The sequence below is a fragment of the Gammaproteobacteria bacterium genome (genome assembly GCA_013816845.1).
In the GTDB taxonomy this organism is placed as follows: Bacteria; Pseudomonadota; Gammaproteobacteria; order DSM-16500; family DSM-16500; genus Aquicella.
Genome location: JACDDU010000001.1, coordinates 1 through 461,373 on the forward strand (window position 1 = coordinate 1; position 461,373 = coordinate 461,373).

Sequence of the window (461,373 nt, forward strand, 5' to 3'; positions counted from 1 at the left end):
ATCCCATCTCGAACTCAGAAGTGAAACCATTTAGCGCCTATGATAGTGTGGACCTGATCCGCGCAAAAGTCGGTCATCGCCAGGCGCTAATTACTAAAACCCCCGCTTAACACCGGGGGTTTTTTTTACTGAATTAAAATTAATTTACGTTCCTCTTTGCATCCATCTCATAAAAATTTCTAGCATTAATTAAATACAAAATTTATTTTAAGAATTCTCCTTGCTTAATTTCAAAGATATTTTATTTAAAAAAAGATAATTATAAATTTTGTTCAGAAATTTTTAAAAAAAATACTAAATAAAATTAGTAAACAAGGTGAGCTTGTTCTCAATGAATTTTCATGTAATATAAAAAATTGTAAGTAAAAAATAAGTTTAACAAAAAAAACAATAGGAATTTTATGAAGCAAACAAAACAAGAAGTTCAAAAACTTATCGCTGAGATAAAAACTGTAATCACCGCCTATGAAACTGAAACATTAGATCGCCAAAAGCATCATTATGGATTAAATCCCAGGCACATAAAGCAAGCAAAAAATTTAGCTAAATCACTGGATAAAATTGATATTGAGTCTCTAGAGGAACAACATGATTGTAAAAAAGCTTTAGATAATATTTTAGTCTTGCTAAAACCGTTCGTTAGCCCTGATCCAACAAAGTCTTTTCTTTTTGGAAAAAAAGATGGCTCACCAAAGGGCGGTACGCGTCTTCAAACTGCATTGAAACCAACTTATGACGAGCTTATCTCACCGAACGTTATTAATCTTAATGTTTTAGCAAAACCTTATGAGCCGGTTATTCCAAACCTTAGCGCTTTAAACGCTGTTAGTACAAGTAACTTAAATAACGCTATGGCTTCTATTAATTTATCTAACAAGCAGAGAAAAAAGTATCATAGTAAAAAAGTGAACCATGCTGAGAAAAATTCTGATTCAACTAATCCGATCATCATTACTCCTGCTGCAAGTTCATCACCGAAACCAGGTTTATTTCAAAATTCGGCTGTTGCAGTGCCTGAGGTGGTAAGTGTTGAGCAAGCTGCAACTTCTTCTCCATTAAGTAAACCTAATTAATCTATTTAAAAATAAGTATCCGTTGACACACGGATACTTATTTTTTATCGACATTCGATTACCCTTCAATTTCTCTTAGATCAAATTTTATGCAGTATTCTTATTTTATAAATGCAGTTTTTTCACCGCTTAGTTATTTTAAAAAAACTTGCGAAAAAAACACTATCATCAGCTAGAATACTTCAAGTATCTAATTGGGAGAGGGGCGATGAGCGAAAGAATAAAAAATATGATTAAAGAACACGAAGTTCAATATGTGGACTTACGGTTTACCGATTTACGCGGTAAAGAACATCACGTTACCATTCCCCAAAGTAAGATTGATAGCAACTTTTTTAAATATGGCAAGGCTTTTGATGGTTCTTCTTTGTGCGGTTGGCAAAATATCAATAAGTCTGATCTCTTACTTAAGCCTGATGAAAATACTGCTATGTTGGATATCTTTTGTGAAGTGCCAACTTTAATTATACGTTGTGATATTGAAGACCCCGATACAAGAAAACCCTATATTCGTGACCCTCGCGCTGTAAGCAAACGTGCTGAAGCTTATCTCACCTCTTCTGGCATTGCTGAAGTTTGCTACTTTGGTCAAGAAGTTGAGTTTTTTATTTTTGATGATGTTCGTTGGGACATTCAAATGAACGGCTGTTTTTATAAAGTCGATTCTGAAGAAGCAAGTTGGAATACGGGTTTATGTCTTGATAATGGGAACATGGGACATAGACCGAGAATCAAAGGAGGTTATTTTCCAGTGCCACCTGTCGACTCCTATCACAACCTTCGTAGTGACATGTGCAATGCCTTAATGACCATGGGCATGGTACCCGAAGTTCATCACCATGAAGTAGCCACGTGTGGACAGAATGAGATAACAACGCGTTATAGCACTCTACTAAATAAATCTGATGAAATGCTTATGTTTAAGTATGTTATTCAAAATGTTGCTCATGCTAATAACAAAACAGTCACTTTTATGCCTAAACCCTTAGTGGGTGATAATGGCAGCGGTCTCCATTGTCATCAATCTTTAGCAACGGGTAAGAAAAATTTATTTGCTGGCGATGAATATGCGGGCTTGTCAGAAATGGCTCTCTATTATATTGGTGGTATTATTAAACATGCGCGCTCACTTAATGCATTCACTAACCCAAGCACAAATAGTTACAAACGTTTAGTCCCTGGTTTTGAAGCACCTGTGACTATGGTTTACTCGGAAGGTAATCGTTCTGCGGGGATTCGTATTCCTCATGTCTTTAATGCAAATGAGAAACGTATCGAAGCTCGATTCCCTGATGCAATGGCTAATCCGTACTTGGCTTTCAGTGCTATGCTTATGGCAGGGTTGGATGGCATTAAAAATAAAATTCATCCAGGCGAACCCATTAATGAAAATTTATATGATATGCCTGAGAAGCAAGTTAATGTGCTTCCCAGCCTCTGCTCATCACTCGAGCAAGCATTAGATCATTTGGAAAAAGATCACACTTACTTACTAGAAGGTGGCGTTTTTACCAAAGATATTATTGATGCTTACATTAGTGTTAAACGTGAAGAAGTCACTCGCTTAAACATGACAACGCATCCTATTGAGTTTGACTTGTACTATAGTTTGTAAAAGTTGAGTTGATTTGAAAATTGCAACCTGGAACATTAATTCATTACGGGTGCGGCTACCGCATGTTATTTCGTGGCTGCAACAAGTGCGCCCGGATATTTTGGCTTTGCAAGAAACCAAAATTACCAATGATTGTTTTCCTTTTGATGAACTCAAAGTATTAGGCTATGAAGTGATCGCCTCAGGTCAACGGACTTACAATGGCGTGGCGATTTTAAGCCGTCTTCCTATCTCACAATGTGTGGTGGATTTGCCCGACATTACTGATCCGCAACGTCGCGTATTGTGTGCAACCATCGGTGACTTGCGCATTCTTAATCTATATATTCCAAATGGCGAAGGCATTACCTCCCCAAAATATGAATATAAATTAAAATGGTTGCGATCGCTGGACACATTTTTAAAAACGGAGCTAGCTGACCATCCTAAGATGGTCGTTCTCGGTGATTTTAATATTGCCCCTGAAGAAATTGATGTTTACAACCCTAAACGTTGGCAAGGAAAAGTCCTATTTAGCCCGCCTGAACGTGAATCCTTTAGGCGGCTTTTAGATGCGGGTTTTGCAGATTGCTTCCGAACTTTATACCCTGAGGAGCGGAAATTTTCTTGGTGGGATTATCGTTTACAAGCTTTTCCACGTGGTTGGGGGTTAAGGATCGATCATATCTTGGCTAGCAATAGCCTTATTAAGCAATGCATTAAGTGTGAAATCGACCAGGCGCCTCGTGCTTGGGAGCGACCTTCGGATCATGCCCCCGTTTTAGCTGAATTCCGTCTATAATTACCTGTGGCGTCCTGGGTAACTTGATTATCAGGTTATTCTTAGTTATGATGCCGCCTCATTAATAAGGGTTCGTCAGAAATGAAGCCAAACATTCATCCACAATATAAAGAAGTGAAAGTTGTCTGCAATTGCGGCCATGTTTTCATGACACGCTCCACTATGGAAAAAGATCAACTTACACTTGAAGTCTGCGCTGCGTGCCATCCTTTCTACACTGGTACTCAAAAAATTATGGATACAGCTGGCCGGGTCGATCGTTTCCGTCAGAAGTATGGTTTAAAGACCAAAGAAGCAAAGCCTGCTGAAGTTGAAAAGACTAAAGAAGCAAAACCCGCTGAAGTCGAAAAAACCGTCGAAGCAAAATCTGCTGATGTTGAAAAAACGGTCGAAGCAAAGCCTGCTGAAACTGCAAAGCCAAAAGAAAAAGCTAAAGTAAAAGCCAAAGCGGCGAAGGCTAAAGATAGTAAATAAGCGTTGGTTATTGTATTTAAAAGCTACGTCGTTGATGCGATGTAGCTTTTTTTGTGTTCAAATTGGGTGGGCTAAAAGACTAAATCGTTTAAAACTAAACATGATTCAAAATATTATCGCGAAAAATTCGCCTTGGATTGCTTCTGGCTATGGGTGGACTCGAACCACCGACCTCAGCATTATGAGTGCCGCGCTCTAACCAACTGAGCTACATAGCCAAATCACGCAGGAAGGTCGCTATTCTCAAAGTTTTCAACGGGTTTTGTCAAGGAACTATTATCAAATATTTAAATTAATTATTAGTGGCATCTTACCCTTCAATTTAATAAAGTTTGCATTGCCCCCTTATCTTTCGTACAATTAGCACCCTTAAAATTAAGTATCACTCCTTGCTTTCTTCTATTGAAGAAAGCTCAAATCCGAGGGGAGCAATCCTATGAAAAGTAATGAAGCAATGCGGAATTACGAAGTCGTATTCCTAGTTCATCCAGATCAAAGCGAACAAGTCCCAGCTATGATCGAACGCTATAGCAACCTAATTACCCAGCATGATGGCAAAATTCATCGACTTGAAGATTGGGGTCGAAGACCATTAGCTTACCCGATCAATAAAATCATGAAAGCCCACTATGTTCTTATGAATATTGAGTGCGCCCAATCAACTGTAGATGAATTGAGCGATAGCTTCCGCTATAACGATGCTGTCATTCGAAATATGGTCTTACGTACTAAAAATGCAGTGACAGAGCCTTCACCCATTTCTAAAGAAAAAGATAGCCGCGGTGAGATGGATGCAAGTGCACGGGAAGATAAAGAAGGCCGCGATCGCCCTGAAAGTTCTTTCGCTAAAAAAGAAACGCCAGACGAAGACGCAGCAGCAACAACTTCTCCTCAATAATTAATTTACAAGGCAGGGCTAAGCCAAATGGCTACTTATTTTCGTCGTAAAAAAATGTGTTACTTCACGGCTAATAAACTAGATGATATCGATTACAAAGATATCAACTTACTTCGTAAGTTTATTATGGAAAATGGCAAAATTGTCCCCAGTCGTATCACGGGTACAAAAGCGCCTTACCAACGTAAGCTTGCAAAAGCAGTTAAATTAGCACGTTTCTTAGCTTTATTACCTTACTGCGATAGGCATTAATTGGCACTATGTGGCTACAACGTTTTACCGCTTATTTATTGCGACATCGTTGGCAAGCGATTGGCTTAACATTTATCAGCACCTTTATTCCTGTTATTGGGGTGTTTGGTATTTTACTTGCAGCGGTTGTGACCCTTTGCCGGGGGATTGTAGAAGGAGCGTTGTTTACACTCGCTGCTACAGTTCCTTATTTTTTAAGTTTTTCGCTAAGCACACAGGCTAAAACCCAATTCCCCCTTGTTGTCTGGGCAGCGATTGGTGTTGCTGTAATTAGTAATCTCCTAACCTGGGCGTTTGCCGTTATGTTGCGCAGACAGGCGAGCTGGCGTTTAATTTTAGAAATGGCGGCGCTGATTGGGGTTTTAGTGGTGAGCATTATTCACCTTGCCTATCCTGAGATTGCGCAATGGTGGGGCACGCAGTTGACCGCCTACTACCATCAAGCTCAAACGATTGCAGGGATGGCCAAAGGCGTTGCACCTAGTGCTGAAGTGCAGCTAGAAGGTATTAACATTACCAAGCAATACGCTACAGGGCTTATTGCGGCAGCGATTCTTTTCAATGCTATTTTACAGCTTATCATTGCCCGGTGGTGGCAATCGAAAGCGTTCAAAGCAGTTAACTTAAGAAAAGAATTACACCAGATACGTTTAAGTCCCTTAGCAGGCATGCTTTTTCTAGCAAGCTTCGTTCTGCAATATTTGGGCAATAGTGTCATTTTAGATATAATGCCCATCCTATATGTTTTGTTTGGGGCCGCGGGTTTAAGCTTTATCCATTATGTCTTTGGGTTGGGGAAGTCACCAATCTCATGGTTTTGGTTAGCGCTAATTTATGTCAGCATCATTTTCTCATTACCCATGAGTATGGTGATGGTTTCATTTTTAGCGATGTTTGATAGCTGGTTTGATTTACGAAAACGTTTTAAGAAAGTTATAAAATGACATTTTAAAAGAGGGTAGAAAGGTGGAAGTTATTTTACTTGAAAAATTGCGTAACCTCGGTGTTCTCGGTGAAAAAGTTAAAGTTAAACCTGGCTATGCGAGAAACTATCTTATTCCTCAAGGCAAAGCTGTGTATGCCAATTCAGTGAATATTGAAAAATTTGAAAAACGCCGTGCTGAACTCGAAAAACGCGAAGCTGAAAAACATCAGCTAACGGTCGCAAGAAAAGACGCCATTGCAGCATTGGGCACTGTGACCCTTACTGCTAAGTCAGGCGATGAAGGAAAATTATTTGGTTCAATCGGAACCCGCGATATTGCCCTCGCAATTGAAGCTGCCGGACAACCCATAGAAAAACGTGAAGTGATTTTACCTGAAGGCGCTATTCGAAAAACGGGTGAATACGTGATTACTATAGAACTTGAAAGTGACATCATTACAACGCTTAAGCTCAACGTTATTCCGGAAGCTTAAGCTCCTCGCGCGTTATGGCGTGATTAAGTTGTGACATGAAGAGGCAACCTTATCCTAGGCTTGCCTCTTTTTGTATAACACTCGACATATTAAATATTGAAATGATTTCATTTTATACAAAATGTCTTTTGGACAATTCCGGATAATAGTGAGAAAATTCACCTAATTTATCCTAAAGGATTTTTAGGACAACAACTCTCACATGACTGAAGTCTCTCAATACAAAAAAACTTATCCTAATCGCGCTGCAACGCAAAGCGTTAATCATATTCCCCCTCATTCTAATGAAGCAGAGCAATCTGTTTTGGGCGGTTTAATGTTGGATAACCGCGCGCTTGATCAAATTGTCGATCGATTACATGAGCAAGATTTTTATCGTCATGATCATCGTATTTTATTCCGGACTATGATTAAGCTGTCGGATCAAAGTAAGCCAATCGATGTTTTAACTGTAACGGAAGCTTTACGCGAAATAAATGAATTGAGTCAAGTTGGCGGCGAAGTTTACTTGTTTGAACTTGCTAACAATACGCCCAGTGCCGCCAATATTACGGCTTATGCTGATATTGTGCGAGAACGTTCTGTTTTACGCCAATTGATCGCGACAGCTAATGATATCAGTGAAAGTGCCTACAATGTTCAAGGTCGCTCTATCACAGAACTATTAGATGTTGCAGAGCGCAGCGTTTTTGCAATTTCAGAGCAGGGCGCTCGCGGTGAAGGGCCAGTTAATATTAAAAGTTTTTTAGCTAAAACGATGGATCGCATTGACACTTTGTTTCATTCAAACAGTGCGATTACGGGTATACCCACGGGCTATCATGATTTTGATGATATGACCTCCGGTCTCCAATCGTCCGATATGGTTATCATTGCAGGCCGCCCTTCTATGGGAAAAACAGCGTTAGCCATGAATATTGCAGAACATGTTGCAATTAAAAGTCGCTCACCTGTCCTTATTTTTAGTATGGAAATGCCCGGGGAGGCGATCGTTATGCGATTACTTTCCTCCCTATGTCGTATTGACCAATTGCGAATTCGTACGGGGAAATTAGCAGATGAAGATTGGCCTCGCATTAGTTCCACCGTCAGTATGTTATCAGACGCGCCCCTCTTCATTGATGATACCCCCGGCTTGAGTCCTGCTGAGATGCGTGCCAGAGCAAGACGCCTTGCAAAAGAGCATGGGCAACTCGGCTTAATTGTGGTGGATTATTTGCAACTCATGCAAGTTCCTGGCTTTAATGAAAATCGTACTGCGGAAATTTCAGAGATTTCCCGTTCGCTAAAAAGTTTAGCAAAAGAACTCAAAGTTCCAGTTATTGCATTATCGCAATTAAATCGGGGTCTTGAACAACGCGCGGATAAACGCCCCATTATGTCTGATTTAAGAGAGTCAGGCGCCATTGAACAAGATGCAGATCTCATCGTTTTCATTTATCGTGATGAAGTTTATAACGACAGCAGCCCCGATAAGGGAACGGCAGAAATCATCATTGCTAAACAACGAAACGGCCCCATTGGAAAGGTAAGACTTACTTTCATGGGTCAATATACTTGCTTTGAAAACTTCATTCGGACTTCAGGGGGAGGCGATCATCGCTCATGAGCCGTCCCACTTATGTTTCGATTGATCTTGTTGCTTTAGAGCACAATCTTCAGTTAGTTAAATCTCTAGCACCTCACCGACAAATTATTGCCATGGTTAAAGCGAATGCATATGGCCATGGTGTCGTGCGTGTTGCGCAAGCGCTGCAGAAAGCTGATGCATTAGGTGTTGCATCTTATGAAGAAGGAATGAAGTTACGCGAAACTGGCATTAAACAACCTATTGTTCTCATGGAAGGCTTGTTCGATGAAAGTGAATTGATTGATTGTGTCGCACAAGATTTTACCTTAGTTGTCCATCATCTCGAACATATTGAAATATTAGAGCGCGCAAAACTGAATAGACCGGTGCAAGTTTGGCTAAAAATTAATACGGGTATGCACCGCTTGGGTGTTGATCCGCATTTAGTAGAACCGCTTTACGCTCGTCTCAATGCACTTCCTCATATTAAAAAACCCATCGGTTTGATGACGCATTTCGCAGAGGCAGACTTATTAGATAGTTCGATGACTTTGCAACAAATTAATTGTTTTAATCAAATTGCAAACCGTTACGATGTTCCAAAAAGTCTAGCCAACTCTGCAGCGATTATTGCTTGGAAAGAAGCGCACGGTGATTGGGTGCGTCCGGGTTTAATGTTATATGGCGCATCGCCCTTTCCACAAAAAACGGGCTTAGATCATGGGTTAAAACCGGTAATGACACTGACATCGCGTTTAATTGCGATTACACCGGTAAAAAAAGGCGGCAGAGTGGGCTACGGCGGTACATGGACCGCACCTGAAGATCTTTCTATTGGGGTGGTTGGGGTGGGCTATGGTGATGGCTATCCTCAGTTTGCTCAGAATGGTGCACCTGTTTTAGTTCGCAATATTGAATGTCCTTTAGTGGGTCGCGTATCGATGGATATGTTAACCGTAGATTTACGACACGTTCCTGATGCGAAAGTTGGTGATCTTGTTACGCTTTGGGGAAAGGGTTTACCTGTTGAACGTGTAGCACAAGCTAGCTTAACTTCTGCTTATGAAATCTTGACGCGGATGACACCGAGACCTAAGATCGAAGTTAAAGCGCTCGAAATAAATAAAGAAGCGATCCGTTAAGCGCATTAAACGATTGAGTCTAAACATCAGGTTAACAACTAGGAATTTGCCATGTCGCGTTATCTTGCTTCACTCCCCCTTTTCTTTTTGTCATTGTTCATTACCCCTTTGTTTGCCTGGAACGCTTTAGGTCATATGATTGTTGCACAAATTGCTTATGAAAACTTAAAGCCTGATGTACGCGTAAAAGTGGATGATTTGGTCCATCACTTCACTGAAGAATATCCGGAGATGAAATATTTCCAACAACTTTCTTATTGGCCTGATACTTTACGCTCACAACGAATTGAAACGTTTACGCGTTGGCATTATATCGACGTTGCTTTTTCTAAAGACGGTACAGCGACAAAAGAAAAGATCGACACCGATAATGCAGCCTGGGCAATCAAAAATCTAGTCGCGATTGTTCCGTACGAACGCGCCAATGTTTATGAACGCGCTCGTTTTCTCGCATTTTTAATTCATATAGTCGGCGATTTACATCAACCGTTACATACCGTCACTTATTTTTCAGCGGAACATCCAGAAGGTGATCGTGGCGGTAATGCCTATATGATTCGCTACAACAATCAACGGGTAAAATTGCATTCATTATGGGATTCCGGCATCGAAAATTTTAAATCCGATCCGAATTTAAGTAATGCCGCGTGGTTTAGCAATATCATTACTCAGCATTATCCAAAATCTTTTTTTGGCGCCAAAGCTTATTCATTTAATGCAGAAGTGTGGGTAAAGGAAGGCATGGACAATGCGCGAACCCATGTTTATAACACGCCAGAGAATCAAGGTGCTTCATCTGCCTATATCGAAAATGCCAAAAAAATTGCAGAGCAACAAGTGGCTCTCGCGGGTTATCGGCTTGCCGGCTTATTAAATTATCTTTTTACTCCGCGGTAATTTTCGGAGAAGGAGAAGGGCTTGGTTAGTTGTTGGCTTAGAAGTTAAATCTCGGTTAAACGTAACTGCTCCCAACTTACTCGTTAGGTTCGTTGAGGTTAAGCGGATGGGAATTGCAAGTAGCGTTGTAGCAGCGTCGTAGCCTGGGTGCAGCGCAGCGTAACCCAGGAGCAACTTACGCCGGATGAGGTGTCACAATAGAAATTACTCGGCGGCGTCAAAAGCATTCACTGCATCCTTGATTGTCGCTACTGGTACCAGTTTTATTCCTTCAACCGGGTGTTGCGCGTTCGCTTGTGGCACTATCGCGGTGGTGAATCCATGCTTGGCTGCTTCTTTAAGTCGTTCGATGCCGCCTGAAACTGGTCTGATTTCGCCAGCGAGACCAATTTCACCGAAGGTGAGGAGATGATGGGGAAGTGGACGATTACGCAAGCTTGAAAGAATAGCGAATACAACTGCCAAATCAGCGGCAGTTTCAAATATTTGTAACCCACCCACTACATTTAAAAATACATCAAGATTATGGGTTGCAATACCACTATGCCGATTAATGACGGCGAGTAGCATGGAGAGTCTTTCTTTATCTAAACCTACTGATAGTCTGCGTGGTACCGCGACATGGCTTTGATCAATTAATGCTTGGACTTCTACTAACAGTGGGCGCGTACCTTCTTTCGTTGCGGTAATGATGCTGCCAGGTACCGGTTTTTCATATCTCGATAAAAAGATAGCGGAAGGATGGCTTACTTCGCGTAAACCTTTTTCTGTCATCGCAAAAAATCCTAATTCATTAACTGCACCAAAACGATTCTTGACGGCACGGATGATGCGATAACGATTGTCTTGTTCACCTTCAAAATATAAGACGGTGTCAACCATGTGTTCAAGCACTCGCGGTCCTGCAATACTGCCATCTTTCGTGACGTGGCCAACAAAAAATAAAGCCGTACCGGATTGTTTCGCATAATTCACGAGTTGCATCGCACTTTCTCTTACTTGGCCAACGGATCCGGGCGCTGAACCCAAAAGTGAAGTGTGCATGGTTTGAATGGAATCAATAACGACAACGCGTGGTTTTTCTCGTTGTAAATGTAAAAGAATATTTTCCACATGCGTATCGGCAAGTAACCATAAATCTTTTTCAGGTAAACCTAACCGACGCGCACGTAATGTAATTTGTTCTAAAGATTCTTCACCTGTGACATATAACACTTTCAATGATTGGCTGAGATAGGCAAGCGCTTGGATTAAAACAGTTGACTTGCCAATGCCAGGGTCACCACCAATTAACATGGCGCTTCCCATGATGATACCGCCGCCCAATACCCGATCTAATTCTTTTAACCCTGAGCTTTGACGATATTCTTGGTGTAATTTAACCGCTTCCATCCGCATGATCGATGTTTCTGCACCCGAATAATTTTGGTACCGAGAAGCAGATTGGATAGAACGAACTTCCTCAGCAATGGTGTTCCAAGCATTACACCCCGTGCATTGACCTGTCCATTTGGGATAAAGCGTACCGCAAGTTTGGCAGCAAAAAGTAAGTTTAGGTTTCGACATGACGATCCTTGCTCAGAATGCTTTGTGTGATTGATGCGACTAAAGGAATGGAAAAGAGTATAGAGCTAAACTGCCTGCCATAAAAGGAACGAACCCTCGCAAGGGGTCGCCCCTCTAGTGGTTTTAAAAATTAAGAAACAGCTTTCCATGCGCCGTCAGGTTGACGGCAGGCAGTTCCATAAATTTGCTGTTTTTTGCCGCCGATATCGGCTTGTGTACGATACTCACGGCAGTACTCATTGCCATGAACAGTGACATTACGCGTTGGGACGACTTCATAGGCGGTTCCACTGTGAGCATTGCGCCAATAGGCCGGTTGACCGATGTTGTTGTGTTCTAATGCTCTATTCATTCGTTGCCTATCATTGGCATCCATGTTCTTGCCGATTGAACCACCAATATAGGCGCCTGCAAGGGTGCCGGCTGCAATAGCTACCAGTCGGCCATCACCTGCGCCGATTGTGGATCCTAACAGTCCGCCTGCAACGCCCCCAGCTAAAACGCCGACATCTTGCTGAGTCATTTGAGCACAGCTCGTTAAACTGAGAACCCCAGCAAACAAGATGATGTTATTTATTATTTTATTCATTAGGTAATGGCCTCACGTAGTGATTGTTCAGACTTGGTGAGATATTCTATACTTCTGACGATAAGTTGCCAAATACAGCTGAGCATAATATGACCTATAGAGCTTCCCAACCGGATCAAAAATTCGGAGAATACGTTCTCTCAGCTAATAAAACAGAGATTGATTTAAATTATTTATACAATTTACTCTGTATTCCTTCCCGTTATTCCACGGGGTTGCCGCCAGAACGTTTTGCTTTAATTATCGAACATTCTCTTTGTTTTAATGTCTTTTACCAGGGCAAACAAGTTGGCTTTGCACGCGTCATTAGTGATAAATCAGAATTCGCATCCCTCTGGGATGTTTTCATTGATGATGAGCATCGTGGTAAAGGTGTGGGGCAGGCGTTATTGAAATATATTTTTTCGCATCCTCAGTTACGCGGTATTTTCCGGTGGTTTTTAATGACTGAAGATGCGCACGGTCTTTATCAAAAATTTGATTTCAAGAGTGAAATTTATAATCCATATATCATGATGAAAGTTAATGGTTAGTATGAATGTTAACCGCCCATCTTTAATATTTCCCAATACTTTTCATATTGATTCAGGACGTCTTCTCCTAAATCAGTTTGGAATTGACCTTTTTTCATCACTTCTGGGGGCGGGTAGGCAGTGGCATTATTACGGACAGCTTCGGGTAAAAGGTTTTTTGCAGCGAGGTTAGCCGTGGGATAAGAGGTTGCTAAAGCTACTTCTTTTCCAATGTCCGCGCGCAAAAGAAAATCGATAAAAGCATATGCTGTATCAGGATGGGGTGCTGTTTTTGGAATACTTAAGTTATCTACCCAAATTACAAATCCATCTTGTGGATAAAGAAAATGTAAGTTTTTATTTTCTTTCCATGCCTTATAAGTATCACCATTCCATGCTGTACCAACCGTTGCATCATCGTCAATCATGATGGAGACGACCGTGTCACTTGAAAAAACTTTAACATTTCGAATAAATGTTTTGAGTTTAAGATAAGCTTCTTTGATGTGTGCTGGATTAGGATCATTGGCGGGATAACCAAGCGATAACAATGCAATGGAAAAAATTTCCCGAATATCATCTAAAACCATCAATTGATTATAAAAGCGAGCATCCCATAAATCGGTCCATTTCTTGATGCTCTTCGGATCAAAATAAAGTGCATTAACGAAAATACCGGTTACACCCCATAAGTAGGGAATACTATATTCACCCGTTGGATCATAAGCCGGTTTTAAGAAATCAGGATTCAGATTTTTATAATTTGGGAGTTTGGTTTTATCAAGCACTAAAAGCATGTTTTGTTGCCGCATTCGATCAACAAAATAACTAGAAGGTAGAATTAAATCGTAACCTGGATTATTACTTGCGCGAAGTTTGGCATAAAGCACTTCGTTATTAGCATAAGTTGAGAGGTTAACTTTAATGCCCGTCTCTTTCTCAAATTGACGTACGATTTGATCAGGAATTTCACCTGCCCAAGCAAAAATATTTAAGACTTTACTCGCTGCAAATAAATGGATTGTAGAAAATAAAGTACCGAGTAAACAGCAAAGGTTTAGCGTAATTTTCTTTTTCATGAGAGATTTTTTTCTTTTCGTAATGCCAGCTGGGATAAAACGATCAGAAACAACGTAATAATAAATAGAACTGAACAGAGTGCGTTAATTTCAGGTTTAATACCGGCACGTACCATGGAATAAATGCGCAACGGTAAAATTTGGAATTCAGGGCCTGCTACAAAAAAACTAATAATGACGTCGTCAAGTGACAAAGTAAACGCTAATAGCCAGCTCGCTAAAATCGCAGGAGATAGCATCGGGAGAAGAATTCGTAAAAAAATACCCCAATCATTTGCGCCTAAATCATGCGCGGCCTCAAAAATATTTTTATCAAAACTGACTAAGCGTGAAAGCAAAGTTACAATGACAAAGGGAATGCAGAAACTGATGTGAGCCATCAATAAACTTGTAAAACCCAAGGGCAAATGCATCACCATAAAAAGGATGAGAAGCGCTGCCCCCATTACAATTTCGGGGGTGAGAATTAGAATAAAAACGAGAGCATTTAATGCATTCCGTCCATAGAAACGATACCGATAGATTGAAATGGCAGCCAATAACCCAATGAATGTTGCTGTACTTGCTGCGAGTGTTCCCAATAAAAAAGAGTGCCCCGTTGCAATCCATAAATCACGGTCAGCAAAGAGTTCTTGATACCATTTCCACGTAAATCCCTTCCACACTAGTGAATATTGAGCATCATTAAACGAGTAAATAATTAAAACCAAGATGGGCAAATAGAAAAAAAGAAAAATAATGCCAAGATAAATCGAAGCCGGCAGGGATTTTTTTTTCATTCGTAATGACCTCTCATTTTTATAGCAAATCTCTTTGTTTGCCGCGGGTAACAAGAAAATAAATGAGAATCAGCGTGGCTAATAAAAGGGTCAAAACCGTACTTACCGCTCCGCCTAGGGGCCAATTTTGTGCAACCAAAAATTGATTTTGAATTAAGTTTCCAAGTAAGAGAGATTTAGCGCCGCCTAAAATATCTGGAATGTAAAAAATTGTCATGGCGGGTAAAAATACTAAAATACAGCCAGCGATAATGCCAGGACTCGTTAGGGGAATGATGACTCTAGCAAATGTCGTGATGCGGCTTGCACCTAAATCATGCGCGGCATCGACCAAGCGTTCATCTAAGCGTTCAATATTCGTAATTAAAGGTAAAATCATGAAAGGCAGTAAATTGTAAACCAATCCTGCAATGACAGCGGTATTAGTAAACATAATAGATAGGGGTTGGTCGATGACTCCTAATGCTAATAATGCTGAATTTAAAATGCCTTTTGCTTTGAGAATTGCGATCAAAGCATAACTGCGAATAAGTGAACTTGTCCAAAAAGGAATAATGATGAGTAAGAGAAAGAGGTTTTTAAAGCGATTTTTCATGCGGGCAATCAAATAAGCAAAAGGATAACCCATTAATAAACAAATAAGAGTAGTGACACCTGCGACTAAAAAAGATTTTTCAAAAATATGTAAATAAAGAGTCTGCCCTAATTCTTGATAATTTTTTAGCGTGAAAGGAAGCGCAATTAAACTTTGATCAGTATGGCTTAAAAAGCTCACGATGATGATCAAGCCAATGGGGATCAAGGCAAATAAAAACAGCCATAATAATACGATGCTTAATGAAAAGTTTTTAAATCCTGAATCACTTTGCATAAGGCAAGACAACCTCCCACCCAGCTGCCCAGCTTACCCATACAGGTTCACCTATTTTATATTCCAATCGATCGTCATCTTCATCAAAAAATTCGGTGGCAGCAATCGTTTTTTGATTGCTTAAACGCACAATTAAATCAACCGTGGTGCCTTTGTAAGTTACTTCTTCTACCACGCCTGGAACCATGTCACTTGCATCTTGCACTTCAGGTTGGCCCCACACGCGGACATCCTCGGGACGAATCATGACATGAACTTTTTCGCCCATTTGGAATGACCGATGACTTTTGATTTTGCGATCTTTGCCAAACATATTAACAATTTGCTGATTGGGCGTTGCATTGGTAATCGTGCCATCATAAATGTTAACTTCCCCAATAAATTGGGCAACAGTTAAATTAGCAGGCTCTTCATAAACTTGTCGGGGCGTGCCAATTTGTTCGATATGACCTTCATGCATCACCACAACGCGATCTGACATGGAAAGTGCTTCTTCTTGATCATGGGTGACAAAAATAAAAGTAATCTTTAAAGTTCGCTGCAATTGTTTTAATTCAATTTGCATGGTTTTACGCAAACGATAATCAAGTGATGACAGAGGTTCATCGAGTAAAAGAACGCGTGGACGATTCACGGCAGCTCGTGCAATGGCAACGCGCTGTTGTTGTCCACCACTTAGTTGATGTGGTTTGCGTTGCGCATATTTTTCGAGCTTTACCATTCGTAGTACTTGTGAAACCCTTTCTTGAATTTCATCTGCTGGTATTTTCTGACAGCGTAGGCCAAAAGCAACATTTTCAAAAACACTCATATGTGGAAAGAGAGCATAGCTTTGGAATACGGTATGGACATGACGCTTGGCTGGCGGAAGCCCACTGACATCATGGTTGTCGATTAAAACCTGGCCAGAAGTCGGCGCGTCAAAACCGGAAATTAAACGGAGTAAAGTGGTTTTCCCACAACCAGATGGGCCTAAAAGGGTAAGGAATTCGCCTTCTTGTACGGTAAGATTGATATCGTGCAAGATTTCAAAATCGTGAATAACTTTATATACTGAGCGGAGCTCAACAACGTTATTGGACAATTCATTCATCCTCACTAAAACAGCAATTAAGAAGGGGAGAAATTATGGGTCCACGCTTTATAAAAGTCTAGCTATTTTTTATGTCTAAAAAACCTTAATCACCTGGAATAAATTTTGAGTAAAAACCTAAATTTAGAGGGAGTTCACTCCGTAAAGCAAAGTTATTTAGTTTAAAGTTAAACTAAGATCGTTAAAAATAAGTGGTCTAACCTACTTTATGAATAAAATCCTAATCTTAATTTTCTTAAAATATTCCATTCTTAAGTCTTTGTTAAGTCTCATTCAGTACACTTACGTTATATAAAACTTTTCTATAAGAGAAGATGCGAATGTTTTCTAAAAATAATAATAAAAATAAGGTGGAAATTAGGAATATTCCCCAAGTGCCCGGAAAATTTGATTTTGATGAAGGTGATAGTCAAAGTTTATATAGGACAGTTTTACCGAAGGATCTTGATAAGCAAGGTAATTTAAAAGTAGAAGAACAAGGTATTGATGCAATAAAAGCATTAGTTCCATCTCTTGAAAGCGCTTACATTAGCAAAGCCAAAATTCAAGCTTACGGTCGTTCGACTCATAACCCTAAACTTACCGAGTTTAAATTCAGTTGTCTTCAGCTAATGGTCAAAGGTCAGCCGCATTATTTTGTCGAATATCCCAAACTCCTTTTAGGAGAAGGCAAATTTGGTAAAGTCAAATGTATTTATGAGCCAGCAACCAAAAAATGGCATGCAATTAAAAAAGTTTTTCTTGATGAAGAAAATGCAAATCACATTATGAACGCTCAGAAGGAGCACCATATGCTTGTTGAAATGGCGGCTTCTCTTGATCATGAAGAATTAATCCATTTAGGCAAAGCAGCCAGCAAGAGTAATATCAATAGCCTCAAGCGCTACCTTATTGTAATGAACTATATTGATGGGTTTAATTTACAAACAATAATAGATAGCGTTTCAGATAATGGCGCTGGTCGTATTACACTCTCACCCATCATGCAACTATTGGTAGCGATTGATATGGCCAAGTCTGCACGTGACGTCGCAGAACTTGGGTTTGTTCATCGAGATATTAAGCCTGATAACTTTATCTGTAACCTGACCCACTTATTAGATGGCACTCGATTGGCAACCTTGGTTGATCATGGCTTTACCATTGAAAAATCCAAGGGTTCTTCATCACCGAATCTCTTTGGATCACCTATTTTTTTCGCGCCAGCATTGAAAGAAGATTTAAAAAAATTATTGACACCAGAAACCCTAAGAAAAAAAATACTTAGCGCACCAGTTGAAAAAAAATTTAGCTATAGCGAGCAAACGGACATGCATTCCTTAGGCGTATCATTAGCCCAACTTTTTGGGCTTTTTGATGAAAACCTTATTAAGGAAAATATTGCAGAGTGGGAGCTCAATCAAAGTTTTATTGTCACAGAAACAGATGAAATGTTTATTAACAATAAAGATTTTCCCCAAGATATCCTCTATTCTGTTCTTTCTTTGTTACGGCAAATAACGACATCGCCTCTTTCTCCTCGCCTGCAAAAATATTCTGAAAAAGAAATAACGTCGATGCATGAGGTTGTCGAAACCTTAGAGGGAATTTTAAAGGATTTGCTTAACCTCAAATCGCAAAATAAAGATAATAATAATTTGAAGGGAGTTAGGATCGGTTTATTTGATATTGAAACATTTAATAAAGTAGGCATGGCGGGTCAAGAAAAAAAACTCGAAATACTAAAAGCCCTACAAGGAAAGATGAGGGAAGGTTTATTTGATTTTATCGTCCTTATTGATACCGGCGCAAAACCACGCGCAACCATCACTTATTCAGAAATCAGAAACAAACTACTCGAAAATACCCCAAAGAACATGAGCGTAGATTATTTCCCGCTTGCCTCGCAGGTCTTTATTCATCCTAATCTTAAAAAAATTCAAGCTGCCATCAGAATGAGTGTGGGGAATAATGCAATTGCTGATTGTATAGAGTTTACACCTGTCATTGAGCTAAGTTCTGTGCAGAATCTTAAAACCCGTCGTCCGTAATGGTAGGAAGCTAGATTAATCATCTCAAATCCGCTATTTTGAGAAGCCCTAAGCGAGATCAATTGGATGAGATTTTTTATCTCTGGATTAGATTAGACTTGATTAAATATATACAAAAATAGGTATTTAAATGCCAGTCACTATGACCACTTTAGATTTCTCAGAGTTGGCACCCGAACAAATTAAGTCTTTGCTAGCTGCCCACCAATTACATCTTACGGTGGATGAGGCGCTAACGATTCAACAAACCTTCCTTAAACGTCCTCCCACGCTCGCAGAGTGCGTTTTATGGTCAATTCAAGGTTCTGAACATTGTTCTTATAAAAGTAGTCGTCGTTATTTAAAGCAATTTCAAACATCAGGTCCCCATGTGATTCTTGGTGCTAAAGAAGATGCAGGCGTAGTTAGCGTTGCGACCGATCTTCAGGGTAAGCGCTATGCAGTTGTCATCAGTCATGAATCCCATAATCATCCTTCCCAGATCGTACCTTATGAAGGCGCTGCGACGGGTGTCGGTGGAAATGTTCGCGATGTGTGTTGTATGGGTGCGGAAGTCATTGCGGTCGCAGATAGCCTACGTTTCGGTGATCTTAGCCATAGCAAAACTCATTTCATTCATCAAGGCGTGGTTGCAGGAATTGCCGGTTACGGTAATCCACTCGGTGTGCCTAACCTTGCAGGCGATGTCTATTATGACGCTGCTTATAATGAAAATTGCCTCGTCACGATCGTGACACTCGGCGTATTGGCAGAAGATGAGCTCATTCACTCATATGCACCTCAACATACAGCCGATTCCGTTTTTATTTTGGTCGGTAAACCAACGGACAATAGTGGTTTTGGAGGAGCGAGCTTTGCCTCAAGCAACTTAGCTGAAGTTGAACATGAAAAAAATAAAGGGGCTATTCAAGAACCCAATGCCTTTTTACAGAGACATTTACTGAAAGCCAACTATGCTTTATTTAAAATATTAAAAGAAAAAAATTTAATTGATCAAGTTGGATTCAAAGATCTTGGGGCAGGCGGTGTTGCTTGCGCGAGTGTGGAGCTTGCGGATGCTTCAGGATTTGGTGCAGAAATTACATTAGAAAATGTGCCCACCAGTATGCAATATCTTCCTCCTGCAGTGATATTGTGCTCTGAAACCCAAGAACGATTTATGTGGGTTGTACCACGTGAGTTAGCGGATATGATTTTATCCCATTATAACGAAACTTTTGCTTTGCCAGATGTCTCAGAAGGAGCGTGCGCCGCACTGATTGGTAAAATCAGAACGGATGGTATGTACGTAGTAACGTATCAAAATGAAAAAATTGTTGATGCAAAAGCGTCATTTATTACCGAAGGGTTGCTCTATGACCGACCCATAAAACAAACCCCCAAAGTATATAATGAGCCTTCCCTTCCATCGATTACTGATTACAACGCTTTACTATTACAAATGTTAAGCCATGAAAATATTGCATCTCGTGCACCCGTTTTTGAAAATTATGATAAACAAGTCCAAGGCCGAACGTATTTAGAAGCAGGCTCTGCCGATGCTGGTGTGATGCAACCTTTTAATAACGATCAATTTCCTGAAGAAATTCGCCAAGTCGGTATCGCTTTATCACTGGATCATAATCCCCGCTACAACAAAATTGACGCCTATTGGGGCGCGGTGAATGCAGTTGTTGAAGCATGTCGGAATGTTGTCGCAACGGGTGCTGCACCGGTTGCTTTAACAGATTGTTTATGTTTTGGAAATCCTGAAAATCCAGCCCGCATGTTTGAATTTGTTGAATCGATTCGTGGCATTATGGATGCCGCTCGTGCGATTAAAATTAAAGATGAAACGAATTCAAGTTTACCCGTCGTTGCTGGCAACGTTTCTTTGTACAATGAAACGGACAAAGGTGCGATTCCACCGAGTCCTATGATGAGTTGCTTAGGAGTTATACCTGATGTGAACGCGAGTGTTACTTTCAGCTTGAAACGTTCAGAAACAATTTTAGTTTTAATTGGTGAACGTCAAGATGAATGCGGTGGGAGTGTTTATTATCAATTACATGATGCACTTGGCGCCAACCTTCCTAAACCGAATCTTGCTTTACTCTCTCAAGAATTACAGGCCGTCACGACAGTCATCCAACAAGGTTTAGTCTTATCCGCTCATGATATTGCCGATGGTGGTATTGCAGTGGCGTTGGCTGAGATGAGTTTTAAAAACAACATTGGCGTAAAAATTACGATAACAGGTGACTTACCTCCTGCTAAAAAACTATTTACTGAAACAGGCGGTTTTATTTTAGAAATCCCCCGCGACAAAATGGATGATTTTCGCCAAGTCATGTTCAATCATCAAGTCTCGATCATTATATTAGGTGAAACAAATAAGTTTCCTCGCCTGCAAATGAATGGGGTGATAGACCTGCCCATAAAAGATGCCAAAGCTGCCTGGGAAAATGGTTTGCGAATGAGGTTATGCTAATGAAAAAAGTGGATTATAAAGCAGCAGGTGTCGATATTGATGCGGGCAATGCTGCAGTTCTGCGCATTAAACAGCATGTTGAAAGCACTTTTAATCCCGCTGTTCTAACACCGCTCGGATCATTCGCTGCAATGTATGATTTGCAAAATATCTTCAATGATTATCGGCATCCAGTTTTGGTCCAAAGCATTGATGGCGTTGGCACCAAAATCATGGTGGCGCAAATGATGCAAAAATTCGATACGATCGGCATGGATTTAGTTAGTGCGACTACGAATGATATTGTCGTGCTCGGTGCGAAGCCCTTAACGTTACTTGATTATATTGCCAATGATCATTTGCAACCGGACATCATTGAGCAAATTGTGAAAGGTATGGCCGAAGCTTGTAAGGAAAATAATATTGCACTCGTGGGTGGTGAGACTGCAGAAATGCCTGGCACGTATCGGCAGAATGAACATGACTTAGTCGGTATTATTACCGGCGTTGTAGAAAAAGACAAAGCGATTCTCGGTAAAAATATTAAGCCAAACGATATCGTTTTTGGTTTACCTTCAAGCGGCCTGCATACGAATGGTTATTCGCTTGCACGCAAACTATTTTTTGAAGTCGGGCAATATCAGGTGGATACTTATTTGCCCGAATTGCAAAAATCAGTTGGAGAAGCATTGCTTGTCCCGCATCTTAATTACAATCGTATTGTTCAATTTCTATTGCAAGAAAAGATTGAACTAAAAGGGATGGCGCACATTAGTGGAGGCGGCCTATTGGAAAATATACCGCGAATTTTGCCGCCCGGGTGCCAAGTAGAAATTAATAAAAATGCATGGCCTTCACTGCCTGTGTTTAACGTATTACAACATTTAGGAAAACAACCCGTAGCTGAGATGTACCGTACTTTTAACATGGGCATTGGCATGGTGTTGATTGTGAGCCCTGATCAAGTGGCACGATTAGAGACCGCGGTGCAAACATTTTCTAAGCTAGCGCTCTATCAAATCGGTGAAGTGATGGCCGGTCCTAAACAAGTTAGGATGAAATAATGCGCATAGCAATCGTTCAGTTTCCAGGATCAAATTGTGAGCGCGAAACCATCATGGCGGTAAAGCGTGCAGGCATGGAACCTGTTGAATTTCTCTGGAATGAAAGTCATGAAAAGCTAATCACAATGGATGGTTACATTATTGTAGGGGGGTTTTCTTATGAAGACCGTTCACGCGCCGGCATCATTGCAGCGCTTGATCCTATTATGCAAATCATCAAAAGGGAAAGTGAGAAAGGCAAACCGATTTTAGGTATTTGTAACGGCGCGCAAATTTTAGTGGAAAGTGGATTAGTTCCAGGCATTGAAAACTATAAAACAGGTATGGCACTAACCCAAAATAAACGCATCGTTAACGAAACAATTCTGGGCACGGGTTTTTATAACAATTGGGTTAAGATGCGTTTATCCGATACTTATCAACGCAATGCATTTACAAAATACTTAACCCCTAAAGACATTTTGCATATTCCGGTCGCGCATGCTGAGGGTCGATTTACCCTATCTGGGGCGTTACAAGTTGAAATTGAAATGCAGGGTTTAAATGTTTTTCAATATTGTGATGATGAAGGAAAAATTATTTCTGATTTTCCAATTAATCCCAATGGTTCAATGCTCAATATGGCCGCAGTATCTAACAAGGCGGGAAATGTATTAGCGATGATGCCACACCCTGAGCGGACCCCGGTCGGCGATGTCATTTTTAAGTCAATGCGCCATTACATTCAATCGATGCAGCCGCCAACCCTTTTACCGCTTAGTTATTATCCACGATCCACAACACCTGCACTATTTACGCCAGAGCCGCACGCCCACACGTGGATTGTCGAAATGATTATTACCGACAATGCAGCGCTCACCGTCCAGAAATCCTTACAGAAAATAGGGTTGCCGGTGACGGTTAAGCGTCAAGTCCATTGGGAAATTCAATGTGAATCGTTGGCAACGTTAGAGGCGATTCAAGCGACGGGCGTCCTCATCAATGAACGCAAAGCTTTTCTGGCGAATCCAAAAAGCCTGGGTGAGTCTGGGGAAAGTTATTTGGTACGGAATTTAGAAGATATAGAAGGCCAAGAAAAGCTGCAGATTTTAAGACATCATTTTGATATTAAAGATGTTTTTTCCATTAAGTCTGGCGTCCTCTGGCATTTTTCGTTCAAAAAAGATACACTAGGCGACATTTCTCAAACTATTTTAAAAACTAATGTGATTTATAATCCTTATGCTCATAAATGCTTCCGATTTATCTAAGTTAGACCAAGATCATCTAGCCGCTGCTTTGCCTTACTGCTTAACTGAAACCCATCTACCCTGGGGTAAAAAGTATGTGGGGAAAGTACGCGATACGTATGATTTAGGCGATGAACTTTTAATTATCGTTACCGATCGTTTAAGTGCATTTGATCGGATGCTGGCGGTTATTCCCTACAAAGGGCAGGTCCTTAACTTAATAAGTAAATGGTGGTTTGAACAAACCGCATCTCTCATTCCCAATCACGTCATTGCAACGCCTGATCCCAATGTCGCTTTGGTCCATAAATGTAAAGTGTTCCCCATTGAATTTGTCGTGCGTGGCTATATTACAGGGACAACCAGTACTTCACTCTGGACGCAGTATGAAAAAGGGGTACGGGATTATTGTGGTGTGCAATTTAAAGAAGGCTTGCAAAAGAATGAAAAATTAGCGCAAGCCGTTTTAACGCCAACGACTAAAAGTGCCGAACACGATCGTCCGATTACTCCCACAGAAATTATTGCAGAAGGTTGGATGACTGCTGCGGATTGGGAAGAAGCATCGCAAGCTGCGCTCGCTTTATTTGAAGCGGGTACGAAGATTGCAGCGCAACGTAATTTAATTTTAGTTGATACGAAGTATGAATTTGGACGCGATAAAAATGGCCAACTACGCGTGGTTGATGAAGTTCATACCCCTGACTCAAGCCGTTATTGGTTAGCACAAAGTTATGAACAACGCATTGCGGCAAAATTAGAGCCTGAGAATATTGATAAAGAATTTTTACGTCTCTGGTTTGCAAAACATTGCGATCCTTATCAGGACAAAGAACTTCCCGAAGCGCCAGTGGAGCTTGTTTTGTGCCTTGCCGCACGTTACATCCTACTTTACGAAATGATCACGGGAGAAGTTTTTTCTTACCCAGATAAGTTGCTGGATGTGAGTGAAAGAATTAATAAGCGACTTACGGAGCTTGCGGGGACTAAAGCTAATTTTATTTCGCGCATTACGTCTGCGCGATGAAGTTAATCCCGCGCAAACGAAGCGATATCATGCAAGTCTTGGCAGCGCTTGTTTGAACTTGGCTAGCAGAAGAGAAAGCGGCATTGAAATAACGATAACTAAAAAACGAGTGTATTATGTGTGGAATAGTTGGGATATACAGTCATGAACCTGTTGCGCAATCACTCTATGATAGCCTCATTCATTTGCAACATCGTGGCCAAGATGCTGCAGGTATCTTAACTTGTAATAATAAATTTTTTACCAAGCAAGGTCTTGGCTTGGTTCGCGAAATATTTAATTCTGAGGATCTCGATTCTTTACAAGGCAATATAGGCATTGCGCATACGCGTTATCCGACAGCGGGGGGATATGGGCAATCAGATATTCAGCCGTTATGGATTGGTAGCCCGCGTGGCATTGCTTTAGCGCATAATGGCAACTTAGTGAATTACCAAGCTATTGCTGATCGTATTCGTTACGATCAACATCGTCATCTCAATTCTTCCCTTGATTCAGAAGTATTATTGCATCTCTTAGCTGATTCATTGGCTAAACATTCTCATACTGAACATGATGATGCTTCTTTTTTTGATAATTTATGCAGAGCGACCCGAACGATTTTTCAGGAAGTTAAAGGTTCCTATTCTGTCGTAACGATTGTCATTGGCAAAGGCTTGGTTGCTTTTCGGGATCCACACGGTATTCGTCCTTTAGCGTATGGCGTTAGAGAAAATGCCGATGGTACACAAGATTATATTTTTGCTTCTGAAACGACACCTTTTTATGCCCTCGGATTTGTACCTCAAGGTGACTTGCAACCTGGAGAAGTCGCCTATGTTTCGACGAGGGGAAAACTAATGCGACGCGTCATTGAGCCCAAAGCTTTCCGGCCGTGCGTATTCGAATATGTTTATTTTGCACGTCCTGATGCAACGCTTGATGGAGTCAATGTCTATCGCTCTCGCATTCGCATGGGAGAAAATTTAGCGAAAACATGGCAGCGCCGTTTTCCGGATTGTTTACCCGATGTTGTGATTCCAGCTCCATTTACCGCAAATACTGCAGCGCTTGCTTTTGCACAAACATTGGGGGTGCGTTATTCAGAAGGTTTATATAAAAATCCTTTCATTGGCCGCACTTTTATTATGCCTAACCAAAAAACTCGCGCCCGCCATGTTCGTTATAAACTCACCCCACAACAGATTGAAATCCAAAATAAAAATGTTTTAATCGTTGACGATAGTATTGTGCGCGGTACAACATCACGAGAAATTGTGAAAATGGTTAAAGAAGCAGGCGCAAAGGCAATTTATTTTGCTTCCAGTAGTCCACCGATTAAAAACCCTTGTTTTTATGGGATTGATATTCCAACGCAGAAAAATTTGATTGCAGCCAATGATGACGAAGAAGGAGTTCGTACTTTTTTAGGCGTCGACTTATTACTCTATCAAACCCAAGAAGATTTAGTGGAAGCAGTCACACGTCGCGGCGAACATCACATCGTAAAACCTTGTATGGCTTGTATGGATGGCCAATATATTTGTGGAAATGTAGACGCAGAAAAAGCAGCCTTGAGTGAAGCCACCCGACAAGCGGAGCAAAAAAAATGAATATCTTAGTCATCGGCACCGGGGGCCGAGAACATGCACTCGTTAAGCAATTAAAAAGTGCAGTAAACCAACCTAAAGTATTCTGTTATGGCCCTTATCGTAATCCCGGTATCGCGATCCTCAGTGATGGTTATCGTATCGGTGATTTAAGCGATGTCGAGCAAATTAAAATTCAAGCCCAACAGTGGAAAATTAGTCTTGTCTTGATTGGTCCTGAAGCGCCCCTAAGAGATGGCGTGGCAGATGCGCTTTGGCATTGCAATATTCCTACGATTGGTCCACGAAAATATTTAGCTCAAATCGAAACGAGTAAAGCTTTTGCACGACATTTTATGAACCGGTTCGATATTCCTGGCGCTCCACGTTTCGGTCAATTTAATCAACTGGATCAAGCACGTCCTTTTTTAGAAGGATTAGGCGATGATCACTATGTTATTAAAGCCGATGGTTTAATGAGTGGAAAAGGGGTAAAAGTCGCAGGGGAACATTTATTTTCGCAGCAAGAAGCTTTAGCTTTTTGCCAGTCGATTCTTGCGCAAAACCAATCGTTTGTCATTGAGGAGAAGCTGATAGGCCAAGAATTTTCGTTAATGTGTTTTTGCGATGGCAAAACGCTTGTGCCCATGCCGGTGGTTCAAGATCACAAACGAGCCTTTGTAAACGATCAGGGTCCCAATACGGGTGGTATGGGCAGCTATTCTGATGCAGATCATCGCTTGCCTTTTTTAACCGAAGATGAAATTAAGCAAGCATTAGCAATTAATCAAGGTGTGATTGATGGCTTCAACAAAGCAGGGGGCGATCCTTATATTGGTATTTTGTATGGCAGTTTCATCGCTACAGCAAAGGGTGTATTTGTGATTGAATTTAATGCCCGGTTTGGGGATCCTGAAATTTTTAATGTTTTATCCATTTTAGAAACAGATTTATTAACCATTTGTAATGCGATGGTGAATGGTACATTACATGAAACAGAAGTGCGTTTCAAAAAGTTTGCAACCGTCTGTAAATATCTTGTTCCACAAGGTTATCCTGACCAACCACAGCAACCGCGTTTTCAACCTCCTTTGAGTTTCCATAACACTTCCTTATTTTTAGCTGGCATTAATGAAACATCTGACGGCTTGTTTGCCACGGGTGCTCGTACTGCAGCTTTTGTGGGTAGGGGAAAAACGATCACAGAAGCTCATTTAGCAGCTGAAGAAGCGTTGCGACAAATGCAGGGTGCTTTCTATTACCGGGAAGATATTGGTTCGCCGCAACTCATTGAGAAAAAAATGCGAGCCATGGCGCAACTTAGGATTTCAAAATGCGCTTAAGTATTTTAGGCTCAACACGCGGAACCCATTTACATACGTTAGTTGAAGCGATTTCAGTTGGGAAATTGAAGGCAAGTATTGAAATTGTCATAAGCAACAAACCTGATGCTCTTATTTTAAGCGTGGCTAAAAATTATGGATTAAAGACCTTTTCTATCAAGGCCGAAAATTTATCCCGCGAAGATTTCGATGCAAAGCTTGCGACCGCACTTAGTGAATATGATTTTGATCTTATTGTTCTCATCGGCTACATGCGTATATTGTCCCCAACTTTTGTACAGCATTGGCGCCATAAAATTATTAATATCCATCCCTCACTCCTCCCAGCTTTTGAGGGAAAGATGGATTTGGCTGTCCATAAGGCGGTGCTCGAGGCGAAAGTTCCTGAGACGGGCTGCACCGTACATTATGTGACTGACGAAGTGGACCGAGGTCCTGCCGTTTTACAGAAAAAATGTAAGATTTTACAAGATGATACCCCAGAAACTTTGAAAGCGCGGGTTCAAGAACTTGAAGGATTAGCGTTGATTGAAGCGATTGATTTATTATCCAAAAATTTGGCATAAAATTAACCTCTTTTTACCAACTGTCTTAATATTTACCAACTCAAACTACTCTATAATTTAACAAGTGCACAGCGAGGGTGGTGCGATGGGAGCTTCGGGAGATGTAAAGCGGGATTATACTTATATTGTTGATGTCATTAACCAATATAATCATCTAGCTACGAAAGAAAATGCTATTCAATTCATTTTAACCCACTCCTCAGTTCTATTAGCTTTTATGGGTAAAACAACAACCGTTTCCCATCCTAAAGAAAGTCGCATCCTCATGATTCCTTTTTCGCTTATTCCTTACGCGCAATTACGAAAAAAATATGGCATTTATCCTATGTTTAGTGAGCAACGATTGCTTACCAGAGGAGAAAATTTTTCGCCCCATCATTTTCTGGGCGAATTAGTCACTCAAAAGGGTATTAAACGCTGTTATAAAAAAGCGACGGATGGTTTAAGTCAGATTCAAACAAATGAATTTCACAAAGTTATTGTCCAAACTATTTTGCAAATGACGCCCCATAATTACATACGAAGTTTAAAAAAATTAATTGTTCTTCTCATTAATATTAATTTTTTAGATAAAACAATCCATGACAAAGGCGGGCATTACCTAACTTTACTGCAGAATCAAAAAGTACGTTTAGCTAAATCCGGAGTCAACGCTCAATCTTATTTTGATAAATACTATTTACGCATTGATAATATTTTAAAATCAAACCTCGTGCCTTTTCGTGCCGATGAAGATCTCCGTGCGGAGATACATGATCCCTATCCGATTATATTTTGCACCTCAGTTGCACCTACTTTAAATAACGAGCAAAGTATATTTCAAGATGAATTGCCTGCAACGCATATTCGACTTGCTTTTACCCCTGTGAGACATGTTGGAAAATTGGAAACAAAGCTACAGGAATTGGGTTTAGCGAACCGTATCCAAGTTCATGGTTTTGAAATAAATGAAAGCGCCGAACAATACGAAGACATTGATCCGGAAGTCCATGCTTTTACGGAAACTAAATGCTGGGAAGATTTGAATACTTTGCTTGAAGAAAAACCCGCTGTGCTAAAAGATAAAAGATTATTGGTGAGTAAAATCAATCAATGCATTTCAGCCTATTTAGGTGGGGAAGAATTAGAAGCATTAACAATGGCGAGTTGGTTGTTTAAGAAAGCAAATTTAGCAACCTTAATTGAAGTGTATGGAAATCTGTCTAAACATATTGATTTTGTTTTACAGCATCATCTTCATGAAGCTGATCATGACCAATTTTTTCAAGAAGCTGTACGAGAAATTCTTTCGCAAGATTATTTGTTACGTTTGCAAGAACTCGCTTATTTGAAAGCCGTGATTCATTTAAGACAAACAGTAGATAGTTTTGAAGCCTTGTGTGATTATGATAAAAAACTAAACTATTTTGAATTGCATGAAATGATTAAACCGAAAGGATTACCTTTATCGGCGCGGTTAAATTATTTAAAAAATTATTTATTACGCCTACAAAGTTATTACACCCTGTTAAACAAAGATGCTATCGCGTTACGTAAAAAATTAGATACGATCGCTGCTCGCTCTGCTTTTGTTCAAAATAAATATATTGAATTATTAGAGGAATGTGAAAAAGATCATGGTATCGATGATCAAATTAAAAACAGCCAACTCTATCGTGAAGTTAAAAAAACTTTTCCCGAAACCCATAAAAAATGGTTCGTCATGCTATTTAAAGGCACACGCATGAAGTCCAAAAAAGCTATTTCTAAATCAGAAAAAACCTCGCAAAAGTAAGTTTTTAATATTAGAAATTGCGCCCAACGTACTAATTCTTGAAGTAAGGAATGTACATATTCAGATGACTTGAGACAAACAATTAAATCACTTAAGCCACAACGCAAGCTAACCCCAGCACAATTAACCCCATCGCAGAAGCAGTTAAAATCGTAATCGCTTCGTTCATGAAGATAGCAGAAATAATCAAACTGAATACCGGTACAATCAGAAAGCCTAAAGACACAATGGTGGTTGAAACTTCTTTATTAATAATGACGCCGCCCCAGTAGGAAAGTCCGGTAACAAGTACCCCGGTATAAAGGAGAGAGAGAATTAAGCTCGGGCTCCAGGTCACGGTGAAGATAGGTTCTTGAATAAAGGTATAAATCAATATGGGTATCGTGCCCGCTAATAATTGCCAAGGAATCAATTCAAGCGGCGATTTTGTCCAAGCCATATAGCGCACACAAAGCATTGAAATGGCCCAGCAAAGTGAGGCAAGAAGTAACATGACACTGCCAAAAATAACATCCGCGTCTCGCCAATTGAGTTGCCAAGGACTTAATAAAATGACTAAACCACCAATTCCTAAAAGAAATCCTAACCATTTAAGTGCTGAAGCTTCTTCACGAAAAAAGAGAGTCGCGATAGGCATGACCCAAAGTGGTGTCGTGTAGGCAAGCATGGAGGAATGGCCGGCAGGAAGATAATAAAGGCCAATGTTAGTCAGCAAAATATAAAGGCTAATTTGCAAAAACCCAATGAGTGTAACGAGTGGATAATCTTTGGGTTTAGGCCAGGTAAATTTTTTCAGTGCAATCACAATCCCCATCATGGTAACTGTTCCTATGATCAAACGCAGCGTTGTATACCAGAGGGGCGTCATGTGCTGCAGTCCAATCTTATTGACAGGCCATGCGATTCCCCAGGTAATGACAATAAATAGAAAGAGCACGAGCATGCGGGGATTGAGTTTGTTCATTATAATTTTTAACTTCTTCTTATATCACTAACGTATAACAACAGGGTGTGATCCAAAACGCGATATCCCCCACCGTGACAACCAGGTCCTGAAACAGTTACTTTAGGATTACCGGGGCCATAAAAACTAATGTTGTATTGGCAATATTGACGACCCGTAAAATGAACATTAAAAGTCGCTGTTCGTTCCATGGGTTCAATATGCACTTCATATTTTGCTCCCAAGGTATGCGCAGCCAAGGGTGTCTCATCAGGTAAGGTCGGTTCTAAATAAACATTCCCCACCTCTTTTTTAAAGCTAATGGTAACATTTTGATCAGTTTTATTCTCCATTTGTAAATAAAAATGAGGACTCGCAAAAATGACGGGGGTGAAACCGAGCGTCATAGCGATTGTAACCCGTTGAAAAATAGTTCTTCTCATTTGAAACATCCTTATAGTATCTAAATTTTTTTGAGCCGGTATAATAGGCCAAAGTTTTTGCTGTGTCGAATAAGGCCCTTTATGCGACTTATCCCCATAAAACGCGCACTACTTTCAGTTTCAGATAAAACCGGTATCGTACCGTTTGCTCAAAAACTCAATGACTTAAAAGTCGAAATTATTTCTACGGGCGGAACTTCCCGCTTATTAAGTGAAGCTGGCATCCCTCATCAAAAAGTGGAAGAAGTGACCGGGTTACCGGAAATGCTTGAGGGGAGAGTCAAAACACTGCATCCCAAAATTCATGGCGGCATTTTAGGTCGTCGCGATAAGCATGCCGCGCAAGCCGTTTTGCATGAAATTGATTGGATCGATTTAGTAGTTGTTAACTTCTATCCATTTCAAGATGCTGAAGGAACGTGGGATGAAGTGATCGAGTACATTGATATAGGTGGGCCTGCCATGGCGCGGGCGGCTGCGAAAAACTTTGCTTGGGTTGGCGTTGTGGTTGATCCGCACGATTACTTATCAATCATGACTGAACTTGAATCATCCAAAAGTTTATCCTTCGAAACCCGTGAAAATTTAGCCGCTAAAACTTTTGCAATCACCAGTACTTATGATGCAATGGTAGCCGATTATTTCAATTCCATTCGTGAAGAAAAACATGCTCATCCTTCTGATTTAAATTTAAAGCTTACAAAACAAATGGATTTACGTTATGGCGAAAATCCCCATCAACGTGCTTATGCATATCAATTCAAAGATGCGACCACTGGAATGTTGACCGCAAGAAAGTTGCAAGGTAAGCCCCTTTCTTATAATAATTTGTTGGATGCAGAAGCTGCAGTTAATTTATCCACCGAATTTACAGCCCCTACTTGTGTCATCGTTAAACATGGTAATCCCTGTGGGGTGGCTTCAGCGCTAACTCTGGTCGATGCTTATGTGAAGGCATTTACCGCAGATTCTGTTGCAGCATTCGGTGGTATCGTTGCATTAAATTATCCTTGCGATGATGATTGTGCGGGTAAGATTCTCGCAAACTTTACTGAAATGGTGATAGCCCCTGCCTACTCAGAAGCAGCGCTTGCACGCTTTGCTGAAAAACCTAATTTACGTTTACTACTAATGCCAGAAAAGGATGAGCATGATCATGAAATTCGCTTTATCTCTGGTGGTATTTTATTACAAGAAAAAGATAAGCATCTGGTTTCTGCCAATAATTTAAAAGTTGTCACCCAAACGCAACTTTCTCAAGGTGACCTAGAGGCAATGGCCTTTGCTTGGAAAATTTTGAAACATATTAAATCAAACGCTATTTTACTGACAAAAGGTAACAAAACCGTTGGAATTGGCGCAGGTCAAGTTTCCCGGATTGATGCTGTCGAAATGGCGCTTAAAAAAGCAGGGCCCAATGCTAAAGGTGCGATTCTTGCATCGGATGCTTTTTTTCCGTTTCGGGATAGTATAGATACCATCGCTCAGTCAGGCATTGGTGCCATTGTTCAGCCCGGTGGCTCAATCCGTGATGAAGAAGTTATTGCGGCTTGTAATGAACATGGGATCCCAATGGCTTTTACAGGCGTGCGATGTTTTAAGCATTAAAATTCTACTTAAGGCACATACCCCATGACAAAAATTTTAGTGAGTGTGTTAATGGGTTCCAAATCAGATTGGACTATCATGCAAGAAACAAGTTCGATGTTGGACCGATTAGGAATACCTCATCAAGCTCGCGCTTTATCAGCGCATCGTACACCCGATGCCTTGTTTCATTATCTTCAGGAAGCAGAATCTGCAGGTGTTGAAGTTTTTATTGCAGCAGCAGGGGGTGCAGCTCACTTACCCGGTGTCATCGCTGCGAAGACGACACGTCCTGTACTCGGTGTGCCGATGTCTTCCTCTACTTTTACGAATGGTTTAGACGCTTTACTTTCAATTGTCCAAATGCCTGCAGGAATTCCAGTGGGCACCTTAGCCGTGGGCAAAGCAGGCGCAATTAATGCAGCGATTCTTGCTGCCAGTATTCTTGGAAATAAGTACCCAATTTATGCTGAGGCCATTACTCAATTGAGACAAAGCCAAGCTGATGACGTAATCAAAAACTCAGAATTGAAAGGATAAAGTTGATGCTTAATGATCGTAAATTGTGGGATTTTGATCCTGAACTTTGGCAAGCTATGGAAAATGAATTAGTTCGACAAGAACAACATATCGAGCTTATCGCATCTGAAAATTATGTTAGTCCTGCAGTTTTAATCGCCCAAGGTTCAGTGCTCACCAACAAATATGCAGAAGGGTATCCCGGCAAACGTTATTACGGTGGCTGCGAATTTGTAGATGTTGCAGAAAATTTAGCGATTGCACGCGCTAAAGAATTATTCGGTGCAGACTACGTTAATGTGCAACCGCACTCGGGTTCGCAAGCTAATGCAGAAGCTTACATGGCGCTTTTGCAACCCGGTGACAAAGTCCTTGGCATGAGTCTTGCGCACGGCGGCCATTTAACGCATGGCTCACCCGTTAATTTTTCAGGCAAGCTTTATCAGTTTTATGCTTATGGTTTAGATGAAGAAACAGGGGAAATTGATTACGAGCAAGCCGAAAAGCTTGCGATCGAACATCAGCCGAAATTAATTGTGACGGGTTTCTCTGCTTATTCCCGCATCGTTGATTGGCAACGTTTCCGTGCCATTGCAGATCGAGTGGGTGCTTTTTTGCTTGCAGATATTGCACACGTCGCTGGATTAGTTGCGGCCGGTGTGTACCCTTCGCCTGTACAAATTGCAGATGTTACAACGACTACCACGCATAAGACATTACGCGGTCCACGGGGCGGCATGATTATGGCAAAGCATAATCCTGACTTAGAAAAAAAATTAAATTCTGCCGTATTTCCCGGTAGTCAAGGCGGTCCATTAATGCATGTTATTGCTGCAAAAGCGGTTGCATTGAAAGAAGCTTTGCAAGATGATTTCAAAGTCTATCAAAAACAAATCGTCGCAAATGCACGCGCTATGGCTGAAGTGATTCAAGCTCGCGGATATAAAATTTTGAGTGATGGTACAGATAACCATCTTATATTAATTGATTTAATTGAAAAGAAAATCACGGGTAAGGACGCAGAAGCAACGTTGGGTCGAGCCTTTATTACTACCAATAAAAATGCTGTGCCAAATGATCCGCAATCACCCTTCATTACCAGCGGTTTACGTATCGGAACGCCTGCCATCACGACTCGAGGATTTAAGGAGAAAGAAGCAAAAATCGTTGCGGATTGGATTTGTGATATTTTAGAGGATCTGCAAAATGAAACAAAAATCGCTAAAATTAAACAAGAAGTGTTGAAGCTTTGCGCAGCCTTTCCCGTGTATAAGCAGAAAGAAAATCGAGAAAATAAATCTGTGTCTTCTTAACTTTGGGCATTTTCAAGTTTGGAAATTGCTTTGCGATGATGCTGCACTCCTTGATGCTATTATCAATTTCATAGCACGGTGAGTGCAGTGTTCAATCTAAGAAGCGTTAATCCCACGATTCAAGCACTTTAATTCTTACCTATTTATTGTCTCTGCATAGCACACAATCTTACCAACTTGGTCCATCCATGCGCGTTATTCATTGCTGAGTTTGCGCTTTTTCCAGTAGAATAAAAGCCATTTCATAACCCGCTTGTTGGCTCAATATCATGATGCGTTGGCAGAAAACAGAACATATTGCAGCGATCCCTTTAAGGATCGTGGGTCCGGTAACTATTATCAGTAATGAAGTTAATGGTGCAGTGCCGTTACCGCTAGCCACGCTTGAAGCTCCCTTGTGGCCTTCGACCCATCGCGGTGCAAAGGTGTGTACGCAAGCAGGTGGCATTCGCGCGACGATTGTTGACGAACGGATGTCGCGCTCTATTTTGGTAGAAGGCAATTGTGTTAAGGATGTTTTTGAAGCTTATACAGATATTCAAAAACAAAAGGAAACCTTACAAGCCCTTGTTCGGACCACGAGTCAATACGCCAATTTACTCGATATTAATGCGCAACTTATTGGCACGCTTCTTTATTTGCGTCTCGAATTATTAACCGGCGATGCAGCGGGTCACAATATGACAACGCTCGCAGCAGACCGCTTGCTTGAATGGATTTTATCGCGTTATCCAAAATTGCATTACGTTTCGATATCCGGCAATTTTTGTTCGGATAAAAAAACATCTGCAGTTAATGGTATTTTAGGTCGGGGTAAAAATGTGATTGCTGAAGTCACGATATCGCGCGAACTCTGTAAACAATTATTAAAAACTGCGCCTGAGAAAATTGTTGATTTGCATATTAAGAAAAATTTAATGGGCAATATTATTGCTGGAGGATTGCGAACTGCGAATGCTCATTTTGCAAATATGCTGCTCGGTTTTTACTTAGCTACCGGTCAAGATGCCGCCAATATTATTGAAGGTTCGCAAGGCATGGTGCATGCAGTTGTTCAAGGGGATGATTTATATTTTTCAGTGACATTACCTAATCTAATTGTGGGTGCTGTGGGTAATGGCAAAACATTACCTTTCGTCACGGAAAACTTACAACGTCTCGGATGTTTGGATAAACAACCACCGGGTTATAATGGCAGACGTTTAGCAATTATAGCAGCCGCCGCTGTGTTGTGCGGTGAACTCTCCTTGCTAGCTGCACAAACCAATCAAGGGGAATTGATGCGTAGCCACATTAAGTTGGAAAGACGTAAACAGAAAGGGGAAGGGCGTAATCGTGTGGCAACATAAAACCCGTTGCTAGCGGGGCAAGGAGGAAACATGGTTGTCAAGGTTGGTATAGATGCCATTGCGTTTTATACGCCACGGTATGCTTTTGACTTAGAGGAACTCGCAAAAGCGCGAGGGATTGATGCCGATAAATATACTGTAGGCTTAGGGCAATTAATGATGTCAGTTCCGCCTCCAGGCGAAGACATTGTAACAATGGGTGCCAATGCAGCGCAGCGTGTTCTTACTGACATTGATATCACTTCGATTGAAATGCTGTTATTTGCCACAGAATCCAGTATCGACCAATCCAAAGCTGCAGGACTTTATCTTCACGAATTACTCCAACTTCCTCACACCTGTCGAACCGTTGAATTAAAACAAGCTTGTTACGCAGCAACCTTCGGATTACAGCTGGCTTTACCTTTTCTCCGTGAAAATCCTGATAAAAAAGTTTTACTGGTTGCTTCTGATGTTGCCAGGTATGGTCTGAATACGACCGGTGAATCCTCGCAAGGCGCAGGCGCTGTAGCTTTAATATTATCGGCCAATCCCCGCATTTTAGAATTGTCGACTGAGTCAGGTTATGTCACTGAAAATGTTATGGATTTTTGGCGTCCCAATTATCGCCATGAAGCTTTGGTGGATGGAAAATATTCCAGTAAGATTTATCTGACCATGCTAGAAAAATGTTGGCGCGCGTATCAAAAAAAATCAGGGCGTAATCTTGCTGATCATGATTACTTTTGTTATCACACACCTGTGCCTCGCTTGGTTGAAAAAGCGCATCTACATTTACTGAAAATAAATGATGCGCAGCATTTATTACAAGCTGAACGTGTAACCCATATTGATGCTGCCTTAATTTACGGCAGAAAAATTGGTAATACCTATACTGCTTCGTTATATATCGCTTTAGCGTCACTACTTGATGAAGTGGAGCAGGATTTAGCGAATAAGAGAATTGGCTTTTATAGTTATGGATCAGGTTGCGTCGCTGAATTTTTTAGCGGTACAGTGGTTCCACATTATAAGGCTCACCTTCATTCATCCTATCATCGTCATCTATTACAAACGCGTAAATTGCTTTCAGTGAGTGAATACGAACATTTTTATCAATTTCAATATGTGGAAGATGGCAGTATTCAAACCATTAGTTCCTATCAGCGTGGAAATTTTGAATTATCCCAGCTCGAAGGTCACAAACGTATTTATAAGCCAGTGAGTTTGATTGATGAACCGGATTTTCCAACTATTCTTTCCAGTTCTTCTAAAGATGATGGTCATGTGACACTTCAAGAAAGTACATGCGTGATCGCACCGGGCAAATTAATTTTATCCGGGGAACATGCTGTTCTCTACGGAAGTCCAGCGCTTGCCATGGCTGTCAATCGCTACGTGCGTGCAACAGTTAGTCGTGATCAAACACCGCCGCAATTACCTCAATTTTTATTAGACTTATCAGACCTTGCTCATCATAGTCAGTTAAATTTTCAAACGCTGCGACATTTAAAAGAGCGGGTCAAAAATAAATATCGTCGCTTTGTGCAAGGTGATTTTAGCATTCGCGAAGTTTTACAAAAGCCCTTTGAACTTGCTCAATTTGCTTTAAGTTTATTTGCTGATGCACTCAATTTGAATTTAACCCACGGCGTTAAAATTAAATTACAATCTGAATTACCCATTGGGTGTGGCATGGGTTCTTCAGCTGCAACCATTGTGAGTGTGATGCAAGCCGTATCAACTTATTTAAATTCGCCTTTGACTCAAGAAGGTATCTTCAAGCTCGCCTTGGAGGCTGAGAATATGCAGCATGGTCGATCGAGTGGCCTTGATTTACAAGTTGCCTTTAACGGTGGGTGTTTATATTTGCAAGATGAGCACATTCAAAAACGTTTTGTTCCTAAGCTTCCTATGTTCTTAGTTAATACCGGCACCCCTTTAACCTCAACCGGTCAATGTGTAGAAAAAGTTGCGCCTTTATTCAAATCCCAAGATTTAAGGCAAGAGTTTACTGCCATCACTAAAAACATGGATATAGCCTTACAGAATCAGTCATGGTCTCAGTTTTGTGATGCGGTTCATGCCAACCATCAGTTGCTCAATCGAATTGGTGTCGTTCCAAATCAAGTTCAACACTTTATTGAAGAAATTAACCAGTTTGGCGCCGTGGCAAAAATTTGTGGTGCAGGTGCAGTAGCTGGTCATGCAGGCGGCGCAGTTCTTTTAACGCATTTGAATGCTGAAGAGGTTGGGGTTCGCAATCTAATCACGCAAACTGCATCCCGTTATCACTATGAAATCACGCCGATTACCGGTGAAATGCGAGGTGTTCATGCAGCTTAAAGCTTCGGCTCCTGGTTCTTTGATGTTGCTGGGTGAATACGGCGTACTTTATGGCAAACAAGCGCTCGTTTGTGCGTTAGATAAAAGAATGACTGTCACATTAACCCCGCTTTTGAATGATGAAGTCCAAATTGAATCAACTTTGGGTCAATATCAATCTTCTTTATCACAATTAAAAATTGTCTCCCCTTTTGAGTACGTATTGAGTGTTATTAAGTACCATCAAGGTCGTATGAAGCGCGGTTTCCATTTAAAAATTGAATCAAATTTCTCTCACCAAGTTGGCTTTGGATCTTCTGCTGCCGTAACGGTAGCCACACTTTCGGCACTTTATCATTGGTTTAATATTAAAATCTCACCGCTTGATTTAATTCGCCAAGCAAAAATGATTATTCATCAAGTCCAAGGAATAGGATCGGGTGCAGATATTGCAGCTTCAGTGTATGGCGGCATCGTGGGCTACCAAACGCAACCTTTATCGGTTGAAAAATTTGCATTTACCCATCCCATTACCGCGCTCCATACGGGTTATAAAACCAAAACAGCCGATGTCGTGAAAAAAGTTCAAGATTATTTCACTTCGCATCCTCACCTATTCCGGGTTATCCATGCAGCACTAGGCCAGTGCGCTTTAGATGGTATGCAACATATTCGCAAAGAAAATTGGATGCATTTAGGCGAAGTGATGAATATCCAGCAAGGGATCATGGAATCCTTGGGTGTAAGTGATTTTTTATTACATCAAATGGTAAATGAATTACGTCAAGCAAAACAAATCCATGGGGCAAAAATTTCAGGCGCAGGACTAGGTGATTGTGTAATAGGCTTAGGTGCATTACCTTCAGATTATACCTATCCTCACCCTGCAACGAGTGTAACTAAAATCCCAGTCGAGATAGCAATACAAGGGGTCCATTGTGAAAAAGTCTGAAATCGTTCATCGCATCTTTCATGATCATCAAGTTTTAAAGCCAAAACAGCCTAAAGGTTTAGCTTTTGCACCCACTAATATTGCCCTTTGCAAATATTGGGGGAAACGTGATCCGCTACTTAATCTTCCAGTGACTTCATCGCTATCTGTTTCGCTACCTGATAAAGGTGCTTTAACTTCTATGATGGTGATTGATAAGGAAGATGATGTCATTATTTTGAATGGTGTACCCATAGGCGCTGATACTTCTTTCAAAAAAAGAACGAGTGATTTTTTAAATTTGTTTAGAGGGGAAGATTCCATTAAGTTGCATCTCGATATTCAAATGAATATTCCAGTTGCCGCAGGCCTTGCATCTTCTGCGTGTGGATTTGCATCCATTGTTGCCTCTCTTAATGATTTATGTGCCTGGCAGTTACAGCAGCGTGATCTTTCCATTTTAGCGCGAATTGGAAGTGGCAGTGCTGCGCGTTCGCTTTGGAATGGATTCGTTGAGTGGCATGCTGGGGTTTCACCCGATGGTATGGATAGTTATGGCGAGCCTCTTCCTTTTGAATGGCCTGAACTTTTAATTGGTTTATTGCCCATCTCACATGCTGAAAAAAGTATTTCATCGCGGCAAGCCATGTTACAAACCGTCAATACCAGTGCACTTTTTGCAAGTTGGCCCCGTAAGGTCATGCAGGATCTTATTATTTTAAAACAAGCGCTTCATGGTAAAAACTTTTCTCTGCTGGGTGGCACCTCTGAATCCAATGCTTTAGCGATGCATGCAACAATGCTGAGTAGCTGGCCCCCCATTTGTTATTTCCTCCCGGAAACCATTGCCGCCATGCATAAAATTTGGCAACTTCGTAAAGGCGGCTTACCGCTTTATTTTACAGAAGACGCAGGACCTAATTTAAAATTATTATTTTTAGATAAAGATAAAGATACGGTCGTTGAATCTTTTCCAGAAGTCGAAGTGATTCAGCTTTTTGATCGTTGATTTTGAGTGCGTTGAAATAACTCAATCGTCTTTTTAACTTCTTCCGGACTTACTCTTGATACAGAAGAACTGGATTGAAAAAATGAGCTAGAAGTTGGTGATGAAGAAGACGTTTGAGTTGGCACAACATTGGTAGCTGGACTTTCAAATGGATCTTCTGAATTTGTAGTGAAATTTTTAGTGACTTGCGAAGCAAGGTCTATTGAACTAAAGCTATGGGTATTATGATGAGAAAACAAGTGAGCATACTCTGGAAAGTGACTCGTTAAGATTGAATTTCCCAAATTATTATTCAATGGTGTATTAGTCTGCGGGACATGCTTTAACGGTGTTGGTACAGGGTTAGTTATTGAAATGAGGTTTGTAGCGGATATAGAATTTTTTAGTTTCTTAAAATCTTCAGCCTTTAAACGTATACCATTTAACAGCTTAAGAAAATTGTCTGGCGAGATAAGCGAAGAATTGTGCAAATGAACAGATAATTCATAGCGTGCAAGCGGCTTATTATAGATTTTTTTTATTTCAATATCATATGTGGGCACTGCAAAACGCTCATTTAATCGTTTGCGAATATTTACTCGAATAGATTCTACGTCTTTATGAGTGGTGTAAACGGTAGAACATTTATCTAAATTAACTTTTGCAACTTTAGCATATCCCGGTTCGTCAACTAAAAAAAACTCTATTTCATGCCAAGGTATTGTTTTAGGTTTCTTTGCTGAATTTCTGGGTTCCATTTAATGCTCCCCAATCGTTTGGATAAAGTTTTTTAAGTTGCAAATCACAGTTTAAATTTTCAATATTTTTATCAGAACCTATATTACCATCCCGCTGCTTAATGCATCCTTAACGCATACATAAAGGCTTAATATTTAATATTTTCAAATAGTTAAGTAGATAAGCCAATAAAAGATTTGCTTATCGATGATAGGAAAAGCCAGAACTTTTAACCGGAATATTTTGTTTTACTTGATGATATAAATCCGTAAATCTAGATTTCATTTTAGCGGCATGGATAGAGGTAAGGAGGTCTTTATATTTATTAACATGAGGTGTTTCTAAGCGTTGGTGTTTAGCAAGCCTTTTGGTATTTTTAGCACGATACGTTTCAAATTCTTTATTAATCACTTCTTCAGCATACTGGCCTTGCTCACCAATAAATTTTTGATACATTCGCATATTCACAACAACATTTTTCACATCGCTAAGACGCTTTTTCATCAATTTGGTAATTTCATCAATACCATTTTTTTCGAGCTTATCGTCTAGATCAACATAATTAAATTTTTCTGAAACATGTAATCTGGCTATGTTGCGAAAGGTACTTTCGTCTAAGACCATGAATTTGGTTAGTGTTAAATATTTGTTATAAACAAAAGCCGGATGCCTTGCTAAAGCTTTATACGTTTTATTATCACTTTTCCGAAAAAAGTTTTGTGGGATTAAATGATAAGAAGAAACGCCTGTCAAGCTATCAGGTATCCATGTTTCTTTAGTCACCCAATAATAAAAATTGGCATTTTTGATATCAGGAAAATTAGCGATATCATAAGCCGTTACCATAAACATATTCTCATCAGGCTTACGCAGCAGCCTATCCTTTTCGGTGACTTTTCGGAATTGAAAAAGTACGGGTAACAATGACATGTCAAAATCAAGAATATCCCCAAGTTTTGACATATTGCGATTATGCCCATCAGTATCAAGAAAACAATATCGACAGATCAAACCGATAGCTTGGCGTTTAACGATACGGTAATTACGCATATCTTTCACTGAGACAAAAACTTCTTCTCCCGCAATCGTTTCGCATATTTTGTCGTTGGGGAGATGTTGAGATAGATCAATATTAAGTTCTTCTAATTTTTGATCAATTTCATCTAATACCCGTACAACATTGAAAGAAGCTGAAATAATGTCTTCTAATACTTCGATGGCTTCACTAATCGCTTTATTTTCTATTTTGTATAAGGGATCATTGCTTTCTAAGGAAGCGACATACAATTGTCTTTTTAAAAGTTTCGATAAAAGTTTATCAACATCTTGCGATGTAATATCTTTAGAATTTAGGATAGGCAATAAAAAATTCTTTAAATGAAGCGCAGTATTATCACGGTGCCCGTTAAGCCAATTTTTAGTTTGTTGAAAGCCTGCATAAAATAAACCAGATCCTTTCGGCGGTTCTCGCTTAAGCGTTTCATTGACGTTTTCTAAAGCTGCTATTAATGTTTTCTTTTTCAGACGAATTTCTTCATCAATACTTTTCGCAATCATATCGATCACGATATCTTCAGGCTTTAATGGATCATCGGCATTAGCCTTGAAATTAGGAATAAGATTCGATGCTGCCCCTACATAATCATAGCCGACTTGTGGATTAATAAAGTCCACATAAGCGGAAAGAGAAGGTACATTTTTGGGAGCCATAAATTTAAAGAAAGCAGTAGCGGCTGCTTCCATGGCTGAAATAATGTGATAACGGTCGTTTGGATCGTAGGTATTATTTTTAAAAATTTTAAGTTTATTTGGATTTGATAATTTGTAAGCAATATTCACTGAATGCGCGGACTGAGCGCGTTTCGCATCTTCTTTTTCTTTATTAGGAAGCTTTAAGGTGCTAAATAGTTTTGTTTCAGGAGGGAAATCACTTGGCAGGACATTCCAAGCATTGAACTCCGGTTCCGAAACGTGAAAAATTACATCGTCAACTTCAAAGTCATCGTTAGATTGACGTTCTAATTCGACTTCTTGTGTTCGAGTAGAGGACACCCTCTATTTTCCTTAATGTTTTTATTCACCATATCAAAGAATTATTAAGAAAACATTATGAGAAATAGTTGATTTTAACTGTAAGATTAATGACATTTGATGTTTTTTTGTTACATTATATAATTTATGTTTTGTTATTTTGCATTTCTGTACAAAACTTTGGCTTTGGCACTCTGTTGGCTATGATCGACAAGCGGTTTCGGGTAAGTCGTCATGGCTTGATCTGCAAATTTATACCAGTGATTAATGACTTTAGGTGTAAACTTTGCGAGCTCAGGAATGTACTGTTTAATATATAGACTTTCTGAATCGTATTTCTCTTGCTGTAACCAAGGATTGAAAATACGAAAAAAAGGTTGTGCGTCACAACCTGTTGAGGCTGCCCATTGCCAATTTCCATTGTTGACCGAAGGATCATAATCAATCAGTTGTTGCGCAAAGTATTTCTCTCCCCAGCGCCAATCAATATGTAAATCTTTTGTTAGAAATGAAGCAACAATCATGCGCACACGATTGTGCATAAATCCCGTGATATTCAGTTCACGCATCCCCGCATCGACGATCGGAAAACCTGTCCGTCCTTCACACCAAGCTCTAAAATCTCTTTCATTATTTTTCCAGCGAATCGTGTTAAAACGTTCGTGGAAGGCTTGTTGAAAGACAATCGGAAAGTGATAAGCGATGTGAGTAAAGAAATCGCGCCAATATAATTCTTTAATCAGTAAATGGTGGGGGCCCAATTTGTTTTGAATGTCGCGATAAATTTCTCGGATGGAAAGCGTACCAAATTTATTGTGACTGGAAAGATAAGTAGTGCCGTCTTGCGCTGGGTAATCACGGCTCTGTTGGTAATGATCAAAGCGATCTAAGTGACGTAAGATTTTAACGGCTTCTGTGCGCCCACCTTTAATCGCTGCGTTGGGATTTTTTTTACTTGATAATTTAATCAGCAGGGTTGTATCTTCAAGAGTAACAGGTTTCATGTAAAATTGGCCTGCCCGCAATTTTTGCGGTAAGCGAACTTCTCGCTCGCCTGCCAAGCGATAATAAGGTGTGAAGATGGTGTAGGGCTTACCATTTTTCTTAGCAATTTCTTCTGGTTCATGCAATAAAGCATCCCCGTAACAATGAAAATCAACGCGGGCACTTTGGCATACTGACTTAATCGCTTGATCCCTCTTAATACTAAAGGGTGTGTAATCACGATTTACAAAGACTGCTTCAATGGGATTATCATCAATAAGTTGTTTAACAATGTCTTCTGCTACACCATAAAAAAAATATAATTTCCCCTTATTTTTTTGCAAGCTACTGGCTAAATCCTGTAATGATTCCAGCATAAATTGCAAGCCAGGTTCACTTTTATATTCATTTTTTTCAATTTGTCTTTTATCGAAAATAAAACAAGGCAAAACAAAGGAGGATGCATTCAATGCATGTTGTAGTGCAGTATTATCAGCTAAACGTAAATCTCGACGAAAAATGTGTAAGCTTAATTTATATTTTGTGTCCTCATTCATGCTTTTAAATTGCTCCGGTGAGTTTAGCTAGGATTTGAATGACGATGCAGCTATAAACCCCTGCCAATACATCATCTAAAATCATCCCGAAGCCGCTATGCATTTTGCGATCCACAATATAAATAGGCCAGGGTTTTACAATGTCAAAAATTCGAAATAAAATAAACCCCAATACCACCCATTGCCATCCCCACGGCGCGTTGAACATCGTCACAAAAAAACCCGCAAATTCATCAATACACATACCTTGATGATCATCTACTTTTATTTCTCGGCTGACTTTTGAGCAAATGAGGCTCGATATTACGATAAAACCAACGAGGAAAATTGCATATGTGAGGAGGGGCATGGGACGTAATAGTAAGTAAAAGGGAATACTCATCAATGTTCCAAACGTTCCTGGGGCAATCGGCATGGCGCCACTGCCTAAGCCAAAAGCAAGGAAATAGAGGGGATTTTGCCACATGGCTGCTGGAACTTTTGGGGTCAGTTTATATTTATCAAAATGTTGCACGTGATTTTCCTTTATTAAAAATAGGCACAGCGAAAGGTCTTTCTATAATATACGAGTAAGCGCGCAGAAAATAATAGGGACAGACTTTTTATGAATAAACTTACATGGCTGACTAAACTCATTGCATTTGATACGACTTCATCGAAATCTAATTTAGATTTGATCGACTGTCTTGCGGATTATTTGCAAGCCTTAGGTTTTGAGATTTTACTTACCTATCATCCCAAAGAAGCCAAAGCCAATCTATTAGCAAGTTTGCCAGGGGAACTGGGCATTAAACAAGGCGGTTTAATCCTATCGGGTCATACCGATGTCGTTCCTGTTACTTCTCAACCTTGGTCAACCTTGCCATTTTTAGCGACTCAAATTGATAATTCAATTTATGGGCGAGGCGCATGCGACATGAAGGGATTTTTAGCCGTGATCCTAGCATTGGCTAAGCAAGTCGCAGCCATGAAATTAAAGCACCCGCTTCATTTAGCCTTTTCGTTTAATGAAGAGGTGGGATGTGATGGTGTTCCCTTATTAATTGAAGAAATGAAGGCCCATGGTATTGCTCCAGCGGTCTGCATTGTAGGTGAGCCTACTTCAATGCGTCCCGTACTTGCGCATAAAGGAATTCAATCTTATCGTTGCCAGCTGAAAGGTGTTGCTGTGCATTCTTCCTTAACGTTATTGGGATGCAATGCAATTTATTACGCTGCCGAAGTTATTCAATTTATTCATGACAAGGCTAAATGGTTTGAGAAGGAAGGAACACATGACATGCTTTTTGATGTACCTTTTTCAACGCTGTCGGTAAACCAGATTCAAGGAGGCATTGCGAATAATATTGTACCCAGTGATTGTGAATTAACTTTTGATTTTCGTAATCTACCAGAAGATCAGCCCGAACTTTTCCAACAAGAACTAGAGAAATTTATTGCGAAAGACTTAATGCCGCGTATGCAAAAGGATCATGCCACCGCGAAAATTGAATTGGAAAAATTAGCCTCAGTTCCTGCCTTTGCCATTGAAGAGCAAAGTGCATTTTATCAACAAGTTTGTAGAATTTTGGGAACGACTGTTGTTAGTAAAGTTGGCTTTGCAACAGAAGCGGGCCTATTTCAACAAGCTAATATTGAGACGGTTGTTTGTGGTCCGGGAAGTATTGAACAAGCTCATCGTCCCGATGAGTTCATTCGTATCGAGCAACTCGATGCTTGTGAAAAGTTTTTAACAACGCTGATTCAACAATATTGTGTAGTGATATAGGAAAGTAAAGCTTAATTGTTTCGCGGTATGACAATGCCAAACAATTAAGCTACAACCGATAAATGATAAACGGTGGCTAAAGTATACTTTGTGCCTATCCATTAACTCGCAGGATCTTTACCGCGGCCGGGCATCTTGATTTCAACTGGGCGTAATTTTCGCGCGACCCGATCTAGAATACCATTCACAAATTTATAGCCTTCAATTGAACCAAATTTTTTGGTTAACTCTAACGCTTCATTAATAATGACGCGATAAGGAACGTCTGGACGTTTCATTAATTCGTAAATAGCAATACGAAGGACGTTCAATTCGATGGGGTCTATGTCTTGTAAACTACGTTCGAGAAAGGGTTGCATTTCTCGATCCAATTCTTTTTGATGCAAAGGAATGCCGTGCAATAATTCTTTAAAATATTCAAGGTCGAGTTTTTTATCGATATGATAAGTTAAAAACTCTGCTTCAAGGTCTGCTAGGGGCGTACTCGCAAGTTGCCGTTGGTACATGGCTTGCAAAGCATAACGTCTAGCATTGTGGCGCGCGATGGGATTAATCGTCTTGCGTTCCGGCGTGGTCGGATTTTGTTTTGGTTCGTTTGGCATATCGTGTCAGTCTGCTTATTTCTTTTCTAAATTCATCAATGTCTTGAAAACAACGATAGACGGAGGCAAACCTGACGTAAGCTACTTGGTCAAGTTGTTGTAATTCCTCCATTACCCATTCACCTAATTCTGCCGAGGATAACTCTCGCTCACCACAAGTCATTGCTTTGCGGATAATGCGAGAAATAGCAGTTTCAATTTTTTCTAAACTAACCGATCTTTTTTCTAAAGCGCGTAAAACGCCAGCTTTAAGTTTGTCTTCGCTAAATGCAGCCCGTCTTCCATCGCGCTTAATAATGCGGGGAAGAGCAAGCTCTGCAATTTCGTAAGTGGTAAACCGTTCTTTACATTTGGGGCACTTGCGCCGCCGCCGGGTTTGGTTCCCTTCACGAATCAAACGGGAATCGATTACTTTAGTATCCTCAGCATTACAAAATGGACAATACATTGTTTCTCAGTGTGTTATTGTAATGCACAAAGTTTAGCTGATTTGTAAGATAAAAAACAGCAGCTGAAAAAATTTATGTTAAATCGTAATTATTGTTTACGATTCAACAAGTAAGTCGCTAATTCTCGTAATAAGTGTGCCTTTTCTCCAAAACAATTTAAGCTCGATAAGGCTTTTTCATAAAGTTTTGTTAAGTGAGCTTCAGCTTCTGGAATTCCCACCCGTGCTGGAAAAGTCAATTTTGCATTTCTCTCATCGAGGTGTTGCGGTTTGCCAGTTGTTTTTTCATCTTGCGTAATATCAAAGATATCATCTTGCAATTGAAAGGCTTCGCCCATTAATTGCCCAAAAATCTGGAGGGCTTCTTCATGATCTGCATCGGTATCGGAACTGGCAAGCCAACCCAACATGACACTGACCGAAAGCAATGCACCGGTTTTTAACTGATTAATTTGTTTGATCGCATCTTCTGATAAAATTTCATTTTTCAATAATCTAATATCTAAGGCTTGTCCTGCGACCATGCCCAAAGGTCCCGCTGCACGTGCGAGTGCTTCAACCATGGCAAGCTGACGTAATGCTCGATTCGGTGTGGTTTTGTCACTCAGGACTTGAAACGCGAGGGTTTGATACGCATCACCCGCTAATAGCGCTATCGCTTCATCAAATTGTTTATGGCAGGTTGGTTTACCACGACGTAAATCAGCATTATCCATACAAGGTAAATCATCATGAACCAATGAGTACGTATGAATGAGTTCAACTGCAAGGGCGGGTTGATCGAGATACTCCCACGATGTTCCAAAGATACTGCCCGTCGCATAGACCAATAATGGGCGAAAACGTTTACCGCCATTGATAAAAGAATATTGCATAACTTCACGCAGTTCTTGTGAAGGAACGTCTTTCATATATTGCTCAAAATTATTTAGTAAACGCGTTTGAGCTAGCTCAAATAATTCTTTTAGGTTTAAATCACTTTGTATTATTGTCATCCGGCGTTTCCTCATCCTTTAGATCGTCGCCATACGGGGTTAAGCAATCTTGGTTATTATTTTTTATTAAAATCTGAACTTTTTGCTCAGCTTCCGTTAGTATTTTTTGGCAATGTTTAATTAAAGTAATGCCCCTTTCAAAATGATTAAGAGAATGTTCTAAAGATAATTCACTTTTTTCCATTCGTTCAATCAACGTTGAAATTTCACCTAATGCTTCTTCAAGTTTAGGTAATTTATTTTCAGCAACTGTCACAGTAAACCTCCAAACATAACAAAACAAACAGTCGATTATTCTCCTTGGGCAAGGGTAAAACCCAACTGACCATCATATAAATAAAGATTTTCAGTTTTAACAATCGAAAATCCTAATCCATGCATAGTGCCCACCAATTTCAAAACATCATCAAAATCGATGTGCGTCTTCTTTGGGGCGCGGAATCGACAACAACAATATCGTAAATAAGGGTTAAGAATAGCAGAATTCGGCCATATTTTTAAGCCACGGCTGGTGATGACTGAAAGTTTTAAGGCTGACGCTATATGGTTCAAAGCATCTGCAAGGTCATTAACTGCAATATTTTTGGGGTTATCGATGAAAATATCGACCCCATCTAGCTTTTTTTGCGCGCGAGCTTGATGTTGATCGCCATAACATTCAATACGCGTGTAAGCCCCAGGTTTATAATCCACGGGGGGAAAGTGGGTTGGCTTCATCCCAAGGCGTTCAATCACAGCTTGTGCAAATTCTTCAGTCGATACCTTTTGTTTACTCTTACTTGCAGAGTAAACATCGCCTGTGTGAATGCCATCTTCGATGGCTTTTAACCAAGCATTTTCGATGGTGGTTGCAACCAAGGGTTGATTGATATGAATCAGCATTTGAACGGCTGCATTAAGTAAACCTGAGGGATTGGCAATATGCTTCCCCGCGATATCAGGAGCTGAACCATGTATGGCTTCAAACATTGCCATATGATTGCCGATATTAGCAGATCCAGCTAAGCCGACTGAACCGGCAACCTGCGCTGCGACATCGGAAATAATATCGCCATATAAGTTAAGCGTGACAATAACATCAAAACGCGCAGGCTCTGTGGCAATTAAAGCGGTCCCAATATCAACAATTAAATGTTCGTGCTCGATTCCTGGATATTCTGCAGCAATTTCATTGAAGACTTGATGGAATAAACCATCTGTCATTTTCATAATATTATCTTTGCTTAACGCGGTTACTTTTTTCCTATTAAATTTCAACGCATATTCAAACGCATAACGGATGATTTGTTCGCATCCCGGACGCGTTAAAATTTTAACGCACTCATAAACTTCATCAGTTTGACGATGCTCAATGCCAGCATACAAATCTTCTTCATTTTCGCGAATGATAATTAAATTAATATTCGGATAATGTGTTGGAATAAAAGGGGCGTAGGAATTGCATGGGCGTACATTGGCATATAATCCTAATGTTTTTCTTAAGGTCACATTTAAACTTTTGTAACCTCCGCCTTGAGGAGTTGTGATGGGGCCTTTTAATAAGACACGAGTTCGTTTCAAGGAATCCCATGCTGAATCAGGAATACCAGAAGTATTTCCTTGTAGGTAAACTTTCTCGCCCACTTCAATCACGTCATATTCAATTTGTGCATCTGCTGCTTTTAAGATCGCTAGGGTGGCTTCCATAATTTCTGGACCAATCCCATCGCCGTAAGCAATTGTAATAGGAGTTTTAATCGACATTACCGCATCCTCTTTGTACCTTCGATTGAAAAATTAAATCAAGGTTCAATTTATAATTATAAAATTACGTCAAAAGTCCTTTTACGATTTCTTCCATTTGCATTGATCTTGAACCCTTGACTAAAATGGTCGCAGGGTGACATAAGAAAGGTTTCAACGCAGAAATTAATTTGGTTTGATCGCTAAAATGATACGCCCCTTCACCGAAAGCATACGCCGCATGCGCACTCAACTCACCAAAAGTGAAAAGAAAATCAATGTCCGCATCACGAATTTCTTCACCAGCATGGGTGTGTAATAGCTTTTCTTCTGGGCCTAACTCTTTCATATCGCCCATGACCAGAATTTTTTTTCCGACAAAGCTGCGCAGCGTGTGAACGGCAGCTTGCATGGAAACAGGATTGGCATTATAGGAATCGTCAATGATTTTAACACCGTTAGGCAAAGCATGAAGTTGTAAGCGACCTTGCGCTGGAGCAATAGCTTCAAGGCCTGCTTTGATAGCAACTAAATCCGTGCCAATGGAAAGCGTCGCAGCTGTTGCAGCTAAAGCGTTTAAAGTATTATGTCGACCTAAAAGCGGCAGTTCTACATCGATTGTGCCAATCGGTGTTTTTAAGTGTAAAGGTTGTAAGCCATTCACCACAGGTTGCTCAAACGTTGCAAGCGTAATATCTGCATCGGGATGAAACCCAAATGTTAAATACTGATGCATGCCAATCTGCTCGCGCCAAAAAGAGAAAAAAGCATCATCACGATTAAGAATGGCCATGCCATCTTGGGCAAGACCTAAAAAGATTTCAGCTTTTGCACATGCTACACCGGTTAAATCACCCACGCCTTCGAGATGGGCAGCCGCTGCATTACTAATGAGTGCAACAGTCGGTCGCGTCATTTTAGTTAAATATTCAATTTCACCAAAATGACTCATGCCCATTTCGAGCACAGCATAACGATGGTTTTGGTTTAAGCGGGAGAGGGTGAGCGGCAGACCCAGATGATTATTAAGGTTGCCAACAGTTGCTAATACTTTTTCCGCATCACCAGCACAGGCGCTAACTAAAATCGATCGGATCATGTTTTTTAAAGTGGTTTTCCCATTACTTCCAGTCACAGCAACAATAGGTAAGTTGAAAAAATTGCGCCAAGTCGTTGCTAATTTCCCTAGGGCATGAACTGCATCACTCACGACGATTTGGGGCAAATCTACCTCGACCCGACGGGTAACCATGGCGGCTCTCGCTCCTTTTAATCGGGCTTCTTCCACAAAGTCATGGCCATCGACTTTTTCTCCGGGTAGGGCGATAAAAAGGTTATGGGGTTCGAGTTTCCTGGTGTCAAAGCATAAGCCAATAAATTCAAGATTCTCTTCGCGAGGATTCAGGGGAGAGGTCGACTCTAAGTAACCGTGGTAAGAGCCATCATTGCTCGCAACGGGCGCATGATGACCGGGTACGACAGCCGGCTTTGCGAGTGCTTTTAATCCTAAAATGTTGGCAACTTGTCCTAATGTCATTTTAATCATTGATATGAATCCATCATGCAGTGATTTTGCGTATACTTTAATCTTAGAAGGAGAGAGAGTAAAACCTATCTTGAAGCGCAGTGGATATCATACCATTTCCTTTAAAAATCACCTATCCAGGGACGACTATTGCCATGGCTATTGCTATTATTTCTCACCCTGACTGCTTATTGCATGCGATAGAGGGTCACCCAGAGCAGCCGGACCGGGTTAGTCGTATTCAAGCTGCATTGAAGGAATCGCCTTGCCTTGCTTCACTCCAATTTCTTGATGCGCCTCTTGCGACCAGGGAGGAACTCATTCGCGCGCATCAAGAGGATTATGTGGATTGGATAGCTCAGATTGCGCCGCAAAACAATTTTCTTGCGATCGATGCCGACACCATCATGAACCCGTACACTTTGCAAGCAGCGAAACGGGCAGCTGGCGCGTTGATTATGGCGGTGGATTTAGTGGTCCCCAAAAAAATGGATCGGGCATTTTGCAATGTGCGCCCGCCTGGTCACCATGCTGAGTTTAATAAAGCGATGGGATTTTGTTTTTTTAATAATGTCGCTGTAGGTGTTCACCATGCATTAGCGCAATATGGATTTCAGCGTATTGCGATCATTGATTTTGATGTCCACCATGGTAATGGAACGCAAAATATTTTTCAAAATGATGAACGTGTTTTGTATTGCTCCAGCTTCCAGCATCCCTTTTATCCGGGCTATGATGCATCGCTTGATAATTCGCATATTTTGAGTGTGCCTCTAGCTGAGAATACGGAAGGGTTAGCTTTCCGGGAGCGGGTTGCTGCAGCTTGGTTTAATCCCTTAGCAACGTTTAAGCCGGAAATTATTTTTATCTCCGCCGGATTTGATGCACACCGGGATGATCCTTTGGCAAGCTTAAAACTTGAAAAGGAAGATTATGTATGGATTACCAAGGAATTACTTGCGATTGCCAAAACGCACAGCGAGGGCCGAATTATATCTGCCCTCGAAGGTGGTTATCATTTGCCTGCTTTAGCCGAATGTGCGGTCGCGCATGTTTGTGCTTTAGTTTAAAACTTGCTGGGGTCGTTTGAGACAGTTGAATGCATAGCAAAATTGCCCTAGGAAATATCCTGCAAAAGCTGCTTGTATGATTGGCCAAAGCAGGGGATAGGGCGAATCTGAAAAAAGGTAAGCTTCGAGTTGGACGTGATAATAAAATTTGGCAATCCAAGCTCCGCAAATTAAAACTAAAATGCTCCACGTTCCCGGTATGACTAATTTTTTCTCAGGGAGGGGCTTAACTTTACTGATGAAAAAATGTCCCCACCCAATAATGAAACCTGAACCTAAAGCTGCGAGGCATAAAAGGACGTTTGAAAAAGTAAATGACGTTTGCCAATAAAAAGTTGCTAAGAAAAGAATAATAAAAAGTGCAGTCGTTAAACGAATTGTATAAAAGTGAAGAACCCGCGGCCGTGTTGCAAGAAAACCTCCCCACATGAGATAGAGAAAAAGTGCATAAAGCCACCACGATGTTTCAGCGAACTGCTCCCAAAAGCTGGGGGTGATAGTTGAATCCATAGATTGATGCCCTTTGCGAAAAGAAGAAGGATGAATAGAATAACCAAGTTACTTTGCAATAAACACATTGTAACTTGGTTCTAGGCTAAAACAAATTAATGCAATTTAGGCTGGGATAAACTGCGCTTTCTGTTCCAGAACTGGGGGAGATTCCGCAGAAGGACGACGTTTTGCAAACAAAGTGCTATGAGCACTTGCTTCACTATACTGACTCATTCTCTTATGGAGTCCTTTTTCCAACCCACTGATTGCTATCGCTGATCCGATAAAAAATAATCCTGCACCAATACTGCCGATTACAATCGCTAAAGGTGCGGAAGCCGGAAGCAACATTGCGGTAATGGTCGCTCCTACTGCTACTGCAGCACCTAAAAACATTAAACCTGCACCAAATATTTTTCTAGCTTTGGAAGGTTGACCATCATCGGTGTGATTAATTAAATTTTGAAACTTACTCTGAAAGTTAATATTGTCAGGTTCATTGCCAAGCTCACGCGCTGCCTTCAAAATTTTAGTGTAATACTTATAATCGAAATGCGGGTCTTCTTTCTTACCATCAATTTGGCGTAACAAAAAGTATGCCGATTTCGAAAGATTTCTGTCGACTTTGTTTTGACCTGGGTCGAGCAGTGTTAAATTTTTAAAAGCTTGATAAGCAGTATAAAATTGACTGCGCTCATTTTCTTGAACTTCAGCTATCGTTAAATTCACTAATTTCGCTGTTTCATATTCTCTAATCGCCCAAGTCTCATCCATTTGATGTTTGTTTAACGTAAGGATTAAAGTATCTAGCAATTCAATTTGAGCTAAATCAATTTCTTTAGTACTACTTATTAAGTTAAATTGAGCCCAGAGCAATCCACAGAGTTGCAGATATTTTGTTTGCTTGAAAAAAGTATCGTCAGGATTAATCAAATCTTCATAGGTCATAGGCTTTTGATTAGGGGTTAACGCTATAATTTGCTTAGTGTGGTTTTTCAGATTGGCAAGACATAGTCGCACTGCATCACTTTGACCAGCGGGATGCTGACTTTCGTAGGTCTTTAAAGTTTGATGAAGCGATAATGTTAAATTGTCAATTAAAGTTTGCGGTGTGTGCCAAAATTCTTTTACAAATTGATCATCCTTTAAATCTTGCAGTTTTGAGATCAGTTGACTAATTTCAGTTTTTTCCGCTTCGATTCGATGGTTGATCTTTGCAATCGCCTCAAGCTTTCCTTCTTGCAATTCAAGATAAGGATTTAAATCCTTTTCTAAGACAGCTAAGTTTTCTTCTAATTCCATGAGGTTAAAATTATTAGCAGCAGATCCAGCAAGACTACGTGCATGGATTAACTCGTTTTGTTTATTTTCGATGGCGTTGTTTAAAGCATTTAATTTGCTGTCATAAACTCTGAGGGTGCTTTCTTCTTTACTGATCTCTTCCAAATATTTATTTCTACGATTCTTTAAATTTTTTAACTGAGAGGCTAAATCGCTAGCTTTTTGGCTCTCAGCTAAGGTTACGGTCTCTTCTGAATAAATAGTAAGTTTGGTTTGAAGACTTGAAATTTTAGCCTTAATTTCAACATTTTCTAATCCCAAATCATTTTTTTCATTGGTAAGTATATTTTTTTTATTAATTAAGTCTTGCTGTATTTTTATGATTTTTGCTAATTCAAAACGTAATCCTTCTATGGTGTTTTCGTTTGGATTAATCGAAGAGGAATAAGAAGAAGATTGCGTTGAGCTCATATCATCTTGCTTAGAAGATAGTGTTGAGCTGTAGGATTGGCTGGAAGAATAAGAACCCGCCTGCTTTGCTAGCATAAAATTTAATTCATTTTCAATGCTAGTGATCGAACGATTATTTTTATTTATAAATAATTCCAGATCTTCTATCTCTCTCGTTAGCTGAGTCATCTGGTGCAAATTAGCAAGTTTGGCATCGTTCAAAATTTTAAGTTCTTTGGTGTGCGCCTTAATATTTAAATAAGATTCGAAGCGTTTGATCGGCTCGGCTAGGGATTGAATTTTTCCATTAATTGCTGCCAATGATTGCCCATGGTTCTTGATTTGTAACTCAAGGGGCCCACGTCTTTTTTCAAGTTCGTTAATTTCAGGTTCTAACTTAATAACCTGCGTTTGAGATTTGATAGGCGTGATAATTTTTTCTCTTGGGGTAACATTGGTTTCTACCCATTTAGCAAATAGCGCTTCTTCATTTTTTAAACGACTTTGTTCCCTAAGAAGTTGCTCTTCACGTTTTTTTATTTCTTCAGGCAAAATTTTAATTTGTTTATTCCAGTTACGTAATTCTTCTTCAGAGTAAGTTTTAAAGGTAACGTCTGGTTTTTTTCTGTGCATACTGCTCTCCTAGCAAATGGGTTATTTTTTTAATAATGCATTAAAACTTTTAACTTCGTGGATATAGCACCAATTTGAAAAAGCTGCCACATGAAAATATTTTTTTAAGCTAGGAATTTAAATTCGAATGAACTAAAGCTCGTATTTTCTTCTATTTAATTTTACAATTCTCTAAAGAATAAGAGGAGTATTTCCATGATTGAAAATAATATGGTCAACACGCAAAATTCCCTTGAGATACAAGAACAAGTTGAATTCGAACTTACTGCCCTCCATTACACTAACTGCTGTCGTATCACTTTATTTCAAGCTCCGTGAAAATTGGTGTTAATTGGATCTCGCCCACTTCATTTCCTACGATTAAAAAATTAATAGAAGAGGGTGAGGCTGATTTTTGTGAAATCATGCTCGATAATTTTGTGCATTTATCTCCGGAGAAAATTTGCACAAAGCTACCTAGCGCGCGATTTGCTTTTCATCTCGTCACTTCTCGTTTTCTCGAAAAAGATCGCGCAGAGTTAGCGCAGCTTGCTGATAAAATTAAACCTTGGCAGGATAAGCTGAACCCTCTCTATGTCTCTGATCATATTGTTCGCTTTTCTGATGATGAAGGAAGACGCTTACCACTTGTGGGCGAATATGATTATGAACAATGCGCTGCACATCTCTTAGACAAAGTTGCGTTATGGCAAGCGTTACTCGGTAAGAAAATATTTTTTGAAAATCATGCCTCGCTAACACACGCAGGAAAAAATCAAGCGGGGTTTTATCAAACATTAATTCAACACACATCTGCTGGATTACTTTATGATTTTTCAAATGCTTATATCGCGGAGCAAAACAATGTTGCTCCCGTTGCCGCATGGCAATCTTTGGCGTTAAAAACTAATTTTTTTCATGTCTCTGGATTTCAGATTCACCCTGAAACAAAGCTAGCTATTGATACGCATGATCAACCCATTGCGACCGCTGTGCATCAGTTAATCCAAAATTTTTTTACTCCACTTAATCATCAAGATAAAACGTTAGTCTTAGAATTTGATGCAGATGTCAGTTATGAAACCTGGGTGAATGAAATTAAACGTATAAGAACGCTTTTTAATGGGCATAATGTTTAACATGAATGCGCAAAACATCATTGCGAAACAAAGTTTGCAGTATCAATTTTTCTCTCAATGCCCTACTTTGTTGAATGCGCTAAGTGAGCGTGCCGTGGGGACGTTAGATCAATTTCTGAAGGATAGTGCAATCCTTGGGTTAACAGGCAATTGGGCTAAGCATTTACATTTTCTAAATTGGTTACAGCAGGATGAGAAGCTGCCCTCGCATTTGCCTATTATTAAAGAATTAATTGTGGCTTCGTTAACTCAGTGGGCGCTATCTGGTTTTGACCATCCTGAAGCACAAGGTTTGCTCATTGCGCTCCCTCATCTGCCAAGCCAACAAGTTGGTCTCTGGAAGAATCAAGAACCTGATCAACCTCATCGCATTATCAGCATTGCTCAGCAAAAGTGCGCATTTAAGGATATCCATTACACAATCGCTAACATTCAAGGTCAATGGCACCCTTATTCGTGGCAGCTCCTTCCTTTATAAAATTAACAAAAGCATTAACACTAGAGGAAAGCTGCAGTTACAATACGTCTCTTACTAACTCATTAAAAAAATTATCCCCATGACACGTACACGTTTTGCTCCAAGCCCAACTGGTTTTTTACATATTGGGAGTGCAAGAACTGCATTATATTGCTGGCTTTATGCGCGCAAAATGCAAGGCACTTTTATTTTACGCATTGAAGATACCGATTTAGAGCGGTCTACTCAGGAATCAGTCCAAGCCATTTTAGATGGCCTTGCATGGTTAGCTTTAGATTATGATGAAGGTCCTTTTTATCAAACCGCGCGTTTTGATCGCTACAAAGAAGTGATTGCTGAACTTTTGCAGAACGGTAAAGCTTATCGTTGTTATTGTTCCAAGGAACGTTTGGAAGCGCTGCGTGCTGACCAAATGGCTAATAAGCAAAAGCCGCGATACGATGGTTTTTGTCGTCATTTAACCGAAGAACAACCGGGTCCTTATGTCATTCGATTTAAAAATCCCATTGAGGGAGTGGTTGAATTTGTCGATTTAGTTCATGGAAAATTGAGCTTCGCCAACCAAGAGCTAGATGATTTGATTATAGCGCGCACCGATGGGACGCCCACTTACAATTTTACAGTGGTCGTGGATGATATCGACATGGGCATAACACATGTTATTCGAGGTTTGGATCATATTAATAATACCCCACGGCAAATTAATATTTTCACGGCGCTTGAAAAACCCTTACCGTTATATGCACATTTGCCTATGATTTTAGGTAGTGATGGCAAACGTTTATCCAAGCGTCATGGTGCTGCAAGTGTTTTGCAATATCGCGAGGAAGGCTTTTTACCCAAAGCACTTTTGAATTATTTAGTCCGCTTGGGATGGTCTTCAGGTGATCAAGAAATTTTTTCGACAGAAGAGTTAATCCAATTGTTTGATTTAAAAAACATTAATCGTGCTCCCGCTGCCTTAAATCTTGAAAAATTATTATGGCTTAATCACCATTATATTAAAGCTGGAGGCGAGGAAGTGTTGAACGAGTTCAAATGGCACTTAGATCAACTCGGCATTAATACGAGCCAAGGGCCTGTCCTGATTGATGTAATCGAAGCGCAATCCACACGTGTTAAAACGATGCGCGAAATGGCTGAGAAAAGTCGTTTCTTTTTTGAAGAAGTTAGCATCAGCGACGAAATAAAAGCAAAATTTCCTCAAGACATTACCGCCTCACTTATTTTAGTTCGCGATGCTTTTGCTGATTCTGCCACCTGGTCGAAAGAAGCCATTCATCAAATTTTGATGAATATAGCTGAATCCCAAGGACTTAAATTGGGTAAGTTAGCCCAGCCCATCCGACAGGCTGTGACTGGCGGAGAAGTGTCTCCTCCGATTGATGTCACGCTTCAACTCCTCGGTCGAGACAAAACCATTGCCCGGATTAATGCCTTATTAGGCTAATGGGGACTTGGTGGAGTGAGTAAATAGATATATTTTGACCATTTAGTGGTAATTGATCTTTAAATTACCACTACGAAAGGCTACAATATCTGACCATAAAAATAGCAAGAGTGGTCAAAGTGAAAAAAAGTAGACTTGGTCAAACCATTGTAATGGGATTCGGCGCATTCTCTCTCATCGTCACCCTTTTAACGGGATGTGCAGGTGCCACCCCGCATCCTATTCCACAATATCAACCTCATGATCGGCAATTGACCTGTAATCAAATTGGGTTTGAGATTAAAAATAATCAAACGAAAATTTTGAACTTGATACCCCAAGAAAATAAAATAGGCAAAAATATTGCTTTAGGCGTTGCGGGTTGGTTCTTTATTGTGCCCTGGTTTTTTATGGATTTTTCCGATGCTGAGCGGGTTGAAGTACAAGCCTACGAGTTACGTAACAATTACTTGATGAACTTAGCTACTCAAAAACAATGTCAAGATATGCCTTTTCCGCTGCATTTTTTGGGTTCGCGTTCCTAGAGTTAACTCCCATCAATCCAAGAGGCTGACGGCTTCTTGGATTTTTTTTAGTTGATCGCTTTTCATGCATAATACCCTGTAAAACCTTCGATTCTAAAGCCGCAGTGACAAGAAGAATAAAAAGATAGAGTTAGCCCACCACTTTTTATTGACAAAGGATGGCATGCTTCATAGAATCGCTGCTCTCTTGGATTATTCATTGGGGTTATAGCTCAGCTGGGAGAGCGCTTGCATGGCATGCAAGAGGTCGCCGGTTCGATCCCGGCTAGCTCCAAGTGACGACGTATAACCGTCCCCATCGTCTAGAGGCCTAGGACACTGCCCTTTCACGGCGGTAACAGGGGTTCGAATCCCCTTGGGGACGCCAAATTATTTAATATGATTTGGCGTGTGCAAATACAGATCAGCTTCCTTCTTTTTTCCTTACTCTCCCGGTTTGAAAAAGATTGTTTTTCTATTTGTGTGCTTTGAGTGATAGATAAATTCTAAGAAATTTTAGGGAATGCTTTGAAATGTTTGATGGATTAATTTCGTAATGTAAGTGCGCTAGACAATGTCAGATATCATCAGCCTACGTTATCAAAATCAAATACAAAATACCTGCGCTTACCTGCCTAAAATAGGGTTACGGTACTTTGTAATGTACATTGTTTTTAACGATGGTAGTAAATTTGTGCTCTCCAATATTTTTCACATGTTAGAATCTTATTATGCTGAATCTTTGTACAAAGATGACTATAGTTTTCGGTTAGATACAATTACCAATACAACGCATTATTTCTGTGATAGAGCACTCTCTGTGTCAAATAAGTTCAAGCAAATGTTAGAAGAGAGATATAATGCTTACAGGACGTACTATCTTATTAGGGAGTGCCCTGAGTGTACTTTTGTTTTTGGTGCTATTAAGGGGATAGCGATTTTGATAATAGTGAATTGATTTATAAAAATACGTTAAATGAGTTCGAAGATTTTTGTGCTGATTTTTCTGATCATTTTATAGATTTAATCATTAATTATAATTGTAGTTACAAAAATTCATTCGTGCTAACAAATCAATGTTACAGAAGAGCAGTAATCAAGCGAGGTTATTCTAATAAAGAGGAATTAACTGATAGGGAGAAAGAATGCTTAATTTGGGCATCAAGAGGAAAATCTACAAAAGAAATCGCTAAAATATTAAAAATAAGCCCACATACTATTGCAACTTATTCCAAGAAGATCAAAGAAAAATTAAACTGCACCACTATGGTGGAAGCCGTTATCGAAGGAGTGCATCGCGGCGTAATAGGTTCCATTAACCAATGGAATCATTTCGATTCTCCTACCATTGGAAGTTTTAAAATAATTAAAAATATGGATGCTGCTCGCAAGGAAATAGCAAAAACAAGTTTGGTTTTATTTAATAGTGTTTGAAAATAATAGAGTTAATAATTCATTTGGCATAACGGGTTTTCCATTGTGTATAGAAACACAAACAACAGTATTGGTCGCTTTCGCAATTAATTTGTCATTGTCTGTTCTGTAAATTGATTGGTAGAAAATAATTTTTAATCTTCCAGATTTTTCATACGTTGATTTAACATAAAACTTATCATGGACTTTTAAAGAATTTTTTAGTTCCATATCAATATGTGTAAGAACAATATTAAATCCATTTTGATGCCATACCTTCCAATCCACGCCTTTTGACAAAAGAATTTGAATTCGAGCGCGATCAAGATATTGTAAATAAGCTGCATTATTTACTATATCCTGGATATCAAGTTCATGTTGCTGCACTTCTGAACCCCATATAAATGTATTGGGTGTATCCATATCATTCCTCAGCTTCGTCATTTTATATTTTTAATCATGTTCATTGTATTGAATCAATACCCTAATACAGGGATACCCATGCTTAGCGATGCCTCCTATTATATTTGATAATCTGGATATGAAAAGTTATAGATTAATATTTCAAATTATTAAGGAGTAGGGCCAAAATATTTTATATCAAATTATGTACATCACGTTTACTCATGCTGCGATATGGAATATTACGGTTAAAAATAATTATGTCAGCAATGGAACCACTGTGTCACCTAATAGGAATTAACTACAGAAGACTCCCAAAAGAAGAATATTTACTACTAGAAGCAGAGATTTTTATATGCATATGCGAGGGGCTTAAGGAGTTTTTTAGAGAGAAATATAAGGGCTATTTTCATTTAATGAAATTTAATTTAGAAAAGGAGAATGCTATGCTTGAAAACGACTTCGCACGTTTAATTACCAACGATATCCTATCCACAGAAGAATATAATCTGAAAGGTATTGCGCGTTATTCAGATACGCCAGAAGATGTTATCCAAGAAGTTATTGATGGCCGAAATATCAGGCCTTCGGCAACCTTTCTTTGGAGAATAATTGAATTACATCGATCTGTGAGGCGAGAACTGTATGATGCAATTATCAGGAAAATTATTAATAGTAATTTGGTTTCAACTTAGTTCGTTATTAAATTTTATACCCTTAAAAATGACAAAGGCCTCATAAGAGGCCTGAACTCAGCGCCAATAAGATTGTCGTCTCTACATTGGGCTGGCTGTACTGGGCGGACCTTTAGTTAGTGATTTGTTCTGGAATGAATTTGACAGGATTGATAAAAAAATACTGCCGCAGCTGATAATAGATTTTTATAAAGAAATTTTCGCAACTGGAAAAAAAGATGCCGGCAAATTGGTTAGAGGTTTTGGAGGGACTCCATTTAAAAAATGGAATCCTTTTAATTTTAATACTTGATAGATAAAATTATTCTGTAGAGACTACTATTAATTAATAGCGCTGTTTAATGTTAAACCTTTAGCTGAGCCTTAACTGTTTGATATTTAGAGATAAAATATTACTGTCACCTCTTGTTTTACGCATCCATCATTAATAGCTTCTACTATGGAAGTTATTGATAAGCAAAATATCAAGCCATCGGCAACTTTTTTTGGAGAATAATTGAGCTGCATCGATCCGTAAGAAACGTGATCCATTACGATGCAATTATAAAAAAAATATTAAACTTCATCTGACAACCTGATACCTTACAATACCCATTCTCTTCATTACGACGAACATGCAACTATGCCTTTAAAAAAGAATAAGCCGATTTCCCGTTGCGCATGGGCTAACACTGAGCAAGTTAATATTGACTATCATGACCAGGAATGGGGAGTACCTATTTATGATGATCGATTACTTTTTGAATTTTTAATTTTAGAAGGGGCGCAAGCAGGTTTGAGTTGGATCACCATTTTAAAGCGACGATCACAATACCGTGAAAACTTCGACCACTTTGATGTGAAGAAGATAGCTCGCTATGACGAGAAAAAGTATCAGGCTTTATTGCACAATCCTGGCATCATTCGTAATCGTTTAAAAATTCGAGCAGCCATTGGCAATGCACAAGCTTACTTGGCCATTCTGGAAAGTTTTCCTTCTTTCGCTGATTATATTTGGCAATTTGTTGATGGAAAGCCCATACAAAATCAATGGAAGACTTCTAACAAAATTCCTGTCAGTACCCCTCAGTCTGATGCGATGTCTAAAGATTTAAAAAGACGTGATTTTAAATTTGTTGGCAGTACGATTTGTTATGCTTATATGCAAGCAGTAGGAATGGTGAATGACCACCTCATTACTTGTTTTCGTCATAAACAAATTACCAAGTTTAAGTAACACCTATTTAAAAATTTCCAAGCAGTCATTCAGTGACAACTTATCGTGGCTGACTTATCGAATATCTAAACTTTCAGCGACTGTAATGCTCAAAAATATTTGATTATATAATTGTCTATCATTTCAAAAAATAAATGTTAACACTTACCCACCCAGATAATTAAACCCTTTGTTCCCGAGATTGATGTTGTGAAAATTCAACAATTCTGAGCGCAGTTGTTAATAAAACCAGAAGGCTAAACATAATTGCCAGTAGAGTAAAAAAAAGAGGGAATATAATCATAAGAATAAAAAAAATAAAAGCTTCTGGTCGTTCTATGATACCCACGCTGTAATGAAAGCTTTTAGTCGATTGATTGGGGGTAAAAATTCCAACGACTAAGAAACTTGTTACACATAATAAAATACTACCCAGCATGAATAAGCACAGACCGGCTCGAAGTTCAGGTTGGATTAACCATAAACCAAATATCACTGCAAATTCTACACATCGATCCATCACAATATCGATTACCGCTCCCAAAGGGGTAACTTGCTTTAAATAGCGCGCGAGCGCACCATCTAAAATGTCACAACACCCCGATAATAAGATCATCAATACGGGTAGGGCGATCAAATGGAAAGCAAGAGGGATTGCGCTTAACATTCCAACTAAACCTCCTACCGCCGTAATTTGAAACGGCGTTACCCTTGCGTAAATTTTTTTTAGAATGAGAGTGATAAAACGTTGCTGATGATTTTTAAGAAATTGTTCTAAAATAATATAATCCTTTTTATTTTTTTCTCACGACTTTATAAAAACTCGAAAGAAAAGCAAGTAAGGCTAAGAGGAGAAAGGCAAGCAGGATTTGGGGTTCAAAAATGATACTTAAATTGGGCGTTTCATTACGATCTAAAATGCGTCCTAAACCATTCCCTAATAAAACATACACTAAAGAGCCTGGAATAATGCCCAAAAAAGTTGCCCAACTAAACGTTGAAAGCGAAACACCAAATAAGGCTGCGGCAATATTAACAATCCAAAAAGGAAAAAGAGGAATTAAACGTAAAGTTATTAAATAGTGCGCAGCATTTCCTTGAAAACCACGGCGTAACTTCATTATCCAACGTGGCGATTTTCTTAAAATGAAAGGCTCAAGGGCAAGTCGCACGGCGAGAAAAATGCAAATTGCACCCACGGTTGCACTGACAAGGACGTACACCATTCCTGCTAAAATCCCGAATAAAAATCCAGCGATCAAAGTTAAGAAAGTAGCACCGGGAAATGACACCGCAACGACTATAATATAAATCAACATGAAAATACCGACCGTAAAAAAGTAATGGGTATGAGTCCATGTTAACAATGTTGCGCGGTGGAATTTTAATTGTTCGAAAGAAAAGAAACGTTCTAAATCAAAATAAAAAAATAGAATAAATGCTAAGATTAAGATAGATAATGCCCACCACCTTTTAATTAATTTGCCCATGTTTTCATTTTTCCTTCCTTCATTCAATTGGGATTATCACGTGATGTGGGGTTAAACAAAGGTAAGTATTTTCCATACCCCCTTTTTTCTAATTCATTCACGGGAATAAAAAGGAGTGCTGCAGAATTCATACAGTAGCGTTTGTTTGTTGGAGGGGGACCATCATCAAAAACATGACCCAAATGCGATTGTCCAACTTTAGAAACTACTTCTGTTCGGTCCGTTAACCATCCCGCTTCCTTTTTTAGTTCGATATAATCCATGGTGATGGGTTTAGTAAAACTGGGCCAGCCCGTTTTTGAATCATATTGATCACGTGAACTAAATAAAGGTTCACCGGTTACAACATCAACATACAAACCCTGCTCCTTATTATCCCAATAGGAATTTTCATAAGCGGGTTCAGTTCCCTTTTCTTGCGTTACGTAATATTGCATTGAGGTTAAATGTTGTTTAATTTCATTATGACTGGGGCGAACGTAGGCAGGATCTGCGAATGCGTGGATGGATATTAAAAGCAAAACCGGAAAAAAAAGTTGTGAAATTTTCATTCTCGACATCCATTGTCTGTCATGATTAATTAGTATAACCGAAAGTCTTTCTAAGTTTTTTATGTTTTATACATAAAGAGGTAAAAAATTTGAAAAAAGTAATCTTGTTGGGCCTTGGGCTTTTTTTTATTAGCTTCATTAATAATGCCATGTCGATGCAAAAAGCGGTTTTTGCAGCAGGCTGTTTTTGGTGTGCAGAACATGATTTTGAAAATGTGCCTGGGGTCTTAAAAGTTATTTCTGGTTATACGGGGGGAGAGCTAAAAAATCCTACGTATGAACAGGTTTCAGCTGGTGGAACTGGACACTTTGAAACAGTGGAAGTTTATTACGACCCTGGAAAGATAAGTTATGAACAATTGCTAAATTTTTTTTGGCATAATGTGGATCCCGAAGATGGTACAGGGCAATTTTGCGATAAAGGCGACTCCTATCGATCCGCCATTTTTTACCAAACTGAGGCAGAGAAAAAGATGGCAGAACAAAGTAAATCACAATGGAAGGAGTCCGGACGATTTAAAAATATTGCAACTTTAATCCTGCCAGTCAGGCAATTTTATCCAGCGGAAGATTATCATCAAGATTATGCCAAAAAAAATCCAGTGCGATATCGATTTTATCGATATAGCTGCGGGAGAGATGCAAGATTAGCGATGCTTTGGGGAAGTTAGGATTTTACCCTACCGATAAGTCATCTCATAGCAACGAAATCATTCCTCTAATACCAATTCGTATGCGCGAGGGATCATTACTAATGAAGGGATGTCACTCATTTAAATAGGTTTTTGTTTTGGGCTATATTGTCTTTAATTCACTTGCCAAGTGTATAACTTCCCGCAACCATTCAAGTAAGCAATTATATAGCGATGATCATCATCATATTTATTAAGTGAGTGAGGCTAATACCTGATTCACCAGAAAGATATTTACCGAAATCTTGATGGGCGAATTCCAATTTCTTTCCATATAATCTCCTACTTGCTTTTGATGCTTAATTTAAGTATCGCACATCATCATTGACTCAATGATTGAAAAAACTAGCAAATTTCTTATAGAAAATGAAAGGCTTAGGCCCCCGAGCCCTGAAGTACTAATTTGGTATATAATTACATCATATGCATAAGGTAACTACATCTTAAGCTAATGTTTTAAGGATATGAATAACTTTGATTTAGATACGTAGCCAAGAGTACATTTATCATGATGGTTGTTGCTAAAGTCATAGGTCATACAACAGCTCTTCAATTGTAATGTGAGGCAACGTGTTATGGGGTATCGCAAGAAATACACCGGAGAAAGATTTTCCCGGCAAAATTTACACGAAAGATTGAGTTGATGAATACGTACTCCGATAGGAGAAATAAACCTAGAAGATTTTGGTTTATTACTTGGGTCTCAACCTGCGTCCGGCAAGGCCGGCTATGCCAATTTTTGTAAAGCGTATGTTTTGTTGATGGTGACAGGGTGACAGCATGGGTCGAGTCTTTATTTAAATTATTTATTGAGGAGAGTAAGAGTTATGGGCGATGCAACCATTGAATTTAAATCTGGGGATGAATTAATAAAATATTGTTTACATAATAGTTTAAAAAATCATCCTTTCTTTCAGAACGAAGCGAACTACGATTTAGCTCATCTCTGGGCATTAACGAAAATTGGTAAAACTTATAAAAACCAAGATCCTATTTGGATTTCACATATTTGTTCCAAAATTACCGATGCTGAATTGCGATGTTTTTTAATAGCGGATTTGAATGATGATTTGGGTCATGGTGATTACGACCACAGACAAGAATTAGTATTACAAAGCATGGGTGAAACCTTAGAGCCATGGGCTTTTGCTGATAAAAAAACCATGCTTGAAGCAGAAGATAAACAATTTGCAGCGCGATTGCATGAATTAAAAATGCATGACGATGTGAGAATCTCATTGGGTGCAGTTTTGGCCGGATTTATGTTCGGTGAAGTTATTATTGATTATATTTTTAAAACCTTGCGTTTAAATAAAGATAAATTGACGCATGTAAAATTTGACGAATGGTTTCATGGTGGACACTACCATGGTGGTGAAGCCCAAACGACAGGACATCAGGATGACAGTATGAAAATTGCCCGCAGTATCACCAATACAAAAACGCCTGAGGATTTAAAACAAATTGTGTTAGGTGTTAAAGCTGCTGAAAAAATTTATCGGGAAATGTTTGATTTACTGAATGGGTTAAAAAGCTGATGTAAGAAAAATATCACGAGACTTTTAACTAATAGATATTTCAACAATTGAATTAGCGTTCTGTCGTCATCTGTAAAGCTAGTAATATGAGCAGGCTAGTTTATCAGTAAGAATATAAGTTTCTTATGCAATGATGTAAAATAATCGAGCGGACGTTGCCAATTGTAAAAATTTTTGAGTCATTGCTTTTGGCAAAAATTAAAGTTGCTACGTTAAATTCATATACAAACCATCTTGCAATTTAGCCATTCAATATGAATGATCAACCGTAAACTAGAAAAAATTTTCTTTGGAAGATGATGTGACAAAACATAATTTTTGGCTTTGAAGCATCGATATAATATCTTGCTCAATTTTCTTATATTCTAAAGTTAACCCCCTATCAAGTTTAATCAAGCACATATCGATCAATTTCATATATTTCATTTGCGGTGGTGGGAGCTAAAATCTTAGCTGGTTATTCACTTGCATGAAACTCAATATTTATGACAAAATTCAGGCTTAAAATCTACTCTGCGGTTCAAAAATTAAAAGGATATTCATGTGAAAAAATTGATACTGCTAGCTTTAGGCTGTTGTGCCAATCTCGGTTTTGCGGGAGAATTGCAACAATATAGTGACGTAAAACAAGCGATTATTTCAGGTATTCCAATTCATATCGTTATTGATTTCACGAAGTGCACCTCAAATAAAGGTGTTAAAATTGATTTTCATGCTAAAGAATTATTTGGATCGCTCACACCCAATGAAATTGCTGTGGTTGATGATCATATTGCAGCTTCTTTTTTTCACTTTACACTTGATCATCCTAAACACTTAGATATGCCCGTTTATGAATTTGGTAAATATAGTCTGACGAATGACAATATCTTGCATTTTTCTCATCAAACTTTAGATGCGCGAACTTTTTATCAGAACTCAGAGAAATCAACCTATCATTGTAAGTTGAATCAAGCAGTTAAAATTTATTCTTAAATGACATTTACGCTTCAAGTTGATTATTAAGTTTCCAATCAACTTGAGGATTATTTAAACAATTGTAAAAGTGGGATCATTGAAACAATGATAGCAAGCGCAACAAAAGGCGCAATAGGGATGATAAGCATCACTGTCGCTATAGATAAATTTCGCCCAACTCGCCATCCACACACAATAATAATAAATGCATAAAGAATAACTAAAAAAACAATATCAAAAATAAAGTAATCACTTCGATGCGTAACAACCATAGCTAAACAAAAAGTAGCAATGTAAAAAGCAATCAGTGATTCTACCGTTATTTTTAAAAAAATATTCCATGAAACGCCACTTGATAATTGCCTCGAGGTATTTTCAGGCATTTTTTTCCTTAGAAAAATAAAGGATGAAGATGACATTAGATAAAGCCATTTCAATTTACATTAATTGAGAATAATTTTTTAGTAAGAATCAAACCATCCAAAATTGCTTGCTCTTTCTCTTTGGATTGTAGCAAAAGAACTTGTTCTTCAGTGGGAATACCGCGTTCTCTGCTTAATTGGATGAGGGTGCTCCAGCCCCACCATTTAGTAGTCCAATGATAGTCATAAACATTAGCAGTAATAACACGGCGCATGAGTTTCTTGGTTTTTGGATCAAGAAAGAAGAGCGGGGCAATGTCGGTATTACCGTTACCATTAATTTCATCAGCATAAGGAATTAAATCAAGGACAGGATGTGTTGCAACAAATCCTTGTTGATAAGCTGCAAAAATTTCATTGACTGAAGCTTGTAATGCTTGTTGTAAAACAATGCGGTTCATTAAATTCTTATTTGTAAAAAAGGCTCGGTCCCCATAAGCTAACCAATGTGTACCTTCTGCGTTATGGACATGAACGCCATAAGCATTCTCTTCTCGATGCATAAACCCGGCAAGAAGAGAACCTGTCACATTGGGCGAAACTCCTTTAAATAATTCTAAACGCGGTGTTCTGATGTGACCTGCTGCGAATCGATCACTCAGAAAATGACATGCTAGTGCATTCATTGCATAAGCCATTTCTAACTGTTTGATATTCCTATTGTGATGCGCGGTAATGGCTTGCTCTATAGCGACTTCATGCCCAGCTTCATAAGCTAAGAGAGCATGATCGTTGAAATGATCAAAGTCTAAATTCGCTAATCGCAAATAACGTCCGGGTTTTAAAAACCAAGTGCCTTCTTCACAACCGCCACCTGTGATGCAATTTAATTGACGATTCGTATCACCGGCCATTTTTTCATAAAGCTTTTCTGGATCCTCGCCACGATTGATAGCATCCGTAATAACTTGGTATTCATGATGAAGTAAAGCTAAAATTTGCGTTGCTTCATTATAAGCTTTTAAGTCATTTGCAAAAGATTGGAAAGCTTTTACAAACCGACGGCGTCGCTCAACAGGATCGGAAGATTGAGAAATGGGTTGATCTTCAATTTCATAAAAATCACCAAATGAAACAATATCACCGTAAGATAGCTTCAAACCATTTGGCATGGTCATGACGTAATTAGATTGACCTGGATCATTTTTGGAAAAAAAAAGTTTTACACTATTGCCGAGGGCAATATGCTCAGACCCTTCAAAAGAAGGATAAAGTGGACCGGACCAACTTGGACAAGCTAAGAGTGTTATACTTAAAGATAATATTATTGTAATGAATATATTCACCAAACGCATTGCTGTGTCCTTTCGTTAGCGCAAATTTTTTGAATTTTAACAGATCAAGAAGATTTTGCACATCTCGACTCAGCCCGCTTGAGAGTAAAAAATTAATAACTATGCGTTTTACCATACAATAAGGCGGGCAATATTAAACATGACCGCCTTATTTAATAAAGATTAAGTCACTTTGAAACGTGCAACATCCATCAGGCGTTGTTGCAAATTGCCTGAAGATCCCATTAATTTATTTAAAAATGGTTTTTTTACTTCATACGCAATTTCATAAAGTTCGGCTTCTTTACTTTGCTCGAGGATATAATCATCACTTGTTTGAATAACATCGATAAGATTTAATTTTAAAGCTTGTTGCCCAAGCCAATATTCACCCGTGGCAACTTGTTTAATATCAATGTTAGGGCGGTAATCTAAGATTAAATTTTTGAAAAGTTGATGAATATCTTCAATCTCTTCCTGTAATTTTTTTCGGCCCTCTTCAGTATTTTTACCAAAGACTGTAATAGTGCGTTTGAATTCTCCCGCCGTGTATTGTTCAAAATCGATATGTTTATCTTGTAATAATCGATGGAAATTAGGCAGTTGGACAACCACGCCAATAGAGCCGATGATTGCAAAAGGAGCTGCATAAATCGTATTAGCAACGCAGGCCATAAGATAACCGCCACTTGCGGCAACTTTATCAATAAAAATAGTTAAGGGAATATTACGTGCCCGAATCCGTTGTAGTTGTGCTGCTGCTAAACCATACGCATGCACAACACCGCCAGCTGATTCTAAACGCACCATTACTTCATCGGTGGGCGTTGCTACATTCAGCACTGCAGTAATTTCTTCACGCAAAGTTTCAACCGCGCTCGCTCGCATGTCACCATGGAAGGTCAAAACAAAGATGTGCTTGCGACCATTTTCTTTGAGGCGAACTTTTTCTTCAGCCTTTTGTTGTTTTTGATAGTGTTTAAAATGCTTTTTTGATTCGGTTTCACTTAATATCAATTCAGTATTTTCCTGAAATTTTTTATTTAAGTGATTAATTGTTAGTTTACCCCTTGTTTTGTGTTTACCTTTGCCTAGCAGCGCGACTAAGGTGATGAGAATAATTAAAATAATAATTAAGATAATGAGTGCTTTTGAACCAAACAAAAGCAATTGAAGTAATATATCTGGCATAAAAAATTCCCCAGTAAATTTTTGTTAAATATGCAGTGCTTTAATAAGAAGGACTTTTCGTTTAACCCATTTGTTAGAGCCATAGCCCACAGGTACAGTAGTTTCTAATAGTTTCCATTGCCAGTGTTTTAATACGTCAGGATTTGGAAAAATAAGTTGAATATCAATCTCTAATTCACGGTTATTCGCCCGGTAAAGCCAACTGTAAGACCTGGGAACCAGACTGACTGTTCCTACCCATAATTTCGCTTGAGTGGGTTCAAGGTATCGATTGGAATCCCATAACCGAATAACAACCATACGTTTTGGAGATTCTAAAAACCGCGTTAAAATCAACTCAGGCCGGTTATCTAAGTATTGAGGTGAAATCATCGGTAAATATTGTGTACTACTAATGTCTGTAATGCGATGTATCGTGCTGCCTAAATTTCTTGCTGGCGGTTTTGACCATCCAGCTAAAAAAAGACTATCACGAATTTCGGCGAGATCGCCTGCCCATTCAAGATTAATGCGCTGTGATGGAAAGCCAAACAGGCTCACTTGATAAGCGGGTAAATTGCCATTCCGCAGCCACCATTCAGCACCATTTACAGCGATGGGAGGCATTTGGTCTTGGCGGTAAGCTTGTGCTAAGGTCGCGAAACGTATGTGATGATACCAAGAAAAACTTATAGCTAAAGTAACTAAGATAATGAAGAGAATTTTTAAAGACGGAATAGCCCGTTCCGGTTGGCGTTGATAAGAGATCGCAACCACAGTTAAAATCGCGGTTCCCATTAACCAACCCGCCAGCACATCCGTAAACCAATGGGCACCGAGATAAAGTCTTGATATGCTAATCGCCATCGCCAAGATAAAGGGCACTACATACAAAAGCCCACGAAATTTAGTCTTTATGGCATACACTAAGAGCCACGTTAAACCAAGATAAGTTGTTACTGCTGCGGTTGCATGGCCGCTAGGCATAGAAAAAGTTTCAATGGATTGAATGAGCCCCCAAGGTCTGGGAATAGAAATAAGATGTTTTACAACAAAAACTGAACTTGCGGTTAAGAATCCGAGTAAAAAGACATGCGCCGCTGCTCTAACGCGTCGCATCAAAATTAAGCTGGCAATCACCACGATGTAGATGGGTAAGATGACATTTTTTTGTCCCAGCAAAGTAATGTTAATCATCAATGCATCGAGGGCTGCACTTCTTAATGATAGTCCCCTAAAAAAATGAAAAGTAACATCATTGACCAGAAGGTTTTGTGCACCAACTAGTTTTACGTAAGTCAGTAAAGAGATAAGTAAAATGCAAGTTAGTAGAAAAAGTAAGGCAAGACTAAATTGTCCATAGGTTTTACTAGCATCATAGTGCTTTAAAATGACGGTTGTCGGAGAGAGATAGCGAGAATTTTGCAGTTTTCGCCATAATTTAGTTTGCACCATATTAATTCGATCTTTCAGTAACATGGTTAATTTAATTAATAGCCAGAAGCATAAAATAGTAAAGAGGAGTAAAAATAGAAAAACTAAAATAACGTGGACCGCAATGTCGGGCGGTAATTCAAGTGAAGCGGCTCCAAGTAAAATTCCGGGTAACATATAGGCAGGTGCCCAACCAATGGCCGAGGCCACATTAGCTAGGGTAAACTGAAAAGGTTTCATTCCCAGCATCCCGGCTACGAGCGGGACAAGGGCACGCACTGGCCCAACAAATCGACCGATGAAGACACTCATGACGCCATATTTATGGACAAAGGCTTCACCTTTGTCGAGGACGTAAGGATTGGTGCGAAAGGGCCACATGCTTTTAATACGATCTTTAAAATAATGACCCATCCAATAACTAATGCCATCTCCTACAATGGCGCCTAGAGTGGCCCATAAAATAGTAGGACCCAGGGGAATGACACCCGCACCCGCGAGTGTACCAATGGCAGTCATGGTGATCGAACCGGGAACAATGGTGCCAATAATGGCGACCGATTCGGCCGCAGAAATAAGAAAGGTTGCAAGACCTGCCCATTCCGGATTGGCATTTAGCCATTGTAATAGCGGACTAACGAAATCCGACATTAACTAACCTCTTCTCCCGCAGCTTGTTTATCAGCATGATAGGAAGACCTGACAAGTGGACCACTGGCAACATTGTTAAATCCTAGCTTTTTAGCAAAATCGGCAAAGGCTTTAAATTCAAGGGGTGTCACATAGCGTAAAACGGGTAAATGGAATTTACTGGGTTGTAGGTACTGGCCCAATGTCACCATTTCCACATCATGATTGCGCAAATCTTGCAAAACTTGTTCAACTTCTGCATTAGTTTCTCCTAACCCCAGCATCACACCTGATTTAGTTGGAATATGAGGGAAGCGCTTTTTAAAAGCTTGGAGCAATTGTAACGAATGCTGATAATCGGATCCGGGACGCGCTTGTTTGTAGAGACGAGCGACAGTTTCAATATTATGGTTAAAGACATCGGGTAGATCAGTTGCTGTCGCGTCTAATGCAGCCTCCATTCTTCCACGGTAATCCGGGACAAGGGTTTCAATTTTAATGGTAGGGTTTTGTTCACGAATGGCTTTAATGCATGCTGAAAAATGACTTGCTCCGCCGTCGCGTAAATCATCACGATCAACAGAAGTCACGACAACGTATTTTAATTGCATTTTAGCAATCGTCGAGGCGAGATGCGCCGGTTCATTAAGGTCCAGGGGATCGGGACGACCGTGGGCAACGTCACAAAAACTACAGCGTCGCGTACATTTATCACCCATAATCATAAAAGTTGCGGTGCCATGCGTGAAACATTCTGGCAGATTAGGACAGGAAGCTTCCTCACAAACCGTGACTAGTTTGTTTTCGCGGAGGAGAGCTTTAAGGTCGTTAACTTTTGAGGATGCGGGTAATCGAATTCTAATCCATTCTGGTTTACGTAAAAGCGTCTCGGAAGGCACGATTTTAATCGGAATACGTGCAAGTTTCTCTGCACCTTTTTGTTTGTTGTTTGTTTTAATTTCCATTACTCGGGCCCAACATTGTCAAGATTGATGATGCATTATACTCGTTTGCAAGCTTAAAACAGGTAGCGTGCTTGCTTCAATGATTAAAATGTGAAACGTAAAACATTTAATCACAGCGAATTCCATACTGATAGTCTAAATGCTTCAATAGAAAAGGATAAAGTACGCTCGCTATATTTTGAGTATCTTCAGCTTTTTGGGTGTGTAGCGCTAAGGTTGTCATTTGTAAATTAGCAAAGCCACAGGGATTGATCTGACTAAAAGGCGCCAAATCGAGATCAATGTTGAAAGCAAGGCCATGATAGGCACAGCCTCGCTTAATGCGAAGACCAATGGATGCTATTTTTCTATGCTCTGCCAAATAAATTCCAGGGGCTTCACGCTTTGCAAATGCTGTAATTGATAAAGTTTGAAGAAAATCAATTATGGTAAGTTCAAGGTTACTAACTAAGTCTCGAATCGAAAATTTCTTTCTTTTCAGATCCATCAAAATGTAAATCATTAATTGGCCGGGACCATGGTAAGTTACTTGGCCGCCTCGGTCGGTTTTAACAATCGGAATGTCGCCTGGATTTAAAATGTGTTCAGGTTTGCCATTTTGCCCTTGGGTATAAACCGGTTCATGTTCCAATAACCAAATTTCATCGATGGTATCGCTATCACGCATTTGGGTAAATGCTTTCATGGCATCCCAAGTCTTCAGATAGTTTTGAGAACCTAACCAACGAACGTTCACTATTTGGCTTGGCACAGGTGCCGACAGCATGGGCTGCGGTACAGTGTTGATGGCTTGATATGACGCAGGATGCGTACTCATAAAGCCATCAAAACAATAGGCGATGAAGAAAGATCCTGATAAATACGATCCAATTGTGGTTTTGAATCAACATACACAGTAATACTTAGAGCAATATATTTACTATTTTCACTCTTACGCGCTGTCAATGAATGTTTGTCTGGATGTGTTAAATGTTTCTTGATCATCGCTAAGATTGTTTTCTCGAATTCATCCGTGTTTGCACCAAACACTTTAATCGTAAAATCACAAGGAAACTTGATTAACGATTCTTGAGAAATGTCTTTATCATCATTCATAAACGGGTAAACCTCTAACCAGTATTAACTTTATCATCGGATGATTTAGAAAAATATTTATGAATTTTCATTTTCACTGAATCAGATGCGCGACGCCAAACATTCCCCTGCGGATCCGTTTCCAATGCAACAAGCGGGGTTTGGGCAATGATTTGATTATTAATACTTACATTAAGCGTACCGCAAGATTGCCCTTTATTAACCGGCGCGCGTAAAGGATTGTTTAACTGCATATTAGCTTGCAGTCGTTTGTACTGACCGGTTGGAACGGTCACGTATAAATCTTCGTTCAAACCCAAGGGAATTTCCGATTGTGCGCCTTGCCAGACTCGGGCAGTCGTTAACGAAGCCCCAGCATTGTAAAGCTTATGGGTTTCGTAAAAACGGAAGCCATAAGTAAGTAGGCGAATGGAATCTTCGTTGCGAGATTGGTCGGAAGGCTCGCCCAGCACCACGCTAATTAATCGCATTCCATCTTTTTTAGCTGAGGAAACTAGACAAAAACCGGCTTCATTAGTGTGGCCTGTCTTCAAACCGTCGGCGTATTGATAGCGCCACAACAAACGGTTTCGATTTGGCTGTCGAACGCCATTATACGTTAACCATTTTTCAGAATAGTAACCATAATCTTCGGGAAAATTTCTAATATAGGATTGGGTCAAAATAGCTAAATCCCGGGCAGTAGAGTAATGGTCGGGATTGGGTAAGCCCGTGCTATCCATAAAGTGGCTGTCATTCATTCCTAAAAGTTTGGCTTGTTGATTCATAATAGCGGTGAAAGCTTCTTCCGTCCCTGCAATGTGTTCTGCCATGGCGACGGTTGCATCATTTCCCGATCCCACAACGATGCCTTTGACTAAATCTTTAACAGGAACTTCTTCCCCGGCCTTAATAAACATCCGTGACCCTTCAGTTTTCCAAGCTTTTGTACTAACGCGTACTTTGTCATCAAGTTTAATTTGCCCATTCTTAAGTGCTGTCGAAATGATGTACATGGTCATGAGTTTCGTTAAGCTTGCCGGGGGTAGACGTGTATCGGCAGCCTTTTGGGCAATAATTTTACCGCTCGTTGCATCAAGGAGCATATAAGCATTGGCGTCAATATTGGGAGCGCTCGGGGTGAAGGAAGGTTGCTGAGGTTGGGTAGGAATCGGAATAACTGGATTAGCATTAAGCGGAAGCGCAGATAAAAATAAGCTTATAAGCGCAAAGGATAACGTCATTTTATTAAAAAATTTCGCTTGCATGCTGATTACCTTATTATGAAAGATTTAAGCGTGATGTGATGTTCAAAGTTTAGCAAAATTATTTATCTACCGGCTATAGTTAAAGCTAGATTTTTTAAGTCTTTAGCGATATCCTTACCGCCAGATTCAGCACTCGTTCGTTTTCGTATCATCTTTACCCTCCCTTTCAAAAAGTTCCATTCCCCAGTTTGTTTAATTAACTTAACTTTTTAAATCCTTTAGGAGAAATTTATGCGATTTTACCACGTTTTTGTGGCAATCTTATTTTTGTTTCCATACCATTTTAGCTTTGCAGCCGGTGTTTCATCTCTTGAGACCAAGAAGCCGACATCCGTCCAAACCCAACCGGTAGTTTCACCCAAACCTGTTAATATTAATCAAGCGCCTGAAGAAGACTTGATGCGTATAACAGGTATGACGAAATCGAAAGCTAAATCGATTATTGCTTATCGGAATAAACAAGGCCAATTCGCAACGCTTGATGATTTAAGTAAAGTAAAAGGGTTTAAACGCGTCAAACCCGATAAGCTGCAAGCGATGGTGCAGCAAATGACCTTGAAGTCATAATATATAATATTTTATTCACGTCCGTTTTTGGGGCGATGTAGAATAATTGGAATATTTATTCCTACAGCAAGCTATTCCTGGGAATGCAATACCTCACTTGGGAGTAGCTTGTTAAGGTAATTTGAGACGTAAAGTACGAGCGAATTAATCATTTAATGCGCAGCTATGTTTTGATAGTGTGTAATAATTTGCTGGATGGTTGTTTCATTATCAATGAGCTTTTGAATCTTTGCGTAACCTGCTAATCCAAAAGGCTTGATAGTTTCCGGATGATCAGCAAGCCAAATAATTTTTTTTGCGAGCGAACCCACTTCGCTTGGATCGAATATCAATCCGGTTACCCCCTCTTCAATTAACCAAGTCGGGGATCCGCGATTGGAGCCAATGACAGGACGGCCCTGTAACATACTATCCATCATGATTAATCCAAAAGCTTCCATCCATACACTGGGGAAAATAACCGCGCAAGCACGTTGGTAATAATCATTTAAACAAGGTTGCCAGCCAATTAAATGAATATTTTTTTGCATTTTTAAAGCGTGAATCAGTTTTTTTAATTTACCCTTACTCGCTCCTTCGCCCGCAATAGTTAATTTTAAAAACGGCCTTGATTGATAAGCTTGCGCAAACTCTTTAACTAATTGAAAAATCCCTTTGTGTGCACCTAATTGACCGGCAAAGAAAAAATGGTTGGGTTCAATTAAGTTAAATTGTGGGAGACCCAAATTTTTTTTAAACGGTGGAATATAATGAGGTTGGGAAAATTGATGATGTGTTAAATAAGTAACGAGTTCAGGAGAAGGTGCAAAACACAACTGGACAAACTTTTTTTGTAAATATTGCGTGAGCACATGAACACAGGTTTGGGCTAAGTAAATTATTCGATTAAATTTAACTTGATGTTGCCAAAAACAAGCCCTGCGCCAACCCGTCGCGCAAGGTCTTAAATCACGATGGATATTGTGTGCAGTTGGACAAACCGCACCATAGTCATGGATGGTTTGAATGACGCGATAATGTCGCAACGCTAAAAAAAGTGTGAAAGTATATTGCTTCACATTATGTAAATGGATGACATCGGGCTGCACAGCTTTAATGAATTGACGGATACGAAAATAAACCAGAGGATGAAAGACGATTTGCCATAAAAGGCGCTTTATGTTTGATTGGATTTTTTTGAGAATTAGTGTTGTTGGAGAATGACTGGGTTTCTCGCCAAATCCCAACGAGAAAATAGCTAAAGTTGGTTCAGCTTCAAGTCGTTTTTTAAGCTCAAAAAAATAATTTTCCGCGCCTCCTGCACTTAATGAATAATTATCCGTAATCAACAACACTTTCATACCATGCAGCAGCTATATTTGACTTTATTGAGCTTTAAGATACAGTAAGTCCCCATTGATCGCCATACGTCTAAAACGATTGAAATTTGTTTCCTGATACTCATATTAGCGGTTCTATTATCACGAGAGACGCACAGCGGCCTGCGTTGAGTATTTTTTAGGCGCTCAATTGAGTTCGTCTACTTAAGGAGTGTTATGACCAAACAATGTGCATTAATTACCGGTATTACAGGAATGGTCGGTTCACATTTAGCGGATTATCTGCTCGCTCATACGGATTGGGATATTGTGGGAATGTGCCGCTGGCGTAGCCCTTTAGATAATATTGCTCATCTTATTCCGCAAATAAATCGTCGTGAGCGTATTCGCCTTATATATGGAGATTTGCGTGATTCATCTTCAATTGATTACGTCATTAAAGATGCAAAGCCCGATTATGTTTTTCATCTTGCTGCACAAAGTTTTCCGCAAACCAGTTTTACCAGTCCGCTTGATACTTATGAAACTAATATTCAAGGCACATCGCGTGTCTTAGAGGCACTTCGTCATCATCGCCCTGATGCTGTTATCCATATTTGTGCATCGTCAGAAGTCTTTGGTCGCGTACCTAAAGAAAAATTGCCCATTCACGAAGATTGCACTTTTCATCCTGCTTCTCCTTATGCCATTTCAAAAGTTGGCACCGATTTAGTCGGGCGTTTTTATGCTGAAGCTTACCAAATGAAAGTTATGTCAACACGTATGTTTACTCATACAGGTCCGCGTCGCGGCGATGTTTTTGCTGAATCAACATTTGCAAAACAAATTGCTATGATTGAAAAAGATCTTATTCCACCGGTTGTCAAAGTTGGTAATTTGAATTCATTGCGTACTATTGCAGATGTGCGTGATGCAGTTCGTGCTTATCATCTATTAGTTACGCACAACCCTATTGGCGGGGAATTTTATAATATCGGCGGAACTTTTAGTTGTACCATTAGCGAAGTCTTAAATTATTTAATTGCAGCCTCACCCAAAAAAGATCACATTAAAATTGAAATAGATCCGGAACGTTTACGTCCCATTGATGCTGATTTGCAAGTCCCTGATACACGTAAGTTTGAAAAACACACAGGCTGGAAACCCGAAATTCCTTTTGAGCAAACCATGTTAGATTTGCTAGATTATTGGCGCGGGCGAATTAACCAATCAGCCTCATATTTAGTGCGGTAAGGAGAATCATATGGATCATTTTATTCAGGAAGAAATGCAAAAACTGACTTCATTATTATTACAAATGCAAAATGATGAACATTTAATAGCAATGATTCGTAGCATCGTCAACCGTTGCACGAAAGCATTACAGTCAGGCAACAAAATTTTATTTGCTGGCAATGGTGGTAGCGCTGCTGATGCGCAACATTTAGCCGCAGAATTAGTCAGCCGCCTGCGCTACAATCGACCCGGACTTGCAGCGATTGCATTAACAACGGATACCTCTTCATTAACTGCAATTGGAAATGATTATGGATTTGAAACTATTTTTTCTCGCCAAATTGAAGCTATCGGCCGAGCGGGAGATGTTTTTATTGGTATTTCAACATCTGGCAAATCGCCTAATATCCTGCGCGCACTTGATGTTGCCCGCGAAAGTAAACTAACCACCATTGGCTTTACGGGTGCGCAAACACCGCTGTTGCAATCACGCTGTGATTTAGTTTTGAATATTCCCTCGCGTGAAACGCAAAAGATTCAAGAGTGTCATATTATGTTTGGTCACATCATTTGCGCCATGATTGAAGATGCTATGTTTGGTGAAGCTTATGATCCGATGCGTAAAAAAGCGGAAGAAGTTGCATAATGCAGGCGATTATCTTAGCAGGTGGTTTCGGCACACGCTTGAAAACAGTTGTGTCTGATGTGCCTAAACCCATGGCACCCATTCAATCCAAACCTTTTTTGGCTTATTTGCTCGATTATTTGCACGCGATGGAGTTTAAGCAGATTGTCTTGTCAGTCCATCACATGAGTGAAGTGATTCAAGCATACTTTCAAAATAATTATCGGGGGATGACAATAACGTATGCCTTCGAAAACGAACCTTTAGGTACGGGTGGCGCCATCGTTCATGCACTTAAGTCTGTAAGACAAGATGAACCGACTTGGGTTTTAAACGGTGACACTTTTTTAGCGTTGGACTACAAAGCTATGTACCAACAACATCGCAACAGTCCATTGACACTTGCTTTACAAAAAGTTCAAGATGCGAGTCGGTACGGCAATGTGGCAACTCATGAAAATCAAATTATAGAATTTCAAGAAAAAGGTGCAGTCATGCCCGGTTTGATCAACGCCGGTGTGTATTTGTTACATCCTACACTTTTTACCGCTTTTTCTTTGCCGCCGATTTTTTCATTTGAACAAGATTTTTTACAACCTTTAATTACTTCGATAAAACCGCAAGCTTTTATCGTCAATCAATATTTTATTGATATTGGTATTCCTGAAGATTATCAACGCGCTCAGACTGAAGTGCCGCGTATTATCGAAAGTTATTAAGGATGTCAGTCACTAATTTACCCAAAATCTCGGTGATTATGCCGGTTTTAAACCGTGCTGATACCATTGAAAAAGCAATAAAAAGTGTTCTTCAACAAAACTACCCGTACCTTGAATTTATTATTTTAGATGGTGCCTCGACTGACGATACCCCGGCGATTATTAAACGCTACGAAGCTTCACTTGCTTATTGGCACAGTTTGCCTGATGGCAGCCCAACTGTGGCTGTAAATCAAGGGATTCAAATGGCTACGGGGGATTTAGTCGTATTGTTTATGGCCGATGATTGGTATGAACCCAATACGTTTGAATATATTGCCAAAGCTTACCTCGCCAACCCCCACGCTGATATGTTTACGTGTGCGGGCAGAATCGTCGAGCGACATCCGGATACCCACCACTATAAAGTAAAAATGATTTATGATTCACCCCGTCGGATGGCGCTTACCTGCAAAAATATTTGTTTTGATGTAACTTCAGCGATTTGTTGTCGTTTTATACGTCGAGATTTATTTAAGCGCACCGGGTTATTTCCATTATATGATCAATTCGGTAAACACATGTTTAGCAATGATAAAGCTATGTTAATTCAAGCTGTATTACATCAAGCACAAGATGTCTTTGTTCCCTACATTGGTCACAATTATTTAGCCCATGCGGATTCTTCAACGTTTGGTGGTAATCATAAAAACATTTTAAAACTTTGCTACGAACATATTGAACTTGCGCGTACGCTCCTAGCGGGTAAGCAACTTTCTTCTTCGCAACGTTACTTAATGCATTATTGGTATAATGATCAACTGACTCGTCTTGTTCTTTTCACTGCTCTCGATAGAGATTTCCGCACGTCGCGCCATTTGATCCGGCATGGATTTTCTCAATATCCTTTTTTTTGGCTCCCAGCGTTTTTATTTACGACAGTTAAGATTATAGGTAAGAGAGTAGGGCGAAAGGTGAGCACGGTCGTAAAGAAGAAAAGATGGTTACAGGCTTAAAAGCTTAAGATTGCTTCAAAGCTTACGCCAGTGTCAGTTGCGCTGCATTTGAGCCGTTACATCTATCGTTTAACCCGGGCGCGTGCGTAACCCGGGAAACCACTAGCTAGGACAACTAGGCAGTTAAACGTTGGACGCCAAAATGGTAGCGATACATTTGCGTTAAGCCTTCTAGAAGATCCGTGCGAGGCTGCCAGCCAAGGGTAAATAATGGTGATGAATCCAAACACTTCCGTGGTGCACCGTCTGGTTTGCTGGGATCGAGTTCAATTTCACCTTCAAATCCAACAATAGTAGCAATCGCTTTTGCCAATTCAAAAATCGCGATTTCTTGCATCGTACCAACATTAATCAATTCGTAAGAATCATATTCCTGCATCAGGAAAATGAGGGCGTCAGCTAAATCATCCACATAGATAAATTCGCGCAACGGTGTGCCTGACCCCCATAATGTAACTTGGGCAAGTTTGGCGGTTTTCGCATCATGAAATCTTTTCATGAGAGCGGGGATAACATGGGAGGCTTGCGGATCAAAATTATCTCCCACGCCATAAGCATTGGTCGGCATGGGCGTGATCACATTAAATTGATGTTCCCGTGCAAAAGATTGCGCCATTACAATACCGTTAATTTTCGCAGCGGCATAAGCAATATTAGTAGGCTCAATTTTACCATCTAAGAACGCAGTTTCCTTAATGGGTTGCTCTGCAAGTTTAGGGTAAGTGCAAGCAGAACCCGGTAGCATTAGCTTTTTAACCCCGCATTCGAAAGCAGAATGGATCACATTGCTTTGCATAAGCGTATTATCATAAATGAACTTAGCAGGAAAATGATGATTAGCATGGATGCCTCCCACAATCGCTGCTAAATGAAAAACATAATCAAACTTATTTTTTTCAAAATAGCTTAAAACTCGATTTTGATTACGTAAATCAAGTTCAGCGTGCGTTGGGGTAAAGAGATGATACGCAAGTGGTGTGAATGCCCTAACGAGCGCGCTTCCCACCATACCCGATGCGCCTGTAATTAAAATTTTAGAATTCGGTTGCATCATACTCAATCGTTTTCCTCATCTAGGAGTTATTATTTTTTTATTTAAAATGACCAGTCTGGACAGCTATCAACATACTATCATTTACCCGCCTTAAACTTGCGTGTTGCGATGGTATCACTAATGTGAGCGATGGTCTCACACATGTTGCAAAAAACGTGGTGCTTGATATTACCGCTTTTTTTTAATAGATTGCCAGAATCAAAAATTAGGAAAGCATTTATGCATACGCCCGAATTGGTAGCGCGTCTTTATAAAAAAATGACGCTTATTAGACGCTTGGAGTTACGTATAGCTGAAATCTATCACACGGATGCAGTTAAAAGTCCTGTGCATTTATCAGTGGGTCAAGAATCAATTGCCGTCGGAGTTTGTGATCCGCTAGAACGCGATGACATTGTTTCCAATACGTATCGTTGTCATGCCACTTACCTTGCTAAGGGGGGTGATTTAAAAGAAATGATGGCAGAGTTGTATGGAAAAAAGACAGGCTGTGCAGGTGGAAAAGCAGGTTCCATGCATTTAGTTGATATGAAGCAGGGCATCCTAGGCGCATCTGCCGTTGTCGGTACCACCATTCCTGTCGCGACAGGATATGCGCTTGCTCTGCAAATGAAAGCTAAACAAACAGGTAAAACCTCAGTTGTTGTGTCCTTGTTTGGCGACGGTGGAACCGAGGAAGGGTGTTTTACTGAATCGATTAACTTTGCCGCACTTCATCAATTACCCATTATCTATGTTTGTGAGAATAATCGTCTCGCGATTCATACACCTTTGGAAAAACGCTGGGCCACAGAAAAGTTATGTCAACGGGTAGAAACCTATGGTATCAAAACAGTACAAATTCTTGATGCTGATGTTTTCAAAATTCGCGAAACCATTACGAAAGCATTAGCTGATATTCGTCAAGGCCATGGACCTATCTTTCTTGAGTGCGCAACTTACCGCTGGTTAGAACATGTTGGTCCGCGTGATGATCATACCGATTCTTATCGAGACCCAGCGGTTTATCAACAATGGATTGATAACGATCAAATTAAGCGCTTAGGTCAATTATTAGATGAATCGGTTCGTATGCGTTTAGATGAAGAAGTTACGCTCGAAATTCAAGCTGCAGAAACTTTCGCAGAACAGAGTCCTTATCCCTTGGCAGAGGAATTGTATACCCATGTCTACGCTAGCTAATTCAAAAAATGCATTGATAACCGAAACTAACCAACAAAATGCAGCGGAAGGGGTTCGACTGATTCGTTATGTCGATGCATTACGTGAAGCCTTTGAACAAGAAATGGAACGCGATGAACGCGTTTTTATATTTGGTTTGGATGTGGATGATCACAAAGGTATTCAAGGATCGACACTCGGATTGCAAGAAAAATTTGGCAAAGATCGGGTATTTGGTACACCGCTGTCCGAAGATGCTATGACGGGTGTTGCAATCGGTGCTGCCATGGCTGGACTTCGTCCTATTCATGTTCATATTCGTATGGATTTTATGCTGCTCTGTATGAATCAATTAGTGAACATGGCTGCCAAAGCCCATTACATGTATAACGGGCAAGTCAGCGTTCCTTTAGTTGTAAGGACAATGATTGGGCGTTCTTGGGGTCAAGGTGGTCAACATTCGCAAGCTTTACATTCCTTGTTTATGCACATTCCTGGTTTAAAAGTTGTTGCACCTTCAAATGCCAACGATGCAAAAGGTTGTATGATTGCAGCGATTCGCGATAACAATCCGGTTATTTTTATTGAACATCGTTTACTCTACGCTGTAGATGGCTACGTTCCATATCAATCTTTTGAACAACCTTTAGGAAAAGCACGGGTGATGCAAGAGGGTGATGACATTACCATCATCGCTATTTCTCATATGGTCATGGAAGCGCTACGCGCGAAAAAACATCTTGAAACCGTAGGAATTACTGCCGAAATTATTGATCCGATTACGCTGTGGCCGCTCGACATGGATACCATTATGCAATCCGTTGCTAAAACTGGCAAACTCTTGATCGTTGATAATGCTTGGTTGCCTTGCGGTGCGAGTAGCGAAATCATGACCAAAGTATATGAACACTGTATGGAGCATAATCTTTCAATCCCCCGTATGGCGCGCATGGGTTTTGCCTTTACGACTTGCCCAACGACTAAACCGCTCGAAAATGCATTTTACCCAGATAGTAAAACCATTGCGACGCGTGCTCATGCACTTGTTAAACAATCCGCAGAAGCCTGGGAAATTCAGGGGAATGCAGAAACTGAAATTGATGCTTTTCGAGGTCCTTTCTAACCTTTCTATTCTTAAGATTATTGAGTTTCAAATCAATGGAACTCAATAATCTTTATCCGCTTTAAATAATGCTAATATTTTCTACAGCGTTTTCTTATTGTTAGTAATCCTTTATATTCCTATTCACAGATGCTATTTGCAATTCAATGTGTAGAGATTTAGCAGGGATTATAAGTAGGGATAACTGAAACAGTCAGTTCGACGCAGGGAATTAGTATGGTGAATGAATATCAAAAATTAAACACTTATTTGTCTGAAGCCTTACAGAGGCGTATTTTGATCCTCGATGGTGGAATGGGTACGATGATTCAACAGCATCGACTTGATGAAGCTGATTATCGTGGTACACGTTTTCAAGAATACGATCATCCCCTCAAAGGTAATAACGATCTGTTAAGCTTAACGCAGCCCGATATTATCAAGGCTATTCATTTAGCTTATCTTGAAGCAGGCAGTGATTTAATTGAAACGAATAGTTTCAATTCAACGGCAATTGCACTTGCTGATTATCATATGAGTGAACTTGCTTATGAGCTGAACTTTGCTTCTGCTCAACTAGCGCGCCTTGCTACCGATGAAATGACCCGATTAACCCCAGAAAAACCTCGCTTTGTGGTGGGGATTTTAGGCCCCACTAACCGAACCGCTTCTTTGTCGCCCGATGTGAACGATCCCGGTTTTCGCAATGTGAAATTCGATGAATTAGTGGCTTCATATGTTACAGCCATTAGTGGACTAGTGGATGGCGGTTCCCACCTTCTTATGATTGAAACTATATTTGATACACTCAATAGCAAAGCGGCTATTTTTGCGGTTGAACACTACTTTGCAAAGCATGCATGCCGCTTGCCTGTCATGATTTCGGGTACGATTACGGATGCAAGTGGAAGGACACTTTCCGGGCAAACTACTGAAGCATTCTGGTATGCTGTTCGCCATGCTAATCCTTTTAGTATTGGTTTAAATTGTGCTCTCGGTCCCGCAGCACTACGTCCTTACGTTCAAACCTTATCCAAAATTGCTGATACGTTTGTAAGTTTGCATCCGAATGCAGGGTTACCAAATGCATTTGGCGAATACGACGAAACACCCGAGCAAATGGCGACAACCATAGCGGAATTTACTGAAGCTGGTTTTATTAATATTGTTGGGGGATGTTGCGGCACCACACCAGAACATATTAAAGCCATTGCGGCAGCCGTTGCGCCAATGCCGGTTCGCAAAATTCCAACGATTCCCAAAGCATGTCGATTAAGTGGACTTGAACCTTTAATCATTGATGATCAATCTCTTTTTGTGAATGTCGGTGAGCGAACGAATGTCACGGGCTCAAGTCGATTTGCAGATCTCATTCGTAGCGATAATTATGCACAAGCGTTAGAAGTTGCTTTAGATCAAGTTCAAAATGGCGCACAAATTATTGACATCAACATGGATGAAGGCATGTTAGATGCAGAAAGTGCGATGGTCCGTTTTTTAAATTTAATTGCTGCTGAGCCTGATATTTCCCGCGTTCCTATCATGATAGATTCATCAAAATGGTCGGTGATTGAAGCTGGGTTAAAATGCATTCAAGGTAAAGGCATTATCAATTCAATTAGTTTAAAAGATGGCGAACCTGCCTTTATTGAAAAAGCCCAATTAGCAAAAAATTATGGTGCAGCGATTGTTGTCATGGCATTCGATGAAGACGGCCAAGCTGACACGGAGGATCGCAAAGTTGAAATTTGTCGTCGTTCCTATCAGGTCCTTACTGAAAAAGTAAAGTTTCCAGCAGAAGATATCATTTTTGATCCTAATATTTTTGCAATTGCAACCGGTATTGCTGAGCATAATCGTTATGGGCTCGATTTCATTAAGGCGCTCAAACGCATTAAAGCAGAACTCCCTTATGCTTTAATTAGCGGTGGGGTCAGTAACATTTCATTCTCATTCCGGGGCAATAATCCCTTACGTGAAGCGATTCATGCTGTCTTTTTGTTTTATGCGATCCAAGCTGGCATGGATATGGGTATTGTCAATGCTGGGAGTTTAGCGATTTATGAAGATATACCGAAAGATTTATTAATTTTAATTGAAAATGTTTTATTTAATCGTAGTGATGAAGCAACTGAGCAATTACTCGATGCTGCTACTAATATTAAAAGCCAAGGTAAAACAAAAAAAGATGATTTAGCGTGGCGCAGCTTACCTATAGGCGAGCGGTTAACACACGCCCTCGTTAGTGGCATCAATCAATTCATTATTGAAGATACGGAAGAAGCACGATTGACTTTAAATGACCCGCTGCAGGTCATTGAAGGACCGCTCATGGATGGTATGAATATTGTGGGCGATTTATTTGCTGAAGGTAAAATGTTTTTACCGCAAGTGGTCAAAAGTGCCCGCGTTATGAAGCAAGCTGTTGCCCATCTCGAACCTTTTCTTGCTGCTAATCAAGTGACTGCAAAACCTAAAGGTAAAATTATTTTAGCGACCGTTAAAGGCGATGTGCATGATATTGGAAAAAATATTGTCGGCGTTGTTTTGCGTTGTAATAGTTATGAAATTATTGATTTAGGCGTCATGACACCTTGTGCCAAAATTTTGCAAGCAGCACGCGATGAAGGCGCAAATATTATTGGTTTAAGTGGTTTGATCACCCCTTCACTTGAAGAAATGACAGATGTGGCTAAAGAAATGGAACGGGAAAAATTTACGATTCCTTTGCTAATTGGGGGTGCTACAACCTCGCGAGCCCATACCGCGTTAAAAATTGAACCGCATTATTCTGGGCCGACGATTCATGTAGTCGATGCTTCACGCGCAGTTGGTGTGGCTAGTAATTTATTGGGTGAAAACCATGATCAATTTGTACAACAAACCCGGAAAGATTATATTAAATTACGCGAATTACATAAAAATAAAAGCTCACTGAATCGCATGATTACGCTTGAAGAGGCGCGCCTGAATAAAGTTAAAATTGATTGGAAAAATCATCAAATTCATCGCCCGAAATTTTTAGGCATTCAAGCTTTTCAAAATTATCCGCTTACTAATCTGGTTCCCTTTATAGATTGGACGCCTTTTTTTCATACTTGGGAATTGAGTGCAAGCTATCCAAAAATTTTTACTGACGAAGTAGTCGGTGAAAGTGCCAAGAGTCTTTATAATGATGCACAACGCATGCTGAAAACGATTGTTGCTGAAAATTGGATTACGGCCAATGCTGTCATAGGCTTTTTTCCTGCAAATAGTATCGGTGATGATATTGAAATTTATACGGATGAATCTCGAACTGAGGTGTTAAATCGATTTTGTATGTTACGTCAACAGACCCGCAAAGCGACTGGCAAATTCAATCATTGTTTAGCAGATTTTGTTGCGCCTAAAGCTTTAGGACACTGCGATTATGTGGGTGCTTTTGCCGTAACAGCAGGGTTAGGAATCGAGAAATATCTAGCTGAATTTGAGAAAAATCATGATGATTACAATTCCATTATGTTAAAAGCATTAGCTGATCGGTTAGCAGAAGGATTTGCTGAATATATGCATCGCCGGGTGCGTAAAGAGTTTTGGGGTTATGCGCATGATGAAAAGCTAACGAATGACCAACTCATTGCTGAAGAATATCGCGGTATACGACCCGCCCCAGGATATCCCGCCTGCCCTGATCACACCGAAAAACCAGCTTTATTTTCACTTTTATCAGCTCCCGAGCAAGCCAACATTATTCTCACGGAAAATTTTGCCATGCTGCCAGCTTCTTCGGTTAGTGGGTTTTACTTTGCGCATCCTGAGTCGACTTATTTTGGGATTGGAAAAATTGCAGAAGATCAAGTGGTTGATTATGCCAATCGTAAGCAAATGGACCTGTCACTCATAAAAAGATGGCTTGCGCCAAATTTGCATGATTAATAAATAGGGAAATTATGAAAATTATACAATCACACCTTAGTTTTGAATTTTTTCCACCTAAAACCATAGAGGGTACGCAAAATTTACAACTCGCAGCTTTGGAACTTTCGCATTATCGACCGCACTTTTTTTCAGTGACTTACGGTGCTGGTGGTTCAACGCGGATGGGAACACTTGATGCGATTGATATGCTAAAGCGAGAAACCTTAATTCCTGTTGCACCGCATTTGACTTGTATTGGCACACAAGCTGAAACAGTGGATGAATTACTTATTCATTATAAACAAAGGGGTATTAAGCGTATAGTTGCTTTAAGAGGGGATTTGCCCGATGCGGGATTGGGTGACAGTGATTTTCGCTATGCCAGCGATTTAGTTCATTATATCCGTCAACGCACTGGGGATCATTTTTATATTGAAGTTGCAGCGTATCCCGAAATCCATCCGCAAGCAGGCAATGCAGCGGAGGATGTTTTGAATTTAAAAAGAAAGCAAGATGCGGGGGCCAATAGTGCCATTACACAATATTTTTACAATGCAGATGCTTATTTTTATTTCTTAGATGAATGTACCAAGCAGGGTGTGACCCTTCCTATTATTCCCGGCATTATGCCCATTGTTAATTATGAACGATTAGCACAATTTTCAGCTGCTTGTGGCGCTGAAATTCCACGTTATTTATGCAAGTGGTTAGAATCTTATAGTGAAAAAACTTTAGGAACGCATGGTTTTGCCTCTGAAGTTGTTTATCATTTGTGTCAAAAGCTGCTACGCGGGGGAGCGCCCGGTTTACATTTCTATACGCTGAACAAAGCAGAAGCGACGTGTGAAGTATTAGCAATGCTTGGCTACAAACCGCGTCTTCAACCGATGCCGCGGATAGCAGGCTTAGCATCTGAAATCATTTAGCAATCCTTTGCGGCACAAGCTACAATTGGGCTAATTTGCCCATGAATTTATAAGAGATGACATGAAATGGATAGTATGGATCCAGCCCAGAGAACTAATGAACAGTTGCTTATTTCAAAGGATAACTCGATGGAAAATGCGGATTTTGTTAATCCGAAACTTTTAAGCATCATCAGTGCTTCAAATCGTCCCCATAACATGGGCGCTTTTTTGGAAAATTTACAAGCGACCGTTGTCGATCCTTCCGCTATTGAAGTGTTAGTTAAAATTGATGAGGGTGATGATCAAATGCGTCTTTTGCTAGACGAGGCGATCGCAAAATATGAGTTTGAAATACGCTATATTCAAACAGCAAAGTTAGATGGGTACTACACTTTACATTTAGGTTATCAAGAATTATTTGAGCTTTCCGATCCGCATACTTATTTTATTTTGCCCATCAATGAAGAAGTTCGTTTTATGACGCACGGGTGGGATCAGATTTTAAGACGATATATTAAACTTTATCCAGACGATGTTTTTCGTTTAAAAATTTCCAAATTAAAGTATAGAAATTATCTGAGCTATCATGATTGTGGTCCATGTCCAGAAAATTATCCTATCTTAACACGTAAGTGGATGGAGCTTGCAGAAGGAATAGGCGATTGCTGGGGTCCTGATGGTTGGCATCAATTTATTGATCATCACTTAAGTGTAACCCCTGGCCTTAATAATATTCCTGGAATTTTTCGCAGCATCCCAATTTTAGACATACAACTTACTGGGGAAGAAGCAGGGCGAGAATTATCCAAAGCTCAAGAGCGCTATCGCGCAGACCGTGTTTGGAAAGAATGGTGGCGTATGTATAGCCCCACTGTGCAACAACGTCTGCGACGTATAGCGATGAAAATGTATTGTTATATTTGGGCCAAGAATGAAAATTTAGCAGACTTTGAGATTGTGGAAAATAAAAAGAAATGCATTTTTTATATTAAACAACGCAACCATTCCGTAAAAAGTTTTCATTATTTTCTTTCGCCTAACTACATTCGCTATAAAAACTTTTCTTATCTAGTTAAAAAAGCCAGACAAAATTCCGTGGGATTTACTAAAACCTTTATTTTTCATGGACAATATCCGCGTCATTTTTTACTCAAATTTGCCGATATTTCTCTACGTATCGCAACGGTCATGTGTGCGTTTGCGATCAGTATTTTTACGTTGGGTTTTGAATCTGCTCCAAAAAGTATGACAACCAGAATGATAGAGCGATTTAAAAATTTAATGTATAAGATCGTTAAGAAAAGTATGGGTGAACGGGCCGCCAATAGTATAAAGAGAGTGTATAAAAAATTGGGCAAAGGCTCGGCGTATTAGAGGGGTTGTGTCTTTAATCCTAGCAATGGCAGTGGATTGACAAGGAAAGTTCGGGGCCAAAACCCTCATTAACAATTGTAGAAGGTGTTATGAATTATTTAGTTTCCGGATGTCAAAGTGGTTTAGGGAAATTTTTATGTCATGAGCTGATGGCTACGGGCATAAGTCGAACAACGGATTTGGGGGCTTTAGCGAGCGAAGTTAATGCGCCTTATGATGCGATTATTCATTGTGCTTTTAACTCGAAAATCAACATTGCAGCGAGTGATTTGGCGCAATACATGCGTGATAATATTTTGTTAACGCAGCAATTGCTTACTATTCCGCATCAAAAATTTATTTTTATCTCAACCGTGGATGTCTATCCACCTAATGTAACGCCGTTCGCTGAAGATGAAGATTTTTTTATTGATGACATTAAAAATATTTATGGTTTATCGAAACTGATGTCAGAAACGCTGGTGCAAAGTAGTACGCCTGATTATTTAATTCTTCGTGCGACAGCCATGCTTGGTTTAGACGCACGAAAAAACAGCTTAATGAAAATGATATTTGATGCAACGCCTACTTTGTCGCTCGCTCCCACTTCACGTTTTCACTATATTTTGCATGAAGATGTTTTAGCCTTTATTCGCGTTGCTTTGGCTAAAGATTTACAGGGTAAATTTAATCTTGCCTCCAGTCAGCCTGTCATCCTGAGCGAAGTAAGTCATTTTCTCCAAAAAAAGATTGAATTTGGTTCGTTTCATTATGAAGTAGGTGAAGTGAATAATACAAAAGTGCAACATTATTGCCAGGTATTCCAAAATACTTCCCTCGATAATATTCGTCGATTTATTAATTTGTTGAGGCCTCACTATGACCGACAAGTTAGCTAACGTTTCTTTTTTTTCTAATGAAGAGCAAGCAGTCGCTGCCTTTCATGCGACAGGTTTGCATGCGGAATTTGATTTTTTTACACCGCATGAGTGCAATATGTTTATTGAAGCAAGCCACACTTTACAAAATGCGAAAAATGGCGAATTTCGACCAACGCTTAATCCGCATACGGAAAGTGAAGTTTTTTTACAAGCCATGCGTGATAAAAAATTAATTACAATTATTGAAAAACTCCTCGGTGGCAAAGCGAGCGGCTTACAAACCCAGTACTTTTTTGGCTTACCCGGCACCCAAGGTTTTTCTATTCATCAAGATAATTTTTTTGTGGAAGCTCAACCTGCGGATTATTTTATTTCAACGTGGCTTGCACTGGCCGATGTTGATTTAGGAAATGGTACGATTTACGCTTTTCCCGGTGCGCATAAAGAAGGTTTGTTGCCGGTTAAAAAACTCGAAGGTGGTGCTAAAATGGGTCAGGACAGTAATGCTCATAACGAAGTTTGCTTGGTTCCTGATCGCTATGCGCGCTTAGATATTTGTGTTCCGCAAGGCACCTTGGTTTTTCTGCATTCTTTAACTCCACATGGATCTTATGATAATCACTCGAATCGAACACGTCCTGTTATGCTTAATAATTATATTCGTCAGGGCACACCGTTTCGCAGTGGCCGAAGTGCGAAACGTAAAGAAATTCCTTTAGAGGGACCTATTGTTACTTCGGAGATGCATGCCCATGTCAGCTAATGCCTTCAATCGCTTGAGCCAAAATCCATTATTCCAACAAACGTCTGTTTACCAAACATTCTTAGCTAATCCTTTGGGCTTTATTGACGTGGGTGCACGTGGAGGCGCGCATAGTTTAGTTGAACCGATTGCGGCGATCACTGCTGTACTTGGTTTTGAGCCAGACTTACCCGAGTATGAGCGAATGTTAAATGATGCATCGCTTGCGGCCTCATGGGCGAAGTTTACCTTAGAACCCTTAGCACTCGCTGATTGTGAAGGCGATGCGCAACTCCATCTCTTATCAGCTGCGACTAACCATTCTTTACGACGGCCCAATGGTGGCTTTACATCACGCTATAACATGGTGAAGTGGCAAGAAGTTGGCACTTGGGATTTAAAAACGACCCGCCTCGATGATGTGTTATTTGGTAAACGTCAAACTGAAACGTATTGGGGAGAAATGATTAAACTTGATACGCAAGGGACGGAATTTGAAATATTACAGGGGAGTTTACAAACGCTCTCGGAACGCACAGTCGCAATTGTTACCGAAGTTGCATTTTGTGAGTTATATCAGGGACAAAAACTGTTTTCAGAAATTGAAATGCTGCTTCGCGAGAAGCAATTTAGTTTTTATGGATTTCACACCACGCATACCCGTTCTCTGAAGCAGTTAGACAAAACTAAACAAGTCGGCATTGAAAGAGCGATGTATGCCGATGCTGTTTTTTTTAAAGATCCGCTGCCAGGAAGTTTTTGCGGAGCGGCACTACCCACCCGAAGCTTACATGTATTATTTACTGCAGCTCTATTACTTGAGTACTATGACTTTGCCCTCGAACTAGCGACAAAAACCTTCGCAACGAATCAACCGGAAGAAATTGCGGTGATTAAGCAACTCATTTACGATTTAGCCCATTACGCGCCTGACCAAACCGTTACTGAGGTGATTAAATTAATGGAAGCCATTAACAAAAATCCTGCGCATGCAAACCTGTACGCAGGTAAATTTGTGGATCGAAAACGATTATATTTTGATTACGATGATGTTTTAAAAGTTGAGTAGGTGACTTATTAAGAAAAAAACCCAATATCAAAATGACTGATATTGGGTTTTCAATTTCCTGATTAATTAATTTGCTTAGAACGATTATTTGCTGAATTACCAAGACCATTTGAAACTTGCTTCAACGTCCTGCTCGCTGCAAAGAATGTGAGAGTAAATAGAGCATTAGTTAGAAAGTTTTTACTGTATTTTCTCCCAACCCTCTCTTTTTGGGGTAAATCTGAATCTTTATCACTAATTTTATCTTCATCGATACCGTTCGCTTTATTAAAACTTCCTTTATGTTCTGAATGATTGTTGCCCTTGGGGGGTGAAGGGGCAATGACAATATCATGGTCTTGATGGCTTGTAAGAAGTGGACTATTGTCGGAATCAACATCTAAAAAGGCTTGCACATTGCTTCTTGTCTTCTTAATTAAAGATGACTTCTCCTTGTTGAGAAGAGATTGTGCAGAAGGTGACAAATGGGCTGGTAGAGCTTCATTGTCACTAGAATTTGTATCTGTATCATAGGTAGAAAAACTGCTTTGGTTACTAGGCTTATAGTCAGAAGACGGACTGAATTGAGCATTAGCATAATCGTTGCTATAAAGATTGTGTGGATATATTGCCAAACTCACTCGCACTCTAGCATGGTTTACCGGCGTGGGCGCCTCACTACTACTGCTACCTGTGCTAAGGACACTATGACTACTATTAGTTCGATGCAAAGGTGTGATCAAGGCATTATTATTATCGGGACTATTTAAACGATTAATCACTTTCAATATTTCTTGAATATGATCTGATGTCTTTTTGGAATTTAACAATTTTTTTATGTTTTCAAAAATGATGGTTTTTTCTTTTTCAGTCGCATCCTCTAAATATTCTCTTATCTCTGCGAGAATAGTTTTATCTGTAGGATCTATGTTATTGATAGCCTTAGATACTTTTATATGCATGCCTTCAAGTGATTTACCTTGTAATTTCAAATGAAAGAAAAGGGTCTTAATGCTCATAGCGGCTCTCGTTTTAGATAAGTTATTTAATTTATTCGCTATGATAACTGATAAATATTAAGGCTAAATTAAGCGCACATTAGATTTAATGGCTCTAAAAATAACAATCTTCCCTTATCATTTCATACTCAAATTAAGTTTTTCTTAAACTCTTTGCTTCCCGTTATTTATTCAGAGAATTCGACTCTATTTTTTTAATAGCTACGGTCTTTGGGAGAATGTTGTCTTATTTTGGCTGGCATTACGACTATTGAATTAATATCACGTGTACCTTTTAGCTTGATGGGGTAAGAAAGTTGAATTCTTTCAGCTCAGCTGTATCAACCAACAATCTGCCCACGTTGGTGCCAAGACATGTCTATTCAAGGAGGAACGCTTGTCAGATTTAATGTTAAGAGTACTTTAAGCTGGAAGTGACTGAGTCAAAAATTGGTTTGGTACAAAAACAGATAAACCAAACCAATTTTTGAAATAGAATGCTACAAAACAGACGTCGCTAATGCGGCCTCAGTAAAGGCATTATAACGATTAGAACCATGGTCTTGATTGGCCAAATACCATTGAATGGTTTCTACAATGCCTTCTTCAATCCTAATTTCAGGGGAAAAACCATAACTATTGGCGCGTTGCATATCCATCAAGCGTTTAGCGTCGCCTTTAGGTTTAGTAGTATCCCAAACAATTTCAACGGGACCGCCAGGGACTTCGGCTGCAACAATTTCTGCGATTTGTTTAATGGTGACGCCGGTACCACTGCCTAAATTAATAGGTTCGTTTATGCCTTTTTCAATGGCCAACATCATGCCACGGGCCACATCGCGTGCGTGTATAAAGTCTCGGATTGGAGAGCCATCGCCCCATACGGTGAGAGGGCTTTCGCCATCCAGGGCGCGCTTGATAAGGGAGGGGATAACCATGGCATTATTGGGATCAAAATTATCATAAGGGCCATAGACATTAGCGGGGCGGACAATCGCAATTTTGTCCCAACCATACTCAATGGCATAAGCTTGGGCTTGAAGTTCACCCATTCTTTTAGCCCAACCTGCAAAACGATCGTTTGGTGAAGGAAACGTTTTCCATACGTCATCTTCATAAAAAATATCAGCGGGTGCATAGACACCCACTGAACTCGTAAATAAGAATCGTTCGACCTGATTTCGCCGTGCTGCTTCCATCATATTGATACTAAAACTAATGGTGGGAACAAAAAAACTAGCGGGGCGTTTTGCTGTCATGGCAGGAGAGCCTTTCACACCCGCTAGTTGGAAAACAATTTCCTGGTTTTTACAGACGTCTAAACAATTACTCAATTCACGCAAATCGGCACGTTTAAAAGTAACACCTTCTGGCGCTCGCTTCGGGTCATCTAATGAAACGACCGTTACATTCGCCCCGGCTTGTACCAATTTCTCAACTAACGGGCGGCCAATTAAACCGCTGCCACCCGTAACTAAGACATTTTTATTTTTATAAAATGACATACTTATCCTTAATAGATGAAACTAATAGCGATAGTAATCTGGTTTATACGGACCTTTCTTGTCAATATTGAGATACTTTGCTTGCGCATCCGTTAACTGCGTTAATTTGGCATCGAGTTTATCTAAATGTAATCTAGCCACCATTTCATCCAATTGTTTTGGTAAAATATAAACGCCAAGTGGATAGTTATCATGGTTTTGCCACAGTTCCATTTGCGCTAAAACTTGGTTAGTAAACGAAGTCGACATAACAAAACTAGGGTGACCGGTAGCACAACCGAGGTTCACTAAGCGCCCTTCAGCAAGCACAATGATACGACGGCCATTGGGCAAAATGACATGGTCAACTTGCGGTTTAATATTTTCCCAAGGGTATTGACGCAAAGATGCGATATCAATTTCTGAATCAAAGTGCCCAATATTACAAATAATGGCTTCATTCTTCATTTGCATGATGTGATCGTGGGTAATGACACTCATATTGCCAGTGGCTGTCACAAAAATGTTAGCCAGTGGCGCGGCTTCTTCAAGCGTTACGACTCGGTAACCTTCCATGGCGGCTTGTAATGCACAGATTGGATCAATTTCTGTAATCATGACCGTAGCACCCAGCGCGCGGAGTGATTGTGCACAACCTTTACCGACATCACCATAACCGCAAACGATCACGACTTTGCCAGCAATCATGACATCAGTTGCACGTTTAATGCCATCAACTAAGGATTCACGGCAGCCATATAAATTATCAAACTTAGATTTGGTCACTGAATCATTGACATTCATGGCAGGCGCTTTCAATACACCTTGTTTTTGCATTTCATATAAACGATGCACACCCGTGGTAGTTTCTTCTGAAATACCTTTGATATTTTTAATAAGGTCAGGATATTCATCATGCATGATTACGGTTAAATCACCGCCATCATCTAAAATCATATTGGGTTGCCAATCGGGGTTACCAGCAATAGTTTGCTTTACACACCACCAATATTCTTCTTCTGTTTCACCTTTCCATGCAAATACGGGCACGCCGGCTTCAGCCATAGCTGCTGCTGCATGATCTTGTGTCGAAAAAATATTACATGAAGACCAGCGAACGGTTGCGCCAAGATCAATGAGTGTTTCGATCAGCACAGCTGTTTGAATAGTCATATGTAAACAGCCAGCAATGCGTGCACCTTTTAAGGGAAACTTTCCTTTATACATCGCACGTAGAGCCATTAAGCCTGGCATTTCAGTTTCGGCAATTTCAATTTCTTTCCTGCCCCACGCCGCTAACGAAATGTCAGCAACTTTGTAATCATTTTCCATATTGGAATTCCTTGCTTGCATCATTGTCATCCTTTTAGTTATTGGCGGCTTCTTGTAAAGGTAACTTAGCAGCTGAACGTAATAGTGCGGCTTTATCGGTTTTTTCCCAACTGACATTTAAGTCATCGCGACCAAAGTGACCATAGGTTGCGGTATTGCGATAGATAGGTTTAATCAAATCAAGCATCTTAATCAAACCATAAGGTCGTAAATCAAAATGATCGCGAATGAGTTGGATAATGGCTTCATCGTCAATCCGGCCAGTACCAAAAGTTTCGACATGAATCGAAATAGGCTTCGCCATACCGATCGCATAAGAAAGCTGAATTTCACATCGATCCGCAATGCCTGATGCAACAATATTTTTTGCGACATAACGACAAGCGTAAGCAGCGGAGCGATCAACTTTAGAAGGATCTTTTCCTGAAAAACAACCGCCACCATGGCGCGACATTCCGCCATAAGTATCAACAATAATTTTTCTACCGGTTAAGCCACAATCACCTAAAGGGCCACCGATTACGAATCGGCCCGTTGGGTTAACATAAAATTTAGTATCGTTGGTTAACCATTCTTCTGGCAAAGTCGGTCTAATTAAATCTTCAATCACAGCATCGACTAAATCTTGATGGGCAATGTCTGGGTGATGTTGTGTGGATAGCACGATTGCATCAATACTGGCAGGTTTATTATTGACATACCGGAAAGTAACTTGGCTTTTTGCATCCGGACGTAACCAGGACAAAATACCTTTTTTTCTTAACTCAGCCTGGCGTTGCATTAAACGATGGGCATAAAAAATTGGAGCGGGCATGTAAGAAGCTGTTTCATTCGTCGCATAACCAAACATAATCCCTTGATCACCGGCACCTTGTTCTTCAAGGCTAATACGATCTACACCCTGAGCGATATCTTGGGATTGCTTACCAATCGCAGAAAGAATGGCGCAGGATTCCCAGTCAAATCCCATTTCTGAGCTGTTATAGCCAATATCTCGAATAACATTGCGAGCAATTTGTTCGACATCAACCCAAGCAGAAGTAGTAATTTCGCCGCCGATCATGACCATGCCGGTTTTAACAAAGGTTTCGCATGCAACACGGGCAGATAAATCTTGTTCTAAAATCGCATCTAATACAGCATCAGAAATTTGATCGGCGATTTTATCAGGATGACCTTCTGATACCGATTCTGATGTAAAAAGGTAATTTGTTTGCATTGCCAAAACGCTCCTAAATTTTTCGATTAAACGAGGATTGTTGTCTTGAGGGGTGAGACGTCAGGTCAATTTTAAGCTTTAGCTTAAAATTTCTCACGTCTCTTTAATCAAGGCAACAACGCTTGAGTAAGAATGATTGAAAAATTGAACCGGGGTTCTTCAAGCGACTTTTTGAATTTTCTCGCCTACATTTTTCTGCCACCATTCTATCGTTTTTTGGATCCCTGTGTCCAAATCCGTTTGCACCTCCCAACCAAGCTCTGTTTTTGCCAATTGGCAATCCAAAAACAAGCTTGTTTTGATGGTAGGCTGCGTTAAATCATGTTCAATTTGCAAATTTTTCCCTGAAAAATCAACAATCTTTTGAACTAAGTGTTTAATGGATATGGCTTGACCATAACCGCAGTTATATAGACGATAAGGCTCAGGTTGGTTTTTAATCGCCTTTTCAACAAAATGAACAAGGTCATCGACATATAATAAGTCGCGCTCTTCATCGCCCGTGCCCCAAACCACAACCTTTTCTTTGGCTGATAAAACCTTGGTTATCGTTGCGCCAAAGACATGACTACGTTCAAGATCAAATTTGTCATGTGGACCATAAATATTGGAATGACGAATGGCAGTAAATTTTATATTAGAGATAGAGGCGTAAAACTCACACATTTTCTCGATATAAAGTTTCGTATTGCCCACCCCAAAGTAACGGGGGTGAAGCGGGATGCGCGCATCGAAATCTTCTTCTTTCAACGCTTTATCAGAACTGGTGTACATGACGGTACAACTAAAAAAGACGACATGTTTGAGTTGATGCTCATGCGCTGCTCGGAATAAATAAGAATTCATCACAGCATTATCAGTTACATGGATAAAAGGGCGGGTCACAATGTCTTTTGAACCTGATGTTGTTGCGGCAGCTTGGATCAGCACATCCATACCTTGAATCAAGCGATCAATCTGTTCAGGATCTCGTAAGTCGGCTTGATGCCATGTGACATTGGCGCAAGTATACTCGGGTCGTTTATAACGGACGGCATGCACTTCTAAATCATCGCGCTGACTTAATTGGCAGGTAAGATTGCGGCCAATAAATCCAGTCGCACCACAAATTAATACTTTCGTTTTCATACCGCTTTTCCTTGAAGAAGATTGGATTTATTCAGGCAATTTGCCATAAACGCATGAATCGTTTCCAAGATATAATCGCAAGCTTGTCTATCAACAGCATGGTGACAAGCAAAAGTGAAACCCCGACGCATGATCGTGTCGGCTGCTTCTAAATCTCCGCTTATACGATGCGGATACATCTTAAGCGCTGGATGTCTTGCCATGTTTCCCGCAATGATAGGACGTGTATCGATATGGTGCGCTTGTAAATAAGCGGTAATCTCTTTAACGGTAAAAGGAGCATTTTCTTTAATCACGATGGGAAAGCCAAACCAAACATGTTTGGCTTTCGGTGTTTCCTGTTGAAAATGAAAATAATCTGCGTATTGGCTCAGATTTTTAATTAAGTAATGGGCTGCTTGACGTCGTTGATCATTAAATCCATCCAGTTTAGGTAATTGAATTTGTCCCATAGCAGCATTGAGTTCAGTGGGACGTAAGTTATAACCTAAATTGATAAAAATAAAGCGGGGGTCAATGTCGGGATACATATTGACATATTTTTGATGTTCAACAGCTTCCCTTGACCAACCATGTGCGCGTAAAATTCGCATCGTTTCAGAGAAATTAAAGTCGTTAGTTACGGCAATGCCACCTTCAAGCGTTGTAATTTGATGGGCAAAGAAAAAACTGTAAGTGCCAACCAAGCCAAACGTTCCAACATGACGGCCGTCGTACAGGGCGCCCATGGCTTCGCAACAATCTTCAATCACAAATAAGTTATGTTTTTTAGCGAGTGCCAAAATGCCATCCATGTTGCAAGGATTACCATACACATGGACTAATTTGATAGCGCGTGTTTTGGGACCAATAGCTTTTTCCAATTTTTCCAAATCAAGATTGAAATCATTTAAGTCACAATCAACAAAAACCGGTACCAAACCACATTGAATAACGGGCCAAACAGTTGTGGACCAAGATAGTGCTGGAACAATGACTTCATCACCAGGCTTTAAATGATCCTGGGTTACCGGATTGCTAAGTGCTGCTACCGCTAATAAATTATTGGATGAGCCAGAATTAGTCATTACGCCATATTGACCATTGACGTACTCAGCATACTGCGCTTCGAAAGCTTTTACTTTCTTACCCATCGTGGTGTAAGTGGAAAGTAATGTTTCCAATGCGGCAAAAATTTCTTCACTACCAAATGTAGGCTCTTGAAGATGAACAGCTGGTTCTGCAGGATTAAACCGAAAATCAAAATTGGCATCACAATAATCCTCAATATTCTTTTTTAAGGATTGCAGAAGCATGGCATTATTTTGCATCATTTTTCTCCACTCAATTTTAAATTTTTATCTACAATAGAAGGTTCATCCACCGCGAGCAAGCGAGTTAATCGCTTGCGTTGTAAAGGATGGACTTCTTCTAAATGCTGATTACGCAAATGAAAATAATCGCGCCTTGTAGCATCCATCTGGCTAGATTGGTAATTGTCATAAAAAATAATTTGGGAACCACTTGATTCGAATTCAAAAGGTACCAATAAAAGATTCTTTAAGGCTTCGCAAACTTGGGGTTTGTCTTCAGGTTTAACAAAGAACAGCATGAAGCCCCCGCCGCCTGCACCTAATAATTTTCCACCAATAGCCCCTGCCTGACGCGCTTTATCATAAATTTCGTCAATGAAAGCGGGTGCAATCTTAGAGCTAATTTGTCTTTTTAACATCCAAGTCTGATGCAACAACTCACCAAAAGCTGTAATGTCGGTGTCAGTAGACAGGATTTTTTCTGCTTGATCGACCAGATCACGCATTTGATGAAGTTCATGCGATTTACTTGGAATGGCTTGAATTTTATCACCCGCAATATCGGAAGCAGTTCGTGAAATACCTGTAAAAAATAACAGTAAATGCTCATGCAATGCTTGCAAACGATTATTGGGAAGCACTAAAGGCATGACTTCAAAATGCCCATTGGGTTCAATGATTAATTTGTTTAAGCCCCCATAAGCGGTAGCGATTTGATCTTGCACACCTACATTTTCTTTTAAAATATCACGTTCAATATGTATCGCTTCGCAAGCCAGTTCGCGTTTGCTTGAAATCATGCCGCGTAAGGCATACATCGCGTGAAGTAAACCTACAGTGAAAGCCGAACTTGAGCCAAGCCCTGACCGTGCTGGTAAATCGCCTTGGTGTAAAACTTCGACGCCGTGTTTAAATTGTAAGTATTCAAGCACTGCTCGAACGGCAGGATGTTGAATGTCCGCTTCATCACTAACTTCTTCAATTTTCGACCAAACAATACGTGATTTATGTTTGAAGAAAGGGGGTAAGGTGCGGCATTGTAAATAACAGTAACGATTAATAGTGGTAGAAAGAACACAGGCGCCATGAGTTTGATACCATGAGTGATAATCCAATCCCCCGCCAAAAAAAGAAATCCGATAGGGGGTACGACTTATAATCATCCTTAAAAACTCCTTAACTATCATGTTATGTCAATCATTCGACATATTTAAAATACAGCTAAACTTACCGTCTTTTTCGGTTATGATACTGTGTTAATGCTTCATCAACGGCGCCAAAATATTTTACGCGGCCGCTTTCAAGTAACAAAGCTTTGTTACAAAATTCTTTGATAAGTGTGTCTGAATGTGTTGCAATAACGACGATGTTGGATTCTTTTAATAAAGAAATCATTTTCTTTCGCGCAATTTCCATAAAGCTTGCATCACCTGCCCCAAAAATTTCATCAATAAGTAAAATGTCGGGCTCGATGCTTGTTGAAATGGCAAAGGCAAGACGTACCATCATGCCGGATGAATACGTGCGAACAGGCATGGATAAATAATCTCCTAAACCTGTGAGTTCTGCGATAGCAGCCATTTGCTCTCTAATTTTTTTGCGCGGAATGCCTAAGATGGTGCCACGTATCAAGATATTTTCATAACCGCTGAATTCTTGTTCTATGCCGCTCATCAAATCAAGCATGGGAGAAACTTGACCATCAATTTTAATGCGACCCGAAGTTGGCTCATAAATGTTGGCCAGCAAACGAAGTAGCGTACTCTTACCTGATCCATTGTGACCGATTAAACCGACGCGATCGCCTTGTCTAAGCGTAAGATCAACATCTGAAAGAGATCGCACGACAAAATGTTCATTAGCATCCTTGGAAACATTGCCCCCGGTTGCTAAGCGTAAAAAGTTTTTTTTAAATGAACGCGCATTAACTTGAAAGACAGGGAATGCAACACTCACTTGATCTAAGTCAATACGTGCCATCTGTTTTCCTATAGCCAATAGACAATGCGTGCACGATACCGGATAAACATCCATAAACTTAATGTAACACCCAAAGTCGTAACGCAAGCTACCATGATCATGTTATTGAGAGTGGGAACCGTACCTAAAAGCGGTGCGCGAATGAGTTCAATGAAAGCATAAAAAGGATTCCAGTCGATGATAAATTGCGCTCTTCCATGTAAAAATTGTGGGCCCCACATCACGGGTGTTACGAAGAAAATGACTTGGACTAAACTTTTAACAATTTGCAGAACGTCGCGATAGCGCGCGCCTATCATCGCCAAAATGACACCAAAGGAAATACCGTTTAAATAAATAAATAATAATCCGGGGATAATGAGTAACGTATTTAAATTAACTTTTGCATGCGTATGATAAATAATTAGAATCGGCACAATAACAAAAATATTATGAAAAAATATAATCATGTTGCGGCTAACTAATCGATGAATATAGACACTGTAAGGTAATTTAATTTGTTTAATGTAAACATCGGCGCCTAAAAATCCTTCGGTTAATTCCATGACAATAGTTGAGATAAGAGACCAGCTCAGCATGCCGGCAACTAAAAAGGGATAATAAGATTCCAAATCTTGATGAAAAATTTTACCGTATAAAAAACCCATCGTATAAACCGTGATCGCCATGCTGAGTGTCAACCAAAAAGGTCCAAGCACCGAACGTCGATAACGGAGTTTGATATCTTGATAGGCGAGCATTAACCAAATGCGCCATTGCGCAAAGCCATCTTTAATATCTGCTAGGGCATGTTGAAAGGGTGTGATATCTGGAAAAATGACAGTATCTTCATTGACAACAGCATCAATTGAATAATGATCTGGATTTAGCGCTGTCATGGATTCTGATTCAGTTAGCATCTTTTAAACGACGAGTTCCTTTCTAAATTGAGCGCGAAAGCATAGCATGCTAGTTTTCAAGAGTCACGATCGCCTTCGTTTTAACAATCGTTAATTTAATTGGGAGTCGGTAATCCCATCTTGACGCATTTCTCGCTAACGAATTGTTTGAATTGTTTTTGAAAGTTGGTTTGAGAAAATTGTTTGGCATTCTCTCGGCAATGGGCAGGCGTGAAGCGAGAAGGATTATCTTCGAACGCTTTAACAGCTTCTAAGATGGATGCAGGAGTTTGTTCTGCAAAAAATAGACCGGTTGGATAGGCGTGCTTTAATCCGCGTACTGTTTCAAGTGCGCCACCTTTCCCATAAGCAATGACGGGCGTACCGCATGCTTGTGCTTCAAGTGGGACTAAACCAAAATCCTCAAAGGCTGCAAAAATAAAAGCTTTAGCGCGCTTTAAATAGTGCACTAGGGTGGGTTGGTCTTGATAACCCAGTAAGGATACATTGGAGGGCGCTTTCGCCTGGATTTTTTTAAAATCAGGGCCATCGCCAATCACAATTAATTTCTTGTCAGGCATTGCTCGGAAACTTTCAACAATTAAGTCAATGCGTTTATAGGGTACAAAACGTGAAGCTGTCAGATAAAAGTTTTCTTTTTCTTCATGAACTTCAAACGCATCCAAATTAATCGGGGGGTAAATAACGGTCGATTCGCGCCGATACGTTTTCATCACACGTTGGGCAATGAAGTTGGAATTGGCAACAAAATAATCGACGCTATTGGCGCTTCTTAAATCCCAAAGTCGCAACCGATGTAAAAAATAACGCGCCAGCATACCTTGCGGCTTTCGATCTAAGCCGGTTTCTTTTAAATACTGATGCTGTAAATCCCACGCATATCGCATGGGCGAATGAATATAACTGATATGCAACTGTTGGGGTCCGGTTAAAATACCTTTTGCTACCGCATGGGAACTTGAAATGATTAAATCATAATCGGACAAGTCTAACTGTTCGATAGCAAGCGGCATAAGCGGTAGATAAGTACGATAATGGGTTTTAGCTAAGGGTAATTTTTGAATAAAAGTGGTTTTAATTTGTTTATTGAGCAGTAATGCTCGTTCTTCCTTAGGAAAAAAATCAATGACAGAAAAGAGATCTGCATTGGGATAGCATTGCAATAATTGGCCGATGAGTTTTTCTGCACCACCTAGAGTGACCAACCAATCGCAAACAATTGCTATTTTCATCATGATGTGTAGCCTTCATTGAGTGCCAGGAACATCAAAGCGTGTTATACCTTGATGTCGCTGGCACGCAATCAAGGCTACAATTAAATTCTAAAAATTCAGGGTAGGATACCATAACGACTATGTTGCCTAAAGGTTTGTTAAAAGAGTACTCACGGACGCTTGCGATGCTGATTCGCTTCTTAGATATGTTGACTGTTTTTGCAGCGGCTTGGTTTACCTATATTTATAAGTTTAATCAGATCGAAATCACGCGTCATTATTTGCTCGCTATTTTAATTGGCACTTTTACTTCCTTCGGTGTTTTTTCTTTTTTTAATATTTATGATTCATCACGGGGAGAGGGTTTAATTCGCTATTTTGTGCGAGTTTTTCAAGCGGTTTGTATCTTAGCCCTGTTACTCGCAGGACTTGCTTTCTTCACGAAATCAGGCGAAATGTATTCGCGAACGTGGTTTATTTATTGGATGACCGCTTTTCTTTTTCTCATCCTGACGTCTCGCTGTATTTTATTATTATTTTTACGTTTCATGCGATCTTTCGGGATGAATGAACGCAGTGTCGTCATTATTGGCGCAGGCGTGTTAGGAAAAAAATTGGCGGGAACCGTTCAAGAAGCATTATGGACCGGTTTCCGTATTGTCACTTTCTTAGACGATTATGCGCACACTAAGCCTACCCAAATTCATCACATCCCAGTACAACAAACACCAACTTCATTGAGTAATTATTTATCCAAAGCACAAATTGACGAAATTTGGTTGGCGTTGCCTTTACGTGCTGAAAACCGAGTAAAAGAAATTTTATATGAATTGCGTCATCTTACAATTAATACCCGATTGGTTTTAGATATTTTTGGATTGGATTTGTTAAATCACTCGGTCACCGATGTTGCTGGAGTTCCTGTACTCAATATTCGCTCATCGCCCATGGTGGGTATCAATCGTTTAGTTAAAGCTATTGAAGATCGCATGTTAGCATTTTTAATTTTAGTGCTTATTTCACCGTTATTTTTACTAATCGCTGTAGGCATTAAATTAACTTCAAAGGGTCCCATTCTATTTAAACAGCACCGCCATGGCTGGGATGGTCGTATTATTAAAGTTTATAAATTTCGCACGATGATTGAACATAAGGAACAGCAAGGACATATTACTCAAGCCCGACCCGGGGATAATCGCATCACGGCTTGGGGTAAATTTTTGCGCAGGACAAGTTTAGATGAAATCCCCCAATTCATTAATGTTTTGCAAGGACGCATGTCCATTGTCGGTCCACGTCCGCACGCAGTTGAGCATAATGAGTTTTATAAAGATTCCATCCATACTTATATGCAGCGTCATCGTGTCAAACCCGGCATCACAGGTTGGGCGCAAATTAACGGCTGGCGGGGGGAAACAGACACCTTGATGAAAATGGAAAAACGCGTCGAATATGATTTGTATTATATTAATAATTGGTCTTTTACATTCGATTTAAAAATAATTTTTTTAACCTTCTTTAGAGGGTTTATTAATCGCAATGCCTACTAACTCACTGGAAGTTTTGGTGACAGGGGGTGCTGGTTTTATTGGTTCCCACATGATTTTGGCGCTTAAAGCGCAAGGTTACACACCGATTGTGTTGGATAATTTATCTCGTGGAAGAAAGTCAGCCATCAAAGCGACCCCCTTTTATCACGCAGAAGTGGGTGATCAAAAAGCTTTGCAAACGATTTTCGATCGACATTCAATTGGGGCAGTCATGCATTTTGCATCCCTCATTGATGTTGCAGAATCAATTTCCAAGCCTCAGCAATATTATTCCAATAATGTTCAAGCCACGGAACAGCTGTTAGAGGTTATGCAAAAAAATAATGTGATTAACTTTATTTTTTCTTCTTCTGCTGCTGTATATGGTGAGCCCCAGCAGGTACCGATTCATGAATTCCATGCATGCAACCCTATCAATCCTTATGGTCACAGTAAATTATTAGCAGAGAAATTAATTAAAGCGCGTGCCGATGCTGCGGGTTTACGTTTTGCGATTTTACGTTATTTTAATGCAGCAGGTGCAGATCCCGCGGGTCAATTAGGTGAGTGTCACACTCCTGAATCCCATTTAATTCCTTTGGCTTTAGAGGTTGCAGCGGGGAAACGTGCTGCTTTAAATATTTTTGGCAATGATTACCCAACACAAGATGGGACGTGTGTGCGAGATTACGTTCATGTTACAGATGTTTGTCAAGCGCATTTGTTAGCGTTGAAGGCATTAATGAAGGGGGGTGACAATATGGTATTGAATGTTGGAACAGGAAAGGGCTATTCCGTCAAACAGGTGATCGAGATGGTAGAGAAAGTAACGACTTGTCCTATCCCAGTGCACCTCATGCCCCGCCGCGCAGGTGATCCGGCGGTGCTTTTAGCGGATGCGACTGCCATCGAAAAGATGCTTCAGTTTTCTTCAACTTATTCAGACCTTGAAACCATGGTTCGCCACGCTTGGACCTTCCATCGTAACTGATCTGCCAAATCGAAATCCGGTCATGCTGGGTCAAACTAAATCACAGCTTGCATGTATTGTTTCGCCGCTTGCACTGCTGATGTCCAATTCAACCGGGTGGCGTATTCATTGAAAGAAGATAGGGCAAGAGCGTCATAATTCTTTTTATCTTGCATTGTCGTCACGATATAGTCGCAATACGTTGCTACTTTTGCTTCTAAAGAAAAAGTAAAACCATTGATATGGTCTTTAATAATTGTGCTAATACCACCGACATAGGTTGAAAGGCAGGGAACCGCATAGGCATTGGCTTCACAAAAAACAATACCATAAGCTTCAGCACGCGAAGGAACAAAAAGAAAATGCGTGTCACTTAAGAGCTTTTGGATTTTTTGTTGTCCAGCGTCAGTGTGTTTAGAAATAAAACCCAGCGGTTTAATATAAGGAGGAAGCGGCGGCAAATCTTTTGCATCATATCCGATAATATTTAATTCAACAGCATGTCCTGCTTCGTGCAGCGCTTTAGTCACAGCGAGCACTAGATCGCCGCCTTTGCGTTCCCAACTTTTCGCTAAAAATAATAATTTAATTTTATCATGGGCTCGATTGCTAATGATCGTTTTGATTTCATCATAATTCGGTGCATACCGGATGTTCGCGCCAAAGGGGATGACTTTGATTTTTTCCCGCGCAATGCCATAAAGTTCCTTGGCACTGTTTGCCGCCCAATCAGAAGAAAAAAAGGCAAGTGTGGCGCGATTTAAACAAGCCGTTGTAACCAAATTACCTTGCTCAACCGTTTTGGCAGAATGCGCAGAAAACGGTGAATAAAATCCCAATAATCCTGCATACAATGCATCAGTCCATAGCACTACCGGTTTTTCGGAATCTAAATAGGCAATAGGATTTATTAAAGGAGAGACAATGATATCCACGGCGCGTTGTTTAAGAGCCTGTTCAACCTGGAAAGAGTAATGCTTGGCTGCATGGATATTAAATCGTGGGCTTTCGCGCTGACCGGTTATATATTTTTTATAAATTTGTTTCGTCTTAAAAAAGGGTGGTAATTGGCGGTTTAAAGCACCAATGTAATCAACGTGTGCGACTTCAGTAAAAGCACGCGACATGAAATAAGGGGTGCCAGACCATTGATGAACATCGGTTGCATCAAATGTGGTGGTGTAAGCAATGCGCATTAACTTTCCTTTATTGGATCCAAAAGAGGGAGTTGCCAAAATTGTAGAGCAAATTGAGGAAGCGAAAAGTTTTTTAAGACATGGTGATACCCTTCATTACCCCAGGCCTGGCGCTCCCCCGGCGCTGCGTCATAAGTAGATTGCATCGCGGCTGATAGTTCGGTGGCATTTTGAGCTGAGACAAGCTTGTTGGTACCGCCTAGCACTTCTGGGATGCCATGCACTTTCGTTGCAATGACCGGTATTCGTGCCAACATGGCTTCCAATAAAACACGTCCAAAAGCTTCTTGCGTGGAATTTAAAACGAAGCAATCAAAAGCTTGCATATACCGGTAACCATTTGCCAAGAAGCCAGTAAAAATAACGTCATTTTCTAAATGATAAAGCTTTACTTGTTTTTTTAAGGAATCAGCTAAAATCCCATCGCCGATAATAACCAATTTACTGTTCGGACAATAAGGTTTGATCAGGGAGAAAGCATGAATTAAATTGGCTTGATCTTTGTTTGGAACCAAGCGCGCCACGTTGCCAAAAATAAAATCAGTATCATTTAATTGTAATGCAGTTCTAGCAGCTGAGCGGTTTAGCAATTGGGGAATGGTTAAATCAACATCAATCATGTTATATAAAGTCACAACCCGCGTTGATGGTATTCGCCAAATGTGACTGCGAATATCCTTGGCCACTGCATTTGAGACCCCTGCGAACATCATATTTTTTTTACACAGTGCGGCAATCACTAAACGTCTTCGAATGGAGCGCATCGTACCCAATTCATGCATGACAAAAACCAGCGCGGGGCAGCGATAAAATTGGGCGACCCACATCATGATGTAAGATGCTTTGTAACGATGGCAAATTACCATTTGAAATTGTTTTTCTTCGCAAAAAGTTTTTAATTGGCGAATAGCATGCATTTTTAAGTAGCGAAGGCGATCTTTATTGAAGTTAAAAAATACAACATGATCAGCAAGTGTCCGTTCTTTAATCGCATCATCCGGGGTTCCGGACAAATAAGCGACGGTGACTTCAAATTGATCGGGAGGGAAAATACGACTGTATTGGTTATATATATCTACAAATTGGGTCGCATAATTATGGCCCAAAATTAGAATATTTTTCCGCATACGCTTTTCCCTTGAAAGGTCTATGTGGGGTCCTTTATAACAAGTTCAGTTTTTCAGGACAAGCCAATATGTTCTTTAAATTGTCTGTGGTAACATTCCGGACCTTAGGAAGAACGAAGGGATTTTCTTTTATGATGAAGGTCACTAAGGCCATTTTCCCTGTGGCTGGATTAGGTACACGATTTTTACCCGCGACAAAAGCTAACCCGAAAGAAATGCTTCCTATAGTCGATAAGCCACTTATTCAATATGCGGTAGAGGAAGCGGTAGCAGCGGGTATTACAGAATTAATTTTTGTAACCAGCAGTAGCAAGCGCGCCATCGAGGATCATTTTGATTCAAATTTTGAACTTGAAGCAACCCTAGTTGAGCGTGGGGATAAAGAATTATTAAATATTGTCCGAGGTATTCTACCGGAAGGTGTGTCTTGTGCTTATATTAGACAAAAGTCGCCGCAAGGTTTAGGGCATGCAGTGCTTTGTGCTAAGCAATTCGTGATGCAAGAACCCTTCGCTGTTTTGCTTGCTGATGATTTAATTGATGGCGGGATTTTCCCCTGTTTGCAGCAAATGATTGCGGTGTTCGAAGAATACCAAAGCAGTGTGATTGCAGTGGAAAAAATACATCCTTCTGAAATTAAAAAATATGGGATTGTTGATGTAAAGAACACTGACAAAATTGCAGCCATGCAGGGTATTGTCGAAAAACCACAACCAGAAATCGCGCCTTCTAACCTTGGTGTCGTGGGTCGTTATATTTTAACGCCGCATATTTTTACTTTATTACAAGCGACTCAAAAAGGTTCAGGTGGCGAAATTCAATTAACTGATGCTATCGCGCAGCTTTTAAAAGAACAAACGGTACTTGCGTATCAATTCGATGGTCGACGTTATGACTGCGGCAACAAATTAGGTTATTTGCAAGCAACCGTTGCTTATGCCTTAAAACATCCGGAATTGGCTAAAGATTTTAAATTGACATTAGAGAGCTTGGTGTAATGTTGGCCCGCCTGTTTAACAATGAGTATTACCTTTATATTCTGGCGGCATTGACTAGCTTAGCTCTTTCAGCCTGGATTGCCTCAAACGAAACCATTATTAATCCCGATGCTATTTGTTACTTGATGAGCGCTGAAAAATTAGGCGAATCAAGTATAAGAGCAATCATGGATCTATGCGGTCAAGCGCGTTGGCCTTTTTATTCTATGCTCGTTTATGGTTTAGTTAAGCTGAGTCATTTATCTTATCCTACTGCTGCATATTTACTCGACAGTTTCTTTTCTTTGCTTTCCGTGTTAGCTTTTTTATTCATTGTGAAATCAATCGGGGGAACGAAGCGCGTATTATGGTTTGCAGCTATCACAATTCTTTGTGCACATCATTTTAATAGTATTCGCGAGTATATTGTTCGAGATCATGGGTTTTGGACTTTTTATCTTTTTTCTATCTTTTTTTTATTGCGTTATTTAGCAAGGCCGCGATTCTTTTATGCTTTGCTTTTTAATGCAAGTTTAATTTTGGCCTCGTTATTCCGTATTGAAGGTTTTATTTTCCTTCTTTTTATGCCCCAACTCATTTGGTTGTACAAGCCATTTTCTTTCCCTGTACGTTTTACTTCGGCATTGGCACTGAATGCTTTAAGTTTTATAGGTTTAATAGGATTATTCACTTGGATGATCATTCATCCAAGTAACTCCTTAGAGAAATTAGGTCGCCTCTTTGAATTAAAAATACAGATTCAACAAGGCGCGAGTTATGTTGCAACCCATTACCATCAAGCCAAAATTGCTTTAACACAATACATACTGAATGTTGATTCAGCTAAGCATGCGGATTTAGTGTTGTCCCTTGTTCTTATTGCGTGGTTTGTTTCAAGTATCGTGATTAACTTATCGTGGACTTATTCTATTTTATTTATTTACGCAATAATAAAACGTGCAGTCCCCCTTAAGTTTGCATCCACCTTAGTCTTGTCCGGGGTGATTGCCATTAATATTGTGATTAATTTTATTTTTTTGCTTGAACGTTTTTTTCTTTCTAAACGTTATCTCGTCGCACTAACACTTATCTTAACGCTAATGGTTCCGTTTGCTCTTGATCGACTTTATCAATGCTCGCAAAAATTAACGCAACGACTCGTATTTTTAGTAGCGATGTTAACTGTACTGGTTCAAGGCGTGGGTGGGACATTTGATTTTGGTTATTCAAAAGCTTACGTGGCGGATGCAGGTCAGTGGATTTCGCATCATATTCCAAGGGAGGCGCGTTTATATACTAATGATTATCAGCTCATGTATTACTCACGCCATTATCAAGAAGATATTTTTACTAAAGTCCGTGAATTTATACCGGATGTTCCTTACTTAAATAAACAAATAGATCAATATGATTATTTTGCCTTGCGTTTACGTAAAAAAGACAATAAAGCAACACTCATTGAGTTAGTTGAAAAACAAATGGGGAAACCCATTCGAGTGTTTGCAAATACAAGAGGCGATAGTGTAAAAATTTATGCGCGTAACTTAGAGACCAAGCTCTAAGTAGAAAGGAGATGACCATTGAACATCATAGTTGTTGGTGCAGGATACGTAGGATTAGTAACGGGTGCGTGCTTTGCGGAATTAGGTAATCATGTTACATGTATTGATCTGAATGAAGATAAAATAACTAATCTAAAGAGTGGCGTTTTACCTATTTACGAGCCTGGTCTTGAAAAGATGATTAGTTCCAACATCGAGCAATGCCGCTTGCATTTTGCAACTTCACTGGACCAAAGCCCGGTGCGTCCCGATGTAATTTTTATTGCGGTTGGCACGCCAAGTGATAGTCAGGGCGCGGCTGATATGCAATACGTATTGCAAGCCGCCCAAAACATTGGTGATTATCTTGATTATTATTGTGTGATCGTTGATAAGTCGACAGTCCCCGTGGGAATGGCCGATCAAGTAAATCTTACCATTAAAAAAGCCCTCCATAAGCGCGGGTTGGCGATTAAATTCGATGTCGTAAGTAATCCTGAATTTTTACGGGAAGGCGCGGCCATTGAAGATTTTATGCGTCCTGATCGAGTTATTATCGGTCTCGATTCAGATCATGCTAAACAAATTATGCTGGATTTATATTTACCCTTATTGCGTCATCCGGAACGTCTTTTTTTCATGCGGGTGAAAGATGCGGAAATGACGAAATATGCCGCCAATGCAATGCTTGCAACGCGAATTTCTTTTATGAATGAAATTGCCTTATTGTGTGAGCAAATGGATGTTGATATCGAGAGCGTGCGGATGGGGATTGGCTCTGATTCGCGTATCGGCAGCGCTTTTTTAAATGCAGGTTGTGGTTATGGGGGATCTTGCTTTCCCAAAGATGTACGCGCCTTAATTAACATGGCAATCGGCCAAAAAATTGATCCAATTATTTTAAAATCAGTTGAAGCCCGAAATCAGCTACAGAAACAATTATTAACTCAAAAAGTTTTGAATTTATTTGGCCCTAATTTAAATAATATTACGATAGCTGTTTGGGGACTTTCTTTTAAACCTGAAACAGATGATATGCGTGAAGCATCCTCAGTTGTGTTGATTAAAGATATTGTTCAACGAGGTGGCAGAGTGCAAGCCTATGATCCGGAAGCCATGCCGATTGCAAAGGAAATATTGCCTGCCCCGTGGTTTGATAAGCGACAGTTAGTTCTTGCTGAACATCAATATGATGCTTTGAAAGATGTTGATGCATTAGTTTTGGTAACAGAATGGAAACCGTTTTGTTTTCCCGATTTGGCAGCCATGAAAAGTTTGATGAAACAACGTATTATTATTGACGGACGGAATCAATACGACCCGACTGCTATTCGGGCAGCAGGTTTTAATTATTATGGCATCGGTCGGTGTGCTCCTAAAGATCTTATCGTTCAAGAAGATGCAGCCGTAGCATAAGTTGAGTTTATTTTATGATAATTTACGAAGTTAATTTAGCAATACAAAATAATATTTTTGCTGATTATTATGCGTGGCTGGGTGATCATGTGAAAGCCATGTTAGCCCTACCAGGTTTTATCCAAGCTGAGATTTTGGAAGAAAAAAAAGAAACTCATGACAGAAAGACTTGCCTAACAGTGCGCTATCAATTGTGTGATGAAATAGCTTTACAAAATTATTTTGAACTTCATGCTAAAGCTAAACGGGCAGAAGCTCTCGAACGTTTTGGGGAAGATTTTTCTGCACATCGTAGAATTTTTCGAGTATTAGCGCCACCTTTTAATATTTAACTAACTTCTAACCCAGTGGTTTGAAAGAGGGGGTATTTTATTGGTGATTAAACTTCGCTAATAATCTATTAGACGCTTCTAGTTTATCAATTAAACTATTGCAAAGTAGGTGAAGAAATTCATTAGCAAGCGCTAAGTTTTTTGTTTGTAATTCTTTAATAAAGTTACGTGGGATTAGAATAATTTTACTATCAGTTAATGCTGTAACTTCAGTGTAACGCCTATGATGTTCTGCAAGTAATGCCATTTCGCCAAAAATATCGCCCGGTATTAATTTAGCAATGACCCGTTCGTTTAAAAAAATGCCCATGGACCCTTCCACAATAAGATACATGTCAAAATCAACCAAATTTTTACGAAGGATAGGTGTATTTTTTTCCACGGATAAAAGAACAATATTTTTCATGAGCGAAACAATAAAGGCATAACGTTCACGATGGTTTTTTTTGCTAATCATTTCACCAAATTTTTTTGTTTCGGCTGGGGTCAGATATAAAGAAATGGGATGTAAAACATTTGCTGCGTTTCGTGTTGCGGATTGATAAATAGCAAAGGGCGCATTTTTTTTTAATTTTTTTGCGTAATATTTAACGCAATGATAACTCAAACAATGATTTTTTTTAAGATTCGTAAGATCAAAGCTGGGCATAGCTAAAGGAATTTGTAATAAGCCATATTCTCGGTGAATCACTTCATGTGTATATGGATAAGCACCCATAGCGAGATAATATTTGATCAAGCCGGGCTGGCAATTAAAAAATATTAAATCAGGCGTTAATTGGGGTTGATCAATAACTGCTTTGCATGTGTAAATAAGCAATACAATGGCCAAGAGACTGCGCCGATAGTCCTTTCTAACTTGGAAAAAATGGTACTCACCCAACCTATTAATCTTATCGACCATACTTTCTTTAAGATTGAAGTTTTCTAAAATTTTTTTTGGCAGATGCTCTTTATCCCAGACCGTTAACCGTACGGTGCTCGTGATGTGGTCGATGTCGCCACTATATAAAATAAGCGTATTGTCCATAAAGTCATAGTCATCGTAAAACATGCCATCTTTTGACCTCGTATCCAAAAATTCATAAGCGAGTTCGACACGATAGATGTCATAACGAAATTTAAATACTTTTTGTTTTTCCTCTAGTGTACGGGCGACATTGACGCGATAGTATTTGATTAAAAAAGGGAGGGCGAGACGAAGCAGAAGCGATTTAATATAGCGCATGGTTCCCATTCCCTGGAAAGACTATCGATTGTTCAATGGAAACTATAGCACATGAATCTTCTATCTTCTAAATCAGTCTGGGCATCATGATGAATGTTAGAACTTGAGTTTCTTGGAAGGAGAAGTAGGAAATGAAGCGTTTTTTCCGACTTGTTTTTCTAAATTTGGTTTATCAAAGATTAATAAGGGATGATTCTTTTTCACCTCACCGATAACAACAGGATCAGCTTTCGCATTTTTACAATGGATAAGCGATTCGATCAGAAACTTAAAATAATCTTTAAATTCAATATGGGGTTGGTTAGTGGTTTGAGCATTTATGATAATGGGTGTGAGCGCAAAATCAGGCGTTGAAATAAGATAATGAATTTCAGTTGCATGGTGGGTTCCTGGGATGAGCGCAGCTTTAACAAGTAATTTAAATCCTTCTTTATATGTTTTAGCTAAATCCTTCAGCACTCCTTCATAAATCATCATTTCAGTATTGGCCTGTGGTGTTCCTGCAACTAAATTATCAGCAATTTGTGAAGCTTCACCCTTCAGCATGTGGGGAATTAAATGTAACCATTCCCACTTCATGGATATTGAAATAAGTTTGGTTAATTCAGCATAAGCTGTAGCGCCGCCTAATTTTTGGTTCACCCCGGGCTTGACCATTTTAGATGCCTGGGAGCTTGATCGAACACCGTCATGCTCTGCAAACAAGCGCCTCTTAACCTTTTCTTCTTTGATTTTATATTTTTCTTGAATGTCTTTAATTGCTGAGAGAATCTTAAGTTGTTCGAGTACACCTTGATTCAATTCTCTTTTTATCTCGACTTTTTCTAAAGGTTTAAGTGAAGGATCGTTTGAGAAGCCGCTTAATGCACCCGATTTAATGACCCGATATTTAGGACCGGTGGAGGTTTCAACTTCGACTGGCGAACCAGGAGAACCATACGAAGTAGCTTGTGATAAGCGGGTAACTTTTGTGACGGGCGAATAAAATCTAGAATTGACGAGTTTTTCTGCTAAGGATTGAGCGATTACATCAACATTGCTACCTGGGGGCAACCCTTTTAGATTGATCATAAAAGTGGTTTTAATATTATGAACCTTGCCGTTTTCATCCGTGTAAGTCGTTTTTTGATTAAAGCGACCAAAGGGATTATGCGGATCAAAATTGCTGGTTTTCTTTTTCGAGGAACGTTGGTTTGGATGGTATTTTTTATCTGCTTTGCTTTTTGGTTTTTTTTTCTTTATTACTTTTGGGCTCAAGGAAACCGAGTTGGTTTTTTTTAACCCTTTATTTGTATTATTTTTTTTTGGCATGGCGCGGTCAACTTATAAGTTATCCTTATCATAGTATAGTAAGGATAATTTATTATTAACCACGCCTTAAGCGTCCTTAATCTTTTTAAGATGACTAGGCTCCCGCTATTCGAACTTATCCCTTCATTAAGCGTTTAGTCGCATAGTAGCCACACCCAATAAGTGCATGTTCATGATTACACATGATACTTAATGGGTACTCATCACGTTGCAATCGATAAGCGGGAGAGGCATTAATACCTGAGAAAAAATCTGGTCTTTCAAAGACATCCAAATGATTGAGGCTCACTCCACCCGTAATCCAAACGCCACCTTCGGGCATAAAAGTAAGTTGTACCGTTCCCACAAATAAACCGGCATACCAAGCAAAAGCGTCAAGCATTTCAGGAGCGATGCCTTGGCGCATCTTTTCCCCGACTTCTTCGGGACTTATTTCTTCATCACCATAAAAAAATTGATACAGCCGAGCTGTCCCTGATCCTGAAAGAATTTTTTCAAAGGTTAGTGGTTGATTGGCTTGTAAGCGGGTTTTTTCTTGGAGGAAACGAATCAATTCTTCGTGACGCTGTAAATGAATTTTATCAGCAAGCGGCGGTGAAGTAACACCGATATGTCCAATTTCATTCCTTCCTAACCAAAAATCACCATTATCCAGTAAGACCCCATCTTTCAACCCTAGACCCGTTCCGATTCCTAAAGCAACACGACGCCCAGTGTTTTTCATTTCATAAGGGTTTAATCGTTTAATATTATTGGGTTGTTCAATATAAGAAGTAAAAGTCGCACATACAATGGGCGCATAATCATGAATGACAGCATAAGATTTCCAACCATGAAGTTCTGCAATTTTGGCAAAATGCATAGGGAAGGGATAAGCGTTATCCAGTAATAAAAATTGACCATCGTAGTGACCCGCAGCTCCAATGCAAATTGAATCTGCTTGTGCCATAGATAAGCCTAGCGTCTCTTCGATATTTGTTATTAACTTTTCAAGTGAGGATACTTCTTTTAGTTTGACAGTATGTTTTTTAATACAGGTTAAATCACGTGTTTCCGAATGGTATTCAACTAAACCTGCTGTACATTTCGTTGCGCCTAAATCCCAAGTATAAATAATTTTTGTCATTACAATTTCACTCAACTTATTCGGCAGTCATGAGCTTCACATAAAGTTACTTTTTCAAACTCAGGCTGACCGATGGACCTTAGCGGCACCCGCTTGCGAATGTTTTCTTCTATTTGTTCTAAAGTCACCCCACGCGTTTCGGGTGTTTTGTAATAGCAAAAAATTAAACTAAATACACACATACAGGCGTAAACTAAAAATGTTTGGCTAGGGCCGAGCGCATTCAGTAAAGAAAGAAAAGTTGCCGATACGACAAAATTCCAAAACCAACAACTAAATACGGCGACGCCCATGGCCGTAGCACGCACTTCTAAAGGGAATATTTCAGAGACAACAAGCCAGAGAATAGCGCCTAGACTGAAGGCAAAAGAAATAATGTAAACAAAAGTACAACCGAGTGCAAACCAACGTAATGAACCCATGTCGGTGCCAAAATAAAATGAGAAACTTAAGCCTAAGAGGCATAAACCCATTCCGATTAACCCTGTCAAAAGAAGGGGGCGGCGACCTAATTTATCGAGATAAATGATGGCAAAAATAGTAGCTAAGACATTGACAATGCCAAGACCAACGGTTGCTAAGATGGAGCTTGATGCATCTGGAAAACCAGCTAACTGAAAAATGGTAGGCGCGTAATAAATGATGGTATTGATACCGGTCACTTGTTGAATAAAGCCAAGCATTGCGCCAAGAAATAAAACCGGACGAATCCACGGTGAAAAAATTTCGCGAAAAGAGGTTTTGGTTAAATTTAGACTATTTTTAATCTCCTTAATTTCCTCCTCCACTTCTTCGGTATTGCGAAGTTGTTTTAATGTTTTGGTTGCTTCATCGATTTTATTTTTTTTGACAAGGAAACGAGGTGATTCAGGTAAAAAAATCATGCCAATACTAAGCAGGATAGCAGGCACTAAGCCCATACCAAACATCCATCGCCATGAGCCATCAATATTGGTGAAAGTATAATTAATAATAAATGAACAAAGAATACCGATGGTAATTGCTAATTGGTTTAGGGAAACGAGTCCGCCCCGTAAATGAAAGGGAGAAACTTCAGCGATATAAAGCGGTGCAGTGTAAGAACCAATACCAATTGCAAAACCAATAAACAATCTGCCAAACAAAATGGAGTTAACATTAGGAGCAAAAGCGGCAATGCCAGTACCAAAAATAAATAGGGCGGAAATAATGAGCATGAGCTTGCGGCGGCCAAATCGATCCGTTAAATGACCCGAAAATAATGAACCAAACATCGCACCGAGTAAGACGCTGCTAACAATCAATTCTTTCATGACAGTCGATAGCGCAAAGTCTTTTTCAATGAAGAGTAAAGCACCAGAAATAATTCCGGTATCAAACCCAAATAACAATCCTGCTATGGCTGCAATGGCTGATACACCAATCACATAGAAATGAGATTTTTTTGTCATTTACTTGGTTTCCATCCTTAACACACTTAAAAGAATTGTTTAGGTACCATGATTTAGAGTGAAGTTCAAGATTGGATCCGCCGTTACAGATTTCGGTTGAACTGATTATTAAGATGAGGATTTTATTTACACAATACTCATCAAATTAAGTCACAGCCTTGCCTCTTCGCTAACTTTGCTCTACCCTCAGACTTTTTAAAATGGCAAGGATATAAGGACTATTTAAAGGAGCTGTAATGAAATTAAAAATATTTTGTCTAGCAATACTCAGTGCAAGCTTATTAAGCACCGGGGTTTTTGCTGCAAATGGTGATGATCAGACAACAACGGAAACTAAATCCATGCAAATTCAAAATGATAAAAATAAACAGGCCGGGGATGCTTTTCTTGCCCAAAATAAAGCAAAACAAGGCGTCGTGACCCTCCCAAGTGGTTTACAGTATAAAATTATTAAGGAAGGGACTGGCGATATGCCTTCCGGTAATGATTTGGTGACAGTTAATTATGCGGGCCGCTTAATTAATGGCACGGAATTCGATAGTTCCTATACGCGAGGTCAGCCTGCTACGTTTCCCGTATCCGGTGTTATTCCAGGCTGGGTTGAAGCACTTAAGTTGATGAAAGTGGGTTCTGAATGGGAACTTTACATTCCATCGTCACTTGCTTACGGCGAACCGGGCGCGCCACCAGCGATTGGTCCTAATGAAACTTTGATTTTTAAAGTTGAGCTTTTAGATATTAAGAAACCTTGGGGTTAGTTTTAGAGATGAGTAGCCTTGTAATTTACAAGGCTACTCATTCACCAAGGACAATCTTGCGTTGCCCCATCGTCATGTAGTTTATATCTGAACTAAGCGTTCGTTTTACAAGCAAAGTCAGGCCGCAATAATCATCTGACAGGTTTTCTCTTTGTTCTGCCAATAAAGCGCGTTAAGATACATTATCCCTACGAATTCACCGATCTCAACTTTGCGAGGGAACCCCCGGGTTTTAACTTAATGTAAAACTCACTCATGATGCGCGGCTATTTTCACGACTCCTCGCAATTAGAGCTGGTTTTTGGGTATGATGGAACTTACCTAACTCGCTTAGGCAGGCTATGCAACGATCTCACTTCTTAACTTTCTCTGTACTCTTTCATATCATTTTCTTATTTTTGTTTTTCTTTATTCGCAGCACGCCTCCTAAAGCACCCAAGGAAGACACGAGTTATTATTTTTATCAAGATGAAGCGGCGTTTGCGGAATCTGCTCCAAAACCTCACGCAAACACCCAAGCAGCAACCTCTGAAGAAAAAGCGTGGATTGATCAAGGTGAAATTGCACTTTATAAAAAAGAAAAAATTAATTACGACAAAACATTAAATACCCAGTTAAAAAATTTTGATGATATTGTGCCAAGGCCTCATCATACCGGTGCCTATGCAGAACCCATCCGCATGATAGGGGAGAAATTATTAGATGATCCTTTGCGGAAATTATTAGGGAGAGCTTTTACAAAAAAACTCTATTACCCGGAAATTGCGCGCTCCCTTTATAAACATGGGATCACCACTATAGGCTTTGTTTTGCATCCTTCCGGTGAAATTATTGGGGCGCGGGTGCTACAGACGAGTAAAGAAAAACTATTAGATGACGCAGCGCTCTCAGCAATTAATGCAGCTTCACCTGTACATCAAGTTAATCTTTATGTTAAAGAACCGCGTTATTTTATTATCAATATCATTTTTTAAATGTAGTTCAATATAAATCAATGTCTTAACTGCTTTTGCCCTGAGTTGCAGATGGAAGGTATATAATAAAAGAAGAAGCGCGGTGAGGATGTCAAAAAATGATCAAAAAAATGGTATTTGGCTTTTCTCTCTTTTTGACTGCTTTTACACTTCAGGCAGCCGAAATGTTTCCTGCTGTTAATTGGATCTCTCGCAATACCAACGATTCAGTCGTTATTCAAAATGGAACATCACTGACCTTGGTTGTGATGATCGTCGTCAACATGGGTGTAAATGCTTCAGGTGTCTTTGTTACCAACTGTGGTACAACTTTGCGAGTTAATCCTGGTAATGTTGCAATTTGCGCGACCAATGATGCGACCAAACCGATCACTATTACAGCTGACAACTCCAATAATCCAGCAACGGGTATTTATCAAATTCGACCGTAATAATTCTTTATCTTTATTGCAAAAAAACACGAACCTGTTTAGATTGCTAGTCAAATGAGACGGAAATCACAGGTTGGTGGTTATGAAAACCCTACAACAATTGCACGAGACAATTTTACAAACTAATATTGCAACCCTACTATCATCCAACCAACAAAGCGAATATAAAGATTCGACTAAACCCTTCTCGATCTACTTTCTAAGTAATTTTACAGTCAATCAGATTGAACACATATTAAGTTTTTATTTACGTGAATCAAATATGGTTCCCACTGTCGTCTTTGGTCAATATGATAATGCTATGCAAGAGTTGTTAGATAACAATTCATTATTATATCGTCAAAATTACGATGCGATAGTATGTGCATTAATGTATAACCCTTTTGAACCCACCTTCATCGATCGACTTAAAGATGTAACAAGCTTTATTGCAGAATTAAAAACATTATTCGATCTTGCTAATCAAAAAACTTCCGCCCTCATCCTTATCAATACCATTTGCTTACCTCTATATTCAGAAAATGGCATAACCACAATCGCGCAATCCGATCGTACCGATGCGTGTCTTGCTATTAATACTTTTATTAGATCGTATACGCATGAACATGCGGGTCGTTTTTTTTTATTAGATTGGGGACGCTATGTAAGTATTTTAGGCGAAGCACAAAGTTTCGATTATCGCTATTGGCAAATGTACGAAGCACCTTTTAAAAAAGCATTTTTAAGTCTTTACGCGAGTGACATCACCAAAATAGCACGCGCACTACATGGTGATGCGAAAAAATGTTTAATTCTAGATTGTGATAATACCTTGTGGGGCGGGATTGTGGGTGAAGATGGTCTTAATCATATACAATTAGATCCACACGTCTATCCGGGTCGCATTTTTTATCAGTTTCAACAAACCGTTTTAGAATTAATTCGCCGGGGAGTCATCATAGCTCTCTGCAGCAAAAATAATGAAAATGAAGTTTGGAATGTATTAGATCATCATCCATATAGTTTACTTCGGCGTTCACATGTTGCTGCTACCCAAATTAATTGGGATGATAAAGCTAATAATATTGTTAAAATCATTACAACATTAAATATTGGCATTGAGAGTTGTGTTTTTGTCGATGATAGCCCTACGGAATGTGAATTAGTTACTCATGCTATACCCGAATTAACAGTAATTAGAGTTCCACAGCGCATTTATGAATTTCCTCTACTCCTATTAAAAGAGGGATTATTTGATACATTAGCAATCAGTCAAGCTGATGGGGACCGCAATGTACAATATCAAACAGAAACAAAGCGTAAACAATTATTAACCCAAGTCCATAATATCTCTGATTATTTAGCAGCTCTCGAGTTAAAAGCGATGATCGGTCCGGTCGTTGATCATGACATTATGCGTGTAACGCAACTGACTCAAAAAACCAATCAATTTAATTTATCAACGCGCAGATATACTCAGCAACAAATAGAATCTCTGCAGAAAAGCAAAGAAAGTGCGGTGTATAGTTTAAAAGTGGAAGATAAGTTTGGTGATTATGGTCTCACCGGTGTTCTCATCGCGAGACGAGATGGCGAGAAAGGAATTATAGATAGTTTTTTAATGAGTTGTCGAATTCTGTCTCGTCATATTGAGTATGTTTTTTTAGAGCATTGTATGAATCAATTAAGCAAATTATGGAATATTCATTTGTGGGAAGCAGAATATTTGAAAAGTGACAAAAATCAACAAATGAAAACTTTTCTTGAAAAAGCTGGTTTCTATCATGTGCGCGAAGAAATTTACACGCTTAATACTCAAAATTGGACAGGTTACAACATCAATCACATTTTGGTAAAGGAAGTAAGTTATGCTTGAAGTACGTGTAAAAAAAATATTATCGCAACTATTTAATGTTTCTGAAAATGAAATTAACGACGAAACATCATCTGATACGGTTTCCAAATGGGATTCTTTAACGCATATGAATCTTATTGTCGCGTTAGAAGATGAATTTAAAATTAGTTTTACCGATGAGCAAATGATTGAAATGTTGAATTATCCGTTAATTTTGCTAACCGTAAAAGAAGCATTAACTGCTTCTTGATTGATTTTATTACCTCCTAATCATAGCGATGGTCTTTCATGCCAAACAAAAAATTTGCCCAATATAAAATTGGCGATTCAGCTCACCTTATTCATAAAATTACAGAAGATGATGTCACCAAATTTGCGAACCTAACGGGGGATGATAATCCTTTGCATGTTAATAAAGCGTTTGCGCGTAAAACCGTTTTTAAAGACACGGTGGCGCACGGCATGTTGGGTGCATCCTTTGTTTCTACGCTTATTGGCAAGCATATTCCTGGTGATGGAGCCCTTTGGATATCACAGAATTTTGATTTTTTATTACCGGTCCGTATTGGCGATGAGCTTAAAGTTTTTGCCGAAGTCATTGAAAAACACATCAGTCAAAATACGCTCGTCTTAGCGATCCAAATAACTAATCAACATAAACAAGCTGTTGTTAAAGGATCGGCCAAAGTTAAATGTTTGGAATGGGAAGAAACGGAAACGCTGCAATCGCAATCTCTCCCGGATGAAAAAGTTATTCTCATTACAGGTGGTAGCCGAGGTATTGGGGCTGCAACTGCTAAATATTTAGCTGCTAAAGGTTATCGTATTGCTATTAATTATTCTCAAGATCATGAAGGCGCTAATTCCGTTGTTACAGATATTATTGCTGCGGGTGGCGAGGCGATAGCTTGTCAAGCTGATGTACGTGATGCAAATGCAATAAAAAGAATGATAGGAGAGGTTAAAAATAAATTTGGCACCATAACCGGATTAGTATATGGCGCAACAAGTAAAGTGATCGCTACCGATTTCCATCATTTAGAATGGCAAGATATTGAAGACCATTTCAACATTCAATTTAGAGGCGCTTTTCATTGTGTTCAAGCAGTTTTGAAAGAATTTCTTGAAAAGAAAAGAGGATCAGTTGTATTCATTGGAAGTTTAGCTGCAGATGCGACACCATTATTAAAGGTGACCGGTTACGCAACAGCAAAAGCGGCACTTCAAACCTTATCCAAAACATTGGCATTGGAGTATGGACCCTTAGGCATACGGTTTAATGTTGTTTCCCCTGGCATGACAGAGACAGGGTTGATAGCTGATATTCCTGAAAAAACTAGATTGCTCACTAAAATGCAAATCCCGATGAGAAAGCTTGCGAAACCCCAAGATATTGCAAGTGCAATAGGTTTTTTAATCAGTGAAGAATCAGGACACATTACGGGTGAAACATTGCGTGTTTATGGTGGCCAGTTAATGATTTAAATAAGTGTTAGATACCAAGAATAAAAAGTTCGGAGCACAGTAAAGTCATGTCTTCCTTACCAAATTTGTCTGATTTATACAGACGGGGTGGAGAAGTTTCTTTAATCCAAGCTCCTATCATTCGATGACCTTGCAACAAATCGCCTTCCAACACGAGATGAGAAACACGCAATTTATGACATAGTTTGAATCGAATTTCATTTAATACTTCTGAAAAAAATTGTGAATCACTGAAGTAATAAATCTTTGCCACAGGTAGCTTTTTATAGCGTGTTATAACAGCAAGGCAATAACATAATTGATCTTGTTTCTTAATTAAAATATGTTTGCAGTTTAGATTCCGATGCTTGTCATAAATCGGATGTAAGGAAATAGGCAAATTCGTTTCTTCGATTTGAGTAGTGATCGTAACTTGCGTTGGACTAAATTGTGGTAAAGGCAAGACGACAGTTTGTTTGTTTTCCAACGTTTTAAAACCGGATCTTTGGAGCCATTCATAAGTATGGGGAGCAGCTGTTAAATTAGTCCATGAAACGTTGGGGATTTTCATTACTTTTAAAAATAACATTAATCCATGTTGTCTATAAGGCGGTTCAACATACCATGTTGTTAAGTTACATAAGCGCATTTGGCCTTTTTCAGTTTGATGGTCACTGAAAATCGTTCCTAAAAAACCAACAATTTTTTTTTGATCAACAATTACATAGCCTGGAAAATTTTCTTCAATGTCCCAAGCACGGGGTGTAAAGATTTTACGCCAATGATTCGGCACGCCAGGATAAAATCCTTCTAATAAACTAACAATATTTTCAGCATCATCAAAGCTTGCTCTTCTAACTTCAATTTTGTTCATATTTAATTCCTTTTGACTTTATACCGAGCGCTTGGAATATAGTTTCATAATGATTAAATGCAGCAATGTTAAAGCGATAATAAGGCGATTGAATTTGCGCATATTCATTTTCGACCAAAAGGATGTGTTTGACGCCATTATTTTTCAAATACGCGATTTGTTCTTCGCGATAACTACCATTTGGAAAAGCATAAATATCCATGTCTGGATAATGATGCATCAAAAAAAATTCCTTACATTTGTTAAAGTCTTGAATGAAATATGCCATTGTTTCATTTCCCATACTGTTATGCGCATAAGAATGAACACCTACCTCATGTTCGCTTAAGACACAGGGCATTTCATCAAGCTTTATCATTCGCGTTTTAGGATAGGGTTCACATTGACTGTAAATGTCACTTTCTAAACGTGTTGTAATAACGTCACGTGTTTGGGTTGTAAGTTTTTTTAAAACCCGGCTAGCTTGCAATCCTAAACGGATTTTATTTTTAATTGTCCCATCAAAATTTTTCGAATCTAAACCCGGAATTTGCATTTGTTGAATCAAAACAGGCGAAGCTGCATTGAAGAAATCATATAAAGCAATGTTCCATAAAGGCTGCTCATTTTTTAATTGTGCGGGGATAATATTCAAATTAGCTTTGATGTTATATTTTTTAAGAATAGGCATAGCGTGTTCAATAAAATCGTAATAGCCATCATCAAAAGATAAAACCAATTTAGGTTTTGTATATTTTTGATTGAGTTCATGTAAAGTGACGATCGCAAAATTTTTGATAAGAAATTTTAATAAATTTTCAAAAACGTAAGGATGCAGCGCAGGCCAGAAGTAATTTTGTTCTGGTGAAATCTTATGCAAACTTAAAATTGGAATGTGTTGGTGAAATTGGATTCGTTTGATGAGTCTGGTTTGATAATTAGCAATAAAAATAAGACGATAGAGCAATTTTTTTAGGGCGGCATCTAAATTCATGGGTCGTTACCTTCGGGAGGAATGGCTGAATCCTATTATGAAATAGTACTTGATTCAATTCAGCTTGAAGAAAACAACGAAGGCAATTTTTGATTTTTGGTGGGAGTTATGTTGCAATTAAGCACTACTTTGATATTTGTTTAATAAAGTTACATGTTGGAATGTCTATTCTATTTTTCTCTAGGAACCCAACTTATGCACCATCATCGCCATAGATTGTCTGATCAACCCAAGGTCCAAGATCGCGCTCCGCAAGAGCAAGCGAACGATTTATTTAAAGATTTATACAATTTGCACACCCAATTTTTAATGATTGATTCGGCTTTTAAGTTGGATAAAAGTTTAAGAGATGAATTAACTTTATTTCGCACTAATCAATGCCGGCTCATTTCTTCAGCGCTTAATTATCATTTTAAAGAGTTCAATTCACTCTGTGAAAAATATACAAATATTAAAAACAAATTAGTAGATCACGGCATTTTTTCTGCTGAAGACATCCAGAATGTTGAAGTAAAAATTATTAAGGCTGCAGATCCGCGTCTTAATAATCTAGGTCAACTTTTATTTTTCCCTGAATATCAAAATTTATATGATCATGATCATCAACGTGCTACGTTGATCGATAAAAAAAACCAGATAAACCAAGGCTATCAAGCACGCACGACCACTTATCAACGCTGGGAATATAATACGGGGATTGCTTCTATCATCGCACTCGGCATTCCTTTTATTTTGGCACCCTTGCTGGTACACGCCATTGATAAACTTTTAACGCATCTGAAACTTTGGAAGTTAAATCATCAAATTAAAGTTGTAGAAGGACCTTTGAGAAAAAAGCTGGATGAAGAAATTAGTAAAGATCCTGAAAAAAAAACCAAGCAACAATTTTTTCAGTTAGCAAAAACACGCTTAACTGACCCTTTAAATTTGAAACCACCTAGGGAGGAGTCGGATAAAATTTACAGACATTAGTGCTTAATGGGTCATTTATTGCTACTGCAAATAAAATCTTTTATAGTCGAAAGTTAGGATCGTTGACAAGGAGCGTTACTTTGAATAAAACCAAAAATATTTGGGGCGCATTTTGCGTCTTTTTTTCCTACTTGATCTTTTCAGCAACAGCATTGAGTCAATCAAGTTTTAATTTGGCGGATGCTTTTGCTGTCACAAAGAATAGTGTTCCCTCGCGTTTAGAGCGTTTATTACTTCCTACGCCTGTGCCAGTGCAAGTTTCAGTCGCAAATACGAATTGGGTTACAACTTTTTCGATTTGCAATACGTCTGGCAATCCCATTCCTTTAAAAAGTTTAGAATTCAAATTTAAATTTGCTCAAACATTCTCCTCTACAATCTGGGGTCAACCCTGGGCAGATTGGAAAGTTGTAGCTCAAAACGGTTCAGATGTAACCTTGTCGGGTGGGACGCCTTTCACTCCTGATCTCCCTTCTGATCCAAACTGTGTCTTACCTCTCACCATTCAATTTTCTGCTTCACCAACCACCCCTTTACCTACGGGTCCTTTCGAATTTAAAGCAGAAGGCGGTCCAGTCGTTGAGACCGGAACTTTGCAAGTGAGCTTGAGTACGGCACCCGTTGGCGGCCTTTCCAATCCAATGGTTACCGTGACAGGACCAGGTACATCGCAGCAACAGGCGGTAACGTGGGGGACATCCTGGACGCTTGCGAACCTTGCGCCGGGTAATTATACCGTTTCGGGTTCCACCATCACCAATGGTGGGCAATCTTACACAGTAACGCCGGTCAGTGTGATGGTGAATGCGCAACAAACTGCGAGCGCCGTTTTAACTTACAAGGCGTCAACAACGTCAGGGCAAGTTAAAGTTACCTTAGTGAATCCGCCGACTGCGCAAGTTGCGGTTACATTCACCGGTAATACGCAAACAATTAATCAAAATGTCACCAATAATGCAACACTGACTCTACCAGCTGACACTTACGCCGTTACTTCTAACATTGCGGGTTTTACGGCTACAGCTAATCCCAATCCGCTCACAGTACCAACACAAAATGCTTTAACGATAACTTATACGCCCAACACTTCCGCTGCAGGAAAGCGTACGATTAACTTTGTTAATCAATGCCCCTTTCCTGTATGGTTTGGCTTCATCAGTGGTGCAACAGGTACACGCGGCGGCGGTGCATGTAAAACCGATGCTGATTGTTACCAAGGATCAACCTGTGTCGATCGAGGAGCTGGTGGTACACAATGCTTCTGGAAAACACCGGTTCCTACCGATAATAACTTCCGATTAAACCCAAATGGTGGAACAAATAGCATTCAATTACCTATTTACAATGATGGTCAAGGTGCGATTTACAGTGGCGCAGTTGCAGGGCGTACAAATTGTACGGCCGCGGGTTGTGAGACAGCTGACTGTGGTGCTGGGGTAGGTGCATGTCCTGCAGGTCGAGGATTTGGTCAACCCGCCACGCAAGCTGAATTTACCTTCGGTAAAACAAGTCCCGATTTCTATAATACAGAAATCATTAATGGGATGAATTTACCCGTTGAAATGGCGCCTATCTTAGCTACACCTAATACGAGCCCCTACAATTGTGGTGCAGCATCGGGGAGAACGGCGCAAAACGGTATGGGAGCTTGTACATGGGATATGAATCCACCATCAAATGATTATGTTTGGGTAAGAAGGGGTGGAGCTGCGTGTACGACAGACGGGCAGTGTACAGGTGGAAACAAATGCGGGTTAAGTTTTAATCCAGGACAAACACCTTCCTTGAAAAAAACTTGCGGTGTGCAGCTAGGCTATTGGACGGCAAATCAAATTTGTGGCATGTCTGCAAATTATGGTGCGCCTTTTAATTGCCAACAAGCTCTACCGGCTCCTCAACAAGATTTAAAGTGGAATAACTTGTATGGTTGTACGAAAGTGGGTTCCTGCTATCAACCCGGTGCAACAACCCGATGCTGTGGTTGCGTTAATTGGGATAAAGTAGGTACGCAAGTTCCGCCAGGACCTGTTACTCAACAATGTGTAAATGCCAATCCGAACTGGACTTCAGGAGTGTTACCCAAACTAACCTGGATAAAGAAAGGTTGTCCTTCAATTTATACGCATCCATTTGATGACATGAGTAGTACCTTTATCTGTCAAATCATGAAAGATAACAATGGCGCGCGTGTCAATAGCGTGGATTATACGATTACCTTCTGTCCAGGTGGCGCAACTGGTAGTGTTAACCACGGTGCTTTAAGCCCAAATAAAGCTTAGTTAAACGTTTCACAAAAAACCATTCCTTCATCATTGAGGGAATGGTTTTTTTTATTGTAATTTTTTATCGCAATAGGGTTATCTATAGGTTTATCTATTCATCTTTAAAAAAAGAAGTATAATTATAAAAATTTAAATAAATGGATTAAATTCTTTAAAATTTATTTGCCAAATGAATTTAAGAATTGTATCAAACATTTTTATTATAAAGGGAGATGGAAGCATGTTTAGTCAAACCAAACAAAAGTTAAATCACACGGATATTGAAAATAAATTTTTAGAATGTGACCTTAAAGTTTCACTTAATTCTACTAACGGTGCCGAAGAAAATATTAGTATTAAAGAAATCATTGCTAGAGCAAAAGAAGCTGGCAAAGCCCTGATCATTACCTTTACACCTGGGCCTTTTAAACCTGAAGATGAATTACCGATGGGTTGGCTTAACAACAAACTTGCAATGGGATGCACTACGCAACTGAATCATTTTGAATCAGCGTTGGAAGCAGAGCAGTTGAATGCCATTGTCATCAACATTAATAAACACGATGCTGTTTACCAAGCTGGAAATCAAGGATTATTGGCGAAAAAGAATTTACGTAATTTATGGATGATCAGTGACAAAGATAACATTTTAGAACAAACATTTGGTTTAGCAACGATCAAAGTTAATAATCAATCCTACTTTGAGCGATTTACGCTAGTTGTTACCCCCGATGGACGAGTTAAAGCCTTCGATTTAGCGAGTCCCGTTAATGATGTGGCTGCTGCAAATCATATTGAAGAAATCAATCAATTTATTGTGCCCAAATTGGAGCGTCAAAATAGCTGCGTTATTGTGTGGTAAGTTTTTCAAGTGAAGAGAGAGGTTTTAAACCTCTCTCACTTACTGTGAGGATGATCAAAAGTAATGAGTTCCTAACGCGAGTAAAAATCTTTCATGATGAATGCTAAAGCACAAGCAATTCATCCCTCACTATGCAATGCTATGTTGCACTTATCCCTCGGTTGCTCGTTAATAATTTATGAATGCCGCAAGGAATGAATTCAGCTCGCATCAACCAGTAGACTATATTTAAATTATAGTTTTTGGAAAAGGTACCGTAGCGATTAATCAATTAAATTCTTAATGTTTTAGCACGCATTTCTTCTAAGTCAAGTTCATCTGAAAGTTGATGAAATATTTCATCATGAATATCTCCAGATTTTCGTAACTTTAATAGCGTCTTCCTCTCACTTTCAATCGCAGCTAGCGTAAGTCTTTTTAGACCTAAATATTCATTATTCAAAGTAGAATAAGGACGCTCACTTAATTGAGTTTCGATGACTTTCAGACGTCGTTCAATTTGATTCAAAAATTCTTCAAAAATAGGTTCAGGAATTTTTTCTTTCTTAACCATCGCATGAAGATGTTCTACTGCTCCTTTTAATGATTGCATGCGAGCAATAGCTTCTTGCTTCATTTTATTTTCCGGATCACTTAATTTAAAAATTCGCAGCATAAGAGGCAAAGACACAGTAGGGATAATTAACGTAAAAACGATGACGCAATATGTGATAAATAATATTAAATCACGATGAGGAAAGGGGACCGCGGTAGAAATAAAATAGGGAATTGCTAATGCCGTTGCTAATGAAACAATGCCGCGCATCCCTGTCCAACTTAGTACAAAAAGCCCTCGCCAAGTTGGCAGTGGATCATTGCGATTGATAATGGGGACCAAAAGCCGAGAGAGATAAGCTGCAGAAAATACCCATATGATTCGTGCTGCGATAACTGTGCAACTAATTAATAAACCATAATAAATTAGATTGGACCATGTATTGGTTTGTAAATTTTGGATAATGGTCGGTAGTTCAAGCCCAATCAAGGCAAATACAAAACCATTAATAATAAACATCAATGTATTCCAACTTGCTTTCGCATTGATTCGAGTTTGTGAAGAAGCTACCTCTGGAAATCGCAATCCTAAATAAATTCCCGTTACAACTGTCGTGATTACGCCTGAAACCCCTAAATGTTCCCCAAGGATATAGCAGGTAAAAGCAGTAACAAAAGTAAGAGTCGTTTCTGCAGAAACTGAGTTAATTTTTTGTAGAATGGATACAGCTAAAAATCCTAGAACCAATCCTAAAATGATTCCACCGGTTGTAATGTAAAGAAATTGCGTGATAGCAGATGTCACTGAAAATGAACCACCTATCACTGCTGCAAGAGAAAAGCGAAACAGAATTAAAGCTGTTGCATCATTAATAAGGCTTTCACCTTCTAATATAATAACCAAGCGACGTGGCGCGCCAAATTTTTTTATAATTGTCGTTGCCGATGCAGCATCAGTAGGCGAAATAATGGCGCCCAATAAAAAACTTTCTCCCCAGGAAAATTGGGGGAGTGCTATTTTAGAAATACAAGCTATAACCACCATAGTAAATATGACTAAACCAAAAGCTAGTAAACTAATGGGCCTAATATTAAATTTAAAATCTTGCCAGGAGGTAAAGTAAGCCGCATAAAATAAAATGGGTGGTAAAAAAAGATTTAAAATAATGATAGGATTAATTTTAAAATTTGATAACCCCGGCATCAAACTAATGAGCGCACTACCGAAGAGAAGAAATATTTCTAAAGGTAACCGAAAACGCGTTGCAATAGGTACAGAAATAATGGCAAGGAATAATATAAAAATTGCTGCTTCTATAAAATTCACCCGATCTCCTTACGCTATGTCATGATCTTTCGCTTCCTGCCAATTATAGCCGTGGGGACTAGTCGAGACTTTACATTTTATTCTAGCAGATCTTGATTTGTTCATGGCATTTAGTCATTAGTTGATAATTTTTCAATCAAAATATGGTTAAGAGATGGAAGATTAGCTATTTGAGGACCTGTTTTCGAATCTCTCTCCCTCGGCTGATTTAGCAGGTTGAAAATGGTGAAGGTTTTTGTGAGGATGTTTTTTGAATGTGAGGCTTCCCCGGCTTACACGCTTCGCGTGCCATCCGGGACCAATTTACAACTGACGTTGAGCATTCCCGAGTTTGTTTGCGGTGGGGTTACTTTCCTAATCTTGTCATAGAGACAATTTTAAAGGGGAGTGGCAGGGAGTATCAGAGAGTTTTTCAGTGTTAAGCTGGATTGCTGGGCGTGATGAGTTATCACGAGATAATCTTTCGATGATAGATTGGTGTTGAGGAAACTTTTCAATTAACACTTCTTTTTGCGCTAACATGAAATCGGAATATTCAAAACCTGGCGATACGGTACAGCCCACTAAGCTATACGCATTTTTATCTAAATTTTCAGCCGCAATAAGGACCCCGGCTTTAACAGAAATTTGAAACAAAGCATTTTTATTTTGCAGCGCGTCTCCAAGCATATGAGTAGTAAGATTGCCTTCCCCATCTAAAATATGAATATTAATAGGAGAGCCTTTGTAAAAGTGCCAAAGCTCATCGGATTTAAGACAATGCCACGCTGAATAATCATTATTATTTAATAAATAATAAATAGAAGAACCCGCGCTTCGAGTTTTGTCATCATATCGTTTTGTATCGCAAGGTTTTACTTCATCGGTTGATTTATAATTTACCGAAAAATAACCACCTTCTGGGTGAGGTTGAAGATTAAACTTCTTGATAAGATGTAATGCTTCTTCTTGCATTAAACTGGATGAAGGTTGTTGCCTCGGCGATTTTAATAAAATGGATTGATTAAGTATAGCTAATAATACTGATGCCGCTGCTAAAGAACTTCCATGCACATCTGATGCATGTACATTTTCATCCGTTCCATCTGGATTTAAAATGTTGCTTACTCCTCTCACAGCGATGACTTTAGTATTCAATAACCATGCAGTTTGATAAAAAGCAGAAGTTTCCATATCTATAGCATAAGGATTGAAGTGTTTTATTTTATCAAATAATTCTTTTGGCGCAGGAAATGCATTTGAACTTACAAGCGTTCCTTTATATACATTTAAATCTTTCAAATCTAAGGAATCAAAAATTTTCAATAACGTTGGATCTGCAGCATAGTGGGAAGGAAAAAATTCATCTTTAATAGGATGTTTTAAACAAGCTTCAAAGGGCGTGTCTTTTAATAATGTAAATGCATCTTGGATTTCTGCTTCAAAAGCTTTTTCCACTACAATGACATCACGAAGTTGAAGTCCTTCTTTAATAGCGCCAGCTGTACCCGAAACAAGAAAATATTCAGGATGAAAATAGGATTCAATGAGAGTCAATACACTAGCAGCAAAGGCAGTTCCAATACCTGTATGGGCTATCAAAATTTTATTATCGAGATAATCATAAATTTTAAACTCAAATTCACCAATTTTTACATCCGCAAACTCAAGTTTAGCAAATTCATTGATGAAAAATTCTAACTCTTCTGGCATAGCGGAAACGATTGCATAGTCAATTTTATTCGGCACATTTTCAGGGTGAGTAATTTTTAAATCTAATACTTTGTTTTTAACTACCTTATTTTTTTGGCTAAACATTGCTTCCCTCGAATGAATATCTATTTAAAATTAAATGGATTGTAATTAGTTTCAGTGTCGTATACATCAACAGCTTCATGTATCTTGAGAAATTTAGCAATTAAAGACGCCGGCAAAGCCAGTGCGAATGCGTACAGAATTTCTAATGAAAACGTTGATTTAAACATTATCCATATCTGAAGATGATTAATATCTTTTCCTACAAACCCAACCATTATAATAGCAACCATGATGAATCCGCCCACAATCGTGGAGAGAATACTTCTAAGCCAAAAAAGTTTTCCTTCAAATGGAATTTTAAGTTTGGATACAATATAAATATTTATGATGCTGCTGGAAAAGTTGGCAATGGTGCCTGCAAAAATAAAACGTAAAATTGAGCCAAACACAGTGTTGTAAGCGGGATCATTGGACCAAAAAAGTGGACTCGGTAGATGGATTACTGCAGTAGTTAATAATCCAAATATAATTTGCAAAAGTAAACTATACCATATTAAAGCCTTTGCCATATTGTAGCCATAAACTTCAGTAACAATATCGCCAATACAATAAGTCAAAGGGAAGATAAGTGTGGCAGCTGAATTAATTTCAAATAAATTATTGAGTGTCACCATTTTATAAGCAACTGATACAGCAGATAGATCAATTGTGATAAAAAGCATGGAAATATATAATATATATTTATATGGAATTATTTTAGGAGACCTTGCAGCAATCATTTAATGTGCCCCGCTCATTTTGTAAAAATATTCTTCACCTGAGTTAATAAAACCAAATTTTATTACTTCTGTAGGATGAAATTTTTCTAAAAAATCATTTTTAGAAATTATTTCAGATAATATTTTTCTATGACCATCTCTTCTTCCAAAAATTGTATAAACAATTGTAGTATCTTGGCATCCAGGTGTTGATTTGTAACCTACAAGTTTAAAAGGATAATTATTTTTAGAAATTGCAAAAGTAAGAAGTGCACTTATGTCATCAGTAGTTGTTTTATTATAAGCATCGGAAATTAAGCGCTCGTTAGTTGGCAAGGAAGAGGGAAAAATATCATGAGTCGAAGCTAACATTACTTCCTTAACTTTTTTAAATTTTTCTAATTTTTCATTCTCAGGTAATTTTATTATAATGTCATTAAAGGCCAATCCCCCTAATTTTAAAGTATCCTTAGGAGAAAATCCTGAAATTAGTTCTTTATTTAAAAATAAAGAACTTAAAAGTTCTATATAATGACTTTTCTTTCCCATTAATTTAAAAATGATTAATTGTTCATCATTTTTAAGAATTAACTTTTCACCTAGCAATTTGCAAGGATAAAAATTCTTTTTAAAAGAAAATTTAAGATAGTATAGATAGTTTATAAATTCATTGCATTTAAAAATTACCCGTTTAATTCCAAACATGTTTTCTCCTTTAAACACTCCACCGTGCTTCAGTGCATACCCCTAATATTTTATCTTTTTCTCTTAATATTATGTCTTTATGTAAACTCTTATTAATAGCAATTAAACATCTATTTTTTTTGCTAATACTCAATTGTCTAAATACAATAAAGTTTTCTTCAAATAAGTATACTAAAATAAATGAATTATTTTCTATTCGGTTAGTTTTAATACGCTCAATAATAATAATTGTCGCTAAATCAAATCTGGGTGCCATTGCTCTATCATTAATCATCACCGCATAAGAATTTGGCTTTATTACCCCGCTACTTGAAAGCCAGGTGTTTACATTTGAATAATTTATTTCATTTCCATCTACTACCCACTCTCTGATTTGTGGAAACGATAATAAAGGAATAGAATTTTTGACGTTCAATAGCTCTAATTTTTTGGGTAGTATTCCTCTTCCGGTTGCAAGCCAGGTAAAATCAATATTTAGGCTCTCAGCAATCTCTAATGTAAATCTAGATTTTTGTGAGCAGCTCGAACACAAATATTGAATTACTTGAGGTTTAACATTTATTCTTCTAGCTAATTCAGTTTGAGAAAAGCCTAAAACATTTAATGCGTATTTGAGCCTTAGCGATAAACTACTAAAGTTTTCTGTCATCATTATTTACCATCACGCAAATTCGGAATAATAAAGTATTTCAACAATATAACAAGTTTTTTATGAAAATTACAAAAGTCTATGTTTTTAATTGACAATTACAAGTTTCCTTGTAATATCCGCAATTCTTACTTCTATTAAACAATACAGTAGATTTAATTATAAAAATTGATTAGTCAAAACTAGAATTTTAAGAATAGTTGCAACCCCCTCTCGTCCAACTTGCCTGTTAATAATTAGCTTAAAGATCGGAGTATTTTTTTGAACCAAGGAGAGGCATTCAATGCCAAAAATGGAACCATTATGTAGTTTATTAGGGATTAATTCGAGAAAACTTAATAAAGAAGAAAATCTTTTATTAGAAATGGAACTTTTCGTTCAAATATGGAAAGAACTTAAGAACTTTTTCATCCTACAACAACAGAATTATTTTTACTTTGCAAAATTTCCCATAGATAAGGAGAATGCTGTGCTAGATGCTGTAACTTTAAATTTAATTATTAGAGATATATTATCTACCGAAGAGTATAGTTTATTAGGGATTGCTTATTACACTGATACCCATGAAGATATAATTCAGGATGTTATTATAGGTTATAATTTATCCCCGTCTATTACTTTTCTTCGAAAAATAATAGAGTTACATCGGCTTGTGAGGCGAGACCTTTATCAAACAATTATTAAAAAAATTACCGTTGAGTACCTAACCCATGTTGGAGCTCAACCTTAAGCTATTGAATGATTTTATTTAAATACATCTTGAGATAATAGCATTTAGTCTCTTCAAAATTATAAAAGCTACGAAGTAATTAAACTGAACTTGATATAATTATTTTTATAAATCATTTACACTTACGTTAATTTACTAGCCATATGCTCACAGTGATTAGGTCGAATTAATGAAAATTAAACTAGCCTTTATATGTAGTTTTGTAATCTTAATATTTTTAGTAGTGAGGAATTGCATGGCGTTACCAGCCGGCTTTGTTTATTTAGAAGATATTGATCCCAGTATTATTCAAGAGATGAAATATAGTACGATTCATAATTTTATGGGTAGGCCTATCCAAGGGTATGATAATTCAAAGTGCATCCTGACGCGCGATGCAGCTAATGCATTAATGAAATTGCAAAAAGAACTTCTTGCCCAATCCTTAAGTTTAAAAGTGTTTGACTGTTACCGTCCGCAAGCTGCAGTGAATGATATTATTAATTGGAGTCAAGATGGGCATGATCAGAAAATGAAAATGTCTTATTATCCCAATGTAAATAAAAAAGATTTTTTTGATTTGGGATATTTAGCTAAAAGATCGGGCCATACACGCGGCAGTACAGTGGACGTAACGATTGTTCATTTACTTTCTGGCGACCCGGGAAAAGCACGCGAAATGAATATGGGTACGCATTTTGATTTTATGGATGAACTTTCCTATACATTTAACACGCATGTTACGGGTCAAAGTCGCCAAAATCGTTTATTTTTAAGGGAAGCCATGCAACAAAGCGGCTTTGACCCTTATGATCAAGAATGGTGGCATTTTACGTTAGCCCATGAACCTTATCCGGATACTTATTTCAATTTTCCTGTCAAATAATGCTTTAACTTTAAGCAAAGTTATAAATCAAACTAAATTCTACCTGACCGCTATCTGGTGTTATTCTCGTCGTTTTGGTTACCGTTCCATCAATGGCTCTAAATTTTGTGCTTTGGTAATTTGCATGGCTGTATTCCATACGAGCGCCAAGATGTTTCGTAAAGGATTGGTTGATACCTAATCCATAACGAACACCATTTAAATTTTTATCAATATTGGCCAAAGATACATCTGTGGTTGAAATTTTAATATTGCTGTTGAGGTAACCAAGGCGCACATAAAGTAAAGTTGCTGGTGTGTATAAATATCCGGGAAGAAAACCGAAGCCGAAGCTATGCTGAATTTTATAAGCTGTATGAGCAAAACTCTTGTGGAGGAATTCTTTGTTAGATGATTTAAAATCTGTAGAACTTAAATCGGCATTTACTTCGCCTGCTAAGTAAAAAGTATTTTTAACCCATCCATAACCACCAAACAAACTGCCAAATAAGCCGGTTCCTGACAAATTAGTGGTATCTTTAGCATTGAAATTACCGGGTTGGAGAATATTAGATTTTTGTTGAAAGTTAATGGATTGAGGTCCCACACTGCCACCGAAGTAAAACCCCTGGCCATAGGAAGAAGTCGAAATAAGTAATAAGTTAAGTAAGGTCAAATGAGCAGGTCTAAGCATTTTATGCTCCTTATATATGCTAAACATGAGTATAAAGCAAGCCAAGGATGAGTCAATTTGTTACGAAGACATTGTCTAGTGTAGATAGTTAGCGTTTGCTAAAGTAGCGGATCTTGTTTTATGAAAAAATGATGGCTTGAGGCATCCCAGGAAAATGAAGTTCATCTTATTTGCGAGATTAAGTAGGAGTCAGAGATGTTGAGAGATAAAATTGTTTTGATCACCGGTGCATCAAGTGGAATTGGGGCATCATGTGCAACCTATTTTGCAAAAGCTCAAGCTAAATTATTGTTATGTGCGCGTCGAGTTGACGTTGTTAATAAACTTGCAGAACAACTTAAACAAGATTATGACGTTGAAATTTACACCTTTAAATTAGATGTTAGCCACCACGCCGAAGTCAAAGCAACCTTAAAAGCTCTTCCTGAAAATTGGCAACAAGTAGATATTTTATTTAACAATGCAGGTTTAGCAGCAGGGCTCGATCCTTTGCAAGAAGGCAATGTAGAAGATTGGGAAGAGATGATTAATACCAATATCAAAGGCTTGCTTTATGTGACCCGAGAAATTTTACCGCAAATGGTGCGGCGGAACGCAGGTCATATTATTAACATGGGTTCGATTGCTGGACATCACGTTTATCCAAAAGGCGCTGTGTATGCTGCCACTAAATTCGCAGTGAATGCATTATCACAAGGTTTGCGTATGGATTTACTCGGAACCAAAATTAGGGTGAGTTCGGTTGATCCAGGTGCAGTTGAAACCAATTTTAGCAATGTGCGTTTTAAAGGAGATGCAAATCGCTCCGCCATGGTTTATGAAGGTTTTGAGCCGCTCACTCCCGACGATATTGCTGATGCTGTGCTTTATTGTGCCACCCGTCCATCTCATATTAATATAAGTGAAGTGATTATCATGCCTACCGCTCAAGCTTCTGCCACAATGATTTCTCGAGAAACCAGCTAGGGTGATAGAATGAGCATTCATCATCGAGAAAGTGCAGAAATTCAACATGACGAGTCAAAGCCTTTTACGAGTAGAAAGTCTTATTGGCAAAACTATTAAGCTTGAACCTTTAGTCACTCACCATTACGAATTACTGAAAAAAGCTGCGGATAATGAACGTATTTGGTCGTATATGCCAACGAAAGCTTATGGTAAATATTTTGATAATTGGTTCCAAGATTGCTTAATCAAATTGCGGGAACGTAGTCAAATTACTTATGTGATCCGCAGATTAACCGATAATGCAGTTGTTGGCAGTCGTGCGTACTATGAAATCAACTTGAATCATAAACGTTTAGAAGTGGGGTATGGTTGGTTTATAACAGCCGTATGGGGTACTCGACTTAATCATGAGTCTTTATGGCTACTCTTTCAAAATGCTTTTGAACAATGGCAGATTAATCGACTTCAAATTGCAACGGACCCGCGTAATAAACGGTCCTATAATACTTTAAGAAAGCTAGGTGCTGTCGAAGAAGGTTTATTACGTCAACGTATTATTCATCATAACGGTCTTGTTACAGACACCGCAATGTTTAGTATCATTGCGGCTGAATGGCCTGCTGTAAAAAAAGCATTATGGAATCGTCTTAATCTAATATAGATTATCTTTTTTTGTGTAATTCACTTCGAGACTAAATAAATTAAATTTAGTTTTTTTATCGTAAATATCAAGCTGTTCAACCTTCTTTAATTTTCTAACTAAGTAAAGCGAAATCGGTAAGCCCGCTATTTCAATCAACACCTTCAAATACCACATGCCGACTATGAGTCGAAATAAATTCTCGTGGCTTATTATCCCTGCAAAGGCAATCGTACCAAAAATGATGCTATCCACGGCTGAGGCAATAACAGTTGATGTAATAAAACGCATTGCAAGTTTGTGGCCTGCATAACGAATTTTTAATTTTGCCATGATGATGGAATTAAGCGGTTCGGCGCACAGGTAGCTGATGGTTGAGGCTATAATGATTCTAATATTCATCGACATCATTTCATCGAATTTACTATTATTTATTACTGCATAATCAGGGCTGGGAAGATGAATAACAATTTGTCCGTAAATAATAAAAATAATATTAAATAAAAATCCGCACCAAATAGCCAGGCGAGCTTGTTGATAGCCATACACTTCGGTGATTAAGTCAGAAAGTAGAAAGGTAAGCGGAAAGATTAGCGTACCTGCATCGGTGTCAATCGATAAAATACGAATAAGTCGGACATCGAACCAATTAGCTAACACAATCACCATGCTGTATGAGAGTACTAAAAACCATAAAAATCGGGGTTGAGGCAAAAATAAAGAAGGTATTTTTTTTATCATCGTGCTGGTCTTTTTATTCTTATTAATATTAAGATTGAATGATAGTGAGCTAGTTCATTTAACTCAACCTGAATTTAAAATATTTAGCATGCTGCAATAACAAGGATACGTTAATGAATAAAAATTTAAGCCCACTCAGTTTACTGTGGATCTCATTAACAAGTATGATTGGGTCGGGTTGGTTATTTGGATCTTTATACTCTGCGCATTTTGCCGGGCCCGCCGCTATCATTGCTTGGCCCCTTGCCGGTTTTTTATTATTATTCGTGGCTTTTTCTTATGCCGAAGTTGCCACCATGTTTCCGCAAGCAGATAGCCTAGCACGTCTACCATTTTATACCCACGGTCGTTTAACGAGCGTCATGATGAGTGGATTAGCCTGGGTCTCACTAGCAACGATACCGGTTATCGAAACCCAAGGCTTGGTGCAATACGCGAGTAATTATGCCCGGTTTAGTCGTGCAAAATGGCGTTCATTATAGCAGCACACCGCGGGGTTTAATGTTAGCCCTGACGTTATTGATGAGTTTTGTTGTGCTTAATTATTTTGGTATTCGTTTGTTTGCGCGGATTAATGCGGGTTTTACGGTTTGGAAATTAATTATTCCCAGTATCACCATTATTTCGCTATTAAGCATGAGTTATCACGCAGAAAATTTCACCCAATATGGTGGATTTATGCCGTATGGTTGGCAAGGCGTTATGACTGCTATGTCAAGTGGGGGCGTGCTTTTCTCATTATTGGGATTTAGACAAGTTGTCATTATGATGAGCGAAATTGAAAACCCCGGTAAGTATGTGCCGATTGTATTAGTTAGTTCGTTAGTGGTAGCAACGTTTATTTACACTGCTTTGCAATGGTCTTTTATCGGCAGCTTGCGCGGACAAGATTTAGTACAGGGATGGTCAAAGCTATCATTTGTTGGCGATGCAGGCCCTTTTGCTGCCTTGGCAGCTTTAGCAGGCATGGGATGGTTAAGCATCTTATTGTATAGCGATGCTTTCATATCCCCTTATTCTACAGGATTAGTTTATTCAACAACCGCTGCACGTATGCTTGCAAGTATGGGGATGATGCAAGATGCACCCGCTAGTTTTGCTTTAACAAATAAATATCGAACACCTTGGATAAGTTTATGCATTAATTTTTTTCTTGCGATTTTAATGTTTTTTTTATTACATAACTGGCAGGCAATGGCATCATTTTTAGTGGCAGTGTTAATGGTAAGTTACGTCGTTGGGCCCATTTGTGTAGTGAGTTTGCGTAAACAATTACCGATGCATAACAGACCTTTTCGTGTGCGGGGTTGTTCACTCATTGCATTTATAGGATTTTATATTTGTACTGCTGGCGTTTATTGGTCCGGATTGAGTAGCATTTTAAAATTATTAATATTAACCATCATAGGATTGGTTTGTTATTTAATTTATATACGAATTATAAAAAAATCACAGCAGTCCTTAGATAGTCAACATGCAATATGGGTGCTGTGTTATATATTAGGCTTGAGTGGATTTTCTTATTTTGGAAATTACGGTGGCAATCAAACCATTCCTCTGTATTGGGATTTGCTGTACTTAATGTTTTTTAGTTTAATTATTTTTTTCTTCGCGTACTTCACACGTATGCCAGATAGTCATACGCAAATACAATGTAATTTAATAAACGAAACAAAATAATATTTTAGTAAACATCTTTATTTTTTACTTTGTTTCTTGAAGAGAAGATAATGAAAATACCTGCGACACTTACTAGAACAAATCCTATATAATCTAAGAGGCCCGGTGCTCGCGACCAAATCAACCATTCCATCATTGCGACAAAAACGACAGAACTATATTGATAAACCCCAACTTGTGAAGCGTCAGCATATTTATATGCTCTGACAAGACCAAGTTGAGCTGCCATTAACATTACACCACTTAAGCTTGCATAACAAAATGTAAGAGTAGATGGGGGATTGTCTGTGAGCCACAATAAAGGAACTTGCATTAATGTTCCGATCGAAAAATAAAAAAAAACAATACGTAATCCAGTATCAGTTGATGTCAACAATTTCATAAACAAATAGGCAACTGCTAAGGCAAATCCTGACAATAATCCAATCAGATTACCCGGATCCGTGAAGATATTATCGCCTGGCTTAATAATGACGAGGATCCCGATGAATCCAATCAAGACGGCGCACCAAATATTTTTTTTTATTGGAATTTTGAGAACACAGACGGTTAGCAATGGAATAAATAACGGTGCGGTATTAAATAACAAAGTGGAGTTTATAATAGGAATGTAATGCATGGAAATCATATAAAGAAAACTTGCCGTAGTGCCTATTACGGCACGTGCAATAAGATAGGAATAATGTTTTGACTTAAGCGCAGCTATTCCGCGTGGCAGAATAAGCAATGCTGTACCCATTGTTGCAATACTATAAGTAATAAAACTAACCCAAATGGCATCGCCTGTTTCGCAGGCAACTTTTGTCAAAATTCCAAAAAGGGCCATGAAAAAAAATGCCACAATTGCAAATAATGATCCCTTAACCACATGTGGCGCTTGAGTGAATGCAGCAATTCTTTGAGTCATAGCCTTCGGCCCCCAACCATTTAATTGGTGTATCCAAATGAATGAGAGATGGCGGTAAGCCCTGAAATGCTCATTCAATGTATGTCTAACGTTATTAAAATTTAATTAGCATTACTAAGCATGATAACAGACGTTTAATCCACTCTTCCATCCCGTCGATGAGCGAGCATTGAAAGAGTTCGAAGAGATAAAAATACCTTAACTTTTGAGGGAGAGAAAGAAATGTAATTAATATTGCCCATCAGAAACATCCTACATGTTCTGTGGGCAACATTTTATATGTCCAGTCATTACAATTTGGAAAATAAAAATTACTGCTATAGCTAGGCAAATTGAAGATATCAACAAATAAGAGTCAATACCCTCATTTCTATTCCTAACACTTATATGTTTCAAATATAACTTAATCCAGTCGCGTTATTTTAATAATAGCCAACACTCCGTAAGTAATTCGGTTTCTGCGACTTCATGATCAAAATTGTAGTAGCAAAAAATACAGGGTAGTTCACCTAATTGTTCACCTGATTGCGGTAACCAATCGCGATATAATGCGTATACGGTATTTCCAATTTGATCACGTGACCCTTTATGCATAGTCACAGCGTAACGTCCAGCAGGTAATTGTTTTTCAACAATTTCACCGGTTAACACAAACTTCTTTGGTACTGTAATACCAAGATCAAAACGAAAATCTTCTGCAGGTGTCGTATGAGGGTCATCATAAGCAAACCCAAAAGCGTCACCGGCTTGCGGTTTCAGATTCAACGGTTGCGTTTTGGCCCATTTAATTAATTTGTTGACACTAGCACCTACGTGTTTAGGATCGCCACGATGTTCGATGACCGCTAATCGTTTTGCACTTATATTTTTTATCGTTACATTCATTGTCTTTTCACCTAATACAGGCAATAAATACGGGGGCTTTTCCCACACTTGCCAGCTTGATTGATTTCTAAAGTCGCTAGGGCTCATTCCGCAGATTTGTTTAAATACCCGTGAAAAAGCTTCATGCGACTCAAATCCCGCATCGATTGCGATGTTAATGATAGATTGATCTTTATCAACGATGAGTTGATGTGCAGCGCGTTTTAAGCGCAGCCAACGAATATATTGTTGTAAAGATAATCCAGTGTATGCTGTAAATAAACGATGAAAATGATATTTGGAAAAACAGGCAATCGTACTCAATTGATTTAAAGTAAGTTTTTCATCTAAATGCTTGCCGATGTACTTAAGGACGTTATTCAATTGGTGATGATAATTCATGCTTTACGCTCGCTCATTTGCATTTGTTATTTACGTCATTAGGATACTGACTAGATACCTTAAATATTTGATCAATTTTGCTCAATATTAACAGTATAGAAAAATTTGAGAGGCAGTAGCTTCCTTTACTGCGCTACTGCTGAAAGCGTGCGCATTGTATTTTAATTGGATTTGCAATAAGTAGTTTGTTAATTTTGCGGCGCAGTTTCTATTAAAACCTGTTGTAGTTGTGCTTCACGGTAGTATGAAAAAAACAGTGGCATGGCTAATACTATTAAAATAACAACCAGCCATTTCCAAAGCTGCATACGTTTGCGTTTTTCTTCATGATGTTTTTTCATTAATAATCCTTAAATTAATTCCAATTGATAGAAGATATCCTGGTGGATTAGTAAAAGATTTGAAATGCCAAAGCTCTGGCTTACACCGCTAACCCATTAATGATAGTATTTGGTTTACCTGGTAGAAAAAAGAGAAAAATTGGATTGCAGGCTTCCAGACTTATCGGCCGTATAAATCACAAGGCATCAGGGCTTAGCGAAAAAATTTAAAATCTATCAGGAAAGCCCATTTCAACGGAGAGATACCTATCTCCTTAAGTGGGCGAAGTATGGAGTTTTTCTAGTAATTAAAAAATTGTGATTCTTTTTATTACTTAAGAAATATTGGTCATCGTTATCCATCAACTTATTTGATAATACAAATTAAAAAAAACTGAAAGTTGTTAATATATTATTAACTCTAGAAATGAGAGTATTTTGTTTAGTGGCAGAGGGGGCATTCTAGTCTTAACACAGCCAATATTAAGATTCTCTTAATTGTGTCTTAATTTTATAACCGTATAGTGTGCTCCAATTATAACTTAATCATAATGGTGCACTGTGTTAGAAAGATCACAAAAAAATAATACATTTATTTCTAATCAGATCAAAGATTTAGAAGCAAATTTTAATAAAAGCGGATCTACACCCGAATTTTTTAGTGAAATAGAAGAATTGATTCTTAATCTGGGGTCAGAAAAAAACTTGTCGAAGTATCATGACGTGCTTGCACTTTATGAGAAAGCAAAAGACAGGGCTGCTAACTGTGCAACAGAGACCGCTACTTTTGCTTTCTGCCAAGTTGCCAATGCTCAGCGTCCTGATTTTGAGATTGATTTCCTCCAAAAAGATTTATTGCCTCTTACTGATGATTTAGCATTAGTTAAGTTTATTGAGAACAGGCGCTTTGAATATAAAAATATGAAGCCTGAAGATATTAAAGGAAAATTGGAGCATCTTGTCAGGTTGGGTTATATCAGTAAGCAGATCTTTACTCATATCATGAGCCAGAATTCCTCCGCTGAAGTTTTTAATAACGAGTTTAAGAGTTTGCTTGCACAAATTAGTATTGAAGAAATGGCTCAACAAAAAATCAAGGTTTTAGAGCAAATTAAAAATTTAAACAATGATAAGCTTAGCGAGTTTAAACAGAAAATTATGCTGATTTCTGAACCTGATCTTTCTATATTGGAGGAAATAATTAAACGAATAGCAAATGATGAACATATTGATCTAGAAAATTATTCAGATTCAATACTCCAGATTTTGCTTAACATTATCCCCAATTTAAGCTTAGGACAATTATCACCTCCAAATTTAATCAATGTATATTCAGCACGGTTGAAAGACCAAACAAAAAAACTAGATTATATCAGTTGTATTACGAACGCATGTAATAGCAATTTACATAACCAAGCTTTGTGCGATCAAATTGATTTACTTAATTTTTACATAACTAATAATGAAAATGTAGAAAATGCGTTCAGTGATTTTGTTCGATATTTATTAAATCGAGAAATACCCAATCAATTTGATGTGAATAGTCGGTCTTGGCAGCAATATGCTGGCCTCTATAATCATATTACTCAAAGTATTACTGCTGATATTAATAATCAAATTTTTACTTCTGTCACCAAAGCATTAATGGCATGCGAACGATATATAGCGTATTTGCAAGCTTATCTTGATGTTAATGATTTTTTCAACGCTTATGCTACTTATAATGTTTTATACATGATGCCGGACAAACTTTTTGGTGGAAGCGACCGACCCAATCTGTCAGTGCCAAGTCGCGCCATTATGAGTAAGGTTGAAGTTTTATTTGATATGACACTCAATTTTCAGAAATATAACCATCATATTAGTACACTTCAACAATACCTACCAATCCCATCGATAGCATCTCAAACCTTAGAATTTTGCGAAGTTGGTAATGGCAAAGAAAATCTTGGTAATTTCTGTTACTCTGTCTGTAAACAAATAACATTGCTGCAACAATTTGCTGATTTACAGACTAGAGCAAGTAAGACCATCCAAGATTCCATGTCCGACTTTGCAAAACTCGGACATCAAGGGTTCATGACTAGCATTCAAGACGAACCAAAGCATGATCCTAATAATAATAATCATGTTACAGTAGACTTCACAGCCAGAAAAAAAGCACTAAAAACTTTAGATAAAGAGTCCATCAAAAAAGTTCATAAAGTGATTGGTTATATTTATGCGCATGATAAATCTCTGTTAAAGTCTACTATTGGAGGCAATCACTCGAAATTTTCAAAATATTTTTCTCTACGGTTTTATAAATCTCGACCGATACAAAAAAAAGAAGATGTGTCCTTAACATCGAAATCAGAACGGCCCAGTTTATCAAGAACATTGAGTCAATATTGGATCCGAAATACCTATACTAATTTGGATGATTCGAATCACTCAAGTAGGGTGCAAGAAAATAGAGCTTACGAAGAACCCAAATGCGCGAAACAAACGCCTGATAAGGGTCAAGAAAATGATTCAAATTTATCTGCAAATGTGGTGAGAGAGCGAAGGCCAACTTTAGGATGATCATATATTCCTAAGTTAATGCTCGGGAATTACATCAGTTACAAGAGCGATGTTAACTTGCTAATATTTTGTTATGCTAATCATCTTATAGGTAAAGCGGGAAGTCAGGATGACTTTGAAATGGATAGGAAGAAGGATTATCAAGCTCCCTAATTTTCTATTTGCGTGCTTGATGTTATTGTCATTGACCGCCTATGGTTCTTTCATTGAATCGACATTAGGGACCGCTGTAGTTAATGATGCAACAGCAAGTTATTTCAATCCAGCTGCTTTAGTACTTTTGAAAAATCCTCAATTTATTCCTCAAGAAACATTTGCCCATTTTCACACTCAATTTACGGGTCGCTCTACACTCTTGGCTACTAACACATCTGAATCGGGTCGTTCGAGCTCAAATACTGGGGTTCATTCTCCTTCATTTTATTTAGGTGTACCGGCGACAAGCAACATTGTGGTTGGCCTTGCTATAGTATCTAACGCTGCTAATCGAAACGCGGAAGAAAATTCAATTCTTCGTTACGTTCAAGCCAATAATACTATTCAAGACTATGATGTGGTGCCAGCCTTAGCTCTTAAAATAAATGAATTTCTTTCAATAGGCGCGGGGGTCAATTTTTCATATGCAAAGTTTAATGCGCAGCCTATTATTGGATTTCCCGGTTCTAACATTGCCGATAGCCAAAGCAGTAATAAAAGTGATGGAAGCGGTCTGGGCTTCAATGCTGGTTTTTTATTTAAAGCAAGTCCAACTACGCTTCTCGGATTTAATTATCGCAGTATGACAACTTATGGTTTGAGTGGAACAAGTATTTATGAAGGGAATCCACGTGTAGTTTCAAACAACTATCATTTTAAATTACGCACACCAGCCCGTAGTGTATTTTCAATCAACCATTTCTTTACTGACAAATTGGGATTAATTTCTACGATTCAATATATTCAATGGAGTGCCATTACCCAAGTGCATGTGTACGGTGTTGCAAATTTGTTAGGAACGCAGCCAACTATTTTAAATGGCAGTATTCCTTATTATTTGCGCGATACATGGTTGGCAACACTGGGTAGTCATTATCGTATTACACCTAAATGGGTGTTGCGTCTTGCCAGCACTTTCAGTCAATCAGCTGGCAATCCTCATTACCAAATTGATACCGGCGATAGTATCGTTGTTGGTGCTTCCATGGGTTATGAAATAAATAAAATGATTACAATCGATGGAAGCTATGCTCATGTCTTGATTCAAAATGAAAATATAGCTATAGCTGGTCCGCGCTATATCATTCAGGGTGTAAACAAAGGCTCGCGCGAGGCGGTTTCATTGAAATTGACATTTAATTTATAAAATTAATTCAATGAATATAAATTAGCATTCCATTTTATAAAACAAGTAATAGTAATCGCGACGAAAGGATAATGCGTTTATGAAACTCGCATGGTTGACCGATATTCACCTTAATTTTATTGATCAAGATGCCCGACAAAAATTTTACCAAGACATTATTCATTCTGAATGTGATGGTGTTTTAATCAGTGGCGATATTGCCGAAGCACCCTGCGTCGTCGATATTTTAAATGAGATGGTGGACTACATCAGTAAGCCAATTTATTTCATCTTGGGAAATCATGATTATTATCGTGGTCAAATCCAAGCTGTTCGTGATGCCATGCTTACGATGATGCATCTGCAAATACATGATCAATTATTCTGGCTACCGGGCGCTGGTATCCAACAATTAAATAATAATACAATTTTACTGGGTCAAGATGGTTGGGCAGACGGGCGACTCGGTAATTATCAAAATAGTCGAATTTCGCTTAACGACAGTCGTATGATTGCTGACTTATTTCAAGAGAAAATTCTTGGAAAATTCCACTTATTCGAAAAAATGCAGCAGTTAGCAGATGCAGACGCTATCCTTTTACAGAATAATTTAATTCAAGCCATTAGCAAAAATCCAAAAAAAATAATTGTGTTAACGCATGTGCCGCCCTTCAAAGAAGCTTGCTTACATAATAAAAAAATAAGCGACGACGATTGGCTACCTTATTTTAGCTCAAAAGTTGTGGGCGATGTATTAATGAAAGTTGCAGAGGAAAATCCAGCCATTGAATTTTTAGTCTTATGTGGTCATACCCATAGCGAAGCTCAATTTCAGCCGATAAGTAATTTAAGTGTTGAAGTCGGTGAGGCCGAATATGCTAAACCTAAAATTCAAAAAATTATCTTTGTTTAAACCTGCGCCAGATGGGTAGCTATTAATCTCTACTTTATGAATGCTACTGTTTTAATTTTGCAGCTTCACTCGCCCTTAGGAACTTAGCTCCAATTAGATTAATGAAATGGGAGTTCTGTGAAACAAGGGTTTAAGTTTGATAAGGCAACTCATGATTTACACAACGCATAGATTAGGATTATACACTCCTCTAATTGGATTAATGATAATCGTTTTATTAATGCGTGATGCTTTGCTTTTAAGATAGCATCGATTTATGGACAGGATTTTTCAGTTAGCCGGTTACTTTTCTTTTGAGTTTGCATACAATCCCATGACTGTTTTTAGTGAAAATGTTTCTGGTGATAATAAATATCATAAACAAACAACATTGATGGATGGTACCGTGAAAATTATCCAAATAACTGATACGCATCTATTCGCTGATGATGAGCTGAATATGTTCGGTGTGAAGAGTAATGTTAAATTTAAAGAGGTAATCGAAAAATTCATTCATGAAGATAGCCATGATGCAGATATGATTTTTCTTACAGGTGATTTATCGTAAGATGAAACGGCAGAATCTTATAAAAAGATTACTGAACATATTTCACCTTTGAATATTCCAGTTTATTGGATACCAGGGAATCATGATGATCTTGGTCAATTAGAGGCGGTTTTTAAAAAGGCTAAAAATTTTAATCGTGAGACACGCTTATCTTTACCTGGTTGGCATCTACTATTTCTTAATACTAAGATAGATGGTCGTGATGACGGACAATTATCTCAATCAGAATTAAATATGTTAAGAAATGAGCTTATCATAGTTCCTGTCGATAAAAAAATAGCCATTGTGATGCATCACCATCCTGCTCCTGTGGGTACTCCACTATTGATAATTATATTTTGAAAAATAATAAAGATTTTTGGGATATTGTTACAGGAACTAAAGTGGAGCTTATTATTTGTGGTCATGTGCATGGAGATTATCGGTTTAAACATAACAATATTATGATTGAGTCATCACCAGCGACTTGTCTTCAATGGCAAAAGGGATCTACAGATTTAAAAACAGATAAGAAAATAGGGTATAAAATTTATCATTTTGATCGAGATGGTTATACAGCAACTGCTAAAATTTGGTAGATTAATGAAGTTAGCCAATAAAATATTACAATTATTCAAAAAAATTAAACCTCGATGTCTTTTATCATTAGACAGTCAATTTTATAATTTACCGCAAAAAACCATCGTTTATCGTTTCAAAGTATTTGGGGAACATATTTGCAGTAACAACATAGGTATATTTCGTTTTGTTTATTTCAAAAAAAACAAAAAAAACAAGTTCCGGCAACTCAAACCTGTCATCCGCTTGTTTTAATTGTAAAAAAGCAACGCATTTTTTTATTTTTTCATTAGCTTTCATCGGAATTGTCTCAACTAAGCTTAATTGATTTGTTAATCACTATTCCTAATTTATTAATTTCACCTAATATACAGTCAAAGTCAGGTTGTTCTCCGTAATAAATTTTATTACTAAGCAGGTAGCCCGGGTGGAACGCGAAGCGTGTAACCCGGGAAAGCCTTAACTATCTATTCAGTTCAGTCAATCCCAGCAAGTAACCTGAGGTGAAACGCAGTCCCAACCCGGGTTACGCCGGATAAGAATAAAAAGGGCCTTCTTTTCAAGGCCTATTGGATGTGAGATGTATCTGACTGAATTTGGTGGAGGCGGCGGGAATTGAACCCGCGTCCGCGAATCCTCTACTCTCGGATCTACATGTTTATCCTGTCTTTAAGTTTGGCTGCTTCTTCCCTGACAGGAAAGCGTTAAAGCAGCGAGCCCTCTTTATTTAGCAATCAGGTCTCAGGCAGACCAGATTGCGAGCTTATATAATATGACCATCCGCCATTTGCTTTCGCAAACTTGCCGATCGTATAAGCACAATCGGTGGATGGGCTGCGCCGGTTTTTAGGCGGCTAACAGTTCTTCTTTAGCAAAGAAGTTTCTGTCGTTAACAGCGATGCGTTTTGAATTGGCATCTATATGGTTTGTAACATTTTTTACGAGGGTAGTTACGTCCTCGACATGCACCTTAAGCTTTGCAACCCACGTCGAAACCAGGTCGCCCCCAAGAAAAGTATAATTGATTAAATAAGAAAATTATTAAATCAACCTTTGCATGGTATGCATTAAAGGACTTAATTTCAAGTTATCTTAACGGGTGAGGGGAAGCGGGTAATCAGCAGGGGCGCCGGGGATATTTTTTCGTTTGGCTAATACTTGCAACGTCCCTTTTTGCAGTAACAACCTTAAGGCAATAGGGCAAAAGAAATAATTTTTTCTGGCCTTGCAGGTAAAGCTTTGTTCACCGCCCGCATTTTGAATGATAGCTTTTACAGAAGAATTGGAAGTCATAGGATTTTTGAAATTGATATCCAGCAACATGACCTTAATGCCATTTTTTTGAGGAATGACTTCGGTATGGAAAGCGCCCGGCATGCGTATGTAGCCTTGATGGGGGCCGGGTGTGTTTTCGCCATGACCAAAAGCCGAATGGGATACAAGTAAAAGGAATAGCCATTTGCAGAAGAAATTCATGCCATCTCATCCATTTGATAACTTAGCTAATTTAGCGTTGATAGCCAAATATAGCAAATACTTATCCTTTTTTAAGGATCCGGGCTTTTTCTCGTTGCCAATCTCGCTCTTTAAGGGTCGCACGCTTATCATGCTCCTTCTTACCTTTGGCAAGTCCTATTTCCATTTTGACACGGTTATCTTTCCAATAGAGTGAAAGAGGAACCAGGGTATAACCCTTTCGTTCAACATTCCCTATCAATTTATTTAATTCTTTTTTACGGAGCAAAAGTTTTCGAGAACGTTGCGGATCTGGATTGATATGGGTCGAAGCAGTATTGAGGGGATTAATGAGCGCGCCAAAAAGCCAAGCTTCAGAATACTTAAGTAAGACATAGCTTTGATCCAGTTGAACGCGACCAGCGCGTAAACTTTTAACTTCCCAGCCTTCCAAGACAAGGCCGGCTTCAAAACGGTCTTCAATAAAAAATTCGTGTTGAGCTTTGCGATTGACAGTAATGCTTGTGTCTGATTTTTGTTTATTTTTCATCTGTGATATATATACTCATGAATTTTTAACGCCATGGTTTATCGGTGCATGGGTTGCCATGAGATTTTCAATTGCCCCATTTTGCGTGAACTTTGCATGATCTTCAATCGAAATACTATAATAAACCGTAAAAATTTAGTAATGGATCATCCTTGGGCTTTGTCAATTCTAAAATAAGTCAGTTCGGTTAAAGGATCTTATGAATACGTTGCATCGAAATGCTATCGTTCCTTACTCAAATCGCCAAATGTTTGAGTTGGTTAACAATATTGAGGATTATCCTCGTTTTTTACCATGGTGTCAGTCAAGCAAAATTTTAAGTCGTACTGAACATGAAGTGATCGCTTCGTTAGAAATTAATTGGAAAGGCATTCACAAAACTTTTACTACGCGCAATATTTTGCACCCTTTCGATCGCATGGAAATTTGTCTCGTTAATGGCCCACTCAAGCATCTTGATGGTATTTGGCATTTTCAATCGCTTGACGTCAAAGCGTGTAAAATTATCTTAGATTTAGAGTTTGAATTTGCAGGTGGGCTAATTGATCGATTTTTTCAGCCTGTGTTTCAGCATATAGCTAATACTTTAGTTGAGGCTTTTTGTAAACGAGCGACTGAGCTGTATGGCAAAGAATGACATGATTATTGTTGAGGTGGCGTATGTAACGTCTGCTCAACAATGCTTGGTTGCATTGAAAGTGACGCAAGGGTGCACCATTCTTGAAGTCATTAACCAATCGGGTATTTTAGAGAATTTTCCTCAATTGAAACAGGGGTGCCTACAAGTTGGTATTTTTAGCAAACGCTGTCAGCTTTCGGATCGGGTCAGAGCCTTCGATCGCATCGAAATTTACCGTCCGCTCTTAATCGATCCTAAAGAGATTAGACGAAAAAAGGCTCTGCAAAATCAGAAAATTTAAGTTTGGGTCTCATTGATTTCGCGAAGAATATTGTTATTAAAGATGCAATCAACGCGTTTTACATGCATTTTTTGATATCCTGTTTGAAAAGTGTAAACGTATGACATGTGCGAAGGCGAAAACAAATTAATCAGGAGAGGGTTACCCATAACCGCTTTAACTTGTTGGACACTCATGCCAGTGTGTAGGCGTGCAACGTCCCGCTCAGTAATAATGTTGCCTTGTTCAATGTCCATTTTGTGAACGCGCAAAAAGCAACCGGATAAAAAAAGCGTTGCTAAAATAATACAAATAATTTTATTCATGTAAAATGACTCAACTAAAGATTTGGCGTCATTCTAATGGAATTTAATGTGATAACAAAGGATATGTAACAGAGGAGTTGATTTTGGATCATTCCAATTTAAAAAAGGCTGGCCTTAAAAGCACGGTACCTCGTCGAAAAATCTTAGAAATCTTAGAGCGTGAGAAGACCCAGCACTTAAGTGCTGAAGATATTTATCGCTTATTATTAGACTCCGGTGAAGAAATTGGATTGGCAACCGTTTATCGGGTTTTGACACAATTCCAAGCTGCAGGGCTTGTGGTTAGACATAATTTTGAAGGTGGCCAATCTGTTTTTGAATTGGATTTTGGGATCCATCATGATCATTTGGTATGTGTAAAGTGTGGTCAAGTTGAAGAATTTGTGGATGAAGTGATAGAAGCAAGACAAGAGCATATTGCTAAACTCGCAGATTTTACCATTACGGACCATAGTTTAAATATTTATGGCATTTGTAGTAAATGTCGTTAGGGATAACCTGATTTACATGCCATAAAGTAACTCTTTCGCGTGCGCTAAGGTTTTTGAGGTAATTTTTTCCCCACCTAACATCCGGGCGATTTCAGCGGTTTTTTCTTCATTATTTAAAAATCGCAAGTGTGTGTGCGTGCGTGTATCGATAAAACGTTTTTCTACCAATAAATGATGATGTCCAAAGGAGGCCACTTGTGCTTGATGGGTTATACAGAAAACTTGAAAGCCTTCACCTAACCTTCTTAACAATTGCCCAATCTGGTGTGCGGCTGCGCCACTTAATCCTGTGTCAACTTCATCAAAAACGAGGGTTGGAATGGATGTTTTTTCAGCTAATGCTAAATGTGCAGCAAGACTTAAGCGCGAAAGCTCGCCGCCTGAAATAACTTTACTTAAAGGTTGTAAAGTTTGATCGGGATTCGTTTTAATTAAAAAAATAATTTTTTCCAATCCATGCTGGGAAAAAGATTCTTGGTCTTCTTCAAATAGAATTTTAAATTCAGCATGCGGTAAGGAAAGTGAACGAATCGTATTTGTTATTTCTTTCTCTAAACGTAAAGCGGCTTGCCGTCGTTTCGTGCTTAATTGGCTGGCTCGTTTAATATAATCCTTTTCAACAACGTCACAGGCATCTTTTAATTGTTGTAATTTGCTATCGCTATTAATTAAAAGATTCAATTCTTCATTCATTTCTGCTGCGAGACGCATCAAATTTTGCGGTGCTGTTTTATGCTTGCGGGATAAATCATGAATGCGGCTTATTTGTAACTCTACACGCTCCAATTCTTTCGGATTAGCCTCACAATCATTGAGCGCATGATTCAATTCATTTTCTAAATCAGTTAAACAAATAAGCGCTGTATCAATGGATTGAACCCACTGAAGCGCAATAGGCTGAAAGCGGATGATTTGTTCCATCAATTTTTTAAGATCTGAAAGCTTACTTAAAATGGCTCCATCGTCTTGCGAAAGAAAGACTAGACTTCCTTGCAGATCGCGAATTAATTCTTCCGTATGGCTCAAACGCTTATGATCAATTTCAAGCTTTGCCCATGCTTCGGGTGAAATATGGAGTGCGCTTAATTCTTGTAATTGAAATTGTAGATAATCACGTCGTAAGTGTTGGTTTGTTTGTTGAGCAGTTAATACTTCCATTTGCTTAATTAAATCGCGCTGTTGTTCAGCTGCGTGCTTGACATCTTGAGCAATTGGAAGTAAGTCCCCATAACGATCTAAAATATCGCGTTGCGCATCTGCTCGGAGGAGGACTTGCTGTTCATGCTGTGAATGTAAATGAAATAACATTTCACCTAAATCTTTTACGAGTTGCAAAGGTTGCGGCGTGCCATTTACATAACTGCGTGAGCGTCCATCACTTGTGATGACGCGTCTAATGATACATTCATGTGTATCAAGTAATAAATCAGCATTGTTTAGTAACGTAATAACATTCGGAAAAAGTTTAACGTCAAATGACAAAGCAATTTCTAATTTATCTTTACCTGTTCTAATTAAATTTCCCGAAGCTCGCGCGCCAAGCGCAAGCTCAATGGCTTCAATAAAGATGGATTTGCCAGCACCCGTTTCGCCCGTTATAACTGTGCTACCTGGGGATAATTGTAATTCTAGTTCTTCAATGGTTGCGAGATTGCGAATGTGAATTTGGGTCAGCATAGACGATGATTCCAATTAATGGAGTTTATGTCCCCAGTGAAGCTTGCTGCGCAATGTTTCATAATAATCATAACCCACGGGGTGAATAAGATTTAAGCATTTCTCTTTTTTCGCGATGCGAATTTTTGTCCCAGGGGGGGTTGAGATGAAAGCTTGTCCATCACAAGTCAACCTAGGGATAGCTGTATTGGTTGGTGATATAGCAATTGTAATAACATGATTTCCTGCAATAACTAAGGGACGGATACTCAATGAATGCGGAAACATAGGCACAATTTCAATCGCATCAAGTTGAGGGTGCAGTATTGGGCCGCCTCCAGAGAGGGCATAAGCCGTAGACCCTGTGGGCGTTGCAATGATAACACCGTCTGAATTTTGACTACAAACAAACTGATCATCAATGTAGATTTCAAACTCATTCATGTGCGGGACACTGTCCGGGATGAGGGCTACTTCATTTAAAGCGGCACTTTGACCTAGCGTCTTCCCTTCATGCGTGACTGTGGCAGAAAGTAGAAATCTTTTTTCTAGTCTAAAGTTCCCATCCAGAATATCTTTAATTTGTTCTAATTTTTTAGGGTGAATGTCTGTTAAAAATCCTAAACGACCCCGATTGACGCCTAATACAGGTGTACCATAATCAACCACTGCATGTGCAGCTTGCAACAAACTACCATCCCCACCTACAACAATCACAAGCTGGGAAACCTCCCCCAAAGTATCACGTGCCGCGCTAGGTAAATTTAAACGCTGCAAGGCTTGCGCTGTTTCTGCTTCAACAATTAAAGGTTGGTTGAGTGTTTGAAGATAATGGATCAGTGTCTCAACCGTTTCGATAACCCCTGGGTTTTTAACCCTGGCCATTATTCCTACTACCTTAAATTGGGACATGGATTATTTCCTATTATTTCTTCAATACATTAGATCAAATAAAGATTAATTCATAGCCTTTACGCTGGACTAACGGACTTGAAAAGATTGAATTATCCGCTTGAATCTCGATATTTTGTCCCAATATGAAGGTAATAATTGCTAAACTGGACAGAAGATAGGAGCCTTGTATGCCTAAACGGCCTCATAATGAACCCGAAAATGACGAAATCGAATCAGGCGAGAAGCCATCTCCGCTCCTCACCCATCCTTCTTATGAAGAACTGATGCAAAAGTTAGAGGAAGCGGAACAAAAATCTAACCAACATTGGGAACGCATATTGCGGATGCAAGCGGATAATGAGAATTATCACCGCCGTACTGAGCGTGATATAGCAAACGCTCATAAGTATGCTTTAGAAAAATTTGTAACTGAGCTTTTGCCTATCATTGATAGCTTGGAACTTTGTATATCAAGCGAGGCGCCAAAAGAAGCAAAAGCTATTCTTGAAGGGGTCGAGCTCACTTTAAAAATGTTTTATACCGCGCTTGAAAAATTTGGCATTGTGCAAATCAATCCGTTAAATAAACCGTTTGACCCTGAGCATGAGCAAGCTATTTCCATGCAATACAATCCTAAGGTTAAACCTGGAACCGTCGTGGGCGTTCTGCAAAAAGGTTACCTTTTAAATAACCGTTTGGTAAGACCGGCTCTTGTGATTGTTTCAAAAAACGAAGAATAAGCTAAATAGATATTGAAAAATCCTGAAACGCCCTTATGTGTAACACATAGATTATGACGGAGAAGAACATGGCAACGAACAAAATCATAGGCATAGATTTAGGCACTACTAATTCTTGCGTCGCAGTAATGGAAGGCGACAAGGTAAAAGTTATTGAAAATGCAGAAGGTGCTCGTACGACCCCTTCAATTGTTGCTTATCTTGATAATGGTGAAATTCGGGTCGGTCAGCCGGCGAAGCATCAAGCAGTCACCAATGCAAAAAATACCATTTATGCAGTTAAGCGTTTGATCGGTCGTCGCTTCGAAGAAGAAGTCGTTCGTCGCATGAAAGAAACAGTGCCCTATGATATTGTTCGTGCTGAGAATGGTGACGCGTGGGTCAGGGTATTAGGCAATAAAGATTTAGCTCCCCAACAAGTCTCCGCTCAAATTTTGATGAAAATGAAAAAAACAGCTGAAGATTATTTAGGTCATGAAGTAACAGAAGCGGTGATCACAGTTCCTGCTTATTTCAACGACTCGCAACGTCAAGCAACTAAAGATGCTGGACGTATCGCTGGCTTAGAAGTCAAAAGGATCATCAATGAGCCGACAGCTGCAGCGCTCGCTTTTGGTATGGATAAGAAGCCTGGTAACCGTAAGATTGCTGTCTATGATTTGGGCGGCGGTACATTTGATATCTCTATTATCGAAATTGCTGAAGTCGATGGTGAACATCAATTTGAAGTATTATCTACCAATGGCGATACCTTCTTAGGCGGTGAAGATTTTGACCAACGCCTCATGAATTATTTAATTGATGAATTCAAAAAGTCATCCGCTATTGATTTGCGTAACGATCCTCTAGCGTTACAACGTTTGAAAGAAGCAGCTGAAAAAGCCAAGATCGAGCTTTCTTCAACGCAACAAACCGAAGTTAATCTTCCTTACATTACTGCTGATGCCAGTGGTCCAAAGCACATGAACATTAAAATCACTCGTGCCAAGTTGGAATCCTTGGTGGAAGATCTCGTTCAACGAACTGTTGAGCCTTGTAAGATTGCCTTAAAAGACGCAGGTGCTGATACAGGCCAAATTGATGACGTTATTTTAGTTGGCGGCCAATCACGTATGCCGTTAGTGCAAGAAACTGTACGTAAAATCTTTGGTAAAGATCCGCGTAAAGACGTTAATCCTGATGAAGCGGTGGCTATGGGCGCGGCAATTCAAGGCGCGGTCTTATCCGGTGCAATTAAAGACGTTTTATTATTAGACGTTACACCACTCTCCCTGGGGATTGAAACCATGGGTGGAGTTATGACAAAGCTTATTGAAAAAAATACGACCATCCCAACACGGGCTTCGCAAGTGTTTTCAACCGCTGCAGATAATCAAACTGCCGTTACGATTCACGTTTTGCAAGGCGAACGTGAAATGGCGCAAGCGAACAAATCATTGGGCCGTTTTGACTTAACAGATATTCCACCGGCGCCCCGTGGTATGCCGCAAGTTGATGTTACTTTTGATATCGATGCCAATGGTATTTTGCATGTTTCAGCGAAAGATAAGGCTACAGGCAAAGCGCAATCTATTAAAATCCAAGCTTCTTCGGGATTGAGTGAAGATGAAGTGAAGAAAATGGTAAGAGACGCGGAAGAACATGCAGCCGACGATCGTAAGTTCCATGATCTAGTGACAGCACGTAACCAAGCCGATAATTTAATTCATGGCGTGACTAAATCCATGCAAGAGGCGGGTGACAAAGTAACTCCTGAAGAAAAGTCTGCGATTGAGAAAGAAATTCAATCATTACAAGAAGCAATGAAAACCGATAATAAAGATGAGATTGAAGGGAAGACTAAAGCGCTGACCGATGCGTCTTCGAAAATGGCAGAACGCCTTTATGCGCAAGGTCAAGCTGAACAACAACAATCTTCTCAACAGCAGCAACAACAACAGCCGGGTGAAGGGGCGCAAGACAAACCTTCCCAAAAACAAGGTGAAAACGTTGTCGATGCTGAATTTGAAGAAGTTAAAGATGATGAAAAGCGAGATTCATAACTCTTAATTATTTAGTCTATAAAAAGTGGCAGCTCAGGAATTTGCTTTCCTGAGCTCCCTTTTTAATTTAAATTTAGTGAAATATAAATATGAGTAAGCGCGATTACTACGAGACGTTGGGCGTAACCCGCAACGCAAGCGAAGAAGAAATTAAAAAAACTTATCGTCGCTTAGCAATGAAACACCATCCTGATCGTAATGCTGATGATCATACTTCTGAAGAGAAGTTCAAACAAATTAAAGAAGCATACGAAGTTTTATCCAATCCTCGTAAGCGTGCGACGTATGATCAATTTGGTCATGCCGGCATGGAAGGAGGCGGCGGTTTTGGGGGCGCTGGTGGCGCGGGCGGGATGAATTTTGGTGACATCTTCGGTGATATCTTTGGCGATATTTTTGGGGGTGGACGCGGCGGGCCTGCGCGCGGATCGGATTTATTTTTTACGCTGGAAATAACACTCGAAAATGCAGTTTTTGGCAAAACAGCAGAAGTTTCTATTCCTACACTTATTCATTGTATAGACTGCCGAGGAAGCGGTTCCCGTCCAGGAACAACCCCCGTAACGTGTGGGGATTGCGGTGGTCATGGTCAAATTCGCATTCAGCAAGGCTTTTTCTCAGTTCAACAAACCTGTCCAACATGTTATGGGAAAGGTAAAGTGATCCAAAGTCCTTGTCCAAGTTGTCATGGACATGGGAGGCGCAAACAAAATAAAAAATTATCTGTCAAGATTCCGCCTGGTGTTGATACCGGGGATCGAATTCGCTTAAGTGGTGAAGGAGAAGCAGGTGATACGGGAGCGGTTGCAGGTGACTTGTATATTCAAATTCAAGTTCAACCTCATCCCTTATTTGAACGCGATGGCAAAAATTTATATTGCGAAGTACCCATAAGTTTCACAACTGCAACACTGGGTGGTGAACTTGAAGTTCCAGCTTTAAACGGAAGAGTAAAATTAAAAATTCCTGTTGAGACGCAAACGAATAAAGTATTCCGCATTAAAGGGATGGGCGTACCTTCTGTACGAGGCGGGGGACAAGGCGATTTAATGTGTAAAGTTCAAGTTGAAACACCGGTAAATTTAACTGCTAAACAAAAGGAATTGCTACAACAGTTTGAAAAAACCATGTCAGCGAATAACAAACATAATCCTCGTTCTAGCTCGTGGTTTAATAAAGTCAAACAATTTTTTGATGACATGAAGTTTTAGCTAATCAACTTTAAATTAATTAAACAGTGGTAAACCACGTAGAGGTTATTCGCTATGCAAAAAATACCTATGACGGTTGTGGGTGCGGAAAAGTTGCGAGAGGAGTTAACCCGTTTAAAACAAACGGAGCGTCCCAAAATTATTAACGCTATAGCTGAAGCTCGGGCACATGGTGATTTGAAAGAAAATGCGGAATATCATGCAGCAAGAGAGCAGCAGAGCTTTGTTGAAGGTCGTATCAAAGAGATTGAATCTAAGCTTTCGAATGCTCAAACCATTGATGTTACGCAAATTGAAAATACCGGTAGAGTCATTTTTGGTACCACTGTCGTCCTTGAAAATAATACGGGTAAACTTCGTTATAAAATTGTGGGTGAGGATGAGGCAGACATCAAAGAAAATATGATTTCAGTTACTTCTCCCGTGGCGCGTGCCCTCATTGGAAAGTTTGAAGGTGATAGTGTTGAAGTGAAGACCCCTGAAGGTACGACTGTTTACGAAATTATTGAAGTAGCCTATCTCTAATGGCAAAAAGAAGAAGCAGCAGCGGTCGTTGGCTGCAAGAACATTTTTCTGATCCCTTTGTTAAAGAAGCTAAAGTAGCAGGTTATCGTTCTCGTGCAGCGTTTAAGTTAATTGAAATTCAAGAGCGTGATCGTATATTCAAACCGGGAATGATGATTGTCGATTTAGGCGCGGCACCGGGTGGCTGGTCACAAATTGTTACACGTTATATCAAACCCCGAGGACGAGTTATTGCAATTGATATCTTACCCATGGAAGCATTACCTTCTGTTGAATTTATGCAGGGCGATTTTACAGAAGAAAATTTTGTTACCGACTTACTAAGTTTTCTTGGGGTAACAGAAGAGAAGCATCCAGTTGATTGGGTTATTTCTGACATGGCTCCCAATATGAGTGGCAATGAAAGTGTCGATATTCCGCGATCTATGTATCTTGCTGAATTAGCATTAGAATTTGCTTTGCAAGTGCTTCATCAAGAAGGGGGTTTATTGATCAAAGTCTTTCAAGGTGAGGGCTTTGATCAATTGATTTTAGATATTAAACAATCGTTTAAACAAGTTTCGATTAGAAAACCAAAAGCCTCACGTTCACGATCAAGAGAAGTGTACGTTGTTGCGAGCATGAGAAAGGTTAAATAAAACGCGTTTTAATCTTTTTGCTGCAAAAAACTGCTGATTTGAGTCGTGCTAACGCTCATTTCTAGTTTCTAACCGGTAGATTATGTATCATTAATGAATACGCAAAGAAGAATTACCCGTTTGTTTTAAAGAGGCCACCAACGTGAATGACGCAGTAAAGACGATACTTTTGTGGATGGTCATCGGTATTATTCTTATCTCGGTTTTTAATAACTTCGGGCCAAAGCGCGAGACTGAAGAACGAATTAGTTATTCAGCTTTCCTAAATGACATTAAACAGGGGAACGTGCGCTCTGTAACTGTCACTGAACAAAATGTTACCGGTACGTTCCAAAACAATAAAGCTTTCACAACCTATCTTCCCATGCGACAAGATCCAGCGCTTTTACAATCAATGATTGATAAAGGTGTTGTGATAAAAGGTAAGCAACCCGATCAACCAGGATTATTGGTTCATCTTTTAAATTTACTACCCTGGATTTTCTTGTTTGCGATTTGGATTTATGTTTTACGCCAACAATCGGGTGGCGGCAAAGGAGGCGCTTTTTCCTTTGGTCGTTCACGGGCTCGATTATTAAATGCAGATCAAGTAAAAATTACATTTGGTGATGTTGCAGGATGTGAAGAAGCAAAAGAAGAAGTGAAGGAGCTTGTCGATTTTCTAAAAGATCCAAGTAAATTTCAACGGCTGGGCGGTAAAATTCCCCGCGGCGTCTTACTCATAGGACCTCCAGGGACAGGTAAAACTTTATTAGCTAAAGCAGTAGCCGGTGAAGCCAAAGTTCCCTTCTTTACTATTTCTGGTTCAGATTTTGTAGAAATGTTTGTTGGTGTGGGTGCCTCACGTGTTCGCGACATGTTTGAACAAGCCAAGAAACAAGCACCTTGTATTATTTTCATCGATGAAATCGATGCGGTAGGGCGCCATCGTGGTGCAGGATTGGGCGGTGGACATGACGAACGAGAACAAACTCTTAACCAATTACTTGTGGAAATGGATGGCTTCCAAGGTAATGAAGGCGTGATAGTGGTTGCCGCGACTAATCGTCCGGATGTATTGGATCCCGCATTGTTGCGACCTGGTAGGTTTGATCGCCAAGTGATTGTCGGCTTACCGGATGTTCGTGGTCGAGAACAAATTTTGCGTGTCCATAGCCGCAAAGTCCCCATCACCGATGATGTTGATGTAAGCGTCATTGCGCGTGGAACCCCGGGATTTTCGGGTGCAGATCTCGCTAATATTGTGAACGAAGCTGCACTATTCGCAGCACGATCCAACAAACGTGCTGTCGATATGGAAGATTTTGAACGTGCGAAAGATAAAGTAATTATGGGTGCAGAACGTCGTTCGATGGTGATGTCTGAAGAAGAAAAGAAATTAACGGCTTATCATGAAGCAGGGCATACCATCGTTGGTTTGTGCGTTCCAGAGCATGATCCCGTCCATAAGGTCACCATTATTCCGCGTGGTCGCGCATTAGGTGTCACGATGTTCTTACCAGAATCCGATCGATACAACCACACTCGTGAATACTTAGAAAGTAAAATTTCTACCTTGTTTGGCGGCCGTTTAGCAGAAGAAATTATTTTTGGGATGAGCAAAGTAACGACTGGTGCTTCCAACGACATTCAAAAGGCAACTGAAATTGCGCGTAACATGGTTACGAAGTGGGGATTATCAGAGAAGATTGGTCCTTTGACGATTGGTGGTAATGATGAAGAAGTCTTTTTAGGCCATTCCATTACGCGTCATAAGGAAGTATCTGAATCCATGTCGAGTATGATTGATGCTGAAGTAAGAAGTATTGTAGGTCGTAATTATAAACGGGCTGATCAAATCCTAAAAGAAAATATCGATAAGTTGCATATAATGGCAACGGCGCTCGTTAAATATGAGACGCTTGATCTCCATCAAATTCACGACATTATGGCCAATCGTCCTGTTAAAGAACCGGCAAATTGGCGTGCCCGTGATGCCAAACATCACGAAACGGTGGTTCCTGAGCGTCCTGGTATTGTTATTGGGCCAACGCCAGATGATCAAATTAAATTAGGTGATGAAAACAAAGGAACGGCATCGACAGATGGAACAAGTGTTAGCTGATAAAAGTTCGAAAACGTCACATAAAATGCGACGTTATTTTGGCACTGATGGAATTCGGGGGCGTGTCGGTATCTGGCCAATTACGCCAGAATTTGTTTTAAAGTTAGGATGGGCGGTAGGTAAAGTCTTAGCCAGACAAGGCAATGGCAAAGTTTTAATTGGCAAAGATACCCGAATTTCTGGCTATATGTTTGAATCCGTCTTAGAGGCAGGTCTATCAGCCGCAGGCATTGATACCCATCTACTTGGCCCTATGCCTACCCCTGCCATTGCTTACCTTACACGGACACTGCGAGCCCAAGCCGGTATCGTAATAAGCGCCTCACACAATCCCTATTATGACAATGGCATCAAGTTTTTTTCAGCCCAAGGTACAAAATTACCTGATCATTTAGAAGCGGCGATTGAAGAACAACTAGAACAACCCATGACTACAGTGGATTCTGCAGAGCTTGGGAAAGCAATCCGTGTTGTTGATGCGCCGGGTCGTTATATTGAATTTTGTAAAAGCACAGTTTCTTCTGACATGATTTTAACGGGCCTTAAACTTGTCGTAGATTGTGCGCAAGGTGCTTCCTATCATATAGCTTCGAATGTATTTCGTGAGCTTGGCGCTGAAGTCATCGAAATCGGTGTTGAACCCAATGGACTCAATATCAATTTAGATTGTGGCGCAACTTATCCCGAAATGTTACGCCAACGCGTTCTCGAAGAACAAGCAGATTTAGGCATTGCACTGGATGGCGATGGTGATCGTGTAGTCATGATCGATCATCAAGGTACGATTCTTGATGGCGATGAGTTGCTTTACATCATCGTAAAAGATCGCGTTTTAAGCGGTGCCTTAAAAGGCGGGGTCGTGGGGACTGTAATGTCTAACCTCGGTTTTGAGCAAGCCTTAAAACAATTAGGCTTAGATTTTGTACGCGTACCAGTTGGTGATCGACATATTATGAGTGAATTAATGAAGCGATGTTGGCATTTGGGAGGCGAGCCTTCTGGTCACATTGTGTGTCTAGCAACGACAACAACTGGCGATGGTATTATTACTGCATTACAAGTTTTAGCAGCAATGCGACATCGCGATCAAAGTCTTGCTACGATCCGTCAAGGCTTTACTAAATACCCGCAAACCTTACTCAATGTTAAACTGAGCCGCTTGGACTGCTCCATTGATAAAGTACGCATTACTGAAGCTGTGAAAGCTGCTGAGGCTGCCTTAGGATTGAAGGGCCGCGTACTGTTGCGTAAGTCTGGTACTGAGCCACTAGTTCGGATAATGGTCGAGGGAGAAGATGGGCCACATGTACAACAATTAGCAGAACAGTTGGCTAAGGTTGTAAGAGCCGAGTTAGAAGCTTAAAGCGTACAAAATAAAATCCCCTCATGGGTAAAACAAATTGAGGGGATTTTTTATTCTAAGCAAAACAGCTTAAGCCACCATTTCTTTCAATTTTTTTAGAGGTTTAATTTTTACTGCTTTGTAAGCTGGCCGTGCTTTAATCATTATTTCTTCGCCGGTAAAAGGATTGACGCCTTTACGTGCTGATCTTGCAGGCTTTTTGACAACACTAATCTTCAATAACCCTGGCATAACGAATATTCCAGGACCACCAGAACGTACATGCTTTTCAATGACTTGCGTCAAACAATCCAATACAGAAACAACATCTTTTTTACTAACTTCAGTGACATCGGTAATAGTTCGAATCATATTACTTTTTGATAAAGGATCTTTGAGAGATGGCATTTTTTTGGATGTTGCGGTCATTTTAGAAGTTGCACTTTTTCCGTTTGCTGACTTCCTTTTCGTTTTTGAAGACTTCTTTACGGCCATGTTTTTTCCTCACTAAGTAAAAAGACACAGGTTAAAATAACATTTTTACAGAAATTTGCGAGTCTTTTTGGCTAAAAAACGCAAAAATACCGAAAAAACTATGCTTTTTTTGTTAAGATGGCACAAGTTAAGGTATAAGCTGGGGTTGGAAATTTGTTAAACATAAAAATAAATATTTTGATCTGATATTTACCTTTGACTTCATAGGTATAAAAAACAGGGAAGCGGCGCGCTACTTGCGTGTTTTTATTGCTTCCTATACAATTCTCGCGCTTTGAAAGGTTTCTTTTTATTTAGGATTCATGATGAAGACATACTTTGCCACCACTGAAAATACAGAACATAAATGGTATCTCGTTGATGCTTCAAATAAAGTTTTGGGAAGATTAGCGACCCAAATCGCCAAATACTTGCGTGGCAAGCATAAGCCTGAGTTTACGCCCCATGCCGATGCAGGCGATTATATTGTTGTGATCAATGCCGAAAAAATTAAAGTCACTGGCAAAAAAGCTCAGGATAAAGTTTACTATCGACATTCTGGTTATCCAGGCGGTTTGAAAGAAACTACTTATGAGAAGTTACAACAAAAAAATCCCGTGCAAATTATTGAATTAGCGGTTAAGGGAATGTTACCTAAAAATCCGTTAGGTAGAGATATGCTGCGCAAGCTAAAGGTGTATAGTGGTACCGATCATCCACATACAGCTCAACAGCCAGAACAAATTAATTTAGACCAAGCAGAATAGGAAAGACTATGTTAGAGAAAAATTTTTACGGTACTGGGCGACGAAAAACATCTAAAGCCCGCGTTTTTATGAAGCCAGGCAAGGGTAACATTGTAATTAATGATCGTACGCTCGAAGAATATTTTGGCCGTAAAACAGCACGTATGATTGTGAAGCAACCGCTTGAAGTGACTGCTTTGCAAACTAAATTTGATTTTTACATTACCGTGGTTGGCGGTGGAATGAATGGCCAAGCTGGCGCTATTCGTCATGGTATATCACGCGCACTCGTCAAATACGAATTAGGTGATGAAGCAGGGAATGTAGTAGAAGAAGGAAGTGAAATTGATTTAAGTGCATTTCCAATTCGAAGATCATTACGTAAAGCAGGCTATTTAACACGTGATGCACGAGAAGTTGAACGTAAAAAAGTGGGTAGACATAAAGCACGTAAGGGTACGCAATACTCTAAACGTTAATTATTTATCCTTTTTCAGATCTGCCTTGATTTTAATTGAGGCCGCCTCAATAAGTTTTTATTGAGGCAAGCCCCATCCATTTGGGGGATCGTCTAGTGGTAGGACGGCGGACTCTGACTCCGCTAACCTAGGTTCGAATCCTAGTCCCCCAGCCACTTCTTCTTGCGTATCGTGTCCAGTAGTGTAGTTAGGTAGATCAATCCATTCACCCTATTTATAAGCAGACTAAAGAAATCTTTTTTTAGCGTTGATAGAAGTATTAATGAGAGGAAGGCTGAACATGGCAATCATTACTAACAAACGATCCGTTATGACGTTGTATTCCGGCGCGTCAGATATTTATAGTCATCGTGTGCGCATCGTCTTGGCAGAAAAAGGAGTTTCATACGAAGTAATCAATGTTGAATCACGCGGTAAACCTGAAGATTTATTAGAATTGAATCCTTATGGCAATGTCCCCACATTAATTGACCGTGAATTGGTGCTTTACGAATCAAACATTATTACTGAATATCTAGATGAACGCTTTCCGCATCCGCCCTTGATGCCAGTTTATCCAGTAGCGCGTGCTAAGGCACGACTCGTTATTTATCGATTCGATCGTGAATGGACACCCCTGGTTCGTAAACTTGAAATTGGAAAAGGTGCTGATTTAAAAGCAGCTGCGAAAGAATTGACAAGTTACCTTGTGCAACTTATCCCAGCATTTACATCTTCTCCTTATTTTATGGGAGATGAGTTCACGCTGGTCGATTGTTGCATTGCTCCGGTTTTATGGCGCTTACCTGCTTGGGGCATCACCTTGACTTCAACTGAAACCAAAGCAATTAATAAATATGCAGAACGCGTTTTTGAACGTGATTCGTTTCAAGCAAGTTTGACTGAAACTGAACAAGAATTAAGAAAAATAGCAACAGCGGAAACTGCTTAAGGGAGGATAATATTATGCTATCAAATAGACCGTATCTTTTACGTGCTTTCTATCAATGGATTTTAGATAGCGCATGTACGCCCATTTTAGTAATTGATGCCAACCATCCGCGTAGCAAAATCCCAAAGGATTATGCCGAAGGTGGGGAAATCGTTTTTAATATCTCTTCGGTTGCAGTGAGAGATTTAAAAATGCTAAATGATGTTATTGAATTTAAAGCTTCCTTTTCAGGCGTCATTCATATTATTTCTGCCCCAATTGCTGCCATACTTGCTGTGTATGCGGAAGAGAATGGTGAAGGTATATTCTTTGATCCGGACGATGAAGACACCAGTGATCGCACCATAGTTCCGCTTAAGAGTATTGAGGGATATGCTAAAGAAGATTACGAAAAGACAATTTCTTCTCAAGATCGTGTTACCAAATCCAAACCTTTCCTCAAGCTCGTCGAATAAGTTATAAACGCTAAAAGAGCATCATTCCTTTTTGGAATGGTGCTTTTATTTTTCAAAAATTAATAATGGCGAGTAGATTTCATTCGGGCTATTTCTGTGCCATTAGTTTCAGTTTAAAAATTACGAGATAAGTAGGCTGTATCGGACACGACTTATAGGATTCAGTAAATAAAGTAAAAGTAGGGGATTTGTTGCGTTAGGTTTTTACTGCCTTGATTGTGTGTAGGAATGGCTTTGCTTTACTTGCCCAGGCTTGGGTTGATTCGGGAAGAATATTAGCAAGATCTTTAGAGTGGATGTCTAAATGAAATTGATGACGTAACAGTAACGTTTTAATTTCAGTGAGTTCATTAATGTTTCGCATCATTTCAGTTTCATGAAACTCAAGCGTCATGGCTTTAATAAGATCAAGTTTATTACCGATTTCTTCTAATACTTGTTGCTCGGCACCTTCAATGTCTAACTTAAGAAAATCAATAGGGCCATTGATGTAAGAAGAGAGTTTGACAGATTTTACTTGGATTTGATTGCAAATTTCCCTTTGGATCCCCCAGCTGTCAATAATAGAATTACCCCGCGAATCTGGGTGATCCATGTGAATTTGTCCATAAAAATCAATGGTCCCTTCTACTTTTGAAAGCGCAGCATTAATAAGTGTTACATCTTTTAATTCGTTCATAGCAACGTTTTTTTTCAAGCAACTAAACGCATTCGGATCAGGTTCAAAGCATACAATGCGAGCTCGCGGATGATATTTTTTAAAAAACAAAGTGGCGATACCGATATTACTACCTGCATCAATAATAAGAGGACTGTCTTCTGCACTCTCAAATAAGTAATAACCATCATTGAAAACTTCATCTAGCGTTTGCTGCATAGATTCTTCATTGTCATAATAAATAGTAAAACCACTGTGCTTGATAAACCGCTGAGCTGAATTTTTCATGTTTTGTCTTCAAACTAATCAAAATAATTATCATGAGCGCATAGCCGTAAGCTAATTACGACGCGCATACTTTTTTAAGAGGCGATAACAATCTTCCAACTTAATTGGTTTTTCTATGAAATCGTTCATGCCTGCTTCTAAACACCGCTCTCTACTGCCCACATCTCGATGGGCCGTAAGCGCAATGATGGGCACAGGATCACTATTTTTTTCATTTTTTCTAATAGTTTCCGCCACTGTTAAACCGTCTATATCTGGTAACCCTAAATCCATAAAAATCAAACTATAGGAATTGTCGGCAACCATTTGCAAAGCTTGAGCACCTGTTTCTGCTATATCCATATTGCAGCCTAATTCGTCGGTGAGCACCAACATTGCAACTTTTTGCGCTACTTTTATATCTTCTACCATGAGGATTTTATACTTGAGATTACGCATCAATATATCCTTTTAATGTAGTAGCTCTGTCTTCCTCCACATTCAATCTAGCAAGGGTAACTTGAAGGGTAGGGTGCAAATGAAAGTCGAACCCTTACCGAGCTCACTTTTTAAATCAACTTCTCCTTCCATTTCTTCTATGAATTGCTTAACAATGCGCAGACCTAACCCTATACCTTTGTAAATTCCTTTGCTGGATGGTGAAATGCGGGTAAATTTTTCGTAAATTAAATCTTGTTTTTCTTGTGGGATGCCCATTCCGGTATCTTCAACAATAAACTGCATAATAACGCTTCTTTTACCCCTACGTTTTGCAAGGATAACGGTAAGTTTTATTTCACCATTTTGCGTAAATTTTATGGCATTGCTGACTAAATTAATTAAAATTCTTTGTAACCGATAAGAGTCTCCCACTAAAATTTGTGGAATATTATCTGCACAATTTAAAGTCAAATTTAAGTCTTTTAATTTCGCAGGGGGAGCTTCTATAGTGACTACGCTGTCAATTAATTTTTGTACATTAAATTTTCTTTCTAGAAAGGGCAAGCTTCCTAGCTCAATTTTGGAATAATCTAGGATTCCATTGCAATAATCAAGTAGTTCTTTTGCGCAATTTGTTATGTGGGCAAGTAATTCTTTTTTCTTCACATCTTTTTCGTGTTGCCAGAGATAATTAGCCAATCCCCAAACGCCATTAAAGGGAGTCCGAATGTCATGCTCCATGTTCCGAATAAATTCTGTTTTAATACTATTCGCTTTTTCTGCCGTTTCTTTCGCTTTTCTTAATTCTTCTTCTATTTTTTTTAAGTGAGAGATATCAACAGTATTACCGACCAGCCCCACTATTTTGCCCATCTCATCCCGCAAAGGGCTTTTGCTCGATAATTGAATAAGGATCTCGCCATTGGGGAGTGTAATTGCCTCTTCCTTTACAATTTCCTGACCGCTTTGCATGACTTCTAAATCATTTTTTCTGTACTCATCTGCAACTTTTTGTGAAAAGAAATCGTAGTCTGTTTTGCCAACGCGTACATGTTTATGTTCTGTGGTCTTTACATACTTATAAGTCTTAAGTCCCACTTTTTGCATTTTTTCTAACGAATAAGTATTGAATCCTAAGTAGATGCCTTCTTTATCTTTCCAGTACACACTTCCTGGCAAAGTTTCTATCACATTACGCAAACGAAAAATTTCCGCTCTTTGTTCTTCAATCGTGCTTTTAAGTTGCTCAGTTTGTTCATCGTTGGAGGGGTAGTTTAAGATTTGACTCATGCTTCTCACCTGCCGAGCGTTAAGGGTTGATAGAGTACTTGAGGGATTAGAAACTAGAAAATTGACTATTCTCCAACCAGCCCATTATAAACGCAGATCTATACTGGGATGCATTATTCTAGGAAATGCCATCTAACTTCAATCATCATAATTACGTATTTTTATCTGACAAAAAGTCAGTATTTTTACCAAACTTGTGGAGTAGAGCCAAGTTGTTTTTTAAATACAAAGCTTTTTATCCAATCCTATATTGGCTCAAACTTATACAGCGGATAAACGAATCAAAAAAGATATTTATACATAAACTAATTTTAGGAAATATTCTGGTGTAAAAAAATAGGTTAATTCTATTACTTTTAAGTAAGACACCAGAATTTTGATTTATTAAATCTAATTTTTATATTGAAAAATTTTAATAACTTTTTGAACGCCGGAAACTTGACGCGCAATTTCTGCTGCAACGTTAGCTTGTTGACGAGAAACAATTCCCATTAAATAAACGACGCCATTTTCCGTAACGACCTTAATGCTGCCTGATTTAAGTTCATCATTGGCAAGCATTTTACCTTTGATTTTGGCTGTAATCCAAGAATCGCTGGTTCTCGTTAAAGTGGACGTGGGACCTTCTACGGTAATTTGATTAAACACACGTTCTACATCTGGTGCGCTTTTGGCAATTTCACCAGCTTCATGTTGCCATTTTACATTGGGCACTTCGCCGGTTAGTAAAACTACACGATTAAAAACTGTGGCTTCGATATGACTTTCATTGCGTAAGCCGGGAATCATTCTAATTCGGTCCATCACTTTATTTGCAATTTGCGTATCACGAACATTATTAGCAATCGTGCGATGGTCATAAACTACTGCGATTGCAGCAGCGCCAGCAGCAGCACCTACAACAAAAATACAGCCTTGCGCAAAGAAGGGTAAACAAATCATTAACAATATTATTTTTATAAATTTTTTCATATTCATTCTCCGTGGCCAAACAATCTAAACTCAACAATGTCGCAAATACAGTGGATAATAAGTAAATGAGTTTCCTGAATTCGTGCGACGTCAAAGGCAGGCACGCGGACTTCAATATCTTTTTCATGCAAATGATCGCTTAATTTGCCGCCTTCAAAACCACTAAGCGCTATGACATTCATATGTTTATCATGAGCAGCTTTGATTGCATTGACGATATTAGTAGAATTACCGCTCGTGGTAATGGCTAATAACACATCACCTGGTTGTCCCAGAGCTCGTATTTGTTTCGCAAATACATCACTAAAGTGATAATCATTGGCAATTGACGTAATAGCGGGTAAGTCACAAGTTAAAGCGATAGCTGGAAGCGGAGGGCGTTCTTGCCGAAATCGGTTAAGCATTTGTGAGCTGAAATGCATGGCTTCACAAGCTGAACCACCATTTCCGCAGACTAAAATTTTATGACCTTCAAGTAGTGCCTGTACCACTTCTTCGCTCGCCTCAGCAATAATATTGAGGATTGCATCCGCACTATTTATTTTAGTTTGAATACTATCGGAAAAATTTTGTTTAATGCGCTCAACAATACTATTCATATTCATCTTCAGAGAAAGCATACTTAATCCATTCAATCTGCATTTTACCCTTCATAGGATGTATTGCAATCACATCAAACCGACTATGTACGCTAAATAACCAATCTTTCGACTGCAAAAAGTGATGCGTAGCTTTAATGATCCGCTTTATTTTTTTCTCATCTATACTTTCGACGGCATCGCCATACTCACAATTTTTACGAAATCGAACTTCAACAAATACAAGTTCGTTAACTTTAATATCGTGCATTATTAAATCAATTTCCCCCTGATAACAGCGGTAATTTTTAGCAATTAAGCGTAAGCCTTTTCGGACCAGAAAGCGAAAAGCTGTCTCCTCAGCAATATCACCTGCTTGTTTAGCTTGTAAGACGTTTTTACTATTCGTTATGATTCGTCTTCCTAACTTCCACATGCGGCACCTCATGATTGATAAAAAAAATGGCCAGCTTTATGTTGTTGCAACCCCGATAGGGAATTTGCAAGACATTACTTTTCGTGCGATTGAAGTATTAAAAAACGTGGATGTGATTGCAGCAGAAGATACGCGTCATGCAGGTCGACTATTAAATCACTATGCCATTAAAAAATCTCTGATCTCGTTGCATGAATGGAATGAGCAAGAACGTTTAAATCAAATTATTGCTTACCTTGAAGAAGGCAAACAAGTTGCTCTGATTAGCGATGCGGGAACGCCATTATTAAGTGATCCTGGTTATCTCTTAGTGCAAGCTGTGTGGGAAAAAGGATTGACTGTTACGCCGATACCAGGACCGAGTGCAGTGATTACTGCATTATGTGCTTCAGGTTTACCCAGTCATCAATTTCGTTACGAAGGGTTTTTGCCGGCAAAAGAAGAAGCCTGTCGTAAGCATCTTGTAACATTAGCAGGGAGTGCTGGCACCCTGATATTTTATGAAGGCCCACATCGACTATTGGCTACTCTAAAAGTGATGCAAAGCGTGTTTGGGGCTGATCGAGAGGCGGTTGTTGCGCGTGAACTCACTAAAATGTACGAAACATTTCATCGCGGCACGCTGACGCAGTTGGTCGAGGAATTTACACAAAAAGTGCCGCGAGGAGAAATTGTTATCTTAGTTAAAGGGTGTGAAACTGCACCTGTTATTCCAGCGCAATTTTCTGTCGAAAAAATCCTTGGGATTCTTTGTAAAGAATTACCGCTTAAACAAGCGGTAAGTTTAACAGCTCAAATTACCGGAGAGCGAAAAAATAGCGTTTATAAAAGCGCTCTCGATCAAGAGGGCCTTTAGCTTTAAGGCTTAATGAAATCTACAAAATCACCAAAAAAATGTTAATATGCTACCCGAGTCAGTTAGGCAATCGCTCACCTTAAGGTGGGAGGAAAGTCCGGGCTCCATGGGTAAAGTGCCAGGTAACACCTGGGCGGTGCGAGCCGACGGAAAGTGCCACAGAAAATAAACCGCCAGCTGCAAAGCATGGTAAGGGTGAAAAGGTGCGGTAAGAGCGCACCGCATAATTGGTAACAATTTATGGCATGGTAAACCCCGCTTGGAGCAAGACCAAATAGGAACTCATAAGTTAATTCAATTTAACTTAAAGCGTTACCCGCGCTGAGTTTGGGTAGGTTGCTTGAGGCATTTGGTGACAAATGCCCCAGATAAATGATTGTCCACGACAGAACCCGGCTTATCGACTGACTCATTTTTATTCATAACATTCCTTTATGTCTTATAATCCATCATCAATTCTGCTACGCTCTCCATTACTGCATAAGCCGCACTTCCTTTTATCACGATTGTGGAAAGGGGTGGTGTAAAGTGTTCCATTGTGGAAATTTGTGGTATATTTGTTCTAACTCACTAGATTTTTTACTCGGCTATTTTTCTTTCAAAGTTTTGGTCTTGTGGGTTTCTCTTTAGGGGGATAATGCAGTGTTTCGTGGCATTAACGGGATCAATATCGATAACAAAGGCAGGATGGTTATGCCATCACGTTATCGAGAAAGATTACAACTTGATAGCAAAAGTGCCGTTATCTTGACCATCGACACTGAAGATAAATGTTTGCTCCTTTATCCGCTGCCGGAATGGGAAGAGATTGAGAAAAAGTTAGCAACCCTTCCTAGTTTCAATCCAGCGGCGCGCAGAATTCAACGTTTATTGATTGGCCATGCAACTGATATTGATATGGATGCTCAAGGGCGGATTTTATTACCGCCAATGCTTAGAGAATATGCAGGATTAAGTAAAAAAGTTGTTTTAGTCGGGCAAGGAAAAAAGTTTGAACTTTGGGATGAAGCGCATTGGGAAAAATGTCGTGCCATCTGGTTGCAAGAAGAATCAGATGCAAGCGTAAGTTCCTTACCTGATGAGGTGAAGGCTATTTCGTTGTAATGCACATGGAGTTTTTAAAATTATGGCAGCGTGCCACATGAGCGAAATTTTTCACCAACACATTCCAGTCCTACTGGGCGAGGCAGTTGATCAATTGGTCACGTCTCCTGATGGGATTTATATTGACGCAACCTTCGGTCGCGGCAGCCACTCGCACGCTATTCTTAAACGTCTTAATGCAAACGGAAGATTGATTGCGTTTGATAAAGATCAAACCGCCATCAATTTTGCTCAAACTCATTTTGCTCACGATCCCCGTTTCTCTATCGTTCACGCTTCTTTTGCTGCATTGGAACAAGTATTAACACGTGAAAATTTGCTCGGTCAAGTTCAAGGCATTTTATTTGATTTAGGCGTGTCCTCTCCTCAATTCGATGATCCAGAGCGTGGTTTTAGTTTTAATAAATCAGGTGCGCTCGACATGCGCATGGATCAGTCACGGGGGATGACAGCTAAAGAATGGATTGCGACGGTAGATGAGAAAAAACTGGCAAATGTGTTATGGGAATATGGTGAAGAGAAATTTTCTCGGCGTGTCGCTAAAGCTATTGTTTTAGCACGTGCTGAACACCCTATTGAAACGACCCTGCAATTAAGTGACATCATTAAATTTGCGATACCTAAACTTAAAAAAAATTACGATAAGCATCCTGCCACCCGGAGTTTCCAAGCGATTCGGATTGCGATTAATGAGGAATTAAATGAATTAGAAAGTGCATTAAAGCAAACTTTGAATGCATTACAACTAGGCGGTCGGATAGCCGTAATCAGTTTTCATTCGTTGGAAGATCGGATTGTTAAACAATTTATTAAATCACAAAGTAACGATACGTTTATTCCACGTGATCTACCGATTAAGGGAGAAACATCTTCATCGCAATTTAAAGCTATTGGCAAACCGATTAAACCTAACATGAAAGAAGTTAACCTCAATCCAAGGGCACGTAGTGCCATTTTACGAATCGCGGAGAAGCAATCATGAACGCGGCAGCTCGCTTAGTTCATCGGAATGTATTATCTCGTCATTTGGTTTTGTCACGGATATTTTCACTTCATAAACTTTCATGGATGGCATTGGGCTTGGCGGTAGTCAGCTCTGCGATAGGGATGATTTATGTTACCCACCAATCCCGGCTATTACATGCTAACTTCCAACGCAACTCAACTTACATCAATCGCTTAGAAATCGAATATCGACAATTATTATTGGAAAATAGCACGTTAACGATGCCAGCTCGGATTCAATATCAAGCAGAAATGAATTTAGACATGATAATGCCTGATGAAAACGCGATCCAGGTTATCGAATGATCCTAAAAAGATTGCCGATTCAGTTTAATGATTCAGTTGTCATCTAATGAGTGGTTCAAGGAGAGAATTTGCCTCCTATATTCCATGGCGCTTTTATCTTCTTTTAGGCTTAATAGCCTTGAGCGTCTTAGGCTTGGTTACAAGGGTCATTTATCTCGTAGTTTTTGAAAAACCTTTCTTACAGCAGCAAAGTAATGAGCGGGTTTTGCGGAAAATTATTACGCCTGTTTTCCGGGGTATGATTTTAGATCGCAATCATTTTCCTCTGGCAGTGAGTACGAAAGTTTTTACCATTTGGTTTAATCCGCAAACGTTTTCTCCAGACACAAAATCGCTACATAAATTAAGTTCACTTTTAAAGTTATCGCCCTCTTCAATTAAAAAGCTTAGTCAAACTTATAAAATTAAAAACCGTGAATTTGGTTATTTGCAACGTGGTGTATCCCCTCAGTTAGCCAATAAAGTGAAATTACTTGCTATTCCCGGGTTGTACGCTATGGAAACTTCACGACGTTATTATCCAGAAGCAGAAGTTGCAGCTCACCTTGTCGGATTTACTAATATTGACGATAAAGGACAAGAAGGATTAGAGCTTGCCTATAATCAATGGTTGTCCGGATCATCAGGGAAAAAATGGGTTATCAAAGATCCGTTGGGTCGAATTATTGAAGATGTTGATCATACTGCAGAGCGACCGGGAAATGATCTTATTTTAAGTATTGATCGTCGTATTCAATACATGGCTTATCGAGAATTACTTAGTGGTATATTTACCAATGAAGCAAGTGCAGGTTCAGTAATCGTGCTTGATGTGGAAACGGGTGAAGTGTTAGCGATGGTCAATTATCCCTCTTTCAACCCTAATAATCGCGGCAAACTGATTCCTTCTCATTTTCGTAATCGTGCTATTACCGATACATTTGAACCCGGTTCAACAATTAAAGCGTTTAGCATCGCAAGTGCATTTGAAACTGGCCAATTTAATGCTGATTCGGTTATCGATACGGCACCAGGTTATATGCGAGTTGATCGCAATATTGTTCGTGATGGAAAAAATAATGGCGAGATGACTATTGCTCAAATTTTACAAATTTCTAGTAACGTGGGGGTAACTAAGATTGTTTTAAATTCCTCTGCTGATCAGCTGTATAATTTACTTCACAAAGTAGGTTTTGGTGAAATCACGGGTATTGGTTTTCCAGGAGAAGAGGGCGGCTCGTTACAAAAACCAAAGGGGGCATTTACATTAGCTACGCTTGGGTTTGGATATGGGTTAGCGGTAACCCCTCTGCAATTAGCACGTGCTTATAGTGTATTAGCAAACGGTGGAATAAAAAAACCCGTCACTTTGTTAAAGGTAAATCAAGCGCCACAAGGCGAACTTGTGATGAAGAAGAAAGTGGCTGATGAAATGTTACAGCTTCTTGAAGCCGTCTTAAATAAAGGCGGAACGGGAACCGCCGCTCGTATTCCTGGCTATCGTATTGCAGGGAAAACAGGTACAGCAAAGTTAGTAGGTGAGCAAGGGTATCAAAAGCATCGTTATGAATCTTCTTTTGTTGGTATTGCTCCTTTATCTCATCCACGGGTTATTGTGGCTGTGGTCATTCATGATCCTCAAGGGAAACAATATTATGGGGGGCCTGTTGCGGGTCCGATTTTTAAAAACGTGATGCAAGAAACTTTACGTATTTTAGATGTACCCCATGATTCATAACCAGGGGAGCTTTGGGACTCTTAAGAAGTTATCATGGGGTCTATAAGTTATGCGCCAACAGGCTACATCGCTTAAATATTCTGATATGATGGGTCAATCGCATTCGGTTAAAAATTCCTATGCTATTAAACCATCTTCTTGAATCTTTTTTTTCGAATCTTCCACCGCGCGAAATCTTAGCCTTAACGTTAGATAGTCGTACCGTGGCACCTGGTACCTTATTCGTCGCGATTAAAGGCGAAAAGATGGATGGGCGAACCTATATTCCTCAAGCGATCGCACAAGGTGCAATTGTCGTGCTGAAGGAAGATGATACCCATAAAGTAGAAGAAGTTGATGGTGTTCTTCTGCTTAGTTTAACGGCATTGCGTGAAAAAATTGGTCCGATCGCGGCGCGATTTTATGGCTATCCGGCACAGAAACTTCAAATGATCGGAGTAACAGGGACCAATGGTAAGACATCCATTACTCACTTTATTGCGCAGAGTTTACAATCTCTGGGTACCCCTTGCGGTGTAATCGGGACACTAGGCAGCGGTTTTATCAATGGCTTGAAAAATATTGGTTTAACAACTCCTGATCCCATTTCTTTACAGCACACATTGAAAGATTTATTGGATCAAGGCAGTAAAGCGATTGCCATGGAAGTCTCTTCGCATAGCATTGACCAAGGTCGAATTAATGATCTGACTTTTAACACCGGTATCTTCACTAACCTGACTCAAGATCATTTAGACTATCACGGAACCATGGAAGCCTACGGGGCTGTCAAAAAAAGATTTTTGGAGACCTGGCCAATAAATCATTTGGTTATTAATGCTGATGATCCTTACGGCCAAAAGTGGTTGCTAGAATTAAGTCATAAAAATTCCGTAATCAGTTACAGTTTAGAAAAACCCCAGTTTGCTTTAGCGCAATTTGCCTCAGTATATACTCAAAACTTAGAACGGCATTTAGCGGAAATGCGTTGTGACGTTATTACTCCATGGGGAAGTGGAAAACTTACTTTACCGCTAATTGGTGATTTTAATTTAAGTAACGCTCTGGCGGCTTTAAGTGCCCTTTGTTTACAAAATATTCCTTTTAACCAAGCTGTTGCTGCAATAAGCAAACTCGCACCCGTTGCGGGTCGTTTACAGATGCTAGGCGGGAAGGATCAGCCCCTCGTGGTGGTTGACTATTCCCATACGCCTGATTCACTTGAAAAAGCCTTAATGGCGCTTCGGGCCCACACTTCAGGTCAGCTTATTTGCGTCTTTGGCTGCGGGGGTGATCGAGATAAATTAAAACGCCCTCAAATGGCTCAAGTTGCTGAACGGCTAGCAGATAAAATAATCATTACGAATGATAATCCTCGCTCAGAAGAGCCCGAGACTATTGCCGAAGAAATTTTAACCGGTTTTACCGCGCGGCACTCCGTTACCGTCCAATTGGATCGCTCTAAAGCGATAGCAGAAAGTATACGATGTGCATCGCGACAAGATTGTGTTTTAATTGCTGGCAAGGGTGCTGAACGTTATCAATTAATCGGAGAGACGAAAATCCCGTTTGATGATGTTGAGCAAGCACTAAAATACTTAGACCGCACCTGTTAGGGGGGATTGTTAGTCCATGTTGCTTTCATTAAGTAATTGGCTTGCCAGTTATTTTCATTTTTTTCACGTATTTCAGTACCTTACCCTGCGTGCGATTTGCAGTATTTTAACCGCTTTAGCGCTATCTCTTCTTCTCGGTCCTAGCATTATTCGTAAATTAAGCGCCCATCGCGTCGGTCAAGTCATACGCCATGATGGTCCACAAAGTCATTTAAGCAAAGCGGGTACCCCTACGATGGGGGGAACCTTGGTCATCATTTGCATTCTCATCAGTACGTTGCTTTGGAGTGATTTATCTAATCGGTATGTTTGGCTAGTCGTATTCATTACGCTCGGGTTTGGTGCCATTGGTTATTGGGATGATTATCGCAAAATCGTTTTAAAAGATAGCCGCGGCATGCCTGCTCGTCAAAAATATTTATGTCAATCCTTGCTTGGTTTAGGTGTTGCCCTTTATTTATATTATTCCGCTAAACTACCTGTTGAAACCGAATTAATTACACCCTTTTTTAAAAATCTGACCTTTTCCCTTGGCCCTTTCTTTATCCTCTTAACCTATTTAGTCATCGTGGGCTCAAGTAATGCCGTTAATCTAACCGATGGATTAGATGGATTGGCCATTATGCCAGCTGTGATGATTAGCGGGGCATTGGGGATTTTCGCCTATCTCACGGGAAATTTTAATTTCGCATCTTACCTTGGCATCCCTTTTGTGCCGGGCGCGGGGGAAATTGTTGTTTTTTGCGGTGCCTTAGTGGGGGCTGGGCTTGGGTTTCTTTGGTTTAATACGTATCCTGCGCAGGTTTTTATGGGTGATGTCGGAGCTCTTGCACTCGGTGCAGCACTTGGCACCATTGCGGTGATCGTACGTCAGGAAATTGTTTTTTTCGTAATGAGTGGCATTTTTGTTTTAGAAACGATTTCAGTTATTTTGCAAGTCGGCTCTTTTAAATTAACAGGTAAACGTATTTTTAAAATGGCACCGATTCATCATCATTTTGAATTAAAAGGATGGCCTGAGCCGCGTGTTATTGTGCGATTTTGGATTATAACATTCGTTTTAGTATTATGCGGTTTAGCAACACTTAAATTAAGATGATGAACCATGCGAACTTCTGATTTACATGTTGTGGTTGGTCTTGGTGCGACGGGTTTATCCTGCGTGCGGTTTTTACGGGAACGCGGTTTTAATGTTGCGATCACGGATACGCGAGATGCGCCTCCTCACTTATCAGCACTCCTTGATCTTTACCCCGATATAGCTCTATCACTTGGGGGATTGAGCGAAACGCTTCTTAATCGTGCCGATAGAATTATCTTAAGTCCGGGTATACCTCTCACCCATCCTGTTATTGCAAACCAGCTAGCGCGCGGAAAATCGGTGATAGGGGATATTGAACTTTTTGCGCAATTTGTTCGCGTACCAGTCGTTGCAATAACCGGTACGAATGCTAAAAGTACGGTCACTACACTGATCGGTAAAATGGGACAAGCGGCGGGCTTGCACACTTTAATGGGTGGCAATTTAGGCGTGCCTGCGCTCGATTTATTATCCGATGAAAAAGCTGAATTAATTGTCCTTGAATTATCAAGCTTTCAATTAGAAACGACTGCTTCGTTACGGCCTAAAGTTGCGACCATTTTGAATATCACACCGGATCATATGGATCGCTATGCTGATTTTTCAGCTTATCAATCTGCCAAACAAAAAGTATATCGACACTGTGATGTTGCAGTTTGTAATGGGGACGATCCCCTTACCGATGTACAAACAGTTGAGAATAAATTTTACTTTACTCTCAATAAACCATTAGCAAAGCAATTTGGAATCATTAGAAAGCAAGATGATTTCTTAGCGTTTGAGAATCAGCCATTACTAAATGTTAATGAGTTGCCTATTTTGGGCCAACATTACTATGCCAATGCTTTGGCTGCGCTTGCGATTGGGCACGGTGTAGGGCTACCGTTTGAAACAATGTTAAAAGTTTTGCAAGAATTCCAAGGGTTACCTCATCGGTGTCAATTGGTACGCGAACGCGCGCAGGTAAAGTGGTATAACGACTCCAAAGGAACCAATGTAGGAGCAACTCAAGCTGCTATTCTTGGATTGGGAGCTACCATTCCCGGAAAGCTGATTTTGATTGCTGGCGGTTTAGGGAAAAATGCGGATTTTTCTCCTCTCATTCCCGTCATGGAAAAATACATCCGCCACGTCATTTTAATTGGTGAAGCGGCTCCTGATTTAGCAAACGTCATTGCCAATAAAGTTCCTTATACTTTTGCTTCAGACATGGCAGATGCTATTGAAAAAGCGCAAGCAAGTGCGCATGCACTCGATTGCGTACTTCTCTCTCCGGCCTGTGCAAGTTACGACATGTTTAAAAATTTCGAACACCGTGGCGAAGTCTTTACAAAGTTGGTGATGGATTTATCGAAATAATTTCCACCGGAAATTTTTATGCGCTCATCCTTACTAACAGATCGAAAAAACTTTACAGCCCCTCCGCTGTATGACAAATGGCTCATCCTCACTCTCGTTATTATTATTGCTCTTGGCTTACTCATGATGACATCAGCATCGATTGTGATTTCTGATAAGCTTTACCATCAACCTTTTTATTTTCTCATCAAACAATTAATTTTTTTAACCGCAGGTCTAGGCCTGGGCACTTTAATTTTTCGCATTGAAATGAATCAATGGGAGCATGTGGGAGGTTATTTGCTATTAGGCGTGATGCTTCTTCTTGCGCTCGTGCTTATTCCTGGCGTGGGTCACAGTGTGAACGGCAGCACTCGCTGGATTGGAATTGGACCCTTAGGCTTTCAAGTTTCCGAATTAACAAAATTTGCAGTCGTTGTTTATATTGCAGGCTATCTTGTCAGGCGTAATGCTGAGATACAGCAAAAACTAACTGGCTTCTTAAAACCCATGTTAATTTTAGGTGTGATTGCTGTCTTGCTGTTACGTGAACCGGATTTCGGTGCGACGGTGGTCGTCTTAACAACAACGTTGGGGATGATGTTTTTGGCAGGCATGCGTTTACAACATTTCATAACTTTACTGGGATTAGCAGTCAGTGCCTTAGCCGTTATTGCAATTTCTGCACCCTATCGTTTATTGCGTCTCACTAGTTTTATGGATCCTTGGGCACGGCCTTTCGATAGCGGTTATCAATTAACTCAATCTTTAATTGCTTTTGGGCGGGGTGGTTTTTTCGGAACTGGGCTCGGTAAAAGCGTGCAGAAAATGCTTTATCTTCCCGAAGCTCATACTGATTTTCTATTTGCTGTGATTGCAGAAGAATTAGGATTGTTTGGTACGTTATGTATCATTGGTTTATTTCTGCTTTTAACGTGTCGCATTCTTTTTATCGGTCGAAAGGCCCAACGACTTTGTTTACATTTTTCAGGTTTTCTCGCTTATGGATTGGGGTTATGGATTGCGATTCAATTTATAGTCAGCATGGGAGTCAATACCGGATTACTTCCGACGAAAGGGTTGACACTACCTTTAATGAGCTATGGAGGGAGTAGTCTCTTGGTAAATTGCATTGCGATTGCGTTAATTTTACGAATTGATTATGAAAATCGTTTACATCAATTAGGTATTACATCGTGATGACAGAAAAAAAATTATCTCGTGTACTTATTATGGCGGGCGGCACAGGAGGGCATGTGTTTCCAGGCCTTGCGTTGGCGGCTTGTTTAAAAGCACGCGGCGTTCAAGTGCATTGGTTAGGAACGCCTTTTGGGTTGGAGTCTGATTTAGTTCCCAAAGCGAATATTAATTTCCATCCCCTCATCATTAAGGGAATCCGTGGAAAGGGATGGCGGACACTTCTCGCAGCCCCTTTCAAAGTAATTCAAGCAACGTGGGCTGCGTACTGGGAAATTAAAAAAATTAAACCCGATGCAGTCATTGGGATGGGAGGATACGTTAGCGGTCCGGGAGGTGTTGCAAGTTGGTTATTACAATACCCCCTTTTTATCCATGAACAAAATGCGAAAGCTGGCATGACAAATAAATTGTTGGCCCGACTATCAACCCGAGTTTTAGAAGCTTTTCCCAAAACATTTAAAGCCTCTCATCGTGTGGTGACAACAGGTAATCCAGTGCGTGTCGAGATTGAAAATTTAACCCCTCCGATCGATCGATTCCAATCACGTTATGCACCTTTCCGGTTGTTAGTTTTAGGCGGAAGTTTGGGGGCGCAAGCTTTGAATGAACAGTTGCCGAAGGCCCTTGCCTTATTAAAACCAGATGAAAGGCCGCTCATTATTCACCAAACGGGAAATAAAACTTTTATCGAAACAAAGACGATTTACGAAACCTTGAATGTTCTTAGTCCTGAAATTCAACTGCATTCTTTTATCAATGACATGAGTGAGGTTTATGCGTGGGCAGATTTGGTTTTATGTCGCGCTGGTGCGCTAACCATTGCTGAGCTTTGTGGGGCTGGAATTGGCGCGATCTTAGTTCCTTACCCATATGCAGTCGATGATCATCAGACTGCTAATGCATTATTTATGGTCAATAAAAATGCAGCTCTGTGTATACAGCAAAAAGAATTAACTCCCCAAAAGCTAGCTGATTTAATTAAAAGTTTTTCAATTTCACAAGATCAATGTTTAAAAATGGCGAAAGCAGCTTATTCATTGCGAAAAGTTTCCGTGGCCGAAAAAATTTACGCCGTGATGGCACAGGCCACAAATGCAGCACATTAAGGAATTTTTGTGTAAAATGGCAACATAACAGAAGAGTTGATTATATATAGATTAAGAAGGAGAGCGCTTTGAGTTGGATGTTTGAAATGGGGCATATTAAGCACGTTCACTTCGTAGGGATTGGTGGCGTTGGGATGGCTGGGATTGCAGAAATTTTGTTAAGACAGGGCTATGTCATTTCAGGCTCAGACCTTAGCGAAAATGCGCTAACCCAATGGCTAAAAATTATGGGTGCAACCGTTTATCATGGCCACCATGAAAGTAATGTTCTCAAAGCAGATGTTGTCGTTCGTTCAACTGCGGTTGATGCCAATAATCCTGAATTAATGGCTGCGCGCGCGGCAAGAATTCCCATCGTGGCACGCGCTGAAATGCTAGGTGAATTGATGCGATTTCGTTACGGGATCGCGATTGCCGGCACGCATGGTAAAACAACCACGACCAGTCTTATCACGAGTATTTTGGCAGAAGCGGGGCTCGATCCAACTTTCGTTGTGGGGGGTCGATTAAACAGCGTCGGTAGTAATGCGCGATTAGGTCGAGGTCATTACTTAGTGGCAGAAGCCGATGAGAGTGATGCATCCTTTCTTTATTTAAAACCCATGATTTCGGTGGTGACAAACATCGATCAGGATCACATGGGCACATATAACAATGATTTTTCTCAACTGAAAGATACATTCTTAGAATTTTTACATCGTCTTCCATTTTATGGCTTGGCTGTATTATGTATTGACGATCCTGTCGTTCGTGAATTATTACCGCAAATTTCTCGTCCTATTTTAACTTATGGTTTATCTGAAGACGCAGATTTCAGAACCGAAGGTTATACCCAATCTGGGATGCAAACCCATTTCACTGTGGTTAGACCCAAAGGGCAAGTGCCAATCGATGTGATACTGAATATCCCGGGAAGACATAATGTTTTAAATGCATTAGCAGCAATTGCGGTTGCCTCTGAATTAAAGATTCAAGACCGTGCCATTGCAGAAGCGCTTGTCCACTTTGCTGGGATTGGTCGTCGATTCCAGATTTATGGCGATTTTGATTTACCCACGGGCGGCCAAGTTACTCTAGTTGATGACTATGGTCACCATCCCCGAGAAATTGCTGCAACCTTACAAGCAGCCCGTGAAAGTTGGCCTGATCGTCGCGTCGTCATGGTTTATCAACCGCATCGTTACACGCGTACACGCGACTTATTTAAAGACTTTTGTGACGTACTTAATTTACCTGATAAACTTTTATTGCTTGATGTGTATTCTGCCGGTGAGGCTTTTATCCAAGGTGCAGATGCACCCACCCTTGCTCAGGCAATCAAGGATCGCGGAAGAATAGAGCCCATCTTCGTTGATAACCACAGTAATTTGCCCCTCTTATTCGCAAGTGAATTAACTGCGGGTGATGTTTTATTAATGCAAGGTGCTGGCAACATAGGGGCATTAGCTGCAAAGCTTGCTGCAAGTTCTTTACAGGAATCAGCAGGGTAATGGATTTAAAAAATACGAAGGCGCGATCATGAATGATTTAGTAGAAGCAGCTGAACTTGCAATACGTGGACGTTTATTAAAAAACAGTACACTCGCCGACTACACTTCTTGGCGAACAGGTGGGACAGCTGAATACATTTATATTCCTGCAGACCTTGAAGATCTTTCAATTTTTTTGAAATCGCTTCCTAAAACGATTCCGTTAACCTGGCTTGGGTTGGGTAGCAATACCTTGGTTCGCGACGCCGGGGTAGATGGTGTTGTTATCATTACCCAAGGGGGTTTAGATAAAATTACCCAAGTGCAAACTAACCAGATTCGTGCAGAAGCGGGGGTATCGTCAGCTAAACTTGCTCGAAGTGCTGCAAGACTTTCAACAACAGGACTTGAGTTTATGGCCGGTATTCCAGGCACCGTTGGCGGTGCGTTAGCAATGAATGCAGGTTGTTTTGGTGGTGAGACTTGGCAATTTGTTGAAGCTGTCGAAATGATTGATCGCAGTGGAAATATTAGAACGCGAAAATTAAGTGACTTTACAGTCAACTATCGACATGTATTAAAGCCGGTTGATGAATGGTTTGTTGCAGGTCATTTTACGCTGCAACCGGGTGTTAAAGAAAAATCATTAGAAGCTATTCGAACTTTACTTGAAAAGCGTAATCATTCGCAGCCGACGGGAACCGCTAATTGTGGCTCGGTTTTTCGAAATCCACCGCATGACTTTGCTGGGCGACTTATTGAAACATGTGGCTTAAAAACACTGCGGATAGGGGGCGCAAGCGTTTCAAGTAAGCACGCCAATTTTATTATTAACGAAAGTCATGCTACCGCTGCTGATATTGAAAATTTAATAAACCAAGTTGGCTCTATCGTTTATCAAAAAACCGGTGTACGATTAATACCAGAAGTATGCATTATTGGTAAGGCAGTAGGCATCAATGAGGCGACAAAAACCAGCAAAGAGTAATCTTCAATGGATATAAGAAGAGGAAAGTTTCCTTTTCCTAGCTGGAACCATTCATTTAAATTTGTTTTGCTTGGTGCAATTGTTCTTTCTCTCTTTTTTCTAATCAATCAACTTAAACTCAGTCAAATCTTTCCAATTAAAAAGGTGCAAATCTTTGGTTCCGAACACTTAGATCATGACGAAATGAAATTCCTCGTTTCACCTTTAGTGGAAAAAAGTTTCTTTACAGTGAATGTCGATCAAATTAGGGAGCGGTTGCGTCAATTACCTTGGGCATCAGATATTTTTGTCAGACGTCAATGGCCAGATAAAATTGAAGTGCGTGTTGTAGAAAAAAAAGCAATTGCACATTGGAATGGTGGGACCTTGCTAAGTCACGGCGGTGTGATCTTTAGTCCCAAGAAAGAAACGTATCCGAACAATTTGCCGCAATTTCGCGGCCCCGATGGTAAGCAAATGATTATGTTAAAATATTATGACGAGATTAATCGCTTATTATCGCCCTTACATGCTAAAATTTCTTATTTAGAATTGACACCTTACTATCATTGGAAAGTGATGTTATCAAATGGAATCACTTTGCAAATCGGCCATAAAGACATTTTGACTCGTTTAGATCATTTTGTGAAAGTGTATCCAAAAATTGTGGGTACGCGCGCAGAAAGTGTAGAATATGTTGATTTACGTTATGCTAATGGCATGGCGATACGTTGGAAAGATTCGTATCGTGCATAAGGGGATTGGCATTTAATAGGGTCAAGAATTATTCTAGTGAACTGGAAGAATAATTATGGCAAAGAAGCCAAATAAAGATTTACTTGTTGGAATCGACATCGGTACTTCCAAAGTCGTCGCCCTCGTTGGTGAGTCGGCTAGCGATGGAAAATTAAACGTAATTGGCTTCGGTTCACATCCCTCTCAAGGTTTAAAAAGAGGTGTGGTTGTTAATATCGAGTCTACCGTGCAATCCATTCAGCGCGCTGTAGAAGACGCAGAGCTCATGGCAGGGTGTGAAATTTTTTCAGCCTATACCGGCATTGCGGGAAGTCATATTCGTAGTGTAAATTCGCATGGCATTGTTGCAATTCGTGATCATGAAGTTTCTCAAAGCGATATCGATCGCGTTATTGATGCTGCTAAGGCAATTGCTATTCCTGCTGACCAAAAGATTCTCCATGTTTTGCCGCAAGAATATATAATTGATAACCAAGATTCTATTCGTGAACCGGTAGGTATGTCTGGCGTGCGCTTAGAAGCTAAAGTCCATATTGTCACAGGGGCGGTGAGCGCTGCGCAAAATATTGTGAAATGCATGAAGCGTTGCGGTTTAACAACCAGTGATATTGTTTTAGAACAATTCGCCTCGAGCCAATCTATTCTTACGGAAGACGAAAAAGAGCTCGGTGTTTGCATGATAGATATTGGCGGTGGTACAAGTGATATTGCTATTTTCACAGATGGTGCGATTCGACACACTGCTGTCATTCCTATTGCGGGTGACCAAGTCACAAATGATATTGCCATTGCACTAAGAACTCCGACGCGTAATGCAGAAGAAATAAAAATCAATCACGGCTGCGCATTGCAAGATTTAGTTGATACCAATCAAATGATTGATATCCCGATGATTGGTGATCGTTCAGGCAGAAAGTTACCCAGACGTGCATTATCCGAAGTAATCGAAGCACGTTACGAAGAATTGTTTACGTTAGCCCTTGCAGAATTACAAAAAAGTGGATTAGAGCAAATCATTTCTGCAGGCGTCGTCCTAACTGGGGGTGCATCCAAGATTGAAGGTGCAAAAGAATTAGGCGAAAGTATTTTTAAAGTGCCCGTGCGCATCGGTCGTCCTCATCAAGTGACAGGATTAGCAGATATAATTAATAATCCTATTTACGCGACTGGCGTAGGTTTGTTAGTGTATGGCTTGAAACAAAGAAATAGTCTACGTGAAAATACGTTAAGTCAGCCAAGTATGAAAAGCTTGTGGTCTAGAATGAAAAACTGGTTTCAAGGAAATTTCTAATTCAATATCCTGATTGGGAAGAGGCAAATATGTTCGAATTATTGGATACTTGTCAACAAAACGCCGTAATCAAAGTCGTTGGCATTGGCGGTGGCGGTGGAAATGCCGTCGAACATATGATGGCAGGTCACATCGAAGGTGTTGAATTTATTTGTGCCAACACGGATGCACAAGCATTAAAAAATTCTTCCGCTAATACGATTATACAACTTGGTGAAACAATAACGCGTGGTTTAGGCGCAGGGGCAAATCCCGAAGTAGGTCGCCGTGCTGCTGAGGAAGATCGAGAAAAAATTCGGGCGGCGTTAAATGGTTCGGATATGGTTTTTATCGCAGCGGGCATGGGTGGTGGAACCGGAACAGGCGCAGCTCCTGTGTTTGCTCAAATTGCTAAAGAATTAGGTGTTTTAACCGTTGCAGTAACGACCAAGCCTTTTTCATTTGAAGGTCGTATGCGTTTGCAAACAGCAGAGAAAGGCATTGCAAACTTAACGCAATATGTCGACTCGCTTATTACGATTCCGAATAACAAGTTACTGAGCGTGTTAGGTAAAAATGTTACGTTGATTAACGCCTTTAAAGCTGCCAATGATGTTTTACGCGGTGCAGTCCAAGGTATTGCTGAATTAATTACACGGCCTGGTTTGATTAATGTTGATTTTGCAGACGTTCGTACTGTGATGTCTGAAATGGGCATGGCAATGATGGGTACCGGTGTGGGTTCAGGTGATAACCGCGCACGTCTTGCTGCGGAAGCAGCTATCGCAAGTCCTTTATTAGAAGATGTTGACTTAAGTGGCGCAAAAGGTGTGTTAGTCAATATTACTGCCGGCTTAGATCTCTCGATTGGTGAATTCGAAGAAGTGGGTGAAGTTGTTAAAAATATTACTTCCGACGGTGCAACCGTGGTTGTTGGAACTGTTATTGATCCTGAATTGAGGGACGAAGTGCGGGTCACGGTCATTGTCACTGGTCTTGGCCGTAAACAAGTGGCTACAGCGCTTAAAATGCCCATGCTCGAAAACATACGTCAACCTGAAAATAAGGTCGATTATATTCAGCTGGAAAAGCCGGCGATTATGCGTCGACAAGTAGGTATTCAGCCCAATTTACACACAGGCGCTAGCTCTTCAGCGCAACACACTTCGCATCAACAAGCTGCTAGTGCCCCAAAAAGTTACGCTGTCACTGAAAGTATTCATGATATTGATTATCTCGATATTCCCGCTTTTTTGCGTCGTAAAGAAGAAGAAGCTTAATCCTTTGTTTTAATGTTATTCAGCGTTTTTCTATTTGCGTTCAATAGATGGACGTTTCGTTTAATTCGCGTTAAAAAACTTTAATTTTAGCGTCAACTATGATTATTTATGTGCATATCTACTTGGGGAAATGCATATGACAATAATTATAAAAAATCTTGCTGAACTCACCAAAAACGATGATCAAATTTTGAGTAGTTTTTGGAGCGATAGTCCTGATGTACTTTTGCTTGAAGCCAACACAAAATATCCTTTAAAAAATGGTTCTCTTGATCGATTCAGCCTACCTTATAATCTGTACAAAAGGCCATGTAGAAAAGAGCCAGGTACGTTTCATTATGATGCATTTAATTATGAGCTTGAGAGCCCCAATAAAACAGTGCGTAAATCAGTTACTCAAGGTTTTGGCACCTTAACGAAGCGAGTGAATGAACCCTTTAAATTTAAAGCAACAGACTATGTTATTAAAAATCAGCAACATTCTTTTAAAGACAAGCCCCATTATCAATCACGCCCCAATTTAGAAAATGAATATCGTCTCAGTAAGCTTGCAGGTGTTAAAATTAAACCACCCGTTATAGTGGACAAAGGACAACTGGGTTGTGAAAGTTTTATGACAATTAAGCGTTATAAAAAAGAAGATTTATTTGCCGTGCTGGATCGAGATTTTGACGATCCTATGTCAACTAACCTTCGTCTTAAAATCTCCATTGCTCTTTTAAAAGCTTTAGTGGAGCAAGTCCATGCGCACGGCATCATCCATCGGGATATCAAACCAGAAAATATAATGATTGAAGTCGATTATGCCAATGAGACCGTTGTAAGTATTCGTTTCATCGATTTCGGTTTTGCGAAATTAAAGGGTTTTACGCCTCATGAAAGAGTTGGCACGTTTTGCTATATCGCTCCTGAGACCTACGAAAATAAAACACGTGATGAGCGGAGTGATTATTTTAGTATAGGAAAAATAATTTTATATCTTTGGCGAAATTGGGTTAGCTGCTATCCTGCTACGGCGGATGAAGATTACGAACAAGCTAAAAATGTAAGTTTCACAAATCTTTATTCTGATATATACGATTTAAGTTATACTCACTCCGCAGATATTTTCAATATGCTGAAAGCATTAACTGCTTATAAAATGGAAGAGCGCCCCGAATCTTTGGCACCTTTTATTGCAAAGTTTGAAATGATTTTAAAAAGAAGAGAACAATTTCAAGCAAAAGATTTAGAGGAATCCAAAAAGAAAACAGCTTTGTTATCGCAAAGTTTATTTTCCCTTGCTTGTGCTATTAAACCACAACCCGATACAGAAAAGGTTGTAGCGTGTAAAAATTTCCAGTCAACGTGAATTTGAAAGAAAAGGAATTTTCAATGGTTAAAGTGTTATGCGTTTTATACGATGATCCTGTTACCGGCTTTCCACAATCTTATCCACGTAAAGATTTACCTTTTCTGGAACGTTATCCAGATGGTCAATCGTTACCTACACCGGAAGCCATTGACTTTCAAGTCGGCACGCTCTTAGGAAGCGTTTCGGGTGAATTAGGTTTGCGTTCCTTTCTAGAGGCGGCTGGGCATACATTGGTCGTGACTGCCGATAAAGAGGGTTCTCACTCTACTTTTGACCAGGAATTAAAAGATGCGGAAATCATTATTTCCCAACCTTTCTGGCCGGCTTATATGACGCGCGAACGTTTCGCGCACGCTAAAAATCTAAAGCTAATTATCACTGCGGGAATTGGTTCCGATCACGTCGATTTAGAAGCAGCCATTGCTGCAGATGTCACCGTTGCGGAAGTTACTTATTCCAATAGTACGAGTGTGGCTGAGCATGTCGTGATGATGGTGTTATCTTTAGTTCGCAACTATATACCTTCTCATCAATGGGTTTTGAAAGAAGGTTGGAATATCGCAGATTGTGCAATGCGTTCCTACGATTTAGAAGGCATGCACGTGGGTACAGTAGGCGCGGGGCGTATTGGTTTAAGTGTATTGAAGCGTTTAAAACCTTTTGACGTTCATCTGCATTACACTGATAAATACCGCTTGCCCCATCATTTAGAGCAAGATTTAAACCTAACCTATCACGCAAATGCTGCTTCCATGGTAAAAGAATGTGATGTGGTTACAATTAATTGTCCTCTTCATCCCGAAACTGAACATTTATTCGACACTGAAATGATAAGTAAAATGAAGCACGGTGCTTATTTAATCAATACAGCGCGCGGTAAAATTTGCGAAGCGAATGCAATTGTCGCAGCTTTAGAGTCCGGGCAGCTTGCGGGTTATGCGGGTGATGTGTGGTATCCCCAGCCTGCACCAATTGACCATCCCTGGCGTAAGATGCCATATCACGGGATGACGCCCCATATATCTGGAACCACACTCTCTGCTCAAACACGTTATGCTGCGGGGGTTCGAGAAATTCTAGAATGTTGGTTGCAAAAAAAGCCAATCCGCGATCAATATTTAATTGTTCATAATGGTGCCTTACGAGGTGTTGGTGCACATTCGTACACGGTGGCTTAACTAGAATGAAAATAGCCTGAATGTAAAATCCGTTCCATCTGGATTTTGCATTCACAGGGCTTAGGCTCCCGTCTAACGCGTTACAAGTCAACAGCGTTACCCGATTATCCTATTCTCGATGCAATCTATTCAAAGCGATAAGTTTCAAACTTAAAGTAATTTATTTGCGGAAAGATAAGTATAAAAAAGAATAGCGATTGGGGACCAAACATGATAAAAAAGCACGAGAAATAGAGCCCGTAGGATAAGCGCGTTCTGTTCTATTTATGTTTACAAAAAAAAATCAAGTTATGGTAGTATGTTCAGATATTATGAATATTCATAAGCAAGGAATGATCAGACAACGGTCGCTTAAAAATGTCATTAAAGCGACAGGCATTACACTGCATGGAGGCGAGCGAGCAGAGCTTATGCTGCGCCCAGCTCCTGTCAATACCGGTATTATCTTTCGACGCGTTGATCTCAATCCTATTGTAGAAATTCCAGCCCTTGCTGAATATGTGGGTGATACTACGTTGTCGACCACCCTGATGAAGGGTCAAGTTAGAGTTTCGACCGTTGAGCATTTGTTATCTGCCTTTGCTGGATTGGGAATTGATAATGCTTTTGTGGATGTCACGGCCTCAGAAATTCCAATTATGGATGGTAGTGCAGGACCTTTTGTTTTTTTAATCCAGTCAGCTGGCATTGAAGAACAATACGAGCCGAAAAAATTTATTCGTATTAAACGGAAAATAAAAATTAAAGATGGCGATAAGTGGGCTTGCTTCGAACCCTTTAATGGTTTTAAGGTAACATTCACTATTGATTTTGATCATCCTCTTTTTCGTTCTGATGTGAAAACCACCACCTTAGATTTTTCCAGTCTTTCCTATGTGAAAGAAGTAAGTCGAGCACGAACATTTGGCTTCATGGCTGACTTTGAAAAGTTGCAAGCAATGAATTTAGCACGCGGTGCGAGCTTGGATAATGCAATTGGCATTGATGATTTTCGTGTCTTAAATGAAGATGGCTTACGTTATGAAAATGAATTTGTAAGACACAAAATTTTAGATGCAGTTGGGGATTTGTATTTGTTAGGCTCAAGCTTAGTAGGTGCGTTTAGTGGTCATAAATCTGGACATGCTTTAAATAATCGATTGTTAAGAGAATTGTTAGTGCACAAGGATGCGTGGGAATTTGTAACCTTTGCAGATACAAAACGAGCTCCTATTTCTTACGCACGTCCCGTTCTCGTCGAAGCTTAAATCATTTTGTATGTTTAGCCAGTTTCAACATCACGGCGCGCAACGCCGCGTCTTCTATAGTTTCTGCACAATCCAGCATTATTTTGGCCGTTTGTGGTTGTAATAAAGGAACTTTGCGCTGAATTTCAGGCGTTAAACGCTTACTTTGCGGTGGAGCAAACGGTCTTACTTTGAGAGTAATGGTCTTAATGTCTTTGAAAAGCGAATGCGTTTTAAGGGTTTGTAATAAATCATACGTTTGAAACCGTAGCTCGGTGGCGAGAGCTGCATTGCTAACGAGAATAATTAATTGGTTCTCCGTTGCATTGGCAACTAAGCAATTAGCTTTGAGCGAAGGCGAAACGAACCCCTTAAAAGCTTGGTTCAGAGCATCGAGGTAAACAGCTTTGTTCAAAACTTGCTGAAAACCTTGTGTATTAGGCTTTAAGAAATTACTTATTTTTTTGGAGGTGATTTTATGCATATCAACAAGAAATCCTTAATGGCCAAGCACTTGGCATTAAAATTATTAAAATTCCCTCATTCATTTTATAGCGAGATAAGGCCTGGATGACAATGATCTCAACTAAATAAATAGTCTTAGCCATAATGCTAATGAATATACACTACAATTTCTAATTTTTTTGTTAAACTATCCCTCTTTTGTATTTTGCCAGGTATGACCATCAATCATGTTAAATCGCATTTTCACCAATGTTTTAGGTAGCCGCAATCACCGCGTTCTTCGACAATTATGGAAATCAGTTGAGAAAATCAATGCTTTAGAGCCTGAAATTTCTGCTTTATCTGACGATAAATTGCGCGGCAAGACGGCTGAACTTCGCTTGCGCCTCCAAAATGGCAGCACGCTTGATCAATTATTGTTCGAAGCTTTTGCCGTGGTGCGAGAAGCTTCGAAACGTACGCTGAATATGCGACATTTTGATGTCCAGCTCATTGGCGGTATGGTTTTGCATAACGGCAGCATTGCTGAAATGCGTACCGGTGAAGGTAAAACGCTTGTTGCAACCCTGGCGGCTTATCTTAATGCCTTACCCTCCAAAGGGGTGCATGTTGTAACAGTGAATGATTATTTGGCGAAGCGTGACGCCGAATGGATGCGTCCTTTATATGAATTTCTAGGATTGACGGTTGCAGTTAACTTAACCGGCATGACTCCCGCAGATAAACAGCAAGCTTATCTTGCAGATATTTTGTACGGCACGAACAATGAATTTGGTTTCGATTACCTTCGCGACAACATGGTATTTAGCTTAAATGAAAAGGTACAACGCACGCTATACTACGCCATTGTCGACGAAGTCGATTCAATTTTAATTGATGAAGCGCGCACTCCACTCATTATTTCCGGTGCAGCTGAAGAAAGTGTCGATTTATATCGTCAAATTAATGCAATTATTCCACGTTTAACCAAGCAAGCCGATAAAGAAGGCCCTGGCGATTACAGTTTAGATGAGAAATCTAAACAAGCGCATTTATCCGAAGAGGGTCATCAAAACGTCGAAGATTTACTCACCGCAGCGGGTTTATTGCAAGAAGGCGAAAGTCTTTATGACGCACAAAACATTATGCTTATGCATCATATTTATGCAGCCTTACGCGCACACACTTTGTTTCATCGCGATGTTGAATACATTGTCACGCAAGGCGAAGTAGTGATCGTGGATGAGCATACGGGTCGCACGATGCCAGGACGACGTTGGGCAGATGGTTTACATCAAGCGGTTGAAGCCAAAGAAAATGTTAAAGTGAATCAAGAAAATCAAACCTTAGCCTCCATCACTTTCCAAAATTATTTCCGTCTCTATCAAAAATTATCCGGCATGACAGGAACGGCTGACACAGAAGCATATGAGTTCCAGCAAATTTATGGTTTAGAAGTTATTGTCATTCCAACGCACAAAGATATGGTTCGTCAAGATCATCCTGATTTTGTTTATATGTCTGCGGAAGAAAAGTATGCAGCCATTATTACAGACATTAAAAAAACTTATGAAACCAAGCAACCTATTTTAGTTGGCACAACCTCAATTGAAACTTCCGAGCACCTTTCTAAGTTATTGACCAAGGAAAAAATTCCTCATCAAGTTCTTAACGCTAAGTTTCATGAGAAAGAAGCGCAAATCGTTTCTGAAGCCGGACGTCCTGGAGGCGTTACCATTGCGACTAACATGGCAGGGCGAGGAACAGATATTGTATTAGGTGGTAATTTAGAAGCTGAATTAAAAGCTTTGGATCAACCGAGTGAAGAGGAGGTCGCTTCACGCCGTAAAGCCTGGGCACTTCGTCATGAAGAAGTCGTCAAATCCGGCGGCTTATATGTTTTAGGCACAGAGCGCCATGAATCTCGTCGTATTGATAATCAATTACGAGGTCGATCCGGACGTCAAGGTGACTCGGGTAAGTCCCGATTTTATCTATCTTTGCACGATAATTTGTTGCGTATTTTTGGTGGCGATCGTTTAACAGCCATTATGAAACGTATCGGTATGGAAAAAGGCATTGCGCTTGAATCCCGCATGCTGTCGCGCAGCATTGAAAATGCCCAACGTAAAGTTGAAGCGTACAACTTTGATGTACGAAAACAATTACTAGAATACGATGATGTTGCCAACGATCAGCGTAAAGTTATTTATCGACAACGCGATGAACTGTTATCAGCAAGCGAAATTGGTGAAATGATTAGCGACATCAGTATTCGCGTAATAGAGCAAACAATCAATTTATTCATTCCTCTGCACAGTATGGAAGAAGAGTGGGATGTAGCCGGGCTGACGGATCGATTGGCGAATGATTTTAATGTTTCATTACCACTTGCAATATGGCTAGAAGATAAATCGATGGATGAGGAAAAGCTTCGTGCCGGCATTCAAGAAGCTTTCAAAACACATTATCAAAATAAAGAAACACAAATTGGTACAGAAATCATGCGCCAGTTTGAAAAAGCGGTGATGTTGCAAACATTAGATACGTGCTGGCGTGAGCATTTAGCTGCAATGGATTATTTGCGTCAAGGTATCCACTTACGCGGTTATGCTCAAAAAAATCCAAAGCAAGAATATAAGCGTGAATCCTTTGAATTATTTGCTGAATTATTAGATAAAGTGAATTATCAAGTCATCTCTGCTTTAAGTAAATTTGAAGTAAAAGTTGAAGATGATATTGAAAAAATGCAAGCCAAGCGGCAATTGGCTTTCAATGCCAATGCGATGGAATATCAACACGCTGAAGTTGATATGCTTCAACCAGAAACTGCGAGTTACACTAATGTTCAGCAAGTTGAATTTGGTGCAGAAACCTATACGCGTGATCGCCCGAAAGTTGGTCGAAATGATGTTTGCCCTTGCGGCTCAGAAAAGAAATACAAAAATTGCCATGGTAAGTTGAATCAAAGTTAATGCTTATTGATGTCGTGGTAGGTTTAGTCAAGCAAGAAGGTAAACTTCTCCTCTGCAAACGGCCGCCAGGAAAACCTTATGCTGGTTATTGGGAGTTTCCCGGCGGCAAGGTTGAACCTGCAGAAACACGTTTGGAAGCATTGCAGCGTGAACTCCAAGAAGAGTTAGGCATAATCGTTAAAACAGCTTCTTCTTGGGGCGAATATATTCATCATTACCCGGATAAAAGTGTTTGTCTTAACCTTTGGGTGGTTACCGACTTTGATGGTTTGCCGAGTGGTCTTGAAGGGCAAGACTTGGAATGGGTAACGTTTTCTACACTCATTAAAAAGAATTTGTTGGAAGGTAACCTTCCTTTACTTAATCAAATCGAAGGTTTATTTATAGAAAATTCACCCTTTACGAACAACTCTGACTGCTCTTAATTTTCATATTTAAATCCAATCTTAACAAAATGTCCTTCTAATTCGTCGATGTTATTAAAACGAATCCGAACGAAACCCCCGCCTTGTTGTTCGCACTCAATATGCACTTTGTTGCCAACATGTTCTGTAAGAGCAACTTCTAAATGTTTAATATTGGCATCGCTGTAATTACTTTCAGGTATTGTGGGTGGGTTTAATTTTTTGGCTTCGGTTTCTACTTTCCGAACATTCCAACCATATCGAACAGCCCGTTCCGCAAGAGCTAGTTGTTGATGTGTTGGCAAGCTTGCAAGAATTTTTCCATGACCTTCAGTTAACTCGCCTTGAATTAAATAAACTTGAATACTGGGTTCAAGTTTTAATAAACGTAAAGAATTAGTAATAGCTGCTCGTGACTTACCTACTGAAGCTGCAATTTCTTCATGTAAGTATTGAAATTCGTCAATTAAACGTTGATAGGCTTGCGCCTCTTCAATGGGATTCAGATCAGCGCGGCTGATGTTTTCAATAATCGCAGCTTGTAAGGCTTGCTCATCAGTATATTCGCACACGAGACAACTGATTTCATCTAAACCTGCTAGTTGTGCGGCTCTCCAACGTCTTTCACCGGCAACTATTTCGTAGCATTGATCTTTGATCATGCGAACCACAATCGGTTGAACTAAACCACCTGTACTCTTAATGGAGTCAGCTAATTCTTGCAATTTTTCAGGGTCAAAATATTGTCGCGGTTGATATTTGCCGCGCGTCAATTGCTCAATAGGAAGGGTGTGAAGGGTTGCTTTTCGTTTATTCATAAGAGACTAGGGCGTTAAGGTAAAGCAGCTATTTTAGCAGTTTTATGTGCAATGTGCAGAAGGATTTTAAGACGAGTAAATATAATCGGGCTGACGGAATCGGCCTCTTCGACTTCAGTCACCCGTTGAAAAAACTCTAATAACCATTGACTTATCATACCCGTTACTTAATGTTATGAGGTAAGCTTCAAAACAAGTAGAAAATCTTACTCATATCTCGTGTTGAAATGACCGTTTGATTTTTTTTTTGATTTAATAAGATAGGATTCAAGTCATGACATTAAAAAATCTTTTATTCTTCGTAATATCCTTAACTTTTATTAATATCTGTTTTGTAGATTCGGTTTTTTCAAATTCAACTATAGTTATCACTTCTGAGAATAATATAAATGAGTTGCAACGATTAGCCACTGCAATTATTCAAGGTCAAAAAAACGAAGTGGTAAAACTGCTAAAAAACGGATTCGATAGAAATCTTTTATTGAAAAAGGTGCTTGTAAAAGATTATTCCGGACGGAAAATCCAAGGTACACCCCTTCAATTAGCTTTGGGCGCAGAAGATTTGAATAATGCTAAACAACCTGAAATAGCAGAAGTTGTTAAGCGTGCTCTACTTGAAATGCCAGGTGGATATACTGAATTTACAGCACAAGTGCGGGAACAATTCCCTGCAGGATGGGAGGAGAAAGAAAATATTCGAGTAGTAAAGGATAAAAGAGCCGTGACTAAAGTATTTAATTGTATACTTCACGCCTCCCCAGCTGGCGATGAATACAAAGATTTAGAAAGAATCTGTGGCGTGCCCCTGCAAGAATTTCGAAATTATTTGGAACCTAAAAAAACTATTAAAACAGGCAAGCATTTCAATATTCAAATCCTCCTTGATGGTATTCTTTTACTTGGTAACAACTATGATGCCTTAGGCGGGTGGAATAGTGTAAAAGGCAATGTGTATTATCGTAAAGTTATTGGTTATATCGAACGTTTTGTACCTGCTAATTATGCTCAAGCTTTAAGTGAGGAACTAATAGTTAACGGAGAAATGAAGCGTCGCTTTGAATTATTAGATAACTACGGTCACCAAGTAAGCTTTTACCCACTAGATTTGGATGCAACGTATCGTCTAGGATATGATTTTGGTGTTGAAGGTGGATATACTCATCAATATCTACCACCGCTCAGCTTCGGATCAAGTTTCATCAATCTAATAAAATCAAAACAAGTCGAGCTTAAACATTGGGTAGAGGATGCTAGAGCATATTAAAAATTAAATGGACACCTATATTAACTGGCAGTGCTATAAGTAGGAAAATATTATTACTACAAGCTTGTTAAACTTAGCTTGGTTAAAATATAAATAATAAATTTTTTGGCGAATAAAATATCTGGATTCTAAATCCGTGTAGCTTTGAAATAACTGATACGTAGCAACTCATTAGAAATTATCGGGGTGACAGGATTCGAACCTGCGACTTCTGCCTCCCGAAGACAGCGCTCTACCAAGCTGAGCTACACCCCGTTGAACTCTAATAAGTTCTGTTTACGACGAAATCACTTAAATCTTCTAAAGCTTTACGATAGGGCGAATGGGCAATGTAAGATAAAGCCTGTTTAGCTTTCATTGCATGTGATTTAGCGGCATCAGCGGTATATTTAATTGCTTTTGTTGAGGCAATTATTTCTAATATTTTCGACAAATTATTACTGGAGCCGGTTTGAATCGCTTCGCGGATAATATCAAGTTGAGCAGCATTACTTTTACGCATTGCATAAATTAAGGGCAGCGTTGTTTTCCCGTCGGAAATATCTTGACCTATATTTTTCCCCGTTTGATCAGAAGAAAAGTGATAATCAAGTGCATCGTCAATGAGTTGATAAGCAAGACCCAAATGTCTTCCGTAATCATTCATCGCTAAAATATCTTTATCTACATCGGACGATAAAATGGCGCCGAGCTGAGCTGAAACTTCAAATAGCTTAGCTGTTTTACGCTGAATAATATCAAAATAAAAATCTTCGGTCGTGTCGGGATTATTACAATTAACTAATTGTAATATTTCACCTTCCGCAATGTAATGGGTTGCTTTGGCGAAAACTTCTAAAATTGTTTGGTGTTTTAAATCCACAACGATTTGGAAAGCACGTGAGTATAAAAAATCACCTACTAAAACACTTGTTTCACTACCCCAAATGGTATGAGCTGTTTGATGGCCGCGACGTAAAGTTGATCCATCAACTACATCATCATGTAAGAGGGTAGCCGTATGGATTAACTCTATGACTGCTGCTAAATCAACATGTTGTTTACCCTTATGGGATAAAGCTTTGGCACTAAGCAGTACGACTAAGGGGCGTACCCGCTTGCCACCGCAGGTCAAAATATATTCAATAATTTGTTTAATCAGTGGGATGTGGGTATCCAACTGAGAAATAATAAATCGATCCGTGGCTTGAAGGTCTTCCTTCACTAAAGTGCGAATAGACTCTAACGGCATTGAGAAGAAACTCATTTTTATAATAGCAAGGCTGCATCGTAGTAATCCCCATGAAACCTGTCAAGGTAATAATCATGTTCAAAAAGCATATTCTGATAGGGTATTGAAAGGTTCGCGAAAAAAAATAAATCTGGTAAATTATAGCCAATTGATCTTATTTAAAATGAAGGAGCCCAGTCGGTCATGCCATCTTTCGATATTGTTTCAAACCTTGATATGCATGAAATTACCAATGCCGTGGATCAAGCTAATCGTGAAGTAACCACTCGTTTTGATTTTAAAGGTACAAATGCTCGTTTGGAACTAAATAAGGAGCAAATAACACTTTTTGCGCCCAATGAATTTCAATTAAAACAAGTCGATGAAATCTTGCAAAATAAATTCGCTAAGCGAAGTTTAGATATACGCGCGTTTCAGTACGGTGAAATCCATAGCAATTTAAATGAAGCCAAATTGGTTGTGACTGTTAAGCAAGGAATCGACACTGAGAATGGAAAAAAAATAGTTAAGTTGATTAAAGAAAAACAGTTTAAAGTTCAGGCTGCCATCCAAGGCGAGCAAGTCCGAGTCACAGGGAAGAAACGTGATGATTTACAAGAAGTCATTGCGATGCTGAAAGAAGCAAAAGTTGAGGTTCCTCTTCAGTTTACGAATTTTCGGGATTAAGAACGTCGGTAACGCCTTCTGCTTAGACTTGGGCTTTAGGGCGGGATCGTAGTTCATTGCTGCGAAGATTCTTCGCAAGGGCGGCGGGCTAGAAGACTCAAGCTTCGTACTAGGCCGCTATCCTGTGCGGACAGCACGCGGTCTTGTAAGCGTTACGCGCAAACTTTAGATGCGTGTGCCACGTGAAATCAACCTTACGTTACAAATAGCAGCAATAATATTAGGTTCGCCGCTTTTTATCTTCATAAGGATTTTCATTCGCTTTATATTCAATGAAGACCGGTGTCCCGTGAAGTTCGAGCTTCTTAATAAAAAAGTGCGAAAGAAAGGTTTGATAACTTCTTGGAAGGGCTTTAATTTGGTTACCGTGGATAATGATTCTTGGGGGATTCTGACCACCAGCGTGTGCGTAACGTAATTTAATACGCCGGCCATTCACAAGGGGTGGGGAGTGTTTCAATTGAGCTTGTTGTAGTAAACGTGTCAAAATTGGCGTTGAAAGTTTTTTATTCGCAGAAGCATAAGCTTCATTTACCGATTCAAATAAAGTCCCGACACCTGAGCCATGTAACGCAGAAATGTAATGAATCCGGGCAAAATCAACAAAGTCTAAATGACGATCCAGCGTTCTTCGCGTTTGCTCCCGTTCACTCTCAGACATGTTATCCCATTTGTTTACAGCGATAACTAAAGCTTTTCCGCATTCTAAAATAAATCCTAGCAACTTCAGATCTTGATCCATGACGCCTGCGCGACCATCAATGAGAAACAAGACAACATTACTTCCCTCAATGGCTTGTAAAGTTTTAACGACAGAAAACTTTTCAGGGACTTCATCAACTCTACTCCGGCGTCTTACACCTGCTGTGTCAATCAAAGTGTAATCATGACCGTGACGAGAGAGGGGAATATAAATACTATCGCGTGTGGTACCAGGGATGTCTGAAACAATAACGCGTTCTTCACCCAGCATGCGATTGGTTAACGTTGATTTACCGGCATTTGGACGACCCACGATAGCAAGTTTTATCCCACTGGTCACCACTTCTTCTTGAGGCTCATCAGAGAGCTTTAACGCCATGATTAATTCAGTTAAGCCTTGCCCATTGATGGCAGCGATGGGAACCGGTGTTGTTAAGCCTAATTCAAAAGCATCGGTTAAAATGCCATGCTTATCAACACTTTCTGTTTTATTTACCGCAAGAACAATAGGTTTATGTTTTTTTCGTAGAATTTCCGCAATAGTGTAATCAGCGGGTGTTAACCCTGCTTTACCGTCAATGATAAATAGTATTTTGTCTGCTTCTTCGATCGCTTGCATCGCTTGCTGCGTAATGAGATCAGTCATTTCATTTTCATCTTCAGCGATACCACCTGTATCGATTAAGATGAAATGCTGATCATCGTAATGCACGTCACCATATTGACGATCACGTGTCATGCCAGGGTAAGCTGAAATAAGCGCAGCGCGCGTGCGGGTTAAGCGATTAAAAAGCGTCGACTTACCAACATTCGGACGTCCAACAATTGCAACGACGGGTAACATAGAATATTAACTTTTATAAGCTGTAAGTTGACCCTGAGCAGTCCATACATACACTATCTCATTTTCATCAACGAGCGGTGCTGTATAGATTGGGCCACCTAAAGTCGTACGTGCAACAAAACGGCCGTCATCCTTACTCAGCCAATGAATGTAACCTTCATGATCACCAACAATTAAATAATTTCTTAATGCAGCAGGTGCGGTAATGCCCCGCGCTAAAAGTTTTCCTTGCTGCCAATGGGTGGCACCGGTTTGGGCGTTGAAAGACCAAAGGTGACTTTGCGCATCAGAAATATAAACAGCATCACGATCAGCAACCATGCCTGTGTAGGAAGAAATATCACGTGTCCATTGTGGGGTACCTGATAACCAATTTAACATTGCAATTTTACCTTGGTACGTTGCGGCATAAAGATCGTCATGATACATGACAGGATCCGCGTTAATGTCGACCATGCGTTCAATGGCAAAAGCACCTTGGGGAATAGCAACTGGTTGACTCCATAGTTGATCGCCTAAATTAGCATTTAACTTTGCTAAGTTTCCGTTAGCAAAACCAACAATTACATTATTATTTTTAACGAGAGGTGTGCTCGACCCGCGTAAGATGAGCGCCGGTTCAGTTTGCTGATAGGACCAAAGTTCATGTCCATCTTCTAAACTTAAAGCGCGGACGTAGCCATTGGTATATTTAACCACGACCCGATTTTGGGCGAGTACAGGCGTTGCTAAAATTTCACCGGGTCCCTGCGCCCGCCAAAACATGGCACCATTCAGCGTACTTAATGCAACTGTTTCGCCTTTTTGCGTGCCAAAGACTACAACATCTTCATTGACTGCGACACCCGTGGTAATTGGAAATGTGGTGTTAATCTGCCAACAAATTCGGCCTGTCTGTTTATTGATTTTAGCAACAGTCCCACGTTGGCGTGTTACAAAAATAGCATTACTATTGGATCCAATCGGTTTTTTTAAATATTCTTCTGTACCGCTGCCAATTTGAGCTGACCATATAGCGTGGGGAGAAATTTCTGGTTTGAAACGTGGTAGCGGCGCAGGTGAAGGTGCATTGTCTGTTTCAAAAAATCCATTACAACCCGCTAACAAACCAATGAACAATAAAGTTAGAATATTTATTATTTTTTTTGAATACATGAAATCAACTCGGATCAAGCAGTTAAAGAAGTAATAGTCGCAAGACTATCGTATTTCATTTGTAATAAGGGCCGAATAATTTCAGCATTAGGTAATTCAGTCAAAGCTTTTTGGTAATGTCGACGCGCTGACTGCGGATCTTTTAAGGCAAGATAAGCATCTCCACTTACTTCATCAGCTAATCCTTTAAATTGTTTATTATCAATACGCTGTAAAACCTTCAAACTTTCTGCCGGTTGATTGAGTGCAATTTGGACTCGCGCTAAGCGAATCTTTGCAATATCTTTAAATGAAGAAACTTTGCTTTGGTCAATAACCCAAGTCAATTGTTTAGCTGCCTCAGGATATTGTTTTAACTCTGCCGCATCACGAGCTAACATTAAAGCTGCCATCGTGCTGTAAGTTGTGCTGGGATAATGGGCAATCAGTTTTTTAGCCTGAACGGTGGTTCCTTTGGCATCATTTTGACTGCGTAAAGCGATCATCTCATCATAAACCGCACTCGCATGACTCATTATTTTAGCTTGCCGCTGTTGCCAATAACGTGTTCCCGCAACGAGAGCAATGGCAAGTAGAATTCCAGCAATAATCACGAAGCTATATTGCTTAATCCAATTCTTTAAAAGCGCTATTTGTTCTTCTTCCGTTAAATAATCCGACACAAAACACCTGTGAAAAGCAGCCTATTTGGGTTTGTATTAGAACAGATTTCTATCCGGGATGGAATGGGAGATTAGAGTGTGATTTTTGAAAGAAATTTAAAAAAGCTACTACATAATTAAATTACTTTTCTAAGTTACAGGCTTACTTTAAAGGATAAAATTTGATTTAGCTTTGATAACTTACAGAGTATTTAAGAAAATGTTTATAAACATTTGATTTATAATAAAATAAGTTGTGCAAGCAAAATGCTATAATAAGTTATAAGTAAATTAAACTTCAAAAACGGGGACAATATGAGCGATTCTAGATCAGATAAAGTCCATATTGAAATGTTGGCAAGTCTCAACGAAATTAGGAAGTCTGAAAAGGAAATGAACAAGGCACAAGATGGGTATATAACAAAACTGTCAGATCCTCTTTTTGCTAAAGAGGTTTGCGAAGTTGTAATCAATGCAAAAAAACTTTCACCTGGAGATTTAAGTAAAAATTTTGAACCTATGTTTTTAGATAAGTTGTTAGGTGCGCAAGATTTTATTAAACATTCACGAAATCTAAACAAAATCTTTGAAGAATTACAGTTGAAAGAGATAACAACCAAAATCCGAGTGCAGCGAGAGCATGGAAAATTTCCTATCGATGAGAAACATGAGGGAATGGATACTGATAAAAGCCATAGTAAGTTCTTTCATAGTTTAGGAAATGTAAGCGAAAGTGATTCGGAAAATAATAATAATAATAATAATAATAATAATAAAGATAATACTAATAATAATTTACGTAAGTAAAATTTAAATTTTTGTATATCAGGAATGAGATTGAATTGATTAGTATAATTTTTAATTTTATATTCTAATCTCAATCCTTTAAAGCCGACCCGCTCAGTAAATAATCTTAACCTTAACCAGAGGGCACCATTTTAGCAATTCTACTTATGCTTCGTAATCTTTAACTTCAAATACTCCGCCAATTCATCTTGATACATTGTTTGTTGGGGTAAATTTTCCCGTAAAGATTTGAGCGATACGGCTCGGATTTTACGTTCGTGTTCACCAATGATAATGGCATACGTCGCACCACTTTTATCGGCTCTTTTGAGTTGATTTTTTAACGGACCACCGCCTGCGTGAACAATTAAATGCAGCGATGGGATTTTGCTGCGGAGGTAATCTGCAAGTTTAAGGCCAAGGACATAGGCAGCCATATCTTCGGTTACAAGGTAGGCGTGTAAATAAGTGTCTTTTTGGCTTTTCTTCAACTGTTGCAATAGTAAAACAGTGCGGTCCATGCCAATCGCAAAACCCAAAGCAGGTGTTGGTTTGCCACCAAGCTGTTCGACTAAGCCATCATACCGACCGCCTGAGCAAATGGCACCCTGCGCACCGAGTTTATCCGTTACCCATTCAAATACAGTTTTGGTGTAGTAATCTAAACCGCGTACTAAATGCGTATTAATTTCAAATGGAATTTTTAATTGCGTCAGTAATTCTTGTAATGCTTCAAAATGATTAGCTGATTCTTCATCCAGAAAATCAATTAATTTGGGCGCATTCGCGATGAGCGCTTTCATACTGGGATTCTTGCTATCTAAAATTCGCATCGGATTCGTTTCAAGCCTGCGGGTACTATCTTCATCCAATATTTTTTTATTTTTTTCAAAATAACGGATGAGTTCTTTCCGATAATTCTGTCTGGATAAGGGCGTACCCAGTGTATTAATTTCTAATTTGACGGATGAACGTAAGCCTAATTTATCTAAAATGACCGATGACATCAGAATAAGTTCAGCGTCAATATCTGGGCCGCTTAACCCAAAAATTTCTGCGCCACATTGGGAGAATTGACGATACCGACCTTTTTGGGGACGCTCATGACGGAAGAAAGGACCGCCATACCATAAACGCTGAACTTGGTTGTATAAAAGTCCGTGTTCTATGCCAGCTCGAACGCAACCCGCGGTTCCTTCGGGCCGAAGGGTTAAGCTGTCTTCATTACGATCGAGAAAAGTATACATTTCTTTCTCGACGATATCGGTGACTTCACCGATAGAGCGCTTAAACAAATCAGTTTTTTCAACGATTGGGAAGCGTATTTCCTGGAAGCCATAACCTTGTAACACTTTGCGAATAACATATTCAGCGTGTTGCCATAAGAAGGTTTCCGGGGGTAAGAAATCGTTCATTCCTCGTATTGCTTGAATTATGTCGGCCACATTTAATCCTCATCTATATCTTCTTCATTATTCATTATAGGCTGCCTTGGGGCGCTGAAAGGGGTTTCGCGCCTTGAACTAGCCATTCTTTCTTGTTTTGGGTTACCTGGAATTATCGTCTTAATTGGGGTATTAGGTACTGGTTGATTGGCAGCAATCGTCGGTAAGGCAGCATCTTGTTGTTTAATTTGTAAAATAGCAGCAGCAGTATTTTCAGCAACTTCTACCGGTATGATTGGATGCTCAGGAATGAGGTGGAGCGGCGATTTGGTATACCACCAAGCCCCAACTAAACCTAATAGAGTAAGAAAGATTAAGCCGGTAAGGAATTGCATCAATGAGTTACTGCTGGTTACAGGAATGTATTGGGGTTTTAACAGCATGATTTCAGCATTTGATTTTTGTTTAATAGGCTCGATAGCTTTTTTAACTTCAAAATCAGGGATTTGCAAGAGCTTCCCATACGAGCGCAGATAGCCGCGGATAAATGTAACGGGCAAATCAGGTGGATAACGGTCTTTCTCCATCATGATGATGATTTTTTCAGATAAACGAAGTTGTTCTGCAGCGTCTTTTCGTTCAAGTCCTAAGCCCTCGCGAGCTGATTGCAAACGGCCCCCAAACGAGGTGATTGGTTTAGGCTCTGGTAAAGATGGGTTGATAATATCATTCATAGACAGCACTTATCCTTTAGTTCAAAAGCGTCGAATCCCTGTGATTTATAATAATATGATGTTCACAGCGCTTCGCCAATCTTTTTAAGTGTGCTGAGATTGATTTGCTAATTTTGCTATCTGGGCTTGATGCTGAACTTGTCGCTTCGTGCGATCTTGAACTTGTCCAACAAGTTGCCCACAAGCGGCATCAATCTCATCACCTCGTGTTCTTCGGACAGTTGTGTTTAAACTTGCATTCAATAAAATGTCACGGAACCGTGCAATCGTGTCATCATCCGAACGTTTATAAATAGTGTGAGGGAAAGGGTTGAAAGGAATGAGATTAACTTTAACGCGAATGCCCTCTAACAATTTGATTAATGCTCTCGCATCCTTCGCAGTATCATTAACACCCGCTAACATGACATATTCCATGGTAATTGATCGTCTCGGATCTTGAGCGAAATACGCACGGCAGGCTTGCATTAAGAGTTTTAATGGATATTTCTTATTAATGGGTACTAACTCATCACGTAATTGATCATGCGGTGCATGCAAGGAAACCGCTAAAGCGACGTCAGTTTCTTCGCGTAATCGGTAGATCATGGGAACTACACCTGCCGTACTTACCGTGACGCGACGTTTTGATAAACCATAAGCAAAATCATCCAGCATTAAATTTAATGCTGGAATAAGATTATCAAAATTAAGTAAGGGTTCGCCCATGCCCATCATGACAACATTTGTAATGCGTTGCACTCCGTTTGCCATTTTTTCTAATGTGCGTTCAGCAATAAATAATTGAGAAATTATTTCTGCGGTTGTTAAATTCCGATTAAAACCTTGTTTACCGGTCGAGCAAAAGTCGCAATTTAAAACGCATCCCACTTGCGAGGAAATGCATAGGGTGCCACGATTTTTTTCTGGAATAAAAACAGACTCGATACAATTGCCATCTTTAAGTTTTAATAACCATTTTTGTGTGCCATCAGTGGCTTGATTGTTATAGATGACTTCAGGTAATTGAATCGTTGCAATCGCACAGAGCTTTTCACGCAAACTTTTACTGATATTACTCATCGCAGCAAAGTCACTAAAACCCTTTGTATGAATCCATTGCATGATTTGCTCGGCGCGATAAGGTGCTTCTTCAATAGAAGCCAAATAACCTTTTAAACCTTTTCGATCAAAGCCGAGCAAATTGACAAGCTTTTTATCGGAAGTCGTTAACACGTTATGCAAGTTCACTTAAAGGAATGTAATTGAACACTTCAGATTGCTTAAAAAAGAAATTAATTTCTTGTTGGGCAGTTTCTGGGGAGTCTGAACCATGTACAGCATTATGATCAATCGAATCCGCAAAATCAGCCCGAATCGTGCCAACGGCTGCTTCTTTTGGATTGGTTGCACCCATGATTTCTCGATTGAGCGCAATGGCATTATCCCCTTCTAAGACTTGGACTAAGAGCGGTCCGGAACTCATAAAGGAAACAAGCGCTTTAAAGAAAGGACGTTCTTTATGGATTGCGTAAAATTCGCTGGCCTGCGCTTCTGTCAAGTGCATCATTCTAGCTGCAGCGATCCGTAACCCACGCTTTTCAAAGCGATTAATAATTTCGCCGATCAGATTTTTGGCAACGGCATCGGGCTTGATAATGGATAACGTTTTTTCGGTGGACATACTCTTTCTCCAAAATAGGTGTGTGTAAAAGAATAGTTAATTTAAGCGTGAAGGGTTAATTATTATTATTTGCCTGTTTCTTTAAACTCTGATGGATAAGCGATAAATATGGCTGGCATTATACCTAATTTTTAATTTTTTCGCGCCAGCTTTGTGCCTTTCTTAAAAGCTCAGCTTCATCTAAGGTGGTTAATTCGCGGTTTTTAAGTAATTGTTTGCCCCTGACCCAAACATCCGTTACTTGAGTGCGATCTGCAGCATAAACAATTTGCGAAATGGGATGATAGACTGGCGCAGTTTCAATGGCATTGAGATTAATTGCTATAAAATCAGCAGACTTACCCTTCTCTAACGAGCCTGTTATATGATCAATTCCGAGCGCTTTAGCACCATGGCGTGTTGCCATCTTTAACACGTTGTAGGCGGACAAAGCTTTAGGATCGTCAGCGGTCATTTTCCCAAGGAAAGCAGCCGTTCGCATTTCACCCATCATATTCAAATCATTATTACTCGCAGCACCATCTGTGCCGAGCGCTACATTGATATTGGCATTCAGTAATTGTTGAACCGGGCAGCTTCCACTTACAATTTTTAAATTAGATTCAGGGCAATGGACAATATTAGGTTTTTTCTCTTGCAAGATTTCCATATCACTTTGATCGATTTGTGTCATATGAATCGCAATGAGCCGATCATTAACAAGTCCAATGTTATTTAAACGATGCAAGGGACGGAGTTGATTGGGAATAATTTCACTTATTGCTTCTTGTAAGTGAATATTAACGCGTAATTGATATTGGTCAGCTAATGTTTTGACTTTTATCAGTTCATGTTCAGATACGGTATACGTCGAGTGCGGCGCAAGCGTTACAATAATATTTTCATGGTTTTTATATTCTTCAAAGAACGCGAGACCTTTCGCAAAATATTCATCAGGTGTCTTCGCCCAAGCAGTGGGTACGTTGATGACAGTGATGCCAATTCCTGCGCGTATGCCCGACTGAATAACCGCATCTGCAGTTGCATTCAAATAGAAATACATATCATTAAAACAAGTTGTGCCGGAACGTATCATTTCAGCGATGGCGAGGGTTGTTCCATCGTAAACAAAATCATGGCTCACCCATTTTTCTTCGGCAGGCCAAATATATTGTTTTAACCAATCCATTAATTCTAAATCATCTGCAAGTCCACGAAATAAATTCATCGCGGCGTGGGTGTGAGCATTAATGAAACCGGGTAAGACAGCATGCGTTGAATAATATTCAGCTGCAAGCGCTTGATAAAAATCATCGACCGTGGCAGTCGGTAAAATATCAATAATTTTGTCGTCTTTAATACATAAGGTGTGATTATCGAGAACAGGGGCTGCATCATTGCAAGTAATGACCCAAGCAGCATGAATGAAGCGATCGACAATTTGCATAACTACCCCGAATTCTTTTGCAAGTTTTGTGCGGAGAGGGAGGGATTCGAACCCTCGTGGGAGCATAAACTCCCCATCCGATTTCGAGTCGGCGCCGTTATGACCGCTTCGGTACCTCTCCTAGACCCAATACTTCCCGAATTATACTGACTCTCAAGGTAGATGCTAGCCTGAGAGAAGAATTTTATTCTAAACCAGGTGGGGTAATGCTGACTTCTTTATCTTTGTTGGGATAGTAATGATAGGGGACGGGGTAATCATTTCTAAATTGATCAGAAGATAAACCAGGTGGAATTTTTAAGGGTTGGATCATGGATGCTTTTAAATATTCTTGACTACTACTATTGATGAAGTAAGCCTTTGAACCACAACCCGCAACAAGCAGGCTTGATAATAAAATAGGTGCAACTTTTCGAATAATCATGAATGAACTTCAACTCCTGCTTCAATTTCAACCCCTGCACGGTGCATAGCCTGCATCACGTTAGGTTGATACTTTGGATCTAATTTTAATAAAGGAAGACGAATTCCGCTTTTAATTTTACCCATTTGATTGAGCGCCCATTTCGTAGGAATGGGATTTGACTCATCAAATAAATGTTGATGCAATCCCATCAGTCTATCGTTAAGCGATCTCGCTGTTGGATGATCACCAACCAGCGCGGCTTTACAGAGCAAATGCATTTTTTCAGGCGCAATATTGGCAGTAACTGAAATGACACCATTCGCACCCTGTTGCATTAAAGCAAGTGCGGTCGCATCGTCACCACTCCAAATATAAAAGTTTTGGCCACAAGCGCGCCTAATTTCACTTGCTCTTTCCACTATGCCCGTCGCTTCTTTGATGCCTATAATGTTTTTAATCTGAGCAAGTTTCGCAACCGTTTCAGGCAAAATATCACAAGCTGTGCGTCCAGGCACATTGTAAAGAATTAAAGGAATATCTACAGCTAGCGCAATACTTTTGTAGTGATTCACTAAACCATTTTGAGTTGGCTTATTGTAATAAGGTGTTACAACTAAGCAAGCATCTGCACCAGCCCGCTTTGCATTCTGGGTTAAGTTGATGGTTGACTTTGTTGCATTGCTTCCACTACCTGCGATAACCGGCACGCGTCCTGCGACTTGTTTAACCACGGTTTCAATGATAAAAAAATGCTCATCGCTGTCCAAGGTTGCCGATTCTCCCGTCGTCCCTGTAGCCACAATCGCATCTGTGCCGCTCTCAATATGCCATTCAACTAAAGCTTTTAAAGCCTCTATATCGATGGTTTCATCATCAAACATGGGAGTGACAAGGGCCACTAAGCTACCTTTAAACATACTTGCTTCCTTTAAGTAATGTCTTCTATTTTGCCTGGACTTATTATCGCTTGCCCTTATCGTTTGTCTATAATTTTTTATTGACTTCATGAAGACTTGTCTATAATAAGGCCATTTCTTCTTTCAAAAATTATTAGGCGGCCTATGGAAATAAATAAAATGGCGGAAACGCTTTGGAATCGTAATGCAAAAACCTTTTATTTATTGATCGGCGCATCGCTTTTATTGTTTTCTTTTCTGGGTGCAAGAGATATTTGGACGCAAGAACATCGTTGGGCTGATATTGTGACTGCCATGTTTGCACGCCAAGATTTTTTACATCCCTTTCTTAATAATGCCCATTATTATGACAAGCCTCTCTTGTCGTATTGGCTTATTGTCATCAGCGCCAAAGTGTTTGGGGCACTCAATACGTGGACTTTACGTCTCCCTTCAGCTTTAGCTGGGTTAATTGCTTTGGCCTCGATCTATCAAATCGGGACATTGCTCAAAGGTAAGAAGGTCGGCTACTTAGCTGCATGGCTGATGCTGACTACTTATTATTTTGTTTTTTGGTCACGTGTTGCAAGTGCTGATATGTTGAATTTAGCAGGCACTTTATTAGCGCTTGCTTGGTATCTTAGTAAAAAAAATAAAGCGACTGTATTTGACTATAGTGTCTTTTTTTTAATTCTTGCGGTAACCTCTTTATGCAAAGGTTTGATTGGCGCTATTGTTCCCTTAATCGCAGTAGGGGTCGACCTGTGTTTGGATCGGTCCTTTAAAAAACATTTAAAATTTTCAACGTTACTCAGCATCTTGCCTGCCCTAATTGTTTATTTATCACCTTTTATTGCTTCGACTTTGATTACGATAGGTAATTATCATGAGAATGGATTGTACTTAGTTTATCGCGAAAACTTTCTCCGTTATTTCCAACCTTTCGATCATCGTGATCCTATTTATACTTACTTCGTTTATTTACCCATTTACCTTCTGCCTTGGACGGTACTTTTCATTCCTGCTCTTTATACTTATTTTACGAAGCGTAAATTTAGTCATCCATGGATAATCTTGACACTTGCTGCCATTTTTTTATTTTTTACATTCAGTGGCTCAAGACGAAGTTATTATGTATTACCGATGGTTCCTTTCGCTATTTTATTCATAGCAGAATGGATTTTAAAAGATGGCACCACTTCAAAATTATTTCGTATGACGCGTGCTTTACTTGGTATCAGCTTTCTTTTCTTGTTCATTTTCAGCATCGCCTTACCGACTTGGTTTTACACAGAATACGGGGTGAGTAAGTTTAGTCAGCTTTTAGATCAGGCGATTAGTCAGAAGTGGCCTAATCAACCCATCGATATCGTGATGCTAGATGCGGAGAATAAAGTCAATTTTTATTTACGCAAAGAAGATAAAATTATTTGGAATGAACGACCGGCTTACAACAGAGAGCATTCAGTGGGAGTCGTTTTAAGCAAGCATTGGCCCCAATTATTGGCGCCCGCTGATCATACGGTTTATGTTAGCCGAAAGCTTTATGCAACACAGCTCCAACCTTATTTTAAAAATTACACAATGATTGAATTACCCGTTTGTCATTGGCCAGTCATTTGTACAAAACAAGGAAATAATCCTATTGCTTTTGTGCCGGGATAATTATTGCGCAAAATAATTTACTCTCAGGGGTGAGATGTATACTATATAAATCCGGAGAATTACTTAATAAAAAGGATTGTTACAATGACTGAAAATTTATTGCAAAAATTGGAAGAAAAAATGATGTTAATTCTTTCCGAAGTTGAAGAATTACGTCGGGATGTACTTTGTTTAACTCAAGAAAATACCGAGCTTAAATTAGATCGTGAAAAATATTTGACAGAAAAAATGTATAATGAACGTAAATTACAAGATTTGCTCTCTCTATTCGATGCTGTCAAATCAATGGAATCTACTGTGATGACTGCAAGAGACGTGGCTGCGTAAATATTTTACCCTAAGGAAGGGTTAACGCGCCAAGGAGCACATGCATGGCTACAGCTGCTAATCACAAGGCTTCATTACTCCGTTTAAAAAAGCAACTAGGACGTTTGCAAAAAAAAGAGGAACTAAGCCGAGCTAAATTAAAATTGGCGCTTAAGAACATCCGCCAACTGAGCAAATCCTATAAAAACAGACTCGCTAGTCGAGTTCGTATTATGAAAGTCAAATTAGGAAAATTACAGGCTACCACTTACGCTAGTGTCGCTGACGATATCCAAAAACAATTGTTGAGAGGATTGGAATCAAAAGATAAATCACTACGTGCTGTTATTGCAAAAGTTGAGCGAACCCATATTGCTAAGCTTACTAAAGGTATTGTAAGCAAAGCAAAGAAAGCCAAGGGTAAAAAAGTATCCTCTGCAAAAAGTCCACATCAAAAACGCTTAATTAAACGCCGCCCAAAAAGCAATGCTCTAAAAAAATCGAAAAGATCCAATCGAAGATAATCTCCTTGTAAAGCCTTTACAGATGTAAAGGCTTTTTTCTTTATGATAAACATGCTACACCTGGCTCACTTAATAGGAGAAAGTTAACTATGCGCAATCGGAATGTTTTACCCGTAACTTACACCGTCCCTCCATCAATTTTTTTTAGCGTACCTCATTCAATGTGGTCTTTTTTTTCTTCCAATCGTTCCCGTGAACTTATCGGTCAATGCATATTGCCAGCGCAAGCCCGTGCGGAAAAGACGATAGAAACTCGACAATTACAAAGTCTCGCAGATGCTTATAGGGTTCTGGTCCAACGTGGAATGATTACCACAGCAGATGGTACCAACCTCGACACCATTCAAATAACGCCCAATTCGACGTTTAGTTCCTCGGTTGCTGAGAAGCATTATATTATTAAATTTAACGGCAATGGCATGTTGTATCAGGACGTTTTAGCAAATTGTGCTCGCGATGCTGACCAACTACAAGCCACAGTTATTGCTTTTAATTATCGCGGCGTGGGGTCAAGTTCAGGCATACCAAAAAGTATTGAAGATTTGGTTAACGATGGCATTGCGCAAGTACAACGATTACTAGATCATGGCGTCGATGCAAAAAAGATTACTTTAGATGGTTTGTCGCTGGGAGGTGCAGTTGCAACTTTGGTTGCAAAACATTTCCATGATCAAAAGCAGCGGGTGTATCTCTGGAACGACCGATCTTTATCTTCCATATCCAAAGCTGCGACGGGTCTATTTTTGTTAAGTGATCTTCCTCCGATGCTACAAGATACTTCAGCAGCTCTCACTCATTCGTCTTTCTCCTTAGCACTTAAGTCTTCGAAATGGGAAGTGAATGTTGCCGATGCTTACCAGCGTATTCCCCAAGCTTATAAAGGGTATATGGTGGTTGCAAAAAAAAGCGATCCTTCCGATACAAACAAACTTCAGTCCAATGGCGACGGCGTCATTCATCCAACAGCTTCCCTTCATGCGGCAGTGAAAGTCAAAGAAAAATCTGACCATGCATCTACTTGTCACAAAATGTTAGCTCAACACAGTATTTTTGTGGGTGGTCAAACCAAGCAATTAGGTGGCCATAATTTAGCTCGCGATCAACTCATTAGCAAAGATAATCCGACCGAAACGGGTCAACATGTTTTTGAAAATTTTATTCGTAACCATCGGTAGTGCTAATTATTAAATATAACGCTTAGATTATCACACAAGCTGTTTCGAGTTATGCTGCTAAGTTAGAAACAGCTTGTGTACTTTATGAGATTATGAAGTTTAAATCAGGATAAAAAGTTAGGATTGTAATGCTTGTAAAGACTACGAGCTGCTTTTTTCTTTACTTACCACTTTGCATTCAATACGCCCTCGCTGAAGCCGTACAGAAAGTTGATCACCCAGGGCAACTTGATTACTGTCTTTTACGACCTGGTGGTCTTTACTAACAATAGAAAACCCGCGTTGAAGTGTAGCGAGAGGGCTTAAAGCATCAAGGGTTGCAGCCGCGTTCGCTAATCGAGTTTTTTTCCTCAACAGGCAAGCTTGCATTTCATTGTTAATTTGCTCACGCATTAAATTTAATTGATGACTTAAGACATGCAGTCGTTGTGTGGGTATTCTCCGATGCAATTGATGATCATGCGCTTTAAGTAAAGTTTGTAATTTATTCAATAAGCGTGTTTGGTGTTGTACAAGAGAAAGTTCATAAAAATCGAGTAACTGTGCTTTTTCTTGTAACCGTCGTTTGGGATGTTGTTGGGCAAGATGTTTTTGTAGCCAAGTTACATGTTGTTGTAGAGTTAATAATTTTTGGTGGCTTAAGCGATCAATCTGTTGTTGTTGTGAGTGTAATATTTGGAGTAGTTCAGCGGCATCACGTGCTACCAGTTCTGCTGCTGCAGAAGGTGTTGCTGCCCGAACATCTGCAATGAAATCAGCAATAGTAAAATCAACTTCGTGACCAACGCCACTGATAATAGGAATTTGACTTTGGTGCATCGCATGGGCCACAAGTTCTTCATTGAAAGCCCATAAATCTTCTAGTGATCCTCCGCCTCGGGTAACAATAAGTACATCACATTCTTGACGCTCGTTAGCTGTGGTTATTGCTTGAGCAATACTTTTAGCAGCGAGTGCACCTTGTACAAGCGTTGGGTAAATAATAATGGGAATGCAAGCGTTGCGTCTGGCAAGGACCGTTAAAACATCACGAATAGCCGCGCCAGTTGCCGAAGTTACGATGCCAATTTGTTTGGGGAAGGGGGGCAGCGGTTTTTTATGTGCTGGATCAAATAAACCCAATCCCAATAATTTTTTCTTTAATACTTCAAAAGCTCGGCGCAAAGCTCCTTCGCCTCGTTCTTCCATATCTTCTGCAATGAGTTGGAATTCGCCACGGTTTTCATACAAACTCACCCGAGCTTTGATCATGACATGCATGCCATCTTTGGGCACAAAAGTAAGCTTACGTGAACTTCCGCGAAACATCGCGCAGCGTACTTGTGCTGCTGCGTCTTTTAAGCCGAAATACCAATGGCCGGAATGAGGCGCTGCGAAATTTGAAATTTCACCTTCCACCCAAACAAAAGGAAAAGTCCCTTCTAATAAAGACTTTACTTCATTATTTAAGCGGCTAACGGTGTAAATGTGATCACTGTTTGGTATTTGATTTGCTTGCATGAGTGCATCATATACTGCTAGGTCACATGATTAAAGAGGGTTATCTGCCCTTAATAATGTTCTGCTAGCCAATGCGCGATGACTTCATGTTGGTGTTGATCAAATAAAGGTGGCGCATGCCCGACTTGTTCAACTTCCAATACTTCTGTATGAGGATGGATGGCATGCATTTTATTAATAATCCCAGTCGTTAGCATGTCGGAGTCTTTTCCATGAATGATGAGGACGGGACATTTTATTTTCCGCCAAATTGACCACAAATCGACGTCAAACATGATACCTTCCAATGCTTTAAAAGGATGCATGATAGAAGACCAAGCGATTTTACTTTTGGCAGAAGCAAGCTTAACGCGATGATCAAGCTTAGTGACCCACTTACGCGGCGAAACTTCAGTCACGCTGTGTTCGGTCAGATGAAGCCATTCTTCTTCACTGAGCATGCCGAAGGTGCTGTAGATTTTTTTAAAATACTGTACTGCCTCACTTAATGATTTGAATTCCGGATCCTGAGATGGGTAGCTTGCCAATCGAGCGAGTCCGGTTGCAGGAATTTGCGCACCAATATCATTTAAAACTAAACACCGAATCGGGGTATTATTCATACTTGCTAACACCATCCCAATAATGCCGCCCATTGATGTACCAATCCAAGCAAGATCATGTACCCCGGTTCTCGCAATCATGGCATTCATGTCCGCTACATATTGTTCGTAAGTATAATGCTGAGGATCCTTTAACCAGTCACTCTCACCACGTCCAACAATATCCGGGCAATAAACATGGTAATGATGAGCCGCGAGGTACTGGGCGAGAAAATCAAAATCTCGACCGTTTCGGGTTAAACCGTGCACGGCAATCACAGTGCCAAGACCATTTCCCGCAGGCTCCCACTCCGTAAAAAAAATGCGGTGGAAACCTTCTTCTGAAACCCCAAAAAAATAATCTTCGTGCATCATGTCTCCCTTAAGAAGGATAACCCTTTGTATTGTAATCATTAATTTAGCGGAATTGGCCCAGGTTCTAACAAAGCAACTTTTGGGTGATGGTAAATAATCTTAAATTCAGTATAATGTCCGGTTAATTTTAACCTGCATAAAAATAGAATAAAACCTATGGTACATTTCGCACAAAACGATCTCGCCCTTACCTTTGATGATGTCTTGCTTGTGCCTGCATTATCTACAATTGTTCCTAAAAATGTAGATTTAAAAACAAGACTTACCGCTAGAATTGGTTTAAACATCCCTCTTCTTTCAGCCGCAATGGATACTGTTACTGATGCAAAGTTGGCGATTGCGATAGCCCAAGAAGGTGGTTTAGGTATCGTGCACAAAAATATGGGTCTAGCGCAACAGGCAGCAGAAGTCCGCCGGGTTAAAAAATTTGAAAGTGGCGTGGTGAAAGATCCCGTAACGATTTCTCCTCAAACAAGAGTGCGCGATGTTTTAGAGTTAAGCAAAAAATTCAATTTCTATGCATTCCCGGTTGTTGAAGCCAACGGCCAATTGGTCGGCATCATCACCAGCCGCGATTTGCGTTTTGAAGTTAATCTTGACCAACCGGTTATGAATTTAATGACACCTCAAAATCGTTTAGTTACGGTTAAAGAAGTGGATCGGGAGCTCGTAAAAATATTATTGCATAAACATCGAATTGAAAAAGTTTTAGTAGTGAATGATGATTTTCAGTTGCAGGGCATGGTCACCGTTAAAGATATTTTGAAGGAACAAGAAAAGCCAAATGCATGCAAAGATGCACAAGGACAATTGCGTGTTGGTGCAGCAGTTGGAACTGGCGCCGATACGGAAGAACGTGTTGAAGCTTTAATCCAAGCAGGCGTTGACGTTATTGTCGTTGATACCGCCCATGGTCATTCACAAAATGTCATCGATCGCGTGCGATGGCTTAAAAAAAATTACAGTCAAGTGGAAGTCATTGCCGGCAATATTGCGACGGCTGATGCTGCCAAAGCGTTAGCCGATGTGGGCGTTGACGCTGTTAAAGTAGGCATTGGTCCAGGCTCAATTTGCACTACACGAATTGTAACCGGAGTGGGTGTACCGCAAATAACCGCAATTAGTAACGTAAGCTCGGCATTAGTTAATTCTCCAATTGGTATTATTTCCGATGGCGGCATTCGCTACTCAGGTGATGTTAGTAAAGCGATTGCTGCAGGTGCATCAGCTGTCATGATTGGCAGTTTATTTGCAGGCACAGAAGAAGCGCCGGGGGAAGTGGAACTTTACAATGGGCGTTCTTATAAAGCTTATCGCGGCATGGGTTCGCTCGGTGCAATGTCGCAACGTCATGGTTCGAGCGATCGTTATTTTCAAGATACAAATGATACAGAAAAATTAGTTCCAGAAGGGATTGAAGGTCGCGTTCCCTATAAAGGCAGCATGGTTAATATTATTAATCAATTGATGGGAGGGTTGCGATCCGGTATGGGTTATACAGGATGTGCAACGATTAATGAATTACGTACTAATGCTAAATTTATGCGGGTTTCGCATTCCAGTGTACGTGAATCACATGTGCACGATGTTCAAATTACGAAGGAAGCACCCAACTACCACAAAGACGAGAAATATTAAATGACAGGTGAGACCGGCCGCATCCTGATTTTAGACTTCGGTTCGCAATATACGCAAATGATTGGTCGACGCATTCGTGAACTTAATGTCTATTGTGAAATACATCCTTATTCGATCTCAGAAAACGCTATCAAAGAATTTGCACCTTCCGGGATTATTCTTTCTGGTGGCCCTGAATCTGTCACATCGACTCTGACGCCACGTGCTCCTGATCTAGTTTTTAATTTGCAAATTCCAGTATTAGGAATTTGTTATGGTATGCAAACCATGGCTCATCAATTAGGGGGGCAAGTTAAGGCGGGCAAGTCCCGTGAATTTGGTTACGCAGAAGTTGCAATTGTTAGTCCGTGTGGGTTATTTCGTGAAGTTAAAGATTCAATGAGTGAACAGCGTCAACCCTTATTAGATGTTTGGATGAGTCATGGTGATCATGTGGATGAATTACCGGTAGGCTTTAGCATTGTTGCAAAATCCACATACGCGGTAGCTTGTATCGCTGATGAAACGCGTCAATTTTATGGTTTGCAATTTCATCCAGAAGTTTCACACACCAAACAGGGTAAAATCATTTTAGAGCGATTTCTTTTTGATATTTGTAAAATTACACCCGATTGGTCTCCCCACAATATCATCGAATCAGCGATTGCTAACATTCGCGAAAAAGTTGGCAAGGAAGGCGTGTTACTTGGATTATCAGGCGGTGTTGATTCATCTGTTGCGGCATTGCTGTTGCATGAAGCCATAGGGGATCAACTTACTTGTGTATTTGTTGATACAGGCTTGTTACGTTTGCATGAAGCAGAACAAGTTAAAGCTATTTTTGCAGAACAATTCAAAATCCGTTTAATTTGTGTCAATGCAAAAGATGAATTTTATACCGCATTACAAGGAGTGGATGATCCAGAACAAAAACGTAAAATCATTGGCAAAAAATTTATTGATGTATTTGAAGCCCAAGCCCATGATCTCAAGGATATGAAGTGGTTAGCGCAAGGCACTATTTACTCGGATGTCATTGAATCAGCGCAAGCTAAAATTCCAGGGGCCCACGTTATTAAATCACATCATAATGTTGGCGGTTTACCTGATGAAATGAAACTTAAGCTGATCGAACCGTTACGTGAACTCTTTAAAGATGAAGTCAGAAAAATAGGTCTTGAATTGGGCTTATCTTCTGAATTGCTTCATCGGCACCCTTTCCCAGGTCCGGGTCTTGCTATACGCGTTCTTGGCGAAGTCAAAGCGGCGTATTTAGAAAAATTGCGTTTGGCTGATGCAATCTTAATTGATGAATTACATCAGCATGATTTGTATTACAAAGTGAGCCAAGCATTTGCTGTCTTTTTACCAATTAAATCAGTCGGTGTGGTAGGGGATGCAAGACAGTATGATCATGTTATTGCACTGCGTGTTGTAGAGTCTGTGGATTTTATGACAGCACGTTTTGCCCATCTTCCCCATGCATTTTTAGAAAAAGTTGCTAATCGAATTATTAATGAAGTACCTGGCATTTCACGGGTGACTTATGACATTTCTGGTAAACCACCAGCAACCATTGAATGGGAATAACGTAGCAAAGGAAAAAGATGAGGCTTATATGCAACAAGCCTTATCGCATGCTCACCTTGGGGCGGAACAGGGCGAAGTACCGGTCGGCGCAATATTAGTTTTGAATGATACTGTCATTGCATCTGCTGCTAATGGATCTATCCAATCCTGTGATCCCACGGCGCACGCGGAAATATTAGCTTTAAAACAAGGCGCTTTAGCTTTAGGCAACTATCGTCTTCTCAATACTACACTTTACGTTACTTTGGAGCCTTGCCTCATGTGTATTGGGGCGATGGTCCATGCCCGCATTACGCGCTTAGTGTACGGTGCTTATGATTTAAAGTCAGGTGCAGTGACAAGTTGTGCAACGTTACTTGATGCACCATTTTTGAATCATCACGTGTCGTATTGCGGCGGTGTATTGGCACCTGCTTGTGGAGAGGTATTGCGAACTTTTTTTAAAGCGAGGCGAAGGAAGGTCGGTTGAAGAGAATGCTTTAGTTATATGAACTGAACCCTGCCATCATGTTTATCAAGCTCAAAGTTAAAGATTTAATTCTCAATTAACAATCCCATCTTTCTTGCGCTTAATTCGCTGAAACATGCAACTCATTATTTGCGCGTACAAATCATCTTTCAATAAACTATCTTCATAACTGTATTCAATAGAGGGATTGTCATTAATTTCAATAACAACAGTTTGTTGCGCGGTAGTGTATTTCAAATCAACGCCATACAGCCCATCGCCAATTAAGCTTGCTGCGCGTATTGCATTTTTGAGGATTTTTTCTGGAACTTGATCAATCGGTACAGTTTCCACTTCTCCATCGCGTCGTTCATTGCCGTGCCAATGGGCAATTTGCCAGTGATTTTTAGCCATGTAATATTTACATGCATAAAGTGGTTTTTTATTTAAAATACCGATACGCCAATCATATTCAGTGGGTACAAATTCTTGCGCAATGATTAAGTCAGATTGATTTAATAAACGATTAAGTTCTTTATCCAATGATTCTGCATCCGTAACTTTGCTAACTCCCGTTGAAAACGAGCCATCAGGCTGTTTTAATACACAAGGAAAACCTAATACTTTGATTAACTCATCTTTATTTTTTTTATGCACAATCATTGTTTTAGGGGTTGCAATATTTGCGTTTTTTAAACGCTCCGCCATATAAACTTTATTGGCACATTTAACAATGGAGATAGGGTCGTCGATGACAATAAGATTTTCAGCAGTTGCCCGTCTTGCAAATCGATAAGTGTGATGATTGACTGCCGTTGTTTCTCGAATAAATAAGGCATCAAATTCAGGAATGCGACTGTAATCATTTTTTGAAATAATGCGCGCGCGTAAACCTACATCTTCTGCAGCTTCTAAAAATTTATCGAGTGCCTTTTTATCAGATGGGGGTGATTTCTCGTCTGCATTGGTAAGGATAGCAAGATCATAAATTAATTTAGAATGCGACTTAGAGCGGATGCGTTTTCTCACAAAATATTGTCGTGAAAATTCGAAAAGGGGTGGCAAATGAGCCAAGGGAACTTGATTCAAAGGGAGAGGTAAAATACTTTGAATGAGCCATTTGTTTTGATCTTTATTCCACAGGAAGGTAACGTGTAAAAGCGGCGCTGGAAATAAATTATAAAGTTGACGACTTAAAGTTTTATGCAGTTTTGTGACACTTTGACCAAAATAAATATTTAACTCAAAAGTTGATGAACGGAGTCGCGCTAAGTTACTTTGGATAATTTTATCTAATTCATCAGAAATAATACGAACAATTGACAGTGATTTCAAATCTTGCATTGTGGTAATGTTGGGAAAGCTTCGGTGCCCCCTAGCTTCTGCAAGCAATGAAACATAATACCCCATACCTTGATAACGGTAAGATTGGCATAGGTTATAAACCCGAACATTGCGCATTTCGGAATATTTTTGATCGGTAAGGTAAGCTTTTGCAGATATCACTTCGACATCTGGAATTTGAAAATCCCAATCTTTTGGCTTGTTTGTGACGACTATGCTATGCATGCGATCGATTTAAGTAAATTTTTGTCAATATGCATGACGACTATTATGTAAGTCAAGAAGATTTGGGCAAAAACAATGCATTCAACATCTTGTTTCTTAGGCATGCATCCCGACATAATAGAGTATCTACCTCAGAAGTTTAAATTATGGAAAAACCAAAAAAATTACGGTCCTTACTCCGATGCATTTCCTACTGCACGGCCAATAGTTATGATTTGCTAGGCATTTCCGGTTTTTATAAAAAGAAAGGTTATATTGTCCGACTTTCTAAAGATGTTTTACATGTAACCAATGCGAGAAGGCAAGGCGATATTTTCTTTTTTAATCATGGATCATTTGTGTGTTGGGGATTTAGTAAACATTTTGAAGATAAAATTGTCGAAAATGTTAAAGAATTTTCTACACATCCACTTCCCCATCTTGAGTCTGATCATTTGTTTTATCGATATGGTGAAGAAACAACAATTGACACGCACGAACGCTTACGCTTAGACATGATAACGCTTGCAACCGAGGATTCGAATTTAAAACTTGCCATTTCTTATGGCATTGCACAATCCATTAAGTTGGAAGCTTTTGAAGAAGCTATTCAAGATACCATTAAAAAAAATAATCACTTGCCTGAAGAAATCGCTTCACGAGGAACGATATCTTTATCGCGACGTTCTATTTTCAAAAGAATTGGGGAGATCTTTATTGCCCGTAGTTCAATTAATTTAAATATTGAGTTACTCGATGCGCCAGAATTTTTTTGGCGAAATCCAAACTTAGAAGCTTTCTATATCATGACGAAAAAGTTTTTGGATATTCCAAGTCGTGTCATGGCGCTGAATCAAAAACTCGATTTGTTACAAGAGTTATTACATATTTTAAATAGCCAAGTGCAGCATCGTCATTCAAGTTTATTGGAAACGGTTATTATTTTACTTATTACGATTGAAATTATGATTACGCTTTTTCAATTTCATTTTGTTTAACCTTGCAACGAATGTTTTTTTTCATCTTAAATGCTGTTTCACCATCTTCATAGAAATTTTCTTGTTTAGCAAAAGTGACATAACCAAATTTTTGATAAAAAGAAATCGCTTTATTGTTATCGGTTCGCACTTCAAGTCGGATTTCCTCACATATTTTTGCCAGTTCCGCTTCGATTTGGGATAAGAATATTTTACCTAATCCTTTTTGTTGTAGCAGGGGAGAAACAGCAAAAGAGTAAAGTCGGGCGCATTTAGAATTTTTCCTGAACAGTAAAACGGCACTCGCTATGATCTGATCACCTTTTTTTTCTATATAAATCCGTGCTCCTGTGCGATTTAGTAATCGAGAAAAAGCGTGGCGCGATAATTGATCTGAGGTAAAACAAGCTTTTTCCAAACTTAACAAAGCTTCTAAATCATCTTCGGTTGCAATGAGCAAAGTTGCAGAGCCTTATGCTGTAATTGTCACATCCGCACCCATAGGCGCGAGACTGTTAAATCGAACTTTGGGGAAGTGATCAGGATAATAGCTACGAATAAATTCTAATATTTTTTCACGGACTTCGGCACGTAAATCTGAGAGATCATCCGCATTTGCAGCGCTAACTTGAATGCGAATATCAACAGAGCGGTCAGTTAAATTAGCAACTTGTAATTTTGAAGCTTGACCATCCCAAAACTTAGATTGCTTTAATATTTTATCAAGCTCAGTTCGGAGCGGATCGATCGGCAACATGTAATCAATAAACATATGCATACTACTGCGCAAGCTATCTGCTTCCCGCGACCAATTTTCAAAAGGTTTTTCGATAAAATAATTGATTGGCACTACTAAACGTCGTCGATCACCGAGTTTTAAAGTGACATAAGTAAATGTAATTTCCTCAATAATTCCTGAAATATTTTCAATAACAACAATATCGCCAATTTTAATCGGTTGAGAAATTGCTATTTGTAATCCAGAAAAAAGTGAGAATAAAGTTTTTTGCGCTGCCAATCCAATAATTGCGGTTAAAAATCCAGCTGATGCTAGCAAACTTATACCAATGTTGCGCACGCTGCTAAAACTCATCAGGATCGCAGCAATCGTAACGACTGCAATGAGGACGGTTGTAATATTGCGAATGATATGGATTTTGGTATAAAGCGCTTTTATGCGAATACTGTCTTTGCGGGATAAGGTGAGCGTATATTGATTAAATACGGCTTCTGCAGTGTAGAGAATTTGAATCGCAATCCAACCAATAGAGGCAATAATAATTGTATTGATGACGTGGTTTGCAAGTAACAGATAAAAACGAGAGGGCCCTAATAATAAAATAATAATATTAATAATGATGAGTAAAAATATAATTCGTAATCCCTTACGTACACTTGCGAGAATTAGCGCTGCAACCGCTTGTTTTTCAGCGAGGAAAAGTTCGTAACGCCGCAAGCCTAATGAAATGAGATTGTAAATGAATAAAACGGAAGATAAGGCAATAAATATCATGCCTAATTTATCGGTTAAATCAAATAAATTTTTCCAACGAGTCAGTTCTATTAAATTATCGATGTAAGCTAAGCCAACAAAAAGTACACCGGTTATAAAATAAATCATGGGCACTTTTATTGCTGAGTAAAATATTCTTTCCCACATATTTTTTTTAACAACGTGTGTTTCAGGAATGCTCATAATGGCCTCAAAGGCGATAGGGTATAGAGATGATTATAGGGAAGGGCGAAGAGGGTGTCATCTCTAGGAACGGTTGTCCTAAAAATAATCAAAAATTTGAATATGCTGCTGCATGGAGCATTATTTTCGACTATACCCAACTCTATTTCTAACTTCGTATCGGCCGGCGCAGCACCTTGGCTTAAGTAAGTGGATCAGATAAAACCAGCAATTAGGCCGAAAGCCTCAACACCCCTTCATGAGCGAGCAGCCATTTTTTGATTCGCATCCAAGGTCCTTGGATCTCGCCGCTGTAGCCACCAAAACCAACAGACGCGACGATTCGGTGGCAAGGAACGATAATGGGAATGGGGTTCGTTCGGCAGGCTTGGCCAATCGCACGAGGTCCAGTTTGTAACAGGCGTGCAAGTTCACCGTAGGTTTTTGTTTCACCGGGAGGGATATTTCGCAATGCCTCCCACACACGTTTTTGAAAGTCAGTTCCTTTTATTGCAATATTAAGTTGAAAAACGTGTTTTGGATTTTCGAAGTAATAAGAAAATGCTTCAGTCATAGCATTTCTTTCCGGCGGATTACAATTGGCAGGGAGGGAGAAATTTTCTGGCAAAAATTCCAAACGGATTAACTGATTGTCTTTTGAATGGAGACGAATTTTTCCAATGGGAGAGTCAATGATATGCGTGGGATAATGCATCCGCCACTCCTCTAGAAGCTAAAAAAAACCCACTATTCAGCGGGTTTTTATCAAAGTAATATCAATTATTCTGATGCATTAGTTTCATTTTTATCAGAAGCTTCAACGGGACTCGCGATTGCTGCAGTAGTATTGGTTTTGATGGTTAACTTTTCTTTGATACGAGCTGCTCGACCACTTAATTCGCGCATGTAGTAAAGTTTCGCACGGCGTACATCGCCTCGACGTTTTACTTCCACGGAATCAATGGAGGGGCTATAGGTTTGAAATACTCTTTCAACGCCTACACCATGGGAAATCTTGCGAACTGTAAAAGCGGAATTAAAACCACGATTACGTTTAGCGATGACAACACCTTCAAATGATTGTAAACGAACACGTTCGCCTTCCTTTACTTTCACTTGGACCACAACTGTATCACCAGGATTAAATTCTGGCATGGACTTCGAAGCTTGGACAAATTCGGCTTCTAATGATTGGATAATTTTGTTACTCATTTCTTCTTCCCCTAACAAGTCGGGCAATTTTATACTGGTTGAGTTGTTTTTTCGAGGGTTATTTTGGTTTATCTTGCGCAGTTTCCGCAATATATTCATCTAAGAGGGCCCTTTCCTCAGCATTTACCCCCCTTTTTTGGAGGAGATCAGGGCGTTTTTTCCAGGTTTGCCCAAGGGATTGCTTCAGGCGCCATCTGACAATCTCGGCATGATTGCCATTCATTAACACCGTAGGAACCGAGGCGCCTCGAAAAGAGGCTGGTCGAGTATATTGTGGATATTTTAATAAGCCATTCTCCAGCGAATCGAGCGCTGAGGACGTCGCATCGCCTAATGCATCAGGTAGTAAACGCGTAACCGCATCAATGACGACTAAAGCTGGGATTTCACCACCACTCAAAACATAATCACCAATGGACCATTCAGCGTCGATCTCACATAAAATGCGTTCATCAATCCCTTCGTACCGCCCACATAATAAAATGACCGCCGGCATATTCTGAAGAAATTTTGTCATAGCTTGCTTTAAAGGGGCTCCTTGGGGCGATAGGTAAATTACATAGGGCGTGCAAGGCGCTTGTTGTTTTGCAGCAGAAAGAGCGTCCAGGAGGGGTTCTGCCCCCATAACCATGCCAGGCCCGCCCCCGTAGGGCTTATCATCTACTGTTCTGTGCTTATTCTTGGAAAAATCTCGTGGATTAAAAAAATGGGTTTCAATCAGCTTATTCTTAAGTGCACGGCCAGTAATGCCATAAGTTAATGGCTGGAACATTTCGGGAAAGAGCGTAATGAGACCAAACCACATGGCTGATACCGTTAAATAACTTGCCAATCGACATGAATTTCACCTTTTTCCAAATCAACTTTGAGAATCACTGTGCCTGGAAGGTAAGGAATGCCATGTTCTTTATCATCTTTAACAATTAAGACATCATTGGCGCCCGTTTCCATCAGGTTGGTCACGATTCCCAATCGTTCTCCTTGTTGATTAATCACTTGAAGACCGATTAAGTCTGACCAATAAAATTCATCGGCCGGGAGGGCTGGCAATTGGCTTTGTGGAACACATACAAGTTGATTGGTTAATCTTTTTGCTTCTTCAGGCGAATCTATATCTTTAAATTTAACAAGAATACCGTTTAGCTGAATGCGTGACTCTTCAATTTCGATGAGATGTCGGGCGGTTTGCTCGGTATTGGTGAGGTACCAAGGGTGATAATCCAGGATGCTGGCTCCGAATTCAGTGTAAGTTTGAATTTTAAGCCAGCCTTGGGTGCCATGCGAGGAGCCTATTTTACCAACAACTATATATGCTGCCTCTTTTTTCATAGGATTTAGGCAGATTTTGCCTGTTCAGCAGGAGTCACAACACTTTTAGCATTCAATTTAATGAGATGCTTAACACGATCAGAAGGTTGCGCACCGAGGGAAATCCAATGTTGAACGCGCTCAGCATTCATTTCGAGTTTCACATCTTTGCCTGCAGCAATGGGATTGAAATAACCCAGTCGCTCTATAAATCGGCCGTTACGCGATCGCTGCTTGTCAGCAACAACAATATGATAAAAAGGACGTTTCTTTGCGCCGCCCCGAGCTAAACGAATCACTACCATGGTATCTATATCCTCAAAAACGCTTTATTTGAATTAGGCATAAAAGTGCTGAATTATACGTGACTTTTATGAGCTTGCAAACTTGGTTTGTTGCTCAACTTCCTAAACTGGAAAGTTAGGGGGCATTCCTCCACCAAAAGGGAATTTATTTTGAATGCCACGCATCATTTTCATCATGCCGCCTTTTTTCGACATTTTTTTCATCATTTTTTGCATTTGCATAAATTGTTTTAAAAGTTGATTAATGGCTTGTATAGAAGTTCCTGAGCCTAATGCAACCCGCCGTTTTTGGGAATTCTTGATGCCTTCTGGAAAACGTCTTTCTTTGATTGTCATTGAATTAATAATGGCTTCAATTTCCACTAATTTTTTATCATTAAATTGATCTTTCACAGCTTCTGGCATTTGATTGATACCGGGCAATTTGCTCATTATGCCCATCACTCCACCCATCTTGTGAATTTGCTTTAATTGATCACGAAAGTCTTCTAAATCAAAGGTTTTACCTTTTTTGATTTTTTTAACTAACTGGGCTGCTTTCGTTTTATCAATATTGCGTTCTGCTTCTTCAACTAGGGTTAGAATGTCGCCCATGCCCAAAATACGGGAAGCAAGTCGATCTGGGTAAAAAGGTTCCAACGCATCAATTTTCTCGCCGCTCCCCATGAATTTGATCGGTTTGCCAGTAATTTTGCGGATGGAAAGTGCAGCACCACCCCGTGAATCGCCATCCGTTTTAGTTAAAATGATACCGGTTAGGGGCAAGGCTTCATCAAATGCTTTCGCAGTGTTAACAGCATCTTGTCCCGTCATACTATCTACAACAAACAGTGTTTCGATGGGATTGGCTGTTTGGTGTAGATTTTTAATTTCAGTCATCATGGCATCATCAATATGCAAGCGTCCCGCCGTATCAATGATAAGAACGTCAATTAATTTATTTTTTGCAGCTTCGATTGCACCTTTTACAATGGCAACGGGAAGATCAGTGGGGGTACTTGGGTAAAAGTCGACATTGATTTGTTGGGCAAGCGTTGCTAATTGATCAATCGCCGCAGGTCGATAAATGTCAGCACTCGCCAACATGACGGATTTCTTATTAATTTCTTTCAGCCAACGGGCTAATTTTGCAGCGGTGGTCGTCTTTCCTGATCCTTGTAAGCCAGCTAATAAGATAATAGCAGGCGGTTTTGCTTTTAAATCTAATGCTTCGTTTGCATCACCCATGATAGAAACAAGTTCATCATGAACGAGTTTGATGAGGACTTGGCCGGGACTTAAGCTTTCTAGAACGTCTTTGCCTAGGGCTTTGCCCTTGATGTCTTCAATAAATTCCACGGCTACTGGCAAAGCCACATCCGCCTCCAGTAAAGCAATGCGGATATCCCGCAACGTATCATTAATGTTGTCTTCGGTTAAACGGCCTTGGCCTGTTAAATTTTTAACAACTTTATTCAGGCGATCAGATAAGTGGCTAAACATAGTGACCCAACTTTATATGTGAGAACTAAAAAGGAGCACAAGTATAATAGGTCGTCTTGTTGAGCGAAAGCGAAATCAGGGCTTTGTTGTTATCCAGTGCCTATCGGAGTATTGAATATTTACCATAACCCTAATTTGGGGCTGTATTATCAAACAAGGCTACCTATAGGGAAAATAAGTTTGTAATATAGATTTCAACCGCTGAAGCAACAAGGATGCTATTTTGCACGATTATCAAGTACTTATTTTTAGTGCTGTTCTGCTTTTACTGGTTTTACTTGCCGCTTTTTTCTCTTGTGCTGAAACAGCACTCATGGCTGTTAATCGCTACCGATTGCGCCATCAAGCCCATCTTCGTAAAACAGCTGCCATGCGCGTGCTCAAACTTTTAAAACGGCCGGATCGTTTGTTAGGGGTGATTTTAATTGGTAGTACTTTTGCCAATATTCTCGCTTCATCACTCGCAACACTCATTGCTTTTCATTATTTTGGTGACCGGGGCGCCATACTTGCTGCAATTTTGCTAACCTTTATTATTTTGATTTTTGCAGAAATTGCACCCAAAACGTTAGCAGCAATTTATGCAGATCAAGTTGCGCGCTTTGTTTCTTATCCCGTGCAGATTATTTTGGGATTATTGTATCCGGTCGTTTGGTTCGCCAATGTGATTACCAATGGCTTATTGAGAATGCTAAGTATTAAAGTGGCTAATTATGAAGTTTCCCCTTTATCGCGCGAAGAATTGCGCAGTGTCGTATACGATACGCGTGGAAAAATCTCCCGGCAATATCAACACATGTTGTTGAGCATTCTCGATCTTAATAAATTAACCGTCAATGATATTATGGTTCCTAAACATGACATCAACGGAATTGACATTGATTTGCCACTTGAAATGATGATTAACCAAATTAAAAGTAATGATCAAGATTGGTTACCCGTTTTTCATAATCATATTAATCAAATTGTTGGTGTTTTATATTCGCGCGATTTATTACGTTTATTGCTCGTCAGTGAGCAAGTGACTAAAGAGAATATTCAAGTTTTTATTGAAGATCCGTACTTTGTTCCTTCCGGCACTTCCCTTTATGCCCAGTTAGGTTATTTTCAGGAAAATCACAATAAAATTGCTTTTGTAGTGGATGAATATGGGGATGTGGAAGGATTGGTCACCCTTAATGATATTTTAGAAGAAATTGTTGGGGATTTCACAACAACGACGGCATTGGATAAGCACGTCATCAAGCAACCTGATGGAAGTTATTTAGTCGAAGGTACAACGAGTGTGCGGGAATTTAATCGCATCACGGAATGGGAATTACCCCAAAATGGACCGCGGACTATTAATGGTTTAATTGTAGAGTATCTAGAGGCACTTCCGCATGAGGGAACTGCCGTTTTGATTGCAAATTATCCATTAGAAATCATGCGAGTAAAAGAAAATCGTATTAAACTGGCTCGGGTGTATCCAAGGTTGCAAGCTTTCATTTAATCAACAGTGCAGCAACGACCCGTCGGTTTTCAGAAGTTAATGCATTGAAAGTGCGGCAAGCAGCAAGGGTGTCCATCACTTCAACCCCGATTCCTTGGTTAATTAAATGCCCATAAAGTTTCATATTAATAAATTCAAATTTTTCGCCCGTGCCAATCAATAAGACATCTGGATTCATGGCGGGAATCAGGTCAAAATCTTCTTTTTTTAAATCAGACAAAGTTTGCGGTGACCAAGGGTCGACCAATTCAGTGGCTGAGAGAATAACGCTTTGGTGGTGTTTCACTTGGTTGATGGTCAGCTCACCCGGTCGATATGATTTAATTTGAAATTGTGCTGCATTGTTATCTTCAGTCAGTGTTGTCATCAATTTTTCTCTAATTGCTTAGAATATTGCTTTAAATTTTAAAGCAGGGCATCCTACTTTTACTATAAAAATAAAGATAAGTAAAAAATAACGCTTGGAGAGACTAAGATGAGCAAAACTTTACAAGAAGAAATCAATATAAATCTAAGTCCCAGAAAAATAGCATCTCAACATTTAACTTATCCGCTTTCTGTGAAATTATGGTTTACCAAAAAACTTACCAAAGAACAGCAAAATTGGTTACGCTGCTTCGTGTTAAAGAATTGGGAATTAAATCCTGATGCTGATTATTTTGAATATTTTAAGACGAATCAAGAAAAATTAAAAGTTGCTCAAGAAAAAGTAGGGGCGATGAATGACAAGCAGGCAAATTGGCTTGGCTCCGTGGATTTAAAGCAAAATCCAGATTTCTTTGAAGCTATCAAAAATCTCATGATTCAGGAATGGTTGGAAGCTAACACTAATAAAAATCGTAGAGAAGTCAGCAGAACATTGACAGAAATGCTGAATCGATTAAGCGATATGAAAAAAGAAAGAGAAAGGAATGCTATTCCTGCACTGGATCAGGAATTAGCTGAGATAGAAAAGCAAAAGAAAAGTTTAATAGAAAGTTTAAAAGTTCCCCCCAAAATTGTATTGTCAGAAGAGAAAGATCATGACAATACAGAAAATTGTTGTAATGAAATCCGTGCAGCGATTATCAATCATCTGAAACAGTTACAAGATCTTACCCAAGTCAATGTAAATTTAGCTTGTGAGCAAATTAAATCGGATCAAAAAGAAGTACAGCCTTTAACCCCAAATGACTCGTTAACCCAAGCATATTTAGCAATCAGCGAATATCAAATGCAGAAAGCTGATGTGGAATTAAAAACAAAAATTGATAATTTACTTATTTCTATTTTTACGTTACAAACATTAGAGAATAGTATTTCTAATGGTTATATCAGTAATTTATTTCAGAAAGATTTAATTAATTATATTAATTTCCGTAAAGAACAAGATGGACGGAGTTCAGGCTATTTAGATTACATCTATAGCATGATGGGTTCTGCTATGCGTTTCCATTTTTTTTCAACACCCACTTCTTTTAAAAATGGGGACGAAGCAACGGCTGCTTTTGAAGCCGCACAGCGTGATCCTCTTTTAATGGAAATGATTGAGCGGTATAAACTTTGCAATCAAACGTTACAACCCCTTGTTCCTTATCTCTTCAGAGAGGCCAAACTTAAACCACCCTTGCAAACTGTCGAACAAGCGAGTGAGACGCCTGGTTGGATAAACTACCTTAGTCGGGGATATTTAGGATAGGGTCTGTTCAACTGGCGTTCAACCGCATTGACACTTATCCTCACCATGCTATGGTTATTCGACCTTCTCAGTTGTTCAGGAGTAAGACAATGACTCAGCCCTTGCATCGACCTTATAAAAGTGTTGCTGTTGCACTTATTTTTTGCGTTTTGCTGGGACCCGTAGGCTTGTTGTATGCTTCCTTCTGGGGCGGATTGGTCATGATGATAATTGGGGTCATTGTGGTCAGCTCGAAGTTATATTTTTGTATCTTATTATTTTGGATGAGCTGTTGTCTTTGGGGTGTTGCGGCTGCGGAATCCTTTAATCGAAAAAATTATCAAGCATCGATTGCTCATCAAGAAAGGATTTATGGAAAAACACATTATTCGTCGGCAGCTTAAAGAAGAAGCTGAAAGTAAACTGCATGAAGTCCATCCGTTATTAAGACAACTTTATTCTTCTAGAAAATTAAATGATCCCATCCAGTTGGATCGTCAACTGATGCGTTTGCTACCTTTTGAAAGTTTACTGGGTATCGATACAGCCGTTAAAATTTTAGCCCTCGCTGTAACTGCCAATAAAAAGCTACTGGTGGTAGGAGATTTTGATGCAGATGGTGCAACCAGTACAGCAGTTGCAGTTCGCGCTTTAAAAAGTTTTGGTGCAGAACACGTAACTTATCTTGTTCCTAATCGTTTTTCTTATGGTTATGGTTTAACAAAAGAATTAGTTGAAAGTATTACCGACCTTCCGCACATCATTTTAACGGTGGATAACGGTATTGCAAATCATGCAGGCGTCGATGCAGCTAATGAACGGGGCATTGAAGTTGTAATCACTGATCATCATTTGCAAGGTTTAACACTTCCCGCAGCTGCAGCAATTGTAAATCCAAATCAAGCAGCAGATCCTTTTATTAGTAAAAATTTAGCCGGGGTCGGCGTTGTTTTTTATGTCATGTTAGCGTTACGTCGTTATTTAGTAGAGATAAAATGGTTCGAAACAAGAAAAATAGCACCGCCTAATATGGCGCGTTTGCTAGATTTGGTGGCACTAGGCACCGTTGCAGATTTGGTTCCGCTTGATCACAACAATCGCATTCTTGTTCATCAAGGTTTGCAACGGATTCGGGCGGGATTGTGTGTGCCAGGTATTGTAGCCTTGCTGGAATGTTCTAATCGGGATTTTACCCGTGTCACAGCGAGTGACTTAGGTTTTGTGGTGGCGTCACGACTGAATGCTGCAGGTCGGTTAGATGATATGTCGCAAGGTATTGAATGCCTGCTATGTGATGACTCACTGATTGCTCGACAATATGCGCGCAAACTCGATCAGCTTAATCATGAGCGTCGCGAAATTGAAGTCGATATGCAAACGCAAGCGATGCATGCTTTAGAAAAATTAAGTTCGAAATTAAAAGGTGAATTACCTAAGGGTTTATGTTTGTATGATGAGTCCTGGCATCAAGGTGTGATTGGTATTTTAGCTGCGCGCATCAAAGAAAAATTTCATCGCCCAGTCATTGTCATGGCGCCTGGCCAACATGGGGAGTTAAAAGGGTCAGCACGCTCCATTCCCGGATTTCATATGCGCGATGCTTTTGCAGTCATTGATGCGCAGTATCCTCGCCTTATAAAGAAATTTGGTGGGCATGCGATGGCTGCGGGACTTACCATCGATCAAACGTCATACGCACAATTTGCTGAAATTTTTTCTGTAACAGTTGCAGATCTGATTGCGGAAGAAGATTTGCAACATTCAATTTTAAGCGATGGAGAACTTGCTCTCAATTATTTAAACCTTGAGACAGCGCATTTGTTACGTGAAGCAGGGCCTTGGGGGCAAGCTTTCCCTGAACCGTTATTTGATGATGCTTTTCAACTGGTTGAACAACGCATCGTAGCTGATAAACATTTAAAACTAATTTTAGGGAAGGAAGATAAGTTGATTGATGCCATGGCTTTTTTTGTTGATATAAAACAATGGCCAAACCATCGATGTCAACGCGTACAAGCCGCTTATCGATTAGATGTAAATGAATACCGTGGCAAGAAAAATTTACAACTGATCATTGAGCACTTGTTACCCCTTTCATAGCTGCTATAATTGCATTCGCTTTTTGAATACTATGAGGAATGTGTTATGAAATTGAGTGCCAATTTAGTTGGAATGGCTTTACCGTTGTTAGCAATTTGTGCAGCGCCATCCTTAGTTACAGCGCAAGCCAATAACTTTATCCAGTCCATTCAAGTCGTCAATTTACTTGCTAACACAACACTTCCCGATCCTGGCATGACACCTACCACGATTATTGTAAAATATTATAACAATGCAAGTTATCCTTGTTGGGTTTCTACCCTATCTTATCAACAAGACACAGCTATCCATGCGGGTCCAACGCAAGGCTGCGTGACCAAAGTGAATATGGTTGAAATTACTCCACTTTTAGTGGGAGAAAAATTACGAACTTATCAAGGTCCAGTACAAGTTCAAGTCGACACTTCGAAGTATGCAAGTCAAATTACGGTGGTGCAAAACCAAGCGCCCGTGTTCGATCCATCTAATGGCTTAATTGTGACACCAGGAACCATCAAAGCTAAAGTTCAGGCACAATTTAAGTAACATGATGAGCTAGGTAAAAGGTATGCTGATTTTAAACGATTATTGTTTAAAGTTTCTTTCGGTTTACTAAGCAAAAAAATGGCATGACCGGCTAGACTTTCGATTGAAGAGTCAGGTCATGCTGTTTGAAACTTGCAGTCTTGCAGCTTTTGAGATTGTATCTTCACAAATTTTAATCTAGTTTATCTCTTTTTAATTTACGCAGCCCATACCCATCAGTACAAGGGTAACCAAACTGTATGTTGATTAAATGTTTTAATCCGTTTGTGATTTATCAAATTATTCAATTTAAAATTAGTAAAACAAATCTTAGCCGAATGGGTAAAGTGATTTAGCACCGGTGCAAAAAATAAATCATTAGACAAGCATTAAAATGATTTTATTTTTCGTAAAGTTTTAGTAGGTGTCGTCATGCAAAGTATCTTTCTCAGGTTTAACATTTTTAATCACTGCATACTAACTACTCTCATTGTCAAATTGATCTTGCTATTGGAAATTGAATAAGGCAGATTGATTTTTTCATTTATTAGTTAAGGAAAGACTGATGAATAAGTATATTTTTGAAAATGGGGTCATGAAGATTAATCCCGAATTCAAAGCGCAACAAGTCAACCAAGGTCAACCTTCTACAACCAATCCGAATGCGTTAGCGATCGTCTCTTCTATGGACGATGTGCTGGTTGCATCCGAACAGCAAAAACGTTTGACACAAAGACCCATCCAGCTTTCTGACGCAACAACATCATCCATTGATATTATGCAAAGTTCAGATTTTACCAATAAATTTCAAGTGGGACAGATGCAAAGTGGAGACTGTATCGATGGAATCTCTAAAATATTTTCCCAATATGAAGTGCCACTCGGTCTAGTAAACAAACTCTTAACCCTGTCACAAATGGGTTATAAATTAAATTTTATCGTCGATGATAGTGGTTCAATGGGTCAGCCTTCAAATATTACAGTGGCTGAAGCTTGTCCCCATCTCAAGATGCGATTGCAAAATCAAGGCCGACCGCTAAATAGCCCCCTTAGTCGTTGGGAAGAAGCTGAAGATCGCATCCATATAATGATGGATATGTTAGCTTTTATTCCGAGTAAAACAGTTACCGTTTCATTTTTAAATCGACCTACTTCGATTATTTTGGAACATCAAGGCAATTCACCTGCTGAATTCGCACGCATGGCGCATCAAAGACTCGACGCAGAATTTCAACAAGCACCCTATGGTTTAACACCGCTTTATAAAAAATTGTCGGAATCATTAGCGCAGTCGACGGGTAATACCATGTATTATGTTTACTCCGATGGCATTCCTTCCGATGGATGGCGGCTTAATCAACAGGGTATGCGTGAAATTGTTAACAATGTTCCGACTGACCAGGCGATTCAACAAATTTCAGAATTGATTATCACGCGTGCCAATCCGCAAATGAATCCCATCACGCTCAATAGTTGCAGTAATAACGATGCAGAAGTCGCATGGCTGAAAAAAGTTGATGAAGATGCCCCCTTCACTGCTGAGATTGATAATTTTAAAGCTGAAATGCAAGAAGTTCAAAATGATCAAGGTCAAGCATTCCCCTTTAGTCGAGGATTTTGGTTGCTTTGTCAACTTGCGGCATCGATTAATCGTGATGATTTAGATGCGATGGATGAATCCAAGCCTTTTTCGAAATTAACTTTAGATAACATGATGGGACGTAAGTTGTCCGCGGAAGATTATGGGCATTACTTTAGGTTTTATCCGCGTGCTCAACAATATCAACAGTATTATAACGAGCTTGCCAGAGGAGATCGCACAACTAATCAAATTTTAGGAAATAATAATTCAAACGTTCCTAATCAGACGATGGGTTACCCCAGTGCACCGATGCCTAATAACAGCAATCCTATGTCTGGCTATAATAATTCTGCGCAGTCATTCAATCCAAACCCAATGCAGCAGGGGATGAATAACGGCAGTCAGCCCTATCCGGGTAGCGCTCAACCGCCATACAATAACATGCCACCTCAAAGTCAGGCCGGTTATAACAATCAAGGCTATAACAACAATCCTGCAACGATGTTTAATAACAACAACAGACCTGCAACTAACCCCATGCAAACGCCCGGGTTCGGCAATAATCCTGCATTGATGTTTAACAACAATCCTGCAAATTTTAATAATAATTCTGCTGCACCTGGCAATAATAACAATAACACGGCACCCGGTTACTACCCGCCCATGCCTGGTTATGGTCGTTAGTTAATTGTTAAAATGTCGTAAGCGCCTCATTTAGATGAGGCCGCTTGCGGATTGATTCCAGCTGAATATATAAAAGAACCCCCTCAGCTCATTTCTAAATCCAGCAAAATGTTCATAAAGTTAAGGAGTTAAAATTCTATTTTGCAAATTGATGCATTTTGAGTTAATCAAAAAATTAACTTTAAGACGGTGTTAAGTTTTAGTGTTTATAGTGATATTTAACTAGAGGTGACACCAATTATGCATCGTAAAAATAATTTATCGAATGAAGCCATTCTGTGGGAAACTTGTGAAGGTTTGCTGGAAGATGCCGACTCTATTGCTGTAGTAGATAATATTATTAAATATAAAAGTTTTTTTATTGATTTAAAAAACAAAAGATTTAACAGTAAAACATTTGAGGGTAAAGATCAGTTTTTAAGATTTAAAGAGGAATTTGCGAATCTAGAGTGCAATATTTCAGATGAAATTTCTGAAGCGTTCGACCAAGCATTGGCAGCAGTTGTCGATTCAACAGATAATACCCTGGCTGAAGCCCGTAAAAAATTAGTCAGTATTTTGTCAAATCATGCAAAAATTAAAAGTTTTTTCCTGGAGCATTTCTCTCCTTTGTTTAGTTTTCTAGATCAGTATTTGCCACAAAATCATCCTATCGTCATACATCATCATAATCTTGCACTGGCATCTCCAGAAATAAAGGAACAGACAAGTCGTCAAGATGAATTGATTAATATTAATAATGAAAATTGCGAAATAGTTAAGAAAAAGCGTATCCAGCCAGCTAATGATTTGCTGCAAATTCATCCTCATAGCGATACAAAATTGACTGAGTTTAAAAATGAATTACGTATTTTAACGAAACAAGCCACAACCTTTCCTGTTGATTCAAATCAAATTAAACAAGATATACAAAACATTGAACGTTATTTACTATTGATTGAAAAAGCAATTCGAAATAAAGTTTATGAAATGTCATTTATAAATAAATCAGATCAGTTAGCTTGGGAAGCTCAACGAGATTATTTGGCTTCTTTACGTACTTTGCAAAGCGAAGCCAAGGCATTACAAAGAGAAACTATCGCTAAAAAGAGGGTTCTTGATTTAGAAGTTATCATTATCAATAAAGATTGGAATGTTAAGTGGCAATTCTTTTCTCATTCAATTGTTATAAATAAAAATACAAGCCCTAAAAAGTTTCCGACTGAAGTCTATAAGCAATTAGAGTGTATCCACCAAGCAAAAAATGGCACTATACCCTGGTCTACCGCGCAAGTGATGATAAAAAATATTGGTGCACGGGCAAGTCGTCAACAAGCCAGTTTTATTGGCAGCATTTTTTCCATGACACGTTCAATTAACACCATACTTTATTACAATCGTTTTAGAGACGCCAAGAAACAAGATTTAATCGTCCCTTTAAAATTGGCTAAATTCCCAAAAAAATAGTTTTTATTAGTATAATATTTGGGGTTTTTATATTTCTTTAAATGCTGCGCGATCCCGGTGCTTTCCATTTTCGCATCGCACATTATGCTATGTTTGATCTTCGATAACGCATGGCAACTACCTTGCCGAAATCTTGGCGAAAATTAAATTGCTGATAAAAGGGCATCATTTCAGGCAGGCAAGTTAACTCGAAATTAACAATCCTATCCAACTTGGGGTGCGTTAAAATTGTTTCCATCAGTAATCGCCCCAATCCTTGCTGTCTATATTTTTCTTCGACCATCACATCAAAAATGTAGGCATATTTAACTTCATCCGTTAACACACGAGCATAGCCCACGAGCAATTGATTTTGTGTTTCGATAATGCCAATAGAAAGGGAATTATTGAGTAGGGTTATAAAGTCTTCATCAGTCCGACCTTCTGACCACCACATTTTTTTAAACAAGTCGAATAACTGCTGCAAATGCGGCGGGTTGAATGCTTCAATGAGGGTAAATGCGGTCATTTTTTCATCCTAATATTCAAGTCCTTCTCTCCATCTTAATAAGCCCCTTTAGCCCTAGGCAAGTAACATTAAACTTTGAAACCTAGCGTTTTTTCTGCCAACATGCCCGAACTAACTTTTTCGATGTATAAAATCAAAGCAAGGATTGTTTATGAAAGTCAAAGCTGCTGTGGCTGAACGCGCTAAATCGCCGCTCAAGATTGAAACTGTTGAGTTACAGGGGCCACGTAAGGGCGAAGTACTCATCGAAATTAAAGCAACCGGCATCTGTCATACCGATCAATTCACCTTGTCTGGAGAAGATCCAGAGGGTCTATTCCCTGCCATTTTAGGTCATGAAGGGGCGGGTATTGTGGTTGAGGTTGGTGAGGGCGTCGAAAGTGTCAAAGTTAATGATCACGTTATTCCTTTATATACCCCTGAATGTCGGCAATGTGAATATTGCTTGTCACAGAAAACTAACTTGTGCCAAGCCATCCGTACAACCCAAGGAAAAGGGGTTATGCCGGATGGTACCACACGATTTAGCTTAGGTGGAAAACCGATTTATCACTACATGGGCACTTCCACCTTTGCTAACTATACAGTTGTTCCAGAAATTGCCCTCGCCAAAATTCGGGAAGATGCACCCTTTGATAAAGTGTGTTATATCGGCTGTGGCGTTACGACGGGGATTGGGGCAGTGATTTATACCGCCAAAGTTCATCCAGGTGCCAACGTCGTCGTGTTCGGTTTAGGCGGAATTGGGTTGAATGTAATCCAGGGTGCCCGCATGGCTGGGGCAAATCAAATTATTGGTGTTGATATTAATCCTGATCGTAAAGCAACGGCGCAAAAATTCGGGATGACCCAGTTTGTCAATCCGAATGAAATTCAGGAAGACTTAGTGCCTTATCTCGTTAATTTAACGAAAGGTGGGGCAGATTTTAGCTTTGAATGCGTAGGCAATGTCAAACTCATGCGTCAGGCGTTAGAGTGTTGTCATAAAGGGTGGGGCGTTTCTGTGATTATTGGCGTAGCAGGTGCAGGCCAAGAGATTGCAACCCGACCTTTTCAATTAGTAACCGGTCGCAGTTGGCGAGGCTCAGCTTTTGGTGGTGCCCGCGGGCGCACCGATGTCCCTAAAATTGTAGATTGGTACATGGAAGGTAAAGTTAATATTGATGATTTAATTACACATGTAATGCCTTTGGAAAAAATAAATGATGCTTTTGATTTAATGGAAAAAGGTAAATCAATTCGATCGGTTGTCACATTTTGATTGTAGATTAAAAGAAGGTAAAAAAATGAAAGATGAGAAACAAGACGAGTTAATTAGCAATGCTATTAATAATATAACTGAAAAACTAAGTATTTTAATGCTTGAAGAATTTATTAAGTTACCGCAAACATTACAAATGAATTTAATTTTAATGAAATCTTCACAATTACTTTTAGCTAATATTATTTGCCATGTTACCGCTGACGAGAGTGAGCTTAGCGAAGTTGTCGAAAAACAAGGTGCTGAAGTGAAAGAGCTAACATTAAATTGCGCTATAACTGGGTTTAGCGATAAATTTAAAATTCAAAGACATTAAAAGGTTAAAATAGCATAGCTATCCGTGGTATTTTTCGAGGAATGAATAGGGTTTACAAAAAGTGTCAAGAAGAGATAGTTGGGCATCACTTCATGGAAAACCCATGACCAACTATCTTGCTATAAGTCTTCAAAATTCTTTAACTTATTATCCATTGAAGCAATTAGCATGAGCACGTTTTTCAGGCGCAGGAAGTTTAGATTCAATCAATGCGATAACTTCTTCACGTCCTTTATTATCTTTTGTAACTTTAGTGATACCAAATATATTTTTCTTCGCGCACATGAGTGCGTCATATGAAATAAACAACCACTGCTTGTAAACTTCCAACGTTAAACCATGATTATTTTTTAAACTGACATCGGCGTCGTACTCATTGATAAGCATTTTGGCAATGTCCCACTTGCCATATCCACAAGCGAGCATCAACGGCGTGTAATTACGTAGTTGAAATTCGACCGAACCCACGGTTTTACCTGAAATAAGTTCATTAATATTAACACTGCCCACAGGGAAAAATTGTCGAATGGCTTCAAGTGCATCTTGTTTGATGAAATCACACAATTCTGTAATGCCATAACTTTGTAAATGATAATTATTATCATTAGAAGTATAGGAACTGGTTTCGGTCGCAAAAACATTCGCATCTTGATGTAAATTGATGCCAGCCAAACGCAGCATGTCTAAAACCCAATGAATACAATTGCGGGGCGCTGCGCCATGGCGTTCGTAATTACTGAAATAAGTTAAAAATGAATTTCCCCCCAAAAGATAAAAAGGAGGAGGATCTATCATACCGTTAGCTTGTTTATCAATTCGGTCCATCATCAAGTGTGCTTTAGATTGATCAACAACCCAGGTATGTGACTTTTCTGAATATCGAATTTCTTTGCCGGTAAGATCAGCAGTTTTTACTTCGCTTTGCTTGCCATGCAATAAATGACTATTGAAAAGGGTGCTTATTCTCGAGAGAGTCGTCATCGGTCCTGTTAAATGAGCAAGGTTTACCATGTGGGTGCCTTGTTCATTGAGGCGTTCAATGATCAACATAGCATGTTGATTAGTTACACCAGAATTAACCTGATTCGAACGAATAACGGTTAGGGCGACACTATCTTCTGCAATTATTGCTTTTGGATCAAGTTTGCTGCATACGGTTTTAAGTTTAGTTTGTCTTTGCATAGGGCGGACTACTTATAGGCATTAATTTTATAGAATTTGTAATTTAGAATTGAATCTAAGTTAATAAGAATTGCGCCAAGGTTAGCTAATACAAACAATTATTACAAGTCGGTTAAAAGTAAATTCGAACGTATTAATCTTTGCAAATGGCATAGAGACCTTTCACGTAGAACTGACTTTAGCTGAAAGCTAATGAGCATTTTGTCAATTTTCTCGAGGGATGCGTTTCATTGTGAGCTAATTCATTTGCGCAAAAAAAGGATATTAGCTAAGCTTTAAAATTTGAAGTGAGGCAAGGAGCGCCCATGCATGTGTTAACCATAGATTATCACGCCCCAAACGCCGCCGATTTATTTTGTCGCTCCCTAAAAGAAACAGGGTTTGCAGTAATTAGAAGGCACCCCGTGACCCCTGGTTTAATCTCTGAATTTTACCAAACTTGGCAACAATTTTTTGACAGCAAAGATAAGTTTAACTACACGTATCAAAAACCTTCGCAAGCGGGATACTTTCCTTTTCGTACGGAAAAAGCAAAAAATCACCGCGTTCATGATTTAAAAGAATTTTATCATTTTTATTTATGGGCCAACCATCCTCCAGAAATAAACCAGATTACCAAACAACTTTATACAGAATTGGTAATGTTAGCGGGACACTTATTGCAATGGATTGAGAAGGGTTTACCGGATTCGGTAGCAGCCAAGCTTACCCTTCCTTTAATAGACATGATTACAGAGAGTAAAAATACCGTATTGAGAATTTTGCATTATCCTCCACTTGCCGAATCACTCGATCAAGATGCAGTTCGCGCTGCACCTCACGAAGACATCAACCTCATTACACTCATTCCCGCAGCAACCTCGCCTGGGTTAGAAGTAAAGGATAAAAGTGGCGATTGGTATGAAGTTAACTGTGACAAAGGCAATATCATTGTTAATGTGGGAGATATGCTTCAGGAGTGCACGGATAGTTATTATCAATCGACCACGCATCGCGTTATCAATCCACTGGATCATCTTAATCTTCCTCGGTACTCTGCCCCCCTTTTTCTACACCCGCGGGAAGAAGTGCAGCTTTCTAACCAATACACAGCCAAAGCGTATTTGATCGAGCGCTTGCGTCAAATTGGTATTTATTAAATAGGATAAAGGATAGGGTAAGCAATGAGTTTGGGTCGTCTAAAACAATAAGCAAATGGTTATGCATGCCCTCTTGATTTAATTAAAGTTATATTTATTTAGTTATGAAATTCATTTTTTCCCTTAAGTTTCTATTAATAAAGCCTCATTTTTTTTGTGCTATTGTTTTGATCAATAATCAATTCACGAGATGAGATTTATGTTTGCATTTTTAAGAGCCATTCCGTTTAACCAAAGAAAAAAAAATATTGAAAATTTAGCTTACGCGCTAAACTTTGATTTTAGTGCCGCTTCAAAGGAATTGAATACGACTGTAATTGCTATTACTGGACCATTCGAAGGTGATCTTGAAAATTTTAAAAACATCTCATTAGATCATCAGTATGACGATGAACTCGTTACGCGTGGCGATGATGAAAAGAAAAAATTAAAATTACCTAAAAATGAAATTCAAAATACTTTTTTTCAAGCCTATCAAGCTGGCTTTGAAGAATTTTATAACTTAATGCGGGATCGATTAAGCGATTATGAAGTTTTATTAAACGCTTCTTTTAAAAACAATAAGTTAGCTTATCATCATCAAGTCCCCACTGAAGCTGCTTTAGTCAGGATGGATGATGAAATTGAAGTGTTGATGAAGCTGACAAACCAAATTACAAGTCACATAAAAAAGATCTCAATTCATCTTAATCTTGAAGCTAATATTAACAGTGAACGATGTAGTATAACTGAAAGTAAAAAGGCTCTGAAAAAAAGTGCTGAAGCTATTTTAGTAACAAGCCAAAAGGCTGCAGATATTCTTCCTGATAATAGTTGTAGAAAGTTTGCAGGCATTATGGCGATCATTGGCTCAATTGCCCTCGTAACCATTTCTATTGTAGCGATGCCTGCCTCGCTTGGATTTTCATTACTCCTATTAGTACCAGCGTTTGAATTAGCGAAGGGCGGTTTCTATTTAAATTTTACTGACTCGACCAAAGCGGCTAAAAGTAAGCAAATTCAAACCGCGGTAAAAAAGATAGTTGAACCTAATACCCAGGCAGTCATGAAATTCTTCCCAAGTCGAGCACCAGATTCAAAATCTGTGCAGGAAAATAACTATAAGGGTAAAAGACCGAGGTCACAATAAATACCTGATAATCACCTTTAATAACGCTGCTTAGAGGTTGCATGTTGCTAAGCAATATTTTCATAAAGTGCGTTGCGTTGAATCCAATATTACGCATTGAAAATTATAACTTTCTCAACGGGTGCTAAAGTGTATTACATTCTCCGATCCGGTTTTTTTATCGTAGATCGGTTTTGATGAATGAGAGCAAAACGCGCTGGTATATATGCCCACACGCAATACTTAGACGCTCTTTGGCGGAGTTACCATGGCAGAAAGTAGATTGTCCCCCAGTTTGCATAAAATTCTAATGGATGCTATCCATCAATTAGAAATAGATACTCCGCAAGGCGTTTGTTTCGGTACTGCAATTATGGGCATGCAAGCTTTTTTTGCTGAAGATATAGAAACCTTTAGCACACGATTAATGGCTATACAATTACTCTATAATGATTCACCCACTCTATTTGGGCAGCGGATAAAAAATGCTGATCAGTTAAAAGAAGAAATATCACAGGAAGTTATAAAAAATGCTTTGCAAGCGTTAGAAAAACCTGGTGTGCTCGGGAACCCTAACTTAAGCCAACTTGATCAACTTATACCACAAGAAAAAAAGATTTATTTAAATACTCTTTATAAATTAATTGAGGAGAAGATTGAGTCATTATCGGATTTCGAGCAAATTATCATTAAATTAGAAATATCCACATTCATTAAAAATTTATCAATCAATCAGAACCCCAATTTATATCGTCCACTATTTAATTTCAGAGCAGACCATCAAGTCCAAAATGCTGAGTTAAGTTTACCGATCACCTTATCGACTGCCGTCGCTCTAAAGAGTGGCTTAGTAAAAATTCCTATTATGCCAGCATGTGCTGATCTTGCTGGTATTTACAATCAAGCGGAGTTAGTCAGTTTAATTAAGTCCATAAGGTCGTGTTTTAAAAGTAAAGAAATAATTCCCTTTGCATTTCTTCATTCAAGTTTAATTCATACCGTTATGTCTGGTTTTTATTCTTCGAATACAAACCTCATTTTTATTAATGTCAATGATCTAGAAGAGTGCGATAAACCTCTATCCATAGCAGATGATGCAACTGTTGAAGTGGCTGCTGAAAAAATATTAACTGCGCTGTCAAAGCATACTTCGAGCGCCATGTGTTCAGAATTATTTTGCTTACAAAAAGATGCCAACAAAGTAAAGCAAATGGTACAAATATGGCGTCAAAATAAACTATTTCGATCTATCCATACGCCTACTTTTGCGAAAGGACTCAGAGGGGATTCGGAAGAATCGTTTTGGTTATTATCAGCAGCGGCAGCAGGTGAAGTTGATACAGTTAAATCACTTTTAAACTTGGTTGAAAAAGGCAACAGACAAAATCCAAATAGACAATGTACGGATGGTAAAACGGCATTACATTTTGCCACATTATACGGAAAGGAAGCTATTGTTGAGCTACTTCTTACTCATACAATTTGGGTGGATGTTAATGCTGAGGATAAAAGAAAACAAACCCCTTTGCTAATTGCATGCACTCAGGGGAATAAAAAAGTAGCTCGATTACTCTTAGCAGCAAAGGCAAGTCCAAATTGTAAAGATTATCAAGGTAATACACCTTTATTAGGCGCAATAGATGCAAATGATACTGAATTAGTTGAGCTATTATTAAAACACGGGGCGAAAGTCAATGTCTTAACAAAAGATACAAGTTTTCCTTTGTTTATCGCCGCGCAAGAAGGATATGCGGAAATTGTTAAGCTGTTATTAGATCACGGTGCGGATAAAAACTTGCAATTTTCTTCATCTGTTGTTGAGATTCGAAAGTTTGCTAAAGAATATCATTGCATTTCGGGTATAGAAAACTTAATTCTTGCAAAGAAAGCTACTGAAACCATCAATCTTACTGCGGCTGAAGTTGCGCAGGCCAGAGGATTTGATGAGATTGGTGCAATCATCGAAAATCATGAAGCTAAGAATATGGCTAGTCTTACCGCTAAAAATCATTTAAAACTCTGACAATATTTATCTCTAAAATATTAAGTTATGATGAATAACTTATCTGTACAAACATTCCCCCTTACGACTCAAAGAAATAACTAAAGCAGCTGATCTCTATAATCAATCACTTAAAAGTACCAAATTAGCAAAGCTTGCCAGGCAGGACTCGACTTCTTAGCAATACTAACAAATAACCCCTTTTACGATTTTATGAGTAAAGATTTTTTGTCTCCTGTTAATGGTGTTGTGCAATCGGAAGGTTCACTTTTTGAATATTTATGCAGATATAATCCCAAAGTTGGGGTATACGCTTGAACGAATGCAAAGTTCTCTAATCTTCTCCATGAGAATGATGTTTATCTATTGCTCGGTCAAAGTGAAGCGCATGCGAAAATAAATGCTATTGTTAAAGGAAGATTGGGTTCATCGTTACCCGTTGATCGTAAGAAACCCAAGACAATGGCAACACTTGGAACGTTGTTAAAAATACTTATCCTGATTGGAGTAACGGTATGGTCTGTTATATATCTAATAAAAAATAATGACTTAAAAGAAGGAAGTTAAAATAGTAAATGTAGTCGAGGTATAGCGTAAGTGAAACCCAGGATCAACCCAACTTATAAAATTTAACTTCACGCAATGAGGTGGTTGGTCTTATTTTGAGATATGCGCACTTGATTTGCGATCATTTGAAAGGTGCTGCGGAAAGAGTCAACGTTACAATTTTACCCACACTCGCTCCGAACTTAAATTTGCACTGCCTCTAAACACTTGATTTGATTAACGCGCCCGGAGAGATTCGAACTCCCGACCCTCTGGTTCGAAGCCAGATACTCTATCCAACTGAGCTACGGGCGCATGAATTGTCGCAATTAAAGCAAGGAAGGGAAGAAATTTCAATAGTTTTCGATAGATATTGAGATTTAAAAAAGCACTTCATGCTTATTCAGTACCTCTCAAGATGCTAAGGGTTAAATGAGACTCAATACCTAAGATTAACAAAGTGTAATCAAGGCTAGTCTGTTAAGTTTATTTGCTCCTAACAGGTCGCATGCACGCTTTTTCTCCAAATGGGTTATAAGGTAATTGATATTGATTTACTCATATCTCTAACCGTTACATTTTTCACTTTTTCTTTGCTGCATGAAAAGGCATTAACAATACGTGATAAAAAAATTAAATAGGATAGGGGGCAATGCGGATTTAGCCTGATCAACAACTGCAACGACCTCATAGGGTGATTGCAGTTGCTTTGGAAGGCGTGCACGCTGCGGTGATCTGGGCATAAGTGGCTTTGATCGAAGCTAAGCAATCATCAAATCGGGAGCTAGCGTGTGTACGTTCATGTTTAAAGAAATCTTCAATTTCAATGAATAATTCTTTGTTATCAAAATTGAGCATAAAGGTTTTGAATCGTTCAGACTGCATAAAATCTTGACGGAGCGTTTTTGTATTCATTAATATGACGCGTGAAAGTTCTGCCGCAATTTTTGGATCAATGACATGACGTTCGAGGATAGTTTTTATAACATTATCATCATTTAACATGATTATTTTAAGAGCGGCTTTATAAAATCTTTGAATAACGTTGTCATCTTTTGTGTCGTGGATTAATGATTCATTTTTACTCAAATTTCCAATAAATGCTGTACCATAGAAAAATGAAAGGTTGTAATCAATCCTAGATATTTCATCATTTCTATTAAAACCTACGTTACCCGGATTATCTACACCATCAACCTCATTTAAAACTGCTTCAGCCATTTCCACTTCGCAGTATCCGTTGCGGGGCGTTAAAGCAAAATTTCTTAATCCTGGCTTATTGGTGATATCAAGGATACTTTCGAATCCTGCAGGATTATGTTGCGATATAATTCCAACTATATTTCCGTACTTCGATACAGCTTGGGCTTTAGCAGCACGCTCTTTTCCTAATATAAAACGATAAAAATCACTTGCGCATGCCTCATATTCATAAGGCGGTGTTGAACGTTTATAACGCTTAAAGTACCATTTTGAGTCAGGCTTATTAACTTTAGAAAATAAAGTTACCTTGTTACTGTGGAAACATTTTTTATCGTTACTTTGCTGCTTAATAAATTTTTTCTTCTCGAGCCATTTCGGCGCTGATGCACGATTGTTAGCTTCATCACGGAAAGTCATGGGTTGTCGTATGGTAGTCATGAGTCGAACCTTGGATTTTAAAGGGAATTTTAGTGTGTTTACGCTTTGTTTTTTAACGGATTATGCGCTTTAATGTATATTTTTAAATTTAATCATCAAAAGTAGTTTGATAATTGATCATATGATAATATAATTATTTAATTCTGTCGAGATCATAACGTTAGCGTTTGGATAGCGAGAACTTGGCAGTGCAGCATTATTTTGCATAAGTAAGGGGACGAACCGGAAATCACGTTAAGTTAGTTAGCCATGTCTGCTTCTCTCTAAAATATGCTTATTTTTTAAAGAAGCAAATAATAAGCATTGACCTGTACATGCAAGTACAAATTTCTACGTTACAACTAAGCTTAACAAACGTATTTACGGATAAATTTTGCAGAGGTATAAAGCGTTTATTCGCAAGTGTTTATTTAAAAAATTGATTTTAAATTATTCGGCTCATTGGCTAAAGCTTTAAAAAATCTTAATCATATTAAATTGGGTAGGATGATATGAAATTTATTTCTCTCCTTTTATTATTATGCAGTGTGAGCTTCGCTAATTATAATAAAAAAAGCGACGATATTTTAAACCTGCAACGGGTTTACTCTACTTATATTCAAGCGATAGATGCAGAAAATATCTTGTGGCGTGATGGCACCAAAATGCCGATTGGAGATTCTCAACCTAATAAATCTTCCGCAGAAAAATTAGATCATCCGAGTCTTTTGGATCAAGTCCATGATGTTCATTATGAAGCTGGTAAGCCAAATGACCATGCAACATTTAATCCGCAAGATGATCCTGGTCGCATTCGCTATGAACCATTCTTTCGGAAAATGTATGGTAGGACGGAACAAGAAGCAAAAAATAAATTAGTGCAAATTTATTGGATGCCTAAAGTGTTTGGCTTACGTTACCCCTTACTTGTGACGACGATAAATGGCGTTAATCAAAAATTCATCTGCATTTCTAAAGCCTTAGAAGCGCTTGTTCAAACCCATCCCAACTATCGGAAATATTTAGCTAATCCCGGCGGAACTTTTAAATGGCGAACGATTGCAAATTCATCTCGCTTAAGCCCACACAGTTTTGGTATGACCATTGATATTAATGCGACGCTTGCCAATTATTGGCAGTGGGATTTAAAGAAAGAAGGGAAGGTTGTCTCTGAAGCTGCTGATTTAATTTACCGTAATAATATACCCTGGGAAATTGTCACTGTATTTGAAAAGTATGGTTTTATTTGGGGCGGTAAATGGCACCACTATGACACGATGCATTTTGAATATCGTCCAGAATTATTTCGAACATCAAGCTCACCGAATATGGTTAAATAAATTTTTGTCTAACTCGTATTGATAATGTTTTTTAAACAAAACTGTATAGTCTATAGATGCATTCTGTTAGACATATTCCAGTTATTCTTTTAATATTAAGCCCATCTTATTTTAAGGTAGATAGGATTTTAGCAATACATTGCTAAATTAAATTCAAAATTAACTGAGTAATTTTATGCCATTTAACAAATTGAATGCAAAAGTACAAAACGCAAATTATTACAAAGATAAAATCTTTTACGATTATCTTGGCGAACGGTTGGCAGAAGAATCAAATTTCAAGTCAATTTTAAATATTGTACAAGATGCAGCTTTACGTTTTGAAATAAATAGGGATCCTGATGTTTTTCTTAATTTCCGTGCAAACCAAGCTATTATTAAAGGTCTTGCTTATTTAAATATGAATCGTGAACTCGAAAATCTCGTAAGAATGGATGCTTTTTGGCAGCGTATTGGAGGTGCAGCAAGTGCTGTGTGGGGTCATATGGCCGCAGGTCATTTGCTTTATAAAGATAGTGTGTTAAAAACGCTTGCTGATTTTGATAATGATCAGTTTCGTAAGGTTGTTGCAAAATCTATTATTAACATTAGAAAACAGAGTAACCAGAGTGAAGTTACACTTCGGATCGCTCCGACTAACTCACATTTGTTGCAACAAGCTAATGAAATTCACCATATCATGGTTGCCTATAATCGTACTTTTAATGACAGTAAGGATGCAGGAAAAATAGCTTATAAACTCAAGGAATTTACAAGGACCAGTGGTGTTTTTCATACTGAGTTACATCAAGATAAAAGAGGGGAGGCTTTAGCCACTCAATGTAGCGCTGCTAATTCAAAAGAAGCATTGCAGCAAGTCTTAGCAAATGAGAGAAACCGATTCTTTGCTTCACCAAAAAATAAAGATAAGAAGTATGTTGCTGTGCTCGAGAAGCAATTAATAAAATTAAGTCGTTAATTCAGTAATAATTTTGAGTCCTGCACATTAAAACTCAATTAAGCACTGCTTTATGAACAAGGAGTAGGTGAGTGTTAAGAATGTTTACCCGAGATTTAGAAAAAAATATCGTTATGGCTTTACAGGCTTTAAAAAAAATTGAAATGGAACATCTTAAACCAGAGAAAGAAGCAAGCTGCATGGATACAACGGTTTTAAAAAATATTGACGCAATTCGAAAAAGCCTCTTGAATCCCAATGCATCTCATAATTTTTCCCTTTTCTATCATGCGGCCCTGATCGATAAAGACCCCGGTGCTCCAATTTTTGCGGCACTCCATCATAAACAACCCTTAACCTATTCTTGTGAAGAGTTAGCAAGTATTAAAAACATTAATCCCTCAGCTGCAAAATTGATGGAATATGCAAAATTTCCTGATTTAGCACATTCACCAAGAAAAAATTTTAAAGGGTTTTAGAAAGATTTAATGCAAAACAATAGGGTGGCATCTGTCGATGTCCCTATTGTTTTGTGAGATAGATTATTCTGAATAGCAATAAATGTCTGAACCACCAGAAATACCGGCTTTAAAAATAAGTGCATCAATGCCAATTTCTCTTTTTTCTCTAAAGCAACGATAGCCTTGGTAAGAGTAATAATAATTGGGTGAGTCCGTTGGTTCAGTGCCCACTAAGGTATAAGTTTTATTAACGGAATCGACTTGTACAGGAACACTTTTCCAATTGGACGTATCTCGAATAATGACGCTTTCTGCAGAGACTGTGTTTAATAAAAATGATGAGCTAATTACGATTACAGAAGCCAATAGTTTCTTCATTAGTATTTTCCTCCATGTTAAATATAATGAACTCAAAGTATGCGTCGCGCATCTTCAACTAGTTTATACCAAAAGAATACTTTGAAGATTAAATAGCCTTCGGGTTAAGTATTTGAAACATTAGAGATTTGAAAAATATAATCAAGAACTGAATGTGTATAAATTTGAATCAAAGATTCTTAGCGTAAAAAAAATACTAAGTTAGCCCCTAGACATATTTATTTTACTGCTTTATGCTTGCGCACCTAGATTAAATTTCGCTCAAATAAGAGGTATTCTAATGCCCGCTCATTCTAGCCAACACTACTTTTCATTGTTACTTGATCAATTAGATGCGATTAATAAAAAAATACATGACGAACAACAACCTACCTGTAATTTTTTTAGTTATGCTGACCATGCTACGATTTCTCGCTGTATCCGCCAATTTTATAATGCTTACGCGAATTACAACATTCAAAAAATGACAAAGTTGATTACTGAAATCGCTCATCATTTAAATAAAAAAAATAAATACAATTATGAAGCGCTATCACTGGTCCGGTTTGCTTTGCTAAGCCCGCTTGCCGCAGAGCAATATAAACCTTATTTTTTTAGCCATCCTAAATCGTGTGGAGAAAAGATAAAAGCCTGCGAGAAGAAATTATTGAAAGGTTATACAGAAAATAGTTTAACTATTCCGTATACAACTTTGCACAGAAATGGGCATTTAAGATAGTAAGGGATGTTGTTAATAGATTGTTTGGATTAAAATAGAGCTGAAGTGTTTGTTATTACCATGTGTAGGCTCGAACCATTTATTGTGCTCATAAAACAATAAAGATAAGGTGGCTTCACAAGTTTTATCGATTAATTTAGCTAATTATTAATCTTCTAATTAGACCCGGTAAATAATCAATTTAATAAATAGATTCTTATGAATAAATAAATACCTAATAAAAGTTAAACTAATAAAAGTTAAAATAGAGTAAGTATGAAAAGCAACAAAGGTTCATCTTAAATTAAAGTTAAGTAAAGATTTGCATATAGCAGCAATGACTTAGCCTTTATAAGCATTTTTCTTAATTTTTCAACGATAACGATCTGTAGACGTGTTCGGATTGTTACTTATGTCAAATTTAGCGGGCAATTTGAGCTGCTTATCTTAATACATACAATAGGTTAAGCTAAGAGTAACTTCGCGCTTTAAATTCTCGTCGGATAATCCATCTTTTTTCCTAATGTGTCTCTTTCATACTATATTAAGACTGGGCAGTTATAATACAGGTATATTCTTTACAGATATACAGGAATTGAAATGCCAAATTCAAAGTCAAATTTACAAAATTTCCAAAACGCACTTGCATCAGACCCATTTGATAACGATACAGTTAGAAAAATAATCGTAGATGTAGTTTTAGAAGAACAACAATTGCTTAGGAAAAAAAATTCTGCTGATACTACCCACGCTAAAGCGTTAAGAAAAGGGTTAGTTGATCTTATTTTTGTAAACCAAAAAATTGAACCGATATTTTTGCTAGCTCAGCTTTCTATAAAGAGCTTGCCAATTGCTTTTGATGAACAAAACTTGAAAGGGAATGCTTTATTAACTCAAAAAATAAAGAAAATAGCTCATTCACTCAGTGCCGATATTAGTGAATTACAAACAAATGCAACCGAGGCATTAACTCAATTTAAAACTAAATATAATGATAATTCCTCAACAATTATGGATAGAAAACAGCAAATTAGTCACATTATCGATGTGTTAGTAGCAACTGAATTGACTACAAGATATATAGCTGATCCTGACGCGAATAAAAAACCCTATGAACAATTTACCCAATATATGGAAAAACATGGTGCAGAGCCTTGCCGGAAAATTGGGTATAAGCTAAAAGCCATTGGATTTGGACTGGGGGCATTAGTGCTTGTAGGCGCAGTCGTAACACTTGGGATCGCAACCTTTGGGGTCGCTCCCTTAGTCTTATTAGGAGTCGGGGCTGGTTTGGCTGCATTAGGGGTGGTGGCCAGTGCATCTGGTAGCGCAGGAAAATTCTTTGAACACAAAGCTAACCTTAAAGAATCTAGTGACGTTGCCGATCCTATGAAGAGCATTTTAAAATCCAAGTAAACGGCATTATCGTTCGATAATCTAATAATATGTAATCGAGACTTAAACTTAAGCAAGCCTGGGCACGTAACCCAGGCTCGCTTCTATTAAACTCAAATATCTCTTTTAACCGAAATATCATGTAATTTTTTTTCATTAAAAATCACATGACTTGTGTATTTTGAATTCTTCTTCGACTAATGCATTTGCAACTTGATTAAGTTTTTCTTGTGGATGGCTAAACAAACCTAAATTATCTGAAAGAAGAATAGAGACATTCAATTCAGTTTGAAAAATATTAATATTTTTTTGTGTAGGAAGATGAAGTAATTCATTTTCTAGCATTAACATTTTAATTAGTATAACTATATCAGTTAATGTGATTGCTTGATTTTTTAATTCTCTAACTTCATTAACTAAAATTAGTGCTTTACAAGTAATTGTACTATCAGTGTCAAGATTTTTTATTTCTTTGTCTAATTGATTAAGTATGCTTAAATACATTTCCTCAATATCAGTTTTTAATGGTGTTAGCATTGCTGGTGCGTGTAACATACATTCATAAAGTATGCCAAAGTGGTCAAATTTATCATTCTCAATTTGCGATGCATAGGCTTTGTGTATGATTTCTTCACTGTTGGTACTTTTTAATAGGTCTGCAATTAAGCTAAGATTTTCAGGACAATAACGGACAATCTGCCATAACCCTGTATTTCCTTCTTTATTTCTAACCGTTAGGGCTTCAATCATTTTTCGTGCGGCATTCGCATCTAGTTGTACTAATGAAACGGCTTTTTTAAAAGCTTCAGGTGCACTTTCCAATGAGGTTTCGTGTAATGATAAAAAATCCGCTAATTTTTGACAGAGAAAAAATTGGTTCATGTATTTCTTAAGCATTTAGTAAAATAATAGATCTAAATTCTATAATCTGGCTGTATAATTAACAATTTGTTGCTTAGACGTGAGGGAATGTGTTGAGTAAATAGCAATCAATATCAGGGTCGCGATATGTAACTTCAGAGAAAACATTAGATGGGCATCTCGTTGGTTGGCGATCTTTTCGTTCCATCTGATGTTAGTGAAACATAGGGTATTCGTTTCACAAGCACCTCCTTTTAAATCAAATGTTCAAATTAAAAATAGCCCTAAAAAATTATTATTGTTATACACGAAATGCGTCCTAACTCAGTAAAGTGCTCAACCTCTGGCTGTTTCGCAACAGGCAGTATTGGAAATTTGACGAGTGAGGTAGAGAAGATGTAGATTTACTCTTACTGTTAGAGAGTGATACCAACGGCCAATCCTGGCAAATGGTGTGGAATTTTAACACCCTTATCATAAAAACAAATGGTAAATTAAATACCGCCCAAATTTAAAAATTAACATAGGCGTATGATTCAGATTTTCGTAAGCTAAATTTTCGCTACCAGCTTACGCAAAACTGCAGCGTAGCTGTTTTCATTCGATAAAACGCCGATTTTACGACATGCTGTATGATTATTATAATCAAGAATGCAATAAGTTCGTATAATGTTGATGCTATTAACAGCAAAAATTTTTATACGATAAGAACCAATCATGTGCTACTGAGGGACCTATGGATTTATTTGAAAAATTTTGTAACTTGGAAAAATCTGCCGAAGCGTTTGGTTTTAAATGGGAAAAAGTTGAGCAAATTATTGCGCAAGTGAAAAGTGAGTGTGTTGAAATTGAAACTCAGTTATTAGCAATGGAAACAATAGATGCCAATCGCAACTTACAAGAAGAAATCGGGGATTTGATACACGCTGTTTTCTCTTTATGTTTATTTTGTCAATTCGATCCAAAAGAAACATTTGCGAAAAGTATTATTAAATTTCAAAAGCGCTTCGAGAAAGTTAAACGTATTGCTCAATTGCAGGGGTATGACAATTTAGCAGGCCAAAACTTTGAATCACTGATGCAAATTTGGGAACAAGCTAAAAAAGAATCGCATTAATTTAATTGCAGCATATTGTAATATAAATGTGGTGTAGAAATGTGTTTTGCAACATCTTTTATATGCCATTTAATCTTCGACAGGATCACTTCGATGATATAACGAGAACGATAATTTGCTGATTTGACTTTTGTGTGATTAGAATTCATTTCCAGTCAAAACTAGGTGGAAGCCGTTTAACTTATGAATACTATCTAAATGCGTCTTTTACCCAATGTTTCCAAAGCGTAGGGATGCTTTCAAATTTTTGTAATCTTAAACGCTATCTCGCCTGCCTTTAGCTTATAGAGTAATACACTTCTTAATAATATCATTCCTCTTATCAAGCCGCTGGAAGTGCAGGAAAAACGACTTCCTTGGGCCCTATAATCATGCGCTCACAAAAGAGTGCAATTTACTGGAGATTTTAAATAGCCCCATTGCTTTCGGATGATGAAAAGGAACATTAAGTGAATTATTACAGTCGCGCTTAATTTCGCATGCACTAAAAACGGATCATGCTAATTTTATTGCAATTAACATGATTTAAAATTCATTTTCATTATTCTGTAGAAAGTCGATTATTCATGATTTTTTGAAGAATGCGAACTTAGTCTGTATGCTAATTAAAATTGATAGAATTAATTTAGAATTATTCAATGTCATAAAAAAATAGCATAGTAAAATATACTTTATTATGCTAGTAATCATAAGTATTATTTTATCATTGTAGGATTCAATTAACGGAACTTACAATGCGCATTCTCTAAATTTTCTAGAAGTTCTTCAACCTCATTGTTATTAAGTTCCTTGATTCTTTGCGCGGTATTTTTAGTTTTAAAGTTATAGAAAACACCTATTAATGTGCTTAATTTTGCGGTATTTTTAATCGAAGGAAGGGGTTTATACCCTTCATCAGTATTCATGGAAATGTCATTTCTTTCTTTAGAATAGGAAAACAACGGATTTTTATTAAGATTATTTTCTTGTTCATAAATTTCAGAAAAAGTTTGCTGAAAGCTGTCTAAAAATAGTACTTCTTTGTTTAAATTACCTGTATAAATTAAATAAATATCATACAGGGCTAATGCAATAGCATTACATGCTTGGTCGCTCGAAAAATCATATTGTTCATCACAGCCTTCACCATCATTGTTATATTGATTTTCACTGCCTTCATTTTCTTGATTCAAATTTCCCCAACGATAGGGATTTTTTTTCCTATACGGTTGACTTTTGGGTTTTAACTTAACAGGTTTCTCATGACACTCACCATGCATTTGTTTTACTAATAAAGAAGACATTAATATTTTGGTAGACGATCCCAGTCTAGGGATACTGGATAGCTCATCACCATTCATAGCATTTAATATTTCACGTTGTGGAACGTTAATATGGCCGGCTGTATAGATGTCTGTAAGAAAATGACAGGCAAACAAAGCATAAGTTAATGCTTCAGTTAAAAGGGCTTTACGAGTCTCTTTATCATCATTTTCTTTAGCCGCTGCTGCTTTTGAATGAGCAATCGAGAGCCCTGCTGTAAATGCAATAAAAGCTTCCGTTCCAAAGTGATCTAAGTTGTGTGTCGTTAGGTTTAAATGATTATCGCAAAATTCAACACCAAGATTACCTTCATTACGAATCAAATCATATTGTAATGAATCAGCTGTCATGCTTTTTTTAAAGATAAGATCATTTTGCTCTGGATTGAAAAAACTAGTTTCTAAAAATTTTTGCATTTTTTGGTACTTACCAGGATCAATCAAGTTATTGTAGGCCTGAGTGAATCGCGATTGCTGTTCTTCGTCATTGTTACCAGAACTAATGGGCTCTTCAGTGCTGCTAAAAATCTCTCCCGCTAAATTGATAATAGCGCTAGGCTGCAAATACAAATCAATCGTATCTCCCGAAGGTAGTGTTAGATTTTTTTTTAAACAAATTTTTTCATGCACATATTGATATGAATATTGCGGCTCAACTACATCAAGCCAGTTCGTAAAGTCACCACTTGGGTCTAAAGATTGCAACTGAGTCATAAATTTGTCCCATCCAGCATTACCGATATCGGATCTTCTTTGATAATGTGTATAGCGCATCTCTTTATTCTCTTTATTTATCGGCTCTATGATAAGTTCATCTGGAAATTGTGGAGTTAATAAATTTAAATCCTCATTTTCTTGAGGATTAGCAATTTCTATATCTTTTTTTGAATTCTTGTGCATCATCAATAATGTTCCTTATCATTGGTATTTAGATAAAAAAAAGTTATAACCTTTAGCTTCCTATGTTTTATTAAATCAAATGATGGTTTTAAAAATTTACAAACTTAATTTACGAACGGATTCAATGCGTTGATTAAATTCTAGAAGTTCAATTTCTATTTCTCTAAAGGCTTTCTCTCCATCTTGAGGTGCAACAGTCTTATCCAAATGGGCAAGCCTATCTTCGGCAAGATACTGTTCATAGCCAGGGTAAATTTTTAAAACATTTTGAAACGCATCGATATAATCTTCACAGCTATTCAGTTTGTCATTATCTTGAATGACCATATTCATAAGAAGCTTTTGCAGCTCATCGTGCTCTGCATATTTTGGCCCATGTTGTAGTGAGTAAGAAGAAAATTCAAAAGTTTTAATTTTGATTAAGCCCTTGTCGACATTGATTGCTAATTTTTCTGGCTTAGGTTTGTATATTTCTTGGAATAAATGGGCAAGTGTAATTCCGAGAGCATAAATATCTGTTTTCTCATTAAACTTTAAATAGATGTCATCCGAATAGATAGCATCAAAGGCCATTTGAGCGCTTGGCAGAAAAGCGTCGGTGTAGAGCGGGGCACTACCATATAAGGGTTTTTCATTTTTTAGACTCACTGAAACCAGATCAAAAAAACTTAATTTACCAAAATTAGCTATCACATTACTTGGTTTGATATCGTGATGAATTAACCCTTGTTTATGCAAGATATTAAGTTCTCTAAGTAAAGAGATGGCCATGATGATACGACGAGGGATGGGCATAGATTGAATCTGGGCTTGATTTGCATTATTTAGTTTAACACCGGCAATCCATTCTGTAGCTATATATTGTTTGCCATTATTTCTAAAAGCATAAGCTTCTCGTTCAAGTTGTTTATAACAGTAAGCTGAACGCATGGCTAATCGTAATTCATGGATGGAGTTACCATTAAACATGTCCTTATGGTAAATTTTAACGGCAAATTTGGGATCACCATTGCCTTCTGACATACTGCCTTTTTTTACTTTCGCGGCGAAACTACCCTTGGGATATTTTCCGTCCACCTTATGTTCCATAAAAAAACTAACGATCTGACTACCATTGTCTTGAATTAATTTAATCCGCGAGTTTTTTAATCCATCATCTTTACGCTTTTGCTTTATACAAAAAAAGGAGTGTTTTGCTCGAGGTAATATTTGAGTTTCTTTTAGTTTTAATTCTTCACTGGTTGGGTAATACGTTTGTTTGGTATTTATTGAAGTATATTTATCAGGAGTAATACCCGATGCAAGGATTAATTCCAGACGATCAAGCTCACTTTGAAGTCTAGCTCGTGCTTTTGCTAATGCTATTTCTAATTCTTCTCCCTGTAACCAGACACCATCTTGTTCAACCTTCGAGATATCACTTCTCAAGCTAGAAATTGTAGAGCTCAATAAGTTAGTATCTAGCTTCATTTGTCGCAGCATTATTTTTCTCCAGTGCAATTGTAATATGAAACATTCCTTGGTATCGAATAGCTGCGAATCTATATAAGCTACTGGCTATAGTCAAGATTGCGCTAGGTTTTCTGATTAGAAAAGTCTAAAATTTAGAGTTGAGACTTTATTTAATATTCTTTCTCTCATAACTAAATGGTCTTTAAGGAAGTGGCAGCATTGATAGGGGTGATGTCTTAGCTATTGATAAATTTCTCACCGCACGATGAATTGGATAGCTGAATCTTTATTGGTAATTTTCCCGCAAAATAGCTCGCATTAAGATTTAACTTAGAAATTGAGTAAAGGTAAATAATTGAGCCTAACAATCGCTCCCATCGCTCAAGCAAGTTGAGATTAGCCATTTAGTGCCTAATTATACTCAGGTAAATTGTAGCTAAACGTCAGAACGAGACTCCATTACATAGGGAGCGCCTGCAAGTACCAGGTAGGAATTTTTGCAAATCCTGCGTCATAAGCAGATTCAATATGGGTTATGCTCAGATAAAAAATTGATTATTATCATATTTTTTATTTTTTCAAGTGTTAATATTAATTTAATATAACAGTCTCATAGGAATCTATAATTGACAATAAAAATAAAATAAATAAGAGAACAATCCCTCATGGCGCGATCGAGAAGTAGTGATAATCTTTTTACTAGTAAATTTCTTCACGTCCCTAAGGTTGTAAGTGGGCATCATGAAAAACCTATTCCCCCATTAGATAGTTTAATAAACTATTCTACTTCGCAGACTACTAAGGCTCATCGCGAATTATTTTTAAAAACAATCCAGGACCTTATCACTTTTGCCAAAGATAAAAAAATTAACTATAACCAGTATGACGTTAGTAGTTTTATTTCAGGGTATATAACAGATTATTGTGGTATAAATAATTATCAAAATGATTTAAGAAAACAATTGTATAATGAGGGATTGGCCTATCTTATTAAGATTAATTCCTACCTAGCAAATAATAATATTCCAGAAATTCTCAAGATAACCCAAGTTACTGAATTATTAAAATCCATCAATAACGTTAAATGTCCACCGGGAATTTTTAATCAAATTTCTGCGGTAGTGAGCGAGCTTGAGGCTAGTCTTGGCGTTGAATATGTACTTCTTGCCAAAAGAATAAAACTCGTTGAGCAGATTGTTGCCGAACATCTTTTACCTTATCAAAAGGCGGTGGATTATTATGTTGGAATGGAAACTCATATTGTTCAATTTATTAAGAATCAATATGCTGCTGATTTGGGATTTCCCGTGGTAAAAGACTATTATGCTCGACAAGCAATGATGAATGGTCGTATAGAAAATGAAGTGCAACAAAAACTCAGCCATTGCATCAAAGCTGAGTTTTCAGCGGAAGCATTCGTTAAAAGTATTGTAAATGATTTTGATTTGCAAGGGCAGTCCGGCCTAAACTTTGATAATTTTATTTCGCAAATTGCTGTCTTTGGTCCCCAGGCTGCAACTAAATTTTATACTAAGGCTGCAGATATATTGAATGCTGATGATGATGAGACATTTCTGACCTCGCAAGCCTTATACATATTTTATCTTGAAGTTTTTTACCGTTTAGTAGAGCAAGAGTATTTCAGTCTAGAGAATCAATGTTCTATTTCAACTGAAAATGGTCAGCTTCATTATATTAAAGACCGTTCACTCATATTTGCTTACATAAAGATAGACGATACAAATAAACCATTTTTATCCGCCTGTGTCAGCGCCATGACAAGTTATTTGCTTGATCGTAAAAATGGTAACTTTGCATCATTTATCTATAATTTATCAGAACCGCAGTTACATGAAGTTTTAGAAGCAATTCACCATTATCAACAATCTCTCGAATATAAAGCTTTATCGGATGAAGAACAAAAACAACAAAACGATTTTCTTTTCGCCAATATTATTCAACTTCTTCCTTATTCGGATCCACAGGAAATATTTCCCTTGTTAAGCATGCCTATGGCGGCTAAATATTATGAACATGTAAAAAAACAAACTTGGGGTCTTCACTATATAAGCAATGATACCGTTGATAAAGATAATACCAGTCTTTTAATCCTTGCTTTCCTCAATAACGATTCTAGGAAAGTAGATTATATACTTAATGATAATTCACCGCTTATAAGTAAGTTAGTTAATCAACCCGATTGTAATGGTAATAGTCCATTGTTTTATGGGATTAAATTGGGTGATCCAGCATTGATAACTGGGCTCTTACGCCAAGGTGCTAAAATTAACGTCAGGAATGGCTTGGGCGTAAACCCTTTAGAGCATGCTCTCAATTGTTTAAATTTAGAAAATTATAATACTTATACCAAAATCATTGATCTTCTTATTGAAAAAACAATAGATGAAAATTTAGTTACTGCTTTGTGGTTTCATGCCATAAAAACTGAAAATTTATGCGCGATAGATTACCTTTTGGAAAAAAAGGTTTCGCCCATCGTTAATAATGAAAATGGTGATACACCATTAATGTTAGCTATTAAAACATGCAAAAAGAAAAAGAATTTGATTGTTGATAAACTCGTAGAAAATAAAATGCTAGTTAATGCGAAAAATTCAGCTACCGGAATGACAGCCTTAATGCAAGCTGCCTTATCCGGAGATACAACGATAATGGAAAAACTTAAAAATCAGGGTGCTGAAATCGATGTGCCTGATCAAAATCGCAGAACTGCATTGATGTATGCGGCAGAAAAAGGAAAGTTCCCGGCTGTTCAATACTTGATATCTTGGCAAGCTAATGAGGATTTAAGAGATTTGCAGCAACATAATGCTCTCTCGCTTGCATTAGAGAACAATAGAGATGAAATTGTAAATTATCTCCGTGATCAGGGAAGCAGAACAGATAGACATGAGAATAGTATGATCGTGTTTCTGGCGCAAAATGGTAAACTGGAGCAGCTAAAAACTTTGCTTCAGGAAGATTTGCGGGTTGTGAGTACGATCGACCACTTAAAGCAACAACCAGTTCAGCTTAAACAAGGATTATTTGCTGCAATTGAGAATGAACAACTTGAGGTCGTAAAATATTTAATTGAGCTTGTAAGTCTAAACGCAAATGAATTAACACCCCTGATGCATGCTGTTGATTATAAAGCTAAAGAAATTATTGAATGGTTAATTAAAACTAAAAAAGTTTCAATCAATAGCGTATGCAAAGATGATGGAATGACTGCACTTGCTTATGCTGTCCTATCTAGAGAAAAATCTACCATTCAATTTTTAATTGCATCGGGTGCAAATCCAGATTTAAGTGATTTGTTGAGATCAGCGATAACCAATAAAAAATGGGCATTCGCTACCGCCATTTTAGAATCTGTGGATGAAGGCATCCAGATTCAACCGCAAAAAATAATGGCTAACTATAATCAATTAATAACCTTAGTGGCAGCTGATAAAAAGCTAAATATTTTAACGTTATTATTCAAACAAAATATAAAATCTACCTTGTCCCTTGACCTATGGAATAATTTAATTAATGAGTCGATAGATCGAAAAGATTGGTATCTCGTGAAGCAATTATTACAAAACGCGATCAATTTAGAAGACGAAGAGCGTTATCATCAATACTACCAATCTTTTTTTAAAAAAATAATAGCAACTGAAAATAACGAGCTTATTGAACTTGCTATTACCAAGTATCCTTTAATTCAAATTGGTAATGCTGACCAATATTTTGGAAGAGATGACCAAAAGCAAACGTTACTAATGAAAGCAGCCCAAGTAGGTAATGAAAAAGCTGTCAGCTATCTTTTAAATCGAAAGGCAAGTGTTTACTATGTCGATGCAAATAAATTGACGGCTTTGCAACTTGCTGCGAAAGCACAACGGTGGAACGTTATTCGGGCTCTATTAAAAAAGGGATCAAATCCCAATGTGATTGATGACACGGGCATGACCCCTCTCATGCATGCAGTTAAAGCTGGTCAAATTGATATCGTAAAAATGTTATTGCAACATAAAGCCAATGTTTACATGAAAGATAAATTAGGCAATACCGCTTTATTCTATGCCATTGGTGCAGAAAAAAATTCAGCAGAAACTAGTGAACTATTGTGCCAACGGGGAGTAAAATATAAATCAACAGCTGAAATCGCTTTGCAAAATTTTGATACCGCACCGGAATTAATTGCTTGGTATAAAGAAAAAGTTTTAAACGATAATTCTCCTTTAGGGTATGCCTATCAACTGCGCGATGCAGTTAATCTTAATGATAATCATGCTTTAAAAAAACTTTTGCCAAGAGTAGGTAACATGTGTCCTTATAAAATTGGTGGTGAGGAATCTTTTATCTCCTATGCCTTAAAAAAGAATAAAGCTGGGCTCATTAAGTCATTAATGCCTACGTCTCTATCTTCTAATGAATGGTATAACAAAATGATTGAATCTAGAAATGCGGCAATCGATAAAATCAACACAGCATTATCATCCGATGCTCCGAGCAATATGCGGTCACGATCTGACTTCATAGCGCTGGAAAACTCATATTATTCGATGTTTCTGGATGCCCAATGCAGCCCGAAAGCAAATGATTTATTTATGACCTACCTCTCTGGAATCTTTCACGTCGGCTATCAAGCTATTGCGAATGGCCAGGCGCTTGAAGTGGAATTTATTCCATCTTTAAAAAAGAACAAGCCTGCGTTTACAAAGTCATTAATGCCTGAATTTATAACCTCTAAACCATGGTATGAAGAAATGATTGAATTTAGAAATGTGGCTATACAAAAAATCAACACACCCTTATCATCATCAGATGCTGAAACCGATGTGCGATCACGATCTGACTTTGTAGTGCTAGAAAACCTATGGTATTCGATATTACTCGACCCCAAATATAGCTCCTCAACATCCGTTACATTGATTAATTATTTCTTAGGAATCTTTGCACACGGCTATCAAACTATTGCAAAGGGCCAGCCACTTTCAGCAGAATTTATTACATCCTTAGAAGGTTTTAAAAGTCCCATCAAGCCAAAATTTAGTATACTGCAATTCTTTAGAAGCAAACCATTGGCTCACACACCGTTTGAAGAGACAATATTAGCTATGAACCTGTTTAACAACTGTAAAAACCCATCCATGTAAATTACACGCGCTGTATCGTGGCAAAGTAGTGCTATTTGTGACATCATTTTTTTGCATTTTTTTATCGTAATTTATTTCCTCTTTTCAAGAGTTGGAAAATTTCTTCGGGATACAATTGCGGTTAAGTTTTTATAGGTTAGCCGATGAGTATAATTTTCCAATTTAATTGCAAAATTCGAAAGTTTTCGCCTAACCAGCAACACAGAATCATCTTATAAATAAACCCGGAGCATAGTGAGACTTAGCGCTCTAATTTTTTTAGTTCTTCAAGTGCCCTTGAGATTAAGCCTCACTTGCTTACTTTTTTTAGCAGTAATCGGGACAGTTAGAGCCCGTGCCGAAATGACCCGATGGTAGCGAGGGCAAATTACACATTGCCTGGAATAAATGAACATAAATTTGGATCAGACGAATCGCAAGTATAATAATGTCTATCATAAGGGGATTGCTGCCAAGCGCCAGGTACGGGACGGAAATTGCCTTCAATTTTATAATAGCTCGTGCCTGGGGAATACCAGCATAATAGTTGGCCTTTCATTCCTGAAGGTGCACCATTAAGAGTTGCTCTAGAAAATCTTCCATTGCCAGTTGGCGCATATACATTGCAAGTTTGGGCATAAGTTGCGGTAGCGGCAAATAACGCAACTATGGCCCCTATAAGTTTTTTTTTATTAAACATAGTGAAATCCCTCCGATAAGTTAAAGCTTAAAAATTCCTTGAATGGTGTAGAGTAGTAATCAGGAAAAATGTATGTTTGGTCATACTTGTATGATTTCTTCATTGATTAACTACGCTCAATTAAGGCTACTCTACTGTGTTTAATTAAACGAGCAAAAGTTGACATTATGGGATCCCCAGTATTACATCAATAATATAGCTAATAACAGAATTTTTTGACTGGTATAAACGAATGTGAAAATTTATACGTGGAAACGAGTCCCAAAAGAAATATTCATCAACGCGGATGTATTGTGAAACTGAATTATATTGCTTGCAGAATGAAAAAGAAACTGGGTACCAATAGCGCGCTTTACAATTCAAAATAGATTTGCTAATTTAACTATTACTATAATAATAAATCATCCTATAATTTTACTTCTATATGAAATTTTTAAATTTAATTTTAGCTTACCGACATTTCCTATCCGTCATTTTATCCCTATGGCGTTAGCCTAATTCTTTTATAAGCTCGTCTTAGGCAGTTGTGCCTAACTCTATAACAAATATGAAAATTACATCAGTCGATGAATGATGGAGTATATATGTTTACAAAAAAATTACCGCTTGTTAAATCTAATACTTGCAACAACAATGACAAAAATCCCTTAAGGTTAGAGCAATTTTATGAATATGGTATTCAAGGGTTAAATAAAGATACCAATACTATTAAGTATGCAAACTTAATGGCTAAACTTATCCAGGATTTCCCTAGTCTAAAAAAACTAATTGGCACATGCCCTATTTATAGGCAGGAGGGCAATGGATGGGGATTAACTTTAATAAAAACTGGGGTGACATATGGTTTGTCTTATCAAGGCATCCAAGAGATTTTAAATTTAATGGGGATGGAAAAAAATATTATTGTTGCTGAAACAGAACAAAAATTAAGGGATGCATTTCTTCATCTGCAAACTTCGAAAGCCGCATTAATTACGGACATAAAAGCGTTAGACTCAACATCGTGTGGGCATGCCATTTCCCTCTTTGTTGAAAAAAAAGGAAACGTATTCAGATTATTTATTAATGACAGTATGGCCAATTATTATTTTTTTGAGGACATACAAGCGATTGTACCTAAGGGCTATCAATTGCAACTTGTCATTTCCCGAGTCGAGCGACAAAAACCGACAGATGTCACCTGTAATGCTTTTGCAATAACCGACTGTGAAGCATTTATAAAGAACCCCAATCTTTTAACAGAAATGCAAAATCTTATGATCCCAACATCTGGGCATGCATACGAAGCCAATCTCAAAAATATGCCTGCAAGCTTAATGGGTTTAGAAAAATCAGAGGATGCACGTAAAAAAGCTTTAGATTTTCAACTGATGCTAATGAAAGCACATCAGATACCAATCGTTGAAAACACTAATAGCAATTCACAGCAACGGATATATAAACCATAGATAGCATGAGGTAATCTCATCAGTTCTAATTTTTAAATTTGAGAGCCTAACATCCATTGCTGGATCAAAGTCAAAAGGTAAATAATCGTGGGCATTTTTTGGTAATGCATGCGAATGGTAAAACTTTACGGTTTATGCTTTTTTTGTATGTCACTGCCAACGTTTTGCTGTGACTTCTTTCCACTTATGAAAGTAAAGGATTGGCTGAGCCAATCTTGTTAATTTTGTTATGTCTCATTCAAGGTACAGCAGTGAGTCGTGAATTGATCACAGCTATGTCGTTTTTGGGTTAAACATGCACCCGCTGATAAGCGCGGATATGAATGAAGTTTCGCAATAGCTCAGGTTTTACTGCATCGCAATCAGCGCAGCCATTGCTACACTTGTAACTGAATTGCTAACTCGAAGCTGCGCTTTACAGCTAGAGCTCTCGAATTCCTTTTTTTAAATGAGATTTGTTACATTATTAAGCTTTACATAAATGTAAAACCATACTTGTTGGTTAGTTGAGGGAAGAGTTACGCAGCTTTGCCGGAAAGCCAATGAATAACGATCTTTTAAATGTCGACCGAAGTTCACGCCTGCAGATGAACATGTCCTTGTCGCTGCCATTGAAGTTGAACCCAGAGCCACCAACTTTCGATATCGTTCCAGCCTACAGGCGCATTATTCCCACAATTTGCACTTTATCGAGACGGAATCTTATCTGGCTCTGATTTACATCGGAATACATAACATTTTGTATAGTTAAAGATCATTATTTGAATATTTGGTTTAATTATTATAATATGCCTATATTTTCCCTTTCCTGAGACTAAAATGAAAATCAATAGACATTGCATCATTAAGCGAAAGAAAAATTGGATATAAAAGTTTGCAAAAAGATATCGATACATCAATCAAGGGGTAAAAGCTTATTTATTCTATGTTAGTGCATTAGCTGTATTTGAACGTGATTAATTCAAGAAATGAAAGCTGCAAGTACAAGAGGAAAGATGGGAGAAGGCCGCCGATTCTTGATAACCAACAAATTAACCGAATGGTCGAGTTATATAATGAAGGTAAAATTAACGTGGCTGAAGTTGCTAAATTTTAAATATTAGTAGACCTTCTTTATGCAATTGTCCAAAAAATTTTCTTTATCAAAAAAACAAGTTTGATCCATTATTAAAATTAACGAGGAGTAAATAAATGCTACTAAATGAAGAGAAATATAATAGTTTTAATTTGGAGTTAAACAAAAAAATATTAAAGGAAAATTGTCTTCCAATTCAAATTGTACTTGATATTGATGATGTCTTAGCGACTGGATTTCATAGCTCAAATCTTCAAAAGCTTTTAGAGGATCATCCTTATCTTAAAGATTTTGAAGATTTGAATTTATTAATTAATGCAGTTTTTCCACATATGATACATCCTGGAGCAATTGAGCTTATTCAATGGATTTTCCAAATACCTAACGTAAATGTGTCATTTTTTAGTAGCGGTGAAGAAACAAGAAATACTGCATTTGTTAAAGAATTATTGACTCTGGCACTAGGAGATAGCTTCGATAAAATTAAAGATAATATAGGAGTTTTTTCACGTCAACATTTAGTGGTTAGTAAGGAAGAAGAAACAAAAAATCAGTTTAAATTATTTAAAATATATCATGGGTCAATGAAGAAAGACTTAAGTAAAATTCTTAACATTGATAATTTAGACAATGCAATTTTGATAGATGATGATTCATCCTATATTGCTTGTGGTCAAGAGAGAAATGTCATGGTTGTGCCAGGTGCTGACGAATATCCCTTTTACGAATTTTATAGAGATGCCAATGAGTTTCCAGATTGCATGGAAAAAAATATATTATCTATGAATCACATTTTTTATATAGCAGGAATGTTAAGCAGAATCTTTAACACGAAAAATAATTGCTTGGCGGATAATTTATTTTGTTTACAATACAAATCAAATGCTGATGGCACACATGAATATGATGGGAGCATACATAACGAGCTCCAATTTTATTTGGATGGATTATCTGAATTACAAAAAGTTAATCCTAAATTAGAATTCTATGGTGGCGAACTTGCGAATGAGCATTTTACGAAAGCTAGCTTTACCAATAAATTTTAGAAAAATAATTTTTCATATATTAATTTAACTGGTTGAGTTGCCCAGGTTTGATACGGGTGATCTGCAGTTTTTTTTGGAATTTATTAGATTCATTGAGTGAGGAAAAATTAAAAGAAGGTGTGAGGTTAAGCACTGTTAATCGAATGCTAGGAGTTGTGCGAGCGATTTTAATGAAAGCAGAAAGAGAATGGGACTGGTTAGATCGCACCTGCTACAAGGATGCTAAAAGAAGATTCAAAAAAGGAATCGGTGAGTTACAAAGAAGAAGCAAGTAGGCTCATTAATGAACTTCCGAAGCATTTAAAAGATTTTGTCATTTTTCTTTGGCTACTGGATTAAGAAAATCAAATGTTACAAATTTTTGATGGTCTGAAGTAGATCTAGAAAGACGACATGCTTTGATTCATCCAGATCAAGCCAAGGCGAAAAAAGAAATCCCAGTGCCCCTGAATGAAACAGCATGCAGTTCTTAAGACGACAACAAGGAAAGCATCTTAGCTTCGTCGTAATACGAAGGCTTAGCGAAAAGCTTAGAAACGAAAGGACAGGAATATAAAAGTTCCGCTGGAATGATTTACGACACACTTGGACTAGCTGGCACGTAGAATGCAACATCGTTACAAACGCTACAACAATAAGAGGTTGGTCTAGTTTTGCGATGGTTTTGAGTTATGCTCATTTGAGCAGGGTGATCATTTGAAAGAAGCTGCGGATAGAATTAACGTTACAATTTTCCCCACACTGGTTCAAAGCCTAACTGCGAAATTTTCTTTAACCCCTTGCTTCTATTAGCGCGCCCGGAGAGATTCGAACTCCCGACCCCCTGGTTCGTAGCCAGAAATGATAATTAAATATGTAATACAATCAATAGCTTGCGATGATTTAGCATTAACAAAAGCCATATAAAACAATGTAAAACCTAGAAAATCCATATTAGACGGGTACAATTTGGGTACATTGAATGAAATAGCAATTTCAAAGTATATGTAAATATAATGTTGCCTTTTTAGAAGCATTGGCTGTGAAATTTACTAGATTTTAAAGGCCTTATGATGGGGTGAGCTTTCACCATTTTCCAAATACCGTGCCGATGCGCGATATTTGGATGTGATGGCGTTTTATTGGTGATACTGACTTATCTTTTCTGCCCAAATGTCTTGAGCCTTCACGGTTCGTTCTGTCTGTACATTTGAAAGTAGTTCGTCCACTTTTTTTAATTTATTCTCTTCATTCAAGTATTCCATGTATTCTGGCATGAATTGTATTGCAGCAATCCGAATTTTGTTTAAACATTCAGACGTGATACCATAATCTTCTGCTGTATTTTCATTATCCTTACCATTAATGCTGTTCTCTGCAAAGTCTAGCAAAACCCTTTTAACAAGAAGCTTAAGTTCCTTGAATTCTTTTGATATAGGTAAAACGTATTTATCTGTATCAGGGGTAATACGCTTTTTAGAGAAAATAGCTGCACGTAAGTCATGTATTGTTGAACCGTTTTGTTTACGAATAAGATCTAAGATTTTATCACGCGATAGTTTTTTTGTTAGATCAAACAGTTCGTCTATTGTTAGCTCTTTTGAGAAAAGTGAATGGCTGAACATATTATATTCCTATTATAGTAATTTGAACTATAATTCTACTATTAAAAATTAAAAAAATTCTATAACGTTCATTTGCATGGTTGTATTTTTAATGAACATTCAAACATTTACGAAATGATATTAACTAACAAATGACTTAAATTTCTTAGTAAATTTTGTTGGTATAAACTCAATAATTTCATAATCAGCAATTTCATGTATGTAGAATGGGTCACTTTTAATGTATATTTCTAGGGCAATGCGATTAGGATAATTAGATAAGATTATTCCACCTGTTCTTGGGTCTTTTCTGCCAGATGCTAAAAAATAACCTAATTTAAATCCTTCATCTAAAAATATTGTATGTGCAGGAATGTGTTTATCGACTTCGTCTAATGGCTTTTTATATGTCAATGAGATTATAAACATCAGTCATTCATCCTGGCTATTTGATTTAGTAAAACGCATAGGTACTACATTTATAAAATCTTTGCTAAAACCTAATTTCTCATAATAGGCAACCATATCAGGTGCACACGTAAGATCAAAGCAGGTAATTTGCTGTAATTTTTGATGATCAAGAATAGCTTCCATTAATAATTTACTTAAGCCCTTATTTCTATACTCTTCCTCAATTATCACATCAAAAATAAATGCATATTTTATTTCATCAGTAAGCACCCTAGCACAGCCAATCAAATCATCGTTATGAATTAAGCCAAAGGATAAACAATTAGCCAACATTTTATTTATTTCATCTAATGTCCTATCATTAGACCACCACATTTTTTTTGCCAATGTATGTAATTGGTTAATTTGTTTCTGATTTAAAATTTCTATAATTTCAAATTGATTCATATCTCACCTGATTATTTTTTACCCGGGAAAATCCCGGGTACTACGATCAGTGGCTACTACGTTAGCGTTATCAAGCACTTCAATTAATGCGGGACAAGCCGCGGCAATACTTAATTTATTTCAATTTATGTTTTCGGCTCTTTTAGCGACATTGATAATTTACCTAAATAGTTATCAACCACTTTTATTGGCATATTTATCGATATTTAGTGCGACATTGATTTATTTGTTGGATTTATTACAAATCAAAATAACTTTTTATTCGCCAAAAAAACAAAGGAGGCAACGATGAATAATTGCTAATTAGATAATAACAAGAAGTAAGTATTCAAGCAGGAGAAGCTTCTTCTACTTAAAAATAAGTTGAAGAAGCTTCACTGTGAAATTAAAATGATAAGGATGATAGATGATGAATATACTTTTTATTACACATGCTGATTTTGAACAACCGGGATATTTTGAAACATGGGCGCAAAAACATGGCTATGATGTAGAAATAAAAAAACCGTATAAAAATGAGCAGTTGCCCGACGTTACAACTTTTGATTGCTTGATAATAATGGGTGGGCCTCAATCCCCCTTAGAAATAGATAAAGCACCTTACCTTAATCAAGAAATACAGCTTATCAAACAAGCCATTGCAAAGGATTATCCCATAATTGGAGTTTGTTTAGGCGCGCAGTTAATTGGTGAAGCATTAGGTGCTAAGACTGAGAGAAGCCCGTTTAAAGAAATTGGTATGTACCCCATCAGAATACTAAACAGAGAAAAGGAAGGTAGTATTTCTACTAATTTACCCGACAAATTCGAAGTCATGCATTGGCACAGTGATATGCCCGGCTTGACTGCAAATTCTATTATCCTTGCTGAAAGTGATGGCTGCCCACGGCAAATCGTTAAATATGATGAGCAAATTTATGGCTTCCAATGCCATTTAGAGCTGACTAAAGATTTAGTGGAAGGGTTAATAGCAAATTGTCCTAATGATCTTAAAAGTGGTCGTTATATAAATACAGTAGAGGAACTCAGGAAGGTTGATTACGATGAAATCAATCATAAGTTGGATTTATTTTTAGAAAATATAAAAGAATTAATCTGTGCTAACCAACCCAATAGAATAAAAATGAGATAAGGAAAGAGTGAGTAATGAAAGATATTATTCTAGACCAGCTAAATTTATATATATGGGCAAAAGATAAAAATTTTCGTTATGTATATTGTAATGAACATTATGCTATGGCTGCTGGTCTTGATTCACCACATCAAATCATTGGTAAAAGCGACACTCAGTTACCCTGGAGAAAATTAGCTGAATTATTCAAGGTGGGTGATTACGATGTGCTGAATGTTCAAACAAGAATAAATACGCCTGAAGTATCAGATACCATAAATGATGTTAAAGAGATTTTGGTAACAGAAAATCAATTATTAAATAGTAGTAATAAGTGTATCGGTGTTGTGGGAACATTCGTGGATATTACTGGGAAACAGTTAGTCAGCAAAACTGGTCACTTTGATATATCTAGTAAAAGATATTATTTAGGGGAAGATTTTGGCAATGAATATTTAACTCATAGGGAAGTTGAGGTTTTTAGAAAATTATTGCTTGGCTACACTGCAAAGCAAATGGGCGAAGTCTTAAACATATCGGCGAAAACCATTGAAAGTTATATTGATAACCTCAGAAGAAAGCTGCAAGCAAAAAATAAAGGAGAGATAATTGCGACCGCAATTCAATTTGGGCTTACGCATATCATCCATTTAAATTGGTATAATGATGTCTATAATTAAATAAAATAGTGTTGCTGATAATGAGCATAAAAAATTTGGCTACACCCTAAACTAAAAAGAACGCTTAATGTTTGGTAGCTAACCAATAACATGAAAATATATAAAATAACAAAAAAGTCTCCAGACCAAATATTTATCATAAATGAAGATAAAAATCCTATTATTACTAAAATAGAATGCGACATCATATTATTTACAGGTATATATAATACTTGCCAAAAATTATGGTCAGTGCGTATTGATTTATATAATGAGACGAGTGATATGAGAGCACTATTCTATACAGTACCGGATATAACTCGAAGTAAGTGGATGGGTTATGAAGCTTTGATACTTCAAAAGGACATGAAAAATATTGTTGAATTATTTAAAATCATACAGCAAGTGGATCCCATACCACTAAGTGCTATTTCTGAAATAATGGAATTGATTGATTTTGATCTAAGTGAATTGTTAAATATGGAGTCAATGATGAATGAGGCAATGCTGGGGCATCATCATGATGCGTTAAAGTATGGACTTGAGGCGCATGAGAAAGGAAATAATGAAGCTTTAGCCAACCTAGCTAATTTTTATCAAGACAAAAATGACGAAGCAAATTACATAAATGTATTATCTAACATTCCTCAAAATCACCCCTCATTTAAACAGGCTAATGAAGAAATTTTAACTTATCAACAAAATCTATCTATACCGCAAGATGAATGCAAAAAAATTAACATATCATCTTCCATGTTTTATAAAATTTACAATGCTGTATAAGTTATTGCATGTGCCATTGTCAATGATTAATATCAGCAGCATTTTGGTATTAGTTTTGACAAAGACTACATATGCTCCTCATGAAGGCAACTAAACTCCTCCCCGGAATATCTCCCTTATAATTTGTAGGTTTATACTTCAAATTACCTCATATTATTAATCTTTCCATGCTTATTTGGTACTTTATTGTGATGAGGTATAAGTGAAAACTCTAACTCTGCAAGAAGCCGCTCTATTTTTAAAAATGTCTGCCGAATCACTTAGGTTAAAAACCGCCAGTGGTGAGATACCGGGAGCAAAACCGGGACGACGTTGGTGTTTTAGAGAAGATGATCTTGCTGAATATTTGCGATCACTTTATCCTATGCAGGCTAAAACATCGCGGGGTGTCGTTACAACTAATAGGAGGACGACAACATGGCACTCTGCAAACGAGGTAAAATTTGGTGGATTAGAATCTGTCATGGAGGAAAGAGAGTACAACACAGCACTGGAACCAGCGACAAAGTAGCTGCTAAGAGGTTGCATGATCAAATTAAAGCAGATCTTTGGAAAGATATCCACCTTGGTGAAAAGCCGCAGAAAACATGGATGCAAGCGGTGACGCGTTGGATAGCTGAAGCCCAACATAAGCGTAGTTTGAATGATGATAAAGCGCATTTAAGATGGGTTAGTCCTTATCTTAAAAAATTCTTATTAGATCAAATTAACCGCGATATGTTGAGCGATATAGCTGAAAAGAAACTGGCTGAAGGGGGGAAACCATCTACTGTTAACCGTATGTTGGAAGTTATACGGGCTATTTTTCGTAAAGCCGAGCGAGAGTGGGAGTGGTTAGATAAGGCGCCGCAAATTCGCATGCTGAAAGAAAATACGAAACGGATTCGCTGGTTAAATTATGAGGAAGCAAATCGGCTTATTAATGAGCTTCCAACACATTTAGCGGATTTAGCTATTTTTTCTTTAGCGACGGGATTGCGAAAAGCGAATGTGGCCGGGTTGCAATGGAGTGAAGTGGATTTAATTAGGAGGCATGCTTTAATTCATCCTGATCAGGCCAAAACGAAAAAGGCGATTCCGGTGCCTTTGAATAAAACTGCGGTAGAAGTTATACGTAAACAATTGGGTAAACATCAACAATTTGTTTTTACCTATGATGGAAAGCGCATTATTCAATGTAATACTAAGGCTTGGAAAAAAGCTTTAGCTAGAGCAGGAATTGAGAACTTTCGCTGGCATGACTTACGTCACACTTGGGCAAGGTGGCATGTACAAAATGGTACATCGTTACAGGAGCTGCAACAGTTAGGAGGATGGGCTAATTTTGAGATGGTATTGCGTTATGCGCATTTAAGTAGTGACCATCTTAAGGAAGCTGCAGAGCATACAAATGGGTACAATTTGGGTACATTACAAAAAGGAGTTGCGAATGGCAATCTATAACTTGTTGTTTTTAAAGCTTCTATTAGCGCGCCCGGAGAGATTCGAACTCCCGACCCCCTGGTTCGTAGCCAGATACTCTATCCAACTGAGCTACGGGCGCGTTAAGGAGAAAGTTGCTATGATTTTTATCAAGCAACAGAAGTAAACACAAAGCCTTAAGCTAAACGTATCTACCATGATTCTGAACGGAGAGAGAGGGATTCGAACCCTCGATGGAGCTTATGGCCCCATACTCCCTTAGCAGGGGAGCGCCTTCAGCCTCTCGGCCATCTCTCCAAAGTTTTTCCTTTACTCTTTATCTTCAGGTTTATCAATTTTGCTTTCACGCTTCTTTTTGACCGTCACTTCGGGTTCTTGCTGAGCGGCGGACGTAGCGATAGGCGCACCTTCTTTAGGCGTCGTATTTTTTTCTTGTTGTATACGCTGATAAATCTCTTCACGATGAACAGACACAGTTTTAGGCGCGTTGATACCGATACGAACTTGGTTACCTTTGATACCGAGCACGGTCACGATGACGTCATCGCCAATTACTATGGTTTCACCCACACGTCTTGTTAATATGAGCATGATCCATCTCCTTTTCTAAAACTGCCTTGTCCATTAAAACCGCCATTCTCTCGTTTAGTTATGTAGATGAGAAAATCATCAGTAACTTTATTCATTTTATCAGCTCTTACGAGAAGCAGGGGTCTCATAGCAATTTTCTGTTTTTATACCCTTAGTTAGTGTCTTTCAAGGTGTGCAATAGTAAACAATTAATGACGTTTCTGCAAATAGGATTTGCATATTTCGACAAGATAATTTGGTGTGAATAATGAGGGACATACGCGTCAAACTCAATGTGAAGTCAAGCCTCGGTTAATTAAAAAATAGAGTATTTTTAGTTAATTCAAGACATTACTTCAAAATTGACGATACGAGCTGGCGGTTTATCCAATTCAAACGCCTTATGGATAACACGAACCCCACATTCCAATTGGGCTTCATCGACAACAACTGAAATTCTAATTTCAGAAGTGGTGATCATTTGGATGGAAATATCGGCGTCACCGAGGGCCTTAAACATGGTCGTTGCAACACCAGTATGGGAGCGCATGCCAATGCCTACCAGGGAGAGTTTGGCGACTTTAGCATTAGTTTTGACTGAACAAGCGCCCAATTCTTTCGCCAAGTCCTCGATCAATACTAACGCTCGACCATGTTCGCGTCGATTAACCGTAAAGGTAAAATCTACCGTTCCTTCCGGCGTAATGGTTTGAGCAATCATGTCAATTTCAATGTGAGCTAAACTCACGCGCTCAAGGATGCGGCCTTCCATGCCAATTTGTCGTGGAAAGCCAGAAAGTGAAATAATCGCTTCTTCTTTACTGAAGGCAATGCCTGAAACTAACCCTTTGTGCATGATCTTATCCTCAAAAGTGACGAGGGTACCTGGGCCATCCGAAAAAGTTGAGAGGACACGGATAGGCATATTAAATTTACTGGCAAGCTCAACAGAGCGCATTTGTAAAACTTTAGCGCCGAGACTAGCCATTTCAAGCATTTCTTCAAAACTTATGTAAGGAAGCAGCCGTGCTTCATGGAATAAATGGGGATCGGTGGTGTAAACGCCATCGACATCGGTATAAATTTGGCATTCATCTGCTGCAAGGGCTGCCGCGATTGCAACTGCTGTCGTATCCGATCCGCCACGACCGAGCGTTGTAATGTCGCCATACTGCGTTGCGCCTTGAAAACCTGCGACGACTACAACTTGTTGATTTTGTAACTCGCGAATAAAGATATCCGGCTTTACTTCTAAAATTCGAGCCTTGGTGTGAATGCCATCGGTCAAAATGCCTACTTGGGATCCTGTGTAGGATCGAGCGGGACAATCTGCGGCATTTAAAGCCATGCATAGCAAAGCCATGGAAATTTGCTCGCCTGTAGAGATAAGAACATCTAGTTCTCTAGGTTGTGGGGTAGACGTGAGGGCATTTGCTAGTTGAATTAATCGATCAGTTTCACCGTACATTGCAGACACCACGACGACGACATCATGTCCTTGATCTCGCGTGGCTTTAACTCGCTTAGCGACATGGTGAATTCGGTCAAGATTCCCGACCGAGCTCCCTCCATATTTTTGCACGATAAGGGCCATGATATTCCTTTGGGCACATTACGTTGTTGAATGCTTTAGCTTGTCCTTAACCCAATGATAAACATTCTTAAGGGCATCATCCAATTTTTCTGGTTGATTGCCACCGCCTTCCGCCAAATCCCGGCGTCCGCCGCCTTTGCCACCGACTGAATTGGCGAGCACGCTAATTAAGTCTTTGGCGCTCAATCTATCGACGAGGTCAGGCGTTATACCGCCAACCATCCCAATTTTTTGATCTTTTTGCGTTGCTAAAACGACAACTGCACTGCCTAATTTTTCTTTGAGGTGATCTAAAGCACTGCGTAATGCCTTACCATCTAATCCTTCGACTCGGGTCGCTAGCACCTTAATGCCATTAATATTTTCGGCTTGTAATGCAAGCTGACTACTGGTCAGACCCGCTAATTTTTCTTGGAGGGTTTGAATTTCTTTTTCAAGACGAAGAGCGCGATCTTCTGCGATTTTTTGCGATTGATTAAAATCCGCTGCTTGCTTATTAAAGAAGTGTAAAACGCCATTCCCCGTCACGGCTTCTATTCGTCGGATGCCAGCTGCAACACCCGATTCACCGGTAATTTTAAAAAAGCCGACGTCTCCCGTACGATCTGCATGCGTTCCTCCACAAAGTTCAGCTGAGCGACCAAAGTGTACTACACGAACTTTGCTTCCATATTTTTCTCCGAATAATGCAACCGCGCCACTCGCAATCGCCTCATCAGGAGTTGTAACTTGGACGACCGCTTCGTGATTGGCACGAATTTCTTCGTTCACACGCATTTCAATATGCTGAATTTCTTCAGACGTTAAGGGAAGATGATGCGAGAAATCAAAACGTAAACGTTCCGGTTCAACTAGAGAACCTTTCTGTAAAGCATGTTCACCTAATATTTCTTTTAAAACCATGTGGAGTAAGTGCGTTGCCGTATGATTTAACACCGTTGCAGCACGACGATTGGCATCAACCACGGTGGTGACTTCTGTACCCACTTTCAATTCACCTTTTTCTAACTTACCCAGGTGAAGGTGAGTTTGACCTTGCTTAATAGTGTCGTGAACTTTGAAAATGACTTGGTCGCTGACTGTGAGCGTTCCCTGGTCGCCCACTTGGCCCCCAGATTCCGCATAAAAAGGAGTACGATCTAAAATAATCGAAGCCTTCTCACCTTTTGATAACGTTTCAACAAAATTACCATCTTGGTAAATCGCTATAATTTTTCCAGCACTAGGTTGATTGTCATTCAATAAATTCTTATGACCGACAAATTCAGTAGGAGTTTGATTGATTTGCACAGGCGTTTGAAGCGCTGTAAATTGACTGGCTTCGCGTGAGCGTTCCCGTTGTTTAAGCATTGCTTGTTCAAAACCATCATAATCAAGCGTAAGATTTCTTTCGCGTGCCATATCCGCCGTTAAATCAGCGGGAAAACCAAACGTGTCATATAATTTAAAAACTAATTCACCGGGAATAATCTCGGTTTTTAATTCACTCGTAATTTGTTCAAATAACTTGATGCCTTGCGCAAGGGTAATGCTGAATTGTTCTTCTTCTTGTTTTAATAATTTTTCAATTGACGCTTGGGATTGTTTAAGTTCAGGGTAAGCCTCTCCCATTAAATTAACCAGTGGTTTGACTAACCGATAAAAGAAAGGTTCTGTAATACCTAACTTGTTACCATGACGTATGGCGCGCCGAATAATGCGACGTAAGACATAACCGCGGCCTTCATTACTGGGGGTTACGCCATCGACAATAAGAAAACTGCAAGACCGGATATGATCAGCAATCACGCGTAATGAAAAATGAGATAAGTCGGTGATGTTGGCAAGTTCTGCTGCAGTCTTAATGAGCGGTATAAATAAATCGGTATCGTAATTATTGGCAACACCTTGTAATACGGCAGTGATGCGTTCCAATCCCATGCCCGTGTCAACCGAGGGTTTAGGCAGTGGCGTGAGTGTGCCATCGACAGCACGATCATACTGCATAAATACAAGGTTCCATATTTCGACGTAACGATCGCCATCTGCATCTTTGGTTCCAGGCGGGGTGCCAAAGACGTCCGGGCCATGATCATAAAAAATTTCTGTACAGGGACCACAAGGTCCTGTCGCGCCCATGGACCAAAAGTTGTCTTCTGCGCCACAGCGGCTGAATCGTGTAGGATCAACTTTCATTTCATTTAACCAAATAACTTCTGCTTCTTGGTCTTCTTCATAAACAGTTATCCAAAGCTTTTCAGCTGGAATGTTTAAATCTTCCGTTAAAAAACGATAAGCAAATTGAATGGCCTCACGTTTAAAGTAATCTCCAAAACTAAAATTACCCAGCATTTCAAAAAAAGTATGGTGTCTTGCTGTATATCCAACACGCTCTAAATCGTTATGCTTACCACCAGCACGTACACAGCGTTGAGAAGACGTTGCGCGCGTGTAGGGACGTTCCTCTTTTCCTAAAAAGACATCTTTAAATTGCACCATGCCGGCATTGGTGAAAAGTAAAGTTGGATCGTTGACAGGAATGAGTGAACTGCTGGAAACCAATTGATGTTGATGTTTTTGAAAGTAGTCTAAAAAGCGTTGGCGAATGGCATTACTTGTTGGAGGTACGTCTTGCGTTTTTTTTTTCATGAGTGAACTGCTTTTGCTAGTCAAATGTTAAATAAATTCAGTGTTAAAATGTCGTGGAATGACTGCGTCAATTTGTTCTCGTGTAAATCCTTTCCGTTGGAGGAACTGACATTGTTTCATGTAACTTGTAAAATCTTGCGCTTTTACATTTTTGAATTGTTTCTCCCAAATCCGACGCGCACTATCTAACCAAGTATTATCAGCCATATCTAATTGCGCTGCAATGCACACTTTGTCAATGCCTTGCGCTTTTAATTCAAGTGCAATTCTTTCCGGACCAAATCCCCGTCCACGTCGATAATGAATATAATTTTCTACAAAACGTTCTTCATTGAGTAAGCCATCTTCCACCAACTGCTCGAGAAGAGGGGTAATTTCGTCTAGAACAAATCCCTTTTGGCGTAATTTTAGTGCCAGTGACATTTTACTGTAATCGCGCATTTGCAGGTAGCGGAGCGCTGCATTGCGAATTTCTTTTGTCATGACGTAGGCCCCTTTTTCGGACGTGTTCAGTGTCATGGAAGATAATTGAATCATGGAGGAGGTTGCCAAAGTTCTAGCAGCATAGATTACGTAGCCTCGATTAAGCATCGTTCAATCAAGGCTACGCGATCACTAGGCTACATTTTCTTCTACTTCACTCGCTTTCTTTCCAGCAATCGTTGGGATCATGATTTCTCGAATCTTACCTTCGATCTCTTGAGCCATTGCTTTATTCTCTTTCAGGAACTGGCGGGCATTTTCTTTCCCTTGACCGATGCGCTGACTGTTGTAACTAAACCAAGAGCCCGATTTATCCACAATGCCTAAGGAGACACCCAAGTTGATGACTTCGCTTTCACGGGAAATGCCTTCATTGTAGAGAATATCAAATTCAGCTTGTTTGAAGGGGGGTGCGACTTTATTTTTAACGACCTTAACCCGCGTCTCGCTACCGATTACTTCATCCCCTTCTTTGACACTACCAATGCGACGGATATCTAAACGGACGGAGGCATAGAATTTGAGAGCATTTCCACCGGTTGTTGTTTCAGGATTGCCAAATACGACACCAATTTTCATACGGATTTGGTTAATGAAAATGACTAAGGTATTGGAGCGTTTAATATTTGCTGTAAGTTTACGCAAGGCTTGGGACATAAGACGCGCTTGTAAGCCCATGTGTTGATCGCCCATTTCACCCTCAATTTCAGCTTTGGGGGTAAGCGCTGCAACAGAGTCGATAACGATCATGTCAATGGCGCTGGAACGCACTAACATATCGGCAATTTCAAGCGCTTGCTCGCCGGTATCAGGTTGGGAGATAAGTAAGTCATCTACTTTTACTCCTAATCGTTTCGCATAGCTGGGGTCGAGTGCATGTTCTGCGTCAATAAAAGCTGCGGTGCCGCCTTTCTTTTGGCATTGGCCAATGACTTGTAAGGTGAGGGTGGTTTTGCCAGAAGACTCAGGGCCATAAATTTCAACAATACGTCCTTTGGGAAGACCGCCAATACCGAGCGCGATATCAAGGCCCAATGAACCGGTGGAAATTTCTTCAATATCAGGAATATCTGCATTATCACCTAAACGCATCACGCTCCCTTTACCAAATTGTCGTTCAATTTGACTTAACGCTGCTGCGAGGGCTTTTTTCTTATTTTCTTCCATATAGGGGTCCTTTTGGGCTTTATAAACAAATGATTTTTTAACAGGGTGCTTGGGGGTGATTCAGGCTGAGGAGACGCTAACCTAGGTCAACCTTAATAGATAAAGTTGTTGGTGTCAAAATATTTTGGTCCTTAGGGATGAGGCCATCCCAAGGACCAAAATAGGCTTAATTTTTAATAGTAGGCTTGTTTGGTCGGGTTTTTATTTGCGCCGTTTTTATTCGCAAATTTACCTGAGCCGCTTTTGCTTACATATCGACCTGTACTTGGTTTGCTCGCATCACTTTTGTGTGTGAATTTGCCAGCACTACTTTTTTCGGGACGGTCTTTACTGAAAGTTCTTTCAGAACTTCCTTCCGATCGTTTGCCATAAGATTTTTGAGCGCTACCTTCAGATCGTTTACCGTATGATCTTTCTGAACTACCCTCAGATCGTTTACCGTAAGATCTTTCTGAACTTCCTTCAGATCGCTTACCGTAAGATCTTTCTGAACTACCCTCAGATCGCTTACCGTAAGATCTTTCTGAACTACCTTCAGAGCGTTTACCGTAAGATCTTTCTGAACTACCTTCAGAGCGTTTACCATAAGATTTTTCAGCACCACCTTCCGAACGCTTACTACTGAATCGTGCCGAAGAACCACCGCCTTTATGCGCGTGGGGTCTTCCGCCATCTTTAGCACCAAAACGACTAGGGCGTTTGTGCTGTCTTCTTTTTAAAGGTAAGGCATCTTCGGCATGTGCACTAGGTTCCATGCCTTCAAAGATTTCCCGTTTAAGCTTTTGACTCGTAAATTTTTCAATGCGTTGTAAATGACGGACATCCATGGGTAAAGCAAAAGATACGGCAATTCCTGATTTACCTGCGCGCCCCGTCCGACCAATACGATGGACGTAATCTTCGCAGAATCTGGGCAAATCATAATTAATAACGTGGCTAATATCGGCTACATCCAAGCCCCGGGCTGCAACATCTGTTGCCACTAAATATTGAATTTTTCCATAACGAAGTTGGTCGATGGTGCGGTTACGTTTGTTCTGATTTAAATCACCATGTAATGCAGCAGCTTTTAAACCACGATGGCAAAGCGTTGCAGCAATTTTATCTGCATTCACTTTTGTTGCAGAAAAGATAATGGCTTTAAAAATATTTTCGTTTTCAAGAAAATGTTGAAATAAACGTGTTTTATGCTGCAAGTTATCCGCAACATATAATTTTTGAATAATTTTACTTGGCGCCGTTTGTTCTGGGGATAAATCAATGCGGACTGGGTTATTTAATAAATGTTTAACGATGCGCGAAAGTTTACTGTCAATGGTTGCACTAAATAATAATGTTTGGCGATTGGCAGGGGTTGATTTAGCAATATGCTGTACATCATCGATAAAGCCCATATCCAACATGCGATCTGCTTCATCTAAAATGAGCATTTCAATGCCTGACAAATCGAGGCGTCGATTTTCTAAATGATCAAGCAAACGGCCTGGGGTTGCCACGACAACATCAACAGCGCGAGATAAATCTCTAATTTGCTTCCCATAAGGCATCCCGCCGACTAAGTTCGCCATGTTAAATTGGAGAAACTTACCGTATTTACTGGTTGCTTGGGTAATTTGACTCGCGAGTTCGCGGGTCGGGGTTAAAATCAAAATACGCGGTTTGCGACCTGTTCTTTTACCCATCATTAAATGTTGCAAAGCGGGCAAAACGAATGCGGCGGTTTTACCTGTTCCGGTTTGAGCGGATGCAACAACATCTTTCCCCGCTATTATCTCAGGGATACAGCGTTCTTGGACTGGCGTCGGATGCTTATAGCCACCCGTTTCAACAGCCTTAAGAATGCGTGGATCTAAATTTAGTTCTACAAAAGTCATTTTTGTTTCCTCATTAATGTAATGCACGGCTGACGCAGGATCGCCATTCACATTGTTATGAAGAAATGACCTGGGTAAGCTTGTGACAATTATATGTAAATCATTGCCAAAATAAGCTTAGAGACCTGGAAGGAAATAAAGGCGTATTGGAAATGATAGTTATTTTTATGAAACTTAATTATGGTTCATTAAAACATTAAATGCAAGTTGAGGCCGAGATTTTATCAACAAGATAGGAGGATAAACTCTGCATTAAGAGGTTGTTGTTGCATTTTTTAATCAAAAAGAATAATATTTCTCATTAAATGGTCAGCGCCGATTTGATTTCAGATTGCGGGCGCTTTATAAATTCGGCTAAAGCGCAGCTTGCTTTGGCCTCTATTCCTATAGAGGTGTCTATGATTCCCATACCCATTATTATTCTCGATTCCCAATCCCAATCCATTGAATGCCCGTCACAATTCAACGCTTTTAATCCTTTTATGAGTTTTTAAAGGTGCAGGTCTTTTTAAACAATTATTTAGTGAGAAAATTCAATGCAAATTTATAAGTGTGATTTAAAAGGGTGTGATTCAGATGCTATTCCTGAAAAACTTTATTTTGAATTAAAGGCTAAAGTACAAGCTATTATTAATAAATTAATTGCGAAAGGATTCGAAGAAAAAGAAATAAAGATTTATTTCGACGATACACAGAGACTAATTTCTTTTGATTATTACCCCGATGAAATAGATGCACTTTTTTATTATTTAAATTTAACCAATGAAGAATTTCCAAGCAACTATGTTCGGAAACCTTTTGAGAAAAATGGATGGATAGGAAATCGTTTGCGTTGGACCTATAAAAAAAGTGACGAAGAAATTTTGCAAAGTATTGATCAACTTTGTCAGCAATACGATAAAAAAAATCAGGAACCTGAAGGTGAAGGGTCAACAATTAAATTAAAACTTCCAAAAAATGATAACAATTATAGGAATTATGATGAGCGAAATAAAAACATCTTAGATTCACTTAAATCTTTATTTAAGGGTGAAGTGCGCGGATGTTTTATTGGTGAAATCCACCATCACCAATATCCAAAACGATTCCTTATTGAACATCTTAAAGAATTGAAAGAAATTGGCATCGATACTTTGTTTATAGAATTTCTTTATTATGATGCTCATCAAGCTTTATTAGATGAATATTTCAAGGGTACAAAAGATGCACTGCCTGCAACATTAGAGAGCTTTTTGAATTATAAAGACAGCATAACCAACTGTAAAAAATACAAATATGGCGATATCGTTGTTGCAGCAAAAAAAGCTGGTATTCGGGTCGTTGGACTTGATTGCTATGACTCACTTCTAAGCTTCGGAGAATTTTTCTCTCGAGTTGAAAAGAATGCCAGGATCAAAACATTTAATATTCACGCTTACAATATTATTAAAAAAGAAAGTAAAGGAAGGTACGCTGCTTTTATGGGGCTTGACCATTCTTATATCAATGGCCATACAGCTTATCCTCAACTAAAGAGCGTAGCAGAACTATGTTCAAATTCTTGCAGCGTACATTTAAGTGACGATAATGTTTCTGTCGCAAGCTTAGGTTTATTTAAATTTAACGGATATCCTCTATTTGCTAATGAGGAAAATGTTAAATTTGAACGAAGTAACCAATGTTTCGGCGCAACAATGGTCAGCGTTTTATAATTTTTACAACACTGCTCAGTGAGTGGTGTTGAATTAAATATTTGGATTTTCTTTTGCTTTCTGAGGCAAAAATTTTATAAAATTTTCTATCGTTTAGCTTATCCTTTCCATCCGGATCCCTGATAATTTGCATAAATGCACCTGAATTGCAGTAGCGTTTGGCGAGGGAATCCAAACTGTTTCTATCGGATCTCATTCTATTAACAAAATAAAGGTGTTGGGTAGGGCAAGATTTACTAAGAAATGAATTTTAAACTATCATAATCAATTAATAATAGCATTTTTTAATCAAAAAGATTAATATTTACTCGCATTAAGCTCAGCGCCGATTTGATACAGATTGCGGGCGCTTTAAAAATTTGGCTAAAGCGGAGTTTCAATCTATGCCTAATAAAAATATTATTATCGTTGGTGCTGGGTTGTCGGGTTTAACAGCGATAATCAAATTTTTACAAAATGCTTCTACCAACCCTTCTCTTCAATTCGAAATTAATGTAATTGAGAAACGTTCTCTTAACTTTAATCGTCGTCAAAAATTAATAAATTTAAATAAACGCGAATTCCAAAACTTTCATGATTTTCCAACGAGCGCAAGCAATTATTGGGATGGATATTGTAAACAATTGTTTGATCCAAACGATCAATATAGTTTAAATCATGAAAAACAATTAGTTCATAAAGTGTACGGGATAATGCCAGAAGCGATCCTATCGAAACGAGAAAAATTTTTACGAAAGTTATTTCGGCAAGACTATAGCTATCTGCACCCCTTTACGAATAAAAAGACATTTAAGAATTTCTCAATAAAAGAATTACAGTTTGCACTTTTAGAACATATCAATGAACTTCAAAATTCAGTACCGAATGTCGAGATAAATTGGCATGTAGAAAGCCAAATCAGAAATATTGATTTTGAAACAAAAGAACTTACGGTGGTCGCAGGTGATAGAACCTATTTATTAAAATTTGATGCCATATTTAATTGCGAAGGTACCAAGGCAGAGACGACTGACATTATTAATACCAGTCTACCTCCGAATGTGAAAGAAAAATTTGCGTTTGAAAAAATTGATTTTCCCTTACTTTATCATTGCGCAGTGCGATTAAAATTAAAGCCCAATGTTATCCCTCAAGAACCAAAAAGCTTGATCAAATTTTTTTCCCAACAGAAAAATAAAAATCATCATCTTGCGAAAAAATTTAAAAAAATTGGTTTTGTAAGTCCGACACCACCTAACTTATTTATTATAGATGATAATGCTTATAAGTATGAATTTGAAAAAGAGAAGTTAAGTTTAAGAATATTTGTGGCAAGTGAAATTCCTAAAAAAATTTATGACATCCCTGATCTTGCGGAAAGAAAAAAAATTATTATCCAATGGGCGAAATTAATTGCCTCAATAAGATATGGAATTAGTGATGAATTTTTTGAATTTGATGATCGCGGCGAAACTGATCACTATCAAATTAACGCGCTAACTTTTGCAAATGAATTAAAAGCTGTCAATAGGCCCGAAATAACGCTCCCCAATGGCGTCGTCATTTTTTTAGTGGGGGATGCTAATCTCTCCAATTTTTATCCAATGGGGTGTTCTGCTTTATTTGGATTAAATGAGGCGATTGAAGCTGTTGAATTAATATGCAAAGAAAATCAGTCTAAAGACAGCTATGTTCGATTATTCAATTTTTATCGACTTCACTTGGTTAATGAACTTGAGGCAATGGATTCCTTGCTGCATCGTGATTTTAAAGCTGAAATTGAAGAACAAAAACTCGCTAACCTAAACATGAATCCATGATTACACCAGTAAAGCAGGGCGATTACTTGTAAATTTTAATTGTCCTTACTTTAGCAAGTAGGCTTAAATGGTAGGGGTCTTCTCAGCCTTTGTCGGTAAAAGCTCTACCAATTTTTCTAATGCTATCTTAATCGTTTTGTCCCGAATCTCGGTTCTATTTCCGGACAATTGCAACAAATGGACTTGGGTTGCAAAATCCCGCTGCGCAATAGCCATCCATACTGTTCCGACAGGATTTGCTGCACTTCCTCCGCCCGGGCCTGCGATGCCAGTGATAGCAATGCTAAAGTCTGCGGTGCTGTGCTCAAGTGCCCCTTCCGCCATTTCGCGTACCGTTGATTCACTGACTGCACCAAAACTTTCAAGTGTTAAAGGATTTACGCCAAGCATGGCACATTTCGCTTCATTGCTGTAACACACAAAGCCGCGATCGAACCATACCGAGCTGCCGGGTACACTAGTCAGCCTAAAGCTTAAGCCCCCGCCCGTACAGGATTCGGCAGTGGCAAGCATTAATTGTTCATGGGTTAAAATGGTAGCAATTTGAGTCAATATTTTTTCTTGGTCCATGTCTTTACCTTCTTCCTTAGGCAAGGTATAACTTTTTGGCTTGCAAGCAGGGAATTATGTTATGTCGCAATTAGCTTTTGATCCAACCCCTACGTATACGCCCATGATACAACAATATTTGAAAATTAAGGGGTCCTATCCGCATACGTTGCTTTTTTATCGTATGGGTGATTTCTATGAACTTTTCTTTGACGATGCGATCCTGGCTGCTAAATTGTTAGACATTACCCTCACGGCACGGGGCACTGTGCAAGGTAAACCTATTCCGATGGCTGGCGTGCCTTATCACGCGGCAGAAGGGTATATTGCGAAACTCATTCGTCACGGGCGATCCATTGCAATTTGCGAGCAAGTAGGCGATCCGAAAACTTCCGCAGGACCTGTCGCACGTGAAGTAGTGCGAGTCTTAACACCAGGTACGGTGAGCGATACGGCTTTTCTGGAAGCTTCTACAGATAATTTTTTGTTGGCGTTTTGCGAAGCGAAAACTGGTTTTGGGATTGCAGCACTTGATATGAGCAGTGGCCGGTTTATTGTGACCGAAGTTGAAACAATCGAAGCACTCATCAGTGAATTGCAACGTTTCAATCCTGCCGAAATTTTAATAAGCGAAACCTACCATTTCGATACGACGCTCATAGACATTGAAAATAAACTATGTCGTCTTCCATCGTGGGACTTTGATGCAGCAACTGCGTATCGTTTGCTTTGTGAGCAATTTAAAGTTCATGATTTAACAGGGTTTGGCTGCCAATCTCTTACACTTGGCATTAGTGCAGCGGGTGCGATCCTGCAATACATAAAAATCACAGAGCGAAGTAATCTAAGTCACATTCAAAATATTCAAGTTGAATACCAAGCTGATTCGCTTATTTTAGATGCAGCGACCCGTCGAAATTTAGAACTCACCACTAATTTTTCTGGCGTAGAAGAGAAAACATTAATAGATGTGCTTGATCAAACAACCAGCGCGATGGGCTCGCGTTTATTAAAACGTTGGTTGAATCGCCCCTTGCGTGATCAAAGGGAGATTAGAAAACGGCAAGAAGCCGTAACCTTGCTTATTCATAACAGACAATATATTGAAATTCAAAAACATCTCAAAGGCTATGCAGACGTTGAGCGGATTGTGACCCGCATCGCTTTAAAAACAGCCCGCCCGAGGGATTTAGCTGGCTTGCGGGAAACCTTACAAGCTTTACCACCCTTGCAAACATTATTAGCGCACTTCTCGCAAGGGTTATTGTTAGACGTTCGGGATGATATACAAAATTTTAGTGGCCTTTGTGACTTGCTGACGAAAGCCATCATTAATAATCCGCCCATGACAATTCGCGATGGGGGTGTCATCGCGATTGGTTTCGATCAAGAGCTCGATGAACTTCTTACCCTGAGTGAAAATGCGGGGGGTTATTTACTACAATTAGAAGAACAAGAAAAAAAGCGTACTGGATTGTCAACGCTCAAAGTTGGATATAATCGCATTCATGGTTATTACATTGAAGTGAGTCGTTTGCAAGGTCAGGAGCTACCCGCCAATTACACGAGACGACAAACGCTTAAAAACACTGAGCGTTTTATTACCCCTGAATTAAAAGTCTTTGAAGATAAAGCTTTGAGTGCAAAAGAGCGGGCTCTTGCGCGTGAAAAAATATTATATGAAGCTCTACTTCAACAACTTTTAAATTATCTAAGTCCATTAAAAAAATTAGCCAATGCGTTAGCAATCCTTGATGTTATAGCGAATTTTGCATGCCTTGCCGATCATAACCACTGGTGCTGTCCAACGCTTGGCGATGAACCCGGTTTGCTCATTCAAGAAGGTCGTCATCCCGTGGTGGAAGCCATATCAAAGCAACCTTTCGTACCGAACAGTATTGAATTGGGAACGGGTACACAGATGTTGATTATTACAGGACCCAACATGGGCGGTAAATCAACTTATATGCGGCAAACCGCGCTGATTGTTTTGCTTGCGCATACGGGAAGTTTTGTTCCAGCAAAGACTGCCCATATCGGCAGTATTGATCGCATTTTTACGCGCATCGGGGCAAGTGATGATTTAGCGAGTGGTCGTTCGACTTTCATGGTTGAGATGACAGAAACCGCTGTAATTATGCACCATGCAACACCTGCAAGTTTAGTCCTCATGGATGAAATTGGTCGAGGCACTAGCACTTTTGATGGTTTATCTCTTGCTTATGCATGCGCCCATTATTTGGCTAAAGAAATTGGCGCTTTAACCTTATTTGCAACTCACTATTTTGAATTAACTGCACTTGATGAGGAATTATCAGGTGTTGCTAACGTTCATTTAGATGCGACGGAACACGAAGAAAAATTAGTTTTTTTTCACACAGTGCAACCGGGTCCTGCTAACCAAAGTTACGGGATAGCTGTCGCTAAATTAGCGGGTCTTCCTGAACGGATTATCATTCATGCGAAAACAAAATTAAATACACTCGAAAATCAATCAGTAAAAGAAATGGCGGTGCTCGCACCCGAACCGTCTTCAGTTACGGTCCATCCGGTTTTAAGCACTATCCTTGCATTGGATTTAGACGCCTTAACACCGCGAGAAGCGTTAGCGCAACTTTATGAATTAAAGTTAGCGCTTAACTAATTTTTACTGAATATTTGATTTTGTCTTTTAGGTAATTCATTTAAAAAATGAGCAATAAAATCAGCAGAACTATTATATTTCAGATTAAATTCTGAAGCTTTACGTATGGCATCACGAATAAGTGAATGCCATGTAAGGGGTAAATCATGTTTTGCAGTAACATCATGGTTTCTGAGTCCACTGGCTAGGGTATGCTGACGTAAGAAATTAAATACATCGCTTGATAAATAAAGCATGACTTGTCTGAATTCATCTAAAGTTTTACAAGACGTAATACTTTTTTTGATAGGTGCATAAGCCGTATGTTTAGCAGTAACTGCAAGATCGCCCGTCGGGTCTTGAAATTGAGCGTGTAAAATATTGGCGTGGACAAAATGTAAGTAATCTAGTGAATGTTCATATTCAGGTGGATTTTGGAGAACCACCGTGTAGTGACGATTAGCATATTCTCCCCCTTTTTTATACTTATTCATTAAATCATCCCATTTGTTTTTAAAATCAGGATTTTTAATAGCTTGAAGTAAGTGTCTATAGGCCAAACATACATTATTAAAGTTTTTATCTTCAGCAAAGATGGGGATGATTTTTTCAGCAAAACTTTTAAGTTGATCGAGTTGTCTTGCTTCCATCGTACTACTAAGTTGGATTGCTTGGTTAAAGAAGACCAACGCGACTTGTTTCCAAGTTTCAGTATGAGCCGTATGAAAAAAAGCAGATCGTTGGGTTTTCAAAAAACTAAAAATTTTTTCATGCTCAATGAAATTGAACATATCCTTTAACGATTCAAAATCATTTAAATGTTCGACGCAACTACCAATAATACCGACAGATCTTGGTTTTAATTCAGGTGTTTTTTTAGGTAAGCCGCATTCCGCTTGTAAGTGTTCAATTTGTTTAGTAAGAACCTTATGCCTAATTTCGAAAATCGTTGTTTGTTCATCACTATGAGTGGCTGCATAGTCATTTAAGCTGGCAAAAATTTTTGAAGCAGGTAAACGATTTTGCATAACTTCAATCATCCAGTCATAATTTTCGTCAGCATTGCTTTGGGTGAAACAATAATTTTCCGCAACGGTTTTTCGTTGGTAATCATAAACATTATCATCGACCAATCCAATGCAAGACGCAGGTAATTTGCCTTCTGCCAGCACGGTATTAGACATTGCAAGCAAGGTAATTTTACCTTGGCCCTCTTTACCCGTGCTATCTGCCAACCCATTTAAAAACCATACAAGCTTGTTGATTGTTTCTTGGGAAAGATCATGATTTTCCAGCAGGATATCAACATCTGGATAATCCTCTTTTGCAAGCGCAGCTAATTTACTTTCTATAACAGCAACTTCTGCTTCATTGCAAGTAAGTTCAGTAAGGTTGTTTAAAATTTCAAGACTTTGCCAATGATAAGCAACATGCATCGCATCAGATTTTGTTAAAAACGTGCGATCTACACCTAAGGTATAGTCTAAAAGTTCATATACTTTTTCTCGGATATAACTGTCTTCGCCAACAAATACCATGTTCTGGGCAATCATCGTGGTTTTAACATTATTCATGGCCAGAATACTTAAACCAACTTTTAAAATTGCTGCGTAGTCATGGGGAATAAAAACATTGGCAATGGCATTAATGTTGGAATTAAAAAATACACCACGCGCTTGTATGGTTTCCATTTCAGCGTCGGAAGCTGGAAAACTTAATTTTGAAAGTTTATTAATAGCGCCATCAAAATCGATATTTTCAATGGCTATAACGGGAGAGCCGGATGGCATAATAAATCCTTTTTTATAATTTTTTTATTAACGTCGTCTTACTGGCTTTTCTGAAGTGATTTAATTAAGACATCAATTTCTTCTTCATCTAATTCTTTGAACTTGCCACGGCGTAAGTAAGGTGGCAAGAAAATACTTCCAAATCGAACGCGGATAAGGCGGCTCACACTGTAATCTAATTTTTCCCACATTCGTCTGACTAAACGATTGCGTCCTTCGCTTACTGTGACATGATACCAGTGATTGCTTCCCGATCCACCCGCATCCACGATGGTTTTAAATTGGGCTAACCCATCCTCTAAATAGAGGCCTTGTTCTAACTTATTCAGCGCTGCCGGGGTTACTTCTCCACGAATCCGCACCGCATATTCACGTTCAATTTGTGAACTGGGATGCATGAGTTTATGAGCGAGTTCTCCATCATTAGTAATTAGCAAAAGACCTGAAGTGTTAAAATCTAACCGCCCCACGGTAATCCATCGACTGTTGCGAATCATAGGTAAGTTTTCAAAAATGGTAGGTCTTCGTTCAGGATCATGCCGCGTACACAACTCACCTTCTGGTTTATTGTAAAGTAACACACGAGTTTTTTGTTGATGTGATTTACTCAGCTTGACTTCGCGGCCATCCATGAAAACGCTGTCATGATAACTCATGCGATCGCCGATGACGGCAACTTTACCATTGATGGTAATTCTTCCTTCGCCAATCCAAGCTTCAACTTGACGCCGCGAACCGACACCTGCATGTGCTAATATTTTTTGTATTTTTTCACTCATGGTTACTCACTTGGTGATCAGTTTCTGTTTCAATTGACAATTGAACTTGTAATTGGGCTTCTTGAGTTTCTAAATTTTTAAATTCGGTGAGAGGGGGGAGTGCTGTTAAGGTGGTTAAGTTAAAGTGGTCCAAAAAGTTTTTCGTAGTGCCTAAGATGGCAGGCTTACCAGGGACATCTCGATAACCAACTACACGGATCCATTCTTTTTCTAATAGCGATTTAATAATGTGACTTGAAACGGTAACACCACGAATGTCTTCAATTTCTGCCCGGGTTATGGGTTGCCGATAGGCAATGATTGCTAATGTCTCTAAAAACGCCCGCGAATAACGCGGCATGCGTTCATCCCATAATTTAGTGAGCCACGGAGAAAGTTCTGCTTTAGCTTGCAAACGAAAGCCACTTGCAACTTCTTGCAGCATAATACCGCTTTCACGATGGCGTGCTTCTAAATTCGCTAAAGCTTGCTTAATATCAGCCGTCGCGGGTCTTTCTTCTTCAGAAAATAAATTTTGTAAATTAGACACGCTTAAAGGTGTGCCTGCCACCATCAAGGCAGCTTCAATAATGGCTTGTAATTTTTCCAGGGTCATCATTCTTGTCTCCAACGACTGAGTTAGCTCATACATGCTAGCAAAAAGTTAAGAATTAACCTATATTTTGCCGCTTAGAACGCATAGAAATAATTAGGTTACGCATGTCGACAGCATTAATTCGGTCATTTCACCCGCTACCTGCTTCCTCTAAAGGTGGTATTGTCACTATCGGTAATTTTGATGGCGTGCATCTTGGTCATCAAGCCTTGCTAGAAAAAGTATTAACGACAGCAAAAACTTCTCAAATACCAAGCGTCGTCCTGACTTTTGAACCGCATCCTTTTGAATTTTTTCAGCATAATCCCTTTTCTATTCCCAGGCTGACACGCTTGCGGGAAAAATACATTTTAATGCAAAGGTTAGGGATCGATAATCTTGTTATTCTCCGGTTTAATCAATTGCTTGCGAAGCGCTCCCCGGATGGATTTATTAGAGACCTTTTCACTGCTTTGGCGCCGCGTCAGATCATTGTAGGTGATGATTTTCGTTTTGGCTATCAGCGTAAAGGTGATTTTGGCTTATTAAAGCAAATGGGCGAAACCTTAGGGTTTGAAGTATCAGCTATGCCAACGACCCTTTTAGATAATGAGCGGGTGAGTAGTACGCGGGTGCGTAAGGCGCTTGCTATTGATGATTTGAAGTTGGCTCAGCGATTATTAGGACGGCCTTACAGTATGATAGGTCGTGTTGTGCGCGGGGATGGTCAGGGACGCGCATGGGGATTTCCCACCGCGAATCTTTTTCTTCATCGTAGCCTCACTGCAGTAAAAGGGGTGTATGCAGTTCGTATGCACGGGATAACTGCGCATCCTTTGTTGGGTGTGGCAAACGTTGGGATTCGGCCAACTGTGGGTGGAACCCGCTGCTTGCTCGAGGTAAACTTATTTGATTTTGATCAAGATATTTACGGTCGAGAAGTTGAAGTGGAATTTTGTGCTAAGCTGCGCGAAGAAGAATATTATCCATCAATTGATCTACTTAAAGAACAAATTGCTCGTGATGTAGTGGTCGCAAAAGCTTATTTTGAGAATGGAGTGTTATGAATAATTATAAAAATACCCTTAATTTGCCGCAAACTGACTTTCCAATGAAAGCAAATTTGTCCCAACGTGAGCCTACTTTCTTGAAACGTTGGGAAGAGATGGGATTATATGAACAACTTCGTCGGCAGGGTGTGGGTCGACCAAAGTTTGTCCTCCATATCGGTCCACCTTATGCTAATGGTCATATTCACCTTGGTACTGCTACTAACACCATTCTTAAGGACATAACGATTAAATCCAAAACATTGGCAGGATTTGATGCGCCTTATGTGCCGGGGTGGGATTGTCATGGCCTACCCATTGAATTAAATGTTGAGAAAAAAATTGGTAAACCCGGCCGTAAGGTGACGCCTGCGGAATTTAGAAAGACATGCCGTGATTATGCCGCAGGATTTATTGACATTCAGCGTAGTGAATTTAAACGTCTAGGGATTATTGCCGATTGGGATCATCCCTATCGCACAATGGATTTCGGATATGAAGCTAATATTATTCGTAGCCTAGCCAAAATCATTGAACGCGGCCATGTGGAGAAAGGTTATAAACCTGTGCATTGGTGTTTGGATTGCGCCTCTGCATTAGCAGAAGCTGAAGTTGAGTATAAGGAAAAAACTTCACTCGCAATTGATGTTCGTTTTGCCCTAGCGGAAACGGCCGATTTTTGGCAACGTTTTCCAAATCTTCAAAAAGGTATGGGCCCCCTTTCCATTCCTATCTGGACTACAACCCCATGGTCCTTACCTGCCAATGAAGCTGTCGCGCTCAATCCATTGTTGCAATATGCTCTGGTTGAATTAGCCGGTGTGGAACAAATTATTATTGCCGCCGATTTAGTGGAAACCGTGGTCAAACGTTATGAGATTGAACAGTATCGCGTTCTTGGCACCTTTCGAGGCGATGCGCTTGAAAGTCAAAAATTAAAACATCCATTTTATGATAAATTTGTGCCCGTTATCTTAGGCGATCATGTTACGGTTGAAACAGGAACAGGCGCTGTGCATACCGCACCCGCCCATGGTGTTGATGATTATACGATTGGTAAGAAATATAAATTACCCATGATTAATCCTGTGGGAAATGATGGGTGTTACATTCCAGAAACGCCGCTCTTTGCGGGTCAACATGTCTTAACGGTGAATGATAAAATTATCGATGCAATCAAAACGCATCATGCTTTATTGCATCAAGAAAAAATGACACACAGTTATCCACACTGTTGGCGACATAAGACACCTATTATTTTCCGTGCAACACCGCAATGGTTTATTAGTATGGATCGCCAAAATTTGCGCGCTGAGGCCCTTACTGCAGTTGATCGTGTGCAGTGGATTCCAGATTGGGGTAAAACAAGAATAACCAGCATGCTTGATAATCGTCCCGATTGGTGTATTTCCAGGCAACGCGCTTGGGGCGTTCCCCTCGCTTTATTCATCGACAAACAAACTGATGCGCTACATCCTGATACGATCAATTTAATGGAACAAGTGGCCAAACTTGTTGAAGAACAAGGAATTGAAGCTTGGTTTGCCTTAGATCCAAAAACATTATTAGGCGACGATGCTGCGCAATATCAAAAAGTAAATGATGTGCTGGATGTTTGGTATGATTCCGGCGTATCGCATGAGTGTGTGTTGCGGCAAAATCCGCAGCTCCATTTTCCTGCGGACCTTGTTCTTGAAGGCTCAGATCAACATCGTGGATGGTTCCAATCGCTTTTATTAACTTCCCTTGCGATTAATGGCGTTGAGCCTTACAAAGCCGTATTAACGCACGGTTACGTGGTCGATGGTCAGGGCCGAAAAATGTCAAAATCTTTGGGAAATGTTATCGCTCCCGAAGAAGTAATTCGCACTTTAGGTGCTGATGTGTTGCGCCTCTGGGTTGCATCCGTTGATTATCGTGCTGAAATTAATGTTTCAAAAGAAATTTTAAATCGTATGTCTGAAGCTTATCGCCGTATCCGTAATACTGCGCGCTTTTTACTTTCTAATTTGCATGGGTTTGACCCAGACCAACATTGGGTTCCCGTAGATCAAATGCTGATGTTGGATCGATTTGCACTTGATCAAACGAGCCGTATTCAAACTGAAATCACCCAAGCTTTCACTGCTTATCAATTTCACGCTATCGCGCAAAAGTTACATCAATTTTGTGTAACAGATTTGGGTGGTTTTTATTTAGATATTATCAAAGATCGTCAATATACCATGGCAACTGATAGCTTAGGCCGCCGTTCTGCTCAAACAGCGATGTATCATATTATTCAAGCTTTAGTTCGGTGGATGGCCCCTATTTTAAGTTTTACGGCCGAAGAAATTTGGTCTTATTTACCGAATAACCGCGAGCCCTCCGTTTTTTTAACGACTTGGTATGAACACCTACCAACGTTACCGCAAGACACTTTAATGAATGAAGATTATTGGAAAAAAATTCGTGAAGTGCGTGATGCAGTGAATAAAGAAATTGAAAAACATCGCAACTTAGGAACCATAGGATCATCACTGGAAGCCGATGTTATTCTTTACTGCGCGCCTCAATTGCAACATCAGTTGGATGCGTTAGGGGATGAATTACGTTTTGTCTTATTAACATCTTCCGCTAAAGTAATTCCAGAGCATGCAGGACCTGTTGATGCGACAACTTCTGATGTGCCAGGACTTACTTTTAAAATCACGGCAACTGAAGCGGTTAAATGTGAACGCTGTTGGCATCGTGTTGCAGATGTGGGTCATAATCCCGAGTATCCTGGCATTTGTTTACGTTGCGTTACTAATATTACAACTGATGGGGAGGTAAGACGTTTTGCGTAATTCCTCGGAGCCAATAACACAAGGACCAGTCATGCATCCCATAAAAAAATTGGCAACCACAGGGCTTGCATGGTTATTTATCGCTATTTTATGCGTGGGCCTTGATCGGTACGCTAAATTATGGATGCTCTCAAATTTAAATTTATATGAATCTTTGCCTGTCACTTCTTTTTTTAACTTAACACTTGCTTTTAATACGGGCGCCGCTTTTAGTTTTTTACATTCCGCTTCAGGATGGCAAAATATTCTTTTTGGTGGCTTAGCCTTTGCAGTTTCAGTTGCCATTATTGTGTGGCTTTCGCGAATATCTGTTAAAGATCGTTTAACCAGCATGGGTTTAAGTTTTATTTTAGGCGGCGCAATTGGCAATGCGTGGGACCGAATCCAATATGGTTACGTTATAGATTTTTTAGATTTTCATTGGGGTGATTGGCATTTCGCTATTTTCAATACTGCAGATAGCGCCATTTGCCTGGGTGCCTTCTTATTGTTATTGCAATGGGCGATTGAAGCATGGGGTAAAAAAAATTCGTCTAAGTAATTTTTTTAATAAAATTCAGTATACTTTCGACCGTGAAATCAAAGTCAGGATTATAAGTCAAAATTCGACGTCGATATTTAAGTAATTTGAGTTGATATAAATAATTTGAAACCTGCGTTTCAATGCGGTTGTAAGCGCCATACATCAATTGCGTATTGTGGGGGTGCGATGCATAGACGAAATCACCGGACTGTCCATAGTGGGGATTGGTCGGAGAGAAGGGTAAGCAAATATGCGAAAATTGTTGAATATGTAGTGCGGGGTAATGGCTATTTCTTTGGGTGATGCGTGGATCTCGCGCTACCATCTTTTTCTTAGCGGAATACATTAATAATTCACTGTTCGGTGTCGCATTTTTCATAAAGAAGGCAAGCGCTTCAGGGGTGGAGATCGTTTCATCATCTTCTGTCGTAATCATGAGCATGGGTGTTGATAGTTTTTTCTTTAGGCTGGTTTGAAGAATGTGTCTGCCTAGCTTAACCACTTCGATAACAGGATGAAGCGGAACAGATTGATATTTGGCATAATCACTTTCATCCACTTGGGAAATCCATTCAATATGATTTTTTAATTGAAAAGTTTGATGCCAACGCATGACGAGATCAACGGGGGTTGCCAGTTTGAAAATGGGTGCAAGCAGGATAAGACCTGCAACATCATCCTTTTCAAAAGTATGGGCTAGCGCCAAAGCCGCACCGGTCGAAAAGCCCACAATAAAGACCCTATCTACCTTCTCTCGCATTTTTTGCATGCCATAGCGTACTGTCGTAAGCCAATCATGATAGTTCACTTGTAATAAGTCTTTGGGCTTTGTGCCATGACCAGGAAGAAGAATAGCGAGGCTGGGAATATTCTGTGTTTTTAAGTGGTTGCTAAACTCTCGTAGTGAAAAAGGGCAGTCTAACAAGCCATGCACTAAGAGCACCCCGCATTTAGACTGATGGGTTGAATTAACTTCAAAAGGAGAATTTGCTTCTAGAATGACTCGACCGTTTGGGCTATCCAGTTGAATATCATCACGACTTTTTATAATCATCGCCTGGATCAACTCGATATACGATTTGAAAGGCAAATCATTATTAAAAAGCGGGTATTTCATAATGAAAAGGGGTAACATAAGTTGCCAAACATACTATCCAATCTATAATAAATTACCCAAAATGCCAAATATTCGACGTCCGCTATGTTAAAAATATTGATTGCTATTTTAGTTTTTTGCGTGATTAATGCGCAGGCTTTTGCAGAAGAAGCTTCCTTAAGTCTAGGCCGCGTTGCAGAAAACTTGATGGAGCCTGTAGGGTTGTTGTCCGATTTTGTTAACGTTGCTTGTTTTGCAATTGGCGTTGCTTTTCTTTTTACTTCACTCATTAAATATGCTGAACATAAAAGAAGTCCGACGATGGTACCAATCAGTACCGTTGTTTTTTTGGTTGTTGCGGGTACACTTTTAGTTCTATTGCCATTTTTAAGTTTGTTTGCTGAAGGTGGCGTTCGTTATGCAATTTTTAAATAAAAATTAAACTCAATGTGGAATGGTTGCTCATGCTTAAAATTAATCGAGTTGTTTTAATCGTTTTATCACTTTTTTGTTTATCAGCTTGCCAAGATAAATATACTTTTTCATACCTCATGACCCATCCTACGTTTACCACGAAAGAAGCCATGCGCTGTGATGCAATGCTTAATAAATCGCCCAGTGCAGCCACGCAATGTCAGCGTGTTGATGAAGCTGCGGGTTTAATTATTGCAGTGTTAAAAGAGCAACAAATGGATCCGGAAGCTTTCGGCCAAAAAATTATGAGTGCAGAAGCAGAATTAGTTGAGATCAAACTTAAGCTAAAAGTCGCTAAGGGAAACCTTGAAACACTACAAAAAAATAATACCGACCCGCTTGCATTAAAAGCAATGCGAACCGAAAGTGCTGCCTTAAAATCCATGTGTCGAGATCAAAATGATAAAGTAAAAACGATGCTAGCGATTGTTGGAATGGGCCGCCCTTAATTGGATCGGATATTAAAGGGGATTGCTTCAACGGGTTCCCCTTGATTGTCTAAACGATTTGCTGTCCCTTCAGAGCTGAATGTTTCTTTAATTCTTTACTGCGAATGACTTGTTGCCATCGCTATCACTTGTCAAATAACAAGTACTAATTTATGGGCTTTGTTTTTATAGGTTGTGACTTGAAAGAGTTTGCAAATCCCAATTTGATAGTTAAATTTCAGAATGAAAAGTTCTATCGATGATACGGATGATTTTTAGTTAACGTATAGGCTCGATAAATTTGCTCAGCAATGAGAATGCGCACCAGTTGATGAGGAAAAGTTAAAGGGGAAAGAGACCATTTTACTTCTGCCTGTTTGATGCAAGATGCGTGTAACCCATCTGCGCCACCAACCAGTAAATCAATGGTTTGACCGCGTGATAACCAAGCTGCAAGCTTCTGGGCAAACTCCTCAGTACTAAACGCCTTCCCGGTTCGATCGAGAGCTACAATAATATGATCACTTCGCATGGCTGCAAGTAATTTATGACTTTCCTGCTCCATCATTACCTTAGCGTCGCCTTTAGCTTTGCAAGGTGGTATTTCAATTAATTCTAAGTTGTAAGGCGCGGATAAGCGCTGGGCGTACTCATTGAAGCCTTGGTGAATCCAAGGCTTCGCTTTATGAGTAATGGTTAATAATCGGATCGCCATAAAAGAAACAATTAACCTTTCGATTCTCGCATGACGACGACGGGTTCCCACAAATCTTCTAAGCTATAAAATGAACGGGTTGCTGCCAACATGACATGAACCACGACATCGCCCAAATCCACTAAAATCCATTCACTTGTGCGCTCACCTTCCATGCGAACAAATGATGCATCATGGGCTTTTGCCTGTCTTGCAACTTCATCGGCGAGTGCTTTAACGTGGCGTGTGGAACGTCCTGTACACATGATCATATAATCAGTAATAGACGTTAAATCACGGACATCCATTTCAACAACTTCAATTCCCTTTAATTCATCAAGGGCCGATAAGGCAATATCACGTAATGTTTCAGATTTCATATGTTAAGTTTCCTCTTTTCTGCCCGACATTTTGCGTAAACTTCATCCTTAGTTCAATTCATTATTTTCTGACTAATGTTTGCTCAAGTGATAAATCCCTTGTTCTTGTATGTAATCGTATACTTGGTCAGGTAATAAAAAGCGAGGATTTCGCCCCACAGCGATCTGTTTGCGAATGTCTGTCGCTGAAATATCAAGTGCCGTAATAGGTCGAAGTAGGATGCCGCCAGCCATGTTTTCGTGAATAAAAGAAATTTCATGCTGGAGTCTTTCCTTAACTAAATCAGCAACAATGCCTGTTTCTGGAAGCTGATATTGTGGACGATGGGCGATGATGATGTGGGCTTGTTTTAATATTTCTTCATAACGATGCCAGCTTGGAAAACCTAAGAAAGCATCAATACCAATAATCAAACAAAGCGGCGTATTTGCAAATTCTTCGTGCAAGTCAAATAATGTATCAATCATGTAAGAAGGCGATTGACGGCGAATTTCTCGATCGTCAGCAAAGAGCTCCGGTGCGCCGACGACTGCACATTGGACCATTTTTAAACGTTGTAAAGGACTCGCGCTAGGAAGTTTCCGATGGACAGGTTGGAAGCATGGGAGAATATGAACTTTAGCCAGATCCAACATTTCATATAATTCGAGCGCCATTCTTAAATGGCCCATATGAATAGGATCGAAAGTGCCGCCTAAAATGCCGATTGCTTTATGTGTTTGATGCATAGGCCTTTTGTATGCAAGTTAGCTTGCAATCATTATTATATTATACCCTAATCAGGGTAGGTTACATTGCAAATCGTAGGCAAAATAATTGCAATGCTTGCCAAATATTACCTTGCTTCAATCCTTTAATTGTTTTATCAATCTCCGTAATCGCCAATAATAAGTCAGTACAAGTTGTTGCGGACATGCGAGTTAAAAATTGTCGGACACTTATTTTACGTTGCATAAAAATACGATATTGTTGACATAATTTTTCAAACGCTTGACCTTCTTTTTCTTTTTGAAAAAGTTCATGCATGACTCTTATCTCGCGCGTCATTGACCATACAATCATGAGCGGTTCTGTCCCTTCTTTTTTCAACATCTCTAAAATGTAGAGCGCTTGTTTGGTATCGCCACTGAGGAGAGCGTCAGTTAGATGGAATACTGTAAATCGAGATTCATCGGTAATGATTTCGTTTAGACGGGTTGCAGTAATTTCGCCTTCAAGCTGCATTAAATAAAGTTTTTCAAGGGTCTGCAAAGCAGCAGCAACATTACCAAAAGCAAATTGAGCGAGTAATTGCACGGCTTCAGCATGCAAGTTTAATTTATATTTACGCGCGCGCGTGACGATCCACTGATGTAACTTATCCGGCGTAAGGGGCCATAAAGTGATAACAACGGCTTTTTTTTCTAATTGTTTATACCATTCGCTTTTCTCAATTTTAGCATCGAGTTTATCAAGTTCAATTAGCAAAACCTGCCCTGGGGGAATAGCTTTCCCATACTCTTGCAATAAATCCCCAGCAAATTTAGTGGGTAAATGCGTGCGACAATCCAATTCAATAAGACGCGATTCGGCAAGTAAGGAGTGCGTATACAAATGACCGTGCAAGTCTTGCCAGTCTGCAGTTGATGCTGGGGCTAAGCGCACTCGCTCAGTAACCTGGCATCGTTTAGCAGCTTTTCGAATAGCGGATAACGTTTCTTGTCTCAGTTGAAATTCTTCGCCGCTGACAATATAAACTGACGCAAGCGTTTGAGCTAAGTGTTGTTCTAACTGAAAATAAGTAAGTTTCATGGCAAATGCTGTGAAGCTGCAAAATTAGAAAGCATGGTCGTTACCTGTTGAGAGGAGATACGATTCATAATGCCATAAGCAAGTGAACGACGCATTTGTTGATAATATAAATTAGCTTCATTACTTGTTCCTAAAATTTGATTGGACTGAATCGTAATAACGCGTGCTTCTTGTAACATTTGTGCAGGTAAAATAACTTTGCCGGCAGAATCGGTAATTTGAAAAATGACTGTAGTTTTTAAGTGATATTGACGGGTTTGCTGAGTGCTGCTCACGCTTAATAAATCTTCAGTCGTTTGATCTTGCATAATCACTAAGATCGTCTCAGCCTCTTGCGGGGAAGCAACGAGTTGTACTTTGGACATTTTCAAATAGGATTGTAAGCTCCGTGCTAAATAACCATACGGATCTGAAGATTGTAAATACATTCGCTTTAAAGGCTTCGCTAATTGCATCTGTCCTTGCAAATGAAATCCGCACGCTGAAAGCATCAGCGTAAAGAACACAATCCCTATCACAGAAAAAAGTTTCATGGCAAGCCTTAATGATGATTCAACTCGGAAGCTGTGTTTTTTTATTTACTTAAAAGCAGGAATTGTTACGCAAGCTATTCAGGGTTGTTATGTAGCGCGACCCGACTTAGTTTATGCAACAATTCTTAAAAATTATTGCGCCGTTACAATGTTCACTAACTTCCCGGGGACAATAATAATTTTCTTGATGTCTTTTCCCTCGATCAATTGACTGACTTTGGGATCAGTTTTGACAGCTTCTTCAATAACATCTGTAGCAGCATCGTGCGCAACTCGAATGCGACTACGTAATTTTCCATTAATCTGTACAACTAATTCAATGGTTTCAACCTTAAATACAATTGGACTTGATCGCGGCCATGGTGCATCTAAAATAGTGTTGCCATAGTTTAATTCCACCCACAGTTGATGCGTAAGGTGGGGTGTAATAGGCGCAAGTAAGCGCAACAAAATACTTAATCCTTTTTGAATAACAATCTCACGAATATCAATCTTTTGCGGATTGTGAGTGGATTCAATTTTGTTAAGTAAATTGAAAATTTTCATGCAACCCGAAACAACGGTATTAAATTGCTGACGTTCAAAATCGTATTTTGCTTGATCGAGGACAACATAAATTTGGCGAAATAAATCAACTTGCATGGGATCTGCATTTTCCCAATGGGTTGAACCGAAGGCGTTTGATTCAGGAAGCATATTTTGCTTTTGAACTAGTTCACGATGCTCGTAAGCGTAACTCCACAAGCGTTTTAAAAAACGATGCGCACCTTCTACACCACTATCTGACCATTCTAAACTCTGTTCAGGGGGTGCGGCAAACATAATGAAAAGACGCACAGTGTCTGCACCATATTGATCAATTAAGGCTTGGGGATCAACTGTGTTGCCTTTTGATTTCGACATCTTCTGGCCTTGGTTTAGCACCATCCCTTGCGAAAGTAATCGCGTAAAGGGTTCATCGCTATGAATCAAGCCTTCATCACGCATCAGCTTGTGAAAGAAGCGTGCATAAAGTAAATGTAAAACAGCATGTTCAATCCCGCCGACATATTGATCGACAGGCAGCCAATAATTGGCCCGTGCATCTAGCATAGCTTTATTTTGTTTTTTACAAGTTAATCGCGCGTAATACCAAGAAGACTCCACAAAGGTATCAAATGTGTCAGTTTCACGTTCAGCAGGACCGCCACAGTGGGGGCAGGTTGTATCAATAAATTGTCGTGATGTTTTAAGGGGTGATTTCACGCCATCAAATTTTACATCCTCAGGTAACACAACAGGTAAGTCTTTTTCGGGAACGCCTTGCGCACCACATTTTTGACAGTAAATAATAGGAATGGGCGCACCCCAATAACGTTGACGTGCAATACTCCAATCTCTTAAGCGATAATGAACTTTGCAAATCCCTTTTTTTTCTTCAGTGAGTTTATGATTAATAGCGTCTTTAGCAGATTTGGATTCCATGCCAGTGAATTCATCAGAATCAATTAAAATTCCTTCATCACCATAAGCTGCTTGATTAAAATCCCATTCCCTATTAGGCGGGAGGATGACGGGTTTAATTTCAATTTGATATTTTTTAGCTAATTCAAAATCCCGTTCGTCATGTGCGGGGACGCCCATCAAAGCGCCTGAGCCATATTCTTGTAGGACAAAATTTGCGACCCAAATAGGAATCGGAAGACCTGTTAGGGGATGAATTGCGTTTAGGTTTAAAGGGATGCCACGTTTTTCCATCGTTGCCATGTCAGCTTCTGCGACTTTAATGTTACGACATTCTTCTACAAATTGAGCCAACTGCGGATTACGCGAGACCATTTTTTTACTGAGTGGATGTTGTGCTGCTACTGCAATAAACGTTACGCCATATAAAGTATCGGGACGTGTAGTATAAACCGTCAAGGGATCCTGATCTTCTACTTCAAATTGAATTTCGATGCCTTCCGAGCGACCTATCCAGTTGCGTTGCATGGTTTTGACTTGTTGGGGCCAGTGGGGGAGTTGATCAATATCACGCAACAACTCTTCAGCATAATCGGTTATTTTTAAAAACCATTGTGGAATTTGACGACGTTCAACTAGTGCTCCGGACCGCCAACCTCGGCCATTCACGACTTGTTCATTTGCGAGAACAGTTTCGTCTACGGGGTCCCAATTGACTTCTGCATTTTTACGATAAATCAATCCCTTCTTATAAAGCTGTAAAAAGAACCACTGCTCCCATCGATAGTAACTTGGGTCACACGTTGCAAATTCACGTGTCCAATCATAAGCGAAACCCATCCGGTTCATTTGTTGTCGGATATGCGCGATGTTTTTTTTTGTCCAAACTGCAGGGGCGATTTTATTGGCAATGGCTGCATTTTCAGCGGGTAAACCAAATGCGTCCCAACTCATCGGTTGCAATACATTTTTTCCTAACATGTATTGGTAGCGAGAGATCACGTCACCAATTGTATAGTTACGAACATGTCCCATATGAAGGCTACCGCTAGGGTAGGGCATCATACTTAAACAATAGAATTTTTCTTTATTAAAATCTTCGACGGCTAAGAAAGCATTGGTTTCTTGCCAGAAGCGCTGCGTATTCATTTCAACGTTTTGCGGTTGATACTGCTCTTCCATTATGTGCTCGCTATATTATTATGAGTTGATTTTTTCTTCTTCGAAGTCTTTCAATAATTGTCCATGTCTTGCAAAAGAAAGTTCCAAGGCTGCTTTTCTACACGCGGCACGCTCACTACGTAACGCAATAACGAGTAAGCCAAGCAAGATGACTAAAAGAGGATCCATGCCATTATACATCCAGGGGGTTAAACCGAAAGTAGGTTGCACACTTCCTTCTAATACATAAGTTTGATGGGGTGGCGCTTGAGATTGCAAATTACCATCCGGGCCGATAATGGCGGTTAAACCATCATTACTGATGACCGTGACAGGACGTCGCAATTCAACGGCGCGCATGGCAGCCATTTGTAAATGTTGGGCTTGCGCCGCCGATTTACCAAACCACGCATCATTGGTGAGCGTCATTAAAAATCCGATCTCTCGATCTCGGGTCAGCATTAATTCTGGGAACGCGATTTCATAGCAAATTGAGGGTAAAATTTTCACACCCTGTATCGTGAAGGCAGGTTGATCATCTCCGCCTGGCGTAACATCTGACATAGGGATTTGTAGGATATTAAGTAAGCCGGTAAACACGTTGGTGAGTGGGACATATTCACCAAAAGGTACAAGATGTCGCTTTAAATAAACTTTTTTATCAGCGCCGACGGACACGATGGCATTAAAATATTTATTGCCACGTGCTTCTATCGGAATTCCAAAAATGAGGTGCGCTTGATTGCGTTTTGCTAGCTTGTCCATTTCTTCCACGAAAGCGCCAACATCTTGTAAGGCCATAGGAATGGCGCCTTCTGGCCAAATGATGAGTTTATTTTTTCCCCATAACGGTTCACTTAAGTTTTGATAACGATCGAATGAAAGTTGAATGTGTTGAGGTGACCATTTAATTTTTTGTGGAATAGCACCCTGCACTAAACTCATAGAAATCGGGGAACCCATTGGTTTTGTCCAAGGTATAAAGCAAAGTGCAGCGCCTAGGATCCATAATCCTGTGAAACTCAATAAATTAAAATAAACGCTTTTATAGTCTTTTTTGTTGAGCTGAATAATGGCATTAACAATGAGACCACTTGCAAGTAAAGCCACTAAAGAGACGCCATAAACGCTGAAAAGCGGTGCAAAGCCTTTCAGGGGTGAGTTAGTTTGGCTGTACCCTAAAAAAAGCCAAGGAAAACCCGTAAAAAGCCAACTTCGAATCCATTCACTTAAAATCCAAAGCGCGGGAAAAGCGCAGAGAATTTTAGTCGCATTACGATGCGGAAAAAATCGATTGAGTAAATATCCAACGGTTGCAGGATAAAGACTCAAAAAAGCAATAAAAAGTGCGGTAATAAAAATAGCTAAGGGCGGAGGCAATCCGCCCACATCATGCATACTGATATAGACCCAGTAGACACCGACACCATAAAAACCTGCGCCGAACCAAAAACCTAATTTAAAGCCGCCGCGTGCATTCGTTTTTAATAACAATGCGAGTAAGCAAGCAGGTGAAATAAATGCCAACGGATAAATGCCGTAAGGCGCAAAAGCGAAGGTCAACGCTATGCCTAATAGCAGAGCGAGCAGGCTCGGTTTGGTTCGTAAAAGCCAATTATTCATGGGAGATAATTCATTTAGAATGAGTGAACAGAAAGTTTACTCAAGATCAATCGGATCTGCCAATAATTAATGTGTTTATTTAGGCATTGGGATGCTCAACCGTATTAAAACGTGCATTAATTTAACTTGAGTTGCCTTGGCAATTTTGCTAATTTGTTTTTCTCTTTTTTTCCCTCTTTTCTTGCTGAAGCATTTCAGTAAAAAAAAAATTAAAAAAAATGCAAGGAAAATGCTCCCATGAAAATTCAACTGAAGTGTTGTTTTACCGCTTTATTTGCAATGAGCTTGCTATCGTCGCTATGGGCTAATGAAGTTCTACCCTCACCGCAAGAAAAGATTGCTTCGACCCAAGTCGAACCCAAATCGTTAAGAGATGAACTTGAAGTTTTAAAAAAACAGTTAAATGCGATTAAAAGTCAATTAGCTACACCGCAACCCCGATTAACCTATCGCCATGCACGTATACAACTTGCGCAAAACCAAGTTAACCAAGCAAAGCAATCTCGTTCAGCAAAAGCTTCAATACCTTCAACTGAAAATACGAGTGGTACCACTTCTGCAGGCATAGGCGAGTCGGTCCCCAATACGAACGTGCCAGTTCCCGGAGATAAGCCAGCTCATTTATCGCAAAAGGATTTGTATAAACTTATTACTGAAGAAGCTCAGTATTTGCCCTTTGATTTAGACGTTCCGGGCCAAGCTTTTGTATCGACCGGACCTTATGTGGGGGTACCTCTACAATTTTCTGGTTCCAATCTTATTGTTAATAGTCCCAGTGTTAATACTGATGTGCAATTATTAAGTATTCGACAATCAATCTATAAACAACTCATGGCAATGGGTGGGGAGATTTTTAGTGAACCTTTCCATTCTCATTTACTCTTAAGTGGTGTAGTAGAGGTACAAGCTGGTGCAATTGATCCTAGTGCTGCGCCGCACCGTTCTGATATTGATGTGACTAATGTAAGTTTCGACTTATTTTTCATCGGACCAAGCAGATGGTTGCTGGGTTTTGTTGAGTTTTCTTATGACAATGGTTTGCCAGAAACTCATTTTTATCGGTTCGCTAACTCTCGGGTTTATGTTAATAAAGCATTTGTAACGATTGGGGACTTCACCGTTACGCCTTGGTATGGTTCCTTTGGACAATTTTATGTCCCATTTGGTACTTTCTCCACCGTCATGTTGAGTGATACTTTACCTAAATTAATTGGACGCACCAAAGCACGTGCCATTCAATTAGGTTATTGGGGCGATGGGGATAATGCTTTTTACGGCGCAGCTTATATTTTCCGCGGTGATAGTTATGCAGGCTCTGCAAGCCGAATTAATAATGGCGGCCTCAATTTTGGTTATCGGTTTAAATCAGCAGTAGTAAGTGGAAATGTTGGTGGTGGTTTAATTAGCAACATTGCAGATTCTGGGGGTATGCAATTAGGAACAGGATTTGCCTTTGCTGAGCAAATTTCACATCGAGTGCCTGCGTACAATTTGCGAGGCATATTTAATCTCGGTACCCACGTGGATTTAATTGGTGAATGGATAGGTGCTGCAAAAAGTTTTAGTCCTAACGATATGTCTTATAATGGTCAGGGCGCAAAGCCTTCTGCATTTGACCTCGAGTTGGCTTATTCTTTCTTTATTTTACAAGATCGTCCAAGCTCTATCGGTATTGGCTATGGACATTCTTATGAAGCGCTTGCATTAGGAGTGCCCTTATCTCGTTATTCTATGGCGTTTAATACTTCCCTTTGGCGGAACACTTTGCAAAGTATTGAAATTCGTCATGATCAAAATTATGCAGCGAGTGATACCGGGAATGGCCCTGTTGCCGCAGCGATCCCTCCCGTTACTTGCACTTCAGCAGTTTGCTCTACTTCAGGGCAGGGGGATAATGCGATTGTTCTTTCCTTTGATTACTTCTTTTAAATAAAACGATCAGTGGGCGATTTCTGCCCACTGATTATTTCAATGCATTTTTTTCTTCTGCTAATGTTGTTTTATACGGATACTCACACCAGACACGAATAACACATTCTGGACAATGGGGCTTTCTTGCAACACAAACATAGCGTCCATGAAGAATCAACCAATGATGCGCGTTTGGTTTGAATTCATCAGGTATATTTTTCATTAATTGCTTTTCAACCGCTAACGGTGTTTTGCCCTTAGCTAAGCCAGTTCGATTTGCAACTCTGAAAATATGCGTATCGACTGCAATGGTTGGTTGATGAAAACACGTATTTAAAATAACGTTGGCTGTTTTTCTACCAACTCCCGGCAGCGTTTCAAGTTCTTCTCGAGTTGTAGGCACTTGGCCATGAAAATTTTGAATTAAAATTTTACAGGTTGCGATTACATTTTTAGCTTTGGTGGTGTACAAGCCGATTGTTTTAATGAACTGTCGAAGTCTTTCTTCCCCAAGGTCTAAGATTTTTTCCGGGGTATGAGCGATTGGAAATAAAAGTGCAGTTGCTTTATTGACTGACTTGTCCGTAGCTTGCGCAGATAAAATGACAGCAATTAACAATTCAAAATGGCTATGATAGTTAAGTTCAGTCGTTGGTTGCGGATTAATTTGTTCAAATTTTAAAAAAATTTTGCGAATGGTTTTTCTATCCATTTTGATCTTCTCAACTTATAATGATTCCCAATTTATTTATTGATGGACCGAGCTCGCGTCGTAGGTTGGTAGAATTAAGGCCATTTGACATGCAACCGTATCTTAGCATAGTTATTCCCGTTCATAATGAACAAGAAGTTCTTGAAGAATTATACACACGTTTGACCACCTCACTCGATCGACTTGAATTACCCTACGAAATTATTTTTACTAATGATGGCAGCACCGATCATTCATCTTCGCTATTGCAAAACTTTCATCAACGACGACCCCACCACATTCGCGTGATTGAATTCAATGGCAACTTTGGTCAGCACATGGCTATCATGGCAGGTTTTGAGCGAGTTCGTGGTGAAATTATAATCACGATGGATGCAGATTTACAAAATCCTCCAGAAGAAATTGGCAAGCTTGTTTCTGCTATGCAAGCTGGCCATGATGTTGTTAATACTTACAGGCAAAATCGTCAAGATTCTTTATGGCGTAAAAAATTCTCTCATTGGCATAATCAAATTCGTGCATGGATGATGCCAAAATTGAAAATGCGAGATGAGGGTTGTATGCTGCGTGCATATCGACGCAACATTGTGGATTTAATGGCCGCAAGTTGTGAAAGCACTACCTTTATCCCTGCTTTAGCGTTAACTTATGCGGCCAACCCCACTGAAGTTCCGGTACTGCATGCGGAGCGAAGTGCGGGCACCTCTAGTTATGGCTTTTATCAACTCATTCGTTACAACTTTGATCTTGTTACGGGCTTTTCAGTTTTTCCGCTACAAGTGTTTACGATGATCGGTGTTTTAATTTCGATGTGTAGTTTTGCATTTGTAATTTTTCTTTTTCTTCGCCGTATGTTCTTAGGACCGGAAGTTGAAGGAGTGTTCACACTGTTTGCTATCCTCTTTTTTCTGTTAGGCATCGTGCTTTTTGGATTAGGGATCGTGGGTGAATATGTAGGGCGGATTTATCAAGAAGTTCGCAAACGTCCCCGTTTCGTTATTCGTGAGGTGTTGGAAAGCGCTTTGACTGACGATGTGTTAACGCTTCCGCCAAGAGTTGCTCCCGTACTTGCTAAGGAATCTGATGCAATTGGCACTTGAGGAAGAATTTGTTGCAGGCGTTGATGAAGCAGGACGTGGGCCCTTAGCAGGCCCAGTTATTGCAGCTGCGGTTATACTTAATCCAAAAAAAAGAATACGCGGTTTAGCGGATTCAAAATTATTGTCAGAAAAAGAACGTTTACGGTTATTTGACGAAATTAGAAAACATTGTCTTGCTTGGAGTGTAGCGCGCGGTACGGTCAATGAAATTGATACCGTAAATATTCTGCAAGCGACTTTTCTTGCGATGCAACGCGCTGTTCGTCAACTACATATACCACCTACCCTTGCACTCATTGATGGCAACTTATGCCCTGCTTTTCCTTGCGCTGCCAAGTCGATTATCAAAGGAGATCAATTGGAACCTGCTATTAGTGCCGCATCTATTATCGCCAAAGTTTTACGGGATCGTTTAATGACGATGTTGGATAAACGTTATCCCCACTATGGATTTGCCCAACACAAAGGATATGGAACCGAACAACATTTAACTTCACTTCGTCAGCATGGTCCAAGTCGCATCCACCGGCGCTCGTTTGCCCCAGTTGCTGCACTCTATCGATCCAGTTAGATTTTACCTAATATAGATTAATCATATAAAAAATTACCTCTCCTGTATAAAGTTTGCTACAATGCGCAAAAAATAACTAGAACAGAGGCGATAAGATGAAATCTACTCAGGTCCTGCGGATTGACTCCACTAATTTTACGCTCGCACAATCGGCTAAAAAATATACAAACTCTACGCTGAATCAAACCCTAGCTCAACAAGAAAAATATAGCGAACCAGGTGAAAGCCTATCCCTACTCTCATCATTAAACGACCTCTATCGTGTTGATCCTGATGATTTAATCTATGAATTCATGGGATCGACCAACCTAGTAAAGCAAGCAGAAATGAGTGACATAGCTTATGCCAATCGGGCAGCGGATTATCTTTTTAGTGCAATCGAAACGGGAAAAAGTAAAAAGGTTAACATTGAATTTTTTGAAATGGATCGAGGTATACATAACCTCATTGTCATTGGCAGAAATCCGCAGACCGATCCGAAGAATCCATTAACATGGGGTCCAGACGTTTATATTTGTGATCCTTTATTAAACGTTGTACTTTGTGCTACAGATTATGTGCGTTACTTAGAACATTACAAAATTTACGCTGAAAAAGTGAGTAGACCCCTAGCTAGTTCTACGCATTCCACAACGGTAGAATGTCGAATCGATAAGACATCATTTATTTTAACTACACTCTTAGAAAAGCGCAGTAATAATCGTTATTTGGAAGAAATGAAGAATTTATTTGAATTCAAAATTAATTTATTGATTCAAGTATTAGATTCACTAAAAAATGATTTAAAAAGTACAAGTGATTTACCTTCACTTTCTATTGAAAGGATGATCGATGAACTGAAAAATCTAAAAATCGATAAATCGATTTGTAACTATACCGATGCTAGATCTAAGCTCTCGGATTCACTTAAGGATACTTTTAAATCCATAAAAAATCTCATCGATCAATTATTCCCTTCTGAGACAATGGTTAAAATTAAAAAGGAGTCGGGGTTTTATTCATTTTTTAGAGAAAACAAAAAAATGGCTTCACAAGCTGACTTGAAGGCATTACAACATTTCAATGTTAGCTTAAAGCAAATTGAGCGGGCACATGAATTTTATAACCAATCAATGCTGCACTCTAAACCCTGATTGATTATTAAATTTCAGTTAGTATAATGAGACTTATTATTATAATAATGGTTAGACCTTATGCTGCCCCAGGACCCACTGGCTGAAATTAGACCTGCTGATAAGACCTATCTCTATACCAATATAAACTTCCCTTGCCTCGTAGGTCGGGGAGAGGCGATGGAAAATCTTAAATCGGCAAAAAATGATTTTCAGTACTATCACATTATGGCAAGGAATGCCCTACGTCATTTAACGTATGGGACTTCCATCTATGAAACCGGTTTACTGAATTGGACTGCGTTTAAAGCATTATTTATCACAAAAAATCCAAAATTATTAAAAGCCTTACGCGTCGAAATGGAGCAAATTTTTTGGCGATCCTATGAGCACCTGTCCAATGATGTGATTGATCCCGAAGCTTCAGCACGTCTAGAAATTTTTATCAAAAATCTTTTAGCCGCCTATCCCTACATGGATCCGGAAGAAGGTGAAGAAGTATACCTTCCTAAAAAAGCGGAAAATGGAAAATGGGATTATGTTGGGTTTAAATTTAACCGTTTAGACATTTCACCTCAAGCCGGCTTGATTTCATATCTCATGACTGATGAATATCGGTTGTATGCTTACGGACTAGCGCCTTTAAAAGGTGGTTATTCGCCTTATTTATTACTCATGGGTACCCAGTATCCAGGAGGCCAAGGGGCAAGTTTAAACTGGTTGCATAATTTTACACCGATGAAGTCTATTGGTGAGGGACATGATTTAAAGAATGTCCAGGCATGGTTGGAAAAACATCCCGATACGATTGTGAGCGGGCATAGTAAAGGTGGCACCTTAGCCATGATCGTTGCCGCGCTTTATCCAAAATATGTTAAGGAAGCAAATTGTTTAAATCCAGCACCTTTAACCCCGCATACGCTCGCGCGCTTAAAGAAAATTGTTGAACTTAAAGCAAAAGATAAACCAGCTCCGGTACATGTTTATGTTCAAATGAATGATCCAGTTTTTTTACTGGGCAAACAATTTTCGGAAGGTTCTTTGATTTATCAAATTGGTAATAAGGACGATCATTATTCGCTATTGGAATCGCATGCTCATTACCTTGCTGGTCGTAAGTCTACTATTATTGCAGCGTACCCTGAGAATGATTCAAAGTTATTACAAAGAGGGTTTATCTCGGAAATGAAAGAAGTTGCCAATTGGGCAATATTTCCACCGCTTTATATCCATTTAGTTTATAAGTTGGGCCTTGACCATGTTCGATCCAAATTGGGTCAAGGGACATCCAAAGAAGCCATCGCTTTCAATGCGGGTAAAGCTCTCGCCGATATTTTTACAGCGGGGATTCTTTTGGGGGTGTTGGTATTCTCAGCAGCTATTGCAATATTGATCGGCTTTCCTTGGGCAAGTTTTAAAACTGCAATAAAAGCAATTAATCAAAAAAAAAACCCGAAAACACCCGACCGTGAAGAAAGGCCGGAACACCAATCTCATACGTTAGGGACGACTGCTAAAATAGCTAAAGACTTACGCTTCGCACCTGAATTACAACCTTCAGTCCAGCAAAAAAAGGATAATGCTTCGGCTAGTGCTACTAAACAAGATGTTTTAGTTTTAGGTAAGTATCATCTGTACGGCACACCACCACCTGATAATTCACACAGCCGGCCCCAAGATACCTCAACTTTTTCATTCATTAATCCTTAATATAATTAAAGACTTAAAATTTAAAATTGATGTGGAGGCTTAATTACCTTTTTTCCCGTGTTAAAATAACTTTGAGGACACATGAGGAGTCAGGTTATGGGAAAAAAGGATAGTAAGTGGTCATTTTTAATTAAATTAATTTTAGTTGTAGGATTTACAACAGCAACAATGAACGCTTATGCAAGTTATCGACCTGTAAGCTATTACGGTCCTGACTGTAATGGCTATTACCGGGGAAGTGATTGCAGCATCATTGTTTGGGTTCCTTGCCATTGGGATCCTTATGGTAATTACGTAGAAGGCGCTTGGGTGGCAGTTAATCGCTAGTGTTCTTACATTGAGTTGAGCGGATTCGTTCAACTCAATGAATATCTTAGAATAATAATTATAAATTAACGTTGGAATGTTTTTGAAAAATACAATTGCGCAAGCCAAAAGGTTAGTCATTAAAATTGGCTCAGCCTTACTCGTGAATCAAATAACGGGTGCTATCAATTATCCATGGTTAGAAGCATTGATTGCTGATGTAGTGACTTGCGTGCAACGCGGGCAACAAATCGCTATTGTCTCTTCTGGCTCGATTGCAATTGGTCGGCATCAATTAAAGCTGAGCAATACATCCTTAACACTTGAGGAAAAACAAGCTGCGGCTGCCGTTGGCCAAATTCAACTCGCACAAGTTTACCAAGAAATTCTTGCGCAGCATCAACTTAAAGTTGCGCAAATCTTATTAACGCTTGATGACAGCGAAAATCGTAGGCGTTATTTAAATGCTAAAAATACCTTAGAAAAATTACTCTCTTTAAATGTCATTCCTATCATTAATGAAAATGATACGGTGGCCACAGCTGAGATTCGGTATGGGGATAATGACCGCTTGGCGGCGCGGGTGGCGCAAATGGTTGGGGCTGATACGTTGGTGCTGCTTTCAGACATTGATGGGTTTTACAATGCAGATCCTAAACTTCATCCTGCAGCGCAACTTATTCCCGTCGTTCAGCAATTGACACCAGATATTATTAAGCTGGCGGGTGATTCAATCACGGAAGTAGGGTCAGGGGGGATGATTACCAAATTACTTGCCGCGAAAATTTCCATGGCTTGTGGATGTAAAATGGTGATTTCGAATGGTAAAGCTTTTCATCCCTTGCAAAATATCGATCTGCAAGATAAAAAAACTTGGTTTATTCCTGACTCGAATCCTTTAAGTGCGCGAAAAAACTGGTTAAAAAACCATTTGAAGCCCAAGGGGAGAATTAAGATTGATCACGGCGCCGTTTTGGCTTTAAGACAAGGTAAAAGTCTACTTGCAGCGGGCATTGTTTTAGTTGAAGGTGAATTTCACAAAGGGGATGCTGTGGAAGTTATAAGTCCTCAAGCTGAAGCTTTGGCGCGTGGATTAATTAATTATAACAGTTATGAAGCTACAAGATTAATCGGTCATAATAGCGAATCCATTGAAAAAGTTCTCGGTTATAAAGGGTCGCAAGAAATAATTCATAGAAATGATTTAGTGTTGTTATAAGTGGAGATTAAGTTTTTGCAAGATCAGGACCTTAAAGATACAGTCTTAGCGATTGCCGTTGCTGCGCGCCAAGCAGCCACTACGCTCGCCCAAGCGTCAAACGACCAAAAAAATTTAGCGCTGCACCATATTGCTAAAAACATTCGTAGGCATGCAGCCTTAATTTTGCAAGCGAATACCAAAGATTTATTAGCAGCAAAACAAAATAATCTTTCTACTGCTCTCATGGACCGTTTACTTTTAAATGCTGAGCGCATTGCTGCTATGGCAAATGGTTTAGAAGCAGTGGCTGAGCTTACAGATCCAGTTGGAAAAATTTTAACAAAAATTATTCGACCTAATGGGTTAGAAATTATTAAAAAGAGTGTTCCTCTTGGGGTTCTTGGCGTGATTTATGAATCACGTCCCAATGTAACTGCCGATGCTTCCGCCTTAGCTATTAAATCGGGTAATGCAATTATACTTCGGGGCGGTAGTGATAGTTTCCACACCTCTTGCGCTTTAATGACATCTATCACACAAGGTTTAACTGCAGCGGGTTTTCCAGAAACCTGTGTACAGCTCATTCCAACTGTTGATCGCGAAGCGATTTATGCGCTCTTGCAATTAGATGAATATGTCGATGTCATCATACCGCGGGGTGGCCAACAGCTCATTAAACACATTGTTCAACATAGTCGCATTCCTCTTTTTAAGCATTTAGCAGGCATTTGCCATACTTATATTCATCGCCATGCCGATCTTACGACGGCTATTAGCATTGTTGTAAACGCAAAAATGCGCCGGACTGGAATCTGCGGTGCCACGGAAGTTTTGCTAATTGATCAATCTATTTTATCAACGCATTTAGTGCCTATTGTCACGGCGCTGATTGATGCGGGTTGCACCGTGCGTGGTGATTTGCAAGCAGTTACTGCAGATGCTCGCATTCAACCAGCTTTTGAGGCAGACTTTGATACAGAATTTTTAGATGCGGTGATTGCGGTTAAGACCGTGCCTGATTTAGTTGGTGCAGTTCAACACATTGCTTTGCATGGTACTCATCATACCGATGCAATCATCACCACAGACGAACAAAGTGCAACTACTTTTTTAGAGCAAGTTGATAGCGCCATTGTCATGCATAATACATCGACTCAATTTGCTGATGGTGGCGAATTTGGCATGGGTGCTGAAATGGGCATTGCGACGGGTAAGCTTCATGCGCGCGGTCCCATTGGCGTTGAGCAACTTACCACGTTTAAATATCAAGTGCGCGGTCAGGGGCAGGTTAGACCGTAAGTGTTGGGTTACAAGGAGGTTGGATGCGCTTAACTTGCATACTTACTTTGTGTAGTTGCCTTTTAGGAATAGGGATCCTCAATGCAAGTCCTACGCGTCAGTTTATTGTTCCTTTTCAAAACTTCACTCTTAATCCGAAAGCGACAATACAAGCTGCATATACGATTGGTCAACACGGTTTAATTTTTTGTTTTTTAAATAATACGATGACTGGAGGGATTATTACGTGGCCTTATCAGGGCGCAAGGGGATTGAGTAGTTTGCCTATTTATTTAAAAACACAACCTCGTTTTGAGGGTTCATTCGCCGATAACAGTGGAATCATAACTATTACTAATAACCAATCCAAAGCGATGGTCATTAGTTGTCTCTTTGGATTTTAATTGGGCTTCATAAAAATGTCTGATGAAAAAAAACGTCTGCTTGATCGATTGTCTCCTGGTGTGTTGAAGTGGGGTATTAATCTTTGGCCACCGTTTCTGGGTGCCGGAATAAAGATTAAACACATCGCACCTGATTTCCGTTTTATTGAAGTAAGAATGAAATTACGATGGTACAACAAAAATTATGTTGGAACGCATTTTGGCGGATCAATGTATGCAATGACTGACCCTTTTTTCATGCTGATGGTCATGAAATATTTAGGAAGTGATTATATTGTTTGGGATAAAGCTGCCAGTATTGAATATAAAAAAGTTGCGCGCGGTACGTTGTCCGCACAATTTAGAGTGACCGAAGAAGAATTGCAATTAATTAAGTATCATGCTGATACCAACGAGAAATACATTTTTGATCGTCCTATCGATCTGACCAATGATGCGGGGGAGGTGGTCGCGTCTTTAGTGAGAACATTATATGTGCGAAAGAAAAATAATTTATAAAACTGAATATGCTTTTTATCCAGATGCCAAGGTTTTCATTCTGAGCAGATAATTTGCATCATGCGTGAATGGCGTCCTTATTTTTCCTCTCTGAAGAAGCTGACTGCCCGCTGCATGTTTGTGGAAGCAAAGTTACTAGTATTCTATATCTTGAAAGTGTACACTTTCAAGATATAGAGGATAATCCTGATGAAGCATGGTGGAGCAAGATCCGGTGCAGGAAAGCCTGGCCCTTATGGTGAGAAAACAAAGCCTATTCGACTCCCTTTAAGTTTAATTCCTGCTGTACAAAAATTTATCTCTCACAAAGGCTATAAACTTCCGCTTTATGACTCGAAAGTTCCTGCGGGTTTTCCCTCTCCTGCGGATGATCATGTCGCAGAAAGCTTAGACCTCAACGAATACCTCATTAAGCATCCTGCTGCTACTTTTTTTGTGCGGGTTTCAGGAACCTCGATGATTAATGCGGGCATTTCGGAAAATGACATTCTCATTGTGGACCGTAGTTTAACGCCTGCCCATGGCAAAATTGTAATCGTGGCGATAGATGGTCAGCTGACGGTAAAACGACTGCATAAAAAAGCTTCAGGCCAATTCATTCTCATGCCCGATAATCCTGACTATGAACCGATGGAAATTCCTGAGGATAGTAGTACTTATATTTGGGGTGTAGTCACTAGCGTTATTCATGCGGTGTAGGCTGGAATGGCATTCTTTGTATTAGTAGATTGTAATAACTTTTATGTTTCTTGCGAACGCGCTTTTAATCCTCGTTTAGAGAATCAACCTATTGTTATTTTATCCAATAACGATGGCTGTATTATTTCCCGGTCCAATGAAGCGAAGAAGTTAGGTATCCCTATGGGTGCCGCGTTCCATCAATGGAAATCATTTTGCCATGGCCACGGTGTGCATGTTTTTTCTTCAAATTATGAATTGTATGGTGACATGTCGCATCGCATTATGACTTTGTTACAAAAGTTTTGTACGACCATGGAAATTTATTCCATCGATGAAGCTTTTTTATTTTTTGATAAAATGAATAGCGTTGATTTAAACACTTATCTATTAAACGTGCGATATCAATTAAAGAAATGTACAGGATTGCCGACTTCGATTGGTTTTGCTCAAACGAAAACATTAGCAAAAGTTGCGAACCTAATTGCTAAAAAAAGGACAGTCGAGGGGGTGTATAATTTTTCTGACCCAATGTGCCAAGATCAAGTGTTAGAAAAATTAAGCGTGCAAGAAGTTTGGGGAGTGGGTCATCGGTTAGCAAGAAAATTAGAAAGCTTAAACATTACCACCGCCAAGATATTACGTGATAGTGATACAAAACAATTGCGCGATTCTTTTAGTATTGTTTTGGAAAGGACGATAACTGAATTAAGAGGAACTTCATGCTTACCGCTTGTTGAGTATCAGCAACCTAAACAAATTATCTCATCTCGATCATTTGGAAAAAAAGTGACAGCACTCGTTGATCTTGAAGAAGCCATTAGTCACTATGCTGCTAAAGCTGCACATAAATTACGGAAGCAAAATTGCTTTGCGCAGGGCGTTTTAGTTTTTTTAAATACAAATATTTTTCGGCCCCAAGATCCTCAATATGAAAACCATGCTCGCTTTCGTTTTCCTTATCCTACCGCAGATACCGGAGAAATCGTTAAATATGCCAAAGCTTGTTTAGGGACAATTTATCGCATGGGCTTTACTTACCATAAAGCAGGCATGATGTTGTTAGATTTAACACCGAATACCTTTGAACAGTTTGACATGGTATTAGACGGCCACGCTCAAACTCATGCGAAAAGCATAGAAATTATGAAAGTGGTGGACAGTATTAACCAATGCATGGGAAAAAATACTTTATTTTTTTGTGCTGAAGGTATTAAACGTGCATGGCAAATTAAATGTGATCGACGTACACCGTGCTATACAACGCGTTGGAGTGATTTAGCTATCGCTTATTGCTGAAGCGTTTACGGTGAAAAAACCCAAGAGGGAATGGAGTTAGCCCGATCATTTAAGGCTTTAGCATGCCGGAGTGTATGTGGATCCCATTTTAAAAGAAGTTGCTGAAACGCTCGGCCGTGATGCATATATTTGGTATGGCATAGTTCATGTAAAATAACATGCTGCATTAGCTCAGCTTCGATAAAAAGAAGTTTACAACACAAGCTAATATTTTTCTGAGCGGAACAACTTCCCCATCGCGTAATATTATTTCTAATCGTTAAATTTTTATAAATTAATCCAGTTAAGGTAGACAAACGTTTAAGTTCAGGTTCAAGCAAAACGTATGCAACATGGCGCAACCAATGACGTAATGCAAGAAGGCAACCTTCCGAATTGTCAATGGGACCAAACAATACCAGTTCTTGCATAGGATTGGCGTGCACTAACAATTTATTGCTCGTTGTTTTTAAATATTTAATCGTCCAGATTTGATTGACACTGGTTAATTCAATTTTAGTGGGAAGAAGCGGATGGGTCGCGATATCGCGCGCAAATTTAGCTTGGTGTTTTTCAATCCAAACCTTCTTATCGTCAATAAATTTTTGAATTTCGCACTCGGAAATTTTCCGTTTATGGGGAACGATTAATTCAAGTCCCCGATAGGAAAATTTTAACTGCAAGTGTTTGGCTTGCTTACTATAGCGCAATTGATATTGCGTCATGGTCCACTCTCCTCAAGTACTACTCCGAATAATAGATGTTGTGGCATTTTAATTAAAGTATGATAATTGTTAAACATTTGGCATTCGACATGACCCCACAAGGAGGTTTCATAATGAAATCTAGAGTATTGAAATATAGCGTTTTAGCGCTTAGTATTAGTCTTTCAGGCTGTTCATGGGATTTATTTAATTCCCAGTCTAATCCGCCAGCAGCACGACAAACTGCCTATCGAAGCAATGCGCAAGTTATTAAGCAAACCGAAACCATCAATACAGCTGTAGCGCAACCCAATAATTCAACTCCTCCGGTCAATAATATTGATAGTCCCCCTCCACCCGTTATGGCATCCCAAGGTGAGATGGGTGGCAATTTAAGTCGGGCAATGGATAGTATCGATAAATCTAAACTTTCTCATGCTCTCGACAAACCCGTAGGTAAATCTTCGCAATGGACGAATGATAGCACCGGAACGAAATATACTGTGATTCCTGTAGAGAAAGTAACAATTGAAGGAAATAGCTATTGTCGTCGATATAGAACTACTGCGCAAAGGAACGGGAACGCAAATGAAAGTGTTGGTGTTGCTTGCGTGGGTGCAGATGGAAATTGGCAGCAAGTGGGTTAGTTTATTTAATGAGGTTTTAAAAAATCCTGGATGCATTTGCATCCAGGATTTTTTTTGGTTATAGCGTTTCTGTGTCTTTAAATTTTGTTATCTCATACACTTCCATCACAAACTTTTTGAAGTAATCATAGGTCATGTAGAAATTGCCATGATCGCCTACATTGCTACCCCAAGAGTTTCGTAAAGTGAATAAGCCTTTATGTGATTTACCTTCTTGATCGAGTGCAATTGCATCATCATCATAGCCTGTAATGATCATCTCATGCCCACCGACTTGATCGGGTTTCGCAATCTCAGATGTTAATGCCCACGTATCTTTCTTCAAACGATGGGTTGCACAAGCACCGGCGTTACAAAATGGACTAAGCACAAGCAGTGTACCAAAGGATAAGCGGTTACCTTTTACCAGAGCTTTCTTAGTTTGTAAAAATGCTTCTTCAGCATCTTGGGTGTTAGCAAACGATGCATTAAAACGATGATATGCATTTAAAAGTTCACGCGCAAAAAGTTTTTGATTTAAATTTTCACTTAAACCGCGGTGCTCTTCCAAACTCATTGGTTTACCAACATTACGGGGTTCTCGTGTTGGATATTCAGCTACACCTGCGCAAGTTTTCGTAGTTTGAGTGGCTTTAGAGACAATCCCAAAACGTCCAATTTGATCAAGAATGATAGAACCAAAGGATCCATTCCAGCCACTGGGTAAGTAACTGTTTTTCTTTAATTCACTACCTAGTTCTAAAGAACATAATTGACTAATATAATCACCTTTACCGATTAAAGCATCAAGCGCGCCAGTCACTGCGAATGTAACGCAGGTACCATGCATACCTTGATCCAATACAGGTACTTCATTCATACCTAATTGCGCAGAAGCAGGAAGGCCTGTGTCTAATTGTAGAGATGGCATGACAGTCGGAGCCACCGCAAAGAGACTGTTATACTGTTTGGGAGAAAGTTTGATGTTCATCAACATTACAGGTTTCGTGGACATAGCGCCAGCTTGCAAAGCTGATTTACTTAATGTTACGGGAACTTGAATAGGAGCTCCCAATTCAAGAGCGTTCGCATTGCTTGCAACTAAAACAGCAACTCCTAGCGTTGTCGCAAAAAAGTATTTATTCATATCCTTTTACCTTTATCTTTATAAAGTGAAGTTGAATGTTATAATCTTTTTGCGCAAAGAAATAAATAGAAAAATTAGCCCATAAAATGGGCTAATTTAAAGAATGGAAATGAGATAAGATTATGTTAGTAATTTTTTAGCAGAAAGCGCGAGCATGATGTAAGACAAACCACTAAATAGCAAATCAATGCCAACAAATAGTCCAATAATCATTAAACTACCGGCAGGCCAGTTCGCTAAAATTAAAATGCCCAATAATAACGAAATTAAACCACTAAAAAAATTGTAACCAAAACGCTGAGTATGCAAGTAAAAGGAATAAATAATCCTAACGAGCCCAATCGCAAAATAAAATATGCCTAGCAATAGCGTTAATGAAATTGAGCTTGAGACGGGGTCACCAATCAACATCATTCCCACAAATAAATACAACAGAGCCATAAAAAAATGTAGAAAAAAAGCAGGCCAAGTTGTCCACCACGATTTAAAAGTATCAATCATGAGGACAAGACCCGCAATAAAAATCACGACGCCCAGAAAGATGACTGAGATGAGAGTAGTCATTGCCGCAGCGCTTATTGCAACAACGCCTAGGATTACGAGGGCTACTCCCCAGAGCAGTAACCAATTCCAGCCTTGGCTATAATTTGAAAAGCTTGGACCGACACCCGTTGAACGATTCATAGCAACTCCTTGTAAAAGCAAAGTCATGTTTATTAAATCTTTCACGCAGCTAAGTGTGAATTAATTCAACATTCTACCTTCTCCACACTACCAGCCCTGTTAAACGTTAATCGTCTCTCACTTTTTAAGCCGAGGGGTGGGAGCATTCTCCGAATCAATCAGCCTGACAATCGGGAACAATTCAGCTTTTTTTGTGAAAGGCGCAAATTGTTTATGCGGGTACTGCTGGTAAGCATTTTTTAGGGTATTGGCAATAATACGAATGAGTGAGTGAAGATCTGTTTCAGTATTAAGTGTATTAATAAAGGCTTCTTGAGCGACCCAGCGGTTAGAAAAACCAGATCGACAGCGTTGACTTATAGCACTCATCAAGATTTCTTCAAAAGAACTAAGGATTTCTTCCGATATAGAGCATTGGGTAGGGTATTGGTTTTGAGCTTTTAAAAGGGCAGCATTTAATTCCAGGCAAGATTCCAATTGCTTGGTGATACGGGGCAAATATTTGCCCCGTATCAGTGCATCGTCATTTACGCTGGTTTTATAGGCGTTAAGTTTTTCAACCTTTTCGGCTAAAAGTGTGGCGATGGTGAGACGGGCTTGCCCCTCAGCTGAAACACTGGCAGGAAGAGGAATTTTCCTGAAAAAAGAATGGGTCATAATCGTCTCACTCAAACCAATACCATAATGCTAGTATACGCGAGATTTTGAAAATGAAAGTTATAGAACCCTTAAAAATTAGCTTCCTTGCATTGCCTTATAATGCTTTCGACACATCGCAACATATTGATCATTATCACCAATTAGAATTTGTTCCCCCTCCATCATCATTTTACCTTGCGCATCGACCCTAACCGTCATAATGGCTTTCTTACCACAATGACATACGGTTTTGATTTCAATAAGGTTATCGGCCCAAATTAAAAGGTAGAGACTTCCTTCGAAAGGCTCCCCCCTAAAATCACTTCGTATACCATAAGTTAAGACGGGTAGATTTAAATGATCAACAATATCGGTAAGTTGTAAAACTTGGTCTTTATTTAAAAATTGCGCTTCATCAACAAGAACACAACTTAAGGATGGGTGGGTGTCAAAGTATTGTTTTGTTAAATCAAAAAGGTTGACTGAAGCATCAAATGTTTGCGCATCGGCTGTTAAGCCAATGCGGGAGTGAATCGTACCAATCCCTTGACGATTATCAACTTGTGCCGTAAAGAGTAAAGTTTCCATACCTTTCTCTCTATAATTGTAAGACGATTGCAGTAAGACGGTACTTTTGCCTGCATTCATAGCGGAATAATAAAAATAAAGTTTAGCCATGAGAGCTGCCTTGTTTAAAAGCCTGCCATTTGCCCTTTTGGTTTAAAGCATAGTTAAGCCAAATACTTTTGAGCTGCGATTTTTGCAATGCGATTTTTAAGTCATGCATTTCTGCTCCATTAATTGGCATGCCCACACTTGCTCTTGGGCTGAGCGTGCGACAAGCGGTTAGACTTTGTGCCCATGTGGCTTGAAGCGGAACGACTTCAATAAGACGCGTTGCTGGATTTAGACAGGCGACGCCATCTAATTTTTGAGTACAATCGTGATTGAAGATACCCTCGTTACTTAAGGCCGCACATTGTCCTTTTCCTTCTTCAGGATTATTTTTAGCCCAACTCCAAATAGCAGCTTCTAGACGTTCGTCATAAAAATTTAATAAATCTAAAGTTGGCCAATTAATTCCGCATTGCACCAATTCCCGCATTGCTTCTGGAGAAACTTTCTTTTGTGGACGTAAAATGCCGCCATGTTTAGTGCGATCTTCATAAATGCGCCATAAGCTTGTATGCAAAGGATCATCGCCAAATAAGGAGGTTTTGCTGCAATCAGGATAATGATTAAAATCGGTAATTGTTGAGTCGATAAAACTATAAGGTGCGTGATTAATATTCCCTATACCCGTGAAAACGATGTGATTAACGTGACTACCTTTTTTAAAATCGCAATTTTTAGTCACAATAAGAAGTTGTTTGTGAGCTTTTAAAATATCCGCCTTCGTGATATGGGTAGGCAAAGCTACACATTGATCATTATCTTTTAATTCATCAATCTGATGGGAACCAAAAATATATTGTCCTAAAATGTTTTCTAGTAATTCACCCAATCGCTCATCATGACCATCTACGTGTCGCTCTATGTAAAGCAAGACTATTTCGTCAGGATTACTTTGCAGCCACTGACGAATCTCTTTTAAACCATCAACAAAAGGAACATCAAAAACACTACAACCAAAATGATTGTTTTGGCCGTGACATAAAAGAATATCTTTTCGAAGATATTGATTGGGTGCCCAATGCGCATCTAACTCTAAACTTCGTACCCCTTGTTCAAGTTGACCACTTAATGAAAGATATTGATTGGGATCGATGTAACGCACCATAGGAATTTGATAAGCTTGCGAATTATACGAGTTATGGGTGCCGATAAAAGTTGCTTGATTGAGCGGAGTATTGAGGTCAATTTCTCTTTGTAATTTTAATGCTTTAGTAACCCACGTATTATTGTTAATCTCATCTTGCGAGGCGGTTGCAATGCCACAGAGTGATATTGCAAATAAACCACCTAAGAATTTTTTCTTTAGACTTACCATACTCTCTACTCCTTGTCTTTTAGGACTTTCAAATTTTTGAGTAGCATCCAAGCTTTTTGCTTGATTGTAAAGTCAAACTCAAGTAAAAATGAGCGGCGCAATAAAATGCCTCAAGCGAATGTGGCGGAATTGGTAGACGCGCTGGATTTAGGTTCCAGTGGGGCAACCCGTGAGAGTTCGAGTCTCTCCTTTCGCATAGCTCTTAGTTTTCCTTCACTGTTTCCACACTTTAAAAATCTGGTTTAAGTTTAAAATAGTGACTATAATGACGCCCTTCTTTTAAAGTGAATTAGTATATTTAAAGGCGATATCATGCAAGTATCAGTTGAAAAAATTAGCAAAATTGAACGACGCATCACTATTACTGTTCCAGAGGGTCAAATAGAAGAAGCGTACAATAAAAAAATTGATAACTTTGCAAAAAATGCAAACGTTAAAGGATTCCGTCCCGGGAAAGTCCCAATGAGCTATATTAAACAGCGTTTTGGTGACGATGCGCGTAAAGAAGCCATTGGTGAAGTTATCCAAAACACGCTTTACAAAGCGATTGCTGATGAAAAATTAATTCCTGTTAGTACGCCTAAAGTTGAACCGAAGATCATGGAGCCTAATAAACCGCTTGAGTTTGTGGCTTCTTTTGAAGTATTACCAGAAGTTGATCAAGTGAATTTTGCCACCGATCAGTTAGAAAAGCTGGTTGTTGAAATTACACCGACAGATATTGACCATGTCATTAACCATTTACGTCAACAGCATACGAAATGGCAAAAAGTAGATCGTCCAGCTCAAAACGATGATTATATGATTGTTACTTATACGCCTACAATTGATGGACAAGCAGAATTAGCTGAGAAAAAAGAAAATACGCCTATCCATTTAGGCAGCAAAAAAATGTTACCTGGTTTTGAAGAAGGTCTAATTGGTGCAAAAGCAGGGGATGAAGTCAAATTGGCGCTGACCTATCCGGATGATTTTGCCGACAAAGAGAAAGCAGGAAAAGCGGTAGCCTTTGACATACAAGTGCATACGATTCATTCAGCCGATTTACCCGCGCTTGATGAGGAATTTATTCAAAAGTTGGGGATTGAAAGTGGCAAAGAAGATGAATTACGTCAGCAAATCCAACAAACGCTCGAACAAGAAAAAGATCGCTTACTGAAAGAAAAGTTAAAAGAACAAGTATTCACGAAACTAATCGAGCAAAATCCAATAGAAGTTCCACCGATACTCGTAACCCAAGAAGCCAAAGTTATTCATGATGAGATTTATGCCAAAGATCAGCACCATCAGCATGATGAAAAAGAAATGGATGTTTTTGAAGGCATTGCTAAAAAGCGCGTTGCTTTAGGCATTCTTATTGCTGCTTATGCAAAAATAGCTAATATTCAGCCAGATACCGCGAAAGTTGTTAAGCGCATGCAAGAGATAGCAGCTTCCTACGAAAAACCTCAGGAAGTAATGGAATGGTTATCCAATAAAGAACGACGTAACGGTATTGAATCCCAAGTTCTTGAAGATCAAGTCTTAGAAAAGCTAATGGATGGAATAACATTGACTGAAAAGACAATGACTTATGCTGCACTTCGTGGCATAGAATTATAATTTTTCTGAAAGGAAATCATATGACGCTTGCTGAAATTCAATTGATGAGTAACCTCGTACCTATGGTTGTTGAGCAAACAGCTCGTGGTGAGCGAGCCTTTGATATTTATTCCCGATTATTAAAGGATCGTGTGATTTTCCTTGGCGGTCCGGTTGATGATTACTCCGCTAATCTTATCGTCGCTCAGCTGCTTTTCTTAGAATCTGAGAATCCAGACAAAGATATTTCCATTTACATTAACTCTCCAGGCGGGGTTGTGACCGCAGGTTTAGCAATTTACGATACAATGCAGTTTATTAAACCAGATGTAAGTACCATGTGTATGGGGCAAGCTGCTAGTATGGGTGCTTTACTCCTGGCAGGAGGCTGCCAAGGTAAGCGTTATTGCTTACCTAATGCACGAGTTATGATCCATCAGCCCCTAGGCGGGATCCAAGGTCAGGCTTCTGATATTGCGATTCATGCTGAGGAAACTTTGAAGGTTAAAGCCAAACTTAATCATATTTTGTCCAAACATACGGGTCAACCTGAAGAAGTTATCGCTAAAGATACCGATAGAGATAACTTTATGAGCGCCGAGCGCGCCCAAAAATATGGCATCGTTGATAAGATTCTCGATTACCGCAGCAATAAAAAGTAATAATATATAAATATGGGCAATCAGTTGAATTTGGGTTTTACCATCCCCATTTATTTAGACTATAACTGAAGAGGCTTTATCTATGAGCAATGACCAGCGCGGCAATAGCGGAAGAGATAAGGTATTCCACTGTTCCTTTTGCGGTAAAAGCCAACACGAGGTTCGTAAACTCATTGCAGGGCCGTCTGTCTATGTTTGTGACGAGTGCGTGTCACTTTGTAACGATATTATTAATGAAGAGGCGCGAGATGAAAAAGTCGCTTCTCCCTCTGATGCGTTACCAAGGTTACCGGCCCCAACCGAAATCCGAAAAACATTAGATGAATATGTCATCGGACAAACACAAGCCAAAAAAGTGTTAGCGGTGGCTGTTTATAATCATTACAAGCGGTTACGAACCCATACTAAGCAAGATGAAGTCGAGTTAAACAAGAGTAATATCTTACTTATCGGGCCAACCGGTAGCGGTAAAACACTACTTGCTGAAACTTTGGCGCGTCTTTTGAATGTTCCTTTTGTTATCGCCGATGCGACTACACTCACCGAAGCAGGGTATGTTGGCGAAGATGTGGAAAGCATTATTCAAAAATTACTCCAGCGCTGTGAGTATGATGTTTCAAAAGCGCAAATGGGTATTGTGTATATCGATGAAATAGATAAAATTTCTCGAAAATCAGAAAATCCTTCCATAACACGGGACGTTTCTGGAGAAGGGGTGCAACAAGCTCTCTTGAAGCTTATTGAGGGTACCATTGCCTCTGTGCCTCCCCAAGGCGGTAGAAAGCATCCTCAACAGGAATTTATTCAAGTTGATACCCGCAATATTTTATTCATTTGCGGTGGCGCTTTTGCCGGTTTAGAAAAAATTATTCGTGATCGCTCTGAAAAGTCTGGCATCGGCTTCTCTGCCGAAATTCATGGTAAAGAAGATGCTAAAACCATTGGCGGCCTCTTACGGGATGTTGAACCGGCAGATTTAATCAAATATGGATTAATCCCCGAGTTGATTGGACGGTTACCCGTGGTTGCAACACTCGAAGAGCTCGATAAAGAAGCTTTAGTAAGCATATTAACTGAGCCTAGAAATGCCTTAACCAAACAATATTGTAAGTTGTTTGAAATGGAAGGCGTTAATCTAGAATTCCGAGATAGTGCCTTACAGACCATTGCAGAACGATGTGTCGAGAAAAAAACGGGCGCCCGAGGTTTACGTTCCATCTTAGAGAAAGCGCTGCTCGATATTATGTATGAACTTCCTTCACTGACCCATGTTTCTAAAGTCATTATTGACGAGGCAACCATTCATGGAGAAACAAAGCCGATCGTGATCTATGAAAATCCAGATCAACCTCAATCGGCAGCTGAATAGGATGTCCTATACTGAAGATAGAAACAGCCCGTCTCATTATGGTACGCACGATTTGAAGTCGTGCGTACAATTTAGTTAATTAATCAATTTAGTAAGTGGAGGATTACCACCCATGGCATCCATTCCATCTGATACAAATAAACTAACGATTCCTGTGTTGCCATTGCGGGACGTTGTCGTTTATCCCTATATGGTTGTTCCTTTATTTGTTGGTCGAGAACGTTCTATCAAAGCCCTTGAAGTTGCAATGGCTGCCGATAAACAAATTTTGTTAGTTACCCAAAAAAACGCAACAGAAGATCAACCCACCGAAAAAAGCCTTTATCGTATTGGAACATTAGCGACGGTTTTACAATTACTCAAACTTCCTGATGGAACAGTAAAAGTATTGGTCGAAGGTGTTCGTCGTGGCTCTATTGCCCGCTTTGTCGATAATCAAGATTATTTTTTAGCAGATGTTGTGCTTGTTGATGATAAAAATATTGCTGATCGTGAAGTAGAAATTTTTTTACGTTCGTTGAAGTCTCAGTTTGAACAATACGTAAAACTCAATCGAAAAATTCCCGCCGAAATCATGGCATCGATTCTTGCGATAGATGATGGCAGCCGATTAGGTGACACCATTTCAGCGCATCTCAGTATTAAACTTGATGAAAAACAAAAATTACTAGAATTAGATAGCTTGCCAAAGCGTTTAGAACGTTTAATGGCATTGCTAGAAAATGAAATAGATTTGTTACAAGTTGAGAAAAAAATTCGTGGACGTGTTAAGCGCCAAATGGAAAAAACACAACGTGAATATTATCTCAACGAACAAATCAAAGCGATTCAAAAAGAATTAAATGAAATTGAAAATATTCCCAATGAATTTGAAGCGCTTGTTAAAAAGTTAGAAGAATCCGGTATGCCGAAAGAAGCACGCGATAAATGTGAAGCCGAACTTGCGAAGCTGAAAACAATGCCCATGCAATCAGCAGAAGGCACGGTTTCCCGAAACTTCCTTGATGTGATGCTTTCTCTGCCCTGGAACAAACGTAGCTCTGCTAAAGTTAATTTACCGGCAGCGGAACTTATTCTCGAAACTGAACATTATGGGTTGAAAGAAGTTAAAGAACGCATTATCGAATATCTTGCTGTGCAAAAACGCGTTAAAAAATTAAAAGGTCCTATCCTTTGTTTAGTAGGCCCCCCAGGTGTGGGTAAGACTTCTTTAGGTCAATCCATTGCGAATGCAACTGGACGGAAATTTATTCGCATGTCTTTAGGGGGTGTTCGAGATGAAGCTGAAATACGAGGCCATCGTCGAACTTATATCGGGGCAATGCCTGGAAAAATTATCCAAAAATTAAGTAAGTCAGGCGTTAACAATCCCTTATTCTTACTTGATGAAATTGACAAAATGTCGATGGATTTTCGTGGGGATCCCGCTTCCGCTTTGCTTGAAGTTTTAGATCCAGAACAAAATCATGCTTTCAATGATCACTATTTAGAAGTTGATTATGATCTTTCCAGCATTATGTTTATGGCGACTGCGAATACGTTAGACATACCACCTGCGCTCCGTGATCGCATGGAAGTTATTCGCATTCCTGGTTATACCGAAGATGAAAAAGTTAACATTGCTGTTCGTCATTTAATTCCTAAGCAGATTGAAGCTTCAGGACTTAAGCCTGCTGAAATTGAATTACCAGCTGATACGGTTCATAACATGGTGCGTTATTACACGCGTGAAGCGGGTGTGCGTAACCTAGAGCGCGAAATTTCGAAAATTTGTCGTAAAGTTGTGAAAGAAATTTTATTAAGTACAAAACTCACCAAAGAAAAAATTGATCCTGATGATCTTGAACATTATCTTGGTGTCCGTCGTTATCGCTATGATATTGCTGATCAGCAAGATCAAATTGGTCAAGTCAAAGGTTTGGCATGGACCGAAGTCGGCGGCGAACTTTTAAATATTGAAACCATTGTCTTACCAGGGAAGGGTAAAACAATTTATACCGGACAACTTGGCGAAGTCATGCAAGAATCGATTCAAGCTGCACTTTCCGTCGTCCGCGCAAGGGCTCCAAGTTTAGGCGTACCCAAAAATTATTTTGAAAAGCATGATATTCACATTCACGTTCCAGAAGGCGCTACGCCCAAAGACGGCCCTTCAGCAGGGATCAGTATGTGCACTGCACTGGTTTCAGTGCTAACCCAACTGCCCGTTCGCGCAGATTTTGCGATGACCGGGGAAATAACGTTACGGGGTGAAGTCTTGCCTATAGGCGGGGTGAAAGAAAAACTTTTAGCAGCACATCGTAGTGGAGTAAAGAATGTCATTATTCCTGTGGAAAATGTAAAGGATTTGAAAGAAATCCCTGACAATATCAAGCAGGACTTAAACATTACGCCAGTTCGTTGGGTTGATGAAGTGCTTACCGCTGCATTGCGTGGCTATGCAAGCTACATCACAAGGAAAAATAAAAAGAAGAAATCTAAGACATCTCTTGCGGGTGTAAGTAAAAAGTTGCGGAAAACAGATCGTATTCGCGCGCATTAGCAGCATGTTAGATTATAATTTTGATGGGGTGTAGAGCCCCATCCCTCATATTGTTGTTTATCATTGCACTTCACTGCATTAATTAAAATCAAACTTGAGTAAAAAAAATCAGTCGAAGCATGCTTATTCTTTACAAACTGTGCATTTATTTATTAAAAACGATATAAAACGAAATGATTTAGTGTTTACGCTTGACATAAGTTTAATGCAATTGGTATAAATCACTCTTCGTTACGAGCTCTCAGTCTACAAGGAAAGGTAAACAACGAGCGGGCTTGTATTGCGAACTAGATAAGCTTTTTTGTTAACCATGGATAGAGAGACTACGTATGAATAGAACAGAACTAATTGACCTTATTGCTGAGAAAGCTGAACTTACGAAAGCATTAGCTTCACGCGCTTTAGATGCTTTACTTGAAGGTGTAACCGGCTCCTTGCAAAAAGGTGATCCAGTGGTTTTGGTAAATTTCGGTACGTTCACAATTAAGGAACGTGCGGCACGTGAAGGACGTAATCCATCTACGGGTGAAAAAATTAAAATTAAAGCTGCTAAAGTTGTTGGATTTAAAGCTGGTAAAGCTTTAAAAGAAGCAGTGAAAGAAACTGTTTCGGATAATGCTGTAGAAGATGCTATTTCGTAGTGACTTTGGGTGCTTAGCTCAGCTGGGAGAGCATCGCCCTTACAAGGCGAATGTCGTGGGTTCGATCCCCTCAGCACCCAAAAATAAAATTTATACTCTTGTTGTAAATTTTAAAAAAATAGTATAGAAAGTCATCCCAAAGGAGTGGTAGTTCAGTTGGTTAGAATACCGGCCTGTCACGCCGGGGGTCGCGGGTTCGAGTCCCGTCCACTCCGATAAAAATCATCAAGTTCCCCTGCAGGTGTGCCGAATCGGCACGCCAACTTTTTTATAAAGAGAGCACAATGCTTCAAACCATTCGTGATCATACGCAAGGATGGATTGCTGGTGTTATTATCAGCATTATCATTTTAACTTTCGCACTGTGGGGTATACACAGTTATTTTGAAGGTGGGGGTAACAACAATATCGTTGCGGTTGTAAACGATAATGAAATCACTAAAGAGCAGCTTGCAGTAAGCTATGAACGCTTACATAAACAAATTCAATATCAGTATGGTGCAAATATTCCTGCCTCGCTGACCGATGCACAAATTAAAGATCGTGCGCTTCGCAGTTTGATTGAGACAGAAGCTTTAAAAGATTCAGCTGTGGATCAAGGCTTTCGTGTTACAGATCGTCAAGTTGATAATTTTTTACAAACGATGCCAGAGTTTCAAGTGAATGGAGGATTTTCACTTGAGCGTTTTCAAACGATCCTCGCTTCAGTTTACTTATCAATTAGTGATTTTTTAAATATTATTCGCGCTAATTTACTCATTGATCAGCCTAAGTTTGGTATTGCTTTTTCTTCTTTTGCACTTCCCAATGAGACGCGAGGAAGTATGTCGTTAGTTAACCAAGAGCGTGAGTTTGATTATCTCGTTATCCCTTTGCAAAATTTTTTAGCCAAGCAAGGTAATATTACGCAAGAAAAGATTCAATCCTATTATGATTCTCATCAAAAAGAATTTACCCAGCCCGAGCAAGTAAGTGTCGATTATATTGAGTTAAACCTAAATTCGCTTGCGGCGAAAATTATGCCAACTGATGTAATGTTAAAAAACTTTTATCAAGAAAATCCTGGCTTATTTACGGCTCCCCAAAGTTTTAAAGTACAAGATGTTTTTATCCCAGCACCTGCAACGCTCTCTCAAGCAGATGCAGATAAACTTGTGGTTCAAGCAGAAAGTACAGTCAAAGCCTTAAAAAGTGGTAGTGAGCTGAACAATGGCAATGCTAAACAAAGTAGTCTTTTTAAACCTAACACATGGATTCCCTTAAACGAATTTAGCGAGGAAGTTAGAAAAGAAATAGCCACCGCTAAACCTAATGATGTGTTAGGGCCTATTAAAACCCCTGAAGGATTGCAGGTTATCAAAGTAGTCGAGATTCGAAATCCTGAAGTTTTATCTTTTGAAGTTTCCAAAGCACGCGCCAAAGAACTTTATATCAGGCAACATGCAGAAGAAAAGTTTGCTGAATTGCGTGAGCGTTTGGCAGATTTAACTTATGAACATCCAGATTCATTACAATTTGCATCCGAGACATTAAATTTACCCATACAAACCAGTGAAGTATTTAATTTGGAAAAAGTTGGGAAGGATATTTCTCAACACAAAAAAGTTCGCACTGCGGCATTTGCCAACGATGTACTGAACTTGCAAAATAACAGTGATGTTATTTCAGTTACGCCAGAGACCTTTGTTGTGTTGCGTATTAAAACACATAAGCCTGCCACAATGATGCAACTGCCTAGTGTTGCTGCTCAAATTACTCAACGCATCCAATTAAAACAAGCTGAAAATGAAGTCCAATCGTTAGCAGAAAACATAGTCACCAATTTAAAGAATGGTAAAGACATCAATGCTGTTGTTAAATCAAATCAATTGAATTGGAACCAATCTACCTTTTTAGGACGATATGCAAATAAGGTTGATTCGGCTCTATTAGACACAGCATTTCGCTTGCCCGATCCAGCTTTATTAAAGCGAACTTCGTATGGGATCGCGAAAGTTCCACAAGGTTATGCAGTTGTAGCAGTCAAATCCGTGCGCGTTGGCGCATCAGATAGTAAAGAATACAATGTTTTTGCTGAACAAATTCAGAATAGTGATGGCGTCATTGAATATGAATTGTATAAATCTGTTCAACTCAATAATGCTAAAATTAAAGTTATGGCGTAAGGTTTAATCAATTACTTTTTGAAATTAAGTTAATTTGAGCGTCATATTTTTTTAAATATGACGCTATTACCTTTTTACTAAGCGTAAATGTAAACTGAGATGAAATTCATACGCTAGATCAATTCCCAAGATCTAGTTTAAATTCTCATAGGAAAGTGTTTAGGCTTAGCCTGCTGCATCAACTCTTGCATTATCGACATAAAAGCGAACTTCAAAGGGTAGAGGTAAATACGTTAACTGGTCTATAAAGCCAGTTAAAATGGCTGATTTACCATTATTAGATAGCTTCCCATCGATATACATCGTTTTATTACGATTTTCTATTATTAAATATCCATTCTTACAAACAAGATTTTCAAAGTTAAAATGACCTTGCCAAAGAAGGCAAGCTTTAGAAGTAGTTGTGACCCGCCCAGCAATGGAAAATTTATGATTAGTTTGTGTGATGGTCCCATCGACATGATAATCGCAATCACCTAAAAGATTACCTCTTAATGTAATATCACCTTCCCATCTGCTAGCAAGGGTGGAACATAAGTCATTCGCATAAATTGGTGTACATAGTGAAGCGATTAAAAATAAAAATTTTTTCATTATAATTTTCCCTGTTAAATAAGATCACTTTATCCTTTGTTTATTTACTAATAATTAAAGTATTTCGTTTGTGAAATGTACCCTCGTCCTAGGAAAAATTTCACTTGAAATAAAGCCTTTCAAGCATGATCAGGCACAAAATGGAAGCTAGGTAAACAATTCACATTCAACCTGCAGTCTCAACATCATATAGAAGCCTGCCTCATGATGCATTGCATATGAGAATAAATACAAGCGATCCTGATTAATAGCAAAGCACATATATGACGTATGTTTATTTTTGAAAGTTATACGATACTGTATTTGGCTGGTATGAATGGTCACCTGCTAACCATCCCTTTATTTAGCAGCTTATCTTTTCACAATTTGTTTGCAATAATACTTAAATCTCCGACCAAAACGGAACCCAGAACACGACTTTGCTTGAAAGAAAAATTGTTAGTTTACAAAATCTGACTTAGATATTCAAAACAGGGTGCTGAAGCCCCGATTATTCCAGGTACTAAAACATTTTCCTGATTAAATGAGATAGGCTTTTTAAATTTATCTCTAATGAGACCACCGGCTTCTGTTATTAAGAGCGTTCCTGCAGCAATATCCCATTCATTCTTAGGGCCTAAACTAAAAGTAGCATCTCCTATCCCCGCAGCAACCAGCGCAAGCTTATAGGCAATAGATCCTATAACTCGTACTGTGTTATGTTTTTCAAACTGAGTCCATTCACCCCGGCGATACTCAGAGCGACTCGCTAATAAAATATACTGACCTTGTGAAGCATGAGAAGCACAGTAGATTTGTTGTCCGTTTAAATAAGCACCTTCACCCAGTACAGCGGAAAAGAGTTCATTGCTTGCAGGATTAAAAACCACGGCTAAAATGGGTTGGCCCTTTTCAATTAAAGCGACAGAAATTGCATATTCAGGAATTGATTGAGCAAATTCACGGGTACCATCAATGGGATCGACTATCCAAACCCGATCGCTCTGTAAACGTGTTTTATCGTCGGTTGTTTCTTCAGAAAGCCAACCATAAGAGGGAAAAGCTGTGCATAAATGATTTTTTAAAAGACGATCTGCTAACACATCAGCTTCAGTAAGGATATCGTTATTAACTTTCTTTTCAATCGTGAACCCGGCTTTTTGCACTGAAAGAATGGCACTTCCTGCTTCTTTAACGGCAGTTAATAAAATTTTGTATTCATTCGCTAGGTCCAAGAAGTTTTTTTTCTCCATTTCTTTTTCGCCATGTTCGTAAGGTTTCATCAAATTTTCTCAATGGGTAAATTATTTTCCAAAGCCGCGATTTATGTAATTGGCGTGTATAAGTCTTCAATGTTTTATGCCGCCGCAACAGAGTATCAATTAAGTCATAAAATGGCAAAACCACATGAAGTTGATGTTGTATATCCTGCCAAGCGATTTGAAAATTTTTATCATCAAAAGTAATTTCATCATGTGCTATTTTCAACAACCATGAATATACTTGACTTGCGACAGGAGAAACTTTTGTTGCAGGATGTATTTCCAAGTCCTGCGATTTGTATTCAAAGTGGGTAAGGTTTTTATCAAGAAAACTATCAATATAATGGTTAATCGTATTATTATTTTCTAAATGATCGAGATGAAGTTCACTCTGCAACCGCGTTAGTTGTTGGCGCGGATTCTTCATAAGTGTATCGTAATTAACAATGACGCGTTGTTTTCCATGTGTTTCATTGACTGCAGCAATTAGATGTAATACCCACAAAATTAACCCGTGTTCAACATCCGCATCGGTTAAACGCTGATAAGAAAGTGCAGAGGATAATGGATTGCGTAAAGCGATAACATAAGATTCATGGACACCCAATGTTTGAAATACATTTTGCCAAAATGGTAATAATCGCGCGGTTCGTGGGTCTTTAAATCCCCACATCGTTTTTTGAGATAATCTTTTTTTTATGATGGCGCATGCTTTAAATTTTAATTCATCTAAAGTTGAATTTTGTAATTCAGCTTTGGATATAGCTCGCGTGCTATCCCAGTAAATCCCCACTTTTTTCAAGATTTGTTCATTAATCTTGTAAACAATATCGTGATCTTCCCAAAATCCCGTTGGGTTCCATTTGCTTCCGGGTGAAAGAGCAGTCCCTAAATCTACACCGAGTGCTTTCACCCCACGTGAAATGACGCTCGTCCCACTTCGCGCCATTCCAAGGATAACAATAAGGCGTTTAGAATCAGATTCCTCGCCTTGTTTGATCATGCGATATAGCCTAACGATTGAATGGTCTGCATAATTTGGTCAACAATGTCATGGGGACTTTGATTGTTGGTATCGATCGAAATTTCCGCTGTCAAAGGTGCTTCGTAAGGGTCACTAATACCGGTGAATTGTTTAATGATTCCTTCCCGTGCTTTTTTATATAACCCTTTGCGATCGCGTTCCTCACAAATTTCGAGGGGAGTTGCTACATAAATTTCGATAAATCCACCCACTTCGCTTACCATGTCGCGTACTTTTTCTCTGGCGTTTTGAAAAGGTGAGACGAGTGCGCAGATTGCAATGCCACCATGTTTAGTGATTTCGCGTGCAACAAAGCCGACACGAGTGACATTGGTTTCACGATCTTCTCGGCTAAAACTTAAACCGGCTGAGAGGTGGGTGCGGATAATGTCGCCATCCAACAAACTAATTTGCCGATGCGTCACTTCGCGTAAGCGCAGAGCAACGCCATTGGCAAGTGTTGATTTGCCTGAGCTCGGTAATCCGGTGAAAAAGAGAGTTAACCCTTGTTCATGTTTAGGCGGGTGTGCTTTTCGAAGTTCAGTTATGACTGCGGGATAGGAAAACCATGAGGGAATATCAGCATTTTTTTGTAATCGATCACGCAGATCAGTTCCTGAAATGGTTTCGGGTTTTTCATCTTTTGGAAATTGATCAATTGGAAAATATTGCTGACTTTTAGCGCTGTACACCATTTCTTGAAAAGGAATGATGTGAATTCCTAAAGTTGACTCGAGCGAGAGCGCTAATTCTTGCGCAGCATAAGGTTGATAAAAGGCATTGCCTTTAGAATCTTTGCCTGGACCCGCGTGATCCCTGCCCACGATAAAATGGGTGCACCCATAATTCTTGCGAATCAATGCATGAAAGATTGCTTCTTTGGGTCCAGCCATGCGCATCGCAAGTGGTAACAAGCTAAGTTTTACACGGTCGGGAGGGTAGGTTTGCAAGATATGTTCATAACAACGAACTCGAATGTAGTATTCAATGTCCCCTGGTTTGGTCATCCCTACGACCGGGTGAAGTAAAACATGAGCACCTGTTTGTTGTGCTGCCCGCAAAGTCAATTCTTGATGGGCGCGATGCATGGGGTTACGGGTTTGAAACCCTACAACTTTTTCCCATTGGTTTTCTTGAAAGAATTGGCGCAATTCACTCGGAGAATAACGAAGATGATTAAAATCGTAATGATGGGGTAAAGCTAATTTGAGTAAAGGGCCTGCTATGTAAAAATCTTTCACGTAATGATAAAGATAATGAACGCCGGGATGCAGCATATCGAGCGTGCCAAATACTGAAAGGGCTTCGCGTGACCGATCAACTTGCCATGACTCATTAACTTTCATAATGGCAAGTAATAATCCCTCAGGATCCCGTAACGCAATTTCATCACCTAGTTTCAAACTGTCATGAAAAGATTGGTCGACATCTAAATTGATAGGAACTGGCCACAACATGCCATTAGCTAAGTGCATATCGTCTAAAACATGATGATAATCGTCTTGATTGAGAAAACTATGCAACGGATCAAAGCCACCATTTAAAATTAATTCCAAATCACATAGTTGACGTTGAGTGAGAATGAGTTGCGGTAACGCTTGAGCATTTGATTGATAGTATTCAAGAGAATGTGGAAAAGAGATGAGAGAGTGTTCGTGAATGGGTTTATTTTTTTGATCTTTTACTTCCATAATGGTTTCCTTTACCTTGATTGCACGATTCAAGCTAAGCTTAGGAATACAGTTTAATTCAATGAGATATCATCAACAATAAAAGAAAGATCTTATCAAGATGAAATTATGGACGTCTCATGGTGCGGTATATTTTCTCAAATAGAAAACATCCTATTATTAAAAAAATCATCACATAAACTGCAAGAGGTGCCTTTCTTAAAGTGTAAATTTCGAGGATAACAAACATGCCTAAACAAAGAATTAATGACATCATAACAAGCCATTTCTGCGCGCCTGTTTGAGAAAGAATTCTCAAGTGGCCTGCATTGACACCGGCATAAATTAATAAAAATGCACCGCTACCCATCATAGCGATACTAGCAAGATCAAAAAATAGAATAAATAAAATCACCAATAACGTGGTGATTAACAATCCTCCCGTAGCACCTCGCCATTCTGAACGAGCAAAAATAGGGGGTAATTCGCCGTCACGTGCAATCATGTAGCTAACATTGGCACCGCCAAACAGCGTGGCATTGATCGCAGAAGCTGTAGAAAATAAAGCTGCAATTGCAATTAATTTGAATCCCATGTTGCCAAAGAAAGGTTTGGCGGCTTGCGCTAAAGCAAAATCGCGTGCTGCATAAATTTCAGCAATGGGCAGATTGCCAACGACTGTGATTGAAACGGCGAGATAAATCACAATGACGATAATGACACTTAAGTATAATGCTTGGGGCAACGTTTTAGCAGGGTTATTCATATCGCCTGCGGCATTCGCAACTAAACCAAAGCCTTCATATCCAATGAATAAAACCCCTGCGCCAAAGAAAATATTCTCTACGCCTTTCCAGTGGACCGGTGAAAGATATTCGGCGTGAATAAAAAATAACCCTGATACGGCAAATAAAATAAGAATAGAAACTTTGACAGCGACAATAAATAATTCAGCCCGACCGACAGATCCTGCACCCAGAAAATTGAGAAAGGTAAAGAAAATAACGACAGCTGATGCGATGCTCTTCGCTAAGATGGGGGTAGGATGATTAGTAAAAAAAGTCATGCAATAGGCTGCGAACCCTTGCGAATATAAGGCAATAGCTACGATATACCCAACCCACATCAATAAATTCAAACTACCGCTGATCGAGCCGACCCCCCAGCCTCGTACAAGAAACTCAACTGCACCGCCCGCTGAAGGAAATTTTGCTCCTAATTTTGCGTAAGAATAAGTGCAAAAGAGTGCAACGATGCCACCGATAAGAAAAGAAACCCACATCGCACTACCCGAGGCTTCGGCAACCACACCCAAGATAGAAAAAATTCCAGCACCAATCATGCCCCCGATGCCAATTGAAATTGCAGCGGGTAATGAAATTCGAGATTGCATAGGAGATTGAGGCATGTCATTGACTATACAAGTTTCAAAGAAGTTTAGTCAATTCTACTTAAACCGAACTTGAGGAGCTGAGTGCAGGGTAGGTTAATTCCCTGGGTTAAGCGCTTTGCGCTCCACTCAGGCTATGAATATTAATTATGAAGTTGCATGTAGTATGTAGCCTGATGGCGTCTCTACTCACTAAGTAATCCTATGTCTTTGATCGAAAGCCTGCGAGCGAAGCCATACCAGATTAAGACGCAGGTGTTTCACTTAAGCTATCATTCGGTAAATTGACATTGATTAATTTACCCGCTTCGTCAAACTCATAATGAATTTGGGCGTAACCGACTAATTCACAAGCGATACAGGTTTTTGTAATTTTGAGGGTCGCAATGATGTTAGTGATTTGGTCCCCAGTTTTAACAATTTTAGGTTTATCCCAATTGGTAATCACGAAAGGAAAATTTTTATAATCTTCTTTCAAAGCTGCACTTAAATTTCTAGGATCAATTTTAGTATTAATGAGGCAGTTTTTTGGCGTCAAAATATAATAACTATGTTGGCCATCAGCAATGAACACTTGGTCGATAAGAGCAAAATTACCGATGCGTTCCATAGAAAGGGTCGCAGGGGTTGCGTGTAACACTTTGGCGAGTTGACTTAACTGGTTGCAGGATCGGTTATTCTTAGCAATTTGTTGTATGCAAGCAGTACTTGGGTAAGGTCCACTTAAGGGGCAGCTTTGCAGCAATTGCTTACAGTTACGATAATTCGTTTCACTAAAGGCAGGCTTCAAAAATGGATAGGATTTACATTCTAGAACAGGGCTTGCATAACTCGATCCTATCGAAATAATGATTGTCATGATGAAACACCAAAAATAGTTTGGCATAACTTTCTCCTTAGTCGCGGTACTTAAGTTCCGAACATTCAACGCTAAAATGTTCATCAATAGCTTGTAATAAAGCAGTAGTCGGTTTGATAGCCCATCGTTTAGCTAATTTTATATCAGCTTGGATATTGTTGCGAATATATCGCATGACAATATGACAACCGCCACCTAGATGGGGTTCTAATACTTTTTGTAAAAAAGAACCATTAAAAGAAAAAGAAGCAGGAACATTGATTTGTAAAGCTTTAGCAAAACGTTCTCTTGCTTGATCGAGTGTATAAAAATCTTTAGCCATAATACGCAAGCCATTGTTGAATTCATCAATCGATACGTCACCTTCAACAATAAGAATTTGGTCTTCAATGAGCAAGTGACGGTATTTGTTATAGGTATCACTGAAGCAAACACCATCAATGTGGGCTGTCCCATCATCAAGGGTTAAGATCGCCATACGATCGCCTTTTTTGGTTTGTCTTGTGCGTAAGGCAGTGATAATTCCGGCGATGCGAATGGTTTGTTCTGTTCCTTTTAATTCACTGATACGAGAAGAAGTGAAATGCACAAATTCAGGTAGATATTTGGTGAGTGGATGCCCCGTGAGATAAAATCCCAACGTTTCTTTTTCATTTGCTAACCTTGTTTCTTCATTCCAAATGACTGCATCAACATAATGCGGATCTTGTTTGATTTCGGTAAAACAGAGTAAGTCATGTTGGCCGGTTGATCGATCTTGGCTGTTTTGTTCGGCTTGCTGTAAGGCAAGGTTAACATTTTGTATAAGTAGAGCACGATGCTTGTTCCAACCATCAAAACTTCCCGATTTAATCAGTGCTTCAATAACACGACGATTAACTTTACGTAAATCGAGCCGTTGACAAAAATTAAATAAACTGTTGAATTCTCCCTGTTCATTCCGGGCTTGAATCATATTTTCGATGGCGGAAGTACCAACGCCTTTGATCGCACCCAAGCCATATAATAAATGTCGATCATCAATGACTTTAAAAAAATACTCACTGCGATTGATGTCAGGCGGTGATACATGAAGTTGCAAGGCTTTACATTCTTCAAGGAGAGTTATAATTTTTTCTGTTCGATCCATTTCCGAAGATAAAACGGCAGCCATAAAAGCTGCAGGATAATGTGATTTTAACCATGCAGTTTGATAAGCAATCAGTGCATAGGAAGCCGAATGCGATTTGTTAAATCCGTAACCTGCAAATTTTTCCATTAAGTCATAAATGGAGTTCGCCACTTCTTTGGCAACGCCGCGAACTTTCGCTCCTTCACAAAATATTTTACGTTGCTTGGCCATTTCTTCTGGTTTTTTCTTTCCCATCGCTTTACGTAAAATATCGGCAGCACCCAGGGTGTAACCTGCAAGAACTTGTGCAATTTTCATAACTTGTTCTTGATAGACGATGACCCCGTACGTCGGACTTAAAATAGCTTCCAAATCAGGATGAGAATAAACAACTTTAGCGCGTCCATGTTTACGATTAATGAAATCTTCCACCATCCCCGCTTGCAAAGGTCCAGGACGAAAAAGTGCAACAAGGGCAATCAAATCTTCAAAGCAGTCCGGTTGCAGTCGTTTAATCAAATCGCGCATACCGTGCGATTCAAGTTGAAACACTGCAGTGGTTTGATGATCTTTAAGGAGAGCAAAAGTTTTTTTATCATCAAGTGGAATGAGCGTAATATCAATCGGCTCACTTTGCTCTTCTCTTCTTTTTTGATTAATAATCGTCAAAGCCCGATTAATGATGGTGAGGGTTTTTAATCCCAAAAAGTCGAATTTAACTAAACCGACAGCTTCAACATCATCTTTATCAAACTGGGTGACAGGATGAGCACATTCATTGGGTTCACAGTAAAGGGGTACAAAATCAATCAATTTACCGGGTGCAATAACAATACCTCCCGCATGCTTGCCGACATTGCGTACGACCCCTTCCAATTTTCTGGCAAGCTCGATTAGCGTGCGAACCTCTTCTTCTTTTTCAACACGTTCTTTTAAAAGGGGTTCTTGTATCAGTGCTTTTTCTAAAGTCATGCCAAGTTCGAAGGGGATGAGTTTCGCAATTTTATCCACAAAACCATACCCCAATCCCAACACGCGTCCGACATCACGCACTACGGCTTTAGCAGCCATGGTTCCGTAAGTAATAATGTGCGAAACACTTTCACTACCGTGCGTTTTCATCACATACTCAATAACGCGATCGCGTCCTTCCATACAAAAATCGATATCGAAATCTGGCATGGAAACACGTTCTGGATTTAAAAAACGTTCAAATAATAAGCCTAAGGCAAGGGGGTCAAGGTCAGTAATGTTGAGCGCAAAAGCTACTAAAGAACCGGGACCGGATCCGCGTCCGGGACCGACGGGAATGCCGTTTTCTTTAGCCCATTTAGTAAAGTCAGCCACAATTAAAAAATAACCTGCAAAGCCCATGTTATTGATAACTGCTAATTCTCGATTCAAACGTTCATCATAGGCAATTTGCTTTTCGAAAGTGTTGTCTTCTCCAGAAGAGAAAATGGTAGCAAGTCGAAGGTCCAATCCTTTTTTTGCGATATCACTTAAATAACTTTCAGTCGTAAATCCTTCCGGCACTTTAAAGTGCGGGAGACGATTTTGATGTAATGAAAAAGTAACGTTGCAGCGCTTTGCAATTTCGATCGTGTTTAAGATGGCTTCCGGCAAATCGTGAAATAAAGCATGCATTTCAGCTGCAGAACGCAAATATTGTTGTTCAGTATATTTTCTAGGGCGATTAGGATCATTTAAAATCCAGCTTTCCTGAATGCAAACACGCGCTTCGTGTGCTTCAAAATCCTCACGAAGGTGAAACCGCACATCGTTGGTGGCAACAAGTGGGATTAATTTTTTTTCAGCAAGTAGCGCGACTTTTTTTATAAATTCATTTTCCTGACTTTGCCCAATTCGTTTAACTTCTAGGTATAAACGCTGAGGAAATAAAGTGAGCCAATAATCACAAAGATTTTTAATTTGTTTCTGATCTTGTCGCAAAAGTGCTTGGCCCAAATCACTTTCTTGACCCAGTAAGGTGATTAATCCATCGCTGTAAGAATTTAGCCAATCATGAGTGATGGTGGGTTTGCCCTCAACTTGACCTTTCAAAAAACCGAGCGACACGAGTTTTAATAAATTTTGGTAGCCGAGATTGTTTTGACATAGCACGGTAATTCGATAGGGCGTGTGGGCTGCAGTTTCATTTACTAAACATAAATCTGCACCAATGATGGGTTTTACCCCGCCTGCCATGGCGGCTTGGTAGAATTTAACGGTCGCATAGAGATTACTCAAATCAGTAATGGCCGCTGCCGGTAAACCCAGGGACTCACTCGCTGCAATGAGCGCTGGAATACGAATCAAACCATCACTTAATGAAAATTCGGTATGTATACGTAAATGAACGAATTTTTTTTCCATTACAACCCTTATCAGCTAAAATGCGAAGGTTTGGTTATTGTGCAGGGCCATGCCGCTTAAAGGCAAGGTAGATCTTCCATGCTTTAAGGCACTTTCATGTAAGGCAGCGGTATCCTCTCATGAAAATTTGATATAATGTGCGCATTTTAAGTTAAGAGTAAACTATGAACATCAATTTCCTCGATTTTGAACAACCAATTGCAGAGCTTGAGGCAAAGATTCAAGAGTTACGCATGGTTGGGACAGATGCTGATATTAATTTGAGCGAGGAAATTGCTCGTCTCGAAACCAAATGTAAAAATCTTACCCGAGAAACGTTTAGCAAATTAACCCCTTGGCAAATTCTGCAGCTCGCAAGACATCCGCAACGGCCACACACGATTGATTACATACCCAAAATATTTACAGAGTTCGATGAACTTGCTGGCGATCGTATGCTTTCTGCAGGAATGACCATCATTGCCGGGATCGCGCGCTTAGAGGGAAAGCCCATCTTAGTGCTGGGGCATGAAAAGGGTAGAAAGACTCAAGAAAAAATCCAGCGTAATTTTGGCATGCCAAGTCCTGAAGATTATCGTAAAGCCATGCGTCTTGCTCGTTTAGCCGAGCGTTTTAAACTTCCCATTATTACTTTTATTGATACCCCGGGCGCTTATCCTGGTATAGGAGCTGAAGAGCGTAACCAAAGCGAAGCGATTGCACGCAATCTCATGGTCTTTGCACGGTTAAAAACTCCTATTATTTGTACAGTGATTGGAGAAGGTGGTTCAGGCGGCGCACTGGCCATTGGGGTAGGTGATCGAGTCAATATGTTGGAGTATTCCGTCTATTCAGTTATTTCACCGGAAGGGTGTGCATCAATTTTGTGGAAAAATGCGGAAAAAGCGCCGCTCGCAGCGGAGGCGATGAATTTAACAGCAACCCGTATTTTTCAATTAGGCTTGGTGGATCAAGTTATTCAGGAACCATTAGGTGGGGCACATCGAGATTATGATGCGATGGCAACTCGATTAAAAAGAGAATTGGTAAGACAAGTAGATGAATTACAATCTTTAGCTATACCCACGCTGCTTGAAAAGCGATATAGCCGAATGATGTCATTCGGTTTGCCTGAATGAGTTTGTTGGCCGTATTAAAAGAATTTGTTTTAACACAAGGCCAAGAAAAAAATTATTGGCTAGCTTTAAGTGGTGGGCTTGATTCCCATGTACTTGTGGCAACAGCTTATCAATTGCGACAAGTTTTACCCCTACCCAGCATCCAAGCCATCTACGTGGATCATGGTTTATCCCCTCAATCGCAAGCATGGGGCGAGCATTGTGCTCGTCTTTGTCAAGGTTACGGCATTCCTTACCAAGTTCATGCAGTTACAGTTTCGACTCAGCAAGGGGATAGTTTAGAAGAAGTTGCGCGTAAAAAACGTTATGCACTTTTTGCCGATCTGTTGTCTGCAGATGATATTTTATTAACTGCACATCATTGTGATGATCAAGCGGAAACTTTGTTGTTACAACTGCTGCGCGGTTCGGGTTTAAAAGGGCTTGCGAGCATGCCACTTTTGAAGCGTTTAGGTCAGGGTTGGCATGGCCGTCCTTTTCTTTATCAACCAAAAAAATCTTTAGAATGTTTTGCTGAGCATCATCACCTTCAATGGATTGAAGATGAATCGAATCAAGACCAACGTTTAACACGCAATTTTTTGCGTGCAAATATTATGCCTATACTAAAATCACGTTTTCCAGCTATTGTTAAAACCATGGCACGCACGGCCGAACACATTCAAGAAGCGCAAGCTTTGTTAGATGAATGGGCTGACAATCTCTTGGTGAACTTAAAAGGAAGTCAGCCGGAAACGCTGTCGGTTGATAAGTTAAATGCGCTATCAAAACAAAAACAGCGCCTTGTGTTACGCGCGTGGATCAAGCGTTCTCATTATCCTTTACCGGATACAAAAAAGCTCATTAATTTGCAAAGCACTTTACTCACTTGCGCCCAAGATAAAACACCTTGCAGTCATTGGGGAGAGGCTGAAATGCGGCGTTTTGGCGATGATTTATATCTTATGCATAAGCTACCCTTCCATAATCCTACACAAAAAATCCAATGGGATGTTACTTCCCCGCTCGTCATACCCTCGGTTGGGATTTTAAAGGCGACCTTAAAAGAGCAAGGCTTAGCTAAATCTACTGTGCCCCTGGTTGTGAGTTTTCGGCAGGGGGGTGAACGGATTAGTTTAGGACAAAGAGGCAGGCATACACTTAAAAATATGTTCCAAATATGGCGGGTTCCCACTTGGCAACGCGATCGCATCCCGCTTCTTTATATTGATCAGCAATTAGTGGGCGTAGTGGGTTATCAATTTGATCCAGATTATGTTGCGAAAAAAGGGGAAGTTGGGCTGCACTTTGAATGGATAGCCTCCCCCTCAAAATGAGGGGGGGTGATTTTCTTAGGGAAGAATTTTATCGTGACCATTTCGACAATAGATACAACACGTGCACAAATATTTAACGAGTGCACCAAAAGCAAGAATGGGTAAAGTTACATCAAAAAAATCTCGGAAAATGATAAGGCGTAATAATTGATCGCGGGGTAAGATCAGTGCGAAAAGGCCTACAGCGACCGCGATGATAATAATGAGCGTTACAAAAACACGCATAAGCATGAAAGATCTCCTTCTCGACCATTCTTTAAACCCTACAGCCTATGCGGATACAGAAAAAGTGTCAAGAAAGCCTTAAAATTCAAGGAAACTTCCTAATTGCATTGCAGCAATTGCTGGAGTTTGATAGAGTCACTTTCAAGTTTTTCAATCCCCTCGATGTTCTCAGACGTATGACAAAATACATATTTATTACAGGTGGTGTCGTTTCATCTTTAGGTAAGGGTGTGGCTGCTGCATCGCTGGGTGCCATCCTTGAAGCCCGGGGCCTGAATGTTACGTTAATGAAATTAGATCCTTACATTAATGTAGACCCTGGCACAATGAATCCTTTACAGCATGGTGAAGTTTTTGTGACCGAAGATGGCGCAGAAACTGATTTGGATCTAGGCCATTATGAACGCTTTGTGCGTATTAAAATGTCCAAAGCTAATAATTTCACGACGGGTCGAGTTTATGCGAACGTTATTCGTAAAGAGCGTAAAGGTGATTATTTAGGCGGGACCGTTCAAGTTATTCCTCACATCACGGATGAAATTAAACGGTGTATCGTTAAGGGGACGGCAGAAGCTGACGTTGCTTTGATCGAAATTGGCGGAACAGTGGGTGATATTGAATCGCTTCCTTTTCTCGAAGCTATTCGGCAAATGCGTATGGAATTGGGCCGACAAAACACTTTGTTTATTCATTTAACGCTACTGCCTTACATTCCCACAGCTGGGGAACTCAAAACTAAACCTACTCAGCATTCGGTGAAAGAATTGCGTTCCATTGGTATTCAACCGGATATTTTGATTTGTCGTAGTGATCGCGCCATTTCTGATCATGCCCGCTACAAGATAGCCTTATTTACTAATGTTGAAAAAGAAGCTGTTATTCCTTTGTTAGACGTCGATTTTATTTATCAATTACCCGTTGCTTTGCACGAGCAAGGGTTAGATGAAATTGTGGTTAAAGCGCTTAATCTGACCCCTGTACCTGCTGATTTATCAGAATGGCATAAAGTAATAGATGCTTATCAACATCCTGTCGCAACCGTTACGATCGGTATGGTAGGAAAGTATGTTGATCTTACGGACTCTTATAAATCCTTATCTGAAGCACTCAAACATGCCTCCGTCCAAACACGAACGCATGTCAATATTGTTTATATTGATTCCGAAGCTTTAGAAGAACAAGGTGTCAGTTTATTAAAAGATTTAGATGGTATTTTAGTCGCACCTGGTTTTGGTAAGCGTGGCATTGAAGGAAAAATATTAGCAGCTCAATATGCTCGTACTGAAAAAGTGCCTTACCTTGGTGTGTGTTTGGGAATGCAAATTGCAATTATTGAATTTGCACGGCATGTTGCACTCCTTGCAGAAGCTAACAGTACGGAATTTGATCCTACTACACCTTACCCTGTTGTAGCTTTGGTGACAGAGTGGATAGATCGTACGGGCAATCGTATAGAACGAAATGAAAAGTCAGATATTGGCGGAACGATGCGCTTAGGTGGTCAAGCAAGTCGTTTAAAAGCAGGCTCACGCGCGCAAGCATTGTATGGTAAAGATGTGATAACAGAGCGGCATCGTCACCGCTATGAAGTTAATAATAATTTAATCGAAGAATTAGAAAAAGTTGGGCTTATTGTTTCAGGCCGTTCAGTCGAAGATGACTTGGTAGAAATTATTGAATTACCTGATCATCCGTGGTTTATCGGATCACAATTCCATCCTGAATTTACATCAACACCTCGTGATGGGCATCCTTTATTTAGTGATTTTATTCGCGCCGCACATCAGTATCAGGAAAAGAAACTGGTTTCATCATGATTTTTTACCTTTCCATTTCATTAATCAATATACAAAGAATATCTAAACGTCAGGATTGCTTCGCAGCAATGCTCACAAAAATAAGATAAATTGCTTAGAAATAATTTAATCCGCCCCAGCGCTTAAGTGGGAAGCTATGATGAATAATCTCTGACTTCGTCTTATAAGCATTACGAAGTAATCTAGGTTGCTCAAACTAAAGGAGTATTAACCAATGAAATTATGTGGATTCGAAGTAGGATTAAAACATCCTTTTTTTTTGATTGCAGGACCCTGCGTGATTGAGAGTGAACAATTTGCATTAGATACAGCAGGACAACTCAAAGAATTCACAAGTGCATTACAAATTCCTTTTATTTATAAATCTTCCTTTGATAAAGCTAATCGTACTTCAATTTCAAGTTTTCGCGGTGTGGGATTGGAGCAAGGTCTTGCTATTCTTGCTGCCGTTAAAAAGACGATCGGTGTTCCTGTCTTAACTGATGTGCATGAAGATACGCCTATTGACGAAGTCGCAAGCGTAGTCGATGTGATGCAAACACCTGCCTTTTTATGTCGTCAAACCAATTACATTCAGCGTGTGGCAAAACCTGGTCTTCCCATCAATATTAAAAAAGGGCAATTTCTTTCCCCGTGGGAAATGAAGCATGTCGTGCAGAAAGCCCGTGATGCTGGCAATGAAAAGATTATGGTTTGTGAGCGCGGCGCAAGTTTTGGCTACAATAATTTGGTATCCGATATGCGCTCTCTAGCTATCATGCGCGAAACTGACTGTCCGGTTGTCTTTGACGCCACACACTCTGTGCAACTTCCCGGGGGCGGTAACGGAAAGTCGAGTGGACAACGTGAATTCGTTCCTATCCTTGCCCGTGCAGCTATCGCTGCAGGTATTGCTGGTATTTTCATGGAGACGCATCCTAATCCGGATCGCGCGCCGTCTGATGGACCCAATATGTGGCCCTTGGCGCAAATGTATGATTTGTTAGCGCATCTTAAAGAAATTGATCAAGTTGTTAAGCGAAATACTTTGTTATGATCAATTCAATTCCTCATGGCTAGTCCTTATTGCTTTAATAAGCCTTTAAGGGTCGGCCAAAGATTATTTAAAATCATGGCTTGTGCTTCGGCTCTAGGATGAATACCGTCGGATTGCATAAGCGTCGTATTTTCATCAATCCCTTTTAATAAAAAAGGTACCACTTGAATGTTGTTTTCTTTCGCAAGTATTAAGTAATTTTCATTAAACGTTTGCGTATACTTGCTCCCAAAGTTCGGCGGTAAACGAATACCAATCAAAAGTACGTCACTGCTTGCATCTTTAGCTAATTGAATAATGGATTGTAAATTATTTTTAATGTTTTCTAAATTTAATCCCCGCAAACCATCATTGCCACCCAGCTCGATAATCGTTATAGAGGGTTTATACTTTGCAAGCAAAGGCGGTAAACGGGATAACCCATTGCTAGTTGTATCGCCAGATATACTTGCATTCACGACCTTATAGTCAAAATGTTCAGCTTGCAATTTTGCTTCAAGTAATTTAACCCATCCTAATTGTTGTTCAATTCCATAACCTGCACTCAAGCTATCGCCAACAACAAGAATTGTATTTTTAGCAAATAAAGGTAAAGTGAATAAGAAGAATAAAAGACCAAGGTATTTTTTCATGGATCATCGCACTCCTGCTTTTATCGAAATTAAGCATCTTAGTAAAAAGGTACGTAGTGGTGACGGACTCATTGAGATATTAAGCGATGTGAACCTTGTAATAAAGCACGGAGAAAGTGTTGCGATTCTGGGCCGATCAGGCTCTGGCAAGACAACCTTGCTGACGCTAGTAGCCGGACTTGATGTGCCAACCCACGGATCGATTCTTTACAATACGCAAGAATTGTCTTCCATGACAGAAGAGCAAAGGACTTTGCTGCGCGGTAAAGAAATTGGCTTTGTATTCCAATCTTTTCAACTGTTACCCACGTTAACAGCGCTTGAAAATGTCATGTTACCTTTAGAAATTCACTATGTAAAAAGTATTAAGGCAAAAGAAATCGCGCTTGCCTGGCTTGAAAGAGTTAATTTAAAGCATCGGGTGCATCATTATCCAGCACAACTTTCAGGGGGTGAGCAGCAAAGGGTTGCTATTGCAAGAGCTTTTGTTAATCAGCCAACCTTGCTCCTTGCCGATGAAATGACCGGTAATCTTGACGTTGCAAGTGGTGAGAAAATGATTGATTTATTATTTTCTCTCAACCAATTACAACAGACTACCTTATTGTTGGTGACACATGATGTAAGTCTTGCGCGTCGTTGTGATCGTCAGTTTACGCTACAAAATGGAATGCTCCATCCATGTTGAAACTATTTCGCTTAGCTCTTGTTTCTTTGTGGCGCGAACTGCGAGCGGGGGAGTGGCTTATTGTTTTCTTAGCATTATTCTTGGCAGTCACGGGTATGACATCTTTACATTTTTACACCAACCGTATCCAAACTGCGCTGACTCAGCAAAGCGCTCAGTTTTTGGGAGGTCATTTAGCACTGACCAGCCCTTATCCGATAAGAAAAGAAATTTTAGATTTTACGCAAGCGAATGGTTTACGTACCGCTATTGTTTTATCTTATCTTACGGTAGTTAACGCAAATAATCGATTTCAACTTGTCAACATCCAAGCAGTCTCTGATGCTTATCCTATTTTAGAGCCTAACAGGCAAGCTTTAAAACCAGATACGGTCTGGGTTGAGGAAAGGGTTATAAAATCATTAGGCAGCAAAATCAACGACCCCATTTCAATAGGTGAGCATACTTTTAAAGTAACAAAATTTTTAAATGCCGATTCCGATACACTTAACACTGGCATGCTGATTGCCCCCCGCCTCATGATGCGCTTAGATGATGTGACAGTAACAAAAACTGTTCTGCCGGGTAGTCGCGTTGAGTATCGATTGTTGTTAACCGGACGTCAAAGTGATTTAAATCATTTTCAAGCGTGGGTAAGGCCTAAACTTGCGCCGAATGAAAAACTGCTTGATGCAAAGACACAACAATTATTTTTTAGTGAAGCGATTGAGCGTGCGGAAAATTATCTCAATTTGATTTTGCTGGTTTGTTTACTGATGAGCGCAGTCGCGATCATGATCAGCACCCAATCGTACTTAAAAAAGCGTTACGATTATGCGGCCATGTGGCGTTGTTTTGGTGCTTCCAAAAAACAACTCTTGGGCATCTTATTTATTCAATTATTGTTAATCGGTTTGTTTGCAGCGAGTTTGGGAAGCTTGATGGGTTATATCACTCAAACTTGGATCGCATCATTGTTTGCTAATTTTCTTCAATTCCCTTTACCCCCTGCAAACCTTACCCCCATTTTCACAAGCTTCATCATGGTGCTTATTATCTTATTTATATTTTCTTATCCACTTATTACCCGATTACCCTCTATCTCTCCTTTATTACTTTGGCGTAATATTAAAATCCCGCCGCTCCCGCAAAGCAATTTTATTTTTGTCAGTGCAGCTTTATTATTATGTATTTCTATTTTAATTAGCGCCTCCTTGCTCAGTCTTTTTTTTATTGCAATGTTAAGTGTGTGCATCGGATTTCTATATTTTATAAGTCTGCTTTTTTTGAAATTGATTGATAAGGTTAGTGAAAAAGTTCAAGGTACTCTTCAGCGAGGTTTGCGTCAGCTTTTACAATATCGCGATAGCGTTAGTATTCAGTGCGTGGGATTTACACTTATTTTGATGTCTTTAATTGCGTTAAGTGTCGTGCGAGATCAGTTAGTCAATCAATGGCAAAAATCATTACCTGCCAATACACCAAATTATTTTGCGTTTAATATTGCTGAACAAGATCTCCAATCCCTAAAACAATTTTTTCAACAAAATAATATTGCGATCGAAGCAATTTATCCTATGGTCAGAGGAAGATTAATTGCGTTAAACGATAAACCTATTTTAAGTGCAGTGCCTGCGACTGCAAAAGATAACAATGCCTTACATCGCGAATTAAATATTAGTTTTATGACGAGACTCCCTTCAGATAATGAAATTGTTGCGGGTCGTCCTTTTAGTGAAAAGGATATTGGCAAACCTTATGCGTCCATTGAAAAAAATTTAGCGCAAGATTTAAATTTGCATTTAGGCGATAAATTGACTTTTCGTATTGCCGATCAAACACGCTTGGTGACTATTACTAATATTCGAACCCTTAAATGGGATTCTTTTCATCCTAACTTTTATGTCATCTTCCCCCCTGGCGTATTGAATCAATTTTCATCGACTTATATTACTAGTTTTCATTTAACGCCCGCCCAACAATCAATCCTGAATAGTTTGATCGGACAATTCCCTAACATGACGATTATTGATGTAGCTAGCTTATTGTCACAAGTCCGAGAATTAATTAATCACATTGTTTTAGCGATTCAATATTTGTTTTTATTCAGTCTATTCATTGGCGTACTTATTATCATTGCGATTTTGCAAGCAACGTATCAGGAAAGGCGGGAAACTTATCAGTTATTAAGAATCTTAGGCGCGGGACGTGCTTATCTCAGGAAAAGCATGCTTGTTGAATTTGGTACCTTATTTTCCTTCATTGTAATCATGTCCATTGGGCTCGGGGAGGCTATTGCTCATATGGCGCTTCGCACTATATTTCATATTTAAGTAGTTGATAAAATATGGTCAATTTTTAGTCCAAATTTGACTTTTCTACCCTAACATGTACAATATATGCCTCAAATGCGAGGACATTCGTTATGCTACGATCCAATAATAATAATTATAATCCTATCAAAGCTCCTGAATTACCTTCCTATGATACCCAAGCGAAGAAATTGAGTGAGGCGGTTACAAAGTTGGAAAATGACAGGATTTTATTTAAAACTCAAATGGCTCTGAGTGGTTCTAGCTCTCCGATACGCCAGGAATTAGATTATAAAGAAAACCACGCTACTTTAGTTCGACATCAGCAGCTCTTTTCTTACCAATACGGTCATTGGGTCGACTTCAATCGAAAAAGAAAAGCAAATTCGATGGACTTATTTTTTACCCTTCTTCGGGAAATTAAGAATTCGTTTAATGAGTATGATTTAGAATATCCTGCTAACCAGAGTATTCGTGTCCGATTTTATTTAAATGAATTGCTGCAGCTTGAAAATCATTTTTTGACTCATTCATATCAAGTCATTAATAAGCATTTTTTCTTTATTCTTATTGGTTTTTTGCAAAGCGCATTTATTAATACACTACGGCAGCCTGGAAAATCCCCGGCAGAACAAGCTTTTTTGCATTTGCTAGAAAGATCATTAATTGAAAAATTATATTATGTACCACTATTGGTATCAGAAAAAAAAGAACGTAACTGTATTGATTACTATTCTTCTCTTAGTGCTGATCTTAATGATAGCAAATCCTTAAATACGCTTCTTACAAATTTAGAAAAACAAGAAGAAGAGTACTGTCTGAAAGGAGCAATTAACGTAGCTCATGATAGGATTACCCAGCTGACAAATCATTATGACGTTAAGAAGGACGCTCTGACATTTGATATTATAACTCAGTTTTACTCCTTGCAACTCAAGCTTGCAAATTCTATTAAAGATGAAGTGTTGTTATTGAAAAAGGAAAGTAAATTTGTTGATTACCACCTCTACAAGACGATATTACAGAAAAGCCTTGCTGTGGCTGAAGCGCCTGATAACTTAGAGAGACGCAATGAATTGCTAAGTCTTACTAACTCGGTTTTAGGACATGTTTCTCCTACTTTAGGTCATCGAGTTGCTGGCCATTTAGCGCTTTTTGCAGCAATCATTTTTGCCCCATTTCATTCTGCCTTAAGCCAAGCGTTTTTTGCTAAAGCAGGCGTGCTTCTTAATGTAGAAAGAAAGAAGAATTTAGTAAAATTAAATCAGTTAGGTATTTTTAAACCGAAAGGCTCACAAAAAATAGCGGCTGATATTGAAGCGTTTCGTGAGGGTAATGAAAAACCTGAACTGCACAAAACAACTAACCGTAACCAGCGCCGTCCAGGTCATAACTAGGTTGAAGACAAGGCGATACTCCTCCTAATCCAGGAGTATCGCATGTTGTCAAAAATATCATTATCATGTCGTCGCGCATTGTCCGATGCTTTTCAGCAATGCTAGACCAAATCAGGACTTACTTGTAACTAACTTGATAAACCACATTGGCAAAATCGTCAGAAATCAGCAACGAACCATCTTTCAATCCTAAGACATCCACAGGTCTGCCCCATGCCGTTTGATTTTGTAGCCAACCGGTAATGAAATCTTCTTTCCAAATCACTTGATTGGTGCCACAAATCCAAACGCGAATAATCTTGTAACCCACTTTGGCACTACGGTTCCAAGATCCATGCATCGCAATAAAAATTTGCTTTGCTTCATCCCCGGCGAGTGAAGGAAATACATTGCCCTTGTAAAATTTCATGCCTAAGGCAGCGACGTGGGCAGGCAACTCTAAAGTTGGGAGTGTAAAATTACTTTCGGGAAAGCGGTTGCCAAACTCAGGATCAGGAATACCCTTACCATGATGATAAGGAAAGCCAAAGTGCATATCTTTGTTCGGAGCATAATTTAATTTATCCGGTGGCGTGTTATCGCCCATTTGGTCTCGACCATTATCTGTAAACCACATTTTTTGGGTTTCAGGATCCCAATCAAAGCCAACCGTATTACGGACGCCCTTAGCAAAAATTTCGTACTGCGTCCCGTCAGCATTCATACGCATAATCGTGGCAAAGACTGGATCAGTTGGAATGCAAACGTTACAAGGTGCACCTACACCAATGTAAAGTTTGTCATCAGGACCAAAGCTAATGTAGCGTAAACCGTGCCATGTATCTTTAGGAAGATTGTTGCGGACAACAACGGGCGCTGGAGGGTTATCTAAGCGCGTTTCTATATTGTCCAGACGGACAATGCGATTAATTTCAGCGATATAAAGTGCCCCTTTGCGGAATGCAACACCATTAGGTTGGTTTAGACCTGTTGCAATCGTTCGCACGCGGGTTTGTTGACCAGATTTTGTAATAGCATACACATTCTTACCCTTGGTGCCGACAAAGACGGTGCCATTTTCTCCCAACGCAAGTTGTCTTGCACCGGGAATGCCGTTTGCATAAACGGAAATGCTGTAGCGTGCAGGAAGTTTTAATGAACTTAATGGTAAATCTTGAGCGATGATTTGATTCGCGGTAATAAACAATAAAATGAAGATTAAATATCTTATGCGCATCACGACCTTCCTTTGTGCATTTAAAATACCTTGCATGTTACACGATCAAGAAAGTGATGGCTATTTTCTTGATCGTGTAACATGAATAATGGGCATGAAATTATGAATTAATGATGTCGTGCAAATCTTATGTTTGCATTCGAATGACTATATAACTTCTTTTCAACATCAATAAAATTTTGTAAGCGTTCAGTAAATTCTTGAGTAAGTTTACGGACACGATTGGTTTGAGGAAACAAATTAAATAAAAATTGACTCATGTGATGCAGAGCAATCTTAGGATTGGTAAGTTGGTTATGCGTATTATTTAATTTTTTGATGGCATGAGTAATTCGTTCACAAGATAAATCATCTGTATAAAATTCTTTGGAAGCTACTTCTCGTAAAAGGAATAGAGTCTCTTTTAAGATTTGAAAAGTGCTTTGCGATGAAAGTTCCTGATGTAAAACTTCATTTTTATTCCGCTCTTCAATCATATTTTTGAAAACGTGGAGTAACCGTTTGGCGGTTGAAAGTAAACCATGAAAAGCCACTTCATGCGTGAAGGGTTTAGCATCATGTAATTTATTTATTTCATTTTCTAATTCACAACTAAGATCGGAGAGGGACATAATCCGCTTGTTGATAAATACTTTTTCTACATCGCCTGTTAACCGTTGACTGATGCTATTATTGGGTTGGCTTTCGAGCATGTTCTTCATACTAAACCCACAGCATTGGGCCATTAATTTAATATTTTCTACAAAGTGATAATCAATGATGCCAGTTTTTGTTAATGAAGTAGATTTCAGGGTGCTGTTTTCAATAGGGGATACCGTTGACCCTTCGTAATGATTCAAGGTAAGGTCCAGGTTATGCGGAATTAAGAGTTGATTCCTAGTATAAAATAAACTAAGCCCTTCGATAATATCCATTCGATCATCAATGAAATTAAAGTCAATGTTGGCTTGGGGATTTTCACTTGCTATTTTATGAAATTGAGCATAAAGCAATGAAATTTTATCGTCATCCCAAATATAATCACCAAATTGATAATTCGGATTTTTGTTAAGGGAGTTCGTGAAGTTTTCGCCGAAGGGACGATCCGAATAAAGATCAGATAATAAAAATTGATCCAATTCACAAGAAACATGCAATTTGTTTTTAACAGCTTGAGTTAAGGTAGTCAGCGCTTCAAAATAAGAATCACTACCATTATGTTCGGAATTAGCATCATCGATACTTTTAGATTGTCGATTGGAACCGGCCATAAAGATGACACGATCATAGTTATTGGTTTCAACTTTTTTCACAATTTCATCAATGAGGGTTTGGTTCGCTTCTAGGACCTTCGAGTCAGATTGGAGAGTGTAATATTGGTCATTAAAAAGACATCTATCACCGTCAATAGATAAAACAAGGATACGTTCTTTATGATGAGCTTGAAGATGGGCATGGGTTTGCATGTAATTTTCTTTACCTTTAATTATTTTAGTTTCATTAATTGATGTTCAAGTTTGCTTAAGGTTGATTTTATTTCTTCAGCTTTATTATTTTCTTTTTCTACAATCGCAGCAGGGGCTCTTTCTTTAAATTGAGGATTTAATAATTTTCCTTCAACTAACGCTAAATCTTTTTTAAGTTTTTCAATTTCCTTTTTAAGACGCGTCCTTTCCTCATCTTTATTAATGAGCCCTTCAAAAGGAAGATAAATTTCAAGTTCACTCAATACAGTTGTTGCTGCATCTTCAATTAAAGCATCATGAGCGAGCCATTCAAAAGTTGCAACTTTAGCAAGGGCAGTAAGTAAATGTTGATTATGCTCAAAATTCTTTTTATCCAACGCCGTTCCTTTGCGAAATTGAATTTTAATGTGTACAGCAGGGGAGATGTTACTTTCCGAACGTAAAGTCCGAATGGCAACGATGACTTTTTTCAACCATTCACTTTCAATATAAGCCTCTTCGTCAATGGTAAAATCACTCGTTGCAGGATAGCTTGCTAACATAATTGTTTTACCGGAAACACCAGCGAACGGCGCAATGCGTTGCCAAATTTCCTCTGTAATATAGGGCATGATGGGGTGCAACAAGCGCAATAAAGTTTCAAGTGTTTGTAATAGTATAAAACGCGTGTTCGCAGCAAGGGTTTGATCAGTTTGCTCTGTGAGCAAAGGTTTTGAAAATTCTAAATACCAATCACAAAATTCATTCCAAGTGAATTCATAAAGTGCTTGTGCATAAAGATCGTAACGATAGTTGGCAAGGGCTGCATGCGCAGCTTCTGTGGTTCTGCGTAATTGCTCACGAATATAGCGATCGGGCAAAGATAATGCAGTGCTAATTGGTGTGCCAATGACTTTATCTTCCGTTTGCATTAAAACATAGCGCGCTGCATTCCACAGTTTATTACAGAAATTACGGTAACCGCCAAGGCGATTAACATCAAAACGAATTTCACGTGTATAAGAAGCAAGCGAGCAAAAAGTGAAACGCAACGCATCAGTTCCATAGCTTGGAATACCTTCGGGAAATTCCTTGCGCGTTGCCCGCGCAATTTTTTCTGCCATCGCCGGCTGCATTAAACCATACGTTCTTTTTTCAATTAATTTATCTAATGTTGTACCGTCAATAAGATCGATAGGATCAAGCACATTGCCTTTCGTCTTTGACATTTTATGACCTTCAGCATCACGAATAAGTCCTGTAATGTAGACTTCCTTAAAAGGGACCTTCCCGGTAAATTTCAAGCTCATCATGATCATCCGTGCAACCCAAAAGAAAATGATGTCAAAACCCGTGATCAGGACTTGCGTAGGGAAGAAGGTTAATAAATCAAGTGTATGATGCGGCCAGCCTAAACTTGAAAAAGGCCATAATGCAGAAGAAAACCAAGTATCTAATACATCTTCATCTTGTCTTAATACTGTATCTTGAGGGAGTTGATAGCGATTGCGAACATCAGCTTCATTGTGACCCACATAGGTTTGATTTTTTTCATCGTACCAAACAGGAATGCGATGGCCCCACCATAGTTGTCGGCTAATGCACCAATCTTCAATGTTATTCATCCATTGGAAATAAGTTTTACTCCAATTCTCAGGAATGAATTTAACTTCGCCCGATTCGACCGCGGCGATTGCAGGTTCTGCGAGTGCTTTGGAATTGACATACCATTGATGTGTTAAATAAGGTTCGATCACAGCATCTGATCGGTCACCCCGTGGAATTTTTAAAAGATGTTTGTCGATCTTTTCGATGAGATCAGCTTTTTGTAAATCAATGATGATTTGTTTGCGGGCAACAAATCGATCTAAATTCTGATAAGCAAGGGGAGTGTTTTCATTGAGTGTTGCACGCGGTGTTAATATGTTGATGGGTTCAAGTTGATGGCGCATGCCTATGGCGTAATCATTAAAATCATGCGCGGGGGTAATTTTGACACATCCCGAACCAAAGGCAGGATCAACATAATCATCGGCAATGACAGGAATCATGCGATCAGTGAGGGGTAATTTCACCATTTTACCAATGAGCGGTTGGTAACGCGCATCATCAGGATGAACTGCGATGGCGACATCGCCTAATAATGTTTCCGGTCGTGTCGTTGCAACCGTTAAAAAACCGCCATCCACTAGCGGATAACGGATATGCCATAGAGAGCCTTCTTCTTCCTGATTAATCACTTCAAGATCGGAAATTGCCGTCAGTAACACAGGATCCCAATTAACTAAACGTTTTCCACGATAAATTAAACCTTCTTCATAAAGTTGAATAAAAACTTCCCGCACCGCAAACGATAAATTTTCATCCATCGTAAAGCGCTCACGCTCCCAATCCATCGACGCGCCCAAACGACGTAGTTGACGGGTAATATTATTTCCTGATTCCGCTTTCCATTCCCAGACTTTCTCCATAAATGCTTCGCGTCCCAAATCATGACGGGATTGGTTGGTCGCATTTAATTTTCTTTCCACGACCATTTGCGTCGCTATCCCTGCATGATCTGTCCCTGTTTGCCACAAAGTATTTTTACCGCGCATGCGTTCATAACGAATTAAGACATCGATCAATGTAAAACCAAAACCATGACCCATGTGGAGACTGCCAGTCACATTGGGCGGTGGTAACATAATGCAATAGGATTCGCCTTTTCCTTGTGGCGCAAAGTATCCATTTTTTTCCCAGCGTTCGTACCAGCTTTTTTCGATTGCTTCAGGTTGATAGATTTTATCGATCGTCATGTATTCTTATCTCAATAGTTCGTTTTTATAGTTTGCGTGCTGATTTTACAGTTATCTTGCAAATATTGCCGATAACGAATCCTTGCAGCCTTTTTATTAGCGGGATCTTCAAAGACAATTTCTATTACTTTGCTGTAGGTTTGATAACTTGCGGGCACAGCTAAAGTTAAGTTAATGAAAGTGCCCTGTTCCTTCCCGGGGGGTAATTGTACACCAAGTTGTATGGGAGCGGGGTTTACATCATCCAATTTATAACGTTGATGAGGGATAAAACTGTCATCTTTATAAGTCCAGAGAAGACGGTCTAATTGCTCCACCGCATGCTCATCATCTTGCAGAATAAAGAGTGTGTCGTGTGACTTATAAAAATTTTCAATTAAATTACATAATTTTACCCAACCCCTTGGCGAGGCTTCGACATCTAATACGTAAAATTCAATGATCACCTGTGAGCCTATGCCGATTTATCCTGCGATTGGGCAATGAGATATTGCATTAAAAGCGGAACAGGTCGGCCCGTACTCATGCGATCATAGACTCCGTTGCCCATACCTGCAGTCCCAGCAATATCAAGATGCGCCCACCGGTATTTTTTAGCGAAACGGGATAAAAAACATCCGGCTGTAATGGTTCCTGCAGATCGCCCACCCACATTAGCCATGTCGGCAAAAGGGCTTTTTAATTGTTCTTGGTATTCATCCCACATAGGTAATTGCCAAGCACGATCATTACTTTCAAGACCTGCCTCTAATAAATCTTTTGCTAAATCATCGTCATTGGCGATAAGGCCTGTTGTTTGAAAGCCTAGTGCAATGATAACCGCGCCTGTAAGGGTAGCGATGTCTATAACCACTTCCGGGTTGTAACGCTGACAATAGGTGAGGGCATCGCCAAGAATTAAGCGTCCCTCAGCATCAGTGCTGATCACTTCAATGGTAAGACCTGACATGCTGGTCAGAATATCTTCAGGTTTATAAGCGGCACCATCGGGCATATTTTCAACAGCTGGAATGACCCCCACAATGTTAATGGGTAATTTTAATAAAGACGCCGCTTTTAAAGTACCAAATACAGAAGCTGCTCCACTCATGTCATACTTCATACCCACCAAACCATCCGGCGTTTTAAGCGAAATACCGCCAGAATCGAAGGTGACGCCTTTGCCAACCAATACGATTGGGGCCGCATCTGCTTTGCCACCTTTGTACTCGATGCAGATCATATAAGGCGGCTCTTTACTTCCTTTTGCTACCGCTAATAATGCACCCATGTTGAGGACTTGCATGGCTTCTTGATCAAGTGCATTGATAGTGAGGGTTGGAATTTCTTTGGCAAGAGCGTGGGCCTGTTGAAGTAAATAAGAAGGCGTGCAAATATTGCTCGGTAAATTCGCTAAATTCTTAGTCAGTATGATTCCTTGGGCAATGGCGGCACCTTGTTCTACTGCTAATTCGCATTGTTTAAGCTCCTTATTATCCTCAATGTGGAGCGTTAATTTTTCTAATTTAATCGCGGGTTCTTTTTCTGTCTTGAATTGATCGAAACGATAAAGCGCATCCCAAGCACCTTCAACACTTTGTTTTATTTTCCAAAAGGTCTCTTGACCCTTTACTGGTATTTCTGACAGATAACTTACGGCTTCTTTGACTTGATAAATTTCTAAAGATTTAATCGCTGTATTAATCACTTTTCTAAATTGCGTGGGTGAAACAGGGGCTTTGCCGCAACCAACCAATAGAATGCAGTCAAACTGTGTATTGTTTAAATGATAGATGGGTAGCGTTTGCCCAATACGTCCATCGAATCCAGAAGTTTTGAGTAAGGTGGATAATGCCCCCTGACTTAAATCATCGATTGCTTTCGCCGTTGGCGTCAATTGGCCTTTTTGAAGCACCCCAATGACCAAACATGTTTTGAGTTGGGCGGTAAACGCTGTGCGTTCAACAATTGTTTTCATGGGGTTTATCCTTTCAAAAGTCTGTAAGTTTATTGAAAAAAATTGATTTGTCACTTAAAGAATAAGGTATAATTTTTCAAATTCGCATTTGAGGCTGCGTGTTTGGTTTTACCCGATCCTGCAAAGCCCATAAAATATACCTACCTTTCAACGGGAAAAGGTTTTACAGTCTGTGATTATTACCCGCTATTTAACGCGCGAAATTTTACAAACGCTATTAAGCGTGATTGTAATTTTATTGTTAGCTTTCTTAAGCCAACAAATGGTTCGTTATCTCAATTACGCAGCGATTGGTAAAATTCCTACCAATGTGATGCTTACCTTAGTCGGTTTTGAAATCCCTTATCTTCTTTCCCTGCTTTTACCCTTAGGTTTATATCTCGCCATTTTGCTCACTTTTGGCAGGCTTCATGCGGATCACGAATTATCAATTTTGCAAATGTGTGGGTTTGGTAATAAACAACTCATGCGTTTAACATTACGGGTTACAGGATTGATTACCTTCATTATTTTACTCTTGATGTTATGGGTCAATCCTATAATTTCAGCTAAAAGACAGCAACTGATGTCGAGTGATGAAGCCACATTGCATTTAATTCAAACCATCGTACCTGGACGTTTTCAAGTTAGTCCTGATGGTGCGCATGTGATGTATGTAGAAAAATTATCGCGTGATCGTGAACGAGCTGAAAATGTTTTTTTAGCGCAAGAAAAAAAAATAGTTGATGAAAATGATCAAACGCAAAGCCCGTGGATGGTTGTATTTGCAAAGCTTGGTTATCAAGTAAAAGATAAAATTAGTAAGGATCAATTTTTTGTTACAACAGATGGTTATCGTTATGAGGGAATACCGGGTCAGAGTGATTATAAAATAATTCAGTATAAAAATTATTTTGTGCGCATTCCTCAAAATGATGTTCGAATTACGCATCCTGAAAATGAAGCCCTTTCTTCGCAAAAACTTTGGCAAGATTATGCAAATCCAAAACGCGCAGCCGAATTACAATGGCGCCTATCCATCGGAATTTCCGCGGTTGTTTTGGCGTTGCTCGCTATTCCTTTAAGTCATGTTAGGCCGCGAGGAAGCCGGTATATTATTCTTCTTCCCGCCATTTTAATTTATGTCATTTATATTAATTTATTATTCATTGCTCGCCATTGGTTAGAGCAAGATCTTACTTCAATTATGGTGGGATTGTGGTGGGTGCATAGTTTATTTATTTTACTTATTTTGGGCTTATTATTCAGTCATCATAAAAAATGGATTAAATCGTGAAGCTCCTCGATCGTTACATTAGTAAAACGATAGTGCTTGCGACTACGGTAGTGGGATTGGTTTTTCTTGGTGTTTTTTCTTTGCTGATGATGCTTGGCGAATTAAAAAATATTGGCGAAGGAGATTATGGCTTGTGGCAAGCTATGTTTTATGTCTTGTTGCGAATGCCCAATGAACTTTATCAATTTTCGCCGATGCTTATTTTATTAGGTAGCATCATTGGCTTAAGCATTTTATCGTCGCACAAAGAATTAGCGATTATGCGCACGTCAGGATATTCCATTCGCCAGATGATTAAAACGACGTTGCTGGCAGTGGGTGGGCTGACCCTCGTCATGGCCATTCTTGGCGAAGGAATCGCGCCTTTTTTAAATTATAAAGCTGCAGTGCAAAAGGAAAATGCCAAAAATGCAGGGATTGCAGTGGTGACTGCATCCGGTGTGTGGCTTCATGTCGATAATAATTTTGTGCACATTGAAAGGGTAGTCGGACGTCAATTGTTAGAAGGAATCACCCGGTATGAATTCGATTCGCAACATCGATTATTAAATACTTATCACGCTAAAAAATTAGCCTACGAACATAAGCAGTGGAGAATGTATGATGTTGTACAAACTCACTTTTATGATCAACGGACGCAAAGTGAAATGTATGAAAACGCACTATGGCGTCTTAAAATCAATCCCACCTTATTGAATATTGGCTTGCTTGATGCCAAAGAAATGTCTTTAGCAAAACTTGCTAAATTTTCTCACTATTTAAAACAAAATGGCTTGCAAGCTGCTGGGTATCAATACGAATTTTGGCGCCGCGCTTTTCAACCGCTCGCTGCCCTCTTAATGGTCTTTCTCGCTATACCCTTTGTATTGGCTACATTTAGTACAGCAACGATGGGATGGCGGATTGTGGTGGGCATTCTCGTTGGATTTGCATTTTTTATAACAAATGCTACACTAGGCGAACTTTGCATCGTATATCAGTTGCCTTCTCAAGTTGCTGCCTTGTTACCTTTGTTTGTCTTCGCGATGCTTGGTTTTATTCTTTCAAAAAGTTTGATCCAACGATAAGATTTTAAAGAAGCGTTGTAACTCTAACATAATAATAATAAAACAGGCGCACTGTTTTCATCTTCTGTAATTTCTCAAAACATTCAACTGCGCTTAACATCAACGTTGTAGAACGAGGACGGTAGAAATGAATAATCGAAATAATGATGCATTACCCCCTGTTGAAAAAGCGGGTTGCGTTGTAGGCAATTCCACAAACTTTTGGGTGAACTGTGGACGTGCCGGAGCAAGCACAGTCGGGATAAGTTTTGTCAATGCGCTTGGGGGTTATTTCCCGGAAGCCTGGATGAATCGAACCGCTACTAATGCTGTTTCGATGAAAGATTTTTTCAAGGATTTAAAACGAAATCCTGAAGTTGTTTCGAACGGGTTAAAAGCATCATGCAGAGTAAGTTTAATTAAAAATGCTGCGCTTGCCAATCATAGTCGCATCGCTGAGATGGTTGAAGGCTATATGGGGACTAAGCAAAACCCGCGGGTTCCCAATGAGTACATAAAAACTGGCGCGACCGTCGGTGCCATAACAACATTAGATATTCTTTCCGGCCAATATTTTATTAATCAAAAAATCCTTTGGGACACACAAAATAAAAGACCACCCAAAAATAACCCTTATAACGGTGCATTTTATCGGACGGGTCTTACCACCCGATGGGCAAGTAATGGTTTTACGGTTTTTTTATGCATTGGTTCGCAAGGCGTTATAAAAAAGCAGACTGATCAATTTTTACCGCCAGAGCAATATGGCTTTGCAAGCAATGCTGCTGCTACTGTGCTCTCCGGTATGATTGCTGGTTTAGGTGGATACAGCGCTCGCGTTGTGAATACGAATCGTGTTTCTCAGTTTAATTTTGACCAGGGGAAAGCCCCTTCAATACCGACCGTCATTAAAAATCTTCATGCTCATAATGGCTTGAAAGTTTTTTATCGCGGCGCAGGCATAACGATGCCCTTAACCGTTTTTTATTTTGGCACGATGAATGGTTTGAATTATGGTTTCGACGCGCTTTGGAATTACATTGATTCAGGTGAATTGAGTCGGAAAAAGCAGCAAGGAATGGAAACGCTCAAGCAATGGGTGGGTAATATTGCTTCTAATGCATCACCAGAAGCTGTTCCTCCGATTACAGAATCCTCTGAATCTAAGCCTAAGGTGCCTTTAGAACGAGAGTCTGCGCATCAACCTTCACTTTTCAATTCAAAAAATCCAAATTATCTAGCGTACCGTCGTCACTTCGAAACCACGAAGAAATTAATTAATCCTTTAAACTTTTTTGCATCGTATTTTAATCATCCAACTGAAACTGCACAGCAGCAAACGGTTGTTTCAGGGTTAAAGCGCGGAAAATAAACGGAAAGGGGGAGCAATGTTATTGCTTTCCCTCCATTTTTGGAACTTCTTAACAAAAAAGTTTCTTGCGATGAAACTCAAGCATCTATTGATTATCTCATTTTAAAGCTTGAGAGTTTCCTCTCTTTGACAGGCGCTCTTTTCGGTTCAGCATTATTAGCTTGCTTGGTCATTTGATAGGCGTTGTAAAGTGTAGTAAGAGCAATGTTGGCTACACTTATGCAGAAAAGACGTTGTTCCGTGGTCAGTTGATTGGGTTTAAAAAATCTCATCATTATTGCATCCTCCCAAGTGTTGAATTCCACCCGTTTGATCCAAAATTATCTTCTTAATTTTTTCCAATGCGGTATTGGTTTTATTCTAGACCGTGATTGATGTAATCCCTTTTTATTTAGTAGTATGCTTCATCTTTATTAAATTAAAGTCAAATAGTTTGATTTTTTGATCATTTTTTTTTCAAACATAATGTATAAGTTCAATAGAGGGGATTGTTATGGACTCCAAATTAAAAGAAAAACGTGGTTTTGAAGCTGAGGTTAAACAATTATTACATATTGTTGTTCATTCCCTTTACAGCAATAAAGAAATTTTCTTACGTGAACTCTTATCGAATGCATCCGACGCTAGCGATAAATTACGTTTTTTAGCCATTACCCAACCTGATGTTTATGGTAAGGATCCACATTTAAAAATTAGACTCTCCTATGATAAAAAAGCTCAAACTTTGACTATTGCTGATAATGGCATTGGTTTATCTCGGGAAGAAGTGATCGATAATCTCGGTACGATTGCTAAATCCGGTACGCGAGAATTTTTGGCTCAAATGACCGGTGACCAAAAGAAAGATGCGACGCTGATCGGTCAATTTGGGGTAGGTTTTTATTCCGCTTTCATGGTGGCTGATTCAGTTACTGTGAATACTAGAAAATACGATGCCGAAGCGAATGAAAGCGTATCCTGGCAGTCCACGGGCGATGGTGAATACACCATTGAATCAATTGAAAAACCGGAACGTGGCACAGAAATCATCTTAAAGCTAAAAGATACTGAAACTGAATTCTTAGATCAATGGCGTTTACGTAATATCATCTCCCGCTACTCTGATCACTTAAACATTCCAATTGAAATGCAAAAGCTTGACGATAAAGAAGAACCTACGACTGAATGGGAAGTAGTCAATCAGGCTAAAGCTCTGTGGACGTTACCGAAAGCGAGCATTACCGAATCGCAGTATCAAGAATTTTATAAATACATTAGCCATGATTATGAAGCACCCTTAGCTTACACCCATAACAAAATCGAAGGGGGTAACATTGATTACACTGCGTTGTTATTTCTTCCAGCGCGTCCGCCTTTTGATCTTTTTCAGCAAGATAAACATTTTGGTTTAAAATTGTATGTGCAACGCGTTTTTATTCTCGATCACGTTGAACAATTTTTACCGCATTATTTAAGATTTATGCGTGGCATTATTGATACCAATGCCCTTCCTTTAAATATTTCTCGTGAAATTTTGCAAGATCATCCAACGCTTAATAAGCTAAAAGGTGCGATCACGCGCCATAGTTTAGATATGTTAGAAAAGTTGGCAACTGCTGAACCCGAAAAATATCAACAATTTTGGCAAGCGTTTGGTAATGTTTTAAAAGAAGGTCCTGCAGAAGATCATTCCAATCTTGCCAAGATTGCAAAATTATTACGTTTCACTACCACCCGAAATTCTGCTTCGCAAACCGTTTCTTTGACTGAATACTTAAAAAACATGCCCGAAACACAAACCAAAATTTATTATGTAACGGCAGAAAATATTCCTGCAGCGCTCGGCAGCCCACATTTGGAAATTTTTAAGAAAAATAATATAGAAGTTTTATTGCTGACGGATCGCATTGATGAATGGTTAATGAGTCATTTAAATGAATTTGAAGGGAAATCGTTTCAATCTGTTGCGAAAGGTGATCTTGCTTTGAATGAATTCCCCGAAGCGGACCCGGATAAACAAGAGAAAACTGAAGAAGATGAAACGGCACTCAATGCTTTAATACAAAAAATGAAAACAACTTTGGGCGACAAAGTAAAGGAAGTGCGCTTGTCACATCGACTCACAGAATCCCCCGTATGCTTAGTACGAGATCATGATGCGTTAGGGCCGCAAATGGAGCGAATGCTGAAAGCAGCAGGACAGCCTATTGGTGAAGCTAAACCTATTTTTGAATTAAATCCTGCTCATCAAATTATTAAAAAACTTCAAGTAGAAAATAATAATCAACTTTTTCAAGAATGGGTTACTATTTTATTCGAGCAAGCACTTCTTTCGGAAGGCAGCCATTTGCAAGATCCAGCAGCATTTGTAAAACGTCTTAATAAGTTATGGATGGAAAATCTTTAATAAACTTTTAACATTTCATTAGGAGTACATTGGCATGATGCAAAAACTTAATTATTACTTTATTAGGAATTCATCATGCTAATTGGTGTCCCAAAAGAAGTTAAAAATTTTGAATACCGTGTTGGTTTAGTTCCCGGCAGTGTCCGGGAATTAACTGTACGCGGTCACCGGGTGTTAATTCAAAAAGGGGCGGGCGAGCGAATTGGTTTCGATGACCTAGCTTATCAACAGGTGGGTGCGGAAATTATTGAAACCCCTGCTGAAATTTTTGAACGCGCAGATATGATCGTGAAGGTTAAAGAACCACAACCTAATGAATGTGCGATGTTACGCAAAGAACAAATTCTATTTACGTATTTACATTTAGCGCCCGATCCAGAGCAAGCAAAACTATTGCAGCAGTCCAATTGCATTGCTATTGCATACGAAACGGTTACAGATCCGAGTGGTGGACTTCCTTTGCTTGCTCCCATGAGTGAAGTTGCTGGTCGGATGTCGATTCAAGCTGGTGCGAATAGTTTGGAAATTAAAAATGGCGGACGTGGAATATTATTGGGCGGTGTTCCCGGTGTCGCACCTGCCAAAGTAGTGGTGTTAGGTGGGGGCGTTGTAGGGACGAATGCTGTTCGAATGGCCATGGGCATGGGTGCGCAAGTGGTGGTGATTGATAAATCCATTGCCCGTCTTTATCAGCTCGATTTACAATTTGGTTCCAAGCTCACTACTATTTTTTCAACAACTGATTCCATTGAAGAGCATGTATTAACTGCAGACTTAGTTATTGGCGCTGTATTGATACCAGGTGCCTCTGCACCCAAGCTTCTAACGCGCAAAATGCTCAGTGGCATGCGTAATGGTGCAGTGGTGGTTGACGTCTCAATTGATCAGGGGGGGTGTTTTGAAACCTCCCATGCAACCACGCATACCGATCCAACGTATGTTATCGATGGCGTGGTGCATTATTGTGTAGCAAATATGCCAGGCGGTGTGCCTCGAACATCTACGTTTGCCCTTAATAATGCAACATTGCCCTTTGTTATCGCGTTAGCTAATTTAGGCTTTGAAGAAGCGATGCGTCGCGATACTCATTTGCGTAATGGTTTAAACATTTGTCGTGGTAGGATAACGTATCAAGCTGTTGCAGAAGCATTAAATGAACCTTACACCCCGGCTGCAGAAATGATCGGAGGCTAAATGCCAACTTGTTTTTTAACGGAACGTCCATCCCACCTTATTCCGATCCAGATTGTTGCACAGCAGGACTATGCAGTCTGGTCAGAGGCTCAGTCCGATGCTATAAAAATGTGGTTGCAATCTCTCAATTTTCGACCTGAAATCGGTGCTTTTCTCTGTGTTCCTAATGATTCAGGTCAAATCAATTTTGTCCTCTGCACACTTGTCGATAAGCAGAATTTTTGGCAAGTCGGTCATTTGCCCAATTTACTACCTGCAGGCAATTATTTTTTCCAAGATTTACCCGATGCCTTATATGAATTGTATGCGCTGGCTTGGGGGTTAGGTGCGTACCAATTTACCCGCTATAAAGCTGCCTTAAAAGTACCTGCAAAGTTATATTTACCCGAAAGTGTTGATAAAACAACAGTCGTAAGTCAAGTCAATGCTATTTATTTAATTCGCAATTTAATTAACACACCGACGGATGATTTGGGACCCTCTGAATTTGCAAAGTTTGCGAAAGAATTTGCAGAAAAACATCAAGGTGAATTTAATGAAATTGTTGGAGAGACTTTGCTCGTTGCTAATTACCCCTGTATTTATACCGTAGGAAAAGGCAGTGACGATGAAGCTCGGCTGGTCGACATCAGGTGGGGTAATAAGGAAAACCCTAAAATCACATTGGTTGGCAAAGGGGTGTGTTTTGATACGGGTGGTCTCGATTTAAAAAGTTCAGCGCATATGATGTTAATGAAAAAAGATATGGGTGGTGGCGCGCATGTGCTCGGTCTTGCGCAAATGATTATAGAAGCTAAATTGCCTGTTAGTTTACGCGTGCTAATTCCCATGGTTGAAAATGCCATTGATGGGAATTCATACCGACCTGGTGATGTTATTAAAACCCGCCAAGGTCTTACTGTCGAGATCGGTAATACAGATGCTGAAGGCCGGTTAGTATTAGCCGATGCATTGAACGAAGGTGCGAGCGAAAATCCAGAACTTCTCATTGATTTTGCTACTTTAACCGGTGCTGCTCGGATTGCTGTGGGCACCGAAATTGCCGCAGTTTTTTCCACGCATGAAAAAGTAGTCACAGAAGTTATGAAAGAGGGAGAAAATTTACTGGATCCTATCTGGCAATTGCCAATGTATGCTCCTTATCGGGATTTACTGTATAGCTCAATTGCAGATCTAAATAACAATGCAATGGAACCTTACGCAGGCGCAACGACTGCTGCATTATTTTTAGGATATTTCGTACCAAATAGCGTGCCATGGCTTCATTTTGATTTAATGGCTTGGAATCTTCGAACGCGCCCTGGCCATCCACAAGGCGGAGAGGCAATGGGGGTTAGAGCAGTATTTAGTTATTTGAAAAAGCGGTTCCCACCTATTGATCAACCATCCGCTTAAGTTTTTGCTTTTACCACCGTACATTGCTTATCGTTTGGGTACGCAAAAGCTAAACGGAATAATTTTCGGATGCTCCTATGATTTAACAGACCGTGCTAGGGTTACCTTCTCCTACACCAGCCTGGAAAAAGCCATTAAATCAAAATTTTATGGGATACGATTAGCATGTTGGTTTTTTGGTTTTACCTGTCGTGTTGACCGCGAGTTATTATTGTTACTATCAAATAAACGCACCATTGAGTTGTTATTACTTTCACGCAACGAATTTGTTTTTAGGTTTTCCTTATTAGCATCTTCTTTAGCATTTTGTAGAATAGATGCTTTTGTAGGTTTATCAATAAAGACAATAAATTCTTTGCAAAGATTATAATTAAAATTGATCACTTCTTCGATCTGTAATAAATCACGACGTATTCGAGCAGTAATAGCGTAGTGATAAGCTAGAGGATTGGATGGGATTTTATTTTTGTCATAAGCTTCAAGACTTCTAGTTTTAGGTTTGACAAAAAAGGTGGAATGATTTGGTAAATAAAGTTTCGCATAAGTGTGTTCCTGCCTGGTGCAAGTTCCATCTTCATAATCTACCCATCGAAGCTTGGATTGATAATTTTCTTCTTCAATTAAATTGGTAAGGTCAATAGATTCATTTTTCTCTTTATTTTCTTCATCTTTTTGAAATTTTTTATCTTCATTTTCTAAATCAACTGATGCGCAATACCCTTCGTGAATATTTAAAAGTTGATCGATAACAGTTTCAAAGTGATCGCAAATCGCTAATGTATTGAGTTGAGATTTATTTTGGATTCTTTCAAAGTTCCACGATTCGTTCAGTAAAATCTGAAGTTCTATTAATAAAGGTTTAGCTTGATGAAGCTGGTCATAATTACGAATTTTACGTAGCGCTTGCAAATTGGTATTAATTTTTGTAGCTAGTTCAGTCGGTAATATTGATAAGTTAAGAATATCTGTCGTAGATTGATTCTTTGCATTCTTTGCATTCCTTGTGTTCTTCACATCCTCAGTCTTAATACTACTTTGTGAAAATCTAAATGGCTCGGTTTTTTGAATAATAGAAATTGAAGTTATTAAATCCATAGTTATTGCTTTTTCGGATAATGCAATCAAACGTTTAACAGGGGGTAAGAATAATAAATTTTCTTCAAAATGAGAAGCTGGCATAAAATCGTCAAGAAGCACTTGTTGTTCGCAAAGCACAGGATTTAATTCAAAAGATTGATTATTGTTATAACTACTCCTCTTCATTCCATTGGTAAGTGTAATAGGTTTTGCTCTGCATGTAGGTAATATTATATCTTCGGAAGGTTGCTTTATCTCGGTCGATGGCGTCATTATTTTCTGATTTCTTTTTCTCTTAGGTGATTGGATGTCTGTCGATTCGACAGTGTTTTGCGTAGATTTGGTTGGTTTAGTTTGCACAGAGGACGCTGAATTTTTAGTGGATTTTGTTTTCACAAGTTTAGCGTGTTCTTCTGCTACCCTAGTGTTTACGTCAAATTTTTTACAGTCTTTAATGAGTTCTTTAACGACATTATGAAAACTTGTCGGATAATTATAAGGTAGTTTTTTTTCTGCCTGAATTTGCGCCTCTAAATTATTTTTTGCTTCATTATCTAAAACATGAATGGTTCCCTTGTAATGACTTTGATCAGAAGTTAGTTTTGTACCTCCATACAGAGAAAGGTAAGAGGCAGATGTAATCACACAGACTAGATCCTGAGCGTCGCAGCGTTTTAAAAAAATTGTAGGTTGTTGTAAATCTTCATGTACTGAGGAATCCCCCTTTCGGTAACGACCCCTTAATCCGTCCATGACGCGTTGTCTATCATTTTTATCACGGTTAAATATGATAACCCATTCATCGGTCTTCTGTTGATTATTAGAATAGATATTATTGTTATTATCAACATCAGATTCATCCGCCATAATAATATCATTTACGATTGAGGTAAAATCATAAGGAATATTGTAAGTCCAGGATGGTTGAGTTGGTTTTCGATTTAGCATAGTCGAATTGTTCCAATAGAAAATTTAAATAATGAATATTGAAACAGATTATGATTAAAGCTTTATTAAAAAACCCTTTGGAATTTTATTTTTATTAAATTTTTATAAATTTTGATTGCTCAGCAATTTATTTATGTCATGGTGTTAAGATTTACTTAAGATTTATCCTTTTACGTGGAATTTGTATCGTATTATTTACCATTTAAAATTACTTTATAAATTCACCTGTCATAATCATTTCAAAAGCCTTTTGATAATCTCTTGTGGATAATTCACGAGTGACAATAGAGGTAATATCAAATCGCTTTGCAAAATCGTAATCATTTGCAAGTTTAATAATTTATCGAGCGTAAATTCCATCGAAAGTTAAGCCTTTCATAATAACTTGTAACTAATCAATCATCGTGATTCAAGTAATCAACTAAGTAAGGGCTAGACGTGCAGATACAGAACTTTTTATCGATTTCACGACCTTAGGGTGTTGTTCGGTTGCGAAGGGTGTTTAGTTACTTGAAGATTTGGTTTGAAAAAATTCCTGAATAAAGGATGGGTAGCTCTGATTGGTAGATAGGTATTTTGCTCTAGAGCTTTAATGCGCCCTTGTTTTCAGGCCTTCTATAATTATTTCAGCAGCTACATTAAAAGGATTGAAACAGCATCATTAAGGTAGTATTTTTAATTCATTTTTAGTTAAGGATTTGACTTATGACGAAAAGACTCATAACAACTGTGTTATCAATCATTCTAGTTACTGGGATGACTACCGCTCTGGCTGATCATCAATACGAAAGAATTCATTGCCAACCTATCAATTATTATCTGGAACCGCGAGGTAGCGATTATTATATGGTTAAATTTCTTTGCAAAGAAAATTTAGAAAAGCTTTTTAATTCTCCAACTGGCATCGAATCACCCTATATGGCTTTAAACTGGATTAACAAAACTAAATATTCTGAAAATTTGATTAAGGATGCTATTAAGTCCCACAAATATTATCAAGTTGTTACAGACGGTCCTTATTTTAGAATAGCGCAAACGTTCGATGGTATTAATGTTTCGTAATAAAAAAATTTAGGTTAGTGTTACCATTGACCGGTCCTCAGTTTGGCTAAAGGCGACACTAAAGCTCGAAGACTATTCACCACCTTAAATGGAAGATGCCGGCAGTTTTTGCTCGTTGTTCGTCCCAAAGTTCTCTATCAATTAGTTAAGTGAAGTTAAAGATGCGAGAGTGTCATTTTTATGCTTAATTTTAGCAAATAATAACCTATTCGGCTTCTTACTATTTTCTTTGCTATTGGAATTTTATCTAATGATGCTAAGTTTTAAGCTTAATGGTTTGTGAGAGAAAATATCGTACCGTTTATAAAATTTAATTATTTTTATTTTTATACTTTTCAAGTTAGCTTCGGAATAAATGTAGCTTCAGTAACAAATTAGCGATGATTTCAGCATCGCTAATTTGTTATGCTTTGTATGGGAATGATTCAGAGTTCACTTGCACCGAGGATATCAGTTCAATTTAATTAGCTTTCCCAGTTTAAAACTACCTTTCCGGACTCGCCCGACCTAATAATTTCAAAAGCTTTTTGATAATCACTTGCGGGTAATTCATGAGTGATGACAGGGGTAATATTCAAACCGCTTTGCAACATCGTAATCATTTTATACCAAGTATCATACATTTCACGGCCGTAAATTCCTTTGAAAGTTAAGCCTTTCATAATGACTTGTGACCAATCTATCATTGTTGATTCAGGTAAGAAACCAAGTAACGCTACCTGCCCTGCATGATTCATATGGGCAATCATGTCATTAAAAGCTTGGGCATTGCCGGACATTTCTAAACCCACATCAAATCCTTCGACCATGCCAAGGTCTTTCATCACTTGGGACAATGAAACTTCCCTTGTGTTGACAGCGCGGGTGATACCCACTTGCTCTGCGAGTTTGAGCCGATATGGATTCACATCGGTGATCACAATGTGGCGTGCGCCTACGTGCCTTGCAACCGCTGCAGCCATGATGCCAACAGGGCCTGCACCTGTGATTAAAATATCTTCGCCCACTAAATCAAATGATAAAGCAGTGTGGGTTGCATTACCTAAAGGGTCAAGTACGGCTGCTTCTCGATCCGAAATAGAGGCAGGTATGGGGTAGGCATTGGTGGCAGGTATGGCTAAATATTCAGCGAAGGCACCATGTCGGGTTACACCGACGCTCACATTGACGCGACATAAATGCGCGCGACCCGAACGACAATTTCGACAATGACCACACGCGATGTGACCTTCTCCTGATACGCGATCACCCATTTTAAAATAAGATGTAACTTCCTTGCCGATTTCTACCACTTCACCAACAAATTCATGGCCAATTATTTTGGGTATCGCAATATGTTTTTGGGCCCAATCATCCCAATTATAAATATGGAGGTCAGTTCCACAAATTGCCGTTTTTTTTATTTTAATTAAAACATCATTGGTACCAATGACTGGCTCTGGAACTTCTTCTAACCAAATACCGAGTTCAGGTTTCGTTTTAACGAGGGCTTTCATGCTTAAACTCTCTTTTATATTGAAAGGACATTCAGTTGCTTACCCACTTTTTCAAAAGCAGCTATCGCTTGATCGAGATGTGCTTCGGTGTGTCCTGCTGACATTTGGGTGCGAATGCGCGCCTGATTGAGAGGCACAACGGGATAGCAAAATCCAATCACGTAAACCCCTTCTTTTAACATTAGATCGGCAAATTGTTTTGCTAATTTTGCATCACCTAACATCACTGGAATAATAGGATGATCACCAGGAACTAAATTAAAACCAAGTTGCATCATTGCTTTGCGAAAGTACTGGCTATTGGCGTGCAATTTTTTAATGAGATGATGATTTTCCTCTAACATTTGTAAGACTGTCATGGAAGTTGCAGCGATGGTGGGTGCTAATGTGTTTGAAAAAAGATAAGGACGTGAACGTTGACGTAACCATTCAATCATTTCTTTTCGACCACTGGTGTAACCTCCTGAAGCGCCACCCAATGCCTTTCCTAATGTGCCGGTTAATAAATCAATGCGCTGCACGACATGATGATATTCATGGGTACCGCGACCATTTTCACCCATCAATCCAACAGCGTGTGAATCATCGACCATCACAAGGGCATTATATTTATCGGCTAAATCACAAATCGCTGGCAAGTTGGCAGTTATACCATCCATCGAAAAAACACCGTCTGTTGCGATAAGTTTAACCCGGGTATCTTGTGCTTCTTTCAACTTATTTTCTAAATCATGCATATCGTTATTGTTATAACGAAACCGCTTTGCTTTACTTAATCGAACGCCATCAATGATGCTTGCGTGATTAAGCGCATCACTAATAATGGCATCCTCAGGGCCAAGTAAAGTTTCAAAAAGACCTCCATTTGCATCAAAACAAGAAGAGTAAAGAATAGTATCTTCAGTCCCTAGAAAAGCACTCAACTTATTTTCTAAATCTTTGTGAATCGATTGCGTACCGCAAATGAAGCGGACCGATGACATCCCGTAACCATAATCATCAAGCGCTTTTTTAGCGGCTTCGATAAGTTGGGGATGGTCTGCTAATCCTAAATAATTATTCGCGCAAAGATTAATAACTTTTTGTCCGCCAGCAAGTTCAATCACCGCTTTTTGGGGAGAGGTAATAACTCGCTCACTTTTGTAAAGCCCCGTAGCTTTTAATTGGTGAATTTCATCATTAAGAAAATTCAAAAACCCTTCACGGTTCATGACATTGCTCCTGGATAGTGTAGTCATTCATTACGCCTTGATCAAAATATAAACGTTGTGCAAAAGTTGACACAATTATGGCCTAAACACGCGGGTGATGACAAGCGTTTAATGGGTAGCCGCAGGTGAGGTTATAATAAACAACAATAAGAATTGATCCTAAATTGCCGATCAGATACGTGGTGTTTTAACCCCATCAGATTCCTCAGCCGGGGAATCATTGTTGGGTTTATCATTTGTGTTATCAAGATTAGGCAATATCGTCCTTGCATTACTTCGCGGCCTTCCCATTGTGGGTTCCCTTTGCGTTTCGCCGAGTGAAGTTGATTCATTATTAAATTGCTCAGCTGAGGAGTTATTGTTGTGGTTATTATCATTTTTATGATCTATATCGGGCACTATCGCACTTGCATTACTTCGCGGCCTTCCCATTGCGGGTTCCCTTTGCATTTCGCCGAGTGAAGTTGATTCATTTGAATTAAAGCTTATAGGCTTATTCAAAGTAGGAGAGGTAGGCGGGGTTTTGTTGGCTACACCAAAAGCTTGCGCCAATTTCGTCATAATCGTTTGCGTGTCCCCTTTTGCGGCAGACTTAATTGTAGGATGTGAAGCCTGACCTAAATTAGGACTTGAAGCAGGGCTCACGTTAGGACTAGTAATAGGACTCGAACTCGGACTGTAGATGGGATCAGGGTTTATGATACCAAGATCAAATGCTGCTATGACATCATATTTGTACCTCTTGTTGTGACCCACTGATTCTGGATCAGAATAATATTCATGATAGCGCTCTTGGGCATGATTCCTATGTTTAGAATGATGATACATCGAAAGAACCCGAAAAATATCTCGTTTAAAAAAATTTTCCGGAGTTTTATCTTTGGCGCCGGGAAGATAAACAGGTAAATTAAAAAGATAATTGGTAACAGCATCTTGTATAAATTTGTTGGCGTGTGTTATGGATTTTGCAGGAATGGCTTCATCGTGTTGCTTTTCATTAATAAAATCGTTAAGAATGTTTTTAAGTTGAACTGAAATATTTTCAAATGCCATTCTTAGTTTCTCTGCTTCTTCATTAGTTACAGGAAGCTTAAGCGTTTTAAAACTAATTTTTTCCTCTTTACTGAGCATTTTAAACGTCTTTGCTATTCCTGTAGAACTTTTTTCGAATTTCACAATATTTTGATTTTCGCCTTCACCAATTAGAAGATCCTTTTTGGAGTCAAAAACACGATGCTCATTGTTAATGAGATTTTGAATAGAATTGCCGTAAAGTGCGTATAAGTTATCTAAGTGAGCTCTAACCTTCTGCTCAAGTTCGTTGTCGTTTTGTCTCAACATTCGCTCTCTCCGAGTTCATTTTAACCGCTTGGGTCTTATCTTTAGTATAAGACACTGAAAGAGATAAAAGATTAGGAAGTACTTGCCGTGGGGTTTTTTAACCCATTGAATAATAGAATTTAATAGATACAGAGGGTTGTAAATGCATTAAAAATATCAATCATTTTTTAATATCCGGGGAAATCCTCCGTACGAATAAAATCTTCATCGATCTGCATTTCTGCTAAGACTTCTTGTAGTGTGGTTACCATAGTTGGCGAGCCGCAAATGTAGTAGGTCGGTGCATTAAGATTTTTGATGTATTTTTTAATCATAGCGTTATTGATGAAGCCACTTTCCCCTTGCCAAGAACTGGGAGCTTGATCCATGGTGGGTATGAAATGAAAAGTGGATGAGACTAAAGATTGCAATTCATTTAAAAAAGCTGCATGTTGGGGCGTTGCATTACCATAAAATAAATAAATTTCTTGTTGGGATTGATGAGCTTGATGATGTTTAATTATGCTGTAAAAGGGTGCAACGCCAATGCCGCCCGCAATAAAGACAGCGGGTTTTGAGACATCTTCATGTAAAGTGAAAGTACCAGTTGGTCCTGCAAATTTAATTTTATGACCTGGCTGTAATTCGACTAAGCAACGCTTATAGGCTGAGTGCTTCAGCCCGGCATCAATTCTTGTCGCAATCGTAATATGGGTATCCTCAGGTGTACTGAGTAAAGAAAACCGTCGGGTAATACCGAGCGCATCTGTTTCTACAGGATTTAATAAAGTAAAACCGCCATATTGTCCTGGTTTAAAATTGAAGCCTTCTGGTTTTTCAAAAGTAAAAACCAGTGTGCCTTCCGCGACTTTCTGCTGCTTCGTTAGTGTTAATTCATAAATAGGCATGCGATAACCTCGATCGACTAAGTCGCATTGTAATACAGATGAAGAAGAAAAAAAGCCCTACTTTATTTTTTAAGCCGAGGTGATGTTAACTTTACTTCTAATTGTTGTCTTAACTTAGTGATAAGTGCTTCATTGTGCGGGGTCATTAAATCTGGATGGTCTTTAAATAAAAGTCCTATGTAAGTATCTATCTCATCCTTACCTTTTCTCCCAGCTTGAATCATTGCATAATCTTCCTCTGGACGTTCTGGATTTTTCATCGTAAGCAGCACAAGATCCTTGCGCACATTCTCACGTGAATCGGAATTTATCATTTCAAGGTTTTCTAAAAATAAAGTAAGCGGTCTTTTTAAGTCTTTTTGAGAATTTTTATTGTCTGACATTATAAGTCCTACCTGTGATAAAGTACCCTTCTTTTAGTATAGCGATCTCTTTAGTTAAAAGATTACTGTTATGTTAACAAATCAAATGACTCCACAAAATTTAAATAGAATAAACAACTTAAAAGCGTTGAGCTGGGCCTGCCGCCGCGGTATGTTGGAACTCGATATGATTTTAGGCGCCTTTCTCACTGAAAAATACCTAACTTTAACCGATGCACACAAAATATTATTCGTCGATTTACTCGCGTTACCCGACCCTTTACTTTATGAATGGCTTCTAGGCGTCCAGGTCGAAGTGCACGATGAATTTTTACCTCTCGTCGAATTGATTCGCTGCCATGCAAGATCACCAATTTAATCTTTCTTATTCTCGCTTTTATTTTCTCTACTTATTGGTATTAAGTTTAACCAGCATGGTGGCGCTAACTGTTTTAAACGTTTCAATGATGATTAAATTACTGATCAGTCTAGTGATTGTGAGTTACTTCATCTCTCGATTTCGAGCGCTTATTTTTTTTCAGGCTAAAACATCGATACGATCTTTACGCGTGCAACAAGGTGGGGTGTGGATTTTAGCAATGAACGATGGGGTAGAGCGCGCCCAACTCTTAGGCGAGAGTGTCGTTACACCTTTTGTTAGTATTTTACTTTTCAAAATGGCAAAACAAAAATTACCGAAAGCGTGTGTCGTTTTTTATGATGCATTGACTCCAGAACAATACAATCGTTTATGCGTTGCTTGTCGAACGACACGATGGAAAAAAATTCATTATTAACGTAATACGGGATGGGGTTTCCTATCTTCATTAATCGCAACAAAAGTAAATAAACCATGTGCTGCTTTCTTATACCCATCCGCTAGAGATTGTGTCCAAACTTCCATGCTAATTTGCAAAGACGTGCGGCCCACTTTAACGTGTTCTGCATAACAAGCAATGGTATCGCCCACGTAGACTGGTTTGATAAAAACTAATCCATCTATTGCAACAGTGACAACGCGGCTTTTTGCAAAGTTCCGTGCTGCAATACCTGCACCCATGTCCATTAAAGAAACAACGAAGCCACCAAAGATATCGCCGTTGGCATTCGTATCGGCTGGCATGGCTACAATTTGTAACGCTAACTCACCGCGGGGGCCAGTGTCTGACATGCTTTACTCCTGATATAGTCGTTGATACTTTCAACAAAAATACGTTACTATCATGCCCCTTATTGGACAGCTAAATCATGCGCAACGTTCGCAATTTCTCAATTATTGCACATATTGACCACGGTAAATCAACACTTGCCGATCGTTTAATCCAACTTTGTGGAGGTTTAGCGCAACGCGAAATGCAAGCGCAAGTTCTCGACTCCATGGATTTAGAACGAGAGCGTGGCATTACCATTAAAGCCCATAGCGTTACGCTGCATTACAATGCCTTGAATGGTGAAACCTACCAATTAAACTTTATTGACACACCAGGCCATGTGGACTTCTCTTACGAAGTATCCCGCTCCCTCGCTGCTTGTGAAGGTGCCTTATTGGTTGTTGACGCGGGGCAGGGAGTGGAAGCGCAAACCGTTGCTGTTTGTTATACCGCTATTGATCAAGGGCTAACCGTTGTCCCTGTTTTAAACAAAATTGATTTACCTCAATCTGACCCTGAGCGAGTGATTCATGAAATTGAAGATATTATTGGTATTGAAGCTCAAGATGCAATCCGCATCAGTGCTAAGCAAGGCTTAGGGATCCCTGAGTTATTAGAACGAATTATTACCGATATTCCAGCACCCGTAGGCGATCCCGACGCACCCTTACAAGCATTGATTATTGATTCATGGTTTGATGCCTATTTAGGCGTTGTGTCTCTGGTTAGGGTAAAAAATGGCACTCTAAAAATGAATGAAAAAATGCAAGTCATGTCGACGGGTCGTGCTTATGAAGTCACAGGGCTCGGTGTCTTTACTCCCAAGCGCGTTGCGATGGGTAAGTTAAGTGCGGGTGAAGTCGGATACGTTATTGCAGGGATCAAAGAAATTAATGGTGCACCCGTCGGTGATACGCTAACGCATTCATATCATGGTTCAACCCAAGCTTTACCAGGATTTCAAAAAGTTAAACCGCAAGTCTATGCGGGTTTATTTCCTATTCATTCCGATGATTTTCCTAACTTGCGTGAAGCATTAAGCAAACTACGCTTAAATGATGCAGCTATGTTTTTTGAGCCCGAATCATCGGAAGCGTTAGGCTTTGGTTTTCGTTGCGGATTTTTAGGCATGTTGCACATGGAAATTGTGCAAGAACGCTTAGAACGTGAATATAATCTCGAATTAATTACTACAGCTCCTACAGTAATTTACGAAGTGTTAACCAACAAAGATGAAATTTTGCATGTTGATAACCCGGCTAAATTACCCCCCATTAATCACATTAAAGAAATTCGTGAACCGATCGCCAAAGCCCATATCCTCGTCCCACAAATTCATTTAGGTAATGTCATTACATTATGTATAGAGAGACGCGGTAGCCAAAAAAGCATGTTGTTTCATGGTAATCAAGTTGCGCTCATCTATGAATTACCGATGAGTGAAATCGTACTCGATTTTTTTGATCGATTAAAATCGGTAAGTCGGGGCTATGCTTCGCTTGACTATAGCTTTTCTCATTTTGTCGTAGGCGATTTAGTCAAACTAGATATTTTAATTAATGCAGAAAAAGTTGATGCATTAGCATCTATCGTCCATCGCGAACAATCGCAATCGCGTGGAAGATTGGTTACAGAAAAATTAAGAGAGTTGATCCCCCGACAAATGTTTGATGTGGCTGTGCAAGCGGCCATTGGTGGACACATTATTGCACGGCAAACCATCAAAGCAGTTCGTAAAAATGTTACTGCAAAATGTTATGGGGGTGATATTAGCCGGAAGCGTAAATTACTCGAGAAACAAAAAGAAGGTAAAAAACGCATGAAACAAGTGGGGAATGTTGAAGTTCCTCAAGAAGCTTTCTTAGCTGTGTTAAAAATTAATGATAAAAAGTAAAGACTGTATTTTTGGTTGTATGTTGACTGGATCAATCGTCCAATTTGCAGGCAACATTAATAATAGGAATGATTATGAATTTAGATTTTGAATTAATTTTATTTTACGCAATCGTCATCACCGGTGTATTGTCATTAATTGATGTTGTTTGGCTTGCGAAACGACGTAAGCGCTATAGTTACGGCTCGATTACTGAAACGCCCAAACCACCTCTTTTGTTTGAATATGCGCGATCATTTTTTCCTATTCTAGTCATTGTCTTTTTATTACGTTCCTTTTTATTTGAACCGTTTCGCATTCCTTCAGGTTCCCTGGAACCCACTTTGTTGACTGGTGATTTTATTTTTGTTAATAAATTTAATTATGGAACGCGCTTGCCGATTCTGCACACCAAATTATTTGGCAAAGGGGAGCCAGCTCGTGGGGACATTATGGTCTTTTTATGGCCACCCGACCCTTCTTATAAATTTATTAAACGCGTTATCGGATTACCGGGCGACCGTATTAGCTATATCGATAAAGAATTGTATGTGAACGGAGAAAAAATCCCCCAAAACGATTTAAGCTCGGGCATCGCCAGCCTTCCATCCATCGCCCATGGCTCGGTTATTGAGAAGCAAGAAAACTTTTTTGGTGTTAAACATAACATTTTTGTTATGCCTGATCGAGAAAGTCGCAACTACTCCGATGTCACTGTGCCTCTTGGCATGTATTTTGTCATGGGTGATAATCGAGATGATAGTGCAGATAGCCGCTATTGGGGTTTTGTGCCAGAAAAGAATATTGTCGGCAAAGCTTCCCGGGTCTGGATGAGTTGGAATAATGATAAATGGAGCATCCGGTGGCGACGCATTGGTCAACACATTCAATAATAGGGCGAGCATGAGCGATGCGTTACTAAAAAAGTTGCAATATACCTTTCGCAATCCAGAATTGTTTAGGATGGCGTTAACGCATCGAAGTCGGGGTGCAGACAATAATGAGCGTTTAGAGTTTTTAGGGGATGGCATGGTTAATTTTGTCATCGCCGAAGTTTTATTTCATCAATTCCCACAAGCGAGTGAAGGCGAGCTGAGTCGGTGGCGGGCTTCCCTTGTTAATCGCGATACCTTAGCGCTCCTTGCTAAGCAATTTGATGTCGGTGATTATTTATTTTTAGGCCCAGGAGAATTACGCAGTGGGGGCAATGAGCGTGGTTCTATTCTATCTTGTGCGATGGAAGCACTCATTGGTGCGATTTACTTAGACGGGGGATTTGAAATCACGCGTGAAAAAATCATGACGTGGTATGATCCACTTATTCAATCGCTTTCTTCTGCTGCCAGTCACAAAGATCCTAAAACGGTGCTTCAAGAACATTTACAAGGTAAACGCTTACCCTTGCCCATTTACACCATTGAAGAATTGGAAGGGGAGGCTCACCAACAAGTCTTTATTGTAAGTTGCCAGGTGGAAGGTATATTTGAAAAAACATTTGGCAAAGGTACATCCCGACGCCGAGGCGAACAAGAAGCCGCATTAGCTATGTTAGGAATATTAAAAAAATGACGATAACCCATTCAGGTTTTGTAGCACTCATTGGCAGGCCCAATGTTGGTAAATCAACATTGCTTAACCGTTTAATTGGAGAAAAAATCAGTATCATTTCTCCCAAGCCCCAAACAACACGTTGGCAAATTTTAGGCATCAAAACACTTGATTCAACCCAAATTATTTATATCGATACGCCCGGTATGCATCAAGGCGAAACCGATGCAATGAACCGGTATATGAACAGAGTAGCCCATTCCGTGCTGCATGATGCAGATGTCATTCTCTTTTTGGTTGATGCGAATGAATGGGATAAAGATGATGAATTGGCAGTTAAAAAATTACAAGACGTTGAAAAGCCCATTATCCTTGTCGTTAATAAAGTGGACATGGTTAAAGATAAATTAAAACTGTTACCGTTCATTGATAAAATCAAAGAAAAAGCTAACTTTGCCGAAGTGATTCCGCTCTCAGCAAAAAAAGGTGAAAACGTTGAGGCACTTGAACAAACTATCATGACATTGTTACCCGAGGGTCCTGCGCTTTATCCAACAGATCAGTTAACGGATAAAAATATTCGTTTTCAAATTGCTGAAATTATTCGTGAAAAATTAATTAATGCAACTGAGCAAGAATTACCTTATGCAACTACAGTTGAAATTGAACAAATGGCAGAACGCCATGAGCCCGATAAAAAAGCGTTAACAGAAATCAGTGCCATCATCTGGGTGGAACGACCTGGACAAAAAGTTATTGTTATTGGCAAAGGCGGGGAGAAGCTGAAAAGAATTGGGACCAGCGCGCGAATTGATATTGAAAAATTACTTAGTACGAAAGTTTTTTTGCGACTCTGGGTCAAAGTAAAAGAGCATTGGACGGATGACGATAAGGCGCTTAAAGGTCTAGGATACGATTAATGAAGCGCGTCCTCCTGTCGCCTGCCTATGTCTTGCATCGACGGGCTTACCGCGAAACGAGTCTGCTTATTGATTTATTTACCCCAGATCATGGCCGTCTCAGCGTTATTGCCAAAGGAGTTCGTAAGCCTCGTTCAACGCAAGCCTCTCTCTTGCAACCCTTTGTTCCCCTTTTAGTTTCTTGGACAGGCAAAACAGAGCTCCTCACCCTTATGCACGTTGAAATGAATGGCGGATGTCAAAGTTTGCGGGGTGAATGTTTATTTGCTGGTTTTTATTTAAATGAATTATTAGTCGCCCTCTTGCAAAAATGGGACCCTCATCCTGAAGTGTATACACTTTTTGAGCAAACCCTTGTCAAGCTTAATGACCCTACCTTACCGCAAGGGGCGTTACGCACTTTCGAAAAACAATTATTAGAAGCGCTAGGTTATGGATTTTTTCCACCCACAGCGCTACTGTCTGATACATTTGTTGTCGATCAATACTATCGTTTTATTCCCGAAGAGGGTTTCGTTAAAAACGAAAATAATTTAAATGACGGCGCTGCAACCTTTTTAGGAAAAAGTTTAATCGGTATTGCAAAAGAAGCATGGCATGAGGGAGCAGTTTTACATGATGCTAAGCGATTAATACGGCTGGTTTTGGCACCTTTATTGGGTAATAAACGGTTACACAGCCGCCGTTTATTTACCCAGCCAACACATGCAAATTGATGTAATTGAGGTACAATTAGCGTTTATTATAAGTCGCCTCGCAATTTCGTGAACGGCGGAATTCAAACTTTTTTGGTAAAAATAAGGCACAGTATGTACATCCAACCTATTGTTCTGGGTGTTAACATTGATCATGTTGCAACTTTAAGACAAGCTCGGATGGTTCGGTATCCCGATCCCATTGCTGCAGTTTTTGCAGCAGAAGAAGGGGGTGCGGATGGTATCACCGTTCATCTACGTGAAGATCGTCGGCATATACAAGAAAGAGATGTGGAATTAATCCAGCAAGTCTTATTAACTCGTCTCAATTTAGAATTAGCAGTGACTGATTCGATGCTTGCCTTTGCCGAGCACATCAAGCCTGCTCATTGTTGTTTTGTTCCAGAACGTCGCGCGGAATTAACGACTGAAGGCGGACTCGATGTGTTGGGAAATATTTCTAAAATAAAAGAAGCAGTGCAACGCATGCAAGAATGCGATTCCGAAGTTTCTTTATTTATTGATCCAGATATCGCTCAAATTGAAGCGGCCTTAGGGTGTGGTGCAGAAGCAATTGAAATTCATACAGGTGCTTACACTGATGCAGAAACGGTTCGCGATCAACAAAAAGAATTAGAACGGATTAAGAAAGCGGCCCACGTTGCTCATCAAGCAGGTTTAATTGTCAATGCAGGGCATGGTTTAAATTACCAAAATGTTCATGCCATTGCACGGTTACCTGAAATTTATGAATTAAATATTGGTCACAGCATTATAGCGCGTGCTGTTTTTTCCGGATTAAAGAAAGCTGTTGTTGAAATGAAATTAATCATGAACTCTGCTAGAGAAGGATTACGATAATGACTGTGCGCACGCGTTTCTCCCCAAGTCCGACAGGACGAATACATTTAGGAAATGCCCGTGCTGCACTTTTTAGTGCGCTTTATGCAGCTAGCAAGCGTGGTGTTTTTATTTTAAGAATAGAAGATACAGATAAAACTCGTTCAGAAACACAATATACCGAGTTATTACAAGATGATTTACGCTGGCTGGGCATTGAATGGCAAGAAGGTCCGGGTAAAGAGGGGGCTTACGGGCCTTATTTTCAATCCCAACGTCAAACTATTTACGATAAATATTATCGCTTATTGGAAGAACAAGGATTGATGTATCCGTGTTTTTGTTCGGACCAAACATTACAACTTTCACGGAAAATGCAATTAACCCGCGGTCAACCGCCCCGTTATGCAGGCACATGTTTACAATTATCACAAGATGACATTGCCACAAAAATTGCCGCCGGGGAAAAACCTGCATGGCGATTTCGCGTGCCCTTAAACACGACCATCACCTTTGAGGATGCGGTTAAAGGTCAGCAGCAATTTAAAAGCGATGATATTGGTGATTTCATTATTCGTCGTGCTGATGGCACCCCACCATTTTTATTTTGTAATGCAATCGATGATGCAACGATGCAAGTTTCTCATGTCCTTCGCGGTGAAGATCATCTTGCTAATACACCAAGACAACTCATGCTGTTAGAAGCAATGCATTTGCCTTTACCAAGTTATGGCCATTTATCCTTAATTGTTGGCGATGATGGCGCGCCACTTTCAAAACGTCATGGCAGTTTTAATTTAGCGCAATTGCAAGCGCTTGGATATTTACCTCAAGCTGTACTTAATTATTTGGCTAGATTAGGTCACGCGCATGATCAACCCAAATTATTAAGCTTCGATCAATTAACAACTTATTTTAATTTAGAAAAACTAAGTCGATCGCCTGCCCGATTTGATGAAAACCAATTACTTTTTTGGCAAAAAACCGCCGTACTTGCACTTACTGAAGCACAGTTTTGGGCATGGCTTGGCGAGGACATTAGTAAGCAAATACCAGAATCTAGCCGAGCGTTATTTGCAGGCACCATTAAAGATAACATTACGTTTCCCCTGGAGGCTGCTACGTGGGCCACGATTTTATTTGCTGATGAATTAAATTTTGGTGGTGATTCACTTCAAGTTATTCAAAATGCGGGGCCGCAATTTTTTACCGAAGCCTTTGATGCTTTTGTAACCCATGGTATTGACCTACCAAAAGTCTTAGCTCAAATCAAACAAAACTTGAGTGTATCAGGGAAAGCATTGTTTATGCCGCTGCGCATTGCTTTAACCGGACTGACTCATGGTCCGGAAATGCTTCCCCTTGTGCAACTACTAGGCTTGGACAACATTAAAAAGCGTTTGCAAACAGCTGCTGAGCTTGCTAAGGCTAACGTTGTTGGAGCGGATTAGCCATGTTAAAAATTTATAATACCCTCAGTCGTAAAAAGGAAGTTTTTAAAACCCTTCAAGATAAAAAAGTTAAAATGTATATCTGTGGTGTAACGGTTTATGACTATTGTCATTTAGGGCATGCGCGAACTTATGTATCAGCCGATATCATGGTGCGTTATCTACAGTTTCGTGGTTATGAGGTGACATATGTGCGTAATATTACTGATATTGATGATAAAATTATTCGTCGTGCCCAAGATGCCAAAAAAAGTTTTACTGCAATTACTGAAGAATTTATTCAAGCGATGCATGAAGACTTTGCTGCCTTGCATTTAACGTTGCCGCATCATGAACCCCGTGCAACGGATTATATTCCGCAAATGATTGCGTTGATTCAAACCATGATAACCAATAAAAATGCTTATGTTGCCGATAATGGCGATGTATATTTTAATGTGCGTAGTTTTCCTGAGTACGGTTGTCTTTCGCATCACAACATTGAGCAATTAGAAAGTGGTGCACGGGTCGAAGTGGTTGACGTTAAAAAAGATCCACTTGATTTCGTATTATGGAAGGTTGCAAAACCCGATGAACCTTCTTGGAATTCACCTTGGGGTGTGGGTCGACCTGGGTGGCATACGGAATGTTCTGCAATGTGTCTCGATTTATTAGGCGATCAATTTGACATCCATGGTGGCGGTCGCGACTTAATTTTTCCTCATCATGAAAATGAAATTGCCCAAGCTCAATCGGTTACGAAAAAAAATTTTGCAGGGTTTTGGGTGCACGGTGGGTTTTTACAAATTGAAAAAGAAAAAATGTCAAAATCTTTAGGCAATTTTGTTACCATTCGCGATGCACTTCAATTACATCAACCGGAAGTATTGCGCTATCTTTTAATTGCCAGTCATTATCGCAGTGCATTAATTTATTCTGATGATTTGTTGCTTAAAGCAAAACAATCATTAAACCGACTTTACACGGCACTACGATTTCAAGCTGTGGCAGCAGTTCCACCAAACAGCGATTTTGAAATACGTTTCGTTGAAGCCATGGATGATGACTTTAATACTCCGATTGCGTTAGCCGTATTATTTGACCTTGCCCATGAAATCGAACGTTTACGCGAGGCGGATTCACAATCAAGCGCATTCCATGCCGCATTATTAAAAAAATTAGGTGGCTTGTTAGGGCTGCTAAGCAATGACCCTGATGTTTTTTTTCAAGCAGGGATTCAGGTTGATGTTGAAAAAATTGAAAATTTAATCGCTGCACGCAATCTTGCGCGACAAAATAAAGAATGGGAAAAAGCAGATGCTCTTCGTAAGGAATTAAGTGAACTTTCCATCACGATTGAAGACGGCGTGCAGGGCACAACCTGGAAAAAGCTTATCTAATAATTTTTAATTTTAAGTAAAGAGTAAATAAAATGTTTAGTAGACCCTGGTTGAGTAAACTGTATGGCTTATTTGCACCACAAGATAACAACTTAAATGATTATTTTTACAGTTCAGGCTCTGTAGAAAAACAACGTTATCACTCAACGATTAATGAGGAAGATAAACTGATTGATTTAATCCAAGAAAAATCAGGCATGAATCCTAATGCTTCAATCTTTGCCGTAACGCATACTGTCAATAAAACACTAACGTTTTACTTTGAAATGGGTAGAGGCAATCCTGAATTTGCAACAGAGATGGAACAATTTCTCCATCATATCAAACCTAATCTTAAACAAACATGGACGACTAAACAAAATCGTTTTCATCCGGAAATTGAGAATCCAGTCCTCTTGATTAATTTAGGTGATATGAAGGATTTAATAAAACGGTTGAATGCAACATCAGTTTTACAACCTCATGCAAAGGAAACGAATACAGTTAGCAAAAATCGTCCTTAACAAAGCACGAAGTAACTACAGGTGCGAAATTTCATTTACGTGGGGAATATGATAACTTAACCATTCTTTAGTCAGAACCACGATAAGGAAAGATTATGCTTAGTTTATGGAAAAACAGGGTTCGACGTCATCACGATGATACGTATTATAGTATGGGCATGTTTGGGGGAAATTCTAACGTCATTTCCCATCAAGAAGATGAGTTAATCAACCTCCTCACGCAAAAATCGGGTTTCATTGATTCCCGTAGTTATATTTTCGCGGTTACCGACCGACATAAAAAATTGGTTAAATTACATTTCTCTTATGGTTATTTGAATGATGAAAGTTTTGCTGACGCAATGAAAATCTATTTGCAAAATATCAAAGCTGATTTGAAGCAAAAATGGGAAATCATCCAATCCAATGGCATTGAAGATCCGGTGCTTACTATTTCTTCGAAACAATTAAATGATTTGATAATTCGTTTAAGAGTAGCGCCCGTCGAGCCTACTCAACTTATCATTAAACGCCAAGCGGAAAAAGTTCGTCCCATGCATGGAAATAGTTTAATTTTAAAGTGATGAATTGAGCGTCTTGATGTTTATAATAATTAAGACGCTCCATGTTTTACTGGAGTTATGTGTTTAAGCAACCATTCCTCGCAACACATACTGTAAAATCCCACCATGCTCGTAATAAGCCATTTCATTTTGTGTATCAATACGACTTATTAAATTCACCTTTATTTCTTCACCATTTTGCCGGGTGAGGGTTGCAATTAATTTGCAGCTTGGTGTGAGTGTATTTATGTTCAAAATACTGATGGTTTCATTACCAATCAAGTTTAAAGTTTTACGCGTTACCCCTTTCTCAAATTCAAGTGGCAAAATACCCATACCAATTAAATTAGAACGATGAATGCGTTCGAAGCTTTCCGCAATCACTGCATTCACGCCTTGAAGTTTAGGTCCTTTTGCTGCCCAATCGCGTGAAGATCCTGTGCCATATTCTTTCCCTGCAATGATAACTAAGGGAACTTTTTCTTCTTTATAACGCATGGCTGCGTCATAAATACTTACTTCATCACCGCTTGGAAAATGTTTCGTAAAACCGCCTTCGGTACCTGCAAGCATTTCGTTTTTGATGCGAATGTTTGCAAAGGTTCCTCGCACCATGACTTCATGATTACCGCGTCTTGCACCGTAGGAATTAAAATCAACGATTTCGACCCCTTGTTCTTGTAAGTAACGTCCAGCGGGACTATCTGTTTTTATGGAACCCGCAGGCGAGATATGATCAGTCGTAATACTATCGCCCAATAAAGCTAAAATTCTCGCTTGATGAATATCCTTAACAGCTTCAGGTTCGCGCTTTAAATTTTCAAAATAGGGTGGATGTTGAATGTAGGTGGAATCTGATTGCCATTGATAAGTTTCTCCTAAAGGTGCATTCAATTGTTGCCAGGCTTTTGTTCCGGCAAAAACGTTTGCATATTGTTTTGTGTACATTGTGCGATTCACACTTTCTAAGGCTGCCATGATTTCTGCATGACTTGGCCACAAATCTTTGAAATAGATTGCTCTGCCATCTGCGGTTTCAGTGATGGGATCAACATCTAAATTGATCGATGTCGTTCCTGCTAAGGCAAATAAAACAACTAAAGGCGGTGACGCTAACCAATTTGCTTTAACTTGCGGATGGATTCGACCTTCAAAATTGCGATTGCCGGAAAGTACAGCGGAAACGATAATATCATTTTCAGAAATTGAATCAGCAACGACTTGCGGCAGCGGGCCGGAATTGCCAATACAAGTCATACAACCATAACCCACGGTGTCAAACCCAAGCTGATCAAGATATTGTTGTAATCCGGATGCATTCAAATATTGTGTGACAACACGTGAACCTGGCGCGAGTGATGTTTTAACCCAAGGTTTCACCCTCACTCCCAACGCCACAGCTTTTTTAGCAACTAAACCTGCAGCCATTAAAACACTAGGATTGGAAGTATTGGTGCAACTGGTAATCGCAGCAATAACAATGTCATGATGATGCAATTCAAAATCACTGGTGGTTGCGAAAGATTGATCTTCTTCGTTCTCACGTTTGTAGCTTTTCAACAATTCTTTTGTTTTTGGTTTGAGCTCGGCTAAAGTTAACCGATCTTGGGGACGCTTTGGTCCTGCCACACTCGGTTTAATTCCCGCTAAATCAATTTTTACAATTTCAGTAAACTGAGGCGATGGTTGCGCACTGTCATACCACAATCCTTGCGCTTTAGCATAAGCCTCTACAAGTGCTATGGTTTCTTCTTCACGACCCGTTAGATGCAAGTAATTAAGCGTTGCTTGATCAATAGGAAAGAAACCGCAAGTGGCACCATATTCAGGCGCCATATTCGCAATCGTTGCGCGATCCGAGACGGGTAAATGTGCTAAACCAGAACCAAAAAATTCGACAAATTTGCCTACAACACCAAGTGTCCGCAGACGTTCCGTGATGGTTAAGACCAGATCAGTTGCCGTTACGCCTTCATTAAGCTGTCCTGTCAATTCAACACCCACCACTTTAGGGACGAGCATGGAAATGGGTTGGCCGAGCATTGCAGCTTCCGCTTCAATGCCGCCAACGCCCCAACCTAAGACCCCTAAGCCATTAATCATAGTGGTGTGACTATCGGTTCCGACTAAGGTATCTGGATAGGCGAGAAGGCGATCTCCTACCTTACTATGCCAAACTGTCTTAGCAAGATTTTCTAAATTGACTTGATGACAAATACCCGTTTCAGGAGGGACGACACGGAAGTTAGTAAAGGCTTCTTGTCCCCAACGCAAGAAAGTATAACGTTCAGCATTGCGTTGCATTTCTATCGCGGCATTCTTTTCCATTGCGTCGTTGCGCCCCGAAAGATCAACTTGAATCGAGTGATCAATGACTAAATCGACAGGGGTAAGCGGGTTAATTTTTTCAGGATCTCCCCCCAGAGCTTTAATGGCATCCCGCATTGCACCTAAATCCACCACTGCAGGCACGCCAGTAAAATCCTGCATGAGGACCCGTGCAGGCCGAAAAGCGATTTCTTGCGATGACTGTTGCTCGGGTGACCAATTCGCTAAGGTTTCAATATCCTTCTGTGTCACGGTATTTTGATCTTCGTGACGTAATAAATTTTCTAATAGGATCTTAATAGAGTAGGGTAGAGAGGGGATTTTGTTAAATCCGGCTTGTTCTAGTACTTGCAAGCTAAAATAATCATATTGTTGATCATCGATAGTTAGGTGACATAAAGTTTTATAGGAATCGTTTGAGTTCACAGCGGGTCTCCACTTTCATATGAGGCATGCAATGCATTTGATACAAATTATAAGTACGCGACAGCACGTTTATTTTGGCTTATTATATACACGTTTTTTAGCCAGTGTGACATCCTTTAAGAGGGGCTCGCTCACATGATTGCTGCACCTGATGTTGTTCTTCTATCTCGCCTTCAATTTGCCATTACGGCGCTATATCATTTCCTATTTGTACCTCTGACTTTAGGTCTCTCAACACTCCTTGGCATTATGGAAACCGTGTATTTCATGACCAATCGGCCGATTTGGCGGACCATGACGCAATATTGGGGAATTTTGTTCGGCATTAATGTTGCCATGGGCGTCGCCACCGGTGTAACCATGGAGTTTCAGTTTGGAACGAATTGGGCATATTATTCCCACTACGTGGGGGATGTGTTTGGTGCTCCATTAGCCTTGGAAGGCTTAATGGCTTTCTTTTTAGAGGCGACTTTCATTGGTATTTTCTTTTTCGGCTGGGATCGCGTCTCTAAAGGCGCCCATTTGTTTTCTACTTGGATGTTAGCAGCTGGAGCAAGTTTTTCAGCCCTATGGATTTTAATTGCCAATGCTTGGATGCAAAATCCCGTGGGTGCTCACTTTAATTTCCATACCATGCGAATGGAACTTTACGATTTTTACAGCGTAATCTTTAATGAAGTTGCCCAAGCTAAGTTTGTCCATACTATCAGTGCAGGGTATGTGACAGGATCGATGTTTGTTTTATCACTCAGTGCCTATTTTTTATTGAAAGGTCGAATGGTGGCTTTTGCAAAACGCTCCATTACTGTTGCTGCAGCATTTGGTCTTGCTTCTGCACTTTGCGTTGTCATTTTAGGCGATGAAAGTGGCTACTTGGCTGGGTTGAATCAAAAAATGAAAGTTGCGGCTATTGAAGGGATGTGGGAAACAGAGCCTGCCCCTGCCGCTTTAACGCTTATAGGTCTCCCTGATCAAGCGCACCGGGCAACGGAATATTCACTCAAAGTTCCTTACCTTTTGGGGCTAATTGTCACCCGATCTATCAATCGTCCAGTCTATGGAATCGTGGATTTAGTTGAAGAAGCGAAACACCGTATGTATAGCGGCATTTTAGCTTACGATGCCCTAACGGCTTTGCAATTGGATCCCACCAATAAACGCGCGGAAGATATACTTGACGCTAATCAAAACAATATTGGCTACGGATTATTGCTTAAGCGCTACACCGACGATGTCTTGCATGCTACCCCTGAAATTATTGATCGTGCTGCTTGGGATACAGTTCCTGATGTCTTTGTGATGTTTTGGACTTTCCGGGTGATGGTAGCTTGTGGTCTATTTTTTATTATCCTCTTTGCCTATGCATTTTATCTCAGCTTACGCAGGCGCATTGTCAAAACACGATGGTTTTTGTGGATTGCGCTTTTTAGTCTACCTTTACCATGGGTTGCCTCTGAAATGGGTTGGATAGTTGCTGAATACGGCCGTCAGCCCTGGATTGTTGATGGCATGCTTCCGACCTTTATGGGCGTTTCCTCCCTTTCAGTCACAGATGTTTGGATTTCTATCTTAGGTTTTGTCTTGTTTTACTCTGCATTAGCAATAGTAGAGCTTTATTTAATGATTAAATATATTCGTTTGGGGCCTGATCAATTATTTCCAATCGAAGACTTTAGTATTCAGCCTAGAGTTTTGCAACACGAAACCCCTAATACTGCTAAAGACTGAGGCTTTCCATGTTTGAATTAGAAACTTTACGGATGGTGTGGTGGATATTGTTAGGTTTTTTATTTATTGGCTTTGCGCTTTTTGATGGATTCGATCTAGGTACTGCTTGTTTGTTTCCCCTTGTTACTAAAAACGAAGCCGAACGTAATGCAGTTTTGGAAACAATCAAACCTTTTTGGGAAGGCAATCAAGTTTGGATTATCGTGGGAGCTGGCGCTTTATTTGCGGCTTGGCCATTTGTGTATGCAGTCGCCTTTTCCGGCGCCTACTTTGTTATGTTACTGCTTTTATTAACCATGGGCATTTCACGCCCCGTGAGTTTTAAATATCGAGAAAAATTACCCAATTATTTTTGGCGACGAACTTGGGATTGGCTGGTATTTGTTGGAGGTTTTGTCCCAGCTCTCTTATTCGGCATTTTAGTTGGCAATATATTAATCGGTTTGCCTTTTCGTTTTGATTCGGATCTTTCTCTTACTTATGAGGGGAAGCTGTATGAACTGTTTTCCTTGTTTCCTTTACTTTGTGGTCTTGCAAGCATTGCCATGCTAGCAATGCATGGGGGTGCTTATCTCGCAACTAAAACCTATGTACCTATCAAAACACGGGCACTCTTTTGGACGCAATTTTCTGGGATAGTTTTAATTGTGTGTTATGCAACCGGGGGCATCATGATTGCTAATACGGTTATAGGTTATCAAGTAACCAGTGTTATCGATCCTAACGGCTATTCAAATCCATTAAATAAAACAGTGATTCAATCACTAGGGGCTTGGTTAAACAATTATTCACTGCATCCTTCATGGATGCTTAATCCGCTTGCCGGTTTCCTAGGGGCAATTGGCGCCGTATTGTTTGCTTTTTTAAAGTTTCCACGACTTGCGTTTTTTGCAAGTTGTATCAGCATTTGTGGGATTATTGGTTCTGTTGGCGCAAGTATGTTTCCGTTTATTTTGCCTTCAACAACACATTTTAATTCGAGCTTGCTTGTATGGGATGCATCGTCGACAAAACTTACTCTCATGATGATGCTAGTTGCGATCATCATTTTTATGCCAATTATCATGCTTTACACTGCATGGGTCTACCGTGTTTTGAGTGGAAAGATTCGTGTTGAAGAAATAAAAAATAAACATTAGCGAGGTTAAGAAATGTGGTATTTTGCCTGGATCTTAGGAACAGCCTTTGCTTGCAGTTTTGCAGTTTTTAATGCACTATGGCTCGAGCTTGAAAGCGATGATGACAATGACGGCTTTTGACGAAAATAATTTGATTAACCCCTCGCAAGTTATTCAAGATATCAAATCTTATTTACTCAAACTACAAAACCAAATTTGCCAATTCGCAGAACTTGAAGATGGCAGGGCTACGTTTATAAAAGAGACTTGGCAGCATCATTCAGGTGGCGGCGGTATAACATGTGTTTTGAGCGACGGCGCAGTTTTTGAAAAAGCTGGCGTTAATTTTTCCCATGTTTGCGGGGATGAATTGCCGCAAGCGGCAACCAAATTAAGACCTGATCTTCAAGGCGTTTCATTCGAAGCACTGGGCGTTTCGGTGGTGATGCATCCAAAAAATCCTTATGCGCCCACATCACATTTTAATGTGCGTTTTATCTTAGTTAATACCAAAGAAAAACCTCTGTGGTGGTTTGGGGGTGGTTTTGATTTGACCCCTTATTATGGATTCGATGAAGATTGTAAGCATTGGCACGCGATGGCAAAAACTGCTTGCGATTTTCTTGGTGTTGATGTGTATCAACACTATAAACAATGGGCGGATCGATATTTTTATTTGCCGCATCGTCAAGAAGCGCGAGGTATTGGCGGCATCTTCTTTGATGATTTGAATAATCAACCTTTTGCCCAATGTTTTGAATTTATGCAAAAGGTCGGTGAGTATTATTTAAAAGCGTACCAACCTATTATTGCGAGACGAAAACAAGTGCCTTATGGTGAAAACGAACGTGCATTTCAGCTTAATCGTCGAGGCAGGTATGTAGAATTTAATTTGCTATATGATCGCGGGACTTTATTTGGGTTGCAATCAAAAGGTCGGGTTGAATCAATTTTAATGTCTTTGCCTCCGCTTGTGGCCTGGTCGTATCAGTCTCAACCTCAAGTAGAAAGCGCCGAAGTTGCACTTTTGGAATATTTTTTAAAACCAAAAAATTGGCTTGAATAGAAAGGAGTGGAATGTGAGTGACACAAGATCTTTAGATCAAAAATTCAGTTTTGGGACGAGAGAAATGAATGCTTTAATCGCGCAATTAGCTGAAGAAGAAAGTCGGAATGGTGCGCAAGTTAAGCAACACACTCTAACCGTACCCAATAGTAAAAGAGAAGATACCGAAATCAATTTTTACGAAATTAAAAAAAAATATAATCAAACTCTTAAAAGTATTGTTTTATTTGAAGTCAATAAAGATGCCGATGCAGCTGATAATCAATCAGATCTGGTGCCGATTAGTGAAATTTTGAAGTTAATTTGTCGTAATCGCGAAATGAATAATAGCACGATTTTGTTACCTATGATGCAGTGTCGGGGCCATTTTAAATTACCTGTCAACCTTTCTTTAGAATGGATGAATATTTTTAAATTACCGATGAACATCTGTGAGCGGCTGAATATTTTTTTGCAAAAAAAACATATGGTTTTAGTTGAAGTCAATTTAGCTAAGATGGAGATTACTATTCATGATTCTCAAAAAGATTATAATAAGTTAATCAAAAATTTTTCCACCACCGTTAAAATTGAACCCTATCCTAATAAAATTGAAGAAGTTATTGATGAATTAAATAAGCTGGAAAATCTATTTGCGCGAGATTTTAAAAAACGAGACAATCTGTTTTACTTGAGAAAGAAATTTTATGAAATGCAGAACGATCGTATTCTTGGTGCCGTCTTTGTACATAATTATATTTGCTCTTTCCTCAAACAAGGACATGCTCAAGAATTCCCTTCTATTCAAATTAATATTGGAAATAAGCCTGCGGATCAACGGCCGGATTCACATATTGTTTATATGGGTGATGAAGACAAGAATATGTACCTTCGTCAATACTTAGGAAATTGGGATACAAGTGAGGATTATAATCCTGCCGCAGATAGTTGGGATTTTTCTTCGGACGAATTGGATTTAGAACAAGCTGCTAAGAAAATCTTTGATGAAATAACTAATAATTCCCAATCAAACTATAATAGTCAACGTTTGTATCAGCCAGTCCAAGAAATTAAGACGCAAGAAAGAGAGCATAACCTTAACAACTATTGCCCGACGAATACTAAAAGACCAATGAGTTAAGATTATTTAACAGCTTCAATGTTTTGCTCCATGTTTCCCGCGAAAATCTTTTCTGCTTCAATGTCCGCTTGAGATTCGCAATAAGTTTCCTTTAAAAACAAGGTAAGGAAAATACCTAGGGCAACTCCGATGGGAACGATACTAAGTGCAAAAGTATAATCGCTGGCCGAGTAGACGGGTAAGCCATCGGAGCCAATGGGACTTTTTGAATGCATATCTAACAATTTTCCGACAATAGGTTGGAAAATCGCACCACCTGCCATGATCAGCATGTTGGTCACAGCCACAGCAGTTCCTGAAATTTGAATAGGGTTGCTTTCCTTGCCCAACGCAAAACACAAAGGGTGAGCGCCGCAGCAAAAACCGATGAAGAAAAAGATCAAATAGAGATGTCCGACGCTCAGGTTTGGGAAATAGAAGACGACTCCGAGTAAAACCGCTGCAAAAAATCCGGTTGCTGTTAACGGAAGTCGTCGACGTTTGATTTTATCCGAGATGAAACCAATAATCGGGCCAGAAATAATCCATCCGTAAAAAGTGTAAGTTGAAATAGCCACGGCTTGGTGGGGACTAAGATGGTAGACGGAAGTGAGATAAGGAATGCCCCATAAATCCAAAAACACTGAAGAAGGCAAGTACAGTAAACAACCAATAATACCAATCAGCCACATTTGTGGATTCGTACATATAATTCGTAAGGCTGAAAATAGATGAGTCATGTCGATGGGTGCTTTCATTTCATGGATCACATTATCACCATTCATTGGACGATTTCGGACAAAAAATACAACCAATAGGCTTAAGATTACGCCGGCGATTAAGGCGGTTTGTAGAGATTGTTGATAGCCAATCGTTTCGATGACTTTAGTAAGATGATTTTGTGCCATTGCACCCGCAATCATGCCACCTGCAGTGGTGAGACCTGCAACGGTTGCAAAACGATTGGCTGGAAGCCAAACGGAGGCGAGCTTTAAAGTCCCAATATAGGCAAAGGCACAACCTAGCCCAATCATTAATCTACCCATGCCAGCCATATTGTAACTATTGGCAGTGATAAAAATGCCCAATCCAAGAACTGCGACCAAACAGGCTGCGCATAATACAAAACGGACCCCAAACTTGTCATATACCATACCCGCTGGCACTTGCATGGGTGTATAGGACCAATAATAAAGGCCGGCCAAGGTACCAAATTGTGTTGCTGTGATATGAAAAGCTTGGGTTAATTCGCCCTGCATAACACTGGGGGAAACGCGGAGAAAGTAATTATAACAATAAAATAGCATTCCACAGGCGACTATAAGCCAAGGATAAAGGGTTTTAAAAAAGGGAGCAGGAACTGAGCGGTTATTTTCTAACATTATTTTTTCCTTCCTTCCTTCAGCTAAATATGGTCATGGAAAAATGAAATACACCTTCTATACATTTAGCTGCTTGAGAATTTTATTCTTTTTATAAAGTTAGCGGGTTGCGTAAAGCTCAATTACGAGCAATTTCGATTTTTAGTACTTTTTTCAAGCAATATCCTGCGAAGCAAAGAAGGACTTTATAGCAAAATCATTTGGTCAAAGTCAATTCAGGGGCAGGAAATTTCGAAATCCATAGAAAAAAATTAGTTAAATTTGAAAGGGTTTAAGGTAAATATGATTTAAAATCAATCAAATGAATCGACCTATAGGGCAAAAATTAATGGCAAACTAATTTTATTTAGTATTTAATGACTAACCTAAGAGGGTCTAATTTAATAGGAGAAAACATGAAATTGAAGTCGTTAACAATGGTAATTGCGTCTAGTTTACTGGGAGCTACCTTCGCCTACATTGCACCCGCAATGGCAGATGACGAAAACGATGAAATGGGGCAGTCCATGATAATGGCCTCCAATGACTCAAAAACTACCAATAATATTGGTGATTTAGCCGAAAACAATGCATCAGATCCTAACGATGCCGGCGCACCTGATACTGCAACAGGGGATGATGATTACTAAATACTCCCGCATACCCCTTACTGGCCCACTTTAGTTTTAGTAAGGCAAGAGGATGGGCAAGCCTCTTTTCTGTCCATCCCCCCTCAACTTATTGGTTTACGATGACCAAGTCTGTAGATCGCGGGCAGAGGGTCTCACCAATCCCCTAAGAAAGTATGTAAGCTGGGATTTTCTCCCTTTCCTTTATTCATTTTCTTAGTGATTCGCATAAGCTTCACGCCTCATTGCTAAGTTGTAAAATTTTAGGCAACATCTATCCAACCGATACTTAGTGCAATGACGTCTATGAGTTATAAAGCCAAAATAGCAGCGATCCTTTCTATCTTATTGTGGGCATCTGCTTTTGTAGGCATACGGGCGGGACTTACTGATTTTTCACCGGGAGGTCTTGCGTTATTGCGTTACGCGGTGGCCTCACTGGTGATGGGTGGAATCTACTGTTTTTATCGTTTTCCCCAAGGTGTAACTCGACGTGATGTATTTGGACTTTTATTTGCTGGAGCGTTTGGTATAGGACTTTACAACATGTCCTTGAATTATGGCGAGGTGAGTGTTTCCTCGGGCGTTGCAAGTTTTATTATCGGACAATCTCCCATCCTTACTGCGATTATCGCTTTGATACTTTTTGGTGAGCGGCTTACATTCTTACGCGTCATTGGTTTTGGTGTTAGCTTAGCAGGAATTATTTTACTCTCAGTTGCAGAGACTACTTCGCAAGCAAAGTGGGATGGATTTTTATATATTCTAGTTGCAGCAATCTCGGGCAGTTGTTACTCGTTTCTGCAGAAACCATTCTTAAAAAAATACCATGCCATTCAAGCAACCACTTTTGCAATATGGGGAGGGACACTCCTTCTTTGTATGTATATGCCACAGCTTCATGCTGATTTAGCAATCGCGTCCTGGACTTCGATCTCAATCGTCATTTACCTAGGCGTTTTCCCGGCAGCCATTGGCTATGCTGCATGGAGTTATGTTTTAGCAGAAACTTCTGCCGTACAAGCGGGTACTTACCTTTATTACATTCCTTTTGCCACCCTTTTAATTGGGTGGTTATGGTTGGGTGAAATTCCAACGTTGCTTGCCATTTGCGGCGGGATTTTGACAATGATTGGCGTGTGGTTTGTTAACCACTCTTATTATTTGCAACGGCTGAAAATTCAACTTCAACTTAAAGCTCAACAACCATAAGTCAATGTTTTAGAGATGATTCAATAAAGCTTTCAACATTTCTTTTTCGTTAAGTTGCGTATAATCTTTTTCAATTTGAGTTAGGGGATATTTCTTTAATTCATGTGGAAAATGTTTAAGCAACAAACCCATAAAAGCGGGCGGCGCTACTAAAATAATATCTTTAAATTCCTGTCGTAAACGTCCTTGCTCTAGTACATGAACAAGTTCATAAGCAAACTGATCCGCTTCTTGTAAGTGGGGCGGGGTAGTCGGTTCAAACCGGGTTGTGCCAAAAGGCCCCATGAATGAACCCATTTTATCCGCCACAAGTTCAGCTTGTTTCAAGCGGCTTTCAACATGAGAAAATTCTGCTAGGAAATGTAAGTCATCGGTTTTCGCACCTTCAATAAAAATTTTCGCTTTATGACAGCTGTAAAGACGCGCCTTACTGGCATCGGCGATAACCAACCAGGTGAGTGTTGAACTTGTCATAATCATTCCATGAGTCGTAAATTTACAAATTACGCGAGCGTTACGCCTGTTGCAATGGTTTTAAGTTGCGCTGATAGTGATCAGCAATAATTTGCGCCACACAAGCTGTTAATTTTTTACCGGTTGGAATATGGAGGAATTCATTCGGACCGTGGGCATTTGATTCAGGGCCTAAGACACCTGTGATAACGAATTGAGCCTGGGGAAATTTTTCACCCAGCATTCCCATGAAAGGAATTGAACCGCCTTCTCCCATACACATAGAAGATTGGCCAAAATGTTCTAGGGATGCACCCTGAACAGATTGATTCAGCCAGTCAGCTTCCGCAGGTGCATTCCATCCCTTACTTGCTTCTTGAAGAGTAAATGAGACTTTTGCTTGATAAGGTGGATCTCTTTCTAACGCTTTTTTTAAAGCCCGTCCTGCTTGCTCAGCATCACAAGTTGGAGGAAGTCGAATAGAAAGTTTAACGGAAAGTGAGGGAATAGTTACATTACCGGCATGCTCAAGGATAGGTAATCCTTCCAGTCCAATAATTGATAAAGCGGGCTTCCAGGTTCGTCGCAAGATAAGTTCTTCTATTGATTCGGCTTCAGGTTGTACGTGGGGAATAAAGGGGAAACCTGCAACCAAAGACGATTCCAGTACGCTAGCAGCTTGTTTAGCCTGATCCTTACGCCTTTGAGGAATCTCTACAGAAAGATCTTTCAATACCATGTTACCATTCGCCTCTTCCTCAATCCGATTGATCAACTGACGCAAGAGACGGCAAGGTGAGGGCACGACGCCGCTGCCAGCGCCTGAATGGATCCCTTCAGTCAAAACATCAATGGCTAGAACCCCGCCTAGAAGTCCTCGTAGGGAAGTCGTAAGCCATAACTGTTCGTAATTACCGCATCCCGAATCAAGACAAATGATGAGACTGGGGGTGCCAATTTTTTCAGACAGTGCTTCTATGTAAAAAGGTAAATCGTAACTTCCACTCTCTTCACAAGCTTCAATTAGAATGATACAGCGACTATGGGGTAAGTTTTGACGATGCAAAGCAAGCAAGGCAGTGAGAGAAGCAAATGCTGCATACCCATCATCAGCCGCTCCCCGTCCATATAAGCGATCGTCGCGTAACACGGGTTGCCAAGGTCCGAGATCGCTGTGCCAACCTGTCATTTCTGGCTGCTTGTCTAAATGACCATATAACAAAATAGTTTCTTTCGCATCGCCCGGGATTTCAATATAAATAAGGGGAGTGCGATGCGGCAATTGAATCATCTCCAAAGTCATTCCCGGGTAAGCGTGCTGCTCACACCATTGCATAATCAGCTGTACAGCTTCATGCATGTAACCATGTTCTTCCCAGTGGGGATCGAATTGCGGTGATTTGTTCGGGATTTTTACATAGTCTATTAAGGTCGGGATAATACTTTGATCCCACAGATCATTAATAAATTTTTTCTCAATTTTAATCGGTGACATGGTATTTCCTATTTATAAATTTTTAAAAGGATAGTCATTTAAAGGAATATTCTCACCTTCAATATCCTTATCTTTTTCAGTCGTTAAAATTTTAAAAAGTCCGAAAGCAAGTGTAGCTGAGGCAATCACGGTTGAAGAGACCCTTGCAAAATGGGCGATAGAAGTAGCATTATCTTTTGTTTTAGATTCTTTAGCGTTTTTTGAAGATTGGAAAGCAGTTGTTTTGAAAGTGAATAATTCTTCTGAAACCTGCGTCGTTAAAAAAAGTTTAAGGGTTTGATCACACCATTCCCCATAATTAGTTAAACTTGGTAAAAAATAAGGGACTTGAATAATTTGTTCCACAAGTTCTGGCGCATTTTTAGTTAGCTCTTGTATAACTGCGCCGACAAAGGCTCGGATTACTTGATCGGATTGCTTATTCATTAAAGATAACTGATGATTCCAACACATAAGATTAGCAAGGTGAGGATTTATATCGCCATTTTTTTCTAGCAAACTTTTGCAACCTAAAATAGCTATAGTTTTTATATAGTTTTCCAAGCTTTTAATTTCATCTTCGTTAAGCTGAAAATCCTGCAATTTGTTTTTTATCACTTTTTTTTCAGCTGGGGTAATTTTGATATTTGTATCTGCAAAAGATTCAATAAATCCTTTGGTAGTGAGCAGAAAAGATTGCAATTGATTTGTTGCTACTTTTTCTTTCGCCTTGTTAATTTCATCCGTTTCGTTTTTCAATGAATGAATAAACGCTTTCGCTTTATCCTTAGAATTTGTGATAAATAAAGCTTTAACCTGCTCCCCAACGGTTTTTTCAGTTTCTTCTTTCTTAATTTCATGAATTGCACGCGTGATAATCTGCAAGATAATTTTTTCTAAAGTCTCGATGCTTTCAGCTCGTTCTTCCTTGGAAAGCAAGGAAGGAAACTCATCAAAAGTTCGATTGACAAAATTCCCTTCAATTCGTTCAATGCTATGTTTCCTTGCTGCAAAATATTTGTCGGGATCGGTTTGAAAAGTCTCGATGAGACGTTGAATAAGAGGAGGCCTCGTTGTGCTCATCTGTGTGTCCTTAACAGTTTTTTTTATAAAAAGTTTTATACGATAACATAAGACTTTGTAATCTTGTAGGAATGCGACTATTGGCAGTTTGTAACGATGATGCTTTAATAAACTATTCGCAGCTTATTGAAGGATTGCTTAATGTCGGTTCCTCCATTCTTACTAGTGGGTTATGCATCCGGTGTTGCGGGGGTAAAAGGTCAATGCGCGGAAGGCCCACTGACTATTATGCAGTCAACTTATTTTGCTGACTGCCTTGCTCAAGGTTTACCGTTTCAATGGCATTCGACATTTTATCCTCAACCACCAGAGCAAGATGCCGAAGATATAGTCTGCGAGTCAGCTGAGCGTATGGCGCGGACTATTGATGATCTTGTAAAAAAGAAAGAGCGTTTTTGCGTTATTGGGGGTGATCATACCTCGGCACTTGGTACATTTAGTGGCACTGCCGCTGCAATAAGAGAGCAAGGGGATTTAGGCTTAATTTGGATTGATGCGCACATGGATAGCCATACTCCAGAGACCACTGAATCAGGTCGCTTGCACGGCATGCCCTTAGCAGCCTTGCTTGGCTATGGCTCTCCTAAATTGACTGGGATTATGTATCCGGGGGCTAAGATTAAACCTGAAAATGTTTGTCTGATTGGTGTTAGAAGTTTTGAAACAGCCGAAGCTCTCTTTTTAAAAGATTTGAATGTTCGTGTTTATTTGATGGAAGAAGTTAATCAACGCGGATTTCTTAATGTCTTAAAAGAAGCACGAAGTCATGTCTCCCAACGAACTTATGGTTATGGCATCTCCCTTGATTTGGATAGTATCGATCCCGCCGATGCACCAGCTGTCGGTGTGCCTGAACCCTTTGGGTTGTCAGGGGAAGATGTGTATGCAGGATTCGCTTTACTTGCGAGTGACAAACACTTACTTGCAACAGAAATTGCTGAATTTGACCCTTCGCATGATAAGAACAAAATAACTGAACGATTACTTGTGTCTTTCCTTGAAGTTTTAGCCCAGGCACCTCAATAGAGATGCTATCTAAAGGTATGTCATATGAGTATCAATCTTCATGTGCAAGTTAACATTCAAACGCAACAGCTTCATATTGTGGTCGATGAGCAAATTATCCAAACTTTCATTATTTCAACGGCTAAAAAAGGCAGGGGACAAATCAATGGAAGTGAGCAAACGCCGGAAGGAAAGCATATCATCCGGGCAAAAATTGGTAATCAATGCCCGCTTTATACGGTTTTTGTAGGTCGTCGTCCGACAGGTGAGGTTTTCTCCCCGCTTTTAAAAGCCCGGTTTCCGGACCGAGATTGGATTTTAACTCGAATTTTTTGGTTAAGTGGTCTAGAGAAAGGCAAGAATCGTTTAGGCGAGGTTGATACCATGCGTCGTTACATTTATTTGCATGGCACGTCGGATGAAAACTCACTGGGTTTTCCAAGTTCGCATGGGTGCATTAGAATGGCAAATTTGGATATTATGCAACTTTTTGATCAAATCCCTGTCGGTACGCTGGTTCATATCTCATAAAATTTAAAGGTCACGCTGGTTCTTTTCAATCCAATGCGTTGAATTTTAATAATAAACCTCTCAGGATTGATCTATGCTATGCTGAGAATTAAGAGGTATTCTGCGCATCTTTTCAACATACAAGAGGGCTGTATGACTGACAAGATCCATGAATTATTAAACTTTTGGTTTGGCAATTTAGGGTCTGCTGACTTGCCAACGAGCGATAGAACCAACCTTTGGTTTGGTGAAAATGAATCGGTCAAAACCAAATTAAAAATGTTTACTTCTGAATTTGATTTGGCAACCGGAGGTCAGCTAACTGAATGGGCTGAAACACCACGAGGTCGTTTGGCGCTGATTATTTTACTAGATCAATTTCCCCGTTATTTTCATCGACGCTCAGCACGAGCTTTTGAATATGATGAAAAGGCACAGCGTTTATGTGTTGAGGGCTTGCGCGAAAATATGGATCGCTCTTTAACTTTAATTGAGCGTGTCTTTTTTTATATGCCCCTGGTACATGCTGAAAGCGGTGAATCGCAAGAAAAATCCATTCGACTTTATCAAGATTTAGTTTCCTTATCCATGAGTGAAACCACCCAGATTTACCAATTGTTCCTTGCCTACGCATATGCACATTTTCGCGTTATTAAAGAATTCGGACGTTTTCCCCAGCGTAATAAAGTCTTAGGTCGAGATTCTACGGATTCTGAAGTTAATTTCCTGAAAAATACTTAATTCTTTCTTACTGCTTTAGCGGTAAAATTCATCCATTTTATCCTTATCAATCTTTATTTACTTATTGCTGGCAAAATTTACTGCCATAGCAGTATTTTTTTTCTATTCTCCTCACAAATTAAGAAAATCTAATGGAAAAATTATAAATTTACTGCTATAACAGTAATATATCCTTACTTTAAGAGCTCATATGAATTCTCATGAAATTGCTCAGGTTATTCGATTTTGCCGAAAGCAAAGTGGCTTGTCCCAGCAAGGACTTGCTCAGCTTGCGGGGGTGGGTAAAACCGTAATTTTCGATATCGAAAAGGGTAAAGAAACAGTTCAATTAAATTCACTCCTTAAAGTCATTGATATCTTAAATATTAAAGTAAAACTCGAAACACCTTTTGACCTAACTAAGCAGAATTAGACATGACTAAAGCGCATATTTTAGTTAGCGGTGAAATTGCAGGGGTATTAGAGAATTTAAATAATGGCCAATATCGATTTCACTATCAACCTGATTATGCCGGTCCCCCTGTTTCTCTAACGATGCCGGTCCGCACGACAGCTTATGAATTTAATAAATTCCCGCCATTTTTTGAAGGATTACTCCCTGAAGGTATTTTACTTGAAGCGCTATTACGTAAATACAAAATTGATCGACACGATTATTTTAAACAATTATTAATTGTAGGGCATGATGTTGTCGGCGCTGTAACGATTGAGGAAACATCATGAAGCGTTGTCCTATTACTTATGATCCTATTGGCGAGAATGAAATATATTCGCAGCAGGGATTGCGCATGCTTTCCCCGCAATTAAAAATACTTCATCCTTTAGCATTTGACGCCGCAGAACAACGCTCAGAGGCAATTGCACGCGTTGGTAAAATGTCGATCCAGGGAGTGCAAACTAAATTAAGTGCCCAATTACAGGTAAAAGAAGGTTGTTTTTTACTCGTCGATCAACAGGGTCGATATATTTTAAAACCCCAAAGTGACCACTTTCCTCAATTGCCTGAGAATGAAGCATTAACCATGACACTTGCGGCCGTGGTGGGTATTGAAGTGCCGGTGCACGGCTTAATTTATTCAAAAGATCATAGTTTAACTTATTTCATTAAACGATTTGATCGCGTTTCTCATAACAATAAATTAGCCATGGAAGATTTTGCTCAATTATCTGGATTAACACGCGATACAAAATATGAAAGTTCAATGGAAAAAATAGTAGATGTCATTCTGCGTTACTGTACTTTCCCAAAAATTGAATTTGTTAAACTTTTTAAGTTAACTTTATTTAATTATTTGGTAGGTAATGAAGATATGCATTTAAAAAATTTTTCCTTACTGACCCGTGATCATATTATTGGCATGTCGCCAGCTTATGACTTACTTAATTCAACAATTGCAATGCCTACGACTGAGGAATTAGCTTTACCTTTAAAAGGTAAAAAAAAGAATCTCACCCAAAAAGATTTTTTTGTTTACTTTGCATTAGAGCGACTTCAGTTGCAGATAGCAGTCATTGAGCGGGTGATCGATGAATTTAAGCAAGCCCAACCGAAATGGGAAAATTTAATTAGAAATAGTTTCCTCTCATCTTCAATGCAGGATAAATACATGACATTACTTCGGCAAAGATCTGTCCATCTAGGTTTAATAAGGGAAGCGAGTTGAAGCATTGCCCCCAATTTCATTGATTTTAAATAGGCGAAACTATATATTTAGGACCTTATTCTTGCACGCCATCTTTAAATCATGAGGGAAAAATGAAAAAAATAGCAAGTGCACTTTGCGGAATCATAGCCATTGGCCTAAGTTGCGGATCGTATGCGGCTATAAAAGCAAATACGGTAGCGCTAACAGTAGGTGGTGATGGATTCTTTTTTTCGAATAAGCGTGACTTAAAAAATTCTGGCGGTCCTTTCGTTTCTGCAATGTATCATTTCACTGATCATTGGAGCCTTGATGCCATGCTCAGTAGCTTTAATACTAATTTTAAACCTTCAGTAGATGACACTCGCAACGTTAATGGAACATCATTTGCCTTGGATGTATTTTATCATTTTGCACCTTACTTTCGTTATCCCCAACTTCAGCCGTATGCCATGATTGGCGCAGGGATTACCGGTTTTAATCATAATCAGTATGATGCTAATAACGAAGGCAATATGAATGTAGGATTAGGTTTGCAATATTTTGTGGATGAAGTTGTTTCCTTTCGATTTGAAGCACGCGATTTATATACTTTTGTTGGAAGTAAAAATGATGTACTTTTGGCTGCAGGCGTAACCTTTACTATCGCAGGATGTTAAGAATTTCTCTCACATAATGCAAGACGTTTACCTTTTTAACTTGCACGGGTTGATTTATTAGGATTCATGGGTGCTAGCGGTCGATGTCTTGTTACGGAATGTAAATGGTCATAAACATTATTATTAGGAATAATTCTTTGTATTGAAACTTTCGGTATTAAGTTGTCGCAATATTCATAAATTTTCTTATACAACAGAATTGTATTGGCATCACGCAGGCCAAATCTAAAAAACCCAATATTACTTTGCCGCTTTTGATTTAGCATACTGGTAATTTTCTTGAGTAAATTATAATAATCCTCTCCTGGAATCTCATCTATGGGATAACTTTTAAGCAGGGTTTGTATTGCTAAAATAATATGTGCTGCGCTGCTTGGATATTTTTTTTCGCCTATTTTTCGACCGAAACCATGATGCAATTTAAAATTATCAGTTTCTTGAATTAAATTCATAATATAATTTAAATGTTCCTTGCGAGTCGCAGTATTTGAAATTGGTTTGTCGTTAGCAGAAGGAATTGACGGTTCAATTTCCAATGCGGAGATTTTGAATTCAATCGCTCGCTTACTTGCATTATGCTCACTTGCATTATGTCTGTTATGAAAATCTAAATATTTCTTTTTTAAACTATCCCAGGAAAGACGAGCATGGCTTCTATTTGCTTTAACACCACTACTTTTTCCGTAATGGACACCCGGGTTCATGGTTTGGTCGTTTAAATATTGAATTAATGAAGTTACAAATACCTGGAGCTCAGCTCTATTAAGCCCAAACGATGCAAAATCAATTGCCACGCGATTTCCACCCTGGGGTGTATTTAATTTATTAGGAAATCGAATAAAAATAGCTAGATTAATGGGGAACTGTTTATTGAGATTTTTTTGTGAAAGTTGTTGTAATAAGTACTTGAAAAATTCATCCGTTTTTTTTGCATCGTAATCAAAAAGTAACCCCATCTCGGTGATCGCACCCATCAGCAAAGCTTCAGGTCCCATGATAGCCGAGGGTGAATTAATGGTTGTAGTCGCAGCGGATTTGGATTCACGCATCATAGTAAACTTAAAAAGTTTAGCTAAAGTTTTTGGGTGTTTTTTTGCAAGCCACGGTAGGAATTGCGTTGCTTTCCAGGAACTATCGCAAACTTGCGTTTCATCTTTGCCGTGGTTAGGCATATTCCCATCCACCCACTCCCATTTCGTCATCTTAACGGGTGTATCGGTGTGCAATCCCACAGCCGGAAAGATGATGGCTCTATCATTTAAACTAGATTGGTGCGAAGCGATATCGTTCTTAATGCTTTCATGAAATTGTCCAAAAGTAGAATATTCAATGGTGCGTTTTAATTTTTTTTTGGTCGGCCATACTTCTATATCAATTCGCGTTATGATGCCTAACAATCCTAAACTCGGATGGTTACAAACCAGGTCAAAATCTTCATCTTCTCTAGAGAAATATTTTTCTTCTCCACTGGGTAATAATAATTGAATGCCCTGGACAATATCAGCTAGATAGCCAGTCGCTGTGTGGCTATTGGTTGAAAGGCCTCCGCCAAAACTCATGAAGGGCAAGGTGCCAGTTAAAGTGGGACAATGATATCCCTGGTCATATAGCATTTGATTTAATTCAATCAACATAATATTAGGTGTAATACGACATATCTGCTTTTTATCTATGTCCACATTATTTGATGATGGCAATTCAATGTGTGGTTTCCAGGCTAATTCCATAAATACGTCGGTTCCCTTCCATAAGTTACCGATAGAGTAAGAATTATTATTCCCACCCCGGCCGCCGCCAATCACTGAAGTCGTTATGGGTTTTTCGAGGGTTTGATTCATCTCATTTATTTTTTTGATGAAATCGGGTAGTTTGGCTGGGTCTTTAAAGGTAACGATTAAGCCTTTTTTGTTTTGGTCTTTTAAAGTATAGGTAAATGATTTGGGTGTGCTTTGTCGCCAGGTAATGCCATTTGCATCGCAAAATTTCACTAACTCGTTGAGTTGATTGCTTTCTATGGTCATAATTTTCAACTAGTTCTACTATGAGTGAATAAATTATTAGGGTATGTGTCTATGTTCTCATATCAACCTTAACCTAAGCTTACCGGATAATTTATTTATTTATAATTATTTATCATTAACTTAAAAACAATCCTGCAACCCATTTCTTCTCTCCTTATGCACTATACTAAGTTATCGATATGAAAACATGTTGAGGCCTGTTTTATGTTCCATCGCAAAGAATTTAATTTACCCATTACCAGAACCTTTGATCAGCGGATGGAAATCGAACTTCACAGCCATCGTGATTTGTGGGTAAAGATGGTTGATGCTTCAGAAACGGATCCAAAGAAAAAAAAGGAATATAACGACTACGTACAAATTCTAGTGAAGGAATTTATTTATGTTCTTAACACTAAAAATATTAATGAAACGAATCTTAATAAAGATACAGCGAGCAAATGGTTTGCGAAATTTTTTTCTAATCTGAGACTGCATTTATTGAAACCGGGCGTGCTTCAGGAATTAAATAAAAGTTTAATTGCAGATGATTTACCGAAAATAGAAGCAATGTTTAATAACAGATCTTTGCGAGCTTTTAATATAAAAATTTCCTATCATGATTTTTTGAAACACTTGAATCAGCAACAAATAAAAGGAAACAATGCTCAACAACTCTTGCAACAACCTAAGCAGCCTGGATCGCATGCGCCTCAATCCGTCTTATTTTCTCCACCAAAACCAAAATTAGATGCGACTGCAAGGCCGAGGCGTCCGTTGCCTTCTCTACCTCAGCAACCTAATAATATTAAGAAGAGTGCGCCACCGAGACCTGCGCGTCCGCAAAATCCTTTAGCTCCCGCAAATGTTAAAGGACGATCAGCTGTAGAAAAGTCTAGCGCACCGCCCATTCCACCGCGTCCTTCACGTAAAAATTAAATCTATTCTCTTTTGGTTACAGGTAAATAAGCTCTCTCTTTATATCCTGTATAAAGTTGACGGGGACGTCCGAGACGATAGGGATTACTCATCATTTCATTCCACTGCGATACCCAGCCCACAGTTCTTGCCAACGCAAAAATGACGGTAAACATATTGGTAGGGATACCAATCGCACTTAGCGTAATGCCTGAATAAAAATCAACATTGGGATAGAGTTTCTTTTCAATGAAGTATTCATCCTGTAAAGCAATTTTTTCTAATTCCATGGCAAGTTTGAAAATTGGATCGTCTTTGGCGCCGACTGCTTCTAAAACTTCATAACACGTTTCACGCATGACTTTCGCACGGGGATCATAGTTTTTATAAACCCGATGGCCAAATCCCATTAAACGAAACGAATCTTTTGGATCTTTAGCGCGCTCAATATATTTCTTAATGTTGGAAGCATCGCCAATTTCATTTAGCATATTTAAAACTGCTTCATTAGCGCCGCCGTGTGCTGGTCCCCATAAAGCGCCGATGCCTGCCGAAATACAAGCGAAGGGATTTGCACCCGTTGAGCCTGCTAAGCGGACGGTCGAAGTTGATGCATTTTGTTCATGATCGGCATGTAAAATAAAAATACGATCTAAAGCGCGTGCAAGAATGGGATTAGGATGAAATTCATCGCAAGGTGTACCAAACATCATCCGTAAAAAATTTTCCGCATAAGAGAGTTTATTCATCGGTGGCATGAACGGTTGGCCCACTGAATATTTGTAACACATGGCTGCAATGGTGGGCATTTTCGCGATTAAGCGCAACGCTGAAGCAGTGCGGTGTTCGGGATTTTTGATGTCTAAGGTATCGTGGTAAAAAGCTGATAATGCACCGACAACACCCACCATAATGGCCATAGGATGTGCATCACGACGAAAACCATTAAAAAAGTGGCTAATCTGTTCGTGGACTAGCGTATGTTCTGTGATGAATTTACAGAACGATTGATACTCCATGGCCGAAGGCAGTTCACCATTTAAAAGCAAATAGCACACCTCCAAAAAATTTGAATGGCTGGCTAGCTCTTGAATAGGGTAGCCGCGATAGAGCAAGGTACCTTTGTCACCGTCGATAAAGGTAATTTTAGATTCGCAGGCAGCAGTTGAGTTGAAACCCGAATCAAACGTAAAATAACCATGTTTAAATAATGAGCTGATCTCGATTACATCAGGACCTAAGGTGCCCGAGAGGATGTCAAACTCAATGGTTTGATCATCGATTATGAGTTTTGCTTTTTTATTGGCCATACAATTTGCTCCCTGGTCAACGTATGTATATTTTAAACCTGTTTGCCGCGCATGGTACCAGAATTGGCATATATTGCATCAAAATGAACCGGGACGGTGTGAAAAAATGACAGATAAAGCCCAGCCTGGTTTGATTTACAACGGTGTCAAGAATATAATCACGCCCGATGGCATCTTCTTTATAAAAGGAAAAAAGCGTGCAGCGTAATCGGCCGAAAAATCTTAATCTATTAACGATTCATTTTCCTATACCGGCGATTGTATCCCTTTTCCATCGAATTACAGGGTTCGTACTTTTCTTGATGATTCCATTTTCTGTTTTGCTCTTACAACACTCCTTAAGTGTGCAGGGTTTTGCCGATTTACAGGAATGGCTCAAACAGCCTGTTATTAAAATTATTTTATTGTTTTTACTTTCCCCTATTCTATTTCATATGGTAGCGGGCATCCGCCACTTGCTTAGCGATATTCATATTGGTGATTCATTGAGAATGGGTCGTTTCAGTGCTTTTGCGACTTTTATCCTTACTGTTCTTTTATTAGGCTTAGCAGGAATTTGGTTATGGTGAAATCAGTTTCGAGTGTTTATCATCAAGGATTACAAGATTGGGCCATTCAACGCGTCTCTGCGATTGGGATGTTAATTTATATCCTTTTTTTATTTGGTTTTTTTCTCAGCCATCGGTCTTTATCGTATTTTGAATGGCATATGCTTTTTTCCTATCAAGTCATGAAAATTGCAACTTTCCTTTTTCTCATTGCTATGGTCTATCACGCTTGGATTGGTATGTGGACAATTTTTACGGATTACATTAAGCCAACTGTGTTACGTATCATTGCAAATTTAATAGTTCTTCTTACCCTAGCAGCTTCATTAATTTGGGGCGTAATGATTTTATGGAGCGTTTAATTAAATGAAAGTGGCAACCCATACGTTTGATGCTGTCATTGTTGGCGGCGGTGGTGCGGGTTTACGTTCGGCTATTGAGCTTGCTCAGTCGGGTTTAAATGTAGCAATTATTTCTAAAGTCTTTCCTACCCGATCCCATACGGTCTCAGCACAAGGCGGTATAAACGCGGCTTTAGGCAACATTGAGCCCGATGATTGGCGTTGGCATATGTATGATACGGTGATTGGGTCTGACTTTTTAGGTGATCAAGATGCCATTGAATACATGTGCGAAAATGCACCCCAATCGATTTATGAATTAGAGCATATGGGCTTGCCATTTTCACGTCTTGAAGATGGAAAAATTTATCAGCGTGCTTTTGGTGGTGCGACACGTGATTATGGTAAAGAACAAGCACATCGAACTTGTGCCGCTGCGGATCGTACAGGTCATGCCATGCTCCACACGCTTTATCAACAAAATATTGCTGCTAATTCGACTTTTTTTAATGAGTGGTTTGCTATTGATTTAGTGAACACACCTACAGGGGTTGCGGGGATCACCGCGATCTGCATTGAAACGGGTGAAGTCGTTTTCATTCAAGCCCGGGTCACAATTCTTGCTACGGGTGGCGCTGGACGCGTTTTTGCCTCCACAACGAATGCACATATTAATACGGGTGATGGCTTGGGAATGGTTTTAAGAGCCGGCTATCCACTTCAAGATATGGAATTTTGGCAATTTCATCCCACAGGAATTTATGGCTCCGGCTCATTAATTAGTGAAAGCGTGCGAGGCGAGGGTGGCTATTTATTAAATAAAAATGGCGAACGCTTTATGGAGCGTTATGCACCCCATTTAAAAGATTTGTCGTGCCGCGATATTGTGGCGCGCTCAGCGGCAATTGAAATTCGAGAAGGACGAGGGGCTGGGCCTAACGGTGATTATGTCTTATTAAAAGCCGATCATTTGGGTGCGGATATTATTAAAGAACGTTTGCCCGGTATTCGTGAATTAGCCATGACATTTGCAGGCGTTGACCCAATTAAAGAACCGATTCCAGTTGTGCCAACTTGTCATTATCTCATGGGAGGGATTCCCACCAATTATCATGGGCAAACGCTTACCGTTGATGCTAATGGTTCTGATCAGATTGTTAGAGGGCTTTACGCAGCAGGTGAGACGGCTTGTGTTTCGGTACACGGGGCAAATCGTTTGGGCGCGAATTCGTTACTCGACCTTGTGGTATTTGGTCGTGCCTCTGGTAAACACGCCCGAGAAAGTATTGAACAAGGGTTAGATTTCAGTGAATTTAATTCCGCCGACATTGAGCGCGCGCTGGAAAGGCTTTATCGTTGGAATGGTAATGATAAAGGTGAAACGGTCGATGAAATCCGTCGGGCTTTGCAAAAAATCATGCAGGACGATTTCGGGGTGTTCAGGTCTGAGGAACACATGAAAGAAGGTTTCGTGAAGCTAGAAGAATTGCGTGATCGTCTTAAGTATGCTTCGATAAAAGATAAAAGTCAGCTTTTCAATACTACGCGCATCGAAGCGTTAGAATTAGACAATTTGATGTCAACGGCTTTAGCATCGGCTTATTCTGCAGAAGTACGCCAAGAAAGTCGCGGGGCTCATTCACGATCTGATTACCCGGAGCGCAATGATCAGCAATGGTTGAAGCATACTATTTACTTCGAAGATGGCCGAATTGCTTATCGTCCAGTCAATATGAAGCCGAAGGGGATGCCACCCATTACGCTTAGAAAAAGAGAAGAAAACGCTGTATAGGTTATTAACGTCACGAGGGCATAACGATGCGATTCTCCATCTACCGCTTCAATCCAGAAACAGATAGCAAACCATACATGCAAAACTTTGATTTAGACGTCAAAGAGTTTAATTGTATTATGGTTCTTGATGTTTTGATTACCATCAAAAATCGCATCGATGAAACTTTAACCTTACGTCGTTCTTGTCGAGAAGGAGTTTGTGGCTCGGATGGAATGAATATTAATGGTAAAAATCGATTAGCTTGCACCACTGACTTAAGAAGTTTAAAAGAACCTATTATTATTCGACCATTGCCGGGGCTGCCTGTTATTCGTGATTTAGTTGTGGATATGACCCAATTTATCGATCAATACAAAAAAGCTAAACCATACTTACAAAATGATACACCGGCGCCTGCAATTGAGCGGTTACAATCGCCTGCAGAACGCGCCAAGTTAGATGGATTATATGAATGCATTTTGTGTGCGTGTTGTTCATCATCGTGTCCCTCCTATTGGTGGAATCCGGATAAATATATGGGTCCGGCGGCATTACTGCAGTCCTATCGTTTCATTGCCGATAGTCGAGACACGCATACCCAAGAACGTCTTGCAGATTTAACGGATCCATTCAGCGTTTTTCGTTGCCGTGGTATCATGAACTGCATTGATGTCTGCCCAAAGGATTTAAATCCTTTGGAAGCTATAAATAATATTAAAGAAGACATGCTTAAAGAGTCTGTTTAAGCGCTTTTGCCAACCCCGACAAAACGAGTAGAAAAAGCGACATGACCACGTCATCAAAGTCCATGCAGGCGCTTTGGCAAGATTCTTATCTTGCGCCAGAAAACGATACTTATTTAGAAAATTTATACGAGACTTATCTCAGTGACCCCGAAGCGGTTACCCCTTCTTGGCGTCAATATTTTGATCGTCTCCTTAAAGATAATCCGCGAACCATTGCTGATGTTTCTCACGCAGCTGTGATTGAGGAAATGAAGCGCTATGCTGAACAATCAGCGCGGAGTGCCTTGCCCGCCGAGATGACAACGCGCAGTGATAAAGATCAATTTCGTGTTTTAGAATTGATCGCAGCCTTTCGTCGTTCGGGACATATGCATGCGCAAATTGATCCCCTTGAACTCATGACTCGCGCAAGTGATCCAACCCTTACGCTTGAGTATTATGGTTTTACAGAGGCGGATTTAAATAAAACATTTAATGCTGAATCATTTGCAAGCTTACAAAAATCGCAAGCAACTTTAGGCGAAATTTATCAAAAGTTACAAGAAGTTTACTGCGGACACATTGGCTTTGAGTATATGCATATCAATCGCATTGCCGAAGTCGAGTGGATTCGAAATCGCATTGAAAAAGATTGGGCTAATTTAAGTATTACGCCGGATGAAAAAAAACATTTATTAGACCGCTTAGCCGTTGCTGATGCTTTAGAAAAATACTTAGGTTCAAAATATGTGGGCCAGAAACGCTTTTCTTTGGAAGGTGGCGATGCTTTAGTCCCTTTACTCGATAAAATCATTACACAAAGTGTCGTGACGGGCGCTAAAGAAACGGTCATTGGCATGGCGCATCGTGGGCGGTTAAATGTATTGGTCAATATTGTTGGTAAAGATCCCACTAGTATTTTTAATGTTTTTGAAGGTGGAATCGATGTTACAAGTAATAATTCTGGAGATGTTAAATATCATTTAGGTTTCTCCTCTAATGTCGATACACCTGCTGGACAAATACATGTTGCGCTTGCATTCAATCCTTCTCATTTAGAAATTGTATCGCCTGTTGTGCAAGGATCGGTACGTGCGCGACAAAGGAGACGGAGTGATAAAGATCAACGTCAAGTATACCCCATCCAAATTCATGGCGATGCAGCTTTTTCCTCGCAAGGCGTTGTCATGGAAACGTTTAGCATGTCACAAGCCCGTTGGTTTACGGTGGGTGGTTCTGTGCATATTGTTATTAACAATCAAATCGGTTTTACGATCAGCAACCCCAAAGATTCGCGCTCAACAACTTATTGCACTGATTCTGCCAAAATGGTGGAAGCGCCGATTTTGCATGTGAATGGTAATGACGCAGAAGCGGTTTATTTTGCTGCTCTCTTCGCAATTGATTATCGCCAAACTTTTAAGCGAGACATCGTAATTGACTTAGTTTGTTATCGACGTCATGGGCATAACGAAGCGGATGAACCTTCCGCAACCCAACCCATTATGTATAAGAAAATTAAAGCACTTCCGCCTCCCTATCAAATTTATGCAAAGAAACTTATTGCTGAAGGCGTTGTAACTGAAGAGATTGTGACGCAATGGATTAACCAATATCGTCAAGCTTTAGACGATGGTCAACCTGTTATTAAAGTGAGTAACGGGGGCAAAACCCATTCAGCTTATCAATACATGGTCAATTGGGACCCCTACGTGGGTCAGCCCTGGACAGATAAAATTTCAACCGCTTTACCCATGACTAAGCTCAAAGCGTTAGGCGAAAAATTGATTACCTTGCCAGATGGCTTTGTCGCCCAGACTCAAGTTAAAAAAATGTTAGATACAGAAAGAAAAATGCTAAATGGTGAAATGCCTTTGAATTGGGGTTATGCGGAGAACTTGGCTTATGCAAGTTTATTAACCGAAGGCTACCCTATCCGATTGTGCGGACAAGATTCTGCACGTGGCACTTTCGCACATCGCCATGCTGTTTTGCATGATCAAAATACTGATGCGGTTTATATTCCCTTAACGCATCTAGCTAAAGATCAAGCACAAATAAATATTGTCGATTCATTATTATCAGAAGAAGCTGTGCTTGCTTTCGAATACGGGTATGCAACTGCGGAACCTAATTATTTAGTCATTTGGGAAGCACAATTTGGTGATTTTGCAAATGGTGCTCAAGTGGTAATTGATCAATTTATCAGTTCGGGTGAGCAAAAATGGGGAAGGTTATGTGGCTTAGTGATGCTTTTACCGCATGGTTATGAAGGCCAAGGTCCTGAACATTCATCCGCTCGTTTAGAGCGTTATTTACAATTGTGCGCTCAAGATAATATGCAAGTTTGTATTCCGACCACCCCTGCGCAAATTTTTCATCTCTTACGCCGGCAAATGATTCGACCTTATCGTAAACCGCTTATTGTGATGTCACCAAAAACACTATTACGCCATCCTTCGGCAACATCCACGCTACAAGATTTAGCAGAAGGTGAATTTCAAACTGTCATTCCCGAAATCGATCAACTCGATGCGAAGCAAGTGGAGCGCGTTGTACTTTGTACCGGAAAGATTTATTACGAATTACTTGAAGCGCGTCGCGCATTACAAGTCGAAAATATTGCAATCATTCGACTTGAGCAGTTGTATCCCTTCCCGCAAAAACTTTGCGAAGCAGTGTTGAAACCTTACCATCATGTTCACGATGTCGTTTGGTGTCAGGAAGAACCACAGAATCAAGGCGCATGGACAACCATGATTCCTTATTTGCAAGCTTTGTTAGGTCAAGATCAAAAATTACAATACATAGGTAGAAATGCTGCTGCATCTCCTGCCGTTGGGTATCACGCCGTTCACGAAAAAGAACAAAAATTGTTAGTGGCTACGGCTTTAACAATAAGGAAAAAGCAATGACGATAGAAGTAAAAGTGCCTCAGTTGCCTGAATCAATTGCTGATGCAACGGTTTCAACTTGGCATAAAAAAGAAGGTGACACTGTTTCTAGAGACGAGAATCTAGTTGACCTAGAAACAGATAAAGTCATGCTTGAAGTCCCATCGCCCATTGATGGAGTAATCAAGCAAATCGTTAAACCTGCTGGCACGACAGTGAAAGCCCAGGAAGTTCTTGTTATTATTGAACCCGGGAGCGGTGCAAAGACGGAAACTCCAAAAGAAGCAAAAGATGAAAAAAAAGCTTCTGCAGAAGAAAAGCCAGCAGAAAAATCGGCAACGCCTCCCCCTTCGCCCCAAGCATCAAACAAAGAGCAGGATAACCAACCGACAAGTGGCCCCTCAGCGCGTCGTGCTGCTGCCGAACATGAAATTGACCTTGCGCAAGTTAAGGGAACCGGGAAAGGTGGTCGTATTACAAAAGAAAATGTTTTGTCTACCCTTGGCAGCACGCCTATGGGGAATGAAGAAATGTTAAGTTCATCTGATCGTCCAGAAAAACGCGTTCCCATGTCTCGCATGCGGGCACGTATTGCTGAACGCTTATTAGAAGTGACCCAAACGACTGCAATGTTAACGACATTTAATGAAGTTAACATGGCTGAAGTAATGGCGATTCGTAGCCGCTACAAAGAAAAATTTGAAAAGAAATACAAAGTTCGTTTGGGATTTATGTCATTTTTTGTTCGTGCTGTTGTTGAAGCCTTAAAGCGCTCACCTATTGTCAATGCATCGATTGATGGGAACGATGTTGTTTATCATGGATATTATGATATTGGGGTGGCGGTTTCCACGGAACGTGGTTTAGTGGTCCCGGTGTTGCGCAATGCTGATAAAATGAGTATGGCTGAAATTGAAGCTAAAATTGGTGAAGCTGCGGAAAAAGCAAGAGCGGGTAAACTTACTTTAGAAGAGATGCAAGGCGGCACTTTCACGATTACCAATGGTGGTGTTTTTGGTTCGCTCATGGCGACACCGCTTTTAAATGCGCCGCAATGTGGCATTTTAGGTATGCATAAAATTGAAGATCGCCCGGTGGTTGAGCATGGACAAATTGTAATTCGCCCAATGATGTATGTGGCGCTCTCCTATGATCACCGTTTAATTGATGGTAAGGAATCAGTAACATTTCTAGTTTCTATAAAAGAAATGCTTGAAGATCCCACACGTATGGTTTTGGAAATATAATAAAAGAGGTAATTGTCTGTAATGAATCTTCATGAATACCAAGCAAAACAATTATTAGCTGAATTCGGGTTGCCGGTTTCTCAAGGCCGGGTCGTTAATAGTGTTGAAGAAGCGGCCAAAGTGGCAGGAGAAATGGGTTTATCACGATTTGTTGTTAAAGCCCAAGTCCATGCAGGCGGTCGCGGTAAAGCAGGTGGCGTCAAGCTAGTGGATAATAAGCAAGCCGTCCAAGACTTTGTTGCTAAACATTTAGGCACACACTTAGTTACTTATCAGACAACCGCGACAGGTCAACCTGTTAATCAAATCCTAATCGAAGCACCCTGCGAGATTGCACAAGAACTTTATTTAGGTGCAGTGATCGATCGCTCAAAGCAACGTATTGTTTTCATGGCATCGACTGAAGGCGGGGTTGAAATTGAAAAAGTTGCAGAAGAATCCCCAAATAAAATTTTAACCACAGCCATGGATCTTATTGTCGGTATGATGCCTTATCAAGGTCGCGAACTTGGATTTGCACTCGGCATGAAAGGACAACTACTGAAAGATTTTGTGCAATTACTTTTAGGTTTAGGAAAATTATTTGTTAATTGCGATTTAAGCATGTTGGAAATTAATCCCCTCGTCATTACCAAAGATGGCAAATTACTTTGTTTAGATGCCAAAATTAATATCGATGACAATGCGCTTTATCGTCAGCCAAAATTGGCAGCATTACGCGATGCTTCTCAAGAAGATGAGCGCGAACATCATGCACGCGAATGGGAATTAAATTATATTGCCCTTGATGGTGATATTGGTTGCATGGTGAATGGTGCAGGACTTGCTATGGCAACGATGGACATGATTAAACTGCATGGCGGTAATCCTGCAAACTTTCTTGACGTAGGTGGTGGAGCCACAAAGGAACGCGTTACGGAAGCTTTTAAAATCATTCTTTCTGATCCTAAAGTTAAAGCTATTCTGATTAATATTTTCGGTGGAATTGTTCGTTGCGATTTAATTGCAGAAGGAATTATTGGTGCTATTGCTGAGATTGGTACCGATTTACCCGTTGTTGTGCGGTTAGAGGGAAATAACGCTGATTTAGGTCTCAAATTATTAACCGAAAGTGGTCTTAACATTATTGCTGCAAGTAGTTTTACCGATGCTGCTAAAAAAGTTGTTGCTTCAGCTAAAACGCGGGTGAATTCATGAGCATTCTTATTAATAAAAATACAAAAGTTATTTGCCAAGGTTTTACAGGTAAACAAGGCACGCTCCATTCTGAACAGGCAATAGCCTATGGTACAAAAATGGTAGGCGGCGTAACTCCTGAAAAAGGTGGTCAAACCCATTTAGGATTACCGGTATTTAATACGGTTAAAGAAGCCTATGAAGCTACCCATGCTGATGCTTCAGTCATTTATGTTCCCGCACCATTTTGTAAAGATTCCATTCTTGAAGCGCTTGCTGCAGGAATTAAATTAATTGTTTGTATTACAGAAGGTATACCTGTTTTAGATATGTTGGAAGTCAAAGCCTGTTTACAAGAACATCCACAAGCGAGATTGATTGGCCCGAACTGTCCGGGTGTAATTACACCGGGTGAATGTAAAATTGGCATCATGCCAGGATATATCCATACACCGGGTCGGGTTGGAATTGTGTCACGTTCTGGGACATTAACTTACGAAGCCGTTAAGCAGACATCGGAAGCTAAATCCTCATCAGGTGAAATATTAGGTCAAAGTACTTGCGTTGGTATCGGTGGCGATCCAATTCCTGGAACTAATTTCATCGATGTATTACGTTTGTTTGAACATGACCCAGAAACTGAAATTATTCTCATGGTGGGCGAAATTGGCGGTAGTGCAGAAGAAGAAGCGGCTGATTTCATTAAGCATCATGTTTCCAAACCGGTTGTTGCTTATATTGCTGGTGTTACTGCACCGCCTGGTAAGCGTATGGGCCATGCCGGTGCAATTATTGCGGGTGGTAAAGGAACAGCTGCAGATAAATTCAAAGCATTAGAAGCGGCTGGTGTGGTAACCGTACGCTCTCCTGCCGAGATGGGTTTAACTGTTGCGGATGTATTGGCTAAGGTGACGAGTTAATGCTTGATCCGAAACGCATACGCCAAGACATTGACGCCATCGCCCAAGCTTTAATGACACGCGGATTTAAACTTGACGTGACTCGTTTTAATGAACTTGAAGAAGCTCGCAAACGGTTACAAGTTAAAATGCAAGATTTGCAAAATGAGCGTAATAAACGTTCAAAAGAAGTTGGTTTTGCAAAAGCACAAGGCAAAAACATTGATGAAGTCAAAAGCAGCCTCAAAGCTTTAAGCGATGAATTGAAAGCACTCGAAGAAGAGTTTGCTCAAACGCAGCAAACTTTAGATGAGTTTTTATCTTACTTACCAAATCTTCCTCATACCAGTGTGCCTATTGGTAAAAGTGAAGTAGATAATCAAGTGGTCCGCACCTGGGGAACACCAACCGTCTTTTCTTTCCAACCGAAAGATCATGTTGAGTTAGGGGCAAACCAGGGGTGGATTGATTTTGAAACTGCAGCAAAAATTACCGGCGCACGATTTGTAGTGCTCCGTGGACCACTTGCTCAGCTAGAACGAGCACTCGCGCAATTTATGTTAGATATGCATACTCGTGAACATTGCTATGAAGAAATAGCTGTTCCTGCAATTGTTAATGCTGCGAGTTTATTTGGAACGAGTCAGCTACCGAAATTTAAAGAAGATATGTTCGCGTTGGATGGAGAGAGTGAAGATACGCGTTATCTCGTTTCAACGTCTGAAATTCCTGTGACCAATACTGTTCGTGATGAAATAATAGAAGTGTCGCGTCTGCCTCTGAAGTACGTTTGTTATAGTTCTTGTTTTCGTAGTGAAGCAGGTTCGTATGGTAAAGACATGCGGGGTATGTTACGTCAACATCAATTTCAGAAAGTAGAATTGGTTCAAATCGTCAAACCTGAATCGTCTTATCAAGCTTTAGAAGATATAACCCGACATGCTGAAAATGTATTACAAAGGTTAGAATTACCTTATCGCGTCGTTGCTTTATGCACGGCAGATTTAGGTTTTGCCGCAGCAAAAACTTACGATTTAGAAGTCTGGTTGCCCGGACAAAATCTTTATCGCGAAATTTCTTCTTGTAGTAATACAGAAAGTTTTCAAGCAAGGCGCATGAAAGCCAGATTTCGTGATGTTAATGGCCAAATTGAATTAGTCCATACTTTAAATGGTTCTGGATTAGCCTTAGGTCGAACTTTAATTGCAGTTGTTGAAAATTATCAAGATGAATTAGGACGAATTCATATCCCTGCCGCATTACAACCTTATATGCATGGACTCAAAGTAATTGAGTAAAGGATGTTAAGATAGCTTCATCTTCGCTATGTTAGCCTCATGCTGAAACTTGTCCTAAGACAATGGAGATAAAAAAAATTGCGCATTATTAGCTATTTATTTTTGTTAGTAGTTATTTTATTTGGCATTACATTTGCAGCACTTAATTTGGAAGCTGTTTCTGTAAATTATTATTTTGCAGAAAGTTCCCTACCGCTTTCTCTTTTACTCGTCATTGTTTTTGCTCTTGGTTGTATAGTGGGAATGTTTGTTGGATTCTGGTTGCTTTTAAAAGCTAAAGTTCGTCAACATCGTTTGTTAAAGCGTCTCAATTTAGCCGAACGCGAAATTGAAAATCTTCGTGCCATTCCTTTGCAGGATAAAGTGTAATGAAACTCTTGATGGGTTTTCTTTTTATTCTTCTTCTTTTTGTAGCTTGGTTAATTGGGTATCGCAGTAGACCCAGTGCTGTCCCTACACGCAAAGTTAATCTTCCTAAAGATTATTTGATTGGCCTCAATTTTTTATTAAATGAAGAAACAGATAAAGCTGTCGATATTTTTATTAAAATGCTCGAAGTCGATAGTGATACGGTTGAAACCCATCTTGCGGTTGGAAAATTATTTAGACGTCGTGGGGAAGTTGATCGAGCCATTCGCATTCATCAAAATTTAATTGCCCGGCCACAATTAGAAAAAGTTTATCGTGAGCAGTCACTTTATGAGCTAGGCCAAGATTACTTAAGCGCGGGCATGCTTGATCGTGCGGAACGCATTTTTCTTGAATTGGTTAATTCAAAGTCGCATTCACCCCAAGCTTTAAAAACATTAATTGATATCTATCAGCAAGAAAAAGATTGGCAGCATGCTGTGGAAATTGCTATTAAATATGAAAATGTTACTCGCCAGAGTATGCAACCGGTCATTGCGCATTATTATTGTGAGCTTGCAGAAATCGCTTTCCATAAAAATCAACAAGATCTTGCTTTAGAGCATTTAGAACGCGCAGTCGTAGCTGATCGGGGTTGTGTGCGGGCAAGTCTACTATCTGCCAAAGTGTATATGGCCAAGCAAGATTTCAAAACAGCTTCTAAACATTTGAAGAAAATTAAAGATCAGAACCCCGATTATTTGTCAGAAGCCATTGATTTACTTGCCTGTTGTTATGAATCCATGGGTCAAGGTGAGGAATTAGTTAGTTACCTTAAGCGTTTAATGAATGAACACCCGCGTATTCCCATTGTTTTAATATTAGCTGAGCGGATTCGTAAGTGGAAAGGTGACAAAGTCGCAGCCAGTTTCGTTGCAGATTATGTTAGGCGTTATCCGTCACTGCGAGGTATTTATTTATTCATCAATTTATATATCTCTAATGCTGAAGGCCGTGCTCGTGATGATTTAGGGATATTGCAAAATTTAATGAAAAAAATTCTCGCTGATAAGCCAGAATACCGTTGTGCGTCGTGTGGCTTTTCCGGTAAATCTCTCCATTGGCAATGTCCCGGTTGTCGACATTGGAGTTCGATGCTTCCAATTCATACCACTGAAGAAGTGTTAGGGTGAGAGGTGACGTTGTCATCTAAGTTGATAGATTAGTTTAAATACTAAAAAGTTTAGCCCTTCTGGATTCGAACTGTAGGTAATCCTAACTGTAAATCTCTCCCTATCGTTTTCTATACTTTCCTTTATACCTATGCTAAAAAGTTTTTCTTATACTAAAACTAAACCTTAATCTCATCTTATGATTTACATAACAAAAAAAATAATCAATCGTTTATTAAATTTACAAGAACAAAAGAATGTACAAAACATTCATTACCAATCCGAAGGACCAAGCGGTTATTTTGATCGCTTTCGCTACTTCGTGGAAGGAAATCCCAATGCTTGGCGCGCGCGCGATAGTGAAGCGCCAAAATCTGATATTAAACCCATTATTATTTGTAATAGTTTTTTAACCAATCGATCCCTGTCATTGCTTGAAATTAATTTATTCAATGCACTTTTTAAAAATTTTGTTCTTTATCCATGGCCAGGCGACCGAGTATCTTTGTTTCAAACGCAACCGTTTACTCATGTCGCTGATTTATGTGAAAGAAAAAATGCCATAAATTCAGCAACTAAAGAAAATATTGAAATAAGTCTGTCCGAAGTTGGCTTGTCGGCGCATGATTTTATTATCTTAGATTATACAAATTACCAAAATCTTATTCGCAGTTTACAGATATGGTCTTCGTTTTATCCGCTCAAAAATCCCCAATTTTTAGACTTAACTTGGCACTCCTTAATTGATGCTAATGATAGAGATGAAATATTAAAATCTGTCGATACTAAAAACATCATCATGTTAAAATGCAATGCTCTCAATCTCGAAGTTTTAGATTGGATAAACATTCATTTTCCTAATCTAACCACGCTCAAATTTGAGACTATAGCAATCGAATTAGAAAGTGCCCTTCAGGATGCGGGATATCAATTAAAAAGAAACAAAGCCCAAGGTCGATATCAGCAATGGATGAAAATACCTAATCAAGTCATCAATGTTGATGTAAAAAGTACTGCACCTTATGCGCAAGCAACAGATCCAAGCAATCTTAGCTTAATCGATTGTAATTTCGATCAGTACGTAGAAAAGTTATCTCTCAATGAACGCAATGCGGTTGTTAATCTTGTCATCTATGGTGTTTTGACAGAGATTGATTTAAGTCTCTTTCCTAATCTAAAACGTATTGAAATTCATAAAACGAACACTTCAAAATTTGATTTTTCAGCTTTACCACAACTAGAAGAAGTTTTAATTGAAAATTGTGAAGCGTTAAATCAAGTCAACTTTAAAGATAATCAACAAATAAAAAATATAAAAGTTCAAGGATGTAAATTGTTAAATGAAATAGGGGAGGCGTACCTACCATACTTAGAAGGCTTTATTTTCAAATCATTGGACAATGTTAATGTTAATTTAAATCATTATCCTTCATTAAAGAAGTTGACTTCATTTGCTGCTAATCTTCATTTGCAAGGCGAATCAAGGGCCCTTGAATATTTACATCAAGCAAATGATAATTTAAGTCTGCCAAATTTTTCATTAAGTTCTATGAAGGTTATTGAATGGCATGATTGTCTTCTTCCACAACAATTGCAACTAATAGACAATGAACAGCTAAATTTTCTTACAATACATTATTCTTCATTAGAGTCGGCAGTTCGAATACATACGCTTGATCTTAAAAATTTATCAGCCCTCAAAAAATTACATTTATTTAATTTATCTCAGATGCAAAAACTTCATCTTGAGAATTTATCAGCGCTTCAAATAGTAGATATTGGATATGACAATCAGTTAGTTGGCACGAAAGATGTTGTAATACTTCATTGTGATCAATTGAAAACCCTGAAAATTGATACTAAAAACTGCGATAGACTTATTTTGCAAGATTTGCCTAGTCTTACTTCCTTGCATATTCTAAATTTTTCGCAATTAGGTGTCACGCAATTAAAGCATTTACCAAGCGTTAAGAATTTAATTATTGATTCTGCCGTTGGGTTAGATTTTATTGATTTCAATAACCTCGAAAATATCGAAACATTAACCCTCATTAATGCTTGTGATCTTGAAAAAATAGATTTATCAAAATTCATACATTTAAAATATATTACCCTTGATAAATGTAACGCATTAAAGGAATTGATTTTACCACTTGCTACCACGTTAGAAGTTTTGCATATTGATAGTTGCAAAAATTTACTTACTATTGATAATCTTGACTCAACCTCGCTTACAAATTTAAGTATTAATAATTGCGATAGGCTTGCCAAGATTAAATTAGAAGGCAGTAATCACTTACAATATTTAAAGCTTAATAACTTGCCTGAATTACAATCGGTTAATTTATCAAATAAACCTTATTTGAAAAAAGTTAAAATTCTCAATTCTGGGTCTGATATACAAATTGAGGAAACGCCACAACTCCGCAAATTATTTTTAGTTAATACACTCAATGCCCTAAAAGTAACACTCAATGGCTGCAAAGCTTTAAAAAATCTTATTTGTATCAGCGAACAAGACAGCCAAATATTGAATCTTAGTCAGTGTACTTCCCTGGCTACGGCAACTCTATCCATGCCCAATGAAGCCCAGCATATCTTAAATTTACCCCAGCAATGTTTATGGGAAAAAATATCAGCAGCAAACATATCTTCTTCGATCAATACCGATAATAATGTACGTCATAGCTTTACTGACCAAGAATTGAAGCTTAATCACAGCAATAAAATTAGCGCAACTTCCATCATGTCATCAACTATGCTCAATGCCAATATTCCCGTGAGTGCTTATACTGGAAAACCTAAGCCCTACCACGCAGAGGGCAATTTAAAGTTTACTTTAACAGAAAAAGACCCAGTCGATTGTAATCATTATCGGTTAAATATTATCGATCAAGTTCAATGGATTAAAGGTAAGTTAGTTTTTGTTAATAAGATAGAGCCTACTGTTTTGGAATTTTTACCCGGTTCACATCCTCATTTTACAAGTCATGATGTAAACAATTTAACAGAAAAAGTAAAAAGAAATGCGAGCGAAGGGTTTGGTTATTTTGAAGGTGAAGTCGCGTCTTCGATGTGGATACCCTTAGCATCACAAGAAACGATGAGTGAGCCACCTATGGTTAAATGTAACCCTCAAAATGCTATTGAATGTTACTGGCATCCGGTTCATAAACAAGCTTATGCCCGCCTTAAACCGCAAATAGAAACTCAACATATTGAAATTCTTTATGAATATAAAAAAAATAATAATTATTATTATCCAGAAGGAGAAGCTGTAACTCAAAATCATAAGTTAATTCCTCAAGTTCTGATTGATAACATAAACGCACTCCAGTCGGTTATCAAAGATGACCATGATTTAAGCTTTATATTTAATCCAAAATTATCCATCTCTAAAAAATTGGAATTATTGAAATTATATTGCTTAAGGTTTCACGAAACGGATCAAGAAACTAATAATAAGTTGTCAGATATTGACACTTTTATTGGTCAGATGATCAATCAAGAAGGGTGGTGTTCACACCGCGGACAAGTCTACATGGTTTTAGCTCGCTATCTCGGTGTGCCTGCACGAATGATTGCAAGTGAGCAACATGTTTATTGTGAAGTGCCCTTTCAAGGGCGTTCTTTGCAATGGGCTCTTATTGACTTAAATGGTACGGCGCGACTTGATCTAACTCCTTTAGACCAACGCACTAATACTCTTTTATCGCAAAGTCAGAAGGGTAATTTGCATTTTTCTAAAAAGAAGACAGATTTTCTTAAGCGTTTAAAAAATTATCTCTTTAAGCCTTTTTCTATCCATCAATCGCAATCATTGAAATCAAGTCAATCCAAAAAAAATTGTGATCAATTAAAAAATTATTATTACGCGCAGTTTTTGCAATGGGTGGAGCCTGAAGTTTTGCTGAATATCCCAACGTTAATTGAAAAACGTCAACCCCTTGCTCCGTTGATAGAAATTCCAGCAGGATATAGTGCAGTTGATGTTAATTTATTATTAACGAATTCTTTTCAAGAGCTAGGCTATTCAGTTTTTAAAAATTATTGTTACATTGATTCCGCGGAAGAATTTGCGCATTATCTTCACCCCTACCAATTTTCGGGGGGGGAAAGAAAAAAAATTGCGGGACCATTGCAATCCATCATTGAGCGAGGCGGTATCATTGTTGTGAACTGGTCTAACTTTTCTCCCGAAGAAATTGCAAGTTATAAAAGCATTTGTGATGCTCGTCCTACCTTACTAGGAAATCCGGTTAACTCCCAAGTTCAAGTCATTGGACTTATTCAAAAAAATACCTTAACTTGCTCTGCATTCTTATCCCGCACTAAGCCTTATACTTTATCTACTCCATTAATCGAAAAAATGGTTCAACATAGAAATGAGCCTGTTATTGATGGAAATAATACAATTACTATTGATCTGTTTCATAGTGTAAATTGGCAAAAATATTTACTGGGTGATATTCAATTTAAAGATAAAAAAATTCTTTTAAATGAGGGTGCGCTCATTAAAGCTATTCGAAATAATAAAAGCATTATTATTTATAATGCACCTAAAAATAACGCTAAATTTAATTTATTAATGCGTCGGTTGCAGGATGAAAAAGTCTTACATTTTAACGGTAAATTATTGTACTTGCAAAATCAAACTATCATTTCCAATCAAGAACGTACGCTCAAAAGTCATCTTGATAATGTGAAAATAAATACAACAGCTTACCCTCTTGATCGAAAGCCAATTTATTTGGGTTTATATAATTTGCATGAGTGTTATGAGCAATTGCAAGTAAGAGCTGACTCACATTCAATACATGAATTGCCCGGATTGTTAGCGGAATATAACACTCAGAAGAATTTCTTTTATCTCACCGAATCATTACCCTTAAGCGATTGGCAAGAATTACTAGTCTATATTGAAGAAAATTTTCCTAAGCAACAGTTTGAATTTGTATTAAGTGATGGCGTTGCCATTGAAAAAGTAGCCTATGCTTCGCCTACGTTGAGAGATAAGAAATCCAGTCATATATGGATGAGTAATGATCCTGATTATACTGCACAGCAATTACAAATTCAGAGTAGTAAGCCAACTTTTATTATTGATATTACGCCAAAAACTTCTTATACGGATCTTATTGCTAAATTAAATATTGAGGCGAATAATTCAGGCGAACAATTTGATTTTAGCTTTGACTTTCAAGATGCATATCTTGCTTTGATCAAAGGTCATAACATTATTCTAAATGGGGAAATATCGCCTCTTCTATATCATGAGTTATTGCCATTATTTTCAGGCGATTCCATTAAAATAAATGGTGAAGCTAAATTATTGCCCGGACAATTAATGCTTGTATTGCCCCAACTTAAAAATAATAGCGTAGGTGCATCAGCTCAAAAAGTAAATGTGTCGCTTGAAGATTACAAAGCAATGTTTCCTACTACACAATGGCCGACATTGGATAAAATTGCTTGCTTTTACCAAAGGGTAGACCGTATTCCCCATCGTGGTATTGGCTTACCACCCCGTCCCGCTCTTACATTTGCTAGTATCACCCGTTTTTTGAATAAATTATCACATCCTGACAAAATTGGCCGTAACCCTATTAAAGGCTTATTTCTTTATGATTATCCTAAAGAAAGTGCAACGTTTGCGTATATAAATGTAATGGGCAAATATTTATTTGGAAATCAAAGTGATGACATTGTTAAACAAAGAAAGTTACGAAAGTTATTTCAGCACTACAATATTCGTCATTTGGATGACGTCGAAAATCATGTGTGGCAAATTTTAAATTGTTTGAGTCCCAAAAAAATTAAAACCATTTTGGGTGCTAATTTGGATGAAAGTATTAATTATCCAAAAGTAAGTCATGCAACTTTAGAAGCTATTTGGCAAGCTATTATAGAAGTATTAGCAAATAGATATAATGATGAGCCTGACTTATTCAAAACAGAAAATCATTTCAATCGTCTCTTACACGATGAAAAGATACCGATTATTTTTTTAAAAGGCGAAGCTGGTACGGGCAAAACGCGCTCTTATAAAAAAATTAAAAAGCGGGTTCAATTCCCTTGTTTTGAAGGCGAAGACGGATTGGTAGCCTGGTTAAAACAAACACCAACTTGTCCTACCGTATTATTTTTAGATGAAGCCAACATGGAAAAACCTGGCACCTGGAATTTCTTAAAAGGTCTCATGCGTAAAGATAAGGTTGTTTATTATCATGGAAAGAAATATGAGCTTTCATCCTTTCATAAAGTTGTTATTACGGGCAATCCTGAATCTTATCCGGGACGTTTTTATCACTCTATCTTTCAGGATAGTGCTGAGACAATCTGGTTTAGCATGCCGGATGATTGTTTTATTAAAGATAATATTTTGAAGAAGAAGCTTACTGAATTTAATCTGAATAAAGAGCATTATATTGATGCCTTACTTAATACTTATCATTTGATTGCCAAATTACATCCTACTTTTATCTTCTCGTTACGTGATTTAAAAAATTTGGTCATGCGTTTTTGTGTATTAATGCAAACTCACTCTGATTCAATTGATCATTGGCAGGATTATATTTTTCGTGCCGCTTGTGCTGAATTTGCAGGTACAATCCAAGACACAAATGCTCGAAATCTATTTGTTTCAAAGCTTAGACCTCATGGTTCTCAACTATTTCTTCATTCTGATTCTCACTCGCCTCTAATCTTTATTGCCAGCCATACTGGATTACCATCAGATGCAGCAATGTTGTTAGAAAGCTTAGAGCAAGATTTATTGTTACGCCAATTTGCTCTACAAAATGCTGCAGTACACAAACATTGTTATTATAAAAAAGGTGTTTTACTGATCGGTCCACCTGGAGTGGGTAAATCTTTTCTTTTAAAAACTTTGTTAGAACATCATGGTTTTCATCCGGATGCGCCTTTGTCTTCACAAAAATATTATGAAATTTCTGTAGCAAAAGAAAAAGATATTGCTAAAACATTGACCCGTGCATTTCATGAGGGTGCTATTGTTATTTTGGATGAAATTAATTTAGATAACACTTTAGAAAAATTACTTAATCAATTATTGACCGGTCGAGATTTAAAAGGTCAACGCGCCGATCACCCAGGGTTCATGATTATGGCTTCGCAAAATCCAAATTATTTCGCAGGTCGCCAATCGAATTCAAAATCATTATATAATCGTCTTTCTGTGCGTCATTTTGATTCTTTTTCTGTCACAGCCTTAACGCAAATCGCCCGTAACCACCATATTCCTCATCCAGCGGCTTTTGCAAAAGCTTTCAAACAATGTGAACTCACTTATCCAGCCCGGGCTACGCTTCGGACATATTATAATTTCGCTAATACTTTTTTTAATAATAAAAAACGAAAAGCAGATTTAACTTTACCATCCGTTCATCGAATGAGGGTTAACAGTAAAGCCTAAACGGTATAAAATTAGCTTTTGCCAAAAATAATAAACGCTGATTATGCCTTTGTTCGCTGTTGCGCCCATGATGAATTATACGGATCGTCACGCGTGTTTTTTTATGCGCTTGATTTCAAAAGATATTTTACTATATACCGAAATGATTACGGCCGCGGCGCTCTACTATGGTCGTCGCAATGTCTTATTAGACTACGATACTTCTCAAGCTCATCTCGCCTTACAAGTCGGAGGATCTGAACCCACTTTGCTTGCGCAAGCGGCTAAAATGGGCGAGGCTGCAGGGTTTGACGAAGTTAATTTGAACGTAGGGTGTCCCAGTCCGCGCGTAGTGAGTGGACGATTTGGTGCTTGTTTGATGCTCGAACCTAATTTAGTCGCAGATTGTGTAAAAGCAATGCAAGATGGGGTGACCATTCCTATCACTGTTAAATGCAGAATTGGTGTTGATCATTATGACAGCTATTCGCTTTTGCAACGATTTATTGAAACCTTGGTTCGTGCAGGCTGTAGGACATTCATTATCCATGCGCGCAAGGCTTGGCTCTCAGGATTATCTCCGAAAGAGAACCGAGAAATTCCGCCACTGTGTTACACTACAGTTCGAAAAATTAAACAAGACTTTCCAAGTTGCACGATTATTTTAAACGGTGGACTTAAGTCCATAACGCAAATTGCAGCTGAAAATCATGGAATCGATGGCATGATGATTGGTCGAGCTGCTTTTACGAATCCTTATTTGCTAGCAGAGATTCAGTCAAAATATTTTGGTGGCATGGTGCATTCCAGGGCTGAGATTGTCTCCCAATATATCCCTTATGTAAGAAACCAACTTGCACAAGGTGTAAATTTTTCTTTATTAATTCGGCCGCTTTTAGGTCTTTTTCATGAGCAAAAAAATGGTGCCAACTTTAGAAGATATTTAAGTGAAAATGTGCACCGTCCCTGTAGTAATGTTGAACTTTTTGAACAAGCTTTACGATTAGTATCCTAGAGGTTTATGTATGAATTATTTTCAATTAGCAGATGTTATCGGTATTATCGGTGTATTTATTATTTTGGCAGCTTATTATTTATTAAACATTGGCAAAATGAATGCATTAAATATTTATTATCAACTTATGAATCTTGTTGGTTCCGTATTAATTTTATTTTCACTTTTTTATCAGTGGAATTTGCCAGCTGTTATTATTGAAGTTTCTTGGATTATCGTTAGCTTCATCGGAATTTTTCGTATTTTAAGATTGGCAGGTAAGTTGGAAGATGGGGATGTTAATTGATCTAAATTGAAATTAATTAAAATTGCGCTGCCCCATGATCCCAGTTACATGACACTAAATCGGTAATATGTTTATTTCCCAGCACACGCAATTTAAAAACCCGTGTTTAGACAATTTGCTTATAAAGTTACCGTGGGTTTAACCACCTCTTTTTTCACTCATATAAACCTTGCATAGCGTTTCCACTTTGATAACGAAGAGCAAAGTTATGCAATAAAATCAAATGATCAAAAGCGTGGGTATTTGTCCCAAGACAATCTTCTTCTTTCAATGTGCGGACTCGTGCTTAAAACTACTGCTCATCAGTTAATGCTGATAGCAATGAACTGAAGTTTTACGTCTTAACTTTAAGACAGTAAGAGATTGATTATAAATTAAACACTGTATTGTATAAAACTTTACAAATAAAAGGCATTCTTTTACTATTAACCTCCATAAAATATTTAAATGATTAAATTATGCGCATATGGCCAGTATTAAAAAAAACCGGTGAAAATTTATTGCGTGGCGTACTGGGTGGCGCAGGGATTGGTGGAACGCTTGGGCTGGTTTCATGGCCGGCATCCGCCATATTTGGTTTTCTATTTCTATTTTTAGGGCTCATGCTCAAAACAGCGGGTGTGATGTCAGTTATCTATTTTTCTACTGCGGCATGTTTACTATGTCCACCTGTATCACTTGCAATTGTCGGTATAGGATTGGGATTATGCTGTGGTATGGCCAATACAATTGTAGATTGCTTTGAACCTAGAAAATATGGCCCAATTAAATATCTCCAAGATTTATTTAATCCTAAAATTGGGTTTGATGAATTAAAGTATGTAAAAAAACCAAAGGTGTTAATGACATCGCCCGTAAATACTTCTACGCATGTCAAACAGTCGCCTTGTGAATCTAACGTCACTGTAACGACTGACTTCAATAAGTTAAATCAAAAGTCTACATGGAGCAAAGTGGGAGATCGTTTATCTAAATTATGGAAGGGCGATAAGTCAGAAAAAACAATTGCTAAACATGATGATGGTGCAACAAATAGCGTAAGTAACAGTAACGTTCTTCAAAGACAATTTGTAAATTATTCATCGCTACCCACGCCAGATGTTTTATTAGATTCTCAGAGACAAATGCGACCGTAAGAACCTATATAACCTCAATAATTTTATCAATGAAAAGTAGCAGTAAATTGATAATAATTTTCTTGAGCATTCCCTTAGTTTGGACTGCATGTATCTTTTACTTATTGATAGAACGAAAACTATACATGGTTTTATAATTTAATGATTGATGTGATTAAATTGACGGTTACATTGTTACACAATGCACGCCTCAGACAAAGTTCGATAGCGTTACTTCTCATGAGGAGCAAAAAAAGGATTGGAAGGAAGTAGGGAAGGAAAATAATTCGCGCCATAACTAACATTAAGAAAGTAGGGCGGGAAAATACCTTCACGCCCCAATACCTTTATTTAAATCATTCCTCGTCCCAGCTCAACGCCCCACCGGTTTGATACTCAATAACGCGAGTCTCAAAAAAGTTTTTTTCCTTTTTCAAATCCATAATTTCACTCATCCATGGGAATGGATTGGTGGCACCTGGATATTGGGGTAACAAGCCAATTTGAGCGGCGCGACGATTGGCAATGAATTCTAAATATTCTTTAAACATTTCAGCATTAAAGCCAAGAACACCACGTGGCATCGTATCCTGTGCGTATTGATATTCTAAATCTACACCTTCTTTAATCATGGTGATGACTTCTTGTTTAAATGCTTCAGTCCACAAATGCGGATTTTCTATTTTAATTTGATTAATTAAATCAATGCCGAAATTAAGATGCATAGATTCATCACGTAAAATATATTGGAATTGTTCTGCCGTCCCAGTCATTTTATTGCGACGACCCATAGAAAGAACTTGGGTAAAACCGACGTAAAAGAAAATACCTTCAAAAATGACATAAAATGCGATTAAATCACGTAATAAACGTTGGTCATTTTCGGGGGTACCGGTATTAAAATGAGGATCACCTAAACTTTGAGTATATTTCAGTGACCATTCTGCTTTACGTGCAACTGAAGGAACTTCGCGATACATATTAAATACTTCTGCTTCATCCATCCCTAAACTTTCAATAACATATTGATAAGCATGTGTATGCAAGGCTTCTTCGAAAGCTTGACGTAGTAAGTACTGTCGACATTCGGGATTCGTGATGTGGCGATAAACAGCAAGTACTAAGTTGTTGGCAACGAGCGAATCGGCAGTCGAGAAAAAACCCAAGTTACGCAAAATAATCATGCGTTCATCTTCAGAAAGACCCAGTTCATCTTTCCATAAGGCTACATCCGCTGACATATTAATTTCATTGGGCATCCAGTGGTTTGCACATGCATCTAAATATTTTTGCCAAGCCCATTTATATTTAAACGGTACAAGTTGGTTAAGATCCGCACGACAATTAATAATTTTCTTATCATCAACCTGGAGACGTTTTGCACCCATTTCAAATTCGAGGCCCGTCGCCCCGTGCTGAACCGCAGTAGCCATTCGTATTTCTCCTTTTAAATTTTTTAGATCTCAAGTATTTCAGAAATCAAACAAAAGGGTGGATGTCACATTGGAACCACCCTTCAAAGTTTTTACTGACATGCTTCGCAAGTAGGATCGGTAATCAAACAAGCTTTTGCCCCATCATCTGTACCTGAATCAACTGCGTTCAACGTACGATCATCGACGGTTGCTTTCTCCGCGTTGGTTGCGCCCATACTACGTAAGTAATAAGTTGTTTTTAATCCTCGTAACCAAGCGTGTTTATAAAGCTGATCAAGTTTCTTGCCAGAAGGTTGAGCCATGTATAAGTTGAGTGATTGAGATTGATCAATCCATTTTTGACGTCTTGCACCCGCTTCAACTAGCCAAATGGGATCAACTTCAAAGGCAGTTGCATAAATCTTTTTAATGGAGTCAGGAACACGGCTAATTTTAGCAACGCTACCGTTGTAATATTTAAGATCGTTAACCATGACTTCATCCCATAATCCTTCGCGCTTAAGTTCAGCCACGAGATAAGGATTAATCACCGTAAACTCACCTGACAAGTTGGATTTAACAAATAAGTTTTGATAGGTAGGTTCAATGGATTGTGAAACACCACAAATATTGGAGATGGTTGCTGTGGGTGCAATAGCTAATACATTTGAATTGCGCATTCCCACTTCTTTGACGCGCGTTCTTAATGTATCCCAATCTAGTGTACGTGAACGGTCCATCTCTAAATAACTACCGCGATGCTGGGCTAAAAGCTCGATGGAATCGATCGGTAAAATACCTTGATGCCACAATGAACCTTCATAAGAAGAATAAGTGCCACGTTCTTCCGCAAGATGAGTAGAAGCTTCAATCGCATAGTAACTAATCTGTTCCATTGAACGATCAGCAAAATCAATGGCTTCTTGTGAAGTATAGGGAAGATTCAAAAGATAAAGCACATCTTGGAATCCCATCATTCCCATGCCAACGGGACGATGTTTTAAGTTGGAATTTCTCGCTTGGGGAACAGAGTAGTAATTTATATCGATGACATTATCTAACATGCGTAACGCTGTATGAATCGTGCGGCGTAATTTAGTTTGTTCAATTTGGCCGTCTTTCATATGAGCTACTAAGTTAATACTTCCCAAATTGCAAACCGCTATTTCTTCGCGATTAGTGTTGAGTGTAATTTCAGTGCAAAGATTTGAACTATGCACGACGCCAATATGTTGTTGAGGTGAGCGCAAGTTGCAAGGATCTTTAAAAGTAATCCAAGGATGGCCCGTTTCAAATAACATAGTTAACATTTTACGCCATAAAGCGGTGGCAGGCATTTTTTTCCAATTCTTAATTTCACCTTTTTTCGCTTTTTCTTCATAAGCAGCGTAGGCTTCTTCAAATGCTTTGCCATACAAGTCATGCAAGTCAGGTACTTCATCGGGAGAAAATAAAGTCCAGTCTTGATTTTCGAGCATCCGTTTCATGAATAAGTCAGGGATCCAGTTAGCAGTGTTCATATCATGCGTACGGCGTCTTTCATCCCCAGTATTTTTCCGTAATTCTAAAAACTCTTCGATATCTTTATGCCAAACTTCCAGATAAGCGCACACCGCCCCTTTACGTTTGCCGCCATTATGCGCAAGACCAGCTACTGTCATATAAGATTCATCACCTTCGACTTTAAGATCACAGACAAAAGTGGTCGCCTCAATTGCTTCAACGCTCTTTATACGGGTATAAATGTGATTGCCATGCGCTATCCAATTTCGTTTGGTTAACGGTTTGCAATTCATACGCGTAGCGAGCTCAGCAATAGCAGGAATACGAATATCATAAGTAGTGCATTCCCCATCGAATGAGATAGTGGAATGATCAGAGCGTGTGCCAGTATGGGATTGTTGTCTAATCCGTTTATTGCCAGTGGTCGGGACACCTAAGCGCAATAATTGATATCGTAACCCTTCCGCAAGTTGCTGCGAGGTGCTGCAAAAACTAATCTCTGTATCACGCGAAACGTTTCCATCAGTTTCTAACAAGCCTTGTACCAGCGCTAATGTTTGTTCGCGGGGTAAATGCGCAAGCCGTGGTGCGATATGTTTGTTCCCTTTTGCGTCATATAAATCTTCATAAGCAAAGGGCAAGGTTGACATGCCACTACCTACATAGCGACCGTTGGTGGCATTACGTACTGCACCTTTACCTGCCGCCCAGTGGATTTGCAAATACGTTTCACCCCGTTGGGTTTGCCAATAATGGATGCCCCGTGCTTGCAAATAATGATAGACAAATTCTAAATGGCTATCTCTCGCTGGATTCCCCGATACGTCCCACTGCATTCCATCTTTAGATAAATGACCATCACCTAATAAAATGCCATAAAGATGGGCTTCATCTTCATTGATGCCAGCGACAGGAACGATTTCACTCGGAATGGTTTGAGCGACATAATCACCGGTTTTTAATTGAGAAGCTTCGACCCATTCGGTTTTAACTTTGCGTTTTTGTAACCACGCTAAGGTGCGCTCCGTGCTTTGTTCCAAGGGGACATTGCAGATTGCATAAAAAGGATGGCCTGATGTGACGCGAATAGGGTCAATTGCATGTTTCACGTTTAAAGAAACCATTGGTCCATATTGATTGTAAACAAAAGTTTTAGTGACTGCTCGATAGGTGCCGCTTACCCCCAAAACTAGATCGCCGACTTTTACATTCGAGATTGGTGCAATGCCTTTGGCAGTGTAAATGAGCGTATCAGGTGAAAAACATTGATTAACGGCAACAGCGGTTGCGTTCGCCACATTCAGGAAGGGAACAACACCCAGAGATTTGCCATTCGTGCCTTTAATGTGTGAGCCAAGTGCACGTACATTCGTCCAGTCATTGCCAAGTCCGCCTGCATATTTAGACAATAAAGCATTGTCTTTAATTGCACCATAAATACCATCTAAGTCATCAGGTACAGTGGTTAAATAGCAACTTGAAAGTTGAGGACGTAATGTTCCGGAATTAAAAAGTGTGGGCGTTGAACTTATAAAATCAAAAGAGGAGAGCAAGTTGTAAAATTCAATAGCGCGCTGTTCCCGATCGTCTTCTTCCATCGCAAGGCCCATGGCAACACGCATAAAAAAGATTTGGGGAAGTTCAAAACGCATACCATTCCAATGAATGAAATAGCGATCGTATAAAGTTTGCAAGCCAAGGTAGGTAAATTGTAAGTCGCGTGAAGCTTGCATGGCATCGACTAATCTTTCTATGTCATAGGTTTGTAACCTTGGATCTATTAATCCATGCTCAATACCTGTTGTAAGATAAGCTTTGAAATAATTTAAAAAACCTTCTTTTTTTAAGGTATCGCGCGGCAATTTTAAAAAGTCTAACCCTTCACACTGTAAATCATCGAGTAATAATCGGGCTGCAACATAAGCATAGTTGGGTTCTTTTTCGATAAGGGTTCGCGCTGACATGATTAATGCTTTATTAACTTCGCGCACAGGTACTTTATCAAATAAATTACGTTTCACATCTTCTAAAATTAATTCAGGATTAACATCACTCAAATTAATACAAGCATTTTCAATTTGCCTTCTCAACCCTTCAATATCTAATAATTGAATGGCTCCATCATCTAAAGTGACGTGTAAAGTGAAAGCAGCTTCTTTATTTTCTTTTTGTGCTTCCGCATCACGTAAACGTCGGCGGTCTTCTCGATACAATACATAAGCTTTCGCAACTTTGTATTCGCCCGTGCGCATTAATTCAAGTTCAACCTGATCTTGAATTTCTTCAATGTGAATCGTTCCACCGCCTTTTAGTCTGCGTGAAAATGTATCAGTGATCTTTTTGGTAAGCGCTGCTACTTTTTCATGGACGCGGCTCGAATTGGCAGCTGCATCGCCTTCGATGGCTAAAAAGGCTTTGGTTACGGCAACGGTAATTTTGTTGGCATCGAAAGGCGTGACTGTACTGTTGCGGCGGATGACTTTAATTAAGCCAGGGGCCGTTTGACTAATATCTAAATGGGGAATATAGGCAAGTTGCGAGGTTGATTGGGTGTCCATATTTACTTTTTCTCCACAGTGGCAAGATGTCAGAATTGATGACAAATCAAAAAAGCAGGTAAACGACAAAAACACTATATGTAGTTGTTTTACTACGCTAAGATAACAAGATAAAGGATAATTTGTTTGAGTGCAAGGAAATCTAAAGCACGTTTATTATGGTCTAACAGCGAGGAGGCGCAAAGCGGTTTTTCATTCTGACGGTGAAATAATAAAGTAGACAACAAGGCTTAATTGGCGAGGGGAAAAAAAGGCTCAGCATGGCATTTTTTGATGCAAGAGAAGAGGTAAAATACGGATAGGAAGGGTAGAATCATTGAAGAATCATGAGGCTGCGCTTCTTTAAACTTATTTGACAGACATCTTTTCCCTCCCTACAATGCCCCCATGCCTGATAAGTTTATACCCGAACATATCGACCCCTTTCGTTTTGCCGAACAAAAACTAGGGTTAACCGGTACTGTTAAAGTCGCAGATATGCATCGCCTGAGCACAAATTTGAGCCCAAGCGATAACCTGGTTTCCGTTAACTTGCAGTTCGGTGTTGATGAGCAAAATATTTCGTTTTTAAAGGGACACCTTGAAACTAATGTTACCTTGCAATGTCAGCGTTGTATGGAACCCTTTATTTATGAAATAATATCCGACTTTATTCTGGGGATCGTCAATACGCTTGACGAAGCTAATGACTTGCCCGAACGATATGAGCCGGCCTTAGCGAAAGACGGACACTTGGCACTTAGAGAATTGATTGAAGACGAAATTATTTTGAATTTGCCTATTATTCCGCGCCATCTTCCAGAAGATTGCAATGTGAAACTACCTTTGCAAGGCCCGCGTTGGGAGAAAGAAAAAGAAAAAAACCCTTTTCAGGTATTAGAATCCTTAAAAGACAAACGGAAGTGATTAACAGGATCTAATTAAAATAAAGCCATATCGGCTCATATTTTAGTTATAAAGCCTGGTTATCCAAAATTTTTAGCATTAGTTATTGATAAGTGGGGAGTTAAAATAATGGCTGTTCAAAAAAGTCGCGTTACACGTTCGAGACGGGGAATGCGTCGCTCACATGATAAATTAGAAAAACCAACCTTAGCGATTGATGCGGCCACGGGTGAAACCCACCGACGTCATCATATTAGTCCAGAAGGTTACTACAAGGGTCGCCAAGTCATTAATAATAAAGCGACCGTTGAAGAAGATAGCAGCGACGAAGCGTAGTAGATTTTAATTGTGACAACCATCGTCATCGATGCTATGGGAGGGGATTTTGGCCCCTCCACTACTGTACCCGCTGCATTAGAAGCCCTTCATCTCCATCCTCATCTTCATTTAATTTTGGTGGGTGATCGCCATGCTTTGCAAGGCGCGCTGCAATCCCATTCCTATGACAAAAATCGTATTTCCATAGAGCATGCTACAGAGCAAGTTGAAATGGGCGAGTCACCAGCGAGTGCTTTGCGTACCAAAAAGAAATCCTCGATGCGTATCGCCATCAATTTTGTTAAGGAAGGTCGAGCTGATGCTGCAGTAAGTGCTGGCAACACGGGAGCACTCATGGCGACCGCGCGGTTTGTCTTAAAAACTCTTCCTGGCATTGACCGACCTGCAATTATTTCTACTTTTCCAACTTACGTAACTAATAAAAATGTTCGCATGCTGGATCTTGGCGCCAATGTCGACTGTACAGCCGAACATTTGGTTCAATTTGCTGTCATGGGTTCTGTTTTAGTCAGCGCTATGGAAAATATAACGCAACCTGCAGTTTATTTGCTTAACATCGGTGCTGAAGAAATTAAAGGAAATGAGCAGGTTAGAAAGACGGCGCAATTGCTAACGGATAGCAAAGTCATTAATTATGCGGGTTACATTGAAGGTGATGCAATTTATAACGGACAAGCTGATGTCGTCGTGTGTGACGGTTTTGTGGGTAATGTTGCTCTAAAAACATCAGAAGGCGTGGCGCGTTTTATTTCTCACTTAGCAAAGCAAGCTTTCCTAAAAAATTCATTTACAAAATTGTTAGGCTTATTAGTTAAGCCCGTTTTGAAAAACTTAAATAAACGGATTGATCCTGCTCAATATAATGGCGCTATTTTTATTGGTTTAAATGGTATTGTCATCAAGAGTCATGGTAGCGCTTCAGTCAAAGCATTTGCGCATGCCATTGAAGAAGCTATGATCTGTGCGACTTGTAAAATTCCTGAGCGCATCCGTTCTCAAGTTGGACAATTGCTAAAACCATCTTTCCCTACTGAGTGAAGCCAACCATGTATACAAAAATATTAGGTACGGGTAGTTATTTGCCTGAAAAAATCCTTACTAACTTTGAATTAGAAGAAGCGGTTGATACCACAAATGAATGGATCATTGAGCGTACGGGTATCAAACAACGTCATATTGCTGCTGAGAATGAAAATGTTGTCACCATGGCGGAGCAAGCAGGTCGCAAAGCACTTGAGGCCGCTGGGTTAAAACCAGAAGATATTGGCATGATCATCGTCGCTTCTACGACGCCCTTCATGGTTTTTCCAAGTACAGCTTGTCTTTTGCAAGAAAAATTAGGAATTGCTGGTTGTCCTGCCTTTGATTTAAACGCTACGGCTTGCGCTGGATTTATGTATGGCTTAAGCATTGCTGATCAATATATTCGTACTGGCATGATTAAAAATGCTTTAGTGATTGGCAGTGAAATTATGTCGAGAATTATTGATTGGAACGATCGTAGCGTTTGCGTGCTTTTTGGTGATGGGGCAGGAGCAGTTGTGGTGGGCCAAAGTGAAGAACCGGGTATTCTATCGACCCATATTCATGCAGATGGTACTTATAAAGATGTTCTTTATTTGCCGCTCGGCCATTCAAAGTCCCCTAATATTGAAACGGTAAAAATGGTTGGTAATCCCTTATTCAAGCTCGCCGTCAATATATTAGGTGACCTGTTCGATGAAACCCTCCAAGCAAACAAAATGACTAAAAAAGAAGTGGATTGGTTGATCCCTCATCAAGCTAATATTCGTATTATTCAAGCGATGGCTAAAAAGCTTGATTTACCCCTGTCACGTGTTGCTATTACTTTAGATGAACAAGCGAATACTTCTAGCGCATCCATTCCGCTTGCCCTTGATAAAGCAATTCGTGACGGCCGCGTTAAACGGGGACAAATCTTATTATTAGAGGGATTTGGTGGCGGTCTTGCTTGGGGATCGGCTTTGATTCGCTACTAAATTCTTGGGTTTATCTTTGCATAAAGTGAGAAAACATCATGCATTCTATGGCAGTTATTTTTCCCGGGCAAGGTTCTCAACAGGTAGGGATGCTATCCACCTTTGCATCCCGTTACCCTCTTGTTCAAGCGACGTTTGATCGCGCTTCAGCTGTCCTTGATTTTGATTTATGGGCGCTTGTTCAAAATGGTCCTGATGCTTTACTTAATAAAACCATCCACACGCAGCCTGCCTTATTGGCTGCATCGTACGCCCTATGGCAAATTTTAAAGCAGGAAACGGATCTTTCTCCACAAGCTTTTGCAGGCCATAGTTTAGGGGAGTACACAGCGCTTGTTTGTTCGAATGCATTAGGATTTGAAGATGCTATTCAGTTAGTGCGTTTGCGTGGTGAATTAATGCAAGATGCTGTGCCAGAAGGTGAGGGAGGGATGGCAGCACTATTAGGCTTAGAAGAAGCTTTAGTCGAAGAGATTTGTGCAGCTTCCCGAGGATTCAATGAAGTTCTGATGCCGGCTAATTTTAATAGTTTAGGTCAAATCGTTATTGCGGGTCACTTAGTTGCCGTTGAGAGAGCCATTCTTTTAGCAAGGGAAAAGGGAGCTAAACTAGCTGTCAAATTGCCAGTGAGTGTGCCTTCCCATTCTACATTGATGGAACCGGCTGCCTCCCAACTAAGCAAGGCATTGAATTCTATCGTGTTAAACAAGCCCGAAATTCCTATCTTAAGTAATTTTGATGCCAAACCCTATAGCGATGTCGATTCGATTCGTGAGGGGTTAGTGAAGCAACTTTGTTCACCTGTGCAATGGGTTAAAACGATCCAAGCTTTCTCCAAATTGGGGGTTTTATCTGTGATAGAATGCGGTCCCGGTAAAGTATTAACCGGGCTTAATAAGCGGATTAATAAAGATTTAGAATTAATGTCTACTGCTGAAATAGGACAGTTTGATGCAGTGCTAAAACGTATGCATGAGGGCTAAATGATGTCGGCTAACACTGTATTAAAAAATAAAATAGCTTTAGTGACAGGCGCAAGCCGAGGCATTGGGCATGGCATTGCTTTGGCCTTAGGAAATGCCGGTGCGACAGTGCTTGGTACCGCAACGACTGCAGCAGGTGCAGACCGGATTTCGAAAGTATTGAAAGACGCCGGTATCGTAGGGCGGGGTTACGCTTTAAATGTCACTTCTCAAGCTTCGATTGATGAGCTAATGGAACAGATTAAAGCTGACTTTGGTCCTATTCAAATCCTGGTTAATAACGCGGCGGTTACGCAAGACAATCTTTCATTGCGCATGAAAGAAGATGAGTGGTTACAAGTTATTGATACGAATCTCAATGCCATTTTTCGTCTTAGCAAGGTTTGTATGCGTGACATGATCAAAGGGCGGTTTGGGCGTATCATTTCAATTGGCTCAGTCGTGGGTTCGACGGGCAACCCGGGTCAAGCTAATTATTGTGCGTCTAAAGCCGGTGTCGTCGGATTAAGTAAAGCGATCGCTCTTGAAGTGGGATCGAGAAATGTGACGGTGAATGTTGTTGCGCCAGGCTACATTGCGACTGATATGACTAATATTTTATCTGAGGAACAAAGGACAGCTATATTCGACCGTATCCCAATGAAGCGCCCCGGTAGCATCGAAGATGTTGCTGCAGCGGTGGTATTTTTAGCCAGTGAATCAGCTGGATATATTACTGGTCAAACTTTGCACGTTAACGGCGGGATGTACATGAATTAAATTCCAACTTGCAAGTTGATGGTTTTTGAATAAACTAGCACAAATTATATTCTGCCAAGAATTGTTCCAGCCCAATTTATTTTAAGAGGATTTTTTATGACGATGAAAGAAAGCGAAATTGAAACACGCGTGAAAAAGATTGTAGTAGAGCAATTAGGCGTTAAAGAAGATGAAGTTACGGTGGATGCATCTTTTGTTGACGATTTAGGGGCAGATTCCTTAGATACCGTTGAATTAGTTATGGCCTTAGAAGAAGAATTCGAAACAGAAATTCCTGATGAAGAAGCAGAAAAAATTGTCACCATTAAAGATGCTGTGAAATATATTGTAAGCCGTGCGGAAAAAGAAGGTAAAACGGGCTAGGTGATTGAGAAGGTAATGGTTAGGTCTTGGATTACTATGTTTCCCCCAATATTAGCTACCTCCTCCTTGGAGCTTATAGGTGGAGAAAAGCGTAGTCATCCAGGACCTGCTACCATCTTCGTGCAACAATTAAAAGTTTCAAAGAGGGCAGACATTTGAGTAAGCGTCGTGTAGTGGTAACAGGGTTAGGCATGGTAACGCCTGTAGGCAATACGGTCGAAGAAAGTTGGAAGGCTATTTTAGCAGGCCAAAGTGGTGTTACAGCGATTGAACATTTTGATGCAACCGATTTAACTTGCCGGATTTGTTCGCATGTCAAAAACTTTGATGCAACGCTCTATATGCCTGAAAAGGAAATGCGTAAACGCGATGTTTTTGTTCAATATGGCATGGCAGCTGCTGTGCAAGCCATTGCAGATTCTAAATTAACAGTAAATGATTCAAATGCAGATCGCATTGGTTTTGCGATTGGTTCAGGAATAGGTGGCTTACCCAGCATTGAAAAACACCATGAAACTTTATTAAATTCGGGTCCTCGCAGGATTTCACCTTTCTTTATCCCTGGCGCCCTCATCAATATGATTGGTGGTAACCTCTCTATTCAATACGGCATGAAGGGACCTAATATTGCTCTTGTTTCTGCTTGTACAACAGGAACTCATAATATCGGTCAAGCATTCCGCACTATCCTTTATGGGGATGCGGATGTAATGATCGCTGGCGCTTCTGAAATGGCTACAACAAAACTTGGTATTGCAGGTTTTGCTGCAATGCGAGCCCTTTCTACGCGCAACGATGAACCAGGCAAAGCAAGTCGACCTTGGGATAAAGATCGTGATGGATTTGTCTTAGGTGATGGTGCAGGCATATTAGTTTTGGAAGAGTATGACCATGCCAAAGCACGCGGCGCTCATATTTATGCCGAAGTGATTGGTTTTGGAATGAGTGCAGATGCTCACCATATGACTTCCCCGGATCCGAATGGCGCGGGCGCTGCATCTTCAATGAAGTCCGCCTTACAAGATGCTGGAATTGCACCGCAAGTAGTCGATTATATTAATGCGCATGGTACTTCAACGCCGCTTGGTGATGAGCTAGAAGTGTTAGGCATTAAAAACACGTTTGGTGAACATGCAAAAGCTTTAGCAGTTAGTTCTACAAAATCTATGACGGGACATTTATTGGGTGCTGCGGGTGCAGTGGAAGCTATATTTTCGATTCTCGCGATTCGGGATCAAGTTGCACCGCCTACAATTAATCTTGATCATCCGAGTGAAGGTTGTGATTTAAACTTTGTTCCGCATCATGCACAGCCTATGAAAATTGATGTTACTTTATCAAACTCCTTTGGATTTGGTGGAACCAACGGTACATTAATCTTTAGAAAAGCTGATTGAAATGTGACTCAGATTGAATGAGTAAAAGTAAATCTTACTTATATAAATAATTGAGAGTAAGTATACACCACGTAATATCCCATCTGTATGCTTCTACGCTAAGGATGTGCTGATGATGATTGCTGAAGGTTTCCCGCGTCGTTTTGCTCTTCTCGTTTTACTCGGACTTGCAATGTTAGTCAGTGCAGTTTTTATTACCTTATCAACCTCACGCGTTAAACCAAAAGAAGGTTTAATTTTTTATCTTCGTCCTGGTTTATCTCACAAGCAATTCGTTAATGAATTGGCGGATAAAAATATTGTCTCTTCCACTATTTTTAAAATCTTTGTGGAGTTACAAAGTCAGGTTCAACTTAAAACGGGAGAATATCTACTTCCGGAAGGTGCAAGCGCGTGGCAAATCTGGCGCCAAGTCACCACAGGAACGGGACACTATTATCGATCTTTCACTATTATTCCAGGTTGGTCATTTGCACAGTTACGCTTGGAACTCGCGAAAACTGAAAGCTTACGTCAACTTACTAAGGATCAACCCGAAGAAGTGATCATGGACCGCCTTGGTGGTAGTTATCAGCAAGCAGAGGGCGTGTTTTTTCCCGAAACTTATCTCTATACACGCGGCATTGCTGATTTGGTTATTTTAAAGCGTGCTTATGATTTAATGCAGCTACGCTTACAAGAAGCCTGGGCTACAAAAGATTCAGGTTTACCTTATCAAAATGCTTATCAAGCCTTAGTGGCTGCATCACTCATTGAAAAGGAAGCTTACCTTGATACAGAACGTCCTCTCATTGCTTCCGTACTCATTAATCGCTTGAGGAAAGGTATGCTTTTACAATTTGACCCCACTGTCATTTATGGGTTGAAAGAACGATACCAAGGGCATATTACTAAGGCGGATTTGATGGACCCCAATCTTTACAACACTTATATCCATAAAGGCTTGCCACCTACGCCCATTGCTATGCCGAGCTATGATTCAATTTACGCAGCCTTGCATCCTGCGAAAACAAATTATCTTTATTTCGTAGCAAAGGGTGATCACAGTCATCAATTTTCAACTACGTTAGCTGCACATCTTGCAGCGGTTAATTTTGCCAATAAAAAAGCCAAAGTAGTCAAGCCTCAGGAAAGTTATTTTAATCGGAAAATTATCAATCAACGCTTAGATAAAATTTTGGCGAAGAAGAGGGTGGGGATTGGATGAAGCAGGGACAATTTATTAGCATTGAAGGGATTGAGGGAGCAGGAAAAACAACAGCCTTAGCATTGATGGGTGAACTTCTTTTGCAAGCTAAGTATCCGTTTATTGTAACCCGCGAGCCGGGTGGAACGCCGCTTGCTGAGTCGATGCGTACATTGCTTTTGCAACATGAAGGCGAGGAAAAAGTGACAGCTCAAACTGAATTATTACTTTTGTTCGCAGGGCGACATCAACATCTACAACATCGTATCCTTCCTGCTTTAGCTCGCGGCGAGTGGGTGTTGTGTGATCGTTTTATCGATGCAACTTATGCTTACCAGGGCGGCGGGAGAGCGTTGAGCCACGACGAAATTTTCCATTTAGATCGCTGGATTGTTGGATCACATTATCCCAACTTAACCCTTTTACTCGATGTAACACCTGAGCTGGGGCTTAAAAGAGCAGCAGGACGAAAGCAAGGGCGCGATCGTTTTGAGCAAGAAGAGTATGAATTCTTTAATCGAGTCCGAGACACTTATTTACAACGAGCTGAAGCACAACCTGAACGCATTAAAATTATTGATGCAACCGGTACGCAAGCGCAAGTCTTCGTGCAAATTAAGTCCATCATGACAACTTTCCTGCAGGAGATGGAGGACTAATCATTTCCGGATTAGTAGCCTACTTTTCCAGATTCGAGTACCATCAATTAACGACCAAACCTACGATATAATCTCATGATTCTTCCTTGGCAAACCCATTTATGGGAAAACATGATGCAGACGCTTGCGGCGAATCGTTTACCGCATGCCTTGCTTTGTGTTGGCATGAAAGGCATTGGCAAAAGCGTATTTGTGGAAGCGCTAACCCAAGCATTAGTTTGTCAGCACCGTGCCAAATTAGGACGTGCTTGCAGCGAGCCGGACACAAGTTGTCATGCTTGCCATTTACTCATGGCCAAAACACACCCTGATGTTTTGTGGGTTGTACCCCAAGAAACAAGCTCGATCATTAAAATTGATCAAATCCGTGAGATAGCAAATTTTGTTGGGCAAACTGCTTTCCAAAGTGAATATCGCGTAGTGATCATCAATCCTGCTCATGTAATGAATAATCAAGCAGCGAATGCATTATTGAAAACATTAGAAGAGCCTGCAACAGGGGCCATTATTATTTTAATAAGTGATCAAAGTGGACAATTGCCTGCAACTTTACGCAGTCGCTGTCAACGCATTAACTTCGTCAAGCCGGATAATAAACTTGCTTTGTCGTGGCTTGAAACTCAATTGACAAAGAGTAAGACACGCGGTGCCGCTGATTTTACAGCGGATGTTTTACTGCGGGTGGCGCAAGGTGCGCCGCTTTCGGCCCGTCTCTTGCAGGAAGGAGATGAATTAAAGCTGAGAGCTCAATTGTTCGAATCACTTTGGCAAATCAGTTGTCAACAGACCGATCCTCTTAAAGCCGCCCAGTCTTTGTATAACACTGCACCCGCAACGCTTTGTCATTTAATGCTAAGCTGGTTAATTGATTTGCTGCGCATCCAATTGCAAGCAGACCAAACCATGCTGGTGAATTGCGATTACCAACAGCAAATTAATCAGTTAGCAAAGACAACACGCCTGCAGAAAAACGTGCAGTTAATGACTGAAATTAAGGCGTATCAACAAGCAGTTGCAAGTAGCATCAACTTGAATAAGCAATTAATGTTAGAATCATTATTCATCCGCTGGTCCGATTGTTTAACATAGGTTTGTATTATGGTTTTGGTTGATTCACATTGTCATTTAGATTTACTTGCAAATGCCGATCCAACAACATCGATTGCATCATTTGTTGCGCGTGCTCAATCAGCTGATGTTCAACATCTGTTAAATGTGTGTGTGGCAATTAAAGATTTTCCGCAGGTTTTAGCCACCGCTTTGCAATACACTTTTGTGGATACGAGCGTTGGTTTGCATCCTAACAACCAAGATGAAGAGACTACGATAGAAGAATTAGTAGCATTGGGTCAACATTCAAAAGTTGTTGCGATTGGTGAAACGGGACTCGATTACTATCGAACTAATCCCAATACAACGTGGCAGCACAAACGTTTTATTAACCATATTGAAGCTGCAAAACAATTACAAAAACCCTTAATCATTCACACTCGCAGTGCACGAGACGATACAATTCGCATTATGCAAACGCAAAATGCAGCAGACATTGGTGGTGTGATGCATTGTTTTTCAGAAGATTGGGACACGGCTAAAAAAGCACTCGATATGGGCTTTTACATTTCATTCTCAGGTGTGGTCACTTTTAAAAATGCGAAAGACTTACAAGTCATTGCTCAAAAAATTCCGCTCGATCGCATATTAATTGAAACCGATGCGCCTTATCTTGCGCCCGTCCCGCATCGTGGTAAAACTAATGAACCCGCTTTTGTTCGATATACAGCAGCATTTTTAGCTGAGTTAAAAAATATTCCGATTGAAGAATTTGCAACAATCACGACGGATAATTTCTTTCGTTTATTTAAAGGAGCTAAACCGCAATATGTTTAGACCAGCCGCTTTATTTATTGGTTTACGTTATACCCGTGCCAAGACACGGAATAATTTTATATCCTTTATTTCGCTTGTTTCAATGATCGGTATTGCATTGGGTGTAATGGTTTTGGTGACAGTGCTCTCCGTTATGAATGGTTTTGATCGAGAAATTAAAAAACGGGTCTTTACCATGGTTCCTCCCATGACAGTCAGCAGTGCTTCTGGTTATGTAGAAAACTGGGCTGAAGTTCAAAAATTATTAATGTCTTATCCGAGTATTACCGCGACAGCTCCTTTTGTGACGGGAGAAGTTTTAATTAATTTTGGAGGCTCCGTGCAGCCTGCATTAATTACTGGTTTATTACCCGACGAATCAAAAAAAGTATCGGCAGTATCTGAGAAAGTGGTAAGTGGGAAATTTACTGATTTAAAACCGCACGAATTCGGCATTATTCTCGGACAAAATTTAGCAAATCGTTTGGGCGCGAACTTGGGCGATAAAGTGACTTTAGTCACTTCTAAAGTAGTACTTTCGCCTATGGGTGTTTTTCCGCAATCAAAACGTTTTACGATAGTGGGATTATTCCATGCGGGTGGAGGGTTTGGTTTTGATGCAGGACTTGGCTTTATTCATTTAGGTGATGCGCAAACGCTATTTGGTTTAGGTAAAAATGTTTCTGGCCTGCACGTTAATATGAAAGATGTTTATGGCGCGCCTCGTCTTGCTCAACTACTCCGAACTGAATTAACACCCACCGCTAATATCTCGACTTGGACAGATCAGTTTGGTGAGTTTTTCCATGCGGTTCAATTAGAAAAGACTATTATGTTTTTTATTTTAATGCTTATTGTGGCGGTAGCTGCTTTTAACCTCGTGTCAACATTAGTAATGGTTGTAAATGATAAACAATCTGATATTGCCATCCTTCGAACTTTTGGTGCAACGCCTGGAATGATTATGAATATTTTTATTATCCAAGGGGGTTTGGTGGGTGTTTTCGGTACGTTGTTAGGTATTATTGGTGGTGTGCTACTCGCCTCTAATGTTACAGATATTGTGAACTGGATCGAACATGTATTTCGGGTTCAATTTTTATCATCAAGCGTTTATTTTGTTAACTATCTTCCCTCGGAAGTTAAAATAGGCGATATTGTTACAATCAGTATTGCATCGCTCGTATTAAGTTTAGTTGCAACTCTTTATCCCGCTTTTCGTGCCGCTAAAATGAACCCTGTGGAGTCGTTACGTTATGAGTGATCCAGTTCTTGCTTGTCACGACCTATCCAAAACTTATTTGGATGCGAATGCAAAAATTCAAGTGTTGCGCAAAATGGATTTTGCCGTGCAGAAAGGTGAAATTGTTGCGATCATCGGCACATCAGGATCGGGCAAAAGTACTTTTTTGCACGTATTAGGGGGACTAGATCGTCCGACCACGGGTCGCGTTTTACTCCATGGTAAAGATTTAGCAAGCATGGCAGAAAGTGAAAAATGTCGTTTGCGCAATCGCTATCTTGGTTTCGTTTATCAATTTCATCATTTATTACCCGAATTTTCTGCACTTGAAAATGTTAGTATGCCTTTACTCATTGGCAGTGAATCACCCCGTGTCATTAAAGAAAAAGCTACGAATTTATTAGTGAAAGTAGGTTTAGAAAATCGGCTCAAACATCGTCTTGGTCAACTCTCTGGCGGCGAACGTCAACGGGTTGCAATTGCCCGGGCGCTTGTTGCAAACCCTTTATGTGTTTTAGCCGATGAACCTACAGGTAATTTAGATCCTAAAAATGCCGACCGAGTTTTGCAACTTTTTTTCGAACTTCAGCAGGATTATCAAACCAGTGTGGTCATGGTGACGCACGATCCTAATATTGCTAAAAACGCCCAACGCATCCTTTCTATTGAAGATGGTACACTTGTGACGGTAAAGGAATGATGGTTTTAAGCTTATCAATTTCTTAGTTTTTCCTCCTGATATTTCCATTCTTATTAAAAGCTCGGATTAACGAGTTTGTGTTCTTTGTTACGCTCCGCAGTTAACCAAACCTTCATGTAGTAGCCAATTAACCAAGTCACGCTGATAAAACACTTCTCTTTTTTAACTGTGTCTCATTCCTTTATTAAAAAACCTGTAGGACTAAGTCATGACTCTTTTCGTTTTATCTTTTTTGCTTGGGAATGTATGGGTGCAAACCTTGACTGAGCTGCCAAGCAAAACATCAATTATTTCTTTACTAGGTTTTGCCCTTATCCTCTTATTTTTCTCCAGAAAAAAATCGTACTTCGTTATAACAATAATAGGCTTGCTGCTGGGTTCTATTTTTACAATCTGGTATGCCCAGGCGAGATTATCATGGTGTTTAGCTAAAGAGTGGGAAGGGCAGACGGTTAATCTCAAAGGTTATGTAGCTTCAATACCTTTGACGGAATTACATCAGACGCGTTTTAAATTTTTGTTAAGGGAAGTGATCTTTAAAGGCGAAAAGCAAAATGTAAATGTTTATGTGCAATTAACTTGGCGTGATTGCAAAGTCACTCTACATCCCGGCGATCTCTGGACGTTACACGCGCGAATGAAACGGATTCATACTGTACAAAATCCCGGAACATTTGATGCTGAAGCTTTTGCTTTGCAAAATGGAAGTCGTGCACGGGGTACAATTGTAAATCATGCACCCAATAAAAAGTTGGCGCATAGTTATCATTTTCCCATTGAGCAAGTTCGCGAAATTATTTTAACAAGAATACTGCACGTTTTGCCCCACTCTCATGTTTCTCATTGGTTGCTTGCTCTAATGATGGGTGAGCGGCGGCAAATTCCACAAGAACATTGGCAAATTCTGCGAAATACCGGGACGAACCACTTAATGGCTATTGCAGGCCTTCATATCGGTGCGCTTGTCGGCTTCACTATTTATTTAATACATTGGTTATGGTGTCGTTCAACGCGATTGCTTTTATGGATACCTGCAAAGCAAGCTAGTGTCAGTGTGGCATGGATTGCTGCAATTTGTTATGCCGCTTTAGCTGGTTTTTCAATTCCAACCCAACGTGCTTGTATCATGCTGAGTGTAGGAGTACTCGCCTTGTTATTGCGGATCAAAACCAACCCTTGGGTGGTTTGGTCGCAAGGATTATTACTCGTTTTAATCGTTAACCCCTTGTCTGTGTTGAGTGAAAGTTTTTGGCTTTCATTCGGAACCATTGCAATCATTATCATGACAATGCGCGGCAGAATTCACCCTGGCGGATGGTGGTGGCATTATGGAAGGATTCAGTGGATTGTAGGAATTGGGTTGATTCCTTTATCTATCTATTTTTTTCAGCAACTAACGCTTGTGTCTTTTGTCGCCAATACTATTGCTATTCCTTGGGTTGCTTTTCTAATCTTACCTTTTTGTTTCGTAGCTTTAATCTTTTTATTTTTAGCGCCCAATGTTTCGTTATTTTGTTTATATTGGGCGGATCGAAGTTTAGCGCTATTATGGCAAGTTCTTTCGCAGTGCGCGAAATTCAAATTCGCATCTTATGATATTGCATTACCTGATTTTACCCTCGTGATATTACTAGTGATTGGTATGATTGCTTTACTCTTACCACGCGGTATGCCAGGAAAATGGTTAACCATACTCTTCTTTCTACCTTGTATTTTCCATGAGCCAACTACCCCAAGTAAGGCTTCGTATTGGTTGACTATTCTCGATGTGGGGCAAGGACTTTCTATCGTGGTGCAAACGCAAAATCATACTTTACTTTATGACGCAGGACCTCGCTATAACGCTGAGGCAGATTTGGGCGAACGCGTTGTTTATCCTTACCTCATCCAAGCTCATGTTAAACACCTTGATAAAGTGGTGGTTAGTCATGGTGATAATGACCATAGTGGGGGCATAGTATCGGTATTGAAGCATTTTAACCCTACCGATCTTGTAACTAGCGTTCCTGCAAAACTCAAACCTATGCCTGCTCGCTTATGTTTGGCCGGTGAAAAATGGACATGGGATGGGGTGCATTTTTCTTTTCTTTATCCAACGCAGGATCAACTAGACTTAGGGAATAATAGCTCATGTGTTCTTAAAATTGAAAACGAATTCTGCACCAGTCTTTTAACTGGGGATATTGAAAAGTTAGCTGAACAAAGTTTGCTAAAACATCAATCTGGACAGCTTCCTGCAATGCAATTAGTAGCTCCGCATCATGGTAGTAAAACATCAGGCTTACATGCTTTTATTGAAACCGTTCATCCCAAGTATGTTATCTATGCAACAGGTTATCGCAATCAATATCATTTTCCGCATCCAAGTGTGACGGCTTATTATGACAAAATAGGAGCATTGCAATTAAATACAGCTAATAGTGGCGCCATTACTTTTCGATGTGACCCAACAAATAGGGGTTTAAAGCCTGAGCAATATCGCTTACTACATCACCGTTATTGGCATGACTAACATCATTAATGATTTTTATCTTCGACTTTTTCTCTACCATGCAACAGTAAATCAATAGCCATTAGTAACGCGGTATTATCAATTGGTTTTTCAAAAGAAACTGAAGCACCTAAGGATTCTGATAAATCTAAATAGCCTGCAGGATCCAATCTGCCGCCGCCCGAAATTGCAATAATTTCCATGTGCGGATGGCGATTTTTAACTTCTGATATTAGAGTAATGCCACTCTTTTTCGGCATAATAATATCAGTAACCATAATGTCTGGTTCATGTTTTTTTAAATATTCCGCCGCTTCCTCTCCATCAACGGCACTAATGACTTCGTGTGATGCGCGTTGCAAAATTTGCGTTAACATATCCCTTACTAAATCGTCATCCTCAACGAGAAGAATGCTGGCCATACTCCCTCCTTAACAGTTGCACATTATTGCTCTGGTAAGAGAATTGTAAATTTCGTACCATGCCCTAATTGGCTATCTACAAAAATTTCACCCTCATGTTCCTTCACGATCGTATGCACAATCGAAAGCCCTAAACCGGTCCCTTTTCCGACCTCTTTTGTTGTAAAAAAAGGTTCGAAAATACGTTCCATCGTATGCTGATCCATGCCGCGACCGGTATCACTAATTTCAATTTTACAATATTTTCTCGCTTTACCTTCAGTTAATTGCTTCAGATAAGGATGATTATCGGGTACAGGGGCCATGGTAATATAAATTGTTCCTTCACCATCCATGGCATCCACAGCATTGTTAATAATATTGACTAGGACTTGGTGGATTTGAGTTTGGTTGCCTAAGACCTCAGCATCAATGGGCGCAAACTGAATCATAACGCTTGCCGGAATCGTGGGTCGAAGGAGTCCAAGTGCCGCTTCAATCGTAGTTTTTAAATCAATCACTTCAAAATGATGATGTTGACGGCGACTAAATGCCAAGATACGCGCGATTAAGTCTTGACCTCGCGCGGTTGCCTCTAATACTTTCCCTAAATTTTTATAAATTACGCTATCTTTAGCAACATCTTCCCGCGCCATTTCAACATAGCCAATGACCGCATACAAAATATTATTGAAGTCATGAGCAATGCCACTCGCAAGCGTTCCAATGGATTGCAATTTCTGACCTTGCAAAAGGGCAACTTCTAATTTTTGTTGAGATTCTTGTGCGACGATTCGTTCAGCAATTTCATTTTTTAAACTTTCATTCATTTTATCGAGCGAGGCTGCCCGTTGCTGAGAAATATTCATCATTTTGAAAAGAATAATAATGAGAAAAACAATGATCAGGCCGAGGCCAAGTACCAGCCAGGGATGGTAGGATTGGGTGGGAAGACCTGTATAATAGGCGAATTCTTGGTCAATGAGATACCATAACAGCAAAGAACAACAGAGGAAAAGGGCTGTAAGAATATAGGGAAGCCATGTTCGTTTGGGCGTGTAAAAAGCCATCTTTAGCCCGAGTTCCTTAAAGTTTAGCCTACAGTGGAAGGGAAAAATGTACCTTTTTCTGGTATTTAACAGTAACTTGCGCTACAAGAATATAGCTTAATCGATTTAAAATAGGGAATCTATTAAAATAGGCTAAAATAGGCGCAACCTCCTAGGGATTAAATAATGCAATTATCGAAAATTAAATTATCGGGTTTCAAATCTTTTGTGGATCCAACTTCTATTATGCTGCCCAGTAAATTGGTGGCGATTGTGGGACCCAATGGTTGTGGCAAATCCAATGTGATTGATGCTGTGACTTGGGTCATGGGGGAGAGTTCACCCAAATATTTAAGAGGGGAATCTTTAACCGATATTATTTTCAATGGTTCGAGTGCTAGGAAACCGGTAGGTCAAGCTTCTGTTGAACTTGTTTTTGATAATTCTGATGGCACCCTTGGCGGTGAATATGCCAAATTTTCTGAAATTTCCGTCAAACGTACACTAGGCCGCGAATCGGATTCGACCTATTACTTAAATGGCGTTCGCTGTCGTAAAAAAGATGTGGTTGATTTGTTTTTAGGAACGGGGTTAGGGCCACGCAGTTATTCCATTATCGGCCAAAATATGATTAGTCGGGTCATTGAAGCTAAACCCGATGAATTGCGCACTTATTTGGAAGAAGCTGCCGGTATTTCCAAATATAAGGAACGTCGGCATGAAACAGAGTTACGCATTCAACATACTAATGAAAATTTGAGTCGCGTTAATGATTTAACCACTGAACTAACCAAACAATTAAGTCATTTGAAACACCAAGCGAATGTGGCAGAAAAGTTTAAAACTTTAAAACAACAAGAGCGAGTTTTTCGTGCCGAATTGTTATGCATTCAATGGCGTTTTTTAGATAGCAAAATGGTCAATCATACTTTGCAAATTCAACGCGCCGAAACCGCACTTGAAGCCCGTAATAGTGAAATTGCCAGTACTGATCGGGAAATTGAACAAATTCGTCACGAGCAGCGGGTTGCGCATGATGCTTTGCAAGAGGTTCAACGTCGTTACTATTCGATAAGTAATGAAATTACACGCATTGAGCAAGATATCTTGCATCATCAAGAACGCGAACTTCAATGGCAGAATGATTTAAAGCAAACCGAAGGAGATTGGCAACTCATTAAAACACAACTTGAAGATGCAGATGATGAATTAAAAACGCTACAGCATGAAATTGAACGTCTTGAGCCAGAACGTGATGCTGCACAACAAAATTATGATCATTTATCTAAAAAATTAATGGTCGCTGAAGAAGAAGTACAGCGCTCGCAAGCCGCATGGGATGAATTTAATCAAACCGCTGCTTTAACAACGCAAACAGCACAAGTCGAACAAACGCGTATCCAGCATTTGGAACAAAAATTTGCTTCTCTAAAAAAACGTCAGGAACAATTGCAACACGAACAAGTACAATTTAACTTTTCGGAGTTAACGAAAGAGTTAGAAGGATTTGCGAAGCAAGCTTACGAAGCTTCTGATCAATTGTCCCTTCAAAATGAGCAACTACAACAAGTCCGTAAAGAAGTTTCTCATTTGCAATCAGCTCAACAAGATTCAGGAAGTAATCTTGATAAAGTACGTAGCGAATTACAGCGATTGCGCGGCCAACAAGCTTCTCTTGAAGC

417 protein-coding genes, 12 tRNA genes, 2 other RNA genes, 2 pseudogenes and 1 riboswitch (1 of these 434 only partly in view) are annotated in these 461,373 nt (G+C 39.3%); of the genes and pseudogenes, 257 read left to right on the forward strand and 176 right to left on the reverse strand.

Annotation, left to right across the window (positions count from 1 at the left end; translation table 11 throughout):
• The first annotated feature begins 401 nt into the window (after positions 1-401).
• The 4 genes from H0W64_00005 (at position 402) to rpmE (ending at position 3,943) form a co-directional block, all read left to right on the forward strand.
• Positions 402-1,073 carry a hypothetical protein gene (locus H0W64_00005; GenBank protein MBA3660094.1) on the forward strand — a complete coding sequence of 224 codons (672 nt, stop codon included), beginning with the start codon at positions 402-404 and terminating at the stop codon, positions 1,071-1,073.
• Positions 1,074-1,281: 208 nt separating this feature from the next.
• Entirely contained in the window at positions 1,282-2,688 is a 1,407-nt protein-coding gene (glnA, locus tag H0W64_00010) for a type I glutamate--ammonia ligase (protein MBA3660095.1), read from the forward strand.
• Between the two features lie 13 nt (positions 2,689-2,701).
• On the forward strand, positions 2,702-3,469 hold the full coding sequence (xth, locus tag H0W64_00015; GenBank protein ID MBA3660096.1) for an exodeoxyribonuclease III: 768 nt from the start codon (positions 2,702-2,704) through the stop codon (positions 3,467-3,469).
• A gap of 81 nt (positions 3,470-3,550) precedes the next feature.
• Complete coding sequence (gene rpmE / locus H0W64_00020) at positions 3,551-3,943, forward strand: 50S ribosomal protein L31 (GenBank protein MBA3660097.1); 393 nt, start codon at positions 3,551-3,553, stop codon at positions 3,941-3,943.
• A 144-nt stretch (positions 3,944-4,087) separates the two neighbouring features.
• On the opposite strand, the gene H0W64_00025 is transcribed toward rpmE, so the two are convergent.
• Positions 4,088-4,161 (reverse strand) — tRNA-Met (locus tag H0W64_00025).
• A 236-nt stretch (positions 4,162-4,397) separates the two neighbouring features.
• On the opposite strand from H0W64_00025, the gene rpsF reads away from it, so the two are divergent.
• From rpsF to H0W64_00060, 7 genes are all read left to right on the forward strand, one after another.
• Positions 4,398-4,841, forward strand: a complete 444-nt coding sequence (rpsF, locus tag H0W64_00030) for a 30S ribosomal protein S6 (GenBank protein ID MBA3660098.1) — start codon at positions 4,398-4,400, stop codon at positions 4,839-4,841.
• Positions 4,842-4,868: 27 nt separating this feature from the next.
• Positions 4,869-5,093 (forward strand): 30S ribosomal protein S18, encoded by a 225-nt coding sequence (locus H0W64_00035; protein MBA3660099.1) that lies wholly within the window; start codon positions 4,869-4,871, stop codon positions 5,091-5,093.
• 8 nt (positions 5,094-5,101) lie between these two features.
• The gene (locus tag H0W64_00040; GenBank protein MBA3660100.1) at positions 5,102-6,037 is read left to right on the forward strand and encodes a hypothetical protein; all 936 of its coding nucleotides are present in this window, start codon (positions 5,102-5,104) and stop codon (positions 6,035-6,037) included.
• A gap of 22 nt (positions 6,038-6,059) precedes the next feature.
• Positions 6,060-6,512: a 50S ribosomal protein L9 gene (gene rplI, locus H0W64_00045; protein MBA3660101.1), complete on the forward strand. Its 453-nt coding sequence runs from the start codon at positions 6,060-6,062 to the stop codon at positions 6,510-6,512.
• A 202-nt stretch (positions 6,513-6,714) separates the two neighbouring features.
• On the forward strand, positions 6,715-8,121 hold the full coding sequence (gene dnaB, locus H0W64_00050) for a replicative DNA helicase (GenBank protein MBA3660102.1): 1,407 nt from the start codon (positions 6,715-6,717) through the stop codon (positions 8,119-8,121).
• Positions 8,118-9,224: an alanine racemase gene (gene alr / locus H0W64_00055; GenBank protein ID MBA3660103.1), complete on the forward strand. Its 1,107-nt coding sequence runs from the start codon at positions 8,118-8,120 to the stop codon at positions 9,222-9,224. The genes dnaB and alr overlap by 4 nt, the downstream gene beginning before the upstream one ends.
• A gap of 51 nt (positions 9,225-9,275) precedes the next feature.
• Positions 9,276-10,121, forward strand: coding sequence for a S1/P1 nuclease (locus H0W64_00060; protein ID MBA3660104.1), 846 nt, complete (start codon positions 9,276-9,278; stop codon positions 10,119-10,121).
• A 204-nt stretch (positions 10,122-10,325) separates the two neighbouring features.
• Here H0W64_00060 and radA read toward each other — a convergent pair whose 3' ends face one another.
• The gene (radA, locus tag H0W64_00065) at positions 10,326-11,687 is read right to left on the reverse strand and encodes a DNA repair protein RadA (GenBank protein MBA3660105.1); all 1,362 of its coding nucleotides are present in this window, start codon (positions 11,685-11,687) and stop codon (positions 10,326-10,328) included.
• 130 nt (positions 11,688-11,817) lie between these two features.
• Positions 11,818-12,276, reverse strand: coding sequence for a glycine zipper 2TM domain-containing protein (locus H0W64_00070; protein ID MBA3660106.1), 459 nt, complete (start codon positions 12,274-12,276; stop codon positions 11,818-11,820).
• Between the two features lie 89 nt (positions 12,277-12,365).
• Here H0W64_00070 and H0W64_00075 point away from each other — a divergent pair, with 89 nt between their 5' ends.
• The gene (locus H0W64_00075) at positions 12,366-12,809 is read left to right on the forward strand and encodes a GNAT family N-acetyltransferase (GenBank protein MBA3660107.1); all 444 of its coding nucleotides are present in this window, start codon (positions 12,366-12,368) and stop codon (positions 12,807-12,809) included.
• 8 nt (positions 12,810-12,817) lie between these two features.
• Here the strand turns inward: H0W64_00075 and H0W64_00080 are convergent, their stop codons facing one another.
• Genes H0W64_00080 through potA form a run of 4 tightly spaced genes read right to left on the reverse strand, consistent with a single transcriptional unit; the run spans position 12,818 to position 16,601 of the window.
• Positions 12,818-13,867, reverse strand: a complete 1,050-nt coding sequence (locus H0W64_00080) for a spermidine/putrescine ABC transporter substrate-binding protein (protein MBA3660108.1) — start codon at positions 13,865-13,867, stop codon at positions 12,818-12,820.
• A complete protein-coding gene (gene potC / locus H0W64_00085; protein MBA3660109.1) occupies positions 13,864-14,646 on the reverse strand; it encodes a spermidine/putrescine ABC transporter permease PotC in 783 nt (260 codons plus the stop codon). The genes H0W64_00080 and potC overlap by 4 nt, the downstream gene beginning before the upstream one ends.
• 19 nt (positions 14,647-14,665) lie before the next feature.
• A complete protein-coding gene (potB, locus tag H0W64_00090) occupies positions 14,666-15,517 on the reverse strand; it encodes a spermidine/putrescine ABC transporter permease PotB (protein ID MBA3660110.1) in 852 nt (283 codons plus the stop codon).
• A complete protein-coding gene (gene potA / locus H0W64_00095) occupies positions 15,507-16,601 on the reverse strand; it encodes a spermidine/putrescine ABC transporter ATP-binding protein PotA (protein MBA3660111.1) in 1,095 nt (364 codons plus the stop codon). The genes potB and potA overlap by 11 nt, the downstream gene beginning before the upstream one ends.
• A 329-nt stretch (positions 16,602-16,930) precedes the next feature.
• On the opposite strand from potA, the gene H0W64_00100 reads away from it, so the two are divergent.
• From H0W64_00100 to H0W64_00140, 9 genes are all read left to right on the forward strand, one after another.
• Entirely contained in the window at positions 16,931-18,640 is a 1,710-nt protein-coding gene (locus H0W64_00100) for a protein kinase (protein ID MBA3660112.1), read from the forward strand.
• 130 nt (positions 18,641-18,770) lie between these two features.
• Positions 18,771-21,110, forward strand: coding sequence for a phosphoribosylformylglycinamidine synthase subunit PurL (gene purL, locus H0W64_00105; protein MBA3660113.1), 2,340 nt, complete (start codon positions 18,771-18,773; stop codon positions 21,108-21,110).
• The gene (locus H0W64_00110) at positions 21,110-22,153 is read left to right on the forward strand and encodes a phosphoribosylformylglycinamidine cyclo-ligase (protein MBA3660114.1); all 1,044 of its coding nucleotides are present in this window, start codon (positions 21,110-21,112) and stop codon (positions 22,151-22,153) included. The genes purL and H0W64_00110 overlap by 1 nt, the downstream gene beginning before the upstream one ends.
• Positions 22,153-23,403 carry a phosphoribosylformylglycinamidine synthase I gene (purQ, locus tag H0W64_00115; protein MBA3660115.1) on the forward strand — a complete coding sequence of 417 codons (1,251 nt, stop codon included), beginning with the start codon at positions 22,153-22,155 and terminating at the stop codon, positions 23,401-23,403. The genes H0W64_00110 and purQ overlap by 1 nt, the downstream gene beginning before the upstream one ends.
• The gene (locus tag H0W64_00120; GenBank protein MBA3660116.1) at positions 23,375-24,409 is read left to right on the forward strand and encodes a phosphoribosylaminoimidazolesuccinocarboxamide synthase; all 1,035 of its coding nucleotides are present in this window, start codon (positions 23,375-23,377) and stop codon (positions 24,407-24,409) included. Before purQ ends, H0W64_00120 begins: the two co-directional genes overlap by 29 nt.
• A 116-nt stretch (positions 24,410-24,525) precedes the next feature.
• Positions 24,526-26,001, forward strand: a complete 1,476-nt coding sequence (gene purF, locus H0W64_00125) for an amidophosphoribosyltransferase (protein MBA3660117.1) — start codon at positions 24,526-24,528, stop codon at positions 25,999-26,001.
• Positions 25,998-27,320, forward strand: coding sequence for a phosphoribosylamine--glycine ligase (gene purD, locus H0W64_00130; GenBank protein ID MBA3660118.1), 1,323 nt, complete (start codon positions 25,998-26,000; stop codon positions 27,318-27,320). The genes purF and purD overlap by 4 nt, the downstream gene beginning before the upstream one ends.
• Positions 27,311-27,886, forward strand: coding sequence for a phosphoribosylglycinamide formyltransferase (gene purN, locus H0W64_00135; GenBank protein ID MBA3660119.1), 576 nt, complete (start codon positions 27,311-27,313; stop codon positions 27,884-27,886). The genes purD and purN overlap by 10 nt, the downstream gene beginning before the upstream one ends.
• A gap of 85 nt (positions 27,887-27,971) precedes the next feature.
• Positions 27,972-29,660, forward strand: coding sequence for a hypothetical protein (locus H0W64_00140; GenBank protein MBA3660120.1), 1,689 nt, complete (start codon positions 27,972-27,974; stop codon positions 29,658-29,660).
• A gap of 91 nt (positions 29,661-29,751) precedes the next feature.
• Here H0W64_00140 and H0W64_00145 read toward each other — a convergent pair whose 3' ends face one another.
• Together H0W64_00145 and H0W64_00150 are read right to left on the reverse strand one after the other, a co-directional pair.
• Positions 29,752-30,624, reverse strand: a complete 873-nt coding sequence (locus tag H0W64_00145; GenBank protein MBA3660121.1) for a DMT family transporter — start codon at positions 30,622-30,624, stop codon at positions 29,752-29,754.
• An 8-nt stretch (positions 30,625-30,632) separates the two neighbouring features.
• A complete protein-coding gene (locus tag H0W64_00150) occupies positions 30,633-31,046 on the reverse strand; it encodes a hypothetical protein (GenBank protein ID MBA3660122.1) in 414 nt (137 codons plus the stop codon).
• Positions 31,047-31,127: 81 nt separating this feature from the next.
• Here H0W64_00150 and purH point away from each other — a divergent pair, with 81 nt between their 5' ends.
• The 7 genes from purH to mvaD all read left to right on the forward strand — a co-directional run bounded on the left by purH (position 31,128) and on the right by mvaD (position 40,058).
• Positions 31,128-32,654 (forward strand): bifunctional phosphoribosylaminoimidazolecarboxamide formyltransferase/IMP cyclohydrolase, encoded by a 1,527-nt coding sequence (gene purH, locus H0W64_00155; GenBank protein ID MBA3660123.1) that lies wholly within the window; start codon positions 31,128-31,130, stop codon positions 32,652-32,654.
• Positions 32,655-32,678: 24 nt separating this feature from the next.
• Positions 32,679-33,173 carry a 5-(carboxyamino)imidazole ribonucleotide mutase gene (purE, locus tag H0W64_00160; protein ID MBA3660124.1) on the forward strand — a complete coding sequence of 165 codons (495 nt, stop codon included), beginning with the start codon at positions 32,679-32,681 and terminating at the stop codon, positions 33,171-33,173.
• 5 nt (positions 33,174-33,178) lie between these two features.
• The gene (locus H0W64_00165; protein ID MBA3660125.1) at positions 33,179-34,465 is read left to right on the forward strand and encodes a serine hydroxymethyltransferase; all 1,287 of its coding nucleotides are present in this window, start codon (positions 33,179-33,181) and stop codon (positions 34,463-34,465) included.
• 272 nt (positions 34,466-34,737) lie between these two features.
• On the forward strand, positions 34,738-35,814 hold the full coding sequence (locus H0W64_00170) for a hydroxymethylglutaryl-CoA reductase (protein MBA3660126.1): 1,077 nt from the start codon (positions 34,738-34,740) through the stop codon (positions 35,812-35,814).
• A gap of 30 nt (positions 35,815-35,844) precedes the next feature.
• The gene (locus H0W64_00175) at positions 35,845-38,139 is read left to right on the forward strand and encodes a hydroxymethylglutaryl-CoA synthase (GenBank protein MBA3660127.1); all 2,295 of its coding nucleotides are present in this window, start codon (positions 35,845-35,847) and stop codon (positions 38,137-38,139) included.
• Positions 38,129-39,070 (forward strand): mevalonate kinase, encoded by a 942-nt coding sequence (gene mvk, locus H0W64_00180; protein MBA3660128.1) that lies wholly within the window; start codon positions 38,129-38,131, stop codon positions 39,068-39,070. Before H0W64_00175 ends, mvk begins: the two co-directional genes overlap by 11 nt.
• Positions 39,057-40,058: a diphosphomevalonate decarboxylase gene (mvaD, locus tag H0W64_00185; protein ID MBA3660129.1), complete on the forward strand. Its 1,002-nt coding sequence runs from the start codon at positions 39,057-39,059 to the stop codon at positions 40,056-40,058. The genes mvk and mvaD overlap by 14 nt, the downstream gene beginning before the upstream one ends.
• Here mvaD and H0W64_00190 read toward each other — a convergent pair.
• The 4 genes from H0W64_00190 to H0W64_00205 all read right to left on the reverse strand — a co-directional run bounded on the left by H0W64_00190 (position 40,040) and on the right by H0W64_00205 (position 44,813).
• Entirely contained in the window at positions 40,040-40,795 is a 756-nt protein-coding gene (locus H0W64_00190; GenBank protein ID MBA3660130.1) for a hypothetical protein, read from the reverse strand. The genes mvaD and H0W64_00190 overlap by 19 nt on opposite strands.
• Positions 40,796-40,976: 181 nt before the next feature.
• Positions 40,977-42,827 carry a hypothetical protein gene (locus H0W64_00195; protein ID MBA3660131.1) on the reverse strand — a complete coding sequence of 617 codons (1,851 nt, stop codon included), beginning with the start codon at positions 42,825-42,827 and terminating at the stop codon, positions 40,977-40,979.
• A gap of 134 nt (positions 42,828-42,961) precedes the next feature.
• The gene (locus H0W64_00200; protein ID MBA3660132.1) at positions 42,962-44,347 is read right to left on the reverse strand and encodes a deoxyribodipyrimidine photo-lyase; all 1,386 of its coding nucleotides are present in this window, start codon (positions 44,345-44,347) and stop codon (positions 42,962-42,964) included.
• Positions 44,348-44,351: 4 nt separating this feature from the next.
• On the reverse strand, positions 44,352-44,813 hold the full coding sequence (locus H0W64_00205; GenBank protein ID MBA3660133.1) for a phosphatidylglycerophosphatase A: 462 nt from the start codon (positions 44,811-44,813) through the stop codon (positions 44,352-44,354).
• A 138-nt stretch (positions 44,814-44,951) separates the two neighbouring features.
• On the opposite strand from H0W64_00205, the gene argE reads away from it, so the two are divergent.
• A complete protein-coding gene (gene argE, locus H0W64_00210; protein MBA3660134.1) occupies positions 44,952-46,115 on the forward strand; it encodes an acetylornithine deacetylase in 1,164 nt (387 codons plus the stop codon).
• A gap of 101 nt (positions 46,116-46,216) precedes the next feature.
• On the opposite strand, the gene nusB is transcribed toward argE, so the two are convergent.
• The 6 genes from nusB to H0W64_00240 all read right to left on the reverse strand — a co-directional run bounded on the left by nusB (position 46,217) and on the right by H0W64_00240 (position 51,428).
• Positions 46,217-46,717, reverse strand: a complete 501-nt coding sequence (gene nusB, locus H0W64_00215) for a transcription antitermination factor NusB (protein MBA3660135.1) — start codon at positions 46,715-46,717, stop codon at positions 46,217-46,219.
• Positions 46,665-47,165, reverse strand: coding sequence for a transcriptional regulator NrdR (gene nrdR, locus H0W64_00220; protein MBA3660136.1), 501 nt, complete (start codon positions 47,163-47,165; stop codon positions 46,665-46,667). Before nrdR ends, nusB begins: the two co-directional genes overlap by 53 nt.
• An 89-nt stretch (positions 47,166-47,254) precedes the next feature.
• Positions 47,255-48,160, reverse strand: coding sequence for a polyprenyl synthetase family protein (locus tag H0W64_00225; GenBank protein MBA3660137.1), 906 nt, complete (start codon positions 48,158-48,160; stop codon positions 47,255-47,257).
• The gene (xseB, locus tag H0W64_00230) at positions 48,141-48,344 is read right to left on the reverse strand and encodes an exodeoxyribonuclease VII small subunit (protein ID MBA3660138.1); all 204 of its coding nucleotides are present in this window, start codon (positions 48,342-48,344) and stop codon (positions 48,141-48,143) included. Before xseB ends, H0W64_00225 begins: the two co-directional genes overlap by 20 nt.
• Before the next feature lie 107 nt (positions 48,345-48,451).
• Positions 48,452-49,903 carry an NADP-dependent isocitrate dehydrogenase gene (locus H0W64_00235; GenBank protein ID MBA3660139.1) on the reverse strand — a complete coding sequence of 484 codons (1,452 nt, stop codon included), beginning with the start codon at positions 49,901-49,903 and terminating at the stop codon, positions 48,452-48,454.
• Between the two features lie 64 nt (positions 49,904-49,967).
• Positions 49,968-51,428 carry a UDP-N-acetylmuramoyl-tripeptide--D-alanyl-D-alanine ligase gene (locus H0W64_00240; protein ID MBA3660140.1) on the reverse strand — a complete coding sequence of 487 codons (1,461 nt, stop codon included), beginning with the start codon at positions 51,426-51,428 and terminating at the stop codon, positions 49,968-49,970.
• 134 nt (positions 51,429-51,562) lie between these two features.
• On the opposite strand from H0W64_00240, the gene H0W64_00245 reads away from it, so the two are divergent.
• Positions 51,563-52,477 (forward strand): histone deacetylase family protein, encoded by a 915-nt coding sequence (locus H0W64_00245; protein ID MBA3660141.1) that lies wholly within the window; start codon positions 51,563-51,565, stop codon positions 52,475-52,477.
• On the opposite strand, the gene H0W64_00250 is transcribed toward H0W64_00245, so the two are convergent.
• The gene (locus tag H0W64_00250) at positions 52,469-52,987 is read right to left on the reverse strand and encodes a hypothetical protein (GenBank protein ID MBA3660142.1); all 519 of its coding nucleotides are present in this window, start codon (positions 52,985-52,987) and stop codon (positions 52,469-52,471) included. The two genes, H0W64_00245 and H0W64_00250, sit on opposite strands and share 9 nt — an antisense overlap.
• 105 nt (positions 52,988-53,092) lie before the next feature.
• On the reverse strand, positions 53,093-55,333 hold the full coding sequence (locus H0W64_00255) for a hypothetical protein (GenBank protein MBA3660143.1): 2,241 nt from the start codon (positions 55,331-55,333) through the stop codon (positions 53,093-53,095).
• Positions 55,334-55,647: 314 nt separating this feature from the next.
• Between H0W64_00255 and H0W64_00260 the strand changes: the two genes are divergently transcribed.
• The 7 genes from H0W64_00260 to H0W64_00290 all read left to right on the forward strand — a co-directional run bounded on the left by H0W64_00260 (position 55,648) and on the right by H0W64_00290 (position 60,316).
• Positions 55,648-56,451 (forward strand): DUF692 family protein, encoded by an 804-nt coding sequence (locus tag H0W64_00260; protein MBA3660144.1) that lies wholly within the window; start codon positions 55,648-55,650, stop codon positions 56,449-56,451.
• Positions 56,444-56,929, forward strand: coding sequence for a hypothetical protein (locus H0W64_00265; protein ID MBA3660145.1), 486 nt, complete (start codon positions 56,444-56,446; stop codon positions 56,927-56,929). The genes H0W64_00260 and H0W64_00265 overlap by 8 nt, the downstream gene beginning before the upstream one ends.
• A gap of 79 nt (positions 56,930-57,008) precedes the next feature.
• On the forward strand, positions 57,009-58,379 hold the full coding sequence (gltX, locus tag H0W64_00270; GenBank protein ID MBA3660146.1) for a glutamate--tRNA ligase: 1,371 nt from the start codon (positions 57,009-57,011) through the stop codon (positions 58,377-58,379).
• A 152-nt stretch (positions 58,380-58,531) separates the two neighbouring features.
• A complete protein-coding gene (locus tag H0W64_00275) occupies positions 58,532-58,903 on the forward strand; it encodes a hypothetical protein (protein MBA3660147.1) in 372 nt (123 codons plus the stop codon).
• Positions 58,904-59,104: 201 nt separating this feature from the next.
• A tRNA-Ala gene (locus H0W64_00280) sits at positions 59,105-59,177 on the forward strand.
• Positions 59,178-59,194: 17 nt separating this feature from the next.
• A tRNA-Glu gene (locus tag H0W64_00285) sits at positions 59,195-59,270 on the forward strand.
• Positions 59,271-59,836: 566 nt separating this feature from the next.
• A complete protein-coding gene (locus H0W64_00290; GenBank protein ID MBA3660148.1) occupies positions 59,837-60,316 on the forward strand; it encodes a helix-turn-helix transcriptional regulator in 480 nt (159 codons plus the stop codon).
• Here H0W64_00290 and H0W64_00295 read toward each other — a convergent pair.
• Positions 60,299-60,718, reverse strand: coding sequence for an acyl-CoA thioesterase (locus tag H0W64_00295; protein MBA3660149.1), 420 nt, complete (start codon positions 60,716-60,718; stop codon positions 60,299-60,301). The genes H0W64_00290 and H0W64_00295 overlap by 18 nt on opposite strands.
• 425 nt (positions 60,719-61,143) lie before the next feature.
• Here H0W64_00295 and H0W64_00300 point away from each other — a divergent pair, with 425 nt between their 5' ends.
• On the forward strand, positions 61,144-61,392 hold the full coding sequence (locus H0W64_00300; GenBank protein MBA3660150.1) for a hypothetical protein: 249 nt from the start codon (positions 61,144-61,146) through the stop codon (positions 61,390-61,392).
• Between the two features lie 622 nt (positions 61,393-62,014).
• On the forward strand, positions 62,015-62,608 hold the full coding sequence (locus H0W64_00305) for a DNA-3-methyladenine glycosylase I (GenBank protein ID MBA3660151.1): 594 nt from the start codon (positions 62,015-62,017) through the stop codon (positions 62,606-62,608).
• A gap of 160 nt (positions 62,609-62,768) precedes the next feature.
• On the opposite strand, the gene H0W64_00310 is transcribed toward H0W64_00305, so the two are convergent.
• From H0W64_00310 to msrB, 3 genes are all read right to left on the reverse strand, one after another.
• Positions 62,769-63,254 carry a CDP-alcohol phosphatidyltransferase family protein gene (locus H0W64_00310; protein ID MBA3660152.1) on the reverse strand — a complete coding sequence of 162 codons (486 nt, stop codon included), beginning with the start codon at positions 63,252-63,254 and terminating at the stop codon, positions 62,769-62,771.
• Between the two features lie 127 nt (positions 63,255-63,381).
• Complete coding sequence (locus tag H0W64_00315; GenBank protein ID MBA3660153.1) at positions 63,382-64,077, reverse strand: TVP38/TMEM64 family protein; 696 nt, start codon at positions 64,075-64,077, stop codon at positions 63,382-63,384.
• 23 nt (positions 64,078-64,100) lie between these two features.
• The gene (gene msrB / locus H0W64_00320; GenBank protein ID MBA3660154.1) at positions 64,101-64,628 is read right to left on the reverse strand and encodes a peptide-methionine (R)-S-oxide reductase MsrB; all 528 of its coding nucleotides are present in this window, start codon (positions 64,626-64,628) and stop codon (positions 64,101-64,103) included.
• A 149-nt stretch (positions 64,629-64,777) separates the two neighbouring features.
• Here msrB and msrA point away from each other — a divergent pair, with 149 nt between their 5' ends.
• The 3 genes from msrA to H0W64_00335 all read left to right on the forward strand — a co-directional run bounded on the left by msrA (position 64,778) and on the right by H0W64_00335 (position 67,833).
• The gene (gene msrA / locus H0W64_00325; protein MBA3660155.1) at positions 64,778-65,299 is read left to right on the forward strand and encodes a peptide-methionine (S)-S-oxide reductase MsrA; all 522 of its coding nucleotides are present in this window, start codon (positions 64,778-64,780) and stop codon (positions 65,297-65,299) included.
• Between the two features lie 848 nt (positions 65,300-66,147).
• Positions 66,148-66,858: a hypothetical protein gene (locus H0W64_00330; protein MBA3660156.1), complete on the forward strand. Its 711-nt coding sequence runs from the start codon at positions 66,148-66,150 to the stop codon at positions 66,856-66,858.
• A 543-nt stretch (positions 66,859-67,401) separates the two neighbouring features.
• Positions 67,402-67,833, forward strand: a complete 432-nt coding sequence (locus H0W64_00335) for a hypothetical protein (protein ID MBA3660157.1) — start codon at positions 67,402-67,404, stop codon at positions 67,831-67,833.
• 50 nt (positions 67,834-67,883) lie between these two features.
• Here H0W64_00335 and H0W64_00340 read toward each other — a convergent pair whose 3' ends face one another.
• From H0W64_00340 to H0W64_00375, 8 genes are all read right to left on the reverse strand, one after another.
• A complete protein-coding gene (locus tag H0W64_00340) occupies positions 67,884-68,198 on the reverse strand; it encodes a hypothetical protein (GenBank protein ID MBA3660158.1) in 315 nt (104 codons plus the stop codon).
• A 50-nt stretch (positions 68,199-68,248) separates the two neighbouring features.
• The gene (locus H0W64_00345; protein MBA3660159.1) at positions 68,249-69,532 is read right to left on the reverse strand and encodes a phospholipase; all 1,284 of its coding nucleotides are present in this window, start codon (positions 69,530-69,532) and stop codon (positions 68,249-68,251) included.
• Positions 69,533-69,694: 162 nt separating this feature from the next.
• Complete coding sequence (gene sohB / locus H0W64_00350; GenBank protein MBA3660160.1) at positions 69,695-70,702, reverse strand: protease SohB; 1,008 nt, start codon at positions 70,700-70,702, stop codon at positions 69,695-69,697.
• A gap of 24 nt (positions 70,703-70,726) precedes the next feature.
• Positions 70,727-72,766 (reverse strand): VTT domain-containing protein, encoded by a 2,040-nt coding sequence (locus tag H0W64_00355; GenBank protein MBA3660161.1) that lies wholly within the window; start codon positions 72,764-72,766, stop codon positions 70,727-70,729.
• Positions 72,766-73,710 (reverse strand): lipoyl synthase, encoded by a 945-nt coding sequence (gene lipA / locus H0W64_00360; protein ID MBA3660162.1) that lies wholly within the window; start codon positions 73,708-73,710, stop codon positions 72,766-72,768. The genes H0W64_00355 and lipA overlap by 1 nt, the downstream gene beginning before the upstream one ends.
• A gap of 106 nt (positions 73,711-73,816) precedes the next feature.
• Positions 73,817-74,476, reverse strand: coding sequence for a lipoyl(octanoyl) transferase LipB (gene lipB, locus H0W64_00365; protein ID MBA3660163.1), 660 nt, complete (start codon positions 74,474-74,476; stop codon positions 73,817-73,819).
• A gap of 47 nt (positions 74,477-74,523) precedes the next feature.
• On the reverse strand, positions 74,524-74,805 hold the full coding sequence (locus H0W64_00370) for a DUF493 domain-containing protein (protein ID MBA3660164.1): 282 nt from the start codon (positions 74,803-74,805) through the stop codon (positions 74,524-74,526).
• A 14-nt stretch (positions 74,806-74,819) separates the two neighbouring features.
• Positions 74,820-76,052 (reverse strand): D-alanyl-D-alanine carboxypeptidase, encoded by a 1,233-nt coding sequence (locus H0W64_00375; protein MBA3660165.1) that lies wholly within the window; start codon positions 76,050-76,052, stop codon positions 74,820-74,822.
• Positions 76,053-76,283: 231 nt separating this feature from the next.
• Here H0W64_00375 and H0W64_00380 point away from each other — a divergent pair, with 231 nt between their 5' ends.
• Positions 76,284-76,619, forward strand: coding sequence for a helix-hairpin-helix domain-containing protein (locus H0W64_00380; protein ID MBA3660166.1), 336 nt, complete (start codon positions 76,284-76,286; stop codon positions 76,617-76,619).
• 152 nt (positions 76,620-76,771) lie between these two features.
• Here the strand turns inward: H0W64_00380 and H0W64_00385 are convergent, their stop codons facing one another.
• Positions 76,772-77,953: a glycosyltransferase family 4 protein gene (locus H0W64_00385; GenBank protein ID MBA3660167.1), complete on the reverse strand. Its 1,182-nt coding sequence runs from the start codon at positions 77,951-77,953 to the stop codon at positions 76,772-76,774.
• Between the two features lie 201 nt (positions 77,954-78,154).
• Here H0W64_00385 and H0W64_00390 point away from each other — a divergent pair, with 201 nt between their 5' ends.
• From H0W64_00390 to H0W64_00405, 4 genes are read left to right on the forward strand one after another with little or no spacing between them, the layout of a single operon-like run.
• Positions 78,155-79,171: a GDP-mannose 4,6-dehydratase gene (locus H0W64_00390; protein ID MBA3660168.1), complete on the forward strand. Its 1,017-nt coding sequence runs from the start codon at positions 78,155-78,157 to the stop codon at positions 79,169-79,171.
• Positions 79,172-79,181: 10 nt separating this feature from the next.
• Complete coding sequence (locus tag H0W64_00395) at positions 79,182-79,799, forward strand: D-sedoheptulose 7-phosphate isomerase (protein MBA3660169.1); 618 nt, start codon at positions 79,182-79,184, stop codon at positions 79,797-79,799.
• The gene (locus H0W64_00400; GenBank protein MBA3660170.1) at positions 79,799-80,497 is read left to right on the forward strand and encodes an NTP transferase domain-containing protein; all 699 of its coding nucleotides are present in this window, start codon (positions 79,799-79,801) and stop codon (positions 80,495-80,497) included. Before H0W64_00395 ends, H0W64_00400 begins: the two co-directional genes overlap by 1 nt.
• A gap of 2 nt (positions 80,498-80,499) precedes the next feature.
• The gene (locus H0W64_00405; GenBank protein MBA3660171.1) at positions 80,500-81,492 is read left to right on the forward strand and encodes a glycosyltransferase; all 993 of its coding nucleotides are present in this window, start codon (positions 80,500-80,502) and stop codon (positions 81,490-81,492) included.
• Between the two features lie 115 nt (positions 81,493-81,607).
• Here the strand turns inward: H0W64_00405 and H0W64_00410 are convergent, their stop codons facing one another.
• Positions 81,608-82,543, reverse strand: coding sequence for a GDP-L-fucose synthase (locus tag H0W64_00410; protein ID MBA3660172.1), 936 nt, complete (start codon positions 82,541-82,543; stop codon positions 81,608-81,610).
• Positions 82,544-82,765: 222 nt separating this feature from the next.
• Here H0W64_00410 and H0W64_00415 point away from each other — a divergent pair, with 222 nt between their 5' ends.
• From H0W64_00415 to H0W64_00450, 8 genes are all read left to right on the forward strand, one after another.
• Positions 82,766-83,728 carry a thiamine pyrophosphate-dependent dehydrogenase E1 component subunit alpha gene (locus H0W64_00415; GenBank protein MBA3660173.1) on the forward strand — a complete coding sequence of 321 codons (963 nt, stop codon included), beginning with the start codon at positions 82,766-82,768 and terminating at the stop codon, positions 83,726-83,728.
• On the forward strand, positions 83,712-84,830 hold the full coding sequence (locus H0W64_00420) for an alpha-ketoacid dehydrogenase subunit beta (protein MBA3660174.1): 1,119 nt from the start codon (positions 83,712-83,714) through the stop codon (positions 84,828-84,830). The genes H0W64_00415 and H0W64_00420 overlap by 17 nt, the downstream gene beginning before the upstream one ends.
• A 216-nt stretch (positions 84,831-85,046) precedes the next feature.
• Positions 85,047-88,727, forward strand: coding sequence for a methionine synthase (gene metH / locus H0W64_00425; GenBank protein MBA3660175.1), 3,681 nt, complete (start codon positions 85,047-85,049; stop codon positions 88,725-88,727).
• Between the two features lie 14 nt (positions 88,728-88,741).
• The gene (gene metF / locus H0W64_00430; GenBank protein ID MBA3660176.1) at positions 88,742-89,635 is read left to right on the forward strand and encodes a methylenetetrahydrofolate reductase [NAD(P)H]; all 894 of its coding nucleotides are present in this window, start codon (positions 88,742-88,744) and stop codon (positions 89,633-89,635) included.
• A 129-nt stretch (positions 89,636-89,764) separates the two neighbouring features.
• Positions 89,765-90,991, forward strand: a complete 1,227-nt coding sequence (locus tag H0W64_00435; protein MBA3660177.1) for a hypothetical protein — start codon at positions 89,765-89,767, stop codon at positions 90,989-90,991.
• Between the two features lie 89 nt (positions 90,992-91,080).
• The gene (locus H0W64_00440; GenBank protein MBA3660178.1) at positions 91,081-91,869 is read left to right on the forward strand and encodes an NAD(P)-dependent oxidoreductase; all 789 of its coding nucleotides are present in this window, start codon (positions 91,081-91,083) and stop codon (positions 91,867-91,869) included.
• Positions 91,850-92,614 (forward strand): phytanoyl-CoA dioxygenase family protein, encoded by a 765-nt coding sequence (locus H0W64_00445; protein ID MBA3660179.1) that lies wholly within the window; start codon positions 91,850-91,852, stop codon positions 92,612-92,614. The genes H0W64_00440 and H0W64_00445 overlap by 20 nt, the downstream gene beginning before the upstream one ends.
• Positions 92,604-93,662 (forward strand): FkbM family methyltransferase, encoded by a 1,059-nt coding sequence (locus H0W64_00450; GenBank protein ID MBA3660180.1) that lies wholly within the window; start codon positions 92,604-92,606, stop codon positions 93,660-93,662. The genes H0W64_00445 and H0W64_00450 overlap by 11 nt, the downstream gene beginning before the upstream one ends.
• Before the next feature lie 62 nt (positions 93,663-93,724).
• Here the strand turns inward: H0W64_00450 and H0W64_00455 are convergent, their stop codons facing one another.
• The 10 genes from H0W64_00455 to H0W64_00500 form a co-directional block, all read right to left on the reverse strand.
• Positions 93,725-94,660 (reverse strand): hypothetical protein, encoded by a 936-nt coding sequence (locus tag H0W64_00455; GenBank protein MBA3660181.1) that lies wholly within the window; start codon positions 94,658-94,660, stop codon positions 93,725-93,727.
• Between the two features lie 479 nt (positions 94,661-95,139).
• Positions 95,140-96,144 carry an NAD-dependent epimerase/dehydratase family protein gene (locus H0W64_00460; protein ID MBA3660182.1) on the reverse strand — a complete coding sequence of 335 codons (1,005 nt, stop codon included), beginning with the start codon at positions 96,142-96,144 and terminating at the stop codon, positions 95,140-95,142.
• Between the two features lie 21 nt (positions 96,145-96,165).
• Positions 96,166-97,476 carry an adenosylhomocysteinase gene (locus H0W64_00465; protein ID MBA3660183.1) on the reverse strand — a complete coding sequence of 437 codons (1,311 nt, stop codon included), beginning with the start codon at positions 97,474-97,476 and terminating at the stop codon, positions 96,166-96,168.
• 13 nt (positions 97,477-97,489) lie between these two features.
• Positions 97,490-98,674: a methionine adenosyltransferase gene (locus H0W64_00470; protein ID MBA3660184.1), complete on the reverse strand. Its 1,185-nt coding sequence runs from the start codon at positions 98,672-98,674 to the stop codon at positions 97,490-97,492.
• A gap of 159 nt (positions 98,675-98,833) precedes the next feature.
• A complete protein-coding gene (locus H0W64_00475; GenBank protein MBA3660185.1) occupies positions 98,834-99,802 on the reverse strand; it encodes an NAD-dependent epimerase/dehydratase family protein in 969 nt (322 codons plus the stop codon).
• Positions 99,799-101,115 (reverse strand): aminotransferase class I/II-fold pyridoxal phosphate-dependent enzyme, encoded by a 1,317-nt coding sequence (locus H0W64_00480; GenBank protein ID MBA3660186.1) that lies wholly within the window; start codon positions 101,113-101,115, stop codon positions 99,799-99,801. Before H0W64_00480 ends, H0W64_00475 begins: the two co-directional genes overlap by 4 nt.
• A complete protein-coding gene (locus tag H0W64_00485) occupies positions 101,112-102,257 on the reverse strand; it encodes a kinase (GenBank protein ID MBA3660187.1) in 1,146 nt (381 codons plus the stop codon). Before H0W64_00485 ends, H0W64_00480 begins: the two co-directional genes overlap by 4 nt.
• Positions 102,258-102,321: 64 nt before the next feature.
• The gene (locus H0W64_00490; protein MBA3660188.1) at positions 102,322-103,074 is read right to left on the reverse strand and encodes an ABC transporter ATP-binding protein; all 753 of its coding nucleotides are present in this window, start codon (positions 103,072-103,074) and stop codon (positions 102,322-102,324) included.
• Positions 103,075-103,082: 8 nt separating this feature from the next.
• Positions 103,083-103,952, reverse strand: a complete 870-nt coding sequence (locus H0W64_00495) for an ABC transporter permease (GenBank protein ID MBA3660189.1) — start codon at positions 103,950-103,952, stop codon at positions 103,083-103,085.
• Positions 103,953-104,068: 116 nt separating this feature from the next.
• Entirely contained in the window at positions 104,069-105,205 is a 1,137-nt protein-coding gene (locus tag H0W64_00500; protein ID MBA3660190.1) for a glycosyltransferase family 4 protein, read from the reverse strand.
• A gap of 122 nt (positions 105,206-105,327) precedes the next feature.
• Here H0W64_00500 and H0W64_00505 point away from each other — a divergent pair, with 122 nt between their 5' ends.
• A complete protein-coding gene (locus H0W64_00505) occupies positions 105,328-106,737 on the forward strand; it encodes an undecaprenyl-phosphate glucose phosphotransferase (protein MBA3660191.1) in 1,410 nt (469 codons plus the stop codon).
• Positions 106,727-107,707, forward strand: a complete 981-nt coding sequence (galE, locus tag H0W64_00510; protein MBA3660192.1) for a UDP-glucose 4-epimerase GalE — start codon at positions 106,727-106,729, stop codon at positions 107,705-107,707. The genes H0W64_00505 and galE overlap by 11 nt, the downstream gene beginning before the upstream one ends.
• Positions 107,708-107,742: 35 nt before the next feature.
• Here the strand turns inward: galE and H0W64_00515 are convergent, their stop codons facing one another.
• Together H0W64_00515 and H0W64_00520 are read right to left on the reverse strand one after the other, a co-directional pair.
• On the reverse strand, positions 107,743-108,882 hold the full coding sequence (locus H0W64_00515) for a glycosyltransferase family 4 protein (GenBank protein MBA3660193.1): 1,140 nt from the start codon (positions 108,880-108,882) through the stop codon (positions 107,743-107,745).
• Entirely contained in the window at positions 108,882-110,009 is a 1,128-nt protein-coding gene (locus tag H0W64_00520; GenBank protein MBA3660194.1) for a glycosyltransferase, read from the reverse strand. Before H0W64_00520 ends, H0W64_00515 begins: the two co-directional genes overlap by 1 nt.
• Before the next feature lie 131 nt (positions 110,010-110,140).
• Here H0W64_00520 and galU point away from each other — a divergent pair, with 131 nt between their 5' ends.
• The 4 genes from galU to H0W64_00540 are packed head-to-tail and all read left to right on the forward strand — an operon-like array spanning position 110,141 to position 114,275.
• A complete protein-coding gene (galU, locus tag H0W64_00525; protein MBA3660195.1) occupies positions 110,141-111,007 on the forward strand; it encodes a UTP--glucose-1-phosphate uridylyltransferase GalU in 867 nt (288 codons plus the stop codon).
• Positions 111,007-112,548 (forward strand): hypothetical protein, encoded by a 1,542-nt coding sequence (locus H0W64_00530; GenBank protein ID MBA3660196.1) that lies wholly within the window; start codon positions 111,007-111,009, stop codon positions 112,546-112,548. Before galU ends, H0W64_00530 begins: the two co-directional genes overlap by 1 nt.
• A gap of 18 nt (positions 112,549-112,566) precedes the next feature.
• Positions 112,567-113,943, forward strand: coding sequence for a UDP-glucose/GDP-mannose dehydrogenase family protein (locus H0W64_00535; protein MBA3660197.1), 1,377 nt, complete (start codon positions 112,567-112,569; stop codon positions 113,941-113,943).
• 14 nt (positions 113,944-113,957) lie between these two features.
• The gene (locus tag H0W64_00540) at positions 113,958-114,275 is read left to right on the forward strand and encodes a DUF4286 family protein (protein MBA3660198.1); all 318 of its coding nucleotides are present in this window, start codon (positions 113,958-113,960) and stop codon (positions 114,273-114,275) included.
• 37 nt (positions 114,276-114,312) lie between these two features.
• On the opposite strand, the gene H0W64_00545 is transcribed toward H0W64_00540, so the two are convergent.
• From H0W64_00545 to H0W64_00560, 4 genes are all read right to left on the reverse strand, one after another.
• Positions 114,313-115,503, reverse strand: coding sequence for a cyclic nucleotide-binding domain-containing protein (locus H0W64_00545; GenBank protein MBA3660199.1), 1,191 nt, complete (start codon positions 115,501-115,503; stop codon positions 114,313-114,315).
• Between the two features lie 96 nt (positions 115,504-115,599).
• Positions 115,600-116,814 carry a hypothetical protein gene (locus H0W64_00550; protein ID MBA3660200.1) on the reverse strand — a complete coding sequence of 405 codons (1,215 nt, stop codon included), beginning with the start codon at positions 116,812-116,814 and terminating at the stop codon, positions 115,600-115,602.
• A gap of 115 nt (positions 116,815-116,929) precedes the next feature.
• On the reverse strand, positions 116,930-117,940 hold the full coding sequence (locus H0W64_00555) for a glucokinase (protein ID MBA3660201.1): 1,011 nt from the start codon (positions 117,938-117,940) through the stop codon (positions 116,930-116,932).
• 11 nt (positions 117,941-117,951) lie between these two features.
• The gene (locus H0W64_00560; GenBank protein ID MBA3660202.1) at positions 117,952-119,370 is read right to left on the reverse strand and encodes a sugar porter family MFS transporter; all 1,419 of its coding nucleotides are present in this window, start codon (positions 119,368-119,370) and stop codon (positions 117,952-117,954) included.
• Positions 119,371-119,606: 236 nt separating this feature from the next.
• Here H0W64_00560 and H0W64_00565 point away from each other — a divergent pair, with 236 nt between their 5' ends.
• The 6 genes from H0W64_00565 (at position 119,607) to H0W64_00590 (ending at position 124,852) form a co-directional block, all read left to right on the forward strand.
• Positions 119,607-120,128 (forward strand): FKBP-type peptidyl-prolyl cis-trans isomerase, encoded by a 522-nt coding sequence (locus H0W64_00565; GenBank protein MBA3660203.1) that lies wholly within the window; start codon positions 119,607-119,609, stop codon positions 120,126-120,128.
• 341 nt (positions 120,129-120,469) lie between these two features.
• Positions 120,470-121,102, forward strand: a complete 633-nt coding sequence (locus H0W64_00570) for a TonB family protein (GenBank protein ID MBA3660204.1) — start codon at positions 120,470-120,472, stop codon at positions 121,100-121,102.
• Between the two features lie 98 nt (positions 121,103-121,200).
• Complete coding sequence (locus H0W64_00575) at positions 121,201-121,533, forward strand: hypothetical protein (GenBank protein MBA3660205.1); 333 nt, start codon at positions 121,201-121,203, stop codon at positions 121,531-121,533.
• Positions 121,534-121,615: 82 nt separating this feature from the next.
• Positions 121,616-123,388, forward strand: a complete 1,773-nt coding sequence (locus tag H0W64_00580; GenBank protein ID MBA3660206.1) for an HAD-IIIC family phosphatase — start codon at positions 121,616-121,618, stop codon at positions 123,386-123,388.
• Positions 123,381-123,617 carry an acyl carrier protein gene (locus H0W64_00585; protein MBA3660207.1) on the forward strand — a complete coding sequence of 79 codons (237 nt, stop codon included), beginning with the start codon at positions 123,381-123,383 and terminating at the stop codon, positions 123,615-123,617. The genes H0W64_00580 and H0W64_00585 overlap by 8 nt, the downstream gene beginning before the upstream one ends.
• A 38-nt stretch (positions 123,618-123,655) precedes the next feature.
• A complete protein-coding gene (locus H0W64_00590; GenBank protein ID MBA3660208.1) occupies positions 123,656-124,852 on the forward strand; it encodes an SDR family oxidoreductase in 1,197 nt (398 codons plus the stop codon).
• Between the two features lie 7 nt (positions 124,853-124,859).
• Here the strand turns inward: H0W64_00590 and H0W64_00595 are convergent, their stop codons facing one another.
• Both H0W64_00595 and H0W64_00600 read right to left on the reverse strand, forming a co-directional pair.
• Positions 124,860-125,705 (reverse strand): hypothetical protein, encoded by an 846-nt coding sequence (locus H0W64_00595; GenBank protein MBA3660209.1) that lies wholly within the window; start codon positions 125,703-125,705, stop codon positions 124,860-124,862.
• Positions 125,692-126,678 (reverse strand): polysaccharide deacetylase family protein, encoded by a 987-nt coding sequence (locus H0W64_00600; protein ID MBA3660210.1) that lies wholly within the window; start codon positions 126,676-126,678, stop codon positions 125,692-125,694. Before H0W64_00600 ends, H0W64_00595 begins: the two co-directional genes overlap by 14 nt.
• Positions 126,679-126,873: 195 nt before the next feature.
• Here H0W64_00600 and H0W64_00605 point away from each other — a divergent pair, with 195 nt between their 5' ends.
• The 3 genes from H0W64_00605 to H0W64_00615 all read left to right on the forward strand — a co-directional run bounded on the left by H0W64_00605 (position 126,874) and on the right by H0W64_00615 (position 130,773).
• Positions 126,874-127,650, forward strand: a complete 777-nt coding sequence (locus tag H0W64_00605) for a hypothetical protein (GenBank protein MBA3660211.1) — start codon at positions 126,874-126,876, stop codon at positions 127,648-127,650.
• 80 nt (positions 127,651-127,730) lie between these two features.
• The gene (locus H0W64_00610; protein ID MBA3660212.1) at positions 127,731-129,929 is read left to right on the forward strand and encodes a hypothetical protein; all 2,199 of its coding nucleotides are present in this window, start codon (positions 127,731-127,733) and stop codon (positions 129,927-129,929) included.
• A gap of 223 nt (positions 129,930-130,152) precedes the next feature.
• Positions 130,153-130,773, forward strand: a complete 621-nt coding sequence (locus H0W64_00615; protein ID MBA3660213.1) for a hypothetical protein — start codon at positions 130,153-130,155, stop codon at positions 130,771-130,773.
• Positions 130,774-131,044: 271 nt separating this feature from the next.
• Here H0W64_00615 and H0W64_00620 read toward each other — a convergent pair whose 3' ends face one another.
• The 5 genes from H0W64_00620 to H0W64_00640 form a co-directional block, all read right to left on the reverse strand.
• On the reverse strand, positions 131,045-132,634 hold the full coding sequence (locus H0W64_00620) for a Na+/H+ antiporter (protein MBA3660214.1): 1,590 nt from the start codon (positions 132,632-132,634) through the stop codon (positions 131,045-131,047).
• A gap of 363 nt (positions 132,635-132,997) precedes the next feature.
• Entirely contained in the window at positions 132,998-134,431 is a 1,434-nt protein-coding gene (locus tag H0W64_00625) for a cupin domain-containing protein (protein ID MBA3660215.1), read from the reverse strand.
• 20 nt (positions 134,432-134,451) lie between these two features.
• Positions 134,452-135,150, reverse strand: coding sequence for a queuosine precursor transporter (locus tag H0W64_00630; GenBank protein MBA3660216.1), 699 nt, complete (start codon positions 135,148-135,150; stop codon positions 134,452-134,454).
• Positions 135,151-135,834 carry a hypothetical protein gene (locus H0W64_00635; protein MBA3660217.1) on the reverse strand — a complete coding sequence of 228 codons (684 nt, stop codon included), beginning with the start codon at positions 135,832-135,834 and terminating at the stop codon, positions 135,151-135,153.
• A gap of 10 nt (positions 135,835-135,844) precedes the next feature.
• Positions 135,845-136,486 (reverse strand): helix-turn-helix transcriptional regulator, encoded by a 642-nt coding sequence (locus H0W64_00640; GenBank protein ID MBA3660218.1) that lies wholly within the window; start codon positions 136,484-136,486, stop codon positions 135,845-135,847.
• A 280-nt stretch (positions 136,487-136,766) separates the two neighbouring features.
• Here H0W64_00640 and H0W64_00645 point away from each other — a divergent pair, with 280 nt between their 5' ends.
• Positions 136,767-137,213: a hypothetical protein gene (locus tag H0W64_00645; GenBank protein ID MBA3660219.1), complete on the forward strand. Its 447-nt coding sequence runs from the start codon at positions 136,767-136,769 to the stop codon at positions 137,211-137,213.
• Positions 137,214-137,448: 235 nt separating this feature from the next.
• Positions 137,449-138,078 carry a M15 family metallopeptidase gene (locus H0W64_00650; GenBank protein ID MBA3660220.1) on the forward strand — a complete coding sequence of 210 codons (630 nt, stop codon included), beginning with the start codon at positions 137,449-137,451 and terminating at the stop codon, positions 138,076-138,078.
• 10 nt (positions 138,079-138,088) lie between these two features.
• On the opposite strand, the gene H0W64_00655 is transcribed toward H0W64_00650, so the two are convergent.
• The gene (locus H0W64_00655) at positions 138,089-138,751 is read right to left on the reverse strand and encodes an outer membrane beta-barrel protein (GenBank protein ID MBA3660221.1); all 663 of its coding nucleotides are present in this window, start codon (positions 138,749-138,751) and stop codon (positions 138,089-138,091) included.
• A 195-nt stretch (positions 138,752-138,946) separates the two neighbouring features.
• Here H0W64_00655 and H0W64_00660 point away from each other — a divergent pair, with 195 nt between their 5' ends.
• Together H0W64_00660 and H0W64_00665 are read left to right on the forward strand one after the other, a co-directional pair.
• Positions 138,947-139,717: an SDR family oxidoreductase gene (locus H0W64_00660; protein ID MBA3660222.1), complete on the forward strand. Its 771-nt coding sequence runs from the start codon at positions 138,947-138,949 to the stop codon at positions 139,715-139,717.
• A gap of 46 nt (positions 139,718-139,763) precedes the next feature.
• A complete protein-coding gene (locus H0W64_00665) occupies positions 139,764-140,360 on the forward strand; it encodes a GNAT family N-acetyltransferase (protein MBA3660223.1) in 597 nt (198 codons plus the stop codon).
• Here H0W64_00665 and H0W64_00670 read toward each other — a convergent pair.
• Positions 140,352-141,080, reverse strand: coding sequence for a queuosine precursor transporter (locus H0W64_00670; GenBank protein MBA3660224.1), 729 nt, complete (start codon positions 141,078-141,080; stop codon positions 140,352-140,354). The genes H0W64_00665 and H0W64_00670 overlap by 9 nt on opposite strands.
• Positions 141,081-141,193: 113 nt before the next feature.
• On the opposite strand from H0W64_00670, the pseudogene H0W64_00675 reads away from it, so the two are divergent.
• Positions 141,194-142,760, forward strand: a pseudogene (locus H0W64_00675) (APC family permease).
• A 4-nt stretch (positions 142,761-142,764) separates the two neighbouring features.
• Here H0W64_00675 and H0W64_00680 read toward each other — a convergent pair.
• The 3 genes from H0W64_00680 to H0W64_00690 all read right to left on the reverse strand — a co-directional run bounded on the left by H0W64_00680 (position 142,765) and on the right by H0W64_00690 (position 145,274).
• Entirely contained in the window at positions 142,765-143,667 is a 903-nt protein-coding gene (locus H0W64_00680; protein MBA3660225.1) for a DMT family transporter, read from the reverse strand.
• Between the two features lie 417 nt (positions 143,668-144,084).
• Positions 144,085-144,933 carry an AraC family transcriptional regulator gene (locus H0W64_00685; protein MBA3660226.1) on the reverse strand — a complete coding sequence of 283 codons (849 nt, stop codon included), beginning with the start codon at positions 144,931-144,933 and terminating at the stop codon, positions 144,085-144,087.
• A 188-nt stretch (positions 144,934-145,121) separates the two neighbouring features.
• On the reverse strand, positions 145,122-145,274 hold the full coding sequence (locus tag H0W64_00690) for a hypothetical protein (GenBank protein MBA3660227.1): 153 nt from the start codon (positions 145,272-145,274) through the stop codon (positions 145,122-145,124).
• 540 nt (positions 145,275-145,814) lie between these two features.
• On the opposite strand from H0W64_00690, the gene H0W64_00695 reads away from it, so the two are divergent.
• The 6 genes from H0W64_00695 (at position 145,815) to H0W64_00720 (ending at position 151,177) form a co-directional block, all read left to right on the forward strand.
• Complete coding sequence (locus H0W64_00695) at positions 145,815-147,818, forward strand: hypothetical protein (GenBank protein MBA3660228.1); 2,004 nt, start codon at positions 145,815-145,817, stop codon at positions 147,816-147,818.
• 172 nt (positions 147,819-147,990) lie between these two features.
• Positions 147,991-149,160 (forward strand): outer membrane protein transport protein, encoded by a 1,170-nt coding sequence (locus tag H0W64_00700; protein MBA3660229.1) that lies wholly within the window; start codon positions 147,991-147,993, stop codon positions 149,158-149,160.
• A 79-nt stretch (positions 149,161-149,239) separates the two neighbouring features.
• Positions 149,240-150,052, forward strand: coding sequence for a metallophosphoesterase (locus H0W64_00705; protein MBA3660230.1), 813 nt, complete (start codon positions 149,240-149,242; stop codon positions 150,050-150,052).
• A gap of 256 nt (positions 150,053-150,308) precedes the next feature.
• Positions 150,309-150,599, forward strand: coding sequence for a hypothetical protein (locus H0W64_00710; protein MBA3660231.1), 291 nt, complete (start codon positions 150,309-150,311; stop codon positions 150,597-150,599).
• Positions 150,600-150,647: 48 nt separating this feature from the next.
• Positions 150,648-150,941 carry a metallophosphoesterase gene (locus tag H0W64_00715; protein ID MBA3660232.1) on the forward strand — a complete coding sequence of 98 codons (294 nt, stop codon included), beginning with the start codon at positions 150,648-150,650 and terminating at the stop codon, positions 150,939-150,941.
• Entirely contained in the window at positions 150,938-151,177 is a 240-nt protein-coding gene (locus H0W64_00720) for a hypothetical protein (protein ID MBA3660233.1), read from the forward strand. The genes H0W64_00715 and H0W64_00720 overlap by 4 nt, the downstream gene beginning before the upstream one ends.
• 88 nt (positions 151,178-151,265) lie before the next feature.
• Here the strand turns inward: H0W64_00720 and H0W64_00725 are convergent, their stop codons facing one another.
• From H0W64_00725 to smpB, 4 genes are all read right to left on the reverse strand, one after another.
• Entirely contained in the window at positions 151,266-151,457 is a 192-nt protein-coding gene (locus H0W64_00725; protein ID MBA3660234.1) for a hypothetical protein, read from the reverse strand.
• Positions 151,458-151,754: 297 nt separating this feature from the next.
• Positions 151,755-152,165, reverse strand: a transfer-messenger RNA (tmRNA) gene (ssrA, locus tag H0W64_00730).
• Positions 152,166-152,249: 84 nt separating this feature from the next.
• Positions 152,250-152,633 carry a hypothetical protein gene (locus H0W64_00735; protein MBA3660235.1) on the reverse strand — a complete coding sequence of 128 codons (384 nt, stop codon included), beginning with the start codon at positions 152,631-152,633 and terminating at the stop codon, positions 152,250-152,252.
• Between the two features lie 61 nt (positions 152,634-152,694).
• Positions 152,695-153,162, reverse strand: a complete 468-nt coding sequence (smpB, locus tag H0W64_00740) for an SsrA-binding protein SmpB (protein ID MBA3660236.1) — start codon at positions 153,160-153,162, stop codon at positions 152,695-152,697.
• A gap of 199 nt (positions 153,163-153,361) precedes the next feature.
• On the opposite strand from smpB, the gene H0W64_00745 reads away from it, so the two are divergent.
• Together H0W64_00745 and H0W64_00750 are read left to right on the forward strand one after the other, a co-directional pair.
• A complete protein-coding gene (locus H0W64_00745; GenBank protein ID MBA3660237.1) occupies positions 153,362-153,799 on the forward strand; it encodes a type II toxin-antitoxin system RatA family toxin in 438 nt (145 codons plus the stop codon).
• On the forward strand, positions 153,786-154,082 hold the full coding sequence (locus H0W64_00750) for an RnfH family protein (GenBank protein MBA3660238.1): 297 nt from the start codon (positions 153,786-153,788) through the stop codon (positions 154,080-154,082). The genes H0W64_00745 and H0W64_00750 overlap by 14 nt, the downstream gene beginning before the upstream one ends.
• Here the strand turns inward: H0W64_00750 and H0W64_00755 are convergent.
• Complete coding sequence (locus tag H0W64_00755; protein ID MBA3660239.1) at positions 154,079-154,387, reverse strand: outer membrane protein assembly factor BamE; 309 nt, start codon at positions 154,385-154,387, stop codon at positions 154,079-154,081. The two genes, H0W64_00750 and H0W64_00755, sit on opposite strands and share 4 nt — an antisense overlap.
• Positions 154,388-154,470: 83 nt before the next feature.
• On the opposite strand from H0W64_00755, the gene fur reads away from it, so the two are divergent.
• Entirely contained in the window at positions 154,471-154,878 is a 408-nt protein-coding gene (gene fur, locus H0W64_00760; GenBank protein ID MBA3660240.1) for a ferric iron uptake transcriptional regulator, read from the forward strand.
• 12 nt (positions 154,879-154,890) lie between these two features.
• On the opposite strand, the gene recN is transcribed toward fur, so the two are convergent.
• Together recN and H0W64_00770 are read right to left on the reverse strand one after the other, a co-directional pair.
• Positions 154,891-156,555 carry a DNA repair protein RecN gene (recN, locus tag H0W64_00765; protein ID MBA3660241.1) on the reverse strand — a complete coding sequence of 555 codons (1,665 nt, stop codon included), beginning with the start codon at positions 156,553-156,555 and terminating at the stop codon, positions 154,891-154,893.
• A 15-nt stretch (positions 156,556-156,570) separates the two neighbouring features.
• Positions 156,571-157,446: an NAD(+) kinase gene (locus H0W64_00770; protein ID MBA3660242.1), complete on the reverse strand. Its 876-nt coding sequence runs from the start codon at positions 157,444-157,446 to the stop codon at positions 156,571-156,573.
• Between the two features lie 170 nt (positions 157,447-157,616).
• On the opposite strand from H0W64_00770, the gene grpE reads away from it, so the two are divergent.
• The 7 genes from grpE to glmM all read left to right on the forward strand — a co-directional run bounded on the left by grpE (position 157,617) and on the right by glmM (position 166,051).
• A complete protein-coding gene (gene grpE, locus H0W64_00775) occupies positions 157,617-158,168 on the forward strand; it encodes a nucleotide exchange factor GrpE (GenBank protein MBA3660243.1) in 552 nt (183 codons plus the stop codon).
• 68 nt (positions 158,169-158,236) lie between these two features.
• A complete protein-coding gene (gene dnaK, locus H0W64_00780; protein ID MBA3660244.1) occupies positions 158,237-160,210 on the forward strand; it encodes a molecular chaperone DnaK in 1,974 nt (657 codons plus the stop codon).
• Between the two features lie 89 nt (positions 160,211-160,299).
• Positions 160,300-161,421, forward strand: a complete 1,122-nt coding sequence (gene dnaJ, locus H0W64_00785) for a molecular chaperone DnaJ (protein ID MBA3660245.1) — start codon at positions 160,300-160,302, stop codon at positions 161,419-161,421.
• Between the two features lie 54 nt (positions 161,422-161,475).
• Positions 161,476-161,946 (forward strand): transcription elongation factor GreA, encoded by a 471-nt coding sequence (gene greA / locus H0W64_00790; GenBank protein ID MBA3660246.1) that lies wholly within the window; start codon positions 161,476-161,478, stop codon positions 161,944-161,946.
• Positions 161,946-162,584: a 23S rRNA (uridine(2552)-2'-O)-methyltransferase RlmE gene (gene rlmE, locus H0W64_00795; GenBank protein MBA3660247.1), complete on the forward strand. Its 639-nt coding sequence runs from the start codon at positions 161,946-161,948 to the stop codon at positions 162,582-162,584. Before greA ends, rlmE begins: the two co-directional genes overlap by 1 nt.
• 175 nt (positions 162,585-162,759) lie before the next feature.
• Positions 162,760-164,688 carry an ATP-dependent metallopeptidase FtsH/Yme1/Tma family protein gene (locus H0W64_00800; protein ID MBA3660248.1) on the forward strand — a complete coding sequence of 643 codons (1,929 nt, stop codon included), beginning with the start codon at positions 162,760-162,762 and terminating at the stop codon, positions 164,686-164,688.
• 25 nt (positions 164,689-164,713) lie between these two features.
• Positions 164,714-166,051, forward strand: coding sequence for a phosphoglucosamine mutase (glmM, locus tag H0W64_00805; protein MBA3660249.1), 1,338 nt, complete (start codon positions 164,714-164,716; stop codon positions 166,049-166,051).
• 69 nt (positions 166,052-166,120) lie between these two features.
• Here the strand turns inward: glmM and H0W64_00810 are convergent, their stop codons facing one another.
• Positions 166,121-166,525 carry an HU family DNA-binding protein gene (locus H0W64_00810; GenBank protein ID MBA3660250.1) on the reverse strand — a complete coding sequence of 135 codons (405 nt, stop codon included), beginning with the start codon at positions 166,523-166,525 and terminating at the stop codon, positions 166,121-166,123.
• A 305-nt stretch (positions 166,526-166,830) separates the two neighbouring features.
• Here H0W64_00810 and rplM point away from each other — a divergent pair, with 305 nt between their 5' ends.
• The 5 genes from rplM to H0W64_00835 all read left to right on the forward strand — a co-directional run bounded on the left by rplM (position 166,831) and on the right by H0W64_00835 (position 169,115).
• Positions 166,831-167,271 (forward strand): 50S ribosomal protein L13, encoded by a 441-nt coding sequence (gene rplM, locus H0W64_00815; protein MBA3660251.1) that lies wholly within the window; start codon positions 166,831-166,833, stop codon positions 167,269-167,271.
• Positions 167,272-167,279: 8 nt separating this feature from the next.
• Positions 167,280-167,729, forward strand: a complete 450-nt coding sequence (gene rpsI / locus H0W64_00820) for a 30S ribosomal protein S9 (protein MBA3660252.1) — start codon at positions 167,280-167,282, stop codon at positions 167,727-167,729.
• A gap of 81 nt (positions 167,730-167,810) precedes the next feature.
• Positions 167,811-167,884, forward strand: a tRNA-Gln gene (locus H0W64_00825).
• Between the two features lie 125 nt (positions 167,885-168,009).
• On the forward strand, positions 168,010-168,660 hold the full coding sequence (locus tag H0W64_00830) for a glutathione S-transferase N-terminal domain-containing protein (GenBank protein ID MBA3660253.1): 651 nt from the start codon (positions 168,010-168,012) through the stop codon (positions 168,658-168,660).
• A gap of 14 nt (positions 168,661-168,674) precedes the next feature.
• Positions 168,675-169,115, forward strand: coding sequence for a ClpXP protease specificity-enhancing factor (locus tag H0W64_00835; GenBank protein ID MBA3660254.1), 441 nt, complete (start codon positions 168,675-168,677; stop codon positions 169,113-169,115).
• 196 nt (positions 169,116-169,311) lie between these two features.
• On the opposite strand, the gene H0W64_00840 is transcribed toward H0W64_00835, so the two are convergent.
• The 6 genes from H0W64_00840 to H0W64_00865 form a co-directional block, all read right to left on the reverse strand.
• The gene (locus H0W64_00840; protein MBA3660255.1) at positions 169,312-170,061 is read right to left on the reverse strand and encodes an FkbM family methyltransferase; all 750 of its coding nucleotides are present in this window, start codon (positions 170,059-170,061) and stop codon (positions 169,312-169,314) included.
• 51 nt (positions 170,062-170,112) lie between these two features.
• Positions 170,113-170,499: a response regulator gene (locus tag H0W64_00845; GenBank protein MBA3660256.1), complete on the reverse strand. Its 387-nt coding sequence runs from the start codon at positions 170,497-170,499 to the stop codon at positions 170,113-170,115.
• A gap of 42 nt (positions 170,500-170,541) precedes the next feature.
• The gene (locus H0W64_00850; protein MBA3660257.1) at positions 170,542-171,771 is read right to left on the reverse strand and encodes a PAS domain-containing protein; all 1,230 of its coding nucleotides are present in this window, start codon (positions 171,769-171,771) and stop codon (positions 170,542-170,544) included.
• Positions 171,772-172,161: 390 nt separating this feature from the next.
• A complete protein-coding gene (locus tag H0W64_00855) occupies positions 172,162-172,743 on the reverse strand; it encodes a BON domain-containing protein (GenBank protein ID MBA3660258.1) in 582 nt (193 codons plus the stop codon).
• 2 nt (positions 172,744-172,745) lie between these two features.
• Positions 172,746-173,348 carry a phosphoheptose isomerase gene (locus tag H0W64_00860; GenBank protein MBA3660259.1) on the reverse strand — a complete coding sequence of 201 codons (603 nt, stop codon included), beginning with the start codon at positions 173,346-173,348 and terminating at the stop codon, positions 172,746-172,748.
• Positions 173,335-173,757: a YraN family protein gene (locus tag H0W64_00865; protein ID MBA3660260.1), complete on the reverse strand. Its 423-nt coding sequence runs from the start codon at positions 173,755-173,757 to the stop codon at positions 173,335-173,337. The genes H0W64_00860 and H0W64_00865 overlap by 14 nt, the downstream gene beginning before the upstream one ends.
• A gap of 10 nt (positions 173,758-173,767) precedes the next feature.
• Here H0W64_00865 and rsmI point away from each other — a divergent pair, with 10 nt between their 5' ends.
• The 19 genes from rsmI to H0W64_00960 all read left to right on the forward strand — a co-directional run bounded on the left by rsmI (position 173,768) and on the right by H0W64_00960 (position 194,586).
• Positions 173,768-174,613 (forward strand): 16S rRNA (cytidine(1402)-2'-O)-methyltransferase, encoded by an 846-nt coding sequence (rsmI, locus tag H0W64_00870; GenBank protein MBA3660261.1) that lies wholly within the window; start codon positions 173,768-173,770, stop codon positions 174,611-174,613.
• A 54-nt stretch (positions 174,614-174,667) separates the two neighbouring features.
• Positions 174,668-175,029, forward strand: an RNA gene (gene rnpB, locus H0W64_00875) — RNase P RNA component class A.
• A 226-nt stretch (positions 175,030-175,255) separates the two neighbouring features.
• Positions 175,256-175,717: a division/cell wall cluster transcriptional repressor MraZ gene (gene mraZ, locus H0W64_00880; GenBank protein ID MBA3660262.1), complete on the forward strand. Its 462-nt coding sequence runs from the start codon at positions 175,256-175,258 to the stop codon at positions 175,715-175,717.
• A gap of 37 nt (positions 175,718-175,754) precedes the next feature.
• A complete protein-coding gene (gene rsmH, locus H0W64_00885; GenBank protein ID MBA3660263.1) occupies positions 175,755-176,699 on the forward strand; it encodes a 16S rRNA (cytosine(1402)-N(4))-methyltransferase RsmH in 945 nt (314 codons plus the stop codon).
• The gene (gene ftsL / locus H0W64_00890) at positions 176,696-177,028 is read left to right on the forward strand and encodes a cell division protein FtsL (protein MBA3660264.1); all 333 of its coding nucleotides are present in this window, start codon (positions 176,696-176,698) and stop codon (positions 177,026-177,028) included. The genes rsmH and ftsL overlap by 4 nt, the downstream gene beginning before the upstream one ends.
• A gap of 46 nt (positions 177,029-177,074) precedes the next feature.
• A complete protein-coding gene (locus H0W64_00895; GenBank protein ID MBA3660265.1) occupies positions 177,075-178,745 on the forward strand; it encodes a penicillin-binding protein 2 in 1,671 nt (556 codons plus the stop codon).
• 119 nt (positions 178,746-178,864) lie between these two features.
• Positions 178,865-180,340, forward strand: a complete 1,476-nt coding sequence (locus H0W64_00900) for a UDP-N-acetylmuramoyl-L-alanyl-D-glutamate--2,6-diaminopimelate ligase (protein ID MBA3660266.1) — start codon at positions 178,865-178,867, stop codon at positions 180,338-180,340.
• Positions 180,341-180,356: 16 nt separating this feature from the next.
• On the forward strand, positions 180,357-181,439 hold the full coding sequence (locus tag H0W64_00905) for a phospho-N-acetylmuramoyl-pentapeptide-transferase (GenBank protein ID MBA3660267.1): 1,083 nt from the start codon (positions 180,357-180,359) through the stop codon (positions 181,437-181,439).
• Between the two features lie 6 nt (positions 181,440-181,445).
• Positions 181,446-182,780, forward strand: a complete 1,335-nt coding sequence (locus tag H0W64_00910; GenBank protein MBA3660268.1) for a UDP-N-acetylmuramoyl-L-alanine--D-glutamate ligase — start codon at positions 181,446-181,448, stop codon at positions 182,778-182,780.
• An 18-nt stretch (positions 182,781-182,798) separates the two neighbouring features.
• On the forward strand, positions 182,799-183,959 hold the full coding sequence (gene ftsW, locus H0W64_00915) for a putative lipid II flippase FtsW (GenBank protein MBA3660269.1): 1,161 nt from the start codon (positions 182,799-182,801) through the stop codon (positions 183,957-183,959).
• Entirely contained in the window at positions 183,959-185,065 is a 1,107-nt protein-coding gene (gene murG / locus H0W64_00920; GenBank protein ID MBA3660270.1) for an undecaprenyldiphospho-muramoylpentapeptide beta-N-acetylglucosaminyltransferase, read from the forward strand. The genes ftsW and murG overlap by 1 nt, the downstream gene beginning before the upstream one ends.
• A gap of 77 nt (positions 185,066-185,142) precedes the next feature.
• Positions 185,143-186,555 (forward strand): UDP-N-acetylmuramate--L-alanine ligase, encoded by a 1,413-nt coding sequence (gene murC, locus H0W64_00925; protein ID MBA3660271.1) that lies wholly within the window; start codon positions 185,143-185,145, stop codon positions 186,553-186,555.
• Between the two features lie 28 nt (positions 186,556-186,583).
• The gene (murB, locus tag H0W64_00930) at positions 186,584-187,522 is read left to right on the forward strand and encodes a UDP-N-acetylmuramate dehydrogenase (GenBank protein MBA3660272.1); all 939 of its coding nucleotides are present in this window, start codon (positions 186,584-186,586) and stop codon (positions 187,520-187,522) included.
• 6 nt (positions 187,523-187,528) lie between these two features.
• Positions 187,529-188,257 carry an FtsQ-type POTRA domain-containing protein gene (locus H0W64_00935; GenBank protein MBA3660273.1) on the forward strand — a complete coding sequence of 243 codons (729 nt, stop codon included), beginning with the start codon at positions 187,529-187,531 and terminating at the stop codon, positions 188,255-188,257.
• Positions 188,258-188,312: 55 nt separating this feature from the next.
• The gene (gene ftsA, locus H0W64_00940) at positions 188,313-189,548 is read left to right on the forward strand and encodes a cell division protein FtsA (protein MBA3660274.1); all 1,236 of its coding nucleotides are present in this window, start codon (positions 188,313-188,315) and stop codon (positions 189,546-189,548) included.
• A gap of 29 nt (positions 189,549-189,577) precedes the next feature.
• On the forward strand, positions 189,578-190,807 hold the full coding sequence (ftsZ, locus tag H0W64_00945; protein MBA3660275.1) for a cell division protein FtsZ: 1,230 nt from the start codon (positions 189,578-189,580) through the stop codon (positions 190,805-190,807).
• Positions 190,808-190,943: 136 nt separating this feature from the next.
• Positions 190,944-192,158 carry a protein kinase gene (locus tag H0W64_00950; protein MBA3660276.1) on the forward strand — a complete coding sequence of 405 codons (1,215 nt, stop codon included), beginning with the start codon at positions 190,944-190,946 and terminating at the stop codon, positions 192,156-192,158.
• Positions 192,159-192,181: 23 nt separating this feature from the next.
• Positions 192,182-193,339 (forward strand): NAD-dependent formate dehydrogenase, encoded by a 1,158-nt coding sequence (locus H0W64_00955; protein MBA3660277.1) that lies wholly within the window; start codon positions 192,182-192,184, stop codon positions 193,337-193,339.
• Positions 193,340-193,671: 332 nt separating this feature from the next.
• Entirely contained in the window at positions 193,672-194,586 is a 915-nt protein-coding gene (locus H0W64_00960; GenBank protein ID MBA3660278.1) for a UDP-3-O-acyl-N-acetylglucosamine deacetylase, read from the forward strand.
• A gap of 1 nt (position 194,587) precedes the next feature.
• Here the strand turns inward: H0W64_00960 and H0W64_00965 are convergent, their stop codons facing one another.
• Entirely contained in the window at positions 194,588-195,049 is a 462-nt protein-coding gene (locus tag H0W64_00965; protein MBA3660279.1) for a DUF721 domain-containing protein, read from the reverse strand.
• A gap of 208 nt (positions 195,050-195,257) precedes the next feature.
• Between H0W64_00965 and secA the strand changes: the two genes are divergently transcribed.
• Positions 195,258-197,984: a preprotein translocase subunit SecA gene (gene secA, locus H0W64_00970; GenBank protein MBA3660280.1), complete on the forward strand. Its 2,727-nt coding sequence runs from the start codon at positions 195,258-195,260 to the stop codon at positions 197,982-197,984.
• Positions 197,984-198,409, forward strand: a complete 426-nt coding sequence (locus H0W64_00975) for a (deoxy)nucleoside triphosphate pyrophosphohydrolase (protein ID MBA3660281.1) — start codon at positions 197,984-197,986, stop codon at positions 198,407-198,409. Before secA ends, H0W64_00975 begins: the two co-directional genes overlap by 1 nt.
• Here H0W64_00975 and H0W64_00980 read toward each other — a convergent pair.
• Positions 198,406-199,206, reverse strand: a complete 801-nt coding sequence (locus tag H0W64_00980; GenBank protein MBA3660282.1) for a ParB/RepB/Spo0J family partition protein — start codon at positions 199,204-199,206, stop codon at positions 198,406-198,408. The two genes, H0W64_00975 and H0W64_00980, sit on opposite strands and share 4 nt — an antisense overlap.
• A gap of 274 nt (positions 199,207-199,480) precedes the next feature.
• On the opposite strand from H0W64_00980, the gene H0W64_00985 reads away from it, so the two are divergent.
• The gene (locus H0W64_00985; protein ID MBA3660283.1) at positions 199,481-200,470 is read left to right on the forward strand and encodes a hypothetical protein; all 990 of its coding nucleotides are present in this window, start codon (positions 199,481-199,483) and stop codon (positions 200,468-200,470) included.
• 181 nt (positions 200,471-200,651) lie between these two features.
• On the opposite strand, the gene H0W64_00990 is transcribed toward H0W64_00985, so the two are convergent.
• Positions 200,652-200,725, reverse strand: a tRNA-Pro gene (locus H0W64_00990).
• A 7-nt stretch (positions 200,726-200,732) separates the two neighbouring features.
• Complete coding sequence (locus H0W64_00995; GenBank protein MBA3660284.1) at positions 200,733-201,701, reverse strand: polyprenyl synthetase family protein; 969 nt, start codon at positions 201,699-201,701, stop codon at positions 200,733-200,735.
• 183 nt (positions 201,702-201,884) lie between these two features.
• Here H0W64_00995 and H0W64_01000 point away from each other — a divergent pair, with 183 nt between their 5' ends.
• Entirely contained in the window at positions 201,885-202,367 is a 483-nt protein-coding gene (locus tag H0W64_01000; GenBank protein MBA3660285.1) for a YajQ family cyclic di-GMP-binding protein, read from the forward strand.
• A gap of 220 nt (positions 202,368-202,587) precedes the next feature.
• Here H0W64_01000 and der read toward each other — a convergent pair whose 3' ends face one another.
• The 3 genes from der to H0W64_01015 are packed head-to-tail and all read right to left on the reverse strand — an operon-like array spanning position 202,588 to position 205,730.
• The gene (gene der, locus H0W64_01005; GenBank protein MBA3660286.1) at positions 202,588-203,913 is read right to left on the reverse strand and encodes a ribosome biogenesis GTPase Der; all 1,326 of its coding nucleotides are present in this window, start codon (positions 203,911-203,913) and stop codon (positions 202,588-202,590) included.
• Positions 203,914-203,919: 6 nt separating this feature from the next.
• Positions 203,920-205,068, reverse strand: coding sequence for an outer membrane protein assembly factor BamB (bamB, locus tag H0W64_01010; GenBank protein ID MBA3660287.1), 1,149 nt, complete (start codon positions 205,066-205,068; stop codon positions 203,920-203,922).
• A 14-nt stretch (positions 205,069-205,082) separates the two neighbouring features.
• Positions 205,083-205,730, reverse strand: a complete 648-nt coding sequence (locus H0W64_01015; GenBank protein MBA3660288.1) for a tetratricopeptide repeat protein — start codon at positions 205,728-205,730, stop codon at positions 205,083-205,085.
• 294 nt (positions 205,731-206,024) lie between these two features.
• Between H0W64_01015 and H0W64_01020 the strand changes: the two genes are divergently transcribed.
• Complete coding sequence (locus tag H0W64_01020) at positions 206,025-206,516, forward strand: hypothetical protein (GenBank protein MBA3660289.1); 492 nt, start codon at positions 206,025-206,027, stop codon at positions 206,514-206,516.
• 140 nt (positions 206,517-206,656) lie between these two features.
• Here the strand turns inward: H0W64_01020 and hisS are convergent, their stop codons facing one another.
• The 8 genes from hisS to H0W64_01060 all read right to left on the reverse strand — a co-directional run bounded on the left by hisS (position 206,657) and on the right by H0W64_01060 (position 213,026).
• Positions 206,657-207,940 (reverse strand): histidine--tRNA ligase, encoded by a 1,284-nt coding sequence (gene hisS / locus H0W64_01025; protein ID MBA3660290.1) that lies wholly within the window; start codon positions 207,938-207,940, stop codon positions 206,657-206,659.
• 2 nt (positions 207,941-207,942) lie between these two features.
• On the reverse strand, positions 207,943-208,614 hold the full coding sequence (locus H0W64_01030) for a helix-turn-helix domain-containing protein (GenBank protein MBA3660291.1): 672 nt from the start codon (positions 208,612-208,614) through the stop codon (positions 207,943-207,945).
• Positions 208,615-208,698: 84 nt separating this feature from the next.
• Positions 208,699-209,829: a 23S rRNA (adenine(2503)-C(2))-methyltransferase RlmN gene (gene rlmN, locus H0W64_01035; GenBank protein MBA3660292.1), complete on the reverse strand. Its 1,131-nt coding sequence runs from the start codon at positions 209,827-209,829 to the stop codon at positions 208,699-208,701.
• A gap of 1 nt (position 209,830) precedes the next feature.
• A complete protein-coding gene (gene ndk, locus H0W64_01040; protein MBA3660293.1) occupies positions 209,831-210,277 on the reverse strand; it encodes a nucleoside-diphosphate kinase in 447 nt (148 codons plus the stop codon).
• Between the two features lie 124 nt (positions 210,278-210,401).
• Positions 210,402-211,703, reverse strand: coding sequence for a TRZ/ATZ family hydrolase (locus H0W64_01045; protein MBA3660294.1), 1,302 nt, complete (start codon positions 211,701-211,703; stop codon positions 210,402-210,404).
• Positions 211,704-211,734: 31 nt separating this feature from the next.
• Positions 211,735-211,824: transfer RNA gene (locus H0W64_01050), tRNA-Ser, on the reverse strand.
• 63 nt (positions 211,825-211,887) lie between these two features.
• Positions 211,888-212,127 carry a hypothetical protein gene (locus tag H0W64_01055; GenBank protein ID MBA3660295.1) on the reverse strand — a complete coding sequence of 80 codons (240 nt, stop codon included), beginning with the start codon at positions 212,125-212,127 and terminating at the stop codon, positions 211,888-211,890.
• Positions 212,124-213,026, reverse strand: coding sequence for a 4-hydroxy-tetrahydrodipicolinate synthase (locus H0W64_01060; protein ID MBA3660296.1), 903 nt, complete (start codon positions 213,024-213,026; stop codon positions 212,124-212,126). The genes H0W64_01055 and H0W64_01060 overlap by 4 nt, the downstream gene beginning before the upstream one ends.
• Positions 213,027-213,170: 144 nt before the next feature.
• On the opposite strand from H0W64_01060, the gene H0W64_01065 reads away from it, so the two are divergent.
• From H0W64_01065 to H0W64_01080, 4 genes are all read left to right on the forward strand, one after another.
• A complete protein-coding gene (locus H0W64_01065) occupies positions 213,171-214,670 on the forward strand; it encodes a glycosyltransferase family 39 protein (GenBank protein MBA3660297.1) in 1,500 nt (499 codons plus the stop codon).
• A gap of 84 nt (positions 214,671-214,754) precedes the next feature.
• Entirely contained in the window at positions 214,755-214,997 is a 243-nt protein-coding gene (locus H0W64_01070; GenBank protein ID MBA3660298.1) for a hypothetical protein, read from the forward strand.
• A 44-nt stretch (positions 214,998-215,041) separates the two neighbouring features.
• Positions 215,042-215,500 carry a hypothetical protein gene (locus tag H0W64_01075; GenBank protein ID MBA3660299.1) on the forward strand — a complete coding sequence of 153 codons (459 nt, stop codon included), beginning with the start codon at positions 215,042-215,044 and terminating at the stop codon, positions 215,498-215,500.
• 89 nt (positions 215,501-215,589) lie between these two features.
• Complete coding sequence (locus tag H0W64_01080; GenBank protein MBA3660300.1) at positions 215,590-216,675, forward strand: alpha/beta hydrolase; 1,086 nt, start codon at positions 215,590-215,592, stop codon at positions 216,673-216,675.
• A gap of 141 nt (positions 216,676-216,816) precedes the next feature.
• On the opposite strand, the gene xseA is transcribed toward H0W64_01080, so the two are convergent.
• The gene (gene xseA / locus H0W64_01085) at positions 216,817-218,175 is read right to left on the reverse strand and encodes an exodeoxyribonuclease VII large subunit (GenBank protein ID MBA3660301.1); all 1,359 of its coding nucleotides are present in this window, start codon (positions 218,173-218,175) and stop codon (positions 216,817-216,819) included.
• Positions 218,176-218,225: 50 nt separating this feature from the next.
• Positions 218,226-219,128 (reverse strand): alpha/beta hydrolase, encoded by a 903-nt coding sequence (locus tag H0W64_01090; protein MBA3660302.1) that lies wholly within the window; start codon positions 219,126-219,128, stop codon positions 218,226-218,228.
• A gap of 159 nt (positions 219,129-219,287) precedes the next feature.
• Between H0W64_01090 and guaB the strand changes: the two genes are divergently transcribed.
• The 3 genes from guaB to tadA are packed head-to-tail and all read left to right on the forward strand — an operon-like array spanning position 219,288 to position 222,807.
• The gene (guaB, locus tag H0W64_01095) at positions 219,288-220,769 is read left to right on the forward strand and encodes an IMP dehydrogenase (protein ID MBA3660303.1); all 1,482 of its coding nucleotides are present in this window, start codon (positions 219,288-219,290) and stop codon (positions 220,767-220,769) included.
• On the forward strand, positions 220,770-222,338 hold the full coding sequence (gene guaA / locus H0W64_01100; GenBank protein ID MBA3660304.1) for a glutamine-hydrolyzing GMP synthase: 1,569 nt from the start codon (positions 220,770-220,772) through the stop codon (positions 222,336-222,338).
• Positions 222,295-222,807, forward strand: coding sequence for a tRNA adenosine(34) deaminase TadA (gene tadA / locus H0W64_01105; protein MBA3660305.1), 513 nt, complete (start codon positions 222,295-222,297; stop codon positions 222,805-222,807). Before guaA ends, tadA begins: the two co-directional genes overlap by 44 nt.
• Before the next feature lie 72 nt (positions 222,808-222,879).
• On the opposite strand, the gene H0W64_01110 is transcribed toward tadA, so the two are convergent.
• Positions 222,880-224,355 carry a RimK family protein gene (locus H0W64_01110; GenBank protein ID MBA3660306.1) on the reverse strand — a complete coding sequence of 492 codons (1,476 nt, stop codon included), beginning with the start codon at positions 224,353-224,355 and terminating at the stop codon, positions 222,880-222,882.
• Between the two features lie 146 nt (positions 224,356-224,501).
• On the opposite strand from H0W64_01110, the gene H0W64_01115 reads away from it, so the two are divergent.
• Positions 224,502-225,332, forward strand: coding sequence for an RMD1 family protein (locus H0W64_01115; protein MBA3660307.1), 831 nt, complete (start codon positions 224,502-224,504; stop codon positions 225,330-225,332).
• Here H0W64_01115 and H0W64_01120 read toward each other — a convergent pair.
• From H0W64_01120 to ffh, 8 genes are all read right to left on the reverse strand, one after another.
• Positions 225,304-225,771, reverse strand: coding sequence for a GNAT family N-acetyltransferase (locus tag H0W64_01120; GenBank protein MBA3660308.1), 468 nt, complete (start codon positions 225,769-225,771; stop codon positions 225,304-225,306). The genes H0W64_01115 and H0W64_01120 overlap by 29 nt on opposite strands.
• A 12-nt stretch (positions 225,772-225,783) precedes the next feature.
• Positions 225,784-227,007, reverse strand: coding sequence for a mechanosensitive ion channel (locus H0W64_01125; protein ID MBA3660309.1), 1,224 nt, complete (start codon positions 227,005-227,007; stop codon positions 225,784-225,786).
• Positions 227,008-227,218: 211 nt separating this feature from the next.
• Complete coding sequence (locus tag H0W64_01130; protein ID MBA3660310.1) at positions 227,219-227,701, reverse strand: methylated-DNA--[protein]-cysteine S-methyltransferase; 483 nt, start codon at positions 227,699-227,701, stop codon at positions 227,219-227,221.
• A 65-nt stretch (positions 227,702-227,766) separates the two neighbouring features.
• The gene (gene rplS / locus H0W64_01135; protein MBA3660311.1) at positions 227,767-228,198 is read right to left on the reverse strand and encodes a 50S ribosomal protein L19; all 432 of its coding nucleotides are present in this window, start codon (positions 228,196-228,198) and stop codon (positions 227,767-227,769) included.
• A gap of 58 nt (positions 228,199-228,256) precedes the next feature.
• On the reverse strand, positions 228,257-229,003 hold the full coding sequence (gene trmD / locus H0W64_01140; GenBank protein MBA3660312.1) for a tRNA (guanosine(37)-N1)-methyltransferase TrmD: 747 nt from the start codon (positions 229,001-229,003) through the stop codon (positions 228,257-228,259).
• Positions 229,004-229,014: 11 nt separating this feature from the next.
• Positions 229,015-229,527 (reverse strand): ribosome maturation factor RimM, encoded by a 513-nt coding sequence (rimM, locus tag H0W64_01145; protein MBA3660313.1) that lies wholly within the window; start codon positions 229,525-229,527, stop codon positions 229,015-229,017.
• 5 nt (positions 229,528-229,532) lie between these two features.
• Positions 229,533-229,811, reverse strand: a complete 279-nt coding sequence (rpsP, locus tag H0W64_01150) for a 30S ribosomal protein S16 (GenBank protein ID MBA3660314.1) — start codon at positions 229,809-229,811, stop codon at positions 229,533-229,535.
• A 102-nt stretch (positions 229,812-229,913) separates the two neighbouring features.
• Positions 229,914-231,293 carry a signal recognition particle protein gene (ffh, locus tag H0W64_01155; protein ID MBA3660315.1) on the reverse strand — a complete coding sequence of 460 codons (1,380 nt, stop codon included), beginning with the start codon at positions 231,291-231,293 and terminating at the stop codon, positions 229,914-229,916.
• A 256-nt stretch (positions 231,294-231,549) separates the two neighbouring features.
• On the opposite strand from ffh, the pseudogene H0W64_01160 reads away from it, so the two are divergent.
• Positions 231,550-232,785 (forward strand): annotated as a pseudogene (locus tag H0W64_01160) (HlyC/CorC family transporter).
• Here H0W64_01160 and H0W64_01165 read toward each other — a convergent pair.
• The gene (locus H0W64_01165) at positions 232,778-233,152 is read right to left on the reverse strand and encodes an Mth938-like domain-containing protein (protein ID MBA3660316.1); all 375 of its coding nucleotides are present in this window, start codon (positions 233,150-233,152) and stop codon (positions 232,778-232,780) included. The pseudogene H0W64_01160 and the gene H0W64_01165 sit on opposite strands and share 8 nt — an antisense overlap.
• 108 nt (positions 233,153-233,260) lie before the next feature.
• Between H0W64_01165 and H0W64_01170 the strand changes: the two genes are divergently transcribed.
• The 6 genes from H0W64_01170 to H0W64_01195 all read left to right on the forward strand — a co-directional run bounded on the left by H0W64_01170 (position 233,261) and on the right by H0W64_01195 (position 240,758).
• Complete coding sequence (locus H0W64_01170) at positions 233,261-234,463, forward strand: hypothetical protein (GenBank protein ID MBA3660317.1); 1,203 nt, start codon at positions 233,261-233,263, stop codon at positions 234,461-234,463.
• Positions 234,464-234,552: 89 nt separating this feature from the next.
• On the forward strand, positions 234,553-234,846 hold the full coding sequence (locus H0W64_01175) for a hypothetical protein (GenBank protein MBA3660318.1): 294 nt from the start codon (positions 234,553-234,555) through the stop codon (positions 234,844-234,846).
• Positions 234,815-236,542 (forward strand): single-stranded-DNA-specific exonuclease RecJ, encoded by a 1,728-nt coding sequence (gene recJ, locus H0W64_01180; GenBank protein ID MBA3660319.1) that lies wholly within the window; start codon positions 234,815-234,817, stop codon positions 236,540-236,542. Before H0W64_01175 ends, recJ begins: the two co-directional genes overlap by 32 nt.
• A gap of 45 nt (positions 236,543-236,587) precedes the next feature.
• The gene (locus H0W64_01185; GenBank protein MBA3660320.1) at positions 236,588-237,067 is read left to right on the forward strand and encodes a hypothetical protein; all 480 of its coding nucleotides are present in this window, start codon (positions 236,588-236,590) and stop codon (positions 237,065-237,067) included.
• A gap of 544 nt (positions 237,068-237,611) precedes the next feature.
• The gene (locus H0W64_01190; protein MBA3660321.1) at positions 237,612-239,312 is read left to right on the forward strand and encodes a hypothetical protein; all 1,701 of its coding nucleotides are present in this window, start codon (positions 237,612-237,614) and stop codon (positions 239,310-239,312) included.
• 240 nt (positions 239,313-239,552) lie between these two features.
• Positions 239,553-240,758: a hypothetical protein gene (locus tag H0W64_01195; GenBank protein MBA3660322.1), complete on the forward strand. Its 1,206-nt coding sequence runs from the start codon at positions 239,553-239,555 to the stop codon at positions 240,756-240,758.
• Between the two features lie 82 nt (positions 240,759-240,840).
• Here the strand turns inward: H0W64_01195 and H0W64_01200 are convergent, their stop codons facing one another.
• On the reverse strand, positions 240,841-241,266 hold the full coding sequence (locus H0W64_01200; GenBank protein MBA3660323.1) for a GNAT family N-acetyltransferase: 426 nt from the start codon (positions 241,264-241,266) through the stop codon (positions 240,841-240,843).
• A gap of 151 nt (positions 241,267-241,417) precedes the next feature.
• On the opposite strand from H0W64_01200, the gene H0W64_01205 reads away from it, so the two are divergent.
• The gene (locus H0W64_01205) at positions 241,418-242,527 is read left to right on the forward strand and encodes an S-(hydroxymethyl)glutathione dehydrogenase/class III alcohol dehydrogenase (GenBank protein ID MBA3660324.1); all 1,110 of its coding nucleotides are present in this window, start codon (positions 241,418-241,420) and stop codon (positions 242,525-242,527) included.
• Positions 242,528-242,552: 25 nt separating this feature from the next.
• Positions 242,553-242,843 carry a hypothetical protein gene (locus H0W64_01210; GenBank protein ID MBA3660325.1) on the forward strand — a complete coding sequence of 97 codons (291 nt, stop codon included), beginning with the start codon at positions 242,553-242,555 and terminating at the stop codon, positions 242,841-242,843.
• A gap of 147 nt (positions 242,844-242,990) precedes the next feature.
• Here the strand turns inward: H0W64_01210 and H0W64_01215 are convergent, their stop codons facing one another.
• Positions 242,991-244,025: an ankyrin repeat domain-containing protein gene (locus tag H0W64_01215; protein MBA3660326.1), complete on the reverse strand. Its 1,035-nt coding sequence runs from the start codon at positions 244,023-244,025 to the stop codon at positions 242,991-242,993.
• Positions 244,026-244,330: 305 nt separating this feature from the next.
• Here H0W64_01215 and H0W64_01220 point away from each other — a divergent pair, with 305 nt between their 5' ends.
• The 3 genes from H0W64_01220 (at position 244,331) to H0W64_01230 (ending at position 248,295) form a co-directional block, all read left to right on the forward strand.
• Positions 244,331-245,164: an isopenicillin N synthase family oxygenase gene (locus tag H0W64_01220; protein MBA3660327.1), complete on the forward strand. Its 834-nt coding sequence runs from the start codon at positions 244,331-244,333 to the stop codon at positions 245,162-245,164.
• Positions 245,165-245,363: 199 nt separating this feature from the next.
• Positions 245,364-246,293: a hypothetical protein gene (locus H0W64_01225; protein MBA3660328.1), complete on the forward strand. Its 930-nt coding sequence runs from the start codon at positions 245,364-245,366 to the stop codon at positions 246,291-246,293.
• Between the two features lie 247 nt (positions 246,294-246,540).
• Positions 246,541-248,295 (forward strand): ankyrin repeat domain-containing protein, encoded by a 1,755-nt coding sequence (locus tag H0W64_01230; GenBank protein ID MBA3660329.1) that lies wholly within the window; start codon positions 246,541-246,543, stop codon positions 248,293-248,295.
• Positions 248,296-249,061: 766 nt separating this feature from the next.
• Here H0W64_01230 and H0W64_01235 read toward each other — a convergent pair.
• Both H0W64_01235 and H0W64_01240 read right to left on the reverse strand, forming a co-directional pair.
• Positions 249,062-249,135: transfer RNA gene (locus tag H0W64_01235), tRNA-Arg, on the reverse strand.
• 372 nt (positions 249,136-249,507) lie between these two features.
• Positions 249,508-250,461 carry a hypothetical protein gene (locus tag H0W64_01240; protein MBA3660330.1) on the reverse strand — a complete coding sequence of 318 codons (954 nt, stop codon included), beginning with the start codon at positions 250,459-250,461 and terminating at the stop codon, positions 249,508-249,510.
• A gap of 491 nt (positions 250,462-250,952) precedes the next feature.
• Here H0W64_01240 and H0W64_01245 point away from each other — a divergent pair, with 491 nt between their 5' ends.
• The 3 genes from H0W64_01245 to H0W64_01255 all read left to right on the forward strand — a co-directional run bounded on the left by H0W64_01245 (position 250,953) and on the right by H0W64_01255 (position 253,196).
• Positions 250,953-251,780 carry a M15 family metallopeptidase gene (locus H0W64_01245; protein MBA3660331.1) on the forward strand — a complete coding sequence of 276 codons (828 nt, stop codon included), beginning with the start codon at positions 250,953-250,955 and terminating at the stop codon, positions 251,778-251,780.
• A gap of 175 nt (positions 251,781-251,955) precedes the next feature.
• The gene (locus H0W64_01250) at positions 251,956-252,738 is read left to right on the forward strand and encodes a hypothetical protein (protein ID MBA3660332.1); all 783 of its coding nucleotides are present in this window, start codon (positions 251,956-251,958) and stop codon (positions 252,736-252,738) included.
• Positions 252,739-252,809: 71 nt separating this feature from the next.
• Positions 252,810-253,196: a hypothetical protein gene (locus H0W64_01255; GenBank protein MBA3660333.1), complete on the forward strand. Its 387-nt coding sequence runs from the start codon at positions 252,810-252,812 to the stop codon at positions 253,194-253,196.
• A 63-nt stretch (positions 253,197-253,259) separates the two neighbouring features.
• On the opposite strand, the gene H0W64_01260 is transcribed toward H0W64_01255, so the two are convergent.
• Positions 253,260-253,556, reverse strand: coding sequence for a hypothetical protein (locus tag H0W64_01260; protein MBA3660334.1), 297 nt, complete (start codon positions 253,554-253,556; stop codon positions 253,260-253,262).
• Positions 253,557-253,836: 280 nt separating this feature from the next.
• Here H0W64_01260 and H0W64_01265 point away from each other — a divergent pair, with 280 nt between their 5' ends.
• Complete coding sequence (locus H0W64_01265) at positions 253,837-254,274, forward strand: hypothetical protein (GenBank protein MBA3660335.1); 438 nt, start codon at positions 253,837-253,839, stop codon at positions 254,272-254,274.
• A gap of 579 nt (positions 254,275-254,853) precedes the next feature.
• Positions 254,854-255,669 carry a hypothetical protein gene (locus tag H0W64_01270; protein ID MBA3660336.1) on the forward strand — a complete coding sequence of 272 codons (816 nt, stop codon included), beginning with the start codon at positions 254,854-254,856 and terminating at the stop codon, positions 255,667-255,669.
• Between the two features lie 135 nt (positions 255,670-255,804).
• Here H0W64_01270 and H0W64_01275 read toward each other — a convergent pair whose 3' ends face one another.
• Positions 255,805-256,530 carry a hypothetical protein gene (locus tag H0W64_01275; GenBank protein MBA3660337.1) on the reverse strand — a complete coding sequence of 242 codons (726 nt, stop codon included), beginning with the start codon at positions 256,528-256,530 and terminating at the stop codon, positions 255,805-255,807.
• A 715-nt stretch (positions 256,531-257,245) separates the two neighbouring features.
• Here H0W64_01275 and H0W64_01280 point away from each other — a divergent pair.
• Positions 257,246-257,626, forward strand: coding sequence for a nucleoside triphosphate hydrolase (locus tag H0W64_01280; GenBank protein ID MBA3660338.1), 381 nt, complete (start codon positions 257,246-257,248; stop codon positions 257,624-257,626).
• A gap of 719 nt (positions 257,627-258,345) precedes the next feature.
• On the opposite strand, the gene H0W64_01285 is transcribed toward H0W64_01280, so the two are convergent.
• Both H0W64_01285 and H0W64_01290 read right to left on the reverse strand, forming a co-directional pair.
• Positions 258,346-259,830: a hypothetical protein gene (locus H0W64_01285; protein ID MBA3660339.1), complete on the reverse strand. Its 1,485-nt coding sequence runs from the start codon at positions 259,828-259,830 to the stop codon at positions 258,346-258,348.
• Positions 259,831-259,923: 93 nt separating this feature from the next.
• A complete protein-coding gene (locus H0W64_01290) occupies positions 259,924-261,309 on the reverse strand; it encodes a protein kinase (protein MBA3660340.1) in 1,386 nt (461 codons plus the stop codon).
• 635 nt (positions 261,310-261,944) lie between these two features.
• On the opposite strand from H0W64_01290, the gene H0W64_01295 reads away from it, so the two are divergent.
• Positions 261,945-266,426, forward strand: coding sequence for an ankyrin repeat domain-containing protein (locus H0W64_01295; GenBank protein ID MBA3660341.1), 4,482 nt, complete (start codon positions 261,945-261,947; stop codon positions 266,424-266,426).
• Between the two features lie 367 nt (positions 266,427-266,793).
• Here the strand turns inward: H0W64_01295 and H0W64_01300 are convergent, their stop codons facing one another.
• Complete coding sequence (locus tag H0W64_01300; GenBank protein ID MBA3660342.1) at positions 266,794-267,105, reverse strand: hypothetical protein; 312 nt, start codon at positions 267,103-267,105, stop codon at positions 266,794-266,796.
• A gap of 584 nt (positions 267,106-267,689) precedes the next feature.
• On the opposite strand from H0W64_01300, the gene H0W64_01305 reads away from it, so the two are divergent.
• The 3 genes from H0W64_01305 (at position 267,690) to H0W64_01315 (ending at position 270,674) form a co-directional block, all read left to right on the forward strand.
• Complete coding sequence (locus H0W64_01305; protein MBA3660343.1) at positions 267,690-268,553, forward strand: hypothetical protein; 864 nt, start codon at positions 267,690-267,692, stop codon at positions 268,551-268,553.
• Between the two features lie 952 nt (positions 268,554-269,505).
• The gene (locus H0W64_01310) at positions 269,506-269,649 is read left to right on the forward strand and encodes a helix-turn-helix domain-containing protein (GenBank protein MBA3660344.1); all 144 of its coding nucleotides are present in this window, start codon (positions 269,506-269,508) and stop codon (positions 269,647-269,649) included.
• Positions 269,650-269,744: 95 nt separating this feature from the next.
• On the forward strand, positions 269,745-270,674 hold the full coding sequence (locus H0W64_01315; GenBank protein ID MBA3660345.1) for a hypothetical protein: 930 nt from the start codon (positions 269,745-269,747) through the stop codon (positions 270,672-270,674).
• Positions 270,675-271,792: 1,118 nt separating this feature from the next.
• Here the strand turns inward: H0W64_01315 and H0W64_01320 are convergent.
• The 3 genes from H0W64_01320 to H0W64_01330 form a co-directional block, all read right to left on the reverse strand.
• A complete protein-coding gene (locus H0W64_01320) occupies positions 271,793-272,278 on the reverse strand; it encodes a hypothetical protein (protein ID MBA3660346.1) in 486 nt (161 codons plus the stop codon).
• A gap of 120 nt (positions 272,279-272,398) precedes the next feature.
• Complete coding sequence (locus H0W64_01325) at positions 272,399-272,686, reverse strand: GTP cyclohydrolase (protein ID MBA3660347.1); 288 nt, start codon at positions 272,684-272,686, stop codon at positions 272,399-272,401.
• Between the two features lie 3 nt (positions 272,687-272,689).
• The gene (locus H0W64_01330) at positions 272,690-273,115 is read right to left on the reverse strand and encodes a GNAT family N-acetyltransferase (GenBank protein MBA3660348.1); all 426 of its coding nucleotides are present in this window, start codon (positions 273,113-273,115) and stop codon (positions 272,690-272,692) included.
• Between the two features lie 409 nt (positions 273,116-273,524).
• Between H0W64_01330 and H0W64_01335 the strand changes: the two genes are divergently transcribed.
• The 5 genes from H0W64_01335 (at position 273,525) to H0W64_01355 (ending at position 277,111) form a co-directional block, all read left to right on the forward strand.
• Positions 273,525-274,247 carry a homoserine O-succinyltransferase gene (locus H0W64_01335; GenBank protein MBA3660349.1) on the forward strand — a complete coding sequence of 241 codons (723 nt, stop codon included), beginning with the start codon at positions 273,525-273,527 and terminating at the stop codon, positions 274,245-274,247.
• 14 nt (positions 274,248-274,261) lie between these two features.
• Complete coding sequence (locus tag H0W64_01340; GenBank protein ID MBA3660350.1) at positions 274,262-274,906, forward strand: PAS domain-containing protein; 645 nt, start codon at positions 274,262-274,264, stop codon at positions 274,904-274,906.
• Between the two features lie 90 nt (positions 274,907-274,996).
• On the forward strand, positions 274,997-275,668 hold the full coding sequence (locus H0W64_01345) for a hypothetical protein (GenBank protein MBA3660351.1): 672 nt from the start codon (positions 274,997-274,999) through the stop codon (positions 275,666-275,668).
• A gap of 202 nt (positions 275,669-275,870) precedes the next feature.
• Positions 275,871-276,179, forward strand: coding sequence for a helix-turn-helix domain-containing protein (locus H0W64_01350; GenBank protein MBA3660352.1), 309 nt, complete (start codon positions 275,871-275,873; stop codon positions 276,177-276,179).
• Positions 276,086-277,111 (forward strand): tyrosine-type recombinase/integrase, encoded by a 1,026-nt coding sequence (locus H0W64_01355; GenBank protein ID MBA3660353.1) that lies wholly within the window; start codon positions 276,086-276,088, stop codon positions 277,109-277,111. The genes H0W64_01350 and H0W64_01355 overlap by 94 nt, the downstream gene beginning before the upstream one ends.
• Before the next feature lie 26 nt (positions 277,112-277,137).
• Here H0W64_01355 and H0W64_01360 read toward each other — a convergent pair.
• The 8 genes from H0W64_01360 to H0W64_01395 all read right to left on the reverse strand — a co-directional run bounded on the left by H0W64_01360 (position 277,138) and on the right by H0W64_01395 (position 285,406).
• Positions 277,138-277,211: transfer RNA gene (locus tag H0W64_01360), tRNA-Arg, on the reverse strand.
• An 86-nt stretch (positions 277,212-277,297) separates the two neighbouring features.
• Positions 277,298-277,387, reverse strand: a tRNA-Ser gene (locus tag H0W64_01365).
• 12 nt (positions 277,388-277,399) lie between these two features.
• The gene (gene csrA / locus H0W64_01370; protein MBA3660354.1) at positions 277,400-277,681 is read right to left on the reverse strand and encodes a carbon storage regulator CsrA; all 282 of its coding nucleotides are present in this window, start codon (positions 277,679-277,681) and stop codon (positions 277,400-277,402) included.
• 322 nt (positions 277,682-278,003) lie between these two features.
• Positions 278,004-279,254, reverse strand: a complete 1,251-nt coding sequence (locus H0W64_01375) for an aspartate kinase (GenBank protein ID MBA3660355.1) — start codon at positions 279,252-279,254, stop codon at positions 278,004-278,006.
• 18 nt (positions 279,255-279,272) lie between these two features.
• Positions 279,273-281,882: an alanine--tRNA ligase gene (gene alaS / locus H0W64_01380; protein ID MBA3660356.1), complete on the reverse strand. Its 2,610-nt coding sequence runs from the start codon at positions 281,880-281,882 to the stop codon at positions 279,273-279,275.
• Between the two features lie 27 nt (positions 281,883-281,909).
• Positions 281,910-282,365 carry a regulatory protein RecX gene (locus H0W64_01385; protein ID MBA3660357.1) on the reverse strand — a complete coding sequence of 152 codons (456 nt, stop codon included), beginning with the start codon at positions 282,363-282,365 and terminating at the stop codon, positions 281,910-281,912.
• A 132-nt stretch (positions 282,366-282,497) separates the two neighbouring features.
• The gene (gene recA / locus H0W64_01390; protein MBA3660358.1) at positions 282,498-283,532 is read right to left on the reverse strand and encodes a recombinase RecA; all 1,035 of its coding nucleotides are present in this window, start codon (positions 283,530-283,532) and stop codon (positions 282,498-282,500) included.
• A gap of 173 nt (positions 283,533-283,705) precedes the next feature.
• Positions 283,706-285,406 (reverse strand): DEAD/DEAH box helicase, encoded by a 1,701-nt coding sequence (locus H0W64_01395; GenBank protein MBA3660359.1) that lies wholly within the window; start codon positions 285,404-285,406, stop codon positions 283,706-283,708.
• Positions 285,407-285,942: 536 nt separating this feature from the next.
• Between H0W64_01395 and H0W64_01400 the strand changes: the two genes are divergently transcribed.
• Positions 285,943-287,097, forward strand: coding sequence for a hypothetical protein (locus H0W64_01400; protein ID MBA3660360.1), 1,155 nt, complete (start codon positions 285,943-285,945; stop codon positions 287,095-287,097).
• Between the two features lie 312 nt (positions 287,098-287,409).
• Positions 287,410-287,485, forward strand: a riboswitch (SAM riboswitch).
• On the forward strand, positions 287,481-288,896 hold the full coding sequence (locus H0W64_01405) for a hypothetical protein (protein ID MBA3660361.1): 1,416 nt from the start codon (positions 287,481-287,483) through the stop codon (positions 288,894-288,896). Its footprint overlaps the riboswitch before it by 5 nt.
• 63 nt (positions 288,897-288,959) lie before the next feature.
• On the opposite strand, the gene H0W64_01410 is transcribed toward H0W64_01405, so the two are convergent.
• Positions 288,960-289,466 (reverse strand): CinA family protein, encoded by a 507-nt coding sequence (locus tag H0W64_01410; protein ID MBA3660362.1) that lies wholly within the window; start codon positions 289,464-289,466, stop codon positions 288,960-288,962.
• A 103-nt stretch (positions 289,467-289,569) separates the two neighbouring features.
• On the opposite strand from H0W64_01410, the gene mutS reads away from it, so the two are divergent.
• Positions 289,570-292,089, forward strand: coding sequence for a DNA mismatch repair protein MutS (gene mutS / locus H0W64_01415; protein MBA3660363.1), 2,520 nt, complete (start codon positions 289,570-289,572; stop codon positions 292,087-292,089).
• On the opposite strand, the gene H0W64_01420 is transcribed toward mutS, so the two are convergent.
• Genes H0W64_01420 through scpB form a run of 3 tightly spaced genes read right to left on the reverse strand, consistent with a single transcriptional unit; the run spans position 292,086 to position 295,232 of the window.
• The gene (locus H0W64_01420) at positions 292,086-293,858 is read right to left on the reverse strand and encodes a hypothetical protein (GenBank protein MBA3660364.1); all 1,773 of its coding nucleotides are present in this window, start codon (positions 293,856-293,858) and stop codon (positions 292,086-292,088) included. The genes mutS and H0W64_01420 overlap by 4 nt on opposite strands.
• Before the next feature lie 38 nt (positions 293,859-293,896).
• A complete protein-coding gene (locus H0W64_01425; protein MBA3660365.1) occupies positions 293,897-294,637 on the reverse strand; it encodes a pseudouridine synthase in 741 nt (246 codons plus the stop codon).
• Positions 294,630-295,232, reverse strand: a complete 603-nt coding sequence (scpB, locus tag H0W64_01430) for an SMC-Scp complex subunit ScpB (protein MBA3660366.1) — start codon at positions 295,230-295,232, stop codon at positions 294,630-294,632. Before scpB ends, H0W64_01425 begins: the two co-directional genes overlap by 8 nt.
• Positions 295,233-295,336: 104 nt before the next feature.
• Here scpB and ribF point away from each other — a divergent pair, with 104 nt between their 5' ends.
• The 3 genes from ribF to H0W64_01445 are packed head-to-tail and all read left to right on the forward strand — an operon-like array spanning position 295,337 to position 299,629.
• The gene (ribF, locus tag H0W64_01435; GenBank protein ID MBA3660367.1) at positions 295,337-296,278 is read left to right on the forward strand and encodes a bifunctional riboflavin kinase/FAD synthetase; all 942 of its coding nucleotides are present in this window, start codon (positions 295,337-295,339) and stop codon (positions 296,276-296,278) included.
• A complete protein-coding gene (gene ileS / locus H0W64_01440) occupies positions 296,275-299,088 on the forward strand; it encodes an isoleucine--tRNA ligase (protein ID MBA3660368.1) in 2,814 nt (937 codons plus the stop codon). Before ribF ends, ileS begins: the two co-directional genes overlap by 4 nt.
• Before the next feature lie 31 nt (positions 299,089-299,119).
• Positions 299,120-299,629: a lipoprotein signal peptidase gene (locus H0W64_01445; GenBank protein MBA3660369.1), complete on the forward strand. Its 510-nt coding sequence runs from the start codon at positions 299,120-299,122 to the stop codon at positions 299,627-299,629.
• Here H0W64_01445 and H0W64_01450 read toward each other — a convergent pair.
• Positions 299,622-300,665, reverse strand: a complete 1,044-nt coding sequence (locus tag H0W64_01450; protein MBA3660370.1) for an alpha/beta fold hydrolase — start codon at positions 300,663-300,665, stop codon at positions 299,622-299,624. The genes H0W64_01445 and H0W64_01450 overlap by 8 nt on opposite strands.
• Before the next feature lie 147 nt (positions 300,666-300,812).
• On the opposite strand from H0W64_01450, the gene H0W64_01455 reads away from it, so the two are divergent.
• Both H0W64_01455 and H0W64_01460 read left to right on the forward strand, forming a co-directional pair.
• A complete protein-coding gene (locus H0W64_01455) occupies positions 300,813-301,142 on the forward strand; it encodes a hypothetical protein (protein ID MBA3660371.1) in 330 nt (109 codons plus the stop codon).
• A gap of 29 nt (positions 301,143-301,171) precedes the next feature.
• Positions 301,172-301,630 carry a hypothetical protein gene (locus H0W64_01460; GenBank protein ID MBA3660372.1) on the forward strand — a complete coding sequence of 153 codons (459 nt, stop codon included), beginning with the start codon at positions 301,172-301,174 and terminating at the stop codon, positions 301,628-301,630.
• Between the two features lie 232 nt (positions 301,631-301,862).
• Here the strand turns inward: H0W64_01460 and rlmH are convergent, their stop codons facing one another.
• The 7 genes from rlmH to lnt all read right to left on the reverse strand — a co-directional run bounded on the left by rlmH (position 301,863) and on the right by lnt (position 309,235).
• Positions 301,863-302,324: a 23S rRNA (pseudouridine(1915)-N(3))-methyltransferase RlmH gene (gene rlmH, locus H0W64_01465; protein ID MBA3660373.1), complete on the reverse strand. Its 462-nt coding sequence runs from the start codon at positions 302,322-302,324 to the stop codon at positions 301,863-301,865.
• 11 nt (positions 302,325-302,335) lie between these two features.
• The gene (gene rsfS, locus H0W64_01470) at positions 302,336-302,683 is read right to left on the reverse strand and encodes a ribosome silencing factor (protein MBA3660374.1); all 348 of its coding nucleotides are present in this window, start codon (positions 302,681-302,683) and stop codon (positions 302,336-302,338) included.
• 72 nt (positions 302,684-302,755) lie between these two features.
• A complete protein-coding gene (nadD, locus tag H0W64_01475; GenBank protein MBA3660375.1) occupies positions 302,756-303,412 on the reverse strand; it encodes a nicotinate-nucleotide adenylyltransferase in 657 nt (218 codons plus the stop codon).
• A 61-nt stretch (positions 303,413-303,473) separates the two neighbouring features.
• The gene (gene holA / locus H0W64_01480) at positions 303,474-304,475 is read right to left on the reverse strand and encodes a DNA polymerase III subunit delta (GenBank protein ID MBA3660376.1); all 1,002 of its coding nucleotides are present in this window, start codon (positions 304,473-304,475) and stop codon (positions 303,474-303,476) included.
• Positions 304,472-305,008, reverse strand: coding sequence for a hypothetical protein (locus H0W64_01485; protein ID MBA3660377.1), 537 nt, complete (start codon positions 305,006-305,008; stop codon positions 304,472-304,474). The genes holA and H0W64_01485 overlap by 4 nt, the downstream gene beginning before the upstream one ends.
• A gap of 132 nt (positions 305,009-305,140) precedes the next feature.
• Positions 305,141-307,633 carry a leucine--tRNA ligase gene (locus H0W64_01490; GenBank protein ID MBA3660378.1) on the reverse strand — a complete coding sequence of 831 codons (2,493 nt, stop codon included), beginning with the start codon at positions 307,631-307,633 and terminating at the stop codon, positions 305,141-305,143.
• Positions 307,634-307,651: 18 nt separating this feature from the next.
• Positions 307,652-309,235, reverse strand: coding sequence for an apolipoprotein N-acyltransferase (gene lnt / locus H0W64_01495; protein MBA3660379.1), 1,584 nt, complete (start codon positions 309,233-309,235; stop codon positions 307,652-307,654).
• A 237-nt stretch (positions 309,236-309,472) separates the two neighbouring features.
• On the opposite strand from lnt, the gene H0W64_01500 reads away from it, so the two are divergent.
• Entirely contained in the window at positions 309,473-311,164 is a 1,692-nt protein-coding gene (locus H0W64_01500) for an LbtU family siderophore porin (GenBank protein MBA3660380.1), read from the forward strand.
• 34 nt (positions 311,165-311,198) lie between these two features.
• Here the strand turns inward: H0W64_01500 and nth are convergent, their stop codons facing one another.
• On the reverse strand, positions 311,199-311,858 hold the full coding sequence (gene nth / locus H0W64_01505) for an endonuclease III (GenBank protein MBA3660381.1): 660 nt from the start codon (positions 311,856-311,858) through the stop codon (positions 311,199-311,201).
• An 89-nt stretch (positions 311,859-311,947) separates the two neighbouring features.
• On the opposite strand from nth, the gene H0W64_01510 reads away from it, so the two are divergent.
• From H0W64_01510 to H0W64_01560, 11 genes are all read left to right on the forward strand, one after another.
• Positions 311,948-312,958: a glycosyltransferase gene (locus tag H0W64_01510; GenBank protein ID MBA3660382.1), complete on the forward strand. Its 1,011-nt coding sequence runs from the start codon at positions 311,948-311,950 to the stop codon at positions 312,956-312,958.
• Positions 312,942-313,529 carry a ribonuclease HII gene (gene rnhB / locus H0W64_01515; GenBank protein MBA3660383.1) on the forward strand — a complete coding sequence of 196 codons (588 nt, stop codon included), beginning with the start codon at positions 312,942-312,944 and terminating at the stop codon, positions 313,527-313,529. The genes H0W64_01510 and rnhB overlap by 17 nt, the downstream gene beginning before the upstream one ends.
• A gap of 95 nt (positions 313,530-313,624) precedes the next feature.
• On the forward strand, positions 313,625-314,662 hold the full coding sequence (locus H0W64_01520) for a hypothetical protein (GenBank protein ID MBA3660384.1): 1,038 nt from the start codon (positions 313,625-313,627) through the stop codon (positions 314,660-314,662).
• Between the two features lie 60 nt (positions 314,663-314,722).
• Positions 314,723-316,351 carry a hypothetical protein gene (locus H0W64_01525; GenBank protein ID MBA3660385.1) on the forward strand — a complete coding sequence of 543 codons (1,629 nt, stop codon included), beginning with the start codon at positions 314,723-314,725 and terminating at the stop codon, positions 316,349-316,351.
• A gap of 96 nt (positions 316,352-316,447) precedes the next feature.
• Complete coding sequence (locus tag H0W64_01530) at positions 316,448-316,678, forward strand: hypothetical protein (protein ID MBA3660386.1); 231 nt, start codon at positions 316,448-316,450, stop codon at positions 316,676-316,678.
• Between the two features lie 76 nt (positions 316,679-316,754).
• A complete protein-coding gene (locus H0W64_01535) occupies positions 316,755-317,876 on the forward strand; it encodes a glutamate 5-kinase (GenBank protein MBA3660387.1) in 1,122 nt (373 codons plus the stop codon).
• 15 nt (positions 317,877-317,891) lie between these two features.
• Positions 317,892-319,157, forward strand: a complete 1,266-nt coding sequence (locus H0W64_01540) for a glutamate-5-semialdehyde dehydrogenase (GenBank protein MBA3660388.1) — start codon at positions 317,892-317,894, stop codon at positions 319,155-319,157.
• Between the two features lie 23 nt (positions 319,158-319,180).
• Positions 319,181-319,540 carry a hypothetical protein gene (locus H0W64_01545; protein MBA3660389.1) on the forward strand — a complete coding sequence of 120 codons (360 nt, stop codon included), beginning with the start codon at positions 319,181-319,183 and terminating at the stop codon, positions 319,538-319,540.
• A gap of 15 nt (positions 319,541-319,555) precedes the next feature.
• Positions 319,556-320,038, forward strand: coding sequence for a DUF4442 domain-containing protein (locus tag H0W64_01550; GenBank protein MBA3660390.1), 483 nt, complete (start codon positions 319,556-319,558; stop codon positions 320,036-320,038).
• A gap of 189 nt (positions 320,039-320,227) precedes the next feature.
• Complete coding sequence (gene umuD / locus H0W64_01555; protein ID MBA3660391.1) at positions 320,228-320,737, forward strand: translesion error-prone DNA polymerase V autoproteolytic subunit; 510 nt, start codon at positions 320,228-320,230, stop codon at positions 320,735-320,737.
• A 6-nt stretch (positions 320,738-320,743) separates the two neighbouring features.
• Positions 320,744-322,015, forward strand: coding sequence for a Y-family DNA polymerase (locus H0W64_01560; GenBank protein MBA3660392.1), 1,272 nt, complete (start codon positions 320,744-320,746; stop codon positions 322,013-322,015).
• Positions 322,016-322,020: 5 nt separating this feature from the next.
• Here the strand turns inward: H0W64_01560 and H0W64_01565 are convergent, their stop codons facing one another.
• Positions 322,021-322,719 (reverse strand): DUF45 domain-containing protein, encoded by a 699-nt coding sequence (locus tag H0W64_01565; GenBank protein MBA3660393.1) that lies wholly within the window; start codon positions 322,717-322,719, stop codon positions 322,021-322,023.
• Between the two features lie 113 nt (positions 322,720-322,832).
• Here H0W64_01565 and H0W64_01570 point away from each other — a divergent pair, with 113 nt between their 5' ends.
• The gene (locus H0W64_01570; GenBank protein MBA3660394.1) at positions 322,833-323,345 is read left to right on the forward strand and encodes a hypothetical protein; all 513 of its coding nucleotides are present in this window, start codon (positions 322,833-322,835) and stop codon (positions 323,343-323,345) included.
• Between the two features lie 58 nt (positions 323,346-323,403).
• Here H0W64_01570 and H0W64_01575 read toward each other — a convergent pair whose 3' ends face one another.
• The 5 genes from H0W64_01575 to H0W64_01595 form a co-directional block, all read right to left on the reverse strand.
• Positions 323,404-324,471, reverse strand: a complete 1,068-nt coding sequence (locus tag H0W64_01575; protein ID MBA3660395.1) for a C1 family peptidase — start codon at positions 324,469-324,471, stop codon at positions 323,404-323,406.
• Between the two features lie 120 nt (positions 324,472-324,591).
• A complete protein-coding gene (locus H0W64_01580) occupies positions 324,592-325,155 on the reverse strand; it encodes a DUF308 domain-containing protein (protein ID MBA3660396.1) in 564 nt (187 codons plus the stop codon).
• Between the two features lie 117 nt (positions 325,156-325,272).
• Positions 325,273-325,812: a hypothetical protein gene (locus H0W64_01585; GenBank protein MBA3660397.1), complete on the reverse strand. Its 540-nt coding sequence runs from the start codon at positions 325,810-325,812 to the stop codon at positions 325,273-325,275.
• Positions 325,813-325,890: 78 nt separating this feature from the next.
• Positions 325,891-326,472: a thymidine kinase gene (locus tag H0W64_01590; GenBank protein MBA3660398.1), complete on the reverse strand. Its 582-nt coding sequence runs from the start codon at positions 326,470-326,472 to the stop codon at positions 325,891-325,893.
• Positions 326,465-327,784, reverse strand: coding sequence for a phosphatidylinositol-specific phospholipase C domain-containing protein (locus H0W64_01595; GenBank protein ID MBA3660399.1), 1,320 nt, complete (start codon positions 327,782-327,784; stop codon positions 326,465-326,467). The genes H0W64_01590 and H0W64_01595 overlap by 8 nt, the downstream gene beginning before the upstream one ends.
• A 114-nt stretch (positions 327,785-327,898) precedes the next feature.
• Here H0W64_01595 and H0W64_01600 point away from each other — a divergent pair.
• The 9 genes from H0W64_01600 to H0W64_01640 all read left to right on the forward strand — a co-directional run bounded on the left by H0W64_01600 (position 327,899) and on the right by H0W64_01640 (position 336,744).
• Positions 327,899-327,980 (forward strand) — tRNA-Leu (locus H0W64_01600).
• Positions 327,981-328,096: 116 nt separating this feature from the next.
• Positions 328,097-329,386 carry a trigger factor gene (locus H0W64_01605; GenBank protein ID MBA3660400.1) on the forward strand — a complete coding sequence of 430 codons (1,290 nt, stop codon included), beginning with the start codon at positions 328,097-328,099 and terminating at the stop codon, positions 329,384-329,386.
• Positions 329,387-329,406: 20 nt separating this feature from the next.
• The gene (clpP, locus tag H0W64_01610; GenBank protein MBA3660401.1) at positions 329,407-330,027 is read left to right on the forward strand and encodes an ATP-dependent Clp endopeptidase proteolytic subunit ClpP; all 621 of its coding nucleotides are present in this window, start codon (positions 329,407-329,409) and stop codon (positions 330,025-330,027) included.
• Between the two features lie 82 nt (positions 330,028-330,109).
• Positions 330,110-331,396: an ATP-dependent Clp protease ATP-binding subunit ClpX gene (gene clpX, locus H0W64_01615; protein MBA3660402.1), complete on the forward strand. Its 1,287-nt coding sequence runs from the start codon at positions 330,110-330,112 to the stop codon at positions 331,394-331,396.
• Between the two features lie 112 nt (positions 331,397-331,508).
• Positions 331,509-333,938, forward strand: coding sequence for an endopeptidase La (lon, locus tag H0W64_01620; protein ID MBA3660403.1), 2,430 nt, complete (start codon positions 331,509-331,511; stop codon positions 333,936-333,938).
• A 329-nt stretch (positions 333,939-334,267) separates the two neighbouring features.
• On the forward strand, positions 334,268-334,579 hold the full coding sequence (locus H0W64_01625; GenBank protein ID MBA3660404.1) for an HU family DNA-binding protein: 312 nt from the start codon (positions 334,268-334,270) through the stop codon (positions 334,577-334,579).
• Between the two features lie 7 nt (positions 334,580-334,586).
• Positions 334,587-334,659: transfer RNA gene (locus tag H0W64_01630), tRNA-Val, on the forward strand.
• 61 nt (positions 334,660-334,720) lie between these two features.
• Positions 334,721-334,794 (forward strand) — tRNA-Asp (locus H0W64_01635).
• Between the two features lie 69 nt (positions 334,795-334,863).
• Positions 334,864-336,744 carry a SurA N-terminal domain-containing protein gene (locus H0W64_01640; GenBank protein MBA3660405.1) on the forward strand — a complete coding sequence of 627 codons (1,881 nt, stop codon included), beginning with the start codon at positions 334,864-334,866 and terminating at the stop codon, positions 336,742-336,744.
• A 165-nt stretch (positions 336,745-336,909) separates the two neighbouring features.
• Here H0W64_01640 and H0W64_01645 read toward each other — a convergent pair whose 3' ends face one another.
• From H0W64_01645 to dnaE, 7 genes are all read right to left on the reverse strand, one after another.
• Positions 336,910-337,338 carry a hypothetical protein gene (locus H0W64_01645; GenBank protein MBA3660406.1) on the reverse strand — a complete coding sequence of 143 codons (429 nt, stop codon included), beginning with the start codon at positions 337,336-337,338 and terminating at the stop codon, positions 336,910-336,912.
• 443 nt (positions 337,339-337,781) lie between these two features.
• A complete protein-coding gene (locus H0W64_01650) occupies positions 337,782-338,570 on the reverse strand; it encodes a 3'(2'),5'-bisphosphate nucleotidase CysQ (protein MBA3660407.1) in 789 nt (262 codons plus the stop codon).
• Positions 338,536-339,582, reverse strand: coding sequence for a hypothetical protein (locus H0W64_01655; GenBank protein ID MBA3660408.1), 1,047 nt, complete (start codon positions 339,580-339,582; stop codon positions 338,536-338,538). The genes H0W64_01650 and H0W64_01655 overlap by 35 nt, the downstream gene beginning before the upstream one ends.
• Entirely contained in the window at positions 339,579-341,294 is a 1,716-nt protein-coding gene (locus H0W64_01660) for a bifunctional sulfate adenylyltransferase/adenylylsulfate kinase (protein MBA3660409.1), read from the reverse strand. Before H0W64_01660 ends, H0W64_01655 begins: the two co-directional genes overlap by 4 nt.
• A 106-nt stretch (positions 341,295-341,400) precedes the next feature.
• Entirely contained in the window at positions 341,401-342,681 is a 1,281-nt protein-coding gene (locus H0W64_01665) for an amino acid permease (protein MBA3660410.1), read from the reverse strand.
• A gap of 226 nt (positions 342,682-342,907) precedes the next feature.
• Positions 342,908-343,549 carry a hypothetical protein gene (locus tag H0W64_01670; GenBank protein MBA3660411.1) on the reverse strand — a complete coding sequence of 214 codons (642 nt, stop codon included), beginning with the start codon at positions 343,547-343,549 and terminating at the stop codon, positions 342,908-342,910.
• 10 nt (positions 343,550-343,559) lie between these two features.
• Positions 343,560-347,009: a DNA polymerase III subunit alpha gene (gene dnaE, locus H0W64_01675; GenBank protein ID MBA3660412.1), complete on the reverse strand. Its 3,450-nt coding sequence runs from the start codon at positions 347,007-347,009 to the stop codon at positions 343,560-343,562.
• A gap of 164 nt (positions 347,010-347,173) precedes the next feature.
• On the opposite strand from dnaE, the gene H0W64_01680 reads away from it, so the two are divergent.
• Together H0W64_01680 and tilS are read left to right on the forward strand one after the other, a co-directional pair.
• Entirely contained in the window at positions 347,174-348,127 is a 954-nt protein-coding gene (locus H0W64_01680) for an acetyl-CoA carboxylase carboxyltransferase subunit alpha (GenBank protein ID MBA3660413.1), read from the forward strand.
• Positions 348,124-349,443 (forward strand): tRNA lysidine(34) synthetase TilS, encoded by a 1,320-nt coding sequence (tilS, locus tag H0W64_01685; protein ID MBA3660414.1) that lies wholly within the window; start codon positions 348,124-348,126, stop codon positions 349,441-349,443. The genes H0W64_01680 and tilS overlap by 4 nt, the downstream gene beginning before the upstream one ends.
• 15 nt (positions 349,444-349,458) lie before the next feature.
• Here the strand turns inward: tilS and H0W64_01690 are convergent, their stop codons facing one another.
• Complete coding sequence (locus H0W64_01690) at positions 349,459-349,674, reverse strand: hypothetical protein (GenBank protein MBA3660415.1); 216 nt, start codon at positions 349,672-349,674, stop codon at positions 349,459-349,461.
• A 170-nt stretch (positions 349,675-349,844) separates the two neighbouring features.
• On the opposite strand from H0W64_01690, the gene H0W64_01695 reads away from it, so the two are divergent.
• Together H0W64_01695 and kdsA are read left to right on the forward strand one after the other, a co-directional pair.
• Positions 349,845-351,485: a CTP synthase gene (locus tag H0W64_01695; protein ID MBA3660416.1), complete on the forward strand. Its 1,641-nt coding sequence runs from the start codon at positions 349,845-349,847 to the stop codon at positions 351,483-351,485.
• A 214-nt stretch (positions 351,486-351,699) separates the two neighbouring features.
• Positions 351,700-352,521 carry a 3-deoxy-8-phosphooctulonate synthase gene (gene kdsA / locus H0W64_01700; protein ID MBA3660417.1) on the forward strand — a complete coding sequence of 274 codons (822 nt, stop codon included), beginning with the start codon at positions 351,700-351,702 and terminating at the stop codon, positions 352,519-352,521.
• A 26-nt stretch (positions 352,522-352,547) separates the two neighbouring features.
• Here the strand turns inward: kdsA and H0W64_01705 are convergent, their stop codons facing one another.
• On the reverse strand, positions 352,548-353,153 hold the full coding sequence (locus tag H0W64_01705) for an arylesterase (GenBank protein ID MBA3660418.1): 606 nt from the start codon (positions 353,151-353,153) through the stop codon (positions 352,548-352,550).
• Between H0W64_01705 and H0W64_01710 the strand changes: the two genes are divergently transcribed.
• From H0W64_01710 to H0W64_01720, 3 genes are all read left to right on the forward strand, one after another.
• Entirely contained in the window at positions 353,152-353,841 is a 690-nt protein-coding gene (locus tag H0W64_01710) for an ABC transporter ATP-binding protein (protein ID MBA3660419.1), read from the forward strand. The genes H0W64_01705 and H0W64_01710 overlap by 2 nt on opposite strands.
• The gene (locus tag H0W64_01715; GenBank protein MBA3660420.1) at positions 353,835-356,153 is read left to right on the forward strand and encodes a hypothetical protein; all 2,319 of its coding nucleotides are present in this window, start codon (positions 353,835-353,837) and stop codon (positions 356,151-356,153) included. Before H0W64_01710 ends, H0W64_01715 begins: the two co-directional genes overlap by 7 nt.
• Before the next feature lie 92 nt (positions 356,154-356,245).
• Positions 356,246-357,529 (forward strand): hypothetical protein, encoded by a 1,284-nt coding sequence (locus tag H0W64_01720; GenBank protein MBA3660421.1) that lies wholly within the window; start codon positions 356,246-356,248, stop codon positions 357,527-357,529.
• Positions 357,530-357,647: 118 nt separating this feature from the next.
• On the opposite strand, the gene H0W64_01725 is transcribed toward H0W64_01720, so the two are convergent.
• The 5 genes from H0W64_01725 to H0W64_01745 all read right to left on the reverse strand — a co-directional run bounded on the left by H0W64_01725 (position 357,648) and on the right by H0W64_01745 (position 364,924).
• Positions 357,648-358,745: a PQQ-dependent sugar dehydrogenase gene (locus H0W64_01725; protein ID MBA3660422.1), complete on the reverse strand. Its 1,098-nt coding sequence runs from the start codon at positions 358,743-358,745 to the stop codon at positions 357,648-357,650.
• Between the two features lie 107 nt (positions 358,746-358,852).
• Positions 358,853-360,190, reverse strand: coding sequence for a hypothetical protein (locus H0W64_01730; protein ID MBA3660423.1), 1,338 nt, complete (start codon positions 360,188-360,190; stop codon positions 358,853-358,855).
• A gap of 20 nt (positions 360,191-360,210) precedes the next feature.
• Entirely contained in the window at positions 360,211-362,961 is a 2,751-nt protein-coding gene (locus H0W64_01735; protein MBA3660424.1) for a valine--tRNA ligase, read from the reverse strand.
• A 17-nt stretch (positions 362,962-362,978) separates the two neighbouring features.
• Positions 362,979-363,413, reverse strand: a complete 435-nt coding sequence (locus H0W64_01740; protein ID MBA3660425.1) for a DNA polymerase III subunit chi — start codon at positions 363,411-363,413, stop codon at positions 362,979-362,981.
• An 8-nt stretch (positions 363,414-363,421) separates the two neighbouring features.
• Positions 363,422-364,924: a leucyl aminopeptidase gene (locus H0W64_01745; protein ID MBA3660426.1), complete on the reverse strand. Its 1,503-nt coding sequence runs from the start codon at positions 364,922-364,924 to the stop codon at positions 363,422-363,424.
• Positions 364,925-365,096: 172 nt separating this feature from the next.
• Between H0W64_01745 and lptF the strand changes: the two genes are divergently transcribed.
• From lptF to H0W64_01760, 3 genes are all read left to right on the forward strand, one after another.
• Positions 365,097-366,200 (forward strand): LPS export ABC transporter permease LptF, encoded by a 1,104-nt coding sequence (lptF, locus tag H0W64_01750; protein ID MBA3660427.1) that lies wholly within the window; start codon positions 365,097-365,099, stop codon positions 366,198-366,200.
• Positions 366,197-367,267: an LPS export ABC transporter permease LptG gene (gene lptG / locus H0W64_01755; GenBank protein MBA3660428.1), complete on the forward strand. Its 1,071-nt coding sequence runs from the start codon at positions 366,197-366,199 to the stop codon at positions 367,265-367,267. Before lptF ends, lptG begins: the two co-directional genes overlap by 4 nt.
• A 127-nt stretch (positions 367,268-367,394) precedes the next feature.
• Positions 367,395-368,618 (forward strand): hypothetical protein, encoded by a 1,224-nt coding sequence (locus H0W64_01760; GenBank protein ID MBA3660429.1) that lies wholly within the window; start codon positions 367,395-367,397, stop codon positions 368,616-368,618.
• Positions 368,619-368,710: 92 nt separating this feature from the next.
• On the opposite strand, the gene H0W64_01765 is transcribed toward H0W64_01760, so the two are convergent.
• The gene (locus H0W64_01765) at positions 368,711-368,893 is read right to left on the reverse strand and encodes a hypothetical protein (protein MBA3660430.1); all 183 of its coding nucleotides are present in this window, start codon (positions 368,891-368,893) and stop codon (positions 368,711-368,713) included.
• 218 nt (positions 368,894-369,111) lie between these two features.
• Between H0W64_01765 and htpG the strand changes: the two genes are divergently transcribed.
• From htpG to H0W64_01780, 3 genes are all read left to right on the forward strand, one after another.
• Entirely contained in the window at positions 369,112-371,004 is a 1,893-nt protein-coding gene (htpG, locus tag H0W64_01770; GenBank protein ID MBA3660431.1) for a molecular chaperone HtpG, read from the forward strand.
• Between the two features lie 75 nt (positions 371,005-371,079).
• A complete protein-coding gene (gene ald / locus H0W64_01775; protein MBA3660432.1) occupies positions 371,080-372,198 on the forward strand; it encodes an alanine dehydrogenase in 1,119 nt (372 codons plus the stop codon).
• On the forward strand, positions 372,199-373,593 hold the full coding sequence (locus H0W64_01780) for a leucyl aminopeptidase family protein (GenBank protein MBA3660433.1): 1,395 nt from the start codon (positions 372,199-372,201) through the stop codon (positions 373,591-373,593).
• Positions 373,594-373,740: 147 nt separating this feature from the next.
• Here H0W64_01780 and H0W64_01785 read toward each other — a convergent pair whose 3' ends face one another.
• Complete coding sequence (locus H0W64_01785) at positions 373,741-375,618, reverse strand: hypothetical protein (protein MBA3660434.1); 1,878 nt, start codon at positions 375,616-375,618, stop codon at positions 373,741-373,743.
• Between the two features lie 705 nt (positions 375,619-376,323).
• Here H0W64_01785 and H0W64_01790 point away from each other — a divergent pair.
• Complete coding sequence (locus tag H0W64_01790) at positions 376,324-376,680, forward strand: hypothetical protein (GenBank protein ID MBA3660435.1); 357 nt, start codon at positions 376,324-376,326, stop codon at positions 376,678-376,680.
• 464 nt (positions 376,681-377,144) lie between these two features.
• On the opposite strand, the gene tdh is transcribed toward H0W64_01790, so the two are convergent.
• From tdh to H0W64_01815, 5 genes are all read right to left on the reverse strand, one after another.
• The gene (tdh, locus tag H0W64_01795; GenBank protein ID MBA3660436.1) at positions 377,145-378,176 is read right to left on the reverse strand and encodes an L-threonine 3-dehydrogenase; all 1,032 of its coding nucleotides are present in this window, start codon (positions 378,174-378,176) and stop codon (positions 377,145-377,147) included.
• Between the two features lie 14 nt (positions 378,177-378,190).
• Positions 378,191-379,387: a glycine C-acetyltransferase gene (locus tag H0W64_01800; GenBank protein ID MBA3660437.1), complete on the reverse strand. Its 1,197-nt coding sequence runs from the start codon at positions 379,385-379,387 to the stop codon at positions 378,191-378,193.
• 171 nt (positions 379,388-379,558) lie between these two features.
• Positions 379,559-380,728 (reverse strand): hypothetical protein, encoded by a 1,170-nt coding sequence (locus H0W64_01805; GenBank protein ID MBA3660438.1) that lies wholly within the window; start codon positions 380,726-380,728, stop codon positions 379,559-379,561.
• Between the two features lie 167 nt (positions 380,729-380,895).
• Entirely contained in the window at positions 380,896-381,615 is a 720-nt protein-coding gene (locus H0W64_01810) for an FAD-dependent oxidoreductase (GenBank protein ID MBA3660439.1), read from the reverse strand.
• A 62-nt stretch (positions 381,616-381,677) separates the two neighbouring features.
• A complete protein-coding gene (locus tag H0W64_01815) occupies positions 381,678-381,998 on the reverse strand; it encodes a hypothetical protein (protein MBA3660440.1) in 321 nt (106 codons plus the stop codon).
• Positions 381,999-382,068: 70 nt separating this feature from the next.
• Here H0W64_01815 and H0W64_01820 point away from each other — a divergent pair, with 70 nt between their 5' ends.
• Positions 382,069-382,356, forward strand: coding sequence for a succinate dehydrogenase assembly factor 2 (locus tag H0W64_01820; GenBank protein ID MBA3660441.1), 288 nt, complete (start codon positions 382,069-382,071; stop codon positions 382,354-382,356).
• Positions 382,337-382,774: a hypothetical protein gene (locus H0W64_01825; protein MBA3660442.1), complete on the forward strand. Its 438-nt coding sequence runs from the start codon at positions 382,337-382,339 to the stop codon at positions 382,772-382,774. Before H0W64_01820 ends, H0W64_01825 begins: the two co-directional genes overlap by 20 nt.
• Here the strand turns inward: H0W64_01825 and H0W64_01830 are convergent.
• Positions 382,771-383,148: an acyl-CoA thioesterase gene (locus H0W64_01830; protein MBA3660443.1), complete on the reverse strand. Its 378-nt coding sequence runs from the start codon at positions 383,146-383,148 to the stop codon at positions 382,771-382,773. The genes H0W64_01825 and H0W64_01830 overlap by 4 nt on opposite strands.
• Positions 383,149-383,225: 77 nt before the next feature.
• Here H0W64_01830 and lepA point away from each other — a divergent pair, with 77 nt between their 5' ends.
• From lepA to H0W64_01880, 10 genes are all read left to right on the forward strand, one after another.
• Positions 383,226-385,022, forward strand: coding sequence for an elongation factor 4 (gene lepA / locus H0W64_01835; protein ID MBA3660444.1), 1,797 nt, complete (start codon positions 383,226-383,228; stop codon positions 385,020-385,022).
• Between the two features lie 74 nt (positions 385,023-385,096).
• Positions 385,097-385,894 carry a signal peptidase I gene (gene lepB, locus H0W64_01840; GenBank protein ID MBA3660445.1) on the forward strand — a complete coding sequence of 266 codons (798 nt, stop codon included), beginning with the start codon at positions 385,097-385,099 and terminating at the stop codon, positions 385,892-385,894.
• Between the two features lie 10 nt (positions 385,895-385,904).
• On the forward strand, positions 385,905-386,570 hold the full coding sequence (gene rnc / locus H0W64_01845; protein ID MBA3660446.1) for a ribonuclease III: 666 nt from the start codon (positions 385,905-385,907) through the stop codon (positions 386,568-386,570).
• Entirely contained in the window at positions 386,567-387,469 is a 903-nt protein-coding gene (gene era, locus H0W64_01850) for a GTPase Era (protein MBA3660447.1), read from the forward strand. The genes rnc and era overlap by 4 nt, the downstream gene beginning before the upstream one ends.
• Positions 387,469-388,185 carry a DNA repair protein RecO gene (recO, locus tag H0W64_01855; GenBank protein ID MBA3660448.1) on the forward strand — a complete coding sequence of 239 codons (717 nt, stop codon included), beginning with the start codon at positions 387,469-387,471 and terminating at the stop codon, positions 388,183-388,185. The genes era and recO overlap by 1 nt, the downstream gene beginning before the upstream one ends.
• 93 nt (positions 388,186-388,278) lie before the next feature.
• Positions 388,279-389,025 (forward strand): pyridoxine 5'-phosphate synthase, encoded by a 747-nt coding sequence (gene pdxJ, locus H0W64_01860; protein ID MBA3660449.1) that lies wholly within the window; start codon positions 388,279-388,281, stop codon positions 389,023-389,025.
• Positions 389,025-390,455, forward strand: coding sequence for a glutamate--tRNA ligase (locus tag H0W64_01865; GenBank protein ID MBA3660450.1), 1,431 nt, complete (start codon positions 389,025-389,027; stop codon positions 390,453-390,455). Before pdxJ ends, H0W64_01865 begins: the two co-directional genes overlap by 1 nt.
• 2 nt (positions 390,456-390,457) lie before the next feature.
• The gene (locus H0W64_01870) at positions 390,458-391,834 is read left to right on the forward strand and encodes a cysteine--tRNA ligase (protein ID MBA3660451.1); all 1,377 of its coding nucleotides are present in this window, start codon (positions 390,458-390,460) and stop codon (positions 391,832-391,834) included.
• A gap of 32 nt (positions 391,835-391,866) precedes the next feature.
• Positions 391,867-392,337 carry a hypothetical protein gene (locus H0W64_01875; GenBank protein ID MBA3660452.1) on the forward strand — a complete coding sequence of 157 codons (471 nt, stop codon included), beginning with the start codon at positions 391,867-391,869 and terminating at the stop codon, positions 392,335-392,337.
• A gap of 95 nt (positions 392,338-392,432) precedes the next feature.
• Positions 392,433-392,900, forward strand: coding sequence for a hypothetical protein (locus H0W64_01880; GenBank protein ID MBA3660453.1), 468 nt, complete (start codon positions 392,433-392,435; stop codon positions 392,898-392,900).
• 63 nt (positions 392,901-392,963) lie between these two features.
• Here the strand turns inward: H0W64_01880 and acnA are convergent, their stop codons facing one another.
• Positions 392,964-395,633 carry an aconitate hydratase AcnA gene (gene acnA / locus H0W64_01885; GenBank protein MBA3660454.1) on the reverse strand — a complete coding sequence of 890 codons (2,670 nt, stop codon included), beginning with the start codon at positions 395,631-395,633 and terminating at the stop codon, positions 392,964-392,966.
• A 135-nt stretch (positions 395,634-395,768) separates the two neighbouring features.
• Between acnA and H0W64_01890 the strand changes: the two genes are divergently transcribed.
• Genes H0W64_01890 through H0W64_01910 form a run of 5 tightly spaced genes read left to right on the forward strand, consistent with a single transcriptional unit; the run spans position 395,769 to position 400,665 of the window.
• Positions 395,769-397,361 (forward strand): cytochrome ubiquinol oxidase subunit I, encoded by a 1,593-nt coding sequence (locus tag H0W64_01890; protein MBA3660455.1) that lies wholly within the window; start codon positions 395,769-395,771, stop codon positions 397,359-397,361.
• 8 nt (positions 397,362-397,369) lie between these two features.
• Positions 397,370-398,500: a cytochrome d ubiquinol oxidase subunit II gene (gene cydB / locus H0W64_01895; protein MBA3660456.1), complete on the forward strand. Its 1,131-nt coding sequence runs from the start codon at positions 397,370-397,372 to the stop codon at positions 398,498-398,500.
• Between the two features lie 12 nt (positions 398,501-398,512).
• Positions 398,513-398,620, forward strand: coding sequence for a cytochrome bd-I oxidase subunit CydX (gene cydX, locus H0W64_01900; GenBank protein ID MBA3660457.1), 108 nt, complete (start codon positions 398,513-398,515; stop codon positions 398,618-398,620).
• Complete coding sequence (hemF, locus tag H0W64_01905; GenBank protein ID MBA3660458.1) at positions 398,607-399,545, forward strand: oxygen-dependent coproporphyrinogen oxidase; 939 nt, start codon at positions 398,607-398,609, stop codon at positions 399,543-399,545. The genes cydX and hemF overlap by 14 nt, the downstream gene beginning before the upstream one ends.
• Before the next feature lie 13 nt (positions 399,546-399,558).
• Positions 399,559-400,665 carry a hypothetical protein gene (locus tag H0W64_01910; GenBank protein ID MBA3660459.1) on the forward strand — a complete coding sequence of 369 codons (1,107 nt, stop codon included), beginning with the start codon at positions 399,559-399,561 and terminating at the stop codon, positions 400,663-400,665.
• 2 nt (positions 400,666-400,667) lie between these two features.
• Here H0W64_01910 and H0W64_01915 read toward each other — a convergent pair whose 3' ends face one another.
• A complete protein-coding gene (locus H0W64_01915) occupies positions 400,668-402,026 on the reverse strand; it encodes an MFS transporter (GenBank protein ID MBA3660460.1) in 1,359 nt (452 codons plus the stop codon).
• Between the two features lie 416 nt (positions 402,027-402,442).
• Between H0W64_01915 and H0W64_01920 the strand changes: the two genes are divergently transcribed.
• On the forward strand, positions 402,443-402,655 hold the full coding sequence (locus H0W64_01920) for a hypothetical protein (protein MBA3660461.1): 213 nt from the start codon (positions 402,443-402,445) through the stop codon (positions 402,653-402,655).
• A gap of 285 nt (positions 402,656-402,940) precedes the next feature.
• Positions 402,941-403,846, forward strand: coding sequence for a DMT family transporter (locus H0W64_01925; GenBank protein ID MBA3660462.1), 906 nt, complete (start codon positions 402,941-402,943; stop codon positions 403,844-403,846).
• A gap of 9 nt (positions 403,847-403,855) precedes the next feature.
• Here H0W64_01925 and H0W64_01930 read toward each other — a convergent pair whose 3' ends face one another.
• From H0W64_01930 to H0W64_01940, 3 genes are read right to left on the reverse strand one after another with little or no spacing between them, the layout of a single operon-like run.
• Complete coding sequence (locus H0W64_01930) at positions 403,856-404,320, reverse strand: host attachment protein (GenBank protein ID MBA3660463.1); 465 nt, start codon at positions 404,318-404,320, stop codon at positions 403,856-403,858.
• A gap of 40 nt (positions 404,321-404,360) precedes the next feature.
• Positions 404,361-405,794, reverse strand: a complete 1,434-nt coding sequence (locus H0W64_01935) for a M20/M25/M40 family metallo-hydrolase (protein ID MBA3660464.1) — start codon at positions 405,792-405,794, stop codon at positions 404,361-404,363.
• A gap of 12 nt (positions 405,795-405,806) precedes the next feature.
• The gene (locus H0W64_01940) at positions 405,807-406,856 is read right to left on the reverse strand and encodes a hypothetical protein (protein ID MBA3660465.1); all 1,050 of its coding nucleotides are present in this window, start codon (positions 406,854-406,856) and stop codon (positions 405,807-405,809) included.
• Positions 406,857-406,997: 141 nt separating this feature from the next.
• Between H0W64_01940 and H0W64_01945 the strand changes: the two genes are divergently transcribed.
• From H0W64_01945 to H0W64_01975, 7 genes are all read left to right on the forward strand, one after another.
• Entirely contained in the window at positions 406,998-407,882 is an 885-nt protein-coding gene (locus tag H0W64_01945) for an arginase (protein ID MBA3660466.1), read from the forward strand.
• A gap of 30 nt (positions 407,883-407,912) precedes the next feature.
• Positions 407,913-408,392, forward strand: a complete 480-nt coding sequence (locus tag H0W64_01950) for a L,D-transpeptidase (protein ID MBA3660467.1) — start codon at positions 407,913-407,915, stop codon at positions 408,390-408,392.
• A gap of 132 nt (positions 408,393-408,524) precedes the next feature.
• Positions 408,525-409,112 (forward strand): DUF924 domain-containing protein, encoded by a 588-nt coding sequence (locus H0W64_01955; protein MBA3660468.1) that lies wholly within the window; start codon positions 408,525-408,527, stop codon positions 409,110-409,112.
• A 190-nt stretch (positions 409,113-409,302) separates the two neighbouring features.
• Positions 409,303-409,524, forward strand: coding sequence for a helix-turn-helix transcriptional regulator (locus H0W64_01960; protein MBA3660469.1), 222 nt, complete (start codon positions 409,303-409,305; stop codon positions 409,522-409,524).
• Between the two features lie 2 nt (positions 409,525-409,526).
• Complete coding sequence (locus H0W64_01965) at positions 409,527-409,835, forward strand: HipA N-terminal domain-containing protein (GenBank protein ID MBA3660470.1); 309 nt, start codon at positions 409,527-409,529, stop codon at positions 409,833-409,835.
• Positions 409,832-410,776 carry a HipA domain-containing protein gene (locus tag H0W64_01970; GenBank protein ID MBA3660471.1) on the forward strand — a complete coding sequence of 315 codons (945 nt, stop codon included), beginning with the start codon at positions 409,832-409,834 and terminating at the stop codon, positions 410,774-410,776. Before H0W64_01965 ends, H0W64_01970 begins: the two co-directional genes overlap by 4 nt.
• 92 nt (positions 410,777-410,868) lie before the next feature.
• Entirely contained in the window at positions 410,869-411,414 is a 546-nt protein-coding gene (locus H0W64_01975; protein ID MBA3660472.1) for an outer membrane beta-barrel protein, read from the forward strand.
• Positions 411,415-411,449: 35 nt separating this feature from the next.
• Here the strand turns inward: H0W64_01975 and H0W64_01980 are convergent, their stop codons facing one another.
• The gene (locus H0W64_01980) at positions 411,450-413,435 is read right to left on the reverse strand and encodes an FAD-binding oxidoreductase (protein ID MBA3660473.1); all 1,986 of its coding nucleotides are present in this window, start codon (positions 413,433-413,435) and stop codon (positions 411,450-411,452) included.
• A gap of 204 nt (positions 413,436-413,639) precedes the next feature.
• Between H0W64_01980 and H0W64_01985 the strand changes: the two genes are divergently transcribed.
• Positions 413,640-414,353, forward strand: coding sequence for a hypothetical protein (locus tag H0W64_01985; GenBank protein MBA3660474.1), 714 nt, complete (start codon positions 413,640-413,642; stop codon positions 414,351-414,353).
• A gap of 2 nt (positions 414,354-414,355) precedes the next feature.
• Here H0W64_01985 and gltA read toward each other — a convergent pair whose 3' ends face one another.
• Complete coding sequence (gene gltA / locus H0W64_01990; GenBank protein MBA3660475.1) at positions 414,356-415,642, reverse strand: citrate (Si)-synthase; 1,287 nt, start codon at positions 415,640-415,642, stop codon at positions 414,356-414,358.
• A gap of 197 nt (positions 415,643-415,839) precedes the next feature.
• Here gltA and sdhC point away from each other — a divergent pair, with 197 nt between their 5' ends.
• The 15 genes from sdhC (at position 415,840) to H0W64_02065 (ending at position 437,915) form a co-directional block, all read left to right on the forward strand.
• A complete protein-coding gene (gene sdhC, locus H0W64_01995; protein MBA3660476.1) occupies positions 415,840-416,211 on the forward strand; it encodes a succinate dehydrogenase, cytochrome b556 subunit in 372 nt (123 codons plus the stop codon).
• Complete coding sequence (gene sdhD / locus H0W64_02000; protein MBA3660477.1) at positions 416,205-416,552, forward strand: succinate dehydrogenase, hydrophobic membrane anchor protein; 348 nt, start codon at positions 416,205-416,207, stop codon at positions 416,550-416,552. Before sdhC ends, sdhD begins: the two co-directional genes overlap by 7 nt.
• Before the next feature lie 4 nt (positions 416,553-416,556).
• Positions 416,557-418,323 (forward strand): succinate dehydrogenase flavoprotein subunit, encoded by a 1,767-nt coding sequence (sdhA, locus tag H0W64_02005; GenBank protein MBA3660478.1) that lies wholly within the window; start codon positions 416,557-416,559, stop codon positions 418,321-418,323.
• Positions 418,324-418,349: 26 nt separating this feature from the next.
• Positions 418,350-419,051 (forward strand): succinate dehydrogenase iron-sulfur subunit, encoded by a 702-nt coding sequence (locus H0W64_02010; GenBank protein MBA3660479.1) that lies wholly within the window; start codon positions 418,350-418,352, stop codon positions 419,049-419,051.
• Positions 419,052-419,113: 62 nt separating this feature from the next.
• Entirely contained in the window at positions 419,114-421,945 is a 2,832-nt protein-coding gene (locus H0W64_02015) for a 2-oxoglutarate dehydrogenase E1 component (protein MBA3660480.1), read from the forward strand.
• Complete coding sequence (odhB, locus tag H0W64_02020) at positions 421,942-423,171, forward strand: 2-oxoglutarate dehydrogenase complex dihydrolipoyllysine-residue succinyltransferase (GenBank protein ID MBA3660481.1); 1,230 nt, start codon at positions 421,942-421,944, stop codon at positions 423,169-423,171. Before H0W64_02015 ends, odhB begins: the two co-directional genes overlap by 4 nt.
• A gap of 21 nt (positions 423,172-423,192) precedes the next feature.
• Entirely contained in the window at positions 423,193-424,368 is a 1,176-nt protein-coding gene (gene sucC, locus H0W64_02025; GenBank protein ID MBA3660482.1) for an ADP-forming succinate--CoA ligase subunit beta, read from the forward strand.
• Positions 424,365-425,267 (forward strand): succinate--CoA ligase subunit alpha, encoded by a 903-nt coding sequence (gene sucD, locus H0W64_02030; protein MBA3660483.1) that lies wholly within the window; start codon positions 424,365-424,367, stop codon positions 425,265-425,267. Before sucC ends, sucD begins: the two co-directional genes overlap by 4 nt.
• Positions 425,267-426,544 carry a serine--tRNA ligase gene (gene serS / locus H0W64_02035; GenBank protein MBA3660484.1) on the forward strand — a complete coding sequence of 426 codons (1,278 nt, stop codon included), beginning with the start codon at positions 425,267-425,269 and terminating at the stop codon, positions 426,542-426,544. The genes sucD and serS overlap by 1 nt, the downstream gene beginning before the upstream one ends.
• A 78-nt stretch (positions 426,545-426,622) precedes the next feature.
• The gene (locus H0W64_02040) at positions 426,623-426,913 is read left to right on the forward strand and encodes a LapA family protein (protein MBA3660485.1); all 291 of its coding nucleotides are present in this window, start codon (positions 426,623-426,625) and stop codon (positions 426,911-426,913) included.
• Positions 426,913-428,085 (forward strand): lipopolysaccharide assembly protein LapB, encoded by a 1,173-nt coding sequence (gene lapB, locus H0W64_02045; protein MBA3660486.1) that lies wholly within the window; start codon positions 426,913-426,915, stop codon positions 428,083-428,085. The genes H0W64_02040 and lapB overlap by 1 nt, the downstream gene beginning before the upstream one ends.
• 178 nt (positions 428,086-428,263) lie before the next feature.
• Positions 428,264-435,499, forward strand: coding sequence for an AAA family ATPase (locus H0W64_02050; GenBank protein MBA3660487.1), 7,236 nt, complete (start codon positions 428,264-428,266; stop codon positions 435,497-435,499).
• Positions 435,500-435,566: 67 nt separating this feature from the next.
• The gene (gene dusA, locus H0W64_02055; GenBank protein ID MBA3660488.1) at positions 435,567-436,493 is read left to right on the forward strand and encodes a tRNA dihydrouridine(20/20a) synthase DusA; all 927 of its coding nucleotides are present in this window, start codon (positions 435,567-435,569) and stop codon (positions 436,491-436,493) included.
• Between the two features lie 10 nt (positions 436,494-436,503).
• A complete protein-coding gene (locus H0W64_02060; protein MBA3660489.1) occupies positions 436,504-436,779 on the forward strand; it encodes a hypothetical protein in 276 nt (91 codons plus the stop codon).
• A 458-nt stretch (positions 436,780-437,237) separates the two neighbouring features.
• Entirely contained in the window at positions 437,238-437,915 is a 678-nt protein-coding gene (locus H0W64_02065; GenBank protein ID MBA3660490.1) for a hypothetical protein, read from the forward strand.
• A gap of 335 nt (positions 437,916-438,250) precedes the next feature.
• Here the strand turns inward: H0W64_02065 and H0W64_02070 are convergent, their stop codons facing one another.
• On the reverse strand, positions 438,251-439,327 hold the full coding sequence (locus H0W64_02070) for a ribonucleotide-diphosphate reductase subunit beta (GenBank protein MBA3660491.1): 1,077 nt from the start codon (positions 439,325-439,327) through the stop codon (positions 438,251-438,253).
• Positions 439,328-439,419: 92 nt separating this feature from the next.
• Entirely contained in the window at positions 439,420-443,370 is a 3,951-nt protein-coding gene (locus H0W64_02075) for a ribonucleoside-diphosphate reductase subunit alpha (GenBank protein MBA3660492.1), read from the reverse strand.
• Positions 443,371-443,757: 387 nt separating this feature from the next.
• Between H0W64_02075 and H0W64_02080 the strand changes: the two genes are divergently transcribed.
• From H0W64_02080 to H0W64_02150, 15 genes are all read left to right on the forward strand, one after another.
• Complete coding sequence (locus tag H0W64_02080) at positions 443,758-444,276, forward strand: DUF177 domain-containing protein (GenBank protein ID MBA3660493.1); 519 nt, start codon at positions 443,758-443,760, stop codon at positions 444,274-444,276.
• Between the two features lie 108 nt (positions 444,277-444,384).
• Positions 444,385-444,591, forward strand: a complete 207-nt coding sequence (gene rpmF / locus H0W64_02085; GenBank protein MBA3660494.1) for a 50S ribosomal protein L32 — start codon at positions 444,385-444,387, stop codon at positions 444,589-444,591.
• 9 nt (positions 444,592-444,600) lie between these two features.
• Positions 444,601-445,632 (forward strand): phosphate acyltransferase PlsX, encoded by a 1,032-nt coding sequence (gene plsX, locus H0W64_02090; GenBank protein MBA3660495.1) that lies wholly within the window; start codon positions 444,601-444,603, stop codon positions 445,630-445,632.
• 8 nt (positions 445,633-445,640) lie between these two features.
• The gene (locus H0W64_02095; protein ID MBA3660496.1) at positions 445,641-446,594 is read left to right on the forward strand and encodes a ketoacyl-ACP synthase III; all 954 of its coding nucleotides are present in this window, start codon (positions 445,641-445,643) and stop codon (positions 446,592-446,594) included.
• Between the two features lie 38 nt (positions 446,595-446,632).
• A complete protein-coding gene (gene fabD / locus H0W64_02100; protein MBA3660497.1) occupies positions 446,633-447,577 on the forward strand; it encodes an ACP S-malonyltransferase in 945 nt (314 codons plus the stop codon).
• A 3-nt stretch (positions 447,578-447,580) separates the two neighbouring features.
• Complete coding sequence (fabG, locus tag H0W64_02105; GenBank protein MBA3660498.1) at positions 447,581-448,336, forward strand: 3-oxoacyl-ACP reductase FabG; 756 nt, start codon at positions 447,581-447,583, stop codon at positions 448,334-448,336.
• Between the two features lie 102 nt (positions 448,337-448,438).
• On the forward strand, positions 448,439-448,699 hold the full coding sequence (gene acpP / locus H0W64_02110) for an acyl carrier protein (protein ID MBA3660499.1): 261 nt from the start codon (positions 448,439-448,441) through the stop codon (positions 448,697-448,699).
• A 155-nt stretch (positions 448,700-448,854) separates the two neighbouring features.
• Positions 448,855-450,096 (forward strand): beta-ketoacyl-ACP synthase II, encoded by a 1,242-nt coding sequence (gene fabF / locus H0W64_02115; protein MBA3660500.1) that lies wholly within the window; start codon positions 448,855-448,857, stop codon positions 450,094-450,096.
• Between the two features lie 112 nt (positions 450,097-450,208).
• The gene (gene mltG, locus H0W64_02120) at positions 450,209-451,303 is read left to right on the forward strand and encodes an endolytic transglycosylase MltG (GenBank protein MBA3660501.1); all 1,095 of its coding nucleotides are present in this window, start codon (positions 450,209-450,211) and stop codon (positions 451,301-451,303) included.
• Complete coding sequence (locus tag H0W64_02125) at positions 451,300-451,941, forward strand: dTMP kinase (GenBank protein ID MBA3660502.1); 642 nt, start codon at positions 451,300-451,302, stop codon at positions 451,939-451,941. Before mltG ends, H0W64_02125 begins: the two co-directional genes overlap by 4 nt.
• A 75-nt stretch (positions 451,942-452,016) precedes the next feature.
• A complete protein-coding gene (locus H0W64_02130; protein ID MBA3660503.1) occupies positions 452,017-453,030 on the forward strand; it encodes a DNA polymerase III subunit delta' in 1,014 nt (337 codons plus the stop codon).
• A 9-nt stretch (positions 453,031-453,039) separates the two neighbouring features.
• Positions 453,040-453,828, forward strand: a complete 789-nt coding sequence (locus H0W64_02135) for a TatD family hydrolase (GenBank protein MBA3660504.1) — start codon at positions 453,040-453,042, stop codon at positions 453,826-453,828.
• Entirely contained in the window at positions 453,821-455,071 is a 1,251-nt protein-coding gene (locus H0W64_02140) for a lipoprotein-releasing ABC transporter permease subunit (GenBank protein MBA3660505.1), read from the forward strand. Before H0W64_02135 ends, H0W64_02140 begins: the two co-directional genes overlap by 8 nt.
• Entirely contained in the window at positions 455,064-455,750 is a 687-nt protein-coding gene (lolD, locus tag H0W64_02145; GenBank protein ID MBA3660506.1) for a lipoprotein-releasing ABC transporter ATP-binding protein LolD, read from the forward strand. The genes H0W64_02140 and lolD overlap by 8 nt, the downstream gene beginning before the upstream one ends.
• A gap of 208 nt (positions 455,751-455,958) precedes the next feature.
• Positions 455,959-458,262: a DNA internalization-related competence protein ComEC/Rec2 gene (locus H0W64_02150; GenBank protein MBA3660507.1), complete on the forward strand. Its 2,304-nt coding sequence runs from the start codon at positions 455,959-455,961 to the stop codon at positions 458,260-458,262.
• Between the two features lie 5 nt (positions 458,263-458,267).
• Here H0W64_02150 and H0W64_02155 read toward each other — a convergent pair whose 3' ends face one another.
• Both H0W64_02155 and H0W64_02160 read right to left on the reverse strand, forming a co-directional pair.
• Positions 458,268-458,663, reverse strand: coding sequence for a response regulator (locus tag H0W64_02155; protein MBA3660508.1), 396 nt, complete (start codon positions 458,661-458,663; stop codon positions 458,268-458,270).
• A gap of 23 nt (positions 458,664-458,686) precedes the next feature.
• The gene (locus H0W64_02160) at positions 458,687-459,712 is read right to left on the reverse strand and encodes a hypothetical protein (protein MBA3660509.1); all 1,026 of its coding nucleotides are present in this window, start codon (positions 459,710-459,712) and stop codon (positions 458,687-458,689) included.
• A gap of 165 nt (positions 459,713-459,877) precedes the next feature.
• Here H0W64_02160 and smc point away from each other — a divergent pair, with 165 nt between their 5' ends.
• Positions 459,878-461,373: the 5' portion of a chromosome segregation protein SMC gene (gene smc / locus H0W64_02165; GenBank protein MBA3660510.1), read on the forward strand. The gene runs 2,017 nt beyond the window's last position; the window shows 1,496 of its 3,513 coding nt (coding positions 1-1,496); it begins with the start codon at positions 459,878-459,880; its stop codon lies beyond the right edge, outside the window.

Excerpts from the sequence above, each read along its gene's own strand:
- H0W64_00005 (MBA3660094.1), top strand. The coding sequence starts at position 402 with ATGAAGCAAACAAAACAAGAAGTTCAAAAACTTATCGCTGAGATAAAA.
- glnA (MBA3660095.1), top strand. The coding sequence starts at position 1,282 with ATGAGCGAAAGAATAAAAAATATGATTAAAGAACACGAAGTTCAATAT.
- rpmE (MBA3660097.1), top strand. The coding sequence starts at position 3,551 with ATGAAGCCAAACATTCATCCACAATATAAAGAAGTGAAAGTTGTCTGC.
- rpsF (MBA3660098.1), top strand. The coding sequence starts at position 4,398 with ATGCGGAATTACGAAGTCGTATTCCTAGTTCATCCAGATCAAAGCGAA.
- H0W64_00035 (MBA3660099.1), top strand. The coding sequence starts at position 4,869 with ATGGCTACTTATTTTCGTCGTAAAAAAATGTGTTACTTCACGGCTAAT.
- H0W64_00040 (MBA3660100.1), top strand. The coding sequence starts at position 5,102 with ATGTGGCTACAACGTTTTACCGCTTATTTATTGCGACATCGTTGGCAA.
- dnaB (MBA3660102.1), top strand. The coding sequence starts at position 6,715 with ATGACTGAAGTCTCTCAATACAAAAAAACTTATCCTAATCGCGCTGCA.
- alr (MBA3660103.1), top strand. The coding sequence starts at position 8,118 with ATGAGCCGTCCCACTTATGTTTCGATTGATCTTGTTGCTTTAGAGCAC.
- H0W64_00060 (MBA3660104.1), top strand. The coding sequence starts at position 9,276 with ATGTCGCGTTATCTTGCTTCACTCCCCCTTTTCTTTTTGTCATTGTTC.
- radA (MBA3660105.1), bottom strand. The coding sequence starts at position 11,687 with ATGTCGAAACCTAAACTTACTTTTTGCTGCCAAACTTGCGGTACGCTT.
- H0W64_00070 (MBA3660106.1), bottom strand. The coding sequence starts at position 12,276 with ATGAATAAAATAATAAATAACATCATCTTGTTTGCTGGGGTTCTCAGT.
- H0W64_00075 (MBA3660107.1), top strand. The coding sequence starts at position 12,366 with ATGACCTATAGAGCTTCCCAACCGGATCAAAAATTCGGAGAATACGTT.
- H0W64_00080 (MBA3660108.1), bottom strand. The coding sequence starts at position 13,867 with ATGAAAAAGAAAATTACGCTAAACCTTTGCTGTTTACTCGGTACTTTA.
- potC (MBA3660109.1), bottom strand. The coding sequence starts at position 14,646 with ATGAAAAAAAAATCCCTGCCGGCTTCGATTTATCTTGGCATTATTTTT.
- potB (MBA3660110.1), bottom strand. The coding sequence starts at position 15,517 with ATGCAAAGTGATTCAGGATTTAAAAACTTTTCATTAAGCATCGTATTA.
- H0W64_00100 (MBA3660112.1), top strand. The coding sequence starts at position 16,931 with ATGTTTTCTAAAAATAATAATAAAAATAAGGTGGAAATTAGGAATATT.
- purL (MBA3660113.1), top strand. The coding sequence starts at position 18,771 with ATGCCAGTCACTATGACCACTTTAGATTTCTCAGAGTTGGCACCCGAA.
- H0W64_00110 (MBA3660114.1), top strand. The coding sequence starts at position 21,110 with ATGAAAAAAGTGGATTATAAAGCAGCAGGTGTCGATATTGATGCGGGC.
- purQ (MBA3660115.1), top strand. The coding sequence starts at position 22,153 with ATGCGCATAGCAATCGTTCAGTTTCCAGGATCAAATTGTGAGCGCGAA.
- H0W64_00120 (MBA3660116.1), top strand. The coding sequence starts at position 23,375 with ATGCTCATAAATGCTTCCGATTTATCTAAGTTAGACCAAGATCATCTA.
- purF (MBA3660117.1), top strand. The coding sequence starts at position 24,526 with ATGTGTGGAATAGTTGGGATATACAGTCATGAACCTGTTGCGCAATCA.
- purD (MBA3660118.1), top strand. The coding sequence starts at position 25,998 with ATGAATATCTTAGTCATCGGCACCGGGGGCCGAGAACATGCACTCGTT.
- purN (MBA3660119.1), top strand. The coding sequence starts at position 27,311 with ATGCGCTTAAGTATTTTAGGCTCAACACGCGGAACCCATTTACATACG.
- H0W64_00140 (MBA3660120.1), top strand. The coding sequence starts at position 27,972 with ATGGGAGCTTCGGGAGATGTAAAGCGGGATTATACTTATATTGTTGAT.
- H0W64_00145 (MBA3660121.1), bottom strand. The coding sequence starts at position 30,624 with ATGAACAAACTCAATCCCCGCATGCTCGTGCTCTTTCTATTTATTGTC.
- H0W64_00150 (MBA3660122.1), bottom strand. The coding sequence starts at position 31,046 with ATGAGAAGAACTATTTTTCAACGGGTTACAATCGCTATGACGCTCGGT.
- purH (MBA3660123.1), top strand. The coding sequence starts at position 31,128 with ATGCGACTTATCCCCATAAAACGCGCACTACTTTCAGTTTCAGATAAA.
- purE (MBA3660124.1), top strand. The coding sequence starts at position 32,679 with ATGACAAAAATTTTAGTGAGTGTGTTAATGGGTTCCAAATCAGATTGG.
- H0W64_00165 (MBA3660125.1), top strand. The coding sequence starts at position 33,179 with ATGCTTAATGATCGTAAATTGTGGGATTTTGATCCTGAACTTTGGCAA.
- H0W64_00170 (MBA3660126.1), top strand. The coding sequence starts at position 34,738 with ATGCGTTGGCAGAAAACAGAACATATTGCAGCGATCCCTTTAAGGATC.
- H0W64_00175 (MBA3660127.1), top strand. The coding sequence starts at position 35,845 with ATGGTTGTCAAGGTTGGTATAGATGCCATTGCGTTTTATACGCCACGG.
- mvk (MBA3660128.1), top strand. The coding sequence starts at position 38,129 with ATGCAGCTTAAAGCTTCGGCTCCTGGTTCTTTGATGTTGCTGGGTGAA.
- H0W64_00190 (MBA3660130.1), bottom strand. The coding sequence starts at position 40,795 with ATGGAACCCAGAAATTCAGCAAAGAAACCTAAAACAATACCTTGGCAT.
- H0W64_00200 (MBA3660132.1), bottom strand. The coding sequence starts at position 44,347 with ATGAATGAGGACACAAAATATAAATTAAGCTTACACATTTTTCGTCGA.
- H0W64_00205 (MBA3660133.1), bottom strand. The coding sequence starts at position 44,813 with ATGTGGCAAAATCCCCTCTATTTCCTTGCTTTTGGCTTAGGCAGTGGC.
- argE (MBA3660134.1), top strand. The coding sequence starts at position 44,952 with ATGAATAAACTTACATGGCTGACTAAACTCATTGCATTTGATACGACT.
- nusB (MBA3660135.1), bottom strand. The coding sequence starts at position 46,717 with ATGCCAAACGAACCAAAACAAAATCCGACCACGCCGGAACGCAAGACG.
- nrdR (MBA3660136.1), bottom strand. The coding sequence starts at position 47,165 with ATGTATTGTCCATTTTGTAATGCTGAGGATACTAAAGTAATCGATTCC.
- H0W64_00225 (MBA3660137.1), bottom strand. The coding sequence starts at position 48,160 with ATGACAATAATACAAAGTGATTTAAACCTAAAAGAATTATTTGAGCTA.
- xseB (MBA3660138.1), bottom strand. The coding sequence starts at position 48,344 with ATGGAAAAAAGTGAATTATCTTTAGAACATTCTCTTAATCATTTTGAA.
- H0W64_00235 (MBA3660139.1), bottom strand. The coding sequence starts at position 49,903 with ATGTCGATTAAAACTCCTATTACAATTGCTTACGGCGATGGGATTGGT.
- H0W64_00240 (MBA3660140.1), bottom strand. The coding sequence starts at position 51,428 with ATGATTAAAATGACATTAGGACAAGTTGCCAACATTTTAGGATTAAAA.
- H0W64_00245 (MBA3660141.1), top strand. The coding sequence starts at position 51,563 with ATGGCTATTGCTATTATTTCTCACCCTGACTGCTTATTGCATGCGATA.
- H0W64_00250 (MBA3660142.1), bottom strand. The coding sequence starts at position 52,987 with ATGGATTCAACTATCACCCCCAGCTTTTGGGAGCAGTTCGCTGAAACA.
- H0W64_00255 (MBA3660143.1), bottom strand. The coding sequence starts at position 55,333 with ATGCACAGAAAAAAACCAGACGTTACCTTTAAAACTTACTCTGAAGAA.
- H0W64_00265 (MBA3660145.1), top strand. The coding sequence starts at position 56,444 with ATGTTTAACATGAATGCGCAAAACATCATTGCGAAACAAAGTTTGCAG.
- gltX (MBA3660146.1), top strand. The coding sequence starts at position 57,009 with ATGACACGTACACGTTTTGCTCCAAGCCCAACTGGTTTTTTACATATT.
- H0W64_00275 (MBA3660147.1), top strand. The coding sequence starts at position 58,532 with ATGGGATTCGGCGCATTCTCTCTCATCGTCACCCTTTTAACGGGATGT.
- H0W64_00295 (MBA3660149.1), bottom strand. The coding sequence starts at position 60,718 with ATGGATACACCCAATACATTTATATGGGGTTCAGAAGTGCAGCAACAT.
- H0W64_00300 (MBA3660150.1), top strand. The coding sequence starts at position 61,144 with ATGCTTGAAAACGACTTCGCACGTTTAATTACCAACGATATCCTATCC.
- H0W64_00305 (MBA3660151.1), top strand. The coding sequence starts at position 62,015 with ATGCCTTTAAAAAAGAATAAGCCGATTTCCCGTTGCGCATGGGCTAAC.
- H0W64_00310 (MBA3660152.1), bottom strand. The coding sequence starts at position 63,254 with ATGTTAAGCGCAATCCCTCTTGCTTTCCATTTGATCGCCCTACCCGTA.
- H0W64_00315 (MBA3660153.1), bottom strand. The coding sequence starts at position 64,077 with ATGGGCAAATTAATTAAAAGGTGGTGGGCATTATCTATCTTAATCTTA.
- msrB (MBA3660154.1), bottom strand. The coding sequence starts at position 64,628 with ATGAAAATTTCACAACTTTTTTTTCCGGTTTTGCTTTTAATATCCATC.
- msrA (MBA3660155.1), top strand. The coding sequence starts at position 64,778 with ATGTCGATGCAAAAAGCGGTTTTTGCAGCAGGCTGTTTTTGGTGTGCA.
- H0W64_00330 (MBA3660156.1), top strand. The coding sequence starts at position 66,148 with ATGGGCGATGCAACCATTGAATTTAAATCTGGGGATGAATTAATAAAA.
- H0W64_00340 (MBA3660158.1), bottom strand. The coding sequence starts at position 68,198 with ATGCCTGAAAATACCTCGAGGCAATTATCAAGTGGCGTTTCATGGAAT.
- H0W64_00345 (MBA3660159.1), bottom strand. The coding sequence starts at position 69,532 with ATGCGTTTGGTGAATATATTCATTACAATAATATTATCTTTAAGTATA.
- sohB (MBA3660160.1), bottom strand. The coding sequence starts at position 70,702 with ATGCCAGATATATTACTTCAATTGCTTTTGTTTGGTTCAAAAGCACTC.
- H0W64_00355 (MBA3660161.1), bottom strand. The coding sequence starts at position 72,766 with ATGTCGGATTTCGTTAGTCCGCTATTACAATGGCTAAATGCCAATCCG.
- lipA (MBA3660162.1), bottom strand. The coding sequence starts at position 73,710 with ATGGAAATTAAAACAAACAACAAACAAAAAGGTGCAGAGAAACTTGCA.
- lipB (MBA3660163.1), bottom strand. The coding sequence starts at position 74,476 with ATGCTGTCGGCACCTGTGCCAAGCCAAATAGTGAACGTTCGTTGGTTA.
- H0W64_00370 (MBA3660164.1), bottom strand. The coding sequence starts at position 74,805 with ATGAATGATGATAAAGACATTTCTCAAGAATCGTTAATCAAGTTTCCT.
- H0W64_00375 (MBA3660165.1), bottom strand. The coding sequence starts at position 76,052 with ATGCAAGCGAAATTTTTTAATAAAATGACGTTATCCTTTGCGCTTATA.
- H0W64_00380 (MBA3660166.1), top strand. The coding sequence starts at position 76,284 with ATGCGATTTTACCACGTTTTTGTGGCAATCTTATTTTTGTTTCCATAC.
- H0W64_00390 (MBA3660168.1), top strand. The coding sequence starts at position 78,155 with ATGACCAAACAATGTGCATTAATTACCGGTATTACAGGAATGGTCGGT.
- H0W64_00395 (MBA3660169.1), top strand. The coding sequence starts at position 79,182 with ATGGATCATTTTATTCAGGAAGAAATGCAAAAACTGACTTCATTATTA.
- H0W64_00400 (MBA3660170.1), top strand. The coding sequence starts at position 79,799 with ATGCAGGCGATTATCTTAGCAGGTGGTTTCGGCACACGCTTGAAAACA.
- H0W64_00405 (MBA3660171.1), top strand. The coding sequence starts at position 80,500 with ATGTCAGTCACTAATTTACCCAAAATCTCGGTGATTATGCCGGTTTTA.
- H0W64_00410 (MBA3660172.1), bottom strand. The coding sequence starts at position 82,543 with ATGCAACCGAATTCTAAAATTTTAATTACAGGCGCATCGGGTATGGTG.
- H0W64_00415 (MBA3660173.1), top strand. The coding sequence starts at position 82,766 with ATGCATACGCCCGAATTGGTAGCGCGTCTTTATAAAAAAATGACGCTT.
- H0W64_00420 (MBA3660174.1), top strand. The coding sequence starts at position 83,712 with ATGTCTACGCTAGCTAATTCAAAAAATGCATTGATAACCGAAACTAAC.
- metH (MBA3660175.1), top strand. The coding sequence starts at position 85,047 with ATGGTGAATGAATATCAAAAATTAAACACTTATTTGTCTGAAGCCTTA.
- metF (MBA3660176.1), top strand. The coding sequence starts at position 88,742 with ATGAAAATTATACAATCACACCTTAGTTTTGAATTTTTTCCACCTAAA.
- H0W64_00435 (MBA3660177.1), top strand. The coding sequence starts at position 89,765 with ATGGAAAATGCGGATTTTGTTAATCCGAAACTTTTAAGCATCATCAGT.
- H0W64_00440 (MBA3660178.1), top strand. The coding sequence starts at position 91,081 with ATGAATTATTTAGTTTCCGGATGTCAAAGTGGTTTAGGGAAATTTTTA.
- H0W64_00445 (MBA3660179.1), top strand. The coding sequence starts at position 91,850 with ATGACCGACAAGTTAGCTAACGTTTCTTTTTTTTCTAATGAAGAGCAA.
- H0W64_00450 (MBA3660180.1), top strand. The coding sequence starts at position 92,604 with ATGTCAGCTAATGCCTTCAATCGCTTGAGCCAAAATCCATTATTCCAA.
- H0W64_00455 (MBA3660181.1), bottom strand. The coding sequence starts at position 94,660 with ATGAGCATTAAGACCCTTTTCTTTCATTTGAAATTACAAGGTAAATCA.
- H0W64_00460 (MBA3660182.1), bottom strand. The coding sequence starts at position 96,144 with ATGTCATTTTATAAAAATAAAAATGTCTTAGTTACGGGTGGCAGCGGT.
- H0W64_00465 (MBA3660183.1), bottom strand. The coding sequence starts at position 97,476 with ATGCAAGCAAGGAATTCCAATATGGAAAATGATTACAAAGTTGCTGAC.
- H0W64_00470 (MBA3660184.1), bottom strand. The coding sequence starts at position 98,674 with ATGCAAACAAATTACCTTTTTACATCAGAATCGGTATCAGAAGGTCAT.
- H0W64_00475 (MBA3660185.1), bottom strand. The coding sequence starts at position 99,802 with ATGAAAACGAAAGTATTAATTTGTGGTGCGACTGGATTTATTGGCCGC.
- H0W64_00480 (MBA3660186.1), bottom strand. The coding sequence starts at position 101,115 with ATGATGCAAAATAATGCCATGCTTCTGCAATCCTTAAAAAAGAATATT.
- H0W64_00485 (MBA3660187.1), bottom strand. The coding sequence starts at position 102,257 with ATGATTATAAGTCGTACCCCCTATCGGATTTCTTTTTTTGGCGGGGGA.
- H0W64_00490 (MBA3660188.1), bottom strand. The coding sequence starts at position 103,074 with ATGGCACGTATTGACTTAGATCAAGTGAGTGTTGCATTCCCTGTCTTT.
- H0W64_00495 (MBA3660189.1), bottom strand. The coding sequence starts at position 103,952 with ATGACAGCGCTAAATCCAGATCATTATTCAATTGATGCTGTTGTCAAT.
- H0W64_00500 (MBA3660190.1), bottom strand. The coding sequence starts at position 105,205 with ATGAAAATAGCAATTGTTTGCGATTGGTTGGTCACTCTAGGTGGTGCA.
- H0W64_00505 (MBA3660191.1), top strand. The coding sequence starts at position 105,328 with ATGTTGCCTAAAGGTTTGTTAAAAGAGTACTCACGGACGCTTGCGATG.
- galE (MBA3660192.1), top strand. The coding sequence starts at position 106,727 with ATGCCTACTAACTCACTGGAAGTTTTGGTGACAGGGGGTGCTGGTTTT.
- H0W64_00515 (MBA3660193.1), bottom strand. The coding sequence starts at position 108,882 with ATGCGCATTGCTTACACCACCACATTTGATGCAACCGATGTTCATCAA.
- H0W64_00520 (MBA3660194.1), bottom strand. The coding sequence starts at position 110,009 with ATGCGGAAAAATATTCTAATTTTGGGCCATAATTATGCGACCCAATTT.
- galU (MBA3660195.1), top strand. The coding sequence starts at position 110,141 with ATGATGAAGGTCACTAAGGCCATTTTCCCTGTGGCTGGATTAGGTACA.
- H0W64_00530 (MBA3660196.1), top strand. The coding sequence starts at position 111,007 with ATGTTGGCCCGCCTGTTTAACAATGAGTATTACCTTTATATTCTGGCG.
- H0W64_00540 (MBA3660198.1), top strand. The coding sequence starts at position 113,958 with ATGATAATTTACGAAGTTAATTTAGCAATACAAAATAATATTTTTGCT.
- H0W64_00545 (MBA3660199.1), bottom strand. The coding sequence starts at position 115,503 with ATGCGCTATATTAAATCGCTTCTGCTTCGTCTCGCCCTCCCTTTTTTA.
- H0W64_00550 (MBA3660200.1), bottom strand. The coding sequence starts at position 116,814 with ATGCCAAAAAAAAATAATACAAATAAAGGGTTAAAAAAAACCAACTCG.
- H0W64_00555 (MBA3660201.1), bottom strand. The coding sequence starts at position 117,940 with ATGACAAAAATTATTTATACTTGGGATTTAGGCGCAACGAAATGTACA.
- H0W64_00560 (MBA3660202.1), bottom strand. The coding sequence starts at position 119,370 with ATGACAAAAAAATCTCATTTCTATGTGATTGGTGTATCAGCCATTGCA.
- H0W64_00565 (MBA3660203.1), top strand. The coding sequence starts at position 119,607 with ATGAAATTAAAAATATTTTGTCTAGCAATACTCAGTGCAAGCTTATTA.
- H0W64_00570 (MBA3660204.1), top strand. The coding sequence starts at position 120,470 with ATGCAACGATCTCACTTCTTAACTTTCTCTGTACTCTTTCATATCATT.
- H0W64_00575 (MBA3660205.1), top strand. The coding sequence starts at position 121,201 with ATGATCAAAAAAATGGTATTTGGCTTTTCTCTCTTTTTGACTGCTTTT.
- H0W64_00580 (MBA3660206.1), top strand. The coding sequence starts at position 121,616 with ATGAAAACCCTACAACAATTGCACGAGACAATTTTACAAACTAATATT.
- H0W64_00585 (MBA3660207.1), top strand. The coding sequence starts at position 123,381 with ATGCTTGAAGTACGTGTAAAAAAAATATTATCGCAACTATTTAATGTT.
- H0W64_00590 (MBA3660208.1), top strand. The coding sequence starts at position 123,656 with ATGCCAAACAAAAAATTTGCCCAATATAAAATTGGCGATTCAGCTCAC.
- H0W64_00595 (MBA3660209.1), bottom strand. The coding sequence starts at position 125,705 with ATGAACAAAATTGAAGTTAGAAGAGCAAGCTTTGATGATGCTGAAAAT.
- H0W64_00600 (MBA3660210.1), bottom strand. The coding sequence starts at position 126,678 with ATGAATTTAGATGCCGCCCTAAAAAAATTGCTCTATCGTCTTATTTTT.
- H0W64_00605 (MBA3660211.1), top strand. The coding sequence starts at position 126,874 with ATGCACCATCATCGCCATAGATTGTCTGATCAACCCAAGGTCCAAGAT.
- H0W64_00615 (MBA3660213.1), top strand. The coding sequence starts at position 130,153 with ATGTTTAGTCAAACCAAACAAAAGTTAAATCACACGGATATTGAAAAT.
- H0W64_00625 (MBA3660215.1), bottom strand. The coding sequence starts at position 134,431 with ATGTTTAGCCAAAAAAATAAGGTAGTTAAAAACAAAGTATTAGATTTA.
- H0W64_00630 (MBA3660216.1), bottom strand. The coding sequence starts at position 135,150 with ATGATTGCTGCAAGGTCTCCTAAAATAATTCCATATAAATATATATTA.
- H0W64_00635 (MBA3660217.1), bottom strand. The coding sequence starts at position 135,834 with ATGTTTGGAATTAAACGGGTAATTTTTAAATGCAATGAATTTATAAAC.
- H0W64_00640 (MBA3660218.1), bottom strand. The coding sequence starts at position 136,486 with ATGATGACAGAAAACTTTAGTAGTTTATCGCTAAGGCTCAAATACGCA.
- H0W64_00645 (MBA3660219.1), top strand. The coding sequence starts at position 136,767 with ATGCCAAAAATGGAACCATTATGTAGTTTATTAGGGATTAATTCGAGA.
- H0W64_00650 (MBA3660220.1), top strand. The coding sequence starts at position 137,449 with ATGGCGTTACCAGCCGGCTTTGTTTATTTAGAAGATATTGATCCCAGT.
- H0W64_00655 (MBA3660221.1), bottom strand. The coding sequence starts at position 138,751 with ATGCTTAGACCTGCTCATTTGACCTTACTTAACTTATTACTTATTTCG.
- H0W64_00660 (MBA3660222.1), top strand. The coding sequence starts at position 138,947 with ATGTTGAGAGATAAAATTGTTTTGATCACCGGTGCATCAAGTGGAATT.
- H0W64_00665 (MBA3660223.1), top strand. The coding sequence starts at position 139,764 with ATGACGAGTCAAAGCCTTTTACGAGTAGAAAGTCTTATTGGCAAAACT.
- H0W64_00670 (MBA3660224.1), bottom strand. The coding sequence starts at position 141,080 with ATGATAAAAAAAATACCTTCTTTATTTTTGCCTCAACCCCGATTTTTA.
- H0W64_00680 (MBA3660225.1), bottom strand. The coding sequence starts at position 143,667 with ATGACTCAAAGAATTGCTGCATTCACTCAAGCGCCACATGTGGTTAAG.
- H0W64_00685 (MBA3660226.1), bottom strand. The coding sequence starts at position 144,933 with ATGAATTATCATCACCAATTGAATAACGTCCTTAAGTACATCGGCAAG.
- H0W64_00690 (MBA3660227.1), bottom strand. The coding sequence starts at position 145,274 with ATGAAAAAACATCATGAAGAAAAACGCAAACGTATGCAGCTTTGGAAA.
- H0W64_00700 (MBA3660229.1), top strand. The coding sequence starts at position 147,991 with ATGTTATTGTCATTGACCGCCTATGGTTCTTTCATTGAATCGACATTA.
- H0W64_00705 (MBA3660230.1), top strand. The coding sequence starts at position 149,240 with ATGAAACTCGCATGGTTGACCGATATTCACCTTAATTTTATTGATCAA.
- H0W64_00710 (MBA3660231.1), top strand. The coding sequence starts at position 150,309 with ATGGACAGGATTTTTCAGTTAGCCGGTTACTTTTCTTTTGAGTTTGCA.
- H0W64_00725 (MBA3660234.1), bottom strand. The coding sequence starts at position 151,457 with ATGAAAGCTAATGAAAAAATAAAAAAATGCGTTGCTTTTTTACAATTA.
- H0W64_00735 (MBA3660235.1), bottom strand. The coding sequence starts at position 152,633 with ATGAATTTCTTCTGCAAATGGCTATTCCTTTTACTTGTATCCCATTCG.
- smpB (MBA3660236.1), bottom strand. The coding sequence starts at position 153,162 with ATGAAAAATAAACAAAAATCAGACACAAGCATTACTGTCAATCGCAAA.
- H0W64_00745 (MBA3660237.1), top strand. The coding sequence starts at position 153,362 with ATGAATACGTTGCATCGAAATGCTATCGTTCCTTACTCAAATCGCCAA.
- H0W64_00750 (MBA3660238.1), top strand. The coding sequence starts at position 153,786 with ATGGCAAAGAATGACATGATTATTGTTGAGGTGGCGTATGTAACGTCT.
- H0W64_00755 (MBA3660239.1), bottom strand. The coding sequence starts at position 154,387 with ATGAATAAAATTATTTGTATTATTTTAGCAACGCTTTTTTTATCCGGT.
- recN (MBA3660241.1), bottom strand. The coding sequence starts at position 156,555 with ATGCTGACCCAAATTCACATTCGCAATCTCGCAACCATTGAAGAACTA.
- H0W64_00770 (MBA3660242.1), bottom strand. The coding sequence starts at position 157,446 with ATGTCCCAATTTAAGGTAGTAGGAATAATGGCCAGGGTTAAAAACCCA.
- grpE (MBA3660243.1), top strand. The coding sequence starts at position 157,617 with ATGCCTAAACGGCCTCATAATGAACCCGAAAATGACGAAATCGAATCA.
- dnaK (MBA3660244.1), top strand. The coding sequence starts at position 158,237 with ATGGCAACGAACAAAATCATAGGCATAGATTTAGGCACTACTAATTCT.
- dnaJ (MBA3660245.1), top strand. The coding sequence starts at position 160,300 with ATGAGTAAGCGCGATTACTACGAGACGTTGGGCGTAACCCGCAACGCA.
- greA (MBA3660246.1), top strand. The coding sequence starts at position 161,476 with ATGCAAAAAATACCTATGACGGTTGTGGGTGCGGAAAAGTTGCGAGAG.
- rlmE (MBA3660247.1), top strand. The coding sequence starts at position 161,946 with ATGGCAAAAAGAAGAAGCAGCAGCGGTCGTTGGCTGCAAGAACATTTT.
- H0W64_00800 (MBA3660248.1), top strand. The coding sequence starts at position 162,760 with ATGGTCATCGGTATTATTCTTATCTCGGTTTTTAATAACTTCGGGCCA.
- glmM (MBA3660249.1), top strand. The coding sequence starts at position 164,714 with ATGCGACGTTATTTTGGCACTGATGGAATTCGGGGGCGTGTCGGTATC.
- H0W64_00810 (MBA3660250.1), bottom strand. The coding sequence starts at position 166,525 with ATGGCCGTAAAGAAGTCTTCAAAAACGAAAAGGAAGTCAGCAAACGGA.
- rplM (MBA3660251.1), top strand. The coding sequence starts at position 166,831 with ATGAAGACATACTTTGCCACCACTGAAAATACAGAACATAAATGGTAT.
- rpsI (MBA3660252.1), top strand. The coding sequence starts at position 167,280 with ATGTTAGAGAAAAATTTTTACGGTACTGGGCGACGAAAAACATCTAAA.
- H0W64_00830 (MBA3660253.1), top strand. The coding sequence starts at position 168,010 with ATGGCAATCATTACTAACAAACGATCCGTTATGACGTTGTATTCCGGC.
- H0W64_00835 (MBA3660254.1), top strand. The coding sequence starts at position 168,675 with ATGCTATCAAATAGACCGTATCTTTTACGTGCTTTCTATCAATGGATT.
- H0W64_00840 (MBA3660255.1), bottom strand. The coding sequence starts at position 170,061 with ATGAAAAATTCAGCTCAGCGGTTTATCAAGCACAGTGGTTTTACTATT.
- H0W64_00845 (MBA3660256.1), bottom strand. The coding sequence starts at position 170,499 with ATGCGTAATCTCAAGTATAAAATCCTCATGGTAGAAGATATAAAAGTA.
- H0W64_00850 (MBA3660257.1), bottom strand. The coding sequence starts at position 171,771 with ATGAGTCAAATCTTAAACTACCCCTCCAACGATGAACAAACTGAGCAA.
- H0W64_00855 (MBA3660258.1), bottom strand. The coding sequence starts at position 172,743 with ATGAAAAAATTTATAAAAATAATATTGTTAATGATTTGTTTACCCTTC.
- H0W64_00860 (MBA3660259.1), bottom strand. The coding sequence starts at position 173,348 with ATGAATATGAATAGTATTGTTGAGCGCATTAAACAAAATTTTTCCGAT.
- H0W64_00865 (MBA3660260.1), bottom strand. The coding sequence starts at position 173,757 with ATGTGGAAGTTAGGAAGACGAATCATAACGAATAGTAAAAACGTCTTA.
- rsmI (MBA3660261.1), top strand. The coding sequence starts at position 173,768 with ATGATTGATAAAAAAAATGGCCAGCTTTATGTTGTTGCAACCCCGATA.
- rsmH (MBA3660263.1), top strand. The coding sequence starts at position 175,755 with ATGAGCGAAATTTTTCACCAACACATTCCAGTCCTACTGGGCGAGGCA.
- ftsL (MBA3660264.1), top strand. The coding sequence starts at position 176,696 with ATGAACGCGGCAGCTCGCTTAGTTCATCGGAATGTATTATCTCGTCAT.
- H0W64_00895 (MBA3660265.1), top strand. The coding sequence starts at position 177,075 with ATGAGTGGTTCAAGGAGAGAATTTGCCTCCTATATTCCATGGCGCTTT.
- H0W64_00900 (MBA3660266.1), top strand. The coding sequence starts at position 178,865 with ATGCTATTAAACCATCTTCTTGAATCTTTTTTTTCGAATCTTCCACCG.
- H0W64_00905 (MBA3660267.1), top strand. The coding sequence starts at position 180,357 with ATGTTGCTTTCATTAAGTAATTGGCTTGCCAGTTATTTTCATTTTTTT.
- H0W64_00910 (MBA3660268.1), top strand. The coding sequence starts at position 181,446 with ATGCGAACTTCTGATTTACATGTTGTGGTTGGTCTTGGTGCGACGGGT.
- ftsW (MBA3660269.1), top strand. The coding sequence starts at position 182,799 with ATGCGCTCATCCTTACTAACAGATCGAAAAAACTTTACAGCCCCTCCG.
- murG (MBA3660270.1), top strand. The coding sequence starts at position 183,959 with ATGACAGAAAAAAAATTATCTCGTGTACTTATTATGGCGGGCGGCACA.
- murC (MBA3660271.1), top strand. The coding sequence starts at position 185,143 with ATGTTTGAAATGGGGCATATTAAGCACGTTCACTTCGTAGGGATTGGT.
- murB (MBA3660272.1), top strand. The coding sequence starts at position 186,584 with ATGAATGATTTAGTAGAAGCAGCTGAACTTGCAATACGTGGACGTTTA.
- H0W64_00935 (MBA3660273.1), top strand. The coding sequence starts at position 187,529 with ATGGATATAAGAAGAGGAAAGTTTCCTTTTCCTAGCTGGAACCATTCA.
- ftsA (MBA3660274.1), top strand. The coding sequence starts at position 188,313 with ATGGCAAAGAAGCCAAATAAAGATTTACTTGTTGGAATCGACATCGGT.
- ftsZ (MBA3660275.1), top strand. The coding sequence starts at position 189,578 with ATGTTCGAATTATTGGATACTTGTCAACAAAACGCCGTAATCAAAGTC.
- H0W64_00950 (MBA3660276.1), top strand. The coding sequence starts at position 190,944 with ATGACAATAATTATAAAAAATCTTGCTGAACTCACCAAAAACGATGAT.
- H0W64_00955 (MBA3660277.1), top strand. The coding sequence starts at position 192,182 with ATGGTTAAAGTGTTATGCGTTTTATACGATGATCCTGTTACCGGCTTT.
- H0W64_00960 (MBA3660278.1), top strand. The coding sequence starts at position 193,672 with ATGATCAGACAACGGTCGCTTAAAAATGTCATTAAAGCGACAGGCATT.
- H0W64_00965 (MBA3660279.1), bottom strand. The coding sequence starts at position 195,049 with ATGCATAAAATCACCTCCAAAAAAATAAGTAATTTCTTAAAGCCTAAT.
- secA (MBA3660280.1), top strand. The coding sequence starts at position 195,258 with ATGTTAAATCGCATTTTCACCAATGTTTTAGGTAGCCGCAATCACCGC.
- H0W64_00975 (MBA3660281.1), top strand. The coding sequence starts at position 197,984 with ATGCTTATTGATGTCGTGGTAGGTTTAGTCAAGCAAGAAGGTAAACTT.
- H0W64_00980 (MBA3660282.1), bottom strand. The coding sequence starts at position 199,206 with ATGAATAAACGAAAAGCAACCCTTCACACCCTTCCTATTGAGCAATTG.
- H0W64_00985 (MBA3660283.1), top strand. The coding sequence starts at position 199,481 with ATGACATTAAAAAATCTTTTATTCTTCGTAATATCCTTAACTTTTATT.
- H0W64_00995 (MBA3660284.1), bottom strand. The coding sequence starts at position 201,701 with ATGCCGTTAGAGTCTATTCGCACTTTAGTGAAGGAAGACCTTCAAGCC.
- H0W64_01000 (MBA3660285.1), top strand. The coding sequence starts at position 201,885 with ATGCCATCTTTCGATATTGTTTCAAACCTTGATATGCATGAAATTACC.
- der (MBA3660286.1), bottom strand. The coding sequence starts at position 203,913 with ATGTTACCCGTCGTTGCAATTGTTGGACGTCCGAATGTTGGTAAGTCG.
- bamB (MBA3660287.1), bottom strand. The coding sequence starts at position 205,068 with ATGTATTCAAAAAAAATAATAAATATTCTAACTTTATTGTTCATTGGT.
- H0W64_01020 (MBA3660289.1), top strand. The coding sequence starts at position 206,025 with ATGAGCGATTCTAGATCAGATAAAGTCCATATTGAAATGTTGGCAAGT.
- H0W64_01030 (MBA3660291.1), bottom strand. The coding sequence starts at position 208,614 with ATGAATGATATTATCAACCCATCTTTACCAGAGCCTAAACCAATCACC.
- ndk (MBA3660293.1), bottom strand. The coding sequence starts at position 210,277 with ATGTCCACCGAAAAAACGTTATCCATTATCAAGCCCGATGCCGTTGCC.
- H0W64_01045 (MBA3660294.1), bottom strand. The coding sequence starts at position 211,703 with ATGCAAATTGTCGATCGCTTCATTCATGCTGCTTGGGTCATTACTTGC.
- H0W64_01055 (MBA3660295.1), bottom strand. The coding sequence starts at position 212,127 with ATGATTATTCGAAAAGTTGCACCTATTTTATTATCAAGCCTGCTTGTT.
- H0W64_01060 (MBA3660296.1), bottom strand. The coding sequence starts at position 213,026 with ATGTTTAAAGGTAGCTTAGTGGCCCTTGTCACTCCCATGTTTGATGAT.
- H0W64_01065 (MBA3660297.1), top strand. The coding sequence starts at position 213,171 with ATGGAAATAAATAAAATGGCGGAAACGCTTTGGAATCGTAATGCAAAA.
- H0W64_01070 (MBA3660298.1), top strand. The coding sequence starts at position 214,755 with ATGACTGAAAATTTATTGCAAAAATTGGAAGAAAAAATGATGTTAATT.
- H0W64_01075 (MBA3660299.1), top strand. The coding sequence starts at position 215,042 with ATGGCTACAGCTGCTAATCACAAGGCTTCATTACTCCGTTTAAAAAAG.
- H0W64_01080 (MBA3660300.1), top strand. The coding sequence starts at position 215,590 with ATGCGCAATCGGAATGTTTTACCCGTAACTTACACCGTCCCTCCATCA.
- xseA (MBA3660301.1), bottom strand. The coding sequence starts at position 218,175 with ATGCAAGCAAATCAAATACCAAACAGTGATCACATTTACACCGTTAGC.
- H0W64_01090 (MBA3660302.1), bottom strand. The coding sequence starts at position 219,128 with ATGCACGAAGATTATTTTTTTGGGGTTTCAGAAGAAGGTTTCCACCGC.
- guaB (MBA3660303.1), top strand. The coding sequence starts at position 219,288 with ATGGTACATTTCGCACAAAACGATCTCGCCCTTACCTTTGATGATGTC.
- guaA (MBA3660304.1), top strand. The coding sequence starts at position 220,770 with ATGACAGGTGAGACCGGCCGCATCCTGATTTTAGACTTCGGTTCGCAA.
- tadA (MBA3660305.1), top strand. The coding sequence starts at position 222,295 with ATGACATTTCTGGTAAACCACCAGCAACCATTGAATGGGAATAACGTA.
- H0W64_01110 (MBA3660306.1), bottom strand. The coding sequence starts at position 224,355 with ATGCATAGCATAGTCGTCACAAACAAGCCAAAAGATTGGGATTTTCAA.
- H0W64_01115 (MBA3660307.1), top strand. The coding sequence starts at position 224,502 with ATGGAAAAACCAAAAAAATTACGGTCCTTACTCCGATGCATTTCCTAC.
- H0W64_01125 (MBA3660309.1), bottom strand. The coding sequence starts at position 227,007 with ATGAGCATTCCTGAAACACACGTTGTTAAAAAAAATATGTGGGAAAGA.
- H0W64_01130 (MBA3660310.1), bottom strand. The coding sequence starts at position 227,701 with ATGCATTATCCCACGCATATCATTGACTCTCCCATTGGAAAAATTCGT.
- rplS (MBA3660311.1), bottom strand. The coding sequence starts at position 228,198 with ATGAGTAACAAAATTATCCAATCATTAGAAGCCGAATTTGTCCAAGCT.
- trmD (MBA3660312.1), bottom strand. The coding sequence starts at position 229,003 with ATGTGGTTTGGTCTCATTACGCTCTTTCCCGAAATGTTCCAGCCATTA.
- rimM (MBA3660313.1), bottom strand. The coding sequence starts at position 229,527 with ATGAAAAAAGAGGCAGCATATATAGTTGTTGGTAAAATAGGCTCCTCG.
- rpsP (MBA3660314.1), bottom strand. The coding sequence starts at position 229,811 with ATGGTAGTGATTCGTTTAGCTCGGGGCGGCGCAAAGAAACGTCCTTTT.
- ffh (MBA3660315.1), bottom strand. The coding sequence starts at position 231,293 with ATGTTTAGCCACTTATCTGATCGCCTGAATAAAGTTGTTAAAAATTTA.
- H0W64_01165 (MBA3660316.1), bottom strand. The coding sequence starts at position 233,152 with ATGACAACACTGACTGAAGATAACAATGCAGCACAATTTCAAATTAAA.
- H0W64_01170 (MBA3660317.1), top strand. The coding sequence starts at position 233,261 with ATGAGCAAAACTTTACAAGAAGAAATCAATATAAATCTAAGTCCCAGA.
- H0W64_01175 (MBA3660318.1), top strand. The coding sequence starts at position 234,553 with ATGACTCAGCCCTTGCATCGACCTTATAAAAGTGTTGCTGTTGCACTT.
- recJ (MBA3660319.1), top strand. The coding sequence starts at position 234,815 with ATGGAAAAACACATTATTCGTCGGCAGCTTAAAGAAGAAGCTGAAAGT.
- H0W64_01185 (MBA3660320.1), top strand. The coding sequence starts at position 236,588 with ATGAAATTGAGTGCCAATTTAGTTGGAATGGCTTTACCGTTGTTAGCA.
- H0W64_01190 (MBA3660321.1), top strand. The coding sequence starts at position 237,612 with ATGAATAAGTATATTTTTGAAAATGGGGTCATGAAGATTAATCCCGAA.
- H0W64_01195 (MBA3660322.1), top strand. The coding sequence starts at position 239,553 with ATGCATCGTAAAAATAATTTATCGAATGAAGCCATTCTGTGGGAAACT.
- H0W64_01200 (MBA3660323.1), bottom strand. The coding sequence starts at position 241,266 with ATGACCGCATTTACCCTCATTGAAGCATTCAACCCGCCGCATTTGCAG.
- H0W64_01205 (MBA3660324.1), top strand. The coding sequence starts at position 241,418 with ATGAAAGTCAAAGCTGCTGTGGCTGAACGCGCTAAATCGCCGCTCAAG.
- H0W64_01210 (MBA3660325.1), top strand. The coding sequence starts at position 242,553 with ATGAAAGATGAGAAACAAGACGAGTTAATTAGCAATGCTATTAATAAT.
- H0W64_01215 (MBA3660326.1), bottom strand. The coding sequence starts at position 244,025 with ATGCAAAGACAAACTAAACTTAAAACCGTATGCAGCAAACTTGATCCA.
- H0W64_01220 (MBA3660327.1), top strand. The coding sequence starts at position 244,331 with ATGCATGTGTTAACCATAGATTATCACGCCCCAAACGCCGCCGATTTA.
- H0W64_01225 (MBA3660328.1), top strand. The coding sequence starts at position 245,364 with ATGTTTGCATTTTTAAGAGCCATTCCGTTTAACCAAAGAAAAAAAAAT.
- H0W64_01230 (MBA3660329.1), top strand. The coding sequence starts at position 246,541 with ATGGCAGAAAGTAGATTGTCCCCCAGTTTGCATAAAATTCTAATGGAT.
- H0W64_01240 (MBA3660330.1), bottom strand. The coding sequence starts at position 250,461 with ATGACTACCATACGACAACCCATGACTTTCCGTGATGAAGCTAACAAT.
- H0W64_01245 (MBA3660331.1), top strand. The coding sequence starts at position 250,953 with ATGAAATTTATTTCTCTCCTTTTATTATTATGCAGTGTGAGCTTCGCT.
- H0W64_01250 (MBA3660332.1), top strand. The coding sequence starts at position 251,956 with ATGCCATTTAACAAATTGAATGCAAAAGTACAAAACGCAAATTATTAC.
- H0W64_01260 (MBA3660334.1), bottom strand. The coding sequence starts at position 253,556 with ATGAAGAAACTATTGGCTTCTGTAATCGTAATTAGCTCATCATTTTTA.
- H0W64_01265 (MBA3660335.1), top strand. The coding sequence starts at position 253,837 with ATGCCCGCTCATTCTAGCCAACACTACTTTTCATTGTTACTTGATCAA.
- H0W64_01270 (MBA3660336.1), top strand. The coding sequence starts at position 254,854 with ATGCCAAATTCAAAGTCAAATTTACAAAATTTCCAAAACGCACTTGCA.
- H0W64_01275 (MBA3660337.1), bottom strand. The coding sequence starts at position 256,530 with ATGAACCAATTTTTTCTCTGTCAAAAATTAGCGGATTTTTTATCATTA.
- H0W64_01280 (MBA3660338.1), top strand. The coding sequence starts at position 257,246 with ATGGATTTATTTGAAAAATTTTGTAACTTGGAAAAATCTGCCGAAGCG.
- H0W64_01285 (MBA3660339.1), bottom strand. The coding sequence starts at position 259,830 with ATGATGCACAAGAATTCAAAAAAAGATATAGAAATTGCTAATCCTCAA.
- H0W64_01290 (MBA3660340.1), bottom strand. The coding sequence starts at position 261,309 with ATGCTGCGACAAATGAAGCTAGATACTAACTTATTGAGCTCTACAATT.
- H0W64_01295 (MBA3660341.1), top strand. The coding sequence starts at position 261,945 with ATGGCGCGATCGAGAAGTAGTGATAATCTTTTTACTAGTAAATTTCTT.
- H0W64_01300 (MBA3660342.1), bottom strand. The coding sequence starts at position 267,105 with ATGTTTAATAAAAAAAAACTTATAGGGGCCATAGTTGCGTTATTTGCC.
- H0W64_01305 (MBA3660343.1), top strand. The coding sequence starts at position 267,690 with ATGTTTACAAAAAAATTACCGCTTGTTAAATCTAATACTTGCAACAAC.
- H0W64_01315 (MBA3660345.1), top strand. The coding sequence starts at position 269,745 with ATGCTACTAAATGAAGAGAAATATAATAGTTTTAATTTGGAGTTAAAC.
- H0W64_01320 (MBA3660346.1), bottom strand. The coding sequence starts at position 272,278 with ATGTTCAGCCATTCACTTTTCTCAAAAGAGCTAACAATAGACGAACTG.
- H0W64_01325 (MBA3660347.1), bottom strand. The coding sequence starts at position 272,686 with ATGTTTATAATCTCATTGACATATAAAAAGCCATTAGACGAAGTCGAT.
- H0W64_01330 (MBA3660348.1), bottom strand. The coding sequence starts at position 273,115 with ATGAATCAATTTGAAATTATAGAAATTTTAAATCAGAAACAAATTAAC.
- H0W64_01335 (MBA3660349.1), top strand. The coding sequence starts at position 273,525 with ATGAATATACTTTTTATTACACATGCTGATTTTGAACAACCGGGATAT.
- H0W64_01340 (MBA3660350.1), top strand. The coding sequence starts at position 274,262 with ATGAAAGATATTATTCTAGACCAGCTAAATTTATATATATGGGCAAAA.
- H0W64_01345 (MBA3660351.1), top strand. The coding sequence starts at position 274,997 with ATGAAAATATATAAAATAACAAAAAAGTCTCCAGACCAAATATTTATC.
- H0W64_01355 (MBA3660353.1), top strand. The coding sequence starts at position 276,086 with ATGGCACTCTGCAAACGAGGTAAAATTTGGTGGATTAGAATCTGTCAT.
- csrA (MBA3660354.1), bottom strand. The coding sequence starts at position 277,681 with ATGCTCATATTAACAAGACGTGTGGGTGAAACCATAGTAATTGGCGAT.
- H0W64_01375 (MBA3660355.1), bottom strand. The coding sequence starts at position 279,254 with ATGGCCCTTATCGTGCAAAAATATGGAGGGAGCTCGGTCGGGAATCTT.
- alaS (MBA3660356.1), bottom strand. The coding sequence starts at position 281,882 with ATGAAAAAAAAAACGCAAGACGTACCTCCAACAAGTAATGCCATTCGC.
- H0W64_01385 (MBA3660357.1), bottom strand. The coding sequence starts at position 282,365 with ATGACAAAAGAAATTCGCAATGCAGCGCTCCGCTACCTGCAAATGCGC.
- recA (MBA3660358.1), bottom strand. The coding sequence starts at position 283,532 with ATGGAAGAAAATAAGAAAAAAGCCCTCGCAGCAGCGTTAAGTCAAATT.
- H0W64_01395 (MBA3660359.1), bottom strand. The coding sequence starts at position 285,406 with ATGACTTTTGTAGAACTAAATTTAGATCCACGCATTCTTAAGGCTGTT.
- H0W64_01400 (MBA3660360.1), top strand. The coding sequence starts at position 285,943 with ATGCAAATTTATAAGTGTGATTTAAAAGGGTGTGATTCAGATGCTATT.
- H0W64_01405 (MBA3660361.1), top strand. The coding sequence starts at position 287,481 with ATGCCTAATAAAAATATTATTATCGTTGGTGCTGGGTTGTCGGGTTTA.
- H0W64_01410 (MBA3660362.1), bottom strand. The coding sequence starts at position 289,466 with ATGGACCAAGAAAAAATATTGACTCAAATTGCTACCATTTTAACCCAT.
- mutS (MBA3660363.1), top strand. The coding sequence starts at position 289,570 with ATGATACAACAATATTTGAAAATTAAGGGGTCCTATCCGCATACGTTG.
- H0W64_01420 (MBA3660364.1), bottom strand. The coding sequence starts at position 293,858 with ATGCCATCCGGCTCTCCCGTTATAGCCATTGAAAATATCGATTTTGAT.
- H0W64_01425 (MBA3660365.1), bottom strand. The coding sequence starts at position 294,637 with ATGAGTGAAAAAATACAAAAAATATTAGCACATGCAGGTGTCGGTTCG.
- scpB (MBA3660366.1), bottom strand. The coding sequence starts at position 295,232 with ATGACCCTGGAAAAATTACAAGCCATTATTGAAGCTGCCTTGATGGTG.
- ribF (MBA3660367.1), top strand. The coding sequence starts at position 295,337 with ATGTCGACAGCATTAATTCGGTCATTTCACCCGCTACCTGCTTCCTCT.
- ileS (MBA3660368.1), top strand. The coding sequence starts at position 296,275 with ATGAATAATTATAAAAATACCCTTAATTTGCCGCAAACTGACTTTCCA.
- H0W64_01445 (MBA3660369.1), top strand. The coding sequence starts at position 299,120 with ATGCATCCCATAAAAAAATTGGCAACCACAGGGCTTGCATGGTTATTT.
- H0W64_01450 (MBA3660370.1), bottom strand. The coding sequence starts at position 300,665 with ATGATTATAAAAAGTCGTGATGATATTCAACTGGATAGCCCAAACGGT.
- H0W64_01455 (MBA3660371.1), top strand. The coding sequence starts at position 300,813 with ATGTTAAAAATATTGATTGCTATTTTAGTTTTTTGCGTGATTAATGCG.
- H0W64_01460 (MBA3660372.1), top strand. The coding sequence starts at position 301,172 with ATGCTTAAAATTAATCGAGTTGTTTTAATCGTTTTATCACTTTTTTGT.
- rlmH (MBA3660373.1), bottom strand. The coding sequence starts at position 302,324 with ATGGCGATCCGATTATTAACCATTACTCATAAAGCGAAGCCTTGGATT.
- rsfS (MBA3660374.1), bottom strand. The coding sequence starts at position 302,683 with ATGAAATCTGAAACATTACGTGATATTGCCTTATCGGCCCTTGATGAA.
- nadD (MBA3660375.1), bottom strand. The coding sequence starts at position 303,412 with ATGCATCAAACACATAAAGCAATCGGCATTTTAGGCGGCACTTTCGAT.
- holA (MBA3660376.1), bottom strand. The coding sequence starts at position 304,475 with ATGAAACTTACTTATTTTCAGTTAGAACAACACTTAGCTCAAACGCTT.
- H0W64_01485 (MBA3660377.1), bottom strand. The coding sequence starts at position 305,008 with ATGAAACTTTTTTCTGTGATAGGGATTGTGTTCTTTACGCTGATGCTT.
- H0W64_01490 (MBA3660378.1), bottom strand. The coding sequence starts at position 307,633 with ATGGAAGAGCAGTATCAACCGCAAAACGTTGAAATGAATACGCAGCGC.
- lnt (MBA3660379.1), bottom strand. The coding sequence starts at position 309,235 with ATGAATAATTGGCTTTTACGAACCAAACCGAGCCTGCTCGCTCTGCTA.
- H0W64_01500 (MBA3660380.1), top strand. The coding sequence starts at position 309,473 with ATGAAAATTCAACTGAAGTGTTGTTTTACCGCTTTATTTGCAATGAGC.
- nth (MBA3660381.1), bottom strand. The coding sequence starts at position 311,858 with ATGGATAGAAAAACCATTCGCAAAATTTTTTTAAAATTTGAACAAATT.
- H0W64_01510 (MBA3660382.1), top strand. The coding sequence starts at position 311,948 with ATGCAACCGTATCTTAGCATAGTTATTCCCGTTCATAATGAACAAGAA.
- rnhB (MBA3660383.1), top strand. The coding sequence starts at position 312,942 with ATGCAATTGGCACTTGAGGAAGAATTTGTTGCAGGCGTTGATGAAGCA.
- H0W64_01520 (MBA3660384.1), top strand. The coding sequence starts at position 313,625 with ATGAAATCTACTCAGGTCCTGCGGATTGACTCCACTAATTTTACGCTC.
- H0W64_01525 (MBA3660385.1), top strand. The coding sequence starts at position 314,723 with ATGCTGCCCCAGGACCCACTGGCTGAAATTAGACCTGCTGATAAGACC.
- H0W64_01530 (MBA3660386.1), top strand. The coding sequence starts at position 316,448 with ATGGGAAAAAAGGATAGTAAGTGGTCATTTTTAATTAAATTAATTTTA.
- H0W64_01535 (MBA3660387.1), top strand. The coding sequence starts at position 316,755 with ATGTTTTTGAAAAATACAATTGCGCAAGCCAAAAGGTTAGTCATTAAA.
- H0W64_01545 (MBA3660389.1), top strand. The coding sequence starts at position 319,181 with ATGCGCTTAACTTGCATACTTACTTTGTGTAGTTGCCTTTTAGGAATA.
- H0W64_01550 (MBA3660390.1), top strand. The coding sequence starts at position 319,556 with ATGTCTGATGAAAAAAAACGTCTGCTTGATCGATTGTCTCCTGGTGTG.
- umuD (MBA3660391.1), top strand. The coding sequence starts at position 320,228 with ATGAAGCATGGTGGAGCAAGATCCGGTGCAGGAAAGCCTGGCCCTTAT.
- H0W64_01560 (MBA3660392.1), top strand. The coding sequence starts at position 320,744 with ATGGCATTCTTTGTATTAGTAGATTGTAATAACTTTTATGTTTCTTGC.
- H0W64_01565 (MBA3660393.1), bottom strand. The coding sequence starts at position 322,719 with ATGACGCAATATCAATTGCGCTATAGTAAGCAAGCCAAACACTTGCAG.
- H0W64_01570 (MBA3660394.1), top strand. The coding sequence starts at position 322,833 with ATGAAATCTAGAGTATTGAAATATAGCGTTTTAGCGCTTAGTATTAGT.
- H0W64_01575 (MBA3660395.1), bottom strand. The coding sequence starts at position 324,471 with ATGAATAAATACTTTTTTGCGACAACGCTAGGAGTTGCTGTTTTAGTT.
- H0W64_01580 (MBA3660396.1), bottom strand. The coding sequence starts at position 325,155 with ATGAATCGTTCAACGGGTGTCGGTCCAAGCTTTTCAAATTATAGCCAA.
- H0W64_01585 (MBA3660397.1), bottom strand. The coding sequence starts at position 325,812 with ATGACCCATTCTTTTTTCAGGAAAATTCCTCTTCCTGCCAGTGTTTCA.
- H0W64_01590 (MBA3660398.1), bottom strand. The coding sequence starts at position 326,472 with ATGGCTAAACTTTATTTTTATTATTCCGCTATGAATGCAGGCAAAAGT.
- H0W64_01595 (MBA3660399.1), bottom strand. The coding sequence starts at position 327,784 with ATGGTAAGTCTAAAGAAAAAATTCTTAGGTGGTTTATTTGCAATATCA.
- H0W64_01605 (MBA3660400.1), top strand. The coding sequence starts at position 328,097 with ATGCAAGTATCAGTTGAAAAAATTAGCAAAATTGAACGACGCATCACT.
- clpP (MBA3660401.1), top strand. The coding sequence starts at position 329,407 with ATGACGCTTGCTGAAATTCAATTGATGAGTAACCTCGTACCTATGGTT.
- clpX (MBA3660402.1), top strand. The coding sequence starts at position 330,110 with ATGAGCAATGACCAGCGCGGCAATAGCGGAAGAGATAAGGTATTCCAC.
- lon (MBA3660403.1), top strand. The coding sequence starts at position 331,509 with ATGGCATCCATTCCATCTGATACAAATAAACTAACGATTCCTGTGTTG.
- H0W64_01625 (MBA3660404.1), top strand. The coding sequence starts at position 334,268 with ATGAATAGAACAGAACTAATTGACCTTATTGCTGAGAAAGCTGAACTT.
- H0W64_01640 (MBA3660405.1), top strand. The coding sequence starts at position 334,864 with ATGCTTCAAACCATTCGTGATCATACGCAAGGATGGATTGCTGGTGTT.
- H0W64_01645 (MBA3660406.1), bottom strand. The coding sequence starts at position 337,338 with ATGAAAAAATTTTTATTTTTAATCGCTTCACTATGTACACCAATTTAT.
- H0W64_01650 (MBA3660407.1), bottom strand. The coding sequence starts at position 338,570 with ATGGAGAAAAAAAACTTCTTGGACCTAGCGAATGAATACAAAATTTTA.
- H0W64_01655 (MBA3660408.1), bottom strand. The coding sequence starts at position 339,582 with ATGATCAAACAAGGCGAGGAATCTGATTCTAAACGCCTTATTGTTATC.
- H0W64_01660 (MBA3660409.1), bottom strand. The coding sequence starts at position 341,294 with ATGGAAGTAAAAGATCAAAAAAATAAACCCATTCACGAACACTCTCTC.
- H0W64_01665 (MBA3660410.1), bottom strand. The coding sequence starts at position 342,681 with ATGCCTCAATCTCCTATGCAATCTCGAATTTCATTACCCGCTGCAATT.
- H0W64_01670 (MBA3660411.1), bottom strand. The coding sequence starts at position 343,549 with ATGCCAAACTATTTTTGGTGTTTCATCATGACAATCATTATTTCGATA.
- dnaE (MBA3660412.1), bottom strand. The coding sequence starts at position 347,009 with ATGGAAAAAAAATTCGTTCATTTACGTATACATACCGAATTTTCATTA.
- H0W64_01680 (MBA3660413.1), top strand. The coding sequence starts at position 347,174 with ATGAACATCAATTTCCTCGATTTTGAACAACCAATTGCAGAGCTTGAG.
- tilS (MBA3660414.1), top strand. The coding sequence starts at position 348,124 with ATGAGTTTGTTGGCCGTATTAAAAGAATTTGTTTTAACACAAGGCCAA.
- H0W64_01690 (MBA3660415.1), bottom strand. The coding sequence starts at position 349,674 with ATGCTTATGCGTGTTTTTGTAACGCTCATTATTATCATCGCGGTCGCT.
- H0W64_01695 (MBA3660416.1), top strand. The coding sequence starts at position 349,845 with ATGACAAAATACATATTTATTACAGGTGGTGTCGTTTCATCTTTAGGT.
- kdsA (MBA3660417.1), top strand. The coding sequence starts at position 351,700 with ATGAAATTATGTGGATTCGAAGTAGGATTAAAACATCCTTTTTTTTTG.
- H0W64_01710 (MBA3660419.1), top strand. The coding sequence starts at position 353,152 with ATGGATCATCGCACTCCTGCTTTTATCGAAATTAAGCATCTTAGTAAA.
- H0W64_01705 (MBA3660418.1), bottom strand. The coding sequence starts at position 353,153 with ATGAAAAAATACCTTGGTCTTTTATTCTTCTTATTCACTTTACCTTTA.
- H0W64_01715 (MBA3660420.1), top strand. The coding sequence starts at position 353,835 with ATGTTGAAACTATTTCGCTTAGCTCTTGTTTCTTTGTGGCGCGAACTG.
- H0W64_01720 (MBA3660421.1), top strand. The coding sequence starts at position 356,246 with ATGCTACGATCCAATAATAATAATTATAATCCTATCAAAGCTCCTGAA.
- H0W64_01725 (MBA3660422.1), bottom strand. The coding sequence starts at position 358,745 with ATGCGCATAAGATATTTAATCTTCATTTTATTGTTTATTACCGCGAAT.
- H0W64_01730 (MBA3660423.1), bottom strand. The coding sequence starts at position 360,190 with ATGCAAACCCATGCCCATCTTCAAGCTCATCATAAAGAACGTATCCTT.
- H0W64_01745 (MBA3660426.1), bottom strand. The coding sequence starts at position 364,924 with ATGAAAACAATTGTTGAACGCACAGCGTTTACCGCCCAACTCAAAACA.
- H0W64_01760 (MBA3660429.1), top strand. The coding sequence starts at position 367,395 with ATGAATAATCGAAATAATGATGCATTACCCCCTGTTGAAAAAGCGGGT.
- H0W64_01765 (MBA3660430.1), bottom strand. The coding sequence starts at position 368,893 with ATGATGAGATTTTTTAAACCCAATCAACTGACCACGGAACAACGTCTT.
- htpG (MBA3660431.1), top strand. The coding sequence starts at position 369,112 with ATGGACTCCAAATTAAAAGAAAAACGTGGTTTTGAAGCTGAGGTTAAA.
- ald (MBA3660432.1), top strand. The coding sequence starts at position 371,080 with ATGCTAATTGGTGTCCCAAAAGAAGTTAAAAATTTTGAATACCGTGTT.
- H0W64_01780 (MBA3660433.1), top strand. The coding sequence starts at position 372,199 with ATGCCAACTTGTTTTTTAACGGAACGTCCATCCCACCTTATTCCGATC.
- H0W64_01785 (MBA3660434.1), bottom strand. The coding sequence starts at position 375,618 with ATGCTAAATCGAAAACCAACTCAACCATCCTGGACTTACAATATTCCT.
- H0W64_01790 (MBA3660435.1), top strand. The coding sequence starts at position 376,324 with ATGACGAAAAGACTCATAACAACTGTGTTATCAATCATTCTAGTTACT.
- tdh (MBA3660436.1), bottom strand. The coding sequence starts at position 378,176 with ATGAAAGCCCTCGTTAAAACGAAACCTGAACTCGGTATTTGGTTAGAA.
- H0W64_01800 (MBA3660437.1), bottom strand. The coding sequence starts at position 379,387 with ATGAACCGTGAAGGGTTTTTGAATTTTCTTAATGATGAAATTCACCAA.
- H0W64_01805 (MBA3660438.1), bottom strand. The coding sequence starts at position 380,728 with ATGTTGAGACAAAACGACAACGAACTTGAGCAGAAGGTTAGAGCTCAC.
- H0W64_01810 (MBA3660439.1), bottom strand. The coding sequence starts at position 381,615 with ATGCCTATTTATGAATTAACACTAACGAAGCAGCAGAAAGTCGCGGAA.
- H0W64_01815 (MBA3660440.1), bottom strand. The coding sequence starts at position 381,998 with ATGTCAGACAATAAAAATTCTCAAAAAGACTTAAAAAGACCGCTTACT.
- H0W64_01820 (MBA3660441.1), top strand. The coding sequence starts at position 382,069 with ATGTTAACAAATCAAATGACTCCACAAAATTTAAATAGAATAAACAAC.
- H0W64_01825 (MBA3660442.1), top strand. The coding sequence starts at position 382,337 with ATGCAAGATCACCAATTTAATCTTTCTTATTCTCGCTTTTATTTTCTC.
- H0W64_01830 (MBA3660443.1), bottom strand. The coding sequence starts at position 383,148 with ATGTCAGACACTGGCCCCCGCGGTGAGTTAGCGTTACAAATTGTAGCC.
- lepA (MBA3660444.1), top strand. The coding sequence starts at position 383,226 with ATGCGCAACGTTCGCAATTTCTCAATTATTGCACATATTGACCACGGT.
- lepB (MBA3660445.1), top strand. The coding sequence starts at position 385,097 with ATGAATTTAGATTTTGAATTAATTTTATTTTACGCAATCGTCATCACC.
- rnc (MBA3660446.1), top strand. The coding sequence starts at position 385,905 with ATGAGCGATGCGTTACTAAAAAAGTTGCAATATACCTTTCGCAATCCA.
- era (MBA3660447.1), top strand. The coding sequence starts at position 386,567 with ATGACGATAACCCATTCAGGTTTTGTAGCACTCATTGGCAGGCCCAAT.
- recO (MBA3660448.1), top strand. The coding sequence starts at position 387,469 with ATGAAGCGCGTCCTCCTGTCGCCTGCCTATGTCTTGCATCGACGGGCT.
- pdxJ (MBA3660449.1), top strand. The coding sequence starts at position 388,279 with ATGTACATCCAACCTATTGTTCTGGGTGTTAACATTGATCATGTTGCA.
- H0W64_01865 (MBA3660450.1), top strand. The coding sequence starts at position 389,025 with ATGACTGTGCGCACGCGTTTCTCCCCAAGTCCGACAGGACGAATACAT.
- H0W64_01870 (MBA3660451.1), top strand. The coding sequence starts at position 390,458 with ATGTTAAAAATTTATAATACCCTCAGTCGTAAAAAGGAAGTTTTTAAA.
- H0W64_01875 (MBA3660452.1), top strand. The coding sequence starts at position 391,867 with ATGTTTAGTAGACCCTGGTTGAGTAAACTGTATGGCTTATTTGCACCA.
- H0W64_01880 (MBA3660453.1), top strand. The coding sequence starts at position 392,433 with ATGCTTAGTTTATGGAAAAACAGGGTTCGACGTCATCACGATGATACG.
- H0W64_01890 (MBA3660455.1), top strand. The coding sequence starts at position 395,769 with ATGATTGCTGCACCTGATGTTGTTCTTCTATCTCGCCTTCAATTTGCC.
- cydB (MBA3660456.1), top strand. The coding sequence starts at position 397,370 with ATGTTTGAATTAGAAACTTTACGGATGGTGTGGTGGATATTGTTAGGT.
- cydX (MBA3660457.1), top strand. The coding sequence starts at position 398,513 with ATGTGGTATTTTGCCTGGATCTTAGGAACAGCCTTTGCTTGCAGTTTT.
- hemF (MBA3660458.1), top strand. The coding sequence starts at position 398,607 with ATGACGGCTTTTGACGAAAATAATTTGATTAACCCCTCGCAAGTTATT.
- H0W64_01915 (MBA3660460.1), bottom strand. The coding sequence starts at position 402,026 with ATGTTAGAAAATAACCGCTCAGTTCCTGCTCCCTTTTTTAAAACCCTT.
- H0W64_01920 (MBA3660461.1), top strand. The coding sequence starts at position 402,443 with ATGGTAATTGCGTCTAGTTTACTGGGAGCTACCTTCGCCTACATTGCA.
- H0W64_01925 (MBA3660462.1), top strand. The coding sequence starts at position 402,941 with ATGAGTTATAAAGCCAAAATAGCAGCGATCCTTTCTATCTTATTGTGG.
- H0W64_01930 (MBA3660463.1), bottom strand. The coding sequence starts at position 404,320 with ATGACAAGTTCAACACTCACCTGGTTGGTTATCGCCGATGCCAGTAAG.
- H0W64_01935 (MBA3660464.1), bottom strand. The coding sequence starts at position 405,794 with ATGTCACCGATTAAAATTGAGAAAAAATTTATTAATGATCTGTGGGAT.
- H0W64_01940 (MBA3660465.1), bottom strand. The coding sequence starts at position 406,856 with ATGAGCACAACGAGGCCTCCTCTTATTCAACGTCTCATCGAGACTTTT.
- H0W64_01945 (MBA3660466.1), top strand. The coding sequence starts at position 406,998 with ATGTCGGTTCCTCCATTCTTACTAGTGGGTTATGCATCCGGTGTTGCG.
- H0W64_01955 (MBA3660468.1), top strand. The coding sequence starts at position 408,525 with ATGACTGACAAGATCCATGAATTATTAAACTTTTGGTTTGGCAATTTA.
- H0W64_01960 (MBA3660469.1), top strand. The coding sequence starts at position 409,303 with ATGAATTCTCATGAAATTGCTCAGGTTATTCGATTTTGCCGAAAGCAA.
- H0W64_01965 (MBA3660470.1), top strand. The coding sequence starts at position 409,527 with ATGACTAAAGCGCATATTTTAGTTAGCGGTGAAATTGCAGGGGTATTA.
- H0W64_01970 (MBA3660471.1), top strand. The coding sequence starts at position 409,832 with ATGAAGCGTTGTCCTATTACTTATGATCCTATTGGCGAGAATGAAATA.
- H0W64_01975 (MBA3660472.1), top strand. The coding sequence starts at position 410,869 with ATGAAAAAAATAGCAAGTGCACTTTGCGGAATCATAGCCATTGGCCTA.
- H0W64_01980 (MBA3660473.1), bottom strand. The coding sequence starts at position 413,435 with ATGACCATAGAAAGCAATCAACTCAACGAGTTAGTGAAATTTTGCGAT.
- H0W64_01985 (MBA3660474.1), top strand. The coding sequence starts at position 413,640 with ATGTTCCATCGCAAAGAATTTAATTTACCCATTACCAGAACCTTTGAT.
- gltA (MBA3660475.1), bottom strand. The coding sequence starts at position 415,642 with ATGGCCAATAAAAAAGCAAAACTCATAATCGATGATCAAACCATTGAG.
- sdhD (MBA3660477.1), top strand. The coding sequence starts at position 416,205 with ATGGTGAAATCAGTTTCGAGTGTTTATCATCAAGGATTACAAGATTGG.
- sdhA (MBA3660478.1), top strand. The coding sequence starts at position 416,557 with ATGAAAGTGGCAACCCATACGTTTGATGCTGTCATTGTTGGCGGCGGT.
- H0W64_02010 (MBA3660479.1), top strand. The coding sequence starts at position 418,350 with ATGCGATTCTCCATCTACCGCTTCAATCCAGAAACAGATAGCAAACCA.
- H0W64_02015 (MBA3660480.1), top strand. The coding sequence starts at position 419,114 with ATGCAGGCGCTTTGGCAAGATTCTTATCTTGCGCCAGAAAACGATACT.
- odhB (MBA3660481.1), top strand. The coding sequence starts at position 421,942 with ATGACGATAGAAGTAAAAGTGCCTCAGTTGCCTGAATCAATTGCTGAT.
- sucC (MBA3660482.1), top strand. The coding sequence starts at position 423,193 with ATGAATCTTCATGAATACCAAGCAAAACAATTATTAGCTGAATTCGGG.
- sucD (MBA3660483.1), top strand. The coding sequence starts at position 424,365 with ATGAGCATTCTTATTAATAAAAATACAAAAGTTATTTGCCAAGGTTTT.
- serS (MBA3660484.1), top strand. The coding sequence starts at position 425,267 with ATGCTTGATCCGAAACGCATACGCCAAGACATTGACGCCATCGCCCAA.
- lapB (MBA3660486.1), top strand. The coding sequence starts at position 426,913 with ATGAAACTCTTGATGGGTTTTCTTTTTATTCTTCTTCTTTTTGTAGCT.
- H0W64_02050 (MBA3660487.1), top strand. The coding sequence starts at position 428,264 with ATGATTTACATAACAAAAAAAATAATCAATCGTTTATTAAATTTACAA.
- dusA (MBA3660488.1), top strand. The coding sequence starts at position 435,567 with ATGATGAATTATACGGATCGTCACGCGTGTTTTTTTATGCGCTTGATT.
- H0W64_02060 (MBA3660489.1), top strand. The coding sequence starts at position 436,504 with ATGAATTATTTTCAATTAGCAGATGTTATCGGTATTATCGGTGTATTT.
- H0W64_02065 (MBA3660490.1), top strand. The coding sequence starts at position 437,238 with ATGCGCATATGGCCAGTATTAAAAAAAACCGGTGAAAATTTATTGCGT.
- H0W64_02070 (MBA3660491.1), bottom strand. The coding sequence starts at position 439,327 with ATGGCTACTGCGGTTCAGCACGGGGCGACGGGCCTCGAATTTGAAATG.
- H0W64_02075 (MBA3660492.1), bottom strand. The coding sequence starts at position 443,370 with ATGGACACCCAATCAACCTCGCAACTTGCCTATATTCCCCATTTAGAT.
- H0W64_02080 (MBA3660493.1), top strand. The coding sequence starts at position 443,758 with ATGCCTGATAAGTTTATACCCGAACATATCGACCCCTTTCGTTTTGCC.
- rpmF (MBA3660494.1), top strand. The coding sequence starts at position 444,385 with ATGGCTGTTCAAAAAAGTCGCGTTACACGTTCGAGACGGGGAATGCGT.
- H0W64_02095 (MBA3660496.1), top strand. The coding sequence starts at position 445,641 with ATGTATACAAAAATATTAGGTACGGGTAGTTATTTGCCTGAAAAAATC.
- fabD (MBA3660497.1), top strand. The coding sequence starts at position 446,633 with ATGCATTCTATGGCAGTTATTTTTCCCGGGCAAGGTTCTCAACAGGTA.
- fabG (MBA3660498.1), top strand. The coding sequence starts at position 447,581 with ATGTCGGCTAACACTGTATTAAAAAATAAAATAGCTTTAGTGACAGGC.
- acpP (MBA3660499.1), top strand. The coding sequence starts at position 448,439 with ATGAAAGAAAGCGAAATTGAAACACGCGTGAAAAAGATTGTAGTAGAG.
- mltG (MBA3660501.1), top strand. The coding sequence starts at position 450,209 with ATGATGATTGCTGAAGGTTTCCCGCGTCGTTTTGCTCTTCTCGTTTTA.
- H0W64_02125 (MBA3660502.1), top strand. The coding sequence starts at position 451,300 with ATGAAGCAGGGACAATTTATTAGCATTGAAGGGATTGAGGGAGCAGGA.
- H0W64_02130 (MBA3660503.1), top strand. The coding sequence starts at position 452,017 with ATGATTCTTCCTTGGCAAACCCATTTATGGGAAAACATGATGCAGACG.
- H0W64_02135 (MBA3660504.1), top strand. The coding sequence starts at position 453,040 with ATGGTTTTGGTTGATTCACATTGTCATTTAGATTTACTTGCAAATGCC.
- H0W64_02140 (MBA3660505.1), top strand. The coding sequence starts at position 453,821 with ATGTTTAGACCAGCCGCTTTATTTATTGGTTTACGTTATACCCGTGCC.
- lolD (MBA3660506.1), top strand. The coding sequence starts at position 455,064 with ATGAGTGATCCAGTTCTTGCTTGTCACGACCTATCCAAAACTTATTTG.
- H0W64_02150 (MBA3660507.1), top strand. The coding sequence starts at position 455,959 with ATGACTCTTTTCGTTTTATCTTTTTTGCTTGGGAATGTATGGGTGCAA.
- H0W64_02155 (MBA3660508.1), bottom strand. The coding sequence starts at position 458,663 with ATGGCCAGCATTCTTCTCGTTGAGGATGACGATTTAGTAAGGGATATG.
- H0W64_02160 (MBA3660509.1), bottom strand. The coding sequence starts at position 459,712 with ATGGCTTTTTACACGCCCAAACGAACATGGCTTCCCTATATTCTTACA.